Source organism: Streptomyces sp. NPDC034037, from assembly GCF_055575715.1.
Map to the genome: position 1 here is coordinate 946,867 of NZ_JBVISC010000001.1, position 433,835 is coordinate 1,380,701.

The 433,835-nt window shown below is 72.3% G+C and carries 335 protein-coding genes, 7 tRNA genes, 1 rRNA gene, 1 other RNA gene, 5 pseudogenes and 2 riboswitches; of the genes and pseudogenes, 172 read left to right on the forward strand and 177 right to left on the reverse strand.

Features of this window, described 5'->3' with window-relative positions; genetic code table 11:
- Nucleotides 1-141: 141 nt before the first annotated feature.
- From ACZ516_RS04260 to ACZ516_RS04280, 5 genes are all read right to left on the reverse strand, one after another.
- Nucleotides 142-1,059 (reverse strand): LysR family transcriptional regulator, encoded by a 918-nt coding sequence (locus tag ACZ516_RS04260; protein ID WP_469008379.1) that lies wholly within the window; start codon nt 1,057-1,059, stop codon nt 142-144.
- A gap of 50 nt (nt 1,060-1,109) precedes the next feature.
- Complete coding sequence (locus ACZ516_RS04265) at nt 1,110-2,081, reverse strand: DMT family transporter (RefSeq protein WP_469008381.1); 972 nt, start codon at nt 2,079-2,081, stop codon at nt 1,110-1,112.
- A gap of 272 nt (nt 2,082-2,353) precedes the next feature.
- Nucleotides 2,354-2,593 carry a hypothetical protein gene (locus ACZ516_RS04270; protein ID WP_358590184.1) on the reverse strand — a complete coding sequence of 80 codons (240 nt, stop codon included), beginning with the start codon at nt 2,591-2,593 and terminating at the stop codon, nt 2,354-2,356.
- 20 nt (nt 2,594-2,613) lie between these two features.
- Entirely contained in the window at nt 2,614-4,815 is a 2,202-nt protein-coding gene (gene malQ / locus ACZ516_RS04275) for a 4-alpha-glucanotransferase (RefSeq protein ID WP_469008382.1), read from the reverse strand.
- Complete coding sequence (locus tag ACZ516_RS04280; protein ID WP_361075762.1) at nt 4,815-5,126, reverse strand: hypothetical protein; 312 nt, start codon at nt 5,124-5,126, stop codon at nt 4,815-4,817. The genes malQ and ACZ516_RS04280 overlap by 1 nt, the downstream gene beginning before the upstream one ends.
- Before the next feature lie 700 nt (nt 5,127-5,826).
- On the opposite strand from ACZ516_RS04280, the gene ACZ516_RS04285 reads away from it, so the two are divergent.
- Nucleotides 5,827-8,817, forward strand: a complete 2,991-nt coding sequence (locus tag ACZ516_RS04285) for a beta-N-acetylglucosaminidase domain-containing protein (protein WP_469008384.1) — start codon at nt 5,827-5,829, stop codon at nt 8,815-8,817.
- A gap of 64 nt (nt 8,818-8,881) precedes the next feature.
- Here the strand turns inward: ACZ516_RS04285 and ACZ516_RS04290 are convergent, their stop codons facing one another.
- Nucleotides 8,882-9,418, reverse strand: a complete 537-nt coding sequence (locus ACZ516_RS04290) for an HNH endonuclease (protein ID WP_358589312.1) — start codon at nt 9,416-9,418, stop codon at nt 8,882-8,884.
- Between the two features lie 256 nt (nt 9,419-9,674).
- Here ACZ516_RS04290 and ACZ516_RS04295 point away from each other — a divergent pair, with 256 nt between their 5' ends.
- The 15 genes from ACZ516_RS04295 to ACZ516_RS04365 all read left to right on the forward strand — a co-directional run bounded on the left by ACZ516_RS04295 (nt 9,675) and on the right by ACZ516_RS04365 (nt 30,929).
- Entirely contained in the window at nt 9,675-10,811 is a 1,137-nt protein-coding gene (locus ACZ516_RS04295; RefSeq protein WP_361075768.1) for a mechanosensitive ion channel family protein, read from the forward strand.
- 245 nt (nt 10,812-11,056) lie between these two features.
- Complete coding sequence (locus ACZ516_RS04300; RefSeq protein WP_469008386.1) at nt 11,057-12,715, forward strand: MFS transporter; 1,659 nt, start codon at nt 11,057-11,059, stop codon at nt 12,713-12,715.
- Nucleotides 12,716-12,884: 169 nt separating this feature from the next.
- Entirely contained in the window at nt 12,885-14,039 is a 1,155-nt protein-coding gene (locus ACZ516_RS04305) for an ROK family transcriptional regulator (protein WP_469008387.1), read from the forward strand.
- Between the two features lie 55 nt (nt 14,040-14,094).
- A complete protein-coding gene (locus tag ACZ516_RS04310; RefSeq protein WP_361075777.1) occupies nt 14,095-15,435 on the forward strand; it encodes an ABC transporter substrate-binding protein in 1,341 nt (446 codons plus the stop codon).
- A 12-nt stretch (nt 15,436-15,447) separates the two neighbouring features.
- Nucleotides 15,448-16,383, forward strand: a complete 936-nt coding sequence (locus tag ACZ516_RS04315) for a carbohydrate ABC transporter permease (RefSeq protein WP_358589323.1) — start codon at nt 15,448-15,450, stop codon at nt 16,381-16,383.
- 6 nt (nt 16,384-16,389) lie between these two features.
- The gene (locus ACZ516_RS04320; protein ID WP_358699470.1) at nt 16,390-17,295 is read left to right on the forward strand and encodes a carbohydrate ABC transporter permease; all 906 of its coding nucleotides are present in this window, start codon (nt 16,390-16,392) and stop codon (nt 17,293-17,295) included.
- An 8-nt stretch (nt 17,296-17,303) separates the two neighbouring features.
- On the forward strand, nt 17,304-18,569 hold the full coding sequence (locus ACZ516_RS04325; protein WP_469008389.1) for a 6-phospho-beta-glucosidase: 1,266 nt from the start codon (nt 17,304-17,306) through the stop codon (nt 18,567-18,569).
- Nucleotides 18,560-19,555, forward strand: a complete 996-nt coding sequence (locus ACZ516_RS04330) for an N-acetylglucosamine kinase (RefSeq protein WP_469008390.1) — start codon at nt 18,560-18,562, stop codon at nt 19,553-19,555. The genes ACZ516_RS04325 and ACZ516_RS04330 overlap by 10 nt, the downstream gene beginning before the upstream one ends.
- 360 nt (nt 19,556-19,915) lie before the next feature.
- Nucleotides 19,916-21,382: a hypothetical protein gene (locus ACZ516_RS04335; protein ID WP_469008392.1), complete on the forward strand. Its 1,467-nt coding sequence runs from the start codon at nt 19,916-19,918 to the stop codon at nt 21,380-21,382.
- Between the two features lie 32 nt (nt 21,383-21,414).
- On the forward strand, nt 21,415-22,401 hold the full coding sequence (locus ACZ516_RS04340) for a glutamate ABC transporter substrate-binding protein (RefSeq protein WP_469008394.1): 987 nt from the start codon (nt 21,415-21,417) through the stop codon (nt 22,399-22,401).
- 69 nt (nt 22,402-22,470) lie between these two features.
- Nucleotides 22,471-23,793 carry a coiled-coil domain-containing protein gene (locus ACZ516_RS04345; protein ID WP_469008395.1) on the forward strand — a complete coding sequence of 441 codons (1,323 nt, stop codon included), beginning with the start codon at nt 22,471-22,473 and terminating at the stop codon, nt 23,791-23,793.
- Nucleotides 23,790-26,318 carry a serine/threonine-protein kinase gene (locus ACZ516_RS04350; protein WP_469008396.1) on the forward strand — a complete coding sequence of 843 codons (2,529 nt, stop codon included), beginning with the start codon at nt 23,790-23,792 and terminating at the stop codon, nt 26,316-26,318. Before ACZ516_RS04345 ends, ACZ516_RS04350 begins: the two co-directional genes overlap by 4 nt.
- Before the next feature lie 3 nt (nt 26,319-26,321).
- A complete protein-coding gene (locus tag ACZ516_RS04355; RefSeq protein WP_469008398.1) occupies nt 26,322-27,932 on the forward strand; it encodes a PP2C family serine/threonine-protein phosphatase in 1,611 nt (536 codons plus the stop codon).
- An 82-nt stretch (nt 27,933-28,014) separates the two neighbouring features.
- On the forward strand, nt 28,015-29,373 hold the full coding sequence (locus ACZ516_RS04360; protein WP_358587681.1) for a vWA domain-containing protein: 1,359 nt from the start codon (nt 28,015-28,017) through the stop codon (nt 29,371-29,373).
- Between the two features lie 92 nt (nt 29,374-29,465).
- Complete coding sequence (locus ACZ516_RS04365; RefSeq protein WP_469008399.1) at nt 29,466-30,929, forward strand: FHA domain-containing protein; 1,464 nt, start codon at nt 29,466-29,468, stop codon at nt 30,927-30,929.
- An 18-nt stretch (nt 30,930-30,947) separates the two neighbouring features.
- Here the strand turns inward: ACZ516_RS04365 and ACZ516_RS04370 are convergent, their stop codons facing one another.
- Entirely contained in the window at nt 30,948-31,916 is a 969-nt protein-coding gene (locus ACZ516_RS04370; RefSeq protein ID WP_469008401.1) for a methyltransferase domain-containing protein, read from the reverse strand.
- Nucleotides 31,917-32,029: 113 nt separating this feature from the next.
- Between ACZ516_RS04370 and ACZ516_RS04375 the strand changes: the two genes are divergently transcribed.
- Nucleotides 32,030-32,443, forward strand: a complete 414-nt coding sequence (locus ACZ516_RS04375; RefSeq protein ID WP_358587688.1) for a globin — start codon at nt 32,030-32,032, stop codon at nt 32,441-32,443.
- Nucleotides 32,444-32,497: 54 nt separating this feature from the next.
- Here the strand turns inward: ACZ516_RS04375 and ACZ516_RS04380 are convergent, their stop codons facing one another.
- From ACZ516_RS04380 to ettA, 4 genes are all read right to left on the reverse strand, one after another.
- Complete coding sequence (locus ACZ516_RS04380) at nt 32,498-33,469, reverse strand: epimerase (protein WP_469008403.1); 972 nt, start codon at nt 33,467-33,469, stop codon at nt 32,498-32,500.
- A 160-nt stretch (nt 33,470-33,629) separates the two neighbouring features.
- A complete protein-coding gene (locus ACZ516_RS04385) occupies nt 33,630-34,307 on the reverse strand; it encodes a DUF8010 domain-containing protein (protein WP_469008404.1) in 678 nt (225 codons plus the stop codon).
- Nucleotides 34,304-34,744, reverse strand: coding sequence for an acyl-CoA thioesterase (locus ACZ516_RS04390; protein WP_358587692.1), 441 nt, complete (start codon nt 34,742-34,744; stop codon nt 34,304-34,306). Before ACZ516_RS04390 ends, ACZ516_RS04385 begins: the two co-directional genes overlap by 4 nt.
- A gap of 7 nt (nt 34,745-34,751) precedes the next feature.
- Nucleotides 34,752-36,416, reverse strand: a complete 1,665-nt coding sequence (gene ettA / locus ACZ516_RS04395; protein WP_358587694.1) for an energy-dependent translational throttle protein EttA — start codon at nt 36,414-36,416, stop codon at nt 34,752-34,754.
- Nucleotides 36,417-36,654: 238 nt separating this feature from the next.
- Between ettA and ACZ516_RS04400 the strand changes: the two genes are divergently transcribed.
- The 5 genes and pseudogenes from ACZ516_RS04400 to ACZ516_RS04420 all read left to right on the forward strand — a co-directional run bounded on the left by ACZ516_RS04400 (nt 36,655) and on the right by ACZ516_RS04420 (nt 38,904).
- Nucleotides 36,655-37,281 (forward strand): HAD domain-containing protein, encoded by a 627-nt coding sequence (locus ACZ516_RS04400; protein WP_469008406.1) that lies wholly within the window; start codon nt 36,655-36,657, stop codon nt 37,279-37,281.
- Nucleotides 37,278-37,484, forward strand: a pseudogene (locus tag ACZ516_RS04405) (helix-turn-helix domain-containing protein); the annotation flags it as partial. The gene ACZ516_RS04400 and the pseudogene ACZ516_RS04405, both read left to right, overlap by 4 nt.
- Nucleotides 37,485-37,761: 277 nt before the next feature.
- Nucleotides 37,762-38,067: a DUF6342 family protein gene (locus tag ACZ516_RS04410; RefSeq protein WP_469008408.1), complete on the forward strand. Its 306-nt coding sequence runs from the start codon at nt 37,762-37,764 to the stop codon at nt 38,065-38,067.
- A gap of 107 nt (nt 38,068-38,174) precedes the next feature.
- Nucleotides 38,175-38,489 carry a DUF6342 family protein gene (locus ACZ516_RS04415; RefSeq protein WP_469008410.1) on the forward strand — a complete coding sequence of 105 codons (315 nt, stop codon included), beginning with the start codon at nt 38,175-38,177 and terminating at the stop codon, nt 38,487-38,489.
- A gap of 112 nt (nt 38,490-38,601) precedes the next feature.
- Nucleotides 38,602-38,904, forward strand: a complete 303-nt coding sequence (locus tag ACZ516_RS04420; protein ID WP_469008411.1) for a DUF6342 family protein — start codon at nt 38,602-38,604, stop codon at nt 38,902-38,904.
- Nucleotides 38,905-39,092: 188 nt separating this feature from the next.
- Here ACZ516_RS04420 and ACZ516_RS04425 read toward each other — a convergent pair.
- Both ACZ516_RS04425 and ACZ516_RS04430 read right to left on the reverse strand, forming a co-directional pair.
- Nucleotides 39,093-40,183, reverse strand: a protein-coding gene (locus ACZ516_RS04425; RefSeq protein ID WP_469008413.1) for an IS630 family transposase whose coding sequence is annotated in 2 segments (ribosomal slippage) — nt 39,093-39,725 and nt 39,728-40,183 — 1,089 coding nt in all. Because the reading frame shifts where the segments join, the coding sequence is not laid out codon by codon here.
- 61 nt (nt 40,184-40,244) lie between these two features.
- A complete protein-coding gene (locus ACZ516_RS04430; protein WP_469008415.1) occupies nt 40,245-41,003 on the reverse strand; it encodes a GntR family transcriptional regulator in 759 nt (252 codons plus the stop codon).
- Nucleotides 41,004-41,081: 78 nt separating this feature from the next.
- Between ACZ516_RS04430 and ACZ516_RS04435 the strand changes: the two genes are divergently transcribed.
- From ACZ516_RS04435 to ACZ516_RS04450, 4 genes are all read left to right on the forward strand, one after another.
- Nucleotides 41,082-41,360, forward strand: a complete 279-nt coding sequence (locus ACZ516_RS04435) for a hypothetical protein (RefSeq protein WP_469008417.1) — start codon at nt 41,082-41,084, stop codon at nt 41,358-41,360.
- A 523-nt stretch (nt 41,361-41,883) separates the two neighbouring features.
- Nucleotides 41,884-42,108 (forward strand): hypothetical protein, encoded by a 225-nt coding sequence (locus ACZ516_RS04440; RefSeq protein ID WP_469008418.1) that lies wholly within the window; start codon nt 41,884-41,886, stop codon nt 42,106-42,108.
- Nucleotides 42,105-42,851, forward strand: a complete 747-nt coding sequence (locus tag ACZ516_RS04445) for a GntR family transcriptional regulator (protein WP_469008419.1) — start codon at nt 42,105-42,107, stop codon at nt 42,849-42,851. The genes ACZ516_RS04440 and ACZ516_RS04445 overlap by 4 nt, the downstream gene beginning before the upstream one ends.
- A complete protein-coding gene (locus ACZ516_RS04450; protein WP_469008421.1) occupies nt 42,848-43,147 on the forward strand; it encodes a hypothetical protein in 300 nt (99 codons plus the stop codon). Before ACZ516_RS04445 ends, ACZ516_RS04450 begins: the two co-directional genes overlap by 4 nt.
- A 218-nt stretch (nt 43,148-43,365) precedes the next feature.
- Here the strand turns inward: ACZ516_RS04450 and ACZ516_RS04455 are convergent, their stop codons facing one another.
- On the reverse strand, nt 43,366-43,890 hold the full coding sequence (locus ACZ516_RS04455; RefSeq protein ID WP_469008423.1) for a hypothetical protein: 525 nt from the start codon (nt 43,888-43,890) through the stop codon (nt 43,366-43,368).
- Nucleotides 43,891-44,365: 475 nt separating this feature from the next.
- A complete protein-coding gene (locus ACZ516_RS04460; protein ID WP_469008424.1) occupies nt 44,366-44,830 on the reverse strand; it encodes an NUDIX hydrolase in 465 nt (154 codons plus the stop codon).
- Between the two features lie 18 nt (nt 44,831-44,848).
- Here ACZ516_RS04460 and ACZ516_RS04465 point away from each other — a divergent pair, with 18 nt between their 5' ends.
- From ACZ516_RS04465 to ACZ516_RS04515, 11 genes are all read left to right on the forward strand, one after another.
- The gene (locus tag ACZ516_RS04465) at nt 44,849-45,628 is read left to right on the forward strand and encodes a GntR family transcriptional regulator (RefSeq protein WP_469008426.1); all 780 of its coding nucleotides are present in this window, start codon (nt 44,849-44,851) and stop codon (nt 45,626-45,628) included.
- A gap of 139 nt (nt 45,629-45,767) precedes the next feature.
- Nucleotides 45,768-46,124 carry an SCO3933 family regulatory protein gene (locus ACZ516_RS04470; RefSeq protein ID WP_469008427.1) on the forward strand — a complete coding sequence of 119 codons (357 nt, stop codon included), beginning with the start codon at nt 45,768-45,770 and terminating at the stop codon, nt 46,122-46,124.
- Between the two features lie 3 nt (nt 46,125-46,127).
- Complete coding sequence (locus ACZ516_RS04475) at nt 46,128-47,483, forward strand: FtsK/SpoIIIE domain-containing protein (RefSeq protein ID WP_469008429.1); 1,356 nt, start codon at nt 46,128-46,130, stop codon at nt 47,481-47,483.
- Nucleotides 47,484-47,565: 82 nt separating this feature from the next.
- A complete protein-coding gene (locus ACZ516_RS04480; protein ID WP_469008431.1) occupies nt 47,566-48,216 on the forward strand; it encodes a DUF2637 domain-containing protein in 651 nt (216 codons plus the stop codon).
- A gap of 32 nt (nt 48,217-48,248) precedes the next feature.
- Nucleotides 48,249-48,440, forward strand: coding sequence for a mobile element transfer protein (locus ACZ516_RS04485; protein ID WP_376495179.1), 192 nt, complete (start codon nt 48,249-48,251; stop codon nt 48,438-48,440).
- A gap of 13 nt (nt 48,441-48,453) precedes the next feature.
- On the forward strand, nt 48,454-48,609 hold the full coding sequence (locus ACZ516_RS04490) for a hypothetical protein (RefSeq protein WP_361443481.1): 156 nt from the start codon (nt 48,454-48,456) through the stop codon (nt 48,607-48,609).
- Between the two features lie 23 nt (nt 48,610-48,632).
- A complete protein-coding gene (locus tag ACZ516_RS04495; protein ID WP_469008433.1) occupies nt 48,633-48,950 on the forward strand; it encodes a SpdD-like protein in 318 nt (105 codons plus the stop codon).
- An 89-nt stretch (nt 48,951-49,039) separates the two neighbouring features.
- The gene (gene repSA / locus ACZ516_RS04500) at nt 49,040-50,434 is read left to right on the forward strand and encodes a replication initiator protein RepSA (RefSeq protein ID WP_469008435.1); all 1,395 of its coding nucleotides are present in this window, start codon (nt 49,040-49,042) and stop codon (nt 50,432-50,434) included.
- Nucleotides 50,435-50,463: 29 nt separating this feature from the next.
- Complete coding sequence (locus ACZ516_RS04505; RefSeq protein WP_469008723.1) at nt 50,464-50,634, forward strand: helix-turn-helix transcriptional regulator; 171 nt, start codon at nt 50,464-50,466, stop codon at nt 50,632-50,634.
- A complete protein-coding gene (locus ACZ516_RS04510) occupies nt 50,634-51,887 on the forward strand; it encodes a tyrosine-type recombinase/integrase (protein WP_469008436.1) in 1,254 nt (417 codons plus the stop codon). The genes ACZ516_RS04505 and ACZ516_RS04510 overlap by 1 nt, the downstream gene beginning before the upstream one ends.
- 280 nt (nt 51,888-52,167) lie before the next feature.
- On the forward strand, nt 52,168-52,464 hold the full coding sequence (locus ACZ516_RS04515; protein WP_358587697.1) for a DUF3303 family protein: 297 nt from the start codon (nt 52,168-52,170) through the stop codon (nt 52,462-52,464).
- Nucleotides 52,465-52,550: 86 nt separating this feature from the next.
- Here ACZ516_RS04515 and ACZ516_RS04520 read toward each other — a convergent pair whose 3' ends face one another.
- The 4 genes from ACZ516_RS04520 to ACZ516_RS04535 form a co-directional block, all read right to left on the reverse strand.
- Nucleotides 52,551-53,960: a Cys-Gln thioester bond-forming surface protein gene (locus ACZ516_RS04520; RefSeq protein WP_469008438.1), complete on the reverse strand. Its 1,410-nt coding sequence runs from the start codon at nt 53,958-53,960 to the stop codon at nt 52,551-52,553.
- 311 nt (nt 53,961-54,271) lie between these two features.
- A complete protein-coding gene (locus ACZ516_RS04525) occupies nt 54,272-54,691 on the reverse strand; it encodes a single-stranded DNA-binding protein (protein WP_358699075.1) in 420 nt (139 codons plus the stop codon).
- A 123-nt stretch (nt 54,692-54,814) separates the two neighbouring features.
- Nucleotides 54,815-56,893 carry a GTPase gene (locus ACZ516_RS04530; protein WP_469008439.1) on the reverse strand — a complete coding sequence of 693 codons (2,079 nt, stop codon included), beginning with the start codon at nt 56,891-56,893 and terminating at the stop codon, nt 54,815-54,817.
- Nucleotides 56,890-58,581, reverse strand: coding sequence for a GTPase domain-containing protein (locus ACZ516_RS04535; protein WP_469008440.1), 1,692 nt, complete (start codon nt 58,579-58,581; stop codon nt 56,890-56,892). The genes ACZ516_RS04530 and ACZ516_RS04535 overlap by 4 nt, the downstream gene beginning before the upstream one ends.
- Nucleotides 58,582-58,851: 270 nt before the next feature.
- Here ACZ516_RS04535 and ACZ516_RS04540 point away from each other — a divergent pair.
- A tRNA-Arg gene (locus ACZ516_RS04540) sits at nt 58,852-58,924 on the forward strand.
- Between the two features lie 294 nt (nt 58,925-59,218).
- On the opposite strand, the gene ACZ516_RS04545 is transcribed toward ACZ516_RS04540, so the two are convergent.
- Complete coding sequence (locus tag ACZ516_RS04545) at nt 59,219-60,091, reverse strand: hypothetical protein (protein ID WP_361075835.1); 873 nt, start codon at nt 60,089-60,091, stop codon at nt 59,219-59,221.
- 284 nt (nt 60,092-60,375) lie between these two features.
- On the opposite strand from ACZ516_RS04545, the gene ACZ516_RS04550 reads away from it, so the two are divergent.
- Complete coding sequence (locus tag ACZ516_RS04550) at nt 60,376-61,182, forward strand: class I SAM-dependent methyltransferase (protein ID WP_469008442.1); 807 nt, start codon at nt 60,376-60,378, stop codon at nt 61,180-61,182.
- Nucleotides 61,183-61,263: 81 nt separating this feature from the next.
- Here ACZ516_RS04550 and ACZ516_RS04555 read toward each other — a convergent pair whose 3' ends face one another.
- Both ACZ516_RS04555 and ACZ516_RS04560 read right to left on the reverse strand, forming a co-directional pair.
- Nucleotides 61,264-62,433: a hypothetical protein gene (locus ACZ516_RS04555; RefSeq protein ID WP_469008443.1), complete on the reverse strand. Its 1,170-nt coding sequence runs from the start codon at nt 62,431-62,433 to the stop codon at nt 61,264-61,266.
- 221 nt (nt 62,434-62,654) lie between these two features.
- The gene (locus ACZ516_RS04560; protein ID WP_358580471.1) at nt 62,655-62,819 is read right to left on the reverse strand and encodes a hypothetical protein; all 165 of its coding nucleotides are present in this window, start codon (nt 62,817-62,819) and stop codon (nt 62,655-62,657) included.
- 673 nt (nt 62,820-63,492) lie between these two features.
- Here ACZ516_RS04560 and ACZ516_RS04565 point away from each other — a divergent pair.
- The 3 genes from ACZ516_RS04565 (at nt 63,493) to ACZ516_RS04575 (ending at nt 66,975) form a co-directional block, all read left to right on the forward strand.
- Nucleotides 63,493-64,164, forward strand: coding sequence for a superantigen-like protein SSL4 (locus ACZ516_RS04565; protein WP_469008445.1), 672 nt, complete (start codon nt 63,493-63,495; stop codon nt 64,162-64,164).
- Between the two features lie 76 nt (nt 64,165-64,240).
- On the forward strand, nt 64,241-65,917 hold the full coding sequence (locus tag ACZ516_RS04570; protein WP_469008446.1) for a hypothetical protein: 1,677 nt from the start codon (nt 64,241-64,243) through the stop codon (nt 65,915-65,917).
- A 110-nt stretch (nt 65,918-66,027) separates the two neighbouring features.
- The gene (locus tag ACZ516_RS04575) at nt 66,028-66,975 is read left to right on the forward strand and encodes an LLM class flavin-dependent oxidoreductase (RefSeq protein ID WP_469008447.1); all 948 of its coding nucleotides are present in this window, start codon (nt 66,028-66,030) and stop codon (nt 66,973-66,975) included.
- On the opposite strand, the gene ACZ516_RS04580 is transcribed toward ACZ516_RS04575, so the two are convergent.
- Entirely contained in the window at nt 66,972-67,817 is an 846-nt protein-coding gene (locus tag ACZ516_RS04580; RefSeq protein ID WP_469008449.1) for a DUF2637 domain-containing protein, read from the reverse strand. The two genes, ACZ516_RS04575 and ACZ516_RS04580, sit on opposite strands and share 4 nt — an antisense overlap.
- A 792-nt stretch (nt 67,818-68,609) precedes the next feature.
- On the opposite strand from ACZ516_RS04580, the gene ACZ516_RS04585 reads away from it, so the two are divergent.
- From ACZ516_RS04585 to ACZ516_RS04595, 3 genes are all read left to right on the forward strand, one after another.
- Nucleotides 68,610-69,335: a hypothetical protein gene (locus ACZ516_RS04585; protein ID WP_469008450.1), complete on the forward strand. Its 726-nt coding sequence runs from the start codon at nt 68,610-68,612 to the stop codon at nt 69,333-69,335.
- A 138-nt stretch (nt 69,336-69,473) separates the two neighbouring features.
- Nucleotides 69,474-69,959, forward strand: coding sequence for an SCP2 sterol-binding domain-containing protein (locus tag ACZ516_RS04590; RefSeq protein ID WP_469008452.1), 486 nt, complete (start codon nt 69,474-69,476; stop codon nt 69,957-69,959).
- An 84-nt stretch (nt 69,960-70,043) separates the two neighbouring features.
- Nucleotides 70,044-71,756, forward strand: coding sequence for an arabinofuranosyltransferase AftB family protein (locus ACZ516_RS04595; RefSeq protein ID WP_469008453.1), 1,713 nt, complete (start codon nt 70,044-70,046; stop codon nt 71,754-71,756).
- A gap of 48 nt (nt 71,757-71,804) precedes the next feature.
- Here ACZ516_RS04595 and ACZ516_RS04600 read toward each other — a convergent pair whose 3' ends face one another.
- Together ACZ516_RS04600 and ACZ516_RS04605 are read right to left on the reverse strand one after the other, a co-directional pair.
- Entirely contained in the window at nt 71,805-72,668 is an 864-nt protein-coding gene (locus tag ACZ516_RS04600) for an ABC transporter permease (protein ID WP_358580488.1), read from the reverse strand.
- Entirely contained in the window at nt 72,665-75,328 is a 2,664-nt protein-coding gene (locus ACZ516_RS04605; protein WP_469008455.1) for an alpha/beta fold hydrolase, read from the reverse strand. Before ACZ516_RS04605 ends, ACZ516_RS04600 begins: the two co-directional genes overlap by 4 nt.
- A gap of 162 nt (nt 75,329-75,490) precedes the next feature.
- On the opposite strand from ACZ516_RS04605, the gene ACZ516_RS04610 reads away from it, so the two are divergent.
- Nucleotides 75,491-76,723 carry a threonine synthase gene (locus ACZ516_RS04610; RefSeq protein WP_469008456.1) on the forward strand — a complete coding sequence of 411 codons (1,233 nt, stop codon included), beginning with the start codon at nt 75,491-75,493 and terminating at the stop codon, nt 76,721-76,723.
- 78 nt (nt 76,724-76,801) lie between these two features.
- On the opposite strand, the gene ACZ516_RS04615 is transcribed toward ACZ516_RS04610, so the two are convergent.
- The 6 genes from ACZ516_RS04615 to iolC all read right to left on the reverse strand — a co-directional run bounded on the left by ACZ516_RS04615 (nt 76,802) and on the right by iolC (nt 84,746).
- Nucleotides 76,802-78,244: an APC family permease gene (locus ACZ516_RS04615; RefSeq protein ID WP_469008458.1), complete on the reverse strand. Its 1,443-nt coding sequence runs from the start codon at nt 78,242-78,244 to the stop codon at nt 76,802-76,804.
- A gap of 384 nt (nt 78,245-78,628) precedes the next feature.
- Nucleotides 78,629-80,131 (reverse strand): CoA-acylating methylmalonate-semialdehyde dehydrogenase, encoded by a 1,503-nt coding sequence (gene mmsA, locus ACZ516_RS04620; protein ID WP_361075873.1) that lies wholly within the window; start codon nt 80,129-80,131, stop codon nt 78,629-78,631.
- A 17-nt stretch (nt 80,132-80,148) separates the two neighbouring features.
- Nucleotides 80,149-82,038 carry a 3D-(3,5/4)-trihydroxycyclohexane-1,2-dione acylhydrolase (decyclizing) gene (gene iolD / locus ACZ516_RS04625; protein ID WP_469008459.1) on the reverse strand — a complete coding sequence of 630 codons (1,890 nt, stop codon included), beginning with the start codon at nt 82,036-82,038 and terminating at the stop codon, nt 80,149-80,151.
- Nucleotides 82,035-82,847: a 5-deoxy-glucuronate isomerase gene (iolB, locus tag ACZ516_RS04630; RefSeq protein WP_469008461.1), complete on the reverse strand. Its 813-nt coding sequence runs from the start codon at nt 82,845-82,847 to the stop codon at nt 82,035-82,037. The genes iolD and iolB overlap by 4 nt, the downstream gene beginning before the upstream one ends.
- 25 nt (nt 82,848-82,872) lie before the next feature.
- Nucleotides 82,873-83,757 (reverse strand): Cgl0159 family (beta/alpha)8-fold protein, encoded by an 885-nt coding sequence (locus ACZ516_RS04635; protein WP_469008725.1) that lies wholly within the window; start codon nt 83,755-83,757, stop codon nt 82,873-82,875.
- Nucleotides 83,758-83,819: 62 nt separating this feature from the next.
- A complete protein-coding gene (iolC, locus tag ACZ516_RS04640; protein ID WP_469008727.1) occupies nt 83,820-84,746 on the reverse strand; it encodes a 5-dehydro-2-deoxygluconokinase in 927 nt (308 codons plus the stop codon).
- 162 nt (nt 84,747-84,908) lie between these two features.
- Between iolC and ACZ516_RS04645 the strand changes: the two genes are divergently transcribed.
- The 4 genes from ACZ516_RS04645 to ACZ516_RS04660 all read left to right on the forward strand — a co-directional run bounded on the left by ACZ516_RS04645 (nt 84,909) and on the right by ACZ516_RS04660 (nt 89,112).
- Entirely contained in the window at nt 84,909-85,808 is a 900-nt protein-coding gene (locus tag ACZ516_RS04645; protein ID WP_469008462.1) for a sugar phosphate isomerase/epimerase family protein, read from the forward strand.
- 285 nt (nt 85,809-86,093) lie between these two features.
- Nucleotides 86,094-86,291, forward strand: coding sequence for a helix-turn-helix transcriptional regulator (locus tag ACZ516_RS04650; RefSeq protein ID WP_358580507.1), 198 nt, complete (start codon nt 86,094-86,096; stop codon nt 86,289-86,291).
- Nucleotides 86,292-86,435: 144 nt separating this feature from the next.
- Entirely contained in the window at nt 86,436-86,759 is a 324-nt protein-coding gene (locus tag ACZ516_RS04655) for a heavy-metal-associated domain-containing protein (protein ID WP_469008463.1), read from the forward strand.
- Between the two features lie 91 nt (nt 86,760-86,850).
- The gene (locus ACZ516_RS04660) at nt 86,851-89,112 is read left to right on the forward strand and encodes a heavy metal translocating P-type ATPase (RefSeq protein WP_469008464.1); all 2,262 of its coding nucleotides are present in this window, start codon (nt 86,851-86,853) and stop codon (nt 89,110-89,112) included.
- 410 nt (nt 89,113-89,522) lie between these two features.
- On the opposite strand, the gene ACZ516_RS04665 is transcribed toward ACZ516_RS04660, so the two are convergent.
- Nucleotides 89,523-90,821, reverse strand: a complete 1,299-nt coding sequence (locus tag ACZ516_RS04665) for a citrate synthase (RefSeq protein ID WP_167516009.1) — start codon at nt 90,819-90,821, stop codon at nt 89,523-89,525.
- Between the two features lie 197 nt (nt 90,822-91,018).
- The gene (gene recD2, locus ACZ516_RS04670) at nt 91,019-93,262 is read right to left on the reverse strand and encodes an SF1B family DNA helicase RecD2 (protein WP_469008465.1); all 2,244 of its coding nucleotides are present in this window, start codon (nt 93,260-93,262) and stop codon (nt 91,019-91,021) included.
- A 306-nt stretch (nt 93,263-93,568) separates the two neighbouring features.
- Between recD2 and ACZ516_RS04675 the strand changes: the two genes are divergently transcribed.
- On the forward strand, nt 93,569-93,721 hold the full coding sequence (locus ACZ516_RS04675) for a hypothetical protein (RefSeq protein ID WP_358698940.1): 153 nt from the start codon (nt 93,569-93,571) through the stop codon (nt 93,719-93,721).
- 189 nt (nt 93,722-93,910) lie between these two features.
- On the opposite strand, the gene ACZ516_RS04680 is transcribed toward ACZ516_RS04675, so the two are convergent.
- Genes ACZ516_RS04680 through ACZ516_RS04690 form a run of 3 tightly spaced genes read right to left on the reverse strand, consistent with a single transcriptional unit; the run spans nt 93,911 to nt 97,094 of the window.
- On the reverse strand, nt 93,911-94,771 hold the full coding sequence (locus ACZ516_RS04680; protein ID WP_469008466.1) for a sugar phosphate isomerase/epimerase family protein: 861 nt from the start codon (nt 94,769-94,771) through the stop codon (nt 93,911-93,913).
- Nucleotides 94,768-95,946, reverse strand: coding sequence for a dihydrodipicolinate synthase family protein (locus tag ACZ516_RS04685; RefSeq protein ID WP_469008468.1), 1,179 nt, complete (start codon nt 95,944-95,946; stop codon nt 94,768-94,770). The genes ACZ516_RS04680 and ACZ516_RS04685 overlap by 4 nt, the downstream gene beginning before the upstream one ends.
- Nucleotides 95,943-97,094, reverse strand: coding sequence for a Gfo/Idh/MocA family protein (locus ACZ516_RS04690; RefSeq protein ID WP_469008469.1), 1,152 nt, complete (start codon nt 97,092-97,094; stop codon nt 95,943-95,945). Before ACZ516_RS04690 ends, ACZ516_RS04685 begins: the two co-directional genes overlap by 4 nt.
- 135 nt (nt 97,095-97,229) lie before the next feature.
- On the opposite strand from ACZ516_RS04690, the gene ACZ516_RS04695 reads away from it, so the two are divergent.
- Nucleotides 97,230-98,279: a LacI family DNA-binding transcriptional regulator gene (locus ACZ516_RS04695; protein WP_469008470.1), complete on the forward strand. Its 1,050-nt coding sequence runs from the start codon at nt 97,230-97,232 to the stop codon at nt 98,277-98,279.
- Nucleotides 98,280-98,718: 439 nt separating this feature from the next.
- On the opposite strand, the gene pdxR is transcribed toward ACZ516_RS04695, so the two are convergent.
- Nucleotides 98,719-100,404, reverse strand: a complete 1,686-nt coding sequence (gene pdxR, locus ACZ516_RS04700; protein WP_469008472.1) for a MocR-like pyridoxine biosynthesis transcription factor PdxR — start codon at nt 100,402-100,404, stop codon at nt 98,719-98,721.
- Between the two features lie 28 nt (nt 100,405-100,432).
- Between pdxR and ACZ516_RS04705 the strand changes: the two genes are divergently transcribed.
- From ACZ516_RS04705 to ACZ516_RS04730, 6 genes and pseudogenes are all read left to right on the forward strand, one after another.
- Complete coding sequence (locus ACZ516_RS04705; RefSeq protein WP_469008473.1) at nt 100,433-101,032, forward strand: LysE family translocator; 600 nt, start codon at nt 100,433-100,435, stop codon at nt 101,030-101,032.
- Between the two features lie 93 nt (nt 101,033-101,125).
- Nucleotides 101,126-101,698, forward strand: a complete 573-nt coding sequence (locus ACZ516_RS04710; RefSeq protein ID WP_469008474.1) for a Uma2 family endonuclease — start codon at nt 101,126-101,128, stop codon at nt 101,696-101,698.
- Between the two features lie 1,579 nt (nt 101,699-103,277).
- Nucleotides 103,278-103,421 (forward strand): annotated as a pseudogene (locus tag ACZ516_RS04715) (helix-turn-helix domain-containing protein); the annotation flags it as partial.
- 169 nt (nt 103,422-103,590) lie between these two features.
- Nucleotides 103,591-104,448 carry a transcriptional regulator gene (locus ACZ516_RS04720; protein WP_469008742.1) on the forward strand — a complete coding sequence of 286 codons (858 nt, stop codon included), beginning with the start codon at nt 103,591-103,593 and terminating at the stop codon, nt 104,446-104,448.
- A 75-nt stretch (nt 104,449-104,523) separates the two neighbouring features.
- Entirely contained in the window at nt 104,524-105,012 is a 489-nt protein-coding gene (locus ACZ516_RS04725) for a hypothetical protein (RefSeq protein ID WP_469008476.1), read from the forward strand.
- A gap of 188 nt (nt 105,013-105,200) precedes the next feature.
- Nucleotides 105,201-105,329 carry a hypothetical protein gene (locus tag ACZ516_RS04730; RefSeq protein ID WP_469008477.1) on the forward strand — a complete coding sequence of 43 codons (129 nt, stop codon included), beginning with the start codon at nt 105,201-105,203 and terminating at the stop codon, nt 105,327-105,329.
- A 759-nt stretch (nt 105,330-106,088) separates the two neighbouring features.
- Here the strand turns inward: ACZ516_RS04730 and ACZ516_RS04735 are convergent.
- Nucleotides 106,089-106,559: an NUDIX hydrolase gene (locus ACZ516_RS04735; RefSeq protein ID WP_468751965.1), complete on the reverse strand. Its 471-nt coding sequence runs from the start codon at nt 106,557-106,559 to the stop codon at nt 106,089-106,091.
- Between the two features lie 3 nt (nt 106,560-106,562).
- Nucleotides 106,563-107,303 carry an XRE family transcriptional regulator gene (locus tag ACZ516_RS04740; RefSeq protein ID WP_469008478.1) on the reverse strand — a complete coding sequence of 247 codons (741 nt, stop codon included), beginning with the start codon at nt 107,301-107,303 and terminating at the stop codon, nt 106,563-106,565.
- Between the two features lie 257 nt (nt 107,304-107,560).
- Between ACZ516_RS04740 and ACZ516_RS04745 the strand changes: the two genes are divergently transcribed.
- From ACZ516_RS04745 to ACZ516_RS04755, 3 genes are all read left to right on the forward strand, one after another.
- Nucleotides 107,561-108,007, forward strand: coding sequence for a hypothetical protein (locus ACZ516_RS04745; protein ID WP_469008480.1), 447 nt, complete (start codon nt 107,561-107,563; stop codon nt 108,005-108,007).
- Between the two features lie 202 nt (nt 108,008-108,209).
- Nucleotides 108,210-108,374 carry a hypothetical protein gene (locus ACZ516_RS04750; RefSeq protein WP_361075922.1) on the forward strand — a complete coding sequence of 55 codons (165 nt, stop codon included), beginning with the start codon at nt 108,210-108,212 and terminating at the stop codon, nt 108,372-108,374.
- 521 nt (nt 108,375-108,895) lie between these two features.
- Nucleotides 108,896-109,696: a sugar phosphate isomerase/epimerase family protein gene (locus tag ACZ516_RS04755; RefSeq protein WP_361075925.1), complete on the forward strand. Its 801-nt coding sequence runs from the start codon at nt 108,896-108,898 to the stop codon at nt 109,694-109,696.
- Nucleotides 109,697-109,763: 67 nt separating this feature from the next.
- On the opposite strand, the gene ACZ516_RS04760 is transcribed toward ACZ516_RS04755, so the two are convergent.
- The gene (locus tag ACZ516_RS04760; protein ID WP_469008481.1) at nt 109,764-110,861 is read right to left on the reverse strand and encodes an EamA family transporter; all 1,098 of its coding nucleotides are present in this window, start codon (nt 110,859-110,861) and stop codon (nt 109,764-109,766) included.
- 91 nt (nt 110,862-110,952) lie between these two features.
- Between ACZ516_RS04760 and ACZ516_RS04765 the strand changes: the two genes are divergently transcribed.
- Entirely contained in the window at nt 110,953-111,846 is an 894-nt protein-coding gene (locus tag ACZ516_RS04765; protein ID WP_361075928.1) for a LysR family transcriptional regulator, read from the forward strand.
- Nucleotides 111,847-112,072: 226 nt separating this feature from the next.
- A complete protein-coding gene (locus ACZ516_RS04770) occupies nt 112,073-113,869 on the forward strand; it encodes a glycoside hydrolase family 3 protein (protein WP_469008728.1) in 1,797 nt (598 codons plus the stop codon).
- 52 nt (nt 113,870-113,921) lie between these two features.
- Here the strand turns inward: ACZ516_RS04770 and ACZ516_RS04775 are convergent, their stop codons facing one another.
- The 6 genes from ACZ516_RS04775 to speB form a co-directional block, all read right to left on the reverse strand.
- The gene (locus ACZ516_RS04775; RefSeq protein ID WP_469008483.1) at nt 113,922-115,349 is read right to left on the reverse strand and encodes an aminopeptidase; all 1,428 of its coding nucleotides are present in this window, start codon (nt 115,347-115,349) and stop codon (nt 113,922-113,924) included.
- Between the two features lie 88 nt (nt 115,350-115,437).
- Nucleotides 115,438-115,848, reverse strand: coding sequence for a hypothetical protein (locus ACZ516_RS04780; protein ID WP_361075934.1), 411 nt, complete (start codon nt 115,846-115,848; stop codon nt 115,438-115,440).
- Nucleotides 115,849-115,997: 149 nt separating this feature from the next.
- Nucleotides 115,998-119,735, reverse strand: coding sequence for an ABC transporter ATP-binding protein (locus ACZ516_RS04785; protein ID WP_469008484.1), 3,738 nt, complete (start codon nt 119,733-119,735; stop codon nt 115,998-116,000).
- Between the two features lie 101 nt (nt 119,736-119,836).
- Nucleotides 119,837-120,775, reverse strand: coding sequence for a serine hydrolase (locus ACZ516_RS04790; RefSeq protein WP_358585280.1), 939 nt, complete (start codon nt 120,773-120,775; stop codon nt 119,837-119,839).
- Nucleotides 120,776-121,197: 422 nt separating this feature from the next.
- A complete protein-coding gene (locus tag ACZ516_RS04795) occupies nt 121,198-122,892 on the reverse strand; it encodes a thiamine pyrophosphate-binding protein (protein WP_469008486.1) in 1,695 nt (564 codons plus the stop codon).
- Between the two features lie 118 nt (nt 122,893-123,010).
- Nucleotides 123,011-124,012 carry an agmatinase gene (gene speB, locus ACZ516_RS04800; RefSeq protein ID WP_469008488.1) on the reverse strand — a complete coding sequence of 334 codons (1,002 nt, stop codon included), beginning with the start codon at nt 124,010-124,012 and terminating at the stop codon, nt 123,011-123,013.
- 324 nt (nt 124,013-124,336) lie between these two features.
- On the opposite strand from speB, the gene ACZ516_RS04805 reads away from it, so the two are divergent.
- Nucleotides 124,337-125,845 (forward strand): PucR family transcriptional regulator, encoded by a 1,509-nt coding sequence (locus tag ACZ516_RS04805; RefSeq protein ID WP_469008490.1) that lies wholly within the window; start codon nt 124,337-124,339, stop codon nt 125,843-125,845.
- Nucleotides 125,846-125,850: 5 nt separating this feature from the next.
- Nucleotides 125,851-126,639 carry a phosphatase gene (locus ACZ516_RS04810; RefSeq protein WP_361075952.1) on the forward strand — a complete coding sequence of 263 codons (789 nt, stop codon included), beginning with the start codon at nt 125,851-125,853 and terminating at the stop codon, nt 126,637-126,639.
- Nucleotides 126,640-126,689: 50 nt separating this feature from the next.
- On the opposite strand, the gene ACZ516_RS04815 is transcribed toward ACZ516_RS04810, so the two are convergent.
- The 4 genes from ACZ516_RS04815 to ACZ516_RS04830 form a co-directional block, all read right to left on the reverse strand.
- The gene (locus tag ACZ516_RS04815) at nt 126,690-127,664 is read right to left on the reverse strand and encodes a cation diffusion facilitator family transporter (protein ID WP_469008492.1); all 975 of its coding nucleotides are present in this window, start codon (nt 127,662-127,664) and stop codon (nt 126,690-126,692) included.
- Nucleotides 127,665-127,715: 51 nt separating this feature from the next.
- Complete coding sequence (locus ACZ516_RS04820; RefSeq protein WP_358587814.1) at nt 127,716-128,585, reverse strand: acyl-CoA thioesterase; 870 nt, start codon at nt 128,583-128,585, stop codon at nt 127,716-127,718.
- Between the two features lie 36 nt (nt 128,586-128,621).
- On the reverse strand, nt 128,622-129,779 hold the full coding sequence (locus tag ACZ516_RS04825; protein ID WP_469008494.1) for an acyl-CoA dehydrogenase family protein: 1,158 nt from the start codon (nt 129,777-129,779) through the stop codon (nt 128,622-128,624).
- A gap of 84 nt (nt 129,780-129,863) precedes the next feature.
- The gene (locus ACZ516_RS04830; RefSeq protein WP_469008495.1) at nt 129,864-130,457 is read right to left on the reverse strand and encodes an SACE_7040 family transcriptional regulator; all 594 of its coding nucleotides are present in this window, start codon (nt 130,455-130,457) and stop codon (nt 129,864-129,866) included.
- Between the two features lie 110 nt (nt 130,458-130,567).
- On the opposite strand from ACZ516_RS04830, the gene ACZ516_RS04835 reads away from it, so the two are divergent.
- The 9 genes from ACZ516_RS04835 (at nt 130,568) to ACZ516_RS04875 (ending at nt 142,764) form a co-directional block, all read left to right on the forward strand.
- Entirely contained in the window at nt 130,568-132,184 is a 1,617-nt protein-coding gene (locus tag ACZ516_RS04835; RefSeq protein WP_361075964.1) for a carboxyl transferase domain-containing protein, read from the forward strand.
- A gap of 13 nt (nt 132,185-132,197) precedes the next feature.
- Nucleotides 132,198-134,192 (forward strand): acetyl/propionyl/methylcrotonyl-CoA carboxylase subunit alpha, encoded by a 1,995-nt coding sequence (locus tag ACZ516_RS04840; protein ID WP_469008730.1) that lies wholly within the window; start codon nt 132,198-132,200, stop codon nt 134,190-134,192.
- The gene (locus ACZ516_RS04845; protein ID WP_469008497.1) at nt 134,189-135,145 is read left to right on the forward strand and encodes a hydroxymethylglutaryl-CoA lyase; all 957 of its coding nucleotides are present in this window, start codon (nt 134,189-134,191) and stop codon (nt 135,143-135,145) included. Before ACZ516_RS04840 ends, ACZ516_RS04845 begins: the two co-directional genes overlap by 4 nt.
- 7 nt (nt 135,146-135,152) lie before the next feature.
- A complete protein-coding gene (locus tag ACZ516_RS04850; RefSeq protein WP_469008499.1) occupies nt 135,153-136,307 on the forward strand; it encodes an acyl-CoA dehydrogenase family protein in 1,155 nt (384 codons plus the stop codon).
- Between the two features lie 130 nt (nt 136,308-136,437).
- Complete coding sequence (locus tag ACZ516_RS04855) at nt 136,438-137,496, forward strand: ABC transporter substrate-binding protein (protein WP_361075973.1); 1,059 nt, start codon at nt 136,438-136,440, stop codon at nt 137,494-137,496.
- A gap of 211 nt (nt 137,497-137,707) precedes the next feature.
- A complete protein-coding gene (locus ACZ516_RS04860) occupies nt 137,708-139,150 on the forward strand; it encodes a pyridoxal phosphate-dependent decarboxylase family protein (RefSeq protein ID WP_469008501.1) in 1,443 nt (480 codons plus the stop codon).
- Nucleotides 139,134-140,441 carry a lysine N(6)-hydroxylase/L-ornithine N(5)-oxygenase family protein gene (locus tag ACZ516_RS04865; RefSeq protein ID WP_469008502.1) on the forward strand — a complete coding sequence of 436 codons (1,308 nt, stop codon included), beginning with the start codon at nt 139,134-139,136 and terminating at the stop codon, nt 140,439-140,441. The genes ACZ516_RS04860 and ACZ516_RS04865 overlap by 17 nt, the downstream gene beginning before the upstream one ends.
- Nucleotides 140,438-141,001 (forward strand): GNAT family N-acetyltransferase, encoded by a 564-nt coding sequence (locus tag ACZ516_RS04870; RefSeq protein ID WP_358696688.1) that lies wholly within the window; start codon nt 140,438-140,440, stop codon nt 140,999-141,001. Before ACZ516_RS04865 ends, ACZ516_RS04870 begins: the two co-directional genes overlap by 4 nt.
- The gene (locus ACZ516_RS04875; protein ID WP_469008505.1) at nt 140,998-142,764 is read left to right on the forward strand and encodes an IucA/IucC family protein; all 1,767 of its coding nucleotides are present in this window, start codon (nt 140,998-141,000) and stop codon (nt 142,762-142,764) included. The genes ACZ516_RS04870 and ACZ516_RS04875 overlap by 4 nt, the downstream gene beginning before the upstream one ends.
- A gap of 47 nt (nt 142,765-142,811) precedes the next feature.
- Here ACZ516_RS04875 and ACZ516_RS04880 read toward each other — a convergent pair whose 3' ends face one another.
- Nucleotides 142,812-144,431 carry a beta-N-acetylhexosaminidase gene (locus ACZ516_RS04880; protein WP_469008506.1) on the reverse strand — a complete coding sequence of 540 codons (1,620 nt, stop codon included), beginning with the start codon at nt 144,429-144,431 and terminating at the stop codon, nt 142,812-142,814.
- Between the two features lie 217 nt (nt 144,432-144,648).
- Here ACZ516_RS04880 and ACZ516_RS04885 point away from each other — a divergent pair, with 217 nt between their 5' ends.
- Together ACZ516_RS04885 and glmS are read left to right on the forward strand one after the other, a co-directional pair.
- Nucleotides 144,649-144,906 (forward strand): hypothetical protein, encoded by a 258-nt coding sequence (locus ACZ516_RS04885; RefSeq protein ID WP_358586805.1) that lies wholly within the window; start codon nt 144,649-144,651, stop codon nt 144,904-144,906.
- A gap of 10 nt (nt 144,907-144,916) precedes the next feature.
- Nucleotides 144,917-146,734: a glutamine--fructose-6-phosphate transaminase (isomerizing) gene (glmS, locus tag ACZ516_RS04890; protein WP_358696695.1), complete on the forward strand. Its 1,818-nt coding sequence runs from the start codon at nt 144,917-144,919 to the stop codon at nt 146,732-146,734.
- Nucleotides 146,735-146,856: 122 nt separating this feature from the next.
- On the opposite strand, the gene ACZ516_RS04895 is transcribed toward glmS, so the two are convergent.
- Complete coding sequence (locus tag ACZ516_RS04895) at nt 146,857-147,381, reverse strand: universal stress protein (RefSeq protein WP_358586801.1); 525 nt, start codon at nt 147,379-147,381, stop codon at nt 146,857-146,859.
- Nucleotides 147,382-147,747: 366 nt separating this feature from the next.
- Between ACZ516_RS04895 and ACZ516_RS04900 the strand changes: the two genes are divergently transcribed.
- The 4 genes from ACZ516_RS04900 (at nt 147,748) to ACZ516_RS04915 (ending at nt 150,558) form a co-directional block, all read left to right on the forward strand.
- Entirely contained in the window at nt 147,748-148,119 is a 372-nt protein-coding gene (locus ACZ516_RS04900) for a hypothetical protein (protein ID WP_361075985.1), read from the forward strand.
- Between the two features lie 414 nt (nt 148,120-148,533).
- Entirely contained in the window at nt 148,534-149,763 is a 1,230-nt protein-coding gene (locus ACZ516_RS04905) for a GlxA family transcriptional regulator (RefSeq protein ID WP_358586797.1), read from the forward strand.
- 10 nt (nt 149,764-149,773) lie between these two features.
- Entirely contained in the window at nt 149,774-150,376 is a 603-nt protein-coding gene (gene orn, locus ACZ516_RS04910) for an oligoribonuclease (RefSeq protein WP_358586795.1), read from the forward strand.
- Nucleotides 150,377-150,485: 109 nt separating this feature from the next.
- Nucleotides 150,486-150,558: transfer RNA gene (locus ACZ516_RS04915), tRNA-His, on the forward strand.
- Nucleotides 150,559-150,765: 207 nt separating this feature from the next.
- Here ACZ516_RS04915 and ACZ516_RS04920 read toward each other — a convergent pair.
- On the reverse strand, nt 150,766-151,335 hold the full coding sequence (locus ACZ516_RS04920; protein WP_469008509.1) for a flavoprotein: 570 nt from the start codon (nt 151,333-151,335) through the stop codon (nt 150,766-150,768).
- Nucleotides 151,336-151,466: 131 nt separating this feature from the next.
- Between ACZ516_RS04920 and ACZ516_RS04925 the strand changes: the two genes are divergently transcribed.
- The 3 genes from ACZ516_RS04925 (at nt 151,467) to ACZ516_RS04935 (ending at nt 153,733) form a co-directional block, all read left to right on the forward strand.
- Complete coding sequence (locus ACZ516_RS04925; protein WP_469008510.1) at nt 151,467-152,645, forward strand: helix-turn-helix domain-containing protein; 1,179 nt, start codon at nt 151,467-151,469, stop codon at nt 152,643-152,645.
- A 92-nt stretch (nt 152,646-152,737) separates the two neighbouring features.
- A complete protein-coding gene (locus ACZ516_RS04930) occupies nt 152,738-153,313 on the forward strand; it encodes a hypothetical protein (protein ID WP_469008512.1) in 576 nt (191 codons plus the stop codon).
- Between the two features lie 15 nt (nt 153,314-153,328).
- Nucleotides 153,329-153,733 (forward strand): hypothetical protein, encoded by a 405-nt coding sequence (locus ACZ516_RS04935; RefSeq protein ID WP_469008513.1) that lies wholly within the window; start codon nt 153,329-153,331, stop codon nt 153,731-153,733.
- A gap of 289 nt (nt 153,734-154,022) precedes the next feature.
- On the opposite strand, the gene ACZ516_RS04940 is transcribed toward ACZ516_RS04935, so the two are convergent.
- A complete protein-coding gene (locus ACZ516_RS04940) occupies nt 154,023-155,078 on the reverse strand; it encodes a LacI family DNA-binding transcriptional regulator (protein ID WP_361075989.1) in 1,056 nt (351 codons plus the stop codon).
- Nucleotides 155,079-155,378: 300 nt separating this feature from the next.
- Between ACZ516_RS04940 and ACZ516_RS04945 the strand changes: the two genes are divergently transcribed.
- From ACZ516_RS04945 to ACZ516_RS04960, 4 genes are all read left to right on the forward strand, one after another.
- Nucleotides 155,379-156,689 carry an ABC transporter substrate-binding protein gene (locus ACZ516_RS04945; RefSeq protein ID WP_361075992.1) on the forward strand — a complete coding sequence of 437 codons (1,311 nt, stop codon included), beginning with the start codon at nt 155,379-155,381 and terminating at the stop codon, nt 156,687-156,689.
- Nucleotides 156,690-156,694: 5 nt separating this feature from the next.
- Entirely contained in the window at nt 156,695-157,702 is a 1,008-nt protein-coding gene (locus ACZ516_RS04950; RefSeq protein WP_361075995.1) for a carbohydrate ABC transporter permease, read from the forward strand.
- A gap of 95 nt (nt 157,703-157,797) precedes the next feature.
- Entirely contained in the window at nt 157,798-158,610 is an 813-nt protein-coding gene (locus tag ACZ516_RS04955) for a carbohydrate ABC transporter permease (protein WP_361076431.1), read from the forward strand.
- A 122-nt stretch (nt 158,611-158,732) separates the two neighbouring features.
- A complete protein-coding gene (locus ACZ516_RS04960; protein WP_361075998.1) occupies nt 158,733-160,142 on the forward strand; it encodes a GH1 family beta-glucosidase in 1,410 nt (469 codons plus the stop codon).
- A gap of 34 nt (nt 160,143-160,176) precedes the next feature.
- Here ACZ516_RS04960 and ACZ516_RS04965 read toward each other — a convergent pair whose 3' ends face one another.
- Nucleotides 160,177-161,040, reverse strand: a complete 864-nt coding sequence (locus tag ACZ516_RS04965; RefSeq protein WP_361076001.1) for a spermidine synthase — start codon at nt 161,038-161,040, stop codon at nt 160,177-160,179.
- 55 nt (nt 161,041-161,095) lie between these two features.
- A complete protein-coding gene (locus ACZ516_RS04970; protein WP_469008515.1) occupies nt 161,096-161,551 on the reverse strand; it encodes a hypothetical protein in 456 nt (151 codons plus the stop codon).
- Nucleotides 161,552-161,844: 293 nt separating this feature from the next.
- On the opposite strand from ACZ516_RS04970, the gene ACZ516_RS04975 reads away from it, so the two are divergent.
- Nucleotides 161,845-163,338: a tetratricopeptide repeat protein gene (locus ACZ516_RS04975; protein WP_469008516.1), complete on the forward strand. Its 1,494-nt coding sequence runs from the start codon at nt 161,845-161,847 to the stop codon at nt 163,336-163,338.
- Nucleotides 163,339-163,371: 33 nt separating this feature from the next.
- Here the strand turns inward: ACZ516_RS04975 and ACZ516_RS04980 are convergent, their stop codons facing one another.
- Nucleotides 163,372-163,965, reverse strand: a complete 594-nt coding sequence (locus ACZ516_RS04980) for a histidine phosphatase family protein (protein WP_358586779.1) — start codon at nt 163,963-163,965, stop codon at nt 163,372-163,374.
- 241 nt (nt 163,966-164,206) lie between these two features.
- On the opposite strand from ACZ516_RS04980, the gene ACZ516_RS04985 reads away from it, so the two are divergent.
- The 7 genes from ACZ516_RS04985 (at nt 164,207) to ACZ516_RS05015 (ending at nt 170,962) form a co-directional block, all read left to right on the forward strand.
- Nucleotides 164,207-165,160, forward strand: coding sequence for a phosphatase PAP2 family protein (locus ACZ516_RS04985; protein WP_358910798.1), 954 nt, complete (start codon nt 164,207-164,209; stop codon nt 165,158-165,160).
- A complete protein-coding gene (locus tag ACZ516_RS04990; protein WP_469008731.1) occupies nt 165,087-166,235 on the forward strand; it encodes a hypothetical protein in 1,149 nt (382 codons plus the stop codon). Before ACZ516_RS04985 ends, ACZ516_RS04990 begins: the two co-directional genes overlap by 74 nt.
- A 361-nt stretch (nt 166,236-166,596) precedes the next feature.
- Nucleotides 166,597-168,183: a hypothetical protein gene (locus ACZ516_RS04995; protein ID WP_469008519.1), complete on the forward strand. Its 1,587-nt coding sequence runs from the start codon at nt 166,597-166,599 to the stop codon at nt 168,181-168,183.
- Complete coding sequence (locus tag ACZ516_RS05000; RefSeq protein ID WP_469008520.1) at nt 168,183-169,547, forward strand: AAA domain-containing protein; 1,365 nt, start codon at nt 168,183-168,185, stop codon at nt 169,545-169,547. The genes ACZ516_RS04995 and ACZ516_RS05000 overlap by 1 nt, the downstream gene beginning before the upstream one ends.
- A gap of 112 nt (nt 169,548-169,659) precedes the next feature.
- Entirely contained in the window at nt 169,660-170,013 is a 354-nt protein-coding gene (locus ACZ516_RS05005; protein ID WP_358590075.1) for a hypothetical protein, read from the forward strand.
- A gap of 144 nt (nt 170,014-170,157) precedes the next feature.
- Entirely contained in the window at nt 170,158-170,898 is a 741-nt protein-coding gene (locus ACZ516_RS05010) for a bifunctional DNA primase/polymerase (RefSeq protein ID WP_469008521.1), read from the forward strand.
- Nucleotides 170,889-170,962: transfer RNA gene (locus tag ACZ516_RS05015), tRNA-Lys, on the forward strand. Before ACZ516_RS05010 ends, ACZ516_RS05015 begins: the two co-directional genes overlap by 10 nt.
- A 78-nt stretch (nt 170,963-171,040) precedes the next feature.
- Here ACZ516_RS05015 and ACZ516_RS05020 read toward each other — a convergent pair.
- On the reverse strand, nt 171,041-172,345 hold the full coding sequence (locus ACZ516_RS05020; RefSeq protein WP_469008523.1) for a M6 family metalloprotease domain-containing protein: 1,305 nt from the start codon (nt 172,343-172,345) through the stop codon (nt 171,041-171,043).
- A gap of 1,026 nt (nt 172,346-173,371) precedes the next feature.
- Here ACZ516_RS05020 and ACZ516_RS05025 point away from each other — a divergent pair.
- Nucleotides 173,372-175,102, forward strand: a complete 1,731-nt coding sequence (locus ACZ516_RS05025; protein ID WP_469008524.1) for a putative bifunctional diguanylate cyclase/phosphodiesterase — start codon at nt 173,372-173,374, stop codon at nt 175,100-175,102.
- Nucleotides 175,103-175,908: 806 nt separating this feature from the next.
- Here the strand turns inward: ACZ516_RS05025 and ACZ516_RS05030 are convergent.
- The gene (locus ACZ516_RS05030) at nt 175,909-176,982 is read right to left on the reverse strand and encodes an LLM class flavin-dependent oxidoreductase (RefSeq protein ID WP_358699782.1); all 1,074 of its coding nucleotides are present in this window, start codon (nt 176,980-176,982) and stop codon (nt 175,909-175,911) included.
- Between the two features lie 299 nt (nt 176,983-177,281).
- Here ACZ516_RS05030 and ACZ516_RS05035 point away from each other — a divergent pair, with 299 nt between their 5' ends.
- Nucleotides 177,282-177,530, forward strand: a complete 249-nt coding sequence (locus ACZ516_RS05035; protein WP_358584955.1) for a hypothetical protein — start codon at nt 177,282-177,284, stop codon at nt 177,528-177,530.
- 65 nt (nt 177,531-177,595) lie between these two features.
- Nucleotides 177,596-177,787 (forward strand): hypothetical protein, encoded by a 192-nt coding sequence (locus ACZ516_RS05040; protein WP_358584998.1) that lies wholly within the window; start codon nt 177,596-177,598, stop codon nt 177,785-177,787.
- Here ACZ516_RS05040 and ACZ516_RS05045 read toward each other — a convergent pair.
- Nucleotides 177,777-178,514, reverse strand: coding sequence for a maleate cis-trans isomerase family protein (locus ACZ516_RS05045; protein WP_469008526.1), 738 nt, complete (start codon nt 178,512-178,514; stop codon nt 177,777-177,779). The genes ACZ516_RS05040 and ACZ516_RS05045 overlap by 11 nt on opposite strands.
- A complete protein-coding gene (locus tag ACZ516_RS05050; protein ID WP_469008528.1) occupies nt 178,511-179,374 on the reverse strand; it encodes a maleate cis-trans isomerase family protein in 864 nt (287 codons plus the stop codon). The genes ACZ516_RS05045 and ACZ516_RS05050 overlap by 4 nt, the downstream gene beginning before the upstream one ends.
- A gap of 129 nt (nt 179,375-179,503) precedes the next feature.
- On the opposite strand from ACZ516_RS05050, the gene ACZ516_RS05055 reads away from it, so the two are divergent.
- Together ACZ516_RS05055 and ACZ516_RS05060 are read left to right on the forward strand one after the other, a co-directional pair.
- Complete coding sequence (locus ACZ516_RS05055; RefSeq protein WP_469008530.1) at nt 179,504-180,484, forward strand: D-2-hydroxyacid dehydrogenase; 981 nt, start codon at nt 179,504-179,506, stop codon at nt 180,482-180,484.
- Between the two features lie 18 nt (nt 180,485-180,502).
- Nucleotides 180,503-181,942: an amidase gene (locus tag ACZ516_RS05060; RefSeq protein ID WP_361076036.1), complete on the forward strand. Its 1,440-nt coding sequence runs from the start codon at nt 180,503-180,505 to the stop codon at nt 181,940-181,942.
- Here ACZ516_RS05060 and ACZ516_RS05065 read toward each other — a convergent pair.
- Nucleotides 181,929-182,429, reverse strand: a complete 501-nt coding sequence (locus tag ACZ516_RS05065; RefSeq protein WP_469008532.1) for a DUF3830 family protein — start codon at nt 182,427-182,429, stop codon at nt 181,929-181,931. The two genes, ACZ516_RS05060 and ACZ516_RS05065, sit on opposite strands and share 14 nt — an antisense overlap.
- Nucleotides 182,430-182,526: 97 nt before the next feature.
- On the opposite strand from ACZ516_RS05065, the gene ehuB reads away from it, so the two are divergent.
- The 6 genes from ehuB to ACZ516_RS05095 all read left to right on the forward strand — a co-directional run bounded on the left by ehuB (nt 182,527) and on the right by ACZ516_RS05095 (nt 186,734).
- Complete coding sequence (gene ehuB / locus ACZ516_RS05070; protein WP_361076039.1) at nt 182,527-183,462, forward strand: ectoine/hydroxyectoine ABC transporter substrate-binding protein EhuB; 936 nt, start codon at nt 182,527-182,529, stop codon at nt 183,460-183,462.
- Nucleotides 183,459-184,202, forward strand: coding sequence for an ectoine/hydroxyectoine ABC transporter permease subunit EhuC (ehuC, locus tag ACZ516_RS05075; RefSeq protein WP_469008535.1), 744 nt, complete (start codon nt 183,459-183,461; stop codon nt 184,200-184,202). Before ehuB ends, ehuC begins: the two co-directional genes overlap by 4 nt.
- A 44-nt stretch (nt 184,203-184,246) precedes the next feature.
- Nucleotides 184,247-184,864 (forward strand): ectoine/hydroxyectoine ABC transporter permease subunit EhuD, encoded by a 618-nt coding sequence (gene ehuD, locus ACZ516_RS05080; RefSeq protein WP_469008732.1) that lies wholly within the window; start codon nt 184,247-184,249, stop codon nt 184,862-184,864.
- Nucleotides 184,854-185,669 (forward strand): ectoine/hydroxyectoine ABC transporter ATP-binding protein EhuA, encoded by an 816-nt coding sequence (gene ehuA, locus ACZ516_RS05085; protein ID WP_469008537.1) that lies wholly within the window; start codon nt 184,854-184,856, stop codon nt 185,667-185,669. Before ehuD ends, ehuA begins: the two co-directional genes overlap by 11 nt.
- Nucleotides 185,670-185,827: 158 nt before the next feature.
- Nucleotides 185,828-186,586, forward strand: coding sequence for an IclR family transcriptional regulator (locus ACZ516_RS05090; RefSeq protein ID WP_361076046.1), 759 nt, complete (start codon nt 185,828-185,830; stop codon nt 186,584-186,586).
- A 74-nt stretch (nt 186,587-186,660) separates the two neighbouring features.
- Nucleotides 186,661-186,734, forward strand: a tRNA-Lys gene (locus ACZ516_RS05095).
- A 61-nt stretch (nt 186,735-186,795) separates the two neighbouring features.
- Here the strand turns inward: ACZ516_RS05095 and ACZ516_RS05100 are convergent.
- From ACZ516_RS05100 to ACZ516_RS05115, 4 genes are read right to left on the reverse strand one after another with little or no spacing between them, the layout of a single operon-like run.
- Nucleotides 186,796-188,436, reverse strand: a complete 1,641-nt coding sequence (locus ACZ516_RS05100) for a GH3 family acyl-acid amido synthetase (protein WP_469008539.1) — start codon at nt 188,434-188,436, stop codon at nt 186,796-186,798.
- A 2-nt stretch (nt 188,437-188,438) separates the two neighbouring features.
- Nucleotides 188,439-189,056, reverse strand: coding sequence for a hypothetical protein (locus ACZ516_RS05105; RefSeq protein ID WP_361076052.1), 618 nt, complete (start codon nt 189,054-189,056; stop codon nt 188,439-188,441).
- Nucleotides 189,053-189,703 (reverse strand): DUF6182 family protein, encoded by a 651-nt coding sequence (locus ACZ516_RS05110; protein ID WP_469008540.1) that lies wholly within the window; start codon nt 189,701-189,703, stop codon nt 189,053-189,055. Before ACZ516_RS05110 ends, ACZ516_RS05105 begins: the two co-directional genes overlap by 4 nt.
- On the reverse strand, nt 189,704-190,846 hold the full coding sequence (locus ACZ516_RS05115) for a hypothetical protein (protein WP_469008542.1): 1,143 nt from the start codon (nt 190,844-190,846) through the stop codon (nt 189,704-189,706). It lies immediately after the preceding gene.
- Nucleotides 190,847-191,105: 259 nt separating this feature from the next.
- Between ACZ516_RS05115 and ACZ516_RS05120 the strand changes: the two genes are divergently transcribed.
- From ACZ516_RS05120 to ACZ516_RS05130, 3 genes are all read left to right on the forward strand, one after another.
- Nucleotides 191,106-191,780 carry a DedA family protein gene (locus ACZ516_RS05120; RefSeq protein WP_358584982.1) on the forward strand — a complete coding sequence of 225 codons (675 nt, stop codon included), beginning with the start codon at nt 191,106-191,108 and terminating at the stop codon, nt 191,778-191,780.
- 99 nt (nt 191,781-191,879) lie between these two features.
- The gene (locus tag ACZ516_RS05125) at nt 191,880-193,106 is read left to right on the forward strand and encodes a sensor histidine kinase (RefSeq protein ID WP_469008544.1); all 1,227 of its coding nucleotides are present in this window, start codon (nt 191,880-191,882) and stop codon (nt 193,104-193,106) included.
- A complete protein-coding gene (locus tag ACZ516_RS05130) occupies nt 193,097-193,741 on the forward strand; it encodes a response regulator transcription factor (protein WP_358584984.1) in 645 nt (214 codons plus the stop codon). Before ACZ516_RS05125 ends, ACZ516_RS05130 begins: the two co-directional genes overlap by 10 nt.
- A 108-nt stretch (nt 193,742-193,849) precedes the next feature.
- Here ACZ516_RS05130 and ACZ516_RS05135 read toward each other — a convergent pair whose 3' ends face one another.
- Complete coding sequence (locus ACZ516_RS05135; RefSeq protein ID WP_358584986.1) at nt 193,850-194,878, reverse strand: ornithine cyclodeaminase family protein; 1,029 nt, start codon at nt 194,876-194,878, stop codon at nt 193,850-193,852.
- 294 nt (nt 194,879-195,172) lie between these two features.
- Here ACZ516_RS05135 and ACZ516_RS05140 point away from each other — a divergent pair, with 294 nt between their 5' ends.
- Both ACZ516_RS05140 and ACZ516_RS05145 read left to right on the forward strand, forming a co-directional pair.
- Nucleotides 195,173-197,644, forward strand: coding sequence for an MMPL family transporter (locus ACZ516_RS05140; protein ID WP_469008546.1), 2,472 nt, complete (start codon nt 195,173-195,175; stop codon nt 197,642-197,644).
- 140 nt (nt 197,645-197,784) lie between these two features.
- Nucleotides 197,785-199,005 carry a hypothetical protein gene (locus ACZ516_RS05145; RefSeq protein ID WP_469008547.1) on the forward strand — a complete coding sequence of 407 codons (1,221 nt, stop codon included), beginning with the start codon at nt 197,785-197,787 and terminating at the stop codon, nt 199,003-199,005.
- 108 nt (nt 199,006-199,113) lie between these two features.
- Here the strand turns inward: ACZ516_RS05145 and ACZ516_RS05150 are convergent, their stop codons facing one another.
- The 9 genes from ACZ516_RS05150 to ACZ516_RS05190 form a co-directional block, all read right to left on the reverse strand.
- On the reverse strand, nt 199,114-199,917 hold the full coding sequence (locus ACZ516_RS05150; RefSeq protein WP_469008549.1) for an alpha/beta fold hydrolase: 804 nt from the start codon (nt 199,915-199,917) through the stop codon (nt 199,114-199,116).
- A 77-nt stretch (nt 199,918-199,994) separates the two neighbouring features.
- Nucleotides 199,995-200,222, reverse strand: a complete 228-nt coding sequence (locus ACZ516_RS05155) for an MbtH family protein (protein WP_358584993.1) — start codon at nt 200,220-200,222, stop codon at nt 199,995-199,997.
- Nucleotides 200,223-200,251: 29 nt separating this feature from the next.
- On the reverse strand, nt 200,252-207,409 hold the full coding sequence (locus ACZ516_RS05160) for an amino acid adenylation domain-containing protein (RefSeq protein ID WP_469008551.1): 7,158 nt from the start codon (nt 207,407-207,409) through the stop codon (nt 200,252-200,254).
- Entirely contained in the window at nt 207,409-227,898 is a 20,490-nt protein-coding gene (locus tag ACZ516_RS05165) for a non-ribosomal peptide synthetase (protein ID WP_469008553.1), read from the reverse strand. Before ACZ516_RS05165 ends, ACZ516_RS05160 begins: the two co-directional genes overlap by 1 nt.
- A complete protein-coding gene (locus ACZ516_RS05170; protein WP_469008555.1) occupies nt 227,895-237,737 on the reverse strand; it encodes an amino acid adenylation domain-containing protein in 9,843 nt (3,280 codons plus the stop codon). Before ACZ516_RS05170 ends, ACZ516_RS05165 begins: the two co-directional genes overlap by 4 nt.
- Nucleotides 237,738-237,811: 74 nt before the next feature.
- Entirely contained in the window at nt 237,812-238,123 is a 312-nt protein-coding gene (locus ACZ516_RS05175; protein WP_361076077.1) for an acyl carrier protein, read from the reverse strand.
- A 58-nt stretch (nt 238,124-238,181) separates the two neighbouring features.
- Nucleotides 238,182-239,105, reverse strand: a complete 924-nt coding sequence (locus ACZ516_RS05180; RefSeq protein WP_469008557.1) for a hypothetical protein — start codon at nt 239,103-239,105, stop codon at nt 238,182-238,184.
- Nucleotides 239,102-240,958: an acyl-CoA dehydrogenase family protein gene (locus tag ACZ516_RS05185; RefSeq protein WP_469008559.1), complete on the reverse strand. Its 1,857-nt coding sequence runs from the start codon at nt 240,956-240,958 to the stop codon at nt 239,102-239,104. Before ACZ516_RS05185 ends, ACZ516_RS05180 begins: the two co-directional genes overlap by 4 nt.
- Entirely contained in the window at nt 240,955-242,748 is a 1,794-nt protein-coding gene (locus tag ACZ516_RS05190) for a fatty acyl-AMP ligase (protein ID WP_469008561.1), read from the reverse strand. Before ACZ516_RS05190 ends, ACZ516_RS05185 begins: the two co-directional genes overlap by 4 nt.
- 345 nt (nt 242,749-243,093) lie before the next feature.
- On the opposite strand from ACZ516_RS05190, the gene ACZ516_RS05195 reads away from it, so the two are divergent.
- From ACZ516_RS05195 to ACZ516_RS05210, 4 genes are all read left to right on the forward strand, one after another.
- On the forward strand, nt 243,094-243,495 hold the full coding sequence (locus tag ACZ516_RS05195; RefSeq protein ID WP_469008563.1) for a cobalamin B12-binding domain-containing protein: 402 nt from the start codon (nt 243,094-243,096) through the stop codon (nt 243,493-243,495).
- Nucleotides 243,492-244,748, forward strand: coding sequence for a methylaspartate mutase (locus tag ACZ516_RS05200; RefSeq protein ID WP_469008564.1), 1,257 nt, complete (start codon nt 243,492-243,494; stop codon nt 244,746-244,748). The genes ACZ516_RS05195 and ACZ516_RS05200 overlap by 4 nt, the downstream gene beginning before the upstream one ends.
- The gene (locus ACZ516_RS05205; RefSeq protein WP_361076093.1) at nt 244,745-245,575 is read left to right on the forward strand and encodes an ABC transporter permease; all 831 of its coding nucleotides are present in this window, start codon (nt 244,745-244,747) and stop codon (nt 245,573-245,575) included. Before ACZ516_RS05200 ends, ACZ516_RS05205 begins: the two co-directional genes overlap by 4 nt.
- A 110-nt stretch (nt 245,576-245,685) precedes the next feature.
- Complete coding sequence (locus ACZ516_RS05210) at nt 245,686-246,630, forward strand: TauD/TfdA family dioxygenase (protein ID WP_469008566.1); 945 nt, start codon at nt 245,686-245,688, stop codon at nt 246,628-246,630.
- 84 nt (nt 246,631-246,714) lie between these two features.
- Here ACZ516_RS05210 and ACZ516_RS05215 read toward each other — a convergent pair whose 3' ends face one another.
- The 12 genes from ACZ516_RS05215 to ACZ516_RS05270 form a co-directional block, all read right to left on the reverse strand.
- The gene (locus ACZ516_RS05215) at nt 246,715-247,629 is read right to left on the reverse strand and encodes a GHMP family kinase ATP-binding protein (protein ID WP_358581399.1); all 915 of its coding nucleotides are present in this window, start codon (nt 247,627-247,629) and stop codon (nt 246,715-246,717) included.
- Nucleotides 247,626-250,844 (reverse strand): non-ribosomal peptide synthetase, encoded by a 3,219-nt coding sequence (locus tag ACZ516_RS05220; RefSeq protein ID WP_469008568.1) that lies wholly within the window; start codon nt 250,842-250,844, stop codon nt 247,626-247,628. Before ACZ516_RS05220 ends, ACZ516_RS05215 begins: the two co-directional genes overlap by 4 nt.
- Nucleotides 250,841-252,136, reverse strand: a complete 1,296-nt coding sequence (locus ACZ516_RS05225; RefSeq protein ID WP_469008570.1) for an ATP-grasp domain-containing protein — start codon at nt 252,134-252,136, stop codon at nt 250,841-250,843. Before ACZ516_RS05225 ends, ACZ516_RS05220 begins: the two co-directional genes overlap by 4 nt.
- Nucleotides 252,133-253,620: an argininosuccinate lyase gene (gene argH, locus ACZ516_RS05230; RefSeq protein ID WP_469008572.1), complete on the reverse strand. Its 1,488-nt coding sequence runs from the start codon at nt 253,618-253,620 to the stop codon at nt 252,133-252,135. Before argH ends, ACZ516_RS05225 begins: the two co-directional genes overlap by 4 nt.
- Entirely contained in the window at nt 253,617-254,693 is a 1,077-nt protein-coding gene (locus ACZ516_RS05235; protein WP_358581409.1) for a cysteine synthase family protein, read from the reverse strand. The genes argH and ACZ516_RS05235 overlap by 4 nt, the downstream gene beginning before the upstream one ends.
- Before the next feature lie 92 nt (nt 254,694-254,785).
- A complete protein-coding gene (locus ACZ516_RS05240) occupies nt 254,786-255,688 on the reverse strand; it encodes an ATP-binding cassette domain-containing protein (RefSeq protein WP_469008573.1) in 903 nt (300 codons plus the stop codon).
- A 205-nt stretch (nt 255,689-255,893) separates the two neighbouring features.
- A complete protein-coding gene (locus ACZ516_RS05245; RefSeq protein WP_358581411.1) occupies nt 255,894-256,634 on the reverse strand; it encodes a TrmB family transcriptional regulator sugar-binding domain-containing protein in 741 nt (246 codons plus the stop codon).
- Between the two features lie 632 nt (nt 256,635-257,266).
- Complete coding sequence (locus ACZ516_RS05250) at nt 257,267-257,896, reverse strand: HAD family acid phosphatase (RefSeq protein ID WP_358699139.1); 630 nt, start codon at nt 257,894-257,896, stop codon at nt 257,267-257,269.
- Nucleotides 257,897-258,251: 355 nt separating this feature from the next.
- Nucleotides 258,252-258,587, reverse strand: a complete 336-nt coding sequence (locus ACZ516_RS05255) for a hypothetical protein (protein WP_361076112.1) — start codon at nt 258,585-258,587, stop codon at nt 258,252-258,254.
- Nucleotides 258,588-258,744: 157 nt separating this feature from the next.
- The gene (locus ACZ516_RS05260) at nt 258,745-259,347 is read right to left on the reverse strand and encodes a lytic polysaccharide monooxygenase auxiliary activity family 9 protein (RefSeq protein ID WP_358581417.1); all 603 of its coding nucleotides are present in this window, start codon (nt 259,345-259,347) and stop codon (nt 258,745-258,747) included.
- Nucleotides 259,348-259,494: 147 nt separating this feature from the next.
- Entirely contained in the window at nt 259,495-260,703 is a 1,209-nt protein-coding gene (locus tag ACZ516_RS05265) for an SPFH domain-containing protein (protein WP_361076115.1), read from the reverse strand.
- Nucleotides 260,704-260,873: 170 nt separating this feature from the next.
- Nucleotides 260,874-262,220: a peptidoglycan-binding protein gene (locus tag ACZ516_RS05270; RefSeq protein ID WP_361076118.1), complete on the reverse strand. Its 1,347-nt coding sequence runs from the start codon at nt 262,218-262,220 to the stop codon at nt 260,874-260,876.
- Between the two features lie 219 nt (nt 262,221-262,439).
- On the opposite strand from ACZ516_RS05270, the gene ACZ516_RS05275 reads away from it, so the two are divergent.
- Together ACZ516_RS05275 and ACZ516_RS05280 are read left to right on the forward strand one after the other, a co-directional pair.
- A tRNA-Lys gene (locus tag ACZ516_RS05275) sits at nt 262,440-262,513 on the forward strand.
- 67 nt (nt 262,514-262,580) lie between these two features.
- Nucleotides 262,581-263,285 (forward strand): FadR/GntR family transcriptional regulator, encoded by a 705-nt coding sequence (locus ACZ516_RS05280; protein ID WP_469008576.1) that lies wholly within the window; start codon nt 262,581-262,583, stop codon nt 263,283-263,285.
- 101 nt (nt 263,286-263,386) lie between these two features.
- On the opposite strand, the gene ACZ516_RS05285 is transcribed toward ACZ516_RS05280, so the two are convergent.
- Entirely contained in the window at nt 263,387-263,800 is a 414-nt protein-coding gene (locus ACZ516_RS05285) for a hypothetical protein (RefSeq protein ID WP_469008578.1), read from the reverse strand.
- A gap of 227 nt (nt 263,801-264,027) precedes the next feature.
- Between ACZ516_RS05285 and ACZ516_RS05290 the strand changes: the two genes are divergently transcribed.
- Nucleotides 264,028-264,207, forward strand: coding sequence for an ANTAR domain-containing protein (locus ACZ516_RS05290; RefSeq protein WP_469008579.1), 180 nt, complete (start codon nt 264,028-264,030; stop codon nt 264,205-264,207).
- Between the two features lie 242 nt (nt 264,208-264,449).
- Here the strand turns inward: ACZ516_RS05290 and ACZ516_RS05295 are convergent.
- The 5 genes and pseudogenes from ACZ516_RS05295 to ACZ516_RS05315 form a co-directional block, all read right to left on the reverse strand.
- A pseudogene (locus ACZ516_RS05295) lies at nt 264,450-265,103 on the reverse strand (class F sortase); the annotation flags it as partial.
- A 16-nt stretch (nt 265,104-265,119) separates the two neighbouring features.
- Entirely contained in the window at nt 265,120-265,659 is a 540-nt protein-coding gene (locus tag ACZ516_RS05300) for a hypothetical protein (RefSeq protein WP_469008581.1), read from the reverse strand.
- A 123-nt stretch (nt 265,660-265,782) separates the two neighbouring features.
- A complete protein-coding gene (locus ACZ516_RS05305; RefSeq protein WP_361076127.1) occupies nt 265,783-266,562 on the reverse strand; it encodes an HAD-IIA family hydrolase in 780 nt (259 codons plus the stop codon).
- Nucleotides 266,563-266,730: 168 nt separating this feature from the next.
- On the reverse strand, nt 266,731-267,516 hold the full coding sequence (locus tag ACZ516_RS05310; protein ID WP_469008583.1) for a hypothetical protein: 786 nt from the start codon (nt 267,514-267,516) through the stop codon (nt 266,731-266,733).
- A gap of 773 nt (nt 267,517-268,289) precedes the next feature.
- Nucleotides 268,290-269,456 (reverse strand): ROK family protein, encoded by a 1,167-nt coding sequence (locus ACZ516_RS05315; RefSeq protein ID WP_469008734.1) that lies wholly within the window; start codon nt 269,454-269,456, stop codon nt 268,290-268,292.
- 542 nt (nt 269,457-269,998) lie between these two features.
- Here ACZ516_RS05315 and ACZ516_RS05320 point away from each other — a divergent pair.
- Both ACZ516_RS05320 and ACZ516_RS05325 read left to right on the forward strand, forming a co-directional pair.
- The gene (locus ACZ516_RS05320) at nt 269,999-271,132 is read left to right on the forward strand and encodes a Gfo/Idh/MocA family oxidoreductase (protein WP_469008585.1); all 1,134 of its coding nucleotides are present in this window, start codon (nt 269,999-270,001) and stop codon (nt 271,130-271,132) included.
- Between the two features lie 98 nt (nt 271,133-271,230).
- Nucleotides 271,231-271,671 carry a heme-degrading domain-containing protein gene (locus tag ACZ516_RS05325; RefSeq protein WP_358580173.1) on the forward strand — a complete coding sequence of 147 codons (441 nt, stop codon included), beginning with the start codon at nt 271,231-271,233 and terminating at the stop codon, nt 271,669-271,671.
- A gap of 323 nt (nt 271,672-271,994) precedes the next feature.
- Here ACZ516_RS05325 and ACZ516_RS05330 read toward each other — a convergent pair whose 3' ends face one another.
- The 3 genes from ACZ516_RS05330 to ACZ516_RS05340 all read right to left on the reverse strand — a co-directional run bounded on the left by ACZ516_RS05330 (nt 271,995) and on the right by ACZ516_RS05340 (nt 274,189).
- On the reverse strand, nt 271,995-272,852 hold the full coding sequence (locus ACZ516_RS05330; RefSeq protein WP_358580060.1) for a fumarylacetoacetate hydrolase family protein: 858 nt from the start codon (nt 272,850-272,852) through the stop codon (nt 271,995-271,997).
- Between the two features lie 144 nt (nt 272,853-272,996).
- Entirely contained in the window at nt 272,997-273,758 is a 762-nt protein-coding gene (locus ACZ516_RS05335; RefSeq protein WP_361076449.1) for a YidC/Oxa1 family membrane protein insertase, read from the reverse strand.
- A gap of 122 nt (nt 273,759-273,880) precedes the next feature.
- Nucleotides 273,881-274,189, reverse strand: a complete 309-nt coding sequence (locus ACZ516_RS05340) for a DUF6412 domain-containing protein (protein ID WP_358580063.1) — start codon at nt 274,187-274,189, stop codon at nt 273,881-273,883.
- Between the two features lie 554 nt (nt 274,190-274,743).
- On the opposite strand from ACZ516_RS05340, the gene ACZ516_RS05345 reads away from it, so the two are divergent.
- The 3 genes and pseudogenes from ACZ516_RS05345 (at nt 274,744) to ACZ516_RS05355 (ending at nt 279,950) form a co-directional block, all read left to right on the forward strand.
- Nucleotides 274,744-275,778 (forward strand): SEC-C domain-containing protein, encoded by a 1,035-nt coding sequence (locus ACZ516_RS05345; protein WP_469008587.1) that lies wholly within the window; start codon nt 274,744-274,746, stop codon nt 275,776-275,778.
- A gap of 196 nt (nt 275,779-275,974) precedes the next feature.
- Nucleotides 275,975-278,164, forward strand: a pseudogene (locus ACZ516_RS05350) (DUF3427 domain-containing protein); the annotation flags it as partial.
- Between the two features lie 727 nt (nt 278,165-278,891).
- Nucleotides 278,892-279,950: an SRA domain-containing endonuclease gene (locus ACZ516_RS05355; protein ID WP_469008588.1), complete on the forward strand. Its 1,059-nt coding sequence runs from the start codon at nt 278,892-278,894 to the stop codon at nt 279,948-279,950.
- Between the two features lie 77 nt (nt 279,951-280,027).
- Here ACZ516_RS05355 and ACZ516_RS05360 read toward each other — a convergent pair whose 3' ends face one another.
- From ACZ516_RS05360 to ACZ516_RS05370, 3 genes are all read right to left on the reverse strand, one after another.
- Nucleotides 280,028-281,047, reverse strand: coding sequence for a GlxA family transcriptional regulator (locus tag ACZ516_RS05360; protein ID WP_469008589.1), 1,020 nt, complete (start codon nt 281,045-281,047; stop codon nt 280,028-280,030).
- 37 nt (nt 281,048-281,084) lie between these two features.
- A complete protein-coding gene (locus tag ACZ516_RS05365) occupies nt 281,085-282,596 on the reverse strand; it encodes an MFS transporter (protein ID WP_361076160.1) in 1,512 nt (503 codons plus the stop codon).
- 482 nt (nt 282,597-283,078) lie between these two features.
- Complete coding sequence (locus ACZ516_RS05370) at nt 283,079-284,425, reverse strand: DUF445 domain-containing protein (RefSeq protein WP_469008591.1); 1,347 nt, start codon at nt 284,423-284,425, stop codon at nt 283,079-283,081.
- Nucleotides 284,426-284,691: 266 nt separating this feature from the next.
- Here ACZ516_RS05370 and ACZ516_RS05375 point away from each other — a divergent pair, with 266 nt between their 5' ends.
- Nucleotides 284,692-286,014 carry an SGNH/GDSL hydrolase family protein gene (locus tag ACZ516_RS05375; protein WP_361076165.1) on the forward strand — a complete coding sequence of 441 codons (1,323 nt, stop codon included), beginning with the start codon at nt 284,692-284,694 and terminating at the stop codon, nt 286,012-286,014.
- A 27-nt stretch (nt 286,015-286,041) separates the two neighbouring features.
- Here the strand turns inward: ACZ516_RS05375 and ACZ516_RS05380 are convergent, their stop codons facing one another.
- The 5 genes from ACZ516_RS05380 to ACZ516_RS05400 all read right to left on the reverse strand — a co-directional run bounded on the left by ACZ516_RS05380 (nt 286,042) and on the right by ACZ516_RS05400 (nt 290,295).
- Nucleotides 286,042-286,737 carry a L,D-transpeptidase gene (locus ACZ516_RS05380; protein ID WP_358580181.1) on the reverse strand — a complete coding sequence of 232 codons (696 nt, stop codon included), beginning with the start codon at nt 286,735-286,737 and terminating at the stop codon, nt 286,042-286,044.
- A 212-nt stretch (nt 286,738-286,949) separates the two neighbouring features.
- The gene (locus tag ACZ516_RS05385) at nt 286,950-287,636 is read right to left on the reverse strand and encodes a DUF1707 SHOCT-like domain-containing protein (RefSeq protein WP_361076168.1); all 687 of its coding nucleotides are present in this window, start codon (nt 287,634-287,636) and stop codon (nt 286,950-286,952) included.
- Between the two features lie 30 nt (nt 287,637-287,666).
- Complete coding sequence (locus tag ACZ516_RS05390) at nt 287,667-288,632, reverse strand: ABC transporter ATP-binding protein (protein ID WP_469008592.1); 966 nt, start codon at nt 288,630-288,632, stop codon at nt 287,667-287,669.
- Between the two features lie 6 nt (nt 288,633-288,638).
- Nucleotides 288,639-289,481, reverse strand: coding sequence for an ABC transporter permease (locus ACZ516_RS05395; protein WP_469008593.1), 843 nt, complete (start codon nt 289,479-289,481; stop codon nt 288,639-288,641).
- A complete protein-coding gene (locus ACZ516_RS05400) occupies nt 289,474-290,295 on the reverse strand; it encodes an ABC transporter permease (RefSeq protein WP_469008594.1) in 822 nt (273 codons plus the stop codon). Before ACZ516_RS05400 ends, ACZ516_RS05395 begins: the two co-directional genes overlap by 8 nt.
- Before the next feature lie 187 nt (nt 290,296-290,482).
- On the opposite strand from ACZ516_RS05400, the gene ACZ516_RS05405 reads away from it, so the two are divergent.
- Entirely contained in the window at nt 290,483-292,876 is a 2,394-nt protein-coding gene (locus tag ACZ516_RS05405; protein WP_469008596.1) for a transglycosylase domain-containing protein, read from the forward strand.
- Nucleotides 292,877-292,898: 22 nt separating this feature from the next.
- Here ACZ516_RS05405 and ACZ516_RS05410 read toward each other — a convergent pair whose 3' ends face one another.
- The 3 genes from ACZ516_RS05410 to ACZ516_RS05420 all read right to left on the reverse strand — a co-directional run bounded on the left by ACZ516_RS05410 (nt 292,899) and on the right by ACZ516_RS05420 (nt 294,160).
- Complete coding sequence (locus ACZ516_RS05410; protein ID WP_358580108.1) at nt 292,899-293,219, reverse strand: DMT family transporter; 321 nt, start codon at nt 293,217-293,219, stop codon at nt 292,899-292,901.
- A gap of 46 nt (nt 293,220-293,265) precedes the next feature.
- Nucleotides 293,266-293,332: riboswitch (guanidine-III (ykkC-III) riboswitch) on the reverse strand.
- 119 nt (nt 293,333-293,451) lie between these two features.
- Nucleotides 293,452-293,796 carry a GroES family chaperonin gene (locus tag ACZ516_RS05415; protein ID WP_358580110.1) on the reverse strand — a complete coding sequence of 115 codons (345 nt, stop codon included), beginning with the start codon at nt 293,794-293,796 and terminating at the stop codon, nt 293,452-293,454.
- A gap of 43 nt (nt 293,797-293,839) precedes the next feature.
- Nucleotides 293,840-294,160: a DUF3618 domain-containing protein gene (locus ACZ516_RS05420; protein ID WP_361076183.1), complete on the reverse strand. Its 321-nt coding sequence runs from the start codon at nt 294,158-294,160 to the stop codon at nt 293,840-293,842.
- Nucleotides 294,161-294,340: 180 nt separating this feature from the next.
- Here ACZ516_RS05420 and bcp point away from each other — a divergent pair, with 180 nt between their 5' ends.
- From bcp to ACZ516_RS05445, 5 genes are all read left to right on the forward strand, one after another.
- Nucleotides 294,341-294,808, forward strand: coding sequence for a thioredoxin-dependent thiol peroxidase (gene bcp, locus ACZ516_RS05425; RefSeq protein WP_358580114.1), 468 nt, complete (start codon nt 294,341-294,343; stop codon nt 294,806-294,808).
- A gap of 131 nt (nt 294,809-294,939) precedes the next feature.
- Nucleotides 294,940-296,436 carry a glycine betaine/L-proline transporter ProP gene (proP, locus tag ACZ516_RS05430; protein WP_469008599.1) on the forward strand — a complete coding sequence of 499 codons (1,497 nt, stop codon included), beginning with the start codon at nt 294,940-294,942 and terminating at the stop codon, nt 296,434-296,436.
- A 142-nt stretch (nt 296,437-296,578) separates the two neighbouring features.
- Nucleotides 296,579-297,199: an HNH endonuclease signature motif containing protein gene (locus ACZ516_RS05435; RefSeq protein ID WP_469008601.1), complete on the forward strand. Its 621-nt coding sequence runs from the start codon at nt 296,579-296,581 to the stop codon at nt 297,197-297,199.
- Nucleotides 297,196-298,041 carry an HNH endonuclease signature motif containing protein gene (locus ACZ516_RS05440; RefSeq protein ID WP_469008603.1) on the forward strand — a complete coding sequence of 282 codons (846 nt, stop codon included), beginning with the start codon at nt 297,196-297,198 and terminating at the stop codon, nt 298,039-298,041. Before ACZ516_RS05435 ends, ACZ516_RS05440 begins: the two co-directional genes overlap by 4 nt.
- Before the next feature lie 15 nt (nt 298,042-298,056).
- Nucleotides 298,057-298,132: transfer RNA gene (locus ACZ516_RS05445), tRNA-Leu, on the forward strand.
- A 57-nt stretch (nt 298,133-298,189) separates the two neighbouring features.
- Here ACZ516_RS05445 and rdgB read toward each other — a convergent pair.
- The 4 genes and pseudogenes from rdgB to ACZ516_RS05465 form a co-directional block, all read right to left on the reverse strand.
- Nucleotides 298,190-298,792, reverse strand: a complete 603-nt coding sequence (gene rdgB, locus ACZ516_RS05450) for an RdgB/HAM1 family non-canonical purine NTP pyrophosphatase (protein ID WP_358580124.1) — start codon at nt 298,790-298,792, stop codon at nt 298,190-298,192.
- Nucleotides 298,793-298,826: 34 nt separating this feature from the next.
- Nucleotides 298,827-299,222 (reverse strand): hypothetical protein, encoded by a 396-nt coding sequence (locus ACZ516_RS05455; RefSeq protein WP_358580126.1) that lies wholly within the window; start codon nt 299,220-299,222, stop codon nt 298,827-298,829.
- Nucleotides 299,223-299,329: 107 nt separating this feature from the next.
- A complete protein-coding gene (rph, locus tag ACZ516_RS05460) occupies nt 299,330-300,070 on the reverse strand; it encodes a ribonuclease PH (protein ID WP_358580129.1) in 741 nt (246 codons plus the stop codon).
- Nucleotides 300,071-300,155: 85 nt separating this feature from the next.
- Nucleotides 300,156-300,404 (reverse strand): annotated as a pseudogene (locus tag ACZ516_RS05465) (PTS sugar transporter subunit IIB); the annotation flags it as partial.
- 233 nt (nt 300,405-300,637) lie between these two features.
- Here ACZ516_RS05465 and ACZ516_RS05470 point away from each other — a divergent pair.
- Nucleotides 300,638-301,951 (forward strand): PTS transporter subunit EIIC, encoded by a 1,314-nt coding sequence (locus tag ACZ516_RS05470; RefSeq protein ID WP_469008605.1) that lies wholly within the window; start codon nt 300,638-300,640, stop codon nt 301,949-301,951.
- Between the two features lie 229 nt (nt 301,952-302,180).
- Nucleotides 302,181-303,431 (forward strand): PTS transporter subunit EIIC, encoded by a 1,251-nt coding sequence (locus tag ACZ516_RS05475; protein ID WP_358580134.1) that lies wholly within the window; start codon nt 302,181-302,183, stop codon nt 303,429-303,431.
- 91 nt (nt 303,432-303,522) lie between these two features.
- Here ACZ516_RS05475 and ACZ516_RS05480 read toward each other — a convergent pair whose 3' ends face one another.
- Nucleotides 303,523-304,275 (reverse strand): MBL fold metallo-hydrolase, encoded by a 753-nt coding sequence (locus tag ACZ516_RS05480; RefSeq protein ID WP_358697348.1) that lies wholly within the window; start codon nt 304,273-304,275, stop codon nt 303,523-303,525.
- 198 nt (nt 304,276-304,473) lie between these two features.
- Between ACZ516_RS05480 and ACZ516_RS05485 the strand changes: the two genes are divergently transcribed.
- Nucleotides 304,474-304,935 carry a type II toxin-antitoxin system PemK/MazF family toxin gene (locus tag ACZ516_RS05485; RefSeq protein ID WP_358580138.1) on the forward strand — a complete coding sequence of 154 codons (462 nt, stop codon included), beginning with the start codon at nt 304,474-304,476 and terminating at the stop codon, nt 304,933-304,935.
- Between the two features lie 90 nt (nt 304,936-305,025).
- Here ACZ516_RS05485 and ACZ516_RS05490 read toward each other — a convergent pair whose 3' ends face one another.
- From ACZ516_RS05490 to clpS, 10 genes are all read right to left on the reverse strand, one after another.
- Nucleotides 305,026-305,979, reverse strand: coding sequence for a PLP-dependent cysteine synthase family protein (locus tag ACZ516_RS05490; RefSeq protein ID WP_358580140.1), 954 nt, complete (start codon nt 305,977-305,979; stop codon nt 305,026-305,028).
- A gap of 12 nt (nt 305,980-305,991) precedes the next feature.
- The gene (locus ACZ516_RS05495) at nt 305,992-306,270 is read right to left on the reverse strand and encodes a MoaD/ThiS family protein (protein WP_358580142.1); all 279 of its coding nucleotides are present in this window, start codon (nt 306,268-306,270) and stop codon (nt 305,992-305,994) included.
- A 129-nt stretch (nt 306,271-306,399) separates the two neighbouring features.
- Nucleotides 306,400-306,501 carry a putative leader peptide gene (locus ACZ516_RS05500; protein ID WP_320590866.1) on the reverse strand — a complete coding sequence of 34 codons (102 nt, stop codon included), beginning with the start codon at nt 306,499-306,501 and terminating at the stop codon, nt 306,400-306,402.
- Between the two features lie 69 nt (nt 306,502-306,570).
- Entirely contained in the window at nt 306,571-307,386 is an 816-nt protein-coding gene (locus tag ACZ516_RS05505; RefSeq protein WP_469008609.1) for an ABC transporter ATP-binding protein, read from the reverse strand.
- Nucleotides 307,341-308,357, reverse strand: a complete 1,017-nt coding sequence (locus ACZ516_RS05510; protein ID WP_469008611.1) for a FecCD family ABC transporter permease — start codon at nt 308,355-308,357, stop codon at nt 307,341-307,343. The genes ACZ516_RS05505 and ACZ516_RS05510 overlap by 46 nt, the downstream gene beginning before the upstream one ends.
- 201 nt (nt 308,358-308,558) lie before the next feature.
- Nucleotides 308,559-309,518 (reverse strand): ABC transporter substrate-binding protein, encoded by a 960-nt coding sequence (locus tag ACZ516_RS05515; RefSeq protein ID WP_469008613.1) that lies wholly within the window; start codon nt 309,516-309,518, stop codon nt 308,559-308,561.
- 45 nt (nt 309,519-309,563) lie between these two features.
- Nucleotides 309,564-309,685: riboswitch (cobalamin riboswitch) on the reverse strand.
- A 3-nt stretch (nt 309,686-309,688) separates the two neighbouring features.
- Nucleotides 309,689-310,111 (reverse strand): M67 family metallopeptidase, encoded by a 423-nt coding sequence (locus tag ACZ516_RS05520; protein WP_358580148.1) that lies wholly within the window; start codon nt 310,109-310,111, stop codon nt 309,689-309,691.
- A gap of 89 nt (nt 310,112-310,200) precedes the next feature.
- Entirely contained in the window at nt 310,201-311,697 is a 1,497-nt protein-coding gene (locus tag ACZ516_RS05525) for an amino acid permease (RefSeq protein ID WP_358580150.1), read from the reverse strand.
- Nucleotides 311,698-312,070: 373 nt separating this feature from the next.
- Entirely contained in the window at nt 312,071-312,676 is a 606-nt protein-coding gene (locus tag ACZ516_RS05530) for a DUF2017 domain-containing protein (RefSeq protein ID WP_358580152.1), read from the reverse strand.
- Between the two features lie 28 nt (nt 312,677-312,704).
- Nucleotides 312,705-313,010 carry an ATP-dependent Clp protease adapter ClpS gene (gene clpS, locus ACZ516_RS05535; RefSeq protein ID WP_358580155.1) on the reverse strand — a complete coding sequence of 102 codons (306 nt, stop codon included), beginning with the start codon at nt 313,008-313,010 and terminating at the stop codon, nt 312,705-312,707.
- Nucleotides 313,011-313,098: 88 nt separating this feature from the next.
- Here clpS and ACZ516_RS05540 point away from each other — a divergent pair, with 88 nt between their 5' ends.
- Nucleotides 313,099-314,427 (forward strand): nicotinate phosphoribosyltransferase, encoded by a 1,329-nt coding sequence (locus tag ACZ516_RS05540; protein ID WP_469008614.1) that lies wholly within the window; start codon nt 313,099-313,101, stop codon nt 314,425-314,427.
- A gap of 78 nt (nt 314,428-314,505) precedes the next feature.
- A complete protein-coding gene (locus tag ACZ516_RS05545) occupies nt 314,506-315,090 on the forward strand; it encodes an isochorismatase family protein (protein WP_361076220.1) in 585 nt (194 codons plus the stop codon).
- Nucleotides 315,091-315,124: 34 nt separating this feature from the next.
- Here ACZ516_RS05545 and ACZ516_RS05550 read toward each other — a convergent pair whose 3' ends face one another.
- Both ACZ516_RS05550 and ACZ516_RS05555 read right to left on the reverse strand, forming a co-directional pair.
- A complete protein-coding gene (locus ACZ516_RS05550) occupies nt 315,125-315,424 on the reverse strand; it encodes a hypothetical protein (RefSeq protein ID WP_469008616.1) in 300 nt (99 codons plus the stop codon).
- Nucleotides 315,425-315,536: 112 nt separating this feature from the next.
- On the reverse strand, nt 315,537-317,957 hold the full coding sequence (locus tag ACZ516_RS05555) for an immune inhibitor A domain-containing protein (RefSeq protein WP_358580163.1): 2,421 nt from the start codon (nt 317,955-317,957) through the stop codon (nt 315,537-315,539).
- Between the two features lie 490 nt (nt 317,958-318,447).
- On the opposite strand from ACZ516_RS05555, the gene ACZ516_RS05560 reads away from it, so the two are divergent.
- The gene (locus tag ACZ516_RS05560; RefSeq protein ID WP_361076229.1) at nt 318,448-318,759 is read left to right on the forward strand and encodes a hypothetical protein; all 312 of its coding nucleotides are present in this window, start codon (nt 318,448-318,450) and stop codon (nt 318,757-318,759) included.
- A 46-nt stretch (nt 318,760-318,805) separates the two neighbouring features.
- On the opposite strand, the gene ACZ516_RS05565 is transcribed toward ACZ516_RS05560, so the two are convergent.
- Nucleotides 318,806-319,564 carry an RDD family protein gene (locus tag ACZ516_RS05565; protein ID WP_469008618.1) on the reverse strand — a complete coding sequence of 253 codons (759 nt, stop codon included), beginning with the start codon at nt 319,562-319,564 and terminating at the stop codon, nt 318,806-318,808.
- Nucleotides 319,565-319,619: 55 nt separating this feature from the next.
- Nucleotides 319,620-321,125 (reverse strand): RDD family protein, encoded by a 1,506-nt coding sequence (locus tag ACZ516_RS05570; RefSeq protein WP_469008620.1) that lies wholly within the window; start codon nt 321,123-321,125, stop codon nt 319,620-319,622.
- 281 nt (nt 321,126-321,406) lie between these two features.
- On the opposite strand from ACZ516_RS05570, the gene ACZ516_RS05575 reads away from it, so the two are divergent.
- Nucleotides 321,407-321,886 (forward strand): SsgA family sporulation/cell division regulator, encoded by a 480-nt coding sequence (locus ACZ516_RS05575; protein WP_469008622.1) that lies wholly within the window; start codon nt 321,407-321,409, stop codon nt 321,884-321,886.
- A 49-nt stretch (nt 321,887-321,935) separates the two neighbouring features.
- Here the strand turns inward: ACZ516_RS05575 and ACZ516_RS05580 are convergent, their stop codons facing one another.
- Nucleotides 321,936-323,306, reverse strand: a complete 1,371-nt coding sequence (locus ACZ516_RS05580) for an FAD-binding oxidoreductase (protein ID WP_361076237.1) — start codon at nt 323,304-323,306, stop codon at nt 321,936-321,938.
- Nucleotides 323,307-323,403: 97 nt separating this feature from the next.
- On the opposite strand from ACZ516_RS05580, the gene ACZ516_RS05585 reads away from it, so the two are divergent.
- Entirely contained in the window at nt 323,404-324,948 is a 1,545-nt protein-coding gene (locus ACZ516_RS05585) for a tetratricopeptide repeat protein (RefSeq protein ID WP_467464996.1), read from the forward strand.
- Here ACZ516_RS05585 and ACZ516_RS05590 read toward each other — a convergent pair.
- Nucleotides 324,934-325,383, reverse strand: a complete 450-nt coding sequence (locus ACZ516_RS05590; protein ID WP_469008624.1) for a MarR family winged helix-turn-helix transcriptional regulator — start codon at nt 325,381-325,383, stop codon at nt 324,934-324,936. The genes ACZ516_RS05585 and ACZ516_RS05590 overlap by 15 nt on opposite strands.
- A 98-nt stretch (nt 325,384-325,481) precedes the next feature.
- Here ACZ516_RS05590 and ACZ516_RS05595 point away from each other — a divergent pair, with 98 nt between their 5' ends.
- Nucleotides 325,482-326,039: a quercetin 2,3-dioxygenase gene (locus ACZ516_RS05595; RefSeq protein WP_469008625.1), complete on the forward strand. Its 558-nt coding sequence runs from the start codon at nt 325,482-325,484 to the stop codon at nt 326,037-326,039.
- Between the two features lie 51 nt (nt 326,040-326,090).
- Here the strand turns inward: ACZ516_RS05595 and hppD are convergent, their stop codons facing one another.
- On the reverse strand, nt 326,091-327,239 hold the full coding sequence (gene hppD / locus ACZ516_RS05600; RefSeq protein WP_469008627.1) for a 4-hydroxyphenylpyruvate dioxygenase: 1,149 nt from the start codon (nt 327,237-327,239) through the stop codon (nt 326,091-326,093).
- A gap of 121 nt (nt 327,240-327,360) precedes the next feature.
- On the opposite strand from hppD, the gene ACZ516_RS05605 reads away from it, so the two are divergent.
- Together ACZ516_RS05605 and ACZ516_RS05610 are read left to right on the forward strand one after the other, a co-directional pair.
- Nucleotides 327,361-327,831, forward strand: coding sequence for an Lrp/AsnC family transcriptional regulator (locus tag ACZ516_RS05605; RefSeq protein WP_358588046.1), 471 nt, complete (start codon nt 327,361-327,363; stop codon nt 327,829-327,831).
- Between the two features lie 137 nt (nt 327,832-327,968).
- The gene (locus tag ACZ516_RS05610) at nt 327,969-328,568 is read left to right on the forward strand and encodes an ArsR/SmtB family transcription factor (protein WP_361076248.1); all 600 of its coding nucleotides are present in this window, start codon (nt 327,969-327,971) and stop codon (nt 328,566-328,568) included.
- Nucleotides 328,569-328,716: 148 nt separating this feature from the next.
- Here the strand turns inward: ACZ516_RS05610 and ACZ516_RS05615 are convergent, their stop codons facing one another.
- The 3 genes from ACZ516_RS05615 to ACZ516_RS05625 form a co-directional block, all read right to left on the reverse strand.
- Nucleotides 328,717-329,526, reverse strand: a complete 810-nt coding sequence (locus ACZ516_RS05615; protein ID WP_469008628.1) for a S16 family serine protease — start codon at nt 329,524-329,526, stop codon at nt 328,717-328,719.
- Between the two features lie 101 nt (nt 329,527-329,627).
- A complete protein-coding gene (locus ACZ516_RS05620) occupies nt 329,628-330,269 on the reverse strand; it encodes a helix-turn-helix domain-containing protein (RefSeq protein WP_160505296.1) in 642 nt (213 codons plus the stop codon).
- A 329-nt stretch (nt 330,270-330,598) separates the two neighbouring features.
- Nucleotides 330,599-332,398 (reverse strand): DEAD/DEAH box helicase, encoded by a 1,800-nt coding sequence (locus tag ACZ516_RS05625; RefSeq protein ID WP_469008629.1) that lies wholly within the window; start codon nt 332,396-332,398, stop codon nt 330,599-330,601.
- Nucleotides 332,399-332,967: 569 nt separating this feature from the next.
- Here ACZ516_RS05625 and ACZ516_RS05630 point away from each other — a divergent pair.
- The 3 genes from ACZ516_RS05630 (at nt 332,968) to ACZ516_RS05640 (ending at nt 333,679) form a co-directional block, all read left to right on the forward strand.
- Entirely contained in the window at nt 332,968-333,381 is a 414-nt protein-coding gene (locus tag ACZ516_RS05630) for a hypothetical protein (RefSeq protein ID WP_469008631.1), read from the forward strand.
- On the forward strand, nt 333,378-333,500 hold the full coding sequence (locus tag ACZ516_RS05635; RefSeq protein WP_469008632.1) for a hypothetical protein: 123 nt from the start codon (nt 333,378-333,380) through the stop codon (nt 333,498-333,500). Before ACZ516_RS05630 ends, ACZ516_RS05635 begins: the two co-directional genes overlap by 4 nt.
- Nucleotides 333,501-333,604: 104 nt before the next feature.
- Nucleotides 333,605-333,679: transfer RNA gene (locus ACZ516_RS05640), tRNA-Cys, on the forward strand.
- A 26-nt stretch (nt 333,680-333,705) separates the two neighbouring features.
- Here the strand turns inward: ACZ516_RS05640 and ACZ516_RS05645 are convergent.
- The 7 genes from ACZ516_RS05645 to ACZ516_RS05675 form a co-directional block, all read right to left on the reverse strand.
- Nucleotides 333,706-334,257: an AAA family ATPase gene (locus ACZ516_RS05645; protein WP_467464991.1), complete on the reverse strand. Its 552-nt coding sequence runs from the start codon at nt 334,255-334,257 to the stop codon at nt 333,706-333,708.
- A 32-nt stretch (nt 334,258-334,289) separates the two neighbouring features.
- On the reverse strand, nt 334,290-336,590 hold the full coding sequence (locus ACZ516_RS05650; RefSeq protein WP_469008633.1) for a xanthine dehydrogenase family protein molybdopterin-binding subunit: 2,301 nt from the start codon (nt 336,588-336,590) through the stop codon (nt 334,290-334,292).
- A complete protein-coding gene (locus ACZ516_RS05655; protein ID WP_469008635.1) occupies nt 336,587-338,722 on the reverse strand; it encodes a (2Fe-2S)-binding protein in 2,136 nt (711 codons plus the stop codon). The genes ACZ516_RS05650 and ACZ516_RS05655 overlap by 4 nt, the downstream gene beginning before the upstream one ends.
- Nucleotides 338,719-339,621 (reverse strand): FAD binding domain-containing protein, encoded by a 903-nt coding sequence (locus tag ACZ516_RS05660; protein ID WP_469008636.1) that lies wholly within the window; start codon nt 339,619-339,621, stop codon nt 338,719-338,721. Before ACZ516_RS05660 ends, ACZ516_RS05655 begins: the two co-directional genes overlap by 4 nt.
- A gap of 313 nt (nt 339,622-339,934) precedes the next feature.
- Complete coding sequence (locus tag ACZ516_RS05665) at nt 339,935-341,635, reverse strand: beta-N-acetylhexosaminidase (RefSeq protein ID WP_469008638.1); 1,701 nt, start codon at nt 341,633-341,635, stop codon at nt 339,935-339,937.
- A gap of 111 nt (nt 341,636-341,746) precedes the next feature.
- A complete protein-coding gene (locus ACZ516_RS05670) occupies nt 341,747-342,046 on the reverse strand; it encodes a DUF3039 domain-containing protein (protein ID WP_037825937.1) in 300 nt (99 codons plus the stop codon).
- Nucleotides 342,047-342,158: 112 nt separating this feature from the next.
- The gene (locus ACZ516_RS05675; protein WP_358584576.1) at nt 342,159-342,758 is read right to left on the reverse strand and encodes a YqgE/AlgH family protein; all 600 of its coding nucleotides are present in this window, start codon (nt 342,756-342,758) and stop codon (nt 342,159-342,161) included.
- Between the two features lie 253 nt (nt 342,759-343,011).
- Between ACZ516_RS05675 and murA the strand changes: the two genes are divergently transcribed.
- Nucleotides 343,012-344,361, forward strand: coding sequence for a UDP-N-acetylglucosamine 1-carboxyvinyltransferase (gene murA, locus ACZ516_RS05680; protein WP_361076277.1), 1,350 nt, complete (start codon nt 343,012-343,014; stop codon nt 344,359-344,361).
- 83 nt (nt 344,362-344,444) lie between these two features.
- Here murA and ACZ516_RS05685 read toward each other — a convergent pair whose 3' ends face one another.
- The 9 genes from ACZ516_RS05685 to ACZ516_RS05725 form a co-directional block, all read right to left on the reverse strand.
- On the reverse strand, nt 344,445-344,726 hold the full coding sequence (locus tag ACZ516_RS05685) for an HU family DNA-binding protein (protein WP_016645140.1): 282 nt from the start codon (nt 344,724-344,726) through the stop codon (nt 344,445-344,447).
- A 230-nt stretch (nt 344,727-344,956) separates the two neighbouring features.
- The gene (locus ACZ516_RS05690; protein ID WP_469008640.1) at nt 344,957-346,390 is read right to left on the reverse strand and encodes an NAD-dependent malic enzyme; all 1,434 of its coding nucleotides are present in this window, start codon (nt 346,388-346,390) and stop codon (nt 344,957-344,959) included.
- A 359-nt stretch (nt 346,391-346,749) separates the two neighbouring features.
- The gene (locus ACZ516_RS05695) at nt 346,750-349,089 is read right to left on the reverse strand and encodes a HelD family protein (protein ID WP_469008642.1); all 2,340 of its coding nucleotides are present in this window, start codon (nt 349,087-349,089) and stop codon (nt 346,750-346,752) included.
- Between the two features lie 108 nt (nt 349,090-349,197).
- The gene (locus ACZ516_RS05700; RefSeq protein WP_469008643.1) at nt 349,198-350,040 is read right to left on the reverse strand and encodes a zf-HC2 domain-containing protein; all 843 of its coding nucleotides are present in this window, start codon (nt 350,038-350,040) and stop codon (nt 349,198-349,200) included.
- A complete protein-coding gene (locus tag ACZ516_RS05705; protein WP_361076285.1) occupies nt 350,037-350,612 on the reverse strand; it encodes a sigma-70 family RNA polymerase sigma factor in 576 nt (191 codons plus the stop codon). The genes ACZ516_RS05700 and ACZ516_RS05705 overlap by 4 nt, the downstream gene beginning before the upstream one ends.
- Before the next feature lie 243 nt (nt 350,613-350,855).
- Nucleotides 350,856-351,443, reverse strand: coding sequence for a CGNR zinc finger domain-containing protein (locus ACZ516_RS05710; protein ID WP_469008644.1), 588 nt, complete (start codon nt 351,441-351,443; stop codon nt 350,856-350,858).
- Nucleotides 351,444-351,711: 268 nt separating this feature from the next.
- Nucleotides 351,712-352,899, reverse strand: a complete 1,188-nt coding sequence (locus ACZ516_RS05715; RefSeq protein ID WP_358910663.1) for a uroporphyrinogen-III synthase — start codon at nt 352,897-352,899, stop codon at nt 351,712-351,714.
- Between the two features lie 105 nt (nt 352,900-353,004).
- Complete coding sequence (locus ACZ516_RS05720; RefSeq protein ID WP_469008646.1) at nt 353,005-354,348, reverse strand: nitrate/nitrite transporter; 1,344 nt, start codon at nt 354,346-354,348, stop codon at nt 353,005-353,007.
- A 241-nt stretch (nt 354,349-354,589) separates the two neighbouring features.
- Entirely contained in the window at nt 354,590-355,141 is a 552-nt protein-coding gene (locus ACZ516_RS05725; protein ID WP_358584563.1) for a MarR family winged helix-turn-helix transcriptional regulator, read from the reverse strand.
- Between the two features lie 197 nt (nt 355,142-355,338).
- Here ACZ516_RS05725 and ACZ516_RS05730 point away from each other — a divergent pair, with 197 nt between their 5' ends.
- Nucleotides 355,339-356,301 carry an EamA family transporter gene (locus tag ACZ516_RS05730; protein WP_469008647.1) on the forward strand — a complete coding sequence of 321 codons (963 nt, stop codon included), beginning with the start codon at nt 355,339-355,341 and terminating at the stop codon, nt 356,299-356,301.
- Nucleotides 356,302-356,376: 75 nt separating this feature from the next.
- On the forward strand, nt 356,377-357,024 hold the full coding sequence (locus tag ACZ516_RS05735; RefSeq protein WP_469008649.1) for an NAD(P)-dependent oxidoreductase: 648 nt from the start codon (nt 356,377-356,379) through the stop codon (nt 357,022-357,024).
- Nucleotides 357,025-357,104: 80 nt separating this feature from the next.
- Here ACZ516_RS05735 and dacB read toward each other — a convergent pair whose 3' ends face one another.
- The 6 genes from dacB to ftsE form a co-directional block, all read right to left on the reverse strand.
- A complete protein-coding gene (gene dacB, locus ACZ516_RS05740; RefSeq protein WP_469008650.1) occupies nt 357,105-358,712 on the reverse strand; it encodes a D-alanyl-D-alanine carboxypeptidase/D-alanyl-D-alanine endopeptidase in 1,608 nt (535 codons plus the stop codon).
- 107 nt (nt 358,713-358,819) lie between these two features.
- Nucleotides 358,820-359,190: a transfer-messenger RNA gene (gene ssrA, locus ACZ516_RS05745) on the reverse strand.
- Nucleotides 359,191-359,345: 155 nt separating this feature from the next.
- A complete protein-coding gene (gene smpB / locus ACZ516_RS05750) occupies nt 359,346-359,867 on the reverse strand; it encodes an SsrA-binding protein SmpB (RefSeq protein WP_358584555.1) in 522 nt (173 codons plus the stop codon).
- Between the two features lie 18 nt (nt 359,868-359,885).
- Entirely contained in the window at nt 359,886-361,091 is a 1,206-nt protein-coding gene (locus ACZ516_RS05755; RefSeq protein WP_469008651.1) for a S41 family peptidase, read from the reverse strand.
- A gap of 78 nt (nt 361,092-361,169) precedes the next feature.
- Nucleotides 361,170-362,087: a permease-like cell division protein FtsX gene (gene ftsX, locus ACZ516_RS05760; protein ID WP_358584551.1), complete on the reverse strand. Its 918-nt coding sequence runs from the start codon at nt 362,085-362,087 to the stop codon at nt 361,170-361,172.
- Nucleotides 362,088-362,140: 53 nt separating this feature from the next.
- Nucleotides 362,141-362,830 carry a cell division ATP-binding protein FtsE gene (gene ftsE / locus ACZ516_RS05765; RefSeq protein ID WP_358584549.1) on the reverse strand — a complete coding sequence of 230 codons (690 nt, stop codon included), beginning with the start codon at nt 362,828-362,830 and terminating at the stop codon, nt 362,141-362,143.
- 239 nt (nt 362,831-363,069) lie between these two features.
- Here ftsE and ACZ516_RS05770 point away from each other — a divergent pair, with 239 nt between their 5' ends.
- Nucleotides 363,070-363,255 carry a hypothetical protein gene (locus ACZ516_RS05770; protein WP_358584547.1) on the forward strand — a complete coding sequence of 62 codons (186 nt, stop codon included), beginning with the start codon at nt 363,070-363,072 and terminating at the stop codon, nt 363,253-363,255.
- A 225-nt stretch (nt 363,256-363,480) separates the two neighbouring features.
- On the opposite strand, the gene ACZ516_RS05775 is transcribed toward ACZ516_RS05770, so the two are convergent.
- The 4 genes from ACZ516_RS05775 to ACZ516_RS05790 all read right to left on the reverse strand — a co-directional run bounded on the left by ACZ516_RS05775 (nt 363,481) and on the right by ACZ516_RS05790 (nt 368,905).
- Nucleotides 363,481-364,188: an LPXTG cell wall anchor domain-containing protein gene (locus ACZ516_RS05775; protein WP_469008653.1), complete on the reverse strand. Its 708-nt coding sequence runs from the start codon at nt 364,186-364,188 to the stop codon at nt 363,481-363,483.
- Between the two features lie 279 nt (nt 364,189-364,467).
- On the reverse strand, nt 364,468-365,574 hold the full coding sequence (gene prfB / locus ACZ516_RS05780) for a peptide chain release factor 2 (protein ID WP_358584543.1): 1,107 nt from the start codon (nt 365,572-365,574) through the stop codon (nt 364,468-364,470).
- Nucleotides 365,575-365,867: 293 nt separating this feature from the next.
- Entirely contained in the window at nt 365,868-367,100 is a 1,233-nt protein-coding gene (locus tag ACZ516_RS05785; protein WP_469008654.1) for a serine/threonine-protein kinase, read from the reverse strand.
- 116 nt (nt 367,101-367,216) lie between these two features.
- Nucleotides 367,217-368,905: a serine/threonine-protein kinase gene (locus tag ACZ516_RS05790; RefSeq protein WP_469008656.1), complete on the reverse strand. Its 1,689-nt coding sequence runs from the start codon at nt 368,903-368,905 to the stop codon at nt 367,217-367,219.
- Between the two features lie 482 nt (nt 368,906-369,387).
- Between ACZ516_RS05790 and ACZ516_RS05795 the strand changes: the two genes are divergently transcribed.
- The 6 genes from ACZ516_RS05795 to ACZ516_RS05820 all read left to right on the forward strand — a co-directional run bounded on the left by ACZ516_RS05795 (nt 369,388) and on the right by ACZ516_RS05820 (nt 380,972).
- Nucleotides 369,388-372,924, forward strand: coding sequence for an FHA domain-containing protein (locus ACZ516_RS05795; RefSeq protein ID WP_469008657.1), 3,537 nt, complete (start codon nt 369,388-369,390; stop codon nt 372,922-372,924).
- A gap of 289 nt (nt 372,925-373,213) precedes the next feature.
- On the forward strand, nt 373,214-374,611 hold the full coding sequence (locus ACZ516_RS05800; RefSeq protein WP_469008658.1) for an ABC transporter substrate-binding protein: 1,398 nt from the start codon (nt 373,214-373,216) through the stop codon (nt 374,609-374,611).
- A 70-nt stretch (nt 374,612-374,681) separates the two neighbouring features.
- Nucleotides 374,682-375,962 carry a carbohydrate ABC transporter permease gene (locus tag ACZ516_RS05805; RefSeq protein WP_469008735.1) on the forward strand — a complete coding sequence of 427 codons (1,281 nt, stop codon included), beginning with the start codon at nt 374,682-374,684 and terminating at the stop codon, nt 375,960-375,962.
- Nucleotides 375,959-376,840 (forward strand): carbohydrate ABC transporter permease, encoded by an 882-nt coding sequence (locus ACZ516_RS05810; RefSeq protein WP_358589961.1) that lies wholly within the window; start codon nt 375,959-375,961, stop codon nt 376,838-376,840. Before ACZ516_RS05805 ends, ACZ516_RS05810 begins: the two co-directional genes overlap by 4 nt.
- A 233-nt stretch (nt 376,841-377,073) precedes the next feature.
- Complete coding sequence (locus ACZ516_RS05815; RefSeq protein WP_469008660.1) at nt 377,074-378,132, forward strand: hypothetical protein; 1,059 nt, start codon at nt 377,074-377,076, stop codon at nt 378,130-378,132.
- On the forward strand, nt 378,129-380,972 hold the full coding sequence (locus ACZ516_RS05820) for a stealth conserved region 3 domain-containing protein (RefSeq protein WP_469008661.1): 2,844 nt from the start codon (nt 378,129-378,131) through the stop codon (nt 380,970-380,972). Before ACZ516_RS05815 ends, ACZ516_RS05820 begins: the two co-directional genes overlap by 4 nt.
- Here the strand turns inward: ACZ516_RS05820 and ACZ516_RS05825 are convergent.
- Nucleotides 380,960-383,059, reverse strand: coding sequence for a bifunctional glycosyltransferase/CDP-glycerol:glycerophosphate glycerophosphotransferase (locus ACZ516_RS05825; protein ID WP_358585968.1), 2,100 nt, complete (start codon nt 383,057-383,059; stop codon nt 380,960-380,962). The genes ACZ516_RS05820 and ACZ516_RS05825 overlap by 13 nt on opposite strands.
- A 149-nt stretch (nt 383,060-383,208) precedes the next feature.
- Between ACZ516_RS05825 and ACZ516_RS05830 the strand changes: the two genes are divergently transcribed.
- The 4 genes from ACZ516_RS05830 (at nt 383,209) to galE (ending at nt 391,214) form a co-directional block, all read left to right on the forward strand.
- Nucleotides 383,209-386,895 (forward strand): bifunctional glycosyltransferase/CDP-glycerol:glycerophosphate glycerophosphotransferase, encoded by a 3,687-nt coding sequence (locus ACZ516_RS05830; RefSeq protein ID WP_469008663.1) that lies wholly within the window; start codon nt 383,209-383,211, stop codon nt 386,893-386,895.
- Entirely contained in the window at nt 386,892-388,430 is a 1,539-nt protein-coding gene (locus ACZ516_RS05835; protein WP_469008664.1) for a hypothetical protein, read from the forward strand. The genes ACZ516_RS05830 and ACZ516_RS05835 overlap by 4 nt, the downstream gene beginning before the upstream one ends.
- A gap of 36 nt (nt 388,431-388,466) precedes the next feature.
- Entirely contained in the window at nt 388,467-390,128 is a 1,662-nt protein-coding gene (locus ACZ516_RS05840) for a glycosyltransferase family 2 protein (protein ID WP_469008736.1), read from the forward strand.
- A gap of 102 nt (nt 390,129-390,230) precedes the next feature.
- Entirely contained in the window at nt 390,231-391,214 is a 984-nt protein-coding gene (galE, locus tag ACZ516_RS05845) for a UDP-glucose 4-epimerase GalE (protein ID WP_469008666.1), read from the forward strand.
- A gap of 58 nt (nt 391,215-391,272) precedes the next feature.
- Here galE and ACZ516_RS05850 read toward each other — a convergent pair whose 3' ends face one another.
- Nucleotides 391,273-391,917 carry a TetR/AcrR family transcriptional regulator gene (locus ACZ516_RS05850; RefSeq protein ID WP_361076337.1) on the reverse strand — a complete coding sequence of 215 codons (645 nt, stop codon included), beginning with the start codon at nt 391,915-391,917 and terminating at the stop codon, nt 391,273-391,275.
- A 137-nt stretch (nt 391,918-392,054) separates the two neighbouring features.
- Here ACZ516_RS05850 and ACZ516_RS05855 point away from each other — a divergent pair, with 137 nt between their 5' ends.
- From ACZ516_RS05855 to ACZ516_RS05875, 5 genes are all read left to right on the forward strand, one after another.
- Entirely contained in the window at nt 392,055-392,975 is a 921-nt protein-coding gene (locus tag ACZ516_RS05855) for an ABC transporter permease (RefSeq protein ID WP_361076339.1), read from the forward strand.
- The gene (locus ACZ516_RS05860; RefSeq protein WP_361076342.1) at nt 392,968-393,765 is read left to right on the forward strand and encodes an ABC transporter ATP-binding protein; all 798 of its coding nucleotides are present in this window, start codon (nt 392,968-392,970) and stop codon (nt 393,763-393,765) included. Before ACZ516_RS05855 ends, ACZ516_RS05860 begins: the two co-directional genes overlap by 8 nt.
- 142 nt (nt 393,766-393,907) lie before the next feature.
- On the forward strand, nt 393,908-397,516 hold the full coding sequence (locus ACZ516_RS05865; protein ID WP_469008668.1) for a bifunctional glycosyltransferase/CDP-glycerol:glycerophosphate glycerophosphotransferase: 3,609 nt from the start codon (nt 393,908-393,910) through the stop codon (nt 397,514-397,516).
- Entirely contained in the window at nt 397,513-399,765 is a 2,253-nt protein-coding gene (locus ACZ516_RS05870) for a CDP-glycerol glycerophosphotransferase family protein (protein WP_469008669.1), read from the forward strand. The genes ACZ516_RS05865 and ACZ516_RS05870 overlap by 4 nt, the downstream gene beginning before the upstream one ends.
- On the forward strand, nt 399,762-401,438 hold the full coding sequence (locus tag ACZ516_RS05875) for a glycosyltransferase family 2 protein (RefSeq protein WP_361076351.1): 1,677 nt from the start codon (nt 399,762-399,764) through the stop codon (nt 401,436-401,438). The genes ACZ516_RS05870 and ACZ516_RS05875 overlap by 4 nt, the downstream gene beginning before the upstream one ends.
- A 75-nt stretch (nt 401,439-401,513) precedes the next feature.
- Here ACZ516_RS05875 and ACZ516_RS05880 read toward each other — a convergent pair whose 3' ends face one another.
- The 4 genes from ACZ516_RS05880 to ACZ516_RS05895 form a co-directional block, all read right to left on the reverse strand.
- Complete coding sequence (locus tag ACZ516_RS05880) at nt 401,514-403,022, reverse strand: hypothetical protein (protein ID WP_469008670.1); 1,509 nt, start codon at nt 403,020-403,022, stop codon at nt 401,514-401,516.
- A complete protein-coding gene (locus ACZ516_RS05885) occupies nt 403,006-403,518 on the reverse strand; it encodes a GtrA family protein (protein ID WP_469008672.1) in 513 nt (170 codons plus the stop codon). The genes ACZ516_RS05880 and ACZ516_RS05885 overlap by 17 nt, the downstream gene beginning before the upstream one ends.
- Nucleotides 403,515-404,279 (reverse strand): polyprenol monophosphomannose synthase, encoded by a 765-nt coding sequence (locus ACZ516_RS05890; protein WP_469008738.1) that lies wholly within the window; start codon nt 404,277-404,279, stop codon nt 403,515-403,517. Before ACZ516_RS05890 ends, ACZ516_RS05885 begins: the two co-directional genes overlap by 4 nt.
- A 483-nt stretch (nt 404,280-404,762) precedes the next feature.
- A complete protein-coding gene (locus ACZ516_RS05895; protein ID WP_361076358.1) occupies nt 404,763-405,311 on the reverse strand; it encodes a phosphatase PAP2 family protein in 549 nt (182 codons plus the stop codon).
- A 170-nt stretch (nt 405,312-405,481) separates the two neighbouring features.
- Here ACZ516_RS05895 and ACZ516_RS05900 point away from each other — a divergent pair, with 170 nt between their 5' ends.
- Nucleotides 405,482-405,754, forward strand: coding sequence for a GlsB/YeaQ/YmgE family stress response membrane protein (locus ACZ516_RS05900; protein WP_361076360.1), 273 nt, complete (start codon nt 405,482-405,484; stop codon nt 405,752-405,754).
- A gap of 117 nt (nt 405,755-405,871) precedes the next feature.
- Here ACZ516_RS05900 and ACZ516_RS05905 read toward each other — a convergent pair whose 3' ends face one another.
- The 3 genes from ACZ516_RS05905 to ACZ516_RS05915 form a co-directional block, all read right to left on the reverse strand.
- Nucleotides 405,872-410,815 carry an NAD-glutamate dehydrogenase gene (locus ACZ516_RS05905; protein WP_469008739.1) on the reverse strand — a complete coding sequence of 1,648 codons (4,944 nt, stop codon included), beginning with the start codon at nt 410,813-410,815 and terminating at the stop codon, nt 405,872-405,874.
- A gap of 512 nt (nt 410,816-411,327) precedes the next feature.
- A complete protein-coding gene (locus ACZ516_RS05910) occupies nt 411,328-411,999 on the reverse strand; it encodes an HAD family hydrolase (protein ID WP_358697960.1) in 672 nt (223 codons plus the stop codon).
- An 88-nt stretch (nt 412,000-412,087) separates the two neighbouring features.
- Entirely contained in the window at nt 412,088-412,594 is a 507-nt protein-coding gene (locus ACZ516_RS05915; protein ID WP_358587508.1) for a DUF6912 family protein, read from the reverse strand.
- Nucleotides 412,595-412,904: 310 nt separating this feature from the next.
- Between ACZ516_RS05915 and ACZ516_RS05920 the strand changes: the two genes are divergently transcribed.
- Nucleotides 412,905-413,342: an Rv3235 family protein gene (locus tag ACZ516_RS05920; protein ID WP_358587506.1), complete on the forward strand. Its 438-nt coding sequence runs from the start codon at nt 412,905-412,907 to the stop codon at nt 413,340-413,342.
- Between the two features lie 143 nt (nt 413,343-413,485).
- On the opposite strand, the gene secA is transcribed toward ACZ516_RS05920, so the two are convergent.
- Nucleotides 413,486-416,323 (reverse strand): preprotein translocase subunit SecA, encoded by a 2,838-nt coding sequence (gene secA, locus ACZ516_RS05925; RefSeq protein ID WP_358587504.1) that lies wholly within the window; start codon nt 416,321-416,323, stop codon nt 413,486-413,488.
- A gap of 222 nt (nt 416,324-416,545) precedes the next feature.
- Here secA and ACZ516_RS05930 point away from each other — a divergent pair, with 222 nt between their 5' ends.
- Both ACZ516_RS05930 and ACZ516_RS05935 read left to right on the forward strand, forming a co-directional pair.
- Nucleotides 416,546-417,118 (forward strand): GNAT family N-acetyltransferase, encoded by a 573-nt coding sequence (locus tag ACZ516_RS05930; RefSeq protein ID WP_358587502.1) that lies wholly within the window; start codon nt 416,546-416,548, stop codon nt 417,116-417,118.
- A gap of 51 nt (nt 417,119-417,169) precedes the next feature.
- Nucleotides 417,170-418,333, forward strand: a complete 1,164-nt coding sequence (locus ACZ516_RS05935) for a winged helix-turn-helix domain-containing protein (protein WP_361076369.1) — start codon at nt 417,170-417,172, stop codon at nt 418,331-418,333.
- Here ACZ516_RS05935 and ACZ516_RS05940 read toward each other — a convergent pair.
- From ACZ516_RS05940 to mtnA, 7 genes are all read right to left on the reverse strand, one after another.
- Nucleotides 418,326-419,069, reverse strand: coding sequence for a response regulator transcription factor (locus ACZ516_RS05940; protein WP_358587497.1), 744 nt, complete (start codon nt 419,067-419,069; stop codon nt 418,326-418,328). The genes ACZ516_RS05935 and ACZ516_RS05940 overlap by 8 nt on opposite strands.
- Before the next feature lie 197 nt (nt 419,070-419,266).
- Entirely contained in the window at nt 419,267-419,959 is a 693-nt protein-coding gene (hpf, locus tag ACZ516_RS05945) for a ribosome hibernation-promoting factor, HPF/YfiA family (protein ID WP_469008676.1), read from the reverse strand.
- Between the two features lie 339 nt (nt 419,960-420,298).
- Nucleotides 420,299-421,084 carry a ComF family protein gene (locus ACZ516_RS05950; protein ID WP_469008677.1) on the reverse strand — a complete coding sequence of 262 codons (786 nt, stop codon included), beginning with the start codon at nt 421,082-421,084 and terminating at the stop codon, nt 420,299-420,301.
- A gap of 115 nt (nt 421,085-421,199) precedes the next feature.
- Nucleotides 421,200-423,107, reverse strand: coding sequence for an LpqB family beta-propeller domain-containing protein (locus ACZ516_RS05955; protein ID WP_467464964.1), 1,908 nt, complete (start codon nt 423,105-423,107; stop codon nt 421,200-421,202).
- A complete protein-coding gene (gene mtrB, locus ACZ516_RS05960) occupies nt 423,082-425,214 on the reverse strand; it encodes an MtrAB system histidine kinase MtrB (protein ID WP_469008678.1) in 2,133 nt (710 codons plus the stop codon). Before mtrB ends, ACZ516_RS05955 begins: the two co-directional genes overlap by 26 nt.
- Nucleotide 425,215: 1 nt before the next feature.
- On the reverse strand, nt 425,216-425,905 hold the full coding sequence (mtrA, locus tag ACZ516_RS05965) for a two-component system response regulator MtrA (RefSeq protein WP_198502768.1): 690 nt from the start codon (nt 425,903-425,905) through the stop codon (nt 425,216-425,218).
- A gap of 420 nt (nt 425,906-426,325) precedes the next feature.
- Nucleotides 426,326-427,471, reverse strand: a complete 1,146-nt coding sequence (gene mtnA / locus ACZ516_RS05970) for an S-methyl-5-thioribose-1-phosphate isomerase (RefSeq protein WP_469008680.1) — start codon at nt 427,469-427,471, stop codon at nt 426,326-426,328.
- A 174-nt stretch (nt 427,472-427,645) separates the two neighbouring features.
- Between mtnA and ACZ516_RS05975 the strand changes: the two genes are divergently transcribed.
- From ACZ516_RS05975 to ACZ516_RS05995, 5 genes are read left to right on the forward strand one after another with little or no spacing between them, the layout of a single operon-like run.
- Complete coding sequence (locus ACZ516_RS05975) at nt 427,646-428,971, forward strand: glycerophosphoryl diester phosphodiesterase membrane domain-containing protein (protein ID WP_469008681.1); 1,326 nt, start codon at nt 427,646-427,648, stop codon at nt 428,969-428,971.
- A 28-nt stretch (nt 428,972-428,999) separates the two neighbouring features.
- The gene (locus ACZ516_RS05980) at nt 429,000-429,701 is read left to right on the forward strand and encodes a DUF4129 domain-containing protein (RefSeq protein ID WP_469008683.1); all 702 of its coding nucleotides are present in this window, start codon (nt 429,000-429,002) and stop codon (nt 429,699-429,701) included.
- Nucleotides 429,698-431,161, forward strand: coding sequence for a DUF4350 domain-containing protein (locus tag ACZ516_RS05985; protein WP_469008684.1), 1,464 nt, complete (start codon nt 429,698-429,700; stop codon nt 431,159-431,161). Before ACZ516_RS05980 ends, ACZ516_RS05985 begins: the two co-directional genes overlap by 4 nt.
- A complete protein-coding gene (locus ACZ516_RS05990) occupies nt 431,158-432,165 on the forward strand; it encodes an AAA family ATPase (protein WP_469008685.1) in 1,008 nt (335 codons plus the stop codon). The genes ACZ516_RS05985 and ACZ516_RS05990 overlap by 4 nt, the downstream gene beginning before the upstream one ends.
- Nucleotides 432,165-433,475, forward strand: coding sequence for a DUF58 domain-containing protein (locus tag ACZ516_RS05995; RefSeq protein ID WP_469008687.1), 1,311 nt, complete (start codon nt 432,165-432,167; stop codon nt 433,473-433,475). The genes ACZ516_RS05990 and ACZ516_RS05995 overlap by 1 nt, the downstream gene beginning before the upstream one ends.
- Nucleotides 433,476-433,565: 90 nt before the next feature.
- Here the strand turns inward: ACZ516_RS05995 and rrf are convergent.
- Nucleotides 433,566-433,682 (reverse strand): 5S ribosomal RNA (rrf, locus tag ACZ516_RS06000).
- Nucleotides 433,683-433,835 lie beyond the last annotated feature (153 nt).

Sequence of the window (433,835 nt, forward strand, 5' to 3'; positions counted from 1 at the left end):
GATATCCGCGCGCAGCGCGGGACAGGGCGCGGGCACGACGGCCCGCACAGGCCACACGCCCACCTCTCGGCGCCGAGCCGCGAGGCAGAGGGCGGTACGGCCACCCCGGGAAGCGCCGAGCCCCCCGCAGGGGCGGCGCCCTCAGCCCAGGGCAGACCGCCCGGGGACCACCGCCCGCAGCTCACACAGGACCCGAGAGACGGCCGCCCCACCGGCGGCCCCCCTCCGCACCGCCGCCACCACATGCCGCCGAGGCCGATCCGCCGTGAGTTCCCGCATGGCGACGCCGTCCCGTCGTACCGTCGCCATCCGCGGGATCAGCGCCACGCCCATGCCCGCCTCCACCATCGCGAGGATCGCCGTCCAGCCGGACGCCGAGTGCGCCTGTTCCGGGGTGAAGCCGGCGCCTTCGCACGCCGCTCGGGTGATCTCCGACCAGGGGCCGCTGCCCCCGAAGATCCACGGTTCCGTGGCCAGGTCAGCCAGCCGCAGGCCGTCGGCCGCCGCGAGCGGGTGGTCGCCGGGCAGGGCCACGTCCAGGGGGTCGGCGACGAGGGACTCGCGGGTGAAGCGGGGGTCCGCGTCGGGCGAGGCCGGTGCCTGTACCGCGAGGGACAGGGCCACGTCGACCTCGCCGGCGGCGAGAAGCTCGTACGCCTCCGCCGCCTCGGTCTCCCGTACCCGTACGGAGATGCCGGGCGCCGCCACCCGCAGCGCCCGCACCGCCGGTACGACGAGTGCGGGCACGGCGGTGGAGAACGCCCCGACCCGCACCTCCCCCGCCTCGCCCTGCGCGTACGCCGCCAACTCGGCGTCAGCTTGCTCCAGTTGCGCGAAGACCGCCTCGGTGTGCCGCAGTACGAGGTGGGCCGCGTCGGTGAGCCGTACGCGGCGGCCGTGGGCCTCCAGGAGCGGTACGCCGAGCTGCTTGGCGAGGTTGGACAGCTGCTGGGACACCGCCGACGGCGTCATCCGCAGCACCCGCGCCGTCGCCGTGACGGTCCCCCGCTCACTCAACGTCCGCAGGATCTGCAGTTTCTTGATGTCCCACTCGCTCATGGGGCCAACGTACCGACCGGCCTGATCACCCGCCCCCACGGGCCGCTCCCCTACTTCGCGCGGGCCGCGCCGAGCACGACCCCGCCGAGGATCAGCCCCATGCACAGCCCCTGGAGCCACCCCATCGCCTCGCCGAGGAGCGCGAAGGAGAGCAGGGCCACGCAGACCGGCTGGAGGTAGTAGACGACGCCCGCGCGGGCCGCGCCGATGAGGGAGATGGCCTTGTTCCAGGCGAAGAAGGCGACCGCCGACGACACCACGCCGACGTACAGGAGCGGGGCGACCGTGCCGACGGCCGGCTCGAAGCCGCCCTGCACGGCGTAGCTGACGGCGTACGCGGGCAGCAGCATCAGCGCGCCGAGGACGAACGTCGCGAAGAGGAAGGGCAGTTGGCCGATCTCGGCGGGCTTGCGCTTGAGCAGGGCGCTGTAGGAGCCGAAGGAGAGCGCGGCCGCGATGATCCACAGGTCGCCGGCCGTGAGGTGCACGGCGAGGGAGCCGCCGCCGACCAGGAGCAGCACGCCGGCGCAGGCGACGAGCATGCCCGTCACGCGGCGCGCGCCGAGCCGGGTGCCGCCGATCCGCTCGTACACGGCCATGAGGACGGGCGAGGCGGCCATGATCATGCCCATGTTGCCGGCGCCGGTCGTCATGGCCGCCTGGTTCACCAGGGTGTTGTAGACGGTGACGCCCAGCAGGGCGGCGAGGAGCAGGAACCGCGGGTGCCGGCGGAGCAGGTTCCGCTGCCGCCAGGTCCGCCTGGCCGCGAAGGGCGCGACGGCGGCGATCGCGATGAGCCAGCGCCAGAAGGCGTGCTGCACGGGTGGGACGGTGTCGTGCAGGGCGCGGGAGGTGACGAAGCTGCCCGACCAGACGACCGTGGCGAGCGCCGCGAGGGCGAGCCCGGCCCCGAGGGGCCGCGTGCCGTCCGACCGGGCCTTCGGCCCGCCGTCCGGCGCGGCGGGAGGGGTCGCTCCGGTGGTGGGCGCGTTGGGTGCGGGGGTCCGGTCGAGGACGGCCACGAGGTATCCCTTTGCCTCTCTCCCCGGCGTCGCGGGGCGTCTCGGTCAGGTTCGACCCCACCGTCGCACCCGTCGACCCATCACGTCCATCGAAACTTTTCAGGATCTCCTTTAAGGCGAAGTGAACGATTGCGCTTCTGCGCGCATGCCAAAGGCCCGGTTCAGCGCCGCGTCACCATCACGCGTACATACGTACGCCCCGCGTACGCACGTACGCGGGACGGCGCTGAACCGGGCCCTCGGCCTGGTCTGTCCGATGGAAAGGCGGGGTGTCAGACCCGCTTCTGCTGCTTGCGGGACTTGTCGCCGATCATCACGAGACCCGCGATGACCAGGAACAGCACCAGGGGCGCCGCGACGTAGAGGCCGAGCGTTTCGACGACGCTCAGGCGGGGGGCCGGGTCGTCGCCGTCGTCGCGCGTGAGCGCGAGCGCGGGGGACGACATGAGCAGCATCATCAGCGTCGTGCCGGAGGCCAGGGCGCCGGCGCGCAGAGCGTTCTTCTTGTCCACGGTGCAAACGTAGCGAACTCCTAAACGGGGTGCGCGCCCGGGGGTGCCGTACGGAACGTGTCGCCCTCCTGCCCGGACCCCCGGAAGAGCGCCATCAGGGCGTGCAGGCGCGGGGAGGCGGCGAGGTCCTCCAGGGTGACGGGGCGTCCGCTCGCGTCGGCGATCGGCAGCCGCCAGTTGGGGTACTGGTCCCAGGTGCCCGGCAGGTTCTGCGGCCGGCGGTCGCCGACGGCGTCGGGCAGCCAGATGCCGAGCATGCGGGCCGGCGTGGCGAGCAGGAAGCGGTGCAGCGCGCGGACCTCGTCCTCCTCGCTGCCCATGCCGCCGGGCAGCATGCCGAGCCGGGAGAGCAGGCCCAGCCACTCGCGCACGTCGGCGGCGGCCTCGGACTCCTCCTCGGCCAGGGGGCGGGTCAGCAGGCCGAGGTCGTGGCGGAGCCGGACGTGCTCGCCGGTGAGGCGGGCGGCGGTCGGCGGCAGGTCGTGCGTGGTGACGGTGGCCACGCAGTCGGCGCGCCACTCGGCGGCGGGCAGCGGGCGGCCCGTGCCCGCCCAGTCCCGCTCGAACCACAGCACCGATGTGCCGAGCACGCCGTGTTCGCGCAGCGTCTCGCGCACGCCGGGCTCGACGGTGCCGAGGTCCTCGCCGATGACGAGGGCGTCCGCGCGGTGCGCCTCCAGGGCGAGGACGGCGAGCATCGCCTCGGCGTCGTAATGGACGTAGGTGCCCTCGGTGGGGTCGCGGCCCTCGGGGACCCACCAGAGGCGGAACAGCCCCATGACGTGGTCGATGCGCAGGGCTCCCGCGTGCCGGAGCAGTCCGCGCACGAGGTCGCGGTAGGGGGCGTAACCGGACGCGGCGAGGCGGTCGGGGCGCCAGGGCGGCAGGCCCCAGTCCTGACCGCGGGCGTTGAACGCGTCCGGCGGGGCCCCGACGCTCATGTGCGGCGCGAAGTGGTCCTGCTGGGCCCAGGCGTCGGCGCCCGCGGGGTGCACGCCGACGGCGAGGTCGTGCACCAGGCCGATGTCCATGCCCGCCTCGCGGGCGGAGCGCTGGGCGGTGGCCAGTTGGTCCTCGGTCAGCCAGGCGAGGCGGCAGTGGAAGTCGACGCGGGCCATCAGCTCGCGCCGGGCGCGGGCACTCTCCGGCGAGGACGGGTCGCGCAGGGGGGCGGGCCACGTGTGCCAGTCGGGGCCGTGGACCTCGGCCAGGGCGCACCAGGTCGCGTGGTCCTCCAGGGCGGAGCCCTGTTCGGCGAGGAAGGCGCTGTAGGCGGCGCGGCGGCCGGGGCCGAGGGGGACCTCGTGGAGCAGTTCGAGCGCCTCGCCCTTGAGGGCCCAGACCGCGTCCCGGTCGATCAACTCGCCGTCGCGCAGGACCCCGTCGCGCAGCCGGCCCGCCTCGCGGCGCAGCGCCTCGACGCGGTCGCGGGCGTCGTCCGGCAGATGAGCGAACTCGGGGACGGCCTCGATGCGCAGGTGCACGGGGTCGGGGAAGCGGCGGGAGGAGGGGCGGTACGGGGAGGGGTCGCTGCCGGGGCCGCCGGGAGGGTTCGGCACGGCGGCGTGCAGCGGGTTCACCTGGACGAAGCCGGCGGCCAGGTCGCGGCCGGACCAGGCGGTCAGCTCGGCCAGGTCGCCGAGGTCGCCCATGCCCCAGGACCGCTGGGAGAGCAGGGAGTACAGCTGGACGAGGAGGCCGTGGGCGCGGGTGGCCGGGGTCTTGATCCGGCGGGGGGCGGCGATGAGGTGGGCCCTCGCGGTCCGGCCGTCCGGGGTGCGTACAAGGAGCGTGTGCGCGCCCGGCGGTGGCGTGGGCCCGGGTCCCGGCTCGGCCTTCCCGCCGCCCCCAGGAACGGCAGGGGCAGGCGGGGCCTGGGGGGCCTGGGGGGCCTGCGGGGCCTGCGGGGTCTGCCACTCGTAGGTGGCGCCGGACTCCAGCTCCACCCGTACCCGCGTCCCCCGCGGCAGGCCCGCGAGGGGCGGGGCGGTGGGGAGGGGGGTGTCCGTCCAGGCGACGACCGTCGGGGGCAGCAGGCGCTCCGCCAGGTGGGCCTCGTGCGCGGCGAGGGCGGCGCGGACCGCCTCGGGGGTGCTCGCGTCGACGTCCAGCGCGGCGAGGGCCGCGACGACGGCGGCCTCGGAGGCCGGGACGGTGCGCCCCGGGGCCGGGGAGTAGGAGGTGGCGACCCCGTACGCGGCCGCCAGCCGGGAAAGGGTCATCAGACCCCCGAGGAGTCCAGGCCGGAGGCCATGCCGGTGGCGGTGGGCTCGCTGGTGAGCGGCGCGGCGTCGGCGAGGGGCGGTTCGCTGGTCAGGGGCGCGGCGTCGGCGAGCGGGGGTTCGCTGGTCAGGGGCGGTTCCAGGCAGCCGCAGGAGCAGGAGCCGTCGAGGCCCGAGTCGGGGCCGGAGACCTGGAGTGCGACGGCCCTCGGGGCCGGTCGCGAGACCTGGAGGGGGACGGGGCCGGGCCGTCGGACGGCGGGCACCTGTTTGGAGAGGGCGGAGAGGAGAAGGTTGGCGGATGCGGCCATGTGGGGGCTCCTTGTCAGGGGGCGGGTCACGGCAGCCCTACCCACTGCGCCGGGCCGCAGACCTCCAGGGTGCACCAACGTGACCCTGGTCACAATCGATGCCCCCGGACGGAAGTTGTCCCTCCGGGCCCCGCCCACCCCGCAAGAACAGACCCCCGGGCTCCCCCACCCCGGGAAGACGTCCAGCCCCCCGACACCCCGGGTCCCCCACTCCGACGCCCCGAACCCCGGCCCGCGCGGACCCCGGGTCAGGCGTCCAGAGAGGCGTCCGCGCAGGTGCCGGGCAGGCACCGGACAGGCACCCGGGAGGCATTCGTACGGGCGTTCACGCAGGTGCCGGGACAGGTGCCCGCGCAGGCGCAGAGGCGCGTCCCGCACAGGCGTCCGGACAGGCACTCGCCCGGGTGCAGACAGAGGTGCCGCCCAGACACTCGTACAGACGTCCACGCAGCCCCTCGTACGGACGCCCACCCACGTACCGACGCAGACGCCCGCTCGGGCCCCCAGGTGGCTGGCTCGGGGCGGCACCTCCCAGTTGCCGGCACAGGCCCCCGGCCCCGCCCCCACCTCCCCGTAGGTTCCGCGAAGAATCACCCCCCTCTTCTCCGCTCCCGTTGACACCTCCGCCACGTCAGTGATGGGCTCATTGCCGTACGTCACATCAGGGGCCCCACCGGTCCCGCCCAGAACAGGAGAGTGCGTGCAGGTGCGGCGCAGGAAGGGCGCGGTCGTCGTCGCGGTCGCCGTCGTCGCGAGTGTGCTCGGCGGTGCGCCCGGCGCCCTCGCGGACCCGGGGACGCCCACCGCGCCCGGGGCCACCTCCCCGGACCGCGCGGGCGGACGCGGGAACGGGGCGGGGGCCGTGCAGCCGTCCGTCTGGCCCCGCCCCCACGTGATGAGCCCCCGCAAGGGCGCCGTCACCGTGGGAGACGACGTCGCCCTGGTGACTGCGGGCGGCGACGAGGACGCCGATCCGTACGCCATGGACGCCTTGCGTGACCTCCTGCGGGACGCCGGCGCCCGCCGCGTCACCGAGGTGCGCGACGGCGAGCCGCTGCCGGCCGGCGGGACCCTCGTCGTGCGCGCCGGAGGCGCCGGCGCGGACCGCGCCCTGCGCGCCCTCGGCGCGGGCGACCGCGGCGACCTGCCCACGGGCGGCTACCGACTGGCCGTCGGCCGCGTCGACGGCCGGGACACCGTCGCCCTCGCGGGGGCCGGCGAGGACGGCCTCTTCCACGCCGCGCAGTCCCTGCGGCAGCTCACCGGCGGCGGCAAAGGTGCCCGCACGCTGCCGGGCGTCGTGATCCGCGACTGGCCCGGCACCGCCGTGCGCGGCCTGACCGAGGGGTTCTACGGCACCCCGTGGACGCGCGCCCAGCGGCTGGCCCAGCTCGACTTCATGGGCCGCACCAAGCAGAACCGCTACCTCTACGCCCCCGGCGACGACCTCTACCGCCAGGCCCGCTGGCGCGAGCCCTACCCGGCCGACCAGCGCGCCGACTTCCGGGCCCTCGCGGCGCGCGCGCGGGCCAACCACGTGACGCTCGCCTGGGCCGTCTCCCCCGGCCAGGCGATGTGCATGTCCTCCGACAAGGACATCAAGGACCTCAACCGCAAGATCGACGCGATGTGGGCGCTGGGCGTGCGCGCCTTCCAGCTCCAGTTCCAGGACGTCAGCTACAGCGAGTGGCACTGCGAGCGGGACGCCGGGACGTTCGGCACGGGCCCGAAGGCCGCCGCGAAGGCGCAGGCCCGGGTGGCCGACGCGGTCGCCGCGCACCTGGCTGCCCGCCACCCGGGGGCCGAGCCACTCTCCGTGATGCCGACCGAGTACTTCCAGGACGGCACGACCGCCTACCGCGCGGCCCTCTCGGCCGGCCTGGACCGCCGGACCGAGGTGGCCTGGACGGGCGTGGGCGTGGTCCCCAAGACCATCACCGGACGCGAACTCGCGGGCGCCCACGCGGCGTTCGGCCCGCACCCGCTGGTGACGATGGACAACTACCCCGTCAACGACTTCGCGCAGGACCGCGTCTTCCTCGGCCCCTACACCGGCCGCCAGCCCGCCGTCGCCACCGGCTCGGCCGCCCTCCTCGGCAACGCCATGGAGCAGCCCGCCGCCTCCCGCATCCCCCTCTTCACCGCCGCCGACTACGCCTGGAACCCGCGCAACTACCGCCCGCACGCGTCGTGGCTCGCCGCGATCGACGACCTGGCGGGCGACGACGCGTCGGCGCGGGGCGCGCTGCGGGCCCTCGCGGGCAACGACGCCTCGTCCGTGCTCGGCGCCCGCGAGTCGGCGTATCTGCGCCCCCTGATCGACGGCCTGTGGCGCGCCCGCGAGAGGGCGGACCGGGCGACGGTCGACCGGGCCGCGCGGCGGCTGCGAACGGCGTTCGGCGTGATGCGCCGGGCGCCGCGGCGGCTGGCCGGCACCGCGCTCGCCGGCGAGGTGCGCCCCTGGATCGACAAGCTCGGCCGGTACGGCGCGGCCGGTGAGGCCGCCGTCGACATGCTGCGCGCCCAGTCGCTGGGCGACGGCGCCGCCGCCTGGCGCTCGGCGCGCGAGCTGACGGCACTGCGCAAGGAGCTGCGGGCCAGCGCCGTCACCGTCGGCAAGGGCGTCCTCGACCCGTTCCTGGCGCGGGCCCACAAGGCGTACGCGGCGTGGGCGGGGACCGACTCCGGGCGGGCCTCGGACGGCACGCGGGCCCGCTTCGGCCGCACCCGCGCGCTCACGGCGGTCACCGTCCTCACCGACCCCGGCGCGAAGGGCGACATCGAGGTGCGGGTGCCCGGCGGGGGCTGGCGGCGCGTGGGCGCCCTTGCCCCGAGCGGCTTCACGGAGCTGCGCCTCGGCGGGAAGGGGCGCGGGGACGCCGAGAAGGGCGTGCGCGCCGACGCCGTCCGGGTCACCGGAGCTGAGACCGGGGCCGGGGCCGAGGGGGCGGTCCACCACCTCGTGCCCTGGTACGCCGATTCCCTCGCGCTCTCCCTCACCCCGGCCCGCCCCGAGACCGACGCGGAGATCGGCGGTGCGGCGCGGCGGGTCACGGTCACGCTGCGCTCCCTGCGCCCCGGTGACCTGCGCGGGCGGCTGCGGGTGACGGCGCCGGACGGGATCGAGGTGCGGGTGCCGGGGTCGACGACGCTGCCGCGCGGCACGGACGTCGAGGTGCCGCTCGACATCACCGTCCGCGCGGGCACGCGTTCGGGGACGTACGAGATCCCCGTCGAGTTCGGTGGCGAGCGGCGCACGGTGACCGTCCGCGCCTGTCCGCGCACGGCGGGCCCGGATCTGGTGCGCGGCGCGAAGGCCTCGTCGTCGGGCGACGAGACGGAGGACTTCCCGGCATCGGCCGCCGCCGACGGCGATCCGGCGACGCGCTGGTCCTCGCCGGCGAAGGACGACGCGTGGTGGCGGGTGGAGTTCGCGGAGCCGGTCCGGCTGGGCCGGGTCGAGCTGCGCTGGCAGGACGCGTACGCCGACCGGTACCGGGTGCAGACGTCGGCCGACGGCAGGACGTGGCACACGGCGGCGACCGTGCGGGACGGCCGGGGCGGGCGCGAGGTGGTCCGCCTGGACGCGCCCGGGACGCGCCACCTGCGTATCCAGGGCGAGAAGCGGGCCACGCGCTTCGGCTACTCCCTCTGGTCGGTGGCGGCGTACGCGGTCGCCGACGGGCGGTGACGGCCGCGCACACCCCCCGCTCGCCGCACACGAACGCCCGTACGAGGAGGGCCCGGATCGCCGGCTAGGCGGAGATGCCGTCGATCCGGGCCAGCGCGTCGTCCGCGCCGAACGGCTGCAGGTACGGCAGCCAGCGCGGATCGCGGTGTCCGGTCCCGATGATGCGCCAGGCGAGCCCCGAGGGCGGCGCGGGTTTGTGCCGCAGCCGCCAGCCCAGCTCCATGAGGTGCCGGTCGGCCTTGACGTGGTTGCAGCGGCGGCAGGACGCCACCACGTTGTCCCAGGCGTGGCGGCCGCCCCGGCTCTTCGGAATGACGTGGTCGACGCTGGTTGCGACGCCACCGCAGTACATGCACCGACCGCCGTCGCGGGCGAACAGCGCCCGTCTGGTCAGCGGGACGGGCCCCCGGTAGGGGACCCGGACGAACCGCTTGAGGCGGACCACGCTGGGTGCGGGGACGGTGCGCTTCTCGCTGTGCATGAAGGCGCCGGACTCCTCGAGGCAGAGAGCCTTGTTCTCCAGGACGAGGACGAGCGCGCGGCGGAGCGGTACGACGCCGAGCGGCTCGTACGACGCGTTGAGGACCAGGACATGCGGCACGGGTGCCTCCTTGTACGCCGGCGGCGCGTGGCTCGCGCCGGGACGATCCGGCTGTCAGTCTCCCCTCATGCCTGGTCGCGGCGCCACCATGTGCCGGTAACGGGCTCGAAGTGTTTTCGACCACAGGGGCGCCGCACCGGCACGTCACCTGGTTCCTGCCCAGGTGAGCACCGTCTCTCCCTCGAACATGACGACGATCCGCACACAATGCCCCGTTAGTGTGGTGGGTCTGCCCGGTTCCCCCGGTCCCACGTCGATGACATCTTCTCCGCCGGGCAGGCCGCGATACCTGGAGGTACCTGCCGTGCTCTTGTCCGTCCTGTCGGCAGCCGGAGCGGACCCGGACGACACCCCGTCCCCGACGCCGAAGCCCCCCTCGTTCGAGGACGCCCAGGAGAGCGCGGGGAACGCGGCGAGCTGGGTCGAGCAGAACTGGTCCACGTGGCTCGGCATCGGTCTGCGGATCGTGCTGATCCTCGCGATAGCGGTCGTCCTGCGCATCCTGGTCCGGCGTGCCATCACCAAGCTCATAGACCGCATGAACCGCACGGCGAACGCCGTCGACGGCACGGCGCTCGGCGGGCTCCTGGTGAACGTGGAGCGGCGCCGCCAGCGCTCGCAGGCCATCGGGTCCGTGCTCCGCTCGGTGGCGTCGTTCCTGATCCTCGGCACCGCGGCCCTGATGATCCTCGGCGCCTTCGAGATCAACCTCGCCCCGCTGCTCGCCTCGGCGGGTGTGGCGGGCGTCGCGATCGGTTTCGGTGCCCGCAATCTCGTCACGGACTTCCTCTCCGGCGTCTTCATGATCCTGGAGGACCAGTACGGCGTCGGCGACTCGATCGACGCGGGCGTCGCCTCCGGCGAGGTCATCGAGGTCGGTCTGCGCGTCACCAAGCTGCGCGGCGAGAACGGTGAGATCTGGTACGTGCGCAACGGCGAGGTCAAGCGCATCGGGAACCTCTCCCAGGGCTGGTCCACGGCGGGCGTCGACGTGACGGTCCGTTCGGACGAGGACCTGGACAAGGTGCGGGCGACGCTGGCCGAGGTCGGCGAGGCCATCGCGAAGGACGAGCCCTGGAACGAGCGCCTGTGGGGCCCGGTGGAGATCCTCGGCCTGGACAGTGTGCTCCTGGACTCCATGGTGGTGCGCGTCTCGGCGAAGACGATGCCGGGCCAGTCCCTGGGCGTCGAGCGCGAGCTGCGCTGGCGCATCAAGCGGGCCTTCGACGAGGCGGGCATCCGCATCGTCGGCGGGCTGCCCGCCCAGCCCGCCGAGGAGCCGGGCGCGGACCCGGCGGCGGGCGTCGCCGCCCCCTCCGCGTACGCCTCCACGACCTCGCCCCAGTCCCTGGCGACGGCGCCGATCACCCCGCCGCCGAACCTCGCGAAGTAACCCGCCCCTCCCCGCGTCGATGGGGGCGCCCGGAGATTTCTCCGGGCGCCCCCATTTTGCGTTTCCGATAAAGCGCGATTGCCTGTCGGCGGAATTGACAGGGAGCATTCGATATGCCCTTGCCGCCCTTTCCGCACTTGCGAAAGAGGGTATTTTCTGCCCTCGGAGATTCCATTGACAGGGGTCGCGAATTTGCTTACGGTCCCGTCGCATCAGGTTTCCGCCGAGCGCTCCCGAGGACCTTCATGACCGATTCCCCCGCCCTGCCGAAATCCAGACAGCAATTGATTCTCGCCGTACTCATGCTGTGCTCACTGCTGATCTGGCTGGACAACACCATCCTGAGCACGGCCCTGGAGACGCTGGCGGACCCGGTCCGCGGGCTGGACGCCGGACCGGCCGCGCTGCAGTGGGCCACCGGCTCGTACACCCTGACCTTCGCCACCTTGATGTTCACCGCGGGCGCGCTGGGCGACCGCTTCGGCCACCGCACCGTGCTGGTCGGCGGCCTCGTCGTGTTCGCCGGGTCCTCGGTGTGGGCGGCGTACGCGGGCGACGCGGGGCAGTTGGTCGCCGCCCGGGCCGCGATGGGCGTGGGCAGCGCGCTGATCATGCCCGCCAACCTCGCCCTCCTGATGTGGACCTTCACCGGTCCCGCGCGGACCACCGCCATCGCCGTCTCCTCGGCGGCCACCGGCGTCGGAATGGCCGCGGGACCGGTGCTCGCGGGGGTGCTCCTGGAGCATTTCTGGTGGGGCTCGGTCTTTCTGGTCAATGTCCCGGTCGTCGCCCTCGCGCTCGCCGGAGTCGCCCTGCTGGTGCCGAATTTCCGCAGCCCCACCCGGCGCCCCCTCGACCCGGCCGGAATGCTGCTGTCGATCAGCGGACTCTCGGCGCTGGCCTATGGGCTGATCCGGGCGGGGCAGGTGGCCGCCTGGGAGCGTGCGGACGTCTGGGCGCCGATCACCCTCGGAATGGTCCTGCTGACCGTCTTCGTCCGCGTCGAACTGCGCGTCAAGGCGCCCAGCTTTGATCCCCGGCTGCTCGCGCGCCGGGCCTTCGGCGGGGGCAACGCGGCGCTCGGCCTGCTCCTGTTCGCCGTGACCGCCGCCACCTTCTACCAGGCGTTCTATTTGCAGGGCGCCCGTGGCTACACGCCGATGGAGGCGGGCCTGGCCGGTCTGCCCACCGCGGTCGGCGCCACCCTCGGGGCGACCGTCGGCGCGCGCCTGGTGCGCCGCTGGTCGCTGCTCCTGGTCACCGCGCCCGCGCTGACCGCCGCCGCGCTCACCATGGGCGCGTACGGGCTCCTTGGGCCGCGCACCCCGCTGGGGTGGATCGAGGTCCTGCTGTTCTGCCAGGGCCTCGCCGTCGGCACGGTGATCGGCCCGGTGTCGGCGGCGCTGATCGGCTCCCTGCCGCTGGAGCGGGCCGGCGCCGGGTCGGCCGTCACCAACACCGTGCGGCAGACCGGCAGCGTGATCGGCATCGCGGTCGGCGGCACGATCATGTCGATCGCCTATCAGCGCGCGATCACCCCCTCGCTGGGCGAGGTGCCCGGACCGGTGCGGGAGCAGGCGCGGGTCTCCGCCGAACAGGCCCGGCACGTCGCCGCCGCGGCCCACCGGCCGGCCCTCGCCCACGCCGCCGACGACGCCTTCCTGCACGCCATGCACGTCGGCGCGGTCTGGATCATGCTCGTCGCCCTCCTCGGGGCGGCCGTCCTGGCCTTCGCCCTGCGCCCGGCCGCGGACCCCGCAGGCCCCACCGGCTCCACCGGTTCCGCCGGTCCGGAGCGGCGGGCGGCACGGGAGGAGGGGGCCGGGGCAGGGGAAGGGACCCCGGCGGCGGAAAGGGCTCCGGCAGGGGAAGGGGCCCCGGCCGGGGAGGCGATCGGCCCCTGACCAGCGCGGCCCCACGCATCGCACCGCCCCCGCAGGTAACGACTTGGTTGCCGCGGGGGCGTCCGCTATTGACGGCTCATTCACGCCAGCCTTACCGTCCTCACCAATTGGAAAGTTTCCTAACAGTTAGCGGCCACCGAGAGGCAGCCACCGAGAGGCAGGTGTCGTCATGGCGGGAGGCACCCCGGGGACCCCGGGCACGCCGCGCGTCCTGCGCGCGATGAACGACCGGGCCGTACTCGACCTCCTGGTGGCCCAGGGACCGCTGACCCGCACCCGCATCGGCGAACTGACGGGCCTGTCCAAGCCGACCACCTCCCAGCTCCTCGGCCGCCTCGAGGCCGCCGGACTCGTGCACACCACCGGCAGCCTCAGCGGCCGCCCGGGACCCAACGCGCTGCTGTACGAGATCGACCCCGCCGCCGGGCACGTGGCCGCCCTGTCCGCCGACCCGACCGGCATCACCGCACAGGTCGCCGACATCACCGGCACCATCCTCGGCACGGAGCGCGTGGAGGCCGAAGCCGTCGCCGAGGACGTCCGCCACCGCACCGCCCAGCTCGTCACCGAGGCCGTCGACGGCGCGCTGCGCGAGGCGGGCCTGCGCCACGAGGACCTGCGGGCCGCGGTGATCGGCACCCCCGGCGCCATCGACCCGCAGAGCGGCCAGCTGCGCTACGCCCCGCACCTGCCCGGCTGGCACTCCCGCACCCTGCGCGACGACCTCGCCGCGGTGCTCGGCACCCCCGTGGCCATCGAGAACGACGTCAATCTGGCCGCCGTCGCCGAGCAGTACGAAGGCGCCGCCCAGGACCACGACAACTACGTCCTGACCTGGCTGGACGAAGGCGTCGGCGCGGCCATCGTGCTCGGCGGCACCCTGCTGCGCGGCGCCACCGGCGGCGCCGGCGAGATCGGCTACATGCCGCTGCCGGGCGCCCCGCTCGCCCAGGGCGGCCCCGCCGGCGACGGCGGATTCGAGAGCCTGGTCGCCGCCGAGGTCGTCCGCGGCCTCGCCGGCCCCGGCGCCACGCTCGCGGACGTCTTCGCCGACGACGCCCTCCTCGCCGAGGTCGCCCGCCGCATCGCCACCGGCATCGCGGCGGTGGTCGCCGTGGTCGACCCGGAACTCGTCGTGCTGTCCGGCTCGGTGGCCCAGGCCGGCGGCGACACGCTGCGGGTCCTCGTCGAGGAGGAGCTGACCGGACTCGCCCTGCCCCGCCCCCAGATCCGCGTCAGCGAGCTGGCCGGCGACCCGATCCTCACCGGCGCGCTCCGCTCGGCCCTCACACAGGCCCGCGACCAGGTATTCGACACGGCCTGAGCCCCACACCCGTACGGACCACACCTCCCCCTCCCCTCCGCAAAGGAAGTCCGCCATGCCGCGATGGCGCATGACCACCCGCGCGTCCGCGGCGCTCGCCGCAGCCGGTCTGTTGCTCGCCGGCTGCGCCAACCCGAGCGTCGGCAGCGCCCACGACGACCCGACCGAGCCGGTCACGCTGACGTTCTGGCACGGCTGGGCGACCCCCGGCGAGGTCAAGGCGGTCAACGAGAGCATCGAGCGGTTCGAAGAGCTGCACCCGAACATCAAGGTGCGCGCCACGGGCAACGTCTCCGACGCCACCGTCAACCAGGCCCTGCGCGCGGGCGGCGACAAGGCCCCCGACGTCGTGTCGTCGTTCACCACCAACAACGTCGGGCAGTACTGCGACTCGGGGATGTGGGTCGACCTCGACCCGTTCTTGAAGAAGAGCGGCGTGGACAAGAAGAAGGTCTTCCCGAAGACGCTGCTCGACTACACCAGCTACGAGGGCAACCAGTGCGCCCTGCCGCTGCTCGCCGACGCCTTCGGCATGTACTACAACAAGGACGCCTTCAAGAAGGCCGGCGTCGAGCGGCCGCCGCGCACCATGTCCGAGTTCGAGCGGGCCGCCAGGAAACTCACGGTGCGCAGCGGCAAGGACTCGTACCGGCGGGTCGGGTTCATGCCCAACTTCCGGCTGTACCAGAACAGTCCGGACCGCCTCTTCGCGCAGTGGGGGCCCACGTACTTCGCCGAGGACGGCACGTCACGGTTGGCCGAGGAGCCGGCGACGTACAAGTTCCTGAAGACCGCCCGTCAACTCGCCGACGCGCAGGGCGGCTTCGACGACCTGGAGAAGTTCCGGCTCACCTTCGGCGACGAGATGTCGAGCCAGAACGCCTTCCTGACGCAGAAGATCGCCATGCACCTGGACGGCGAGTGGCGCGGGCTCATGCTCAAGGACGCCGAGGCGGACTTCGACTGGGGCGTCGCGCCGCTGCCCGTGCCCGACGACCAGGCGGACACCTACGGGCGCGGCTTCATCACCGGCACCGTCGCCGGCATCGCGCACAGCAGCAAGCACCAGAACGCCGCGTGGGAGCTGGTGAAGTTCCTGACCACGGACACGGACCAGGTCGTGGACTTCGCCAACGCCATCCACAACGTGCCGTCCACGTACGCCGCGCTGAAATCGCCGCGCCTGGACGCCGACCCGACCTTCCGGGCCTTCTTCGAGATCCTGCGGAACAAGCACAGCAAGGCCCTGCCGCCCTCCACCAACGGCGGCGCGTACGTGGTCTCGCTGATGGACTTCGCCTACTCCGCCGAGGCCGGGCGCGTGCCCGACCTGCGCGCGGGACTGAAGAGGCTCGACGACCAGATCGACGCCGACACGCTCCAGTCGAAGAGCTGAGGACCCCCACCCATGGCACTGTCCCTCTCCAACCCGGCGCGCCGCAGACTGCGCACGCTCGGCTTCCTGTCCCCCTGGCTGGTCGGCTTCAGCGTCTTCTTCGCGTATCCGCTGCTCGCGACCGTGTACTTCTCGTTCATGCACTACAACCAGATCAAGGAGCCCACCTTCGTGGGCCTCAGGAACTGGCGGTACGTGTTCGAGCAGATGCCGCTGTTCGGGCCCGCCCTGTGGAACACCCTCTGGCTCGTGGTGGTCATGGTGGCGCTGCGGGTGGTCTTCGGGCTCTCGCTCGGGCTGCTCGTCACGAAGATCAAGACGGGCGTCGGCCTCTTCCGCACCGCCTTCTACCTCCCCTACCTGGCCCCGCCGGTGGCCGCCACCGTCGCCTTCGTGTTCCTGCTCAACCCGGGCACGGGCCCGGTCAACGAAATCCTGGACGCGATCGGCGTCACCGCGCCCAACTGGTTCAACGACCCCGACTGGGCCAAGCCCTCGCTGGTGCTGCTCTCCCTGTGGGGCATCGGCGACCTCATGGTCATCTTCATGGCCGCGCTGCTCGACGTCCCCAAGGAGCAGTACGAGGCGGCGGACCTGGACGGCGCCGGGGCGTGGGCGAAGTTCCGCTACGTCACCTGGCCCTCGATCACGCCGATCGTGATGTTCGCGGTGGTCACGGGCGTCGTGCAGACCATGCAGTACTACACGCAGGCCCTGGTCGCGGGGAAGGTCGCCTCCGGGGTCAACGTCGGCCCGGGTTCGGTGATCCAGCCCGGCTACCCGGAGCACTCGACCCTCACGGTCCCCCAGCTCGTCTACTCGATGGGCTTCCAGAACTTCAACACCGGCGCCGCGTGCGTGCTCTCGCTCGTGCTCTTCGCCATCGCCATGGCCGTGACCACGCTCCTGATGCGCAAGCGCTCCGGGCTGCTCGCGGCGGAGGACTGAGGACTCATGACGACCACGACCCTGACCGCGCCACCGGCCGCCGGCCGCACCGCCCCCCTGCGGGGCCCCGCCGCCGCCCGCGCCCGCCGCAGGCGGACCCTGCACTGGATCGCCGTCCACAGCGTGGCCATCGCAGTGGCCCTGCTGTTCGTCCTGCCGTTCGTCTTCGTCTTCCTGACGTCGGTGATGAGCGACTCCCAGGCGATGAGCGGCGACCTGTGGCCCGACACCTGGCACTGGTCCAACTACAAGACGGTGTTCGACACCCCGGGTTTCCTCGACTGGTGGCGCAACTCCCTGCTGTACGCGGGCCTCGGCACCCTCTTCACGGTCTGCTCGGCAATACCCGTGGCGTACGCGCTCGCCAAGTTCCGCTTCCGCGGCCGGCGCACCGCGATGATGCTCGTCATCTCCACGATGATGCTGCCGCCGCAGGTCATCGTGATCCCCATGTACCTGGTCTGGGCCCAGCAGCTGCATCTGTCGGGCACGCTGTGGCCGCTGATCATCCCGATGGCGTTCGGCGACGCGTACTCGATCTTCCTGCTGCGGCAGTTCCTCCTCACCATCCCCAAGGAGTACATCGAGTCCGCGCGGATCGACGGCTGCGGCGAGTTCCGCACACTCGTCAAGATCGTCGTACCGATGGCCAAGCCGGGCATCGCCGCCATCGCGCTCTTCCAGTTCTTCTACTGCTGGAACGACTACTTCGGGCCGCAGATCTACGCGGCCCAGAACCCCGGCGCGTGGACACTGAGCTACGGCCTGGAGTCCTTCAAGAGCGCCCACAGCGTCAACTGGAACCTGACCATGGCCGCGACGCTGCTCGTCATGGCGCCGGTCATCGTCGTCTTCTTCTTCGCACAGAAGGCCTTCGTCGAAGGCGTCACCCTCACCGGAGTAAAGGGCTGAGACACGCAATGAAGCTCGCAGTGGTCGGCGGAGGGTCGACCTACACACCCGAACTCATCGACGGATTCGCCCGGTTGAGGGACACCCTGCCGATCGAGGAACTGGTCCTCGTCGACCCGGCCGCCGACCGTCTCGAACTCGTCGGAGGCCTCGCGCGGCGCATCTTCGCCAAGCAGGGCCACCCCGGCCGCATCGTCACCACCTCCGACGTGGACGCGGGCGTCGCCGACGCCGACGCGGTCCTGCTCCAGCTGCGCGTCGGCGGGCAGGCGGCCCGCCAGCAGGACGAAACGTGGCCCCTGGAGTGCGGCTGCGTCGGCCAGGAGACCACCGGCGCCGGCGGCCTCGCGAAGGCGCTGCGCACCGTGCCGGTCGTCCTGGACATCGCCGAGCGCGTCCGGCGCGCCAACCCGGACGCCTGGATCATCGACTTCACCAACCCGGTCGGCATCGTCACCCGGGCGCTGCTCCAGGCCGGGCACAAGGCCGTCGGCCTGTGCAACGTCGCGATCGGCTTCCAGCGGAAGTTCGCCAAGCTGCTGGACGTGGCGCCCGCCGAGGTGCACCTGGACCACGTGGGGCTCAACCACCTCACCTGGGAGACCGGCGTACGTCTCGGGGGCCCCCAGGGCGAGGACGTCCTGCCCCGGCTCCTGGAGCGGCACGGGGCGGCCGTCGCCGAGGACCTGCACATGCCGCGCGAGATCGTCGACCGGCTCGGCGTCGTGCCCTCGTACTACCTGCGCTACTACTACCAGCACGACGCGGTGGTCGAGGAGCTGCGGACCAAGCCGTCGCGGGCCGCCGAGGTCGCCGCGATGGAGCGGGAACTCCTGACGATGTACGGCGACCCCGCGCTCGACGAGAAGCCGGCGCTGCTCGCCCAGCGCGGCGGCGCCTTCTACTCGGAGGCGGCGGTCGACCTCGCCGCGTCCCTGCTCGGCAACGGCGGCAGCCCCCACCAGGTGGTGAACACCGTCAACAACGGCACGCTGCCCTTCCTGCCCGACGACGCGGTCATCGAGGTGCAGGCCGCGGTGGACGGCTCGGGCGCCCGGCCCCTGCCCGTGCCCCGCCTCGACCCGCTGTACGCCGGGCTCGTCGCCCAGGTCACCGCGTACGAGGACCTGGCCCTGCGGGCGGCGCTGCACGGCGGCCGCGACCGCGTCTTCAAGGCGCTGCTCGCCCACCCCCTGGTCGGGCAGTACGCGTACGCCGAGACCCTCACCGACCGCCTGCTCGCCCACAACCGGGAGCACCTGGCGTGGGCGTAGGCGGGAGCGTGCTCGCGATCGACGCGGGCAACAGCAAGACCGACGTCGCGGTGGTCACGGCCGACGGGCGGGTCGTCGGCGCGGCCCGCGGCGGCGGCTTCCAGCCACCCCGCGTCGGCGTCGAACCGGCCGTGGACGTGCTCGCGCGGGCGGTGGGCGCCGCGCTCGCCGAGGCGGGCACCGACACGGTCGACCACGTCTCGGCGTGCCTGGCCAACGCCGATCTGCCCGTGGAGGAACGGGAGTTGGCGCTGGCGCTCGGGCGGCGCGGCTGGGGCACGTCCGTGGACGTGCGCAACGACACCTTCGCGGTGCTGCGCGCGGGCCTGTTGGAGGACGCGGAGCCGCGGGGCGTCGCCGTGGTGTGCGGGGCGGGCATCAACTGCGTGGGCATGCTGCCGGACGGGCGCACCGCCCGCTTCCCCGCGATCGGCCGGATCTCCGGCGACTGGGGCGGGGGCGGCGGGCTCGCCGAGGAGGCCCTGTGGCACGCGGCGCGGGCCGAGGACGGCCGGGGCGGGCCTACCGCGCTGCGCGTGGCCCTGCCCGGGCACTTCGGGCTGCCGTCCATGTACGCGCTCATCGAGGCGCTGCACCTCGGGCACATCGCCCCCGCCAGGCGGCACGAGCTGACGCCGGTGCTCTTCGCGACCGCGGCGGCGGGGGACGCCGTGGCGCGTTCCCTGGTGGACCGGATGGCCGACGAGGTCGTCGCGATGGCCACCGTGGCCCTGGACCGGCTCGGCCTGCTCGACGAGGAGGCGCCGGTGGTGCTGGGCGGCAGCGTCCTCGCGGCCCGCCACCCCCAACTGGACGACCGGATCCGGTCGTTGCTCGCGGAACGCGCCCCCAAGGCGGAACCCCGGGTGGTCCTCGCCCGCCCGGTGCTCGGCGCGGCCCTCCTCGGCCTCGACCGGACGGGCGCGCCCCCCGACACGCACGCCCGCATCCGCGCCCACTACGAGGACGCCCCACACGGGCGTTAACGCCCCTTTCCCACCCGCCCGCGCCGAGCGCGCGGGCGGGAATCACCCCGGCCCAGGCCCACGCCGTATGCGCGGGGGCCTGCCCCCCCGGCCAAGTCCCCGCGCGCCAGCCCCCCGTCGCCGCGCGCGGGGCGGGAGCCAACCCGGCCCAGGCCCAGCCGGCGCGCGCCGGTGGGAACCGGGTGGTCGCCGATCTCGTGTTCCAGGGTGGGGATCCACGCAAGATCGGGGCAAGGCCTGTGCGGATGCCCTTGCCTGTGGCAATACTTGCGGCCGTGCACTTCTTCCCGCGCCGGGCCCGGCCTGTGCGGCGCCGGGTGGAAGCAGCCGTCCGATGACCGAGGGGGAGGTCGAGGTCAGGTGACACATCCGCCGAACGGCGGCGCGGCCCCGCCGGGTCCGCCCGCGCCCACGGCACCCGCCGCCCCGGTGCCGCCGCAGGCGCCGGTCGCGGGGTCCGCCGCGGGGCGCCCGGAGTCGCGGCCCGGCGCGCCGCGCCGCACCGCCTGGGCCGAGGGCACCGACCGGTTGCGCGCCGCCGCGACCACGGAGCCGGGCCGGCTGCGGATCATCGGCGCCGTCCTCGCCCTGCTCGTCGTGGCGTTCGGCGCGGTCACCGCCTGGCAGATGACGGACCGCTCGGCCGCCGCGGACGACGTACTGCACCGCAGCCAGCCGCTGACCTCCGACGCGGCCGCCGTCTACCGCTCGCTGGCGGACGCCAACACCGCGGCGTCCAGCGGCTTCTTGGCGGGCGGCCAGGAACCGGCGGCCGTCCGCGACCGGTACGAGCGGGACATCGAGCGGGCCTCGCACAAGCTCGCGACGGCCGCGTCGAACGCGGGCCCCGACTCCTCCTCGGCCGCCGCCGTCGCCAAGCTGAACAAGCTGCTCCCCCAGTACACGGGCCTGATCGAGCGCGCCCGCGCGAACAACCGCCAGGGCCTGCCGCTCGGCGGCGCCTATCTGCGCTACGCCAACGACAAGATGCAGACGCAGATGCTCCCGGCCGCCGAGAAGCTCTACAAGGCGGAGAACGAACGGCTCGGTTCCGACTACGGCAAGGCCGAGCCCTACCCGTGGCCCGCCCTCGCCCTCGGCGTCCTCGCGCTCGCCGCCCTCCTCTGGGCGCAGCGCCGCAACTACCTCCGCACGAACCGCGTGTTCAACCACGGCCTGCTCGCCGCGAGCGCCGCCACCGCGGTCGTCCTGCTGTGGCTCGTCGCCGGCCACACCTTCGCGCGCTCCGGGCTCGACGACTCCTACGACCACGGCGTGCGGTCCCTGAACGTCCTCAACGACGCCCGCATCAGCTCCCTGAAGGCCCGCGGCGACGAGAACCTGACCCTGGTCAGCCGGGGCGCGGAGACCACCGAGGTGCGCGGCGAGGCCGAGGACAAGTTCGACGTCTCCTACCGCGCGCAGATGAAGCGGCTCGGCGGCGCGGACAGCGGCCTGCTCGGCGAGGCCGCCGACCTCGCCGACGACGCGGCCGGCGAGCGCCCGGTGGCCGAGGCCGCGAAGAACGTGGGCGTCTGGAAGGACCGCCACAAGGCCGCCCGCTCCAGCGACGACTCCGGTGACTACCAAGGAGCGCTCGACAAGGTCATAGGCGCCAAGGGCGACGCCCCGACCGGCGAGTGCTTCGACAACGTGGACGCGGCCCTGGACCGGGCCCTGGCGCACGAACAGCGCGAGTTCCAGCAGGCCGCCGAGGACGGCAGGGGCGCGATGACCGGGCTGCCGGTCGGCGCCGCCGTGCTCGCGGTCCTCGGCGCCGCGGGCGCCGTGCTCGGCATCGGCCGCAGGCTTTCGGAGTACCGGTGATGGGGTCAGAGGTGGAAGGGGGCACGCGGACGATGCGTACCCGACGCGGCACGGCCAGGCTGCGCGGCTGGGGCGGAGTCGGCGCCATGGGTCTGGCCTGCGCGCTGACGGGGACGCTCGTCCTGGCCCTCCCCGCGCACCACGGCGGGCGGACGGCGCCGGACGACGGCTCGGGCACCACGGTGGCCTCGCCCGCGCGGGCGGACGCCGACGACTGCAACGACCAGAGCCCGCGCCCCTCGGGCAAGGACGGCCCGACGATCGACGCCATCAAGAACCGCCCGGTCAAGAAGCTGATCGTCGGCGTCGACCAGAACAGCTACCGCTGGGGCTACCGCGACCCGAACAAGCAGGGCGGCGAGCTGGAAGGCTTCGACATCGACCTCGCGCGAAAGATCGCCGAGGAGATCTTCGGCGACCGCGACGCCGTCGTCTTCCGCGCCATCCCCACCAACCAGCGCATCCCCGCCATCGAGAGCGGCCAGGTCGACATGGTGGTGCGCACCATGACCGTCAACTGCGCGCGCCTGGAGCAGGTCGACTTCTCCACCGGGTACTTCGAGACGGGCCAGCAGGTCCTCGCCCCCAAGAAGTCCGACATCATGGGCTACGACGCGACGCTGAAGGGCAAGCGGGTCTGTTCGGCGGCGGGCTCCATCGCCCTGGAGGAGCTCAAGAAGAAGAGCTTCGGTGCCGACATCTCCACCACGGTGCCCAATCAGCTCGACTGCCTGGTGCGGCTCCAGCTCGGCGAGGTGGACGCCGTGGTGACCGACAGCGCGCTCGCCGCGGGCCAGGCCGCACAGGACCCGACGGTCGAGCTGAAGGGCGAGGAGCCGTTCACCACGGAGCACTACGGCGTGGCGATGAAGAAGGGCGCCGACGACCTGGTCCGCCGGGTCAACAAGGTCCTGGACGACTACCGCGAGGACGGCGGCTGGCAGAAGTCCTACGACAAGTGGCTGCGGGGCGGTCTCGGCGAGGTGGCGGGCCCGCCCGAGCCCGAGTACCGCGACTGACGCGGCCCGGAGCGGGCGACGGACCTGGTGGCACTGAAATTGCGGCAACGCAGAGCGGAGAGGTGATCGATGAGCGTCACGGAACCCCCCGGTCCGGTGATGGACCGGGACGAGGTGGACCGTGCGCTGGCGCGCCTCGACGCCGAGCACGAGGCGATCGAGACCTCGCTCCTCGCCCTCCAGGACCACGCCGGGCGGCGCCTCCTCGAAGGCGCCCGGCTCACCGGCGTCACCCAGGAGCGCTGGGTGGTCACCGAGCAGCGGATCACCCAGCTCTGGGCCTACTTCGACGCCTACGCCGGTGCCCTGCACGCCGCGCGCGAGCTGCGCGCCCGCAGACGCCGGCCGAGCCGCGAGGACCTCGCCGAACTGACGGAGCTGCTGCGCGGGCAGTCCGTGACCGTCGCGGGCGCCGACGCCGGTGGCACCTCCCCCTCGCTCGACGGCCCCGCCAAGCTCACCGAGCGCTTCACGCTCGAAGAGCTGGTGGCCCGCATGAACGACCTGTACGCGCGCTCCCTGGACATGGTCGTCGCCGCCGACGCCGTGTGGTCGGCGCTGCCCGCCCGCATCGACCTGCTCGCCGCCGAACTGGCCCGCACCCGCCAGCTCGCCCACTCGGTCGGCGTACGCCCCGGCGAGCACCCCGCCGGCGACGACCTGGAGCGCATCACCCGCGCCCTGACCGCCCTGCGCGAGCAGGTGGTGAGCGACCCGCTCGCCTTCTGGCGGCGCGCGGAGGGCAGTTCGGCGCCCGGTGGGGGCCGCCCGCACACCGACCGCTACGACCGCGAGGCGCGGGCCCTGGAGGACGTGCGCCGCGAGATCGAGGCGGTCCTCACCGTCCGCCAGGACGCGGAGGCCCGCCTCGGCAGGCTGCGCGACCTGCTCTCCCGCGCGGACCGCACCCTGGCGGAGGCCAGGAGCGCCCGCGGCGAGGTCCTCGCCAAGATCGCCGCGTCCGAGGTGCCCGCGGTCAGCGGACCGCCGACCGCCCTCCAGGAGCAGCTGGCACGGGCCGCCGACTACCGCAGGAACGCCCAGTGGCACCGCCTCTCGCCGCTCCTGGAGTCCCTGGAGGAGAAGGCCGAGGACGAACTGCTGCGCGCCCGCCAGTCGTTGACCGCCGTCACGGCTCCGCTCGCGGTCCGCGCGGAGCTGCGCGGCCGCCTGGACGCGTACAAGGCGAAGGTGACCCGGCTCGGGCACGCCGAGGACCCGCTGCTCGTCGAGCGGTACGACGCGGCGCGCCGCATGCTGTGGAGCGCGCCCTGCGACCTGCGCGTGGCGGAACAGGCGGTGCTGCGCTATCAGCGGGCGGTCGCCGAGGTGCTCGCAACGCCGCGGATCCCGCAGCAGGGCGGGACCGCCGACCGGAGGGAGGAAGCGTGAGCGAGCGGCAGTGCCGGCGGCCCGGCTGCACGGGGTCGTACGAGGATGTCGGCGGCGGCGAACTGTACTGCGACACCTGCGGTCTGGCCCCGGCGGTCACGGGGGACGGCACGGTGGGCTCACCGCCCACGGGCATCACGGGCGGCGACAAGGCGGCACGCGGCGCGGGCAGTTCGAGCGCCCGCTCGTCCCGCTCGTCCTCCCGCTCGTCCCGGGCGTCCGCGCGCTCCCAGTCGTCCCGCAGGTCGGTGTCGGGGCGGCTGTCGCGTTCCGCCTCGGGCCGCGCCACCTCCCGCTCGGTGTCGGTGCGCAGCTCGGGCTCGGCGGCCTCCGCCTCGGGGCGCGGACGGCTCGGCGTCGGCCTGGTCAGCGTGCCGGACGTGCCGCGCCCCGACCCGCGCGGCGCGGTCCTCGACGACCCCGAGGTGCCCGAGCGCAAGCGGTTCTGCTCCCGCTCGGACTGCGGCGCCCCGGTGGGGCGTGCGCGCGGGGAGCGGCCGGGCCGCACCGAGGGGTTCTGCACCAAGTGCGGCCACCCGTACTCCTTCGTGCCCAAGCTGGACCCCGGCGACATCGTGCACGGCCAGTACGAGGTCGTGGGCTGTCTCGCGCACGGCGGCCTCGGCTGGGTGTACCTCGCCGTGGACCGGGCGGTGTCCGACCGCTGGGTGGTCCTCAAGGGCCTGCTGGACACGGGCGACCAGGACGCGATGGCCGCCGCGATCTCCGAGCGCCGCTTCCTCGCCGAGATCGAGCACTCCAACATCGTGCGGATCTACAACTTCGTCGAGCACCTCGACCAGCGCACCGGCTCCATGGACGGCTACATCGTCATGGAGTACGTCGGCGGCAAGTCCCTGAAGGAGATCGCCAACGGCCGCCGCACGCCCGACGGGCGGCGCGATCCGCTGCCGGTCGAGCAGGCGTGCGCGTACGGCATCGAGGCGCTGGAGGCCCTCGGCCATCTGCACAGCCGCAATCTGCTGTACTGCGACTTCAAGGTGGACAACGCCATCCAGACCGAGGGCCAGCTCAAGCTCATCGACATGGGCGCGGTCCGCCGGATGGACGACGACGAATCCGCGATCTACGGCACGGTCGGCTACCAGGCGCCCGAAGTCGCCGAGGCGGGACCCTCGGTGGCCTCCGACCTCTACACGGTCGCGCGCACGCTCGCCGTCCTGACCTTCGACTTCCAGGGCTACACGAACGTGTTCGTGGACTGCCTGCCCGACCCCGACACCATCGAGGTCTTCCGTACGTACGAGTCGTTCTACCGGCTCCTGGTGCGCGCCACCGACCCCGACCCGGCCCGCCGCTTCGCCTCCGCGCAGGAGATGGCCGAGCAGCTCACGGGCGTCCTGCGGGAGGTCGTGGCGCTCCAGACGGGCACGCCGCGCCCCTCGCTGTCCACGCTCTTCGGGCCCGAGGTGAAGGTCACGGACACGGAGCTGTTCGCGGAGCTGTCCGGGGACGCGTCGCGGCTCGGGGCGCGCCCGCTGGCCCCCGCCGGGCCGGGGAGCCGGCGTGAGCCGCCGCCCGCGCCGCCCGCCGCGTCCGTACGGCCGCTGGACGCCGCCGCGACGGCGCTGGCGCTGCCGGTGCCGCACGTCGACCCGAACGACCCCAACGCCGGCTTCCTCGCCGGTCTTCTGGCGTCCGCGCCCGCCGAGCTGATCGCCGCGCTCGGGACGGCGCCCGCCGACTCCGTGGAGCTGCGGCTGCGCGGACTGTGGGCGCGGCTCGCCACGGGGGAGGCGGCGCTCGCCGCCGAGGCCCTCGCCGACCTGGAGCGACGGTATCCGGACGACTGGCGGGTGGTCTGGTACCGGGGCGTGGCCGCGCTGGCGGGCGGGGACTTCGAGAGCGCCGCGCTCTCCTTCGACGCGGTCTACGACGCGTTCCCCGGCGAGGCGGCGCCGAAGCTGGCGCTCGCCGTGTGCGCGGAGGTCCTCGGCCAGCCGGACAACGCCGCCGAGTACTACCGCCTGGTGTGGGCCACCGACCCCAGCTATGTCAGCGCCGCGTTCGGCCTGGCCCGGGTGCGGTTCGCCGCCGGCGACCGGGCGGGCGCGGTGCGCACCCTGGAGTCGGTGCCGGAGTCCTCCATCCACTACACCGCCGCCCGGGTCGCCGCCGTACGGGCGCGACTTCGCCGGCGCGTGGAGACGTCGTCGGCGTCGCCCGGTCCGGCGCTCCTGGACGATCTGACGGCCGCGGCCGGGGAGATCGAGGCGCTCGCGGGCTTCGGTCTCGACGCGGTGCGCAGGGAGCGCCTGTCGACCGAGGTACTGGGGACGGCGCTCGACTGGGTACTCTCCGGTGGGCACTCTGGTCACGTCTCCGCGTCACCGGCCACCACCGGCACGCGGACCGTGCTGCTCGGCAGCGATCTGGACGAGCGCGGTCTCCGGTTCGGTCTGGAGCGTTCGTACCGGACACTGGCCCGGCTCGCACAGGGTGGCGAGGAGAGGATCGAACTGGTGGAGCGGGCCAACCGTTTCCGCCCCAGGACGTGGGTGTGAGTGATGTCGCAGATGCCCCAACTGTCGGCCTGCCCCAGCTGCGAGGAGCCGCTGGAGCCGGGTGACCTGTTCTGCGGTGCGTGCGGGTACGACCTGTCGGCGCTGCCGGCACGTCCCACCACCGCCCCAGCAGCGGGTGCCCCGAACGGGCCCATCGCCGCCCCGGCGGAGCCCGCCACCGCTCCGAACGGGCCCAGCGCCGCCCCCGGGGGGCCTGCCGCCGCCCCGTCCGCGCCCGCCGCGCCCCTGGACAGGCCTGTCGCTGGCCCGAACGGGCCCATCGCCGCTCCAGACAGGCCCCTCGTGGCCCCGAACGAGCCCACCAACGCCCCGGACAAGCCCATCGCCACCCCGTCCGCGCCCATCGTGCCCCCGGACAGGCCCACCGCCGCGCCGGGCGGGCCCAAGGGCGCAGCGGACCAGCCCGGAGCCGGGGCGGACCAGCCCGGGGTCGCGGCCGATCGGCCCGAAGTCGGGGCTAACCAGCCCGAGGGCGCGGCAAATCGGCCCGAGGGCGGGGCGGACCGGCCCGCCGCGTGGCCGCTCGTGCCCGAGGCGGACGGTTCCGGGGCCCCGGCGCCCACCCATCTGTCCAGCGACGTGCCCGGCACCGACTCCACGGGTGGGGAGTTGACGGCCCCGCCGGGGAATCCGCCGGCCTCCGATGCCCCGGAGGCGGGCGCCGACCCGGCCGCCGGCGCCAAGCTCTGCGTGGCCTGCCGCTCGGGCCGCGTCGACCCCGACGGGTACTGCGAGAACTGCGGGCACGCCCAGCCGCGCGAGCGCGACCACATGGAGGAGGAGCTGGAGACGGTCGCCGCCGTCAGCGACCGGGGCCTGCGCCACCACCGCAACGAGGACGCCTTCGCGATCTCCGCGGCCGCGCTGCCCGACGGCTCCCCCGCCGTCGTCGCGATCGTCTGCGACGGCGTCTCCTCCGCGACCCGCCCCGACGAGGCCTCCCTCGCCGCCTCCCGCGCCGCGAGCGAGTCGCTCCTGGACTCCCTGCCGCGCGGCGTCCACCCGCAGCAGGGCATGCACGAGGCCATCCTGTCGGCCGCCGACGCCGTCAACGCGCTGGCCGCCGAAGCCACTTCCGCCCGCGAGCACACCCCGCACCAGAACGCGCCGGCCTGCACGCTGGTCGGCGCCGTCGTCGCCGGGAGCCTGCTCGTCGTCGGCTGGGTCGGCGACAGCCGCGCCTACTGGGTGCCCGACGACCGCAGCGGCCCCACCGTCCGCCTCACCGAGGACGACTCGTGGGCCGCGCAGATGGTCGCCGCGGGACTGATGAACGAGGCGGAGGCGTACGCCGACGAGCGCGCGCACGCCATCACCGGCTGGCTCGGCGCCGACGCCTACGAACTGGAGCCGCACACCGCTTCCTTCAAGCCGGACCGCGCCGGCGTGGTCGTGGTCTGCACGGACGGACTGTGGAACTACGCGGAAGCGGTCGAGGAGATGGCGCGGGCCGTGCCCGCCGACGCCGCCGAACGGCCCCTGCACAGCGCCCAGGTCCTGGTCGGCCACGCGCTGGACGGCGGGGGCCACGACAACGTAACAGTGGCGGTCGTCCCGTTCCCCCACGCGCCGCGAGGGGCAGGATCGGCCTAGCACCGTACGGGAGCCGGGGGGGCCGGCCGTGCGGACGCCGACAAGGTGTGAGGATCCGAGGATCTGAGGGGGAGCAGCATCCATGGCCATTTTCTCGAAGTCGAACGTGCCGCAGTTCTCGATCGACGTCTACCAGAACGAGTTCCTGCCCGAGGGCGGCCGCGAGGTCAACGCCATCGCGACGGTGACCTCCACCGGGGGCGGCACGATCGGCTCCGCGGTCGGCGCGCCGCACCTGTACAGCGCGGGGCACGGCCCGGACGCCGCCGTGGCGATCATGGTGGACTGCTCCGGTTCGATGGACTACCCACCGACGAAGATGCGGGGCGCGAGGGACGCCACGGCCGCCGCCGTCGACGCCGTGCGCGACGGGGTGCGCTTCGCGGTGATCGCCGGCACCCACGTCGCCACGGAGGTCTACCCGGGCAACGGCCGCCTCGCGGTGGCCGGTCCGGACACCCGTGAGCAGGCCAAGCAGGCGCTGCGCCGGCTCAGCGCGGGCGGCGGCACGGCGATCGGCACCTGGCTGCGGCTCGCGGACCGGCTGCTGGCCTCCGCCGACGTCGCCGCGTCCGCCGTGCGGCACGGCATCCTGCTCACCGACGGCCGCAACGAACACGAGTCGCCCGAGGCCCTGAAGGCCGCGCTGGATTCCTGCGCGGGCCGCTTCACCTGCGACGCCCGGGGCGTCGGCACGGACTGGGAGGTGAAGGAGGTCACGGGGATCGCCACCGCGCTGCTCGGCACCGCCGACATCGTCGCCGATCCGGCCGGGCTCCGCGCCGACTTCACGCGGATGATGGAGACGGCGATGGGCAAGGAGGTCGCCGACGTCAGCCTGCGGCTGTGGACGCCGATGGGCGTGGAGATCGCGTTCGTGAAGCAGGTGGCGCCCACCGTGGCGGACCTGACCCACCGCCGTACGGAGTCGGGCCCCCGCTCCGGGGACTACCCCACGGGGTCCTGGGGCGACGAGTCCCGCGACTACCACATCTGTGTCCGGGTGCCGGTGGCCGACCTCGGCCAGGAGATGCTCGCCGCCCGGGTCTCGCTGGTCGTGCCGCAGGGCGACGGCAGCGCACAGACGCTCTCGCAGGGGCTGGTGCGGGCGGTGTGGACGGACGACATGGCGGCCTCCACCTCGATCAATCCGCAGGTCGCGCACTACACGGGCCAGGCGGAACTGGCCCAGGTCATCCAGCAGGGACTCGACGCCCGCAAATCCGGGGACCTCGACGGGGCGACCGCCAAGCTCGGCCGCGCCGTGCAGCTCGCGGCCGCCTCGGGCAACGCGGATACCGCGAAACTGCTTTCGAAGGTGGTGGACGTGGTGGACGCCGCGGAAGGTACTGTTCGATTGAAGGCGAAGGTCGCCGAGGCCGACGAGATGACACTCGAGACGCGGTCGACGAAGACCGTTCGCGTGAAGAAGCAGACGTGACCGAGCGGTAGCGCGGCGCCCGGCGCCGCACACCACCAAGACGCAGTACGTACGGCCCTCGGGGCCGCAGAAGGAGAGGGGGAAGCGCCGACATGCCGACCTGCCCGAACGGACACCAGTCGGGTTCCGACGACTGGTGCGAGGTCTGCGGTCACCGCATGGCCGGTGCCGTACCGCCGCCTCCCCCGCCGCCGCCCGCGGCCGGGTACGGCTATCCGCCGCCGCCCCCGGGCCAGAACCAGGGGTTCCCGCCCCCGGGCCGGGACCAGGGCTTCCCGCCTCCCGGCCAGGACCAGGGCTTCCCGCGCTCCGGCCCCGGGCAGTCGCGTCCCGGCTCCGGGCCGGAACCGGACGCCGAGCCGGAGCTGTGCCCGCAGTGCCGCACGCCCCGCGAGGCGAACGCGCCGTTCTGCGAGGAGTGCCGCTGGAACTTCCTCACGAACACCGCGACCTCGTACACCCCGGCCGCGCCGATCCGGCCGCTGCCGAACACCCAGGGCGGTCCCGGCGCGCCCGCGCCGCGCCCCGCCCAGCCGTTCCAGCAGCAGCCCCCGCCCGGCGGCCACCCCGGACAGCCGGGGCAGCCCGGTCACCCCGGACAGCCCCGCCCGGGCCAGGACCCGTACGAGTACCAGGGCTCGCGCCCCTCGCAGATGAACCGGCCCGCCGAGCCGATCCCGCCGTTCGGCAACGGCAACGGCAACGGCGGTGACAGCGGTGAGGGCGGCCGGCAGCACCTGCCCGGCCAGGCCCCGCCGCCCGGCGCTCCCCAGGCGTTCCAGCAGGCCGGCCCGCCCGGCCCGCCCGCGCCGCCCGCGTTCCCCCGGGAGTCGGGCGCCCCGCAGGGCCCCCCTCCCCCGCCGCCCGGCAACGGCGGCCCGTCCTTCGGTGGTGGCGGCGACGACTGGGTGATCTCGCCGCCGTCGTCCCCGGCCCGGCCGCAGGAGCCGTTCCAGCGGCAGGACGTCTTCCAGCCGGTCCCGCCGCGCCAGCAGAATCCGCAGGGTCCGCAGGGCCAGCAGGGTCCGCAGGGTCCGCCCGAGCAGCAGGCCCAGCAGGTCCCGCAGCAGCAGGGCCAGCAGGGACCGACGCAGGCGCAGGCCCAGCAGGCGCCCCAGGCACCCCAGGCACCCCAGGCACCCCAGGGTCCCGGGACGTGGACGGCGACGATCGGTCCCGACCGCGAGTACTTCATGGCGATGATGCAGCGCAGCGGCCCCGAGGCGTCGGGCCTGAACCTGCCCGCGTACTCGCCGGAGCAGCGGCGTCCGCTGGCGGGCGACCAGATCTCCATCGGCCGCCGCCGCCACTCCACGGGCGACACCCCGGACATCGACCTGTCGGTGCCCCCGGAGGACCCGGGCGTCTCGCACCAGCACGCGATGCTCGTCCAGCAGCCGGACGGCAGCTGGGCGGTCGTGGACCAGAACTCCACGAACGGCACCACGGTCAACGGCGGCGAGGAGCCCATCCAGCCGTTCGTCCCCGTCCCGCTCCAGGACGGCGACCAGGTGCACGTGGGCGCCTGGACGACGATCACGATCCGCCGCGACTGAGCCCGCGCGGGCGGGCGGTCACAGCGGCCAGGCGTACGGCCCTTCGGGGTCGTCCAGCCAGGCCCACTCGTACCGCCCGCGCACGCTGACCCCGAAGCGCTCGCGCACCGGCCGGCCCTCGCGCCGCCACAGCGCGAGGGCCTCGTGCGGGTCGAGGGTGTCCGCGGTCAGCTCCAGCAGGAAACGGAACAGCTCGTTCTGCACGGCCCCGCGCGGCAGCCCCCCGAGGTGGGGCTCCTGCGGGGTGCGCACGCCGGCGCCGCGCAGCGGCACGAAGTAGGCGGGCGTGTGCAGGAAGCGCCCCTCGGCGTGCCCGTCCTCCCCGGGCTCCCGCACGGTCAGCGCGATCAGGCCGGTCGCCAGCGGCGCGAGGATCCGGGCGCCCGGGACGCACTGGGCGAGCCAGCGCCGGGGCACCGAGGTCAGGGTGCAGGTCACGATGATCCGGTCGTAGGGCGCGCGCTCGGGGCAGCCGGCCGCCCCGTCGCCGGTCACCACGGCCGGGCGGTGTCCGGCGGCCGCCAGGTGCCGCCGCGCGGACTCGGTGATCTCCGGGTCCAGGTCGACGGTCGTGACCCGGGCGTCGCCGAGCCGGTGGGCGAGCAGGGCCGCGTTGTAGCCCGTCCCGGCGCCGATCTCCAGGACGCGGTTCCCCTCCCGGACGTCCAGCTCGGCCAGCATCTTCGCCATCAGGGACGGCTGGCTGCTGGACGAGAGCAGCTCCCCGTCGCGTACGCGGGTCGCGAGCGGGGTGTCGGCGTAGGCCCCGCGCAGCCAGCGGGCGCGGCGCCCGGCGTCGGGGTCCTCGCCCCACAGCCGCTCGAAGCCGGCGCCCGCGCCGACGTAGTAGTAGGGCACGAACAGGTGGCGCGGCACGGCCTCGAACGCCGCCCGCCAGGCGGGGTCGTCCCGCCAGACCCCGCTCGCCGCGATCTCGCGCACGAGGGCGGTGCGGAGCTCGGCCACGCGTGCGGGATCGGGTTCCATGAGTCCACTGTGCTGCGTGGGCGCCGCCGATGCGAGTGGCCGGGGCCCGGGGTCGCGGCCGGCGGCGGGCGATGGTCCTAAGCCCTCCGTACTCGGCCGGGCCGTCTGAGACCATGGACGGTGTGAAAGAGATCCCACGCGGCACGCTTCAGGAGCAGACCTTCTACGAACAGGTCGGCGGCGAGGAGACCTTCCGGCGCCTGGTGCACCTCTTCTACCAGGGGGTCGCGGAGGACCCGCTGCTGCGGCCGATGTACCCGGAGGAGGACCTCGGCCCGGCCGAGGAGCGGCTCGCGCTGTTCCTGATGCAGTACTGGGGCGGCCCGCGCACCTACAGCGACCACCGCGGTCATCCGCGTCTGCGCATGCGGCACGCGCCGTTCACCGTGGACCGGGCGGCGCACGACGCCTGGCTGCGGCACATGCGCGCGGCGGTCGACGAGCTGGGCCTGTCCGAGGAGCACGAGCGGGTGCTGTGGAACTATCTGACGTACGCGGCGGCGTCGATGGTGAACTCCGAGGGCTGAGCCCAGCCCCGCCCCCGAGGCCGGCGCTCCACGGCTATGGGCGCGGCGCGGCCGTCACGCGGCTCGCCGTCCCCGGGGCCGGGACCGCTCACGGCGGGCCCGTGCCTCGAGGTCGGCCGCCGCGAGCGGCCAGGCGCCGTGGTCGAAGGTGAACCCGGCGTCCGTCAGCCGCCCGGGCACCACCCGCCGGCTCTTGAGGAGGAGTTCGGTGTCGGAGCGCAGGACGAAGGCGCCGATCCCGGCCATCCACCGCGTGGCGGGCAGCCCGACCGGCATGCCCTGGGCGCCGCGCAGCGTCCGCATGAACTCCCGCTGCGGCAGCGGCGCGGGAGCCGCGAGATTGACCGCCCCGGCGATGTCGTCCCGGCCGATCAGGAACTCCACGGCGCGGACGAAGTCGCGGTCGTGGATCCAGGAGATGTACTGGGCGCCGCCCGCGACCGGCCCGCCGAGGCCGAGCCGTACCAGCCACCGCAGGTAGTCGAAGACGCCGCCGCGGTCCGGGCTCATCACCATCGCCGACCGCAGGGCCACCTTGCGGGTCGCCGGCGTCACGGCCCGCTCCTGCTCGCGCTCCCAGTTCCGCGCGATGTCGACGCTGTAGGCCCAGTAACCGGGGACATCGGGCTCCTGGCCGCCGATCACGCCGGTGGCCTCGTCGTTCGGGGCGTCGAACCGGTGGGCGTAGAGGGTGGCGGTACTCATCTGGAGCCAGACCCGGGGCGGCTTGTGGGCGGCGGCGATCGCCTCGCCCACGACGCGTGCGGAGTCCACCCGCGAGTCCATCATGGCCCGCAGGTTCTCGTCGGTGTAGCGGCAACTGACGCTGCGGCCCGCGAGGTTGATCACGACGTCGCTGCCGTCGACCGCCTCCGCCCAGGGCCCGAGCGTCCGGCCGTCCCAGCGGACCTCGCCGGCCCGCGCCGGGTTTCTGGTCAGCACCACGACCTCATGGCCCGCGCCGGTCAGCGCGCGGCGCAGCACGCCCCCCACCTGCCCGGTGCCTCCTGGCAGCACGATCTTCACTGGCCGGCCCTCCCCGTGACGTCGGACGTCCCGTGGTGAGCGTACGGCCCGCCCCGCCGGGCACGGAGGGCGGCCCGACCTGGCGGCGCCGGCGGGCGGCGCGTCGGACCGTGACCCGTCCCGAGGACGGGCCTGCGGTCACTGCCGTGCGAACGGCCGCCTACGCGGGCGTGACCGAGAGCCCGCCGACCCCCGCGCGCCGCACCGCGACGGACCCGTAGGCCGTACGCAGCCGCAGCCACGCCCCCGAGGAGAGCAGGGTCAGCGTGTCGCCGCGCAGGAAGCCGAGCGACTGCGCGGCGTGCGCGGCCCGCACCGGCAGCGGTGTCCCGGCGACGGTCCGGGACCAGATCTCCCGCCCCACCCGGTCCAGCTCGGCCCGCACCCGCCGCTCGGCGGGCAACTCCTCGACGCGGGCCTTGAATTCGGTGACCGCCGCCGTCACCAGAGCGCGCACCGCGCCCATCACGGGCAGCTCGGTCTCCTGTCGCCAGCCGCCCCTCGGCGGCAGCACGCCCGCCCACGGCGGCCCGGTGACGGCGCCCGGCACGGCGGCGACGCCCTCGGAGCCCGCCGCGCCCCCCACGGACTCCAGGAACTCACCGGCGGAGACGGTGACGTCGAGGGTGGCGGTGGGCCCGTCCTCGTACGGCTTCGCGAGCCGCGCGGTGCGGATGGCGAGCACGTCGAACGACGGCGGCCGCCCGAACACGGCGAGCGTGTCCCCGGCGGCCTGGAGCCGGACCGCGGCCGCCTTGTCGTAGTGGACGAGGCGGGCCAGGAAGGCGGCGAGGTCCGCCGCCTCCCCGGCATCGGCGAAGTGCAGCCGCGCGCTCATGCGCCGAGCGCCCCCGAACCGCCGTCGGCGGAGTCGTCGACGTACTCCTGGAGGAACTCCCGCTCCTCGGCGGAGATCCGGCGGGGCCGCTGCGCCTGGAGGTCGAAGGGCACGACCACGGTCGAGGCCCGCACATACACCTGGTCCGCGTCCTTGATCTCGTAGGCGATGGTCAGCGACGCCGCACCGATCTTCGTCACCCACGACTCGACGGTGACCGGCTCGTGCCGGTGCACCAACGGCCGTACGTAGTCGATCTCGTGGCGGGCCACGACCGATCCGCCCGAGAACGACGGGGACCCGTCACCGGGCGCCAGCCGGAACATGAAGTCGATGCGCGCCTCTTCCAGATACCGCAGGAAGACCACGTTGTTGACGTGCCCGAAGGCATCCATGTCCGACCAGCGCAACGGGCACTGGTATATGTGTCGAGCCACCGCCGCCTCAGCCCCGGGTCAGCTTCTTGTAGGTGGCGCGGTGCGGACGGGCCGCGTCCGGGCCGAGGCGCTCGACCTTGTTCTTCTCGTACGCCTCGAAGTTGCCCTCGAACCAGAACCACTTGGAGTCGCCCTCGTACGCCAGGATGTGCGTGGCGACGCGGTCGAGGAACCAGCGGTCGTGGGAGACGACCACGGCCGCGCCCGGGAACTCCAGGAGCGCGTTCTCCAGGGAGGACAGGGTCTCCACGTCGAGGTCGTTGGTCGGCTCGTCGAGGAGGAGCAGGTTGCCGCCCTGCTTGAGGGTGAGCGCGAGGTTCAGCCGGTTGCGCTCACCACCGGAGAGCACGCCCGCGGGCTTCTGCTGGTCCGGGCCCTTGAAGCCGAAGGCGGACACGTACGCGCGGCTCGGCATCTCGACCTGGCCGACGTTGATGTAGTCCAGCTCGTCCGAGACGACCGCCCACAGCGTCTTCTTGGGGTCGATGTTGGCGCGGCTCTGGTCGACGTAGGAGATCTTGACCGTGTCGCCGACCTTGATGGAACCGGAGTCCGGCTCCTCCAGGCCCTGGATCATCTTGAACAGCGTGGTCTTGCCGGCGCCGTTCGGGCCGATGACACCGACGATGCCGTTGCGCGGCAGGGTGAAGCTGAGGTCTTCGATGAGGACCTTGTCGCCGAAGGCCTTCGACAGCTTGTCGACCTCCACGACGATGTTGCCCAGGCGCGGGCCCGGCGGGATCTGGATCTCCTCGAAGTCCAGCTTCCGCATCTTGTCCGCCTCGGCGGCCATCTCCTCGTAACGGGCGAGGCGCGCCTTGGACTTGGCCTGGCGCCCCTTGGCGTTGGAGCGCACCCACTCCAGCTCCTCCTTGAGGCGCTTGGCGCGCTTGGCGTCCTTCTGCCCCTCGACCTTGAGGCGGGTCTGCTTGGTCTCCAGGTACGTGGAGTAGTTGCCCTCGTAGCCGATGGCGCGGCCGCGGTCGAGCTCCAGGATCCAGCCCGCGACGTTGTCGAGGAAGTACCGGTCGTGGGTGACGGCGACGACGGTGCCGGGGTATTTGGCGAGGTGCTGCTCCAGCCACTGCACGGACTCGGCGTCCAGGTGGTTGGTGGGCTCGTCGAGGAGCAGCAGGTCGGGGGCTTCGAGGAGCAGCTTGCAGAGCGCGACGCGGCGCTTCTCGCCACCGGAGAGGTTGGTGACGGGCCAGTCGCCGGGCGGGCAGCCGAGCGCGTCCATGGCCTGCTCGAGCTGGGCGTCGAGGTCCCAGGCGTTGGCGTGGTCCAGGTCCTCCTGGAGCTTGCCCATCTCCTCCATCAGCGCGTCGGAGTAGTCGGTGGCCATCAGCTCGGCGACCTCGTTGAAGCGCCGCAGCTTGCCCATGACCTCCTTCGCGCCGTCCTGCACGTTCTCCAGGACGGTCTTGGACTCGTCCAGGGGCGGCTCCTGGAGGAGCATGCCGACGGTGTAACCGGGCGAGAGGAAGGCATCGCCGTTGGAGGGCTGCTCGATGCCCGCCATGATCTTGAGCACCGTGGACTTACCGGCGCCGTTGGGGCCCACGACACCGATCTTCGCGCCAGGAAGGAAGCTCAAGGTGACATCGTCGAGGATCACCTTGTCGCCGTGCGCCTTGCGCGTCTTGCGCATGGTGTAGATGTACTCAGCCAAGAGAAACCGTCCGGCAATCGATGAGTGGGCAGATACACCCCATCTTGCCTGACGGCCACCCCTCGGAGGAAACGCGTATGCGGCGGGGGCACTGACCTGGGGGTTCTCTGTCTGCCGGCTGGTCCCAGCCTGTCACTGTCGGTCACCGCCGGTCGGCGTTGGTCGCCCTCGCACGGCCCAGGGACGGCCCGGCCCGAGGGTGCCGCGCCCCCCCACCAGGCTGAGCTACGGTGCGGCCGTGACCAGCACATCGGAGGGCCCTCTCCTCTTCCTCGACGTCGATGGGCCTCTGATCCCGTTCGGGTCGTCGACCGGTCGGCAGGAGATCTCTGACGGGTACGTCCCGACACCTCTCGATCAGGGGAACCCGTTGCTGGCCCGGCTCGACCCCGGGATCGGGGCGCGTCTCATGGCACTGGGCTGTCGGCTCGTGTGGGCGACCACGTGGACGGAGGAGGCGAACGAGATCGTCGCCCCGCGCATCGGACTACCGAGATTGCCCGTGGTGGCGTGGCCGGACACAGGCACCGATCAAGGCCCACGAGGCCTGCACTGGAAAACGCGCCCCCTTGTCGAGTGGGCCAACGGACGGCCATTCATCTGGGTCGACGATGAGATCAGCGGAATGGATCGTCAGTGGGTCGCCGCCTGCCACCCCGGGCCGTCGCTGCTTCATCAGGTCGACCCCGCCAAGGGCCTTCGCGATGCCGACTTCTCGGCGATCACCGAATGGCTCGACGCCGTCGCGCCGGGGCGAGCACCGCGCCAGGAGGCGCCAACCCTGGACGGCGGAACTACTGACCTTTGCGGCGTGATGTCGTTGGGGGCTGACGATGTGTGGTCGTTGCGTATGCCGGTTGTGTGAGATATCCGCAAGGTGGGCTGACGCCTGAACGGCAGGCGTTTCGCGAGCGGCTCCGGCTGGTGGCCGCGGAGCGCTTCGCGGCGGGTGCCTGCAACGCCGAGATCGCCAAGGACTTACGGGTGAGTGTGCGCTCGGTGCAGCGCTGGTACCGAGCCTGGCGCGACGCCGGCACCGAGGGGCTGCGGTCTGCCGGGCCGGTGTCACGACACGTACTGGCGTTCAGGTTGCGATAGGTAGCACCGCCGCCATGTGCATCGTCGCCTTTCCGTCGCTGCGGCTTGCTGCCGGCCAGTTCGGACCTCGATCTTTCGCCAACTCACTGCGGAGCCTCAGCTGCAGCCATATTCTGCTGCTGTCTGAACCCGATTGAGCACGGGCGTACCGGGTCGTTCATAGGGAGAGGGGTGTGCCTGCCCTCGCCGCATGGCCGGTACGCCGCTGGTGAAGCACTCACGTCGACTTCTCTTCGAGGAGACCCATATGCCCGACGTCGATCTCGGCTTAGCGACAGACGCAACCACTGGCGACCGCAACGGCCGCGTCAAGCTGACCCAGAACCGGGTCCGCCCGACCTCGCCGCAGAAGGACACGCTCATCAGCTCGCCCAACAGCGTCGAGTTGCGCGTGAACACGAACGAGGACACGACCATGGACGTGGCCAGGATCTTCTTCACGACCTACTGGGGAGACGAGAAGAAGATCATCGGAGTACTCGACTCCCTCGGCAACCTGCGCATCGCGGGCAAACTGATGCAGGACCAGACGAACCTGGGTTACGCAGACTAGGCGGCATCGGTCCCTGCCCGCCTGGACCGGACCTTTGCCCGCACCTTTCACGGCTGGCACACCAACAGATGGATCGCCCACTTCACCCCCTCTTCGAGGAGACCCGCATGCCCGACATCGATCTCGGCTTGGCAACGGACTGGGACAAAGGCGACACCCACGGGCGCGTCAAGCTGATCCAGAACCAGTTCTACCCGAACTCGCCGAAGAAGGACGTGCTCGTCAGCTCGCCCCACAGCGTAGAGATCTGCGTGAACGCGAGCCAGAGCACTTCGCAGGAAGCAGCCAAGGTCTACTTCACGACCTACTGGGGAGGCCAGAAGAAGATCGTCGGAGTACTCGACGCTCAAGGCAACTTGCGCATTGCGGGCAAAGTCATGCAGGACCAGGCGAACCTGCGCTACAACGACCCTCTCAGGTGACGTCGGTCCCTTGCCCGTGCAGGGCCGAACCTTCGCCCGCGCTTTTTCACGGCCAGTACGTCGGCATCGTTACATGAATTGCTCACTTCGACTGCTCATCGAGGAGACCCGCATGCCTGACATCGATCTCGGCCTGGCGTCAGACTGGGACGACGGCGACCCTCACGGCCGCGTCAAGCTGTCCCAGAACCAGGTTTTCCCGACCTCGGCGAAGAAGGACGTAGTGGTCGGTTCGCCCAACAGCATCGAGATCTGCGTGGACACGAACCTGATCCCCACGCACGAAACGGCCAAGATCTTCTTCACCGCCTACCAGGGGACGCAGAAGAAGATCATCGGAGTGCTGGACTCTGATGGCAACCTGCGCATCGCGGGCAAGGTGATCCCGGGCCAGACCAATCTGGGTTACAAGTAGCCGACACCCTCCCCTGCTGATTGCGACTCAGGTACTTGCCTCATGGCCCATGCAGGCCGCTGGGCCACAACGCATACAGGCGCAAACTGGAACGCCTGGTTTCTTAAGTAAAAAGGGTCTCCGTGAGACCCCATGACTGCGTCCGCTGCCAAGGGCCCTGACCTGCCATAACGCCAGGCCAGGGCCCTTCAATCAGTACTGACGTTGTCGGCGTGGTGTGCCGTCAAGGTGAGCCCGGTTTCGGCGAAGCAACCGTTGATGAGGTTGCTGCGGTACTGAATCTGGCGGAGACCACGTTGAAGCGTGCTGATGAGGTGATCGGGATTGGTAAAGGCGGTGCTGGCCTGGCTGCTGCGTCGCAGCAGTGACCAGATGCCCTCCACGGGGTTGAGGTCGGGTGCGTAGGCCGGCAGGAAGTAGCAGGTGATCCAGTCGTGGGTGTCAACGAACTTCCGTAACCGGCGATCCTTGTGAACATTGAGGTTGTCCCACACGAGCACAATGGGTGCGCCGAGCTGCCGGTGTGCGGCGATGAGCAGGTCGCGGTAGTCGGTCCAGGTAAAGCTGCGTCTTCCGCCGCGCTTGTGGTCGGCGTGGCGCTTGGGCCGATAGATCAGTCGTGAGCGTTCGCCGTGCTTGTAGCAGGTCAGAGCAGCGATGGAGAAGCGGCGCTGGGAGCGTCCCCGGACCCGGACGAGGGGCGTGTGTCCGCGCCGGGCCCAGGTCCGTGCGGTGGGCGGCGTCATCGAGAAGCCAGCTTCGTCCTCGAAGCACAGCCAGGCGTCGAGCGCCGCCACGGACATTCCACCTGCGACCACGTCTCCTTCACCCAGCCCGCGACAGCCTCCTCGTTGCGCTCCATCGCTCGGCGGGCCGGGACCTGGTGGCTGAAACCATGCCTGTGCAGCATCTGCGCGATTGCGGACGGCGTCATGCTCTTGTGGAACCTGCGCCCGATCAACGTCTTAATCCGTGCCAGCGTCCACGTCTGGTCCGACCAGCCGTGCGCGACCGGCCCCTTGGCGAGCTCCTGCTCAAGCACGGTGAACAGGGCCTCACTCAACTTGGGCCGTGACACCGGCCCGGCAGACCGCAGCCCCTCGGTGCCGGCGTCGCGCCAGGCTCGGTACCAGCGCTGCACCGAGCGCACACTCACCCGTAAGTCCTTGGCGATCTCGGCGTTGCAGGCACCCGCCGCGAAGCGCTCCGCGGCCACCAGCCGGAGCCGCTCGCGAAACGCCTGCCGTTCAGGCGTCAGCCCACCTTGCGGATATCTCACACAACCGGCATACCGCAACGACCACACATCGTCAGCCCCCAACGACATCACGCCGCAAAGGTCAGTAACGGCTGATCGGAATCTCGTAGACGATTTCGCAGTGAGCCGCGGGCACCACGATGTCCGCTGTTTCTACGGGCCGACCCTCGTTGCTGTAGTACGTCCGCCGGATGTGCGTGACGAGCGCGGCTTTCTGGATGCCGAGCAGTGACGCCTCCTCGACAGTCGCTTGCCTGGGCTCGGGCCTTTCCACGGCATGGGTGACCGTGACACCGATCGCGGCCATGCGGTTCACGACGCCCGCTCCCGCGTGCGGGCCTCCCTCCGGGAGGACGACGAGAGTGCCGGCGGTGAGGTCGTACGGCTCCCAACTCGTCGACAATTGCACTGGCCTGCCGTCCGCCAGGAACTCGTATGCGGTCCGCACGCACAGCGCACCCTCGTCGATCCCCAGGCGAGCCGCGATGTCTGAGGGAGCCGGCACCTTGGCGTCCGTCCGGCTCTCCCAATCCCCTTGCCTGCCCACGGCCTGCATATCGGCCCTGAAGGGCGACCTGTTCGGCTGCTCGCGCGCCGACGACCGCACCACCCGCACTCGCTCCCGGGGTTCGGCGACGTAGGTACCCGACCCGGCGCGGCCCTCCAGCACACCTTGGGAGATCAGCAGCTCCTGCGCCCGGCGGACCACGTTCTCGCCCACGCCGCACTCCTGGCCGATCTGGGCGCGGGAGGGCAGGCGGTCTCCCGGCTCCCACACGCGCTCAGCGATCCGCCGCCGGAGTTCGTCGGCGACGCGGAGATAGGGCGGCTGCTCAGACATATGGAAAATCTAGTCCACTAGCTCTAATCTAGTTAACTAGCTTTACTCAACGTAATCGCTGGGGACGGAGGCTGCCCTGTGCCCGCTTCGGGAGTCAGCGCGGCGGCCATCGCCGCCCGGTTGTCCGCGCTCGGATTTCTCGCGCGAGTGGAGGAACACCCCCGGCACACGTCGGTGGAAGCAGAGGTGCCGGAATCGCTCTCCGCCGAGTCATGGCGGGAGGTCCTGCACGTGGTGGCCGAGGCTGACCGATTCGGGCTCCTCGCCACCAGCTTGAACGGCCGCACCTTATGGGCGGTCGTACGCAAAGCGGCCCCTACGACGGGCGACGTCGGGGGACCGAGCCATCAGCGATAGGAGCTGAACAGCGTGCTCAACCGTATCCGCCGCGCCTTCTCCCTCATCAGAGAGCGTCACTTGCGCAGAGGCAGGCACCGCCGCACCTTAACGACCTCCGGGCCTTCGGTCGCCCCCATCTCCTCCCTGTCTTCGCACGGGACGACGGGCGCCTGCCGGCGTGCCTCCGACATCGTGGGCCGCGGACAGACCCTCAGGGGTGAGGACATCACGCTCGTCCGCCCGTACCTGCTGGCCTGGGAGAGGCGCGTGAGGACACGCGAAGTGGTCGTCGCTCCGTATCTGCCGGCCGACGCGTGGTCGGCCCTGATGGGGGCCCACTGATGCCTTCCCGCCGACCGACCCGCGTCACGGACACCTCAGCCGTCCCCTACCGATCCACCGCATGCCGGATCGGCACCCACCACGCGTGCGCGGAATCATCCCCGACCCCGGCGCCGGTCGACCTCCCGGTGGTCTACGAGATGTGCGGCTGCCCGTGCCATCCGCTATCCGGCCAGACGGCGCCTCCGGAGGTGCAGCGGTGAGGGAGCGGGCACCCGGCGGCGCGCTGGCATCCAACGTCGAGGTGACCGCGGCCACCGTGCAGCGCGGCGACATCATTCAACTCGGCGGCCATGCCTACCGGGTGAAAGACCTCTTCCAGCTCCCCCAGGCGGCCAAGCAAGTCGTCTTCGAGTCGGGCGAGTTGCTGACCATACATACGCGTACCCGGCTTGTCGCCGTGCGAATGGTGAGAAGGCGGTGACCGGCCCCGTGCGCTCACGCCATAACGACATCGCCGACGACCTGCGGCACCAGATCACCACGGGCCGCATCCTGCCGGGCGAACGCCTCCCGTCGGAAACCGACCTCGCCGACCGGTACAAGGTCAGCACGGTGACACTGCGGAAAGCGCTCGCAGTGCTCCAAGGCGAAGGCCTCGTCGAGAAGGTCCACGGCAAAGGCAACTTCGTCCGCAACCCACAACGCAAGATCATGTACGTCGGCGGCGGCTGGGGCATCCTGGACCCGTGGACCGCCGCCGAGCCGGCGTTGCGCGTAGAGGTCCGCAGCACCACGGTTCAGGCTGAGGGCCACCTGGCGCCCCTATTGCAGGTGCCCCCAGGAAGTCTTTTGGCGGAGTTCACATGCCTCAGCCTCGACGGGGAATCGCCGCACGGCCTGGCTCGCACCTATATGCCTCGCGACCGGGCCCCGGCCGCAGTCCCCGATGACGACTCCACATCTCATGAGGCGGCCACAAGATTCGCCATTCTCGGCCCGCCGCCGGCCGCTGTCCGAGAGACGGTGTGCGCTCGCCCCCCGGCCCCGCACGAAGCGTCGGCCCTCCGGATCGGCCTGGGGTCGGTCGTCCTCTCCATCACCCGTATCGCCACCGACTCCACCGGCCGCGTCATCGAAGCCGCGCTCCTGGCCTTCCCGGCGGGTCGAGTCGACGCCGTCTTCACCACTCACCACGTGACCGACGAGAGGCAGACCCAAGGATGACAGCGCCGAACGAACTGCGACTCCTGCCGTGGTCAGGCCCCGGCGGCAAGCCCTGCTACCTGAGCACCGACGACCGGGACGGCTTCATGTCCCGCCTGGCGGACAACATCGAAGCGGTCCAACTCGGCACGGCGGCCGCGCTTCTGGAGCACGCCACCGAAATCCTCAGCAACCAGGATGCGCCCCTTGCGGAGACGCAACACTTGGTGAAGGAACTGACCAACGCCCTGCGAGACGTTCTCCGTATCGCAACCAGCCGCGGCCATCTATTGGCGGTGAGCGAACTACGTTGTTGAGTGAGAGCGTCACACCTTTATCTGCGAGGCGGGCCCCACCTCAACCCGCCAAACTTCTCGTCTCGACGTCGCCCACTCAGAACAGCCACTACTGATCATTGGTGGCCGTGACCTGCGGCTGCCTTATCGATCAACGCCCTGAGCTGTCGGCAGCTGTCGACGTTGGTCAACGTTGAGCGCCCTTCCACGGCCCGAGGACGGCCCCAGGGGGGCGTTCATCATTCAATTGCTACTGTCTCGTCCATAGCGGCCTGAGCTGCAATGAGGAACTGCCCTTGCGCCTCCGTGAGAGAGTGGATGCTTTCGTTCAGCTCACGGTTATACCTCATGGCTTCATCCCCATTCGGTGATCTCAAGGCCATAGCAGCAGAGCTTATAAGAAGAGTCAGTCTTGTGTTGATGTGCGCCGCTCGGATACCTACTTCTGCTGGACCCTCCACTTGCACAATGGCCGTGTGTCGAAGCAGGACAGAGGTTGCCTCTTGCGCTTCCGCCAATAGTTGACGGATCGATTCTGAATCATCGCCCCTCACGCTAACCTGCGCGTGGATTTTGGAGAATACAAACAGAATCTTCTGAGATTCGGCGAAGAAATCTACGTATGCACTTTGGCGGCGGTCTCTCCGCCACCTGTAATGCTCGATCTTCAGTTCGCGCGCGTTTGAGCGCTCGGTTGCCTGCTCCTGACGGAGTTGTTGGCGTTCGGCGGCAACTTCCCTCCTGCGCTCAATTCTGGCGGTCATGAATCCGGTTAGACCGCCACCGGCTAGCGTGCCAGCTATCCCCACTATCGAGAGGAGAAGAGGAGAATTAACCATGTCAATGATCCTTCCGCAGTGATGCCGATGCCGATGGCGGTTTGATCATCTTGTGATCGATTAGCTGGCGAACATCTGAGGTCGGCGGAGCGGTTTTGGGCTGGAGCTGCTTTGGGGCGAGTGATCTTGGCCCCGTAAGCTGATGGCGAGTCGGGCAGTCTGTGGACCTGCCCGTTAAAGCACGACGTTGGGGCCAAGATCTTAGAGGCTCGCCCCAAAGTGGCTGCCTAAAGCCGTGGAGTCGACCGCCCCAGCCACAGAGGGTGTCTCCCCACTTCATACCCGCAGCCGCCGAGCGCGCCGCCGGGCGCGGCCAGCCGGGGCGAAGACAGGAGGCGGGCCGCGCCGTAGAGGCGGCGCGCCCGCGCCGTGCGCGGGCCTTGATGAAGTAGGGAAAGTCTTATCCCGCAGGGATCAGTTGCTTGCCGTCGTGGCTTCGTACGTGGGGGCCGTTGCCGTCCAGGGCGTCCAGGAGCCTGATTGCGTAGACCTCGGACATGCGCTCGCTGACCTCGTCCGGTGTGAGCCAGGAGACGGCTGTCGACTCGCTCGACGTGCGTTCGGTGCCACCGGAGGGCTTGCAGCGGAAGACCAGGGCGACGATGCCTCGGGTGGTGTTCTTGTAGACGCCGGTGAGTTCGTCGACCTCGACGTGGATGCCGGTCTCTTCCCAGACTTCGCGGGCTGTGCCGGCCTCTGGGGTCTCGTTGAGTTCGAGTACGCCACCGGGGAGTTCCCATGTCCCGTTGTCCGCTCGGCGGATCGCCAGGAGGCGCCCGTCTTCGCGCACCACGACTCCGGCTACGGATACGGAGTGCAGGGGTGGCGATGTCGCGTCCTGTGATTGACTCATGTACAGGAGCATAGGAGGCAGGGAAGGACTATGGGAACTGTGGTAGAGGGGGGCAGGTCCGGGCCTCGGTACGTGCAGATCGCGGACGACATTGTGCAGCAGATCCGGGCGGGTGTGCTCAAGCCCGGTGACATGGTGCCGAGTGAATCGGAGCTGGTGGATCGCTACGGCGTGTCCGGCGGCACGATCCGCAAGGCCATGGTCGAGGTGCGGGCGAGTGGGCTCGTCGAGACACGGCACGGCAAGGGGTCGATCGTGAAGGACCGGCCGCCGGTGCGGCATCGCTCCTCCGACCGCTTCCGGCGCTCGCTCCGTCAGGGCGGCAAGGCCGCGTACCTCGCGGAGTCCGCGCAGTCCGGCGCCACGGCCAAGGTGAGCGTCCTCTACATCGGGCCTATGGAGGCTCCCGCGGATGCCGCCCAGCGGCTCGGTGTCCCCGTCGGCACTCAGGTGCTCGCCCGACGGCGTCTCTACTTCCGCAACGGCACCCCGGTCGAGACCGCCTCTTCCTACCTCCCGTGGGACGTCGTCAAGGACATCCCCGAGCTGTTCGCCGAGAACCCCGGCGGGGGTGGCATCTACGCCCGACTCGAAGACCACGGGCACGAGTTCGCGGAGTTCGTCGAGACGCTGCAAGCGCGGCCGGCCTCCAAGGCGGAAGCTTCCGAGCTGGCGCTGAGTCCGGGGGCGCCGGTGGTGCACCTGATCCGGGAGGCCCGTACGACGGCCGGGGTCGTGGTGGAGGTCTGCGACACGCTCATGGCTGCTGACCAGTTCGTTTTCGAGTACCGAATCCCTGCCGCCGACTGACGCTCGCTCAACTTCTCGCAACCCGTCGTGACTTCGGTGTCGCGACGGGTTGACTCATGTACAGGAGTGATGCACTCTTCTTCATGTCACTCATGTACATGAGTGACGGAGCTCGGCACCTATAGAGGAGTGATCAGTTGTGCGTCAGATCCCCGTCGACACCTCCGCCGCGACCGTGATGGTGGCCAAGATCCCGCAGCCCAAGGTGCGTGATCGCCGTACCGGCGAGATCGCCACCGACGCCGAGACCGGCGCGAAGCTGATGACCGTGGACGTGATGTTCGCGGCCAACGACGAAGTCGAGATCCTGTCCGTCACCGTCCCGGAGACCGGTATCTCCGGTGACCTGACCATGGGCACCCCGGCCGCACTCACGGGGCTCATCGCCCGGCCCTGGGAGAACGAGTTCAACGGCCAGAAGCGGCACGGCATCGCCTTCCGCGCGGTCGCCGTCACCTCGCTGGCCACCACGGGCACGGGCTCGAAGGCGGCCTGAGCCATGACGTGGCCGACGGTCTTACCGCTGGTGGTCGTCGCCGCTGCGGGTCTCCTGCGGTGGCGGCGTCCCGCCTGGTACTGGCGGACTTTCGGGGTCACCTTCGCTGTCGTGCGCGTCCTGGTCCGCTACGCCTCTGTCATGGAGGCCTGCGGGCTCACGGTCCCGCCCTCGCGCTGGCGGCTGATGCTGGCTCGGATAGCCAACCGCCCGGCCCCGGAATCCCGCGCACCGCGCATTCTGCGGCTGCGACCTACCCGCACTGGCCTGGTCCTCCGCCTCAAACTCCGCCCGGGACAGGACGCCTTCGATGTCGCCGCCGCCTCGGACCGGCTGCGCCACTCCTTCGGGATGTACGGGGTGACATCTCGTGAGCTGCGCTCGGGTGTGGTCGAGATCCGGATGACCGGCTACGACGTACTCAAGCGGGTGCAGATGCCGGCCAAGACCGACGCTCGCCCGATGCGTATTCCAGTCGCTCTGCGGGAGGACGGCTCGGCCCACTACCGCGACTACCGCGCCGTCCCGCACGGTCTGACGATCGGGGCCACAGAGTCCGGCAAGTCCGTCTATCAGCGCAATCTGATCGCCGGGCTCGCGCCGCACCACGTCGCTCTGGTCGGCATCGACTGCAAGCAAGGGGTCGAGCTGTTCCCGCTGGCCCGCCGGTTCTCCGCGCTCGCCGACAACCCGGACACCGCGCTAGAGCTGCTGGAGGCGTTGGTGTCCCACATGCAGGACGTCTACCAGCTCATCCGCGCCGAGCAGCGGATCAGTGTCGCTGTGCCGGATGCGGAGATCGCCGCCGACATCTGGGACCTGCCCGAGGACCTGTGGCCGGTGCCGGTCGTCGTCCTGGTCGACGAGGTCTCCGAACTCGCGCTCTTCGCCGGCAAGGACGAAGAGAAGCGCCGAGACCGGATCATCACCGCCCTTGTCCGCCTCGCCCAGCTCGGCCGCGCGGCCGGCGTCCATCTGGAGATCTGCGGGCAGCGCTTCGGCTCCGAACTCGGCAAGGGCATCACCATGCTTCGCGCCCAGCTCACCGGCCGCACCGCTCACCGCGTCAACGACGAGACGTCCGCGAACATGGCCTTCGGCGACATCGCCCCGGACGCCGTGCTCGCCGCCATCCAGATTCCGGCCGAGACACGCGGTATTGCCATCGCCGGGGACTCCACCGGCGGCTGGCACCGCATCCGCGCCCCGCACACCTCACTGCGCCAGGCCGTGAACGTCTGCAACAAGCACGCCGACCGCACCCCCGAGCTGCCCGCCCTCGCGCCCTTCCGGCCCGCGGTCGCTCCGCTGCCCTCGGCTCGCGTGCCGCTGTCCAAGACAGCCCCCGCCACCACCTGACCCTCCCCTCCCACGGTCGGCGCGGCCGTCCCTCGCGCCGGGTCCTTACCCCCGCCATGCCTGATCACAGGAAGGAGCCGTGATGGCCCGCCCCGCTCTCCGTATCGACGCCGTACTCGTTCAGGCCGTCATCGCCGGGGCACTGTCCTTCGCCCACCTGCACGACCTCGCCGCCGCTGCCGGACAGACCGGCTGGAAGGCCTGGGCCTATCCGGTCTCAGTCGACTTGCTCCTGGTCGCCGCCTGGCGACGGCTGCGTGCCGACGGACCGTCCCGGCTGGCGTGGTGCTGGTTCCTCATCGCTCTGGTCGCTTCGCTCGGCGCCAACGTCGCCACCGCCGGACTCCTCGACCTCGGCGACATTCCGGCCTGGCTGCGTGTCCTTGTCGCTGCATGGCCTGCCTTGGCGTTCATGGGCGGAACCCTCCTCACCCACTCACCCGCAGAACCTTCCCCCGCTTTGCCGGCATCCTCCGCCCTGGCTTCGGCTCCCGCGCCGGAAACGGTCGCTGAGCCGGGCCCGGCGCCCGAACCTCCCGCCGCCTCGCAGATCGAGGAGACCCCTCCCCCTACCACGGCTGTGCCGGTACCGGCCGCGCTCGTCGACCACGCCCGCAAAGTCGCCGACGACCACCACGCCCGCACCGGCGCCCGGATCGATACCGACACCCTCCGCGCCCGCCTCGGCGTCCCGCCTCACCTCGCCGACGCCATCGCTGCCCAACTCGGATGACATGACCGCGACACAAGAGGAGATCGACTGACATGCCCGCCCGCGACTTCTTCCACTCCGTCATGCGGATCGGCCCCGTGCAGATCGGCACCCACCGCGACCGCCGAGGCCAGACCAAACACGCCGCCGTGTGCACCAACGACCGGTGCGGCTGGTCCGCCGACTACTCCAGCCAGTCCGCCGCACAGCTCGCCGCCCGCACCCACCGCTGCCGCGTCAACTAGGAGGCTTCCCCCGATGGACGTTCCGCTCTGGCTCGCGCTCCTCACCGTCGGCTACCTCGGCGTCAAGCTCATCCGCCCGCCCTGGTGGCTCATCGCCGTACTCCTCCTCGGCGGCTTCCTTCTCGCCGACAGCGTGCTGGCCCCCGTCGTCAACGACTTCGTCAAGTAACACGACCCGAAGGGAGAACACCGATGCTCCGTCCCAAGGTCCCGACCAACCCCGCGCCCACCGGTCACGTCACGCCGCCCATGGTCGTGGAGCCGACCGTCGTCGTGCCGAGCGCGCAGGTTCCGTCTCCTGCTCCGGTCGCTCCGGCGCCTTCCCGGCCCACGATCCAGGTCACCCCGGGCACCACCCTCGCCCTCATCGGCGGCGGAACGGCCCTCGTCCTGGTCGTCGGCGCCGTTCTCGTCTCCATGCTCCTGGCCATCGCCATCACCGGCGCCTCGGTCGCTGTCTGCGCCCTGGTGATCCGCTCCCTCGTCCACGCCGACACCAAGCGACGCTGACCGGCCCCCGGGCGGCCTCGATACCGCCAAGCATCCGCCGCCCGGGCGCCGTTCCCAACCGATCTCACAACCGGAAGGAAGCACCCAGCATGGCGCACCGCGCCCCGACCGCGCATGCCCCGCTGCTCGACCCGACCACTCTCGGCGACCTCCTCCGCGTCGCCTCGGCCCCCGACTACACCCGCTGGGAAGACCAGATCCGTCGCACCGGCGGCTGCTCCGACCCCATCCACCTCACCGACTGGACCCTCCACAAGGACAAGACCACCGGCGAGACCCTGCACCACTACACGACCGCCGTTGAGCCCGGCGGACGCCTCCGCCTCGCCTGCGGCAACCGCCGCGCCTCCCGCTGCCCTTCCTGCGCCTGGACCTATGCCGGGGACACCTACCACTTGATACGCGTGGGCCTGGCCGGGGACGACCGCCGTGACGTTCCCACCACTGTTCGGGACCACCCGCGCGTGTTCACCACACTCACCGCTCCCTCCTTCGGTCCGGTCCACAACCGGCCGGACCGGGGGGCCTGCCGCTGCGGCGCCCAGCACGCCCCGGACGCCCCGGAACTGGGCACCGCTCTCGACCCCACCACGTACGACTACGCGGGCGCCGTCCTGTCCAACAACCACGCCGGGCAGCTCTGGCAGCGCTTCACCACACGCCTGCGCCGCGAACTTGCCGCCCGCGCCGGCCTCACCCGCCGAGAACTCACCGACCGCGTTCGTGTCTCCTACGGCAAGGTCGCCGAATTCCAGAAGCGAGGTGCCCTCCACTTCCACGCGGTGATCCGGCTCGACGGACCGGATGGACCCGGAACGCCGCCGCCTGCCTGGGCAACGGTCAGTCTCCTCGCCGACGCCATCCACGCTGCTGCGGCGCACTCCTACACGTCCGTCTCCGTCCCGGCCGCCGGGGACCAACCGGCCCGGTCCTTCCGCTGGGGCACACAGCTCGACGTCCGACCGGTGAAGGCATTCGGCAACAGCTCCGACATCACGGAAAAGGCTGTTGCCTCCTACGTCGCCAAGTACTCCACCAAGGCCGCCGAGAACACCGGCACCCTTGACCGCCGCATCGGTGAACTCGCCGAACTCGATCGCCACCAGATCCCGGACCACACTCGCCGACTCATCACCGCATGCCGCGACATGGACCGCCTGTACCCGGACCGGCGGCTGTGGGCCTGGGCTCACATGCTCGGCTTCCGCGGCCACTTCTCCTCCAAGTCCCGCCGCTACTCCACCACCCTCGGCGAACTCCGTCAGGCACGGGCCGACTTCCGAGCCGCCCAAGAGCGCCAAGCCCTCAGCCTCGACGACCGCGAGCCGGACACCGTCCTGGTCCTTGCCGACTGGCAGTACGCGGGTCATGGCCACACCCCGGGGGAATTCGCCCTCGCGGCCACCATCGCCCGGGGTCTCCAGCTCAACCGCGAAACGGCCCGCGAAGTGCTCGCCGACCTCGCAGACGAGCGGGAGTGGTGATCGTGGCGCACGTCTTGCCTCACCGCTACATGACTCCGCTCGACGTCGCCGACCTCCTCGGCGTACCCGTCGAGACGGTGTACCAGTGGCGCCGCAAGCGCACTGGGCCCAGAGGGTTTCGCGTCGGTCGGCACCTGCGCTATGACCCCGCCGACGTCCGTGCCTGGGTTGACTCCCTCATAGAAACGGCGGCGGCCTGATGGCCGGGCACATCCAAGATCGTTGGTTCAAGACCGAGACTGACGCCAACGGTAAGACCGTCCGCACCAAGACAGACCGCTATGGCACTGGCCTGCGCTACCGCGCCCGCTACGTCGGTCCCGACGGCACGGAGCAGTCCAAGAGCTTCCCGGACCGTCAGAAGGGACTCGCCGAGAAGTGGCTGACGCGAGTCAAGGCAGACATGGACGCGGGTCAGTTCATCGACCCGAAAGCCGGTCAGATCACGTTTCGTGAGTACTCCGCCAAGTGGCTGGGCGGGTTGACGACGGACCTGGGCAGTCAGGAAGTCGTGGATCGACGCATCCGACTGCACGCGGTCCCCTACCTGGGGCCGCGCCCCATGGGCTCGTTCAAGCCCGAGCACATGCGCGTTTGGTTGAGCACGCTCAGCTTGGCGGTGCCGAACGCGACGTACCGCCGCGCCATCTACGACTCGGTGTCGTCGTTGTTCAACGCTGCGGTTGACGACGGAGTGATCAGGTCCAACCCCTGCCATGCCCAGTCGGTCAAGGCTCCGGAGCCTGAACCCCGGCTGATTCAGCCTTGGACCGAGGAGCGCGTGTTCGCTGTGCGCGCGGGGCTGCCCGACCGGTATGCCGCCACCGTGGACGCGGGTGGTGGATGTGGGCTCCGGCAGGGAGAAGTGTTCGGCCTCGCTGAGGACAACATCGACTTCGACCCAGGCTGGGTGCACGTCCGCCAGCAGGTCAAGCGCGTACGCGGCACGCTGGTCTTCGCTCCGCCCAAGCGGGGCAAGCTGCGGGACGTACCCCTCAGCCCGGTGGTCGCGGCGAGCTTCCGTGAACACATGGACCAGTTCCCTACCGTCGAGGTCACCTTGCCGTGGAAGACACCGGACGGGCCGCCGGTGACACGGAGGCTCGTCTTCACGAGCGGAGTGGGCAAGGCCATCTGGCGCAGCTACTTCGACGACTACGTCTGGAAACCCGCCCTGGCCTTCGCGGGCGTCATCCCGCCCAAGCTGCCTGGCGAGCGCTATGCGGCTGCGCCGGACGACGGCATGCACGCTCTGCGGCACTTCTACGCCTCCGTGCTCCTGGACGCCGGTGAGAACATCAAGGCCTTGAGTGTCTATCTGGGACACTCGGACCCCGGATTCACACTGCGGATCTACAGCCACTTGATGCCGAGCAGCGAGGCACGGACGCGGACGGCTTTGTCTGCCGTCTTCCTGCGAAAGCCTGCCTTGGTCATCGCCCCGGCGGCCTGACGGCCCACAGACGGCCCACGGCCCGGTCCCGGCCCCTGGCTAGCGATTCCGCCGCTGGTCAGGGGCCGTTGCCATGATCAGGCTCGGCAAAAACACCCCATCTTGCCTGACTGCCACCCCTGGGCGGAAACCAGCGAGGTGGGAGTGAGCCCCGGTGGGGGCCGGGGGTCAGATGTTGCCGCCCGTTTCAGGCGGAGAGACGCTGAGAGGGACGTCACCGGGTCCCAGTGAGCGCGGGACGGATCCGTGCCGGTCGTGGTGGCCGGAAGGAGCAGGTGTGATGAGGGTCATGCTGCGGGCACGCCTGGACACGCAGGCGTCCAATGAGGCACTCAAGAGCGGTGCGCTGCCGGACACCATGCAGGAGTTGATGGAACAGCTCAAGCCCGAGGCGGCCTACTTCGGTCCCTGCGACGGCGGGCGTTCCTGCACCTTCGTCTTCGACATGCAGGACAGTTCCCAGCTGCCCGCCATTTCCGAGTCGCTCTTCCGGGAATTCGGCGCGGAGGTGGAGATCCAGCCGGTCATGACCGCCGAGGATCTGCGGAAGGGTCTGGCCGCCCTGCACCGGGACTGAGTCCGGTTCGGTTCTCCGGCGCGAATCCGGCGCGGGCTACCCGGAGCCCGCCCCTCCCCGGGAGGGGCGGCCAGAGCGTGGCGCTCCTACTTCTCCGTGGCCGCCTCCTCCGGGGTCTCCGCCGGGTCCTTCTTGGCGCGTACGAAGAAGACCGCCGCGCCGCCGAGCAGGACGAACCCCACCGCTATGCCGGCGATCAGCGGCGTATTGCCGGAGCTGCCGGTCTCGGCGAGGTCGGCGCCGACCGAGGTGCCGCCCGCCGACGCGGGGCTCGGCTGGTTGGCGGGCTGGGCCTTGGTGCCGATGCCGCTGCCCTCCGTACGGCAGTCGAGCACGCCCCTGAAGCGCTTCTCGACGCCGTTCGGCCCCACCATCGTGAAGTCGTAGGCCTGGTCCTCCTGCAACGGGACCGTCACCGTCTGCGACGTCCCCGCCTCGATGGTGTGCTTGACGCCCATCAGCCGGAAGGTGAAGGGAGCGTCCCCCTTGTTGCTCGCAGTGATGTCCACACCGCCCCTGGCGCAGTTCTTCTCCGCCGACAGCGCCGGCACCGCGCCCTTGGCGCCCCAGTCGGCCGTCGCGGTCGCGGAGACCGTCGACTCGCTGGAGCCCGCGAGGATCTGCGTCTGGCTCCGGGTCTCCGAGGTGAAGGCCCGGCCGACCGGCACAGTCGTCGACGCCTGCACGGAGAGCGCCGCCGAGCCGTCGGGCGCGTCCTTCGGCACGTCGAAGTAGAGCCGGCTGCCGTCGCGCGCGGACTTCACCGGCTTACCGTTCCTGCCGACGACCTTCACCCCGCTCGCCGCGGAGTCCCCGGGCGGGGCCACGGACACCGCGTCCGCGTCGGTCCGCACGGTGACCGGACCGATCCGCTCCCCCGGGCGCCCGGAGACGGCGGGCGACTCCAGCGTCAGCGACGCCTTGGGCTCGATGCTGGCCTGCGCGCTCTTGTGCAGGTAGTCGGCGAGCTTCTCGGCCTGCGGGTCGACGGCGTCCACCCGCGCGCCGTCCGAGTACCGCCAGATCGCCACCTGGGTGCCGGCCGCGGCGGTCTTCTCGGTGAGGGAGGACGCGCCCGCCTTCTTGGCGAGCGCCGCGAGGTCGTTCACCTGCGGGTAGGAGTGCTGGAGGATCCAGCGGATGCGGCCCGCGTCACGGTTGCGGTTCAGCGAGGTGCCGCTCCAGGGCGTCTCCTGGTACCGGGCGTCCTTCTGCGTGGGGTTGTGGATGTCGACGCAGTACGTCTGGAGGGTGCCGCCGTCCTCCACGGACATCTCGAAGAGTCCGGCGGGGACCCGCTGTGAGCTGCCGCCCTCCCGGACGACCGCCTGGTCGTACGTCTGCAGGCCGCCCAGCGTCGCGGTCGCCCCGCCCCGCTGCCGCGGCACCTCCTCCGCCGCGGCGGATCCCGCGGCGGCCACCGCTCCCGCGGCGAGCAGTCCCGACGCCGCGGTCACGACGGCGAGGCGGGCGGCGCCCCGACTCCGTATGGACAACGCAGAAAACACAGAATTCCCCTCCGGACGGGACCCGTTCACAACGTGGGGGGTGGTCCCGCCAGCAGATTGAAAGCGGCAGGACCACCTGCCACCTGCGTGGCGCCTCCTGCCAACTGCCCCGTGAGCTACGTCCGGCATCCTAAGGAAGCGGCACACCGCGACCCTCGGTCATATCGTCGTATCACCGATCCGACTCGGAATCGTTATCCCCAACACCCCTCCCGAGCTGGGCTTATCGACAAATCAACGCCATTGGACGCAGCCATTCGGCGGTGCGCCCCACCCGGGCCCGTGTCCCTGACCACTCATCACCCCACCGGCTCCGGCGCCGCTTTGCGCGGCGGCGCGGCCTCCGTCGGCGCCCCGTCCGCCTTGAGCACGCGCCGGAACGCCGAGGTGCCGCGCGACAGGTCGTGGCCGACGGCCTGCGCGTCGATGTCCGCCGACGTCCAGTGCTGGCCGCCGCGCTCCTCGTCCCGCACCCGCAACCTCCCCTGCACGATGACCGGTTCACCCACCGCGAGCGACGCCTGCACGTTCTTGCCGAGTGCCCGTTTGGCCCACACCGTGAAGAAATTGGTGTGCCCGTCCTGCCAGGTGTCCTTCACCGCGTCGAAGTACCGCGCCGTCACCGCGAGCCGGAACCGCGCCACCGGTCCCGACGGCAACTCCCGGTACACCGGCGTCGTCGCGACATTCCCCACCACCGTCACCATCGTCTCGTTCATGCCCTGCCCCTCCCGTACGTCCGTGTGCCCCGCCGCGCCTGCCGCGGCCGGGCTCCCAGACTGCACCGGTCACGCCGGGCCCGCTGAGCCCTGTGGGTTACCCACCGGTTGTGGACAACTCCGTCACCCGACAGCGGCACGCGCCCCCGCCACCCGCCCGTACTGCTCCCTGACCTCGCGGTAGCGCAGCAGCTCGGCCGCCACCGGATCCAGGACCCGGGCCCGGCCGCACCCCGCGGCCGCCTCCCGCAGCCGGCGTTCCGCCTCCTGCCCGTACCGGCGGGCGGGGCCGCGCGCCGCGATCCGGCTCGCCCACTCCACGCACGGGCCGCCCGCGATCCCCGCCACCATCAGCAGCGCGGGCACGCCCAGGTTCGGCTCGGCGATCCCGATGATCTGTCCGACCAGCCAGAGCCCGCCCACCACCTGGAGCAAGGTCATCGCCGCCTGGGCGAGGACCGCGACCGGCCACCAGCCGGGCCGCGGCGGCCGCCCGCCCGACACGCCCACCGTCACCGCCAGCTCGTCGAGCGCCTCGGGCAGCCCTTCCGCGCCGCGCGCCGCGGCCTCCCGCACGGCAAGCGCCCAGGGCACGGGCAGCCCCGCCGCCGCCTCGTCGGCGACCGTGCGGACGGCGTGCTCCACGCGCTGGCGGGCGGTGACCTCCTCGTCCACCGGGATCGGCACGGCGGGCGTCACGGGGCCGCCCGGGGAGCGCTGCGCCTCGTACCACCGCCAGAGCCTGAACCACGGATCGCCGCACGCCCTGCCCGCGTGCCGGCGCCAGGCCCGCTCCGCCGCGTCGCCCGCGGCGGCGGCGCCCACCGCGTCCGCGAGGCGGTCGGCGAACTCCTCGCGGGCCTCCTCGCTCAGCCCGACGCGCCCTCGCCCGCGCCCGCGCACCCGGGACGCCCCGGCGACGTACACCGGACGCAGGTGTTCCGCGGCGGCGTCCAGGTCGGCCGCGATCCGGCGGGCCGCGGCGCCCCGCTCCTGCGTGAACTGGCCGAGGGCCTCGCGCAGATCGCCCATCCCCTCACCGGTCAGCGCGGAGAGCGCGAGCACCGTGGCGCCCGGTTCGCCGTGTTCGCCGAGCGCGATGCCGTCCTCGTCCAGGAGCCGCCGCAGGTCGTCGAGGACCTGGTCGGCGGCGTCGCCGGGCAGCCGGTCGGTCTGGTTGAGCACGACGAAGGTGACCTCGGCGTGTCCGGCCATGGGCCGCAGATAACGCTCGTGGAGCATCGCGTCCGCGTACTTCTCCGGGTCGACGACCCAGATGACGGCGTCGACGAGCGCCAGGATCCGGTCGACGTGCTCGCGGTGCTCGCCGACCGCCGAGTCGTGGTCGGGCAGGTCGATCAGCACGAGCCCCTGGAGGTCGTCGGCGCCGGGCCCCTGGAGGGGGCGGCGGCGCAGCCTGCCGGGGATGCCGAGGCGGTCGAGCAGCCCGGCGGCGCCGTCCGTCCAGCTGCATCCGATGGGCGCGGCGGTGGTCGGCCTGCGCACGCCCGTCTCGGAGATCATCACCCCGGCGAGGGCGTTGAACAGCGTGGACTTGCCGCTGCCGGTGGCGCCCGCGATGGCGACGACGGTGTGCCGGTCGGAGAGCCTGCGCCGGGCGGCGGCCTCGTCGAGGACCCGGCCGGCCTGGGCGAGCGTGCCGCTGTCGAGGCGGGTGCGGGAGAGGCCGACGAGTTCGCGCAGCGCGTCGAGCCGCTCGCGCAGGGGTCCCTCGTACGAGGTGGGCGTCCCGGAGGGGGCGGGGGCGTAGGCGCGGACACCGGGGGCCGTGTCCTCCGGACGGGTGCCTTCCGCGACGCGCCGGGCGATGAGGCCGTCGTCCCAGGCCCCTTCGGGGTCGTCGTCCGGCCGCCCCGGGCCTGACGGTTCTTCCCGCTCTACGCGAACCCCGCGCTCGGCCGGCTCCCTTCGCTCTGCCGACTCCGTCCGCTCCGCCCGCTGCTCGCGGCTTTCCCGGGCGCCCCGCTCTTCACGGGTGTCCCGCGCGTCCCGGGCGTCCTGTGCGTCCCGGGCATCACGGTTCTCCCTGGCGTCACGGCTTTCCCCGGCGTCACGGCTTTCCCCGGCGTCACGGCCTTCCCGGCGCTCCCGGCGCTCCCGGCGCTCCCGGTCCTCCCGGCGCTCCCGGTCCTCCCGCTCGTCGCGTTCGGTGTGATCAGTGACAGCAGTCACGGCGGTCACCTCTCCTTCTGCAGTACGGACAGGGCGGCGATCAGTTCGGCCTGGGGTTCGGGATGTACTTCGAGTGCGTCCAGGGGGGCGAGCCGCCGGTCCCGCTCGACGGCGAGGACCTTCTCCAGGTAGGCGGCCAGCAGACGCTCGCCCCGGTCGCGCAACCGGACCGCTCCCTGGGCGCCGATCCGCTCGGCGAGGATCTCCCCGGCCGCCCGCGCCCGATGCCCGCCGAGCAGGGCCGTGGCGAGCAGCGCGGCGACGACCTCCGGGTCGGGCAGCGGGGCCTTGTCGACCCGCTCCATCGCGCGCACCTCGTCGTCGGCGTACTCCTCCAGGACGCGCCGCCACCGGCGTACGGCCATCCCGATGCGGTGCTCGGCGCTCTCCACCTGGGGGTCGCGGTCGGCGAGGCCGGGAGCGGCCGCGGCGGGCTCGCGCCGCCAGGCCTCGTCGATGCGCTCGTCGGCGGCGGTGACGGCGCACAGCAGCAGCGCCTCCAGGCTCTCGGCGATGGCGTCGAGCAGTTCGCCGGGCCCGCAGTCGAGGGGATAGCTGCGCCACCGCTTCAGGGCGTCGCCCGCGAGGACGCCGCCCGCCTCCAGACGGCTCTGCACGCGCGCGTGCTCGCGGTCGTACGCCTCGTCGACGGCGGCGGTGAGCCGGAGCGCGGCGGCGTACTGGGAGGCGACGGCGCCCGCCAGCTCCGGCATCCGCGAGTCGAGCGAACGGATGACGCCGCGGGCCGTACGGGTGATGGCCTGGGCGCGGGCCGAGGGGTCCTGGACGCGCTGGGTCAGCCAGGCGCGCAGGGGCGCGACGGCGGTGGAGGGGAGCAGTCCGCCGCCGCCCGCGGACTCGGGCAGTTCGGGCACGGTGAAGCGGGGCACGTCGCCGAGGCCCGCCTTCGCGAGCAGGGCGCCGTACTGCCGCGAGACCTCGGTCACGACCTGGTGGGGCACGCGGTCGAGGACGGTGACGAGGGTGGCGTCGTGCTCCTTGGCGGTACGCAGCAGATGCCAGGGCACCGCGTCGGCGTACCGGGAGGCGGTGGTCACCATGACCCACACGTCGGCCGCGCAGATCAGCTCGGCGGCCAGGACCCGGTTCTCGGCGATGAGGGAGTCGACGTCGGGCGCGTCGAGGAGGGCGAGACCGCGGGGCAGGCTGTGGACGGTCTCGATCCGCAGGGCCCGTTCCAGTTCGCTCCCGAGGGCCGGCATGTCGTCGTCGCCGTCATCCTCGTCGTCTCCGTCGCCACCCTGCGCGCACACGGGTTGAGGCAGCCACACGCGCGTGAGGTCCGGCAGGACCCGCATGTCCGCGAACCAGTGGTGGTCCTCCGGATGGCAGACGAGCACCGGTGTGCGCGTCGTGGGCCGCAGCACACCCGCCTCGCTGACCTGACGCCCCACCAGGGAGTTCACGAGAGTGGACTTGCCCGCTCCCGTGGAACCGCCGATGACGGCGAGCAGGGGCGCCTCCGGCGCTTTGAGGCGGGGCACCAGATAGTCGTCGAGCTGCGCGAGCAGCTCGTCCCGGTTGGCACGCGCGCGTGGCGCCCCCGGCAGGGGGAGCGGAAAGCGTGCGGCGGCGACACGCTCGCGCAGGGCGGAGAGTGCGTCAAGCAATTGAGGCCGTACGTCCAAGGTCACCACATGCGAAGAATGCCCAATTTTGGCGGCTTTCTGAAGCATATGGACGTCCCTGCGCGCCGGTCGAACACCGGGGAGCGAAGGGACGGCCGGGGGCGCAGGCATAACGAGTGCACAACACCCGGGGCGCGAGGCGCAAAAAGCGATGCGAGATTCGTACCTGCCTGCGATTATCAGGACCGCTTCACCGAACCTCCACATCACGGCGCGGAGGCGAAGCAGCAAGGACAGGGTCCCGGGAGCCCTATCCTTGTCCCCGGCAAGGCCACGGACCTCCCCCACATCCGGACCCGTGCCACCGGCCACACCCAGGCCCCCGTAGCTCAGTGGATAGAGCAGGCGCCTTCTAAGCGCTTGGCCGCAGGTTCGAGTCCTGCCGGGGGCGCAAATAGCCTCTCACCTGCGGAAACGCGTGAGAGGCTCTTTCGTGTCCGGGGGCACTTCGCCATGACAGCAAGCGCCTTGGCCTGTCCACGTTCGTGGACACGGGCAGGCGGACTTTCGTGCGTCCCCGCCCCTTCGCGTCATGCGCCGAGCGACTCGAGCGACTCGAAAAGGTGGTCGTCCAGGGCGGCGGTGACGTCCTCACCTCGTGATGGCGCCAGCCGGTGGTCGAAGCGTGGGTGGCGTCCCCGATCGCCGTACGCGTTCGGGGACGCCGTCTCGAGGCGGTGCGCGGCTACGTGTTCACCGGGCGCTTGCTGTTCTCCAGCCGTGCCGCTTCCTTCTCCCGGTCCTGCTTCTCCTTCTGCTCCCTCTGCTCCCGCAGCTCCTTCTGGTCCTTCTCGGAGAGCGGCGGCAGCTTGTCGATCAGGTCGAGCAGGGGCTCGTACTCACCGTAGGGCGAGAAGCCGTCGGCGCACCGATCGTTCCGGTGCGCGGTGAGGACGTTCCGCACCTCGACGCCGGCCAGCCCGACGATGTTCCGCTTCACCGGGATCGGGACGTCGGTGCACACCTTGCTGACGACGGTGTCGACGATCGCCACCGGGGGGTTCTCCATGGTGCCGACGGACGCCTCCGGGGAGGGCCGCTTCGACGGGGTCGAGGGGTCGGGCGGGACCGGCTCGTCGGCACCGGCACGGAGGTGCGCGTCCGGATCGGTGTGGGCGTTCACCGGGCTGGGACGCAGCCACTCACGCGGCGGACGGCCGTTGCCGGCGGTGTCGGACTTCAGCCCCAGCAGGTCTCCATGCTTGGCCGCCAGCTGGCGGATGGGGTTGTCATCGTCCTTGGCCGCCTGCTCCAGGCACTGAGTGAGGGCGGTCGGCGGGGCGGTGACGGGGATGTGACCGAGGCGGATCAGGGCCAAGCCGCGCACGCCCCGGTCCACGGCGGTCGTATCGGTGGGCAGGCCCAGGCAGTCGGCGGTCTCCTGCGCCATGAGCATGAGCGCGGGGCCCTCGGAGTGCGGGGTCGCGGCGGCGGGCGCGGCCACGGTCCGCGCGGTCGCGGCGGAAGTGGCGGCGGTCGCCTGGGCGGTGGCGGGAAGGGCCGCCATGAGGCCGGCGGTGGCCAGGCCGACAGCGGTCAGTACAGCGGATGCTCGCATGGCATCTCCTCTGGTTCTACTGGGTTGTTGCGGACGATTTGTCCGTGATGTGAGCTTCACTCGTCGTCAAGCCGAGCGCATCAGCAGCGCGTCCGAATGAGCGGCGGGCGATTTTTCACGGCTCTCAACTCGCCCTGCACATACGGCTCCTGACCTGCGAGGAGAGGTAGGGGTGACCCTTCTGAGCCTCAACCGGCGTGGTGGGCACCGGAAGTGCGGTGACGCCGTGTACACCTGTCGTGCACGAGCCGTTACGAGACGGCTGCGCCGCGAAAGGTACGACCATGGCACCGCAGGACGGCGATACGGCAGGGGAGTTGCGGTCGGACGGGGACGCCTACCGGGCCGCGTTCGACCTCTTCCTCGCCGGTACCAATCAAAAGACCCGTACGCGTGACTACCTCACCGACGTCGTACGTCAGTTGCCCGCGCGCCGGGTGTTCCTGGACGTCGGGCCGGCCGACGGCAGCATGACCCGGCACGTAGGACAGTCCTTCGAGCAGATGGTGTGCATCGAGCCGAGTTCGCCCATGCGTGAGGCCCTGGCCCGGAACTGTCCCGACGCCAGGGTGCTGGCCGAACCGGTACTCCAGGCGGACCTGGACATCACCGTCGATCTGGCTCTGCTTTCCCACGTGCTGTACTACGTCCCCCGCCGGCAGTGGACGGCCGCCGCGCTGCGCGTCATGGGGTGGCTCGCGCCGGGTGGGCTACTTCTCATCCTCATGGAGAAGTCGGACAGCAGCTGCATGCGCATGGTGGAGCACTTCACCGGTACTCGATTCGATCTGCGTGAACTCGCCGATGAACTCCGTGCGCAAGCGACGGAGTTGGTGGGCGGCGTACGGCTGGAGACCGTCACCGCCCGGTACCGCACCGAGGACCTCGACGAGGCTGTCGCCGTCGCCGACTTCCACCTCAGCGTTCCGTCGGATCCGGACCGGGACGGGGTCGACGGCTCCTCTCCGAACGCGCCGGTCAGCCGCAAGGCCGTGGAGGACTACGTACGCAGTCACTTCCACGACCTCGACGGCGGCTACACCATCAGCAACGACCAGCACGCGCTGCACATCCATCGCCCGCGCTCCTGAGCGGGGCCGGCCTTCCGGGGCCGGGGCCGGCCCCGCGTGAGCGGTCACCGCCCATCGGTGCAGCGGTCATCGGTGCAGCGGTCATCGACGCAGCGGCACCTGCCAGGTCTCCACGGGCTGCTTGCCCGGGATGAGGCTGGCCTGCGCCTCCGTGGCCTGCCGGCCGGGCTTGAGGGCCCGCTGCGGCCCTGAGGTGTCGGCGGCGCCAGAGCCAGAGCCGGCCGTCTGCTCCTGCGGTGTGTCACCAGTCTGGCCCTGGGGGCTCTTCTTGGCCGGCTCCTCACCGGACTCGCTCTGGCCGTTGTTGTGCTCGCCCTGTTCACCGTTGAGCTGCCCCTGCTGCTGCGCGAGCTTCGGGCAGTTCTGTGAGTTGAACGCCTGGGCGATGAGGCGGCTGGAGTTCGCCATGGAGGGTGTGTGCATGGAGAAGTTCTCCAGCTTCTTGCCGTTCTCCTTGTTCGTCATGTCGCCGGTAATGGTCGACATGGCGAAGGCCGCGCCGAAGTGGAGCGTCCTGCCGGGGCGGACCTCGAACTTGTGCGTCGTCGTCTCGGTCGCGGACTTGGTCCAGGACTTGGAGAACGTCGCACGGAAGGCCGCGGTGAAACTGGCGCGTGCCCCCACGAGCACGGTGTCCGTGGCACCGACGTGCGCGGTGTTCTGGCCGGTGGCGGTGGCGCTGTACTGGGAGCTGGCCTTGCTCGTGCTGGAGGACTGCGCCTTTGAGCTGTGCGGCGACCAGGTCTGATGGGTGCTCTCGGTGGCGTTCTGCTTGGTCGCCGATCCCGTCACCTGGGCAGTGTCGTCCATGGTGACCGAGGCAGTGTTGTTGATCGTTCCCTCGAACATGGCACTGCCGGAGATCTCCCCGCCGATGTTGTCGGTGGAGGACGACGTCAGCGCCGCCTCCTTGGTGACGATGATCGAGTCGTCGGTGCAGTTCTCGACCGCGTTGCCGACCGACACCACGGCGGTGTTGAACTCCTTCTTTTCCTTCAGTTCGAAGACGCACGGGGACGGCTTGCCCTGCGGCGTCTGGCATTCCTGGAGGACCTTTCGGTAGTCCTTGATGGGCTTGCGCTTGGCGTCGTAGGCCCGCGCCTCGGGCAGGGCGGGCAGTTCCACGGAGTCGCTGCGGACGGGGTCGGCGTGGGCCGGCGGGGCCGGCATGGTGAGGCTCAGGCAGGTGAGTGCCGCGAGGAGGAGGCCACGGCGGGCGGAGCGGGCCGTGGGCAGGTCGAGTGTGGACACAGGGGTCTCCTGAGGTAGTACGGGGAGGGGGCGGACCACACGGGCGACCGGCACGAATCCCGTCACCGGAGATTCCCGTCACAGTGATCCCTTGAGCAACCGCACCTTAAACACGGTCTGTTGCCCTCTGCACCCGTAGGCGTTGATTATCCGATTTTTTGGTGCATTGGTGTGACCTTGAGCGGGGCCGGGCCGGTAACGACCCAGCCCCGCACCTCACTTCAGCCGCACTTGTCCCAGCAGTCGCCGTAGTTGTCCCAGCGCTGGTCCTCGCGGACAGGAAGCCGCTGGTCGGCGTAGTGGCACCAGCCCCCGTCCTGGTCGTAGTACCAGTACGCCTGCTCCTCCCGCGGCCCCTCGAACTGCGTCGGGGTACACGGGTCCATGGCGCCTACGACACGGGGGGCGGGCGCCGGCCGGGCAGGCGTCTCGGCGGCGGCTTCACCAGTGAGGGCCACCGAGGCAAGTGCCACGGAGGCGAGAACCGCGAGAAACGCTCGCATGTGCGTTGCTCCTTTCGGGAGTTGTGCGGGGCAGGGCGAGATGGCGGCACGTCGACGTCATCACCGGGCCGCCCCGCATGGGGAGAAACGTTTTCGCGCTGAGCCTTGCCCGGGCTTTCGAGCCGTGCCAACTTGTCGGGCCGTACGGGTCAATTGACGCCGGGAACGGGTGACGGGCAATCGGCGCTATTCATGCGGCGGTCGCCCAGTCGCTCCAAAGCCCTTACGCCACCCGTCTGTTCATGAGCGGGCAGCAAAGCGCGCCCTCGAGGGGCTCTTTCCGTCCGCCCCAACTCGCGCCGCCCTCCTGCCCGGGTTACAACTTTGATGTGGCCGACTCCCCGGCTCTCCGACCTGCACCACCGAGTAGCACAGAGGTCCGATCGGGGTGTTTCTGTCGGACTCAGGCATCCCTCCCGACCTCTGACGGAAGAGATGTGACGAATTGTTAGGCGTACTGACCGGTCGATGGGGCCGCGCACTGCGTCCCCCCTCCGCTGCGCATACGCGTATCCGGCTCCGACCGGTTGTCCCGAAAACCGAAGAGGAGAAAAACGTGGACAGCCGCAAAATCGCTGCGATTGTCGCTCCCGTCATGCTGGCAGCCGGGCTTCTCGGCGCGTCGGCAGTCGCCGCTCCCAACTCCGTTGCCACGGCGACCCATTCGTACGGCGTGGGTACGGCGAACGCGTCACCCGACCCCGACTACTCGCGCGCGCCGACACCGCAAACGCCGACGGCGGAGCCGCCAGAGACCCCGCAGGTGAGCCGGCCCGCGGTAACACAGGAGAATCCGTGTCCCCCCGCAGCGGATGAACAAAAGCAGTCCCCCACCTGCAAGATGAAGGGCGGGGTCGACGCACGGCTCAAGGACTGCCCGCCGGCCTCGACCGCACCGCCGTCCCAGCAGGAGCAGCCCGATAAGGCGAACGAATCCGTCGATCGGCCGCCCCGTTCCGGTTCCTCCGCGGACAGACGGGCCGCCGCGGACGATCCGCACATCTCGACCTGCATGGACCAAGTGGCGGGCATCCAGAGCGCGCACACGCACATGCAGTCCTTCCAGAACGGCCTGGAGTCAAAGGTGACGGGCTTCCAGGAGGCGCAGAAGGACCGTGACACGCCGTTCAGCGAGGCCGTGAACGGGCTCTGCTCCGTTCCGCTGTCGCTCATGGCGACCGTCCCGTCAAACGTCACCCGTTTCGACACCAAGGAGAGATTCTGCTGACGGCGAGGTGTGCCGCAAGCAAGTCCATTCGCGCAGTAGTTGGCGCCTCGGCGTCCAGGGACAGAAGGAGAGAACAGTGAGACAGAGAATGAGCCGTCGTGCTCTTCTGGCGGTCGGCGTGGTGATGACCGTCGTGCCGGTGTCCGCCGTCCACGCGGCGGTGGCGAAGCCGACGCCACCACAGCTGGAGGAGAAGGAAGTTGACGTGCCGGTGGTCAACGGATCCTTTAGCCAGCCGTCGATCGCGATCGGCAGCAAGAAGGAATGGGAGCAGGTCGACGGCACGGCGCCGTTGTACTGGGGCCGCCAGACAGCGGACAGTGCGGCGGGAGTAGTGGTCGCGGCCGGAACGTACCGAGCGGGTCGCGGCGAGAGAGGGCAGGCCGTGCGGGTCGATGCGCTGCTCGCCGCGGACGGAGACCTTCCCGGCGGCACCGGCAAGCATCTGAAGACTCGACTGTGGGATGTGCGTCGAGGGTCACGGATCACGTTGCGGTTCGCGTACTCGCCCACGACCAACGCCGAGAAGTGCAAGTCGACCGGCAAGGACAAGGATCCGAAGGAGGAGCAGCGCAAGCAGATCCAGCTTCATGTGCTCAATGAAAAGGAGCACGTGTGGGACGGCACGGTTGACGCGCCGACGTTCACGAAGAGGACGTTCGACAACGAGAAGAAGAAGGAGGAAGTCGAAGTCGGCGAAGCCAAATGGAAGGAAGTCGAACTACAGTACACCGCCAAAACCAACAATCCTCGGGTGGCCTTCGCCCTCACCGACGTGAAGTACGGCAAGGACGAGAAGAACCAGAAGGACGTGAGCGCAGAGTGCCATCCCATGATCGCCGCTGTGTCCGCGCGTCAGCGGCCCATCGAGGTCGACAAGAGCTCGCGCAAGAGCGACCTTCCGCCTGCTGAGGCGTACCAGGGCAATGACTACACGGGGGACGTGTCCGCAGCACTGGATGCGTGTGCGGATACTGCCAACCGCTGCACGTTCACCCTCAACCAGCGGTACTCCTACGGCTACTACGACCGGCCTCGGCCGGTCGGCGAGGTCTACGAGAACTGCACGTTCAGCGAGAGCCAGGCCTCGGCGGCCCTGCGGGACAGGAGGAGGGTCGTCTACCGTGAACGGTCCTTCGACAGTGGCACCCAGGCGGGCAAGACGCAGTTCCTCGACTCCAGTTCACACGACGGACTGACCGGTGAGGACCTGAGTCATGACGTCTCGCACGTCGCGCCCAAGGAATCCGGTGTCGCGAAGGACAAGGAGCAAGCCGTACCCGGGGCAGCGGCGGTGCATTTCGCGGCGGCCTACGAGAAGGTCCGTGACCAGCCGTGGCAGTGGTCGCGGACAGTGGAACGCGACATCGACGTCGTCACCCCGAAGAATCACGCGAGTTGGGTCGAGGTGTCCGCCGCCCGTGAACGGGCCGATGGCCACTACACCGTCACGGACAAGACGGGAAGCCAGGACGCGGGCTCAAGCAACAAGGCCATCCACCGCCTGTTCATCACCTACGACGGTCCCTCCCGCATCACCTCCGACCGTGTCTTCCAGCGGCACGGCACCCTCTCGCCCACCGAGATCGCCCGCTGCAAGACCCACCGGCCGCTGCCCTACACGCCGGCCGAAGAGCCGGTGGTGCCCTACGACCCGAAGGACAGGGACGTGCCGGACGAGTCCCTGACCCCCGGGACGGCTGTCAGCGCACGGCCCAAGCCCAACCCCTCGGCCTCGGCCTCGGCCAGTTGATGCCGGACCCGGCAACCGCGGACGGCGCCTGGCCCTCGTACAACACGTACAAGAGGCCAGGCGTTTCTCCCGCCGAGCAAAGACCCGGAACCGGTCATACCGTGAAAAACATGGACCTCGACCTGTGGGCGACGGTGCAGGCCACACCCGGCGTGCGCGAGGCCCCCGAACTTGAGGCGGCCGGCTGGGACGGCGTCACCTTCGGTGACTCCCAGTGTCTGATGGGCGATCCCTACGTCGCCCTGACCGCCGCAGCTCTGACCACCAGCCGCATTCGGCTGGGCGTCGGCGTCACCAACCCCTGGACCCGGCATCCCGCCGTGACCGCCGCGGCCACCATGTCCGCGCACCTGGAATCCGGGCGGCGCGTGGCCCTCGGCATCGGCCGGGGGGACAGCTCCCTCGACCGGCTCGGCCTCGCGCCCGTTCCGACCTCGCACCTCGTCTCGTACGCCACGGCCGTGCGGACCTATCTGCGCGGCGGACCCGTGCCCGCGAGCACCGCCCGCCGTGGGGCGCCCCAGGTCTTCCAGGGGCGGCTGGCGCAGCTGCCCGACGACAGCCGCCTCGCGTGGCTCTCCCGCGTCCCCGAGGGCGCGGGGCCGGAGGTGTTCCTCGTCGCCTCCGGGCCGCGCACCATCCGGGCGGCGGCCACGACGGCCGACGTGACGGCGCTGTCCGTGGGCGCGGACCGCGAGCGGCTGCGGGAGGCCGCCGATACCGCCCGCGCGGCCCGGCCCGACGTGCGGCTGGCCGCCTTCATCCATGTCGTCGTCGACGACGACACGGACCGGGCCCGCACCGAGGCGGCCCACGGCATCGCCACCTTCGCCCGCTTCTCCCGGCACCGCACGGCGGATCCGGCCCCCGGCTGCCTCGACTCCTTCGCCGTGCTGGGGCCGGCCGCCTACTGCCGGGACCGGATACTCGCCCTCGCCGACCTCGGCCTGGAGCGCCTGCACATCGTCACCGGCTGCTCCGGGGAGTACCGCAAACGCTCGTATCGGGCCTTCATGCGCCACGTCGCCCCCGCCTTGCGGGAGCATCGCCGCCGCTAGGCGGTTTTGGGGGGGCCGTCCGTGGGGTGCTGGCGGGGGCGGGGGTTGCGGTTTCGGTGGCGGGGGGTGGCCTGGCGGGGCGGGCGGGTCAAGGTGATCTGGCGGACCAGTTGCTGGAAGCAGGCCAGGGCGGCCAGGGCGGGAAGCGCCGCGGCGGCGGCCTCCACCAGAGGGCGGGGCACCTGGGCCACACACAGCAGTATCGAGACGATGGAGAAGAAGAGGACGATGGCCCATGAGTGCGCCGCGCGGCGACGGTGGAGGGCGGCGCGCAGGATGGACAGGGAAGCGACCACCCAGGGGCCGTAGACGAGCAGGGGCCACCATCCGACCGCACCCGGTGTCGTGCGGTACGTGGCGACGAGGCGCAGGGGGTCGTAGCTGACCAGGCCGCCGAAGACGCACACCATGGAGACCACGGCGGCGGCGAGCACGGCGAGGAGGAAGCTCGTCGCGCGCAGGGCGCTCCGGGTCCGCTTGTGGGGACGGGAGCGGGAGCGCCGGTGGTGGGAGACCGGGGAGCGCTGAGCCGGCAACTCCGCGGTGGAGCCGGTGGAGCCGTTGGATCCGGTGAGGTCGGCGGGGGCGGCACCGTCGCCTTCGGGTACCGGGTCCTCGTTGATCTCAGGCGGGGGCGGAGCGTCGTTCTTCTCGTTCTCGACGGCTTCGTGCAGCAGGTGGGCGAGTTCTTCCGCCGGGTCCCAGTGGACGTCCAGCTGATCGAACGGGGGGAGGGACTGCTCCCAGACCTGCGTGTGATCAGTCGTCGGATATCCGGTGGGAGGGCCTACGGGGGCGGGCCGGTCGTCCAGTCGGCTGTGGCGCCCGCGTGACTCACGCACGATAGGGCCCCCGAGGGGCCAGAGCGGCGGGGCCCACGCCGGCCACCGGGTGGTCGGCCACGGCGGTGAACCGGGCCTGGATGGCGTTGAGTTCCGTGAGCAAGTCTTCAACCAGCGTGCCGCTGTGGCGCAGTTCGACCCTCTGGTTTCCATCGTGCAGGGCCGCGCAGGCCTCCCTGGCGGGGGACGGGGCGTAAATCCAGCCCCCCATGGGAACCGCGCCTGGAACAAAGCCAATTGAGGCGACGCGGCAGCTCCCCGCCGCCTTGGCCCTTGTTTTCGTCATGTTCAACCTAACGGGTCCGCATTACGGAGGATGCGCGGCAAACGGGTGGCGGAAATGTCGCATTGAACGATGTCTGGCTAGTCTCTTATCGGTTCTGCGGTGACCTGCGGCACCGTGCGCCTCCGTCGGGCTCGGCCCTCGTACGCCCGCCTGCCGCACTCCCGCTTCCCTCATTGGGGTGACGCCAGGAGTAGCAGAAACATCTGCGGGAAACCGTCCCCCAATTCTGCGCTCTTTGGGCGGAATTCACCGAAAGGGAAATGATGAGCAATCTACTGTCAACACTCCTCGCCGGAGACAACACGATCGAGGGGGCCGTTCTTCCTCTTCTCAACACGCTCTCGTACACCGGAGGCCTCGTCCTCTTGGCAGTGCAACAGCTTGGGCTCCTCGGTGTCGTCTGACGAGATTCGGATCTGTCCGGCTGGCTGAAACGCCCCTCCTGGCCGTAGCGTCTGCCCCTCTCGTACGGAGTGGGTCAGGGAGTAGGGCAGGGAGTGGTGGCCGTGGGGTCGTGGTGGCGGGGTGTCGTGGTCGCCGGGGTGTTCGGGGCCGTCGGGGCGCTCGGGGTCGGTGGGTGTTCGGCGCCGGGTGACGACGGGGCGGCCACGGGTCACGGGGCCGGGGCGGATACGCCGGCCGCCTCGGCGTCGCCGTCGCCCGCCCGCGCTCTGACGACCGGGCAGTTGAAGGGCCTGCTGCTCCGGGACGGGGAGGTGCCGGGCCTGTACGGGATGACCGTGCAGGCGCCCGCACCCCGGTACGAACCGCGTGTTTCGGCCGAGGGCGCCGGGTGTCAGGACGTACTCGACATGCTCGTCACGCAGCACGCGTCCACCTCCGTGATCCAGGATTTCTGGTGGGACAAGGAACGTTGGGGCGGTCGGACGTGGTTGGCCGCGTACGAGGGGGACGAGGCCGCCACGTGGTTCCGGAGGTTCGAGGAGGGGCTGCGGACCTGCCGGACCCTGGTGGCGCGGATGCCGGAGGGCCGGCTCGACTCCCGGGTCACCGTCGGGAAGGCGCCCGCCCTCGGGGACGAGGCCGTCGCCTTCGAGCTGAGCATGGACGGCCGCGGGGGCGCCGTGGCGACCGATCATCATGTGCTGGTCCGTGTGGGCTCCCTCACCGTCCACGTCAGCGACCGCGACGCGCAGCGGCCGCCGCGGCTGCCGATCGACGTCGTGGTCAGCAAGCAGCTCGACCGGATCGCGCGCGGGGCGCGCAGGTGACGCGGCGGCGGTGAGTGCGCGCCCCCTGCGGGGGCGAATGGGCTTCTGTGAACGGCGCCAATCGGTGCGGGAGGGGCGAAAATACAATCCCACTGTCTTCTGCCGGGGGGAGTGGACCGCTTACCGCAGGGTCGAGGGTTGGAGGAGACCGCCGTGGCGGACGAGATCAGCAGGATCGCCGGACTGGACTTCGCGAGCGTCACGCCCGATGAGTTCGCCCGCACCGTGAAGGGGCTCTCCGGCCGGGAGATCGCCGGGATCGCCCGGGACGGCGCGCTGCGGGCTCGCGTCCTGGACGAGGTCTTCGGGCGCGTGGAACGGCAGTTCAGGCCGGAGGCGGCCGGTTCGCTCGCGGCGTTGATCCGTTGGACGGTCACGGGGGTGGGCGGTAACCCGGACGTCGTGTACGAGACGTTGATCGCGGACGGGACCTGCACCGTGCGGGCGGGCCGCTCCGAGGCGCGGCCGCGGGTCGCGCTCACCATGGCCGACGCGGAGTTCCTGAAGCTGGTGTCGGGGAACGCCAGCCCCGTCGTGCTGTTCGTGACGCGCAAGGTGCGGATCACGGGCGACCTGGCACTCGCCGCGGGGCTCACACGGTACTTCGACATCCCCAAGGCGTAGGGGCCCCCCGCGACGGCGGGCGGACGGCGGTCAGCGGTCGGCGGGCGGCTCAAGCGGGGTGGGCGTGGCGCCGATGTAGGGCGCATGACGTCTACGTACTCCCCCGAGGTCCGTGTCGCGCAGGCCCGGCCGCCCGTCGCCGCCGGGCACGGGCGGTGGCGGGGCCCCGCGCGTCTCGCCCTGGCCCTCCTGCCCGCCCTCGTCATCGCCGTCGCCGGCTTCCAGCGGCGCTGGATGTCCGACGACGGGCACATCTACGTACGTACGGTCCGTCAGGTCCTCGCCGGTAACGGGCCCGTGTTCAACGCCGGGGAGCGGGCCGAGTCGTCCACCGGCACCCTGTGGCAGTGGCTGCTCGTGGTCGCCGGGGCGCCCGGCCTCGACATCGCCACGGCGGCGATGTACGGCGGCCTGCTGCTGACCGCCGCCGGCTTCGCGCTCGCCGGGCTCGCGGCGCTCCGCCTGCACGGCGGCGAGGGCGGGGGCCGAGTTCTGCTGCCCTGCGGGGCCCTGGTGCTGCTCGCGCTGCCGCCGGTCTGGGACTTCGCGACCTCCGGTCTGGAGACGGGGCTCGCCACCTGCTGGCTCGCGGGGGCCTGGCTGGCGCTCGTCGCGCGGCCGCGCGCGCTGACCACCTGCGCGGTGCTGGGCCTCGGGCCGCTCGTACGGCCGGACCTCGCACTGGTGTCGGCGGTGTTCCTGGCCGCCCAGTGGGCCGTGGCGCGCCCCTCGTGGCGCGGGGCGCTCGCGGGCGCCGGGGTCGCGGGCGCGCTGCCGGTCGCGTACGAGATCTTCCGCATGGGGTACTACGGGCATCTGATGCCGCTGCCCGGCGTCACCAAGGAAGCCTCACGGAGCCTGTGGGGCAGGGGGTTCGACTATCTCTCGGACTTCGTGGGGCCGTACGTCCTGTGGCTGCCACTGCTGATGATCGTCGCGGCCGTCCTGGCGTCCGGGCGGGCGGGGTGGCGCGGCGAGCGCGTCGAGGCGGTGGCTCCCGTCCTCGCCCCGGTGGTCGCGGGGGCGCTGTGCTGGCTCTACGTCATCAAGGTGGGCGGCGACTTCATGCACGGGCGGATGTTCCTGCCGGGGCTGCTGCTCATGCTGTTGCCCGTCTTCCTCGTGCCGCTCACACGCGCGTGGACGATCGTCGCGGCCGGGGTCGCGGTGTGGGCGGTGGTGTGCGCGGCGGTGCTGCGGGTCCCCTACGAGGGGCGGATCGGGCCGGCCGGGGTCGCGGACGAGCGCGGGGTGTACGTGTGGCAGAACGCCGCCTCCCACCCCGTGCACCACGATTTCGCCGGGCAGGCGGGCAACAAGGCCTACGCCGCTCTCGTACGGGAGCGGGTGCGGCGTGGCACGCCCACGCTGTTGCTCGCCCGGACCCCGGTGAAGGCGGCCCGGCCCGGGGTGACCGGGGTCTACAACACCCTGGGGTTCAGCGGCGCCGTCGTCCCGCTGTCCGGCGCCGCCCTGGACCCGATCGGGCTCGCGTATCCGCTGGCGGCCCACTCGGAGGGCTTCCACGGCCGGGTGGGGCACGACAAGCGGCTGCCGGACGAGTGGATCGTCGCCGAACGCGGGGTCAAGGGCTCGCTGCCCGGCGGACTCGACTCCGCCCGGGTGGCCGCCGCGCGCCGCGCCCTGCGCTGCGAGCCGTTCACGGAACTGCGGGCGGCGACGCGTGCGCCGATGTCGGTCGGGCGGTTCTGGCGGAACCTGACGGGGGCGGTGGGGCTGACGTCCTTCCGGTTCCCGAATGATCCGGTGCGGGCGGAGCGGGAGGCGTGCGGGTAGCCGGGGGCCGGCGGCGGGGGGTTCGGGGGCGTCTGAGGGGACTCCCCCTCAGCTGACCACGTCCTTCCTCGCGAACCCCCGGAACGCCAGGGCGAACAGGACCAGCGCGTACGTCACCGAGATCGCCGTGCCCTGGAGCATGCCGCCCCACTCGGGGCGGGGCTGGAGGGCGTCGGCCCAGGCGAACTGCCAGTGGGCGGGGAGGAAGTCGCGCCAGTCGCCCAGCGCGGTGACCGCGTCCAGGACGTTGCCGACGATCGTCAGGCCGACCGCGCCGCCGACCGCGCCGAGCGGGGCGTCGGTCTTCGTGGAGAGCCAGAACGCGAGGCCCGCGGTGACCAGTTGGGACACGAAGACGTACCCGACGACGACGAGGAGCCGCTGGGCCGCCGTGGCCGCGGGCAGTTCGCCGCCGGTCGGGATCTCCAGCGGGCCCCAGCCGTAGGCCACCGCGCCGATGGCCAGCGCGACCAGCGGGAGCAGGGCCATGGCCGCGGCGCTGAAGGCGAGGGCCACGACGAGCTTGGACCACAGCAGGCGGGCCCGCGGCACCGGCGCCGCCAGCAGATAGCGCAGGGACGACCAGCTCGCCTCGGAGGCGACCGTGTCCCCGCAGAACAGCGCGACGGGGATGACGAGCAGGAAGCCCGCCGAGACGAACAGGCAGGTCGCCGCGAAGTTGGTCGCGGACGCCGTCGCCGTGTCCATCAGCGTCACCTGGCTGTTGCGCTCCCCCGGCGAACCGGCGACGGCGAACGCGATGACGAGCACGACGGGCAGCAGCACCATGATGGCGCCCATCACCTGCGTGCGGCGCCGCTTCAGCTGGCGGACCGCCTCGACCCGCAGGGGCAGGGTGCGGCCGGCGCGGTAGCCGGGCGCCGTGGGGCGCTCCAGAGTGGGGGCGCTCATGCGGTGCCTCCGATCAGGGTCAGGAACGCCTCTTCGAGGCGGCGGTGCGGGCCCATGGACTCCACGGGCACGTCCAGGCGGACCAGTTCGGGCAGGAGCAGGGCGGCGCTGCCCGCCGGTGTGCCGTCCAGGCGTATCAGGAGGCCGTCGTCGGCGCGCACCGCCGAGGCGACGCCGGGCAGCGCGGCGACCTTGTCGACCAGCGGGTCGGGGACCGGCGCCGCGAGCCCGACGAGGAGCGTGTCCCCGGAGCCGACGATCTCCGCGACCGGGCCGGCCTGGACGAGGCGGCCGCGGTCCATGACGACCAGGTGCGTGCAGGACTGCTCGATCTCGGCGAGGAGGTGGCTGGAGACGATGACCGTGCGCCCGCCGCGGGCGTAGCGGATCATGACCTCGCGCATCTCGCGGATCTGCGGCGGGTCCAGGCCGTTGGTCGGCTCGTCGAGGATCAGGAGGTCCGGCAGGCCGAGCATGGCCTGGGCGATGGCGAGGCGCTGGCGCATGCCCTGGGAGTACGTCCGCACGGCGCGGGCCAGGGCGTCGCCGAGCCCGGCGATCTCCAGGGCCTCGGCCAGGTGGGCGTCCTCGGCGGGGCGGCCGGTAGCCTTCCAGTACAGCTCCAGGTTCTCCCGGCCGCTGAGGTGCGGCAGGAAGCCGGCGCCCTCCACGAACGCGCCGACCCGGGACAGGACGGGCGCCCCCGGGCGGATCGCCTGGCCGAAGACGCGGATCTCGCCCGCGTCGGGGCGGATCAGGCCCATCAGCATGCGCAGGGTGGTGGTCTTGCCCGCGCCATTGGGCCCGAGGAGGCCGAGGACCTGGCCCCTCTCGACGCGGAAGGAGACGTCGCGGACGGCGTACCGGTCGCTGGACCTGGCGTACCGCTTGCTCAGGTCCGTGATCTGGAGGGGCACTTCGGCGAGCGCGGGGTCGGGTGCCGGTGCCGTCGTGCGGCGGCGGCCGGTGAGCAGCAGCCCGAGGGCGATCAGCGCTCCGGCGGCGGGCAGCCACCACACCCAGGCGGGCAGCGGCGCGGCGGCGGTCTTCAGGCCGGGGGCCGTGGGCACCGACAGGTCGCTCTTCAGCGAGGCGGTGTAGGTGGCGGGCTCGACCGGTGAGGCGTAGCCGAGGTCGGTGGAGGCGAGGACCAGGCGCAGCTTGTGGCCCTTGCGCACCTCGTGGTCGACGGCGGGCAGCCGCAGCTCGACGTCCTTGCCCCGCTGGGCGCCCTCGACGCGGACGGGGGCGACGAGTTGGGAGGGCAGGACCTGCTGCTTCCCGTCGGGGCTGACGTCGTACACCTTGGCGAAGAGCACCGCGTCCCCGCGGGAGGACTTCACGTGGGCGCGCACCTTCGGTGAGCCGGTGATCCGCAGGTCCTGCGCCAGTGGCTTCGAGGTGAAGGCGGCGTGCTGCCCGGGGAGGTCGAGGGAGACGCCGACGCCGAGGGAGGAGAGCCGGGACAGGCCTCTGCCGCCGAGGCCGGGGAGGGTGGAGACGGCGGGCGGGCTCGCCCCGGCGGGGTTGTCGAAGGTCTGCTCGCGCCCGGCGAGGGGCACCGCGCGCGGGTCACTGTCCAGGCCGGGGTACGTGTCGCCGCTCGCGCCCCGCAGTTGGGCCGCCCCGTCGGTGGAGTCGATGCCTCCGGTGCGGGTGACGCGGAAGGCGGGGCCGGTGTCGGCGCCCTTGTCGCCCTTCAGATAGCGGTCGAACCAGGTGCCGACGCGCCGCTCCACGCGCCCCCGCTCGTTCTCCCGCTCGCCGGCGTCGTGGCCGCCCGCGATCCAGTCGACCTTCACGGGCGCGCCGTTGGCGCGGACCGCCCGGGCGATGGCGTCGCCCTGGTCGAGCGGGAAGAGCGAGTCCGTCTGGCCCTGTACGAGGTACGTCGGCACCTCGATGCGGTCGCCGACGGCGGCGGGGCTGCGGGCGGCGAGCAGCTCGCGCGCCTTCGCGTCGGGCTTCCCGGCGACCGCGACGCGGTTGTACATGGCGCACAGCTGCTTGTCGAACTTGTCGCAGCCGCCGCCGGTGTTGATGAACGAGCCGGTCCACAGCTTCTTGAAGACGCCGTCGGGGAACAGCGCGTCCGCGAGGTTCCAGTAGGTGATCTGCGGGGCGATGGCGTCCACCCGCCGGTCGTGCCCGGCGGCGAGCAGGGAGACCGCGCCCCCGTAGGAGGCGCCGGTGACGCCCACGCGCGGGTCGCCCGCCTTGTCGAGCCGCACCTCGGGCCGCTTCGCCAGCCAGTCGATGAGCCGGGAGACGTCGGCGACCTCGGCCTCGGGGTCGTTCAGGCCGATCTTGCCGGTGGACCTGCCGAAGCCGCGCGCCGACCAGGTCAGTACCGCGTAGCCGTCCCCGGCCAGCTCCTCGGCCTGTTCGCGCACGTCGCTCTTGCTGCCGCCGAAACCGTGGCCGATGAGGATCGCGGGCCGCTTGGTGGCAGGGTCGCCCGCGGTGAAGTAGGAGGTGTCGATCTTCGCGCCGTCGGCGTCGAGGGTGCCGTCGGCGCGGTGCACGGTGGGGCCGTCGTCCGCCGCGACCGCCGTCCAGGTGCCTGCCCCCGCGAGCACCACGACGGCGGCCGCGGCGGCGAGCAGCCGGCGTGGCCCGCGCGGTCCGGGAAGCCTGGGCCTGGGCAGTCGTAGATCCATGCCGTCCACCGTACGGGCGGCCACCGACAACCGGAGCGGCCGCCGGTCGGAACCGCCCCGCCTCCCCGGGGAGTAGACTCCGCGCCCCGCGTACCACGGACGCGGTAGGCGGATGTGGCCGACCGGCCCCGCACACGTCAGGGGTGAAACTAGGCTGCACCCATGACATCGGCCGCATCCGCATCCATGACCCTCCCGGATTCCCTCGCCACCGGTCAGCGCTCGCTCGGGGACCCCTCCGTCCGCTTCCCCCTGTGGCCCCCGCTCACCACCGGCTGCCCGGTGACCAGCACCGACACCGTGTCGTACCCGGTCGAGGTGGACTACGCCTACGACAAGGTCCCCGCCGACCTCTTCACCACCGCGCCGGGGCGGCCGCGCGGGCATGAGCGCTGGGCGCCGCTCCTGCCGCCGCTGCACGCGCCGGGGCTCGGCGAGGGCGGCACCCCGCTCGTCCCCCTCGGCGACGACCTGTGGATCAAGGACGAGTCGCGCAATCCGACGTGGAGCCACAAGGACCGCATCAACCGCGTCACGGTCAGCGCGGCGGCCGGCACGGGCGCGGAGGGCGTCGTCGTCGCCTCGTCGGGCAACCACGGGGCCTCGGCGGCGGCGTACGCGGCACGGGCGGGCCTGCGGTGCGTGGTGATCGGCTCGGCCGGGACGCCGCCGGCGGTCGAGGCGTTCCTGCGGGCGTACGGCGCGGTGGTGCTCTCGGTGCCCGCCGACGCGCGGTGGCCGCTGCTGCGGCGGATCGTGGAGCGGTTCGGCTACCACCCGGTGAGCAATGTGACGCCCACCCACACCGGCCACGCGTTCGGACCCGAGGGCTACAAGACACTCGCCTACGAGATCTACGCCGAACTCGGCGTGCCCGGCTCGGTGTTCCTGCCCACCGGCTACGGCGAGCTGCTCTTCGGCGTCTGGAAGGGCTTCGCGGAGCTGGTCACGCTGGGCCTCGCCGACCGGGTGCCCCGCCTGTACTCCTGTGAGCCCGCCGCCGGGGGCCCGCTGGCGGCCGCGCTGCGGGAGGGGGTGCCGGCGACACGGGTGGAGGTCGCGCCGACGGCGGCGTACGCGATCGGCTCCTCGGTCGGCGGCTACCGGGGGACCCTCGCCGTCCGGGAGAGCGGCGGCGGGGCGCTGCTGGTCTCCGACGCGGAGATGGCGGCGGCGCGGGACCGGCTGGCGGGGTCCGGACTCTGGGCGGAGCTGTCGGCCGCGGCGGGACTGGCCGGGTACCGGCAGCTCGGGGCGGCGGTGCCGCAGGGTCCCGCGGTGTGCGTCTCCACGTCGAGCGGTTTCAAGGACCGCGACCTGCTGGACGTGGGCGGCAGCGCCGCGGTGGACCCCGAGGACTGGGCGGAGATCGAGCGGCGGGTGCTGCGGGGCTGAGGCGCCCCTCTCCCGCCGTCTGCCGAGGCCCCGCCCCGGGGTTCCCGGCCCCTCGGGGTCCGGGGCCTGCGGCCCGCCTCAGACGCCGGAGGGGCTGAGGGGCGCTTCCTGGCCGTCCTCCGGGACGCTGACCAGCCAGCGCGTGTCGCGGTGGGGGCGCAGGTACAGCGCCCAGTACAGGGTGGCCACGACCACGATGCCGCCGGTCCACAGGAGGTACTGCGTCTCCTGCTGGCTCAGCACGTACGTGAGGACGGCGATCAGCAGCACCGGCACGGCCGGCCACAGCGGCATCCGCCAGGCGGCCGCGTGACCGTGCGAGCCCCGCCGGCCCAGCAGCGCGGCGACCGCCACCAGGAGGTACATGCCGGTCACGGAGACGCCCGTCACGCCGTACAGGGTGTCCAGGTTGACGAAGCACAGGAGGGCGCCGGGCACGCCGACCAGGAGCGTGGCGATCCAGGGGGCGCCGGACGCGCCGAGCTTGGACAGGGCGTTGTTGACCGGCGAGGGCCAGGCCTTGTCCCGGGCGGAGGCGAACAGGACGCGGGAGTTCTGGATGACCATGACGATGCCCGCGTTGATGATCGCGAGGGCGACGCAGAGGCTGACGAACGTACCGACGGCCGAGTTGGACCAGGCCGTCACCATGGCGCTGATGTCGCCCTCGGTGAGCGCCGTCAGGCTCTCCGCGCCCATGGTGATCGCGACCACCGGCACCAGGATGATCACGGTGGAGATGGCGAGGGTGGCGAGGACGGTGCGCGCGACGTTGCGGCGGGGGTTCTCCAGCTCCTCGGAGAGGTAGACGGCCGTGGAGAAGCCCTGGGTGACGAAGAGGGCGATGGCGAGGCCGGAGACGATCAGCATGGCCGTGACGGCGTCGATCCCGCCGGGACCGGAACCGGCCACCGACAGGTCCGTCAGGCTGCCCGCACCGCGCTCGGCGTGGGTGAAGCCGAGGACGGCCACCACGCCCGCCGCGACGACCTCGAGGACCAGGAAGATGCCGGTGATCCAGGCGTTGGCGCGCAGGTCGAGCAGGCCCGCGAGGGTCGCGCAGACCATGACGCCGGCGCCCGCGTAGGACGGGTCGAGGTGGACCAGCGGGGCCAGGTAGTCCGCCGTACCCATGGCGATGACGGGCGGCACGATCATCACGACCAGCAGCGACAGGACGAAGACCAGCCAGCCCGCGAGGCGCCCCGCCATCGTGGAGACCATCGCGTACTCGCCGCCCGCGCTGGGGATGAGGGTGCCCAGCTCGGAGTAGCAGAACGCGACGCCGACGCAGAGCAGCGAGCCGATCGCGATGGTGAGCGCGGTGGCGGTGCCGAGCGAGGAGAAGAGGTCGGGCACGACCACGAAGAGCGTGGAGGCGGGCGTCACGCAGGACAGGGTGAGCAGGGTGCCGCCGACGACGCCGATGGAACGCTTGAGCTTCTGGGGACGTCCCGGATCGGCCAGGGTCGCGGGGGGCGCGGTGGTGGGCGAGGGGAGCGGGCGGAGCGTGTCGGTCATGAAGCGCGATTCCGATCGACTGGTACGGCAGGAGATGCGGGGGGAGCCTTATCGCCTCCGAAGGCTGTCGAGCTGTCTTTCCGTGGCTCCCGGCGCGTCATCGAACCCCGGCGCTAACCGGAACGTCAACGGTCATTTACCTACGGAATCCGTAGCGCGCCCGCATGCCAAGTCGCCTCGCTTTCGCAAGAGTTTGCCTCTTGAGGGCTCAATGAACATACCGACACCGATGATGACCTTCATATTGCAGGCACATGAACGCGAACACTTTCGTTGCCCGAATTGCACCCTGTGCACGGGAACCGCAAGAGCGGCGCCAAAAAAGAATCAGGACCGTCCGAAATCCGGACGGCCCTGCTCTACGGGGGGTCACCCCCCGGTGACTCAGTGGTTGCGCGGGAAGCCCAGGTCCACACCGGCCGGCGCGTCGGAGGGGTCGGGCCAGCGCGTGGTGACGACCTTGCCGCGCGTGTAGAAGTGCGTGCCGTCGTTGCCGTAGATGTGGTGGTCCCCGAAGAGGGAGTCCTTCCAGCCGCCGAAGGAGTGGTAGCCCACCGGCACCGGGATCGGCACGTTCACGCCGACCATGCCCGCCTCGATCTCCAGCTGGAAGCGGCGGGCCGCGCCGCCGTCCCTGGTGAAGATCGCGGTGCCGTTGCCGAACGGCGAGGCGTTCATGAGCGCCACGCCCTCCTCGTAGGTGTCCACGCGCAGCACGCACAGGACCGGGCCGAAGATCTCGTCCCGGTAGGCCTTGGCGGTGGTCGGGACGCGGTCGAGCAGCGACAGGCCGATCCAGTGGCCGTCCTCGTGGCCCTCGACGGTGTACCCGGTGCCGTCCAGGACGACCTCGCAGCCCTCGGCCGCCGCGCCCGTGACGTAGGAGGCGACCTTGTCCCGGTGGGCGGCGGTGATGAGCGGGCCCATCTCGGACGCCGGGTCGCTGCCCGGGCCGATCTTGATCTTCTCGGCGCGCTCCTTGATCTTGCCCACCAGCTCGTCGGCGATGGAGCCGACCGCCACGACCGCCGAGATGGCCATGCAGCGCTCGCCCGCCGAGCCGTAGGCCGCGGAGACGGCGGCGTCGGCCGCCGCGTCCAGGTCGGCGTCGGGCAGGACCAGCATGTGGTTCTTGGCGCCGCCGAGGGCCTGGACGCGCTTGCCGTTGGCGGAGGCGGTGGTGTGGATGTGGCGGGCGATGGGCGTGGAGCCGACGAAGGAGACGGCCGCGACGTCCGGGTGCTCCAGGAGGCGGTCGACGGCCACCTTGTCGCCGTGCACCACGTTGAAGACGCCATCGGGCAGACCGGCCTCGGCGAGCAGCTCCGCGATCTTCATGGCGGCCGACGGGTCCTTCTCCGACGGCTTCAGGACGAAGGTGTTGCCGCAGGCGATGGCCAGCGGGAACATCCACATCGGCACCATGGCCGGGAAGTTGAACGGCGTGATGCCCGCGACGACGCCGAGCGGCTGGCGGATGGAGGCGACGTCCACGCGCGAGGCGACCTCCGTGGACAGCTCGCCCTTCAGCTGCACCGTGATGCCGCAGGCCAGGTCGACGATCTCCAGGCCGCGGGCGACCTCGCCGAGCGCGTCGGAGTGCACCTTGCCGTGCTCGGCGACGATCAGCTCGGCGATCGCGTCGCGGTTGGCGTCCAGCAGCGCGCGGAACGTGAACAGGATCGAGGTGCGCTTGGCGAGGGAGGAGGTGCCCCAGGTCGCGAAGGCCGCACGCGCGGCGCCGACGGCGGCGTCCACCTCGGCCACGTCCGCGAAGGCGACCCGCGTCGTGACGGCGCCGGTCGCCGGGTCGGTGACCGGGCCGTACGTTCCGGACGCGCCCTCGACGGGCTTTCCACCGATCCAGTGATTGACCGTCTTCGTCATGACAAGCATCCCTACTCTCACAGGTGGCGGCGTCGGGCAGTGACGTGCCGGTCGTACTCTTTCCTGGCCTCGACCGCGGACCTCCGGGTCGCCGTCTCGGCCACGGGCACATCCCACCACGCCTGCGCCGGGGGCGGCCCCGACACTGTGTCTGCCGTTTCCGTCTCCACATAGACACATGTGGGCCGGTCCGCGCCGCGCGCCTCCAGCAGGGCCGCCCGCAGGTCCCGCACGGTCCTGGCGCGCAGCACCCGCATCCCCAGCGAGGCCGCGTTCGCCGCGAGGTCGACGGGCAGCGGGTCGCGGCTGTACGTGCCGTCCGGCGCCCGGAAGCGGTAGTCCGTGCCGAACCGCTCGCCGCCCACGGACCGGGAGAGGCCGCCGATGGAGGCGTACCCGTGGTTCTGCAGGATGACGACCTTGACCGGGATGTTCTCCTGCACGGCCGTGACGATCTCGGTCGGGTTCATCAGATACGTGCCGTCGCCGACCAGCGCCCACACCGGGCGCCCCGGCGCGGCCAGCGCGACCCCGATCGACGCGGGGATCTCGTATCCCATGCAGGAGTAGCCGTACTCCACGTGGTACTGGCGCGGTGAGCGCGTCCGCCACAGTTTGTGCAGGTCGCCGGGGAGCGATCCGGCGGCGTTGACGACGATGTCCTCCTCTGTCACCAGCGCGTCCAGCGCGCCGAGGACCTGGGCCTGCGTCGGGCGCGCGTCCGGCTCGTCCGCGGCGTACGCGGCGTCCACGCGCTGCTCCCAGCGGGCCTTGTCGCCCCGGTACTGCGCGGTGTAGGCGGGCTCCACGCGGTGGTCGCCCAGCTCCCGGGTGAGCGCCTCCAGGCCGGTGCGGGCGTCCGCGATCAGGGTGGCGCCCGCCATCTTGTGGCCGTCGAACGGCGTCACGTTGAGGTTGAGGAAGCGCACCCCGGGCCGCTCGAAGAGCGTGCCGGACGCGGTGGTGAAGTCGCTGTAGCGGGTGCCGACGCCGATCACCAGGTCGGCGGCGCGGGCCAGTTCGTTCGCCGTGGCCGTGCCGGTGTGGCCGATGCCGCCGACGTCCGCCGGGTGGTCGAAGCGCAGCGAGCCCTTGCCCGCCTGGGTGGAGGCGACGGGGATGCCGGTCGCGTCGGCGAAGCGGCGCAGCGCGTCCTCGGCGGCGCTGTGGTGGACGCCGCCGCCCGCGATGACCACGGGCCGGCGCGCCGCGCGGACCGCGCCCGCGGCGGCGGCCAGTTCGCCCGGGTCGGGGGCGGGCCTGCGGACGGCCCACACCCGCTCCGCGAAGAACTCCTCGGGCCAGTCGTACGCCTCCGCCTGGACGTCCTGGGGCAGGGCGAGGGTGACGGCGCCGGTCTCGACGGGGTCGGTCAGGACCCGCGCCGCGGCGAGGGCGGCGGGGATCAGCGCCTCGGGCCGGGTCACGCGGTCGAAGTACTTCGAGACGGGCCGCAGGCAGTCGTTGACCGACACGTCGCCTGCGTAGGGCACTTCGAGCTGCTGGAGCACGGGGTCGGCGGGCCGGGCGGCGAAGGTGTCGCCGGGCAGCAGGAGGACCGGCAGCCGGTTGACGGTGGCGAGCGCGGCGCCGGTGACGAGATTGGTGGCGCCGGGCCCGATGGACGTGGTGACCGCGTGGGTGGCCAGGCGGCCGCACTGGCGGGCGTACCCGACGGCCGCGTGCACCATGGCCTGTTCGTTGCGCCCCTGGTGGAAGGGCATCTCGTCGGCGTACTCCACGAGCGCCTGCCCGATGCCCGCGACATTGCCGTGCCCGAAGATGCCCCAGGTCGCGCCGATCAGCCGCCGCCGCTCGCCGTCGCGCTCGGTGTACTGCCGGGACAGGAAGCGCACGAGCGCCTGCGCGGTGGTGAGCCGCACGGTGCCCGCGTCGGTCCGTGTCATCGGTATCCCTCCGTGTGGTCGGGGTGGAAGCAGATCCGCCACTCCCGCTCCTGGCCGGGCCCCGCCATCACGTTCAGGTAGTACATGGCGTGGCCCGGCTGGGCGACGGACGGGCCGTGCCAGCCGTCGGGCACGAGCACGGCGTCCCCGGTGCGCACCTCGGCCAGGACGTCCGTGCCGCCCTCGCGGGAGGGGAAGACCCGCTGATAGCCGAACCCTTCGCGGCCGCCGGGCGCCTCGATCTCGAAGTAGTAGATCTCCTCCAGCTCGGCCTCGACGCCCGGGCGGTGCTCGTCGTGCTTGTGCGGCGGGTACGAGGACCAGTTGCCGCCGGGCGTGACGACTTCGACGGCGATGAGGCGGTCGCAGTCGAAGGCGTCGGCGGAGGCGAAGTTGCGGACCTCGCGGGAGCAGGTGCCGCTGCCGCGGCTCTCGACGGGAACCTCCGGCGCGGGGCCGTAGCGGGCGGGGAGTCGACGCTCGCACTTCGCTCCTGCCAGGGCGAAGCGGCCTCCCGCGCCGGAGGCGATCTGGACGTGGGCGTCACGGGGCACGTACGCGAAGTCGGTGACTTCGCCGAACACGCTCTCGCGGCCCAGGAGTTCGATGATCCTGCCCTCCGTGTGCACCGTACAGCCGCCGCTCAGCGGGAGCACGATCCATTCACTCCCGCCGGTGGCGAACAGGTGGCTGCCCCCGGCCGCGATCTCGACCACGCGCAGCGAGCAGTAGGCCCAGCCCGCCCGCTTCGGATCGATGTCGAGGGCGTACGGCCCCGTGGCCGCAGCGCCTTTCGGTACGTGTGTCATGTGCGCCTCCTTGAACCCGTACCCACTAGAGCAGCCCGACAGCGGTGTCGACCGCCGCCGCCACGTCGCCGTCGGGCGGATAGAGCAGGGCTCTGCCGACGACCAGGCCCCGCACGGTGGGCAGCCGCAGGGCGCCGCGCCACTTCTCGTACGCGGCGTCCTGATCGTCCCCGACGTCACCGCCGAGCAGCACGGCCGGCAGGGTGGACGTTTCCATGACGCGGGCCATGTCGTCGGGGTTCTCGGTGACGGGGACCTTCAGCCAGGTGTACGCGGACGTCCCGCCGAGCCCCGAGGCGATGGCGATGGACGTGATGACGGCCTCGGCGCCCAGGTCGTTGCGGGGCGGTCCGGTGCCGTCGGGTCCGTGCCTGCGGGTCAGGAACGGCTCGACGAAGACGGGCAGTCCACGCGCGGCCATGGCGTCGACGGCGCGCGCGGCGGAGTGCAGCGTGTTCAGCGAGCCGGGGTCGTCGTGGTCGACGCGGAGCAGCAGCTTGCCCGCGTCGAAGCCGAGCCGCCCGAGGTCCTCGGGCCGGTACCCGGTGAACCGGTCGTCCAGCTCGAAGACGGCCCCGGCGAGCCCCCCGCGGTTCATCGACCCCATCACCACCTTGCCGTCCAGGGCGCCGAGGAGCAGCAGGTCCTCCAGGATGTCGGCGCTCGCGAGCACCCCGTCGACGCCGGGCCGCGACAGGGCGAGGCACAGCCGCGCCAGCAGGTCCCCGCGCCGCGCCATGGCGAACGGCTCGCCCCCGACCCCGAGGGCCCCCCGGGCGGGATGGTCGGCGGCGACGATCAACAGCCGCCCGCGGTCCCCGAGAAGGGGCCGCCGCGCACGCCGTGCGGCGGCTTCGGCGATGGCTTCGGGGTGGTACGCGCGGATCCGGCTGAGGTCGGCCACGGTCAGCCCGTCCGGTGTCCGAGGAGCGGGGCCCGGGGCGGAGCCCCGTGGCAGGGGCTCCCGGGCGTTCACGAAACGACCCCGGCGTCGACCGCCGAGGCGACCTCGCCGGGAAACGGCATGGCGGAGGAACACTCCAGCCGTGAGGCGACGATGGCCCCCGCCGCGTTCGCGTACCGCATGATCCGCTCCAGGTCCCAGCCCGCGAGCAGCCCGTGGCACAGCGCCCCGCCGAACGCGTCGCCGGCGCCGAGTCCGTTGCGGACCTCGACCGGCAGGGGCGGCACTTCGGCGCTCTGTCCCGCGCGGTTCATGGCGAGGACTCCCGCGGGTCCCCGTTTGACGACGGCCAGTTCGACCCCGGCGGCCAGCAACGCCCGTGCCGCCGTGCGGGGTTCGCGCTCCCCCGTGGCGATCTCGACCTCGTCGAGGTTGCCGACGGCGACGGTGGCGTGCGCCAGGGCGGCGGCGTAGTGGGGGCGTGCCGCCGCCGGATCGCTCCAGAACATCGGCCGCCAGTCCAGGTCGAAGACCGTGGTCCCGGCCGACCGGGAGGCCAACGCGGCCAGCGTCGCCGACCGGCTCGGCTCCTCGCACAACCCCGTGCCCGTCATCCAGAAGATCCGCGCCGCCGCGATCGCGTCGCGGTCGAGCTCGCTCGCGTGGATCTGGAGGTCGGGGGCCGTGGGCTGCCGGTAGAAGTACAGCGGGAAGTCGTCCGGCGGGAAGACCTCGCAGAACGTCAACGGCGTGGGCAGCCCGGCGACCGTGCGCACGAAGCGGTCGTCGACCCCGAACTCCCGCAGCGCGCGGCGCAGATACGTCCCGAAGGGGTCCTCGCCCGTGCGCGTGACGACGGCGACGCGGCGCCCGAGGCGGGCGGCGGCGACCGCGACGTTGCTGGGCGAGCCGCCGAGGAACTTCCCGAACGCGGTGACGTCGGCGAGGGACACCCCGCTCTGCAGCGGGTAGAGATCGACCCCGATCCGGCCCATGGTGATGACGTCGTACGGATCCGTCACCCTGCACTCCCTCTCGGCTGCCTCGCGGTGGCGCTGCCCCAGGTCTAATGCCGTTCCGGGAACCCTGTCAACATTTTGTCCTTACATTCGGACCACTGCTTGACACCTTTCCGGGGCGGCCCGAGGCTGGCGGCCATGACGACGCTGTCTCGCATCCGGATCGGTTCGGCGCCCGACTCGTGGGGCGTGTGGTTCCCCGAGGACCCGGCCCAGGTGCCCTGGCGCCGCTTCCTCGACGAGGTCGCCGCCAGCGGGTACGAGTGGATCGAGCTGGGCCCGTACGGCTATCTGCCCACCGATCCGGCCGAGCTGGCGGACGAGACGGCCCGGCGCGGCCTGCGGGTCTCCGCGGGCACGGTCTTCACGGGTCTGCACCACGGCCCCGCCGTCTGGGAGAAGACCTGGGCGCACGTCGCCGACATCGCCGCGCTCACCCGCGCCCTGGGCGCCGAGCACCTCGTCGTCATCCCGTCGTTCTGGCGCGACGACAAGACGGGCGTGGTCCTGGAGGAGCGGGTCCTGACGCCCGCGCAATGGCGCGATCTGGCCGCCCAGACCGAGCGCCTGGCCCACGAGGTCCGCGAGCGGTACGGCCTGCGGGTCGTCGTGCACCCGCACGCCGACACGCACATCGACACCGAGGAGAACGTCACCCGCTTCCTCGACGCCACCGACCCGGACCTCGTCTCGCTCTGCCTGGACACCGGGCACTACGCCTACTGCGGCGGCGACAGCCTCAAGCTCATCGAGACCTACGGCGAACGCATCGGCTATCTGCACCTCAAGCAGGTCGACCCGGAGATCCTCGCCGGGGTGCGCGCGGACGAGGCGCCGTTCGGGCCCGCGGTGGCGCGCGGCGTGATGTGCGAGCCGCCCGCCGGGGTGCCGGCCCTGGAGCCGGTCCTCGCCGCGGCGCAGCGGCTCGGCGTCGACCTCTTCGCCATCGTGGAGCAGGACATGTACCCGTGCTCCCCGGACAAGCCGCTGCCGATCGCGCGCCGGACGCGGGCCTTCCTGCGGTCGTGCGGCGCGTAGCTCCCGGCGAGGGAGCACCCCCGGCCGCCAGGCGGTGAGCGGGGCGCCGTCAAGACGCCACCCCGGCGCCGCGAGGTCAAGTCCGTGCGCCGCTTTCGTCACAAACACCCGCTTCCTGTCACACATGTCTCGTATACGCGGGACTCCTGTCACAGCGGGACCACAAACACTCTGCACTGGTCACTGTGCGTCGTTCACCGGGCACAGGCTGAGTGATCGCCGAGCGCGCCCAGCTCCCCCGTCGACCTCTCCGGCCGACCTGGGCACGCGCAGGGAGGTGCACCCATGACCGACCGCAGGCTCTGGTCGTACAAGGAGATCGCCGCGCACATCCGGGTCCAGCCCGACACCGTGCGCTCCTACCGCAAGCACGGGCTGCTGCCCGCGCCGGACCACGTGGAGGGGGGCAAGCCGTATTGGTACGCCGACACGGTGCGCGCCTGGGTGGCGGCCCGCCCGGGCAACCGCGGGCGCAGAAGCTGAGGGGTGGCGGCCGCGCCGCGTTGATGAATACCCCCTAGGGGTATAGTGTGATGTGGGTCGAGGGGGGTCCTGGGCATTCCGGGACCCCCACGCACGTGACGACGCATATCCATACATCCGTACCCCACGCCCGAGGAGAACGACATGAGCGCCCAGACCGAGCTCCCGCAGGCCGCGTCCGAGACGACCGGCTCCTGCTGCTCCCCCAGCGGTTCCTGCCACTCCGCCGGCGCCGCCGAGACCCCGCAGGGCGCCGTCACCACCGTGTACGAGGTGACGGGCATGACCTGCGGCCACTGCGAGGGCGCCGTCTCCGCCGAGATCTCCGAACTCGCGGGCGTCCGCTCCGTCCAGGCGGTGGCCGCCACCGGCCAGGTCACCGTGGTCTCCGAGGCCCCGCTGGATGAGGCCGAGGTGCGCGCCGCGGTGGACGAGGCGGGCTACGAACTGGCCGGCGTCAAGGCCTGAGACCCCGGCGACCCCCGGGCCCCGTGGCGCCGACACCGGCACCACGGGGCCCGCCGCCGTGCCACCGGCCCACAAGGAGTACCAAGGAGTCATGACCGAAGTCTCCGAAGTCGAACTCGCCGTCGGCGGAATGACCTGCGCCTCCTGCTCGTCCCGCATCGAGAAGAAGCTGAACCGCCTGGAGGGCGTGACCGCGACGGTCAACCTCGCCACGGAGAAGGCGAAGGTCGCCTACGCCGACGGGGTCGAGGTCGCCCAGCTGATCGCCCTGGTCGAGAAGCTGGGATACACGGCACGGGAGATCGTCCCGCCCCCGCCGGAGCCCGCCGCGGACCCCGCCCCCGACCCGGGCACCGCCGACGTCACCGCACCCGACGCCCTGCGGCAGCGCCTGGTCGTCTGCGCCCTGCTGTCCCTGCCCGTCGTGCTCCTGGCGATGGTCCCCGCCCTCCAGTTCGACAACTGGCAGTGGCTCTCCCTCACCCTCGCCGCGCCCGTCGTCGTCTGGGGCGGCCTGCCCTTCCACCGCGCGGCGCTCACCAACCTGCGGCACGGCGCCGCGACCATGGACACCCTCGTCTCGGTCGGCACGCTCGCCGCCTTCGGCTGGTCGCTGTGGGCGCTCTTCCTCGGGGACGCCGGGATGCCCGGGATGCGGCACGGCTTCGACCTGACGGCCTCGCCGGGCGACGGGGCCGCGACGATCTACCTGGAGGTCGCCTCCGGGGTCGTCACCTTCATCCTGCTGGGCCGCTGGCTGGAGGCCCGCTCCAAGCGGCGGGCGGGCTCGGCCCTGCGCGCCCTGCTCGAACTGGGCGCCAAGGACGTCACCGTGCTGCGCGACGACAGGACGGAGGAGCGGATCCCGGTCGGCCGGCTGACCGTCGGGGACCGTTTCGTCGTACGGCCCGGGGAGCGGGTCGCCACCGACGGCACCGTCGTCGAAGGGGCCTCCGCGCTGGACGCCTCGACGCTGACCGGCGAGTCCGTACCCGTCGACGTGGGGGTGGGCGACACCGTCACCGGGGCGACCGTGAACACCTCCGGACGCCTGGTCGTACGGGCCACCCGCGTCGGCTCCGACACGCAGCTGGCCCGCATGGCGCGGCTGGTGGAGGACGCCCAGACCGGCAAGGCCCAGGTGCAGCGCCTCGCCGACCGCGTCGCCGCGGTCTTCGTACCCGTGGTGCTGCTCATCGCGGCGGCCACCCTCGGCGGCCGGCTCGGCGCCACGGGCGACGCGACCGCCGCGTTCACCGCCGCCGTCGCCGTGCTGATCATCGCCTGCCCGTGCGCGCTGGGCCTCGCCACGCCGACCGCCCTGATGGTGGGCACCGGACGGGGCGCCCAGCTCGGCATCCTCATCAAGGGCCCCGAGGTCCTGGAGTCCACGCGCCGCGTCGACACCGTCGTCCTGGACAAGACGGGCACGGTGACCACGGGCCGCATGGAGATGGTGGACGCGCACGCCGTCGGCGACACGGACGAGAAGCAGTTGCTGCGCCTGGCGGGCGCCCTGGAGCACGCCTCCGAGCACCCGGTCGCCCGCGCCGTGGCGGCGGGCGCCGCCGACCGGCTCGACGTGCGCGGCGGTGAACTGCCCGCGCCGGCGCGGTTCGAGGGCGTCGCCGGGGCCGGGGTGCGCGGGACGGTGGACGGGCACGACGTCCTGGCCGGGCGCGAGCGGCTCCTCGCGGACGCGGGCGTCACCGGCCTGGACGCGCTGACCGTGCTGAGAAAAGAGGCGGAAGCGGCGGGTCGTACGGCCGTGCTGGTCGCCTGGGACGGTGTCGCACGCGGGGTGATCACGGTCGCCGACGCCATCAAGGAAACCAGCGCCGAGGCGGTGCGCGAGCTGCGGGCGCTCGGCCTGACGCCGGTGCTGCTGACCGGCGACAACAAGGCCGTCGCCCACGCGGTCGCGGACGCGGTGGGCATCCCCGCCGACGCCGTGTACGCGGAGGTCATGCCGCGGGACAAGGCCGACGTCGTGGCGAGGCTGCGCGCCGAGGGCCGGGTCGTGGCGATGGTCGGGGACGGGGTGAACGACGCGGCGGCGCTCGCCACCGCCGACCTCGGCCTCGCGATGGGCACCGGCACGGACGCGGCGATCGAGGCGAGCGACCTGACGCTGACGCGCGGGGACCTGCGGGTCGCGGCCGACGCCATCAGGCTCTCCCGCAAGACGCTCGCCACCATCAAGGGCAACCTCTGCTGGGCCTTCGGCTACAACGTCGCCGCGCTGCCGCTCGCCGCGGCCGGGCTCCTGAACCCGATGATCGCCGGCGCCGCGATGGCGTTCTCGTCGGTCTTCGTGGTCACCAACAGCCTTCGGCTGCGGACGTTCTCATAACCCCTTCACAGGACCGTTTCAGCATCCTCACGGACCTCGCGAGATCCCCATATCGGGGCCCTTGCGCAGGTACGGGACATATGCAGGAGACGCAGATCACAGAGATGGGGACGTAACCATCTGGGGGGGTCGCGAGTCTAATGGGACGATGCCAGAAGACGTCTTGGGGGACGTCATCTGCCATCAGGGGACATCTTGGGGGATGCTCCCTGGAACTGCGTTGCCGGGGCACGTGCACCGGGGAGCTTGAGCGGCCCTCCCGTGCGTACGCGTCCCGGCACGGCGCAGGGCGACCACAGACCCCCGGCCGGATCCCGTGGGGGGAATCCGTACCGGGAAAAAGGGAAGCGCCCCGACCGTCGACCCGTGGGGGGATCGACGGCGGGGCGCTTTCCGCTGTGCGGGGAGGGTCAGCGGCCCTCGACCGGGACGAAGTCCCGCAGCACCTCGCCGGTGTAGATCTGGCGCGGGCGGCCGATGCGCGAACCCGGCTCCTTGATCATCTCGTGCCACTGGGCGATCCAGCCCGGCAGGCGTCCGAGCGCGAACAGCACGGTGAACATCTCGGTCGGGAAGCCCATGGCCCGGTAGATCAGACCGGTGTAGAAGTCCACGTTGGGGTAGAGCTTGCGCTCGACGAAGTAGTCGTCGGCCAGCGCGTGCTCCTCCAGCTTGAGCGCGATGTCGAGCAGCTCGTCGGACTTGCCGAGCGCCGAGAGGACGTCGTGCGCCGCCGCCTTGATGATCTTCGCCCGGGGGTCGAAGTTCTTGTAGACGCGGTGCCCGAAGCCCATGAGCTTCACGCCGTCTTCCTTGTTCTTCACCTTGCGGATGAAGGTGTCGACGTCGCCGCCGGAGGCCTGGATGCCTTCCAGCATCTCCAGGACCGACTGGTTGGCGCCGCCGTGCAGCGGGCCCCACAGGGCCGAGATGCCGGCCGAGATCGAGGCGAACATGTTCGCCTGCGAGGAGCCGACCAGACGCACGGTGGAGGTCGAACAGTTCTGCTCGTGGTCCGCGTGCAGGATCAGGAGCTTGTCGAGCGCGGCGACCACGACCGGGTCCAGCTCGTACTCGGCGGCGGGCACCGAGAAGGTCATGCGCAGGAAGTTCTCGACGTAGCCGAGGTCGTTGCGCGGGTAGACCACCGGGTGGCCCTGCGACTTCTTGTAGGCGTACGCGGCGATCGTCGGCAGCTTGGCGAGCAGGCGGATCGTCGAGAGGTGACGCTGCTTCTCGTCGAAGGGGTTGTGGCTGTCCTGGTAGAACGTGGACAGCGCGCTCACCACGGACGACAGCATGGCCATCGGGTGGGCGTCGCGCGGGAAGCCGTCGTAGAAGCGCTTGACGTCCTCGTGCAGCAGGGTGTGCTGCGTGATCTCGTTCTTGAAGCTCGCCAGCTCGTCGACCTTCGGCAGCTCGCCGTTGATCAGCAGGTACGCCACCTCGGTGAAGGTGGAGCGCTCGGCCAGCTGCTCGATCGGGTAGCCGCGGTACCGGAGGATGCCCTGCTCGCCGTCGAGATAGGTGATGGCGGATTTATAGGCGGCGGTATTGCCATAGCCGCTGTCCAGGGTCACCAGACCGGTCTGGGCGCGGAGCTTGCCGATGTCGAAGCCCTTGTCACCGACGGTCGAATCGATCACCGGGTAGGTGTACTCGCCATCGCCGTACCGCAGTACTACAGCGTTGTTACCGTTCTCGCTCACGTCATCCCTCACCGACGTTGTGCCTCTTCTTCGAGGTGCCCTGACTGTCTCTACCATCCCCCATTTGGCCCTGGAGAGTGCACTCGGGGTCGACCATTGGGCCTATTGGCGGCACTCAGTGCCGCCAACCTGCTCATCCTGCCCCCTTCGCCCGGGTTGTGGAAGTGCTGTGTGACGTTTCCGACTCGTTTGATCGATCAAAACACCGATCGGGCCTCTCCACGGCGTCCCGCGAGCCGGAAATCCAGCGCCGTGCAGCGCCTGCCCGCGGAGACCGTGCGGACAGCCTGCCCCAGAGCCTTGCGCGATCCGACGAGGACCACCAGCTTCTTGGCGCGTGTCACCGCGGTGTAGAGGAGGTTGCGCTGCAGCATCATCCAGGCGCCGGTGGTGACCGGGATCACGACGGCCGGGTACTCGCTGCCCTGGGAGCGGTGGATCGTCACGGCGTACGCGTGGGCCAGCTCGTCCAGTTCGTCGAAGTCGTAGGGGATCTCCTCGTCCTCGTCGGTGAGGACCGTCAGCCGCTGCTCGTCGGCGTCCAGGGCGGTGACGACGCCGACCGTGCCGTTGAAGACGCCGTTCTTCCCCTTCTCGTAGTTGTTGCGGATCTGGGTGACCTTGTCGCCGACGCGGAAGACCCGCCCGCCGAACCGCTTCTCGGGCAGGTCGGGGCGGGCGGGCGTGATGGCCTGCTGGAGGAGGCCGTTGAGGTTGCCCGCGCCCGCGGGGCCGCGGTGCATGGGCGCGAGGACCTGGACGTCGCGGCGCGGGTCGAGGCCGAACTTGCGGGGGATGCGGTGGGCGGCGACGTCCACCGTGACGCGGCCCGCGTCCTCGGTCTCCTCCTCCACGAAGAGGAAGAAGTCCTTCATGCCCTGGGTGAGGGGCGGCACACCGGAGTTGATGCGGTGGGCGTTGGTGACCACGCCCGACTCCTGGGCCTGCCGGAAGATGCGGGTGAGGCGCACGGCGGGGACCGGGCTGTCCTCGCTCAGCATGTCCCGCAGCACCTCGCCCGCGCCGACGCTCGGCAACTGGTCCACGTCGCCCACGAACAGCAGGTGGGCGCCCGGGGGTACGGCCTTGACCAGTTTGTTGGCGAGCAGCAGGTCGAGCATCGAGGCCTCGTCCACCACGACCAGGTCGGCGTCGAGCGGCCGCTCCCTGTCGTACGCCGCGTCGCCCCCCGGTTTCAGTTCGAGCAGGCGGTGGACCGTGGAGGCCTCCGCGCCCGTGAGTTCGGCCAGGCGCTTGGCGGCGCGGCCGGTGGGGGCGGCGAGGACCACCTTGGCCTTCTTCGCGCGGGCCAGCTCGACGATGGAGCGGACCGTGAAGGACTTGCCGCAGCCGGGGCCGCCGGTCAGGACGGCGACCTTGCGGGTCAGCGCGAGCCGCACCGCCTCCTCCTGCTCGGGCGCGAGCCGGGCCCCCGTGCGGTCCACGAGCCAGGCGAGGGCCTTGTCCCAGGCGACGTCCCGGAAGGCGGGCATCCGGTCCTCGGGGGTGGTCAGGAGCCGGGAGAGCTGGGCGGCCAGGGAGACTTCGGCCCGGTGGAAGGGGACGAGGTAGACGGCGGTGATGTCGTCGCCGCCGGCCGGGTCGGGCAGGGTCTCGCGGACGACGCCCTCCTCCTCCCCCGCCAGCTCGGCGAGGCAGTCGATGACCAGGCCCGTGTCGACCTGGAGCAGCTTCACCGCGTCGGCGATGAGCCGCTCCTGGGGCAGGTAGCAGTTGCCCTGGTCGGTGGATTGCGAAAGGGCGTACTGGAGGCCGGCCTTGACGCGCTCGGGGCTGTCGTGCGGGATGCCGACGGCCTGGGCGATGCGGTCGGCGGTGAGGAAGCCGATGCCCCAGACGTCGGCGGCGAGGCGGTACGGCTCGTTCTTCACCACGGAGATCGACGCGTCGGCGTACTTCTTGTAGATGCGCACGGCGATGGAGGTGGAGACGCCGACTCCCTGGAGGAAGACCATGACCTCCTTGATGGCCTTCTGCTCCTCCCAGGCGGCGGCGATCATCTTCGTCCGCTTGGGGCCGAGGCCGGGCACCTCCACGAGCCGCTTCGGCTCGGTCTCGATGACGTCGAGGGTGTCCACGCCGAAGTGGGTGGTGATCCGGTCGGCCATCACGGGGCCGATGCCCTTGATGAGGCCGGAGCCGAGATAGCGGCGGATGCCCTGGATGGTGGCGGGCAACACCGTCGTGTAGTTCTCGACCGTGAACTGCTTGCCGTACTGCGGGTGGGAGCCCCAGCGGCCCTGCATGCGCAGGCTCTCGCCGACCTGCGCGCCGAGCAGCGAGCCGACGACGGTGAGCAGGTCGCCGGCGCCGCGGCCGGTGTCGACGCGCGCGACCGTGTAACCGGTCTCCTCATTGGCGTACGTGATGCGTTCGAGGACGCCTTCTAGCACCGCCGTCGCCGCGGCTGGACTCGACATGCCCCGACGCTACCGTCCGCCACTGACACCGGGACGCCCGAAGGGGCCCGATCCGCTGGACCGGGCCCCTTCGGCTCTCCCCCCGTCAGAGCTCCGTGATCCCCCCGAATCCCCCGGATCCCCCCAGATCCTGGTCCCCCTTCAGAGCCCTGACGCCATGTACGACACGCGTCGTGGCCGAAGGGTTGCACGGCGTCGCCGAGGAATTTTTCGCCGGGCCCCCGGGTGCCGACGGAGCGGGGCGGACGTAGCGTGTGGGTGACGCATGACCGATGATTTCCCGGCGTACGGCTCCTTGGAGGGAAGATGTTCGGCGTCCTCGCGAAGATGAGCAGGCCGATGGCCAGGGCGGTCGCCAAGAAGACCGGCATTCCGGAGAAGACGGTCACCCGCGGCATCGAGGTGCTCGTCCCCGTGGTGCTGACGATGGTCTCCAAGCGGGCCCGCAAGAAGAAGTGACCGGGCCGGGGCGCGCGGCACGCGTGCGCGTGCGGAGGCGAACCGGCACCGGCGCGGCTCACGCGTGCGGAGGCGAACCGGCACCGGCGCGGCTCACGCGTGCGGAGGCGAACCGGCACCGGCGCGGGTACGTGCCTTGTAGCGGCCCGGCGCGCGTCCCGCATGCGTACGGACGGGTCACCGCACGGCTCACGCGTGCGTGCGGAAGCGCTGTGCCGTCTCCCGCAGCACCTCTCGCCCGTCCCGCGCCCACAGGGCCTCGTTGAAGATCTCGACCTCGACGGGGCCCTCGTACCCGGCGGCCTCCACGAGCGCGCGCAGGGCGCGGAAGTCGACGCTGCCCTCGCCCAGTTGCCCGCGCCCGAGCAGGACGCCCGCCGGCAACGGCGTGATCCAGTCGGCCAGTTGGAAGCTGTGCAGCCGGCCGCCCGCCCCCGCCCGGGCGATCTGCGCGGGCGCCTGGTCGTCCCACCAGACGTGGTACGTGTCCACGACCACGCCCACCTGGTGCGCGGGGAAGCGTTCCGCGAGGTCGAGTGCCTGCCCCAGGGTGGAGACCACGCAGCGGTCGGCGGCGAACATCGGGTGCAGCGGCTCGACGGCCAGCCGGACGCCCCGCTCCTCGGCCCAGGGGCCGAGGACGGCGAGGGCGTCGGCGACGCGCTCCCGGGCGCCGGCGAGGTCGCGGCTGCCGGGCGGCAGGCCGCCCGAGACCAGGACCAGCGTGTCGGTGCCGAGCGTCGCCGCCTCTTCGATCGCCGCGCGGTTGTCGTCCAGGGCACGCGCGCGTGCCGTACGGCCGGGGTCCGTGAGGAAGCCGCCGCGGCACAGGCTGGTGACCGTCAGGCCGGACTCGCGCAGGAGCCGGGCGGTGCGCTCCACCCCGTACTCCTGGACCGGGGTACGCCACAGGCCGACGGCCCCGATGCCCTCCTTGACGCAGCCCTCGGCGAGTTCGGGCAGGGAGAGCTGTCTGACCGTCTCCTGGTTGATGCTCAGCCGCGAGAGCGGCAGGGGTGACACGGGCGGCGGGGACGGCGGGGTGCTCATTGCGGTACTCCATGGACGGTCAGCAGCGAGCGCATCCGGGACGCCGCCAGGGACGGGTCGGGGAACAGGCCGAGCCCATCGGCCAGTTCGTACGCGCGTGCCAGATGCGGGAGCGAACGTGCCGACTGGAGGCCGCCCACCATCGTGAAGTGTGTCTGGTGCCCGGCCAGCCAGGCGAGGAGGACCACGCCGGTCTTGTAGTAGCGGGTGGGGGCCCCGAACAGGTGGCGGGACAGCTCGACGGTGGGGTCGAGGAGCGCGCGGAAGGCTTTCGCGTCGCCGGTGTCCAGGGCGCGCACGGCCTCGGCGGCGAGCGGCCCGAGCGGGTCGAGGACGCCGAGCAGCGCGTGGCTGAAGCCGTGGTCGTCGCCCGCGATCAGCTCGGGGTAGTGGAAGTCGTCGCCGGTGTAGCAGCGCACGCCGCGCGGCAGGCGGCGGCGCAGGGCGATCTCGCGGTCCGCGTCCAGGAGCGAGACCTTGATGCCGTCGACCTTGTCGGGGTGGGCGGCGACGACCTCCAGGAAGGTGTCGGTCGCCGCGTCCAGGTCGGCCGAGCCCCAGTAGCCCTCCAGAGCGGGGTCGAACATGGGGCCGAGCCAGTGCAGGATCACCGGTTCGCGGGCCTGCCGCAGCAGGTGGCCGTACGTCTCCAGATAGTCGTCCGGCGAGGTGGCCGCGGCGGCCAGCGCGCGCGAGGCCATCAGGATCGCCTGGGCGCCCGCCTCCTCGGCGACGGCGAGCTGCTCCTCGTAGGCCTGTCCGACCCGCGTGAGGTTCGCGGGGAGGGTCAGCTGGTCGGTGCCGACGCCGCACGCGACGCGGCCGCCGACCGCCTTCGCCTCGGCGGCCGAGCGGCGGATGAGTTCGGCGGCGCCCGCCCAGTCCAGGCCCATGCCGCGCTGGGCGGTGTCCATGGCCTCGGCGACGCCCAGGCCGTGCGACCACAGGTGGCGGCGGAAGGCGAGCGTGGCGTCCCAGTCGACGGCGGCGGGGCCGTCCGGGGAGACGTCCGCGCGGGGGTCGGCGACGACGTGCGCGGCGGCGAAGACGGTGCGCGAGGTGAACGGGGGCCCGCCGGCCCGCGTCCGGTGGGGCTCGGCGCGCGGGCGGTACGCGCGCGTGCCGCCTCCCTCGGCGGGGAGCAGGACGGTGTCCGCCGTGCGGGGGGCGCTCACAGCTCGATCTCCGGTACGTCCAGACGGCGGCCTTGCGCGCAGGACCTCAGGCCCAGTTCGGCGAGCTGGACGCCGCGCGCGCCGGCCAGCAGGTCCCAGCGGTAGGGCGCGTCGGCGTACACGTGCTTGAGGAACAGCTCCCATTGGGCCTTGAAGCCGTTGTCGAACGCGTCGTTGTCGGGCACTTCCTGCCACTGGTCGCGGAAGGAGTGCCCGGCGGGCAGGTCGGGGTTCCACACGGGCTTCGGGGTCGCGGCACGGTGTTGTGTGCGGCAGTCGCGCAGGCCCGCGACGGCCGAGCCCTCGGTGCCGTCCACCTGGAACTCCACCAGCTCGTCGCGGTTGACCCGCACCGCCCAGGAGGAGTTGATCTGCGCGACGACGCCGCCCTCCAGCTCGAAGATGCCGTACGCGGCGTCGTCGGCGGTGGCGTCGTAGGGCTTGCCGTGCTCGTCCCAGCGCTGCGGGATGTGCGTGGCGGTCAGCGCCTGGACGGTGCGTACGCGGCCGAACAGCTCGTGCAGGACGTACTCCCAGTGCGGGAACATGTCGACGACGATGCCGCCGCCGTCCTCGGCGCGGTAGTTCCAGGAGGGGCGCTGGGCCGCCTGCCAGTCGCCCTCGAAGACCCAGTAGCCGAACTCGCCGCGCACGGACAGGACGCGGCCGAAGAAGCCGCCGTCGACGAGCCGCTTCAGCTTGCGCAGGCCCGGCAGGAAGAGCTTGTCCTGGACGACGCCGTGCTTCACGCCGGCGTCCCTGGCCAGCCGCGCGAGCGCGAGGGCGGCGTCCAGGCCGGTGGCGGTCGGCTTCTCGGTGTAGATGTGCTTCTTGGCGGCGATGGCCTTCTTGAGGGCGTCCTCGCGGGCGGAGGTGACCTGCGCGTCGAAGTAGATGTCGACGGTGGGGTCGGCGAGGACCGCGTCGAGGTCGGTCGTGAAGTGCTCCAGGCCGTGCCGCTCGGCGAGCGCGCGCAGCGCGTGCTCCCTGCGGCCCACCAGGACGGGCTCGGGCCACAGCACGGTGCCGTCGCCGAGGTCGAGGCCGCCCTGTTCGCGCAGGGCCAGGATCGAGCGGACGAGGTGCTGGCGGTGGCCCATGCGTCCGGTGACGCCGTTCATGGCGATACGCACCGTCTTGCGTGTCACGAGAGTTCCTCCGTAAACGGGCGGCAAGCGCTCTCCGACCTCGTAGCAAGCGCTTTCTATTGGATAAGAAGCTAGCCTGCCGCACAAGGTTCGGACAAGGGCGCCGGACCAGGGCAGTGACCGGAGGACGACGAGATGACCGTGACCCTGGCGGACGTGGCGGCACGCGCGCAGGTCTCCCCCGCCACCGTCTCCCGCGTACTGAACGGCAACTACCCCGTGGCGGCCGCCACCCGCGAGCGCGTCCTGCGCGCCGTGAACGAGCTCGACTACGTCCTGAACGGCCCCGCCAGCTCCCTCGCGGCGGCCACCTCGGACCTGGTCGGCATCCTCGTCAACGACATCGCCGATCCCTTCTTCGGGATCATCGCGAGCGCCGTGCAGTCCGAGATCGGCGGGCCCGGCGGGCGGGCGGGCGGTGAGCGGATGGCCGTGGTCTGCAACACCGGCGGCTCCCCGCAGCGCGAACTGACCTATCTCACGCTGCTCCAGCGCCAGCGCGCCGCCGCGGTGGTGCTCACCGGCGGCGCGGTCGAGGACCCCGAGCACATGACCGCTACGGCCGGGAAGCTGCGGCGGCTCACGGAGGCGGGCACGCGGGTCGTGCTGTGCGGGCGGCCGCCGGTGCCGGGGGCGGACGCGGTGGCGCTCACCTTCGACAACCGCGGGGGCGGCCGGCAGCTCACCGAGCACCTGCTCGGGCTCGGGCACCGGCGGATCGGATACGTCGCGGGACCGCCGGAGCGCACCACCACCCGGCACCGGCTGGAAGGACACCGGGCGGCTCTCGCCGCGTACGCCGTCGCGGACGATCCCGCGCTGACCGTGCACGGCCCCTACGACCGCCGCTCCGGTTACGACGCCACCGTCGAACTCCTGCGGCGCGCACCTGAGTTGACGGCCGTGGTCGCCGCCAACGACACGGTGGCGCTCGGCGCCTGCGCGGCGCTGCGGGACAAGGGGCTGCGCATTCCGGGCGACGTCTCGGTGGCGGGCTTCGACGACCTGCCGTTCAGCGTCGACGCGGTGCCCGCCCTGACGACGGTGCGGCTGCCGCTGCACGAGGCGGGGGCGCGGGCGGGCCGCGTCGCGATGGGCAAGGAGGCGGCGCCGCCGGGGGGCGTGGCGGCGGTGCGCGGGGAGCTGATGGTGCGGGGGTCCACGGCGGCGCCGGTCCGGGGGTAGGGGGGGCCGCCCTCCCGGTCCCTCGCTTCGACGTCCGTACGGGGGGCTTCTGGGGTTCGGGCGAGGGGGCTTCTGGGGTCCGGGCGAGGGGGCTTTTGGGGTCCGGGGGCGTGCCTGGGCCGGTGGGCCCGTGCGTGCTTGTGCCGGTGGGGCGTGTGTGCCTGGGCCGGTGGGGCGTGTGTGCCTAGGCCGGTGGGGCGTGCGTGCTTGCGCCGGTGGGGCGTGTGTGCCTGGGCCGGTGGGCCGTGCGTGCCTGGGCCGGTGGGCCCGTGCGTGCTTGTGGGGTGGGGCGTGTGTGCCTGGGCCGGTGGGGCGTGCGTGCCTGGGCCGGTGGGGCGTGCGTGCTTGGGCCGGTGGGCCCGTGCGTGCCTGGGCCGGTGGGCCGTGTGTGCCTGGGCCGGGCACGTGCCCGGTGCTCAGCCCGTACGCGTGCCCGCGTTCATGCGCCCGCGCTCGTCAGTGCGCCCAGCGTCCGCACGCCCTCGGTGATGTGGGGCGGGGGGCTGGCCGCGTAGCCGAGGACCAGGCCCGGGGGGTGCGGGAGCTGGGTGTGCCAGGACAGGGGGTGGGTCTTGACGCCGTGGGCGAGGGCGGCGGCGGCCAGGGCGGTGTCGGGACCGGCGTACGCCCTCTCGTCCAGGGTGATCATCAGGTGGAGCCCCGCCGCGGCACCGTGCACGACCGCCCCCGGCAGGTGCGCGCGGATCGCCGCGATCATCGCGTCCCTGCGCCTGCGGTGGTGCCTGCGGATGAGCCGCAGATGGCGTTCCAGGTCGCCGGACTCCATGAGATGGGCGAGGACGAGCTGCGGCAGGGCCGCGTTGCCGAGGTCGGTCAGGCGCTTGGCGTCCACCAGCGCCGCCCGGTACGCGGGCGGGGCCAGCAGCCAACCCAGGCGCAGGGCGGGCGCGAGGAGCTTGGAGACGCTGCCCGCGTAACAGACGTGCTCGGGGAGCAGCGCGCGCAGGGCGGGGACGGCGGGGCGGTCGTAGCGGTGTTCGGCGTCGTAGTCGTCCTCGATGACGAGGCCGCCGTCGCGGGCCCAGTCCATCAGCTCGCGCCTGCGCCCGCCGCCGAGGATGACCCCGGTGGGGAACTGGTGCGCGGGCGTCAGCAGCACGGCGGGGGCGCCGGCGGCGCGCAGCGCGTCGACGCGGATGCCGTGGGCGTCGACCGGGACGGGCGGGGTGGCGAGCGGGCGCAGGTGCTGGCGGACGCCGAGGGAGCCGGGCTCCTCGACCGCGATCTCGCGGATGCCCTCGGCGCCCAGTACGTCGACGAGCAGCCGCAGTGCCTGGGCGGTGCCGTTGACGATCAGTACGTCGTCCGGGTCGGCCCGGATCCCGCGGTTGCGGGAGAGCCAGCGGGCGACGGCGGTGCGCAGTGCCGGGGTGCCGCGCGGGTCCCCGTACCCGAAGTCCGAGGGGGTGAGGCCCGCGAGCACGGAGCGCTCGGCGCGCAGCCAGGCCGCGCGCGGGAAGGCGGCGAGGTCGGGCAGGCCGGGTGACAGGTCGATGCGGGCGGGCGCGGTGCGGATGGCGTCGAAGACGCCGAGGTCGGGCGGGGCGGCGAAGGGGCCCTCCTGCCGCGCCGGCCGCCGTGTGCCGGGGGCGGACCGGGGGGCCGGGCGGGAGGGCGGGGGCACGGCGACGACGACGGTGCCGGCGCGGCCCCGCCCGGCGACGTGCCCGTCCTCGGTGAGCCGCCGGTAGGCGTCGGTGACGACGCCGCGGGAGACGCCGAGTTCGTCGGCGAGGGTGCGGGTGGCGGGGAGCCGGCTGCCGGTGGTGAGACGACCGTCGGCGATGGCCGCCCGGATCTGCCGCGCCAGCCAGTCGCCGAGGCCGCCTCTGGGGGCGTCGCGGGGGTCCAGCTGGAGGAAGTCGGACGTGGGGCGGGCGGTGAGGCCTTCGCGGGGGGCGGGGCCTTCGCGGGGGGCGGGGCGGGGCGGGTCTGAGGGGGTGGTGTCGGCGCCCGGCTTTGAGGTGCTGGCGTCCGACGTTGAGGTGTCGGCGTCCGACCGTGACGTGCCGGCGTCCGGCCCTGCCGTGTCGGTGTCCGGCCCTGCCGTGTCGTCATCCCGGTTTATGGACCGGTCGGGAGGCGATCCATTGGACCTGTTCATGGATCCATTGTGGCGAAAGGGTCGAGGCATGGAATTTCTGCTGACCTCACTCGTCGTCTGTGTCACGCCCGGCACCGGCGCGCTGTTCACGATCGCGGCGGGCCTGTCCCGGGGCACGCGGGCCGCGGTGATCGCGGCCGTCGGCTGCACGCTGGGCGTCGTCCCGCACATGGTGGCGGCGATCACCGGCCTCGCCGCGCTCCTGAATGCCAGCGCGGTCGCCTTCCAGACGCTCAAGTACCTGGGCGTGGCCTATCTGTTGTACATGGCGTGGAGCACCCTGCGGGACAAGAGCGACCTCACCGCCGAGCGGGAGGCCGAGCCGCGCTCGGCGGGCCGCACGATCCTCACGGGCGTACTGATCAACATCCTCAACCCCAAGCTGACCCTGTTCTTCTTCGCGTTCCTGCCGCAGTTCGTGGACCCCGGCGAGCCGTACGCCTTCGTGCGCATGGCCGAGCTGAGCGCGTACTTCATGCTGATCACGTTCGTGGTCTTCGTGGCGTACGGGCGTTTCGCGGCGGCGATGCGGAGCCACGTCATCTCGCGTCCGCGCGTGGTGAGCTGGATGCGCCGCACCTTCGCGGTGACGTTCGCGGCGCTGGGGGCGCGGCTGGCGTTCCTCTGACCCCCAGCGCGCCCGCCTCGCCCCGACCCGACCCGCCCCGCCGTGTCCGGGACAGGCCGGGGCAGTTGGACCCTCCGGGAAAAGGAGGCCCATATGGCGGTCATGGTCATGGATGCACCCAGCGCCTGGGACGTACTGGACGGCGTCACCCTCCCCCGCGGTTACCGCGTCGAGATCACCGACGGAAAGATCATCATGACGCCGCAGGGTGAGTACCGGTGGGCAGTCATCCTTGAGGCGGCCCCGCAGATCAAGCAGCAGCTCGCCGCCCACGGCGACATCCTGTCCAACGTCATGATCGACTTCCCGAGCAGCCAGTACGGCTACGCGCCGGACCTGGCGATCATCGCGCCGGGAGCCGAGCGCAACGGCCGCGGCCGCTTCGAGTGGCACAGCCTTGAGGCGGTCCTGGAGGTCGTCTCGAAGAGCAGCCGGGACAACGACTTCGCGAAGAAGTTCCGCCTGTACGCGGGGTGCGGCATCCCCGTGTACGGGGTGATCGATCCCGAGGTCGGGGTCTGCACGGTGCACCGGCACCCCACCAGGACGGGGACGTACGCCGACGAGGTGGAGGTGCCGTTCGGTGCGGACTTGCTGCTGCCGCTCGCCGGGCGGGAGATCGCCGTCAGGACGGGCGGGTTTCCGAAGGCCGGCGAACTGGACTAAGAGGGGGGCGGGATTGACAGGGCCCCCTTCCGCCTCCGGGTGGAGGGGGTCCGGCCTCGCGCCCCGGCCAATCGTTCACCGACCAAAGCCCTCACCCGAAATTGGCCCCGCCCATACCCTGACGGTGCGGAGCTGTTCAGAGAGGGGCGAGACCGGGCCATCTGATACGACCCCGGACCCGTACGCCGACCCATTGCGCTTCGGCCCACGTATACAAATCCTCCGTGAGCAAAGGGGGGATGACGCACGCTCAGCTCGCCGACTCCATCGGAGTCTCACCGCACACGCTGCGAAAGATCGATGCCTGGGCGGTGCTCGGGACACCGCGGTAACAAGAGCTCCCCGCTTGGGCCGTAAAACCGGAAGACAGGTGCCCGAAATGTCGGTTCATGCGCTAGTAAGCAAAGTTGCCTCCTCCAGCCCATAAACACGCAGGTCGCGCCCTATGGTCCCCGCGCATGCGGGGGTGGTCCCACGAGCGCCCCCGTGGCCAGAGCCACGGTGAGGGATGGTCCCCGCGCATGCGGGGGTGGTCCCTTGGAGCTGGCCCAGGAGTGGGAGGAGCGCCTATGGTCCCCGCGCATGCGGGGATGGCCCCGATCTCGACGCCGAGCAGTCGCTGGTCGCGGTGTGGCCCCGGGTCCGACTGCGAGGTTGGTGCCCGGGGCGCGGACGGCCCGGCTGGTCCGCCGGGGCCGCAGGGCGAGCCGGGCCCAGCTCATCCCGCCGGGGAGCGGGGTCCCGTCGGGGGGCGCGGCCCGGCCGGGCCGTCGTGCCCCGACGGCTACAGACTCCAGGTGCCAGCCGATGCCCCTGACGCGCTCGCGTGCCGCCGCGACGGCGCACCGCAACCCGACGCGACAGACGATCCGCCGACACCGCAAACGGCACTGGACCCGCAACGTCGCAGACCCTGACCCCACCAACTGCCGTTTTCGGGCAACGCGACTCCCACCACTTCCCACCGAGCGCCTCGAACGTGTGAACTAACTACCTGCAAGGCCTGGGTAGTGGCGCGCCATGGCTATACGGGAGGAAGCATCCGTGAACTGTCCCCAGTGCGGTGCACAGACGCAGCAGGGTCCCGGCGGAGGGTGGTCCTGTGGCAACTGCGGTTGGCAGACCAGCTACCAGCCCCCCACGCAGGTACTCTCGGCTCATGACGCAGCAGTGGCTACCGGACACCGAGCCGCTTGACGGCCCCGCGCCCCCATCGGGTACCGAGACCACCTCGGGCGCGCAGATCACTGTCACAAATTGTTACCGCTGCGGTACTGAGGTGAGCGGCCTCAACGGCCGGTACGCCTGTGCCCTGTGCGGCTGGGTCAACAACTGGTCCGAAGGACACACCGAGCTTCCCGGCCCGGAGATGGACCCGGACTACCCCGGCCCCTGAGCGGAACGGCGAGCAGGTCGCCAACGCAGAGCGCCAGATCTTGAACAGTCCCCCTTCCGCCTTCGGACGGGAGGGGGCCTCTTCGTCATGCCCGAAGCGCGCCGACAGCACAACGGCCCCCGCACGAGCGGGGGCCGTTAGGCGTACCGTTCTGAGTGTCGAGTTCTGAACGGAGGCACCAGTATGCCTGGGACCACCGACGTCGGCGCCCGTCTTCGCGACTTGAGGAAGCGGCGGGGCCTGAGACAGCGCGAATTGGCCACCGCGAGCGGCGTATCCCTGTCGACCATCAGCAAGTTGGAACAAGGCGCCACCACCGGAGACGTGCGCCTGGAGACAGTCCACCACCTCGCCACGGCACTGCGGGTCACGACCACTCGTCTGCTCCGCCGTGACCCCGCCGGCCCCGCTCTCGCGCCCGGGGCATGGCGGCCGCTCCAGCAGGCCCTCGAATTTACCCCCCGCCCAACTGAGCGACGAGGCACACGTACAGCCCGTGGCGGACGGGCTGAACGCTGCCCGCAGCGCCTTCCTCGACAAGCGCCTTTCCGACTTCGTCGCCCTCGCGGTCCCCCTCCTGCGGGACGCGGACGCACTCGACCACGACACCGAAGGCCGCGCCCTGCGGTCGCACCTCTTGCAGCTCGCGGGGAGCGTCCTCACGCAAGTCCATGCCTACGAGTCCGCTGAGGCCGCCCTCAGCCGGGCGCTGGACGCCAGTCCCGACCGTCTGCGCGCGGCCTCGGTCGTGACCACGTGGGTGTGGCTGCTGATTCGGCAGGGCCGCTTCGATGATGCGCGGACGATGGCGATCCAGTGGGCTGACGATCTCGAACCTCGCATGTCCCGGGCCACCGGTGATGAACTGGCGGCGTGGGGCTGGATGTTGCTGCAGGTGGCGGCGACGAGCCTGCGTGACAGCAGGCGGGGGGAGGCGGCGGATGCGCTGCGCCTGGCGCACGCGGCTGCGGTCCTCACGGGGCGCGAGCTGCCACCCGGCAAGGAGCGGCTGGCGACGTGGGGGCCGAGGACAGTGGCCTACAAGACGGCGGAGCGGGACATCATTCTGGACCGTCCGGACGCTGTGCTGAGGACGGCCGAGCGGCTATCCGCGGCGGGCCCGGTAGAGGGCACAGAGCATCACCGGCACCGGCTCGATGTGGCGCGTGCGCACGTCAAGATGCGTCAGCACAGTGAGGCCGTCGGTGTCCTGCGTGAGGTCCATGCCGCGGCACCGGAATGGCTGGCCCAGCAACAGTACGCGCGAGACATCCTCAGCGACGTTGTCGACCGGAGGCGGACCTTGACGCCGGACATGCGGGAGTTGTCCGAAGCCCTGGGCACGGCTGTGTGAGGTGCTGCTACTTCGGGGTGACGGGGCGTCAAACTGCCATTGTCGGGGACACCCTGCGCTCCCTAGCGTCAACGCATGACGCCCGTCACACCTCAACTCTCAGCAGTGTTCAAATGGCTGTCGCACGCCCAGCAGGAGTCGCGCCGAGCGCACCGTGAGTGGGCAGACACCGGCGTGGCCCTGCTTCCGCTCGGCCAGCGCTTCGACGTAGCCCGCCTCCCCGCACAGCTCCTCCTCGCATCCGTCGGCACATACGACCCGCTGGAGATCGCCGAACGCCTCACCCGGTTTCTCAACGGCCCCGTCCTCTTCGACGGCCGGCTCATGGGCGGCACGTACTACGCCCTCATGCGGCCCAGTCCCGGACAGCCGTGGAAGCACCAGGCCGCCGCACCTCGCCTCAGCACGGGCACCTACCTCGGCGTCCCGAAGATCGGCCGCACCGAGCCGCCCGGCACGCACTGGGTGGTGCCCCCACGGTTCCCGGGCGACCTGTGTGAGCCCGCCACCGTCGAGGCCCTCATCGGCTTCGGGCTCAGCATCACCCAGGAGGCCGAGCTGTGAGCGCGCCAACGAGTAGTCGGGTCACCTGGATCTACGGTCCGGAAGCGGCCGCGCATCTGCTGGAGGGGCGTATTCGTGCCCACGAGGCCAAATGTTCCCGCTGCGGCCCCGGGAAATGTGAGGAGCGGGCCCGTCTTTGCCGCGCCCTGCGCGGCGTCCCGTCGTTGCTGAAGCGGCCGGGATGCTCCGTGGTGATCGTTGTGTCGCAGCGCCAGCAGTACCGGACGCCCTCGCTCATCTCGGCCGGCGGTGCCACCGTCTGGCTCCACACCAAGTGCCCGCGACTGCCCACGTTCGTGCGGCGCGCACCCCGGTAGACCCCCGCCGCGGCCCCACCAGAAGAGCAGACGACGGAAAATGGGGCGGTGATTCGCTCCATGCACGCCAAGCCATCGGCGAGCGACCCAGAGACTCTTCGGCCAACTACCCTCTGAAGCCACTCTTTTCAGAATGAGAGAATGTCCGCCCCCTGCCCACACGCAAGCCCGTAACATCATTCCTGGGCGGCGCTCTGGGCACCGCAGTAACAATATTTCTTCTCATGGGCCGTGAAATGGAAGACGGGTGCCCGAAATGCCGCTTCACGCGCTAGTAAGCAAAGTCGCCTCCCCCAGCCCATGAACACGCAGGTCGCGCCCTGTGGTCCCCGCGCATGCGGGGGTGGTCCCGCTGGCATATGTCCCGCGAGCCCCTTCCGCAGGTGGTCCCCGCGCATGCGGGGGTGGTCCCGGGTCCGACTGCGAGGTTGGCGCCCGGGGCGCGGACGGCCCGGCTGGTCCGCCCGGGCCGCAGGGCGAGCCGGGCCCGACTCATCCCGCCGGGGAGCGGGGTCCCGCCGGGGAGCGGGGTCCCGTCGGGGGGCGCGGCGCGGCCGGGCCGTCGTGCCCCGACAGCTACAGACTCCAGGTGCCAGCCGATGGCTCTGACGCGCTCGCGTGCCGCCGCGACGGCGCCCCGACCCAGAGCCCGAGGACACACCGACTCCGCAGGCCGCCCTCGATCCCGCACGCCGCCAATACCCGGGGCATGCCCCCTCTCATCCTCGGGCGAGAGGGGGCCTTTTACCGTGCCTGGAGCTACCCGAGGTATGGGGCCGACCGCCTCTCCAGGAAGTGCTGGATGCGCAGACGCTGTGTGTGGTGCATGGGCAGCGACTCCAGGTCGGCCGGATCGACGAACCGAAGCTCGGTGGACTCGTTCGAGATCTCCAGCTCACCCCCGACTCGGCGAGCCGTGAAGCACACGTTGAACTGCCGACGCACTTCGCCGTCGGTATAGGCGATGACGTGTCGTGGGTCGGTGTACGTGCCGACGAGGCCGGTGATCTCCACGTCCAGGCCAGTTTCTTCCTTGACCTCACGGACCGCTGCGCCCGGCAGGGAGTCGGTCATGTCCATGCCACCACCAGGCAGGGCCCATAGGTCGTTGTCACGGCGCCGCTGCATCAAGATCCGTCCATCCTCGTCGGTGACGACAGCCGAGGCGGCCACGACGAGGCTGTTCGGCTTGGGGGCGTTGGGATCGTCGAAGTACTCGGTACGCGCCATCTGCTACTCCTCCACCGGTTGAGCTGTGTCCCACACGGCGTCGAAGCTGGCCGTGTAGGTGTCGAACATCCCGCCGTCCTCATTGCGTCGGAGGTGCCAAACAGGTGCCGCGTAAGCATTGACGCCCCACACATGGCCGTTGACGAGTATCTGATCATCTGTCCTGTAAAGGGAGTTGTAGAGCGTCGTGCCGTGTGTGCGCAGCTGCACGCCAGGCGTTCCCAGCAGAGGCCGGTAGTGCATGAGAGCCAGGTCGCACCGGGACTCGATGCCGTGGCCGTAGCGCTCCTCCTGGCCCCGCTGGTGCACGCTTGAGCCGCCGGCATCCCCGAGCAGAATGCGGATCTCGCAGCCTCCCGCAGCTTGTGCGGCCAGCACGTCGTTCAGCTTGGGACAGGCCTCGTGCAAGAACACGGCAGCGTAGACGAGGACGTCGATGTGCCGCTGCGCCTGCCGGAACAAGTCAATGTACGTAGCCACGGGGAGGTCGGCGCGCTGCGGGTACAGGGCGACGAGTTCAGGACTGACGCTGCGGACATTGCGCGGCTGGCGTAGGGCCGGCCAGAGCGCGTGTATGTCCTCGCCCAGCGCCTCGGCCGCACGCACGGCGGTTCCCCGTCGCGGCACGCGCCCCTGATTCACCCACCGTTCCACCGACTTGGGGTCCACGCTCATCTTTTCGGCCAGGGAATCGTAGGTCCATCCCCCTGCCGTCATCACAGCTCTCAGCCGCTCGTTGCGCATGCCGTCCTCCGTCGGAGGTCCAAGTTCCAGGGACGTTTTACCCCTTCTAGGACGTCCCGAAGTGCCGAAGTGTGGCGGTTCCTACGTCCCGAGCGGCGCTGGACGATCGCGGAACACGAAAGACCCCGGCGACCGTGCGACCGGTCCCGGGGGCTAGGCCGACCAACGAGGAGTCGACATGAGCGAGAGTACGGACACAGAGCCCAGCACGGGAAGCGGCACATCCCCCACAACCCGCATGCGCCGCGGCTGACTTCTTGGCGCGCTCTCAGCAGGCCCCCGAGCAGGCCCGGCGTGAATGGGCTGACACCGGTGTCGCGCTGCTGCCGCTCGGCCATCGCTTCGAGGCGGCAAGGCTCCCCGCGCGGCTCGTGCTCGCCACGGTCTGCACGACCGACCCACGGCAGACCGCCGTGCTCCTCGGACGCGCCCTCAACGGTCCGGTCATCTTCGACGGCCGGCTCATGGGCGGCACGTACTACGCCCTCATGCGGCCCAGCGCCGGACAACCGTGGAAGTACCAGGACATCGCCCCGCGCCTGGGAGTCGGCAACTATTTCGGCGTACCGAGGATCGGCCGCACCGAGCCGCCCGGTACGCACTGGGTGGTGCCCCCACGGTTCCCGGGCGACCTGTGTGAGCCTGCCACCGTCGAGGCTTTCATCGGCTTCGGGCTCCGCATCACCCAGGAGGCCGGGCTGTGAGCGCGCCAACGAGTAGTCGGGTCACCTGGATCTACGGTCCAGAAGCGGCCGCGCATCTGCTGGAGAGACGTATTCGTGCCCACGAGGCCAGATGTTCCCGCTGCGGCCCCGGGAAATGTGAGGAGCGGGCCCGTCTTTGCCGCGCCCTGCGCGGCGTCCCGTCGTTGCTGAAGCGCTACGAGCCCAGCGAAGAGGACTGCCGATGAGCGAGGGCGTCCGGTACTGCTGGCGCTGCGACGCACCCATCACCAAGGAGCATCCCGGCACGTCCGCCGTGAAGGCGTCCATCTCGGTCGGCGGCGCCACCGTCTGGCTCCACACCAAGTGCCCGCCACTGCCCACCTTCGTACGGCGCACGCCCCGGTAGACCCCCGCCGTGGCGCCACCAGAAGAGCGACGACCGGAAAAGGGGCGGCGATTTGCTCCATGCGCGCCAAGACATCGGCGAGCGACCCAGGGATTCTTCGGCCAACTACCGCCTGGAGAAACCCTTTGCAGAATAAGAGAAGGGCCGCCCTCTGCCCACTCACAAGCCCGTAACCTCATTCCTGGGCGGCGCTCTGGGCACCGAGGAACAGGATCTCCTCTCCGGGGCCGTGAATTGGAAGACAGGTGCCCGAAATGTCGGTTCATGCACTAGTAAGCAAAGTCGCCTCACCCAGCCCATGAACGCGCAGGTCGCGGCGTTTGGTCCCCGCGCATGCGGGGGTGGTTCCGGAACCTTCGGGCAGAAGCAGCGCGTGCAGAGGTGGTCCCACGCATGCGGGGGTGGTCCCGACGCGCGCCCACTCCGCGGCGGCTTCATCACGGGTGGGTTTACGGAGGCCGGCGAGGTGGGCTGAGAGGGGGGCGGGGTTGACCGGGGCTCTGTGGGGCAGGGTCGGAGTCATGAAATTCGCGTTTTCCACCCTCGGTGTCCCCGGTCTGCCCCTTCCCGACGTGCTGCGGCTCGCCACCGACAACGGCTATCACGGGGTCGAGTTGCGCGCGCACCCCGAGGAGCCGGTGCACCCCGGGCTCGGGGCGCTCGAACGGGCCGACGTGGCCGCCGCGTTCCAGGCCGCCGGGGTCGAGATCCTCGGTGTCGCCGGGTACGTGCGCGTGGCGGAGCCCGGCGACGACGGGCCCGTCCTGGCCGAACTGGCCGCCCTCGTCGCCCTCGCCCGCGACCTGGGCGCGTCCTTCGTCCGCGTCTTCCCGGGAGGCGGCACCGAACAGAGCACGGACGACGCCGACGAGATCGCCGCGAGGCGCCTCGGCACCGCGGCCCGCGGCGCCGCCGACGCCGGCGTGCGCATCCTCGTGGAGACCCACGACTCCCACCCCACCGGCGCCGACGTCACCCGCGTCGTCGGCACGGTCGGCCACCGCCAGGTCGGCGCCCTGTGGGACGTGCTGCACACCTGGCTCGGCGGCGAGTCCCCCACCGACACGTTCGCCGCGCTCTCCCCCTACCTCGGCTACGTCCAGGTGAAGGACGTCGCCTCGGCGGACGACACCACGCCCCTGGCCCTCGGCACCGGCGCCCTGCCGCTCGCCGAGTGCCTGGAGGTGCTCAGCTCGGAGGGCTGGGAGGGGTGGCTGTGCTGGGAGTACGAGAAGCGGTGGTACGAGGACGCGGCACCGCTGGCCCCGGCGCTCGCACCGGGCCGCGAGTATCTGACGCGGCTGTTGAGCCGGGCCGGCTGACGCGGGGTCTCGGGTGACTGGGGTGAGCTGGTGTGCGGAGTGACCCGGCGGGCCGGGGTGGTCTGGTTCACGGGGTGGCCCGGCTGGCCCCGCTGACAGGGGTGGCCTGATCGGCGCCGTTCTGGCCGGCGCGGTGGTCCTGGGCGGTGCGCCCGCTCCGGCCGACGCGGGGGGCCTGGGCGGCGGGGGCAGCTTGGCTGACGGGAGTGACCTGGCTGGCGCCTTCGTGGCTGACGTGGGCGGCCTGGCCGGTGGGGGTGACCCGGCCGGCGCCCTCCTGGCTGACGGGGGTGACCCGGGTGGGCCCGTTGGTCGGCCTCGGGTACGAGGTCAGGGCGACGCCGGCCACCAGGAGGGCTGCGGCGCACCACCTCAGGCCGCTCACCGGCTCGCCGAGGACCAGTGCCGCGCCGGACATGCCGAAGACCGGTACGAGCAGTGAGTACGGGGCGACCGTCGACGCGGGGTGGCGGCGCAGCAGGTAGCCCCATGCCCCGAAGCCGAAGACCGTCGTGATCCAGGCGACGTAGACGATGATGCCCGCGCCCGCCCAGTCGAGGGAGCGCAGGGCCGCGAGGTCGCGGGACGGGCCCTCCCACAGGAGGGAGAGCGCGAGCAGCGGCAGGACCGGGACCGTGCTCACCCACACCATGAAATTCAGGGCGTCGGGCGGTGACGCCTTGCGGGTGAGGACGTTCGAGACGCCCCAGCAGGCCGCCGCGCCGATCAGCAGCGCGAAGGCGGTGAGCGGCCCGGTCTCCCCCTCGTCGACGGCGGCGACCGCGATGCCGGCGAGGGCGATCAACATGCCCGCCGCCCGCACCCGCCCCGGGCGTTCGCCGAGCGCCACGAAGGCGAACAGGGCGGTGAAGACGGCCTGGACCTGGAGCACCAGGGACGACAGACCGGCGGGCATGCCCGCGTCCATGCCGATGAACAGCAGCCCGAACTTCGCCACGCCGAGGACGAGGCCGACCCCCAGCACCCATGTCCACGCCACCTTCGGCCGCCCCAAGAAGAAGACGGCGGGCAGCGCGGCCACCAGGAACCTGAGGGCGGAGAAGAGCAGCGGCGGGAAGTGGTCAAGACCCACCTCGATCACCACGAAGTTGATGCCCCATACGGCGGTGACGAGGACGGCCAGACAGACATGTGCAGGACGCATGCGTCGAGGATCACCCGGCACCACCGTGTAGCACCAGCACGGATTTCTGCATGATGGGATGTAGCAACGCTGTTGAATGGGGAGGCAGTCCGTGCTCGATCTCGCCCGGCTCCGGGCCCTGCACGCGGTCTCCGTGCACGGCACCGTGGGGGCAGCCGCCGCCGCGCTCGGCTACACCCCCTCCGCCGTCTCGCAGCAGATCGCCAAGTTGGAGCGCGAGACGCGCACCACGCTTCTGGAGCGCCGGGGCAGGGGCGTCGCGCTCACCGCCGACGCGCTGCATCTCGCGGACACCGCACGGCAGTTGATGGACGTCATGGAACGCGCCGAGACCGAGCTGGAGCAGCGGCGCGGGGTGCCGTCGGGGCGGCTGACCATCGCCGCGTTCGCCTCGGCGGCGCGGGGGCTGCTGCCGCAGGTGCTGGCGGACCTCGCGCGCCGGCATCCGGCGCTGGACGCCCGTATGAACGAGGTCGACCCGCATCTGTCCATCGACCTGGTCGCCAAGGGCGCGGTCGACGTGGCCGTCGTCCACGACTGGGACATCGCGCCGCTGCCCACGCCGCCCGGCGTCGAGCAGGCGGTCATCGGGGACGACCTGTGCGACCTCGTCGTGCCCGCGGAGCACCGGTTCGCGGGGCGTACGTCCGTACGGCGCGAGGAGTTGAAGGACGAACGCTGGATCACGCAGCCGCCGGGGCTCGTCTGCCACGAGTGGCTGGTGCGTACGCTGCGGGAGGCCGGGTGCGAGCCGGACATCGCGCATCAGGCCGAGGAGAACCCCACGTTGGTCGCGCTGGTCGCGGCGGGGCTCGGGGTCGCGCTCATCCCCCGGCTCGGGCGCGGGCCCCTTCCTCCCGGGGCCGTCACCGTGCGGCTCGATCCCGTGCCGGTGCGGCGGCTCTACGCGTTGTGGCGTACGGGGGCGTCTGGGCGGCCGGCGGTTTCGGAGACCGTACGGGGGTTGCGGCGGCACTGGGTCTGAGCGCGCTCGGTTCCTCTTTGCTCCGCAAGGAGCTTTCCCACCCACCCACCCGTTACCCCGCGTCCACCCCTGAGCGCAGAGCCCCACCGTTGCCCCGCGTCCAGCCCTTCGTCCTTGACCGGCGCGAGACCCCGGGATATCCGTGGCTCCTGGAAGTTTTCCTCGGCCCGCAGGAGCACCCGTGTCCCACCCCCACGACGACCGACTCCGCGAGCTCATCGCCGGGATGACCCTGGAGGAGAAGGTCGGCCAGCTCTTCGTGATGCACGTGTACGGGCATACCGCCACCGACCCCGACCCGGACGACATCGCCGCCAACACCGAGGAACTCGGCGTGCGCGACGCCGCCGAGCTGGTCGCCCGTTACCACCTCGGCGGTGTCATCTACTTCGGCTGGGCCCACAACACCCGCGACCCGCACCAGATCGCCGCCCTCTCCGCCGGCATCCAGCGCGCGGCAGCGACGGCCCTCCCGTCGGGCGTCCCCGTGCTGATCTCCGTGGACCAGGAGCACGGCATCGTCGCCCGCGTCGGCGCCCCCGCGACCCTGCTGCCCGGCGCGATGGCCCTCGGCGCCGCCGGCTCGCCCGCGCACGCCCGCGAGGCGGCCCGCATCGCCGGCACCGAGCTGCGCGCCCTCGGCATCCGCCAGGACCACGCCCCGGACGCCGACGTGAACAGCAACCCCGGCAACCCGGTCATCGGCGTACGCTCCTTCGGCGCCGACCCCGAGACGGTCGCCGGCCTCGTGGCCGCGCAGATCGAGGGCTACCGGAGCGCGGGCGTCGCCACCGCCGCCAAGCACTTCCCCGGCCACGGCGACACGACGGACGACAGCCACACCGAGCTGCCGCACATCCGCCACACCCGCGAGGAGTGGGAGCGCCACGACGCCCCGCCCTTCCGGGCGGCGATCGCCGCGGGCGTCGACTCCGTGATGACCGCCCACATCGTGGTGCCGGCGCTGGACCCGTCGGGCGACCCGGCGACCCTCTCCCGGCCGATCCTGACGGGCATCCTGCGCGAGGAACTCGGCTTCGACGGCGTGATCGTCACGGACTCGCTGGCGATGCGCGGGGTCCGCACGAAGTACGGGGACGACCGCGTGGCCGTGCTCGCGCTGAAGGCGGGCGTGGACCAGCTCCTCAACCCGCCGCGCCCCCGCGTCGCCTGGGAGGCGGTGCTTCGAGCCATCAGGGACGGCGAGCTGACGGAGGCCCGCATCGAGGAGTCCGTCCTGCGCGTGCTGCGCATGAAGGCCGACGTGGGCCTTCTGGACGCGGAAGGGAAGCCGCCCGCCGACCTCGTGCCTTCCGCGGAGACCGTGACCGCCACCGTCGGCACCGCCGACCATCTCGCCGCCGCCGACCGCATCGCGGAGGCCACGACGACCCTGCTGCGCGACGACGCCGGCCTGCTGCCGCTCTCCCCGGACACCCACGGCGACCTCCTGGTCGTCGGCGCCGACCCGCGTTCGCCGTCCGGTACGACGGGCCCGCCGACGTCGGTCCTCGCCGACGCCCTGACCGGCCTCGGTTTCCGCGCCGCCGCGCTGTCGACGGGCACGGACCCCGACGCCACGGCCGTCGAGAAGGCGGTGGCGGCCGCGCGGGGCATGGCGGCGGTCCTCGTGACGACGTACAACGTCTCGACGCACGCGGCCACCGCGCGCGACCACACCCAGGCCGCCAACGCCGCCCTGGACGAGGCCACCGCCCCCGACAAGGCGACGGCGACGGTGGCGGCGACGGCCGAGGACGGCCAACGGGCCCTGGTGGCCGCCCTCAAGGCCACCGGCGTCCCCGTCGTCACCCTCGCGATCCGCAACCCGTACGACGTCGCCCACCTGCCCCCGGTCGACGCCGCGCTCGCCACGTACTCCTGGACGGACGTCGAACTGCGCGCCGCGGCACGGGTGATCGCGGGCCGCGCCGCGCCCCAAGGGCGCCTCCCGGTGCCGGTGCGGCGGGCCGACGACCCGGCCCGGGTGCTGTACCCGATCGGCCACGGACTGACGTGGTGACGCGGTGACGTACTGAGGCGTGCGCGCTCCTCGGGTGCCCGAGGAGCCGCCGTCACGGCCTCAGCGTCTGCTCCCCCCGCACGCCGCGCCGGTCCAGCTTCGCGTCGTACGCCGCCAGCGGCCTGCCCGACGCCGACGGGACCCCGGCCCAGCGCTGGATGCGCTCCGTGGCCTTCGCCTTCTCGTCCGGGACGAGCTGCGAGACGGTCGCCCCGTGGTTGGCGCGGGGCGCCGTGAAGACGTACGAGTCGTGCCCGGCGCCCCGCGCGGGGCGGAACTTCTCGGCGCCGTACGGGTCGTACTCGCCGTACACGTACATCATCCGGTGCGCGTGGTGGCGTACCCAGGTGTCGACGTCCCGCATGACGTGCGGCCGGAAGCGCATGGGGATCTCGCGTGGCACGAAGGTGCGGGGCGGCTGGTAGCCGTAGCGGCTCAGGGCGCCGAGCCAGGGCTGGCGGATGGTGGGCGCGCCCAGTTCGGTGCCCGCCTGGTAGTAGTACGGCGTGTAGGGCGCGAGTCCCTGGTCGGTGTAGGACGACCAGCCGCCCACCGAGTCCACGAAGTCGAAGAGGGCCTGGTCGCTCATGGTGGCCGCGTCGGGGACCTCGGCGCAGGCGGTGCCGGCGGGCTGGTACTGCCAAAAGCCCCACACGAGGTCCATCACGACGGCCTCGAAGGCCTTGTCGAGCGTGCCGACGGTCCGGAAGGTCTCACCGTGGTCCGCGGCGTACGCGGCGAGCATCTTGGACAGGGGCTCCCTGCGCACCAGCGCCTCGCGCTGCACGGCCTGGACGCGCTCGCGGCACTCCTTGGTGCCGACGGAGGCGAGGAACTCGTCGTACGCCGAGTCCTCCTTGTCCACGACGTCGTTGGGCGCCACGTAGGAGACGACGCCGGCCATGTCGCGCGGGTAGAAGCGCTCGTAGTACGTGGCGGTCATGCCGCCCTTGGAGACTCCGGTGGCCAGCCACTTCTGGCCGTAGACCGGCTTGAGCGCGCGGTAGAGGCGGTGCTGGTCGGTGGCGGCCTGCCAGATGTCGAGCTTGGTCCAGTCGGCGGGGTCGGGGCGGGAGGGGGTGAAGAAGCGGTACTCCATGGAGATCTGGTTGCCGTCGACGATCTGCGTGGGCTCGCGGCGGCTGGGGTTCGTGGAGACGCTGTAGCCGCTGGTGTAGAAGACCGTGGGACGGGCGGTGTCCTTGTGCAGCACCGTCAGGCGCTGCTTGAAGGTGCCCTTGGCGGGGTGCCGGTGGTCCACCGGCTGCGTGTAGGCGAGGACGAAGAAGCGGTAGCCGGGATAGGGCTTCTCCTCGACGAGGCTCATGCCGGGAATGGCGAGCAGCCTGTCCTTGATGTCGGTGCCGCCGGTCCTTTTCTCCGTCCCCGCGGCGGCGGCCGTCCCGGCCGTCGCCCCGGCCGTGCTCACCGCGCCCATGAGCACCACGAGCGCCAACAGCCATCTGAGCGCCTTGCGCATGCACCCTCCCCTGCCGAACAACAGTGCTCCGGAACCTAACGGAGCAACTGGGTCCGCACCAGAGGGTGTTGCGAGCCGCCCGCGGGTCTCAGCACAGGATCCAGCCGGTGCTGACCCCGTGCCCGCCGACCTTCCCCGACACGCGCACGCAACGGTGGCCGGCGTGCACCACGACCGGGCCGGCGCGGCGGGTGTAGCGCCCCTTGTCCCGCGCGGCGCGGCTGCCGCGCGCCTGGACGCTGACGGACATGGCCTTGCGGGCGCCGGGGCGCTTGGCGGTCGTGATCGCGCAGACGAAGCCGCGGGTCTTGAAGACGTCGACCCGGCCGGTGTGGAAGGACAGGGTGCGGACCTTGTGCCCGGCGCACGGTCCGGCGGCGGCGGCCTGGGCGACGCCCGCGCCGGGGCCCGCGAGGGCGAGCAGCAGCGCGGCGACGAGCCCGGCGGCACCGAGCGTCAGCCGCTGTCGTATGCGACCACGGCCGCCACCCCTGCTCACGCCTGTCTCTCCCGCCTCTGTGCCATCAGCGTACTGGTGTACGGACGCGGCTCGCCGCCCACACGGTTGCGTGCGGCCCCCGGCTTTTGCGTTCCGGGCGCTCTTGCACCCCGGGCCGGTGCGGGCGATCCCCCTCGGGCTCGGCGGGCTCAGGCGGTCTCCACCGGCTCCCCCACGAAGGTCCGCCACAGCCGCGCGTACCGCCCCTCCCGGGCCAGCAGCTCCTCGTGCGTGCCGTCCTCGGCGACGCGCCCGTGGTCCATCACGACGACGCGGTCCGCGCGGGCGGCCGTGGTGAGGCGGTGGGCGACCACCAGCGTGGTGCGCTTGCCGGCGATGCGGTCGGTGGCCTGGTTGACCTGCGCCTCCGTGGCGAGGTCGAGGGCGGCGGTGGCCTCGTCGAGGAGCAGGATGTCGGGGTCGACCAGCTCGGCGCGGGCCAGCGCGATCAGCTGGCGCTGCCCGGCGGAGAGGTTGCGGCCCCGCTCGGTGACCTCGTGGAGGTAGCCGCCGTCGAGGGTGGCGATCATGTCGTGCGCGCCGACCGCGCGGGCGGCGGCCTCGACCTGGGCGTCGGTGGCGTCGGGGCGGCCGTAGGCGATGGCGTCCCTGACCGTGCCCGCGAAGAGGTAGGCCTCCTGCGGGACGACGCCGAGGCGGTGGCGGTAGGCGGTGAGGTCCAGGGAGCGCAGGTCGGTGCCGTCCACCGTCACCCGCCCGCTCGTCGGGTCGTAGAAGCGGGCGACGAGCTTCACGAGCGTCGACTTGCCCGCGCCGGTCTCGCCGACGAAGGCGACGGTCTGCCCGGCGGGTATCCGCAGCCGCACGTCGGTGAGGGCCGCCTCCTCGCCGTTGTAGGCGAACCGCACGTCCTCGAAGGCGATCTCGCCGCGCAGCGAGAGGACGTCCAGGGGCTCGTCGGCAGCCTGGGTGGAGGTCGGCTCCTGGAGCAGCTCCTGGATGCGGCCGAGCGAGACGGTGGCCTGCTGGTAGCCGTCGAAGACCTGGGAGAGCTGCTGCACGGGCGCGAAGAACAGGTCGATGTAGAGCAGGTAGGCGACCAGCGCGCCGGTGGTCAGGGTGCCCGCCTGGACCCGGCCCGCGCCCACGATCAGCACGGCGACGACGGCGACGGAGGAGAGGAACTGCACGAACGGGAAGTACACGGAGATCAGCCACTGGCCGCGGATGCGGGCCTGGCGGTAGCTGTCGCTGTTGCGGGCGAACCGCTCGGCGCCCGAGCGCTCGCGCCCGAAGGCCTGCACGATGCGCAGCCCGGCGACGGACTCCTGGAGGTCGGCGTTGACGGCGGAGACGCGCTCGCGGGCCAGTTCGTAGGCCTTCACGCTGGACTTGCGGAAGAAGTACGTGCCGACGACCAGCAGCGGCAGCGTCGCGAAGACGACCAGGGCGAGCTGTACGTCGATGACGAGCAGGGCGGCCATGATGCCGAAGAAGGTGACGACGGAGACGAAGGCGGTGACCAGGCCCGTCTGGAGGAACGAGGACAGGGCGTCCACGTCCGTGGTCATCCGGGTCATGATCCGCCCGGTCAGCTCCCGCTCGTAGTAGTCGAGCCCGAGCCGCTGGAGCTGCGCGAAGATCTTCAGCCGCAGCGAGTACAGGACCCGCTCGCCGGTGCGTCCCGTCATCCGCACCTCGCCGGTCTGCGCCGCCCACTGCACGGCGACGGCGGCGAGGGCCAGCCCCGAGGCCGCCCAGACGGCGCCGAGCGCGAGCTGGTTGACGCCCTCGTCGATGCCGTGCCGGATCAGGACGGGCAGCAGCAGGCCCATGCCCGCGTCGACGGCGACGAGCAGCAGGCTCACCAGCAGCGGCAGCCCGAACCCGGCGAGCAGCCTGCGCAGGTTGTACGACTCCTCGGGGGTGACGGCCCGCGCCTCGTCGATGCCGGGCCGGTCGTCGGCCGGGGGCAGCGCGTCGACCTGGGCGAGCAGCTCGGGCGTGGACGGCATCCCGGACAGCGCGGTGTCCTTGGGCTCGCGGTCGCCGGTCCACAGGGCGGGCGTGATGCCGCGCTCCGCGTCGAACTCGGCGTCCAGCTCGGCGCGTACGGAGGTGTCCTCGGGCAGGTCGGCGGGGAGCGCGTGGCCGGGCGAGACGCCGCCCAGCTCGTCCGGGTCGGTGAGCAGGCGCCGGTAGAGGGGTGAGCGCTCCTCCAGCTCCTCGTGGGTGCCGACGTCGGCGAGGCGGCCGCCGTCCAGGACGGCGATGCGGTCGGCGAGGTTCAGGGTGGAGCGGCGGTGGGCGATGAGCAGCGTCGTGCGGCCCGCCATGACGGCCCGCAGCGCCTCGTGGATCTCGTGCTCCACGCGCGCGTCCACCGCCGAGGTCGCGTCGTCCAGGACGAGCAGGCGGGGGTCGGTGAGGATGGCGCGGGCGAGCGCGATGCGCTGGCGCTGGCCGCCGGAGAGGGTGAGGCCGTGCTCGCCGACGGTGGTGTCGTAGCCGTCGGGCAGCTCGGATATGAACCCGTGGGCCTGGGCGGCGCGCGCGGCGGCCTCGATCTGCTCCTGGCCGGCCTCGGGACGGCCGTACGCGATGTTCGCGCGGACCGTGTCGGAGAAGAGGAAGGAGTCCTCGGGCACGAGGCCGATGGCGGAGCGCAGGGAGTCGAGCGTCAGCTCGCGCACGTCGTGCCCGCCGATGAGGACGGCGCCGTGCGTCACGTCGTAGAAGCGGGGCAGCAGCAGCGAGACGGTCGACTTGCCGCTGCCGGAGGAGCCGACGACGGCGAGGGTCTCGCCGGGGGCTATCTGGAAGGACAGTCCGTCCAGGACGGGGCGGTCGTCCTCGTAGGCGAAGGCGACGTCGTCGAACTCGACGGTGGCGGGGGCGTCGGCGGGCAGTTCCTTGGTGCCGTCGCTCATGCTCGGCTCGGTGTCGATCAATTCGAGCACCCGTTCGACACCGGCGCGGGCCTGCTGTCCCACGGTGAGGACCATGGCGAGCATCCGCACCGGGCCGACGAGCTGCGCGAGGTAGGTGGAGAAGGCGACGAACGTGCCCAGGGTGATCTGGCCGCGCACGGCCAGCCAGCCGCCGAGGGCCAGCATGGCGACCTGCCCCAGCATGGGGACGGCCTGGAGGGCGGGGGTGTAGCGGGAATTGAGGCGGATGGTCCGCATCCGCCCGGCGAACAGCTTGCGCCCGACCTCGCGGAGCTTGCCGGTCTCCTGGTCCTCCTGCCCGAAGCCCTTCACCACGCGTACGCCGCTGACGGCACCGTCCACCACACCGGCGACGGCGGCGGCCTGGGCCTGCGCGTACCAGGTCGCGGGGTGCAGCCGGGAGCGGGAGCGGCGGGCGATGAACCACAGGGCGGGGGCGACGGCGAGCGCGACGAGGGTCAGCGGCAGGGAGAGCCACGCCATGATCACCAGGGAGATCACGAAGAGCAGGATGTTGCCGATGGTCATCGGCAGCATGAAGAGCAGGCCCTGGATGAGCTGGAGGTCGCTGGTGGCGCGGCCGACGACCTGGCCGGTGGACAGCTCGTCCTGGCGCCGCCCGTCGAGCCGGGTGATCGTCCCGTACATCTCGGTGCGCAGGTCGTGCTGGACGTCCAGGGCGAGCCGGCCGCCGTAGTAGCGGCGGATGTAGGTGAAGACGTAGACGAGGACGGCCGCGCCGATCAGCGCGCCCGCCCAGGGGCCCATGGACCGGCCGCCGCCCTGCCCGTCCTCCCCGATGACGTCGTCGATGATCACCTTGGTGATCAGCGGCACGAGGGCCATCACGGCCATGCCGGCGAGCGAGGAGCCGAGCGCGAGCACGACGTCCTTCGGGTACCGCCACGCGTATCCGGTGAGCCGCTTGGCCCAGCCGGCCTCCTGCCGCCCGGACCCGCCCCGTTCGTCCGCCACCAGTTGCCTCCCGTCGACCTGACCTGCCGAGAGGCCCAACGCGGCGGGACGCGGATTTCATCCCGCCGCAACGAACCGCGCCCCCGAGGGGGCGCCGGGGCTCAGCTGCCGGGCACGGCCACGAACGCCTCACGCGGGGTGTCCGTGGGGGTGTAGCGGCCGGCCGCCGAGGCGCGGGGCGCCAGGTCCTTGTGGATGGCCTTGGCCACGCCCTGGATGGTGGCGACGCCGTAGTTCATGCTGCTGTTGCCGTGGGTGAGCACGGAGATCGTGTAGTCGTGGCCGCCGCCGTTGAAGGCGCCGATGCTGTGCACCCGCCAGCCGTGCGTCGAACGCTGGAGCCAGCCGTTCTTGACGTGGATCTCGACGCCGGCGGGCGCGCCCGCGGGGGTGCCCCAGCGCTGAGAGGTGATGACCTTGCCCATCAGCTTGAGCATGTAGGCGCGCGCGTTGTCGCTCAGGACGTCGTTCTTGGCGGTGATCAGCGCGAGGAGCTTCTGCTCGTCGGCGGCGTTGATCCGGGTCAGGCCCCAGTAGCCGTCGGCGCCCGGCACGGTCTTCGTCATCTTGGCGGCCTTCAGGAAAGCGTTGATCTTTCCCGTGCCGAGCTGGCGCCAGAGGGTGCTGGTGGCCGCGTTGTCCGAGCTGGTGATCATGGCGTACGCCAGGTCCGACTCGCGCTCCGTGAGCTTCCGCTCGGTCTTCTTCGCGTCCCACAGGAGCGTCGCGAGGACGGTCGCCTTGACGACGCTGGCCGAGTCGAACGAGGTGCCCGCGCGCAGGGTGCAGGTGGTGTTCGTGGTGCGGTCGCGCAGAGCGACCGCGATGGTGCCCTTGCGGTCCTTCAGGGCCGCGGTGATGTCCTTGGTGAGCTTGGCGGCGAGGCCGGCCTGCCCGGAGGTGCAGCTGACCGTCGGCGCGGGCGCGGCGACGGCGGGCGTGGCGGTCGCGGACACGGCGAGCGGCGCGAGCACCCCGGCGGCGAGGCCCGCCGCGAGCGTGCGGGCGCGCCGGGATGTCCCGGATACCGGGTGAGTCATGGAGTCTTTCCCCCTTGGGTCCGTACAGAACCCCCCGTGGGCCCGTACAAGCGGGCACTCGGCCACGCTCGTCCCACATGACTCGCCGGAGCCCGGGATGGTTGTACGAAAAATCCCGCTGATCAGCCAAGACGGTCACCCCGCCGGGCAGTTTTCCTCCCCCTCGCCCTCCCCCTCCCCTTCCTCGGGGCCGCCGTCGTACGCGCCTACGGGCAGCCGGGCCCCGCGACCGCGGGCGACCCGGATCACGTCCCGCAGGGACTCGGTGCCCCACCGGCGTGCCCGTCCGCGACTCCAAGGCGCCGCACGGCCCCGCCTGCTGTTCGCGGCGAATGGTTGGGCCACGTCCATCACCGCCGTCAAGGCCGGACAGCTCACCGGCTGAGTGTGGCGGGCGTCGCGTCACACTCGGCGCGCCGGTCTCAGCCCCCTGCGAGGTGCGTCGGCGCGAACATCTTCAGCACCGCCGGGAGCACCACCACCGACGGTCCCGGCTCGGCCAGCGCCTTCGACAGGTCGGCGCGGAGGGTTTCCGGGGTCGTACGGATCCCGGGGACGCCGAAGGACTCCGCGAGGGCCACGAAGTCCGGGCGGGCCAGCTCCGTCGCGGTCGCCTCGCCGAAGGCGTCGGACATGTACTCGCGCAGGATGCCGTAGCCACCGTCGTCGACGATCAGCCAGGTCACCGGCAGGTCGTACTGCCGGGCCGTCGCCAGCTCGGCGATCGAGTACATCGCGCCGCCGTCGCCGGAGACCGCGAGGACCGGCTGGGACGGGTCGGCGACCGCCGCGCCCAGCGCCGCCGGGAAGCCGTAGCCGAGGCCGCCCGCGCCCTGCGCCGAGTGCATGGTGTTGGGGCGCCTGGCGTCGAACGCCGACCAGGCCCAGTACGCGAGGATCGTCATGTCCCAGAAGGACGGCGCCGCGTCCGGCAGCGCCTCGCGCACGGCGGCCAGCACCCGCTGCTCCAGCGTGAGGTCCTGGGCCGCGATCCGCTCACGGACCCTGCCCAGGAGGGCCGCCACCCGCTCGGGGGCCCCGGGGTCCTCGCGGGGCGCGTCGATCGTCTCCAGGAGGGCCGACAGCGCGAGCCGCGCGTCCGCGTGGATGCCGAGCCCGGGGTGGTTGGACTCCAGCTTCCCGGCGTCGGCCTCGATCTGGACGACCCGGCCGCGCGGCCGGAACGTGTGGTAGTTCGAGGACAGTTCGCCGAGCCCCGAGCCGACCACGAGCAGGACGTCCGCGTCCTCCAGGAAGTCGGTGGTGTGGCGGTCCTCCAGCCACGACTGGAGGGAGAGCGGGTGCTCCCAGGGGAAGGCGCCCTTGCCGCCGAAAGTCGTGACCACGGGGGCGTTCACCAGCTCCGCCAGGGCAAGCAGCTTGCCCGAAGCGTCCGCACGTACGACACCGCCGCCCGCGATGATCGCCGGCCGCTCCGCCCGCGCGAGCAGATCTGCGGCGACGGCCGTCAGCTCGGGGCGCGGGACGACCTCGTCCGGGGTCGCGTCCATCGCCGTGACGACCGGCAGCGTCGTCTCGGCGAGGAGCACGTCCTGCGGGATCTCCACCCAGACCGGTCCGTGCGGCGCGGTCAGCGCGGACTGCCAGGCCGCGGCGATCGCCGAGGGGATCTGGGAGGCCGTCCGCACCGTGTGGACGGACTTCACGAGGTCGCGGAAGGACGCCTGCTGGTCGCGCAGCTCGTGCAGATAGCCGTGGCGCCCGCCGCCCAGGCCCGCCACCGGCACCTGGCCGGCGATCGCGAGGACCGGCGAGGAGGCCGCCGCCGCCTCCTGGAGCGCGGCGAGCGAGGTCAGCGCGCCGGGCCCGGCGGACAGCAGCAGCGGGGCGACCTCCCCGGTGATGCGGCCGTACGCGTCCGCCGCGAACCCCGTGTTGTTCTCGACGCGCAGACCCACATACGTCAGACAGGAGCGCCGCAGCGCGTCGAACACGCCCAGCACGTGCTGGCCCGGCAGCCCGAAGACGGTGGTCGCGCCGAGCCCGGCGAGGGTCTCGACGACCAGGTCGCCGCCGGTGCGCCCCGCGGGCGGGTGCAGGGCGGCCTCCGTCTGGCGCGGCGTGGGGCGCAGCACCAGGTCGTGGTCGTGGGTCATGCGGCGTCTTCTCCTTCTCGCCGGGGCGCGGACCCGGCGGGCGCCGGGCCGGGCACTCGGGCCGCCGGGCCGCGCGCGGCCCGGCGTGTCCCGGTGACCGACGGCCTCGCGGCCATGGTCACTTCGCCTGCTGCTCCCCGCCGTCGGCGCGGGCGGCGGCGATCTGCCTGCTCATGATCGTCGTCAGTTCGTACGCCGTGTGGGAGGCGGCGACGGCGGTGATCTCCGCGTGGTCGTAGGCCGGGGCGACCTCCACGACGTCGGCCGAGACGAGGTTGCAGGAGGACAGGCCGCGCAGGATCTCCAGCAGCTCGCGGGAGGTCATGCCGCCCGCCTCGGGGGTGCCGGTGCCGGGGGCGTGGGCCGGGTCGAGGCAGTCGATGTCGATGGAGATGTACAGCGGGCGGTCGCCGATGCGCTGGCGCAGCTGGTCGGCGACCTCGTCGACGCCGCGGCGGTAGACGTCCGCCGAGGTGACGATGCCGAAGCCCATCTTCTCGTCGTCGGTGAGGTCCTGCTTGCCGTAGAGCGGGCCGCGCGTGCCGACGTGGGAGAGCGCCTCGGTGTCGAGGATGCCCTCCTCGACGGCGCGGCGGAACGGCGTGCCGTGCGTGTACTCGGCGCCGAAGTAGGTGTCCCAGGTGTCCAGGTGGGCGTCGAAGTGCAGCAGGGCGACCGGGCCGTGCTTCTTGGCGACGGAGCGCAGCAGCGGCAGGGCGATGGTGTGGTCGCCGCCGAGGGTCATCATGCGGGCGCCGGTGCCGAGCAGGTCGTCGGCGGCGGCCTCGATGGTCTCCACCGCCTCGTTGATGTTGAACGGGTTCGCGGCGATGTCGCCGGCGTCCGCGACCTGGGCGAGCGCGAAGGGCGAGGCGTCCTGCGCCGGGTTGTAGGGGCGCAGGAGGCGGGAGGCCTCACGGATGGCGTTGCCGCCGAAGCGGGCGCCGGGGCGGTAGGAGACGCCCGAGTCGAAGGGCACGCCGACCACGGCGACGTCCGTCTTCCCGCCGACCTCGTCCAGGCGGGGCAGGCGCGCGTACGTCGCCGGGCCCGCGTACCGGGGGATGCGGGAGGAGTCGACGGGGCCGCGGGGGGTCGTCGGGTTCTCGGCGCTGCTCATGGTCGGTGTGCCTCCTGCTGATGCGAGTACTGCGGTACAAGTGTCGCGCGCCCCACCGACAACAGGCCGCGCGCGAGCCGGACCGCCACCGGAGCGCCCGGTTCCGGCTCTCTGGCGCCGCGACCGGCGAGAGGTCCGTCGGCCATGGCGAGCCTTCTTCGCGCACCTCGGCGGCGTGTCGTGCCGATGGGGGTGCTGACCGGCCCCGGGGACATCCGCCCGTCCCCACGGCATGCGGTCGGCACGACCCTAAGTGGCCGATAAGCCGCGCTGAAGTGTACGTTTCCTCCACACCGCACGACCGATACGGATGGAACGTCCACCATGGCCGAGCCCACCGGCCCGCCGGGCCCGACGGCACCCCCCACCGAGCCCGTCCCGCTCGCCGCGCTGCTGGCCCGCGCCGACCTCGGCCTGCGGCAGATCGCGGGCCCGGACAGTGCGGACACCGCCGTCCAGTGGGTGCACACCTCGGAGATGGCCGACCCCTACCCGTACCTCCTGGGCGGCGAGCTGCTCCTGACCGCGGGCGTGCACATCACCGACCCCGCGGGCGCCGACGACCACCTCGACGCCTACGTGGCCCGCATCGTCGCGGCGGGCGGCGCGGCCCTCGGCTTCGGTGTCGCCCCCGTGCACGACACGGTGCCGCCCGCCCTGGTGGCGGCCTGCGACCGCCGCGGGCTGCCCCTCCTGGAGGTGCCGCCGCGCACCACCTTCAGCGGCGTCGCCCGCGCGGTGTGGCGGCTGATGGCCGAGGCCCGGCACCGGGAGCTGCGCCGGGTGGCCGAGGCACAGCAGGCCCTCGCGACGGCCGCGGCACGGCCCGACCCCGTCCCCGCCGTCCTGCGCCGGCTCGCGGCGCGGCTCGGCGGCCTCGCGGCGCTCTACGGGCCCGACGGCACCGAGCTCCAGGTGGAGGGGCAGGCGCGGGAGGCGGCGCGGACGGCCCTGCGGGAGCTGACGGGCGTCGTCCGGCGTGCCGCGCCCGCCGCCCCGGCCTCCGCCACCGACACGGCCGGCACCACGCATCTGGCCGCCTACGCGCTCGGCGGCGGCCGCGGCTTCGCGCTCGGCGTCGCCACGGAACGCCGCGAGAGCGGCGACCACACCATCGCGGGGGCGGCGGTCGTCCTGCTCTCCCTGCTCACCGGCGAACACCAGGGCGCCTCCGAAGCTGCCCGCTCGGCGGCGCTCGTACGGCTGCTCCTCGGGGCGCCCCCGGCAGAGACCGGGCCCCTCCTGGGGAGCGAGACGTGGAGCGTGGTCCACGCGCGCGGGGAGCGCACCCCGCTGGCCGCCGCCGCGCTCGCCGCGGCGCTCGGCACCCCCCTGGTCGACCCGCGCGAGGACGTCGTACGCCTGCTCGTCCCCGCCGATCGCGAGGTCGCCCCCGCGCACGGCTGGGCCCTCGGCGTCTCCGCGGCCGCCGCCCCCGGCGACCTCGCGGCCGCGGATGCCCAGGCCGCCCGCGCCCTGCGCCGCGCGGAGGCCACCCGGCGGCCCCTGGTGCGCCACCACGCCAACGGCCTCGCCGCGCTGGTCGACCCGGAGGAGGCCGACGCCCACGCGCGCGTGCTGCTCGCCCCGCTCGCCGGGAACGAGGCGCTGACGGTGACCCTGCGGACCTGGCTGTCCCTGCACGGCAGCTGGGACCGCACGGCGGTCGCGCTCACGGTCCACCGCAACACCGTGCGCCAGCGGATCGCGCGCTGTGCCGCACTCCTGGGCAGGGACGTGGACGACCCGGACGTACGGATGGAGCTGTGGTTCGCGCTGAACCGGGAGCGGCCCGGTGTCCGTGCTCCGCAGAGCGCTCGTCCCGCACAATAGGAGCCATGCCGATACCCACCCGTGCCGCGCTCGTCGACCACCTCGTCCGCACCCGCATCGCGGGCGACGTCGCCACTCCCCGCGAGAACAACCTCAGCCACTACAGGAAGCTCGCGAACGGCGACCGTCACTACTGGCTCGGCCTGGAGCTCGGCGACCGCTGGAGCGACGAGCAGGACGTCCTCGCGGTGATGGCCGAGCGCTGCGGCGTCATCGACGACCCCGGGCACCGGCAGGGCCAGGACACCATCGACCCGGAGCTGACGGTCGACGCCCTGGAGCGCATGGCGGGCCGCCTGCGCAAGGCCGCCGCCGGCAAGGAGAGCGTCCTGTTCGCCACCGGGCACCCCGGGGGCCTGCTCGACGTGCACCGCGCGACGGCCGCCGCCCTGCGCGCGGCGGGCTGCGAGATCGTGGTGATCCCCGAGGGCCTGATGGCCGACGAGGGCATGGTCTTCCAGTTCGCGGACGTGGCGGTCCTGGAGCGCGGCGCGACGCTGTGGCACACGCACTCCCCCGAGCCGATGAACGCCATCCTGGACGGCCTGGAGCGCGCCGGCCGCCCCCGGCCCGACCTGGTGGTCGCCGACCACGGCTGGGCCGGGCGCGCGGGCCAGCGCGGCCTGGACTCGGTGGGCTACGCGGACTGCAACGACCCGGCGCTGTTCATCGGGGAGGCGGAGGGCACGGTGCAGGTGACCGTCCCCCTGGACGACCACGTCACGAGCCCCCGCCACTACGACCCGATGACCGCCTACCTGCTGGACGCGGCGGGGCTGACCCCTCAGTCCTAGACCTCTCAGCCCTAGACCTCTCAGCCCTGGACCCCTCAGTCCCAGACCTCTCAGTCCTGCCCCGGGCCCCCGGCCGGCTCCTGCCCCGTGCCCGGGGTCGGGTCCAGGTAGACGCGTCTGATCGAGGGGAAGCGCTCCTGGAGGCGGCGCGCCATGCGGTCGCAGGCCCGCTCGATGTCCGCGGCGCTCGACATGTCCCGGAAGTCGACCTTCGCGGCGACCAGCGCTTCCTTGGGCCCCTGGAGCAGCGTGGTCAGCTCCAGTACGGCCACCACGTGCGGGTCGGCGAGCAGCTCGGCCCGCACCGTGTCCCGCATCTCGCGCGGCAGCGGACGGCCGATCAGCAGCTCGGCGTTGGCGTGCCCGAGGACCCAGGCGACGTACACGAGCAGCACGCCGATGCACAGCGAGGCGACGCCGTCCCAGACACCGGAGCCGGTGAGCTGCCCGCCCAGCAGTCCGGCCGCGGCGAGCAGGAGGCCCGCGAGGGCCGCCGAGTCCTCCATGACGACGGCCTTGACCGCCGTGTCGGGGGTGTGCCGCAGATAGCGCTTGAGGCGCACCCCGTAGCGGTCGGCCTCGCCGCGCGCCTGCTTGAGGCCGGTCCGCAGCGAGTAGCCCTCCAGGAGGAAGGCGACGCCGAGCACGATGTACGAGATGAGCGGGTCGCCCGGCGCCTCGCCGTGGGTGAGGGTGTGGACGCCGTCGTAGATCGCGAAGATGCCGCCGCCGACGAAGGTGGCGACGGAGGCGAGCAGCGCCCAGATGTACCGGGCCCCTCCGTAGCCGAGCGGGTGTTCCTCGTCGGCGGGTTTGTCGCCGGCCTTGAGGGAGACGAGCAGCATCAGCTCGGTGACGGTGTCCGCCACCGAGTGCGCCGCTTCGGAGAGCATCGCGCTGGATCCGCTGATGACACCGGCGACGGCCTTGGCCAGGGCGATCCCGAGGTTGGCCACGGCGGCGACGACGACCGTGGCCGTGCTCTCGCCGCCGCCCTGCGACTTCTCTGACGGTTGCTCACTCATGTACCGGACGGTATGTCCGATCAGCGGGGAACGCGAACCCCGCCCCCGGGCTCAGCGCGGGACGCGCACGACGCCTTCCTGGATGACGGTCACCGCGAGGCGCCCGTCGCGCGTCCAGATCCGGGCCTGGCCGAGGCCGCGGCCGCCCGAGGCGGACGGCGACTCCTGGTCGTAGAGCAGCCACTCGTCGGCGCGGAAGGGCCGGTGGAACCACATGGCGTGGTCCAGGGAGGCCCCGACGACGTCGCCGACCGCCCAGCCGCCCCGGCCGTGCGCGAGCAGCACCGAGTCGAGCAGGGTCATGTCCGAGACGTACGTGGCGAGGCAGACGTGCAGCAGGGAGCCGCAGGCGTCGTCGGCGAGCTTGCCGTTGGTCCGGAACCACACCTGGGAGCGCGGCTCGCGGGGCTGCCCGACGGTGCCCCAGGGCGGCACGTCGACATAGCGCAGGTCGACCGCCGCGCGCGCCTCGATCAGCCGCCGGGCGACCGGCGCGGGCAGCTGGCGGGGCAGCGTCTCGGCGGCCGTGGGCAGCGTCTCGGGGTCGGGCGCGGCCGGCATCGCAGCCTGGTGCTCCAGGCCCTCCTCGTACGTCTGGAAGGACGCGGAGAGGTGGAAGATCGGCTGCCCGTGCTGGACGGCGACGACGCGCCGCGTGGTGAAGGAGCGGCCGTCGCGGATGCGGTCGACGGTGTAGACGATCGGCGCGCCCGGGTCGCCCGGCCGCAGGAAGTACGCGTGCAGGGAGTGCGCGGGCCGGTCGCCGGGGACGGTGCGCCCGGCGGCGACGAGGGCCTGCGCGGCGACCTGGCCGCCGAAGACGCGGGGCACGAGCGCCGAGCGGCTCACGCCCCGGAAGATGTCCTCCTCGATCTGCTCCAGGTCGAGCAGGTCGAGGAGGGCGTCAAGTGCCTGGTTCATGGGGGTAGTTCTACCGCGCGGTTCGGGCAGCGGCTCTCAGAGGCCCATGTTCTTCGCGATGATCATCTTCATGACCTCGCTGGTGCCGCCGTAGATGCGGTTGACGCGGTTGTCCGCGTACAGGCGGGCGATGGGGTACTCGTTCATGAAGCCGTAGCCGCCGTGCAGCTGGAGGCAGCGGTCGATGACGCGGTGCGCGACCTCGGTGCAGAACAGCTTGGCGGAGGCGGCCTCGGCGGCGGTCAGCTCGCCCGCGTCCAGGGCCTCCAGGGCGCGGTCGGCGACGGCCTCGGCGGCGTCCACCTCGGCCTGGCAGGCGGCCAGTTCGAACTTGGTGTTCTGGAAGGACGCGACCGGCTTGCCGAAGACCGTGCGGTCCTGGACGTACTCCTTGGCGAACCGGACGGCGGCCTTGGCCTGCGCGTACGCCCCGAAGGCGATGCCCCAGCGCTCGGAGGGGAGGTTGCTGCCGAGGTAGTAGAAGCCCTTGTTCTCCTCGCCGAGGAGGTCCTCCACGGGGACCTTGACGTCGACGAACGCCAGCTCGGCGGTGTCGGAGGTCTTCAGGCCGAGCTTGTCCAGCTTGCGGCCGACGGAGTAGCCCTCGGACTTGGTGTCGACGGCGAACAGGGAGATGCCGAAGCGGCGGTCCTCGGCGGTGGGCGTGGAGGTGCGGGCGCAGACGATCACGCGGTCGGCGTGCACACCGCCGGTGATGAAGGTCTTGGCGCCGTTGAGGACGTAGTGCGTGCCGTCCGCGGAGAGCTTGGCGGTGGTCTTCATGCCCGCGACGTCGGAGCCGGTGCCCGGCTCGGTCATCGCGAGGGCCCACATCTCCTCGGCGGAGACGAACTTCTCCAGGTAGCGCTTCTTCTGCTCGTCGGTGGCGAGCATCTTGATGTAGGGCAGGGCGAGCAGGACGTGCACGCCGGAGCCGCCGAAGGTGACGCCCGCGCGGGCCGTCTCCTCGTACTGGATGGCCTCGAACTTGTGCGTGTCCAGGCCGGCGCCGCCGAACTCCTCGGGGACGTTGATCCCGAACAGGCCCAGCTCGGCGAGCTTGGAGTAGAACTCGCGCGGCACCTGGCCGGCGGCGAACCACTCGTCGTACACCGGGACGACCTCGGCCTCGATGAAGGCGCGCAGGGTCTGCCGGAATGCCTCGTGGTCCTCATCGAAAACGGTACGGCGCACGGAGTACTCCCTCTGCCCACATCGACTAAGCGCTTGCTCAGAGGAAGGTTACCCGGCGGTCACCAGAGCGTCCAGAGACGCAGGTCACTCCGCGGCCGCCGCCGCGAACGCCCCGCGCGCCAGGCGGTGCAGCAGCCGCGCCATGGCCGCCCGGCTGGGCAGCGCGTCGCGGCGGCTCAGGTGCGGCGTGGAGTTCAGCAGCCCGAAGACGGCGTGCACCGACACCCGCGCCGCGTTCTCGGCGAGGCCGGGGTAGACCTTGCGCACCACCTCGACCCAGATCTCCACGTACTGCCGCTGGAGCTGGCGGACCAGCTTGCGGTCGCTGTCGCGCAGGCGGTCCAGCTCGCGGTCGTGCAGGGTGATCAGGGAGCGGTCGTCGAGGGCGAAGTCGATGTGCCCCTCGATGAGCGAGTCGAGGACCTGGTCCGGCGAGCCGTCCGTCTCGGCCACGCGCCGCTTGCCGCCCGTCAGCAACTGTCCGCTGATGCCGACGAGCAGTTCCGCGAGCATCGCGTCCTTGCCCGCGAAGTGCCGGTACAGACCGGGGCCGCTGATGCCGACGGCGGCACCTATCTCGTCCACGCCGACGCCGTGGAAGCCGCGCTCGGCGAAGAGCCGGGCGGCCTCCTTGAGGATCTGCTCGCGGCGGGTGGGGGCGTCGGTTCTGGTGGCCATGGAATCAATTCTAGACAGGCCGGTTAGCGGTCGTTAACCTAAGGGAAACACGTTAACGCCCATTAACCGATCCGGGCGTGACGGGTGGACCGAGCAAGGGGGCTCGACTGATGCGGCAGGCACCAGTGCTGACGAGCGCGGCAGATCCCGCGTCCGAGGCATGGCGGGAGAACGAGGCGGCGCACACCGCCCTCGTGGACGAGCTGCGGGCCAGGCTCGCCGCGGCCCGGCTCGGCGGCGGGGAGCGGGCGCGGGCCCGCCATGTCGCGCGCGGCAAGCTGCTGCCCCGGGACCGCGTGGACACGCTCCTGGACCCGGGCTCGCCCTTCCTGGAGCTGGCGCCCCTCGCGGCCGAGGGGCTGTACGGCGGGCAGGCGCCGGCGGCCGGCGTCATCGCCGGGATCGGCCGGGTCTCGGGACGCGAGTGCGTCGTCGTGGCCAACGACGCCACCGTCAAGGGCGGCACGTACTACCCCATGACGGTGAAGAAGCACCTGCGCGCCCAGGAGGTGGCCCTGGAGAACCGCCTCCCGTGCCTGTACCTGGTCGACTCGGGCGGCGCCTTCCTGCCGATGCAGGACGAGGTCTTCCCCGACCGCGAGCACTTCGGGCGGATCTTCTACAACCAGGCGCGGATGTCGGGCGCCGGCATCCCCCAGATCGCGGCGGTCCTCGGCTCCTGCACGGCCGGCGGGGCGTACGTCCCCGCGATGAGCGACGAGGCGGTGATCGTGCGGAACCAGGGCACGATCTTCCTCGGCGGCCCGCCCCTGGTGAAGGCGGCGACCGGCGAGGTCGTCACCGCCGAGGAGCTGGGCGGCGGCGAGGTCCACTCGCGGACCTCCGGGGTGACCGACCACCTCGCCGAGGACGACGCGCACGCCCTGCGCATCGTGCGCACCATCGTCTCCACCCTCCCCGGGCGCACCGCCCCGCCCTGGCCCGTCCAGCCCGTGGAGGAGCCCAAGGTCGACCCCCTCGGGCTGTACGGCGCGGTGCCGACGGACTCCCGCACCCCCTATGACGTACGGGAAGTCATCGCGCGCGTGGTCGACGGCTCCCGCTTCGCCGAGTTCAAGGCGGAGTACGGCACGACCCTGGTGACGGGCTTCGCCCACCTCCACGGCCACCCGGTCGGGATCGTCGCGAACAACGGCATCCTGTTCGCCGAATCCGCCCAGAAGGGCGCCCACTTCATCGAGCTGTGCGACCAGCGCGGCATCCCCCTGGTCTTCCTGCAGAACATCTCCGGCTTCATGGTCGGGCGCGCCTACGAGGCGGGCGGCATCGCCAAGCACGGCGCGAAGATGGTCACGGCCGTGGCGTGCACGCGCGTGCCCAAGCTGACGGTCGTGGTCGGCGGTTCGTACGGCGCGGGCAACTACTCCATGTGCGGCCGGGCCTACAGCCCCCGCTTCCTGTGGATGTGGCCGAACGCCAAGATCTCCGTGATGGGCGGCGAGCAGGCCGCCTCCGTCCTCGCCACGGTCAAGCGCGACCAGGTGGAGGCGCGCGGCGAGCAGTGGGCCCCCGAGGACGAGGAGGCCTTCAAGGACCCCATCCGCGCGCAGTACGAAGAGCAGGGCAACGCCTACTACGCCACGGCCCGCCTCTGGGACGACGGCGTCATCGACCCCTTGGAGACCCGGCAGGTCCTCGGCCTCGCCCTGACCGCGTGCGCCGGGGCACCGCTGGGCGAGCCCGGCTTCGGCGTCTTCCGGATGTGAGGAACGAATGACGATGTTCGACACGGTCCTGGTCGCCAACCGGGGCGAGATCGCGGTCCGCGTCATCCGCACGCTGCGCGCGCTGGGCATCCGCTCGGTCGCGGTGTTCAGCGACGCGGACGCGGACGCCCGCCATGTGCGCGAGGCCGACACCGCCGTACGGATCGGGCCGCCGCCGGCCGCCGAGAGCTATCTGTCCGTGGAGCGGATCCTCGGGGCGGCGGACGCCTCCGGCGCCCAGGCGGTCCACCCCGGCTACGGATTCCTCGCGGAGAACGCCGCGTTCGCGCAGGCCTGCGCCGACGCCGGCCTCGCCTTCATCGGGCCCCCCGCCCCCGCGATCGACCTGATGGGCGACAAGATCCGCGCCAAGGAGACCGTGCGGGCGGCCGGCGTCCCGGTCGTCCCCGGCTCCAGCGGAAGCGGCCTGAGCGACGCCGAACTGGCCGCCGCGGCCCGCGAGATCGGCACGCCCGTCCTCCTCAAGCCGAGCGCGGGCGGTGGCGGCAAGGGCATGCGCCTGGTGCGGGACGAGGCCCTCCTCGCCGAGGAGATCGCGGCGGCCCGCCGCGAGGCCCGCGCCTCCTTCGGTGACGACACCCTCCTCGTCGAGCGGTGGGTCGACCGCCCCCGGCACATCGAGATCCAGGTCCTCGCGGACGGCCACGGGAACGTGGTCCACCTAGGCGAGCGCGAATGTTCCCTCCAGCGCCGCCACCAGAAGCTCATCGAGGAGGCGCCCAGCGTCCTGCTGGACGAGGCCACCCGCGCCGCGATGGGCGAGGCGGCGGTCCAGGCAGCCCGCTCCTGCGGCTACACCGGCGCGGGCACGGTGGAGTTCATCGTCCCCGGCAAGGACCCCTCCTCGTACTACTTCATGGAGATGAACACCCGCCTCCAGGTGGAGCACCCCGTCACGGAGCTGGTCGTCTCCCTCGGGCAGGCCGCCTCCGGGCGCGGTCTCGACCTGGTCGAGTGGCAGCTGCGGGTGGCCGCCGGGGAGCCCCTGCCCTTCACCCAGGACGACATCACCCTGACCGGGCACGCCGTGGAGGCCCGGATCTGCGCCGAGACCGTGTCCGTCAAGGCCGGCGCGCGCGGGTTCCTGCCCTCGGGCGGCACGGTCCTCTCCCTGCGCGAGCCGCAGGGCGACGGCGTGCGCACCGACTCGGGCCTCAGCGAGGGCACGGAGGTCGGCAGCCTCTACGACCCGATGCTCTCCAAGGTCATCGCCTACGGCCCCGACCGGGCCACGGCCCTGCGCCGGCTGCGGGCCGCCCTCGCCGAGACGGTCACCCTGGGCGTGCCGACCAACGCGGGCTTCCTGCGCAGGCTCCTCGCCCACCCGGCGGTGGTGGCGGGCGACCTCGACACCGGCCTCGTGGAGCGCGAGGTGGACACCCTGGTCCCGGACGGCGTGCCCGACGAGGTGTACGAGGCGGCGGCAGCGGTGCGCGAAGCCGCCCTCGCCCCCGCGCCGGACGGCTGGACGGACCCTTTCTCCGTGCCGAGCGGCTGGCGGCTCGGCGGCACCCCGGCGCCCGTGACGCACTGGCTCCAGGCCGCGGGACTCGAACCCGTCACGCACCGGTTGCGCGGCAGCGGCCACACCGTCACCGCGGACCGGGTGCACGTCACGGTGGACGGCGTCCGGCACACCTTCCACCGCGCGGGCGACTGGCTCGGCCGCGACGGCGACGCCTGGCACGTGCGGGACCACGACCCGGTGGAGGCGAGCCTGACCGGCGCCGCGCACGCCGGGGCCGACGCGCTGACCGCCCCCATGCCGGGCACCGTCACGGTCGTGAAGGTCTCCCCCGGGGACCAGGTGAGCGCCGGTCAGAGCCTGCTCGTGGTCGAGGCGATGAAGATGGAGCACGTCATCTCCGCCCCGCACGCCGGTACGGTCACCGAGCTGGACGTCACCCCGGGCTCGACGGTCGCCATGGACCAACTGCTCGCCGTGGTGACCCCGGCCGACGAGACGACCGAGGAGGGCCGGGCATGACCACCGCGAGCGCACCCGGCGGGCTGCCCATGAGGGTGCCGGGCGAGGGCCTGCCCGCCCGCGTCCGCATCCACGAGGTCGGCGCCCGCGACGGCCTGCAGAACGAGAAGTCGGTGGTCCCCACCGAGATCAAGGCGGAGTTCGTCCACCGCCTGGCCGGCGCGGGCCTGACCACCATCGAGGCGACCAGCTTCGTGCACCCCAAGTGGGTGCCCCAACTGGCCGACGCCGAGCGGCTCTTCCCGCTCCTCGGCGACCTGCCGGGCGTGCACCTGCCGGTCCTCGTGCCGAACGAGCGCGGCCTGGACCGCGCCCTGGCGCTCGGCGCCCACCGCGTCGCCGTCTTCGCCAGCGCCACCGAGTCCTTCGCCAAGGCCAACCTCAACCGCACGGTGGACGAGGCCCTCGCCATGTTCGACCCGGTGGTCTCCCGCGCGCGGGAGCAGCGGATGCACGTGCGCGGCTATCTGTCGATGTGCTTCGGGGACCCCTGGGAGGGCCCGGTGCCCGTCGACCAGGTCGTGCGCGTCTGCCGCGCCCTGCTCGACATGGGGTGCGACGAGCTGAGCCTCGGCGACACCATCGGCGTGGCCACGCCCGGCCATGTGGGCGCCCTGCTCACCGCGTTGGGCGAGGCGGGCGTGCCGGTCGAGCGCGTCGGCGTGCACTTCCACGACACGTACGGCCAGGCGCTCGCCAACACCCTGGCCGCCCTCCAGCGGGGCGTGACGACGGTGGACGCCTCCGCGGGCGGCCTCGGCGGCTGCCCGTACGCCAAGAGCGCCACCGGGAACCTCGCCACCGAGGACCTCGTGTGGATGCTGCACGGCCTCGGCATCGACACCGGCGTCGACCTCGGCCGCCTCAGCGCCACCAGCGCCTGGATGGCCGGCCACCTCGGCCGGCCCAGCCCGTCCCGCACCGTCCGCGCCCTGACCCACCAGGAGCAGTGAGAATACGATGGACCACCGTCTGAGCCCCGAGCACGAGGAACTGCGCCGCACCGTCGAGGCGTTCGCGCACGACGTCGTCGCCCCGAAGATCGGCGACTTCTACGAACGCCACGAGTTCCCCTACGAGATCGTCCGCGAGATGGGCCGCATGGGCCTGTTCGGCCTGCCCTTCCCGGAGGAGTACGGCGGGATGGGCGGCGACTACTTCGCGCTCGGCATCGCCCTGGAGGAGCTGGCCCGCGTCGACTCCTCGGTGGCGATCACCCTGGAGGCGGGCGTCTCGCTCGGCGCGATGCCGCTGCACCTGTTCGGCAGCGAGGAGCAGAAGCGGCAGTGGCTGCCCCGGCTGTGCGCCGGTGAGGTGCTCGGCGCGTTCGGGCTCACGGAGCCGGACGGCGGTTCGGACGCGGGCGGCACCCGCACCACGGCGGTGCGGGACGGCGACGAGTGGGTGATCAACGGCTCGAAGTGCTTCATCACCAACTCCGGTACGGACATCACCGGTCTGGTCACGGTCACCGCCGTCACCGGTCGCAAGCCGGACGGCCGGCCGCTGATCTCCTCGATCATCGTGCCCTCGGGCACCCCGGGCTTCACGGTCGCGGCGCCGTACTCGAAGGTCGGCTGGAACGCCTCGGACACCCGTGAGCTGTCCTTCTCCGACGTCCGCGTGCCGCTCGCCAACCTCCTGGGCGAGGAGGGCCGCGGCTACGCGCAGTTCCTGCGCATCCTGGACGAGGGCCGGGTGGCGATCTCCGCGCTGGCCACCGGGCTCGCCCAGGGCTGTGTGGACGAGTCGGTGAAGTACGCCAAGGAGCGGCACGCGTTCGGCAGGCCGATCGGGGCGAACCAGGCCATCCAGTTCAAGCTCGCCGACATGGAGACGCGGGCGCACATGGCCCGGGTCGGCTGGCGGGACGCGGCCTCGCGCCTTGTGGCCGGGGAGCCGTTCAAGAAGGAGGCGGCCATCGCCAAGCTGTACTCCTCCACGGTCGCCGTGGACAACGCCCGCGAGGCCACCCAGATCCACGGCGGGTACGGCTTCATGAACGAGTACCCGGTGGCCCGCATGTGGCGGGACTCCAAGATCCTGGAGATCGGCGAGGGCACCAGCGAGGTGCAGCGCATGCTCATCGCGCGGGAGCTGGGGTTCGCGGGCTGACCACCGGCGCCTTCGGGGCGGTGCGGCGGGGAGGGGACCCCTGGAGTCGAAGTGAGCTTAGGCTAGCCTAAGCTCTACTTCCGGCCAGTGGCCCCGAGCCGCCGCACCGTCACGAAAGCAGAGAACCCACATGTCCCAGCCCCGTCCGACCCAGCTCTCCCGCCGCGGCATCCTCGCCGCCGGCGGCGCCCTCGGCCTCACCGCCGTCCTGGCGGCCTGCGGCAACGACAAAAAGGACGGGGACACCAAGGCCGACGGCGGCGCGGCCAAGTCCGGCCCCTGGAGCTTCAAGGACGACCGCGGCAAGACCGCCGAGCGCGACAAGACGCCGAAGAACATCGTCGCCTTCACCGGCGTCGCCGCCGCCCTCTTCGACTACGGCATCGAGTGCAAGGGCGTCTTCGGCCCGACGAAGACCGGGGACGGCAAGCCCGACGTCCAGGCCGGCGACATGGACATCAGCAAGCTGACGATCATCGGCAACGAATGGGGCCAGTTCAGCGTCGAGAAGTACGCCTCCCTCGCGCCCGATGTGCTGATCTCCACGATGTTCGACGCCAAGGGCACCCTCTGGTACGTGCCGGAGGAGAACGCGGGCAAGGTCGACAAGCTCGCCCCCAGCGTCGGCATCAGCGTCTACGACCGCCAGATGACCCAGCCCCTCCAGCGCATCCTCGCGCTCGCGGAGTCGCTCGGCGCGGACGTGAAGGCGGACAAGGTCGCCAAGGCGAAGAAGCGCTTCGAGGACGCCTCCGAGCGGCTGCGCAAGGTGGCCAAGGCCCACAAGGACATCAAGGTGCTCGTGGGCTCCGCGAGCCAGGAGCTGTTCTACGTCTCCGGTTCGGACCTCTCGGCGGACCTGGAGTACTTCAAGGCGCTCGGCGTGAACCTCGTCGAGCCGCCGGAGAAGGCCAAGAAGGCCTCCGGCGGCTGGTTCGAGAACCTGAGCTGGGAGAACGTCGACCAGTACCACGCGGACATCATCATGATGGACAACCGCACCTCCGCCATCCAGCCGGACGTCCTGGACAAGTCCAAGCCGACCTGGAAGAAGCTGCCCGCCGTCAAGGCCGGACAGGTCATCCCGCGCGTCACGGAGCCGATCTTCTCGTACGACAAGTGCGCCCCGATCCTGGAGGACCTCGCGGACGCGATCGAGAAGGCGAAGAAGCTCAAGAAGACCGCCTGAGCCGGCCGGGCGCCCGTCCCGACCCCCGCGTCACCAGCCGCCCCTTCCGCCTTCGGAGGGGGCGGCTCCGCTTTTGTGACGCATGGGGACCCCCGGGGTTCAAGGGGTAACCAACTTAGGTTAGGCTACCCTTAGTTCCACGCCGGGTCCCCGCTCCCCACGCTCCTGTCCCCGAGGGCCCGGCCAAGTCCCCTCACCTGGAGGACAGTTCATGCGCTCGCACCTGCTCAACGACACCACCGCGGAGCGGTACCGCAGCTCCGTGACCGAAGGGGTCGAGCGGGTGGCGGCCCGACTCGCCACCACCTCCCGTCCGTTCAGCGGCATCTCCGTCGACGAGCTCGCCCCCCGCGTGGCGGCCGTCGACCTGGACGAGCCCCTGCACGACACCATCGCCGCGCTCGACGAACTCGACGAGCTGTACCTGCGCGACGCGGTCTACTTCCACCATCCGCGCTATCTCGCCCACCTCAACTGCCCGGTCGTCATCCCCGCCCTCCTGGGCGAGGCGGTGCTCTCCGCCGTCAACTCCTCGCTCGACACCTGGGACCAGTCCGCGGGCGGCACCCTCATCGAGCGCCGCCTGATCGACTGGACCTGCGAGCGCATCGGCCTCGGCCCGGCCGCCGACGGGGTGTTCACCAGCGGCGGCACCCAGTCCAACCTCCACGCCCTGCTGCTCGCCCGCGAGGAGACCAAGGAGCGGGACCCCGCCCGCATCCGCATCCTCGCCTCCGAGGTCGGGCACTTCAGCGTCCAGAAGGCGGCCCGGCTGCTCGGCCTCGGCGAGGACGCCGTCGTGGTGATTCCCACCGACCGGACCAAGCGCATGCGGACCGTGGCGCTCGCGCGCGAGCTGGAGCGCTGCCGGCGCGAGGGCCTCTCCCCCATGGCCGTCGTCGCCACCGCGGGCACCACCGACTTCGGCTCCATCGACCCGCTGCCCGAGATCGCCGAGCTGTGCGCGCAGTACGGCACCTGGCTGCACGTGGACGCGGCGTACGGCTGCGGGCTGCTCGCCTCCCGCAAGAACCGGCACCTCCTCGACGGCATCGAGCACGCCGACTCCGTCACCGTGGACTACCACAAGTCCTTCTTCCAGCCGGTGAGTTCCTCGGCGGTGCTGGTGCGCGACCGGGCGACGCTGTCCCACGCGACGTATCACGCGGAGTACCTCAACCCGCGCCGCATGGTGCAGGAGCGCATCCCCAACCAGGTCGACAAGTCCCTCCAGACGACCCGCCGCTTCGACGCCCTGAAGCTGTGGATGACGCTGCGCGTGATGGGCGCCGACGGCATCGGCGACCTCTTCGACGAGGTCTGCGACCTGGCCACCGAGGGCTGGAAGCTGCTCGCCGCCGACCCCCGCTTCGACGTCGTGGTCGAGCCGCAGCTCTCCACGCTCGTCTTCCGCTACATCCCCGTCGCGATCTGCGACCCCTCCGCGATCGACCGCGCCAACCTCTACGCCCGCAAGGCGCTGTTCGCCTCCGGTGACGCGGTCGTCGCGGGCACCAAGGTGGGCGACCGCCAGTACCTGAAGTTCACCCTGCTCAACCCCGAGACCACCACCGCCGACATCACGGCTGTCCTCGATCTGATCGCCGGCCACGCCGAGCAGTACCTGGGAGAGAACCTTGACCGCGCCTGCTGACCCCCACCAGCCGCCCGCGACGCACGACTTCATCGGCATCGGCCTCGGCCCCTTCAACCTCGGCCTCGCCTGCCTGACCGAACCGCTGGACGAGCTGAACGGCCTGTTCCTGGAGTCCAAGCCCGACTTCGAGTGGCACTCCGGGATGTTCCTGGAGGGCGCCCACCTCCAGACGCCGTTCATGTCGGACCTGGTCACCCTGGCCGACCCGACATCGCCGTACTCCTTCCTCAACTACCTGAAGGAATCGGGGCGGCTGTACTCCTTCTACATCCGCGAGAACTTCTACCCGCTGCGCACCGAGTACAACGACTACTGCCGCTGGGCCGCGGCCCGGCTCTCCTCGATCCGCTTCAGCACGACGGTCGAGGAGGTCACCCACGAGGACGGCCTGTACGTCGTGCGGACCACCGCCGGTGACCTGTTCCGCGCCCGCCGCCTCGTCCTCGGCACCGGCACACCGCCGCACCTGCCCGAGGCCTGCGACGGCCTGGGCGGCGACGCCATCCACAACTCGCGCTACCTCCAGAGCAGGGCGGAGCTGCGGAAGAAGGAGTCAATCACGCTCGTCGGCAGCGGCCAGTCCGCCGCCGAGATCTACTACGACCTGCTGAGCGAGATCGACGTCCACGGCTACCGGCTGAACTGGGTCACCCGCTCGCCCCGCTTCTTCCCCCTCGAATACACCAAGCTGACGCTGGAGATGACCTCTCCGGAGTACATCGACTACTTCCACGCGCTGCCCGAGGCGACCCGCTACCGCCTGGAGACCCAGCACAAGGGCCTGTTCAAGGGCATCGACGGCCAGCTGATCAACGCCATCTTCGACCTGCTCTACCAGAAGAGCCTCACCGGGCCCGTCCCGACCCGGCTGCTGACCAACACCGCGCTGACCGAGGCGAGTTACGACAGCACGGACCGCACGTACACGCTGGGGCTGCGCCAGGAGGAGCAGGGCAAGGAGTTCCGGCTGCGCACCCAGGGCCTGATCCTCGCCACCGGCTACCGCTACCAGGTGCCCGACTTCCTCGCGCCGGTCCACGACCGCATCCGCTGGGACGGCCGAGGCCGCTACGACGTGGCGCGCAACTACAGCATCGACACCACCGGGCACGGCATCTTCGTGCAGAACGCCTCCGTCCACACCCACTCGATCACCAGCCCCGACCTCGGCATGGGCGCGTACCGCAACGCGTCCATCATCCGCGAGCTGACCGGCCGCGAGGTGTACCCGGTCGAGAAGTCCATCGCGTTCCAGGAGTTCGCGGCACCCGAGGGAGTCCTGATATGACCGCCGACCGCCACGCGAGCGGCGACTTCACGTTCCGCCCGCTCGACCCCCTGTCCGACGCCGAGCTGCTGCACGGCTGGGTCACGCACCCCAAGGCCTCGTTCTGGATGATGCAGGACGCGTCCCTGCCCGACGTCGAGCGCGAGTACATGGCCATCGCCGCCGCCGAGCACCACGACGCCTTCCTCGGCCTGCACAAGGGGGTGCCGTCGTTCCTGATGGAGCGCTACGACCCCCGGTACGTCGAACTCGTCGGCCTCTACGAGCCGCTGCCCGGCGACGTCGGCATGCACTTCCTCACCGCGCCCTCCGACGTCCGCATCCCCGGCTTCACCCGCGGTGTGATCACCGCCGTGATGCGGGAGCTGTTCGCCGACCCGGCGACGCGGCGGGTCGTGGTCGAACCGGACGTGCGCAACACGGCCGTGCACGCCCTCAACGAAACCGTCGGGTTCCGGCCCGAGGCGGTCATCCAAAAGCCGGAGAAGGAAGCCCTGCTGAGCTTCTGCACCCGCGAGCAGTTCGAAGCAGCAGTACGTGAAAGGGAACTGGCGATATGACCCTGTCCGACGCCGTGGCGCACCTGACCCCGGAGCGCTGGGCCACAGCCAACCGCCTGCTCGTGCGCAAGGCACTCGCCGAGTTCGCCCACGAACGCCTGCTCACCCCCGAGCCGCTGGGCGAGGGCGCGTACGTGGTCCGCTCCGACGACGGCCTGACCCGCTACCGCTTCACCGCCCGGGTGCTGCGCCTCGACCACTGGCAGATCGACGCCGAGTCGATCACCCGCCACCGCGACGGCACCGAACTCCCGCTGGACATGCTGGAGTTCTGCACCGAGCTGCGCGGCGCGCTGGGTCTGAGCGACGCCATCCTGCCGGTGTACCTGGAGGAGATCTCCTCCACCCTCTCCGGCACCTGCTACAAGCTCACCAAGCCCGCCCTGTCCGCCGCCGAGCTGTCCCGCGCCGGCTTCCAGGAGATCGAGACGGGCATGACCGAGGGCCACCCCTGCTTCGTCGCGAACAACGGACGGCTCGGCTTCGGTGTGCACGAGTACCTCTCGTACGCTCCCGAGACCGCGAGCCCCGTACGCCTGATCTGGCTGGCGGCGCGCAAGGACCGGGCGGCGTTCACGGCGGGCGCCGGCCTCGACCACGAGTCGTTCTTCCGCGCCGAGCTGGGCGAGGAGACCCTGGCCCGCTTCGGGCGCGTCCTCACCGACCAGGGGCTCGACCCCGAGGAGTACCTGCTCATCCCCGTCCACCCCTGGCAGTGGTGGAACAAGCTGTCGGTGACCTTCGCCGCCGAGGTGGCCCGGCAGCGCCTCGTCTGCCTCGGCGAGGGCGACGACGAGTACCTCGCACAGCAGTCGATCCGCACCTTCCTCAACCGGACCTCCCCCGAGAAGCATTACGTGAAGACGGCCCTGTCCGTCATCAACATGGGCTTCATGCGCGGCCTCTCGGCGGCGTACATGGAGGCGACCCCGGCGATCAACGACTGGCTGGCGCAGCTCGTCGAGACCGACGAGACGCTGCGCGGGACGGGCCTGACGATCATCCGCGAGCGCGCCGCCGTCGGCTACCGCCACCTGGAGTACGAGGCCGCCACCGACCGCTACTCCCCCTACCGCAAGATGCTCGCCGCGCTGTGGCGCGAGAGCCCGGTGGCGTCCCTCGGCGAGGGCGAGCAGCTGGCCACGATGGCCTCGCTGCTGCACGTCGACCGCGACGGCGCGAGCTTCGCGGGGGCCCTCGTCGCACGCTCGGGCCTTACCCCGACCGAGTGGCTGCGCCGCTATCTGCACGCCTACCTCACGCCGCTGCTGCACAGCTTCTACGCCTACGACCTGGTCTTCATGCCGCACGGCGAGAACGTGATCCTGGTCCTGAAGGACGGCGTCGTCCAGCGCGCGATCTTCAAGGACATCGCCGAGGAGATCGCGGTGATGGACCCGGACGCGGTCCTTCCGCCGGTCGTGGAGCGCATCCGCGTGGAGGTCCCCGAGGACAAGAAGCTCCTGTCGATCTTCACGGACGTCTTCGACTGCTTCTTCCGCTTCCTGTCGGCGAACCTCGTCACCGAGGGCCTCATCGACGAGGACGCGTTCTGGGCAGCCGTCGCGGAGTGCGTCACCGCCTACCAGGAGGCGACGCCGCACCTGGCGGACAAGTTCCGGCGGTACGACCTGTTCGCCCCGGAGTTCGCGCTGTCCTGCCTGAACCGCCTCCAGCTGCGCGACAACGAGCAGATGGTGGACCTCGCGGACCCCTCGGGCGCCCTCCAGCTGATCGGGACGCTGAAGAACCCGATCGCCTGACCCGGACGGGGTCGCCGGGACGGTCCCCGGCGACCCCGTCCGCTCTCCTAGCGGGCGGGCCAGGGCACCTGCGGCGACCGGTGGTAGCCGATGCCGAGCGCGTCCCAGCGCGGGGCCTGCGCGGCGAGCCGCGTCCGGTACGCCTCCCAGTCGTGCGTGGCCGCGGGCGACCAGCCGAGTTCGGCGATCCCGGGCAGGCGCGGGAACGCCATGTGCTCCAGGTGCGCGGAGGTCGAGAGGGTCTCCGTCCACAGCGGCGCCTCGACGCCCATGACCGCGTCGGCGGGCACGCCCGGCAGGTAGGTCGCCGGGTCCCAGTCGTAGGAGCGGCGCACCTCCACGAACCCCGCCCAGTCCAGGCCGAGCGGGGTGTCCTTGGTGTACTTCATGTCGAGGTAGGAGCGGTCGGCGGGTGAGAGGACCAGCCGGGTGCCGTTCTTCGCGGCGTTCACGACCCGCTCGCGCTCGGCGGCGCCCGTCCGGTCGTAGCCCCAGTACTGCGCGACGGCGCCCTCGGCGGGTTTCGCGCCCGTGAGCTGGTGCCAGCCCAGCACCGTCTTGCCGTACTCGGCGACCATCGGCTGCACCCTGGCCATGAAGGCCGTGAAGTCCTCGTGGCTGGTGGAGTGCGCCTCGTCGCCGCCGATGTGGAGGTACTCGCCGGGCGTCATCGCGGCCAGCTCGCGGATCACGTCGTCCACGAAGTCGTACGTGACGTCCTTCTTCACGCACAGCGAGCTGAAGCCGACGGCGGTGCCGGTGTAGAGCGGCGGGGCGACGCCGTCGCAGTTCAGCTCCGCGTACGAGGCGAGGGCCGCGTTGGTGTGCCCCGGCATGTCGATCTCGGGGACGACCTCCATGTGCCGCGCGGCGGCGTACGCGACGATCTCCTTGTACTGCGCCTTCGTGTAGTGGCCGCCCGCGCCGCCGCCGACCTGCGTGGAGCCGCCGTACGTGGCCAGGCGCGGCCAGGAGTCGACGGCGATGCGCCAGCCCTGGTCGTCGCTCAGATGCAGGTGCAGCTTGTTCATCTTGTACAGCGCGGCCTGGTCGATGTAGCGCTTGACCTGGTCGACGGTGAAGAAGTGCCGGGCGACGTCGAGCATCGTGGAGCGGTAGCCGTAGCGCGGCATGTCGGTGATGGTGCCGCCCGCGATCCGCCACGGGCCGCGCTGCCCCGTCCTCTTCTCGACGGTGGCGGGCAGCTGCTGGCGCACCGTCTGCACGCCGTGGAAGAGCCCGGCGCCCGTCCAGGAGGTGATCGTGAGGGAGCCGCGCGTGGACAGGACCCGGTAGCCCTCGGCGCCGAGGGCCTTGTTCCGCGGTTCGGCGCTGATGCGCAGCCGGATGCCGTCGCCGCCCGCCCGGTCGGTGAGCGGCAGCCGGTAGCCGGTGGAGGGGCGCAGCACCTTCGCCAGGTACTCGCCGGCGCGCCGCTCCTCGGGGGTGGCGGCGCGGATGCGGGTCCGGGCGGTGATCTCGTACCCTTCGCCGCCCGCCTCGACCCGCATCGGCGCGGGGACGATCCGGCCGAGCGGGGTGAGAGGCGGCTCCGCCCGGCCCGAGGGGGTGGGGGCCGCGGCGAAGGAGGAGACGCCGGCGGCCGCCACCAGCAGCAGCGAGCCGAGCAGGCGCGAGGTCCGGGTCGTTCCGGGATGCGTTCTCACGAGCGGGTCCCTTCGACGGGGGCGCAGCTGTGGTCCATACCGTTCGAACGGTTCCCATTGGTAACCCCGCCCCCACAAGGGGTCAAGGGGAGGGGAGGAGCTGTTCCGGGAGTCCGTGTCCGCCGGGATAGTCCACCCGGACCCCATTCCGGCGCGCCTCTGCCCGATTCCGGGCAGGATTCTTGCGAAAGCGGCGAAGATCCCCCAGGATCATCGAATGCACGACGACCTGGTGGACCACCTCACCCGCAGCACCCCGCTCCAGCGGGGCGAAGCGCTGCGGGTCGTCCAGGACGTGCTCGCCTACTTCGACGAGACGACCGAGCAGTTCGTCCGTCGCCGCCACCGCGAGCTGCAGGGTCAGGGCCTGCTGAACGCGGCGATCTTCGAACAGATCTCGGCGGATCTCGCATACCGCGCGGTCGCGCCACCGGAGCTGAGCCTCCGGCAGCTGCGCCGCATCATCTACGGCTAGGACACCCTCCATGTGCGGAATCGTCGGTTACATCGGCAAGCGTGACGTCGCCCCCCTGCTCCTCGAAGGCCTCCAGCGCCTGGAGTACCGCGGCTACGACTCGGCGGGCATCGCCGTCACCGGCCCCAAGGCCACCGGCCTGAAGACGGTCAAGGCCAAGGGGCGCGTACGCGACCTCGAGGCCAAGGTGCCCGCCCGCTTCAAGGGCACCACCGGCATCGCCCACACCCGCTGGGCCACCCACGGCGCCCCCTCCGACGAGAACGCCCACCCCCACCTCTCGCAGGACGAGAAGGTCGCCGTCGTCCACAACGGCATCATCGACAACGCCTCGGAGCTGCGCGCCAAGCTCACCGCCGACGGCGTCGAGTTCCTCTCCGAGACGGACACCGAGGTCCTCACCCACCTCATCGCCCGCTCCCAGGCGGACACCCTGGAGGAGAAGGTCCGCGAGGCCCTGCGCCACATCGAGGGCACGTACGGCATCGCCGTCCTGCACGCCGACTTCAACGACCGGATCGTCGTCGCCCGCAACGGCTCCCCGGTGGTCCTCGGCATCGGCGAGAAGGAGATGTTCGTCGCCTCGGACGTCGCCGCGCTCGTCTCGCACACCCGCCAGGTCGTCACTCTGGACGACGGCGAGATGGCCACCATCAAGGCCGACGACTACCGCACCTACACCACCGAGGGCTCCCGCACGACCGCCTCGCCGACCACCGTGGAGTGGGAGGCCGAGTCGTACGACATGGGCGGCCACGACACGTACATGCACAAGGAGATCTTCGAGCAGCCCGACGCGGTCGACCGCGTCCTGCGCGGCCGCATCGACGACCGCTTCTCCACCGTGCACCTCGGCGGCCTCAACCTCGACGCGCACGACGCCCGCAAGGTGCGCCGCGTCAAGATCCTCGGCTGCGGCACCTCGTACCACGCGGGCATGATCGGCGCCCAGATGATCGAGGAGCTGGCCCGCATCCCCGCCGACGCGGAGCCGGCGTCCGAGTTCCGCTACCGCAACCCGGTCGTGGACCCCGACACCCTCTACATCGCGGTCTCCCAGTCCGGCGAGACGTACGACGTGCTCGCCGCCGTCCAGGAGCTCAAGCGCAAGGGCGCCCGTGTCCTCGGCGTGGTCAACGTCGTCGGCTCGGCGATCGCCCGGGAGGCCGACGCGGGCGTGTACGTCCACGCGGGCCCCGAGGTCTGCGTCGTCTCCACCAAGTGCTTCACGAACACCACGGTGGCCTTCGCCCTGCTCGCCCTGCACCTGGGCCGCATCCGCGACCTGTCGGTCTCCGACGGCAAGCGGATCATCGAGGGCCTGCGCAAGCTGCCCGGCCAGATCTCGGAGATCCTCAAGCAGGAGGACGAGATCAAGAAGATCGCCAAGAGCTACGCGGACGCCCGCTCGATGCTCTTCATCGGCCGCGTCCGGGGCTACCCCGTCGCCCGCGAGGCCTCCCTCAAGCTCAAGGAGGTCTCCTACATCCACGCCGAGGCCTACCCCGCCTCCGAGCTGAAGCACGGCCCGCTCGCCCTCATCGAGCCCGCGCTCCCCACGGTCGCGATCGTCCCGGACGACGACCTCCTGGAGAAGAACCGCGCCGCCCTGGAGGAGATCAAGGCCCGCAGCGGCAAGATCCTCGCCGTCGCGCACCAGGAGCAGGAGAAGGCCGACCAGACGATCCTCGTCCCGAAGAACGAGAACGAGCTGGACCCGATCCTGATGGGCATCCCGCTGCAACTCCTCGCCTACCACACGGCGTTGGCGCTCGGCCGGGACATCGACAAGCCGCGCAACCTGGCGAAGTCCGTGACCGTCGAATAGCCGGACCGGCGGGTCGAGCGGTCCGCCCCGGCAGGAGAAGTGAAGCGGCTCCCCGCGTGTGCCACCGGCGCCCGGGGAGCCGCTCCCTCAAGGGCGACGGCCGCCGCCCGGTTGACGAAGCGTCACGGAATGACGATGACGGGCCGCTGCGCCCGGCGCGCCAACCGCCCGGCGACGGAGCCGAAGATGCGCCCGACGATGCCGTGCGTGGAGCCGACGACGATCGCGTCCGCGCTGTACTCGCGGCCGACCTCCTCCAGCTCGTGGCAGATGTCGCCGCCGCGCTCGACGAGGATCCAGGGCACCTCGGCGAGATAGTCCGCGCAGGCCAGTTCGAGGCCGAGCACCTCGGTGCGGTGGTCCGGGACGTCGACGAAGACCGGCGGCTCGCACCCCGCCCACACCGTGGTGGGCAGCCGGTTGGCGACATGCACGATGATCAGGCCCGAGCCCGAGCGGTGGGCCATGCCGATGGCATAGGCGAGGGCGCGCTCACTGGAGGTCGAGCCGTCGAAGCCGACGACGACACCGTGCCGGAAGGCCGGATCGCAGGCATGACGTGGTTCTTCCGCCGCTCGGGGGGTCGCTGTCGGATCGGCGACCTGCCGCTTGCGGTCCGCGGGTTCGAAGAATTCGTGACCGGCCATGGGTGTCTCGGCGAAGGAGTCCTCTGTGGGAGGGTCGGCTGTTCGGATGCTGCGGCAGTGCAAGGACGCGGTGCAAGGACCTGGAAGGTAGTCCGGGAATCACCTTCCCAAGCCCATACCCCCAAGGGTACGGCGCCACTCCCCTCCTGCCCAGAGCCCGCGTAGAGCCCGCACGGGCTCGCGCCGGACCGCGCACAGGGCCTCCCGGCGTTCACCGGAGCATGCATGAGCCGCGCCCGGATGGCAATGGTTGCTGCCACGTACAGGCGGTTTGCGCACCCGTCCGGAGCCCGGTGCGCGCCGCACCAGTGACCGCCCGCCCGGCCGTGCGTTGAACCCCGTACGCCACCGCCGAGGGAGCACGCCGTGCCTGGAACCTCCACCACGTCCCCGCCCGCCCCCAAGGACCGCCCCGATCCCGCCCCGCGCCCCGGAAAGCCGCGGCGCGGCCCCGGAGCGGACCCGGCGGGCGACGTCGTCCGCTGGGCGGCCTTCAGCTGCGTACTGGTTCCCGTCGTCCTGGTGGGGTACGGGATCTCGCTGGCCGGAGCCGGCGGCGCGGCCCTCGGTCTGGCGGCCGTCACCGGGGTCTGCCGGGTGCTGCTGCGGCAGTCCGAGCGGGGCGCGGCGCGGCAGCTGGCGGAGCAGCGCTGCGGGCACCGCGGACGGCACGGCAGAACGGGTACGGGAGGGCACCGGGGACCCCGGCACAGCCCGGGCGGTGCGCCGGTCGACTGACCGATTCGCACACACGATCCCGTAGCTTTTCAGCCAACTTCCCCCGACGCCGATCTCCCCGGCCGAACGGGCCCTCCAGCCTCGTCCGGCCTGGGCTGAAAGGGGCCCGGAGGGCAAGCGCACCCTACGGGGACCGGCCACGGAGCGAAGGCGCACTTCCCTGTGCGGCCCACGAGTGCAACGCTTCGTGATCGAATGCTTCACGCCAAGTTGCCATGTCGACAATCTGCCGGGTGCTGAACTGGTCACCCCGGCAGCACGGGACACAGTAGATTCGATCTTGACTGTATTACGGCGGGGGACTGGTGGAGGACCGAGGGGAAACGTGCAGGAGCGACAAGCCAGGCAAGCGCGTCAAGCACGTCGAGCAGGTCAGGAACAGGGAGCCGCTACGACCGAGGGGGGTTTAGCGCCATGACTCACGACTCCATCGCAGCGCCGGAGACCACGGCCCGGAAGCTCTCCGGGCGCCGACGCCGGGAGATCGTATCGGTGCTGCTCTTCAGCGGTGGTCCCATTTTCGAGAGTTCCATACCGCTCTCCGTGTTCGGCATCGACCGGCAGGACGCGGGAGTGCCCCGATACCGGCTGCTCGTGTGCGCCGGCGAAGAGGGCCCGCTGCGGACCACCGGCGGACTGGAACTCACCGCACCACACGGCCTGGAGGCCATCGGCAGGGCGGGCACGGTCGTCGTACCGGCCTGGCGGTCGATCACGTCTCCGCCGCCGCCGGAGGCACTCGACGCGCTGCGCCGCGCGCACGAGGAGGGTGCCCGCATCGTCGGGCTCTGCACCGGCGCGTTCGTGCTCGCCGCCGCCGGCCTGCTCGACGGCCGGCCCGCGACCACCCACTGGATGTACGCGCCGACGCTCGCGAAGCGCTACCCGTCCGTGCACGTGGACCCGCGCGAGCTGTTCGTCGACGACGGGGACGTCCTGACGAGCGCCGGCACCGCGGCCGGAATCGATCTCTGTCTGCACATCGTGCGCACGGACCACGGCAACGAGGCGGCGGGCGCGCTCGCCCGCAGGCTCGTGGTGCCGCCGCGCCGGGCCGGCGGCCAGGAGCGCTACCTCGACAGGTCTTTACCCGAGGAGATCGGCGCCGACCCGCTCGCCGAGGTCGTCGCCTGGGCCCTGGAGCACCTCCACGAGCAGTTCGACGTGGAGACGCTGGCCGCGCGCGCCTACATGAGCAGGCGGACCTTCGACCGCAGGTTCCGCTCGCTCACCGGGAGCGCTCCCCTGCAGTGGCTGATCACCCAGCGGGTGCTCCAGGCGCAGCGGCTCCTGGAGACCTCCGACTACTCCGTCGACGAGGTCGCGGGCCGCTGCGGCTTCCGCTCGCCGGTCGCCCTGCGGGGCCACTTCCGGCGCCAGCTGGGCTCCTCCCCCGCCGCCTACCGGGCCGCCTACCGCGCCCGCAGGCCGCAGGGCGAGCGCGCGCTGGAGTCCGTCCCGACGGGCTCGCAGGCCATGCCCGCGCTGGTGGAAGCGGGTCCGGTGCCGACCCAGACCCGGCGCACCGCGGCCGCGAGCGCGCTCGGGGCGACGGCCTCGGTGCCCGCCGAGCCCGGCAAGCCGCACGCGGACGCGTACGCGTCGGGCCGCACTGCCCTGCCCGGCCAGAGGAGTGCGCCGTAGGGTAAGACGCATGAACGATCGCATGGTGTGGATCGACTGCGAGATGACCGGGCTCTCGTTGACGGATGACGCACTTATCGAGGTGGCCGCACTGGTCACCGACTCGGAACTGAACGTGCTCGGCGAAGGTGTGGACATCGTGATCCGCCCGCCGGACGCGGCGCTGGAGACCATGCCCGAGGTGGTGCGCGCGATGCACACCGCCTCGGGGCTCCTCGACGAGCTGGCCGGCGGCACCACGCTGGCGGACGCCGAGGAGCAGGTCCTGGCGTACGTACGTGAGCACGTCAAGGAGCCGCGGAAGGCTCCGCTGTGCGGAAACTCGGTCGGCACCGACCGCGGCTTCCTGCTGCGGGACATGGCGACGCTGGAGGAGTACCTCCACTACCGGATCGTCGACGTCTCCTCCATCAAGGAGCTGGCCCGGCGCTGGTACCCCCGGGCGTACTTCAACAGCCCGGACAAGAGCGGCAACCACCGGGCGCTCGCCGACATCCGCGAGTCCATCGCCGAGCTGCGCTACTACCGCGAGGCGATCTTCGTCCCGCAGCCCGGCCCGGACTCGGACACCGCGAAGACGATCGCGGCCAAGCACGTCCTGCCCTCGCCCTGACCCCGCGAGGCCCCCCTGTACGGGGTCCGGAAAAAGGCGTGCGCGAGCACCCCTTCGGACCCTGTACACTTTTTCTCGGCCGGTCGGAAGGAAACGAAGACCGGACATGGTGGGTGTAGCTCAGTTGGTAGAGCACCTGGTTGTGGTCCAGGTGGCCGCGGGTTCAAGTCCCGTCACTCACCCTGAAGGATCAAGGCCCGGCCTGCGAAAGCAGGCCGGGCCTTCGTCATGTCCGGAGCCGTGGCCAAACCGTGGCCAAACAAGGCCGGCCGTTCGCCCCTGGGTCCCCCAGAAGAGCAGAGTCCCGCCGGGGGGCACGGCCTGAGCCCGACGACACACCGGCTCCCGAGGCCGCACTCGATCCGGCCCACAGCCCATACCCCTGAACGTCAATCCGCCTTCGGACCCTTTCGCCGTGCCCGCTCGGCCAGTTGCCTCGCGGAGGCGAGAGCGACGTCCCACGGATACGCCTTCGGCTTCCCGGACCCCGGCGGGTTGGGCGTGAACCCGTCCTCGCCGTACAGGACCACGACACCCTGCTCCCGCAGCTCCATGATGCTGCGGTCGAGCTGGCGGTGGTGGGCGTAGGCCGCGTTCACGCACGGCATGGTCGCCGTGGGGATGCCCTTGCCGATGCCCTCGGCGACGACACCGACCACGAAGGTCGAGGTAAGGCCGAGTGCCCATGAGTTGATGCTGTTGAACGTCGCCGGGGCGAAGAGGATCACGTCCGCCTTCGGCCAGACGTCGGCCTGGCCGGGCGCCTTGTACTCGCTGCGGACCGGGTGTCCGGTGAGCGCGGCCAGGCCGTCGAGGCTCTCATCGAGCCAGCGGGCTGCCGTCGGGGTCAAGCCGAGACAGATGTCCCATCCGTCGGACTGAGCGGTCTCGATCACCTTGGCCACGTCGAAGACGGGCGGTGCTGCCGAACCGAACAGGTACAGGGTCCGTGAGGTCATGTCCTCATCCCACCCCGCGCCGTTGACCACAGGCAACCGCCCCGATCCGCACGCAACGAGGGCAGATGCCGGTCCAGCGCCCTGTAGCGCGGGTACCGTCCCAAGTGGTGAGCCAGGAACGGAGTTCCAGTATGCCCAGAGACGACCACCCCGGGGCCCGGATCGCGAAGCACCGGAAGTTGGCCGGGTACACGCAAAGCGGCTTGGCGTTGAAGATCGGCTACTCGTACAGCCTCGTTCACCAGGTGGAACGCGGCCATAAGGCGGCAAGCCCGGACTTCACGGCGGCCTGCGCTCGGGCGCTGCGCGTCGACGTCACCAGCCTGACCGGACAGCCGTACATGACCGAGCTGCAACAGGACCGCCTCGCCGAGTTGATCCGCCCCATCCGTGAATCCCTCGACCTGTACGACCTGGGGGCAGACCCCGACGTCGCCACACGCGAGACGCCCCAGCTGGTGGCGGCAGCGGACACCCTGTGCCGCCAGGTCCGGGCCACGCATCTCAACAAGGCCGCGCAGACCCTGCCCGGTCTCATCGCCGAGCTGACGACCGCGGCGTACCGCACCCCGTCCACCGAGCTGTGGGCCGCGCTCGGTTCCGCGTACCGCACAGCCCACGACGTGACGGTCAAGCTCGGTTTCCACGACCTGTCCACGATCGCCCTCGACCGCATGGACTGGACGGCACAGCGGGCGTCCGACCCGGTGCTTTCGGCCGTCCGCCAGTACATGCGCGGGCTGGTCTACCACCGCGAGGGTGAACACATCATCGGACTGCGTCTCGTGGACGCCGGCCATCGCCTTCTCGACCAGACGCGGGAGACTCCTGAGTCGTTGGCCGTGGCCGGGCAACTGCACCTCGGCGCCACTGTCATCGCCGCGCGTGCCCGCGACGAGGCCGCGGTGAAGGTCCATCTGCGGGAAGCCAAGCAGATCGCCGAGCGGGCTGGTGCCGTTGAGCACGTGCACTGGCTGTCGTTCGGGCCGACGAACTGGGCCGCACACGAGCTGTCCGCCCTGACCGAGATGGGGCAGTACGGCAAGGCCGTGGAGAAAGCGAAGAAGCTCACCATGCCTGACTCGTGGCCCACGTCCCGCCGCGCCCATGTGTGGATCGACCGGGGACGCTCGGAAATGGAGACGGGCCGCACCGAGGCGGCCCTCACGTCGATCGCCAAGGCCCGGGAGCTGGCGCCGCAGCAGACCCGCTACCACCCTGGGGCCCGCGCCACGATCGAAGGCTTGGTCTATCACCAACGCAGGACACCGGAGGCCCTGGGTCACATGTCCGCGTGGCTCGGCCTGTGACACCGACTGTCACTGAAGAGTGACAGTTACTGCCCTTGCAGGTCAGCACCCTTGTCTCACAGCTGACCGACAGACGACGGCAGGGGTGGACAGTGAGAACCCAACAAGCGGACAACGCGGTCGCGGACTGGCTCGCGCGTGCGCAACAGGCCCCCGAGCAGGCTCGGCGTGAGTGGATGGACAGAGGCATCGCGCTGCTCCCGCTCGGCCGACGCTTCGAGGCGGTCCGCCTCCCCGAACGCCTCGTGCTCGCGGCACTGTGCACGACCGACCCGCGGCAGATCGCCGTCCTGCTCGGACACGCCCTCAACGGCCCCGTCATCCACGACAACCGAGCCATGGGCGGCACGTATTACGCCCTCACACGGCCCCGCGCCGGGCGGGCGTGGGCGCACGATGCCATCGCCCCCTGCCTGGGGACAGGCACCTATCTCGGCGTACCCCGGCTCGACCGCAGGGAGCCGCCCGGCACGCACTGGACGGTCCCGCCGAGGTTCGCGGGCGATCTGTGCGAGCCGGAAAGCGTGGCGGCCCTCGTCGCCTACGGGGCCGGCACCGGGGACGGAGCAGGGACAGTGACCGAGCCACCGGTCCCCGCGCTGAAGGCGGCCCGGGTGGAGAACCATGGTCTGTCGGCGCCCGCCCCTAAACTGGCCGAGCTGCCATGAGAGGAATGATCACAAATGTACCCCGCCGACTTACAGAACTTCGCCGCTGACCTGCTGAAAAATGCCCCCGACGTCCAGCGCGTACAGCCGCTGCCCGAAGCCGGAGACACCAAGCACCCCTACGGTCTGGCCGTCACCGTCGCCGGACGCGAGACCCGGTGGCAGATGATCGGGCAGCTCGCGGAGGGTGCCAAGCACGACACCCCCACGGCCGCTGTCCACGGCGCGCCGGCACCCTTCACGGCGGCCCCGGTCACGGGAGCCCAGGACGCCTGGCTCGCCGCCGTCATCAGCGCGGCCGAGTCGCCTGAGATCGCTTCTCTGGAGGCCTGGTCGGCCCGCGAAGGCGGTGGCGACGACCAGCAGGGCGTGACGGTCGTCTGGCACAACGGCGAGAAGACTTTCATCCGCAAGATCTGATCCCTCCCGGCCGGTCAAGCCGGCCGAGCGGCGGAGTGCACCACACCAGTCAGCACCATCCCCCGACCACAGGGAGAACTGATCATGTGTGAACACCAGCGTGGCCGCCGCTTCGAGCCCGGCCTGTGTCCCGGCGTCTGCCAGCAGTGCGACGCCTACTCCTGGGTGGAACCGGGGCAGCCCATGCCGCCCCACCAGCCGAATGGCGGCGGACGCGAGATGTGTCCGGGGAGCGGCACTCCTGCCCAGTGGGGGCACACCCGCTGCCTGAGCACTCGCGGCAAGCCACTCAGGACGACGCCCGCGGGACCAGTTCCGTCGGTAGGACCAGCTGGCGGCGTTCCAGGCGGCGGGATGTGGCGGGGCGGGGGTCCGCGATTTCTGCGAGCAGCAGGTCGATCATCGCGCGGCCCATCTCCTCTATCGGCTGGCGCACGCTGGTGAGCGGGGGATCCATGTGCCGGGCGATCGCCGAGTCGTCGAAACCGACCAGCGCCACGTCGTCCGGTATGCGCCGCCCCGCCTCTCGCAGCGCCTGCCGGGCGCCCGCCGCCATCACGTCGGAGCCCGCGAACACCGCGTCCACCCCGGGGCAGGCCGCCAGCAGCTCCCGCATCGCCCGGTGCCCGCCCTCCTCCGTGAAGTCGCCCTGCGCGATCAGCCGCTCCTCGACCGGCCGGCCCGCGTCCCGCAGCGCGGCGCGGTAGCCGTCCAGGCGGCGCTGGGCCCCGTACACGTCGAGGCGGCCCGTGATGGTGGCTATGGCCGTGCGGCCGCGCGCCAGGAGGTGGTCGACGGCCGAGCAGGCCCCGGCGAAGTTGTCGGAGTCGACCGAGGGCAGCGCCTCGTCGGCGGAGCGGCGGCCGCTGATCACCGCGGGGATCTCCAGCTGGGTCAGCAGGTCGGGCAGCGGGTCGTCGGCGTGCACCGAGACCAGCAGGACGCCGTCGACGCGGTGGGCCGCGAGGTACTGGGCCAGGCGCTGGCGCCGCTGGTCGTTGCCCGCGAAGATCAGCAGCAGCTGCAGCTCGGTCTCGCTCAGCTGGGCGCCCACGCCGCGCAGCACGTCGGAGAAGTACGGCTCGGCGAAGAAGCGGGTCTCGGGCTCGGGCACCACGAGGGCGATCGCGTCGGTGCGGTTGGCGGCCAGGGCGCGGGCCGCCGTGTTGGGGACGTAGCCCAGTTCCGCCACGGCGGCCTCGACGGCGGAGCGGGTCGCCGCGCTCACCCGCGGCGAGCCGTTGATCACGCGGGAGACCGTGCCCCGCCCCACGCCCGCGCGTGCGGCGACCTCCTCCAAAGTGGGTCGTCCGCCGCTGCGGCCGCGTGCCCCGTGAGCTGCCATTGTCCGCCTCCCGTCACACTGCCCCGGCGAGGAATGTAACAGCCGGATCTTCGGCGGGCCGAGGGGTCGAGGGGCGGGTGACCCGTAACAGCCCGATAACCGAAGCCGTAACTCCCTGTCCGGTCCCTTGACACCCCCGCCGTCAGCAACCAGTCTTCAAGCAATCACCTGTGGGAGCGCTCCCACGCTACCTGAACCGTACACATCCCGCACGTTCCCCGCCCGAGCCGCAGAGTGAACCAACGGGCCCAGTAGAGCAGTTGGCCGGGGGGTCGGCACGTCAGGCAACAGGAGGACGTCATGCACACGAGTTCCCGCCGGACCCGCCGGTTGGTGACCTACGCGGCCGTGACCGCGTTGGCCACGAGCCTGCTGGCCGCTTGTTCGAGCGACGACGACAGCGACTCGGGGGGCGACGGCAAGATCACGCTCAATGTGGGCACCTTCGGTGTGCTGGGCCTCAAGCAGGCAGGTCTCTACGACGAGTACGAGAAGGCCCACCCGAACATCAGGATCAAAGAGAACGTCATCGAGCGCAACGACGCCTATTACCCGAAGCTGCTCACCCAGCTGCAGTCCGGCGCCGGGGTCAACGACGTGGCGGCCATCGAGGTCAGCAACATCACGGAGATCGTGCAGACCCAGGGTGCCAAGTTCGAGGACCTGGGCAAGGCCGAGGGCGTGGACAAGTCGGCCTACCTCGACTGGAAGTGGAAGCAGGCGACCACCGAGGACGGCAAGACGGTCGGCCTCGGCCTCGACATCGGCCCGACCGCCCTGTGCTACCGCAAGGACCTCTTCGAGAAGGCCGGGCTGCCCACCGACCGCGAGAAGCTGGCGCAGGCCTGGGCGGGCGACTGGGACAAGTACGTCGCGCTCGGCGAGAAGTACATGAAGAAGGCGCCCAAGGGCACCAGGTTCGTCGACTCCGCCTCCAGCGTGTACAACGCCGTCTTCGCCGGTGCCACCGAGCGGTACTACGACAAGAGCGGCAAGGAGATCTACGACGAGAGCCAGGGCCGCAAGGACGCCTGGGACACGGCGATGAAGGTCGCGAAGGGCGACATGTCCGCCAAGCTCAAGCAGTTCGACCCGACCTGGGACCAGGGCTTCGCCAACGGCAAGTTCGCCACCGTGGCCTGCCCCGCCTGGATGGCCGGCTACATCCAGGAGAAGACGGGCCCGGACGGCAAGGGCAAGTGGGACATGGCCAAGGCGCCCACGGACGGCAACTGGGGCGGCGCGTTCCTCGGCGTGCCGAGCGCCGGCAAGCACAAGAAGGAGGCCACCGAGCTGGCCGTCTGGCTCTCCAAGCCCGAGCAGCTCGCGAAGATCTTCGCCAAGCAGGCCAGCTTCCCCTCCACCCCGGCGGTCTACGACAAGCTGAAGCCCTCGGCGGCGACCAAGGCCTACTTCAGCGACGCGCCCATCACGCGGATCTACGCCGACATCGCGAAGAACATCCCCACGGCCGTCTACGGCCTCAAGGACGCCCAGATCGGCCAGTCCATCACCGACATCGGGGTGCTCCAGGTGGAGCAGCAGGGCAAGTCTCCCGAGGAGGGCTGGGAGGCGGCCCAGAAGGAGATCAAGGATGTTCTGGGACAGTGACGGACATGTCCGAGACCGCTGAGTACGCCGAGACCGCGTCCCCCGGCAAGGGGGACGCGGCCCCGGCCGCGTCGGAGGGCCGCGCCCCCTCCCCCGCGGCGCCCGCCTGGCGGCGCCGCCTGTACCGCTGGGACACCAAGGCGTCGCCGTACGTCTTCGTCGCGCCGTTCTTCCTCTTCTTCGGCGCCTTCGGCCTCTTCCCGCTGCTCTACACCGGCTGGGCGTCGCTGCACCGCCTGGAGCTGACCAACCTCGACGACAGCACCTGGCTCGGCCTGGAGAACTACACCAATCTGCTGGGCAGCGACTACTTCTGGAACGCCCTAGGCAACACGTTCACCATCGGGGTCATCTCCACCGTCCCCCAGCTCGCCATCGCGCTCGGCATCGCCCATCTGCTCAACTACAAACTGCGCGGCTCCACGCTGTGGCGGGTCGCGATGCTCGCCCCGTACGCCACCTCGGTGGCCAGCGCCTCGCTGGTGTTCACGCTGCTGTTCGCGTGGGACGGCGGCATGGTCAACTGGCTGATCGGGTCGGTCGGCTTCGACCCGGTCAACTGGCGGGAGTCCTCCTGGGGTTCGCAGTTCGCGGTGTCGTCGATCGTGATCTGGCGGTGGACCGGCTACAACGCGCTGATCTATCTGGCCGCCATGCAGGCCGTGCCGCACGACCTGTACGAGTCGGCCTCACTGGACGGTGCCTCGCGCTGGCAGCAGTTCCGGCACGTGACCATCCCCATGCTGCGGCCGACGATCCTGTTCACGGTGGTCGTCTCCACCATCGGGGCCACCCAGCTCTTCGGCGAGCCGCTGCTGTTCGGCGGCACGGCCGGGTCCAAGGGCGGCGCCGACCACCAGTTCCAGACGCTCGGCCTGTACCTGTACGACCAGGGGTGGATCAACGGCCACCTGGGCCGGGCCTCGGCCGTCGCCTGGCTGATGCTGCTGATCCTGCTGCTGATCGCCGCGGTCAACCTGCTGATCGCCCGACGCCTGAGGAGGGACCGATGAAGTCCCCCACCCCGGTCCGGACGTCCCCGGCCCCGGCCCCGACGTCCGGCCCCGCCGGCCGGCCCCGGACCCTGGGCCAGAAGGCCGGCCGCACGATGCACGCGGGGCCGCTCACCTACGCCGTCCTCGCCCTGTTCACGGCGGTCTCGCTGGCGCCGCTGATCTGGACGGCGATCGCGGCCTCGCGCACGAGCGGGCGGCTCGCCCAGACGCCGCCGCCGCTGTGGTTCGGCGGGAACCTCTTCAAGAACCTGGAACGGGCCTGGACCGAGGCGAGCCTCGGCGACGCGATGCTCAACACCACCATCGTCGCGGGCAGCATCACCATCGGCACCGTCCTGTTCTCCACCATCGCCGGATTCGCCTTCGCCAAGCTGAAGTTCCGGTTCAGCGGGGCACTGCTGATGCTGACCATCGGCACGATGATGGTGCCGCCGCAGCTGAGCGTCGTACCGCTGTACCTGTGGATCGCCGACCTCCAGTGGACCAACCAGCTCCAGGCGGTGATCCTGCCGACGTTCGTGAGCGCCTTCGGGGTCTTCTTCATGCGGCAGTACCTGCTCCAGGCGCTGCCGGGCGAGCTGATCGAGGCGGCGCGGATGGACGGGGCGAGCAGTCTGCGCATCATCTGGCACGTGGTGTTCCCGGCGGCGCGGCCCGCGATGGCCGTCCTCGGCCTGCTGACGTTCGTCATGGCCTGGAACGACTTCCTGTGGCCGATCATCGCCCTCAACCAGTCGAACCCCACCGTGCAGGTGGCGCTCAACTCGCTGGGCACGGGATATATCCCGGACCGGGCGGTGATCATGGCGGGCGCGCTGCTCGGCACGTTGCCGCTGCTGCTCGCGTTCGTGCTGTTCGGCAAGCAGATCGTGAGCGGCATCATGCAGGGCGCGGTCAAGGGCTGAGCCTCCGGGGGCCGAGCGCCCCCGGGCCTCCCCGCGCCTCCCCGCACACCCGTTCTCCCGTTTCCCCTCTCCTCTCTCCCCTCTCCTCTCCGTACCCTTCCCCCTTCCATGGGAGCGCTTCCATGCCTGAATCCCTGACCTTTCCGGCCGGTTTCCTCTGGGGCGCCGCCACCTCCGCGTACCAGATCGAGGGTGCCGTGCGCGAGGACGGCCGCACCCCCTCCATCTGGGACACCTTCAGTCACACGCCGGGCCGCACGGTCGGCGGCGACACCGGCGACGTCGCCGTCGAGCACTACCACCGCTACCGCGACGACGTGGCGCTCATGGCGGACCTCGGCCTGAACGCCTACCGGTTCTCCGTCTCCTGGTCGCGGGTGCAGCCCACCGGGCGCGGTCCCGCCGTCCAGCGCGGCCTGGACTTCTACCGGCGCCTGGTCGACGAGCTGCTCGCCCGGGGCATCGAGCCCGCCCTGACCCTCTACCACTGGGATCTGCCGCAGGAGCTGGAGGACGCGGGCGGCTGGCCGGCGCGCGAGACCGCGTACCGCTTCGCCGAGTACGCGGGTCTCGTCGCCGAGGCGCTGGGCGACCGCGTCCACTCCTGGATCACGCTCAACGAGCCGTGGTGCAGCGCCTTCCTGGGCTACGGCTCCGGCGTGCACGCCCCCGGCCGCACCGATCCGGCGGCCGCCCTGCGGGCCGCGCACCACCTCAACCTCGCGCACGGCCTCGGCACCCAGGCGCTGCGCGCGGCGCTGCCGGCCCGCGCCCGCGTCGCGGTGAGCCTCAACTCCGCGGTGGTGCGCCCGCTCTCGTCCTCCCCCCGGGACATGGACGCCCGGCGGCGCATCGACAACCTCGCCAACGGGATCTTCCACGGGCCGATGCTGGACGGCGCCTACCCGGCGGACCTGTTGACGGACACCGCCGCCGTCACCGACTGGTCCTTCGTCCACGACGGTGACCTGGCCGCCGTCCACCAGCCACTGGACGCGCTCGGCCTCAACTACTACACGCCCACGCTGGTCTCGGCCGCCCCGCGGGGCACCGAGGCGGCGCGCGCGGACGGGCACGGCGCCAGTGAGCACTCCCCCTGGCCCGGCTCCGAGGACGTCGCCTTCCACCAGACGCCGGGCGAGCGCACGGAGATGGGCTGGACCATCGACCCGACGGGGCTGCACGAGCTGATCATGCGGTACTCCCGCCAGGCCCCGGGGCTGGCGCTGTACATCACGGAGAACGGCGCGGCCTGCGACGACAAGCCCGACGCGGAGGGCCGCGTCCACGACCCGCAGCGCATCGCCTACCTCCAGGGCCATCTGGCCGCCGTCCGCCGCGCCCTCGCCGAGGGTGCCGACGTCCGCGGCTACTACCTCTGGTCGCTCCTGGACAACTTCGAATGGGCGTACGGCTACAGCAAGCGCTTCGGCGCGGTGTACGTGGACTACGAGACGCAGGCCCGCATCCCGAAGTCCAGCGCGCACTGGTACGCGGCCGTCGCCAGGGCGGGGGAGCTGGTCGTCGACTGACCCCGCGGGCGGCGGGGGTCGGCGGCGCGCGGGGTCAGCGGAACACCGAGGGCGGTGGCGGCGGCGAGGCGACCGCCCGGGCGTCCGTGACGGCACTCGCGCCGCCGCTGAAGTCCCGCAGCCCGCGCCCGTGTTCGACGCGGGCGGGGTGCGGGTCGCTCGCGCTGCGCCGGGTCAGCTCGGCGACGGGCAGGGCGTGGTGGCCGGCGAGCAGGACGGCGTTGCCGAAGCGTTTGCCGCGCAGCACGGCGGGGTCGGCGACGAGCGCCAGTTCGGGGAAGAGGGCGGCGGCGGTGGCGAGCTGGCCGCGCAGATGTGCGAGCGGCGGCCCGTCGGCGAGGTTGGCGGCGTAGTAGCCGCCGGGCGCCAGGACCCTGGCCACGTCGGTCAGGAATTCCGTGCTGGTGAGGTGGGCGGGCGTGCGGGCCCCGCTGAAGACGTCGGCGATGACGAGGTCCGCCCAGCCGTCGGCGATCTTCGCGAGGCCCTCGCGGGCGTCGGCGGCGCGCACCCGGACGCGGGCCTGCGGGTCCAGTGGCAGCGCGCGGCGGACGAGTTGGATGAGCGCGCTGTCGCGCTCCACTATCTGCTGGGTGGAGCGGGGGCGGGTCGCCGCTATGTAGCGGGCGAGGGTGAAGGCGCCGCCGCCGAGGTGCACGGCGCGTATCGGCTTCCCGGCGGGCGCGAGGAGGTCCGCGATGTGACCGAGCCTGCGCTGGTACTCGAAGTCGAGGTACGTGGGGTCGTCGAGGTCCACATGGGACTGCGGGGCGCCGTCCAGGAGCAGCGTCCAGGCGCGCGGCCGGTCCCGGTCCGGCAGCAGCTCGGCGAGCCCGCCGTCCACCTGCTCGACGACGGCTTCGGGCGCCGCTTCCCGGGATCGCCTGTTCCTTGCCATCGGACCATTATCGGTGTCCGTGGCGGGCGCGGCCCGGCGGCGGTGCCCGGAGCGGTCAGCGGCAGTTGTCGGCGGCCTCGATGGTGCGGGCCGCCTGGCCGAGCGCGGCCCGCAGCACGTCGGGGTCCGTGACGGGGTCGGTCTCGCGGCCGGGCGGCAGCAGCCAGCCGGTGCCCTCGACCGGCGGCTCGGGGACGCGGGGGTGCGGGGCCGGCTCCCCGGACAGGCGCAGGCCGCGCCCGGAGGTCTGCGTACAGGCGCTGCCCGGCAGGTCCCAGCCGTCGGCGGTGCCGGGCGGCACGAGGAAGCCGAGGGTGTCGCAGCTCCCGTCGTGCAGGACGGGCCCGATGGTGTCGCCCGCGCCGCGCCGCAGGATGTCGACGGCCTCGAAGCCCTGCCGCGCCGGGACGGTGACCAGATCGCAGGACTCGTCGTCGCAAGGTGCCGCGCCGCCGGGTGGAGCGCTGCCGTTCGCACCGGAGTCGCTGTTCTGCATGCCGAGCTCCAACAAGGGACCCTCCTCGCGAGTGCGGGAGCTGTTTCCGGGCTCCCGCTCCGCATGGTTCAACGCGAACCGGCGTCAACAGGCACTGCGGCACGCCGCCGCAAAGGATGGCAGTTCATGGCAGATCGTGGGTGAGATATCCGGTTTGTAGCCAAACACCGTGTGTCGGACCCGTCACAGCGGGTACGTTCGTGCTCCGCCGGAACAGGGGCCGCCCCGCGAGATCCCGTGCGCGGGCGCGGCGTCCAGTGCGCCAGCGTGTGCGCGCTCCGGCACGCTCCGCACGAGAGGGTCCGGCCATGGCGTCCTCACCGATGACATCGTCCACTCAGTCCCCGCGACCGAACCTCGCCTTCCGGCAGTTGCGCGGACAGCGCTCGCCGGGCGAGTTCGCCGCCGCCGTCCGCCGGGCCGCCCGCGAGATCGGCGAGCGGGTCAGCTGCGACGCCCGCTACGTCGGGCGCGTGGAGGCCGGGGAGATCCGCTGCCCCAACTACGCCTACGAGCGGGTGTTCCTGCACATGTTCCCGGGCCGGACGCTGGCCGACCTGGGGTTCGCACCGCGCGCACAGGTGCGGGGCAGGGCGGCCCGCCCGGAGCCCGGGGCACCCTCCGCCCCCGCCGTGATCCGCCCCCGCGGAACCCGGCGGGCCGCCACCACGAACCACCCGCACACCACGATCCAGCTGTACGAGTCCCATCCGTCCGGGTCCGACCCCCGCGCCTGCGATCCGTACGCGATCCAGACTCCCGAGGAGAGCGACGTGCAACGTCGCGCATTCATGACCGGCTCCACCGCCACCGTGGTCACCGCGTCCCTGGCGCCCATCGGGCTCGCCCCGGCCGCCCGCGCCGAGGCGCCGGCCCGGCCCGGGCACCGGGCGGGCGAGGCCGAGGCCTGCGCGGTCGAGGAGGCCGTGCGCCGGATCAGACTGCTCGACGACCGGCACGGCGCCGACGGCCTCTACCGGCGCGCGGCCGCTCCCCTGCGCACCGCCTACGCCCTGCTCGACGCGGGCACCACCCGGCAGTCCGTCTCGGACCGGCTGTACGCGGGCGCCGGGGAGCTCGCCATCTCGGTCGGCTGGCTCGCGCACGACTCGGGCCGCTTCGACGACGCCCGCTCCTACTACGCCGAGGCCCTCGCGACGGCCCGGGTCGCCGACGACCCGGACCTGGAGGCGCACGCCTTCTGCAACACCGCCTTCCTCGCGCGCGACGCCGGGCGCCCCCGGGAAGCGGTGCGGGCCGCGCAGGCGGCCGGCCGGGCGGCCCGGCACCGCGGCTCCCACCGGCTGCTCTCCCTCATCGCGCTGCGCGAGGCCGGGGGCTGGGCGGGGCTCGGCGACCGCGCCGGCTGCGAGCAGTCCCTCATCCGGGCGCACGCCCTCTTCGAGCGCGGCGGCTCCGAGGCCGACCCGGAGTGGATGAGCTTCTACGGCCGGGCCGAACTGGAGGGCCTGGAGGCGCAGTGCTGGTCCGCCCTCGGCGACTGGGCGCGGGCGGCCCGGCACGCGCGGCACGCGGCGGCCACCGCCACCGAGCAGACCCCGCACTTCACCCGGAACATCGCGCTCTACACCGCCGAGCTGGCCGACGACCTGGCCCGCGCCGGACGCCCCGACGAGGCCGCGACGGCGGGCCTGCGCGTGCTCGACCTCCTGGACGAGGTGCAGTCCTCCCGCATCCAGTCGATGCTCGCCACGACGGCCCGGGTGCTGCTGCCGCACCGCGGGGCCCACGGGGTGGGCGGCTTCCTGGAGCGCCACGCCGCGCTGCCCCGGGCCGTGTAGACGTACGTACGTACGGGCGAGGGGGCCGGGTGGTCAGGCCAGGTGGCCCGTCTCGTTCCACGACTCGATGGCGGGCTCCCCGTAGGCCCAGCCGAGGACCGAGAGGGACGTCGGGTTGAGGCGGATGCGGGACGCGAAGGCGATGTCCAGGCCCAGCCAGCGGGCGCCGATGACCCGCAGGATGTGGCCGTGCGCGAAGATCAGCACATCGCGCTCGGCGCCGCGCGCCCAGGCCACGACCTCGTCCGCGCGGGCGGAGACCTCCGCGAGCGTCTCACCGCCCGGGACGCCGTCCCGCCAGATGAGCCAGCCCGGGCGGGCCGCCTGGATGTCGGCCGGGGTCAGACCGTCGTAGTCGCCGTAGTCGAACTCCATGAGCGCGTCCCACGGACGGGCGCGCTCCCCGAACCCGGCGATCTCACAGGTCTCCCTCGCGCGGGAGAGCGGGCTGGTGCGCACCTCGACGTCCGGCAGACCGTCGTAGGGCGCGCGGTGCAGCCGCTCCCCCAGGAGCTTCGCGCCGCGGCGGCCCTCGTCCAGGAGCGGGACGTCCGTCCTGCCGGTGTGCTTCCCGGACAGTGACCATGCGGTCTGTCCATGCCGGGCCAGCAGGATGCGGGGTGCCATGCGGGGACCTCTCCACGTGCTTTTCGCTGCTCATTCACTGCTTCGCGCGGGCAGCGCGTGCCCGCCCCTCCATCATCACCCACCCCGGATCGGACGCTCACCCGGCATCGCAACCCCCCGGCCGATCTCTGCGTCCCCTACCACCGGGAGCGTCCGGGGGCGCCACGGCGGTGTGCGCGTACGCCGTAAAGTGACCCGGCGGCCTGCACCGCGTGAACACAGATGATGGGGGACCGACCGGATGCCGAAGACCTACGCACCGGGCACCGGCCGCATACCCGAGCACCGGCTCCGCTGGTGGACGGAGCTGCCGTTGCTCGTGCTCGTGTACGCCGCGTACTCGGCGGGACGGCTGCTCGCCCGGGGCGATGTCGCCGGCGCCGTCGACCACGGCATCGGGATCCTCAGAGCGGAGCAGTTCCTGCGGCTGGACGCGGAGAGCCCCCTGAACCGGCTGTTCACCGCGCACGCCTGGATCGGCGTGCCCGCGGACTTCTGGTACGCCTCGCTGCACTACCTGGTGACGCCCGCCGTCCTGATCTGGCTCTTCCGCAGCCACGCCGTGCGCTACCGCGCGGCACGCGCGTGGCTGATGCTCTCCACCATGATCGGCCTGATCGGCTTCACGCTCCTGCCGACCTGCCCGCCGCGGCTGCTCAGCGCGGGACACGGCTTCGTCGACACCATGGCGCAGTACAGCGACTACGGCTGGTGGGGCGCCCAGGCGAGCGCGCCGCGCGGGCTGGGCGGCATGACCAACCAGTACGCGGCGATGCCCAGCCTGCACGTGGGCTGGGCGCTGTGGTGCGGCGTGATGCTGTGGCGGCACGGGCGCTCCCCGCTGACGCGGGTCGCCGCGGTCGCCTACCCGCTCATCACCACCCTCGTCGTGATGGGCACCGCCAACCACTACTTCTTCGACGCGCTCGCGGGCGCCGGCGTGATGGGCGTCGGGCTGCTGCTCGTACGCCCCTTCCAGCGGCTCACGGACCCCGTGACGGCCCGGCTGCGGGAGCGTTTCACGCGGGGCCCGGGCGTCTCGTCCGCCACGGAGTCCTCGATTGTCGGTGGCGAGTGCCAGACTTCGACGCGTGAGCGACTTCCCCGACAGCGCACGCACAGTGCCCTCCCAGGCGTCGAACCGAGCGTCCAGCCCGCCGAAGCGGGGGACGGCGCTGCGGCAGCGGCTCGCTGAGCTGCGCGGCACCGACGTCCCCGCGCAACCGCTGGACGCCCGGGCGCTGGCCGCCCTGGCGGCCAACCCCGGTTGCAGACGGCGTGCGCTGCTCGACGGCGCGGGCGTCGACAAGACGGCGCTCGCCCACTCCCTCGGCTCGCCGTCCGGTTTCGGGCAGTCGCAGTTCGCCTTCATGCGGGGCAACGCGTTCGAGGCGCGGGTCAAGGCCGACGGCGGCGCGGAGCTGCTGCGGCTGACCCACGGCCGGCTGGGCGGCGGGCCCGAGCCCGTCCCCGGTGAGGCCGCCGTGCCCGACCTGGCGGCGGCCGGCCCCGAGGGCCGCGCCGCCCGCACGGCGCTGGCGCTGCGCGAGGCGACGGCCTCGGGCGGCTGGACGCTCCTCGACCATCCCATGCTGGCGCTGGAGGTCGCCGGGACGCTCGCCTTCCTGGAGCCGGACGCGGTGGTCGTCCATCCGGACGGCGGCTGGACGGTCGTGGAGATCAAGTCCTTCCCGATGATCGACGGCTCGGCGGACGCCGCCAAGGTGGGCGCGGCGGCGCGGCAGGCCGCGGTGTACGCGCTGGCGCTGGAGCGGGTGGCCGGGCGCCTGGAGCCCGCCCCGCCGGTCCGCCACCACGTCGTGCTGGTCTGCCCCAAGGACTTCTCGAACCTCCCGACGGCCTCGGCGATCGACGTCCGCAAGCAGCTGTCGGTGACCCGGCGGCAGTTGGCCCGCCTCACCCGCGTCGAGGACATCGCGGCGGAGCTGCCCGAGGGCACGACCTTCGACGTACGCCGCCCCGCCGCCGAACTGACGGCCGCCGTCGAGGCGGTCCCCGCGACGTACGCCCCCGAGTGCCTGTCCGCCTGCGAACTGGCCTTCCACTGCCGCACCCGGGCCCGCGCGCGGGGCGAGGTGACGACCCTGGGCCGCGCCGTCCGGGGCGAGCTGGGCGGCCTGACGACCATCGCCGAGGTCCTCGCGGCGGCGAGGGGCACGGCGGGCGACGCGGCCGACCCCGCGGTGGCGATGTTGCGCCGGGCGGCGGCCCTACGGGGGGCTGGCGTGGGCGCCTCGGGGGGTTCGTGAGGGTGCCCGGGGTTCCCTACGCGTCCGGCCGTGCCTGCCCTGTAACGGCCGGTGACCGGCCGACGGGCGTCCTGCCCGGGGAGGACCACCTCGGGCACTCCGTGACCGTGCCCGGTGATCCCCACCCACCCGCCCTTACCTGCCCCCGGGCCGGGGTTCTGCGGTACGCGGTGGACGCGGGGCAAACGGGTGGGTGGGTGGGAAGCATCCGCCGCGAAGCGGCGGGACAGGGCAGCCCAGGGCACAGACCCCGCGCCGGGCAAGCACAGGGTCCCCCCGGCCGCTCGACGCGGGGCAAGGGCGCATCCGCCGCGAAGCGGCGGGCAGGGCATCGCGAGCCGTACCGGAAGAAGGAGCGTCCGTGTCACTGATCGACAGTCTCGCCCGGCTGGAGGCCGCCGAGACCGGCCGCGCCCGGCCGAGGGCGACGGCCCGGCACCGGCACATCTCCGAGCGCCCGCTGGTCCTCGTCCCGCTCACCACCGCCGGCGAGGCAGGCGCCCCCCTCGGCGCCCTCGTGGGGACGGAGCGCACCTCGCCCCGCCTCCTGATCGTGCCCCAGCCCCGCGACCGCGATCTCCGCTTCGCGTTCCTCGCGCAGCTCGCCGAGATCGTCCTGCCCTACATCGAGGCGTACGCGGACGACGTCGAGGCGGCCGAGCGCAGCGAGACCGACCCGGAGACCGGCAAGCGCGTCAAGGTCGAGGTCGAACTGTGCGTGGACGCCCCGCAGTTGATCGTCCCGAGCCGCGCCGGCATCGAGTTCGTACGCCTCCTCGGCCGCTCCATGCGATTCCGCCGTACCGCCGAGCAGGACCCCGACACGCCCTATCCCGCCCCGCCCCGCGTCCCCCTGCTCGGCCGGTGGCTGACGCACTTCGGGGAGCGCGCCCGCGTCCCCGGCTCGTCCCTGCTCGTCGCCATGACGGAGCTGCTCTCCCGGCACTGGGCCACCGGCCAGTCCAGCCTGGAGGACCAGCACCTGGGCGCCCTGCTCGCCTGGATCGAGGCCCCGGAGGGCACCTCGGGCGCCGAGGCCGCGCTCCGCGCCGAGCTGGCGCGCGACAAGGACGGACAGTTGCTGTGCCCGCCCGCGGGCCCGGCCACGGACCCGGCGTTCGACAACGACCTGCTCGCCCCGGCCATCGAGCGCTACGACCGCGCCCGCACCGCCCTGGCCGCCGCCGAGGACGGCGTCGAGGCGGACCGGCGGCTGGCCGCGCTGACGGCCGCCGAGCGGGAGATCCGCGCCCTGATCGAGAGCCGGACCCGCCCCACCTGGGACGCGGTCTGGCGCGGCCTGGACGCCCTGTGCACCCTGCCCGCGGCCGCGCACGACGCCGACCGGTGGACCCGCGACCGCTGGTCGTTCACCGCCCACCGCGACCGGGTGGCGGCGGGCGAGCCCCCGCAGCCCCGCGTAGACGACGCGATCACCGCGGCGAACAAACTGGCCACGCGCGAGCGCGAGCAGGCCCGCCTGGACGCCCAGGAGGCCCTCGACGACCCCCTGGTCATGGCGGGCCGCCGCCTCGCGGGCGAGGCCTTCGCCGGAGAGGTGACGGAGGTCGTGATGGCGTACAGCGAGGCCAAGAGCCCCCGGCCGCGCCCCCTGGTCACCGTCCGCACGGACGACCGCCCGCACCTCGGCGAGCGCGCGAAGGTGTACCGCTCCCTTCAAGGCAGGCCGCAGACGGCCGAGTTCGTGGCGTACGAGGACGCCGGCACCGTCGTGCTGCGCCTGACCGACAAGATGGGCCGGGGCAAGGAGCCGGAGCCCGGGTCGGTCCCCGAGAAGGGCGACCTGGTCTGCTGGACGCTCTTCGAGCACGAGCAGCGCGGCGGCCCGAAGCTGCCGGACCCGGAGGCCACCCCGTGGACCCATGGCGGCCCGCCCTCGGACAACCCGGAGAGCCCTGATCCCGTGACCGTGGAGGACATCCTGTGATGCAGCTCGCCCCGCCCGCGGGCGGCACCTTCGATCCCGGCGCGGAGGCCGCGCGCGCCACGGACGCGATCCTGCACGACACGCTGCACGGCGCCCACCGCGGTGTCGTCGTCGACTCCCCGCCCGGCGCCGGCAAGTCGACGCTGGTGGTCCGCGCGGCCCGGGAACTGGCCGCGGCCGGCCACAGGCTGATGGTGATCGCGCAGACGAATGCGCAGGTGGACGATCTCGTCCTCCGCCTCGCCGAGAAGGACCCGGAGCTTCCGGTGGGCCGGCTGCACAGCAGCGACCCCGATCCGTACGACAAGGCGCTCGACGACCTGCCGAACGTACGCAAGTCGACCAAGGTGGGTGACCTCGTCGGCCTGGACGTCGTCATCTCGACGGCCGCGAAGTGGGCGCACGTCGACGTCGACAAGCTGGACGCGCCGTGGGGACACGCCATCGTCGACGAGGCGTACCAGATGCGCTCGGACGCGCTGCTCGCCGTGGCGGGGCTCTTCGAGCGGGCGCTGTTCGTGGGCGACCCGGGCCAGCTCGACCCGTTCTCCATCGTCGGCGCCGAGCAGTGGGCGGGCCTGTCCTACGACCCCTCGGCGTCCGCCGTCATGACGCTGCTCGCCCACAACCCCGAGCTGCCGCAGCACCGGCTCCCGGTGTCCTGGCGGCTGCCGGCGTCGGCCGCGCCGCTGGTCTCCGGCGCCTTCTACCCGTACACGCCCTTCCGCAGCGGGACGGACCACGGGGACCGCGCGCTGAACTTCGCGGTGCCGTCGGACGGTTCGGCGCCGGACCGCGTGATCGACGAGGCGGCGCGGGCGGGTTGGGGGCTCCTCGAGCTGCCCGCGCGGAACACGCCGCGCACGGATCCGGAGGCGGTGCGGGCGCTGGCGCGCGTGGTGCGGCGGCTGCTGGACCGGGGCGGCGCCGCCACCTCGGAGCGCGGCCCGGTGCCGGTGCCGCTCACGGCCGACCGCGTCGCCGTCGGCACGGCCCACCGCGACCAGGCGGCGGCGGTGCGGGCGGCCCTCGCGGAGCTGGGCGTCCCGGACGTCACGGTGGACACGGCGAACCGGCTCCAGGGCCGCGAGTTCGACGTGACGGTCGTCCTGCACCCGCTGTCCGGGCGCCCGGATGCCACGGCCTTCCACCTGGAGACGGGCCGCCTCTGCGTGCTGACGTCCCGGCACCGGCACGCCTGCATCGTGGTCTGCCGCGCCGGCGTCGACACCCTGCTGGACGACCACCCCTCCACCGAGCCGGTGCAGCTGGGCGTCACGGTGAAGTTCCCCGACGGCTGGGAGGCGAACCACGCGGTCCTCTCACGCCTCGCGGAACACCGGGTGCCGTGGCAGACCCCGTAGGGGCCGTGTCCCGGCATGATCGCGCCCCTTACGGGGCCCACTTGTGCCACCGGGGAGAATGGAAGACGGCCGAACGCCGCATGGGCGGCACCGCGTCGTACGAGGAGGAACCATGGCGGAGCCCGAGCGGCCCCGGACCGAACAGCGCATGCGCCCCGCGCCCCTGCTCTTCGAGCCCGCCGAGGCGGCGGCCGACCCCGAGCACTTCTTCGACCTGGAGTCGATCGAGGACCCCCGCGAGCTGCTGGACCGGGCGACGGAGCTGACCCACGCGTTCCGTGCCGCGACGGACCGGTCCGTCGAGTTCCAGGCCATCGCGGCCGCCCAGCTCGCCGACCCCCGCCGCTTCGACCGGCTGACGCCCGCGCTGATCGCGGAGCGCGCGGAGTGGACCGAGGACTACGCGAAGAAGATGGTCGAGTTCGGCCGGAGCCTGCTGCGCGGGGGCGGCGAGACGCGGGGCTGAGGGCGGGACAGCGCCGGGCCCGCGACGCTCTCGCGCCTCTTGCGGCATATGCCCGGGGGCACGGTACTCCTCCTCGCCCCCGGCCGTCCCGGCTTCCGGCAACTCTCTGAAAGGGTGCGTTCACCCAGGGTAGATCTGCCTGTCATGGATAACGGCACCCGACTCCGCGCCCGGACAGCCCCCGCGACCCCGCCCCCCGCCGCGTCCGGCGCCTCCACGGCTTCCGCTGCCTCCACGGCTTCCGGCGTCCCCGCCGCTTCCAGCGCCCCGGGCGCTTCCGTTCGCGACGCCCGCGAGGTCACTGCCGAGGGAGCCGCCTGGCTCGCCTCGGCCGAGACGTATCCGCGCAGCGCCCTCGCCCACTGGCGGGCCCGGCCCACCGCGCCCGCCGTCCTCCCCTGCGGTACCGCCTTCGACGTGGTCAGCGTCCCCTCGGTCTTCGGACGGCGCATGCTCGACCGGTTATGGGAGGACGGGCCCGGCTCGGGCCCCGTCGCCGACCACCGCGGCCGCACGCTGCTCTTCGCCGCCCCCGGCACCGCCTCGCGCCTGCCCTCGCTCCTGGAGTGGGAGGAGTGGGGCCCGGCCGTCCCCTGCGTGCTCTGCCACGGGCCGGGCGACGCCATCACCGTGCCGCCGCTCAGGGCCGGCGCCGACGGGACCCCGGATGCCCCGGAGGACCCCGGAGTCGAGGCCGCGCCCCGCCCCACGCCCCGCTGGCTGGTGGCGCCGGACACCCGCCACCCCTGGCTGCCGGGGCCCGAGGTGATGCTCTGGGCCTGCGTCCGGGCGGCCCGCGCGGCGGCCTCCTCCGCGGTCCGTATATCGATTTTTCCTGGCGGCGATCAGGGTGCTAAGGTCTACGACGTCAGCAGGCGCCGCTAGCTCAGTTGGTTAGAGCAGCTGACTCTTAATCAGCGGGTCCGGGGTTCGAGTCCCTGGCGGCGCACAGACAGCAAGAAGCCCCTCGCGCGAGCGAGGGGCTTCTTGCGTGTCCGGCCTCCCGCCGTCTCGGCGGCCCGGCCCCTCAGCCGACCGCGACCCGCACCGTCCAGGCACCCGACGCCGTCCGCGCCTCCACGTCGATCTCGACGCGCAGGTCCTCGCCGGGCACCCGGAAGCTCTCCCCCACCCGCACCGGGGCGTCCGCCAGCTGCGGGTAGACCGAGTCGCCCCAGCAGGACTCCGTCTCCGGGTGGGCGTCGACGACCTCGATGGGGCCGCCGCCCGACGCCGTGCCGTTGCGGACCTCGTAGACGAGTACGCCCTCCGTGCACGCCGCGTGGTCGTTGCCCACGGCGCCCCGCCCCTCCAGGGCGATCGCCGTGTCCGGGCCCGTACGGACCACCGCGAGCCTGGTGCCGCCGACGACGCCGCCCGTGGCCGGCGCCGACAGCGGCTCCAGGGTCAGCCGCTGGGCGCCCGCCGCCACGCAGCGCACCTGAGGGGGCTCCAGCCAGCCCAGCTTCCACTTGTGCCAGCCGAAGAGGTCGGGCGCGAGGCCGAACTGGCTGCCCATGACGTCCCAGTCACCCACATGGGTGTCCCAGTCGCCCTTGCCGTCGGTCGGCCGGTGATAGAGGTCCGGCAGGTCGAAGACATGGCCCGTCTCGTGCGCCAGGACGTTGCGGTCCGGCGGATGCCGCTCGAAGACGGTCACGACGCGCCGGATGTCGGTGCCGTCGGCCCGCATCGGCCGGTCGAGGTTCACCACCTTCGTGGCGTCCGAGTCGACGCCGGGCGCGTCCGGGTCGGCGACGAAGTAGACGATGTCGTACCGCGAGAAGTCCACGTGCGGATCGGCCGCGGCCAGCGCGTCGCGCAGATAGGCGGCGCGGCGCTTGGCGTTCCAGTCGCGCTGTATCGCGTACGCCATGGAGGCCCGCGGCATCTCGACCCACTCGCGCCGCGGGTGCGGGCTGAGCCGGAACTTCCCGTAGGAGGCCTGCTCGAAGAAGCGGCTGGTGGCGGGGAAGTGGTCGGCGGCCAGCTCCTCGGGCGTGGTCAGCGGCGGGGAGTCCGGAAAGGACAGGAAGACCATGACCGCGTCCAGGGTCCTGGCCGGGCGCGGATAGGCGGTGTTCCAGGTGTCCAGGCCCTCCGAGTGGTGGGCGGCGGTCCGGCGCAGCTCACACGGGCCCGCGGCGGCCTCGGCGGTGGTCGGGCCCGCGACGAGCGAGGTGGCGGCCAGGGCGGTCAGCGAGGTGAGCAGCGCCCCGGTGCTGCGCAACCGGGGGTCCCTCCATGGCCTGGGGTTCCTCCCTCCACGGGTGAGTCCCCTGGGGGGGAGCTGACGCGGCACGTCGACCTCCGGGTGCGGAATGCGGGACACCCCACCCACCTTGTGGTGACTCGCTGCACTTTGCCCTGTTTGCCTGGCCCTTCCGGGTGAGAGGCGGGCGTGAGCGCGACACCCCGAACGCTCACGGAACGTCACAAGCGGTCGAGTCCCGAAGAAAGCAGTTCAGCGCCGGGCAGAAACGATCTGTCAGCGGCGGTGGGCCCTGGCCGGTACGGCCACATGGCTGGATAGGGCATCTGGCGGGCCTCTATGATCGGCACACTTTCCTGCGCGGGCCCGGTCCCCACACCGCCGCCCGCCATCTGCCCGCCGCCCGACGAGACCTGTTCGAGAACAACTGCACTGCGGGAGCAAGCGGTGAACGGAACGTCCCAAGGGCCCACCCCCACGGCGGCCACGCATTCCGGCCGAGCCCGCCCTGTCGTCACGGACCGTCGCGACCGGGAGCGCGAGCCGGTGTGCGAGCCGCCGCGTGACCCGGTGTGCGACCCGGTGTCTGACCCCGGGCGCGGCCCGGAGCGGCGCCGCCCCGGGTGCGGCCCGGAGTGCGGCCACGGGGGCGGTCCCGGGGGCGGCCCGGAATGCCGCCCGGAGCACAGCCACGGGGGCGGTCCCGAGTGCGGCCACGGGGGCGGTCCGGAGCGTGCGCCGGTGCGCGGTGCGGTGCGTGCTCCGGAGCGGGGCCCTCAGCGCGAGGTCGAGCGGTGTCCCCGGTGCGAGGCGGACCAGGGCCGTGAAAGTGGGGGCGGCCCCCATCCCGAGCGTGCGTCGGAGCGGGGCCCCCGGCGGGAGTCGGAGCGAGGGTCCGGGCGTGAGACGGAGCGGGGCCCCGGGCGGGAACCGGAGCGGGGTTCCGAGCGCGTGTTGGAGCGGGGTTCCGGGCGGGAGTCGGAACGGGGCCCCGGGCGGGAGTCGGAGCGAGGTTCCGGGCAGGAGTCGGAGCGAGGTTCCGGGCAGGAGTCGGAGCGAGGTTCCGGGCGGGAGTCGGAGCGAGGTTCCGGGCAGGAGTCGGAGCGGGGGTCCGGGCGGGAGTCGTGGTGGGAGCCGGGGGGTGAGGTGGGGCCGGTCGATTACCACGGGGCCTTTGCCCATGCCCCGCTCGCCCTTGCCGTCGTCGACGGCGACGGCCAGGTGGTCAGTGCCAACGACGCCCTCGCCACCCTCCTCGGCACCACCCCGGAGGCGCTGTGCGGAGGCATCGCCGCCGATCTGGTCGACCTCACCTCCGACGCCCGCACCTGGCACGCCTACCGCGAGGTGCTCCGCGGCCGGCAGGCCAGGCTGCGCTGCGCCCGGCGCCTGAAACACCCCGACGGGCACTCGCTGTGGGTGCAGGTCACGGTCTCGCCGATGCCGGGGTCCGCCGAGCGGGGCGGGGGCCGGACCGTCCTGCTCTCCGCCGCCGACATCAGCGCGCGCCGCGAGCTCCAGGCCCGGCTGCGCCACGTACAGATGCACGATCCGGTGACCCGGCTGCCCAACCGCAACCTCTTCTTCGAACGTCTCGCCGCCGCGCTCGAGGCGGGCGCCTACGACGACACGAGCACCGGCCGGGTGGGCCTGTGCTACCTGGACCTGGACGGGTTCAAGGCGGTCAACGACACGCTCGGCCACCGGATCGGCGACCGGCTGCTCGCGGCCGTCGCGGAGCGGCTCACGCGCTGCGCCGACCGGGCCGGATACGGCACGGTGACGGCGCCGCTCGTGGCGCGGCTCGGCGGGGACGAGTTCGCACTGCTGGTGGAGGACTCGACCGGGACGCAGCAGCTGACCGATCTCGCCGACGCGGCGCTGAAGGCCCTCCAGGAACCGTTCGACCTGGCCGGGCAGCGGCTGTCCGTGTCCGCGTCGATCGGCGTCGTGGAGCGGCGTGCGGCGGGCACCACCACGACGGGGCTCATGCAGGCCGCCGACACCACGCTGTACTGGGCGAAGACGGACGGCAAGGCGCGCTGGACGCTCTTCGACCCCGAGCGCAACGCCCACCGCATGACCCGGCAGACGCTCTCCAGCTCCCTGCGGCCGGCCGTGGAGCGCGGCGAGTTCGTCCTGGACTACCAGCCGCTGGTGGGCCTCGACCACGAGGACGTGCAGGGCGTCGAGGCGCTGGTGCGCTGGCGGCACCCCCAGTTCGGGCTGCTGACGCCGAATCGGTTCATCGGACTGGCCGAGGAGGACGGGTCCATCGTGCAGCTCGGCCGCTGGGTGCTGCGCACCGCCTGCCGGCAGGCGCGCCGGTGGCAGCTGGCGCATCCCGAGCGGGAGCCGGTGTTCGTCAGCGTGAACGTGGCGGTGCGGCAGGTGTGGGACTCCGACCTGGTCGTGGACGTGGCGGAGATCCTCGCCGAGACCGGCCTGCCGGCCCGGCTGCTCCAGCTGGAGCTGACCGAGTCCGCCGTCATGGGGTCGGCGGGGCGGCCGCTTCAGGCCTTGCAGGCGCTCAGCGACATGGGGGTGCGGATCGCCATCGACGACTTCGGTACGGGGTATTCGAACCTCGCGTACCTGAGCCGGCTGCCGGTGTCCGTCCTGAAGCTGGACGGGTCCTTCGTACGGGGTTTCCAGTACGGGGAGGGGGAGGAGCACGTCAATCCCGCCGACGAGGTCATCGTCGAGGCGCTGGTGCGGTTGGCCCATCGGCTGGGCATCACGGTCACCGCGGAGTGCGTGGAGACGGCGGAGCAGGCTGGGCGGTTGCGGCGCATCGGGTGTGACACCGGTCAGGGCTGGCTCTACTCCCGCCCCGTTCCGGCGGATCGCATCTCCGCGTTGCTGCGGGCCGCGTAGGCCCCGGAGGGGCGTGTTGGGCGCCGCGTCCAGCCGTCCGGCGACCCGCGCGAGCACGTCCGGCCGCAGCGGTTCGTCCACACCTACGGGCCGCAGGTGGTTGCTCGCGCAGTTCCCCGCGCCCCTGGGGGTTTCCCGTGCCGGCACAGAACACACCGCCCTAGGGGCGCGGGGAACTGCGCGCCCAGCCAGTGGCAGCCCGCACAGACACATCCGACCGCAACGGCTCGTCCACACCTACGGGCCGCAGGTGGTTGCTCGCGCAGTTCCCCGCGCCCCTAGGCGGGTTTCCCGTGCCGGCACAGAACACACCCCCTCAGGGGCGCGGGGAACTGCGCGCCCAGCCGTCGGCGGCCCGCACAGACGCATCCGACCGCAACGGCTCGTCCACACCCGCGGGCCGCAGATGGGTTGCTCGCGCCGTTCCCCGCGCCCCTAACCGGGTTCCACGCACCGGCACGCGAAAGATTCCGGCACAGGGCGACCCCTCAGGGGCGCGGGGAACTGCGCGCTCAGCCAGTGGCGGCCCGCACGGGCGTATCCGGCCGCAGCGGCTCGTCCATACCTGCGGGCCGCAGATGGGTTGCTCGCGCAGTTCCCCGCGCCCCTGGGCAGGTTCCACGCGCCGGCAAGCGAAAGACCCCGGCACAGGGCGACCCCTCAGGGGCGCGGGGAACTGCGCGCTCAGCTAGTGGCGGCCCGCACGGGCGTATCCGGCCGGAGCGGCTCGGCCGCACCTGCGGGCCGCGGGTGGTTGCTCGCGCCCCTGGGGGGGTTTCACGCGCCGGTATGCGAGAGGTGCCCCCCTATGCCCCCGGCAAGCGATACGCGTTGGCGATGAGTTCGTACGAGCGCAGGCGGACCTCGCCGCTGTGGGCGTTTCCGGTGAGCATCAGTTCGTCGGCGCCGGTGCGCTTGGCGAGGTCGTCGAGGCCGGTGCGGACCTGGTCGGCGGTGCCGTGGATGACGTTGGCGTTCCAGCCGGTGACGAACTCGCGTTCCATCTCGTTGAACTCGTACGCCTCCGCCTCCTCCGGCGTGGGGACCAGGCCGGGGCGGCCGGTGCGCAGGCGGACCATGTTCAGGGCCGCGGCCAGGACCTGGCGGCGGGCCTCGTTCTCGTCGTCGGTGGCGAGCGCCGAGACGCCGATCAGGGCGTAGGGGGCGTCCAGGACGGCGGACGGCTTGAACGACTCGCGGTAGAGGTCCAGCGCCGGGATCGTGTTCTGCGCGGAGAAGTGGTGCGCGAAGGCGAACGGCAGGCCGAGGACGCCGGCGAGGCGGGCGCTGAAGCCGGAGGAGCCGAGCAGCCAGATCGGTGGGCGGTGGGTGGACTGGACGCCGCCGGGCGAGGTCGCCTGGACGGGCCCGGGGACCGCGTGGATACGCCCGTAGGGGTGGCCGTCGGGGAAGTCGTCGTCCAGGAAGCGGGTCAGCTCGGCGAGCTGCTGCGGGAAGTCGTCGGCGCCCTCGTTCAGCCGGTCGGTGCGGCGCAGGGCGGCGGCGGTGGCCCCGTCGGTGCCGGGGGCGCGGCCGAGGCCCAGGTCGACGCGGCCGGGGGCCATCGCCTCCAGCGTGCCGAACTGTTCGGCGATGACGAGCGGGGCGTGGTTGGGCAGCATGACGCCGCCGGAGCCGAGCCGGATGCGGCCGGTGTGGGCGGCCAGGTGGGCGAGGATCACGGCCGGCGAGGACGAGGCGACGCCGGGCATGGAGTGGTGCTCGGCCACCCAGTAGCGGTGGTAGCCGCGGGCCTCGGCGAGCTTCGCGATCCGGACGCTGGTGCGCAGCGCGTCGGTGGCGGTGCGCCCGGCGCCGACCGTGACGAGGTCGAGCACGGACAGCGGCACGGGCGCGTCTCCGTGCCGCTCGCCGCGGATGCCGTCGCCGGCCGCCCGCGCCCCCTCTTCGGCCCCCCGAGCGGCATCCGGGCGTACGTTCCCATCGGCGTCCCGAGCCTCCGAGCGCGCTGCACTCTCGCCCGCCGCGTCCGGACGCACCCCCCGGATGCCGTCGTCGCGGTTGCCGTCGCCGGTCGGGTCCACTGTCACTGGGGTGCCTCCTGCACTGCGTACGTACGTCACATGGGTACGGGAGAGCCAACAGGAGGCACACTCCGTTTTATTCCCCGGGGCAGGGCTCCGCCCCGGTGGGCCGGCCGGGCCAGTACCGTGCCGGCATGGCTGATCCCCTGAAGACCCTCGTCGACGGAGTCGAGGTCGAGGTGCCCAACACCCTTCCGGACATCCGCGCCGCCCTGCCCGAGGAGCGGCGGGCGGACTTCGACCGGGCCATCAACGCCGCCGGGGTCGACGAGATCCACGCCGTGATGCGGCACTGGATGCTGGAGGCCGTGCCCGATCCGGACGCCGAGGCCCGGCTCGCCCGGCTCGCCTCCGACGAGGCGGAGAGGCGGGGTACGGCGTGAGCCCCCGCCACCGCCGCGGCCACCGCGTCACCTACGCGCCGCCCGCCGACGACACCCTCGCCAAGATGGGCGACGCCGACGCCTTCCGCGCCGCCCTCGCCCGCACCATCGGCCGGGACCCCTACGGCCACGGCTCGACACCCGTACGGGAGGACCCCGACCGCAGGGAGGCCACGGTCGACGGCGCCATCGTCCTGTACTACGTGTCCGGGTCGGTCCAGACGTTAACGGTGGTGCGCCTGATCCTCAGCCCCTGACCTGGACCACCGGCTCCTTCGTGAACAGCGAGCCCAGCTCCGGGGCGTTCAGCCGGCGCTCGGCCAGCCGCAGGGCCTCCCAGACCGTGACCTGGTTGGCCGTCAGGACCGGCTTGCCCAGCTCGGCCTCAAGATCGCGGAGGTGGGCCGCCGTGTGCAGCGCCGTGTCCGGCAGGAGCACCGCCTGCGCGTCCGGGTGGTCGCCCGCGCGGGCCAGCGCGAGGACCTCCGCGCGCCCCCAGGTGCCGACCTCCGCCGCCGTGCCGATGCCGCCGGCCCGCTCCGCGACGACCTCCAGACCCGCCGCCCGCAGGAACGCCGCGAAGTGCGAGGTCACGTCCTGCGGATAGGTCGCGGCGACGGCGACCCGGACCGCCCCCACCTCCCGTACGGCGTGGGCGAAGGCGAACGACGTCGAGGAGGCGGGCAGACCCGCCGCCCGGGCCAGCTCGCGGACCTGGTCGTGCGCGCCCTCCCAGCCGAGGACGAAGCTGCCGCTGGTGCACGCCCACACCACCGCCTCCGCGCCGGAGAGCCGCAGCTCCTCGACGCCGGCGGCGAGCTGCGCGGCCGAGCCCATCTCCACGAGCGCGTCGAGGCGGTGCGCGTCCTCGCCGATGTCCGTGTGGACGACCTGCAGCCGCACACCGCCGGCGAGCATCTGCTCCATGCGGGGGTAGTCGTCCTCGGCCGAGTGCCCCGGGTAGAGAAATCCGAGTGCCGTCACGTCCAGCCTCCTCCTTCTGCGGGTGGCCCCGCGGGTGGTCCTTCGGGCAGTCCCCTCGGGGGCGGCGGGTCCAGCGGGCTCGCGCCCGGCCGCACCCCGGGGTCGATCAGCGCCTGGTGAGGCCCTACCGCACGCGTACCCAGCCGACGCAGGGCCGACCACATCGTCACCTGGTTCGCCGAGATCACCGGCATGCGCAGCTCCGCCTCCAGTTGCGGGATCACGTCGTACGTGGGGAGGTTCGTGCAGCTGATGAAGAGGGCGTCCACCCCGGCCCGCACCGCGCGGCGCGCCATGTCGGCAACGTCGCGGCAGGGCACCTTCCAGATGTGCCGGGTCAGGCCCAGGTAGGCGCGGGCGGTGACCGCCACGCCGGCCTCGGCCAGATACTCCTCCAGGGCCCGCGTCACCGACCACGTGTAGGGCGTGACGAGCGCGACGCGCCGGGCACCCAGCGCGTCCAGGGCCTCCAGGAGCGCGCCGGAGGTCGTCACGGCGGCGACCGCGCCCTCGCGGGTCATGGCCGCGCACATCGCCCGCTCCCCCGCGACGCCCCGGACGAAACTGCCCGACGTACAGGCGTACGCGAGGACCTCGGGCTCGACGACGGACAGCGCGCGGACCGCGTCGGCGAGGGTCTCGTGCTCGCTGACCAGCCGCGCCAGGTCCAGGCTGACCTCGACGGGCACATACGGCGTGCGGGTCAGGTGGAGCGAGACCTCGTCCGGGACCCACCGCCACAGTTCGCGGTCGAGGGCGAAGTCGAAGGGGGCGACGATCCCGACACCCCGCTGCGGGCAGGGGTAGCGCCCGCCCCCCTCGGGCCGTGGGGGAGGTCCGCCGAGAAAGGAGACGTCCATGCGCGGGCCCCCACGTTCACGCGTACTGGGTTGTCGCCATGCCGGTGCGGGAGTTGCTCTGTTGACGACGGTAGGTTCGGGTGCGAGCGTGGTCAATCCGCCCATCTCAGACGGGACGGTCTTCCCCAGATGTCCGAACCGACGCCCGGCCGGCCTCCCGGAACCACCGTGCTCGTCCTGGACGCCGGGCCCCCGGCGCCGCCGCCGCGCCTCGGCGCTCTGACCGGCCGCGCCCGGGTCCTGCACACGGATGAGGCCGCGCTCGCCGCCCGACTGCCGCTCGCCGACGTGCTGTTGGTGTGGGACTTCGCCTCGGACGCGGTGCGCCGCGCCTGGCCGGGCGAGGGGCGCAGGCCGCGCTGGGTGCACACCGCGAGCGCGGGCGTCGACCATCTGCTGTGTCCCGAACTCGCCGCCTGCGACACGGTGGTGACCAACGCCCGCGGCGTCTTCGACCAGCCGATCGCGGAGTACGTCGCCGCGCTCGTGCTGGCCCTGGCCAAGGATCTGCCGCGCACCCTGGAGTCGCAGCGCGAGCGTTCCTGGCGGCACCGCGAGACCCGGCGGGTCGCCGGCACGCGCGCGTGCGTGGTGGGTTCGGGGCCCATCGGCCGGGCCGTCGCGCGCATGCTGGAGGGCCTCGGCGTCTCGGCCGCCCTGGTGGGCCGCGCCCGCCGGCCGGGCGTGCACGGCGCGCGGGACCTCGACCGGCTGCTGGCCTGCGCCGACTGGGTGGTGTGCGCGGCGCCGCTCACCGACGCCACCCGCGGCATGTTCGACGCGCGGCGCTTCGGCGTGATGCAGCCCGGCGCGCACTTCATCAACGTGGGGCGCGGCGCCCTGGTGGCCGAGGACGACCTGGTGGCCGCGCTGACGAAGCGGTGGATCGCGGGCGCCGCGCTCGACGTCTTCGCGCACGAGCCGCTGCCCGCGGACAGCCCGCTCTGGACGGTGCCGGGGCTGCTCGTCTCCCCGCACATGAGCGGCGACACGGTCGGCTGGCGCGACGAACTGGGCGCCCAGTTCGTGGAGTTGTACGAGGCGTGGGCGGCGGGCCGACCGCTGCGGAACGTGGTCGACAAGGAACGTGGATACGTCCCGGGGCACTGATCACCACCAGGAGGCCGCATGTCCGAGCTGACGGAGCTGACCGCCGTACGACTCCTCGACGGCTACCGCGCGGGCGAGTTCAGCCCGGTCGACGCGGTGCGTGCCGTGCTGCGGCGGGCCGAACAGACGCAGCCCGCCGTGAACGCCTTCGTGCGGATCGAGGCGCGCGGCGCCCTGGAGCAGGCCGAGGCCAGCGCCGGGCGCTGGCGGCGGGGCGAGCCCCGGGGCCTGCTGGACGGGGTGCCGGTGGCGGTCAAGGACCTGCTGCTGCTGCGCGGCGGGCCGACCCTGCGCGGCTCCCGGACCATCCGCCCGGAGGGGACGTGGGACGAGGACGCCCCCGCGGTGGCGCGGCTGCGGGAGCACGGGGCGGTGTTCACCGGCCGCACGACGACCCCGGAGTTCGGCTGGAAGGGCGTCACGGACAGCCCGCTGAGCGGCATCACCCGCAATCCGTACGACGTCTCGCGCACCGCGGGCGGCTCCAGCGGCGGCAGCGCGGTGGCCGTGGCGAGTGGCGCGGGCCCGCTGGCGCTGGGCACGGACGGCGGCGGCTCGGTGCGGATCCCGGCGGCGTTCTGCGGGATCTTCGGGCTGAAGCCGACGTACGGCCGGGTGCCGCTGTATCCCGCGAGCCCCTTCGGCACGCTGTCCCATGTGGGGCCGATGACGCGGGACGCGGCGGACGCGGCGCTCATGATGGACGTCATCAGCGGCCCCGACCCGCGGGACTGGTCCCAGCTGGCCCCGGTGGCGGGCGGCTTCCGCGCGGCCCTGGAGGAGGGTGTGCGCGGCTTGCGCGTCGCCTACTCCCCCTCGCTGGGCGGGCAGGTCGCGGTGCGGCCCGCCGTCGCGGCGGCGGTGCGGCGCGCCGTGGAGTGCCTGGCCGCGCGGGGGGCCTACGTCGAGGAGAGCGACCCGGACTTCTCGGGGCCGGTGGACGCCTTCCACACCCTGTGGTTCTGCGGGGCGGCGCGGGTCGTGCAGCACCTCACGTCCGCGCAACGGCAGTCGCTCGACCCGGGGCTGCGGGAGATCTGCGGGCAGGGCGCCCGCCGCAGCGCGCTGGACTACCTCGCGGCGGTCGACGTGCGCACGGACCTCGGGCGCCGCATGGGCCGCTTCCACACGGCGTACGACCTGCTGGTCACGCCGACGCTGCCGATCACCGCGTTCGAGGCGGGCGCGGAGGTGCCGAAGGGGTCCGGGCATCGGCGGTGGACGGGCTGGACGCCGTTCACCTACCCCTTCAACCTCACGCAGCAGCCCGCCGCGACGGTGCCGTGCGGGGTGGACGGGGACGGGCTGCCCATCGGGGTGCAGATCGTGGGCGCGCGCCACGCCGACACGGTGGTGCTGCGCGCGGCGCACGCGCTGTACGAGGCCGGGGCGGGCGGCGTGGCGCCACCGCCCGCGCCCGGGCCGAGGCCCGACGCGGAGGGCGTCAGGCGCGCCTGAAGCCCAGCGTCTCGCCCTGCGCGCCGGCGCGCCACAGGTCGTTGCAGGCCTCGGCCATCTCGTCGAGGCCCTCGACGACCTGCCCCCAGACGATGCCGGGCACCCAGTCGACGTCGCCGTTCAGCAGGAGGTTGTTGCGTTCGTAGAAGAGGGCGAGGTCGACGACGGTGGGGTTCGCCTGCACCCCGGCCTCCGGTTCGTAGCCGTAGGCCCGCGTCCCCAATTCCGTACCGGAAAAGGAGAAATAGCAGAGATCTCCTGGAATAGGGGTGACTGTCGGGTTCTCCAGGGGCGGTTCGCGGTCCGCGAAGGCCGGGAAAAGGGCGTAGATCTCATTGCGCGCGTATTTCGCGTGATAGACGTCCGACACGAGCGGAAGCGCCTCCCACACCGCCGCGCAGGTCACCGGGGCCCGGTCGGCGAGCAGCCGCGCCGTGCACTGAACTCCCCGCCGGGCGAGGGAGACTTCGATGAATCGGTCTGCCATGCCTCCCATGCTCCTCCGGGGGTCAAGACCACAACGATTGGATCAGGGGCCGGAATTCACCGGCATATCCCGCGTCCGGTCGGGTAGCCGCGCGCCCATGGCTCCACCACTGAGGAAAGACCCAGAGAGCAACGGAACGAATACGTCCGAAAGAGCCCCCGCCGGCGGCGGGCGGGCCGGCCCGCGCCGGCGGTCCCTGCTGTTCGGCGCCGCGTTCGGTGCCGTCGGCACGCTCGGCGCGGCGGGGTGCAGCAAGGTGCCGACGGGCGACACCCTGGCGCGGCTGAAGTCGCAGGGCACGGTGCGGCTGGGCATCGCGGGCGAGGCGCCGTACGGATACATCGACGAGGACGGGCAGTTCACGGGCGAGGCGGTGGAACTGGCCAAGGTGATCTTCAAGCGCCTCGGCGTCGACCGCGTGCAGCCGGTCGCCACCGACTTCAGCTCGCTCATCCCGGGCCTGACGACCCAGCAGTTCGACGTGGTTTCGGCCGGGATGTACATCAACAAGGAGAGATGCCAGAAGGTCATCTTCTCGGACCCCGAGTACCAGATGCTGGACTCCTTCATCGTCCGCAAGGGCAACCCGAAGAACCTCCACACCTACGAGGACGCCTTCCGGGCGAAGGCGAGGATAGCCACCGGCCCGGCCTACGCGGAGATCGACTACGCCGTCGCGGCGGGCTACGAACGCGACGACATCGCGATCCTCCAGGACCCGGTCGCCGGCATGAACGCCGTCGAGTCCGGCCGGGTCGACCTCTTCGCGGGCACGGCGCTCACCAGTCGGTCGGTGGTCCGCAAGAGCAGCAGGGCGGAGGCCACCAAGGCGTTCGCGCCCGTCGTCGACGGCGAGAAGCAGATCGACGGCGGCGGCTTCACCTTCCGGCCCACCGACACCGGACTGCGCGACGCCTTCAACGTGGAGATCCACAAGATGAAGAAGAGCGGCGAGCTGTTCCGGATCCTGAAGCCGTTCGGCTTCACCGAGGCCGAGATGACCACGCTGACCGCCAAGGAGCTGTGCGCATGACAGCGGGACTGTGGCAACACTGGGTCCTTCCCGGCATCTGGATCACCGTCCAGCTGACCCTCTACAGCGCGGCCCTCGCGACCGCCGTCGCCTTCGGCGTCGGCATGGCCCGCACGCACGGCTCGCGCCTCGTGCGCTTCGTGGCCGGTTTCTACACCGAGGTCTTCCGCGGCACCTCTTCCCTGGTGCTGATGTTCTGGATCTTCTTCGTCCTGCCGCAGCTCGCCGGCTGGGCGCTCGTCCCGATGTGGGCGGCCGTGCTCGCCCTCGGGCTCTCCTACGGCGCGTACGGCGCCGAGATCGTGCGGGGCGCCCTCAACTCGGTGGCGCCGGCGCAGCGCGAGGCGGGGGTCGCGCTGAGCTTCACCCCCTGGCAGCGGATGCGGCTGATCCTGCTGCCGCAGGCCGTGCCCGAGATGATCCCGCCGTTCTCGAACCTGCTGGTCGAGCTGCTCAAGGGCACCGCCCTGGTGTCGCTGCTCGGCATCGGCGACGTGTCCTTCGCCGCCTATCTGGTGCGGCTCGCGACCACCGAGAGCGCGCAGATCTACTCGATCACCCTGGTCGTCTACTTCGTGCTCGCCTTCCTGCTCACCCGGGGCATGCGCGCGCTCGAACGCAGGGCGAAGGCGGGCATCGGGCAGCGGCCCGAGCCGCGTACGGGCCTGACGGCCCGGCTCGGCCTCCGCCGGCAGGCGGCGACGGCACCGGTCACCAAGAGCGCGGGAGGCGGCGCGTGAACAACGGCACCGACAAGTGGGACTGGGGCGCCGTCGCGGACTTCATGCCGCACTTCTGGGACGGGGTGCTCGTCACCCTCCAGGTCCTGGCCCTCGGCTCGCTGATCTCCTTCTCCCTCGGCCTGGTGTGGGCGCTCGCCCTGCGCGCGCCGACCCGGTTCGTGCGGTGGCCCGTGGGGATCGTCACCGAGTTCATCCGCAACACCCCGCTCGTGGTCCAGCTGTTCTTCCTCTTCTTCGTGCTGCCGGACTGGGGCGTGCAGTTCTCCGCGCTGACGACCGGCACCGTCGCGATCGGCCTGCACTACTCCACGTACACCGCGCAGGTCTACCGCGCGGGCATCGAGGCCGTACCCGCCGGCCAGTGGGAGGCGGCCACCGCGTTGAACCTGCCCCGCCGGCACACCTGGACCGCGGTGATCCTGCCGCAGGCGATCCGCCGCGTGGTCCCGGCGCTCGGCAACTACGTCATCGCGATGCTGAAGGACACCCCGCTGCTCTCGGCCATCAGCGTCCTCGAACTGCTCCAGCGCGCCCGCCTCCAGGCCGGTGAGACCTTCCAGTACACCGAGGCCCTGACCGTGGTCGGCGTCGCCTTCATCGTCATCGCCTATCCGTCCTCCCTCCTCCTGCGATCCCTGGAGCGCCGCCTTGTCCACTGACACCTCCCTCTCCAAGGACCGGCCGAACCCCGCGGTGGACGGCAGCGAGCTGATCCGCTTCGACAAGGTCGTCAAGCGCTTCGGTTCGAACACCGTCCTCGACCAGCTCGACTTCTCGGTGGCCTCGGGCAAGCACGTCACCCTGATCGGCCCCTCGGGCTCGGGCAAGACGACGATCCTGCGCCTGCTGATGACCCTGCTCAAACCGGACGAGGGCACGATCAAGGTGGGCGGCCAGTACCTCACCCACCAGGAGCGGAACGGCCGCCTGGTCCCGGCGGGCGAGAAGCACGTCCGCGAGGTCCGCAAGAACATCGGGATGGTCTTCCAGCAGTTCAACCTCTTCCCGAACATGAAGGTCCTGCGCAACATCATGGAGGCGCCGGTCACCGTCCTCGGCCTGTCCAAGGACGAGGCCGAGCAGCGCGCCCGCGAACTGCTCGACCTGGTCGGCCTCGGCGACCGCCACGACGCCTACCCCTCCCAGCTCTCCGGCGGCCAGCAGCAGCGGGTCGCCATCGCGCGGGCCCTCGCGATGCGCCCGCAGGTCCTGCTCCTGGACGAGGTGACCTCCGCGCTCGACCCGGAGCTGGTGGCGGGCGTCCTGGACGTGCTCCGCGACATCGCGCACACCACGGACATCACGATGCTGTGCGTGACCCACGAGATGAGCTTCGCCCGGGACATCTCCGACCAGGTGCTCATGTTCGACGCGGGCCGGGTCATCGAGTCCGGCACCCCGGAGAAGATCTTCACCGACCCGGAGCACGAGCGGACCCGCGAGTTCCTGGGCGCGGTGCTGTAGCCGGGCCGCATGACTGTGGCATATGCCGAATGGCGTGTTCCTGTCGATCGGGCCGGAGCGCGCCATGAATGCGCCCAACATCCGTACGCTATGGGCGACTTGGCGGCTATCGTGGGACCAGCCCGACTGTCCGGAACCTTTCCACGCAGGGGGAAGCCGTGGCGTTGCAGCACCAGGCGAGAGCGCCGCACGACTCCGTCCAGAGCGCCCTGCGGGTGCTGGAGATCGTCGCCCGGCACGATTCCGGCGTCACCACCGTCGAGCTGGCCCGCGAGACCCGCCTGCCCGCCACCCGCCTGGCGCCCCTGCTGCGCATGCTGCGCCGCGAGGAGTACGTGACCCGGACGGCCGAGGGGGCCTACGTCACCGGGGCGGCCCTCCACCGCCTCGGCTCGGCCCGCCACCACGACCGGGCGCTGCGCGAGAAGCTCCGGCGCACCCTGGACGGCCTGCGGGACTCCATCGGCGCCGCCGTCTACCTCAGCCGCTACGTCGACGGCGAGGTCCGCGTCACCGACTTCGCCGCCGGCCCCGGGACCCCGGCGGTCAACGAATGGGTGGACTTCCGCTCCTCCGCCCACGCCAGCGCCATCGGCAAGAGCCTGCTCGCCCAGCTCGACGTCGACGCCCGCCGCGACCACCTCTCCCGGCACAAGATGGCCCGGCTCACCGCGCGGACGATCACCGACGAGCGGGTGCTGCTCCACCGCCTCGCCGCCCAGCCCGCGACGGCCCCCGTGCTCGACCTCCAGGAGTACGCCGTGGGCACGGTGTGCGCGGCCGTGCCGATCACCGCGGGCTCCTCGGTGGGCTGCCTCGCGCTGTCCCTGCCGGTGCGGCACGCGCACCGGCTGCGCGAGGCGGCGGACACGCTGAGCCGGCGGGCGGCGCCCGTGCTGCTCTCGCTGGCCATCTGACACCCGCCCGGCCGGGAGCACCGTCTCCGGTCAGGAGCACCCTCGCGAACCAGGTACTATTTATGAGTCAGCAGGCGCCGCTAGCTCAGTTGGTTAGAGCAGCTGACTCTTAATCAGCGGGTCCGGGGTTCGAGTCCCTGGCGGCGCACAGACGGTGAGAAGCCCCTCGTGAGAGCGAGGGGCTTCTCGCGTATGCCCGCTCGTCGGGCTCAGGGCGCCGTGATCAGGTCCCAGGCCGCCGCGTCGGGCTGGAAGACCTGGTCCTTGACCTCCGGCGGACGCATCCCGGCGGCCACCCTGCGGTGCCAGTGCGCCGCGAACGCCGACGGCGGGACGCGCAGCACCCGCGCGGGGGCCAGCCTCCCGCCCTCCCGCGCCCGCCGGTAGTCCGGGCTCCTCCGGCACAGCTCCGCGTCGAGCGCGCCCGCGAAGGACACCGCGTCGAAGGGGCCGGCGCCGTGCGGCGCCACGGCCACCGCGTACCGGTGGGTCCCGGCCACCCGCTCCGGTCGGGCGGTCAGGTTGACCACGTCGACGCCGGCGTGTCCGGCCGCCGAGGCCACCGCCCGCACCAGCTGCGCCTCGCGCAGCCGCTCCCCCGCCACGTCCGAGAGGCCCGCGCGGCCCGCGTAGGCGACCCGGGGCAGGGTTTCGACGCGGTCCACGACGTGGGTCACGTCACCGAGGACGTAGCGGTACAGGCCGCCCAGGTGGGAGAAGACGACGTGGTAGTCGCGGCCGGGCTCCAGCTCCTCGTGGAGCAGGGTCGGGCTGTCGGGCCGTACGTCCTTTGCCGCGTCGACGAACTCGTACAGCGCGCAGGACACCGCCAGGTGCCCCGCGTGCGGATGCCGGTCGAGCGGCACGCCCACCGGGCCCTCCGACGCGGCCTGGGGGGTGGGCAGGACCGTGACGTCCTCGCCGTACAGCTCCCGCAGGCGCGGGAGGTAGAGCGAGGCGACGCCGCTGGTCCAGCAGTAGAGCAGCCGGATGCGCGGCCAGACGGCGCGCGGGAGGGGGCCGCCGCGCTCCAGCTCGCCGGCCCGTACCGGGTCGGGGGCCGCGCCCGGACGGCCGCCCAGGGTGCCCTCGCGCACGTCCCGCAGGATCCGCGGCCACCACTGGACGAGCAGCTCGGGCACCATCGCGAGCAGGGCGGGGTTGTGGCCGATCACGCAGCGCACGTCGTGCTCCACGGCCATCCGCAGCCGCAGGTAGAGCTTCTCCGGGTAGTCCCCCTCGTCCACCGCGACGGGCAGCTCGGCCCACGGCGCCTCGCTGCCCGGCTCCCGCAGCGTGACGCCGAAGCCGCCGCGCAGGTCGGCCTGGCTCGGCCCGAGGCTGGGCCGGCCCGAGCCGGTGGTGCGGGGCCGGGCGAGGCGGTCGTGGCGGAGGTTCAAGGTCGCCGCGCCCAGGGAGAGCGCGTCGGGGACGTACTCGGCGGGGGCGCCCATCGCCGCCCGGAAGTAGGGCAGGTAGACCCGCTCCAGGAACGGTCGGGTCACCGGGATCCGCTTGCGCGAGCCGGTGCTGCCGCTCGTGGTGAAGAACAGCCGGGGCTCCTCGCGGGTGAGGACGCCGGGCTCGCCGTCGGCGGAGCGGGCCAGCCACGGGTCGTACTCCGCGTAGGAGCGCAGGGGCACCGCCTCGCGGTAGTCGTCGATCGTACGGACGCGGGCGAGGCCGTGCTCCGCGGCGAACACGGTGCCCCGGCTGTGGGCGAGCAGGTCCTCGAACACCCGGCGCCGCGCCTCGGCGGGTTCGGCCACGGACGCGGCGAGGTCGCGCTTGGCGGCCGTCAGTTCCGCGCGGAACGCGGGGTCGTCGGGATGGTGCTCCAGGGGGCGCATGGTCACTCCTTCATGGCGCGCAGGACGTGGTCGGCGGTGGCGGCGATGCCCTGGCCCGCCGGGACGTGCTCGACGCGCAGCCCCCGCACCTCGTCGAGGAGCCCGGTGCGCAGGTCCCGCTGGAAGCGGGTGAAGGACTCCTCGCCGGCCGTCGGCCCGTAGTGCTCCATGGCGTTGAGCGAGGCGCCGCCGCCGCTGCGCAGCCAGGCGGTGCCGGGCGGCACGTCCAGGAAGATCACGCCGGCCGGCCGGGGCAGGGACCGCCAGTGGTCCTGCCAGGGGCCGCCCGGCAGGCCGAGCAGACGGCACTTGACGAGGATCTTGTAGTAGTAGGAGTCCAGGAGCGGGGTGCGGCCGGGTGGTGCGGTGGCGACGCGGTCCCACAGGTAGGCGACGGCCACGTTGAGCAGCGCCATGACGTACTCCGGGGAGTTGCGTCCCGCGCGTGCCGCGCCGAGGGCGTTCGGCAGCGCGGCGAGGGCCCCGTAGTCGCCGGGGAGCAGGGCGGGGTCGTACGACATGGGCTGGACCGGTCCGGTGCGGGCGGCGAGTTCCGCGAGGACGGAGGACTTGCCGCAGTAGTCCGTGCCGAGCAGGACCCAGAAGTCCGGGGCACTCACCCGGTGACCTCCTCGACGCAGGCGAAGGCCCGCAGCCGCTCGGGGGACCGCGGGTCCTGATGGACCCGCACATAGGCGGGCTCGCCCCGCGGTTCGGGCAGCTGGGGGGTGTGCCGGACGGTCAGGCGGTCGCCGGGGGCGAGGACGCCGGTCAGCAGGGACTCGGCCAGCGTGTGGTTGACGTGGACGAGGTAGCGCGGCAGACAGACGTCCGCGGTGGCGACCGTCATCCGCCGGTGCCGTGCGCGGCTCTCGCGGGCGCCCGGCACGGTGAGGGTGAAGTCGCCGGGCGGGTCCGGCGGCAGGTCGCCCTCCACGGCCCGCAGCAGCAGGCGCAGTTCGCGGTGGGCGGTGCGGGCCCCGGGGGCGTACCAGGCGCTCTGCCCGCCGGGGGCGGTCAGGTCGGGCGGCAGCCGGCGCGCGAGGTTGCGGGGGTTGCCCGCGAGGAAGACGGTCCGGGTGAAGTCGGCTCGCCAGCGCTCCCCCTCCTCGGGGGAGAGCCGGGCCGCGAAGTCCAGGGCGGAGCGGGCGAATCCGCCGGGGTCGAACGCGCGCAGGACGGCTACGGCGGGTGCCCGCGCGGGGCGCCCGCCCGCCGCGCGCACGCGGCTGTCGACGATCCGGCGGAGCTGTTCTTGCGTGAGCATTCAGACGTACACCTTCTCCAGCAAGGTCCGGTGCGCGGGCGTCCGGTCCCGGGTGAGCAGGGCGGTGGTGAGCCGGTAGGGGTCGACGTACGGGTGGGGGCGGGCGTGGCGGCGCAGCAGCGGTGCCAGCGCCTCCGGGGCCGTCGGGGCGCCAGGGCCCCCGTCCTCCTCGGCGAGCAGCCGGGCGGCGCGGGCCATGCAGCGGCCGAGCAGGTCGGGGCGGTAGGGCTCGCGGTCGCCGCGACCGAGCATCGCTATGAAGTACAGGCGCGTCCCGAGCCGGTGGACGCGCGGGCCCACCCGGTCCAGGAACCGCTCGGCCAGGGCGGCCGCCGTGCGGCCCTGCCAGCCGCCGTGCCTGCTGGAGCGGGGCGGGCCCGTGGCGGTGCCCCCGGTGCGCACCCGGCCCACTCCGAGCACGGTGACGCGGGCGCCGAGCGCGCGCAGGACGTGGCGCACGAGGACGTAGTCGGGCAGGGAACCGGTGTCGCAGGGCAGCACGAAGTCGTCGTAGGCGCCGATCAACGGGACGAGTTCGCGCAGCACCCCGGCGAGGTAGTTGCCCCGGCCGTCGGCTCCCACGAGGCGGCGCAACGGCAGACCGCGCGCGGTGCCGTCCAGGTAGGCCGGGCCGTTCCAGGGGCGGTGGTCGAGGCACAGGCCGTGGCGGGACAGCAGCTCCACGAGCGCGTCCACCGTCATCGGCGGGACCGTGGGCACGCGCAGCCCGGGGTCGGCGATGCCGAGTTCGCGGTAGCGGTCCGTCCACAGGTCGAGGACGCGCGCGCTCGCGGGGTGCAGGGTGCCGGTCGCGTCGACGGGGCCGGGCCGGGCGGGGTCCGAGGCGCGTCCTCGCTGGTAGTCGACGTACAGCTCGCCGATCTTCTCCTCGTCGAAGGCGGTGAAGTCCTGGCCGGGGCGGGTGGCTTCGAGGTGGGCCCAGAAGCCGTGCGTCTGGGCGTTGTCGACGCCGACCGTCCAGCTGTACAGGTGGTCGGTGGGGTACAGCAGTGCGGTCGCCCGGTGCAGCACGTCGCTCCAGAGCAGTCCCTTGACGTGGCTCAGGGTGAGCGGCTTGGTCGGGGCGATGGGGACGGGGGCGATGAGGACGCGCCGCCGTGCGGGGTCGCTGGCGCTCGGCATGCGGGGACTCTATGGCGGTCCGAGCCGTATGCCGGGGGCACGGGCGGATGACTGCAGGAACATGCCAGCCGGCCGTCGGTTCGGCGCGGGGCAGCGCGGGCACCACCGGGGGCGCTCTTCGCGGAGCACCCGGCATCCTGCGGAAAACCCCACCCCGGTCGACGGCAACCCGCATACCGGGGGCGGGACGCGGTTCGTAGCGTGGACAGCGCATCGCGGCGGCTGTGCCGCAGTCGCCCCTTCAGCTTGGAGAAACCGCATGGACCTCGTGACCCTCGCACTTCCGCAGGAACCCGCGGGCGGCATCGCGGGCTGGGCGGCCGACCTCGTGGACACGATGGGTGGTCCCGGCGCCGGCCTCGCCATCGCCCTGGAGAACCTCTTTCCGCCGCTGCCCAGCGAGGTGATCCTCCCGCTGACCGGGTTCGCCGCCGGGCAGGGCGTGATCAGCCTGGCGTCGGCGCTGTTCTGGACGACGCTCGGCTCGGTGGTCGGCGCCGCCGTCCTGTACTGGATCGGCGTGCTCTTCGGCCGGGAGCGGATGCACGCGATCTGGGCGAAGCTGCCGCTGGTCAAGAGCTCCGACCTGGAGCGCACCGAGGAGTGGTTCGCCAAGCACGGCACCAAGGCGGTCTTCCTCGGCCGGATGGTGCCGATCTTCCGCAGCCTGATCTCGGTGCCCGCGGGCGTGGAGCGCATGCCGCTGCCGATCTTCCTGGGACTGACCACGCTCGGCAGCCTGATCTGGAACTCGGTGCTCGTGATGGCGGGCTACTGGCTGGGCGACCAGTGGGACGTGGTGGAGACCTACGTCGGATTCCTCTCCAAGGCCGTCCTCGTCGCGGTGCTCGTCGCCATCGCCGTCTACGTGGTGGTCCGCATCCGCTCCAGGAAGCAGCCCCAGTCGCCCTCCCAGCACCGCCGCACCTCCTGATCCGCGACGATGACGAGCGAGACGGCCACCACCCGGCCCCTGTCCGCCCCGACCGGTGGATCTTGCCCCGGCAGTGCCGCGCCAGTAGTGTCGACAGGCGTGAAGCGGGACCTGGCAGGCTCACAGACCCACCACCTGACGTCGCCGTCCGACCCGCTGCTCGCGGCCGCCGACGTCCTCGTCTCCCCCGCCCCGCGACAGGCCGCGCTCCCGCTGCGGGTGGCGGGCGTCCTGCTCGGCTGCCTCACGGCACTGCTCGGCCTGGTGTACTTCGTCGTGTGCGGCGTGCTGCTCGGCGGTTTCCTGCTGTGGCCGCGCACCCGCGGCCGGGCTCACGGGCTGTTCGTCGCCGGCGCCCGCAGGCTCACCGCCCTGGAACGCTCCCGGCGGTCGGTCTTCTTCCGCGACACGTTCCCCGAGCACCACGCCTGTGACCAGCAGGTCCTGCGCTACCTCGCGGCCCGCACCTACACCGGGCTGCTGTGCAGCGTCGTCGTCGGGCTGCTCGTCTTCGGCGTCCTGCTGGCCGGGCTGCTCGTCGCCGGCATCGCCCGCTCCACCCTGACCTGGCAGGAACTGCTCACGCAGGCCGGCCTCGGCAGCGTGCTCCTCTTCCTCGACGTGCAGGGCCTGCTCTCGCTGGCCGCGCTGGACACCCGGCTCGCCCGCGAGTGCTTCGGCCCCTCCGAGCGCGAGCTGCTGGAGCGCCGCATCAACGAACTGGCCGCGAGCCGCGCCGCGGTGGTGCGGGCGGTGGACGTCGAGCGGCGCCGGGTCGAGCGCGATCTGCACGACGGGGTCCAGCAGCGTCTGGTGGCGCTCGCGATGCTGCTCGGCCGGGCCCGCCGCAGCAAGGCGCCGGAGCAGGCGGACGCCCTGCTCGCGCAGGCCCACAAGGAGTCCCAGGAAGTCCTGACCGAGCTGCGCGAAGTGGCCTGGCGGGTCTATCCCTCGGCGCTCGACAACCTCGGTCTGCAAGAGGCGCTCGGCGGGGTCGCGGAGCGGTGCAGCATCCCGATAAGGATCGAGTACGACGTGCCCGAGCCGCTGCCCCCGTCCCTGGAGACGGCCGCGTACTTCGTCGTCTCCGAGGCCGTGACCAACGCGGCCAAGCACTCCGGCGCGAAGGACATCTTCGTGCGGGTGCGGCGGTACGAGAGCACCGTCGCCGTCCTGGTCCGCGACAGCGGCATCGGCGGCGCCGACCCCTCCGGCAGCGGCCTGACCGGGCTGCACAGCCGGGTCGCCGCGGTCGACGGCAGACTGGACGTCCACAGCCCCTCCGGGGGCCCCACCACCATCATCGCGGAGCTGCCGTGCGCGTAATCCTGGCCGAGGACTCGACCCTGCTGCGAGAGGGTCTGGTCCGCCTGCTCACCGAGGAGGGCCACGAGGTCCTGGCCGCGGTGGGCGACGCCGAGTCGCTGCTGCGGGAGGTGGAGACGCGGACGCCGGACATCGTGGTCACCGACATCCGGATGCCGCCGGGCCACACCGACGAGGGGCTGCGGGCCGCGGTGGAGATCCGCAAGCGCTGGCCGGGGATCGGGGTCCTGGTGCTCTCCCAGCACGTGGAGCGCAACTACGCGGCGCAGTTGCTCACCTCGAACGCCGAGCGGGTCGGCTATCTCCTCAAGGACCGGGTGGCGCAGGTCGAGGAGTTCCTGGACTCGCTGGAGCGGATCCACGCGGGGGGCGCGGCCATCGACCCGGAAGTCGTACGGCAGTTGGTCATCCGCACCACCCACAGCGATCCGCTCGCCCGGCTCACCCCGCGCGAGCGCAGCGTCCTGGAGGCACTGGCCCAGGGGCACACCAACGCGGCCATCGCGCAGAAGCTGCACATCTCGCTCAGCTCGGTCGAGAAGAACCTCAACATGATCTTCGACAGGCTGGAACTGTCGCACACCACCGGTTACAGCCGCCGGGTGCTCGCGGTGCTGCGCTACCTGGAGTCCTGAGGCGCCGGGAGTCCCGCGGCACCTGGAGTCGCGCCGGCCTCGCGCGCCGAGAACCGGCCCCGGATCCGCTCGGCGGATCGGGGGCCGGTCCCGGTCGGGGCGTGCGGACTACTCGAAGGAGTAGGGGTTGAGGGCGTCCGCCGGGAGGTGCTCCAGCTCGACGCGGTCGCCGATGCCCGCCTCGTCGGCGAGTTCGAGGAGGACGTCGAAGGCGACGTGGTCCTCCAGCGCGAAGCCGGTCGAGTCGAAGACGGTCGTACGCTCCCGCAGCGGCTCGGCCAGCGCCGGGTCGGCGCACAGCGCGAGCAGGTCGGGGCCGAGGTCGCTCTCGGCCAGCTGCTGGCACTCGCCCTCGCGCAGTGCCTGACCGACGTGGTCGGCGGTGACGAAGGCCGAGGTGAGCACGGACTTCGGCACCTCGAACTTGCCGATGAGGTCCGCGCCGATGGCGTTGATGTGGACGTGCGGGCGCAGGTTCTCGCCCGGCAGGACGGGGCCCTCGCCGACGCCGACGGACGTGACGGTGCAGATGATGTCCGACTCGGCCTCGATCTCGGCGAGCGTGGCGACGCGGACGTCGAGGTCCAGGAAGTCCACCCGGCTCGCGTACGAGGCGGCGTGCGCGGCGTCGATGTCGTACACGAGGACCTGCTCCAGCGGGAAGACCCGGCTGAGGGCGTGGGCCTGGGTGACGGACTGCGCGCCCGCGCCGACCAGGCCGAGCACCTTGCTGTCGGGGCGGGCCAGCAGCTTGCTGGCGACAGCGGCGGCGGCGCCGGTGCGGATCGCGGTGGGCAGGATGCCGTCGCAGACCGCGAGGAGATGACCCGTCACGTCGTCGTAGCGGGTCAGGGATCCGATGATGGTGGGGAGCTGGAACTTCTCCGGGTTCGTCGGTGTGTAGCCCACCGTTTTGATCGTTATGGAACTCCCCGGCTGATGATGCGGCATCCATTCGAGGATCGCCGTGTCGTCGGGGCCGCGCAGGAATCCTTCGCGGGCGGGCGTCACGCCCGCGCGGCCGGGGGTCGTGAACGCCTCTTCCAGGCGGGCGATCATCCGGTCCATGAAATAGTCGCGGCCGTTCTCCTGGACGAGTTTGGCAACATGCTGCCGGGTGAGGATCAGAGTTTCCACTTTTCTCCCTCGAATACCTTCGCACCGTGGCAATTAACTGCCATTAAATTCTTTCTGCCTGGAACCGCCTTTAGAAAGTAACGGCCGCTTTTTGTTCGGGTCAAGATTATTCGGTCCCCTTACGGTTTCCCGCAGGGTCGACCCTGCGGGAAACCGCAGGGTCGGATGTGCGGAAAGCTCTGGTCAGTGCGGCGGTTTACCTCGTATCCCCGTCCGCCGCGCGTCACTAGCGTTGCTCACGTCGTCACCGGACAGCCGCTCCCCGCGGACCGTGCAGCAACGGAAGGAACAACGGTGCGAAAGAAACCGGCAACGGTACGGATCGCGCGATGGAGCGCGACACATTCGTGGACGGCCATCGGAGCGTGGACCGCCTTCGTCGTCCTGTGCCTGTTCTTGGGCGGGGCCGCCGGCACGAACAAGATCAGCGACGACGAGTCGGGGGTCCGGGAGTCCGGCCGGGCGGGCAAGATCATCGCCTCGGGCGACTTCACCGAGAAGCCCGAGGAGAACGTCCTGATCACCGCCGAGTCCGGCGGCACCCTGAACGAGAAGGCCGCGCGCAAGGCCGTCGCCGACGTGCAGCGCCGGATGAAGGCCCTGGACGGCGTGGAGAGTGTGGGGCAGCCCGTCCCCGCGCCGAACCGCAAGGCCGTCCTCGTGCCGGTGGTCATGAAGGGCGACACCGAGAACGCCGACATGCGGGTCCAGCCGCTGCTCGACGCCAGCGCGGCGGCCGAGGAGGACAACGCGGGCCTGCGCATTGAGCAGGTGGGTACGGGCTCGACGGCGAAGGGGCTCTCGGAGACCCTCGGTGAGGACTTCAAGAAGGCCGAGCTGATCAGCCTGCCGCTGACGCTGCTGATCCTGCTCGTGGTGTTCGGCGCGATCATCGCCGCCGGCGTGCCGGTGGTGCTCGCACTGTCCTGCGTGGGCGCCGCGATCGGGCTCTCCACGCTGGCCTCGCACGTGATGCCGGAGACCAGCGCGGTCACCAACGTCATCCTGCTCATGGGCATGGCCGTCGGGGTCGACTACTCCCTCTTCTACCTCAAGCGGGAGCGTGAGGAGCGCAAGCGCGGCAGGGGTCACATCGACGCGATCGAGATCGCCGCCGAGACCTCGGGCCACACCGTCGTGGTGTCCGGCACCACCGTCATCGTCGCGATGGCCGGGCTCTACCTGGCCGACGAACCGACGTTCGCCTCGCTCGCCACCGGTTCGATCATCGTGGTCGCGGTCGCCGTGCTCGCCTCGCTGACCGTGCTGCCCGCCCTGCTCGGCAAGCTCGGCAACTGGGTGGACCGCCCCAAGGTGCCGCTCCTGTGGCGGCTGACCATGCGCTCGGGCGACTCCCGGGTGTGGCCGGTCCTGCTGAAGCCCGCGCTGTCCAAGCCGTGGCTGACGCTCGTCGTCTCCATCGGCGCCATGGCACTGCTCGCCCTGCCGGCCATGGACATGAAGCTCAAGCAGCCCGGCTCGGACGACCTGTCCAGGGACATCGCCGTCGTCCAGGCCATGGACCGGCTGACGGATGCCTTCCCCAGCGAGGGCACCGTGCACAAGGTCGCCGTACGGGTTCCGGCCGGTGAGACCGAGGAAGCCAAGGCCGCCCTGGACAAGCTGCTCGAACGGACCGCGAAGGACGAGCTCTTCGCGCACGACCAGAAGCCGACGATCGAGGAGTCCGACAACCACCGGGTCCTGACCGTGAGCGTGGGCACTCCGCACCAGCCCAAGAGCGACGGCGCCAAGGAGTCCCTGGACGTGCTGCGCGAGTGGGTGCCCGAGGCGATGGCCGACGTGCCGGACGCCGAGTACGGCGTGGGCGGCAAGGTGGCCCAGGGCGTCGACTTCACGGACCACCTCAAGGAGCGCATGCCGTGGGTGGTGGGCTTCGTCCTGCTCCTCACCTTCGCCACCATGATCTTCATCTTTCGCTCTCTGGCCGTGGCGGTCTCGGCGATCTTCCTGAACCTGCTCTCCGCGGCGGCCTCCTTCGGTGTCCTCTCCGCGGTCTTCCAGAACACCTGGGCCGAGACGATCCTGGACTTCCACAGCACGGGGGCGGTCGTCTCCTGGCTGCCCCTCTTCCTGTTCGTGGTGCTCTTCGGCCTCTCGATGGACTACCACGTGTTCGTCGTCAGCCGGATCCGCGAGGCGGCGCTGCGCGGGGTGTCGGTCAAGGAAGCGGTCCGTGAGGGCATCACGAAGTCCGCGGGCGTGGTGACCAGCGCGGCGATCGTCATGGTCGGTGTCTTCGCGATCTTCGGAACGCTGAGCATGGTCGAGTTCAAGCAGCTCGGCGTGGGTCTCGCGGCGGCGATCCTGCTGGACGCGGTCGTGATCCGGATCTTCGTCCTGCCGGCGCTGATGACCGTGATCGGCAAGTGGAACTGGTGGCCGGGCGGCACCGGATCCGGCGGCCGCCACGGGCAGTCCGCGCCGGGCTCCGGCGACGGCCTGCCGGAGCAGCCGCGCGAGCCGCAGCAGCCGCAGCAGCCGCAGTACGCGGAGTTCGGGGCCCCGCAGGGATACCCGCAGCAGTCGCGGACCTCGCAGGGATACGACCGGCAGTCGCCTCCGGCACAGGGGTACGACCAGCAGGGGTATCACCAGCAGGGGTATCAGCGGCAGCAGTCGTACCAGCCGCCCCAGGGGCACCAGCAGTACGGCCGGCCCTACGGGCAGGCCCCGCAGGCGCCCTCCTCCCAGCAGCCCCCGAACGCGTCCCGCGATACCACGTGGCCTGACTCCCACCAGTAGGAGAACAGGCCCCTCCTACGGAGGGAGGGCGTCCCGGCACCCCCGGCCGGACGTCCTCCCTCCTCTTTTGGCAGCTTCCTGCGTGCAGGAAGCTGCCGACGCCGTCCCGCAGGCACCGGCCCGCTGCCAGGGTGACGGTCATGCCCAAAACAACCGGCAGAGCCGGGATACGCGCCCTGATTCCGAAGGCGAAGGTACTGCTCCTGACGGCGGCCTTCGCCCTGACGGCCACCACGACGGCCGCGGCGGCGCCCGCCGCGGCACCTCCCGCACCCCCCGCTCCCGCCGCCTCCGGGTGGCAGCCCGTGGCGGCGCCCGACGCCCAGGGCTTCAGCTCCTACCTCCCGTTCGGCGGCGGTTCCGCCTTCGCCCGCAGCAGCAGGCAGACCACCGTGACCTGCCTGCCCTGCGAGTACGTCCACACGCTGTGGAGCAAGACGTCCACCACCGCCTGGCGCAAGGTGCCGCTGCCCACCGGTGGCTCCACCGACGTCCTCGCGGGCACCGCCCCCGACGACGCGTGGGGCTTCGGCCGCAACGACCGCGGCTACTTCAGCGGGCACCACTGGAACGGCACGGCCTGGACGAACCGGACCGTGCCCGACATGGAGACGCTGGCCGCTAAGGCGACCTCGCGAGGCACCGTGTGGGCGGTGGGCAACCTCCGCGCGGCCGACGACACGAGCCCCGGCGTCGTCGCCCGCTGGGACGGCGCCAAGTGGTCCCTCGCCAAGTTCGCCGTCCCGGGCCACGCGACCTCGCTGCGGGCCCTGCACGTCGTCTCCGACACCGACATCTGGGCCGTCGGCTCCACCAGCCCGCGGGTACTGAAAGCCGTCTCACGGCCGTACGCGGTGCACTGGGACGGCACGTCCTGGAGCGAGGTCGAGCTGCCGGCCGTCTCCGCGCTGTCGGCCAGTGCCACCGCGGTCACCGTCGGCAAGAACGGCGAAGTGTGGATCGGCGGCATGGACCGCAATCCCTGGGCGGACGCCGGCACGGGCCCGCCGAAGGCCTTCGCGCTGCGCCGGGACGCCGCCGGCTGGAAGCTGACGTTCGTGCCCGTCACCCAGCCGACCGGTGAGGAGAGCCGGGACAGCCTGGGGGTGAGCGCCCTCGCCTTCCACGACGGGCAGCTGCTGGCGGGCCTGACCGCCCACGACAGCAAGAACCAGAGCCTCGCCCGCTGGACCGGCACGGCGTGGGAGCCGCTCCCCGGCCCCGGCACCGGCTCGTACTCCCAGGTCGCCGCGTTGACCACCACGGCGGACGGCACGCTGTGGGCCTCCGGTCTGTACTCGCCGCGCTACAAGTACGAGGGCTTCGCGGCCTCGCTCGCACCGGGGGCGAGCGCGGGCTGACGTGACCCGGGGCGTCGCACGAGAACGCCCAAGGGGGGAGGCGCCGGCCGGCGCCTCCCCCCTTCCGCCCGCTGTGCCGGGCCCGTCGCGCGCTTCGCGGGTGACCGCTCAGGCCGCCGAGAGGAACTCCACCAGGGCCTTGTTCACGGTCGCCGGGTCCTCCAGGTAGCCGTAGTGGCCGCAGTCGGGGATCACCGTGTACCGCGCGTCCGGGATGGCGTCGGCGACCTCGCGGCCCAGGTGCGGCGGTGTCACCAGATCGTCGGCGAAGGACATGACGAGGCTCGGGACGCGTATCCCCCGGTAGGCGGCGAGTCGGTCGTCGAGGCGGCTCAGCTGCATCTGGGCGCGCTGGCCTGGGCCGGGCGGGGCCGCGAGCTCGAACAGGTCGAGCCAGTCGGCCAGCTCCCGGTCGTCGTTCAGGGTGCGGGGGGACAGGGACTTCAGGGCCCGCAGCACGGCCGCGTACGAGGCGGGCAGCCGCACCCCGGAGTCGTGCAGATCGATCTCGGCGCCGGTGAGGCGCGCGCGCAGCGCGTCGGTGCGTCCGCGGGTGGCCATCAGGACGAGCCGGCGGACCAGGTCGGGGCGGGCGAGGGCCAGTTCCTGGGCGACGAACGCGCCGAGCGAGGTGCCCACCACGCGGCACGGGCCGAGGCCGAGGCGCTCGATGAGCCCGGCGACGTCGCCCACCATGTCCTGGAGGGTGAAGCCCTCGGGACACTCGGAGGTGGGCGGGATTCCCCGGTTGTCGAAGGTGATCACCCGGTATCCGGCCTCGGTCAGCGCGGGCACCTGGTGGAGCTGCCAGACGGTGCGGCCGCCGCCGGTGCCCTGGATCAGCACCACCGGCTCGCCCTGTCCGGTCGCCTCGTAGTTGAGTCGGATTCCGTTCACCGGGATGACCGGCATGTCGTCTCCCCTCCCCTGGAGCGAGCGGCCCGCCGACCGGGCGTGCCGGTGGCGGGCCGCATGGCTGCGCGGTGGCGTCAGGCGGTGGCGCCGGAGCCCTCCATGGACGCGATCAGGCTCTTGGGACGCAGATCGGTCCAGTGGGTGTTGACGTATTCGAGGGCCGCGTCGCGCGTGCTCTCGCCGAGGGCGGTCCGCCACCCGGACGGAATCTCGACGAAGGCCGGCCACAGCGAGTGCTGTCCCTCGTCGTTGACGAGAACGAGGTAGGTTCCCTCGGCATCCTCGAAGGGGTTGCTGCTCATTCGATTGCTCCTTGTCGAGAAATGGTGAATTACAGGCGGTCCGCGAGGAGATTGCCGATGCGGGCGACATGCCGCGCATCCGTCATCAGATTTCCGTGCGTCGAGTCTATCGGCCGCACCTCGACCCGTCCGCCGACATAGGGTTGCCACAAGTTGACATTCAGGCGGTTCTCCCGGTCGGCGTCGGACTTCTGGTCGGCGGAGATGAGGAGGATGTCCCCGTCGAAGAAATCCGGCTCGAATTTGCGCATGATCCGGACATTGTTCACGTACACGTCCTTGAGTGCGATCATGTCGTGCGCCTCCAGGTGGGCGAGGGCCTGATTCCCGCCCTGCAGGAACTCCCGGAAACGCAGCAGAACCGCTTCCTGGTCTGCTAGGAGATCGGCCATCTCGAACTCGAACCCCATGGCCTGCATGTTGTGCGCGACGACCTCGTGCTCCACCGGGTCGGAGGTGTCGGCGTCCGCCCCCTGCGGATAGGCGTCGAGCACCGCGAGCAGGCCCACCTCCTCGCCCTCGGCGCGCAGCCGGGTGGCGAGGGCGTACGCGGACAGACCGCCGAAGGACCAGCCGGCGAGCCGGTAGGGGCCGTGCGGTTGCACCGAGCGGATCTCGGCGAGGTAGTCCTCGACCATCTCCTCCATGGTGGCGGGCAGTTGCCGCCGTCCGTCCAGGCCACGCGCCTGGATGCCGTAGAGCGGCACGTCCGGGCCGAGATGGCGGACCAGGCCCGAGTAGCACCAGCTGAAGCCGCCTCCCGGGTGCAGGCAGAAGAGCGGGGCGGCGGTGCCGCCCGCCCGCAGCGGCAGCAGCACGGCCGCCGAGTCGCGGGCCGGGCCGGTCTCCCCCGCCAGCGCCGCGGCGAGCGCGGCCGGGGTGGGCGCCTCGAAGACCGCGCGCACCGGCAGTTCGGTGCCCGTCACCTCACGGACGCGGCCCACCAGGCGGGCGGCGAGGAAGGAGTGGCCGCCCAGCTCGAAGAAGTCGTCGTCCGCGCCGGCCCGCTCCACGCCGAGCACCTCGGCGAACAGGCCGCACAGGGTGTGCTCCTCGGGCGTCAGCGGCTCGCGTCCGCCGCCTGCCGCGTACTCGGGCGCCGGGAGCGCGGCCCGGTCCAGCTTGCCGTTGGGCGTCAGGGGCAGCGCGTCCAGGACGACGAACGCGGCGGGCACCATGTGGTCGGGCAGCCGGCGGGCCGCGCGGGCCCGCAGCTCGCCCTCGGCGAGAGCCGCGGACGCCACCACGTAGCCGACGAGCCTGCGGTCGCCGGGCCGGTCCTCGCGCACCACCACGGCGGCCTGCGCGACGCCGTCCTCCGCGGTGAGAGCGGCCTCGATCTCGCCCGGCTCGACGCGGAAGCCCCGGATCTTCACCTGGGAGTCGGCGCGGCCCAGGTAGACCAGGCGCCCCTCGGCGGTGAAGCGGGCCAGGTCGCCGGTGCGGTACATGCGGGTGCCCGGCGGGCCGTAGGGGTCGGCGACGAACCGCTCGGCGGTGAGCCCGGGGCGGCCGTGGTAGCCGCGGGCCAGTGCGGTGCCCGCGATGTACAGCTCCCCCGCGACGCCGGGCGGTACCGGCGCCAGCCACGGGTCGAGCAGGCGCACGGCCGTGTTGGCGATGGGGCGGCCGATGGGCGGCGCGCCCTCGTCCCACTCCTCGGGCCGCTCCGGCAGCTGATGGGACGTCACCACGTGTGTCTCGGCGGGCCCGTAGTGGTTGTGCAGCCGCCGACCCGGCCCGGCGGCGCAGAAGGCACGGATGGCCCCGTGCGGGGTCAGTGCCTCACCGGCCTGCACCAGGTCGGTGAGGTCGGGCAGGGCCAGGTTCTGGGCGGTGGCGGCCTCGCAGACGGCGTCGATGACGAGGTTCGGCGCGTACAGCTCCTGGACGCGGGAGTCCTGGAGCCAGCGGGCGAGCCGGGCCGGGTCGCGGCGCACGTCCTCGGAGCAGACCACGAGGGTCTTGCCGCCCAGCAGCGCGGACAGGATCTCCTGGACGGACACGTCGAAGCTCACGGCGGTGAACTGCGCGACGCGGGTGCCGGGGCCGCCGGGCAGCGCCTCCTCGTGCCAGTCGAGCAGGTTGCCGAGAGCGCCCGCCGGCATGGTCACGCCCTTGGGGTGGCCGGTCGAACCCGAGGTGTAGATGAGGTAGGCGGGATGGCCGGCCTTCTGGCGGGCACCCGGCCGCTCGACGCCGAGCGCCGCCGGCTCCTGCGCCGACTCCTGCGTCCGTTCCTGCGCCAATGCGGGGGCGTCGACCACGAGGACACGCTCGTCCACGGCGGCGGGCAGCACGGGGCGCACCTCGCGGGTGGTGAGGACCACCGAGGGCCGGGCGTCGTCGAGCATGTAGGCGATGCGGTCGGCCGGGTACTCGGGGTCGACCGGCAGGTAGCAGGCGCCCGCCTTGCAGGTCGCGAGCAGGGCCACGACCAGGTCGGCGGAGCGGTGCATGGCCACCGCGACCCGGCTCTCGGGGGCCACGCCCCGCGCGGTGAGCAGCCGGGCGAGGCGGCTCGCGCGCAGGTCGAGTTCGGCGTACGTGAGGGAGCCGTCCGGGGCCTGGACCGCCACCGCGTCGGGGGTGGTCGCGGCCGCCGCCTCGAAGCGCTCGGCCGGCGAGCGGTAGGGGTAGGGGCGCCGGGTGTCGTTCCACTCGGTGAGCACCAGGCGCCGCTCCTCCTCGGCGAGGACGGGGATCTCCCCGATGCGGCGCCTGGGGTCGGCGGTGACCTCTTCGAGGAAGCGCAGCAGCCGGGCGACGAGTGCCTCGGCCGTGGCGCGGTCGAACAGGTCGGTGCTGAACTCCAGGCCCGCGCCGAGTCCGTCGGGCGTGCCGTCCTGCGCACGGCGCTCGGCGAAGGAGAAGAGCAGGTCGAACTTGGCCGACGCGGTGTCCGACACCACCGGTGCGGTGCTCAGGCCCGGCAGGCCGTCTCCGCCCGCCGTCGTCCGGTCGGTGTTGTTGAAGGTCAGCATGGTCTGGAAGAGGGGGTGCCGCACCAGCGAGCGGCTCGGGTTCACTTCCTCCACCAGCCGTTCGAAGGGCAGGTCCTGGTGGGCGTAGGCCGCGAGGTCCGCCTCCCGCACGCGGGCGAGCAGGTCACGGAAGGTGGGGTTGCCCGAGGTGTCGGTGCGCAGGACCAGCGTGTTGACGAAGAAGCCCACGACCTCGTCGAGCGCGTCGTCGGTGCGGCCCGCGACGGGGGTGCCGAGGGGGATGTCGTCGCCCGCGCCGAGCCGCGTCAAGAGCGCGGCGAGCGCCGCCTGGAGCACCATGAAGGGGCTGGCCTGCGCGGCCCGGGACAGGTCGGTGATCTTCTGGTGCAGCGGTGCCGGCACCTCGTACAGGACGCGGTCGCCTTGGTGGGAGGCGACGGCGGGCCGCTGCCGGTCGACGGGCAGCGCCAGTTCGTCGGGCAGGCCCGCGAGCGTCTCCTTCCAGTGGGCGAGCTGGCGGGAGATGGGGCTGGTCTCGTCGTCCTCGGAGCCGAGGACCTGCCGCTGCCACAGGCTGTAGTCGGCGTACTGGACGGGCAGCGGCGTCCAGGAGGGTGCGGCGCCGGTTAGGCGGGCCGCGTAGGCGGCGGTGAGGTCGCGGGCGAGCAGCGGCACGGACCAGCCGTCGCCCGCGATGTGGTGGACCAGGAGCAGCAGGACGTGCTCGCGCTCCCCGGTGCCGAACAGCCAGGCCCGCAGCGGCACTTCGGCGGCGAGGTCGAAGGCGTGGCCCGCGGTGGCGGCGAGGCGGCCGGGCAGGTCGGCGGCGCTCACCGAGGGCTCGACCGTCAGTTCGGGGCGGGCCCGCTCACCGTCCAGGACGATCTGGTACGGGCCCTCGGCGTCCTCGGCGAAGACGGTGCGCAGCGCCTCGTGGCGGTCGGCGACGTCGCGGAGGGCGGCGCGCAGGGCCGCCTGGTCGAGGTCCCCGGTGAGGCGCAGCGCGAAGGGGATGTTGTAGGTGGGGCTCGGTCCCTCGAAGCGGTGCAGGAACCAGAGTCTGCGCTGCGCGAAGGAGGCGGACACCCGTTCGGGGCGCGGGTCGGCGGCCCTCAGCGCGGCGCGGGCGCCGCCGGCCTCGGCGAGGGCGCGGCCGAGGGCGGCGACGGTGGGTGCCTCGAAGAGGCCGCGCACGGCCAGTTCGACGCCGAGGACCGAGCGGATGCGGCTGACCAGGCGGGTGGCGAGCAGCGAGTGGCCGCCGAGTTCGAAGAAGTCGTCGTCGATGCCGACGGACGGCACGCCGAGGAGTTCCGCGAACAGGCCGCAGAGGATCTCCTCCTGTGGGGTGCGCGGGGCCCGTCCGGCGAGGGCGGCGCCGAGGTCGGGGGCGGGCAGGGCCGCGCGGTCGACCTTGCCGTTGCCGGTCAGCGGCAGCGCGTCCAGGACGACGTACGCCGAGGGGACCATGTAGTCGGGCAGCTCGTCGGCGGTGTGGGCGCGCAGTTCGGCGGGGGTAGGGGCCGGGTCCCGCGCCGGGACGAGGTGGGCGACGACGCGCTTGTCGCCGGGCCGGGCCTCGCGGACGGTGACGACGGCCTGGGCGACGGCCGGGTGGGCGGCGAGGACGGCTTCGACCTCGCCGAGTTCGATGCGGAAGCCGCGGATCTTCACCTGGTCGTCGGCGCGTCCGAGGTAGTCCAGGGCGCCCTCGGCGTTCCACCGCACCAGGTCGCCGGTGCGGTACATGCGGGTGCCCGCGGGGCCGTAGGGGTCGGCGACGAAGCGTTCGGCGGTCAGGGCCGCGCGCCGCCAGTAGCCGCGGGCGAGTCCGGCGCCCGCGATGTACAGCTCGCCCGTGCTCCCGGCCGGCACCGGACGCAGCCAGCCGTCCAGGACGTGCAACGCGGTGTTGTCCAGGGGGGTGCCGATGGGCAGGGCGGCCGGTGTGTCCGAGCCGGCGGGCAGGGCGTGCCGCGCGGCGAACGTGGTGGTCTCGGTGGGGCCGTAGCCGTCGACGACCGTGATGCGGGGGCAGGCGTCCATGACGCGGCGCACGGACGCGGCGGGCACGACGTCACCGCCGGTCCACACCTCTCGTACGCCCGCCAGGTGTTCGGGGGCCTCGTCGGCGACGAGCTGGAAGAGGCCCGAGGTGAGCCAGAGTCCGCTCACGCCGTGTTCGGCGACGAGTTTGCCGAGGGTGTCGGTGTCGAGGTCGCCGGGCGGGGCGACGACGGCGGTGCCGCCGGACAGCAGCGGCACCCACAGCTCGTAGGTGGAGGCGTCGAAGGCGTGCGGCGAGTGGACCAGGACGCGGGTGTGCGCGCCGCCGGCGAAGGACCGGTCGTGGGCGAGTGCGACGACGTCCCGGTGGGTGACGGCGACGCCCTTGGGGACGCCGGTGGAGCCCGAGGTGTGCATCACGTACGCGAGCTGGTCGGGGTGGGTCCGCACCTGGGGCGCCGGGCCGGCCGGGGGCTCCTCGTCGCCGGCCGGCAGCACGGTCGCGCCGGTCCGCTCGGCGTGCGCGTGGTTCGCCTCGTCGGCGAGGACGAGGGTGACACCGGCCCGGCCGAGGGTCTGGCGCAGGCGTTCGACGGGGTCGGTGTCGCGCAGCGGGACGTAGGCGCCGCCCGCCTTGAGGATGCCGAGGACGGCGACGACGAGGTCGGCGGAGCGCTCCATGAGCAGCGCGACCGGCGTCTCGGCGCGCACGCCGGCCGCGGCCAGGCGGTGGGCGAGGCGGTCGGAGCGGGCGTCGAGCTCGGCGTAGTCGAGGGCGGTCGTGCCGCAGCGCACGGCTTCGGCGTGCGGGGTGCGGGCCACCTGGGCGCGGAACGCCTCGGGCAGGCCGCTCCCGGGGACGTCGGCGGCGGCGCCCCGGCCCAGGGCGAGTGCGGTCCGCCGCTCCTCGTCCCCGAGCGCGTCGAGCCGTCCGAGGGGCAGGTCGGGCGCGTGGGCGACGGACTCAAGGGTGCGTACGAGGCGGTCCATGACGGCTCGGGCGAGAGCGGGCGCGATCAGGTCGGGCTGGTGGTCGATGCGCAGCCGCAGACCGCCGCGGCCGACGGCGACGAACGCCAGCGGGTAGTGGGTGGCGTCGCGGTTGCGGGCGGCGGTGACGGTCAGGCCGCGGAAGCCGCCGGGCCCGTCGTCCTCGGCGCCGATGTCGGTCGGGTAGTTCTCGAACACCATGGTGGTGTCGAAGAGTTCGCCGGCCCCGGCCAGGCGCTGCACCTCGGCGAGGCCCAGCTGCTGGTGGGCCTGGAGGCGGGTCTGCTCGTCCTGCACCCGGCGCACGGTGGCGAGCAGCGGCTCCTCGGGCCGCAGCCGTACGCGCACCGGCAGGGTGTTGATGAACAGGCCGACCATGGTCTCGATCCCGGCGATCTCCGGGGGGCGCCCGGAGACGGTCGTGCCGAACACCACGTCGTCGCGGCCGGTGAGCCCGCCGACGACGACCGCCCAGGCGCCCTGCACCAGGGAGTTGAGGGTCAGGGCCCGGTCGCGGGCGAGTGCGGCGAGCTTCTCGTAGGTGGCCTGGTCGATCTCCCGCTCCAGGCGGCCGGGTACGCGCGGGGCGCGCTCGCCGGGGTGGGGGGCGACCAGCGTGGGCCCGTCGAGTCCGGCCAGGGTCTCGCGCCAGGCGGTGAGCGAGGCCTCGCGGTCCTGGCGGGCCAGCCACTGGAGGTAGTCGCGGAAGGGCCGCACCTTGGGCAGGGCGCTGTCGTCGCCCTTGGTGGCGTACAGCTTGAGCAGTTCCCGCACGAGCATCGGCTTGGACCAGCCGTCGAGCAGGATGTGGTGGTTGGTGAGCACGAACCGGAAGCGGCGCTCGCCGAGCCGCATCAGGGTGAACCGCATCAGCGGCGGCTTGGCCAGGTCGAAGCGGCGCAGGCGGTCCCCTTCCAGGGCCCGGTCCGCGGCGGCCCCGCGCTCCTGCTCGGGGTGCCCGGTGAGGTCCAGTTCCTCCCAGGGCAGCGCCACTTGGTGGGGGATCATCTGCACGGGCCGCTTGAGTCCCGCGTAGCGGAAGGCCGCGCGCAGGTTGGCGTGCCGGGCCAGGAGGGTGCGGCACGCGGCGCGCAGCGCCGCCGTGTCGAGGTCTCCTTCCAGGTCGATGGCCTGCTGCACCAGGTAGACGTCCGTGGCCGTCTCGTCGTACACGCTGTGGAAGAGCAAGCCCTCCTGCAGCGGTGCCAGCGGCAGTATGTCCTGCAGACCGGACTGGGTCGCCATTACGACGTCCTCCACTCGTCTTCGAGCAATTCGATTTCGTTCTGGTCGAGCAGGGCCAGGGACACGTCGGAGACGGTCAGGCCGCCCGCGTCGGGCCGCTCGGCGTGTTCGGCGAGGGCCTCCAGGGCCTGGAACCACAGGTCGGCGAGTTCGCGTACGCCGCTCTCGGCGAGGATGTCCTTCGCCCAGGTCCAGGTGGCGGTCAGTTCGGGGCCGCGCGGCCCGTCGTTGGTGCGGGCGTTGAGCTCCAGGGCGTGGGCGAGCGGGACCCGGGGGTCCGTGCCGCCGAGGCCGGCCGCGGTGGCGAGCACCGTCCAGTCGGGGATGGCGGCGCCGCCCGCGCCCTCGGTGCCCGCGGTGGTGAAGCGGCCCAGGTAGTTGAAGGCGACCTGGGGGGCGGGGAGACCGGCGAAACCGGCCTCGGTGGCGGGGTTGAGGTAGCGGGCGAGGCCGTAGCCCATGCCCTTGTCGGGCACCGCCCGCAGCTGCTCCTTGATCTCCTTGACGGCGGCCCCGGCGGCGGGCCCGCCCGCGAACGCGTCGGCGAGGTCGCCGACGGCGGCGTCCAGACGTACGGGGTACAGATTGGTGAACCAGCCCACCGTCCGGGACAGGTCGGCTCCCTCGACCAGGTGCTCCTCGCGGCCGTGGCCCTCCAGGTCCAGGAGCAGACCGTCGCCGCTCCCGGCCCGCCAGCGGGTCCAGGCGAGCGTGAAGGCGGCCAGCAGCACGTCGTTGACCTCGGCGTTGAAGGCGGCGGGGACCCGGGTGAGGACCGCCTCCGTCACGGACACCGGCAGTGTCATGGCCAGGTGCCGCGCGGTGGCGTACGTGTCCTTGGCGGGGTCCAGCGCCCGGGTGCCGAGGACGGGGTCGGCGCGCCGCAGGACGCCCTGCCACCAGGCGGCCTCGGTGGCCCTGGCCGGCCGGGCCGCCTCCTCGGTGAGCCGCTGCGACCAGCGGCGCAGTGAGGTGCCGACCGGCTGCAGCTCGGGGGTGCGGCCCGCGGCCACGGCGCGGTGCGCCTCGGCGAGGTCCGGGACGAGGATGCGCCACGACACCCCGTCGACCACCAGGTGGTGGACGAGGATCAGCAGGACGCCCGGTGCCTCGGTGCCGCGGTCGAACCACACCAGTTGTGCCATCCGGCCGGCGGCCGGGTCCAGGCGCTCGCGGGCGGCCTCGGTCTCGGCGCGGACCAGGTCCTGGCGTGCGCTCTCGTCGAGTCCGGCGGCGGGCACCCGCCGTACGACGGACCCGGCGTCGACCGTGCCCGGCTCGCGGATCTCCAGGCGCCACCCGGGCGCGGCGCCCAGCCTGGCCCGCAGCGCGTCGTGGTGGTCCAGGAGTGCCTGGACGGCACTCACCAGGTGCTCGTGCCGCAGGGACACGGGCACCTGCACGAGGCGGGACTGGTTGAACTGGTCGGCGGGACCGCCCCGTTCGAGGAACCACCGCTTGATCGGCGTGAGCGGGACCTCGCCGACGCCCGCGCCCGCCTCCTCGACGGGGGCACCGGTCGCCTCCTGGACGACACCGGCGAGCGCGGCGACCGTGCGGTGTTCGAAGACGTCCCGTACGGACAGTTCGAGTCCGGCCCGGCGCGCGCGGCTGACCAGCTGGATCGACATGATGCTGTCGCCGCCGAGGTCGAAGAACCCGTCGTCGATGCCGACTTCGGCAAGGCCCAGCACGTCCGCGAACAGGCCGCACAGGGTCTTCTCGCGTTCGGTGCGCGGCCCGCGGCGGCTCGTGTCGTCCCGCGCCCCGTACTCGGGCGCGGGCAGGGCGCGGCGGTCCAGTTTGCCGTTGAGGGTGAGCGGCAGCTCGTCGAGAACGACCACGGCCGAGGGCACCATGTACTCGGGCAGGGACGCGGCGACGTGGGCGCGCAGCTCGTCCGGCTCGGGCGTGCTCGCGCCGGCGACGACGTAGCCGACGAGCCGCTTGTCGCCGGGACGGTCCTCGCGCAGCACCACGGCGGCCTGCGCGACGTCGGCACGGGCCGCGAGGGCGGCCTCGACCTCGCCCGGCTCGATGCGGAAGCCGCGCAGCTTGACCTGGTCGTCGACGCGTCCGGCGAACCGCAGGCGGCCGTCCGGCTGCCAGGACACGACGTCCCCGGTGCGGTACATCCGCTCGCCGCCGCCCGCGAAGGGGTCGGCGACGAAGCGCTGTGCCGTCAGATCGCCCCGGCCGAGGTAGCCGCGGGCCACACCGGCGCCCGCGATGTACAGCTCGCCCTGCACGCCGGGGGCGACGGGCCGCAGCAGCGCGTCCAGGACGTACAGGCGGGTGTTCCACAGGGGCCGGCCGATGGGCACGACGGCATCGGGCACCTCGGCCGGGTCGCGCAGGGGGTTGACGGCGGAGAACACGGTGGTCTCCGTGGGCCCGTACTCGTTGGCGACGACCGTGCCGGGGCAGGCCTCGAGGACGCGGCGGACCGCGACCGGGGAGACCACGTCGCCGCCCGCCCAGATCTCGCGGACCCCCCGGAAGCACTCGGGGTGCTCCTCGGCGAGGACCCGGAAGAGACCGGCGCTGACGAACAGGCCCGTGACGTCCTGCCCGGCGATGGCAGCGGCGAGGTCGGCGGCGTCCAGGCGCCCGGCGGGGGCGACCACGACCTGGCCGCCGCCCAGCAGCGGGGCCCAGATCTCGAAGGTCGACGCGTCGAAGGCGTACGGCGAGTGCATCAGGACGCGTGCGTGGTGGCCGCGCCGCCAGTACGCGTCGGCCGCCAGGTGGACGACGTTGTGGTGGGTGTTGGCGACGCCCTTGGGGGTGCCGGTGGAGCCGGAGGTGTACATGACGTAGACGAGCTGTTCGGCGTCGGTGGTGATGCCGGGGTCGTGCGCGGGGCCGTCGGTGACGTCGTGGCCCGCGCCGACGCGCAGCACCGGGGCCTGGACGTCGAAGCCGACGTCGGCGGGGTCGCGGTCGGTGAGTAGCGCGACGGCCGCGGTGTCCCGGAGGATGAACTCCGAGCGCGACGCGGGCTGCTGCGGGTCGATCGGCACATAGGCGCCGCCCGCCTTGAGCACGGCGAGCGTGGAGACGACGAGTTCGGCGGTGCGCTCCTGGAGGACGGCGACGCGGCTCTCCTTGCCGACGCCCATGCCGATGAGCCGGTGCGCGAGCCGGTTGGCGCGGGCGTTCAGCTCGCCGTAGGTGAGGCTCAGTGCGCCGGCGACGACGGCCACCGCGTCCGGCGCGGTGGCGGCCCGCTGTTCGAACAGTGCGTGCACGGAGGTGTGGGCGGGGTGCTCGACGGCCGTGTCGTTCCAGTCGACGAGCATGCGGTGGCGCTCGTCCTCGGCCAGGATCTCCGCCTCGCCGATGGCCAGGTGGGGGTCGTCGGTGAGGGCTTCCAGGACGCGTACGAACCGGTCGGCGATGGCTTGCGCGGTCGCCCGGTCGAACAGTTCGGTGCTGAAGTCGAGCGCGCAGCCGAGTCCGGCGGGGCGGCCCGGGGCCGCTGTGTGCTCCGCGATCTCGAAGGACAGGTCGAACTTGGCGGAGGGCGCCCCGAGCGGCCGCCCGGAGACGGCGAGCCCGCCGAGGTCCACGCGCTCCCCGGTGAGGCGCCCGGCGTTGTCGAAGCTGAGCATGGTCTGGAAGAGCGGGTGGCGGGCCAGGGAGCGTTCGGGGTTGACGATCTCGACCAGCCGCTCGAAGGGCAGGTCCTGGTGGGCGTACGCGGCGAGGTTCTGGGCGCGCACCCGCTCCAGCAGCTCCGCGAACGTCGGGCCGCCCGAGACGTCCGTGCGCAGCACCAGCGTGTTGACGAAGAAGCCGACCAGGTCGTCCAGGGCGTCGTCCGTGCGGCCCGCGATCGGCGTGCCGATCGGGATGTCCGTGCCCGCCCCCAACCGCGTCAGAAGTGCGGCCAGAGCCGTCTGGAGGACCATGAACAGGCTCGCGCCGTGCTCACGGGCCACCGCCGTCAGCCGCTCGTACGTCTGCGGGGCCACGTCGAAGACGACCCGGTCCCCCTCGTACGACGCCGCCGCGGGGCGCGGCCGGTCGAAGGGCAGCGCCAGCTCTTCGGGGAGGCCCGTCAAGGCCTGCTGCCAGTAGGCGAGTTGGCGGGAGACCTCGCTGTCCGGGTCGCTCTCGGAGCCGAGGACGTCGCGCTGCCACAGGCTGTAGTCCGCGTACTGCACGGGCAGCGGGGCCCAGGTGGGCGCCCGGCCCTCGCGGCGGGCCGCGTAGGCCGCCGTCAGGTCGCGCACCAGGGCGCCGCGCGACCAGGCGTCGCCGGCGATGTGGTGCGTCAGCAGGAGCAGCGCGTGCCGGTCGGTGCCCAGTTCGAACACGGTGGCGCGCAGCGGGATCTCGTTCTCCAGGTCGAAGACGTATCCGGCGGCGCGGCGCAGCAGCCGGTCCACGGTGTCCTCGTCGGCCGGCTCGACGGTCAGCGGCACCCGCAGGCGCGCGGCGTCCAGGACCACCTGGTGGGCCTCGCCGTCCGCGCCCTCGGCGAAGACGGTGCGCAGGCTCTCGTGCCGCGCGGCGACGTCGGTGAGCGCGGCGCGCAGGGCGTCCGTGTCCAGGGGGCCGGTCAGGTCGAGGGAGACGGGCATGTTGTAGGCGTCGCTCGGGCCCTCCAGGTGCTGGAGGAACCAGAGCCGCTGCTGGGCGTACGACAGCGGCATCCGGGCGGGGCGCGGGACGGGCACGATCCTGCCGCGCGCGCCGGCCACCTCGTCCAGCGTGCCGGCGAGGCGGGCGACGGTGGGTGCCTCGAAGAGGCGCCGGACGGGGAGTTCGGCGTCCAGGGTGGTGCGGATGCGGCTCACCAGCCTGGTGGCGAGCAGCGAGTGCCCGCCGAGCCGGAAGAAGTCGTCGTCGATGCCGACGGACTCCACCCCGAGGACTTCGGCGAACAGGCCGCAGAGGATCTCCTCGCGCGGCGAGCGCGGGGCACGGCCCGTCTGCTGGGCCTCGTACTCGGGGGCGGGCAGGGCGCGGCGGTCCAGCTTGCCGTTCGGGGTGAGCGGGAAGGCGTCGAGGGTGACGAAGGCGGACGGGACCATGTAGTCCGGGAGCTGGGCCGCAGTGTGCTCGCGGAGGTCCTGCGGTGTCGGGGCGGTCGGGCCCGTCGGGATGACGTAGGCGGCGATGCGCTTGTCGCCGGGCCGGTCCTCGCGGACCATCACGGCAGCCTGCGCGACCTGGGGGTGCCCGGCCAGGACGGTCTCGATCTCCCCCAGTTCGATGCGGAAACCACGCAGCTTGACCTGGTCGTCCACCCGGGACAGATACTCCAGATCGCCCTTCGCGCTCCAGCGCACGAGGTCACCCGTGCGGTACATGCGGGAGCCGGCCGGCCCGTACGGGTCGGCCACGAAACGCTCGGCGGTCAACGCCGGACGACCGTGATAGCCGCGCACGACACCCTCACCCGCGATGTACAGCTCGCCCGGGACCCCGGACGGCACCGCACGCAGGGCCGCGTCCAGCACGTACACCTGCGTGTTGGCGATCGGGCGGCCGATACGGGGCGCGGGCGCCTTGATGGCGGGAACGTCCCAGGTGGTGGACCAGATGGTCGTCTCCGTGGGCCCGTACATGTTGGTGACGGACGCGGTGGAAGCCGTCAGTGCCTGGGCGAGGTCTGCGGGAAGGGCCTCACCGCCGACCAGGACCCGTACGCCGGTCAGCACCGCCGCGTCCTCGGCGAGCAGCGCCCGCCACAGACTCGGGGTGGCCTGCATGACGTTCACGCCACGCGCGGTGACCAGCCGGGCCAGCGCCGCCGGATCACGGACCGTCTCCCGGTCCGCGACGACCACGGCCGCACCGCTCAACAGCGGCACGAACAACTCCAGACCCGCGATGTCGAACCCGACCGTGGTCACCGCACCAAGCCGGTCACCCGACCCGAGGCCGAACCGGTCACGCATCGCCACCAGGAAGTTCACCAACGGCGCCTGCGGCACCACCACACCCTTCGGCCGCCCCGTCGAACCCGACGTATAGATGACGTACGCGGAATGGTGGAGGTCGGTGGCAGGGCGGGCGAGGCCGGGGGCCGACGGGTCGGCGAGGGCGGACCGCACCTCCGGGTCGTCCAGCAGCAGTCTCGGCACGCCGGAGTCGGGCAGGCGGTCCGCGGTCCCGGTGGCGGTGAGGATGAGGGCCGGGGCGGCGTCGTCGAGCATGTACGCGAGCCGGTCGGCCGGGTACTCCGTGTCCAGCGGCAGATACGCCGCCCCCGCCCGCCACACCGCGAGCAGCGCCACGACCAGGTCCGCGGACCTCGGCAACGCCACCGCCACGAACCGCTCCGGACCCGCACCACGAGCGGCCAGCAGTGCGGCCAACCGCTCCACCCGCTCACCCAACTCCCCGTACGACAGGGACTCATCTCCCGCGACCACGGCCACCGCATCGCGGTCGGCCGCCACCCGCTCCCGGAACAGCTCCACCACCGGCCGCGCCGGCATCTCGCACGCGGTGTCGTTCCAGTCGGTGAGCAGCGTGCGGGTCTCGGCACCGTCGAGGAGACCGAGGGTGGTGAGCGGCGCGTCGGGGTGGGCGACCATGCCGCCGAGCAGGCGCAGGAAGCGTGCTCCCAGCGTCTCGACCGTGGAGCGGTCGAACAGGTCGGTGCTGTACTCCAGGACGCCTTCCAGGGCCCGCTCGCCCGCCGCGTCCCCGCTCTCCGCGAAGGCGAAGGACAGGTCGAACTTGGCGACCGCCGTGTCCGCGACGGCCCGCGTCACGGAGAGCCCCGGCAGGCCGCCCGCGGCGCCCTCCACGGCGGTGGTGTCCGTGTTGTTGAAGGCCAGGAGCACCTGGAAGAGGGGGTGGCGGGCCAGGGACCGCTCCGGGTTGACGGCCTCCACGAGCCGCTCGAACGGCAGGTCCTGATGCGCGTACGCCCCGAGGTTGGTCTCCCGCACCCGGGCGATCAGGTCGCGGGCGGTGGGGCTGCCGGAGGTGTCCGTGCGCAGGACGAGGGTGTTGATGAACACGCCGACGAGCTGCTCGACCGCGCTGTCCGTGCGGCCCGCGACCGGCGTGCCGATCGGGATGTCCTCGCCCGCGCCGAGCCGCGTCAGGAGCGCGGCGAGAGCGGCCTGGAGCACCATGAACGGACTGGCTCCGGCCTCCCGGGCGAGCGCCACCACGTCCGCGTACAGCGCCGCCGGTACCGCGAAGGGCAGCCGGTCGCCGCGGTAGGAGGCGACGGCGGGGCGCGGCCGGTCGTACGGCAGCTCCAGCTGGTCCGGCAGCCCGCCCAGCGCCTGCTCCCAGTAGGCGAGTTGGCGGGACATCTCACTGGCGGGGTCGTCCTCGGCGCCGAGGACGTCGCGCTGCCACAGGCTGTAGTCCGCGTACTGCACCGGCAGCGGCGCCCAGGCGGGGGCCTGCCCCTCGACACGGGCCGCGTAGGCGGTGGCGAGGTCACGGGCGAGCGGGGCACGCGACCACGCGTCGCTCACGATGTGGTGCAGCAGGAGAAGGAGTACGTGCTCGTCCTCGCCGACGGCGAAGAGGGTGACCCGCAACGGCAGTTCGGCCGACAGGTCGAACCCGGCGCGTGCCGCATCCCGCAGCCGACCGTCGACCTCACCGGGTGCCGCCTCCACCACGGCGAGCCGCGGGCGGGCCTGCTCGGCGTCGGCCGGCAGCACGATCTGCCGGGAGCCCTCGTCGTCCTCGGCGAAGACGGTGCGCAGGCTCTCGTGCCGTGCGACGACGTCCGCGAGGGCGAGGCGCAGGGCGGCCCGGTCAAGCGGGCCGGTCATGCGCAGGGCGACGGGGATGTTGTAGGTGGCGTTGGCGGGCTCGAACTGGTTGAGGAACCACAGGCGTTGCTGGGCGTAGGACAGTGGGATGCGCTCGGGTCGCGGCCCGGCGACGACGCCGCGACGGGCGCCGAGGGGGCCGCCGTCGAGGGTGGCGGAGATCCCGGCGACGGTCGGCGTCTCGAAGAGCTGGCGGATGGGCAGCTCGACGTCCAGCGTGCCGCGGATACGGCTGACCAGCTTCGTCGCCAGCAGCGAGTGCCCGCCGAGCCGGAAGAAGTCGTCGTCGATGCCGACGGTCTCCTTGCCGAGTACGTCGGCGAAGAGCCCGCACAGGATCTCCTCGCGCGGTGAACGCGGGGCGCGGCCTTCTTCCGTCGTCTCGTACGCGGGGGCGGGCAGCGCGCGGCGGTCCAGCTTGCCGTTGACGGTCAGGGGCAGGGCTTCCAGGGTGAGGAAGGCGGAGGGGACCATGTAGTCGGGGAGCTGGGCGGCCACGTGTGCGTGCAGTTCGTCGGTGGCCGGGGCGTGCGCCTCCTGCGGTACGAGGTAGGCGACGAGACGCTGGTCGCCGGGCTGGTCCTCGCGGATGATGACGGCGGCCTGGGAGATGCCGGGGTGCGTGGTCAGCACGGCCTGGATCTCACCGAGTTCGATGCGGAAGCCACGCAGCTTGACCTGGTCGTCGACGCGACCGGCGTACACGAGCTGACCGTCCGCGTTCCAGCGGGCCAGGTCACCCGTGCGGTACATCCGCGCACCGGGCGGACCGAAGGGATCGGCGGTGAACCGCTCGGCGGTCAGATCGGGACGCTTCCAGTAGCCCCGGGCGAGTACCGCACCGGCGACATACATCTCACCATCGACACCGACGGGAAGAGGCCTGAGCTGGGCGTCCAAGACGTAGGCGCGGGTGTTCCAGAACGGGCGGCCGATCGGCACCGGACCCGAGCCCACCTTCTGGCCCGGCTCGATACGGAAGTCCGTGCAGTTGACCGTCGCCTCGGTCGGACCATAAGCGTTGACCACCGTGACGTCGGGGTTCGCCGCACGCCAGGCGGCCAGTGCCTCGCCGGTCAGCGCCTCACCACCCGTGATCAACGTGCCCGAAGGCGACACCTGCGACGGCAGCGCCTCCAGCATCGCGAGGTGTGACGGCGTCACCTTCATGAACGACGGACGCCCATGTGCAGCCGCCTGCTCATCCAGTTCGGCCAGCACCACACGGCCACCGGACACAAGCGGCGAATACAGCGCGGTCACCGTCAGGTCGAAGGCGACCGAGGAATGCAGCAACGCCGAACCGGAAGCGTCCGCGTACACCTCACGGGCCCGCTCCAGGTAGTGACCCACGGAGGCGTGTTCAACGACCACGCCCTTCGGCCGGCCCGTCGAACCGGAGGTGTAAATGACGTACACCGGGTGATGCGGCTCAAGCGGCGACAACCGGTCCGCGTCCGTCACGGGCCCGGCGTCAAAGGCGTCCGCCTCCCCCAGTACCGCCACGTCATCGATGACCAGCACCGGCTCCGCATCCGCCACGATGTGCGCGATCCGCTCCTGCGGATACTCCGGGTCAATCGGAACGTACGCGCCACCGGCCTTGGCGATGCCCAGCAGGACCACGACCAGTTCCACCGACCGGCCCAGCTTCACCCCCACGAACCTCTCGGCACCCACGCCCCGCGAGATCAGCCACCGCGCAACCCGGTTCGAGCGCGCCTCCAACTCCCCATAGGTGACGGAGTTCTGACCGGCGATGACCGCCACCGCACCCGGAGACAGAGCCGCCTGTTCCGAGAACAGCACCGGCAGCGAAACCCCCCGTACATCCCGCGCGACACCGTTCCACTCGCCCAGCAGCCGTTCCCGCTCCTCCGGAGCGAGGATCTCCAGCTCACCGAGGGGCCGCTGCGGGTCGGACGCCACCGCCTCCAGGACCCGCACGAAGCGGTCCGCGATGCTCTGGGCCGTCCGCCGGTCGAACAGGTCGGTGCTGAAGTCCAGGGCCCCGCTCAGCGTGACCGGCTCCCCGGTCCCGGCGCTGCGCTCCCCGAGGCGGAACGACAGGTCGAACTTGGCGGTGCCCGCCTCGGCGGACTGGGCGCCGACCGTGAGGCCGGGCAGCGAGGCGACGGCGTCACCGGCGCCCTGGTCCGTGTTGTTCAGGACCAGCATGGTCTGGAAGAGGGGGTGCCGGGCCAGCGAGCGCTCCGGATTGACGACCTCCACCAGCCGCTCGAAGGGCAGGTCCTGGTGGGCGTACGCCGCCAAATTCTGGGCCCGCACCCGGTTGAGCAATTCCGCGAACGTCGGGTCGCCCGAGACGTCCGTCCTGAGTACCAGCGTGTTGACGAAGAAGCCGACCAGGTCGTCCAGGGCGTCGTCCGTGCGGCCCGCGATGGGCGTGCCGATCGGGATGTCCGTGCCCGCGCCGAGCCGCGACAGGAGTGCCGCCAGAGCCGTCTGCACGACCATGAACAGGCTCGCGCCGCTGTCGCGGGCGACCGCCGTCAGCCGCTCGTACGTCTGCGGGGCCAGCTCGAAGACGACCCGGTCGCCCTGGTACGAGGAGACAGCGGGGCGCGGCCGGTCCGTCGGGAGCGTCAGCTCCTCGGGCAGGCCGGCCAGCGTGTCGGCCCAGTAGGCGAGCTGGCGGGAGACCTCGCTGTCAGGGTCGCTCTCGGAGCCGAGGACGTCACGCTGCCAGATGCCGTAGTCCGCGTACTGCACCCGCAGCGGTGCCCAGGCGGGCGCCCGGCCCTCGCGGCGGGCCGCGTAGGCGGCCGCCAGGTCGCGGGCCAGGGGGCCCATGGACCAGGCGTCGCCCGCGATGTGGTGGACGACGAGGAGCAGCACGTGCTCGTCCGCGCCGAGTTCGAACAGCGTCACACGCAGCGGCAGGTCCCGCGCGACGTCGAAGGGGGCGCGCGCGGCGCGGTTCACCTCGCCGTCGACGCGGGTCTCGTCGGTGGCGACGACGGTGAGTGCCGGGGTGGCATCCGCCGTGTCGCGCACCACCTGGTGCGCGCCCTCGGCGTCCTCGGCGAAGACGGTGCGCAGGCTCTCGTGCCGGTCCACGAGGTCGGCGAGAGCGGCCTCCATCGCCGTACGGTCCAGGGTGCCCGAGAGCCTGAGGGCCACCGGGATGTTGTACGTGGCGTTGGCGCCCTCGAACTGGTTGAGGAACCACAGGCGCTGCTGGGCCAGGGACAGCGGCAGCCGCTCGGGGCGCGGCGCGGCGGCCCGCAACGGGGTGCGGGCCCGTGCGGCGCCGTCGATCACGTCGGCGAGGCGGGCGACGGTGGGTGCCTCGAAGAGGCGGCGGACGGGGAGTTCGGCGTCCAGGGTGGTGCGGATACGGCTGACCAGCTTCGTCGCCAGCAGCGAGTGGCCGCCGAGCCGGAAGAAGTCGTCGTCGATGCCCACCGCGTCCACGCCGAGGACTTCGGCGAACAGGCCGCACAGGATCTCCTCGCGCGGCGAGCGCGGGGCACGGGACTCCGCTGCCTCGGGGCCGTAGGCGGGTGCGGGCAGCGCACGGCGGTTCAGCTTGCCGTTGGCCGTCAGCGGGAAGGCGTCGAGGGTGACGAAGGCGGACGGGACCATGTAGTCGGGCAGCGCGGCCGCGGTGTGCTCACGGAGGTCTTGCGGTGCCGGGGCGGTCGGGCCCGCCGGGATGACATACGCGGCGATGCGCTTGTCTCCGGGCCGGTCCTCGCGGACCATCACGGCGGTCTGCCCGACCTGCGGGTGTCCGGCCAGGACGGTCTCGATCTCCCCCAGCTCGATGCGGAAACCACGCAGCTTGACCTGGTCGTCCACCCGGGACAGATACTCCAGATCGCCCTCCGCACTCCACCGCACGAGGTCACCCGTGCGGTACATACGGGAGCCGGCCGGCCCGTACGGATCGGCCACGAAACGCTCGGCGGTCAACGCCGGACGACCGTGATAGCCGCGCACGACACCCTCACCCGCGATGTACAGCTCGCCCGGGACCCCGGACGGCACCGCACGCAGGGCCGCGTCCAACACGTACACCTGCGTATTGGCGATGGGACGACCGATACGGGGCGCGGGGGCCTTGAGGGCGGGAACGTCCCAGGTGGTGGACCAGATGGTCGTCTCCGTGGGCCCGTACATGTTGGTGACGGAGGCGGCGGAAGCCGTCAAAGCCTGCGCGAGGTCTGCGGGAAGGGCCTCACCGCCGACCAGGACGCGTACGCCGGACAGCACACCCGCGTCCTCGGCGAGCAGCGCCCGCCACAGGCTCGGGGTGGCCTGCATGACGTTCACGCCCTTCGCGGTGACCAGCCGGGCCAGCGCCGCCGGATCACGGACCGTCTCCCGGTCTGCGACGACCACGGCGGCACCGCTCAACAGCGGCACGAACAACTCCAGACCCGCGATGTCGAACCCGACTGTGGTCACCGCACCGAGCCGGTCACCCGATCCGAGGCCGAACCGGTCACGCATCGCCACCAGGAAGTTCACCAACGGCGCCTGCGGCACCACCACCCCCTTCGGCCGCCCCGTCGAACCCGACGTATAGATGACGTACGCGGAGTTCATGAGGGCGGGGGCGTCGGGGAGGCCGGCCGTCGGGGTCCCGTCGAGGGCGGCGGTGGTCCCGGGGTCGTCCAGGAGGACCGTCGGGACGTCGCCGGCGGGGAGCACGGCCGTCAGTTCCCGCGTGGTCAGGATGAGGGTCGGAGCGGCGTCGTGGAGCATGTACGCGAGCCGGTCGGCCGGGTACTCCGTGTCCAGCGGCAGATACGCCGCCCCCGCCCGCCACACCGCGAGCAGCGCCACGACCAAGTCCGCGGACCTCGGCAACGCCACCGCCACGAACCGCTCCGGACCCGCACCACGAGCAGCCAGCAGTGCGGCCAGCCGCTCCACACGGTCACTCAACTCCGCATACGACAGGGACTCATCGCCCGCGACCACGGCCACCGCGTCACGGTCCACGGCCACCCGCTCCGCGAACAGCTCCACCACCGACCGCGACGGCATCTCGCACGCGGTGTCGTTCCAGAGTTCGAGGATGCGGCCCCGCTCGGCCGGGCCGAGCAGGTCGATGGCGCCGACGGGTGCCCCGGGCGCGGCGACGGCGGCCTCCAGGAGGCGCAGCAGCCGGTCGACGAAGGTGCGGGCCGTGTTCCGGTCGAACAGGTCGGTGCTGTACTCCAGGGTGCCGCTGAGCGCGTACACCCGGCCGTTCTCGTCGTGGCGCTCCATGAAGCCGAAGGCCAGGTCGAACTTGGCGACGGACGACTCGACCGACTCCCGCTCGACCGTCAGGCCGGGGAGCGTGTCGAGCGAGCCCAACGCACCCTGATAGTCGGTGTTGTTGAGGGTGAGCAGCACCTGGAAGAGGGGGTGGCGGGCCAGGGACCGCTCCGGGTTGACGGCCTCCACCAGCCGCTCGAACGGCAGGTCTTGATGGGCGTACGCCGCGAGGTTCTGGGTGCGTACGCGGTCGACCAGCTCGGTGAACGTAGGGTCGCCGGAGGTGTCCGTGCGCAGCACGAGGGTGTTGAGGAAGACGCCGATCAGGTGGTCGACGGCCTCGTCGGTGCGGCCCGCGACGGGCGTGCCGATCGGGATGTCCTCGCCCGCGCCGAGCCGCGTCAGGAGCGCGGCGAGAGCGGCCTGGAGCACCATGAACGGGCTGGCCTGCGTGGCCCGCGCGACCTCGCTGATCCGCTGGTACAGCTGTGCCGGCACCCCGAACGGCACGCGGTCGCCGCGGTAGGAGGCGACGGCGGGGCGCGGCCGGTCGTAGGGCAGCTCCAGCTGGTCCGGCAGACCTTCCAGTTTCTGTTCCCAGTAGGCGAGTTGGCGGGAGATCTCGCTGTCCGGGTCGTCCTCGGTGCCGAGGACGTCGCGCTGCCAGAGGCTGTAGTCGGCGTACTGCACCGGCAGGGGCGCCCAGGCGGGGGCCTGCTCCTCGACGCGGGCCGCGTAGGCGGTGGCGAGGTCACGGGCGAGCGGGGCACGCGACCACGCGTCGCTCACGATGTGGTGCGTCACGACGAGCAACGCGTGATCGTCGTCCGACACGGCGAACAGGAAGGCACGGAACGGCACTTCGGCGCTCAGGTCGAAGGGCTGGGCGGCGGCGCGCGCCAGCTCGGCGTGCAGGGTCTCCTCGGTGACGTCGACGACCGGCAACTCCGTCCGCGCCTGCTCGGCGTCGGCCGGCAGGACGAGCTGGCGGGGGCCTTCGGTGTCCTCGGTGAACAGCGTGCGCAGGCTCTCGTGGCGTGCGACGACGTCCGCGAGGGCGAGGCGCAGGGCGTCCCGGTCGAGAGGGCCGGTCATGCGCAGCGCGACGGGCGCGTTGTACGTGGCGCTGGGACCCTCGAACTGGGCGAGGAACCACAGGCGTTGCTGGGCGTAGGACAGTGGGATGCGCTCGGGTCGCGGCCCGGCGACGATCCCTCGGCGGGCTTGTCCGCCGAGGCCGCCGTCGAGGGTGGCGGAGATCCCGGCGACGGTCGGCGTCTCGAAGAGCTGCCGGATGGGCAGCTCGGCTCCGAGGGCGGTACGGATGCGGCTGACCAGCTTCGTGGCCAGCAGCGAGTGGCCGCCGAGCCGGAAGAAGTCGTCGTCGATGCCGACGGTCTCCTTGCCGAGTATGTCGGCGAAGAGCCCGCACAGGATCTCCTCACGCGGCGAACGCGGGGCACGGGACTCACTCTGCGCCTCGTACGCGGGGGCGGGCAGCGCGCGCCGGTCCAGCTTGCCGTTGACGGTCAGGGGCAGCGCGTCCAGGACGACGAAGGTCGAGGGGACCATGTAGTCGGGGAGGTGAGCAGCGGCGTGCGCGCGCAGTTCGTCGGTGGCCGGGGCGTGCTCTCCCTGCGGTACGAGGTAGGCGACCAGACGCTGGTCGCCGGGCTGGTCCTCCCGGACGACAACAGCAGCCTGCGCCACATCCGAATGTGCGCTCAACACGGCCTGGATTTCGCCCAGCTCGATGCGGAAGCCGCGCAGCTTGACCTGGTCGTCGACGCGACCGGCGTACACGAGCTGACCGTCCGCGTTCCAGCGAGCCAGGTCACCCGTGCGGTACATCCGCGCACCGGGCGGACCGAAGGGGTCGGCGGTGAACCGCTCGGCGGTCAGATCCGGACGCTTCCAGTAACCCCGGGCGAGTACCGCACCCGCGACATACAGCTCACCCGCGACACCGACGGGAAGAGGGCTGAGCTGGGCGTCCAGGACGTAGGCGCGGGTGTTCCAGAACGGGCGGCCGATCGGCACCGACCCCGAAGCGACCTCCTGCCCCGGCTCGATACGGAAGTCCGTGCAGTTGACCGTCGCCTCGGTCGGACCATAAGCGTTGACCACAGTGACGTCGGGGTTCGCCGCACGCCAGGCGGCCAGTGCCTCGCCGGTCAGCGCCTCACCACCCGTGATCAACGTGCCCGAAGGCGACACCTGCGACGGCAGCACCTCCAGCATCGCAAGATGCGACGGCGTCACCTTCATGAACGACGGACGCCCATGTGCAGCCGCCTGCTCATCCAGCTCGGCCAGCACCACACGGCCACCGGACACAAGCGGCGAATACAGCGCGGTCACCGTCAGGTCGAAGGCGACCGAGGAATGCAGCAACGCCGAACCCGACGCATCCCCGTACACCTCACGGGCCCGCTCCAAGTAGTGACCCACGGAGGCGTGTTCAACGACCACGCCCTTCGGCCGGCCCGTCGAACCGGAGGTGTAAATGACGTACACCGGGTGATGCGGCTCAAGCGGCGACAACCGGTCCGCGTCCGTCACCGGCCCGGCATCAAAGGCATCCGCCTCCTCCAGCACCGCCACGTCATCGATGACCAGCACCGGCTCCGCATCCGCCACGATGTGCGCGATCCGCTCCGACGGATACTCCGGATCGATCGGCACATACGCACCACCGGCCTTGGTGACGCCCAACAAGGTCACCACCAGCTCCACCGACCGGCCCAGCTTCACCCCCACGAACCTCTCGGCACCCACACCCCGCGAGATCAGCCACCGCGCCACCCGGTTCGAGCGCGTCTCCAACTCCCCGTACGTAAGGGAGTCATCACCCGACACCACCGCCACCGCACCCGGAGACAGAGCCGCCTGCTCCGAGAACAGCACCGGCAGCGAAACCCCCCGCACAGCCCGCCCGACCCCGTTCCACTCCCCCAGCAGCCGCTCCCGCTCCTCCGGGGCCAGTACCTCGATGGAGGCGACCGGGCGCTTCGGTTCGGTGGTCACCGCGTCCAGGACCCGTACGAGGCGGGCGACCAGGGTCTCGGCCGTCCGCCGGTCGAACAGGTCGGTGTTGAACTGGAGGGCGCCGCGCAGGCCGCCCGGTGTGCCGGTGGAGCTGTGGGACTCGGCGAAGGAGAAGCCGAGGTCGAACTTGACGCGGTTGGTCTCGACCGGCTCCAGGCGAAGGCTGAGGCCGGGCAACTTGGCGATCTCGTCGAGTGCTTCGACGGGGCCGGCGTTGTTGAGGTTGAGCATGGTCTGGAAGAGCGGGTGGCGGGCCAGCGAGCGCTCCGGGTTGACCGCTTCCACCAGCCGCTCGAAGGGCAGGTCCTGGTGGGCGTACGCCGCCAGATTCTGGGCGCGCACCCGCTCCAGCAGCTCCGCGAACGTCGGGTCGCCCGAGACGTCCGTGCGCAGCACCAGCGTGTTGACGAAGAAGCCGACCAGGTCGTCCAGGGCGTCGTCCGTGCGGCCCGCGATGGGCGTGCCGATCGGGATGTCCGTGCCCGCGCCGAGCCGCGACAGGAGTGCCGCCAGGGCCGTCTGGAGGACCATGAACAGGCTCGCCCGGCCGTCTCGGGCCACGGTGACCAGGCCTTCGTGCTGGGCCGGGGAGAGTTCGAAGGTGACGACGTCGCCTCGGTGGGTGGCGACGGCGGGGCGGGGGCGGTCGTAGGGGAGGGTCAGCTCTTCGGGGAGGCCGGCCAGGGCCGTCTGCCAGTGGTCCAGCTGGCGGCGGAGTTCGGCGCTGCCCTCGGGGCCGTCGCCGAGCAGTGCGCGCTGCCAGATGCTGTAGTCGGCGTACTGCACGGGCAGCGGGGCCCAGCCGGGCGCGCGGCCCTCGCAGCGGGCCGCGTAGGCCGTGGTCAGGTCGCGGGCCAGCGGGGCACGCGACCAGGCGTCGCTCGCGATGTGGTGGGAGAGCAGGAGCAGGACGTGTTCGTCGCCGCCCAGGTCGAACAGCCAGGCGCGCAGCGGGGGTTCGGCCGTCAGGTCGAAGGTGTGGCCGGCGGCGCGGTCGAGTTCCGCGCGCAGGTGGTGCTCGTCGGTGGTGACGACGGTGAGGGCGGGCGCGGTGTCGGCCGCGTCGAGGACCACCTGGTGGGGGCCTTCCGCGTCTTCCGCGAAGACGGTGCGCAGGCTTTCGTGGCGCGCCGCGAGGTCGGTGAGGGCCGCCGCCATGGCCGTGCGGTCCAGGGTGCCGGAGAGCCGGAGCGCGACCGGGGAGTTGTAGGCGGCGCTGGGCCCCTCGAACGTGTGGAGGAACCACAGGCGCTGCTGGGCGTAGGAGAGCGGGAGGCGGGCGGGGCGCGGACGGACGGCGGTGACGGCGGTGCGGGCGGCGCCGTTGCCGGTGTCCAGGGCTCCGGAGAGGCCGGCGACCGTGGGCGTCTCGAAGAGCTGGCGGATGGGCAGCTCGGCGCCGAGGGCCGAGCGGACGCGGCTCACCAGCTTCGTGGCGAGCAGTGAATGCCCGCCGAGCCGGAAGAAGTCGTCGTCGATGCCGACGGACGCCACGCCGAGGACCTCGGCGAACAGGCCGCACAGGATCTCCTCGCGCGGCGAGCGCGGGGCACGGCCCTCGCTGACGGTCCCGTAATCGGGGGCGGGCAGGGCGCGGCGGTCCAGCTTGCCGTTCGGGGTGAGCGGGAAGGCGTCCAGGGTGACGAAGGCGGACGGGACCATGTAGTCGGGCAGGTGGGCGGCGGTGTGCGCGCGCACGGAATCCGCGGTGACGGTGGCGCCGCCCGTGGCGACGTAGGCGACGAGGCGCTTGTCGCCCGGCTGGTCCTCGCGCAGGAGCACGGCGGCCTGGGTGACACCGTCGTGGGCGGCGAGGACGGACTCGATCTCGCCGAGCTCGATGCGGTAGCCGCGCAGTTTGACCTGGCCGTCGCCGCGGCCGACGAACTCCAGGCGGCCGTCCTCGTTCCAGCGCAGCACGTCCCCGGTGCGGTACATGCGGGAGCCGGCCGGGCCGTAGGGGTTGGCGACGAAGCGTTCGGCGGTCAGGTCGTGGCGGTTCCAGTAGCCGCGGGCCAGGCCGGTGCCGGCGATGTAGGCCTCGCCGGGCACGCCGACCGGGACGGGGCGCAGGCCGCTGTCGAGGACGTACACCTGGGTGTTCCAGAACGGGCGGCCGACGGGGACGGGACCGGTGGGCGAGGGAGTGCCGGCGGGAATGCGGTACTGGACGCTGTTGACGGTCGCCTCGGTCGCTCCGTACACGTTCAGGAGGTCGGCGTCGGGGTGGCGGGCCCGCCAGCGGTCGGCGACCTCACCGAGCAGCAACTCCCCGCCGAGCATGATGAGTTCGCTCGGGGAGGCCTCGTCGGGCAGTGCTTCGAGGAGGGCCAGGACGCTGGGGGTGCCCTTGAGGAAGGTGGGGGTGACGCCCTCGGCGACGTGCTCGTCGAGTTCCGCCACGCGCACCAGGCCGCCGGAGACGAGGGTGGTGTAGAGGGCGGTGACGGTGAGGTCGAAGGAGACCGGGGAGTGCAGCAGAGAGGTGCCGGTCATCGCCGGGTAGGCGTCGCGGGCCCACTGCAGGTAGGCGCCGAGGGAACGGTGTTCGATGACGACGCCCTTGGGCCGGCCCGTGGAGCCCGAGGTGAAGATGACGTACGCCGGGTGGGCGGGCTCCAGCGGGCTGTTGCGGTCGGCGTCGGTGGGCGCGTGGGCGGGCGCGGCGGCCAGGGCCTCGGCCAGGTCGGGGGCGTCCAAAAGAAGGCGCGGGGTGTCGGTGGCGGGCAGGCCCGCGGCGAGTTCGCCGGTGGTGAGCAGCAGGGCGGGCTCGGTGTCGGCGAGGGTGAACGCGATGCGCTCGGCCGGGTGGTCGGGGTCGACGGGGAGGTAGGCGGCGCCCGCCTTGAGGACGGCGAGCAGGGCCGTGACGACCTCGCCGGTGCGGGGCAGGGCGATGGCGACGAACTGCTCGGGGGCGACGCCGCGCGCGATGAGATGGTGCGCGAGGCGGCTGGAGCGGGCGTCCAGCTCGGCGTAGCTGAGGGTCTCGGCGCGGCAGGTGACGGAGGGTGCGTCGGGGGTGCGGGCGGCCTGCTCGCGGAACAGGTCGAGGACGGTGGCGTCGGGGACGTCGCGCGCGGTGTCGTTCCACTCGGTGAGGACGAGGTGGCGTTCGCCGTCGCCGAGCAGGTCGAGCCGGCCCACGGGCTGGTCGGGGTCGGCGGCCAGGGCGCGCAGGACGCGCACGAAGCGGTCCAGGACGCGGCGGGCGGCGCTCTCGGTGAAGACGTCCGGGCGGTAGTTGAGGCGCAGCCGCATGGTCTCGCGGGCGGAGGCGATCAGGAGCAGGGGATAGTGGGTGGCCTCGCGGTTCTTGCCGGGGGCGACGCTGATGGCGGCGCCGATGCCCTCCCCCGCCGCTCCGGAGCGGTTGACGGGGTAGTTCTGGAACACCATGGAGGTGTCGAAGAGTTCGCCGTGACCCGCGACGCGCTGGATCTCGGCGAGGCCCAGGTGCTGGTGCGGGGTGAGGCGGGCCTGCTCGTCCTGGACGCGGGCGAGGAGGTCGGCGAAGGGTTCGGCGGGACGCAGGGTGATCCGGGTGGGCAGGGTGTTGATGAACAGCCCCACCATGGATTCGGCGCCGTCGAGCTCCGGCGGGCGGCCGGAGACGGTGGTGCCGAAGACGATGTCGTCGCGTCCGGTGTGGGCGCTCAGGGCGATCGCCCAGGCGCTCTGGACGACGGTGTTGAGGGTGACGCCCCGGGTGCGGGCGGCCTCGCCGAGGGCGGCGGTGCCGGCCGCGGACAGGGTGTCCTGGACCTCGGCTCCGGCGACGGCGGCGCGGCCCGCGTCGGGGGCGACGTGGGTGGGCTCGGCGAGGTCGGCGAGGGCCTTTGCCCAGGCGGTGCGGGCGGCGTCCTTGTCCCGGGCGGCGAGCCAGTTCAGGTAGTCGCGGTAGGGGCGGACGCGGGGCAGCGCCGCGGGGTCGTTGCCGGCGTCGTACAGCGCGAACAGTTCGCCCATGAGGACGGGCAGGGACCAGCCGTCGAGGAGCAGGTGGTGGTTGGTGAGGACCAGGCGGTGGCGGGTGGCACCGAGTCTGATCAGGGTGAAGCGGAGCAGCGGGGGCCGGGCCACGTCGAAGCGGGTGGCGCGGTCGGCGGCGACGGTTTCGGCCGCCGCCGCCTCCCGCTCGGCCTCCGGCAGGCCGGTGAGGTCCCGCTCGGTCCAGGGCAGGGCGACCTCGCGCATCACGAGCTGCGCCCAGTCGCCGTTCTTGCGCTCGCGGAAGGCGACACGGAGGTTGGCGTGCCGGGTCAGCAGGGTCCGCGCGGCGCCGCGCAGCACGGCGACGTCGAGTGCGCCCTCGATGTCGAAGGCGATCTGGACGACGTAGGGGTCGAGGCCGCCCTCGTCGTACACGCTGTGGAAGAGCAGGCCCTCCTGGAGCGGGGCCAGCGGCAGGATGTCCTCGATCTTCCGCGGGGTGCGACTCACTTCTGGGCCTCTTCTTCCTCGAACCGGTCGAACTCGTCGTCAAAGAACTCGTCTTCGAACGCGTCGATCTCGTCCTGCGTGATCGACGCGTGGGATACGTCGGAGGGGGTGAGGCCTCCGGCGTCGGGGCGCTCGGCGTGCCGCACGAGCGCTTCGAGGGCCTGGAACCACAGGGCGGCCAGTTCGCGTACGCCGCTCTCGTCGAGGACCGCGCCGGCCCAGGTCCAGAACGCCACCAGCTGGGCGCCGTCGGGGCCGTCCTGGGTACGGGCGTTGAGTTCCAGGCAGTGGGCGAGGGGCAGGTGCGCGGGGTCGCCCGCGACGCCGTCGATGCCGCTGAGCGGCGTCCAGTCGGCGGCCCGGTCGCTGTCGGCGGCCTGGAAGCGGCCCAGGTAGTTGAAGGCGACCTGGGGGGCGGGAAGGTCCTCGAAGCCGACCGCGGTGTGCGGGTTGAGGTAGCGGACCAGTCCGTAGCCCATGCCCTTGTCGGGCACCGCCCGCAGCTGCTCCTTGATCCGTTTGACGGCGGTCCCGGCGGCGGGCCCGCCCGCGAAGGCATCGGTGAGATCGGCGGTTCCCGTGTCCAGGCGGACCGGGTACAGGTTGGTGAACCAGCCCACCGTCCGCGACAGGTCCGAGCCCTCCACGACCTGTTCCTCGCGTCCGTGGCCCTCCAGGTCCAGGAGCAGACCGGTGTCCTGCCCGGCCCGCCAGCGCGTCCAGGCCAGGGTGAAGGCAGTCAGCAGCACGTCGTTGACCTCCGCGTTGAACACCGTGGGCACCCGCGTGAGGATCGCCTCCGTGACGGCGACGGGCAGCTCCGCGGTGATCTGGCCGGCCGTGGCGTACGTGTCCTCAGCGGGGTCCAGCGCCCGCTTGCCGAGGACGGGTCCCGCGCCCCGCTGGACGCCCTGCCACCAGGACGCGTCGGCGGCCCAGGCCGGCTTCGCGGCCTCCTCGGTCAGCCGCTGCGCCCAGCGGCGCAGCGAGGTGCCGACCGGCTGGAGCCGGGGCGGACGGCCGGCGGCCAGCGCCTGGTAGGCCTCGGCGAGGTCGGGGATGAGGATGCGCCAGGACACCCCGTCGACCACCAGGTGGTGGATGACGATGAGGAGCGCGCCGGGCACGTCGGCGCCCCGGTCGAGCCACACGGCCTGGGTGAGCGTGCCCGCCGCCAGGTCCAGGCGGTCCCGGGCCGCCTCGCCCTCCCTGCGCACGAGGGCTTCGAACGCGGCCGGGTCGAGGCCCGCCGCCGGTACGCGCCGCACGGCGGACGCGGCGTCGACCGCGCCCGGCCCGCGGATCTCCAGGCGCCACTCGGGGGCGGCGCTCAGCGTGGCGCGCAGCGCGTCGTGGTGGTCGAGCAGGGCCTGCACGGCGCCGGTCAGGGCGGTGGCGTCGAGGTCGGCGGGGACCCGCAGGACGGCCGACATGGTGAACCCGTCGAGGTCGTCGCTGCGCCGGGTCAGCCAGTGCTTGATCGGTGTGAGCGGTACGTCGCCGATGCCCGCGCCCGGCTCCTCGACGAGCGCCCCGGTCGACTCGGTGACGACCTCGGCGAGGGCGGCGACCGTGCGGTGCTCGAAGATGTCGCGGACGGAGAGTTCGAGCCCGGCCCTGCGGGCCCCGCTGACGAGCTGGATCGACATGATGCTGTCGCCGCCGAGGTCGAAGAACCCGTCGTCGATGCCGACGGCGGTGACGCCGAGGACCGAGGCGAACAGGTCGCACAGGACCTTCTCGCGTTCGGTGCGCGGCCCCTCGCCCGGTGCGCCGGCCGGCGCCACGGGGGCGGGCAGGGCGCGGCGGTCCAGCTTGCCGTTGGCGGTGAGCGGCAGTTCGTCGAGGACCATGACGGACGAGGGCACCATGTAGTGCGGCAGGTGCTGTTCGAGGTGGCCGCGCAAGGTGCGGGCCAGGTCGCCGCGGGCCTGCTCGGCGCCGTGCGCCTCGGGGACGACGTAGGCGACGAGGCGGGCGGGGCCCTCTGTGTCCTCGCGGGTGAGGACGGCGGCCTTGGTGACGGCGGGGTGCTCCTGCAGGACCGCTTCGACCTCGCCGGGTTCGACGCGGAAGCCGCCGATCTTCACCTGGTGGTCGGCGCGGCCCAGGAACTCCAGCTCGCCCGAGCGGTGCCGGCGCACGATGTCCCCGGTGCGGTAGATGCGGCTGCCGGGCTCGCCGTACGGGGAGGCGACGAACCGTTCCGCGGTGCGGTCGGGGCGCCCGAGGTAGCCGCGGGCCAGTTGGGCGCCGCCGATGTACAGCTCGCCGCGGACCCCGGGGGGCACCGGCCTGAGCAGGTCGTCGAGCACGTACACGGTGGCGTTCCACAGGGGTTCGCCGATGGAGGCGGCGGACGGCCACTCGTCGGTGTCGTCGGGCAGGGTGGAGGTGGTGACGGCGTGCGTCTCGGCGGGGCCGTAGACGTTGTGCGCCATGCGCCGCCAGCCGCCCGAGCAGAAGTCGCGCAGTTCGGCGCTGAGCCGGAACTGCTCGCCGCCCTGGAAGAGGTCGGTGAGCGAGTCGAGCGGTTCACCGCGGTCGGCGGCGGCCGCGAGGACCGCGTCGATCACCAGGGTGGGGGCGAACAGTTCGTTGACGCCGTAGCGGGCGATCCACGCGGCCAGCTCGTAGGCGTCGCGCCGCACGTGCTCGTCGGGGATGACCAGGGTCTTGCCCGCGACCAGGGCCTGCAGGATCTCCTGCACGGCGAAGTCGAAGGACACGGCGAGGAACTGCGCGGTGCGGGTGCCGACGCCGCCCGAGTAGGTGCCGGTGTGCCAGGCGAGCAGGTTGACCAGCGAACTCATCGGCATGGTGACGCCCTTGGGCGTGCCGGTGGAGCCCGAGGTGTAGACGACGTACGCGGGATGGCGCGGGTCGAGGGGGCGCGCGCGCACCTCGTCGGTGAGGTCGGTGCCGTCGGCGGCGGCGAGCGCGGCGGCGGTGTCCGCCTCGTCCAGGACCGTCCAGGCGGTGGCCGTGTCACCGAGGAGCGGCCGGGTGGCGCCGTCGGTGATCACGGCGCGGGGCGCGCAGTCGTCGAGGATGGCGCGCAGCCGCTGCGGGGGCGCGGAGACGTCCAGGGTGAGGTAGGCGGCGCCGGCCTTGAGGACGGCGACCAGGGCGGTGACCAGTTCCGGCGAGCGGGGCAGCGCGATGACCACCACGTCCTCGCCGCCGATGCCGTCGGCGGCCAGCCGGCGGGCGAGGCGGTTGGCGCGGGCGTTGAGTTCGCCGTACGAGACGCAGCCGTCGTCGGTGATCAGCGCGGTGGCGCTCGGCACCTCGGCGGCCTGCCGCTCGAAGAGGACCGGGACCGGTTCGGCGGGCACCTCGTGCGCGGTGCTGTTCCACTCGGTGAGGATGCGGTGGCGCTCCTCGGGCGCCAGTACGTCGATGGCGCCGACGCGCAGCCCGGGGTCGGCAGCGACGGCGCGCAGGACGCGGGTCAGCCGGTCGGCGAACTCGTGGGCCGTGCGGCAGTCGAACAGGTCGCTGTTGTACTCGACCGCGCCGTGCAGGCCGGTGGGCTCGCCGCCTTGGCCGTACGTCTCGTCGAAGAAGAACGCCAGGTCGAACTTGGCGCGGCCGGTCTGCGAGCCGCTGACGTCGACGGTCAGGCCGGGCAGGCGCAGGACGTCCAGCGCCTCCTGGTTCTTGTCGAAGCCCAGGAGCACCTGGAACAGCGGGTGCCTGGCCAGCGAGCGCGCCGGGCTCAGCACCTCCACCAGCCGCTCGAAGGGCACGTCCTGGTGGGCGTAGGCGCCGAGGTTCGTCTCGCGGACGCGGGCCACCAGCTCGGCGAAGGTCGGGTCGCCGGAGGTGTCGGTGCGCAGCACCAGCGTGTTGACGAAGAACCCGACCAGCTCCTCCACGGCCGCGTCGGTGCGGCCCGCGACGGGGCTGCCGATGGGCACGTCGGTGCCGGCGCCGAGCCGGGTCAGCAGCGTCGCCACGGCCGCCTGGACCACCATGAACAGGCTGGAGCGGGTCTCGCGGGCCAGCGCGGCCAGGCCCGCGTGCAGGTCGGCGGGGATCTCGAAGGGGACCCGGCCGCCCCGGTAGGACTGGCGGGGCGGACGCGGCCGGTCGACGGGCAGTTCGAGTTCTTCCGGGAGCTGGGCCAGCGCCTCCTTCCAGTACGCGATCTGGCGGGCCATCTCGCTGTCCGGGTCGTCCTCTGAGCCGAGGACCTCGCGCTGCCACAGGGTGTAGTCGGCGTACTGGACCGGCAGCGGCTCCCAGTCGGGGGCCGTCGACCGCACCCGCGCGGCGTAGGCGAGCGACACGTCCCGGGCCAGGGGGTTCATGGACCAGCCGTCGCCCGCGATGTGGTGCATGACGAGCACGAGCACCTGCGCGCCGCCCTGCACGGTGAACAGCCACGCCTTGAGGGGCAGTTCGGCCGTCAGGTCGAACTCGTACGACGCCGCCGCCCTGACCTGCCCGCTCAGCGCCTCGGGCGCGACGGTGACCTCGACCAGCTCGGGCCACGCCTGGGAGGCGTCGAGGATGAGCTGGCGCGCCCCTTCGGAGTCCTCGGTGAACAGGGTGCGCAGGCTCTCGTGCCGCGCGACGACGTCCGCGAGCGCCAGCCGCAGGGCGTCCCGGTCGACGGTGCCGGTGAGCCGCAGCTCGACGGGGATGTTGTACGTGGCGCTGGGGCCCTCCAGGTGGTTGATGAACCACAGGCGCCGCTGGGCGTACGACAGGGGGATGCGGGGCGGCCTGACCACGGGCACGACCGGCGGGCGGGCGCCGGACGCCTCGCCGATGGCGGCCTCGACGCCGGCGACCGTGGGGTTCTCGAAGAGTCTGCGGATGGAGATCTCCGCGCCGAGGACGGCACGGATCCGGCTGAGCAGCCGGACGGCGGACAGCGAGTGGCCGCCGCGGTCGAAGAAGCTGTCGTCGATGCCGACGGACGGCACGCCCAGCATCTCCGCGAAGATCGTGCACAGGATCTGCTCGCGCGGACTGCGCGGCGGCCGCGACCGCACGGGCGCGGCGACGGCGGCCCGCTCCTCCTCGGCGGTGGCGGCGAGCATCAGTTCGCCCGCACGCGACCAGCGGCCCACCCGGCCCGTGCGGTACATCAGGCCGCCGCCGTGGAACGGGCACGGCACCCAGCGCGCGGGGTCGGCGGCCGGGCCCTGCTCGCCCGCGACGTACACCTGTCCCGGCACGCCGGTCGGCACGGGGCGCAGCGCCTCGTCGAGCACGTAGACGGCGCTGCCGCGCAGTGCGGCGGGCAGGCCGAGGCGGGCGACGGCGGGGGCGGCGCCCGCACGGGTGAGGTCGCTCCACGCGCCGAGGACGGTGGCACGCTCGGCCCCGTCGAGCAGGTCCGCGGCGGACAGCTCGCGGTCGGCGCGCTCGGCCATGGCCACCAGCAGACGCACATAGCGGTCGGCGGTGGCCCGTGCGGTCTCCCGGTCGAAGAGCCCGGCGTCGAACTCCAGGGCCGCGGCGATCCCGGCGGGCCGTCCCCTGGCGTCGAACCGCTCGGTCAGCTCGAAGTTCAGATCGAACTTGGCGTCCCCGATGTCCGGCCGCTCCAGCCGCGTCCGCAGTCCGGGCAGCTGCGCGACCTCGGCGAGCAGGGCGTCCGGGTCGGTGTTGTGCAGGGTGAGGCAGACCTGGAAGAGGGGGTGGCGGGCCAGGGAACGCTCGGGGTTGAGGGCCTCCACCAGCCGTTCGAAGGGCAGGTCCTGGTGCGCGTACGCGGCGAGGCCCCGTTCCCGGACCCGGCCGATCAGTTCGGTGAACGTGGGGTCGCCCGAGGTGTCGGTGCGCAGCACCAGCGTGTTGGCGAAGAACCCGACCAGGTCCTCGACGGCCGTGTCCGTGCGGCCCGCGACAGGCGCGCCGATCGGAATGTCCTCGCCCGCGCCGAGCCGGGTCAGGAGTGCGGCCAGACCGGCCTGGAGGACCATGAACAGGCTGGCGCGGGTCCGCCCGGCGAGCGCGCCCAGGGCCTCGTGCAGCCCGGCGGGGACGAGGAAGTCGACGCGTCCGCCCCGCTCGTCACCGGCCTCGCCGCGCGGCCGGTCGAAGGGCAGCTCCAGCGCGTCGGGGAGGCCCGCGAGGGCGTCCCGCCAGTAGGCGAGCTGGCGGGAGATCTCACTGCCGGGGTCGTCCTCGGCGCCGAGGACGTCGCGCTGCCAGAGGCTGTAGTCGGCGTACTGCACCGGCAGCGGCGCCCAGGCCGGGGCCCGTCCCTCGACGCGGGCGGCGTAGGCGGTGGCCACGTCACGGGCCAGCGGCCGCATGGACCATCCGTCGCCGGCGATGTGGTGCAGCAGGAGCAGCAGGACGTGCTCTTCGTCGCCGAGCGTGAACAGGGTGGCCCGGAGGGGAAGTTCGTCGGCCAGATCGAAGGCGTACCGCGCGCCCGCCGTCAGCTCCGCGCCCAGTTCCTCCTCGGTCACGGCCCGCTCGGGCAGCTCGACCCGGGCCTGCTCGGGCGTGCGGATGACCTGCCGGAAGCCTTCGTCGTCCTCGGCGAAGACGGTACGCAGGCTCTCGTGCCGCCCGACCACGTCGGCGAGCGCCAGCCGCAGGGCGCCCCGGTCGAGGGGCCCGGTCAGGCGCAGGGCACCGGGGGCGTTGTACGCGGTGCTGTCCTCGTCCAGAAGGTCGAGGAAGCGGAGGCGTTGCTGGGCGTAGGAGAGCGGGATGCGCTCGGGCCGCGGCCCGGCGACGATCCCACGGCGGGCTTGTCCGCCGAGGCCGCCGTCGAGGGTGGCGGAGATCCCGGCGACGGTAGGCGTCTCGAAGAGCTGCCGGATGGGCAGCTCGGCTCCGAGGGCGGTACGGATGCGGCTGACCAGCTTCGTGGCCAGCAGCGAGTGGCCGCCGAGCCGGAAGAAGTCGTCGTCGATGCCGACGGTCTCCTTGCCGAGTATGTCGGCGAAGAGCCCGCACAGGATCTCCTCGCGCGGTGTACGCGGGGCACGGGACTCGCCCTGCGCCTCGTAGGCGGGGGCCGGGAGGGCGCGGCGGTCCAGCTTGCCGTTGACGGTCAAGGGCAGCGCGTCCAGGACGACGAAGGTGGAGGGGACCATGTAGTCGGGGAGCTGGGCGGCGGCGTACGCGTGCAGTTCGTCGCTGGCCGGGGCGTGCTCTCCCTGCGGTACGAGGTAGGCGACCAGACGCTGGTCGCCGGGCCGGTCCTCGCGGACGACAACAGCAGCCTGAGCGATGTGCTCATGAGAGGACAACACGGCCTGGATCTCACCGAGTTCGATGCGGAAGCCGCGCAGCTTGACCTGGTCGTCGACGCGACCGGCGTACACGAGCTGACCGTCCGCGTTCCAGCGGGCCAGGTCACCCGTGCGGTACATCCGTGAGCCGGGCGGACCGAAGGGGTCGGCGGTGAACCGCTCGGCGGTCAGATCCGGGCGCTTCCAGTACCCCCGGGCGAGTACCGCACCGGCGACATACAGCTCACCGGCCACACCCACGGGCACGGGGTTGAGCTGGGCGTCCAGGACATAGGCGCGCGTGTTCCAGAACGGGCGCCCGATCGGCACCGGCCCCGAGGCGACCTTCTGGCCCGGCTCGATACGGAAGTCCGTGCAGTTGACCGTCGCCTCGGTCGGACCATAGGCGTTGACCACCGTGACGTCGGGGCTCGCCTCCCGCCAGGCGGCCAGCGCCTGGCCGGACAGCGCCTCACCACCCGTGATCAACGTGCCCGAGGGCGACACCTGTGACGGCAGCGCTTCCAGCATCGCGAGGTGTGACGGCGTCACCTTCATGAACGACGGACGCCCATGTGCAGCCGCCTGCTCATCCAGTTCGGCCAGCACCACACGGCCACCGGACACAAGCGGCGAATACAGCGCAGTCACCGTCAGGTCGAAGGCGACCGAGGAATGCAGCAACGCCGAACCGGAAGCGTCCGCGTACACCTCACGGGCCCGCTCCAAGTAGTGACCCACGGAGGCGTGTTCAACGACCACGCCCTTCGGCCGGCCCGTCGAACCGGAGGTGTAAATGACGTACACCGGGTGATGCGGCTCAAGCGGCGACAACCGATCCGCGTCCGTCACGGGCCCGGCATCAAACGCGTCCGCCTCCCCCAGTACCGCCACGTCATCGATGACCAGCACCGGCTCCGCATCCGCCACGATGTGCGCGATCCGCTCCGACGGATAATCCGGATCGATCGGCACATACGCGCCACCGGCCTTGGCGATGCCCAGCAGGGCCACGACCAGTTCCACCGACCGGCCCAGCTTCACCCCCACGAACCTCTCGGCACCCACACCCCGCGAGATCAGCCACCGCGCCACCCGGTTCGAGCGCGCCTCCAACTCCCCATAGGTGACGGAGTTCTGACCGGCGATGACCGCCACCGCACCCGGAGACAGAGCCGCCTGTTCCGAGAACAGCACCGGCAGCGAAACCCCCCGTACATCCCGCGCGACACCGTTCCACTCGCCCAGCAGCCGTTCCCGCTCCTCCGGAGCGAGGATCTCCAGCTCACCGAGGGGCCGCTGCGGGTCGGACGCCACCGCCTCCAGGACCCGCACGAGACGGTCCTGGTGGGCGATGAGGTCACGCTCGTCGTACAGCTCGGGGTCGGCGTCGAACTCGACGCGCAGGCCCGCGCGGGAGTCGGCCGTACCGTAGAAATTGATCTTCAGGTCGTTGACCGGGCCCGTGGAGAGCGGATGGGCGACGGACGGGCTGTCGCCGAAGAAGGGCTCGTTGGCGAAGGCCATGACGTTGACCGTCGGGCCGAGGCGGGCCTGCCGTCCGCCGGACAGTCCCAGCTCCCTGACCAGTTCCTCGCCCCGGAAGCGCTGGTGGCGCAGCACGTCGGCGAGGGCGCGCGAGACGTGCGCGGTGAGTTCGGCGAACGGCAGTCGCGCGGTGGCCGCGATCCGGATGGGCAGGACGTTGACCATGGCGCTGGGCGTGCCGGCCGATGCGCGGCCCGTACGGCCCGCCAGCGGCAGGGCGAAGGTGAAGTCGGTGCGGCCCGTCATGCGGTGGAAGAAGGCGGCGGTGGCGGCCGTCGCGAGGGCGGGCCACTGCGCGTCGAGACGGTCGGCCAGGGCTGTGAGGTCGCGTACGAGTGTCGGCGGGAGGGTGATCACGCGGCGCAGCCTGCTGTACGTACTGGGCGCCTGGCGGCCCGCCAGGGCCAGCGGTTCCGGCAGGTCGGCGAAGGCCTCGAGCCAGTGGGCGCGGTCGCGGGCGTGGCGGCGCGAGGAGGGGTAGGCGGACTCGTCGGCGACGACCCTGTCGAGGGTCGCGAAGCCGGTCGGTGGGGGCTCCGCACCGGCCAGGAGCGCGGTGTAGAGGGCGGCGACGCGGTCCGCGTACACGGAGTGGCCGAAGCCGTCGAGCACCGCGTGGTGGTAGCGGTGGAAGTAGAACGACCGGTCGTCGGCCAGGGTGAGGAGTGTCTGCGCGCTCAGCGGGGCGCGGGAGAGGTCGAAGGGCTGGGCCATTTCCCGCCGCATCCAGGCGTGGGCGGCGGCCTCGGGGTCGGCCTGGTCGCGCAGGTCGAGCAGCCGCAGCGGCCAGGGGTCGACGGGTTCGACGACCTGCTGGACGCCGGCCCCGTCCACGTCCGCCGCTCCATCGGCGCCGGCACCCCGAGGGCCATCGACCTCGGTGAAGTACGAGCGCAGCGCCTCCGTCTCCTCGACGGCGCGCCGCACCGCGCGGTCGAGGGTCCCCGCGTCGACGGGACCGTTGATCTCGTAGTAGCCGCCGCAGTTGTAGAGAGGGCTGTCCGGCTGGAGTTGCTGGGCGACCCAGATGCCCAGTTGGGCGGCGGACACCGGTCGACGGACCGTACGGACGTCGGACATGAAGAGGCGGTCCTCTCTCGGTTCTGCGGGATGGCGAGCGGCGGGGCGGGCGAGCGGCAGGGCGGGGCGGGCGGTCAGGCGTTCTGCGCGGCCAGTTCCTCGACCAGGGCCTTGCTGAGACCGTCGATGGTCGGGTTGTGCCACATCACGGTCGGGTCGAGAGAGATGTCGAGGTGGTCCTCCAGTTCGGCTGCGACCGCGAGGACGTACACGGAGTCCAGGCCGTAGTCGCTCAGCGGGACACCGGTGTCGATGCCGGCCGCGGGCCGCTCCAGGTGGTCGGCGACGCAGTCGATCAGCCAGGCGCTCAGGCTCTCGGCGGTGTGCCCGCTGGGGGGCTCGGTGGCGGTCTCGGTGGCGGGCTGTTCTACGCCGGTCTCCGGCATGGGGATGCTCCTCGGGATCGGTGGGGCACGTCCGTGTGTGCGTGCGGGGGCGGGGCGGTCAGGGGCGGTCGGGGACCGGGTGGCCGGTGAGGCCGAAGGAGAGGCCCGCGTCGTAGCGGTCGCCGAGCTGTGCGTGCAGTCCTTCGGCGGCGGGGCCGGCCGGCTGGGGTACCCGCCGCGAGGCGCTGGTGAGGAGCCGGCGGCCGGGCGCGACGGCCAGCAGCCGCGGGTCGCACAGCTCCGCGGCCTCGGGGGTGGCCAGGAGGGCGTCCGGGGTGACGGGGGCCGCCGGGCGGGCGGGGCCGCCGGGGGCGAAGAGGACCCGCTGGGCCTGGCCCAACAGGGCCTGGAACACCGCGTGTTCGCCCTCCCTGAGGTAGAAGCGGGAGCCCATGACGACCGACAGCCGGTCCAGAGCGCCCTGCAGGACCCGCGGGCCGAGGAAGAGGGCGGGCCGGGGGTCGCCGCCGCGCACGGCGAGGACGGTGAGCGTTTCGCTCAGGAGCAGGTCGGCGTAGGCGCCGGCGATGAGGGCGCGGAGGTAGGGGATGTCGATGGCCGCGGCGCCGTAGAGCCGGCGTGCGCGCAGGTGCCGCACGGTGATGCGCAGCGCCGAGTCGAGCGCGCCCGCGGTGGCGCCGAGGCGTACGACGTCGGCGGCGTCGCCGGTCGGCGGGTGGCCGGCGGCCGCCCGGGGCGACCGGCGGTGCAGGGCGCGCAGGACGTGCCACAGCGCTTCGGACGCCGGCGGTTCACCCGCGAGACCCAGCGAGGTGAGGATGTCGCCGCCGGGCGGGGTCCGGCCGGCCTCGTCGGCGGCGAGCACCGCGCGGAAGCCGTACGGGTTCGTGTCGTCGAAGGGGTCGCCCAGCCGCTCCTCGACGGCACCGGCCGCGGCGGGAGCGGTGCCAGTGCTGGCGGCGGGAGCGGTGCCGGTGCCGCCGAAGGAGCCGGCGTGGGTGCCGGTGCCGGTGCCGGTCATGAGGCGCTCGCTTCCTGGGCGGTGGCGGGGGCAGGGGCCGGTAGGGAATCGGCGCCGGGGGCCGTGACGTTGGCGCTCGCCCCCAGCCGGTCGAGGAGTGAGTACGGCGCGCCGGGCCCGGCGGGGCGGGCCAGCAGTGCGTCGGCCAGTTCGGCGTGGACCCGCCGGTCCACCGCGTCGACCTCCTCGCCCAGGTCGGTGAGCACCTTGACCAGGCACCCCCGCAGCCAGGCGTCGTCCACCGGGCCGCCACTCGCGGCGCCCTCCGTCGGCACCGCCCGGAGCCACACGTGCAGCGCGGCCGCCGCACCGAAGCACAGCTCGTACCGCTCGGCCAGCTCGAAGCCGAGGACCGGTACGGCGCGCGGTGCGAAGCGTGCGGCGGCCATCTCTTCGTGCAGCCGGTCGGTGGCGGCGCCGACCCGTTCGGCGAGGGCGGCGAGTCGGACCGGGGCGCGGTGCGCCGCCACCAGGGCCCGCACCTCGGCGACGGCCGCGGGCAGGCTCGCGACGACGGAGATGCCGCCGGTGGAGATCAGCTTCAGGGCCTCGGGCCTGAACGCCCCCGGCGAGCGCCCCACCGTGGTCGCCGCGGCGAGGCCCGCCGCGTCCCGGCGGCCCTTGCGGTAGGCGCGGGCCAGGCTCGGGAACTGGTCGATCAGGGCGTTGCGGTTGACGAGACTGCTGCCGTCGAAGATGCCGATGATGCGGTGGTCCCGCTCGACCTTGGCGAATTCCCCGTGCGGGTCGCCGGGGCCGACGAGCCCGTAGGGGCCCAGCAGATGGAGCAGTCGGGCGATGAGATCGTCGACGTAGGCGGGCACGGCGGCCTTGGCGACCGCGGAGACGACGCTCATCTCCGCCGTGAGGGCGGCCACCGAACGCATCGCCACCAGGCCGGTCGCCTCCGCGAGCAGCAGGGTCGCGGTGGCCTCGCCCAGCTCCTCGCGTACGTGGGGAAGGTCCGTCAGGCTGCCGCCCGGTCCCGCGGGGGTGCTGGCGGCGAAGTCGGCGGCGAGGCGCAGCGCGTGGTCGCCCGCGCCGAGGGACATGGCCACGCATCCCGTGCGGGTCACGTGCAGGGACTTGAGGATCAGCTCGACGCCCTGCCCGGCGTCCCCGACGAGTGTGGCGTCGGTCAGCGGGGCGTTGTGGAAGGCGATGCCGCCGATGGCCGCACCCCTGATGCCGTACGTCGGGACCTTGGCGAGGTCGGTGAACGACCCGGTCGGGAGGTGTTCCTTGTCGACGAGGAAGAGGCTGAAGCCGAGCGGGCCGCCGGCCTCGTCGGTGCGGGCGAGGACGGTGACGAGGTCGGCGCGGGTGACGTTGTTGATGAGCCACTTCTCGCCCGACAGGGCGCGTTCCCCGGCCCCGGAGAGTGGGGCGGCGACCTCACCGGCGAGCAGGTCGCTGCCGTGGTGCCGCTCGGTCAGGGCGCACGAGACGACCGCGCCGTCGGCGATGCGCCGCCCCAGGCGGGCGGCCCGCTCGGGGTCGCCCGCGATCCAGGTGGACACGGCGCCCAGATAGGTCTTGCCGTGCGCGGCGGCCACCGTGAGGTCCACCCGTGCGACGGCCCGCAGGAGCTGCATGACTACGGTGAAGTCGTCCAGGGCGCCGCCGTGTTCGGCGGGCACGTAGTAGCGGGGCAGGCCGAAGGCGTCCAGGACGCGGCAGGCCTCCTCGGGAAAGGCGTCGGCCCGGTCGAGTGCGGCGAGCGCCTCGGCGGAGAAGGGCCGGCCGGGCCCGGTGAGCCCGTCGAGCAGGGCCACCAGCTCGGCGACCGGTCCCGGACCGGTGGCCCCGGCGCCGGGTGCGGCGCCCGCGGGCCGCGGGGCGGTGGTGGTCACGCCGGTACCCCCTCGGCTGCGGGTGCGGCCGCGGGGGGCGCGGCCGGCTCCGCGAGGAGGTTCGTGTCGTAGTCGGCGTAGGTCGCTTCGAGTTCCCCGGCGCGGAACAGCTCCCGCATCGCCGAGCGCTGGATCTTCCCGCTGGTGGTCCGGCGCACCGCGCCCGGTCGCAGCAGCAGCACCGCGCCGACGGGGGCGCCGAACTCGCGGGCCACGGCGAGCCGCATGCCGGAGGCGAGTTCGCGCAGCCGCTCGGGGTCCTTGATGCCGCGCACCTCGTGGGTGACGACCAGGACCTCGTCGTCGCCGCGCAGCCCCGGCACGGCGAAGCAGGCGCCGGCCAGTTGGCCCAGCTCGGGCCGCTGGAGGCGCAGTTCGTGCTCGATGTCCTGCGGGTAGAGGTTGCGGCCGCGCAGGTTCAGTACGTCCTTGATGCGGCCGGTGATGTAGAGGTCGCCGTCGTGCAGGACCCCGAGGTCACCGGTGCGGAGGTAGCCGCTCGTGCCGTCGGCGGCCGTGGCGCGGAACTCGGCCTCGTTGGTCGCCTCGCGGTTCCAGTAGCCCTGGCCGATGGCCGGGCCGCGCAGCCAGATCTCACCGACCGTCCCGTCGGGCAGCGGGCGGCGGGTCGCGGGGTCGACGACACGGACCTCGGCGCCGGTCGGCGGGCCGCAGTTGACGACCTCGCGGCCGCTCTCGCCCGGCGCGGCGGGCACGAACTCGTGGTGCTCCAGCCGCTCGGCCGAGACCGTGCGGGCACTCGGCGGTATGTCGACGGCGCCGGAGACAAAGAGGGTCGCCTCGGCCATGCCGTAGCTGGGCGAAAGGGTCTCGGGGCGCAGCCCGGCGCCGGCGAAGCGGGCCTGGAAGCGTTCGAGGACGGCGGCGCGCACGGGCTCGGAGCCGTCGACGGCGTGCCGCCAGCGGGACAGGTCGAGCCCCTGGAGCTGGGCGTCGGTGACCCGGCGGGTACAGACCTCGTAGGCGAAGTCGGGGGCGGCGGTGAAGTCGAGGCCGAACCGGTCGATCATGCGCAGCCACAGGTGCGGGCGTTTGAGGAAGGTGCCGGGGCTCATCAGGACGGTGGCGGAGCCCAGCATCAGCGGCGGCATGATCATGCCCATGAGGCCCATGTCGTGGAAGTGCGGGATCCAGCCGCCGCCGGGCGTGCCCGCGTCGAGGCCGAAGCGGCGGGCGAGGTTGTCGGTGTTGTGCAGCAGGTTCCCGTGGCTGATCATCACGCCCTTGGGGTCGCCGGTGGACCCCGAGGTGTACTGGAGCACGGCGAGCGTGGAGTGGTCGGCGTCCGGCGCGGCCCAGCCCTCGGGGCCGGGACCGGTGCCGTCGTCGGTGACCAGCAGGGGAAGCCGGCCGAGGCCCTCCTCGGCGATCCAGTCCGCGACGTCCGCGCGGGTGGCGGAGTCGGTGAGCACCGCCGCGGCGCCCGCGTCGTCCGTGATGCGCCTGACCCGGTGACGCTCGTGGCGGTAGCGGCCGGGCAGGGAGGAGGGCACGGCGACGGCGCCGGCGTACAGGCAGCCGAAGAACGCGGTCAGGAAGGCGAGTCCGGCCGGGTACAGGAGCACCACCCGGTCGCCGGGCGCGACGTGCTCGCGCAGCCGTACGGCGAGGGAGCGGGCCGCACGGTCCAGCTCCGCGTACGTCAGCCACCGCACCCCGTCCTCGCGGTCGGGGTCGGTCACAAATGCCGCCGCGCGCTTTTCGGCCCGCTCCTCGGCGTGCCTCCGAAGTATCGCGACGACATTGAGGGCGGTGACTGTATCCGCCATATTCGAGGCCCTGCCCTTCGCGTTTCCCGAATTTCCGGTCCATGCGCCGATCCGGCACTGCGACACTTTCTACAGGCGGGCCATCGGGCCGGGAAGGCACCTGACAGCAAACTGCACCCCGTGCCACCACCGTCGGCCGCAACGGGGTCAAATCCCCCAAGTCGTACGTCTCCTGGGGGTCCGCGAGGCCAGTACCGGCCAGCGGGGGCGGCCTTCGGAGGGCGTTCCTGCCACTAAAGTCGAAGCCCGGGCCCTTTTCGCTCCCCCCTCCCCCACTCCTCTCCTTTTCGCGACTCCGGGATTCTCATGCATTTGATACACGGCACCGAATCGCCTTCCGTTCTCGTGACGGGAACGTCCTCCGACTCACACACCTGGAATCTGGTCTTCCTGCAATTGTTCCTGGAGGAAATGGGCCACACCGTCGCCAATCTCGGCCCCTGCCCGCCCGACGACCTGGTGGTGGAGAGCGCCCTCGCGGTGCGCCCGGGCCTGATCGTGGTCAGCAGCGTCAACGGCCACGGTTTCACCGACGGTCTGCGGCTGATCCGCGCCCTGCGCGCCCGCCCCGAACTGGCCGCCACCGCCGTCGTGATCGGCGGCAAGCTCGGCACCGACGGGCTGCGCAACGTGGGCCTGGTGCGCCGGCTGACCGCCGCGGGCTACGACCGCGTCTTCGACGACGGGGACCTCGCGGAGTTCCGCGAACTGGCCACCACCCGGATGCCCGCCCGAGCCGTGTCGTGACGTCGGCGCCCTTGCGCCCGGTCGCCTTCGGCGAGTTCGTGTCGCGGGCCCACGCGCGCGGCACGCTCGTGGTGCAGCCCAGGATGGGCTTCAGCGATCCCCGGCTGATGCGCGAAGGGCTGGCCGCGACCCGCTCCGCCGACGCCCTGACCGTCGGCACCCTCACCCTGGACAGCTATACGCGCGTGCGGGACCTGCCCGCCGCCCGGAAGGCCGTCGCCGAGGGCGCGCCCCTCAACGGCTACCCGCTGTGCACCCACCCCGCGGCCACCACCCACGCCCTGCTCGACGGCATCCTCGACGCGGACTTCCCGGTACAGGTCAGGCACGGCTCGCCGCGCCCCGAGCACATCGTGTCCCGGCTGCTGGCACTCGGCCTCGACGCCACCGAGGGCGGCCCCGTCTCGTACTGCCTGCCCTACGGCCGCACCGGCCTGGCCGACGCGGTGGCCGCCTGGCGCACCGCCTGCACGATGCTCGCCGAGGCCACCACCCCCGTCACCCCGCATCTGGAGAGCTTCGGCGGCTGCATGCTCGGGCAGCTCTGCCCGCCCTCCATGCTCGTCGCCATCAGCGCCCTGGAAGGCGCCTTCTTCGCCCAGTACGGCCTGCGCAGCGTGTCGTTGAGCTACGCCCAGCAGATCAGCCCGGAGCAGGACCGCGAGGCGGTGGCCGCGCTGCGCGGGCTCGCCGGCGAGCTGCTGCCCGGCGTCGACTGGCACATCGTGGTCTACGCCTACATGGGCGTGTACCCGCGGTCGCGGCCCGGCGCCCTGAGCCTGCTGACGGCCGCCGCCCGGCTGGCCGTCGAGTCCGGCGCCGCCCGGCTGATCGTGAAGACCGCGGCCGAGGCCCACCACATCCCGAGGATCGCGGACAACGTGGAGGCCCTGGAGACCGCGGCCGCCGCCGCCGCGCGTGCCACCCGGCTGCCCGGCCCCGCCGACTCCGAGGTGTACGCCGAGGCCCGCGCCCTCGTGCACACCGTGCTCGGCCTGCACGACGACATCGGCGAGGCGCTTATCACCGCGTTCCGCCGCGGTCTGCTGGACATCCCCTTCTGTCTGCACCCCGACAACGCGGGCCGCACCAGGAGCTTCATCGACCACGAGGGACGGCTGCGCTGGTCGGACACCGGGGCGCTGCCGATCGGCGGCGCGAGCACGTCCTCCCGCACCGTGCTGACGTCCACCGACCTGCTCTCCGCGCTCTCCCACGTGCAGCGGTCCTACGACTGTGGAGGAATCCCATGACCAGCCCCTCGCCCGTCCCGGCCGACGCAGCGCCAGGGCTTTCCTGGCGGGGCTGCGGTCCCCGGGCGCAACTGCGGATCCTCACCGGGCGTTCGGTCCGGGCACACTTCGCCAACCGCAAGGCCGTCGTGCTGAGCATGCTGCAGCCGGTGTTCATGCTGGTACTGCTCAGCCAGGTGTTCGGTGCCATCGTGGACCGCGGCCGGCTGCCCGACGACATCTCCTACATCGACTACCTGCTGCCCGCCCTCCTGGTCACCACCGGCATCGGCCCCGCCGTGGCCTCGGGCATCGGCCTGGTCCGCGACATGGACAACGGCGCCGTGTCCCGGCTGCGGACGTTGCCCATCCACGCCTCGCTGATGCTGTTCGCCCGCAGCTTCGCCGATCTGCTGCGTACCGCCGGCCAGCTCGTCGTCCTGACGGTCGTCGCGGTGGCGTTCCTCGGCGCCGACCCGGCGGGCGGCGCCCTCGGGCTGCTGGCCGCGCTGGCGCTGACCTGCGGGGTGGTGTGGGCGATGACGTGGGTCTTCCTCGCGCTCGCCGCCTGGCTGCGCAACTCGGAGGCCATGCAGAGCGCCGGCTATCTGGTGACCTTCCCGCTGATGTTCGCCTCCAGCGCGTTCGTGCCCGCCGACCGGCTGCCCGACTGGCTGCAGGTCCTGGCCATGGTGAACCCCCTGTCGTACGCGATGGACGCCACCCGCAGCCTCGCCCTCGACCGGCCGCTCGGCACCGAGGTGTGGTCGGCGCTCGGCGCGAGCGCGCTGGTCGCCCTGGTCGGCTCGACGCTGGCCGTCCGGGCCTTCCGCAGGCCGGTGCGCTGACCCCGGCGAGGGCCGCGCCCACCCCCGGCGCGGCCCTCGCCCCGTCCCGATCCCGCCCCGTCCCGCTCCCACCCGGTCCCGGGCGGGAGCCGCAGAGTTGGAGACCTCTCATGACCTCGTCCACGACCCCCTCCCTCGCCCGCATCGACGCGGGCCCGACCCCGCCCGCGGACGCCGCCGCGTGGCTGACCGGCGAACGGGACCGGATCCGCGCGGCCGTCGCCGAGCACGGGGCCGTCCTCGTCCGCGGCCTCGGCCTGGACAGCCGCGCCGCGGCCGTCGAGGCGCTGCGGCGGGTCATCGGCGAACCGCTGGCCGAGCGGGAGGGGTTCGCCCCCCGCGACCGGTACGGCGAGGGCGTGCACTCCTCCTCGCACTGGCCCGCCGACCAGCCCATGTGCATGCACCACGAACTGAGTTACGCCGGGCGGGCGCCCGCCCTGCTGGCGTTCGCCTGCCTCACCGCCCCGGCCGAGGGCGGGGTGACGGCGCTCGCCGACGCCCGTGCGGTCCTGCGCGACCTGCCCGCCCCGCTCGTCGAGACGTTCCGCCGCGACGGCTGGCTCCTGACCCGGCACTACAACCCGCTGGTCGGCCTCGCCTGGCAGGACGCCTTCCGCACCGACGACCGGAAGGCCGTGGAGGAGTACGCGCTCACCCATGACATCGAACTGTCCTGGGACGCGGAGGGCGCGCTGCACACCCGCCAGCGGCGGCCCGCCGTCCTCACCCACCCCGGGACGGGCGAGGACTGCTGGTTCAACCAGATCGCGTTCCTCAACGAGTGGACGATGGCGCCCGAGGTCCGCGAGTTCCTCACCCTGGAGTTCGGCCCCGAGGGGCTGCCGTTCAACACCTTCCACGCCGACGGCACCCCCCTGGACCGGGCCACCGTCGACCTCATCAACGACGTCTACGAGAAGCACACCGTCCGCGAACCCTGGCGGCGCGGCGACCTGATGGTGGTGGACAACATCCGCATGGCGCACAGCCGCGAGCCCTACCGGGGGGAGCGCGAGATCCTGGTCGGCCTCGGCGAACCCTTCCGCCCCTGAACTCCCCCACGCCGCACGGCGCGTACGCCAAGGGGCCGCATCCGGGATGTCCTTTCCGGATGCGGCCCCTTCGGCACGTCCGCGTCAGTGGAAGCTGAGCGTGCGGTAGACCGTCACGTTGCCCGCCAGCTCCTGGCAGGCCTGGGCCGCCGCCGCCAGCTGGTGGGGGCAGTCCGGCGCCGCCGTGTCGAGCAGGACGCCGAGCGTGGTGCCGCTGTGCCCGACCACCACGCCGAGGCCGCCGACCTCACGGCAGATGCGGATCATCGGGTCCAGCGACCGCTTGTGCCGCAGCACCTGGTTCATCCGGGCACTCTCGGTCGCCACCGCCCCGACCTCGGCGAGGTCGCGGCGGGCCACGGCGCCGGTGACGCGGTCGAGCAGCCGCGCGTACGCCCGCTTGTCGCCGGCGGTGAACGGCTTGGGGATGCTGTTGAAGTCGACGGTGTCCACCGCGCCGCCCTCGTCGATGCTGACCACGGCCATCGAGGGCAGCGACCCGAGCCGGGCGCGCAGCCGCACGCTGCGGTGGTGGAAGGCGACGACGGACGGGTAGAGCACGCCGTCGGTGGGTTCGATCCTGGCGAGGTAGGACTCGATGCGGCGCGGCGGCATCGGCTCGGCCAGGGCGTTGCCCACGGCCCGCGCGGTGGCCACCAGGTCCGCCGAGGAGCTGGCGAGGCCCTTGCCCTCGGGGAGCATGCTGTCGATGCGCAGCACACCGCCCGCGGGCCGCGCCGCGTCCGCCATGATCATGTGAACGAGCCGTCTGGCCTTCTTCTTGTGCGCCGGCCACACCTCCACGGTGTCGGAGTGCGGGTCCAGTTCGAACCGGGCCATGGCCCAGCGCGCGACGGGCAGCGTGACCAGGAAGTCCCCGTCCTCCTCGGGCAGCACGCCCTGGAGCAGTTCCCCGAAGGTCCCGAAGGCCGCGCTGACCCCGGTGGCGCCGACCCGGCGGTATCCGGCCGCGGGTGCGAGCGTCTGAATCGTCTTCACGCCGTCGCTGCTCCTCTCACCAGCGCCGCGGTCTGAGCCGGGCGCGTACTGACGAAATAGTGGCCGCCCTCGTCGAGCACGCGGAGCGTGACCCGGTCGGAGACCGCCTTCCAGTCCTCGTAGGTGTCCGCGAACCGTGCCGTCGCCGGGTCGTCCTGCGCGACGACGACCTCCACCCGCGCGGCGACGCGGAACGGCTCGGCGTCCTCGCGCAGCCGCAGCAGCCGCCGGTCGGTGGTGAGCACGTCGTGGCGGTAGGCGCGGCCGACCACGTCGGCGCGCTCCGGCTTCAGCTCGTCCAGCTCCACGTACGCGTTGTCGGCGCGCAGCCGGGACAGCAGCGTGTGGTTGTCGGCCCGTTCCATCTCGGCCATCTCGGCGCGCAGTGTCGCCTCGTCGTCCAGGAGCTGGGCGCCGATGAAGACCCGCTCCACGGCGCGTCCCGTCTCCTCCAGGCGGCGCGCCGTCTCCAGGGCGGTGACGGCGCCCGCGCAGTGGCCCCACAGCAGGACCGGCGTGCTCACGCGCGCGGTGATCTCCTCCGCGACGCGGCGGGCGATCTCCTCGATGCCGACGAGCGGCTCGTCGGCGCCCGCCAGGTCGTGGCCGGGCAGCTCGACGCCGAGGACCGCGATGCCGTCACGCTCCAGCGCGGCGGCCAGCGAGCGGAAATTGACGGCGTTGCCGCCGGCGTAGGGGAAGCACACGAGCGTGTGGTGCGGGTTGCGGACGCCGGACAGCGGTTGGAGCAGGCCCACGGCCGGGGCTCCCGCGCCCGTGCCCTCGCGGTCGGCGAGGACCGTGGCGAGGTCGGCGAGGACCGGGTGGGCGACCAGGTCCTTGAGGGAGAGCGCCCGGTCCATGTTGACCAGGAGCCGCACCGCGGCCAGTGAGGTGCCGCCGAGCTCGAAGAAGTTGTCGGCCCTGCCGATGCGCTCCAGGGGCACGCCGAGGACCTCGGCCCACAGCATCGCCAGGCGCTGTTCGCCGGGGGTGCGGGGGGCGGCGTAGGGGGCGCCGCCGTGACCGAGGGTGCCGGCCAGGCGGATGAGGGCCTTCTTGTCGACCTTGCCGTTCTCGGTGAGGGGCAGCCGCTCCAGCTGGTGGAAGTAGGTCGGCACCATGTAGTCGGGCAGCAGCCCGGCGAGGAAGTCCCTGGCGTGCTCGGCGGGCAGCTCCTGACCCGCGGCGAAGAACGCCACGAGGTTGCGCAGTTCACCGGGCCCGCCGTCGATGACGACGGCCGCCTCGCGGATGCCGTCCAGGGCGAGCAGCTTGTTCTCGATCTCGCCGATCTCGATGCGGAAGCCGCGGATCTTGACCTGTTCGTCGCGGCGGCCGAGGTATTCGACGCGGCCCTCGGGCAGCCACCGGCCGAAGTCGCCCGTGCGGTACATCCGGGTGTTCTCCCGGAACGGGTCGGGCACGAACGCCTGCCGGGTGCGCTCCTCGTCGTTGATGTAGCCGCGGCCCACGGCGACGCCGGAGAAGGCGATCTCGCCCGGGGAGCCGAGCGGCGCGAGCGCGAGGTTCTCGTCGAGGATGTAGGTGTTGACGTTCCGCAGCGACCTGCCGACGGTGACGAAGTCCCGCTCGGGTACGCCGTCGAGGACCTCGTGCATGGTGTCGTCGGACACCTCGGTGGCGCCGTAGGCGTTGACCAGCTTGATGTCGGGGAAGGCGGCGAACCACCGCTGCACCAGCTCGTACTTGAGCGCCTCGCCGGTCACGGACAGGGTGTGCAGGGCGCCCAGCGGCCGGGGGTGCTGCTCCAGGTGCGTGAGCAGCACCTCCAGGTACGAGGGGACGATCTGCGCGACGGTGACCCGCCCCTCGACCAGCTCGTCCAGGAAGCCGCCGACGTCCATCAAAAGCGCGGTGTCCACGATCCGCACGCTGCCGCCGGTGAGCAGCGGCGCGGCGAACTGCCACAGGGAGATGTCGAAGCACTGGGAGGCGGTCTGCGTGACGACCTCGCCGGGGCCCTCCGCCAGCTCCATGTCCTCGATCTTCATGTGGAGGTGGTTGAGCATGCCGGCGTGCTCGCACAGCGCGCCCTTGGGAGCGCCGGTGGACCCGGAGGTGAAGTAGATGTACGCGGCCTGCCCCGGGGCGAGAGGCACGCCGGGCGGCTCGACGGGCACGCCGGACGCCTGGATCTCGGGCACCGAGAGCAGCGCGGGCGGGCGGGCGACACCGGCCGCCGCGTCCCGCATCAGTGCCGCGCTCGCGGGCTCGGTGAGGGCGAACGCGCAGGCGCTGCGCTCCAGTTGGGTGGCGACGCGGTCGGCGGGGAAGTCGGGGCGCACCGGCAGGTAGACCCCGCCGGCCTTGAAGACGCCGAGGGCGGCGGCGATCCAGTCCAGGGTGCGGTCCATGGCGACGGCGACGACGTCCTCGGTGCCGGCGCCGGCCGCGAGGAGGGCGTGGGCGACGCGGTTGGCGCGCTCGTCCAGCTCCCGGTAGCTCCAGCGGACCCCGCCGTGCACGGCGGCGACGGCGTCGGGAGCGCTGCGCACACGCTCCTCGAAGAGGTCGACGAAGGTGCGCTCCCCCAGCTCGACGCGGGGCCCGGCCAGGCCGTGGAGCTGGGTCTCCACCTCCGCCTCGGCGAGCAGGCTCTGGCGGTGGTGCGGGCGGGCGGTGTCCGCCACGAGGTGGCGCAGCGCCGCCAGGTGGTAGCCGGCGAGGCGGGAGGCGTACGACTCGTCCAGCTCGGCCCGGTCGTAGGCGATCTCCAGGTCGAGGGTGTCCCCCGCGCGGACCCAGGCGACGCGCAGCACCTCGCCCGCGGCGGTCCCGCCCGCGGCTTCGCGTGCCTCGGGGCGCGCGTCGAGGCCCGACAGGTCGAGGACCGCCTCCGGGACGGCCTCCGCGGTGTGCGTGGCCGTCAGGGCGGCGCCGGCGTGCTCGACCAGCTCCGCCCAGCTGGAGTCGTCGACGGCGAGCCGCAGCGGCGTGGCGGGGCGGCCCGCGGCGGCCACGTGGCCGATGAGCAGGCCCCGCTCCGCGGAGACCGTGGCGAGGACCCTGGCGTGTGCGGCGAGCAGCAACGCGCGCCGGTCGGCGCCCAGTTCGGCGGCGGTGCGGCCGAGGTCGCGCAGCAGTTCCTCGGGCAGTGGCGTCCGGTGCAGGCCGATGCCCTCTGCGCGGGCGCCGGGCCTGGTCCACCGGGGAATCCTGGTGAAAGCGTGCTCTCCTGTGCGGTCCTTCATCGTCCCCCGACCCCTTCTCCGTCCAGTGCTTGTGGTGCTGCCTGCTGCTGGAAACCGATCCTGATCAGCCGGGCGGCGTCCAGCGCGTGCCGCTCGGCCTCCTCGCCGCTCCCCCCGGTGGCCACCACACAGGCCAGCCGGTCCTGGAAGGAGTGCGTGACGCGCAGGGTCCGGCCGATGGTGGCGGAGCCGGTGGTGGTGGCGGCCACGACGCGGGGCGCCGCCGCGGCCCGCTCCAGTCCTTCGACGGCGCTCACCCGCCGTTCGGGGTCCTGTGCCGTGCCCGTCGCGAGGAGGAAGCGGATGGCGGCGTGGCCCGCGCCGGGCCCGGCGGCGGGCGCCTCCTGCCCCGCGGCCCCGGCGATCACCTCGTCCACCAGGTCCCGGCCGGTGGCGGCCCGTACGGCGACGGGGATCATGCCGCCCGCGAGGCGCGGGTTGACCTCGATGACGACGGGGCCGTTCGCGGACAGGCGCAGTTCGGTGTGGGCGGCGCCCCAGCCGAGGCCGAGGGCGGCGAGCGCGGCGCGGGCGGTGTCCCCGAGCGCGGCCAGGGCCGCGGGGCCGGCGGGCGCGGGCACGTCGTGCCCGGTCTCCACGAAGTACGGCTCGGGGCCGAGGTGCTTGCCGACGACGGTGACGACGTGGTCGTCGAAGGTCTCCACGGAGAACTCGGGGCCCTCCACGGCCGCCTCGACCAGGATCCGGGAGGGCACCGGGGCGCCGCGTTCGTCGGTCGCCCGGCCGAGCAGCTCGCGGGCCCACCGCGTGGTCTCGGCCCGGTCCCGGCACAGCTTCACCCCGACCGATCCGGAGCCGCTGACCGGCTTGAGGACCACGGGGTGCCCGATGTCCTCGGCGGCCGCGACGGCGTCGGCGACCTCGCCGACGGCCGCGAAGCGGGGCACGGGCACGCCGGCGTCGGCGAGCAGGGCCCGCTGGACGTCCTTGGCGCGGCAGCGTGCGACGGCATCCGCGTCCGGGGCGGGCAGCCCCAGCTTGGCGGCGGTACGGGCGGCGGTCACCACGTAGTACTCGGAGCTGCTGGTGATGCCGGCGAGCCCCGCGCCCCGGGCGAGCGCGGCGCATTCTTCGTACACGGCGTCCGCGTCCGAGGTGTCCAGGACGACGGTGTCGACGCCGTCCTCGGCGACGTACCCGTACCGGCCGGGGTCCCGGGTCAGCAGCACCGGCCGCAGCCCGCGGGCGCGGGCGGCGGCGCAGAAGTCCCGTCCGGTACCGGTGGTGTTGCTCTCCACGAACGCGAACCACCGCGCTCCGGTCCCGCTCATCGGCCCTCTCCCCTCGTCGTCCCCGACGCCAGGATGTCGCCGACGGCCGTGTCCAGTCGCAGCTCCGCCTCGCGCAGCCGGTCCCGGTGTGCGGTCAGCCGGGCCCCGTGGGCCGCGAGCCGCTCGCGCAGGGTGGCGACGACGGCCGCACAGGTGCCGGGGCCGCCACCGCGGTCGTGGGCGGCGACGACCTCGCTCAGCGAGGGGACCTCCGCGCTCACGTCGGCGGGCATGCCGTCGGGCAGCGTGATCCCGGTGAGTTCGTGCTCGCCCGCCTCGACGGCCTCGCGGACCGCCGCGCCCACGACGTGGTGGGCGGTGCGGAACGGCACGCCCTGGGTGACCAGGCGGTTGGCGATGACGGTGGCGGTGGTGAAACCCTCCCGCGCCCGCTGCGCCATCCGCTCGGGCACCGGGCGGGCGCCGCTCACCAGCACCTGGGCGAGCAGCACGCTGTCGCGTACGGCGGCCAGCGCGCCCCAGGCGCCGGAGACCGCCTCGGTGCCGACCTCGATGGAGTTGGTGAACGGCGTGGACTTCGTGGCGGACGCGGACGCGGTCCAGGCGCCGAGTGCGTGCGCGGCCTTGGCCTTGACGTGTTCCAGGAGGAACGCGTTGCGTTTTTGCGGCATGGCCGAGCTGCCGCCCACCAGCCGCTCGGGGAACTCCACGAAGGCGAACTCCTGGGTGCTCCACAGCTGGAGGTCGGTGGCGAGCCTGCTCAGCGTGAGCGCGGCACCGGCGGCGGCGCCCAAAGCGCGCAGCACGCCGTCCCTGGCCGCGACGGCGTCCATCGCGTGCAGCGGGGGCGCGGTGAAGCCGAGGAGGGCCGCGGTGCGGGCCGGTTCGATCGGCAGGTCGGTGCCGGAGACGGCGCCCGCGCCCAGCGGACAGCGGTCGAGTCCGTCGAGGGTCTGCCGCAGTGCGGTGATGTCCCGGTCCAGTGCGGTGGCGATGCCGGCCAGGTAGTAGCCGTAGCTGATGGGCATGGCCGGCTGGAAGTGCGTGTAGACGGGCATGGGCACGCCGTGGTGGGCGCGGGCGCGGGCCAGCAGGACGCCCTGCATGCGCTGCACCTCGCCCAGCAGGCCGATGAGTTCGGCGCGCAGCCGCATCGCGGTGATGGTGGCCTTGATGTCGTTGCGGGAGCGGCCGGTGTGCAGCTTGCCGCCGATGTCGGCACCGAGTTCGGCGACGAGGTGTCCCTCGTACATCAGGTAGAGGCCGCGGGGCGCGTCCGTGCCGTACAGCTCGGCGAAGTCGTCGGCCCGCAGCCGGGTGATCCGCTCCAGGAGGGCGGCGGCCGCGTCCTTCGGCAGCAGGCCGCACTCGGTGAGCATGACGACATGGGCGAGGTCGACGGTGGTGGTGTGGTGCAGTTCGTCGCGGATCTCGGCGGGTCCCGGCGTCCCGTAGACCACGCGGCGGGTCCGCGGGCCCAGGGTGCGGGTGAGGCGGCCGGTGCCCGGTGCGGCGAGGGTCATGAGCGGGCCCGGGCGGCCAGCGGGCCCACGTCGGTGCGGGGCACGGTGCCCGGCACGTCCTCGTAGCGGCGGCGGTTCCAGGCGAGGCGGGTCCAGCCGTCGCCGGCGTCCGCGAAGTCGTCGATCAGGACGGGCTCCTCGGGCAGGGCTTCCAGGCGCTGCCCGTGCTCGGTGAGCCAGGCGTCGTCGTACACGGTGGCCTGGTAGCGGTAGCCCTCGTCGGGGAGCATCACCACGCACAGCTCGTCGGGGTGGCGGGCGGCGTACCACTGGGCGGCGAGGAAGGCGGCACCGCTGGTGGGGCCCTGGAAGAGGGCGTGCCGGGCGTGCAGGGCGCGGGTGGAGGCGTAGGCCTCGGCCGCGGAGCACCAGTGGACCTCGTCGAAGACGGAGTGGTCGAGGTTGGCGGGCCACAGGCTGTTGCCGAGGCCGCGCAGCGCGCGGGGCCCGTCGGGCTGGCCGAAGAGCACGCTGCGGTGGGTGTCGACGCCGATGGCCCGGGTGTGCGGGGTGACCTCGCGCAGGCCGCGGGTCGTGCCGCACATGGAACCGCCCGAACCGACGGGCCCCACCAGGCAGTCGACGGTGCCGAGCAGCTTGCTGAGCTGCTGCGCGACGACGCCGTACGAGCCCGGGTTGTCGGGGTTGGTGTACTGCTCGGGGCAGTAGGTGTCCGGGAGTTCGGCGCGTATCTCGGCGAGTCTGCGCAGTCGGGCGCCCTGGAAGCCGCCGACGGGCGCGGGCTCCCGGCAGATCTCCACGCGGGCGCCGAGGTCGGTGAGCCGGCGGTAGAGGTTGGCGTCGATGGCGGGGTCGCTCACCAGCACCAGCTCCCGCTCCATCAGGGCGCTCTCCATGGCGAGTGCGAGCCCGAAGGTGCCCGACGTGGTCTCCACGATCACCGTGCCGTCAGCCAGCTCGCCCCGCTGTTCCGCGCTCCGCAGGATGGTGCGGGCGGGCAGCAGCTTCATCAGCGTGAAGACCGCGCCGTACAGGTTGGGGGCGAGCCGGATGACGCGCGGCATCATCGTGGCCTCGGTGATCGAGTAGTACGTGGGCGTGGTGAGCGCCATGGAAGTGCTCCCAGGGTCGGGAAGAGAGAAAAGGGAAGAGGACGAGCGGGGAAGGGGGCGAGCAGGGGTGGGGACGAGCAGGGGTGGGGGGGTCAGGAGTGTGCCGGGGCGGCGGGCAGCCGCTCGGCGAGGCTGATGTAGACGTCGTCCAGGGTCGGTTCGGCCAGGGAGATCTCGACGATTCCCACGCCCGCCTCGTCCAGCGCCCTGACCACCGCGGCCAGTCCGGTGGACGCCTCCACGGGAACGGCGACGAGGCCCTCGGGTTCGCCGGACGCCGGTTCGAGTCCGGCGGCACGCAGCGCGCCGAGGGCGGCGGGCACCGCGGCGCCGTCGGCCAGGGTGGCCCGGACGGTGCTGACGCCGAGGCGGCCCTTGAGCTCCGCGACCGTGCCGTCGGCGATGGTCGAGCCGTGCCCGAGGACGACGACGCGGTCCGCCAGCTGCTCGGCCTCTTCGAGGTACTGGGTGGTGAGCAACACGGTCGTGCCGTCGGCCACGGTCGCGCGCACCAGCTCCCACAGGGCGTTGCGGCTGACCGGGTCGAGTCCGGTGGTCGGCTCGTCGAGGAAGAGCACCTGCGGGTGGCCGACGAAGCTGCCCGCGAGGTCGAGGCGGCGGCGCATCCCGCCGGAGTACGAACCGGCGGTGCGGCCGGCCGCCTTGGTCAGGTCGAACATCTCCAGCAGCTCGTCGGCGCGGGCCCGCGCCTCCCGCTTGTTCGCGCCGAGCAGCCGGGCCACGAGGATGAGGTTCTCGCGCCCCGAGAGGCTTTCGTCGACGGCCGCGAACTGTCCGGTGAGACCGATGCGCCGGCGCACCTCGGGCGCTTCGCGCACCACGTCGAAGCCGGCGACGCGGGCCGTGCCGCCGGTGGGCGGCAGTGCGGTGGCGAGGATGCTGACCAAGGTGCTCTTGCCCGCTCCGTTATGCCCGAGCAGGCAGAGGACTTCTCCTTTCCCCACGCTGAGGCTGACACCGTTGAGAGCCTGCATGGAGCCGAAAGTACGGCTTATTTCTGTGGCTTCGATCATCATGCTGCTCACGGAATGTCATTCCTCGCAAATTGCGTATCAGGGCACCCGAGGTGGAGGCGAAACCATTCCTACACACCCCGCTTCGCACGCCACAAGAACAGCTACAGCAAGCTGCCATGGGGTCCGCGCACGGCCGGGGTGCCCGGTTCCGTGTGACAATTTCTTACCCGGCTCGGCGGCGGTCGACGGGCCTTTCGACGAGCGGGGCGAGCAGTCCGAGTTCGACGGCCCTGGCCCCGGCCTGGAAACGGGAGTTGGCTCCCAGTTCACGGGTTATTTCCGCAACGTTCCTGCGATAGGTGCGCACGGACATGCCCAGCTCGCGGGCGGCGACTTCGTCGGTGCGGCCGGAGTTGAGGGCCAGCAGTATCCGCCGGGCCAGAGCGCTGCGCGAACGGTCGCTCAGACTGCGGTAGTCGGAGAGCGCGGCGCTGCCCGACCACGAGACGCTGAAGAGAGTGCGCAGGTTGCGCAGGACGGCGGAGGCGTGCACCAGGACGGCCTCACGGACGTCGAGGCCGCTGCGGGACCAGACGACGCCCGCCGCCCCGTCGGCCAGGACCATCTCCTGGAGCGGTCCGCGGGCGAGCCGGGCCTCGACGCCCGGCGCGTACTTGTCGAGGTGCTCGGCGAGGACACGGTCCTCCAACAGGCCCACGCGGCCCAGGAGCTGGACCTCGACGCCACGCGCCGCGGCCCGGCCGAGATGGCCGATGAGCTGGAGCGTCTCCTCTTCGCCCTTGCCGGAGAGGACGACGGCGAGCGTGCGTCCGGCGGAGGCGACCACCTGTTCGGTGGCGGCCCCGACCGAACCCTCGTCCGGGTCGAGGGCGGCGACGAGGCGCCCTTCGCTGCGGTGGCGGTCGACGGCGGTCTCGACGAGTCTGCGCGCTTCGAGGAGCATGCGCTCGACCTCGCCGTGAGAGGGTGCGGGCGTCTGCGCTCTCAGCGCGGCGAATATCGGCCCGGAATCCGAGGAAATATCGGCATTGGTAGACATACGCGGTACAGCTCCCCCTGAAGCTTAACCAACATCAGCCCGAAACGACATGATCGTAGTGATCGAAGTGATCGTGATCGAAGTGATCGAACACTCCGCGGAAAGGACATCGCGGAGGACAGTTCAAGAGCCGTCGTATTAACCGGCGTTCATCACCGGGTATTCCCGCGGCGGCACATCCGGTCGGACGGACAACACATGCAGTACATGCGACACACTGGAGATGCCCCCATTCCCCCGTGGAAACCCGGGACGCGCCTCGCGCCGCCGGATTCAAGTCACCCTTCAGGGCTCCTCTTGTTGCAACCCTAACCAAACGGCCCGCACAACGTCAACGAAGGCCAAAGGCGTCCCGGGCCATCGTTTTACGGGAAACCTCATGGTGCGGACCGCGGTCTTCAGGTAGGCCGTCAGGTGCTTGATGTGACGACTTGTTACAAACTGATGAGTAGCATAGCCCGACCTCCCGGGCGCCTCATCCCGGGGTGAATGAAGTACCGGGAGGTCACAGCGTTAAACGAATACGCTCGTTGAACCTAGGACAGCTGCCCGTCATAGTCCGGCAATTTGAACCCGCGCTCCGCGTGACCGCCGGCGAAGTCCGTACCGTTATTGCCTATGTTGGCGATGATCGCGTAGCCGCGGCCCTCGATCTCGGCGCGCTTCGCGGCCTTGAACTCGGCCGGGCTGCCGAAGAGATCACCGAAAGTCCGCTGGTAGAGACCGTCCACCGGGTAGCCGACGGACGTCAGGTTCGCCTTGGTGACCAGCTCGATGAGGTCGGGGCGCGCGGTGACGAAGAACACAGCCACGCCCCGCTCCTTCGCCTGCTTGGCGATCTCCAGGACCGGCTTGACGGCGGGGGTCGGCGGGAACGGGTGGAAATGCGTCTCCAGCGAGGTGTTGTCGATGTCGAGCACGATCGCCAGCTTCTGCCCGGCGCCCTCCGCGATCCGCTTCTCCAGGTACGGCCGCACCTCGTCCGTCACCTTGAGGACGTCGCGCTGCCAGGTCCCGTAGTCGACGGCGGCCGCGGCGGCGGGGGCCTGGGCGGCCGGCCGCCCTGCGGTCTCGGTCGCCTGCGCCCCGCCCACGGCGCCGAACCCGAAGAGGGTGGCCGCCGCCACCGTCGTGCCTACGCGCCGTCTCCACTGAGCCGTGGTCATGGAAAACCTCCAGATTACGTGCGACACGCGGCCCCAGGGGCCGCGACCTGTGCTCAACATAGGCCGGGGCCAAGGGTGTTGGGGCGGCCCGTGTCCGCAACCGGAGCAGGGCGGCGACCTGGCACGTGTCAGGTCCGCGGCCCGTCCTCGGCCTTTCCGCCGAACCGGCTTGATCCTTGGCAGGTAATTGCCAGTGCCTTTTGGCGGGAATAGAAGGTGATGTCCCTTTGCCCGCGGCGGCCCGAGGGGGCGGGGCGGCTTGGGGGGGCGGCGCGGCTTGGGGGGCGGGGCGGCTTGGTGCGGGCCTGCGGGGGCCTCTGGGGTCCTCAGTGCGCTTCGGCGTCCGCGCCCGCGGTTACGACAGCACGACCCCGTCCATCACCAGCGCCGCCACGAGACCCGCCGCGAGGAGCCAGGTGCCGAGCCTGGTCCGGCCGCGGCGGCTCAGCTCGATCACTCCTCCGCAGAGGATGAGCAGCAGCCCGTAGACCCCGACGACCAGCACGGACGAGCGGCTCGCCAGCCGCAGCGCAAGGACCACCGCCGCCGCGGCCATCAGCACGGACGCCGCGGCGACGCGGGCGCGGCGGGCGCGGGCGGCCGGGGTCGGGCCGACGGGCCGGGCGTCCGGCTCGGCACCGGGCGGGGTGGGGGGCTGGTCCGACTGCTCGGACTGGTCGGGCGCGCTCATGGTGGTGGATCGTAATCGCTCACGCGAGCGGACCGATGAGGTGTGGCCACTTCCCTGGCAACGGCCCCACGCGGCGCGGGGCCCCGCGTACGCCGTGCGGTCGTGCACGGCGTACGCGGAACCCGTGGGCGGGGCGGGGAAGCCGCTCGGGCAGGGCTCAGTACTTGACGTCCGAGCAGGCGTAGAACGCGTTGCCCGTGTCCGCGATCGTCCAGACCGCGACGATCACGTGGTGCCCGCTGCGGCCACCGGGGACGGTGCCGCTGTGCGAGAGGGTCGCGGGCGGCTGCTGGCTGTTGTACGGCACGGTGAGGAACGGCGTGGTGTCCAGGGCCGCCCTGGTCACCGGCTGGCTGTCGTCCCAACCCTGCTTGGTGATGTAGTACTTGAAGTCCGTGGTGCGGTGGCGCGCGGTGAACTGCCAGCGGAACGTGTAGCTCTGTCCGCCGCTCACCGCCGTCGTGGGCCAGGCTCCGCCCCCGGGCGTCCGGGGCGAGTTGAGCTGGTTGAAGCCGGCTATGCCCGCCGAACAGATCTTGCCGTCGGCCGGTCCACCCGCCGGGAAGCCCTTGGGACCCTCGACGCTCTGCGGTTCGTACTGGATGGAGCCGCAGTTCGTCACCACGCCCTTGGCGCAGTTGATCTGCCTGCTGGCGGGCAGATCGGTGTAGCCGTGGCCGCTGGCGCCACCGGTGGACAGCGCGACGGCGCCGACCGTGGTGAGGCCGACCATGGCCGCGTACATCTTCTTCTTTCGCATGTGCCGCTCCTGACCGAACGTGGGGAGTTCCGGGGACGTGCGCGCACTGCGGTCTAGACCAAGTCTCAGATTATTGGCGTTAGTTGAACATGTCCATACCAATGCCGGAGAGGATCCGTCCGGATCACGGGGCGGATCACGGGGCGGTCACCGGTGCTCGCCGTGCCCCGTGTAGAACGCCACCGTCAGGTCCTTCACCAAGGCCTTGCGCTCGTAGTCGTCCAGCTCCACCAGGCCCCGCGTGGTCAGCCGCGTCACGGTGTCCTCGACCGAGTCGACCACCGAGGTCAGGACGGTGTCCCGGTGCCGTGCGTCGAGGGCCGCGACCCGGCGGCGGCGCATCGCGGCGGCCACCTCGGGGGCGTACTCGATCCGGGTGGGCCGGGCCGAGAAGACCTCCACGCCGACCGCCTCGACGTCCGCCGCGAGCGCCCGGGTCAGCGCCGCGCCCACGGCGTCGGCGTCCCGCAGCGTGGGGGCGTCCCGCAGCGCGGGCGCGTCGTCGTGGAACGCGTCGGCGGGCAGCCGCGAGAGCACGCGGGCCGTCGCCGCCTCCACGCACTCGCGCAGATACTCCTGGTGGTCCTCCACCGCGAGCGTCGCCCGCGCCGGGTCCTTCACCCGCCATACGACGAGGACGACCACCCGCAGCGCGACCCCGTCCCGGTCCACGGCGGGCATCGGCTCGCTCCGCCAGTGCCGCAGGCGTACGTCGACGCGGCGGCGGAGCAGCAGGGGGTTCACCCACAGCAGGCCCGTGCGGCGGACCGTGCCCCGGTAGCGGCCGAAGAGGCTGAGCACCCACGCCCGGCCGACCCGGCCCCGGGCCAGCCCGCCGAAGCCGAACAGGCCGAGCGTGCCCGACGCGGCGAGCGAGGCCCACTGCGCCGGCCCCGGACCGGTGCCCCCGCCGTCGAGTCCGGCCGCCCGCAGCGCCGGCTCCGGCAGCATCCCCGCCCACCACAGCGACAGCGTGCAACCGGCGACGCCCGCGCATCCGCCGAGGACGCCGGCGAGGCCGGGCAGGACCCGGGCCCGCCGCTCGGCCAGGGAAGGGTCGAGGTCGGGCACGGGGCGCGCCGCGGACTCGGCGGGCCCCGCCTCCGACGCCGGCGCGGGCGTGGGCGCGGGGCGGCGCGGTGTCCGGGGCTGCTCCCCCGTACCCCGCCTGCGCCGCACCACGGCGGGCGGCAGCGGGACGGCCACCGGGTCGTCCGGGTCGTCGCGGAAGAGAAGGTGGACGGGGATCTCGGTGGTGGCCTCGCTCTGGATCACCCTCGGCGGCCGCGCGGCGGCCTGCTCGGGCGCCCCGCCGGGCCGCGGGGACTGTGGCTGTGAAGCCGCCGTCGCACTCATCCGTGCCTCCGCCTCATCAGTACCTCCGCCTCATCAGTACTTCCGCCTCATCAGTACTTCCGCCTGGTCCGGCCCCACCTCACGCACGCCCCTGCCTCATCCCTGCCTCCGCCTCACCGACACCTCCGCCGTACCCCCAGGCCGAGGCCCGAGGCCCGAGGCCGTGCTCCTCACCGGAACAGCCGTCGCCACGTCTCCGGGCCCGGGTAGCCGTCGGCCGCCGCGCCCCGCCAGCCCTGGGCGCGCTGGAACGCCTCCACGTTGCGTCGGTCGCTCTCGCTCCAGGTGGGGCCGGGGCCCCGGGCGTAGTGGCGGCCGAAGCCCTTCCGCACGAGCTGGACGCCGAGCTGCTCGACCGCCGGGTGGGAGACCCCGGGCCGGAAGACGCCCGCCCCGGGGTAGGCCGGCGCCGTCCGCGCATCGGTGTCCTTCGGGGTCGCGGCCGCCGCGGGGATGTCCCGTCCCGTCCCCCGCATCAGGTACGACCACGTGGCCGGGCCGGGCAGGCCGTCCGCGCTCCCGCCCCGCCACCCCTGCGCCAGCTGGAAGGCCCGCGTCGCCCTGCGGTCCGCCTCGGTCCAGCGCGGTCCGGGGCCCGACCGGTAGAAGCGCTTGCCGCCCCGCGCGACCAGCGCCTCGCCGAGCCGGGTGACGTACGCGTTGTTCGCCCCGGGCCCGAAGGAGCCCGCCCCGGGGTAGCGCGTGCGGACCGGCCCGGAGCCGCTGCCCGCGCCCTTGCCCTCCGTGGTGGTCCCGGCCTCCTCGACGCCCTTGAAGCGATAGGCCAGATAGCGGTCGGAGTTCTCCCAGTAGGCATAGGGAGTCGCCTGCTTACGGGCGTGCGGGCGGGTCTGCTCGTAGGCGACGTAATGCGTTTGAGTGGCGTCCGTCCAGCCACCGAAAAGCGTCACGTGCGACCCCTTGGTCGGGTTCGCCGGATTGTGGAAGAGAAGAATGTCGCCGGGCTGGAGCTGTTCCTTCGTAATGCGCACCGCGTACTTGCCGAGGCTGCCCGTCCATTCGTTGCCGCTCAGGTTCCAGGCCATCGAGACAAAGCCGGAGCAGTCCTGGCGGTAACCGTCGCTCCAGTACGCCTCCATGCTGTACGGCACCTTCGCGTCGACCCACGTCATCGCCCGGTCGATGATCGTCGTCCGGGAGATCGAGTGGTACACCGACGACGCCGGCACGCCCGAACCGCCGTGCAGGGGGCTCGCGGGGCCCTGCGGCGTGTCGGGTCCCTCGTCCGCCGGACGGGCGTCCCGCCGGGCCGCCGCATGGCCTGCCGCCCCGGCACCCCCCACCTCGGTGCCGGCCGCCGCCGGCAGCGTCTGGCCGCCGAGCACCGTGCCCGCCGCCGCCGCGAGGACGAGGGCGCGCCGCGCGCCGTGCGCCGCCGGGTGGCCGCCGAGCCGCACGGGAAGCGCGTGGACCATGGCGCGCCGCCAGTGGAGACAACCGGGACAGCCGCAGTCGCTCTCGGGGTCGAATTCCTCGAATACCGGAGCGGCCTCCATGCGATTCCCCTCACACCCCAGAATAGAAAGTCCGCGCATCTGCACATCCGTCAGTTTCTCAACTGTCCCGGGATACCGCATGTTGACGGTCCGAATGATGTAGCGGCCCGCCCCGGCGGCTACCCGGGCCCCCGCGAGTTCCCTCTCCGGACGCCGCCCCGGCGGGCCGGGTGGTCAGGAGCACCCCCGGACATCCGGTAGAGTTCTCCAGGTCAGCAGGCGCCGCTAGCTCAGTTGGTTAGAGCAGCTGACTCTTAATCAGCGGGTCCGGGGTTCGAGTCCCTGGCGGCGCACAGACACCGAAGGCCCTCCGTTCACACGGGGGGCCTTCGTCGTGTGCCCTACCGCTACGGTTGCGCCATGGCGCGCGACATCCAGGAGCGGATCAAGAAGCTCATCATCGATTCCCGGCTGCCCTCCGGGGCCTCGCTCCCCACCGAGCCCGAGCTGATGGAGCGCCTCGGCGTCAGCAGGAACTCCGTGCGGGAGGCCCTCAAGGCGCTCCAGGCCGTCGGGATCGTGGAGATCCGGCACGGTTTCGGTACGTATGTCGGCCCGATGTCGGTCGCGCCGATGATCGAGGGCCTCGCCTTCCGCACGGTGGCGGGCCACTACCGCGGCGAGGACAGCCTGCTCCAGCTCCTGGAGCTGCGCGAGGCCGTGGAGACGGGGCTGATCGCGCGCCTGGCGGGCCGGGTCCCGGAGGCCGACCTCGCCGAACTGGACGCCTTGGTGGACCGGATGGACGCCGAGGCCGCCGCCCCCGACGGCACCGTGCGCGCGGAGACCGACCGCGCCTTCCACGCCGCCCTGTACCGCGGCCTCGGCAACCTCCTCCTCGGCGAGGTCCTGGAGGCGTTCTGGGACGCCTTCCACAAGGTCCGCACCGATCTGGTGGACGTACCGCAGGACCCCAAGGTCACCTGCCGCCAGCACCGCGAGATCGTGCAGGCGGTGCGCTCGGGGGACGCCGTCCGGGCCGAGCGGGCCATACGGGAGCACTTCGGCAACATTCGTACGCGTCTCAGCTCACCCGCCCCCACAGGCGCCCCCCATCGCACGTAGCCTCTGGCTCTCACGCGGCGGGCGGCACAGGGCAGTTGAGGACACCCCGGTGCCCCGTCCGTGGCGCAATCCTGACATGAGGCCCCCTGCCCACGAGGGCGTTACGCGCCGCCCCGGCCTGGGGACGCGCCGTCTGCGGGGAGTGGAGGAGACAGGGGCATGGGGTACCACCCGGCGCGCTGCGGCTCGCCGGGATGCTGGTGGAGGCCGCGGACACGCTGCGCGACGACTTCGACCCCGAGGCCCGTCTGCGACGGCTGTCGGACCACTGCGTGGAGCTGCTCCCGGCCCAGGGCGCCGGGGTGCTGTACGCCGACGGGGGCGAGGTCCGCCTCGTCGCCGGGGGCCGGCGACGGGACGTGGTGCACGCCCTGCTGGCGGCCCAGCGCGAGGGCGGCCCCTGCCGGGACGTCCTGGGCAACCGGCGCGGCGGTGGCGCCGGTGCGGATCGGCTCCGCGGAGTCGATGGCCCGCTGGCCCGCGTTCACCGGGCTGGCCGGCGCGTACGGCGTCACGCGGACCTTCGCCGTACCGCTGCGGCACGGCGGCGCGACGCTCGGGGTGCTGAACGTCTTCGGGACACGGCCCCCGCGGGACGAGCACGTCGCGCCCGGGGAGGCCGAGTCGCCTCGCGCAGATCCTCGCGGACGCCACGGCCCTGGGCCTGCCCCACCACCGCACCCTCACGGGCTGCCGGACGCTCACCGCGCAGCTCCAGCACGCCCTGGACAGCCGGGTCCGCGTGGAACAGGCCAAAGGCGTGCTCGCCGAGCGCCGGCACACCGGGGCGGACGAGGCGTTCGAGGCGCTGCGGCGCTACGCGCGCACGGAACGCCGGGCCATCGACCTGGTCGCCACCCAGGTGATCGAGGGGACATTCGACTGCGCGGCGCTGCGACGCGACCGGCCCGCCCCGTCCTGACAACCGGCTCGACACCCACTCCCCCGGGGCGCCGATTCGTCCTAGAGTTCGTCACACGGCCCGAGCCCCCGGCCTGTGGGCCGTCCCGCTCCTCGGAATGGCCCGTCGACCTCCCGCGCCGGTGCCGGGTTCCTCCCGCGACCCGCGCGCCCGCGGTCGAGGACCGCCCGGTCGGTGGCTCCCGGGGGGAGCGGGCCGCCGACCGGGTCGGATGCGCCGGACGCCGCGGGCCGGCGGGCGACGCCCGTGAGGTACGCGGAGACGATGACGTTGGCCGTGTAGGCGCGGGCGGCCCGGTCGAAGGTGCCGCCGCAGGTGATGAGGCGCAGCTCGGCGCGGCCCTCCTCGTGCGCGCCGTAGGCCTTGCGCGCGTCGAAGCGGGTACGGGCGACGACCTGGACGTCGTCGACGGTGAACTCCGCGACGGTCCCGTCGTCGCGCGCCACCCGGATCCGCTCGCCGGGCCGCACCGCGCTGAGGTCGTAGAAGACGGCGGGCTCCGTCTCCGTGTCGACGTGGCCGACGAAGAGGGCGGCGCCCGGGGCGCCGGGGCGGGTGCCGCCGCCGTACCAGCCGACGGTGTCCGCCCGGGCGTACGGCGGCGGGTCGATCGCGCCCTCGGGGTCCAGGCCGCGGGCCGTCACGGGCGCCGTCACGACCAGGGACGGCACGTCGACGCGGAGCGGGCGCGCGGGCGGCAGCGGTTCGTGCGCGGGCGGCAGGTCGACGTCCGGGGGGCGGCCCACCGCGGCCGCGTCGCCCTTCGTCGGCGCGGACATGCCGCCGGGCAGCGCGGAGAGGCCGCTGCCCCACAGCCCGAGGCCGCCCAGGAGAACCGCCCAGGCGAGGCCGGTCAGCAGGCGCGCGGAGCCGGACGGGCGTTCGCCGCCGGACACGACAGGGGCCCGTCCGTCACTCGGAGCGGTGCCGGCGGACGCTGCGGAAGGCCACGGCGACGGCCGCGACCCCGGCGAGGACCAGGCCGACCACGGCGTGCCGGGTGCCGGGGCCCGCCTCGTCGGCCCCTTCGGACGCGGCCGAGGTGAGCTGCGCGGTGCCGCCGCCACCGGCCCGCACCGGGGCGCTCGGCTCGGCGCTCCGCCCCGCCACGCGGACGGTGCCGACGCCCTGGTGGGGGTGGCCGTCGCAGATGACGGTGAGTTCGTAGGAGCCGGAGACGCCCTTGCGGATCTTCGCGGTGCCCTTGAGGTCGTCGCCACCCCGCCCGCTGAGCCGCGCCTCCCCCTCGAAGGCCCCCGCCCCGGCCGCCCCGGTGGCGCCCTCGCAGCCGGTCACGGTGACCTCCACGGAGGCGCCGGCGCCGGCGGTGGCAGGGGTGACGGTGGCCTCCACGGAGCCGCTCTCGTGGGCCCGGGCCACCCCGCCGGGCAGGGCGACCGCCACCAGGACGGCCACCCCGGCCGCACGGGGAGCAAGGGAACGTATTCGCATCGTGAACCTCCTGTCCTACGAGATTCACGCCGCGCCCGGCACGCCGCACCCCGGCACGGGTCAAACGGGGGCCGGGGCTCCAGAGGGCTTCTAGCCCTCCAGGGCTCCTGGGCCTCCAGGGCTCTAGATCCGCTCGACCAGGTCGGCGATGGAGTTCACGACGGTGGAGGGCCGGAACGGGTACTTGTCGATGTCCCGGCGCGAGGTCAGTCCGGTGAGCACCAGGAACGTCTCCATGCCCGCCTCCAGGCCGGCGAGGACGTCGGTGTCCATGCGGTCGCCGATCATCGCGCTGGTCTCCGAATGCGCCCCGATGGCGTTCAGCCCGGTCCGCATCATCAGCGGGTTGGGCTTGCCCGCGAAGTAGGGGTTCTTGCCGGTCGCCTTGGTGATCAGCGCGGCGACGGCGCCCGTGGCGGGCAGCGGCCCCTCGGTGGAGGGCCCGGTCTCGTCGGGGTTGGTGCAGATGAAGCGGGCCCCGCCGTTGATGAGCCGGACGGCCTTGGTCATGGCCTCGAAGGAGTACGTGCGGGTCTCGCCGAGCACCACGTAGTCGGGGTCGTGGTCGGTCAGGACGTAGCCGATGTCGTGCAGCGCGGTCGTCAGGCCGGCCTCGCCGATGACGTAGGCCGTGCCACCGGGGCGCTGGTCGTCGAGGAACTTGGCGGTGGCGAGCGCGGACGTCCAGATGTTCTCGACGGGCACTTCGAGGCCCATGCGGTTCAGGCGGGCCTGGAGGTCGCGCGCGGTGTAGATGGAGTTGTTGGTCAGGACGAGGAAGGGCCTGCCGGACTCGCGCAGCTTCTTGATGAACGTGTCGGCTCCCGGGATCGGGACGCCCTCGTGGATGAGCACGCCGTCCATGTCGGTGAGCCACGATTCGATGGGCTTGCGCTCTGCCATGCGGTGCACTCCTGCGGGGAAACGGGTGGGCTGGGGCGCCGGGACAGCGCTGTGCCGACGCCCCCACCCTAAACAGGAAGCCGCGATCTCGACCCTCGGCTGTTCGTCCCCGTCTCGCGGTCCCCCACGCCACTCCGGGCACAGTGCCCGAAGCGGGCCCGGCCCGGGTCAGGGGCGGCGGGTGCCCGAGCGCAGGCGCCGGTGGCGGGCCAGCAGGGCCGCGCCGCCGAGGAGGAGCATGCCGGCGGCGGCCCCGAGGCCGAGCAAGGTGATGACGCCGGTCTGCGCCAGCTGCTCGATGGAGTCCGCGCGCTCGATCGAGTCCGCGCGCCCGGTGGGGGACGGCTCCTCCGGGGCGTCGGCCGCGACGGTGAACGCGTAGTCGTTGGAGTCGCCGACCCACTCGCCGTCGTCGTCCCTGCGCTGGACGAGCGCGGCGGACGCCACGACGCGGGTGGGCCGCGTGTCGGCGCTGAAGCCGAGCCTGACCTTGACCTCGACACTCTCGCCGGGGCCGACCGTGAACCCGGGGAAACCGTCGTCGAAGACGCCGACGTGCTCGTCCTGATCGGTCCGCACGAACCGCACGGGCCGCCAGCGCGTCCCGTCGTGGAACTCCAGCCGGATCTGCTCGGACCGCAGCGGCTGCCGCTGGTCCACCAGGACCAGGATCGGGTGGACGCCCGAGCAGGGGTCGCCGGTGGTGTTGGTGAGGTCGATCGTCCAGCCCTGCCGGTCACCGCCCGGACGGTAGGCGGCGGGCCCCTCGTGGATGCGGGTGTCGATGGGAAAGACGTCGCTGTCGGCGGTCCCGCAGGCGGGCGGCACCACGACGGCGTGCCGCTGCTGACGCACCTGCGGTGCGGCCGCGGCCGGCCCCGGCGCGGCGGCGGACGTGAGAGCGGCGGCGACGGTGGTGGCGACGCCGAAGGTGAGAGAACTGCGGAATCGCATGCGGGGACCTTGCCACGCCCCCGGCCCCACCCCCCGCCGCCACCCGGCGGTAGACCCGATCGGCGGTTCCACAACCGCACGATCAGGCGGGATCACGCCGGGGGCGATTGGCGGGACGCCGGCCTTTGGGGGCCGGGCGGTAGTCGCGGGAGGGCCACATGCGCGACGAGGCGTTGCCCGGGCGCATGGACGGGGAGCCGTCCTGGGGGCCCGGGGGGCAGGACTGGTCCGCCGGCGCACAACGCCGCGCGAACGGGCGAGCTGCGCCCGGGGCGATTCGCGGGAGCCGCCTGAGGGGGTGTCAGGGGGAGACAGGGCCGACCCCTGGGCCCACAAGCGTACGAACGGATGGGCCCGCCCGGGGCGATGCGCGGGAGCCGGCCTGTGGGGCCAGGCGGCCACAGGGCCGCCTGGCAGGCCCATAACCGCACGACGACGGGGCCCCGGCCGGGAGCCCTTGACGGGATCCGACCCGAGGGGCCCGGCGGCGGCAGGACCGGTCCGCAGACCCACCGCGCACGATCGACGGGCGGCCACGCCGGAGCCATTGGCGGGGACGCCGACCTGGAGGCCAGGCTGCGGCGAGACCGACAGCCGGCCCACCGGCGCCCAAAGAGACGGGGCCCGCACGGGACCACTGACGGGGAACCCGACCTGAGGGGCGACGGACCGGCGCAGAACCGCACGGGGAGGCGGGTCCCCGCCCACGGCGATCGGCAGGGGACCCGACCCAGTGGGGCACCCGGTGACGGGGACGCCCCGCAGGCGCACGATCAGGCGAGGTCCTGGCCGCGGCGATGGGCGGGGAACGCCACCTCCGCCCGGCCGAACAGCGGCGCGAGGACGAGCTGGGCCGCGCCTTCCGCGACGGCGCGTTCGCCTCCCGGGGCGAGGGCGACGGGCACGTCCGCCGCCCCGCCACCACGCCGGGCACGGGTGGCGACGACCGTACCCACGCCGCGTACGAACAGCTCCTCGGCGGCGAACACGGTCCGTCCGCCCAGCAGGACGCGGTCGATGTCGAGCAGCCCGACAAGGTTGCCCGCGGCCGTGCCGAGCACGCGCGCGGCCTCGTCCAGATCGCCCCGGGCGACGGCCGCGAGGCACAGCGCCTCGACGCAGCCCCGGTCCCCGCACGCGCAGGGCGGACCGTCCAGCTGCAGCACCTGATGGCCGAACTCGCCGGCCCCGGTGCGTGCCCCGCGGTGCACGGAGCCCGCGAGCACGAGCCCGGCGCCCAGCCCTGTGCCCAGGTGCAGATACGCGAAGGAGCCGCCGGCGTCGGCACCGGCGAGGGCCAGGCCCAGAGCGGCGGCGTTGGTGTCCTTGTCCACGACGACCGGCAGCCCGAGCCGCCCCGCCAGCGCGTCCCGCAACGGATACCCGTCCCAGGCCGGAAACCCCGTCACCCGCCGCAACACCCCGCCCACATGATCGAGCGGCCCGGGCAGCGCGACGCCGACGCCGGACACACGGGGCCCGGGACCGGCCGCCGGCCCGCGTCCGGACGTAACGCCAGACCCGGCCGCTCGCCCGCCACCGGGCACAGCCTCGGGCCCCGCCGCCCGCTCCACACCGGGCACAGCCTCGGGCCCCACCGCCCGCTCCACACCGGGCACAGCCCCGGACCCCGCCGCCCGCTCCACACCGGGCACACCCCCAGGCGCCGCCGGCCGCCCGGCACCGGGCACCTGCCCGGATACGTCACCCAGGCCCGCGTCACTCGCCGCTGGAGCGACACCCGCCGCCTCACCGGGCCCCGCCGCCCGCCCGACCCCGGGCGCAGGCCCAGGCGCCACCGCCCGCCCGGCTCCGGGCACCGCCCCGGACACCTCACCGGGGCCCCCGTCACTCGCCCCCGAACCGGCACCCGCCACCTCACCGGGCCCCACCGCCCGCCCGGCACCGGGCACAGGCCCAGGCCCCGCCGCCCGCTCCACACCAGGCGCAGCCCCAGGCAACGCCCCCCGCAGGCCCGGCGGTTGCTCGGCCAACTCCGTCAGCAGCCCCCGTACCTCCTCCGCCGCCGTCTCCACGACCGTCTCCGCGCCCGCGCCGAAGGCGAGCGGGGCGCGGCGTTCGGCGACCACCGTGCCGGTGAGGTCGACGAGGACCGCCGTCAGCTCGTCGCGGTCCAGATGCAGGCCGACCGCGTGGCCCGCGTCGGGGACCAGGCGCAGGACGGTGCGCGGCTTGCCGCCCGTCGAGGCGCGGCGGCCCGCCTCCGCGGCCAGCCCCTCCGCCCGCAACCGCGCGGTGATCTTGCTGACGGCCTGCGGGGTGAGCCCCGTGCCCTCGGCCAGCTCCAGGCGGCTGATGCCCGCCTCGCCCGCCGCGCGCAGCAGATCGAGCACCAACGCGGCGTTGTGCCCGCGCAGCGCCGGCAGGTTCACTCCGGTGTTCACCCTGTTCCCGTACGACTTCACCCCGCCATTGTCTCCTCCGCTTGCACTTTGGCAACACCGTTGCTTAAGTGGAAAGCATGACTGGGACCTCGACCTCCGCAACTGCGACAAGCTCGGCTACCGGCACCGACAGCGAAACCGGCGCCCCCCTGCGCGTCGGCCTCGTGGGGTACGGCCTCGCGGGCTCCGTCTTCCACGCCCCGCTGATCGCCGCCACCGAGGGCCTGACCCTCGACACGGTCGTGACGTCGAACCCCCAGCGGCAGGACCAGGCCCGCGCCGAGTTCGGCGACGGCCTGCGCTGCGCGGCCTCGGCGGACGAACTGTGGGACCGGGCGGACGACCTGGACCTGATCGTCGTCGCGTCCCCCAACAAGACGCACGTGCCGCTCGCCACCGCCGCCCTGAAGGCGGGCCTGCCGGTCGTCGTCGACAAGCCGATCGCCGGCACGGCCGCCGAGGCCCGCGAGCTGGCCGCCCTCGCCGAGGAGCGCGGGCTGCTCCTGTCCGTCTTCCAGAACCGCCGCTGGGACAACGACTTCCGCACACTGCGCCGGCTCCTGGCGGACGGCGCGCTGGGCGACGTATGGCGCTTCGAATCCCGCTTCGAGCGGTGGCGGCCGAAGCCGAAGGGCGGCTGGCGCGAGTCCGGGGACCCGGAGGAGATCGGCGGTCTCCTCTACGACCTGGGCAGCCACGTCGTGGACCAGGCCCTGGTGCTGTTCGGCCCGGCCACGAGCGTGTACGCCGAGTCGGACGTCCGCCGCCCGGGCGCGGAGGCCGACGACGACACGTTCATCGCCCTGACCCACGCGAGCGGCGTCCGCTCGCACCTGTACATGAGCGCCACCACCTCCCAGCTCGGCCCGCGCTTCCGCGTCCTCGGCTCGGAGGCCGGGTACGTGAAGTACGGCCTGGACCCCCAGGAGGCGGCCCTGCGCGAGGGCGGGCGGCCCGCGACGCGGGACCCCTGGGGCGTGGAGCCGGAGACGATGTGGGGCCGGATCGGCGCCGGGGAGTCCCCGGTGACCGGCGGCGGCCGCCCCGTGCCGACGCTGCCCGGCGACTACCCCGCGTACTACGCGGCGGTGGCCGAGGCCCTGCGCGGCACCGGCGAGAACCCCGTCACCGCGCTCCAGGCCGCCGAGGCCCTGGACGTCCTGGAGGCGGCCCGCCGCTCGGCCCGCGACGGTGTGACGGTGACGCTGTGACCGCGGCACGGGAGACCACGGCCCCGCCTTCAAAGGCCCCGGCCGCCACCGCCCCGCCCGTCACCGCCCCAACCTCCACCGCCCCGACCGTCGCCGAACTGGAGGCCCAGGAGCGCCGCTTGGTGCTGCCCCGCTTCACGTACGACGACGCATGGGCGCTCGGCTCGCTCCTGGTGGAACTGGCGCGCGAGCGCCGCGCCCCGGTGGCGATCGACATCACCCGCGGCGGCCAGCAGCTCTTCCACGCGGCGCTGCCCGGTTCGACCCCGGACAATGACGCCTGGATCGCCCGCAAGCGCCGCGTCGTGGAACGCTACGGCTGCTCGTCGTACCTGGTCGGCTCCCGCTTCCGCGCCAAGGGCACGACGTTCGAGGCCTCCTCCCGCCTGGACCCCGACACGTACGCGGCCCACGGCGGCGCGTTCCCTCTGGCGGTCGCGGGCGCGGGCGTCATCGGCGCGGTGACCGTCTCGGGCCTGCCGCAGGTGGAGGACCACGCGCTGGTGGTGGAGGCGCTGGAACGCTTCACCACCGCGTAGGCGGCGACGCCCCCGGCCGGGGCCTGCGCCGGGACCTCGGACGGGAACCCCAGCCCTACGGGGTCGCCGGCCCCGCTTCATGAACCCGAGCGGGGAGTGCCGAGCCCCCCAGGGCACCCGGCCAGGGAGCACAGGGCCCCACCCAAAGCCCCCCGGGCAGGAACCACCCCACCCAAGGCCCGAGGCCCGAGGCCCGAGGCCCGAGGCCCGAGGCCCGAGGCCCGAGGCCAAGGGCAGAGGCCAAGGGCAGAGGCCAAGGGCAGAGGCCAAGGGCAGAGGCAGGGGGCAGAGCACCGCAGCCCCGCACAAGACCCAGGCCGGGCCTACGCGTCCTTCAGTGACTGCCGCTGCCGCCCCAGCCCCTCGATCTCCAGCTCCACCACATCGCCCGCCCGCAGATACGGCTTCGGCTCGGGCTGCCCCATCGCCACGCCCGCCGGCGTACCGGTGTTGATGACGTCGCCGGGGTAGAGCGTCATGAACTGGCTGACGTAGCGCACCACTTCGGCCACCGGGAAGATCTGCTGCGCGGTCGTGCCGTCCTGCTTCAGCTCGCCGTTGACCCAGAGTTTCAGGGACAGCGCCTGCGGGTCCGGTACCTCGTCGGCGGTGACGAGCCAGGGGCCGAGCGGGTTGAACGTCTCGCAGTTCTTGCCCTTGTCCCAGGTGCCGCCCCGCTCGATCTGGAACTCCCGCTCGGACACGTCGTGCGCCACCGCGTACCCCGCGACATGCGCCAGCGCCTGCTCGTGCGACTCCAGATAACGGGCCGTACGTCCGATGACCACCGCCAGTTCGACCTCCCAGTCGGTCTTCACCGACCGGCGCGGCACCAGCACGGTGTCGTCCGGGCCGATCACCGTGTCCGCCGCCTTGAAGAAAACGACGGGTTCGGCGGGCGGTTCGGCGCCCGTCTCGCGGGCGTGGTCGTGGTAGTTGAGCCCGATGCAGACGACCTTGCCGATCCGCGCGACCGGCGGCCCGATCCGCACCCCCTCGGCCGCGAGCGCCGGCAGCACCCCGGCGTCCGCGGCGGCCCGTATCCGGTCGAGCGTGCCGCCGTCGGAGAGCAGCGCCCCGTCGATGTCCGTGACGAGCCCCGACAGGTCCCGCAGGGTCCCCTGGGCGTCGAGCAGAGCGGGCCGCTCCGCCCCGGCCGTACCGACTCGCAGCAGCTTCATGGTCGAACTCCATTCCTTCGGTAGCCCGGCCGATGGGATGCGGCCATCGGAGGTTTGGTCGATCGTCCAAGGTGACTGTCCGCTCCGCAAGACCCCGTTCACGTACTGGACCCCTACTCAGCGGTAGCCACGCGTCCCGGGCCGTCAACCGGCGGCGGCCGCCAGCGGCATCCCGCCCGGCATGTCCCGGTAGAGCACCGCCCGCTCGACGGCGCTCCACGTCGTACTGGTCACCACGTACAGCGCGGCGGCCAGGGGTACGACGGCGACGGTGATCAGAGTCATGAACGACATCAGCGGCATGATCTTGGTGATGGCGCCCATGCCGGGCGTCGGCCGGTCACCGGCCTGCGGAAGCGGCGTGGCGGCGAGCTGCCGCTTGGTGCGCGCGTAGTTGAACGTGGCGACCGCCGCGACGATCACGAACAGCGCCAGATAGACGAGCCCCCGCGCCCCGAACACCCCGCCGTCGGCCAGGGCGTCCGCCCACCGGCCGCCGAGCGGCGCGGCGCCGAGGGTGTGACCGAGCAGCGCGTTCGACCCGCCGCCGAGGCCGGAGCTGGAGAAGAGGTGGTAGAGCAGGAAGAACGCCGGCAGCTGAAAGAGGCTCGGCAGGCAGCCGGAGAGGGGCGAGACGCGCTCCTTGCGGTGCAGTTCGAGGACCGCCTGCTGGAGCCTCTCGGGGTTCTTGCCGTGCTTCTTGCGCAACTCCGCGATCTGCGGCGAGAGCCGGGCGCGCGCCTTCTGCCCGCGGGCCGAGGCGCGCGACAGGGGGTGGACGAGGAGTCGTACGCAGGCGGTGAAGAGCACGATCGCGGCGGCGGTCGCCGAGCCGTGGAACAGCGGGCCGAGCAGGTCGGCCATGCGCGCGACCAGGTCCGCGAAGACGGACATGAAAGGGGACAGGAAGCTGGTCATGGAGGAGCCCTCCGAGGGGTCTCGTCGTGCCGGGAGAGGAGAGGCGAGGTCGGAAAGACGTCGCGTCGGCAGGACGAACCGCGAGGGGCTCGGGTGACGTGTGTGGTCCCCTACGCGGCCGTCGGAAGGTGACGGCCGGGCGCTCGGGGGCGCCTGCGACCCCGGGCGTCGGGGTCGCGCTGGGGCAGGAAGGCGGTACGCCGCTCACGGTCGCGGATGGCCGTACGCACACGGGTGCGGGGCACGGGGGGCGCGCAGCGCGCGGCGAGCAGGGAGCAGACGGCGAGGGCGGCCCCCGCGGCGGCGGTCGCGGCGAGGGCGACGGCCGCGGTGAGGCTGCCGGCGTCGACGAGGACGAGCTCGACGAGCAGGAACAGCAGGAGCAGGGCCGGGCGCGCGGCGGCTTTCCCACTACGCATCAACTCTCGCACCGCGTGTCCTCCTCCCCGACTCCGTCTCCACCCCCGTCTCCGTCTCCGGGGCAGTCCTCTTGCCCCGTTATACAGGACCGATGTCGCTGAACTGAAGGAGCCGGGTGCACGGGCTGGACCGACCCGACCGGCACGCGACTGACCGGATCCCCCGGTTCCGCCCAAGGCCGACCCCGGGCCGGGCGGCATCACGGACGGGGCCGCACGGATGAGGGGGTCGCCAAGCCCCGTCCTAGGAAGACGGACCGACTCGGCCGGGACGACGAACGACAGACGGCAGACGGCAGCCGGCAGACGGCAGGGCGCCCCGGTGGCCGATCCGCTGCTCACCGCCACGCGGACGACCGCGAGGCCCATCGCCGCGAGGCCCGTCACCGCGAGGCCCATCGCCGCGAGGCCCGTCACCGCGAGGCCCATCGCCGCGAGGCCCATCGCCGCGAGGCCCATCGCCGCGAGGCGAGGCAGGGAGAAGGATCCCCCCCCGGCCGATCCGACGGACCGTGCCCTCTGCGGAAGGCCCGCTCGGCAGTACCGTGTCCCGTATGCGCCCCGAGAAGCCTGCCGCCGCCGATCACGTCGACGCCGACCACATCGCCGAAGCCGCGCGCCTGGAACGCACGGCCGGCCTGTACCCGGAGGACGCCGAGCAACTGCTCCTCCAGGCCGCCGCCCACCTCGAACTGGCCGGCGTCCGCGAGCGCGCGACGACGCTCTACGACCGCCTGCTGTCCGCCGACGCCGAGTACCCCCCGTCCTCCCCCGTGCTCATCCGCGCCCTGAAGGCCGCGAACCTCTGGGAGTACGACCACGAGGCGGAGGCCCGCGCCATCATCGACGGGGTCCGCGCGGCGGCCCCCCGGGACCCGGCGCCCTGGGTGATCGTGGCGGAGTCCCTGGAAGCGCACGACGAACTGGAGCAGGCGCACGCCACGTTCACGGAGGCGGTGACGCTGCTGCTCCCGCCGGAGACACCGGACCCGCCGTACGCGACGCATCCGCTGCTCTTCGGCCGGCACCGCGTACGCCGCCTGCTCGGCGCGGACCACGACGCGTGGGACACCTTGGCGGACCGCGTCTCGACGGCGCCCGTCTCCCTGGACGAACTGCACGACCCCAAGCGGGTCTGGTCCCTGGGCTCGGAGAACCCCGCGGAACTCCGCGCGGAGATCACCCGCATCCAGGCGGAACTCGGCTCCTACCGCGAGGCCCTGTCCCGCCCCTTCCCGGTGGCGGTCCTGCACTGGCCAAAAGCGGAACTGACGGAACTCGTGACGGCGTACCCGTCCCTGACGGCCGAATACCCCTCGCACGAGGCGCACTTGGCGACCATAGAGTCCTCCCTGCGCGAACTCTCCGCCTCGGGCACCCCCAACCTCGGCATCGTCACCGGCACGGTCCCCTCCTACGAGGCCTTCGCAGCCTCAGAATCCACCTCCCCGGACCACCCGGACCTACTCCCCCAATACGCCACCACCCTGGCAGCCCGAGGCCGCGCCACGGCCTGGCCGCCCGAGGCTTCGTCGGAGTGCTGGTGCGGCTCGGGGGCGACGTATGGGCGATGCCACGGGGTTCGGTAAAGCGTTCCCGAAGGATCTATTCGGCCAAGAAGAAGCCGGACTTTCCCATGCCTTCGTGTCGCCTTGTGGCGCCGGTGTCAGCTGCTATCACATGTGAGGCATTGCGCTGACGTGAGCGCTCTAACTGGAGCATGTAAGAACAGACACATCAGCGCCCGGCGACAGGGAGGACAGCACCATCCGCACTAACCAAGCAATGAGGGCCTATCCGCACCAAAAGGACATGTTGGAACGCCTGGAAGTAGAGCGTTCAGTCCGAGGTCGGCACCACAATCTCCTTGTCGCCGCAACGGGTACCGGCAAGACCGTGATGGCAGCGCTTGATTACAAGCAGCTACGCCAGAAGGCGGGTCGTGACCTGCGACTGCTCTTCATTGCACACAGAAAGGAGATCTTGGATCAATCTTTGGAAACTTATCGCAAAGTGCTCGGCGAAGCAGACTTTGGCGAGCTCCTTTACAGTGGAGAGATTCCGAAGAACTGGGCACACGTCTTTGCGAGCGTTCAGTCAATCAACTCACGGGCCCTCGAGCAACTCTCATCCGATCACTTTGATATTATTGTCATCGATGAATTCCACCACGGAACATCTCCTACCTACCGGAGAATCATCGACCACTTCACCCCAGAAGAGCTTCTCGGCCTTACTGCCACCCCCGAGCGCATGGATGGCAAAAATATCCAGGACGAGTTCTTCGACGGAAATATCGCAGCAGAGATGCGACTTTGGGAGGCGCTGGAAAACTCCCTCCTCTGCCCATTCCGCTATTACGGAATCAGTGATAGTACCGACTTGAGCGCAGTGGAGTGGAAGCGTGGAGCCTACGACATGGCTTCGCTCAGCGGCGTCTTCACAGGAAATGACGCACGGGCCCGGCTTGTCGTAAAGGCAGTGCGAGATAAGGTTCCCTCCCCCAGCAAAATGCGCGCTCTGGGCTTCTGCGTCTCAGTCGCCCATGCGCATTTCATGGCCCAGCATTTTCGTAAGGCAGGGATCAAAGCTGTCGCACTCTCTGGCGAGTCTCACCGCGATGAGCGCGAGCGAGTACTCAACGAACTCAGAGCCGGCGAGATCCGCGTCGTCTTCTCCGTTGACCTTTTCAACGAGGGACTCGACATCCCGGAGGTCGATACGGTGCTTCTCCTCCGCCCGACGGCGAGCGCTACGGTCTTTCTCCAGCAACTTGGCCGTGGATTGAGACGCACAGAGACAAAAGATACTCTTACCGTTATTGACTTCATCGGACAACACCGTAAAGAGTTTCGCTTCGAAAATCAGTTTCGCGCCCTGACTAATCTCACCAGGAAACGCCTCATAGACAATATAGTCCATGATTTCCCTCTGCTTCCTTCCGGCTGCCAAATCGTCTTGGAGCCAAAGGCAAAGCAGTCCATCATCCAGAACATTAAAGAGCAGCTCAACGTTAACGTCACCACGCTAGCCCGTGAGGTAGCTACTTACGCCGAGACGCACCTATCTACCTATCTAGAGGAGAGCGGACGGGAGATCAAGGAAATCTATCGCGGAGGCAACGGTAACTCGTGGACCAAGCTGCTGCGGCGCTCCAACCTAATTTCTGCTGGCGAACCTAAGGGAGAAACCGAGCTGCTCAAGCGTCTCCCGTCGTTCCTTCATGTCGACGATCGCGAGCGCATCGACGCGTACAAGCAAATCTTGTCGGACAGTTCTCCGACATACGATTCCCTTCCTCCCTTGGAGCAGAGTTACGCTCGCATGCTTTTTTTCAACTTGTGGGATAAAGGAGGAAATTTCTCTACCTACCAGGATGGACTAACCTATCTCCGTACACAGCAGGCTGTACGTGAAGAGATCGGCCAAGTGCTCGATCACTGCCTGGCTACCGCGGACCACTTTCCGATTCCTCTAGGAGGAGTTCATAGCCAACTCCCTCTGAAGATTCATAGTTCTTATAACCGCTCAGAAATTCTTGCAGCGCTTGGTGTGGCTCGACTGGGTGGCCAAATGCCTGGATCTTTCGCCCAAGGCGTAGTGGACGCTAAAGAGATCAACTCTGATGCCCTTCTCATCACGCTGGAAAAGGACGAGAAGGACTTCTCACCTACAGTGCGATACAGGGACTACGCGGTGAGTCCTACCCAGTTCCACTGGGAGTCACAGAGCACTACAGATGAGAACTCTGCCACCGGACGTCGGTATCGCGAACATGTACAACGAGGCAGGCACATTCTGCTGTTCGTTCGTCGGTATAAGACCACAGATATCGGTGGCGCTGAGCCATGGATGTTCCTGGGTCCAGCCCGTTACGTTTCCCACAGTGGGAGCAAGCCTATGGCGATCGTCTGGGAGCTTGAGCAGGAGATGCCAGCCGATGTATGGACTTACTCGGCGAGTACATCGCTTTGAGGCCTCAGTCGCACGTTACTCCTAACAGGCCGGTCTCTTTTCCTAGATAACTGGCTGGTTTGGGTCGCGAATGATGGCGCCTGCCCGCTCTACGAACGCAGAGTGTGCATGCGTCATCCCGCGGTTGGCACTCTCCCAGTGGTCCCACCCCTGAGTCCGCGACCGGGGTCGGGCTCCTTCACCCTGCGCCAGCCGCAGAGCCTGCGCCGCCGCAATCGTGCTGACCGTAAGCTCATGCGCTAAGCGGATCACCTCCTCGGGTCCCCATAGCGCCAGTTGCCTTGCGCATGACTGCATCGTCATGCTCCTCACGACCAGCTCTTCTCTGGCTTCATCAGAGAGCCTGCCGCCCGCTCGTATCCCCGGTGCAGCTCGCGCCAGGGTGTCCTCAACAGCCGACTGGGCAGCAAGCAGCTGCCCATATGCCTGTTGCCTCTGCCCACGGACCCATTGGAGATGTTCGGCGACAGCCTGGCCTTCCACCTGCAAGCGTGCTGCCTCAACTGCCTTTGACCCACCGATCCTTGCGCCCCGAACAGCCCAGATGCCACCGGCGAAGGCGCCGGCGATCGCTCCGACGAGACCGAAAGCTCCAGCGAGTACCGCAGCTATCCCCTGATCCATGCCGCCATCGTCTCTTGTGCAGGCTCGACCACCAAACCGTTCGGCATGATCCTCACTTGACCTGCGTGCCACTCTCGCGGCCTCACGGTCTAGCCTCTACGCCATGACGACATCCGCGCCCACGCTCATGCCCGGAGATGTCCGCACACGTGCGGAGATCCGTCAGGAGTTGGGGGGAAGTCCCCAAGGTGGGATCTGCCCGTCCGAATCCAAGAAGACCGTTGTCCTCTTCTCCGACGTCAACGCCGGTGCCTCTTACGGGTATCGGGATGGATGGCTAGCTGAGGAGGACGATCTAGGTCCCATCTACACCTACACCGGGGCCGGAGCTAGAGGAACCCAAACCTTTGGCGGTCTCTACGGCAAGGGCAACTCTGCGGTGCTCGACCATGCTGAACGCGGACGCACTCTCCACTTGTTCATCGCGGAGGGCAAGGTCCCTGGGTCTGGGACGCGCACTCATCGCTACATAGGAACCTTCAAGGTCGATGAGCGCACTCCTTATCACTTGCAACCGGCTCTCGACGAGAACGGAGAAAACCGAAGCGTCATCGTTTTCCATCTGCGCCCAACTGGCCAGGTGTTCCGATCTGATGCACATACGCTTCCGCCAGCAAGAGAGACACGGCCCATCTTCTTTCGTGGGCGAGAAGGAAGACGTCTGGCCAGAGCGCAGCGTAGACAGCGAAATGCACGACGCAACGCCACACTTGAAGAGGTAATGGCCCAGCGGCGTGACGAGTTGAGCGAGAGCTACGAGAACGAACTGAGCGAAGCGGGTCACTCAGTCGGTCAACTACAGGTAGAGATCGCTAACAAGACTGCCACACTGCTCTCTGACCTCTACGATGAGAGTGACAACACTCTCTACGAGCCGGCCGGCAGTACATCACGTGAAGCCATTAGAAATGCATTGGCCCAGTTGTTGGACATCAGCAGGTACCTGCGCTCCATAGAGCACAGTGAACCGCTTCGACTGATGGTACTGGCGCCTGAGTTGCCGGATGCCGACATTCGTGAGCTGCTGGAAGAACATGGTGTCGGGGTCATCTACCGCAATGACGCCGGAGGATTCTCGGAGTTCCAAGGTGACCGACGGAATTCTGGCTCGGACGGCGGTTCGCTCTCTCCCTGCGTGAGATGCCCGGCACTCAGTGCCTAACTGTCGACTGCGGCTGAACGTGCCGGCGTAACCTTGGTAGGCCCATCCGGCCGGTATGGGTCGCAAGGCGCCGCCCCCTACCGCCCCCCGCCCCGGAACGTCGCTCGGTATGAGCCGGGGGTCACCCCTACCGTCGTGCCGAAGTGTTGTCTCAGGGACGTCGCCGTGCCGAAGCCCGATTCCGTGGCTATGCGGTCGATCGTGTGGTCCGTGGACTCCAGGAGTTCGCGGGCCCTGTCCACCCGGCGTTGCGTCAGCCACTGGAGCGGGGTCAGGCCCGTCTCCTCGCGGAAGCGGCGGCTGAACGTGCGTACGCTCATCGACTCCACCGCCGCCAGGTCCGCCAGCGTCAGCGGGTCCGCCAGGTGGTCCAGGGCCCAGGCCCGCGCCCGGGCCGTCGACGTCAGGCCCGGTTCCGGCAGCGGGCGGTGGATGTACTGGGACTGGCCACCCTCCCTGTGGGGCGGGACGACCGTGCGGCGGGCCACCTCCGCCGCGACCGCCGCCCCGTGGTCCCGGCGGATCAGGTGCAGGCACAGGTCGATCCCCGCCGCCTCCCCCGCCGAGGTGAGCACCTCCCCCTCGTCCACGTACAGGACATCCGCGTCCACCGTCACCGCCGGGAACCTCCGCGCGAGGAGCGGCGACGACATCCAGTGCGTCGTCGCCCTGCGGCCGTCCAGCAGGCCCGCCGCCGCCAGCACGAACGCCCCCGTGCAGATCGACGCCACCCTGCGCCCCTCCCGAAGGCCGAGCGCCGACGCCACCTCCGATGACAGGCCGCCCGGCGCCAGGTCCTCGTCGCTCTCGTGCGACGCCGGCACGATCACCGTGTCCGCCGCCGCCACCGTCTCCAGGCCGTGCTCCGCGTAGATCGGGAAGTCGGCATCCGTGCGGACCCTGCCGGGGTGCGGGGCGCAGGTGCGGATCTCGTAGAGAAGGTCCCCGGACGGTCCGCGCGCCGTGCCGAGGAGTTGGTGGACCAGGCCCAGTTCCATCGGCAGTACGCCGTCCCTGACCAGGACCGCCACCACGGACCTCGGCGTCGCCGCCGTCGCCGTCGCCTTCTGCTTTACGTCCCTCACCCGCCTCGGCATCGCTCGGATCCGGTCATCCGCCGCCGCACGGCGCCCGTCACGCCGGCGCTCCGCCCTCCTTCGCCTGCACCGCCGACAGCGGCTCCGCGATGTCCTCCAGCGAACGCCCCTCCGCCTTGACCGCGAACACCGCCGCCACCAGACCCGCCGCGCACATCAGGCCCGCGCCGATCTGGAAGGCCAGGACCGTGTCGCCCACCACGCCCGACTCGGTCAGCTCGGCGAAGATCAGGGGGCCGCTGATGCCGCCGGCCGCCGTGCCGATCGCGTAGAAGAAGGCGATGGCCATGGCGCGGGTCTCCATGGGGAAGATCTCGGAGACCGTCAGATACGCGCTGCTCGCACCCGCCGAGGCGAAGAACAGCACCACGCACCAGCAGGCCGTCAGCGTCATCGCGCTCAGCGAGCCCCGGTCGAAGAGCCAGGCCGTGCCGAACAGCAGGACGCCGGAGACGATGTACGTCGAGGAGATCATGATCCGGCGGCCGACCGTGTCGAAGAGCTTGCCGAGGAAGAGCGGGCCGAGGAAGTTGCCCGCCGCGATGACGGCGAAGTAGTAGCCCGTGCGGCCCGAGGGGACGTCGAAGAACTTGGTCAGGATCGCGCCGAAACCGAAGGTGATCGCGTTGTACAGGAACGCCTGGCCCACGAAGAGGGACAGGCCGAGCGTGGCCCGCTTGGGGTAGTCGCGGAAGACCGTCTTCGCGATCAGGCCGAAGCCGATGCTCTTGCGCTGATGGATGGTGATCTCGCGGTCGGGGCGCGGCAGCGGTGCGCCCTTCTCCTCCTCGATCTCCCGCTCCACCGACGAGACCAGCGTCTCCGCCTCCTCGCCGCGGCCGTGGATGAACTGCCAGCGCGGGCTCTCCGGTACGTGGCGGCGTACGAGGAGGATCACGAGGCCGAGGATCACGCCGAGGGCGAAGGTCAGCCGCCAGCCGAGGTCCTTGGGGAAGATGCCGGTGTTGAGCATGACGACGGAGAGCAGGGAGCCGCCGATCGCGCCCAGCCAGTAGCTGCCGTTGATGATGAGGTCGACGCGGCCCCGGTACTTGGAGGGGATCAGCTCGTCGATCGCGGAGTTGATGGCCGCGTACTCGCCGCCGATGCCGAAGCCGGTCAGGAACCGGAAGAGGAAGAACCACCAGGCGTCGAAGGAGAGCGCGGTGAGGGCGGTGGCCCCGAGGTAGACCACGAGGGTCACCATGAACAGCTTCTTGCGGCCGAACTTGTCGGTGAGCCAGCCGAAGAACAGCGCCCCGGCGCAGGCGCCCGCCACGTACAGGGCCGCCGCTACGCCGGTGACCTGCGCGGAGCTGATGGCCAGGCCGCTGCCCTCCTCGGAGAGGCGGCCGGCGATGTTGCCGACGGTGGTGACCTCCAGGCCGTCCAGGATCCAGACCGTGCCGAGGCCGATGACGATCATCCAGTGCCAGCGGGACCAGGGCAGGCGGTCGAGACGGGCGGGTACGGCCGTGGTGACGGTGGCCCCGGGCTCCGGGCCGGGGCCCGGGGGCGGCGACGCGGCTGGCAGGGACGACGCGGTCATGGCGGGCGGCTCCTTCCGCTGTTCCCACGTCGCCGCACCGCTGCGCGCGTACCGCTGCCTGCGCGGTCACTCGCGTGTCGCTGCTTACGCGGCCGGTTCCGCACCGCGTGGCCCACGGGCGGTCCCGCACCGCGCGTTCGCACGGACGGACCCGCGCCGCTTCTTCCGCAGCCACTCGCGTACCGCTGCTCGCACCGCGGCGACTGGCACCGCGTGCTCGCACGGCCGCTCGCACCGCGCGGACGACGGCTCACTCAGCTCCGAGTGAGCTACTCCAGAGTGCCCGGCAATCGCCCCCTCACGCGCGCCGGACCCGCCGGAAGATCCCGGGCGCCCGGAGCCCGGGCCCGAAAGCCCGCCGGAAGATCCCGGCGCCCCGAGCCCGGCCCCCGGGCCCCGGACCCCAGCCCCCCGCCGGAAGATCCCGGCACCCGGAACCCGGGGCCCAGCCTCCGCCATAAAATGCCGGGCCGCGCCGCGCCCTACGCCCCGAACACCCGCGACACCGCGTAGATCGCGAGCCCCGCCAGGGAGCCGACCACCGTGCCGTTGATTCGGATGAACTGGAGGTCCCGCCCGATGTGCGCCTCGATCTTCTTCGAGGTGTGCTCCGCGTCCCAGCCGGCCACGGTGTCGGTGATGAGCGAGGTGATCTCGTCGCGGTACGTCGTGACGACGTACACCGCCGCGCCCTCCACCCAGCCGTCCACCTTCCGCTGGAGCCGGCCGTCCCGCGCCATCCGCGCCCCGAGCGACAGCAGCGAGGCCCGTACGCGCAGCCGCAGCTCGCTGCGCTCGTCCTCGGCGGCGGCCACGATCATGGACCGTACGGCCGACCAGGCGGACGCGATGAGGTCCTGCACCTCGCCGCGGCCGAGGACCTCCCGCTTGAGGCGCTCCACGCGCTCACGGGTGTCGGAGTCCGACTGGAGGTCGGCGGCGAAGTCGGCGAGGAAGCGGTCCACGGCGCCGCGCGCCGGGTGCCCGGGCATGTCCCGCATCTCGGTGACGAAGCGCAGCAGCTCCTTGTAGACCCGCTCGCCGACCCGCTTGTCGACGAACCGGGGCGTCCAGCCGGGGGCACCGCCCTGCACCGCGTCCATCACCGAGTCGCCGTGCTCGACCAGCCAGTCGTGGGCGCGTACGCAGACCAGGTCGACGACCCGGTGGTGGCCGCCGTCGGCGACGATCTTCTCCAGCGTCTTGCCGAGGCCGGGCGCGATCTCCCGGGCGTCGGCGCGGCGCGTGATGGCCTCGCCCACCACCGCCTGCACGTCGGAGTCGCGCAGCACGGTCAGCGCACCGCGCAGCGCCGTGGCCAGCTCCGCCGTCACGCGGTCCGCGTGCACGGGCTGGGCCAACCAGGTGCCGAGGCGGGCGCCGATGCCCACCGCGCGCAGGCGCTCCCGCACGACGTCGGCGGAGAGGAAGTTCTCCCCCACGAACTCGCCGAGGGAGACGCCGAGCTGGTCCTTCTTGTTCGGGATGATCGCCGTGTGCGGGATGGGCAGGCCGAGCGGGTGCCGGAAGAGCGCGGTCACGGCGAACCAGTCGGCGAGGGCGCCGACCATGCCGGCCTCGGCGGCCGCCGCCACATAGCCCGTCCAGGCGCCCGCGCCGGCGGCCGCCGCCCACTTGGCCAGTACGTACACGAGCGCGACGAGGACGAGCAGTCCCGTCGCCGTGGCCTTCATACGGCGCACGCCGCGCCGCTTCTCCTCGTCGGCGGGGCTGTACGTGAAGCCGCCGGGGGCCGCCGCCTCGCGCCCCGCGTCGGCCCCGGGCCCCTTGCCGGGCTCGGGCCTCTTCTCCGCGTCTGTGCTGCGCACTCACTTCACCCGACCCGTCCGCCTCGTACTCGCCTACTCGTACTTGTTCTCGTACTTGTTCTCGTGCTCGTGCTGGTCCTCATGGTCATGGTTCCCGCGTCATGTGTTCTCCGTCCCTTCTCCCCTACTCCCGGAACGAACGACAAGTTCCCGGCGTCTGAAGGAGCGGAGGGGGGCAGTGTCGGCCGCCTCACGGCCCATGCCGCATCATGGGGTGATCACACCGGAGCCTCGGGGCTCCCCCTGCCCGAGGAGAAACAACCCGCATGACCAAGCGTCACGGTTATGCCCTTCTCGCCGCGGTCATCGCGGTCATCGTGGTGGTCTCCGCCGCCATATACGTCGGCGTCGCCGGTACCGACGACGGCTCGCGGGACACCTTCGGGGCCGGCTCGCGCGGCCCCCGCAACTCCGCCGCCCCCGCCTCCTCCGGCACCTGGGTCGGCTCCTGGTCCGCCTCCCCCGCGGGGTTCGAACCGGGCACGGAGCGCAAGGGCTTCGCCGGCCGCTCCCTGCGCAACGTCGTGCACACCAGCGTCGGCGGCGACAGCGCCCGCATCACCCTGTCGAACCTCTACGGAACCACGCCGCTGAGCATCACGCACGCCTCCATCGCGGTGGCGTCCGCGTCGAACGACCCGGCCGCCGCGCCCGGCACGCTGCGCCGCCTCAGCTTCGACGGCAACACCTCGGTGGTCATCCCGCCGGGCGCCCAGGTGATGAGCGACGCCGCCCGGCTGCGGGTCCCGCACGACAGCGACCTGCTCGTCACGACGTACTCGCCGACCCCCTCCGGGCCGGTCACCTACCACCCGCACGCACGCCAGATCAGCTTCGTCGCCGAGGGCGACCGGACCGAGGACACGGCGGGCGACGCCTACACCGAGCAGAGCCCGTTCTGGCGCTACCTCACCGCGGTGGACGTGCTGAGCAACGAGACCGACGGCACCGTCGTCGTCTTCGGCGACTCGATCACCGACGGCATCACGTCCACGACGGGCGCCAACCGCCGCTGGCCCGACGTCCTCGCCGACCGGCTGCGCGCCGAGCCGGACGCGCCCCGCTACGGCGTCGTCAACCAGGGCATCAGCGGCAACCGCGTCCTGTCCGACGGGCAGGGCAGGCCCGCCGTCAACCCCAGCGGGCTCTCCCGCTTCGACCGGGACGTCCTGGGCCGCACCGGCGTCAAGGCCGTCGTGATCGCCCTCGGCGTCAACGACATCCTGCGCAACCCGCACCAGAACGATCCGGACCGCATCGTCGATGGCCTGCGCGAGCTGACCCGCCAGGCGCACGCCCACGGCCTGCGGGTCGTCGGCGCCACGCTGATGCCCTTCGGCGGCCACCGCGGCTACGAGCCCGCCCTGGAGGCCGTGCGCCAGTCCGTCAACGAGCGGATCCGCTCCGGGACGGTCTTCGACGAGACCGTCGACTTCGACCGGGCGCTGCGGGACCCCTACGACCCGCGCAGGCTGCGGGCGCGGTACGACTCCGGGGACCATCTGCACCCCTCGGACGCGGGGTACCGCGAGATGGCGGAGTCGTTCGACCTGTCGTCCTTGAAAGGGTCGGCGGCGGCCCAGCTCTGACGGGCCGCCGCCCGCCCACGGGCGGGATCAGGTGCCCGGCTTGCGGCCGTAGACGAAGACCTCGTCGCCCTTGCGCAGCGTGTCCCAGTACTTCACGGCGTCCTTCTTCGTCATGTTGACGCAGCCGTGGGAACCCGGCGGCGCCCAGACGCTGATGCCCACCGAGTGGAAGGCCTGGCCGCCGTCGAAGAACTGGCTGTAGGGCATCGGCACGTGGTACAGGCTGGAGACGTGGTCGATGTCGCGCCAGTAGACCTTCTTCAGGCCCGTGCGGGTCTCGTGGCCGTTGCGGCCGGTGCGCACCGGGACCGGGCCGTACTTGAGGTTCTTGCCGTCCTGGATCCAGCTGATCTGGAGCGTGAGGTCGACGCAGGCGATGCGCCCCTTGTCGGTCGGGCACTTGCCCGCCTTGTTGGGGTTGTCGCCCACCGCCTTCTGCTTGTTCATGAGGTCCATGACACCCCAGGTGACGCTGCCCGCGTACCCGGCGTTCGGGCTGATCTGATGCTTCGTCTGGAACGCCTTGATGGCCTTGCAGTCGGCCGCCGACTGCTTGCCGTCCACCGGGCGGCCGAGGAACTTCTCGACCTGCTTCTGGTACGGCCCGGTCTGCGTGGAGCAGGACGCGGCCTGCGCGCTGCCGGTCCCGGCCGCCACCGTGAGCGGGGCCACCAGCATGGTGATCCCCAGGGCCACGGCCCCTCGTCTGCGTATGTCCCCCACTGTTTCCTGCCCCTCGTCCGCCGTCCGGCGATCGTCATTCGTCGTGTGTCATGCGTCCACTGATGGATTCCACCTGCTAGACAGCGCGAACCCCCGGTTCGTTGCAGGACGAATGGGCACAGGTGTGTAACAGGGGACGATTTGCCGCCACGCCCCCGGCGCGCGACCGCCCGCCGCCGCGCGCAACCGCCCACCCCCGCGCACGACCGCGCTCAGTCGCGCCGCCCGCGCTGCTCGCCCTCCAGCTCCTCGCGGTGCCGCTGCTCCTTCAGCCGCAGCTTCTCGGTCTTGCGCAGCTTGCGTTCGACGCCGACGCCGCCCATCAGGGCGAAGCCCGTGACCACCACGCGGGGCGAGCCCGGGGTGCCCACGCCGGTCGCCCGGTCGTCGAAGCCGCCCATGACGCCGATGCCCTTGACCACGACGTTCAGCTCCGGCGGCACGGTGACCTGGATCCCGCCCATGATCGTGAAGCAGCGGATCTCCACGTCGCGCTCGGCGAAGCGGGCCTCGCGCAGGTCGATCTCACCGCCGCCCCACATGGCGAACGCGGTGAAGCGCCGCCCGACCGTCCAGCCACCCCTGCGGCCGAAGCCGCTCCAGAAGGCGAAGCCGCCGGTCGAGGTGGGCGGGCCCGCCACCATCCGCGCCGCCCAGTCGACGGCGGCCGCGTCCTCGCCCCCGGGCCGCTTCACCATGGACACCCGGGCGCCGTGCGCCGGCAGGTCGCGGGTGAGCGGCGCCAACTCGCCGTACGTACGGGCCCGGTACGCCGCGTCGAGGCGCTCCTCGAATTCCGCCATGTCGAGGCGGCCCTCGGCCATCGCGTCCCGCAGCAGTTCGGCGACCCGCTCGCGGTCGGCGTCGGAGGCCCGCAGATCGGGGAGTTCTTCACTCATGGGGGCAGCCTACGAGACGCACGGGGCACCCTACGAGGTCCTCCTGTCCGCGTACATCCTGGCGATGACCGTCTCGATGTCCGGCTCCCGCACGGACAGATCGGCCAGCGGATAGCGCGCCGCGATCTGAGCGACGAGCGGAGCAGCCGACCGGGCGGCGGGGAAGGCGAGCCACTGGCGCGGGCCCTCGACCTTCACCACGCGCGCCGACTCGACTTCGACGGGCGGCAGTTCGCGCTCCAGGTCCACGACGAGGGTGCGCTCGCTCTCCCCCACCTCGTGCAGGCCGGCGAGCGGACCGTCGTACATCAGGCGCCCGTGGTCGATGACCATGACGCGTCCGCACAGTTGCTCGATGTCGGTCAGGTCGTGCGTGGTGAGCAGCACCGTCGTACCCGACCGCGTGTTCAGGTCACGCAGAAAGCCCCGCACCTTCGCCTTGCTGATGACGTCCAGGCCGATCGTCGGCTCGTCGAGGTAGAGCACCTCGGGGTCGTGCAGGAGTGCCGCCGCGATGTCGCCGCGCATCCGCTGCCCGAGGGAGAGCTGACGTACGGGCACGTCCAACAGGGCGGCCAGCTCCAGGAGTTCGACGCACCGGTCGAGGTTCTCCCGGTAACGGGCGTCGGGGATGCGGTACATGCGGTGCATCAGGCGGTAGGAGTCGATCAGCGGCAGGTCCCACCAGAGCGTGGTGCGCTGGCCGAAGACGACACCGATGCGGTGCGCGAGGCGGGTCCGCTCCCGGGAGGGGTCGATGCCGGCGACCCGCAGCCGGCCCGCGCTCGGCGTGAGGATGCCCGTCAGCATCTTGATCGTCGTCGACTTGCCCGCGCCGTTCGGCCCGATGTAGCCGACCATCTCGCCGCGCGGCACGGTGAAGGAGATCCCGTCGACGGCCCGCACCTCGCGCCGCTCGCGCCGCAGGAAGCCCGTCTTCTTGGACACGTCGAAGACCTTCTCGACGCCGTCCAGCTCAATGAGGTCCGGTTCCACGGAAGTTCAGCTCCCAGTGCTGCGGTACGAACGAAGGCCGGTGCGCCAGGCGAGTCCGGCGAGGGCGAGGCAGGCGACGGCCACCAGCGGCGGCGTGAAGGCCGTCCACCCGGGCAGGTCGAGCGGGTAGGGCCGGTCCAGGATGTACAGGGCGGGCAGCCAGTTCACGAAGGCGAGCGGCAGGATGAAGGTGACGCCGCGCACCAGGTCCTTGGCGAAGACCGACGGCGGGTACTGCAGCAGCGTCGTACCGCCGTAGGTGAAGGCGTTCTGCACCTCCGCCGCGTCCCGCGCCATGAACTGGAAGGCCGCGCCCGCCATGAACACGGCCCCGAAGATCCCCGCCCCGCTGAGCAGCGTCACCGGCACCAGCACCACCTTCACCGGGGTCCAGTCGAGGCCCAGGACCACCAGCGCGTACGTGAGGATGATCGTGCTCTGCGTCAGCCGCCCGAGCCGGTGCAGCCCGAACCGGTCGGCGGCGACCTGCGCGAGGACCGGCGCGGGCCGCACGAGGAGCGTGTCGAGCGTGCCGTCGCGCACCCGCCTGCCCAGGCGGTCCATGGACCCGAGGGACAGGTCGGCGAGCCCGAACGCGGTGCACGAGGTGCCGTACAGGAGGGCGATCTCGGCGAGCGAGTAGCCGCCGAGCCGGTCCACCCGGGAGAACATCAGCACAATCGCCGCGAAGTCGAACCCGGTCACCGCGAAGTTGCCGAGCGCCGTCATGGCGAAGGACAGGCGGTAGGCCATGAGGGAACGGATCCACATGGCGGAGATCAGCCGGTAGGCGCGCAGCCCCGAGCGCGCCTGCGCCCACCGCCCTCGCACTCCGCCCGGCTCAGCCACCCTGGACCACCACCCGGCGCGTCGCCGCCGCCTGGAGCAGCCGGCCGGCCGTCAGCAGCACCGCGGCCCAGCCGAGCTGGAAGGCGTACGTGCGCAGCAGGCCGAGGCCCGCGGACCGGCCGAGGAACACGTCGGCGGGCACCTGGAGCAGCGCCGACCAGGGCAGCGCGCGGGCCAGCTCGCCGAGGGCGCCGGGAAAGACGTTCAGCGGCAGCAGCATCCCGGAGAAGAAGGTGCCCGCCAGCATCGCCACCTGCGAGCTGCCCGCCCCGTCCATCAGCCAGAAGGCGGAGAGCGCCACCAGGAAGCGCAGCGCGAAGCTGACCAGCGCGCCCAGCACCACCGCCAGGAGGAACGCGAGCCAGCGCAGCGGGTCGGCCGGCAGCGCCAGGTCGAAGACGAGCGCGCCGATCATCATCGGCACGACGCCGCGCCCGAGCAGCTGGAACAGCGCCCGGCCCAGGTCGCTCGCCAGCCACCACGCCTGGAGGTCCGCCGGCCGGTACAGGTCGACGGCGATGTCCCCGGTGCGGATCCGCTCGATCAGCTCGCCCTCGACGCCGCCGCCCATCAGCGCCATGACGGTGAGCAGCGCCTGCCCGAGCCAGACGAACGTGACGGCCTGCGCCTGGTCGTAGCCGCCGAGCCCGGGCCGCTCGTCCCAGAGCGCGACGTAGGTGTAGGCGAGGATCAGCCCGAAGACGGTGTTGGTGAACACCCCTGCCGCCGTCGCGATCCGATACGTGGCGTAGCGGCGGAAGCCTCCCAGGGCGACGGCCGCGTACAAACGGAACCGTCCTGTACGCACACGCATCCCTCTCACCGTGGGCCTCGCCCCTGATCGGACCGAAGCGCAGGATCGTAGTGTGGTCGGGAGCGCTCGCGCCAGGCATTTTCGCCCCGCGGCGCGTGCCTGGCGCCCGACGCGTGCGGCGAAGGTGTGCAATGGGGCCTTACGAGGCTTATCGGATGTATGACGCTGATCAGGAGTTCCGCGAGACATGAGCGACGAGCCGCAGCAGCAGGACGCCGCCGGGGCGGGTGGCGAGCCCGCCGGCACCGGCAAGGCCAAGAAGCCGAGGCGTCCCAAGCGCAAGGGCTGGCGGCGGATCTTCCCGACCTGGCGCATGGTCCTCGGCGGCCTCCTGCTGCTGATCCTGCTCGGCGTGGGCGCCTTCATGACGGGCTACACGCTGGTCGACATCCCCTCGGCGAACGCCGCGGCGACCAAGCAGAGCAACGTCTACCTGTACGCCGACGGCACCGAGATCGCCCGCGACGGCGAGGTGAACCGCGAGAAGGTGCCGCTCAAGCAGATCCCGCTGCACGTCCAGCGCGCCGTGCTCGCCGCCGAGGACCGCGACTTCTACGGCGAGTCCGCGGTCGACCCCAAGGCGATGATCCGCGCGGCCTGGAACACCGTCACCGGCAAGGGCAAGCAGTCCGGCTCCACGATCACCCAGCAGTACGTGAAGAACTACTACCTGGGCCAGGAGCAGACGGTCTCGCGCAAGGTGAAGGAGTTCTTCATCTCCATCAAGCTGGACCGCGAGGTCAGCAAGGACGAGATCCTCTCCGGCTACCTGAACACCAGCTACTTCGGCCGCAACGCGTACGGCGTCCAGGCCGCCGCCCAGGCCTACTACGGCAAGAACGTCAAGGAGCTGAGCACCGCCGAGGGCGCCTACCTCGCGACCCTGCTCAACTCCCCCAACGCCTACGACGTCGCCACCCACCCCGAGAACAAGCAGCGCGCCGCCGGCCGCTGGAACTACGTCCTGGACGGCATGGTGAAGGAGGGCTGGCTCGCCGAGTCGAAGCGGGCGGAGGCCAAGTTCCCGATGCCCGACGAGGCCAAGGGCGCGGCCGGCCTGTCCGGGCAGCGCGGCTATGTCGTCAAGGCCGTCGAGGACTACCTCGCCACCAACAAGATCATCGACGAGGAGACGCTCGCCAAGGGCGGCTACCGCATCACCACGACCCTGCAGAAGGACCGCCAGGACGCCTTCAAGAAGGCCGTCGACGACCAGGTGATGTCCAAGGTCGACAAGGACGCCCGCAAGGCGGACCGCAACGTCCGCGCGGGCGGCGCCTCCATCGACCCGGCCACCGGCAAGGTCGTCGCGATGTACGGCGGCATCGACTACACCAAGCAGTACGTCAACAACGCCACCCGCCGCGACTACCAGGTCGGCTCCACCTTCAAGCCGTTCGTGTTCACCTCGGCGGTCGAGAACGGCTCCGTCACCCAGGACGGCCGCCCCATCACCCCCAACACCGTCTACGACGGCACCAACAAGCGCCCCGTGCAGGGCTGGAGCGGCGGGACGTACGCCCCCGAGAACGAGGACCAGGTCTCCTACGGCGACACCACCGTCCGCGAGGCCACCGACAAGTCCGTGAACTCGGTGTACGCCCAGATGGCCGTCGACGTCGGCTCGGACAAGGTCAAGGACACCGCGGTCGCCCTCGGCGTCCCGGCGTCCACCCCCGACCTGACCGCCTCCCCCTCCATCGCGCTCGGCCCCTCCACCGCGAGCGTCCTCGACATGGCCGAGGCCTACGCGACCCTCGCCAACCACGGCGAGCACGGCACGTACACGCTCGTCGAGAAGATCACCAGGAACGGCGAGGAGGTGGAGCTGCCGGAGCAGAGGACCGAGCGCGCCGTGACCCGCGAGGCCGCCGACACCACCACCTCCATCCTGCAGAGCGTCGTCCAGGGCGGCACCGGAACGGCGGCCCAGGGCGCCGGCCGCCCCGCCGCGGGCAAGACCGGCACCGCGGAGAACGACACCGCGGCCTGGTTCGCCGGCTACACCCCCGACCTCGCGACGGTGGTCGCCGTCATGGGCCAGAACCCCGAGACCGGCGCGCACACCCCGCTCTACGGCGCGCTCGGCGAGTCCCGCATCAACGGCGGCGCCTACCCGGCCCGTATCTGGGCGCAGTTCACCAAGGACGCCCTGGAGGGCAAGCCGGTCAAGGACTTCGACCTGGAGCTGGAGCAGGGCGCGGACCTGCCCGTGCCGCCCGACCCGGCCACCGGCGGCACCCAGGACCCGGCGACCGGCGGCGCCACCACCGGCGGGCCGGACACCGGCGGCGGCACGACCGACGGCGGACCCACCGACGGGGGCACCCTCACCGGCGGGCAGGACACCGGCGGCGCCACCACCGACGGCGGCCAGGATCCCGGCGGGCAGACGGGCGGCCAGACGGGTGACCAGAGCGACGGCGGCACCGGCTCGGACGGCGGCACGGCCGACGGCGGGGCGGTCGACGGCGGCGGCGGCGACCAGGGCGGACCCACGGGCGGCGGCACCGACAGCGGGGGCGCCACCGACGACGGGGGCGTCACGGACGGCGCGATCGGCGGCCTGACGGAGGGCTGACGGCCGCCCGGCCGGCCGGGAGTCAGTGGCCCGAGGTCGCCTTCAGGCCGACCACGGCCACCAGCAGCAGACAGACGAAGAAGATCCGCGCGGCGGTGACCGGCTCACCCAGCACCACCATGCCGAGCACCGCCGCACCGGCCGCGCCGATGCCCACCCACACGCCGTACGCCGTACCGATGGGCAGCGACTTGGCGGCGTAGGACAGCAGCACCATGCTCGCGACGATGCCGGCGCCCGTGAACAGGCTGGGCCACAGCCGCGTGAACCCCTCGGTGAACTTCATCCCGATCGACCAGCCCACTTCGAGCAGACCGGCGACGATCAACAGAACCCAGGCCATGACGGCACCTCCGACGGTGAGAAACGCTCAGCGCGTTGTCCGGTGGGGTGCGTCGTCTTTGCGGAGAACCCGGTACGGCGCGTCTCGTCGGGGTCGTTCCACGGTAGCAAACAGGGTCCCGGCGGGGACGCCGTGCGGGCGGGGGCGCGTGCGGGCCCGCCGGGGCCGGGCGCGGGGACGCCTACAGGTACAGGCCCGCCAGGGCCGGTGCGGGCCCGAGGTGCGGGCCCGCCTACAGGTACAGGCCCGTCGTGTCCTCGGTGCCCTCGAAACGGTCGGCGGCCACGGCGTGCAGATCGCGCTCGCGCATCAGGATGTACGCCACGCCCCGCACCTCGACCTCGGCGCGGTCCTCCGGGTCGTACAGAACCCGGTCGCCCGGCCCCACCGTCCGCACGTTCTGCCCGACGGCGACCACCTCGGCCCAGGCGAGCCGCCGGCCCACGGCCGCCGTCGCGGGGATCAGGATGCCGCCGCCGGAGCGGCGCTCGCCCTCGCCGGTGTCCTGCCGCACGAGCACACGGTCGTGCAGCATCCGGATGGGCAGCTTGTCGTCGTGGTGGGTCTTCTCGCTCACACCACCGAACCTACCTGCCCCGGCGCCCGCGCGGCCCCGAGGGTCAGCGCTCGCGCCGCCGCGAGCCGACCACGAGCAGCCCGATGACGCCCACGGCGACCAGCGCCACCGGGACGATCCGCTCGATACGGGGCGAACCGTCCACCCCGACGAAACGGCCCTTCACGTCCGAGACGAATCGGTTCGCCCCGACGTACGCCCGTCCCAGCGAGTGGTCCACGCCGGAGACGACCTTCGCCTTCGCATCGCCGACGATCGTCTTGGGGTGGACGCGCACCCCGATCTCGTCGAGCGTCTCGGCAAGCTGGTCGCGCCGGCGCTTGATGTCCGCCTCGATCTGCGCAGGGGTCCTGGCATCCGACACCGCGCTGCCTCCAGGTCGTATCGATTGTGTGGACGTAACTGTGACCACAGTCTGTCAGCTTCACGCGCGCCGCACCCCACGGCACCCCTATTACGCTCGACTCCGTCACCACACCTTTCGCGCGAAACACGCTTCGCGCGAAGCACCTTTTGTGCGAGCCACCCCGCGAGGAGACCGAAGATGAGCGAGCGACTGCAGCCCGGCGACACCGCCCCCGCGTTCACCCTGCCCGACGCCGACGGCAAGGACGTCTCGCTGGCCGACCACAAGGGCCGCAAGGTCATCGTCTACTTCTACCCGGCCGCCCTGACCCCCGGCTGCACCAAGCAGGCCTGCGACTTCACCGACAACCTCGACGCCCTGGCCGCCGCCGGCTACGACGTCATCGGCGTGTCGCCCGACAAGCCGGAGAAGCTCGCCAAGTTCCGCGAGCAGGAGAACCTCAAGGTCACCCTGGTCGGCGACCCGTCCAAGGAGACCCTGGAGGCCTACGGCGCCTTCGGCGAGAAGAAGCTGTACGGCAAGACGGTGACCGGCGTCATCCGCTCCACCGTCGTCGTCGACGAACAGGGCAAGGTCGAGCACGCCTTCTACAACGTCAAGGCGACCGGCCACGTCGCCAAGATCATCCGGGACCTCGGCGTCTGACCGCCCGGCGCCCCGGGCGCCCGCAGCTGTGACAAAGCCCCCCTCGCCGGGGGCTTTCGTTTGCGCCGGTGATGTCCCGAGCAGGTGAGCCCGGGGGGAGCGTCCCAAGGCAGAACGAAAGGAACCACTCCATGGCGGCCCACGAAGTGACCGAGGCCGATGCCGAGGCGGTCAAACGCCACCGCACGCTGTTCCGCGCCGTCAGACGGCGCAAGAACCCGCCGCTGCGCCGCACCGACATCACGGTCACCGACGAGGCGGCGGTCAAGCGCGCGGTGAAGGCCGCCTCGCTCGGCAACGCCATGGAGTGGTTCGACTTCGGCATCTACAGCTACCTGGCCGTCACCATCGGCCACGTCTTCTTCCCGTCCGGGAACGACACGGTCCAGCTGGTCTCCTCCTTCGCGACCTTCGCGGTGTCCTTCCTCGTGCGCCCCATCGGAGGCATGGTCTTCGGGCCCATGGGCGACAAGATCGGCCGCAAGAAGGTCCTCGCCCTGACGATGATCATGATGGCGGTCGGCACGCTCGCCATCGGCCTGATCCCGTCCTACGCCACCATCGGCTTCTGGGCCCCCGTCCTGCTGATCTTCTTCCGCCTGGTCCAGGGCTTCTCCACGGGCGGCGAGTACGGCGGCGCCTCCACCTTCATCGCCGAGTACGCCCCCGACAAGCGGCGCGGCTACTTCGGCAGCTTCCTGGAGCTCGGCACCCTCGCCGGGTACACGGGCGCGGCCGGTCTCGTCCTCATACTCAACACCGCCCTCGGCGCGGACACCATGGACTCCTGGGGCTGGCGCCTGCCGTTCCTCGTCGCGGGCCCGCTCGGCCTCGTCGGCCTCTACCTGCGGCTCAAGCTGGACGAGACGCCGGCGTTCCAGAAGATGGAGGACGCCACCTCCCACGCGGCGCCCGAAGGCGCCTCGACCGTGGAGAGCACCGCCAAGGGCGACCTCGCGAAGATCTTCCGCCAGTACTGGCCGACGCTGATCCTGTGCGTCGCGCTCGTCGGCGCGTACAACATCACCGACTACATGCTGCTGTCGTACATGCCGACCTACCTCTCCGACGAACTCGGCTACGACGACTCGCACGGGCTGCTGATCCTCATCGGCACGATGATCGTCCTGATGCTGGTCATCAGCCGGGTGGGCCGGCTCTCCGACCGCTTCGGCCGCAAGCCGCTGCTGATGGCGGGCATGCTGGGCTTCCTCTTCCTGTCCCTGCCGTCCTTCCTCCTGATCAAGCAGGGCAGCCTGCTCGCGGTCTCCGCCGGCATGCTGCTGCTCGGCCTCTCCCTGGTCTGCCTCCTCGGCACGATGTCGGCGACGCTCCCGGCCCTCTTCCCCACCTCGGTCCGCTACGGCTCCCTCTCCGTCGGCTACAACATCTCCGCCTCCCTCTTCGGCGGCACGGCGCCCCTGGTGATCACCTCCCTGATCGGCGTCACGGGGACGGACATGGTCCCGGCGTACTACTCCATGGCGGCGGCGGTCGTGGGCGTCATCGCCGTGGCCTGCATGAAGGAGACCGCGCAGAAGCCGCTCTCCGGCTCCCCGCCGTCGGTGGAGACGAAGGAGGAGGCGGCGGAACTGGTCGAGGCCCGGACCACGGCCCCCCGCTTCTGACCCCCTCCCCCGCACCGCACCACGGCCCGCCCCACACGCACAAGTGGGACGGGCCGTTCCGCATATCGGGCGTGACGGTCCGATTAACGGTTCGTTACTCCGTACGGGGCTGCGAACGCGTGGCCGGGACGGAGGGGATGACATGGCGGTGCGCTACACCCGGGAGCTGCTGGAGGAGGCGGCGCGGGAGACGCGTACGTGGGATGAGGCGGTGCGGTGGTGCGGGGGTGAGCCGACGCGCTACAGCAAGCGCTACGTACGGCAGAAGATGCTGGACGCGGGCATCGAGATCTCGCACTTCCCCCAGCGATGGGTGCGGCACACCGAAGGGGCGCTGCGAGCCGCTGTGGCGGACTCCCACAGCATCAGGGATGTCGTGCGGCGGCTGGGGATCAGCAACGTCGGCGGCAACCAGACGCACATCAGCCGCCGGATCGCGAAGCTGGGCATCGACACCTCACATTTCCGCCCTCTGGGCCCCAGGAGGCCCAAAGCGACGAAGGACGTCCTGGCACTCCGCGATCCGGACGACGGGCGGGTCCCCGGTGAGCGGCTGCGCCGAGCGCTGCTGCGGACCGGGGTGGCCGAGCACTGCGCCCGGTGCGGGACCGGCACGGAGTGGAACGGACGCCCGCTCCGGCTGGAGGTCGACCACATCAACGGAGACTGGTGGGACAACCGAGCGGAGAACCTGCGCCTCCTGTGCCCCAACTGTCACGCGGTGACCGACACCTACCGGGGCCGCAAGCGGAGGCGGGCATGAGCAAGTACCCCCGTGAGCTGCTGGAAACGGCCGCTGCCGCCTCCACCAGCCTCGTCGATCTGATGCGGCGCGTCGGCGCCCCACTGGGCAGTGGCCCCCAGGGATACCTGCGTGCACGGCTCGTCCACTACGGCATCGACACCTCGCATTTTCTGACGGAACCCCTTCCCGAGCGCCCGCCACGGTCGTATGCGCAGCAGATCCTGACGGAAGCGGCGGCCTGTTCGACCAGCATCCGCGAAATGTTCGTGCACATGGGCATTCCACCGGAGGACGGTCCGTACGGGCACGTCAAGAAGAAGCTGCGGCGCTACGGCATCGACACCAGTCACTTCGCCGCGCCGCGCGCCGCGTGCGGCGCCGATCTCTTTCCCGAAGAGGAGTTCACTCGTGCCGTGGCTGCCTCCCATGGCCTGGCCGACCTGATGCGACGGCTCGGACTGCCCCCCTTGGGCGGAGCCGGGCGTGCCAAGGCCAAACGCAGCATCGACGCATACGGGCTCTCCACGGAGCACTTCATGGGACAGGGGCACAACGCCGGTCGGCGCCCGCCCACCACCAAGGGCGCCGATGAGATTCTGATCCGGCTAGACGACGGCTCGGCCCGTACGCGTACCCGCCTCCTGCGCAGGGCACTCGATGACATCGGGGTTCCGCACGTGTGCGCCGCATGCGGGCTGGGCGAGATCTGGCAGGGCATGCGGCTGGTGCTGGAGATCGACCACGTCAACGGGGACCGTCTGGACAACGGGCGCGAGAACCTGCGGTATCTCTGCCCCTCATGCCACAGCCAGACGAGATCTTTCGCTGTTCGCTCCTATACGCGCTCGCGGGGACAGTAAGCTGTACAGCGACCTGCGCCCGTACGCCAATGGCTGAGCGGCGTCGTTTAGGTCGACGTGTCTGTCGGTTCGAATCCGACCGGGCGTACCACCAGACCGAAGGCCCGGCTCGCGCCCCGCGAGCCGGGCCTTCGGCATCTGCGGGCCCTCAGCCCAGCAGCTCCCGCACCGCCGGCACCAGCCCCCGGAACGCCTTGCCGCGATGGCTGATCGCGTTCTTCTCGTCCGCCGTCAGCTCCGCGCACGTGCGCGGCTCTCCCTCCGGCTGGAGGATCGGGTCGTAGCCGAAGCCGCCGGTGCCGGCGGGAGTCGTGCGCAGGGTGCCGCGCAGGCGGCCCTCGACCACGCGTTCCGTGCCGTCGGGGAGCGCGAGGGCCGCCGCGCAGGCGAAGTGGGCGCCGCGGTGTTCGGCGGAGATGTCGCCGAGCTGGGCGAGGAGCAGGTCCAGGTTCGCCCGGTCGTCGCCGTGGCGGCCCGCCCAGCGGGCGGAGAAGATGCCGGGGGCACCGCCGAGGACGTCGACGCACAGGCCGGAGTCGTCGGCGACGGCGGGCAGCCCGGTGGCGCGGGCGAGGGCGTGGGCCTTGAGGAGGGCGTTCTCGGCGAAGGTGACGCCGGTCTCCTTGACGTCGGGGATCTGCGGGTAGGCGTCCGCGCCGACGAGCTCGTGGGTGAGGCCTGCGTCGGCGAGGATCGCCCGGAGTTCCGTGATCTTGCCGGTGTTGCGGGTGGCGAGGATGAGGCGGGTCATGTCCCCAGTATCCAGCGCCCCGCGTCGGCCGCGGCTACGGCGTGCAGACCTTGGTGAGTTCGCCCGCCGCGTCGGTGACGGGGGTGACGTCGGGCGTGCTGTCGCCCTTGTCGATGGCGTCGCGGACGTTGGCGACGGCCCGGTCGAGGTCGTCGACGGCCTTGTCGACGTCGGTGTCGTCGGTCTTGTCGCTGATCTTGTCGAGGTTCTTGCCGATGTCGTCGAGCGCCCGGTCGGCCTCGGCGGGGTTGTCGCCGGCGTTCTCGACGGCCTGCTGGAGGTCGGTGACGCTGTCGGCGATGGTGTCCGCGGTCTGGACGCAGTCCAGGGCCTTGGAGACGGCGTCGCAGCCGACGAGGCCGATGCCGGCCGGTACGGCGATCAGGGCTGTGGCGACAGCGGTGGCGATACGGCGGTGGCGCGCGGCCATGGTTGGGTCCCTCCCCGTGTGCGTACGGGCGCCCGGCTTCGCCCGCGCGCCCGTACTTGTTACAACGCCCGGCAGGGGGTCGTTGGTTGCTCGCCCGCCGTACGGGGTCAGCGGGTGGCGGCCAGTGCCTCGCGCTGGAAGGCGGCGAGGTCCTCGCAGCCGCCGAGGGCGAGGTCGAGGAGGGCGTTGAGCTCCTTGCGGTCGAAGGGCTCGGCCTCGGCGGTGCCCTGGACCTCGACGAAGCGGCCGTCGCCGGTGCAGACGACGTTCATGTCGGTGTCGGCCTTCACGTCCTCCTCGTAGCAGAGGTCGAGGAGCGGTACGCCGCCGACGATGCCGACGGAGACGGCGGAGACGGTGTCGGTGAGGGGCTTGCGGCCGGCCTTGATGAGCTTCTTGCCCTGGGCCCAGGCGACGGCGTCGGCCAGGGCCACGTAGGCGCCGGTGATGGCGGCGGTGCGGGTGCCGCCGTCGGCCTGGAGGACGTCGCAGTCCAGGACGATGGTGTTCTCGCCGAGCGACTTGTAGTCGATGACGGCGCGCAGCGAGCGGCCGATGAGGCGGCTGATCTCGTGGGTGCGGCCGCCGATCTTGCCGCGGACGGCTTCGCGGTCGCCGCGGGTGTTGGTGGAGCGGGGCAGCATCGAGTATTCGGCGGTGACCCAGCCTTCGCCGCTGCCCTTGCGCCAGCGCGGGACGCCTTCGGTGACGGAGGCGGTGCAGAAGACCTTGGTGTCGCCGAAGGAGATGAGGACGGAGCCCTCGGCGTGCTTGCTCCAGCCGCGTTCGATGGTGATGGGGCGGAGTTGTGCGGGGGTGCGGCCGTCGATGCGGGGCGTAGAGGACATGGGGGCGAGCCTATCGGGACATGGGCGAGGGGCCCTTCTCCGGCCGGGGAAGGGCCCCTCGGGCGTGAACGCGGGGTTCAGGTGCTCACATCATGTCTTCGATGTCGGCGGCGATCGGGTCGGCGTCGGTGCCGATGACGACCTGGATCGCGGTGCCCATCTTGACGACGCCGTGGGCGCCGGCGGCCTTCAGGGCGGCGTCGTCGACGAGGCCGGCGTCGTGGACCTCGGTGCGCAGGCGGGTGATGCAGCCCTCGACCTCTTCGATGTTGTCGATGCCGCCGAGCCCGGCGACGATCTTCTCAGCCTTGGTGGCCATGTGTTTCTCCCTGGTTCCAAAGGACGCGGCCTCCGTACGTCGGAGGTCCGTACGCCGTAGGTCCGCTGTGTCACGTTAACGCACGGTTGGACCATCTTCGCGGGCGGTCACGGTGTGGGTGCCCGAGGATGACGGTCCAGGTGTCGTCCGCGTCGAATGGCGTCGAGGCGGCGCTCTCCACCCGTTCCCAACTGGTCTACACCAGTTTTCAACGACCGCCAAACCTGGCCTGTTCCGGGAGGACGCCGATGAGTTCCGACGCCGCCGCGGTGCCGCGGAAGAAGTGGTGGAACGGCCTGTTCCAGGGGTTGCAGAAGATGGGCCGCAGCCTTCAGCTGCCCATCGCGGTGCTCCCGGCGGCCGGCATCCTCAACCGGCTCGGCCAGCCGGACGTCTTCGGTGACGAGGGCCTCGGCTGGACGAGCGTGGCCAAGGTGTTCGCGGCGGCGGGCGGCTCGCTGCTCGACTCCTCGCTCGGGCTGCCGCTGCTGTTCTGCGTCGGGGTCGCGATCGGCATGGCGAAGAAGGCGGACGGTTCGACGGCGCTCGCGGCGGTCGCCGGTTTCCTCGTCTACTACGCGGTGCTGCGCGCCTTTCCCGAGGACTGCCCGGCGGACACGACGTTCGGGGCGGCGGGGATGTGGAGCGGGGTCTGCGTGGCGGAGGACGGGCAGGTCGCGCAGGCCGCGTACCAGAATCCGGGGGTGTTCGGCGGCATCGTGATGGGGCTGCTCGCCGCGTGGTTCTGGCAGCGCTACCACCGGGTGAAGCTGGTGGACTGGCTGGGCTTCTTCAACGGCCGCCGGCTCGTGCCGATCATCATGGCCTTCGTCGGGCTGCTCTTCGCGGGGCTGTGCGTGTGGATCTGGCCGCCGGTCGGTGACGCGCTGACCAGCTTCTCGAAGTGGCTGGTGGATCTGGGCTGGCTGGGTTCGGGGATCTTCGGGGTGGCGAACCGCGCGCTGCTGACGGTGGGCCTGCACCAGTTCCTGAACACCTTCGTGTGGTTCCAGTTCGGCGACTACACCAAGCCGGACGGCACGATGGTGCACGGGGACATCAACCGGTTCCTGGCCGGGGACCCGACGGCGGGCCAGTTCACCTCGGGGTTCTTCCCGATCATGATGTTCGCGCTGCCGGCGGCGGCTCTGGCGATCACGCACTGCGCGCGGCCGGAGCGGCGCAAGGTGGTGGGCGGCATGATGCTGTCGGTCGGTCTGACGTCGTTCGTCACGGGCATCACCGAGCCGATCGAGTACTCGTTCCTGTTCATCGCGCCGCTGCTGTACGTGCTGCACGCGGTGCTCACGGGGGTCTCGATGGCGGTGACGTGGGGGCTCGGCGTGAAGGACGGTTTCAGCTTCTCGGCGGGGCTGATCGACTACGTGATCAACTGGAGTCTGGCGACGAGACCGTGGCTGATCCTGTTGATCGGCCTGGGCTTCGGTGTCGTGTACTACTTCGTGTTCCGCTTCGTCATCACGAAGTTCGATCTGGCGACCCCGGGGCGGGAGCCGGAAGAGGAGGCGGAGGCGCTGGACCGGGAGCAGACGAAGGCCTAGTCGCGCGCTGCGGGTAGCCTCTGTTCTCCCTCCGCTTGAGGCCCTTGGACCGTGCCGTCCGAGGGCCTTTGGTCCGCCCTGTCCGGATATGGCCGAGCCCACAGGAATCACGGGTTCCTTACGTCACCTTCACCGTGCTACAACAGGTCTACACCAGTGAGTGGTGTAGACCACCTGGGTGCTGTCCACCCCCAACTGTCCCCGACAGCGCCCGCACATGGAGGAAGACATGAGTACGGCCACCGCCAAGGCGGCGCCCGCGAAGAAGCGGGGCTCCGGCCTGTTCCAGGGCCTGCAGAAAGTCGGGCGCAGCCTGCAGCTGCCGATCGCGGTGCTCCCTGCGGCGGGCATCCTGCTCCGCCTGGGCCAGCCGGACGTGTTCGGCGCCGACGGGCTGGGCTGGGGCAAGGTCGCCACGGTCTTCGCCACGGCGGGAGACGCCGTCTTCGCGAACATGCCGCTGCTGTTCTGCATCGGTGTCGCGATCGGCTTCGCCAAGAAGGCGGACGGCTCCACCGCGCTCGCCGCGCTGGTCGGCTTCCTGGTCTACAAGAACGTGCTGACCGCGTTCCCGGTCACCGAGTTGAAGATCCAGAAGGGCGCGGACATACCCGCGACCTACAACGACCCGAAGGTCCTCGGCGGCATCGTCATGGGCCTGATCTCCGCCGTCGTGTGGCAGCGGTTCCACCGCACCAAGCTGGTGGACTGGCTCGGCTTCTTCAACGGCCGCCGCCTCGTGCCCATCATCATGGCCTTCATCGGCACCGCGATGGGTGTGCTCTTCGGTCTGGCCTGGGGCCCGGTCGGCGACGCCATCACCAACTTCGGCGAGTGGATGACCGGTCTCGGCTCGGTCGGCGCCGGCATCTTCGGCGTGGTCAACCGCGCCCTGCTGCCCGTCGGCATGCACCAGTTCGTGAACACCGTCGCCTGGCAGGAGATCGGCTCCTTCACCGACTCCGCGGGCGCCGTCTGGCACGGCGACATCCAGCGCTTCATGCACGGCGACCCGACGGCCGGCCAGTTCATGTCGGGCTTCTTCCCGATCATGATGTTCGCGCTGCCCGCGGTGGCGCTCGCCATCACCCACACGGCCCGCCCCGAGCGCCGCAAGGTGGTCGGCGGCATGATGATGTCGCTGGCGCTGACCTCGTTCGTCACCGGCATCACGGAGCCGATCGAGTTCGCGTTCATGTTCATCGCCCCGGTGCTGTACGTGGTCCACGCGCTGCTGACGGCCCTCGCCATGGCGGTGACCTGGGCGCTCGGCGTGCACCACGGCTTCACCTTCTCGGCCGGCGCGATCGACTACGTCCTGAACTGGAAGTTCGCCGAGAAGCCGTGGCTGATCATCCCCATCGGCCTGGTCTTCGCGGCCGTGTACTACGTCGTGTTCCGCTTCGCGATCCAGCGGTTCGACCTGCCGACCCCGGGCCGTGAGCCCGAGGAGGAGGTCGAGGACCTCACCAAGGCGTAGGCCTCACCCCGCTCACGCGAAGGCCCCGGGACCAGGACGGTTCCGGGGCCTTCGCCGTGCGTGCGGCGCGAAGAAAGAGCCGGGCGCGGGGTCACACCTCGTACGTCGCTCCGGGTGCCGCGAGCTCCGTCGGGCCGTCGTACACCGCGCGGGCGTCCGCGAGGTTCACCCGGGGGTCCGTCCACGGCGGGATGTGGGTGAGCAGCAGCTTTCCCGCGCCGGCCCGCCGCGCGCACTCGCCCGCCTCGCGGCCGTTGAGGTGCAGGTCGGGGATGTCCTCCTTGCCGTGGGTGAAGGCCGCCTCGCACAGGAACAGGTCCGTGCCGAGGGCGAGTTCGTCCAGGCTCTCGCAGCTGCCCGTGTCCCCCGAGTACGTGAGGGACCTGCCCCCGTGCTCGACGCGGATGGCGTACGCCTCCACGGGGTGGCGCACCCTCTCGGTGCGCACGGCGAACGGGCCGATGTCGAAGGAGGCCGGTTTGACCGTGTGGAAGTCGAAGACCTCGCTCATCGAGGAGGCCGAGGGCGTGTCGGCGTAGGCGGTGGTCAGACGCTGTTCGGTGCCCTCGGGGCCGTAGACCGGCAGGGGGGCGCAGCGGCCGCCGTCGTGCCGGTAGTAGCGCGCCACGAAGTACGCGCACATGTCGATGCAGTGATCGGCGTGCAGGTGGCTGAGGAAGATCGCGTCGAGGTCGTACAGACCGATGTGGCGCTGCAGCTCGCCCAGGGCGCCATTGCCCATGTCGAGCAGCAACCGGAAGCCGTCGGCCTCTACGAGGTAGCTCGAGCAGGCCGACTCCGCGGACGGAAACGACCCCGAGCAGCCGACGACGGTGAGCTTCATGAAGCTGGAACCTCCGCGCTGGCGAAAGAGCTGGGGGGTGGGTGTGCGGTCCGTCGAGCGTAAGGCGCGAAAGGTCGGGTCGCTCCTCCGTCGCGGGGCGTTGTGGGGGAACTCACCTGCGGTGTCACCGGTTCGGGTGGCGCGTGGGGCGGGGGGAGTGGTGGGCGTGCGGGCGGGTGCGCCGGTACGGTCGTGCCCATGGACACGTCCTGGTGGCTCGCGCTGGCCGCCGTGGTGGTGCTCGCCCTCGTCGTCGCGCTGGTCGACGGCTGGGGCCGGGGCCCCCGGCGGTCGAGCACCCGTCCCTCCGGGCCCTCGCGGCCGCCCCGGGGGCCCCGGCGGCGGCTGCCCGCGCCGCGGCCCGCGGAGATCTGGTGGGCGCGGGTGCCCTATGAGGACGGGCCCGGCGGGAAGGACCGGCCGTGCCTGGTGCTCTCGGTGCGCGGGGAGCGGGCGCGCGTCGCGAAGATCACCAGCAAGTTCCACGAGGAGCGGGCGGGGGTGATCCCGCTGCCGCCGGGTTCGGTGGGCGACGCGGAGGGGCGGGCCAGTTTCCTGGAGACCGACGAGTTGCGGGACGTGCCGCTGTGGGAGTTCCGGCGCCGGGCGGGGGTGGTGGACCCGGTCCTGTGGGACCAGGTGCGGTATCTGGCGGACTGAGCCGCCATCCCCTCCGCCCGGGGCTTTCGCCCCGGGGCCCACTCCTCGCAGGCGGGGAGGAGCCGGCCCGGTCCCTTCGGCGGCTGCGGGTCAGGCCCAGAGCTGGCCGTGCAGCGTCTCGATGGCCGCCTCGGTGGTCGGGGCGGTGTAGACGCCCGTCGAGAGGTACTTCCAGCCGCCGTCGGCGACGACGAAGACGATGTCGGCGCTCTCCTTGGCCTTGACGGCCTTCTTTCCGACGCCGATCGCCGCGTGCAGCGCGGCGCCCGTGGAGACGCCCGCGAAGATGCCCTCCTGCTGGAGGAGTTCGCGGGTGCGCGTCACCGCGTCGGCGGAGCCGACGGAGAAGCGGGTGGTCAGCACGGAGGCGTCGTACAGCTCGGGGACGAAGCCCTCGTCGAGGTTGCGCAGGCCGTAGACGAGGTCGTCGTAGCGCGGCTCGGCGGCGACGATCTTGATGTCGGGCTTCTGCTCGCGCAGGTAGCGGCCGACGCCCATGAGGGTGCCGGTGGTGCCGAGGCCCGCCACGAAGTGGGTGATGGAGGGCAGGTCGGCGTAGATCTCCGGGCCCGTGGTGGCGTAGTGGGCGCCGGCGTTGTCGGGGTTGCCGTACTGGTAGAGCATGACCCAGTCCGGATGCTCGGCCGCCAGCTCCTTGGCGACGCGGACCGCGGTGTTGGAGCCGCCCGCGGCGGGCGAGGAGATGATCTCGGCGCCCCACATGGCGAGCAGGTCGCGCCGCTCCTGCGAGGTGTTCTCCGGCATGACGCACACGATGCGGTAGCCCTTGAGCCGGGCGGCCATGGCGAGCGAGATGCCGGTGTTGCCGGAGGTCGGCTCCAGGATCGTGCAGCCGGGCGTCAACCGGCCGTCCTTCTCGGCCTGTTCGACCATGTGGAGGGCCGGCCGGTCCTTGACGGAACCGGTCGGGTTGCGGTCCTCCAGCTTGGCCCAGATGCGGACGGAGTCCGAAGGGGACAGGCGCGGCAGGCGTACGAGCGGCGTGTTGCCGACCGCGGCGAGCGGGGAGTCGTAGCGAGGCATCCGGGATCGGGCCTAGACCATGCCGCCGGCGACGGCCGGCAGGATCGTGACGTTGTCGCCGTCGGCGAGCTTGGTGGAGATGCCGTCGAGGAAGCGGACGTCCTCGTCGTTGAGGTACACGTTCACGAAGCGGCGCAGCTTGCCGTCGTCGACGATGCGCTCGGCGATGCCCGCGTGCCGCGAGTCGAGGTCGGTGAAGAGCTCGGCGAGGGTGTCGCCGCTGCCCTGGACGGCCTTCTCGCCGTCGGTGTAGCTGCGGAGGATGGTGGGGATGCGGACCTCGATGGCCATGGCTGAGGGCTCCTGTCGGAAGGTTCAGGTGAGGGGGCGCGCGGCGGTCCGGCCGTGCTCGTGCACCGGTGTGCGCGGTCGTACGCGGTGGGGCGCCGCGGCCCGTCGCTGGCCGTACGGCGGCAGGGGTCAGCGCGAACAGATGGCGCTGCTGAGCCTGCACAGGTCGACGTGCAGACGCGCCACGAGCAGCATGCCCGGCATCTTGTCGCTCACGTCGTGGGAAACCATGCGCTCATCGTATCGATTCCCGGTCCGGGTCCCGGAATGTGATCTCACATGGTGGATGTTTTCCGTCCATCACCTGGATGCCGGGAGGTAGGTGACCGTCGGCGCCCCGGTCGCGGGGTGCACCGCGACCTCCGCCGTCACGCCGTACACCTCGGCGAGCATCTCGCTGGTCAGGACCTGTTCGGGGGTGCCGGACGCGGCCACCCGGCCGGCCCGCAGGACGTAGAGGCGGTCGCAGAAGTAGGCGGCGAGATTCAGGTCGTGCAGGGCCAGGAGATTGGTCGTGCCGAGGGCGCCGACCAGGGAGAGGATCTCCAGCTGGTAGCGGATGTCGAGGTGGTTGGTCGGCTCGTCGAGGACCAGGACGGCGGGCCGCTGCACCAAGGCCCGGGCCACCAGCGCGCGTTGGCGCTCGCCCCCGGAGAGCGCCGCGAAGGAGCGCTCGGCGAGAGCGTCCGCGCCGACGCGGGCGAGGGCGGTCCGCACCAGTTCCTCGTCCCGCCCGGTGTCCCCCTCCCAGAACCGCTTGTGCGGGGAGCGGCCCATGGCGACGATCTGCCGGACGGTGAGGTCGAAGCCCGCCTGCCCGTCCTGCGGGACGGCGGCGATGCGGCGCGCGCGGGCCTTGGCGCCGAGCCCGGCCAGGTCGGCGCCCTCCAGCAGGACGCGGCCCTCGGACGGGGCGAGCGCCCCGTACACGCAGCGCAGCAGCGTCGTCTTGCCGCTGCCGTTGGGGCCGACGACGCCCACGGTCTCGCCCTCGGCGACGGTCAGGGACACGCCGTCGAGCAGCCGCGCCCCGACGGGCGTGCGGTAGCCGACGTCCTCGGCGCGCAGCGTCACGCGGCCACCCCTTCGTGGCGGTGGCTCCCGCGCAGCAGCCACAGGAAGAACGGGCCGCCCGTCAGCGCGGTGAGCACACCGACCGGGATGTCCTGCGGGGCGGCCACCGTGCGGGCGGCGAGGTCCGCGACGACCAGGAACACCGCGCCCAGGAGCGCCGCCACCGGCAGCAGCGGCCGGTGCGCGGCGCCGACCAGCATGCGGGCGGCGTGCGGCACCAGCAGGCCGACGAACCCGATGGCGCCGCTGTACGCGACGAGGACGCCGGTCAGGAGCGAGGCGAGGACGAAGACGGCGGCGCGGAAACGGGCGGTGTCCAGCCCGAGGACGGTGGCGCCCTCCTCGCCGACGAGCAGCAGGTCCAGGGGCCGGGCCAGCGCCACCAGCAGGAGCGTGCCGGCGGCCAGGACGGCGCAGGGCAGGGCGAGCATGTCCCAGCGGGCGCCGCCGAGCCCGCCGAGCGTCCAGTACAGGACTTCCTTGAGCTGGTCGGCGCTGTCCGCGGTGACGAGGATGAGGCTGGTCAGGGCGGACAGGATGTATGAGACGGCGACCCCGGCGAGGATCAGGCGGCCGGTGGCGAAGCCTCCGCCGCCGCTTCGGGCCAGGGCGTAGACGAGGGCCAGGGAGATCAGGGCGCCCGCGAAGGAGGCGGCGGGGATGGTGACGGCGGTGCTGAGAGCCGCGCCCAGGCCGAAGACGCCGCCGAGGACGATCGCCGAGACCGCGCCGACGGAGGCGCCCGAGGAGACGCCGAGCAGGAAGGGGTCCGCGAGGGGGTTGCGGACGAGGGCCTGCAGGACGGTGCCGATGACTGCCAGTCCGGCTCCTACGGTGGCGCCCAGTATGACTCTGGGGAGTCTTACGTCCAGGACGATGGTGCGGAACGGGGAGGGTTCCGCGCGGCCCGTCAGGATGTCCAGGACGTGGGACGGGGGGATGGGTACGGAGCCCAGGGCCAGGCCTGCGAGGGTCGCTGCCGCTAGGGCTGCGGTCAGTCCCGTCAGGGTCAAGAGGCGGTGCCCCTTGGAGTTCCGTCTGTCGCCCTTCGGGCTCGTCCTCAAACGCCGGACGGGCTGGAATTTGCCTCCCCCGGGCTGGAAGAGGCGCCGGACGGGCTGGAATTTGCCTCCCCCGGGCTGGAAGAGGCGCCGGACGGGCTGAATTTTGCCTCCCCCGGGCTGGATCAGGCGCCGGACGGGCTGGGGGGGTGCTCACAGCTGGGCCGCCAGCTTCCGCACCGCCTCCGGGGCTCGTACTCCTGTCACCACGTCCGACAGGGGAAGCACCGCGAACCGCTTGTTCCTGATCGCGGGGACGTCCGCCAGGACCGGGTCGTCGAGGAGGCGCTTCTTCTTCTGGGCGACGCTCGTGGCGCCGTAGTCGAGGATCACGACGACCTCCGGCTTGCGTTCGACGACCTTCTCCCAGGACGCGTCGCCGAAGGACCTGCCGAGGTCGGCGAAGACGTTGCGGCCGCCCGCCCGCTCGACGATGTCGTTGCCGATGCCCCGGCCGCCCAGCGTGAACGCCGTCTTGTCGCCGCTGTCGTAGACGAAGACGGACGCCGGCTTCCCGCCCTTCGTCTTCTGCTCGGTGGCGGCCAACTCCCGCTTCGCGCCGCTCACCCACGTGTCCGCGCGCTCGCGCACCCCGAAGGTCGAGCCGACCTCGCGCACCTCGCGGTAGACGTCGTCCATGGAGACGGCTCGCTTCGCGCACCCCTCGACGTTGAGGCGGCTCTCGATGCCGGACTCGGCGAGCGCGGAGCGGCTGCGGCCGTCGCCGGCGAGGAAGGCGCTGGCGTAACCGCCGTAGACGAAGTCGGGGTCGGTGGCGAGGAGCTTCTCGTAGGAGGGGTACTCCTTGGCGAGCACAGGGACGGACTTGTACGCCTTCTCGTACTTCGGCAGGACCTTGTCGTCGAGGTAGGCGGTGCCGACGAGGCGGTCCGCCAGGCCCAGTTCCAGCATCACCTCGGTGGCGTGCTGGTTCATGGTGACGGCCCGCTCGGGGGGTGCCTCGTACGTCGTCCGCACACCGCAGTTGGTGACGGTGTACGGGAATCCGGCGGCCTTGGCGGCGGGCCCGGCGTCATCGGGTGCGGACGAGGAGCACGCGGCGAGCGGGACGAGCAGGGCGGCGGCGGTCAGGGCGCGCAGGGCTCGGGACATGGCTGAACTGCCTCCTCCGGGGGATTTCCGCGTCCCCCGCGTTGCGTGGAGTGCGGGCGGCAGGTCAGTTCCTGACTCCCCCGCCCCCGATGCGGGGGTGGGGTCACAGTGGCGGGACCGTGCCGGATTCGCACCGGCTTCCTGGCTCCCGCCGCCCGAGGATGTCGGGCTCAGTATGCCTGGACCACGCGCACCTCTTCCTCGGTGACCTCGCCGTCCACGATGCGGAACGAGCGGAACTGGAAGGGGCCCGCGTCGTCGGTGTCGGCGGTGGAGACCAGGACGTAGTGGGCGCCGGGCTCGTTGGCGTAGGTGATGTCGGTGCGGGAGGGGTAGGCCTCGGTCGCGGTGTGCGAGTGGTAGACGATCACCGGCTCCTCGTCGCGGTCGTCCATCTCGCGGTAGAGCTTGAGCAGGTCGCCCGAGTCGAACTCGTAGAACGTGGGCGAGCGCGCGGCGTTCAGCATCGGGATGAACCGCTCGGGGCGGTCGGTGCCGGCGGGGCCCGCGACCACGCCGCAGGCCTCGTCGGGGTGGTCCTGGCGCGCGTGCGCGACGATCTGGTCGTGGAGGGCCTGGGTCAGGGTCAGCATGGCAGTCAGGATAAGCAGAGGGCCCGCACCGTACCGGAATGCGGTACGGGCGGGCCCGAATGCTGGACAGGTGCCCCGAGGGGCGGGTGTCAGTCCTTGGCCCCCGGTTCGCCGGCGGAGGCGACGGCGGGGGTCTTGCGCTTGTTGAAGGCGGCGGCCTCCGGGTTGCGCTTCTTGAGGATCAGGTAGGAGCCCGCGAGGATCGCGACCCACACCGGAGCGGCGTACAGCGAGATCCGGTTGTCCTCGTCGATGCCCATCATCACGATGACCATGCCGATGAACAGGAGCGCGAACCAGCTCGTGTACGGGGCTCCGGGCGCCCGGAAGGTGGACTGCGGCAGCTCACCGCGGTCGGCCTTGCGGCGGTAGCGGATCTGGCACGCCAGGATCATGATCCAGGCCCACATGCCGGAGATGGTCGCGAAGGAGACGACGTAGGTGAACGCCTTGCCGGGCCACTGGTAGTTGATCCAGACGCCGACCAGCATGCACGCGGCGGAGGCGGTGGTGCCGATCAGCGGCAGGCCGTTCTTCGTGAGCCTGGTGAAGAACTTCGGGCCCTGGCCGTTGAGCGCCAGGTCGCGCAGCATGCGGCCGGTGGAGTACATGCCGGAGTTGCAGGAGGAGAGCGCGGCGGTGAGGACCACGAAGTTCACGATCGCGGCGCCGATGCCGAGGCCCATCTCCTCGAAGGCCGCGACGAACGGCGAGACGCCGGGCTTGAAGTGCGTCCACGGCACGACCGACAGGATCATGATCAGCGCGCCGACGTAGAAGACGGCGATGCGCCACGGCACGGTGTTGATGGCCTTGGGCAGGACGGTCTTCGGGTCCTTGGACTCGCCCGCGGTGACGCCGACCAGCTCGACGGCGAGGAAGGCGAACATCACGATCTGCAGCGTCATCAGCGTGGAGCCGATGCCGTTGGGGAAGAAACCGCCCTGGTTCCACAGGTGGGCCACGGAGGCGGTGTCACCGGCGTCGGAGAAGCCGATGGTGAGGATGCCGACGCAGATCAGGATCATGCCGATGATGGCGGTGACCTTGACCATCGAGAACCAGAACTCCAGCTCGCCGAAGAGCTTCACGGAGATGAGGTTCGCGCCGTACAGGATGACCGTGAAGATCAGCGCGTAGGCCCATTGCGGGATGGAGCCGTGGGTCCAGTACTGCATGTACTGGGCGGCCGCGGTGACTTCCGTGATGCCGGTGACGACCCAGAAGAGCCAGTACGTCCAGCCGGTCACGAAGCCGAAGAACGGGCCCATGAATTCGCGCGCGTACTCCGAGAAGGAGCCCGACACGGGGCGGTACATGAGGAGCTCGCCGAGCGCCCGCATGATGAAGAAGATGACGAGGCCCGCGATGGCGTACGCCAGGATGAGGCTGGGGCCGGCCTTGTGGATGGCCTTGCCCGCGCCGAGGAACAGGCCGGTGCCGATGGCACCGCCGATCGCGATCATCTGGATCTGCCGGGCCCCCAGACCACGCTGGTAGCCCTCGCCGGACGGGCCGCCCGCGGCCTGCACGGCACCATCGCCGTCGTGCCCGTCGTGCTGCTCTTCGACCTGCACTGAGGTCATGGTGACGCCTTTCTCCATGCTGATCCGCGCCCGCGTCTCGCGTTGATGGCTGCGGATCAGGTCCTGATCCCCCCGGATATGTATGGAGTGCTACCGGCGGTCTGCCGGCCCGAGCGCCCTCGGTGACATGGGTGGCGTCACCGAGCGGTCGTGAAGATTTATCACGGCGGCAACAGTGAGGGAATCGGCCACCTGTGGCGCACACCACAGGGAGAAGCGGACAAAGTCCGCCTTGGTGCGTATAACCGGACAATGAAGTGACGGGATCGTTATCCGGATTTGAGCGTCCGCTGAGCGAACGGACCGCCATGTGAACAGAAGGTGCCCTGTACAGCAAATGCAGCTGTCCTATGCACCCATTTTCGGCCCCCGCTCAGTCCAGCAACGTCCCGACCAGCGTCTCCTGCAGTCCGCCGAGCCAGAGGTACGCCATCACCATCGGCTTGCGCGGATCCGCGTCCGGCAGCCGGTAGAGCAGATCGGCGTCCTCCTCGTCGGTGACCTCCAGGCGCGTGCCGATCGCGAGCCGCAGGTCATTGAGTGCCCCGAGCCAGTGCCGCGACTCCTCGACCGACAGTTTCAGGACAGCTCCGCCCTCGCCCGGGGACGCCATCGCGTCCAGCGAACGGATCACGACCAGCGCGTCCTCCCGCTTCTTGGCCCGCAGGTCGTTCTCCGTGAACCGGCGGAACTCGGCCGAATACGCGCGCAGTTCGTCCTCGCGCCCGACGTCCCCGGTCTCGCTGCCGGGGCCCCCGTACGCGTCCGGCAGCAGGCGCTGCAGTACGGGGTCGGCGGGCGGCTCGCTCGGCCCCTGGGCGAACAGCTCGGCCAGCGGGTCGTCGCCGGGCTCCCCGCCGGGGCCGGGCCCGATCAGCTCCAGGAGCTGCACGGCGAGGGAACGGATGATCGAGATCTCGACCTCGTCGAGCGCGACGGCGGCGCCGCCCCCGGGGATCGGTTCGAAGTGTCCAGGCATCAGATGCGTCGCTGCTTCCGGTCCGCCGCTACTTGCGGTCCTGCTGAAGGGTGGCCCACAGCCCGTACCCGTGCATGGCCTGCACGTCGCGCTCCATCTCCTCGCGGGAGCCGGTGGAGACGACCGCGCGGCCCTTCTCGTGCACGTCCATCATCAGCTTGGTGGCCTTCTCCTTCGAGTACCCGAAGTACGTCTGGAACACGTACGTCACATAGCTCATGAGGTTCACGGGGTCGTTGTGCACGAGCGTGATCCAGGGGACGTCCGGCTCGGGGACGACGAACGTCTCCTCGTCCGATTCCGGGCGGGTGATCTCTGCGGGAGCCGTACTCACACGCCCATGCTGCCACCTCGGTGGGGCACTCGCACAAACGGGCCCACGAAATCGTCAGAGTGACGAGATGCGGGGTAGCATCCTTCGCATGAACACAGCGGACCTTGGCCTGCCGGTGGATGTTCCGTCGACGGCGCTCTTCACGGACCAGTACGAGCTGACCATGCTGCAGGCCGCGCTGAAGGCCGGCACCGGCGACCGGCGCTCCGTCTTCGAGGTCTTCACCCGCAGACTGCCCGAGGGGCGGCGCTACGGCGTCGTGGCGGGCACCGGCCGGGTCCTGGACGCGGTGGAGAACTTCCGCTTCGACGCGGACGTCCTCGGCTTCCTGCGCGAGCGGGACATCGTCGACGAGGCCACCCTCCAGTGGCTGGCCGGCTACCGCTTCACCGGCGACATCTGGGGCTACCCCGAGGGCGAGGTCTACTTCCCCGGCTCGCCGATCCTGCGGGTCGAGGGCTCCTTCGCCGAGTGCGTGCTCCTGGAGACCGTGATCCTCTCCATCCTCAACCACGACTCGGCCATCGCGGCCGCCGCCTCCCGGATGTCCTCGGCCGCCGGCGAGCGCCCGCTGATCGAGATGGGCGCCCGCCGCACCCACGAGCTGGCCGCCGTCGCCGCCGCCCGCGCCGCGTACGTCGGCGGCTTCGCGACCACCTCGGACCTCGCCGCCGGCTTCCGCTACGGCATCCCGACCGTCGGCACCAGCGCCCACGCCTTCACCCTGCTGCACGACAGCGAGCGCGACGCCTTCCGCGCCCAGGTCGACTCGCTGGGCCGCGGCACGACCCTGCTCGTGGACACCTACGACGTCACCGAGGCCGTCCGCATGGCCGTGGAGGTCGCCGGGCCGGAGCTGGGCGCCGTGCGCATCGACTCCGGAGACCTGCTGCTCGTCGCCCACCGGGTGCGCCAGCAGCTGGACGAGCTGGGCGCGACCGACACGAAGATCGTGGTGACCTCCGACCTGGACGAGTACGCCATCGCCTCCCTGCGGGCGGCGCCCGTGGACGCGTACGGCGTGGGCACGCAGCTCGTCACCGGCTCCGGGCACCCCACCGCCTCCATGGTCTACAAGCTGGTCGCCCGCGCCCACTCGGCGGACCCGGCGGCGCCCCTGGAGCCCGTCGCGAAGAAGTCGCTGGGCGCCAAGAGCTCCGTGGGGGGCCGCAAGTGGGCCGCACGGCGGACCGACGAGCACGGCGTCGCCGAGGCGGAGGTCGTCGGCACCGGCGCCGTGCCCCCCGAGCTGGCGGACCACCAGCTCCTGGTCGAGCTGGTCAAGGGCGGCCGGGTCGTCGCCCGGGAGCCGCTGGACACCGTGCGCGACCGGCACGCGGCCGCGCGCGCCGCGCTGCCGCTCTCGGCGACCCAGCTGTCGCGGGGCGAGGCCGTCATCCCCACGGAATACCTCTGAGGGGCCCGGGCAGGCTCCCTTCCCGCACCGCACCCCACGTCCCTCCGCTCGTCGTCACCCCACCAAAGGACACCGCCCATGCGCCGCGCGCTGATCGTCGTAGACGTCCAGAACGATTTCTGTGAGGGCGGCAGTCTCGCGGTCGCCGGGGGCGCGGACGTGGCCGCGGCCATCACGGAGCTGATCGGGCAGGCCTCGGCCTGCTATCGGCACGTGGTGGCCACCCGGGACCACCACATCGATCCGGGCCCACACTTCTCGGACCGGCCGGACTACGTGGACTCCTGGCCGCCGCACTGCGTGGCGGGGACGGAGGGCGTGGGCTTCCACCCCAACTTCGCCCCCGCCGTCGCCTCCGGGGCGATCGACGCCGTCTTCGACAAGGGCGCCCACTCGGCGGCGTACAGCGGTTTCGAGGGCGTCGACGAGAACGGGCTGTCCCTGGCGGACTACCTGCGGGAGCGGGAGATCACGGAGGTCGACGTGGTCGGCATCGCCACGGACCACTGCGTGCGCGCCACCGCCATGGACGCGGCGCGCGAGGGCTTCGGTACCACCGTGCTGCTGGACCTCACCGCGGGCGTCTCCGCCGAGAGCACCGAGCGGGCGCTGGCCGAGCTGCGCGCGGCGGGCGTCGAGCTGACGGGCAAGCCCGTCGTCTGACCCGGGACAGGGCTCGGCCGGCCCGGGGCCGGGCTCAGCGGCGCAGCGCCCGGATCGGGTGCCACAGCTCCTGGAGGGAATTGGGGGCCGTACGCCATATCAGGCCGTCCGGGTGGTGCAGCACCGCCGTTATCTCGTCCGGCGTGGGCGGTTCCGCGTTGCCCCGCAGGTACACCGCCCGCAGGCCGAGGTTGCGGAGCCTGGTCAGGGCCCTCGCGCGGTTCACGGCGTGCACGATCATGCGGACCGCGCCGCCGGCCGGCGCCGGGTGCGGGAGGGTCAGTGCCACCACCACGTTGCCGTTCGGCAGCTTGCAGAAACCTCCTGCGGACATGCCGGATCACACCCCCGTCAATAAGAAGTACACAGCACGCACCTAAACACGATCGGCCGCCGCCCGCTAGGGGGCGACGGCCGATCATGGCTTGACCTGCACTAACGCTGGATCAGCGCTTGGCGGGGCCCACCTGGACCGTGATCGAAGAGCCGTCCTTCGGCTGCTTCAGAATCTGGATCTTGGTGTTGGTGTCAGTGACCTTGACACTTCCGGTGGGGTTGGACGCGTACCAGTAGGTGCCCTTGTGGTCGTCGAAGGCCGGGACGCCCTTCTGGGACTTGAGCTTCAGCGCGACGTCCGCGTTGTGCAGCGTGAACGCGTCCGTCGCGTACTTGCTGAACGGCGCGTCGTACGGCTGGATCTTGTTGCGCAGCAGGTCGCCGTTCTTCCACTTCAGCGGCTTGGCGTGCGCGTCGACGGGGAGGATCAGACCCTCACCGGGGTGCTGGCTGGTGTTGTTGTCCTTCTGGGAGGTGTCCCACTGCCAGACCATCAGGCCGGTCTGGTAGGGGTAGTGCTCGACCCAGTCGGGGCGGGTGGTCGAGAAGCCGAAGTTGTACGGACCGACCTTGAGGGTCTTGTCGTACGAGACGTACTGGCGGTTCTCGGCCAGGTAGTACTGGTCGTACTTCTTGGTGAAGGACTCGCCGATGCGCGAGAAGCCCTTCGTCGCCCAGCCGTTGTCGTCGCCCTCGGCGCCGTCCTCGAAGAGCTTGGCGCCGTCCGCGGTGATCGCGATGGCGTCGGCCGCGAAGCCCTTGCCGCCCGCGCCGCCGTCGGTGGAGTAGCGGAAGCGGACGTCGATCTTCTTGCCGGCGTAGGCGTCGAGCGGGAAGACCAGCTTCTTGTACGCGCCCGAGACACCGGTCAGCGCGGGCTTGTCGCCGGCGTCACGGGTGATCGGCCTGCCGTCCGCGGTGCCGTCGACCGGCGTCCAGTTGGCGCCGCCGTCCGTGGAGACCTCGGTGTAGAGGTAGTCGTAGTTGGCCTCGATGTCCCACCAGCCCTGGAGCGACAGGTCGGCCTTGGCCTTGCCGGTCAGGTCGACGGAGCGCGTCAGGGTGTTCTTCAGGTCGTCGCCCTGGTTGCTCCACCACTGCTTGGAGCCCTCGGCGGGCTTCACGATCTTGGTGGTGACGGCCTTCTTCGGCAGGTCGACCACGAGCGCCTGGCGGTGGCGGGTGTTGTACTCCGAGACGCCCAGCTTGTGCTCGGAGGTGGTGGCCGCCTTCGCCTTGGCGTAGTCGAGCCAGCCCAGCTGGAACTTGTCCCAGGCGGTCATGTCACCGGGCAGGTCGCCGATCGCGTCCTTGCCGGTGCCGAGCCAGGAGCCGGCCGACATCAGCGACCAGAAGCCGACCGAGTTCTCGCCCTTGCCGCTGGTGTCGTACAGGTCCGGCAGACCGAGGTCGTGGCCGTACTCGTGGGCGAAGACGCCGAGGCCGCCGTTCTCCGGCTGCATCGTGTAGTCGCCGACCCAGATGCCCGAGTCGCCGATCTGGGTGCCGCCGGCCTTGTTGTTGCCGGGGCCGGTGCGGCCCGCGTCGTTGCCGTACGCGTACCAGCGGTGCGCCCACAGGGCGTTCTTGCCCTCGGCGCCGCCGCCGGCCGACTCGTCCTCGCCCGCGTGGACGATCTGGAAGTGGTCGATGTAGCCGTCGGGCTCGTTGAAGTCGCCGTCGTTGTCGAAGTCGTAGCGGTCCCAGAGGTCGTACTTGGCCAGGTCCGCCTTGATCTGCGCGTCGGTGCGGCCCTGGGCCTTCTGCGCCTTGGCCCAGGCGGTCACGCCGTCCTTGACCGCGTCCCAGACGTTGGCGCAGTTGGTGTCGCCGCAGTAGTTCGAGCCGTAGCGCGCCTCGTTGTAGTCGACCTTGACCCAGTCGGAGACCGCACCGTCGACCGAGTAGCGGCCCGAGGAGGTCTTCTCGTAGTAGGTCTTCAGCGAGTGCTTGGCGTTGCCCTTGCTGTCCTTGCCCTCTCCGAAGTACAGGTCCTCGAAGTGCTTGCGGTTGTAGTCCGCCTGCCAGGCCGTGCTGTTGTCCTTCGCCCGGTCGGGCTTGGCTATCTTGTTGTGCAGCGGGCCGGGCTTGCCGCCGTACTTCTTGACGGGCTGCTCCGGGCCCTCGGGGCCGTCCGGGTCGTACATGGTCGTGTCGTCGACCTTGTTCCCGAACTCCACCAGGATCGTGAAGACCTTGTCGGTCTTCTCGCGGCCCAGCTCGACGTACTTCTTGTCGTCGAGCTTGACGACCTTGGAGGCGCCGCGCTTTTGCACCTTGGCGTCGCCCTCGATGACCTGCTGGAGCGCCGCCTTGCGCTGCTGCGCCTGCTGCTTGCTGAACGGACCGTCGAGGTCGTGGTCGACCTGTGCCTTGAGGCGCGACGGGTCCTGCCGGTCGACGGCGGGAGCCGCACCCGGCGCCCCGTCCCCGGGCGCGGCCGCGGCCGTCGACACCGAGTACGTGGCGGCCGCCGCGGCCACCGCTACGGCCACCGCCGTTGCCCTGAACGTGCGTGTTCTGACTGTCACTTGATGAATGTCCTCCCCACGCGCCCGCGCGAATGGCGGACCGAGATCCCGGTCGGAAGGGAGGTCCGCGCGCGATGTACGCGTCACAAGTGACGACATTCGACCGGAAGTGCGGGAGAAAAGACAGACCTTGACTTGAACAGGCCAAGTGCACTATGCGACCTGCGGATCCGCTATCCGGACACCGGGCACGTGCTCACCGTACGTTCGAACAAGCGCGCCGCACCGTCCACTTGATGGACGTCGTGAACCCGTGCGCCCCCCGTGCTCCGGCACCGTGGGTTAGGTCACGCTTACCGCCCGTTCCCGTCGGGCATGCAGCGTCATAGGGTCAATCGACGGTGCGCCACCACGCGGGACGGCACTTCCCGGGACGGCACCGGCGTGCACCCTTTGCTTCGCGAAGATCGGTACCCATATCCGCATCCGCCCCCACGGCCAGCGCGTGGGGGGATCACTGCCGAGGACGGATCACGTCATGCCTCGTCCCATGCCACGTCCGACCACCGCACAGATCGCCTACGGTTCGGTGACCGTCGTCTTCTCCACGCTCGCCATGCTGCTGCTCTCCCAGACGGGTTCGGGAGTGACCGGTGTCGCGGTGATAGCGGTGGCCGCGCTCGGCCTCGGCTTATTGGTGGCGATGACGGTGCCGGCGCCCGCACCGGAGACGCCTGCACAGGAGACACCCGTGTCGGAGGCGGCCGTGTCGGAGGCGCCCGCCGGGGCCGCCGCCTCGGGACGCGTCCCCGCGCAGCGCGCCGTGCTCGCCGAGTCCGTACGCGAAACGGCGGGCCCGTGAGTCACGGGCCCGCCGGTCGTGGTGCCGCCGCACCGGGTGCGTTCCGTCAGACGCCGACCACCACCGTCTTGGCGGCCTTGTCGTGCAGGCCCTGTTTGTAGGGCTTGTCGAAGAAGCTCCAGCCGCCGCAGATCGCCGTCCAGATGCAGGCGCAGCAGAACGCGAACGGCAGCCAGAGCACGGCCGCGCGGACGAGCGCGGTCTGCGTGCTCGGGGTGGCGCCGTCGCTGAGGTTCGCGACGCGCATCCCGAGCAGTTTCTTGCCGAGCGTCTGCCCCGTCCTGGAGATCATGACGGTGTCGTACGCGAGGTAGAGCACGGCGGCCAGCAGGGACTGGCCGAATGACCGGCCCGTGTTCACCTTGTCCGGGTCGACGTCGTACTCGGATGTGTTGAACAGCCAGGACAACAGCCACACGACGATGCCCACGAGGATCATGTCGATGATGCGGGCGAGGACCCGCTTGCCGCTGTCGGCCAGCGGGGGCATGCCGGCCAGCGGATCCTGCCCGCCGTACCCGCCGGGACCGCCGGGGCCGCCGAACCCGCCGGGTCCGCCGCCGTAGGGGCCGCCGCCTCCTCCCCCGTACGGGCCGCCGCCGCCATAGGGGTCGCCGCCGTCGGGCGGGGGCGGGACGCCGTAGGGAGAGCCGCCGGGGCCCGGGGGTGTGTTCCCGTACGGGGCGCCGCCGCCCGGGGGCGGGGTGTCGTAGGGGGAGCCACCGCCCGGCGGGGGCTCACCCGGCGGCTGCTTCTTGAAGGGGTCGTCGTCCGGCGACGGGTTCCGCGGCGGTTCGGTGCTCATGGCCCGAGTCGACCGCGCCCGCCCGGCCCGCGCATCCGGCGAGCGGCCGACCGGGTTACCCCGCGACGAACGTGCCCGCCGCCTTGTCGTGCCAGCACTGGCGCCACGGCTTGTCGACCAGGCACCACAGCACGCCGACGACACCGATCACCAGGAACCCCGGCACGCTGTAGACGAGCCAGCGCCGCAGTGCCGCGCCGAACGTGGGCGTCTCGTGCTCCTCGATGTCCCGCACCTCGATGCCGCACACCCGCTTGCCCAGCGTGCGGCCCCACTTGGCGGTGGGCAGCACCTCGTACAGGACGCCGAAGAGGAGGACGACGGCGAGGACGAGGCCGAGGCAGCCGGCGGTGGTGCCGTCGAGCAGCCAGACCGTGGTCTTCTCGCCCGACAGCTTCGCCGCGTCGATCTTGCTGTCGATGTGGTCGGCGGCCTTGGCGCCGAGCGGCAGCGCCGCCGCCCCGGTGACGGCGGCGAGGGCGACCGTGTCGATGAGCCGCGCCACCAGACGCCTGCCGAGCCCCGCGGGGCGGGCCGACGCCTGGTTCCTCGCGAGCGCGAGGAAGGGGTCCTCGGCCACCGGCTTCCACGGCACGACCGGCTGTCCCTCGCCCTGCCGCGCCGGGTCCGGGGCGCCGCCCGCGAGCTGGTGCACCTGCTGCGCCCAAGAGGCCGAGCCACCGCCCGGCCCCGCGGTGACGGGCGCCCCCGCACCGCTCTGCGGGGGCGCTGCGCTGGGCTGGGGGTGCGGGGGCTGGTGGGACTGGGCGGGCTGGTGCGGCGCCGGGGTCTGCGCCGGTGCAAAGGCCTGGGGCGGCACCGAAGCCTGCGGCCGTGCGGAGGACTGCGGTGGTACCGAGGACTGCGGTGGCACGGGAGCCTGCGGCGGTACGGGCGTCTGTCCGGCGGCGCCGCGGTCGGGGTGGTGTTCCGGGGCGGGGCGGATGGCGCGGATCGCCATGGTGCCGTCGGTGCCGGTCGCGGGGGCGGGGACCCCGGCGGACTTCACCGGGCCCGTGGGGCGGCGGAACGTCACGGTGCCCTCGGCGGAGGCCGGCTTGGACGCACCGGAGTTCGGGGCGCCGGAGTTCGGGGCGCCGGCATCGGCGGTGGAGGCCTCGGACGCCGCGGCCCCCGGCTCCGCGGCGCGGCTCGTGACCGCGCCGGGACCGCTCGCGCCCCGCGCGGGGCCGGGCGCCGCCTCGCTCGGTACGCGCGGGTCGGCCCCGCCCGGTCCCGCGCCCCACGAGATCCGGCGCTCCTGCTCGCCGCCGAGGCCGGACTGGCGTGCGGCGTCGGCCTGCCAGGCGGACGCGGGCCCGGACGGCGCGCCCGGGTCCTCGTCGAAGAAGTGCGGCCCCGTCTCCTCCACCGGGGGCGCCACGGCGGCGCCCGCGCCGGGCGGGAGCGGCAGGGGTTCGCCGTCGGACGGCGCGGGGCGGCTCGTACCGGGCACCCAGGCGGCGCCGTTCCAGTACCGGACGTATCCGGGGATGGACGGGTCGGGGTAATAGCCTTCGCGGGGCCGCTCGTCGCCTGGGGCCGGAGTTGGGGCGCTCATGTCCGTCGTCCCGTATCTGCTCGGGGGTCGTGTGAGGGGTCCACATCTATCAGACCTCCGCGGGTCACCGGGCGGCTCCCGCCCTACGGACCACTTTCCGGGCACGCTTCCCACACTTTCCCCGCGAGGCCCCCGCTCCCCGCGATGGCGGCTCGGGAGCGGCCCGTGAAAGACACCGGAAGAAAATCCCGCGAACCCGCGTAATGCTCCGGGGGGCCACGCGCTCTCCACTCGTACGGGTCCGCTCCCCGGGCCCCTCCGAGGAAAGGAAGCGCACCGACATGCACTCCGTGGTGGAACGCGAGCTCGAACTCAAGCTGATCCTCTCGCCGGAGCGGATCATCCCCGTCCCGGCCCGGCTCACCTACCGCACCGACGATCCCTACGCCGTCCACATCGCCTTCCACATCGGCTCGCGGAACCCCGTGCACTGGACGTTCGCCCGCGAGCTGCTGGTGGAGGGGGTGTTCAGGCCGTGCGGTCACGGGGACGTGCGGGTCTGGCCGACGCGGACGGACGGCCGGGGCGTGGTGCTGATGGCGCTCAGCTCACCGGACGGCGAGGCCCTCCTGGAGGCCCCCGCCGGCGCCGTGTCCGCGTGGCTGGAGCGGGTGTTGCGGGTGGTGCCGCCGGGCTCGGAGAGCGATCGGCTGGGCATTGACGACGGCCTCACGGAGCTGCTGGCGCCCACCGGGGGCCGGGTGGACGAGCTCTGGCCGCGCGAGTCGTGGCCCGCGGACGATGCCAAGGACGGTGAGTGAGCCGTGCGGCCACGGGGGCGCCGTCGCGCGGGGTTCGGCGGGGGACGGGTCAGAACAGCTTGCCGGGGTTGAGGAGCGAGTGCGGGTCGAAGGCCGCTTTGACGGCCCGCTGCATCTCCACCCCCACCGGGCCGATCTCGCGTGCCAGCCACTCCTTCTTGAGGACGCCGACGCCGTGCTCGCCGGTGATGGTGCCGCCGAGTTCGAGGCCGAGGGCCATGATCTCGTCGAAGGACTCGCGGGCGCGCCGCGCCTCGTCGGGGTCCGCCGCGTCGAAGCAGACGGTGGGGTGCGTGTTGCCGTCGCCCGCGTGCGCGCAGACGCCGATGGTCAGGCCGTACTTCTCGCCGATGCGCTCGACCCCGGCGAGCATGTCCGCGAGCCGGGAGCGCGGCACGCACACGTCGTCGATCATCGTGGTGCCCTTGACGGCTTCGAGCGCGGTGAGCGACAACCGCCGCGCCTGGAGCAGCAGTTCGGACTCGGCGGTGTCCTCGGCGGGGACCACCTGGGTGGCGCCCGCGGCCTCGCAGAGCGCGCCGACGGCGGCGAGGTCGGCCGCCGGGTCCGGGGTGTCGAAGGCGGCGAGCAGGAGGGCCTCGGTGGTCTCGGGCAGGCCCATGTGCGCGAGGGCGTTCACGGCCTTCACGGTCGTACGGTCCATCAGTTCGAGCAGCGACGGGACGTGCCCGCCTTCCATGATCGCGCAGACGGCGTCGCAGGCGTCCTTGGAGGAGGCGAACTCCGCGGCGAGGACCAGCTGTCGGGGCGGCCGGGGGCGCAGCGCGAGGACGGCGCGGACGACGATGCCGAGGCTGCCCTCGGAGCCGACGAACAGGCGGGTGAGGTCGTAGCCGGCGACGCCCTTGGCGGTGCGGCGGCCGGTGCTCATCAGGCGGCCGTCGGCGAGGACGACGTCGAGGCCGAGGACGTATTCGGCGGTGACGCCGTACTTCACGCAGCACAGGCCGCCGGAGGCGGTGCCGATGTTCCCGCCGATGGTGCACATCTCCCAACTGGAGGGATCCGGCGGGTAGTACAGGCCGTGTTCGCCGACCGCGCGGGACAGCGTGGCGTTGACGACGCCCGGTTCGACGACGGCGATCCGGTCGACGGGGCTGATCTCCAGGATGCGGTCCATCTTGACCAGGGACAGCACGATGCAGCCCTCGCTGGCGTTGGCGGCGCCGGACAGGCCGGTGCGGGCGCCCTGCGGCACCACGGGGACGCGCAGCTCGGTGGCGGTGCGCATGACGTGCTGGACCTGCTCGACGGTGCGCGGCAGGACCACGACGGCGGGGGTGCCCGCCGCGCAGAAGCTCGCCATGTCGTGGGCGTACGCGGAGGTGACGTCCGGATCGGTGAGGACCGCCTCGGCGGGCAGTCCCTCCTGGAGCAGTGCGACGAGGGTGCGGCTCATGATCACAGCCTCGCACCCGGGGCCATCGGTGTGAACCCGTGTGCGACGCCTTCGGCGCGCCGGGATGTGATCTTCGTATTGACGCACAGTGAGCGTCATGAAATCCTACCGGTCCCGGTCCTCCCTGACGCCCTCCACGTCCCTGATGGAGCCCGCGAGGCCGCCCGGGAGGCCTTCGTCGCTACGGCGCGTGCTGGTCGCCTCGGCGGTGGGGGCCGTGGTGCTCGGCGCCGCCCACGCGCTGGTGCCGCTGGACGACGAGAAGCCGGCGCCGCGCACGCTCGGGCCCGCGGGGCGCGCGCAGCTGGCCGTGGGGGCGGGGGCGCCGGCCGCGCTGCCCGATCTGACGGCGCTCATCCGGGAGCGCGAGGCGCATCTGCGGGCGCACCCCGGCGACGACCACTCCTGGGCGGTGCTCGGCTCGGCGTATGTGGCGCGGGGGCTGCGCACGGCGGACTTCGCCTCGTATCCGAAGGCCGAACAGGCGCTGCGGACCTCGCTCAAGGTGCGGCCCGTGGGCAATGCGGAGGCTTTGACGGGGCTCGCCGCCCTGGCGAACGCCCGGCACGACTTCCGGGCGGCCCGCGGGTGGGGCGAGCAGGCGGTGCGGCAGGCGCCCGCACGGTGGACGGCGTATCCCCCGCTGATCGAGGCCTACACCGGGCTCGGTGACGCGAAGGCGGTCGGCAAGGCCCTGGACTCCCTGCGGAAGCTGGGCTCCGGCGCCTGGGTCAGGTCGCGCACCGGTCAGGTCTACCGCGCCCGCGGCTGGCGCGAGGACGCCAACACGGCCCTGTCCGACGCGGTGGCGCTCGCCGAGACCCCCGCGGAGAAGGCGGCGTGCCTGCACGGCGTCGGGGAGCTGGCCTGGGAGCGCGGCGAACCGGCGCAGGCGCTGCGCTACTTCGACGCGGCGCTCGCCGCCGACCGGGACCACCACGCCTCGCTGGCGGGCCGGGGCCGCGCGCTGGCGGCGCTCGGCCGCACCTCCGAGGCGCTGCAGGCCTACCGCTCGGCGCTGACCAGGCAGCCGCTGCCGGAGTACGCCCTGGAGCTGGGCGAGCTGTACGAGTCGCTGCGGCTGCGGCCGGCCGCGCGCGCCCAGTACGACATGCTGCGGGCGCGCGTGCGGCAGGAGGTCGCGGGCGGCGTGAACAACGAGCGGATCCTCGGCCTGTTCGAGGCGGACCACGGCGACGCGGACGCGGCGGTGAAGCGGCTGACGGCGGAGTACAAGCGGCACGGCGGCCCGGCGACGGCGGACGCGCTCGGCTGGGCGCTGCACCGGGCCGGCGACGGCGAGGCGGCCCTGAAGCTCGCCACCAAGGCGACGGAGAAGGGCCCGGGCAACGCGCTGTTCGCCTATCACCGGGGGGAGATCGAGCGGCAGCTCGGCCACTACGGGGCCGCCCGGCGGCACATCGGGGAGGCGCTGCGGATCAACCCCTACTTCTCGCCGCTCGCCGCGCCCGAGGCGAAGGGCGCCCTGGAGGCCTTGGGCGAGCCGCCGGAGGGCGGTCCGGCGCAGATGTACGCGCCGGCCGACGCGCCTCCACCACCGCCGCTGCCGAGCCCTCCGGCGCGGCGGACGGCGCCTCGCGGGGCATCGGCGGGGGCCTCCTCGGCGTCAGCGGGCAGCTGAGTCCGGAGCGGGCGGCGGGCCCCAGGGGGCTTCCAGGGCCGTCCGCAGGGCGCCGGCCAGGTCCTCGCCGATGCGTTCGGCGAGGTGTTCTTCCAGGCGGGCGAGGGCGGCCTTGGCCTGGAGGTGCGCGCGTGCGCCGGCAGGGGTGCGCCTGATCAGGCGCTGCCGGGCGGAGGCGGGGTCGGGGATCTGTTCGAGGACGCCGGCGGCGACGAGGCCGTGCACGGCCTGGTGGGCCGTCTGGCGGGTGACGCCCATGCGCCGGGCGAGTTCGGAGACGGTGGTGCCCTCGTCGTCCAGGACGGAGCAGAGCTGCACCTGGGTCGGGGAGACGGGGGCGGCCCCGGCGGCGGCCATGGCCGCGGAGAGCCCCTCCTCGAACCAGCGGCGGGCGTCGCCGAGGAGTTGGGGCAGGTCGCGCTGGGGAGACGGCATGGCTTCCTCGCAGATGTGCTCACCGGCTTGCTCACCGGCACCCGGCAGTGTCAGGCTACCTGACATCCCGTTCGGTCCCGACTCCTCCGGAGCATTCCATGACCATCGAGTACGCCACGCGCCACCGGTCCGCCTCCCGCATCCCGGCGAACCCCGGCAAGCCCTACTTCATCGAGAAGGGCGAGGGCGACCGGGCCCATCTGTTCGGCGACCTGATCACCGTCTACGCGGGCGGCGAGCAGACCGAGAACACCTTCAACTTCTTCACCGTGGAGGGGCCCAAGGGCGACCTCATCCCCGCCCATGTGCACGCCGACACCCACGAGGTCTTCTACGTCACCCAGGGCGCCGTCCGCCTCTTCGTCGAGGACACCGAGGGCGAGCAGCAGGAGAAGCTGCTCACCCCGGGCGACTTCGGCTTCGTACCGAAGAACTGCACGCACGCCTACCGCATGGAGCGCCACCACAGCCAGGTCGTCGGCGTCGCCGCGGGCCCCGGCGGGACCTTCGAGCGGTTCTTCGAGAACCTCGGCGCACCCACCGGGCAGCACGGCCTTCCGCACCAGCCGCTCATCCCCGAACCCCACAAGTGGGGCACGGTCCCCGAGCGGTACGACGTGACGTTCCTGCCCGACCACCAGTGGCGCACCCGGTGACCGGGTGCGCCGGAGCGGCGTGGACCGAAGCGGCGTCGGCCGGAGCGGCGGCTAGAGGTTGCCCCGCTTCTCCTGCTCCCGCTCGATCGCCTCGAACAGCGCCTTGAAGTTGCCCTTGCCGAAGCCCATCGAGCCGTGCCGCTCGATCATCTCGAAGAACACCGTCGGGCGGTCCTGGACCGGCTTGGTGAAGATCTGCAGGAGGTAGCCGTCCTCGTCGCGGTCGACGAGGATCTTCAGCTCGCGCAGGGTCTCCACGGGCACCCGGGTCTCCCCGGCCCACTCCCCCAGCGTGTCGTAGTACGAGTCGGGGGTGTCCAGGAACTGCACGCCGGCCGCGCGCATCGTGCGGACGGACTGCACGATGTCGTTCGTGGCGAGCGCGATGTGCTGGACGCCCGCGCCGCCGTAGAACTCCAGGTACTCGTCGATCTGCGACTTCTTCTTGGCGATGGCGGGCTCGTTGATCGGGAACTTCACCTTCAGCGTGCCGTCGGCCACCACCTTCGACATCAGCGCGCTGTACTCGGTGGCGATGTCGTCGCCCACGAACTCCTTCATGTTCGTGAAGCCCATGACCTTGTTGTAGAAGGCGACCCACTCGTTCATCCTGCCGAGTTCCACGTTGCCCACGCAGTGGTCGATCGCCTGGAAGGTCCGCTTGGCGGGCGGCTCCACGATCGGCTTCGCGGCGACGAAACCGGGCAGGTAGGGGCCGTCGTAGTCGGTGCGCTCCACCAGCGTGTGGCGGGTCTTGCCGTAGGTGGCGATGGCGGCGAGGACGACCTTGCCGTGCTCGTCCTTCTCCTCGTACGGCTCGGTGATCCCGCGCGCGCCGTGGGCGACGGCGTACGCGTACGCGGCACGGGCGTCCGGCACCTCGATGGCGAGGTCCACGACGCCGTCGCCGTGCTCGGCCACGTGGGAGGCGAGGAAGTGGCCGCGCTCGGTGGAGGCCTTGATGACGGAGGTGAGGACGAAGCGGGCGGCGCCGTTCGTCAGCACATAACTGGCGGTCTCGCGGCTGCCGTTCTCCGGTCCGGAGTAGGCCACGAGCTTCATCCCGAAGGCGGTGGAGTAGTAGTGCGCGGCCTGCTTGGCGTTGCCCACGGCGAAGACGACCGCGTCCATTCCCTTGACCGGGAAGGGATCGACCTCACGCGCGGTGTCGGGGGTGGGGTGGGTGCTGGTCTCAGTCATGAGCTGAGGCTCCACCCGATTGACAAGGTGCGCAATAGTTTGCGTTTTCAGTGGTCAGATTGCCCAGCGGAGGGCCAGGATGAGCGGGCTATCTGTACATCATGACCATCCGGGAGGCCGCATGGCGATCGATCATCTGGACGGCAGGCTCATCGTGCTCCTGGCGCGCGAGCCTCGGATCGGGGTCCTTGAGGCGTCCCGCAGGCTGGGCGTGGCGCGCGGCACGGTGCAGGCACGGATGGACCGCCTCCAGTCCAACGGGGTCATCCGGGGCTTTGGCCCCGAGGTCGATCCCGCCGCGCTCGGCTACCCCGTCACGGCGTTCGCGACGCTGGAGATCAAACAGGGCCAGGGCGCGGACGTCCGGGCCCATCTGGCGACCGTCGCCGAGGTCCTCGAACTGCACACCATCACCGGCCACGGCGACATGCTCTGCCGCCTGGTGGCCCGCTCGAACGCCGACCTCCAGCGGGTGATCGACCGCGTGGTGGGCTTCACCGGCATCGTCCGGGCCTCCACGGCGATCGTCATGGAAAACCCCGTCCCCCTACGGATCATCCCCCTGGTGGAACAGGCGTCCGAGGACCCCTGAGCACAGGCCGGGGAGCGGCTGCTCCGAGGGGTTCGTCAGGGGAAACGAGGGCCCCTCGTCGGCGGCGGGCAGAAGTTGCAAAGACTCCGTTGCAAAAACCGTTGCAACGGAGTCTTTGCATCTCTACGCTGCCGGACATGACGGAACAGCCGCAGCCCCGGAAGATCCATCACCTCGACGCCCGCTCGCTGCGCGGGCTCGCGCATCCCCTGCGCATGCGGCTGCTCTCCTCCCTGCGGCTCCACGGCCCGGCGACGGCCTCCCAACTCGCCGCCAGGCTGGGCGAGTCGAGCGGCGCGACCAGTTACCACCTGCGCCAGCTCGCGGAGTACGGGTTCGTCGAGGACGACCACGAGCGCGGCAAGGGACGGGAGCGGTGGTGGCGCTCGGTCCACCAGGGCACGAGGACCGACGACGTGCTCATCCGCGACCCGGACCCCGAAGTGCGCGGCGCCCTGAGCACGCTCCTGCACGAGTACGCGGCCCAGCGCGCCCAGGAGGTCTCCACGTGGATCGCCACCCGGCACGAGTGGTCCCGGGACTGGGACGAGGCCGCCGACACCAGTGACTTCACCCTGAACCTGACGCCCGCCCTGGCCGCCGAGCTGAGTCACAAGGTCCACGAACTCATCGACAGCTACCGCGCGCTGGCCCCGGAAGAAGGAACGCCGGACGTGGCCCAGGTGCGTGTCCACTCCCACATCTTCCCGACGCGGCCGACAGGCGCCGACGACTGAAAGGAACGAACCGTGCACCCTGACATCCATCTGGCGCTGCACCACACCCGTGCCGAGGAGTTACGGCGGGCCGTTCCCGTTCGGCGGCCCCGGGCCCGGCTGCGCGCGTGGCTCGGTTGGGCGATGGTCGAAACGGGGCTGCGGCTGGTCAGCAGTTCGGGACGGCGGTGCCCTTGGCGAGGGAGCGCAGGGCCTCGACCGTTCCCTTCAGGGTGGTGACCGGGACGAGGCGCAGGCCCTTGGGGCGGTTGGCCCGGGCGTCGGCGCACTCGGCCTTCGGGACCAGGAAGACCGTCGCGCCGTCGCGGCGCGCGGCCCGCGTCTTCAGGGCGACGCCGCCGACCGGGCCGACCTCGCCGGCGGCGTTGATCGTGCCGGTGCCCGCGATGTCGCGGCCGCCCGTGAGGTCGGCGCCGCTGCCGTCGCCGTCCAGTTTGTCGATGATGCCGAGCGAGAGGAACAGGCCGGCGCTCGGGCCGCCGATCGCGCCGAGGTCGGCCTTGACCTTCACCTTGCCGGTGTCGTCGAAGCCGTTCGCCTTCAGGTAGCCGAGCGCCGCCTTGGTGGCCTCGTCCTGCGACTTCCTCATGTCCCCGAGGTTGTGCTCGCGGACTTCCTTCACGTTGTCACCGGTCGGGTAGACGGAGTCCTTCGGCATCACGGCCCGGTCGCGGCGGAACCAGCCGTCGACCACGTCGCCGAGCCGCACGTCCATCTCGGGCCCCGTCGCGACGATCGTCGTCATGCGCAGGGCGCCCTTCGTCTCCCGCGTGGGCACGCCGGTGATGGTCAGGACCGGCTCGCCCTCGTACTTCCCCAGGACGTTCGCCGTACCCCCGGGCTGCGCCACGGCGTACGGCAGCGGCGCGAGCCCCGCCACGGCGAGCAGCGCCGCGACGGGCAGCGCGCAGAAGAGGAGGACCTGGGGGCGCGTGAAACGAGGCAGGGAGAAGACCACGGGATCAATCTAACGTGACGTCCGGGGCGACCTGGAGCCACCGAGCCCGTCCGGCGTTCGAGGACGGGCCCGGCGCAGCCGGCGACGGAGCCCGCCCGAACTCAGCGCAGCGCGTCCGCGACCTCCCGCGCCGCGTCCACCACCCGCGGCCCCACCCGCTCCGGCACGGAGTCCGCCAGCATCACCACGCCCACGCTGCCCTCGATGCCGGTCACCCCGACCAGGGGGGCCGCGGCGCCGCTCGCCCCGGCCTCCAGCTCCCCGTGGGTGAGCGCGTAGCCGGGGTCGGTCGCCAGCCCCTGCCGGGCGGCCAGGATGGCGCGGCCGGCGGCGCCCCGGTCCAGGGGATGGCGGAAGCCGGTGCGGTACGCGACGTGGTAGTCCGTCCAGGTGGGCTCGACCACCGCCACCGCGAGGGCCTCCGTGCCGTCGACGAGCGTCAGATGCGCCGTGGCCCCTATGTCCTCGGCGAGCGAGCGCAGCGCGGGCAGCGCGGCCTCGCGGACCAGCGGATGCACCTGCCGGCCGAGCCGCAGCACGCCGAGGCCGACGCGGGCGCGCCCGCCGAGGTCCCGTCGTACGAGGGCATGCTGTTCGAGCGTGGCGAGCAGGCGGTACACGACCGTGCGGTTCACACCGAGCTTGTTGGACAGCTCGGTGACCGTCAGGCCATGGTCGGTGTCGGCCAGCAGCTTGAGGACGCGCAGTCCTCGGTCCAGCGTCTGGGATGTCTCCGCGGTCACGACGCCCACTCCTTTGGTGAGGGTCGGCGACCTCCTTACGCGGCGGTTGCGCCGCCGGTCCCGTGGGCGACGCGCGTCAGAGGCCGCCGGTCGGAACACCGGCTGCGCTCCGCGGCGGCGCTGCCACGGGGCGTGTGCGTGTGCGGGGACAGTAGCGAGGCCGTCCCGCTGAGCGGAAGACTTCGTCCAGAATCCGGGCATCGGGAGGTCCGCGGCGCCCCCATTGCCCCGTTACGCGGGGCGCGAGGACGGGCGTGCGCACGCCCTGCGCACAACCCCTCCCCACCCGGAACGCCCCGCTCCTGCCGGACGGCCGGGCGCCGCGGGGCTCACTTCATGCGGGTGGCCCACTCCTGGACCTTCTCGATGCGCTGGCGCAGCTGCCCCGCCGTGGCCTCCGCGCTCGGCGGCCCGCCGCAGGTGCGCCGCAGCTCGGTGTGGATCACTCCGTGCGGCTTCCCGCTCTGGTGGACGTACGCGCCGACCATCGTGTTGAGCTGCTTCCGCAGCCCGAGCAGCTCCTTGTGGGAGACCACGGGACGCCGCTCGGCGGGCAGCTCCAGGAGGTCCGCCTCCTCGTCCGGCTTCTTCCTGCTGTGCGCGATCTGCCGGGCCTGCCGCTTCTGGAGCAGCATCTGCACCTGGTCGGGTTCGAGGAGTCCGGGGATGCCCAGATAGTCCTGCTCCTCCTCGCTGCCCGGGTGCGCCTGCATGCCGAACTCGGCGCCGTCGAACAGCACCCGGTCGAAGACGGCCTCGGACTCCAGCGCCTCGAAGGAGAACTGCTCCTGCTCGCCGGTGTCCTCGTCCTGCTCCTTGTTCGCCTCGTCCATCTCCTTCTCGGACTCGGCGTAGGGGTCTTCCTCGCCCTCCTTCTTGGGCTTGTCGAGGGCGTGGTCGCGCTCGACCTCCATCTCGTTGGCGAAGGTGAGCAGGTCGGGCACGGTGGGCAGGAAGACGGAGGCGGTCTCGCCGCGCCGCCTGGACCGTACGAAACGGCCGACGGCCTGCGCGAAGAAGAGCGGGGTGGAGATGGTGGTCGCGTACACGCCGACCGCAAGACGCGGCACGTCGACGCCCTCGGACACCATGCGGACGGCGACCATCCACCGGTCGGTGCTCGCGCTGAAGTCGTCGATGCGCTGGGAGGCCCCGGTGTCGTCGGAGAGGACGACGGTTGCCTTGGTCCCGGTGATCTCGCGGATCAGCTTGGCGTAGGCGCGCGCGGAGTCCTGGTCGGAGGCGATGACGAGCCCGCCCGCGTCCGGGATGGCCTTCCTGACCTCGGTGAGCCGCTTGTCGGCGGCCCTGAGCACGTTCGGCATCCAGTCGCCCCGGGGGTCCAGGGCGGTGCGCCAGGCCTGCGAGACCGCGTCCTTGGTCATCGGCTCGCCGAGCCGGGCCGCGATCTCGTCCCCGGCCTTGGTGCGCCACCGCATGTTGCCCGAGTACGACAGGAAGATCACGGGCCGCACGACGCCGTCGCCGAGGGCGCTGCCGTAGCCGTACGTGTAGTCGGCGGACGAGCGCCGGATGCCGTCGTTGCCCTCCTCGTACGTGACGAAGGGGATCGGGTTGGTGTCGGAGCGGAACGGCGTACCGGTCAGCGCCAGGCGCCGCGTCGCCGGCTCGAACGCCTCCAGGCAGGCCTCGCCCCACGACTTCGAGTCACCGGCGTGGTGGATCTCGTCCAGGATGACGAGCGTCTTGCGCTGCTCGGAGCGGTTGCGGTGCAGCATCGGCCGCACGCCGACGCCCGCGTACGTGACGGCGACGCCCTGGTACTCCTTGCTGAGCGGCCCCGCGCTGTACTCCGGGTCCAGCTTGATGCCGATTCGGGCGGCCGCCTCCGCCCACTGCTTCTTCAGGTGCTCGGTGGGGGCCACCACGGTGACCTGCTGCACGACGTGGTGGTGCAGCAGCCAGGACGCGAGCGTGAGCGCGAACGTCGTCTTGCCGGCGCCGGGGGTGGCGACGGCCAGGAAGTCTCGCGGCTGCTCCTGGAGGTACCGCTCCATCGCCCCCTGCTGCCAGGCACGCAGCTTGTTGGCGGTGCCCCAGGGGGCGCGGCCGGGGAAGGCGGGCGAGAGGTGGTGGGAGGAGTTGGCGGCGGCGCTGGTGGTAGTCACGGTCTCCGGGTTTTTACGGCTCGGGTACGTACGACAACCGGGCCACCTTACCGGTGATGGATCGGGGTGCCGGTGAGATCGGGGCGGGGGCCGGGGCGGGTGCGACCGGTCTCACACGGACGTCCCGCCCCTCGCACTTACGTTCCAACGCGTACGTTCCTGCGTCCGTCCCCGTGGCCGGAACGCTGGCCCCTCCCGGCGGGGCCCACCGGGATGCCTTCGGCCGTGCGGTGCCTTTGATGGGTGCCGGGGGCCACCCTGCTCATCCGGAGTGTGGCGGCTCCGGCGTGCCGGTCACAGGCAGGCCCCCGAGGAAGGGGGTGGGTGGTTCCCTTTCGCTGCCGGGTGCGGATTGGTTCGTCAATGCGGACGCCGGGCGGCCCGCCCCGCCCCTCCCCGACAAATTGCCTCGACCACCTCGTGACGACCACCTCCTGGCACTAGATAGACCGTTCTACTCCCTCTCCTAGTGGAGTCCCTTGCCCCCTCGACCGACCCTGGTCACCCCGACGGGCATTGCCTACGCTGAGCCGCGTCGGCGCAGCGGGAGCGGGGAAGCGGGGACAGGCGTGGATCCAGAGATCGTCACCGTCGCGGGGGTGGCCGGCACCACCCTGGTGAGCGCGTTGACCACCGACGCGTGGCAGCACGCGCGCGACGGCGTCATCGCCTTGTGGCGCCGCTTCCGCCCCGAGGGCGCCGACGCCGTGACGCGGGACCTCGACGAGGCCCGCACGACCCTGCTGGCCGCCGCCGGCACCCCACAGGACGAGGTGACGGCGCAGGCCCTGCGCCTGGCCTGGCAGGGGCAGATGATGGCCGTACTGCTGTCCGACCCGGAGGCGGTCGACGCCGTGCGCACCCTGCTCGCCCGGATCTCCCCGCCGCAGGGGCAGGAGGCGAGCGTCCGGATGCAGGCCACCGCCAAGGACCACGGCCGGGTCTACCAGGCCGGGCGCGACCAGCACATCACCGAGCGGTGACGCCGGTGCGCCCGGCCGGCGGGAACCCGCCCCGCTTCCACGGGGAGGCCGACGGCGGCGGACGCGTGTACCCGGAGTTCGAGGCGTTCGCGCGGCGGGTGGAGTTCGCCCGTTCGTGAACGGGGTGTGGCGGTCCCGTTGCGGGGGCGGCCGTTTGCTTGAGGGGGGCGGCGCCGGCGTCTACGTTCAAGGGGTCGGGTTCGCAGACCGGAACCCGGTGCACGGCCGTGTGCCCGAGTGGCTGAGGGGCTGGACTGCAAATCCAGTTACGCGGGTTCGATTCCCGCCACGGCCTCCACGACCTCCACGACCTCCGCGACGGAGTCAGGCGATCCGCGCGTCCTCCAGGCGCGCCAGGATCGCGTCCACCGTCTCCCCCACCGAGAGCTCCGAGCTGTCCAGCCACAGGCCGAGGCGCGGGGTGGTCTCGCGCAGGCCCGTGTCCAGGTCCTGGACCGTCCACGCGCCGTAGCCCGTCTTGCCGCGTCCGGCCTCCCGGGCGGCGACCGCCTCGGGGCGCGGGGCGAGGACGACGACGTACACGGGGCGGGTGCGCAGCAGGTCGACGTACGTCCGCAACCACGGGCCCAGGATGACGTCCTGGACGACGGCCGTGAAGCCGGCGGCCGCGTACGCGTCGGCGGTGGACGCCGACAGGCCGTACCGCAGGCGCAGTTGCGCCTCCGCCTCTCCCCCGGCCCCCGGCTCGAACTCCGCGCCGCCCGAGACGATCATCCGCCGGTAGACGTCGCCCCGCACATGCGCGGACTTCGGCAGCCGCTCGGCCAACGCCTGGGCCACCGTGGACTTTCCGGCCGCCATGATGCCCGTGACGACGACGACACCGGTGGGGTCGGAGATGGTCATGGCGCCCATGGTGCCACCGGCTCCCCGGGCGCCGCGAGGGATTACTGCGCCACCGCCGCCTGCGGCCGGATCGGCAGGCGGTTGACCGGGCGGCCCGTCGCCGCGCGGACCGCCGAGGCGACGGCCGCGGGAGAGGTGACGACCGGCACCGCGCCGGCCGCCTTCGCGCCGAAGGGGGCGACGACGTCCCGCTCCTCCACCAGCTTCACGATGCGGATGTCCGGGGTGTCCAGGGCCGTGGGCAGGGCGTACCCGGTGAGGTCGGGGTGGCGGACGATGCCGCGCGGGGTGCGGAGGTTCTCCGTCAGCGCCGCGCCCACGCCCTGCGTGACGCCCGCCTCGATGCGGGTCCGCAGCTGCGCCGGATTGAGGACGCGGCCCACGTCCTGGGCGACGGCCAGCTCGACGACCCGCACCGAGCCGATCTCGATGTCGACGTCCACCACCGCGCGGATCGCGCAGAACGCCATGCCGACGAAGGCGTCGCCCTGCCCGGCCTCGTCCAGCGGCTCCGTCGGATGCGGACGGCACTGGGCCGTGGCCCACAGCTCCTTGCCCTCCAGCGCCTCGGTGACCGTCGTGGACAGCACCCCGTCGTACGAGGTGATCTTGCCGTCGGTGATCTGGAGCAGCTCGGTGGACATGCCGAACTTGTGGGCGAGCGGCTGGAGCAGCTGGGTGCGGACCATCTTCGCCGCGCGCTCCACGGCGCCGCCGGACACCCAGGTGTGGCGGCCGCGGCAGCTCGGGCCCGCCGGGGGCTGGTCGGTGTCGACGGGGGCCACCCGCACGTCCTCGATGCCGAGGGTCTCCTGGACGATCTGGCGGGCCAGCGTGGTGAAGCCCTGGCCGGTTTCGACGGCGGCGCAGATCACCGTGGCCACGCCGTCGTGGACCTTCACGGTGGCGGTGGAGACCTCGTCCGTGCCCTCGGCGCCCAGGAGCTGGACCATGCCGAGGCCGTAGCCGACCCCGCGCCGCACGGCGCCCGGTTCGCCCGCGCCCTCGGGGCCGCCGGGCAGCAGCCACTCGTTCTCGGGGGTGTCCTTGGGCAGCTCGGGCAGCGGGAAGTCCCGTACGGCGGCGAGGAGTTCGGCCACGGGGGCCGGGCACGTCACCGTCTGGCCGGTGGGCATGATGTCCCCGGTGGCCATGGCGTTGCGCAGCCGCAGCTCGGCCGGGTCGACCCCCAGCTTCTTGGCGATCTTGTCCATCTGGGCCTCGTACGCGGCGCACACCTGCATGGCGCCCTCGCCCCGGACGTGCCCGGAGGGCGGGTTGTTCGTCCGGACCGCCCAGCCCTCGATGAAGGCGTTCGGCACCACGTAGGGGCCGCAGGCGAAGGAGACGGCGGCGGCCAGGGCCTCCGAGGAGGTGTCCGCGTAGGCGCCCGCGTCGAGCAGGATCTGCGCCTCCACCTTGACCAGGCGGCCCTCGGCGTCCGCGTGGTGGCGGTAGCGCAGCAGGGTGGGGTGGCGGTGGGCGTGGCCGAGGAAGGACTCCTCGCGGGTCGCGGTGATCTTGACGGGGCAGCCGGTGCGCAGCGCGAGCAGCCCGAGCGGGAGCTGGAAGCTCGCGTCCTCGCGGTCGGCGGTCGCGCCCGGCACGCCGGTGACGACGACCTTCACCTGCTGCGGCGCCAGGCCGTAGCAGGCGGCGGCCCGGTCGCGGTCGGCGTGCGGGTCGGTGGAGGCGATGTACAGCTCCACCCCGCCGTCGGGGCGCGGCACGGCCAGCCCCGCCTCGGCGCCGATCGGCGCCGGGTCCTGGCGGCCGATGCGGTACAGGCCCTCGACGACGAGTTCGCCCGCCGCCTCCGGGTCGCCGTGGCGCAGCGGGATGTGGCGGATGAGGTTGCCGTCGGGGTGCAGCGGCTCGGCCTCGAAGGCCTTCTCGGGGTCGGTGACCGGTTCGAGCGGTTCGTACTCGACGATGACGGCGGCGGCGGCCATCCGCGCGGTGTCGGGGTGGTCGGCGGCCACGGCGGCGATGGCCTCGCCGTGGTGGCGTACGACGTCGGAGGCGAAGACCGGGCGGTCCGGCGTCCTGCGCCCGTGCAGCGCCTCGCCGGGCACGTCCTCGTGGGTGATGACGGCGCGTACGCCCGGCATCTGGAGCGCGTGGCGGGTGTCGATGGAGACGATGCGCGCGTGGGCGTGCGGGGAGCGCAGGACCGCCGCCCACAGCAGGCCCTCGGCCCACAGGTCGGCGGCGTAGGGGAAGGTGCCCTCCGTCTTGGCCCGGGAGTCCGCCGGCGGCAGGGACGCGCCGATGCCGTGCGGCAGCGGCTCGGGGCCCGGCGCGGCGGCGGGCGGGGGCACGGTGGTGGTCTCGTCGCTCACGCCTGGCCTCCGTCCTGGCCGAAGGGGCCTCGCGGCCCTTCGTACGGCCCTTCGTCGTACGCGCCTTGGTGGACGCCGCCCGCGCCCGGGGCCGCCTGGTGCGGGATGCGGGCCTCGTCGCCCTGCTCGGCCCGCTCGGCGGCCGACGCCGGAGTGTCGGCGGCGGCGCTCGCCTCGCGCTCGGCGACCACCTCGCGCACGGCGTCCAGGACACCGCGGTAGCCGGAGCAGCGGCAGAGGTTGCCGCACAGGGCGCGGCGGGTCTCCAGCTCGCTGGGGGCGGGGTTGCCCTCCAGGAGGTCGTGCACGGTCATGGCCATGCCCGGCACGCAGAACCCGCACTGCACGGCGCCGCACGCGGCGAGCGCGCGCTGCACGTCGGAGGGCTGCCCGTCGGTGGCCAGGCCCTCGACGGTGCGGATCTCGCTGCCCGCCGTGGTGGCGGCCGGCACCAGGCAGGACGCGACGAGCCTGCCGTCCACCTGGACGTTGCAGGCCCCGCACTCGCCCTGCGAACAGCCGTCCTTGGCGCCCGCGAGACCGAGCCGCTCCCGCAGGACGTACAGCAGGGACTCGCCGATCCAGGCGTCGGTGACGGGACGGTCGGTGCCGTTCACGCGCAGCACGTAGGAGCCGAGGGGGTGGTCGTCGTGCAGGGGGTTGGGGGCGATGACGGGGGCGTCGGCGGTCCCGGCCGCCGCGTCGTCGTCCGGAGCGGCGTGCTCACCGGCCCCGGTGTCCGGTTCGGGGGCCTCGACGGCCTCGGCGGGCGCTTCGGCGGTCCCGGCCGCCGCGTCGGGCGCGTCCGCGTGCTCCGGCCCGGCCACGGGCTCGGGGGCGGGGGCCGGTTCGGGAGCGGCGACGGGCCCGAGGGCGATGGGCTCGGGAGTGGCGGCCGGCTCGGCGGGCGCGTCCTCGGCGGGCACCGGGGGCGTGTCCGGGGTGGCGGCGACGGGGGCCTCGTCCGGGGCTTCGGGCGCCGCTTGCGAGGCGGCCTCCGGCAGCGCTGCGGGCTCAGCCTCCTGGGCCGCCTCCGGAGCGGCTTCGGCGAAGGGCCGGGGGAAGGAGTCGTCCAGGGCGCCGTCGGTCGGGTCCGTCTGCTCGGCGGACTCGAACTGCTCGGCGGACTCGAACTGCTCCGCCGGGTCCGACGCGTCGAGCACCGCGGCGATCTCCGCCGCCTCGGCGGCCTCGGCGGCCTCCTGGACGGTCTCGACCATCTCCTGCACGGCTTCGGCGGCCAGCGCGGCCTCCGCGGCCCGCGCCGCCTCGATCCCCGACTGCCCGGCGGGCGGCACACTGACCGCCCGCAGCAGCGTCGTGCGCTCGAACCCGTTCTCCCGCGGCTCCCGCGGTTCCTGCGGTTCCTGCGGGGCAGGCTCCGCGGCGGGCTGCTCCGGGGTCTCCTGGGGCTGCTCGCCCCAGGGCGCGCCGGCGCCCGCTCCCGTCGCCCACGGCGCGGGCGCGCCGCCCGGCAGAGTCGCCGGCGGCGTGCCGCCGCCGGGCCAGGAGGTCAGGTGCGTGCCGTAGGGGTAGCCGCCGGCCTGCGCGGACGCCGTGTACTCGCCCGAGTCGTCCGGCAGTTCGCCCTCGGCGACCGGGATGGACCACTGCCCGGTGACGTCGGAGGAGGGCGCCGCGCCGGGGTGCGCGTAGGACTGGCCGTACCCCTGGCTGTGACCCTGCTCGTAGCCCTGGTGGTCGTACCCCAGGGGCTCCGACTGCTCGTACCCCGGGTGCTCCGAGGACTCGTACCCCGGGTGCTCCGACGGCTCGTACCCCTGGTGTTCCAGGCGCTCCAGATGCTCCTGCTGCCCGTACCCCTGGTCCTGCCCGTACGCCTGCGTCTGTGCCGCTTCGGTGCCGGCGAAGGCCCACTGCCCGGTGGCGTCGTAGCCGCCCGCGACCTCGGGGGGCATGACCCACGAGCCGGTGGCGGCCGGGTCGGTGGCGTCGGCGGTGGTCGGCGTGACCGTGATCTGCGGCGGCACGTAGCCGTGCCCCGGCGCGGCGAGCGGGACGTCCAGCATGCCCTCGGGGAGCTGCACGAACGCCGTGGCGTCCGAGTCGTACTCACCCTGCGGGTGCGGCTGCCAGCCGCCGCCGTTGTCGGTGTTCCGGTCGTCGCTCACGACAGCGCCCTCCCCAGTGCTCGTCGGGCCAGCGCGGCGACGGTGCGCCGCAGGTGCAGTACGCCGGGCGACAACGGCTGTTCGGTGCCGTCGGCCGCCGGGGGCAGGTCGGGGACGCACGCGGCCCCCACGTACTCGCCGAAGGCGGTGACCGCCTCCGGCACGAGGCTGCCGCGCTCGCCGTCCCAGTCGATCAGCGAGGCGACCCACTGCTCGGCCTCCAGGGGCCGCAGCGGCATCGGCGCGATGGCGCCGACCGCGCACCGCACCCCGCGCCGCGCGGGGTCGAGGACCAGCGCGACGGACGCGGTGGCCCGGCCGGGGCCGGTGCGTCCGGTCGCCTTGAGGAAGACCTGGGGGGCGTGCAGCAGGGGCACGCGCACGAAGCCGATCAACTCGCCGGGACGGAGCATCTCCATGCCCGCGAGCAGGTTCGCGACGGGCACTTCGCGGCGGGCCCCCTCGGGCCCGGTGATGATCAGGACGGCTTCGAGGGCGGCGAGGACGGGCAGCGCGTCGCCGGTCGGCGCGGCCGAGGCGATGTTGCCGCCGAGGGTGCCCGCGTTGCGGATCTGGGGCGGTCCCGCGGCGCGCGCGGCGGCGGCCAGGGCGGGGATGAGCGCGGCGAAGTCGGGGCGGCCCATGCGGGCGTGGGTGAGGCCGGCGCCGAGCAGGGCGTGCCCGTCCTGGTACTGCCAGCCGCGGATCTCGTTGATGCGGCCGAGGCCCACGAGGGCGGCGGGGCGCAGCTGTCCGGAGTTGACGGAGGCCATGAGGTCGGTGCCGCCGGCGACGGGCACGGCGGCGGGCATGGCGGCGAGTGCCGCCACGGCCTCGTCGAGCGTGACGGGCAGCTTCACCGACCGCGGTGTCGCCGCCTGCGGTGCGTGCGTGCTCAAAACCGGCTGCCCCTTCCCGATGCCCGGCCGTGTACTTCACCTGCGTCGCGTACGTGAAGTGCTCGCCGTCCGCGACGTGTCACCGTTCCGCCTGTTCCGCCGTACGGTACGTGCTCCCCACCCGGACGTGGCAACTCTGGCACATCTTCCGCGGGGCCCGACGCGGGGGTCCGCTAGGAGGCATTCGTCCCCGGTCCAGGGGGATATGCCGTTTTCGCACGGCTTTTGGCGGCCCGGGGGCGGGGCGGGGGCCGCCGGGACCGGGCACGCGGGCAAGGGGCACGCACCCGGAAGGACCTCACCGGAAGGGACCTCACACGATCGGGGGCGGCCCCTCGATCGGGCGGCCGAGGTCACTGTTCGTCAGCCCTTCGGGGGCCGGCCGCCGCTGCCAGGGCAACGGGCCGCCCGGCGGGCGGTAGTGGACGCCGAGGGCGTCGAGCCGCGCGTAGTGGGCCTCCATGCGGCGGCCGAAGTCGGCGAAGTCGCGTTCGGCGGGGGCGGGGAGGTGGCGCCAGGCGACCTCGCAGAAGGCGGCGAGGCGGGGGAAGACCTGGTAGTCGACGCGGTCCTGGTTCTCCATCACCTCGGTCCAGACGTTGGCCTGGGTGCCGATGACGTGCGCGGCCTCCTCGGCGGTGAGTTCGGCGGGGACCGGCTCGAAGCGGTAGACGTCCTCCAGGGTGCGGACGAAGCCGATGGGCATCGGCTCGTCGGGGCCGCCGTCCTGCCGGTGGTCCAAGTACACGTGCTGCTCGGGGCACATGATGACGTCGTGGCCGGACCGGGCGGCGGCGATCCCGCCGCGGTAGCCGCGCCAGGAGGAGACGGTGGCGCCCTCGGCGAGGCCGCCCTCCAGGATCTCGTCCCAGCCGACGAGCCGCCGCCCGCGGGCCGTGAGCCAGGCGTCGAAGTGCCGGATGAACCAGCTCTGCAGCCCCTCCTCGCCCTCGACGCCCAGCTCCTTGATCCGGACTTGCGCGGCCGGCGAGGCCTTCCACTGGACCTTGGGGCACTCGTCGCCGCCGACGTGGATGTAGGGGGACGGGAAGAGTTCGAGGACTTCCTCGAAGACGCCTTCGTAGAAACGGAGTACGTCCTCGGTGGGGGCCAGCACGTTCGGGCTGACGCCCCAGGTGTCCCAGACGCTCAGCGCGCCGGTGTCGACCACGTCGGCGTTGCCGAGGTGCGGGTAGGCGCTGATCGCGGCCTGCGAGTGGCCCGGGATGTCGACCTCGGGGACGACGGTGATGTGCAGGGAGTCGGCGTACGCGACGATCTCGCGGATGTCGTCCTGCGTGTAGAAGCCGCCGTGCGGGCGCTCCTCCCACAGCGGTGAGTTGCGGTGGCCCCACTTGGAGCGGGCGCGCCACGCGCCGGTCTCCGTGAGCTTCGGGTGGCGCTTGATCTCCACGCGCCAGCCCTGGTCGTCGGTGAGGTGGAAGTGGAAGACGTTGAGCTTGTGGGCGGCGAGCAGATCGAGGTAGCGCAGGACGCCGTCCTTGGGCATGAAGTGCCGGGAGACGTCGAGCATCATGCCGCGCCAGCCGAAGCGGGGCGCGTCCTCCACCACGGCGGCGGGCAGCGGGTGGCGGGCGCCGGGCCGCAGTTGAGCGCGCCGGAAGGCGTCGGGACCGAAGAGCTGACGGAGCGTCTGGGCACCCCAGAAGACCCCGGCGGCCGCGCCGCCGCGGATCTCGACGCGGCTGCCGTCGACCGTGAGCCGGTAGGCCTCCGGCTCCAGGGAGGCGTCGATGAGCAGGGAAACGGAGTCGCCCGCGCCCTCGGCGCCGGGGGGCAGCGCCAGGCCGAGGGCGGCGCCGAGCGTGGCGCGCAGCCAGCGCTCGGTGGACTCGGTGCCGGGGCCCGCCCACAGCGTGGTCGTCGGTCCGGCGGTGAAGGGGGAACCGGGCACGGCCTCGGCGCGTGCGGGCGCCGGGATGAGGTCGGCGAGCGGCGCGAAGCGCCTTCCCTCGGGGCGGTGGTGGGCGACGGGTGGGCGCTCAAGGGTCATGCGACGCAAGGCTGTCACGCGATCGCGGCACGCAAAAGGGGCGTTGCGGCACGCGCAACGCCCCTTCGGCGAGGGGTCTGTGGGTGGCCCCGGAGGGGAGGGAGGAGGGGGTTACTTCTTGCCGCCGTCCTTGCCGCCCTTGTCCTTGTCGCCGCCGGCGCCCATGGACTCGTAGATCTCCTTGCACATGGGACAGACGGGGTACTTCTTCGGGTCGCGGCCGGGGACCCACACCTTGCCGCAGAGCGCGACGACGGGCGTGCCGTCGAGCGCGCTCGCCATGATCTTGTCCTTCTGGACGTAGTGCGCGTAGCGCTCGTGGTCGCCGTCACCGTGCGACACCTGCGGCGTCGGCTCTACGAGGGTCCCCGTACCTGCCCCGCGCTCGGGCTCGGGCTCAAGAGTGCTCATAAGGGCCAAGGGTACTCACGCGCGCCGCCTCCGGGCAGCGGCCGCCGCCCCGAACCCCTCGCCGGTACGCCGGCGGGGCGCCGCACGAGCGCTGGGCGGAGCGCGTCCTCGGTCAGTTGAGCGAGGGGTCGTCCGGATAGGTGGCGACCATCGCCAGCTCGCTGCGCTGGCGTCGGAGCACCGCGCGCCACAGCCGCTCCGGGTCGGGCGAGGAGACGTCCCCCGGCTCGGACTCGACCACGTACCAGGCGCCGTCCGCCAGCTCGGTCTCCAGCTGGCCGGGCCCCCAGCCGGAGTACCCGGCGAAGATCCGCAGGCTGCCGAGTGCCGGGGAGAGCAGCTCCGGCGGGGCCTCCAGGTCGACGAGGCCGATCGCGCCGTGCACCCGGCGGAAGCCCACGGGGTCGACGCGGCCGGTGCGGTAGCGGATGCCCGACGGCGTGCCCTCCTCGCCGGGGATCACCGCGATGCCGAGCGCCGAGTCCAGCGAGACGGGGCCGCCCTGGAAGACGACGCCCGGCGCACCGGCCAGCGCGCCCCAGCCCTCCAGGATGTCGGCCACGTCCACCGGCGTCGGGCGGTTCAGGACCACACCGAGCGAGCCCTCCTCGTCGTGGTCGAGGAGCAGCACCACCGCGCGGTCGAAATTGGGGTCCGTCAGGGCCGGCGTGGCCACGAGCAGCCGCCCTGTGAGCGAGGACACCTCGGTCATGCTCCACATGATCCCGCATCTTCGCCGCGCGCGGGGAGGGAACGGCCCCACGGGGACCGGTGCAGTTCAGGGCGCATGAGAGCGGCCGGAGCGCACGGCGGCGGCGGTGACCCGGAGTGTCCGGTTCCGTACGGTTCGTGTTGTGGCGAACTCATGACCTGTTTTGCACGCCCTTGCCCTTACGGAAGGGGGGTACACGGCCATTACGCTTGCCCCTTGGTCCCCCCGTCCATCCAATCGGAACGCGAGATTCATGACCGTCACCGGCATTGACGATGTACTGCTTGTCCACGGCGGCACCCCGCTGGAGGGCGAGATCCGTGTCCGCGGCGCGAAGAACCTCGTGCCCAAGGCCATGGTTGCCGCGCTGCTCGGCAGCGCTCCGAGCCGGCTGCGCAACGTCCCCGACATCCGCGACGTGCGTGTCGTACGCGGCCTGCTGCAGCTGCACGGCGTGACGGTCCGTCCCGGTGAGGAGCCGGGAGAGCTGATCCTGGACCCGTCGCACGTGGAGAGCGCCAACGTCGCCGACATCGACGCCCACGCCGGCTCGTCGCGGATTCCGATCCTCTTCTGCGGACCGCTCCTGCACCGCCTCGGGCACGCCTTCATCCCCGGCCTCGGCGGCTGCGACATCGGCGGCCGTCCCATCGACTTCCACTTCGAGGTGCTCCGCCAGTTCGGCGCGACCATCGAGAAGCGCGCCGACGGCCAGTACCTGGAGGCCCCGCAGCGCCTGCGCGGCACCAAGATCCGCCTGCCGTACCCGTCCGTGGGCGCCACCGAGCAGGTCCTGCTCACCGCCGTCCTCGCGGAGGGTGTGACCGAGCTCTCCAACGCCGCGGTCGAGCCGGAGATCGAGGACCTGATCTGCGTCCTGCAGAAAATGGGCGCGATCATCGCCATGGACACCGACCGCACCATCCGCATCACCGGTGTCGACAGCCTCGGCGGCTACAACCACCACGCCCTCTCGGACCGCCTGGAGGCCGCCTCCTGGGCTTCCGCGGCCCTGGCGACCGAAGGCAACATCTACGTCCGCGGCGCCCAGCAGCGCTCGATGATGACCTTCCTGAACACCTACCGCAAGGTGGGCGGCGCCTTCGAGATCGACGACGAGGGCATCCGCTTCTGGCACCCGGGCGGCTCGCTCAACGCCATCGCCCTGGAGACGGACGTGCACCCCGGCTTCCAGACCGACTGGCAGCAGCCGCTGGTCGTCGCGCTGACGCAGGCCGCGGGCCTGTCCATCGTCCACGAGACGGTCTACGAGTCGCGCCTCGGCTTCACCTCCGCGCTCAACCAGATGGGCGCGCACATCCAGCTCTACCGCGAGTGCCTGGGCGGCTCCGACTGCCGCTTCGGCCAGCGCAACTTCCTGCACTCGGCGGTCGTGAGCGGCCCCACGAAGCTCCAGGGCGCCGATCTGGTCATCCCCGACCTGCGCGGCGGCTTCTCGTACCTCATCGCGGCCCTGGCCGCCCAGGGCACGTCCCGGGTGCACGGCATCGACCTGATCAACCGCGGCTACGAGAACTTCATGGACAAGCTCCAGGAGCTCGGCGCGAAGGTCGAGCTGCCGAACGGCAGGACGGCGCTCTAGCAGCCCGCGTGTGCGCCGGCCGGCGCACACGAAAGGGGCGGTCACCCACTGGGTGACCGCCCCTTTCAGCTGCTCAGGGTTACTTACTTCCCCTTGGCCGCTTCCTTCAGCTTGGAACCAGCCGAAACCTTGACGCTGTAGCCGGCCGGGATGTTGATCGGCTCGCCGGTCTGCGGGTTACGGGCGGTGCGAGCGGCACGGTGGGTGCGCTCGAAGGTCAGGAAGCCGGGGATGGTGACCTTCTCGTCGCCCTTGGCAACGATCTCGCCGACAGTCTCGGCGAACGCGGCCAGCACGGCGTCGGCGTCCTTGCGGGTCACCTCGGCGCGGTCGGCCAGCGCGGCCACCAGCTCACTGCGGTTCATGTTTGTACTCCCGTGTTCTTTTGCCGTTGAGGCGTGATCGAAGCCGATGCTGCCAGGGTCCTCGGACAGTCCCCGGACCCGGGTCTTGCGTCAGACCCTCGCGCCCGATTACGCATCCTGCCCCCACCTGCGGCGGGAAAGCCAATCCGGCACCCTCCACAGGGCCGCAGGGCCATGGTCCGCCACCCTAAAGGGGCGTTTACGACCCGGCGTCCCGCGACGCGCCGAGGTCAGGCGGACGTGGGACCCGTCACAGCGACGCCCGCGGCCTTCGCCGCGGTGCGCACCGCACCGGCCACGGCGCCCGCGACCTTGTCGTTGAAGACGCTCGGGATGATGTAGTTCCGGTTCAGCTCGTCCTCGGCGACGACGTCGGCGAGCGCGCCCGCGGCGGCCAGCATCATCTCCGTGTTGACGGTACGCGACTGGGCGTCGAGCAGGCCGCGGAAGACGCCCGGGAAGACCAGGACGTTGTTGATCTGGTTGGGGAAGTCCGAGCGGCCGGTGGCCACGACCTCCGCCGTCTGGCGGGCGATCGCCGGGTCGACCTCGGGGTCGGGGTTCGCGAGCGCGAACACGATGGCGCCCTCCGCCATGGCCGCGACGTCGTCGCCGTTCAGCACGTTCGGGGCCGAGACGCCGATGAACACGTCGGCGCCGACGACGGCCTCCTTGAGCGTGCCCGTGAGGCCCTCGGGGTTGGTGTTGTCGGCGATCCAGCGCAGCGGCGAGTCGGCGGCGGCGGAGACCAGGTCCTCGCGGTCGGCGTGCACGACGCCGTGGATGTCGGCCACCACGGCGTTCTTGACGCCCGCCGCGAGCAGCAGCTTGAGGATCGCCGTGCCGGCCGCGCCGGCGCCCGACATGACCACGCGCACGTCGCCGATGCCCTTGCCCACCACGCGCAGCGCGTTGGTGAGCGCGGCCAGGACCACGATCGCGGTGCCGTGCTGGTCGTCGTGGAAGACGGGGATGTCCAGGGCCTCGCGCAGGCGTGCCTCGATCTCGAAGCAGCGGGGCGCGGAGATGTCCTCCAGGTTGATGCCCGCGAAGCCGGGGGCGATCGCCTTGACGATCTCCACGATGGCGTCGGTGTCCTGGGTGTCCAGGCACAGCGGCCAGGCGTCGATGCCGGCGAAGCGCTTGAAGAGGGCCGCCTTGCCCTCCATGACCGGCAGGGCGGCCTTCGGGCCGATGTTGCCGAGCCCGAGAACGGCCGATCCGTCCGTTACGACCGCAACGGAGTTGCGCTTGATGGTCAGGCGGCGCGCGTCCTCGGGGTTCTCCGCGATCGCCATGCAGACCCGGGCGACACCCGGGGTGTAGATCATGGAGAGGTCGTCACGGTTCCTGATGGGGTGCTTGGACTGCATCTCGATCTTGCCGCCGAGGTGCATCAGGAACGTACGGTCGGAGACCTTGCCGAGGGTCACGCCCTCGATGGTGCGCAGCTGCTCGACGATCTCGTCGGCGTGCGTGGTGGAGGACGCCGCGATCGTCACGTCGATCCGCAGCATCTCGTGGCCGGAGGCCGTGACGTCGAGGCCGGTGACCGAGCCCCCGGATGACTCGACGGCCGTGGTGAGCTGGGAGACCGCGGTTCCGCTCGCGGGCACCTCCAGCCGGACCGTCATCGAGTAGGAGACGCTGGGCGCCGTTGCCATGGCCGACTTCCTCTGCTTTCACCTTGTAGCTGTTGCCGTCCGATGGTCGCACCTACCAGCGGGTACGTGGTAGTCGCCCCGGATTGAGAACGTTTTGTTCACCGGCGGTCACATCGCGCTGTCCGATCGATTTCGGAAAGATGTTTCCACCATACGAGAAGTTGAAGGAAACAGAAAGAGGCCCACGTCACGTGGTGACGTGGGCCTCTCCCCTTACGTTCATGACACCGGCCCGCCATGCTCGCCTCGCGGCAAGTGGTCGCTCGTGGCGACGAAGGTTGGGCCCGGGGGCTTGGATCGAGCCGGTGCCACATCCAAGGTAACAAACGAATCCCGCATGGCAATTCCGTCCCGGGAACTCAATCCCGGAGCAGGTCCGGCACGCCCCGCTCGTCCGGTTCGTCCCGGTCCCCCGAGACCACCGTGAGCTGCTGCGTCGCCCGTGTCAGCGCCACGTACAGCACCCGCAGGCCCGCCGGGGACTCGTCGGCGATCTCCGCGGGCGAGACGACGACCGTCGCGTCGTACTCCAGGCCCTTGGCCTCCAGGCTGCCGAGCGCCACCACGCGGTCGCCGAGGCCGTCGAGCCAGCGGGCCGCCTGGTCGCGGCGGTTCATCGCGACGACCACGCCGATCGTGCCGCTCACCCGCTCCAGGAGCCGGGCCGCCTCCGCGCGCACGGACGCGCCGAGGTCGCCGTCACGCACCACGGAGAACCGCGGCTCCACGCCGGTCGAGCGGACCGCCGACGGGGACAGGGCGCCCGGCATCGCGAGGGCCAGGACCTTGGCGGCCAGCTCCGCGATCTCGGCGGGGTTGCGGTAGTTGACGGTGAGCGTGAAGCGGCGGCGCGGGCGGCTGCCCAGGGCCTCGTCGCGCGCCGCGGCCGCCTCGTCCGGGTCCGACCACGAGGACTGCGCCGGGTCGCCCACGACCGTCCAGGTGGCGTGCCGCCCGCGCCGGCCGACCATGCGCCACTGCATGGGGGTGAGGTCCTGCGCCTCGTCGACGATGACGTGCGCGTACTCGGTGCGCTCGGCCGCCAGGCGCTCGGCGCGCTCGCGCTGGGTCTCCTCGCGCTGCGGCATCAGCTCTTCGAGGCCCGTGAGCAGGTCCAGGGGGTCCAGCTCCTTCTTCTTGCGGGGCCGGTGCGGCGTGCCGAGGATCGCCTGGAGTTCGTCCAGGAGCGCCACGTCGTGCACGGACAGGGCGTCCCGCTTCAGGGAGCGGGCGACCTTGCGGACCTCGCCGGGGTTAAGGACGCGGCGGGCCCAGCGGCCGAGGCGCCGCTCGTCGCCCATCGCGGCGAGCACCGCGCGCGGGGTCAGCTCCGGCCACCAGGCGTCGAGGAAGCGGATGAAGTCGTCCTCGGACGTGATGTCGTCGTCGAAGGAGGAGCGCAGCTCGGCGGCCAGCTCGGGGTCGGAGTGGCGGCCCGCGGCCCCCGACTGCGACCACAGGGCGTCCAGGAGGAGCTTGCGGGCGCGCGGGCGCAGCAGATTGACCGGGGCGGTCCCGCCCAGTGCGTTGCGGCGGATGCGGTTGAGCTGCTCCGCGTCCAGTTCCAGCCGGCGGCCGAACGCGACGACGCGCAGGCGGGTGGGGGCGCCCTGGGACTCCCTGGGCGCGGGCGCCGGGTCGTCGCCGAAGGTCAGCTGCTCGTCGCGCGGGGGCGCGGGCCTGGCCGCCATGCCCTCCAGCGCGCCGCGCGCCGCCTTGCGCAGCACCGTCAGCATCCGCGAGGAGCCCTTGACGCGGGCCACCGCCGGGGAGTCGTAGACCGTGGCCTCGACGCCGTCGACCAGGGAGCCGACCGCGCGGATCGCCACCTGGCCCTCCTCGCCGAGGGAGGGCAGGACGCCCTCGGTGTAGGCGACCAGGAGCGGGGTCGGGGAGACGATGAGGATGCCGCCCGCGTACCGGCGGCGGTCCTGGTAGAGCAGGTAGGCGGCGCGGTGCAGCGCCACCGCCGTCTTGCCGGTGCCGGGGCCGCCCTCCACGTACGTCACCGACGCGGCGGGCGCGCGGATCACCATGTCCTGCTCCGCCTGGATCGACGCGACGATGTCCCGCATGGTGTGGCCGCGGGCCTGGCCGAGCGCGGCCATCAGCGCGCCGTCGCCGATCACCGGGAGCCGCTCGCCGTCGAGGTAGGCGGTGATCTCCGGGCGCATCAGGTCGTCCTCGACGCCGAGGACCCTGCGGCCCTTGGAGCGGATGACGCGGCGGCGCACGACGCGGCCCGGGTCGACGGGCGTGGAGCGGTAGAAGGGGGCGGCGGCGGGCGCGCGCCAGTCGATGACGAGCGGGGAGTAGTCCGCGTCCAGGACGCCGATGCGGCCGATGTGCAGCGTCTCGGCGATCTCGGCCGTGTTGTCCTCGTTGACGGCGCCCTCGGCGGGCTCGACGGCCGTGTACGCGCCGTCGGGCCCCTTCTTGCCGTCCTTGCCCCGGAGCAGGTCGATGCGGCCGAAGAGGAAGTCCTCGAACTCGTTGTTGAGCCGGTTGAGGTGGACCCCGGCGCGGAAGACCTGCGCGTCGCGCTCGGCGAGCGCGCCGGGCGTGCCCACCTGTGCACGCTGCGCGGCGTCGTTCATCAGGAACTCGGCCTCGTGGATCTTCTCCTCGAGGCGCCGGTAGACCTGGTCGAGATGGTCCTGCTCGACGCTGATCTCACGGTCGCGTGTGCCTGACGGCATGACTGCGTTGACGTCGGCCACCGGGGCCCCTTTCAAGCGTGCTGCTGCCCCTGTTGAGCAGCCGTCCACCGTACGCGAAAGGGACCGTGCTTGTGCACCCGGTCGCGGTTACACGTCGACCCTGACCAGCCGGTCGCCGTCGAACGTGGTCACCTCGAAGTGATCGATGTCGTTGCGGTCCATCGCGGCGCCCCCGTGGACGTACAGCGGGCCGCGCGCCCACTTGTCCGGGCTGTCCTTGATGCCGTAGCCCCACTTGGGCACCGACCAGCTGGTGACCGTCTCCTTGGCGCCGTCCTTGCCGACGGCGACCAGGGAGCACTTCAGCGGGCCCTTGACGTTCTTCAGCTCCAGGACGGCGTGGGTGCCCCACGCCTTCTTCTCGGTGCCGACCGTGGCGCTGACCTTCGTCGCCGGGTCCGTGGCCCCCGCCTTCTCGTCCATGTGGTGGAAGAAGGCGTCCTCGGCGGGGCTGGTGGGGTGCGGGTCGGCCGCGACGTCCTCGGGGCCGCCGCCCTCGCCGGTCACCGCGAGGACCGCGAGCGGCCCGCCGACGATCAGCGCGACCGCCGCCGCGACCAGGAGCAGACCCCGCCTGCGCCGCTGCTCGCGCCGGCGCGAGACCTCGCCGAGCAGGCGGTCGGCCAGGCGGGGGCCGGGGCGGGCAGCGCGCTGGTCGCCGATGGTCGGTACGCGGTGGGCGCCGTGTCCGCCGTGATCCCGGTGCCCGTCGTGGCCCCCGTGCCCCTCGGGGAAGCCGGCCAGCGCGGCCAGCATCGGCTCCACGCCGGACAGCTCCTCCAGCTGCCGCGCGCACGGCTCGCACCCGGCGAGGTGCGCCTCGAACCGCGCGGCGTCGGCCTCGTCCAGGACCCCGAGGGCGTAGGCGCCGACGCTCTCGTGGACGGTCTCGTCCTGCCACCCGCCCTGGTGGCCGTGGAACCCGGTCATGCCGTCACCCCCCGCTCCTCCAGTGCGAGCTTCATCGAGCGAAGCGCGTAGAAGACCCGTGAGCGGACCGTGCCGCTGGGGATGCCCAGCGTCTGCGCCGCCTCGTTGACCGTACGCCCTTTGAAGTAGGTTTCAACAAGTACCTCTCGGTGCGCGGGAGTCAGGTCCTCCAGCGCGTCGGAGAGTGTCATCAGCCACAGCGCCTTATCGATCTCGTCCTCCGCGGGGATGACCTCCAGCGGCGACGGATCGACCTCCTGCGGCCGGGCCTGCCGGCTGCGGTGGCCGTCGATGACGATGCGCCGGGCGACCGTCACCAGCCAGGGGCGTACCGAGCCGGTCGCCCGGTTGAGCTGACCGGCGTTCTTCCAGGCACGGATGAGTGTCTCCTGCACGACGTCCTCGGCGCGCTGCCGGTCTCCCGCGACGAGCCGCAGCACGTACGCGAGGAGGGGGCCGGCGTGCTCGCGGTAGAGCGCGCGCATCAGCTCCTCGTCCGGGCCCGCCGGCCGGCCGAGTCGGTGCCGGGGCGGCTGGCGGCGTTCATCGGCCACGGCGGAATCCTTGCGCACGTCTGCCTCCGGTGTCCGCCCTTCGGGCGGGTCGGGCGGGTCTCACGACGGGGATACGTACGCGGGGCGCGGGGCGTTCAACGCCTCGTGGGGCGGGTTTGGTTCGGGTCCGTACCGGGTGCGTATCGGGTGCGGATTCCGACACGGGTTCAGGTGCGGTTTCCGGCGCGGGTTCAGGTGCGGTTTCCGGCGCGGGTTCAGGTGCGGGTCCGCGGGCGGGTTCAGGTGCGGGCGAGGGCGGGTTCAGGTGCGGGCGAGGGCGGCCCTGCGGCGGTGCCGGGCGACCCGCTCGCGGTTGCCGCACACCTCGCTGGAGCACCAGCGGCGGCGGTGTCCGCGCGAGGTGTCCAGGTAGACGAGCGGGCAGTTGTCGCCCTCGCACCGGCGGATCCTGGCGCGGGCCTCGGGGTCGGTGAGCAGGTCCACGGCGTCCCTGGCCAGGCACGCGACGAGCGCCGCGCAGTCCGGGTCCTCGCCCAGGGCGCGGACCAGGGTGCCGTCGGCGTCGCGGACCGCGCGGGGGGCCGGGGGCGCCTCGGCGGCGAGGGCGTTGACCCGCTCCAGGGCTTCGGCGGCGGGCCTGTGCTCGATCTCGCCGAGGACCGACTGCCGTATCTGGCCGCGTAGTTCGTGGAAGGCGGTGAGCCACGCGGGGCACGCGGCGCGCAGGGGTGTGCCCGCCGGGACGAGGCCGGTGCCCACGAGCCAGGCGCGCAGTCCCGCCACGGAACCGAGCCTTTCCACGGGGTGGGTGGTCGCCACGAGGTCCAGGCAGCTCCGCCCGGAGTCGAACCGCGGCTCGTACGGAGCGGGGGCCGTGTCCAGCGCCATGCGTCTGTCACCGCCTCGGGGGTCGCCGGTGAGTGAGGGCGGCCGCGTGCCACCGGTTCGAGGCCGCCGCGCACCGCGTACTCCCTACAGTGCCCGTCCCCCGCCGGGTCCGGAACCCCTGCCACCGCACGCATCGGACGCGGCGTCAGCTTTTCGGGGGCGGGCGGTTGCTTGTCGCGGGGCGGCGGGGGTTGCCTGTTCCGCGGGTCGGGCCGGACCGGCGGCCGCCGACCCCTGGGAGCCGGGCCCGGGTGCCGAGGCCGGACGGTCACTGGCCGTACTTGGACTCCGCCGTCGGGTCGACCGCGAGCCGGTACCCCCGCTTGACCACCGTCTGGATCAGCTTCGGCGCCCCCAGCGACGTACGCAGCCGGGCCATCGCCGTCTCCACCGCGTGCTCGTCGCGGCCCGCGCCGGGCAGCGCGCGCAGCAGCTCGGCGCGGGCGACCACCCAGCCGGGGCGGCGGGCGAGGGCGCGCAGCAGGGCCATGCCGGCGGGCGGCACGGCCCGCAGCTCCTCGTCGACCAGCACGGCGTGACCCCGGATCTCGACCCGGTGCCCGGCGACGGGCAACACCCGTGCGCGCGACGGCAGTTCCTGGCACAGCAGCTGGACGAGCGGGCCCAGCCGGAAACGCTCGGGCTGCACGGTGACCACCCCGCGGGACTGGAGCGGCAGCGCCGTCACCGGCCCCACACAGGCGGCCAGGACGTCGTGGTCGAGGGCGGCGAGGAACTCGGCGGCCATGCCCCGCTCCTCCGCCCGCGCCAGCAGCGAGGCGGCGGCGGGCGCGCTGGTGAACGTCAGCGCGTCCACGCCCCGCCCGGCCGTCGCGTCGAGCAGCCGGTCCACGGGGGCGAGGTCCTCCGGCGGCAGCCACCGGTACACCGGTACGCCGACGACCTCCGCGCCCCCGGCCTCCAGCGCCTCGACGAAGCCGGGCAGCGGCTCGCCGTGCAGCTGCAGGGCGATACGCCGTCCCGCGACGCCCTCGCCGAGCAGCCGGTCGAGGACCTCCGCCATGGACTCGGAGGAGGGCGACCACTCCTCGGTGAGCCCGGCGGCGCGCACCGCACCCTTCACCTTCGGCCCGCGGGCGAGCAGCTCCACGCCGCGCAGGCAGCCGAGCAGGGCGTCGCCGTACCCCCATCCGTCGGCGGCCTCGATCCAGCCGCGGAACCCGATGGCGGTGGTGGCGACCACGACGTCCGGCGCGTGGTCGATCAACTGCCGGGTTGCGGCGAGCAGTTCACTGTCGTCGGCGAGCGGCACGATGCGCAGCGCGGGGGCGTGCAGCACGGTGGCGCCGCGCCGCTGGAGCAGCGTGCCGAGCTCGTCGGCGCGGCGGGCGGCGGTCACGCCCACGGTGAATCCGGCGAGGGGTCCGTGCGCCGGCCGCGCACCGGACGACGGGCCGGGTGAGGGGCTGCTGGGCTGTGGTGGAGTGGCGTGCATGGTTACGTCTCGTCTCGTCCCGCTCGTGGCTCGTGGGCGGCGGACGACCGAGCCTGTCAATCGTGCGTGACAGGCCCGGATCACGGCGATGTCCGCCGTGTTACGTCACACCTCGGCGTAGCTGAGCCGCGGCTTCGCGTCCTGGTCGGCTCCGGCGACCGTCCGCGTGGCCGCCTTCCCGCGAAGGTATACGGCCCAGGTGAGGACGGAGCACACCCCGTAGAAGGCGAGGAACCCGACGTAGGCGCCCGTGCCCGACCCGGCGCTCTGGAAGGACTGCCGCAGCGCGAGGTTGATGCCGAGGCCGCCGAGCGCGCCGACCGCCCCGATCAGCCCCATCGCCGCCCCCGACAGCCGCCGCCCGTAGGCCGCGGCCTCCTCGCCCACGAGCCCCTTGCGCTCCGCCTTGGTCTGGAAGATGCCGGGGATCATCTTGTACGTCGAGCCGTTGCCGAGCCCGGTGAGCACGAACAGCGCGATGAAGGCGCCGACGAACAGCGGCAGCGACTCCTTGACGGAGGCCACCACAATGACACCGGTCGCGGCCCCCATCCCGACGAAGTTGCCGAGGGTGATGCGGGCGCCGCCGAACCGGTCGGCGAACCGTCCGCCCACGGGCCGGATGAGGGAGCCGAGCAGCGGGCCGATGAAGGTGATCTGGGCGGCCTCCAGCGGCGTGCGCCCGAACTGCGTCTGCAGGACGAGCCCGAAGGCGAAGCTGTACCCGATGAACGAGCCGAACGTCCCCACGTACAGGAACGCCATGATCCATGTGTGCGCGTCCCGCGCCGCCGCCTTGACCGCCCCGGTGTCGTTGCGCACGGAGGAGATGCTGTCCATGTGGCGGGCGGCGCAGAAGACGGAGAGGAGGATCAGCGGGATGTAGATCCCGAGCACCACCCGGGGCCCGCCGCTCGCCCCGATGACGGCGAGCCCGACGAGCTGCACGACCGGTACGCCGATGTTGCCGCCCCCCGCGTTGAGGCCGAGCGCCCAGCCCTTCTGCCGCAGCGGGAAGAAGGAGTTGATGTTGGTCATGCTGGACGCGAAGTTGCCCCCGCCGACGCCGGTGAGCAGCGCGCACACCATGAAGGTGGTGTAGGAGGTCCCCGGTTCCATGACCGCGAAGGCGGCGACGGTCGGCGCGAGCAGCAGCGAGGCGGCGATGACGGTCCAGTTGCGGCCGCCGAAGCGGGCGACGGCGAAGGTGTACGGGACGCGGACGACGGCGCCCACCAGGGTGGCCATGGACACCAGGAAGAACTTGCCCGCCGGGTCGATCCCGTACTCCGGTCCCATGAACAGGACCAGCACGGACCACATGCTCCAGATGGAGAACCCGATGTGCTCGGAGAGCACCGAGAAGGCGAGGTTCCGCCGGGCGACGCGCTCGCCCCCCTCCTCCTTCCAGAACCTCTCGTCCTCCGGGTCCCACCGCTCGATCCACATCACGTGCCTCCACGGCTAGTCCGCAACCACGTCCGCGTCCACATCCGCGTCCGCGCCCACCGGCCCCGGCCGGCGCGGCCGGGGTGGCGTCGGTCCCGAAGGTAGGGAGAGCGCGTTTCGGTCCTGTGGCGTCGGGTGACCGGCGGGGAACGTTGCTCTCACCGGGGGCGGGGCGCGGTGGTGAGGGTGGGCCGCCGCCGAGGGGCGTGGGCGGCCGGTGGGGGCGTGGGGCGGCGGCCGGTCAGCCGAGGTGGGTGTCCCCGAGGGAGACCAGGAGGCGGCGCAGCGCCCAGTCCAGCGCCTCGCGGTCGGCGGGGGTCAGGGCGGCCAGCATGCGCTCCTCGTTGGCGATGTGGTCGACCACCGCGCGGTCCACCAGGTCGAGTCCGGCCTCGGTGAGGCGTACGCGGATGGCCCGGCGGTCGGCGGGGTCGGGGCGGCGCTCGATGAGCCCCTTGCGCTCCAGCTTGTCGAGGCGGTTGGTGATGGCGCCCGAGGTCACCATCGCGGTCTTCAGGAGGCCGCCCGCGGTCAGCTCGTGCGGGGCGCCGACGCGGCGCAGCGTGGCGAGCACGTCGAACTCCGGGAACTCCAGGTTGTACTCGGCGAACACCTTCTTCATGCCCTTGCTCAACAGGTGGTCGGCGCGCTTGATGCGGCCCACCAGGGCCATCGCGTCCAGGCCGGAGAGTGCCAGGTCGGGGCGTTCGCGGCGCCACTGGGAGCGGAGCTCGTCGATGGCGTCGGGGCGGGGGTCGGCGGGCTGCTGGTCGGTGGGCTGCTGGTCGGCCATGGGGGTGCTGCTCCTTCGGGTTCTTCCTGAGGCGGGTTCTCTCAGCGCTCGGTATCTGAGCGTCAGGCATCTGAGCGTCAGGCATCTCAACGAAGAGTCTCTCAACATTCAGATACTTGACGTTCGCGGACCGCTGGTCCATATTTATCTCAACGTTGAGAATAACAGCGTTCAGGGGAACAACGAGGGGAACCGTCATGTCCGTCAGCCACAGCACCGCCGCCCAGCGTCCGGCCGCCCAGCGTGCGGCCGTGCAGCCCACGGCCCCCGGCACCCGGGCGCCCCGCACCTCGGCCAAGGCCGCCGCCGGCGTCGCCGCGCTCGCCGCCATCGGCCCGGCCACCTGGGGCACGACCTACGTGACGACCACCGAGCTGCTCCCCCCGGACCGCCCGCTGCTCGCCGCCGCCCTGCGCGCGCTGCCCGCCGGCCTGATCCTGCTGGCGCTCACCCGTCGGCTGCCGCGCGGCGACTGGTGGTGGAAGGCGGCCGTGCTCGGGATGCTCAACTTCGGGGCGTTCTTCCCGCTCCTCTTCTTCGGCGCCTACCGCCTGCCCGGCGGCGTCGCCTCCACGATCAGCGCGGTCATGCCGCTGCTGGTGGCGGGCCTCGGGGCCGGCGTCCTGAAGGTGCGGCCCACCCGCCGTACGCTGATCGCGGGCCTGGTCGGCGTCGTGGGTGTCGCCCTGCTGGTGCTGCGCGGCAGCGCGGCGGTCGACGCCACCGGGATCGCCGCGATGCTGGCGGCCACCACGCTGATGGCCCTGGCCGTGGTCCTCAGCAAGCGCTGGGGCCGCCCCGAGGGAGTCTCGCTGCTCACGCTCACCGGCTGGCAGCTCACCGCGGGCGGACTGGTCCTCGCGCCCCTCGCCCTCACCGCGGAGGGCCTGCCCGACCACTTCACCGGCGCCAACATCGCCGGGTACGCCTACCTCGGTGTCATCGGCACGGCCATCGCGTACGCCCTGTGGTTCCGCGGCATCGAACGCCTCCCCGCCTCCTCGGTGTCCTTCCTCGGCCTGACCAACCCGGTGGTGGCGACGCTCGCGGGCCTGCTGCTCCTCGGCCAGACGCTCACGTTCTGGCAGGTCGGCGGCCTGCTCCTGGTCCTGGCGAGCGTCGTCCTCGGCCAGAACCTGCGCCGCGCCGGCAAGTCCTGACCCCGCCCCTCGTCACCACCCACGCCCACGCCCACGCCACGTACGCAAACACGAAAACGAACCCGAGGAGAACCCATGCGCATCACCGTCTTCGGAGCAGCGGGAACCGCCGGCAGCCGCGTCGTCACCGAGGCGCTGACCCGCGGCCACGAGGTCACCGCGGTCGTCCGCGACCGGGCCCGCTTCGCCGAACTGCACCCCCGCGCCACGCACCGCACGGGCGATGCTGGGGACCCGGCCCAGGTGGCGGAGCTGGCCGCCGGGCAGGACGTCGTGGTGAACGCCACGAGACCGGCGCCGGGCCGCGAGGCCGACCACGCGGCCGTCACCAGGGCCCTCCTGGCGGGCCTCGCCGCCACCCCGGACGTCCGCCTCCTGGTCATCGGCGGGGCGGGCAGCCTGACGGTCCCCGGCACGGACGGCACCCGGGTGATCGACGACCCGAGGTTCGTCCCCCCGGCGTGGCGCCACGTGGCCGAGGCCTCCAACGCCCAGTACGAGGCACTGCGCACCGCGGACACCCCCGTGAACTGGACCTACCTGAGCCCCCCGGCGCTCCTGGAACCGGGCGTCCGTACGGCCCGCTTCCGCCTCGGCAGGGACGAACTCCTGGTGGACGCGGCGGGCAAGTCCTCCCTGTCCATGGAGGACTTGGCGGTGGCCCTGCTCGACGAGACGGAATCCCCCCGCCACCCCCGCGGCCGCTTCACGGCCGGATACTGAGCGGCCGGCCACCGGGCGGTCACCCCTGTGTGGCCACACCCCCGAGGCAGGCGGTCGGACCGCCTGCCTCGCCCTGTTGCTCAGCAGCGCGCAGGCTTGCGCCACGAGCACTCCAGGTCGGCGTCCTGGCCGTGGCCGCCGCGTTCGGCCGCGCGCGGCGAACGGGGCATGACCGGTACCGCCTTGTCCTCCGTGGACGAGGCGAGGGTGACGACGATCGCGTCCTCCAGCGCCTTCACCGAGGGGGCCAGGTGGTTGTTGAGGATGACGCTGAACACCAGTTCGCGGCCGCCCTTGTCCGTCACGTAGCCGGACAGCGCGGAGGCGCCCGTCAACGTGCCGGTCTTGGCGCGGGCGTTGAGGGCAGCCGGGGTGCCGCACATCCGCGAGCGGAGCGTGCCGCCGACGGACTTGCCGGGCCCGCAGGCCACCGGCAGCGACGCGTACCAGTCCGCGAACCACGGCTCGCCCCGCACCGCACGCAGCAGCGCGATGTACTGGTCGGCCGGGGCGTTGTCCTTGCGCGAGAGGCCCGAGCCGTCGACCTGGCGCAGCCGGCCCGGGTCGACGCCGGCGGTCTTCAGATAGCCACCGATCGCGGTGATGCCGTCGCCCCAGTTCCCCGGGCGCCCCGTGGCCTCGTACCCCATGGCCTTGGTGAGGCTCTCCGCGTGCATGTTGTTGGAGAGTTTCATGAACGGCACCAGGAGGTCCTTCAGCTTCATGGACGCGTGCGAGGCGAGCCGCCGGGCGCCCTCGGGCGTGGCGGTCCCGGTCCGGGTCGGCCCGCTCACCCGCACCCCGTGCGCGGCCAGCGCGTCCCTGAAGACGGCGGCCGCGTACCCGGTCGGCTCCCAGACGGTGACCCACTCCTTGGTCGTGGCCCCGCCGACCGGGACCGTGCCGCTGACGGTGAGGGTGTTCGTGCCGTGCCGCCGCTCCACGGCGAGGGTGTCCGCGCCGCCCCCGGCGACGGTCCGCGCCCGCAGATCGATGTCCACGTAGTCGGTCCTCGGCGTCAGGGTGACCCGCGGCCTGTCCCCGGCCCTCGCCCCCGGCGCCACCTCGACGATGACCGTGCCGGTGTCGTAGTCCGTGTCGGGGGCAAGGCTCAGGGCGCTGATCTGCGCCGCGTAGTACGCGGACTCGTCGTCGGCGCTCCAGGTGTCGCCGACGCGCCGGGCGTCGAAGCGGGTGTCGTCGGCGATCAGGCGCCCGGAGACGCGCCGGATGCCGGAAGCGGCGACCTGCGCGGCGAGCCGGTCGTAGTCCCCGGCGAGCGTCGTGGGGTCGCCGGTGCCCCGCAGATACAGGTCGCCGCGCAGGACGCGGCCCTGCCGTTCGCCGGCGGCCAGTACGTCGGTGGTGAAGCGGTGGTCGGGCCCCAGCAGCTCCATGGCGGCGGCCGAGGTGAGCAGCTTGGTGTTGGAGGCGGGCATGAGGCGTCCGCTGGGCCGGTGCCGGTAGAGGACGTCGCCGGTCGCGGCGTCGGCGACGACGACACTGGCGACTGCGCCCTCCAGCCGGGGGTCGCCGAGGACGGTGTCGATGGCCTCGGGCAGCCCCGAGCGGTCGGCGTCGGCCCCGGCGGGGGAGCCGACGGAGAGGGTGGCCGCCGTGACGGCGAGCACGGCGGGCCAGATCCAGTGGCGCATACGGTGGTTGACGCGTCTCACGGGTCTTCTCATGACCCTGGAGCATCCCGGAAGGCGCCGCCGGACGACAGACCCCGCTGCGGCCGGACACGGAAAAAGCCCCCTGGCCGGGGCCAGAGGGCTTCAACCTCACATGGGAATTGTGGAGATGGCGGGAATCGAACCCGCGTCCAACGGTGCAGAATCAGGGCTTCTCCGTGTGCAGTTCGCTGCGATTTTCTCGGCCCCGGCGATCACGCGAACAAGTCGCCGACGGGCCCAGTCACTGTTTGATTTCCTCCTGGACCCCGTGACCGGGTCCAGAAGTTTAGTTCCCTAGCTGATGCCAGGATCCGGGTCGGGAACAGCCCCGGGCTGACACTTCACCGAGTCGCTACTTAGGCAGCGAGGGCGAAGGAATCGCGCTTGGTGTTGGCGATTATTGTTTGCGACATATGGTTTACGAGATCATTGCCGCTTCCTCGACACGCTTCCCCTGCTTCGACATCCGCTGTCGAAACCGATCATCCCCATGTTGTTTTTTCAATGTGGGCCCCTGCTGAGCGGGGACCCGGTGCTCCTGCCGTGCGGAGCAAGGCCCATCGTACGTGACCGACGCCCGACGGTGCCAGCCCATTCCCGCGGGTCCCGCGGGCGCCCGGCCCCGGCCGCGGCCCCGGCGGACGGCTAGGCGATGCCCTGTCGGCGCCGCGCCGCCGAGATCGCGCGGTTCGTCTCCCGCGTGTCCTGCTTCTCGCGCAGCGTCTGCCGCTTGTCGTACTCCTTCTTGCCCTTGGCCAGCGCGATCTCGACCTTGACCCGGCTGTCCTTGAAGTACAGGGCCAGGGGCACGATCGTGTGACCCGTCTCCTGCGACTTGGACTCCAGCTTGTCGATCTCCGCGCGGTGCAGCAGGAGCTTGCGCTTGCGCGTGGCGGAGTGGTTGGTCCACGTGCCCTGCACGTACTCCGGGACGTGGATGTTGTGCAGCCACGCCTCGCCCCGGTCGATCTGCACGAAGCCGTCCACCAGGGAGGCCCGGCCCAGCCGCAGCGACTTGACCTCGGTGCCCATCAGCACCAGGCCGCACTCGTAGGTGTCCAGGATGATGTAGTCGTGCCGCGCCTTCTTGTTCTGCGCGACCATCTTGCGGGCGGGGGCCTTCTCATTGGCCTTCGCGGCCTTGCGTTTTACCTTTTCCTTCGCCATAGTGCGGCCATTTTCGCACTACGAGGGGGGTCCGAGGCCAGTCAATACCGCTTCGGCCCGCTCCTTCGCCCCGCGCTCGACCTCCAGGTCCGGGGTGATGCCCCGCCCGTCGACCGCCCGCCCCGAGGGGGTGCGGTAGTGCCCGACGGTCAACTCTGCGACGGAACCGTCGGGAAGACGGCTCGGCATCTGGACCGACCCCTTGCCGAAGGTCCTGGAGCCCACCACCACCGCGCGGCCCCGGTCCTGGAGGGCGCCCGTGAGCAGCTCGGCGGCGCTCATGGTGCCGCCGTCGACCAGCGCCACCACAGGCCGGTGGGCGTCGCCGCCCCGCTCGGCGTGCAGGGCCCGCTGCTCGCCCCGCACGTCGTACGTGGCGACGAGACCGCCGTCGACCAGCGCCGACGAGGCGGTGACCGCCTCCGAGACCAGGCCGCCGGAGTTCCCCCGCAGGTCGAGCAGGATCCCGGCGCCCTCGGGGGCCTCGCGCACGGCCGTGCGCACCGCCTCACCGGAGCCCTTGGTGAACGCGGCGACCTTGATCATGACGGCCCCGTCGGACAGCTCGGTGACGGTGACGGAGTCCGTGGAGAGGCGGGCCCTGCGCAGCGTCTCGCTCCACGCGCGCGTGCCGCGCGTCAGGCCCAGGCGCACCGGGGTGCCCGCGCGGTCGCCGCGCAGCAGGGCGACGACCTCCGTGACGGGGCGGCCGGTGACGCGCTCGCCGTCGACGGCGCGCAGGCCGTCGCCCTCGCGGATCCCGGCGCGCTCCGCCGGCCCGCCCTCTTGGACCCGGGAGACCTCGATGCGCCCGTCGACCCCGCGCCTGGCCCACAACCCGACGCCGGTGTACGCGCCGTCCAGGGCCTGCTCGAACTTCCGGTACTCCCCGTGGGAGTACACCGAGCCCCAGCGGTCCCCGCTGCGGCTGACGGCCTTCTCGGCGGCGTCCTTGGCGGACTTGCCGTCGGCCATCGCCTCGGCGGCGGCGTCGGCGGCCTCCTCGGCGGTGCCGGCCTCGCCGCCGAGCGGGGCGACGGCGCCCGGCCGCGTCGCGGCGGGCGGCGGGTTTCGGCCGTCGTCCGCCGTGTCGCTCCAGGAGCCGGTGGCGGCGCCGGTGACCAGGACGCTCGCGAAGACCAATGTCAGCGTGGCCCCGCGGCGGAGGCGGCGGACGCGCGGGGGCACGGCGAGCCGATCGGCGAACCGGTCGAGACCTGACATGCCGGTGAGTCTAGGACAACGAAGGGCGCCGCACGGTTGGTTGAACCATGCGGCGCCCTGGAACGACGAGGGTACTCGTCACACCTTGAGGTACTTGCGCAACGCGAAGAAGGCGGCGAGCGCGGGCATCAGCAGGCCGATCGCGAGCACCAGCGGCAGCTTGGTGAGGACCGCGTCCCAGCCGATGAAATTGATGAGGTTGATCTTCTCGGAGAGCGCGAGACCGTGGTCGATCATGAAGTAGCGGCCCGCGACGAGCATGCCGCAGGCGAGAGCGCCGCCGATGAGCCCGGCGACGGCGGCCTCCATGATGAACGGCATCTGGATGTAGAAGCTGGAGGCGCCGACCAGCCGCATGATGCCCGTCTCCCGCCTGCGGCTGAACGCCGAGACGCGCACGGTGTTGACGATCAGCATCAGCGCGACGACGAGCATCAGCGCCATCACGGCGACGGCCGCCCAGTTCATGCCGTTGAGCAGCTCGAAGAGGTTCTCCAGGTAGTCCTTCTGGTCCTCGACGGACTGCACGCCGTCACGCCCCGAGAAGGCGGTGGCGACGACCTGGTACTTCTCCGGGTCCTTCAGCTTGACGCGGTAGGACTCCTGCATCTGGTCCGGCGTGAGGGAGCTGGACAGCGGGGAGTCGCCGAACTGCTCCTTGTAGTGCTTGTACGCCTCGTCCGCCGTCTCGTGCGTGACCGTGTCGACGACCGGCATCTTCTTCAGATCCCGCAGGATCTGGTCCTTCTGCTCGTTCGTGACGGCGCCCTTGGCGCACTTGGGGTCCTGCTCGGCGTCGGCCTTGTTGCACAGGAAGATCGAGACGTTGACCTTGTCGTACCAGTAGCCCTTCATCGTGCTCACCTGGTCGCGCATGAGCAGCGAACCGCCGAAGAGGGCGAGCGAAAGCGCTACGGAGACGATGACCGCGAAGGTCATCGTGAGGTTGCGGCGGAGACCTACGCCGATCTCCGACAGGACGAACTGGGCGCGCATGGCGGCCTTTCAGTGGATCAGGTGGATCAGATGGTACGGGCGGGGCGTAGCCGTCAGTGCTGGTAGCCGTAGACGCCGCGCGACTGGTCGCGCACGAGACGGCCCTTCTCCAGCTCGATGACCCGCTTGCGCATCTGGTCCACGATCTGCTGGTCGTGAGTGGCCATCACGACGGTGGTGCCGGTGCGGTTGATCCGGTCGAGCAGCTTCATGATGCCGACGGAGGTCTGCGGGTCGAGGTTGCCGGTCGGCTCATCGGCGATGAGGAGCTTGGGCCGGTTGACGAACGCGCGCGCGATGGCGACGCGTTGCTGCTCACCGCCGGAGAGCTCGCCGGGCATCCGGTCCTCCTTGCCGCCGAGTCCCACCAGGTCGAGGACCTGGGGCACCGACTTGCGGATCTCGCCGCGGGACTTGCCGATGACCTCTTGGGCGAAGGCGACGTTCTCGGCGACGGTCTTGTTGGGCAGCAGGCGGAAGTCCTGGAAGACGGTGCCCAACTGGCGGCGCATGTGCGGCACCTTGAAGTTGGACAGGCGCGCGAGGTCCTTGCCCAGGACGTGCACCTGCCCGTGGCTGGTGCGCTCCTCGCGCAGGACGAGGCGCAGGAAAGTGGACTTTCCGGAGCCGGAGGACCCCACGAGGAAGACGAACTCGCCCTTCTCGATCTCCAGGGAGACGTCCCTGAGCGCGGGGCGGGTCTGCTTGGGGTAGGCCTTGGAGACGTTGTCGAAACGGATCACGGATGCACCACGGGTTGCCGGGGGTAGGTGTGCGTGACCCTACGCGAACCCGGTGTGCGAGCGCAGTCGGCGTCCACAGTTGCGCGGTTTGTCGCGCTGGTACGGGGGTGCGGAACCCCCGAAACGGTGGCGGGGCGGCGGGCCGCGCCGAAATCCGCGGAAGCTGGCACAGTGGTAAGGGGAACGATTGGGTTCCCCGTAGCGTTGGGCAGGCTGAGACTGTGCGGGAGGAGAAGCGCATGACCCTGGATCGGTTGGTATGCGCGAACTGCGCAGCGCCCGTGAGTGAAGGCCGTTGCCCCGTGTGCCGGGCCAATCGCGCGCGCATGCAGCAGGAGGGGCCCTTCGCGGGCCTCAATCCCGCGGCACTGATAGCGCTGCTCGTGGTCCTGATCGCGGCGGTGGCGCTGCTGGCGCAGCGCTAGTCGCCCGGTCCGCGTAGCCGCTCGAACGCGGAGCGGCAGAATCGCGGAGCGGCAGGAATCCGGACCCGAGAAGGGCCCGGGGCTTCATTGAAGCCCCGGGCCCTTCTCGCGCAGGTCCTGCTACGCACGCCCTGCCTGCCGCGCGCACCCGCACTGCGTACGTCGGCACTGCGTACGTCGTGTACGTGCCGTACGTCTCAGTGCGTCACGCGGCTCACGCCTCGGTCAGGCGGCCGCGCCGCGGTTGCCGACGAGGCGTGGCAGGACGCGGAAGCCGATGCCGCCGGCGATCATCGTCGCGGCGCCGATCACCAGGAAGGTGGTCTCGGTGGCGCCGGTCTCGGCCAGCTCGCCGTTGCCGCCCCGGGCAGCGCCTCCGGTGCTGCCACCGGTGCCCTTGTTGCTGCCGCCCTGCTCGACCGGCCGGGAGCCGGTGTCGGTCAGGCTGTCCTTGCCCTGGCCCTGCTCGACGGGGTTGGAGCCGCCGGCCGGGTCGGTGTCGTTGCCACCGCCGTTGCCGTGGCCGTTCCCGCCGCCGTTGCCGTTGCCCCCGCCGTTGCCGTGGCCGGGCTCGTTCGGGCCGCCCGGGTCCGAGGTGGGCGGGTCGGTCGGGTCGGCCGGGTCCGTCGGGTCGGGGTCCACCGGGTCCTCGGTCGGCTCCGGCGGGTCCGTCGGCTCACCGGTGGGCTCCGGCGGGTCGTCCGTCGGCTCCTCGGTGGGCACCGGCGGGTCGTTCGTCGGCTCTTCGCCCGGCTCCAGGTCCACGTCCACCCCGACGCCGCTGTCGTCCGCGTGGGCGCCGGCGCCCACCCCGCCGAGGTCCACGCCCACGTCGAGGGCCGAGGCGGCACCCGCGGCGGTCAGCGAGGCGCCGGCGGCGATCACCGCACCGGCGGCTATCCGCGCGACACGGATCCGCGTCTTCTTGGTCATCTGGTTGCTACCCCCAGTAGCTGAATCGTCAGAGAGGCAGCGTCCGGGGCGGCGTTCGCCGGGACGTTCGAGCAGCCCCCGCAGTACCCACGCGCCCCAGTGATACGCATACCGCGCGCCACCCTTTCCACTTTTCACAGCAGCGTCAAGGTCGTTGCGGGCGCGATGTCCGATATTGGGGCAGTTGACCGGCGTAGGGAGATGTGACTGTGACGAAAAAGGCAACTGCCGTCGCTTTGACCGCAGTTGCCTTGTCGATAAAGCCGCTCTCGGCGGTTTTTACTTCTCCTGCTGCTTGCGCCAGCGAATTCCGGCTTCTAGGAAACCGTCGATCTCGCCGTTGAACACGGACTCCGGGTTGCCGACCTCGAACTCCGTGCGCAGGTCCTTGACCATCTGGTACGGGTGCAGGACGTACGAACGCATCTGGTTGCCCCAGGAGTTGCCGCCGTCGCCCTTGAGGGCGTTCATCTTCGCCTGCTCCTCCTGGCGGCGGCGCTCGAGGAGCTTCGCCTGGAGGACGTTCATCGCGGTCGCCTTGTTCTGGATCTGCGAGCGCTCGTTCTGACAGGAGACGACGATGCCGGTCGGCAGGTGGGTCAGGCGCACCGCGGAGTCCGTGGTGTTGACGCCCTGTCCGCCGGGGCCCGAGGAGCGGTACACGTCGACGCGCAGCTCGCTCTCGTCGATCTCGATGTGGTCGGTCTGCTCGACCACGGGGAGGATCTCGACACCGGCGAAGGAGGTCTGGCGACGGCCCTGGTTGTCGAACGGCGAGATGCGGACGAGGCGGTGGGTGCCCTGCTCCACGGAGAGGGTGCCGTAGGCGTACGGAACGTTGACGGCGAAGGTGGTCGACTTGATGCCGGCCTCTTCCGCGTACGACGTCTCGTACAGCTCCGTCTTGTAGCCGTGGCGCTCGGCCCAGCGCAGGTACATGCGCTGGAGCTTCTCGGCGAAGTCGGAGGCGTCGACGCCGCCGGCCTCCGCGCGGATGGTGACGAGCGCCTCACGGGCGTCGTACTCCCCGGACAGGAGGGTCCTGACCTCCAGCTCGTCCAGCGCCTTCCTGACGGCCGTCAGCTCGGTCTCCGCCTCGGCGCGGGTGTCCGAGTCGTCCTCCTCCTCGGCCATCTCGAACAGCACGCTGAGGTCGTCGATGCGCCCGCGCAGCGCCTCGGCCTTCCTGACCTCCGCCTGGAGGTGGCTCAGCTTGCTGGTGATCTTCTGCGCCGCGTCGGGGTCGTCCCACAGGGACGGCGCGGCCGCCTGCTCCTCGAGCACGGCGATATCGGCCCTCATCTTGTCGAGGTCCAGGACGGCCTCGATCGACTCCATGGTCGAGGAGAGGGACTTGAGCTCTTCGGATACATCGACGACTGCCACGACTCCAGCGTAACGGCTGCGGCAACCGAGCTGGTCCTGGCGGGGGCGCCTCGGAGGTTCCTGCCTGGCCCCGGGTCGGCGGCGCGAGGGGTCTCCCCCACCCGCGTCGAGCCGAGCAGGCCGCATCACGGCGCGGACAGCGCCGGGTCCCCCGTCGGGACGGGGAGCACGCCGGGCCACGTCATGGCGCGGGCGGTACCGAGGACGTGCCGGGGTCCGTCAAGGCGCGGGCCGCGCCGAGAAGGTACCGGGGCCCGTCACGGCGCGGGCGGACCGAGGACGTGCTAGGTCGCTCACGGTGTGGGTGGGGCCGAGTCGCCGGGGCGGGGGGTCGCGTCGTCGCCCGACGTGGCCGCCCACGTCCCCACCCCCGCCGCCGCGACGAGGACGACCCCCGCCACGCCGAGCGTGATCCTGCGCCGCCGCGTGGACGCCCGATGCTTCGCGGAACCGGGCCGCGCCGCCCCGGCCGGCCGAGGCACCCGGGCCGTGCCCCGCGCCCCGCCGGCCAGCTCGTCGGGCCCCGGCACCCGCATGGACGTATGCGTGTCCCGGTTGGCGTCCGCGGACGCCGGGCCCCGCACCAGGGGCACCGCCCCCCGCCGGGGCGAGGACTGCCGCGGCTCGGGCGCCGACTCCTCGTACGCCTCCTCGGCCGGCGAAGGCTCCGTGTCCGGTTCGTCGACGTCCAGCGGCGGCATCCCGGCGACCAGCGGCAGCAGCTCCCGCAGCCGCGCGGCCAGCTCGGAGGCGCGCAGCCGGGACGCCGGGGCCTTGGCCAGGCACTGCACGAGGAGCTGCCACAGCTCCTCGGGGATGCCCGGGAGCGGCACCACCGTCTCGGTGACGTGGCGCCGCAGGATCGCCCCGGGATGCCCTCCGCCGAACGGCGTGAACCCGGCGAGCAGCTCGTACAGGACCGTCGCGAGGGCGTAGATGTCCACGGCGGCGCGCGGCGGAAGGCCCTCGATGATCTCGGGCGCGAGGTAGTCCGGCGTACCGATGATCTTCGTGGCGCGCGTCCGGCGCGGCGAGTCGATCAGCTTGGCGACGCCGAAGTCGGTGAGCAGGGCGGGATGCGCCCCGCCGGGGCCGAGGGGGCCCTGCATGTCCAGGAGTACGTTCTCGGGCTTGACGTCGCGGTGGACGATCCCCGCGGCGTGCGCGGCGGCGAGCCCGTCGGCGACGTCCGCGACGATGGCGACGGCGGCCTCGGGGGCCATGCGCCGCTCGCGGTCGAGGCGGGTGCGCAGGTCCGTGCCGCGGACGAGGTCCATCACCAGGGCCAGGTCGTTGCCGTCGACGACCAGGTCGTGGACGCCGACCACGCGCGCGTGGTCGAGGCTGAGCAGAGCCGTGCGCTCCTGGACGAAGCGGCCGACGAGTTCCTGGTCGGAGGCCAGGTCCTCGCGCAGCAGCTTGATGGCGACGGCCCCCTCGGGCCCTTCGCCGAGCCACACCGTGCCGGCGCTGCCACGGCCCAGGATCTGGTGGGCGGTGTACCGGCTGCCGATCTTGCGCGTCAAGACTGCTCCTACGGATGCGTGTTGGCGACAAAACTACGCGTCCTCGCCGCCAACCTTCACTCCGGGAGCGGATTTCACTCGGCAGATGTCGACAAATCCATAGAACCGTCCGCGCGCTACTTGGCGCCGAGCTTGCCGATCCAGCCGCTGACCGTGTCGTACCAGTCCGTCAGCTGCTCCCAGTACCCCTTCGTGGAACCGATCCAGTCCTGGAGCGGGCTGAACTCCCAGACCAGCCAGCTCGCCACGAAGAGGATGACGAGCGTGAACAGGCAGCCCTTGAGGCAGCCGAGGCCCGGGATCTTCATCGGGTTGGCGCTGCGCTGACGCGGCGGACGCGGCTCGCGCGCGGGGCGCGGGGCGGGCGCCTGGGGCGCGGGCGGCTCCGGGGGCGCCGCGTACCGCTGCGGCTGGTGCGGCGCCTGGTAGGGCTGCTGCTGGTACGGCTGCTGCGCCGGCCCCTGCTGGGACCGCTGCCCGCGCGGCTGGCGCGGCGCGTACTGCTGGGGCGGGGGCTGCTGCGGCTGCTGCTGGGGCCGGGCGACCTGCCGCTGGGGGCGGCGGCGCAGCGGGTCCTGGCTGGGGTCGAGGTAGGACTGGACCTGCGTCTGTTCGTTGCGGTCGCGGGCCGCGCGCATCTGGTTCTGCCAGGGGTGCGGCTCGTTCGGGTCGCCCCCGGGGCCGTTCGGCGGGACCGGCGGCATGACGGCGGTCGGGTCGGCGGCGCCGTGGTGGGGCAGGACGGACGTGGGGTCGGCGTCACCGGGGCCGCGGCCCGGGGTGCCGGTGTTGGGCATGACGCTGGTCGCCGCGTTCGGGTCGTACGAGCCCGCGTTGTTCGGCAGGACCTGCGTGGGGTCGGCCGCGCCCGGGGCGTCGGGCACGTGCGCGGGCGCCGGGTCCGGCATGAGCAGGGCGCCCACGCCCTCCGCGGCGACGATCTGCGCCGGGGTGGAGTGCACGCCGATGCCCTCGGCGACGGTCCGCAGGCCGCGCGCGAGGTTCTCGGCGCTCGGGCGGCGGTCGGGGTTCTTGTCCAGGCAGCGCTCGATGACCGTCCACAGCGGGTCGGGCACGGTCGAGGGGCGGCGCGGCTCGGCGCTGAGGTGCTGGTGCAGCACCTCGAGGGCGGAGCCCCCGCCGAACGGCGGACGGCCGGTGACCAGCTCGTACAGCAGGATGCCCGCGCCGTAGATGTCGACGGCGCTGGTCTGCGGGCGGCCCTCGGCGGACTCCGGCGCGACGTACGCGGGCGTGCCGACGAATTCATGCGTGCGGGTCAGGCCCGGGGAGTCCGCGAGGCGGGCGATGCCGAAGTCGGTCAGCATCGGGTGCATGCCCTCGGCGTCCTGCTTCAGCAGGACGTTCGCCGGCTTCAGGTCGCGGTGCACGACGCCGTCGGCGTGGCTCGCGGCGAGCGCGTCGGCGATCTGGGCGGTCAGCAGGGCCGCCGCGACCGGCGTGAACGGGCCGTTCTCGCGCAGGTAGCGGTGCAGGTCGGGGCCGTCCACCAGGTCCATCACCAGGGCGAGGAGGTCGCCCTCGACGACGAGGTCGCGCGTCCTGACGATGTTCTCGTGGGTCAGCCTGAGCAGGACGGACCGCTCCCTGAGGAAGCGCATCACGACGTCCGCGTCGTTGGCGAGCTCTTCCTTGAGGACCTTGATCGCGACCGTCTCGCCGGGCTGGCCGGGAACGGCCGCCTCGGCCCCCGCGGTCTCCCGCTGGCGGGCCCGCCAGACGGTGCCCGTGGCGCCGCGCCCGAGCGGCTCCTCGAGCAGGTACTTGCTGCCTACCGGCCGCACGTCATGCGCTCCCTGCTGGTCTGGCTGGTCCCGACCGGACGCTGGTCCTGTCCGGGGGGCTGTCCGAAGGTGTTCCGATCCACTGTAGTGCCGCCGACCGGGACACCGGCCGCTCCGATTCCGCCCGGCCTTTTCCTCCCGGAGGCGTTCCGGAGGCGTTCCGGAGGTGTTTCGCGGGCGCCTCGAAAGCGTTCCGGATCGGTGTTCGGAGGAAAGACGCGTCCCGGTGGCCATTGGTTGCCGGGCTCTCTCGAATTGACCTTCCCCGGAGAAGGCCCACAGATATCCGCAACGGTCCAAGCAGGCACTTTTCCGAGCAGAGCCGACCAATCAAGATCACTTACGGGTGGCCGCCGGGCGTGTTGTCGGTGGCAGGTGCGAGGATGCCTCCAGTACTGGCCGACGTGCCCGTGTGCGGTGGGGGGAATCACAGCGCGAGTCCCCGTGCCGGGCGCCCAGCGCAGAAGGGACCGCTGACGGCGATGCAGATCCGGCTGACCGTCCTCGGGCCGCGCAGCGGCCAGACCGAGCAGCAAGGCCGCCCCACGGCGGCGCCGGGGGTTCCCGGCGCCTGTGACGTCCTGGTCACCGCGCCCGCGGGGACCGCGCTCGCGGCGGTGGTCTCCGGCCTCGCCACGACCGTCGCGGGCAGCGAGGGCCCCCTCGTGCTCTACGCGGGCCCCGAGCGCCTCGACGCCCAGCGGTGCACGCTCGGCGAGCCCCCTTTGATCGACGGCGCGGTGCTCTCCCTGGGCGCGCCCGCCGAGCCGGGCCCCGAACCGACCGGCGCGGCCGCCCAGTTGCACGTGGTGGCGGGCCCCGACGCGGGCGGCGTCCACCTGCTGCACGGCGGCCAGATCCGCGTCGGTCGTTCCACCGAGGCGGACGTCGCGCTGGACGACCCCGACGTCTCGCGGCTGCACTGCGCGGTCACCCTCGCCCCGGACGGCCGGGTCACGGTAACGGACCTCGGCTCGACGAACGGCACGTCCGTGGACGGCAGGGAGGTCACCGACCGCCCCGTGCCGCTCGCGCCCGGCTCCCTGCTGCGGATCGGCGAGTCCGCCCTGCGCCTGACGGACGGCGCCCTCGGCACGGCCGCCGGCACCGGCGGCACCCTGGCGACCGCCCCCGACGGCGAGGGGCACGTGCGCGTGCGGGCCGCCGAGGCCCCGCAGCCCGCCTTCCCCGCCCCCTCCCACCCCACCGGCCCCGCCCCGCACGCGTACGGCTCGGGGAACTGGGGAGCGGCGGGCGGTGACGGCACGACCGGGCCGTACGGCGGCCTCCACCCCGGCGGCTCCCACGCCACCCCCCACGCCCCGACGGCGCACGACGCGGCACACCGGTCCCTGGAGACCCACGCCGGCACCCCGGGGGCGTACGGAATGCCCGGCGGCGACGCGCCCTCCCCCGGCGAGGGCGCCCGCCTCGGGACGCCGCTGCGCGGTACGACGGTGCCGCGCGGGCTGCGCAGGCGCGGCGGCCTCTCGGCCTGGGCGCGTCGCCTGACCGGCGGCCGGGACGGCGGCCAGGACCAGGGCGCGTACGAGGAGTACGAGCCGTACGACGGTGAGGCGGACGACGGTTTCGGCGCCCCGGAGCCCACCCCCGAGGAACTCGCCGTGGCCGCCGCCGCGCGCACGCCCGAGTCGTGGCCGGATCCCGCCGCCCTGCTGCTCGCGGCGCTCGGCCCCGGCCCCCGGCTGTGGGAGCGCGGCCCGGACCACCCGGAGGCCCTCGCGGTGCGGCTCGGGACGGTCGACCGGGCGGGGCCCGGCGATCAGGGCCTGCTGCCCGCCGTGCCCGTCACCGTGAGCCTGCGGGAGGCGGGCGCGCTCGGCCTCGCGGGGCCCAGGGAGCGGCTGACCGGCCTGGCCAGGGCCGTCGTCGCCCAGCTCGGCGCGCTGCACTCCCCGGACTGCCTGGAGATCGTGCTGATCAGCACGGACCGGGCCCGCACCACCGCCGAGCGCACCGAGGAGTGGGCCTGGCTCGGCTGGCTCCCCCATCTGCGGCCCACCCACGGCCAGGACTGCCGGCTCCTGCTCGCCTACGACCGCGACCAGGCGGCGGCACGCGCCGACGAGCTGATCCGCCGCCTGGACGACCACATCGCCGACGCGCGCGCCGGGGACGGCGCCCGCCGGGAGCCGGGCTCGCGCACGGTCGTCGTCGTCGACGGCGACCCCGGTGCGGCCGGGCTGCGCGAGGCCGTGGTCCGGCTCGCCGGTGAGGGCGCGCGGGCCGGGATCCACGTGGTGTGCCTCGCCGAGACGGCGGCGGCCTCGCCCGCCTCGCCGGTCCTCGACACCTACGAGGCGGCGTGCGCCGTCTCGCCCGCCTTCCGCGCGTGCGGCGCCGTCGCGCTGCTCAGCGGTGACGTGGCGACCGCGCTGCGGCTGATGCGGACGGCCGGCGGGCGCCCCGCCGGGCACGGCACCGTCGCCACCGTGGACGCGGTGTCGGCGGCCTGGGCCGAGCGGTTCGTCCGGGCCCTGGCGCCGCTGCGGACGGACGGCGCGGCCGGCGAGGGGCACGCGCGCGTGTCCGCCCCGCTGCCCCAGGCCGCCCGGCTCCTGGACGAGCTGGGGCTGGCCCGCGCCACGCCCGCCTCGCTGATGGCGCGGTGGGCGGCGGCCGCGGACGACCCGGAGGCGCTCGGCGGGCGGGTCCTCGCGGTGCTCGGCGCGGGCCCGCGCGGTCCGGTCGTCGCGGACCTCGCCGCCGACGGCCCGCATCTGCTCGTCGAGGGCCCCGCGGGCAGTGGGCGCACGGAGCTGCTGCGTTCGGTCGCCGCGTCCCTGGCCGCCGCCGAGCGGCCCGACCGGCTCGGCATCGTGCTCGTGGACGGCCGGGACAGCGGTGGCGGGGCCGCCGCCCGGCCGGGTGCCGGGCTCGGCGCCTGTACGGACCTGCCCCATGTCACCACCCACCTGGTGGCCAACGACCCGGTGCGGATGCGGGAGTTCGCGCAGTCCCTGGCCGCCGAGCTGAAGCGGCGGGCCGAGCTGCTGGGTCGGCTCGAATTCACCGAGTGGCACACCCAGCGCGAGGTGTCGGGACGGATGGTGAGCCAGCGCTCCCAGTCCTCCTCCCGGACGGGTACGGGAGCGGGCAGGGTCTCGGGAGCCGGGGCCACGAGCGCGTCCGGTTCCCCCTCCGTGCCCGCCCAGACGCAGGCACAGGCCTCCCCGGGGCAGGCACGGCCCCAGGCCCAGACTCCGTCGACGGCGCAGGCGCAGGCGCAGGCCAGGCCCACCGCGCGGGCGCACGTCCCCTCGGAAGCGCAGACGCGGCCCCGGGGCCAGACCTCCGCGGCAGCACCGACGCAGGCCCAGGACCAGTCCCCCGGGCGGGCGCAGGCCCCCTCGGATACGCGGGGCCGAACCCAGACCCCCGTAGAAGCGCAGGCACAGGCAGCGGACGGCGGCCTCGACGTGTCGTCCGGTTCCACCATGCGGCTGCGGCCCGCCGCGGCGCGGCAGCGGGTCGAGCCCGGCCCGCCGCTGCCCCGGCTCGTCGTGCTCGTCGACGACTTCGACGCGCTGCTCTCGCCCGCCCTCGGCTCCCCGGGGCGGCCCGCCGCCGGGTCCGTCGTCCGCGCCCTGGAGGCGGTGGCGCGGGACGGCGAGCGGCTCGGCGTCCACCTCGTGGCGACCACCGGGCGCAGCGAGCGGATGCCGGAGACCGAGCTGGGCCAGCGCGCCTCGCTGCGGGTGGCCCTCGACGCGGTGGTGCCGGGACCGGAGGAGCCCGCGCCCGGGCGGGGCGAGCTGCGCTCCCCGGACGGCCGGGCGACGCCCTTCCAGGCGGGCCGGGTCACCGGACGCATCCCGCGTACGGCGACGCTGCGGCCCACGGTCGTCCCACTGGAGTGGGAGCGGATGGGGGACCCGCCGGCCCGCCGGCCCGTCCGGGAGCTGGGGAACGGCCCGACCGACCTGGCCCTGCTCGCCAGCGCCCTGGAGCGGGCGGCGCGGTCGGTCTCGGCGGAGCAGGTGCCGTCCCTGCTGTGACCTCGCGGCGCCACCGTCCCGCCGGCCGTCCGGCGCGCCCGGCCCCATGGCCTGAAGGGGCGGGCGTTACCCGTGAGTTGGCGGGTACGTCAGTCATGTCCGGCCGGAGCGGGACCTGTTGGTGCCTCATGTCGTCAGTGAGGTGACAAAGCCCGGTACCTGAGAGTGACGGGACGTCACAACGCCATCACGATCTTCGAGTTGACACCGCAGGCCATCTTGCCGCCCCTCCCCGCCCGGGCGTAGACCAGTGCGCACGGGACTCGCCAGGGAAGAGAACGGGGCAGTGATGCGCAGCACTCTTCGCAGTACACGCAGGACACCGCAGCACCGGCGTACACGCGCCAGGATCGCCGCGGCTCTCGTCGCGGGGACGCTCGCGCTCACCGCCACCGCGTGCGGCGGCGACGACAAGGACGACGGCGAGACGGGAGGGAAGACCGGGGGCAAGGGCACCGGGGCCACGGTCGAGCTGCCCAAGCTGGAGGGGCAGAACGTCTCGGTGGCCGCGGTGTGGGGCGGCTCGGAGCGCAAGGTGTTCCTCAAGGTCCTCGACGAGTTCGAGAAGAGGACGGGCGCCGAGGTCTCCTTCGTACCCGCGCAGGACCCCATCATCAGCTTCCTGGAGTCGAAGGTGGCGGGCGGGGAGCCGCCGGACGTCGCGATGCTGCCGCAGGTCGGCGCGATCGAGCAGGCCGTGGCGAACAAGTGGGCCAAGCCGGTCGGCGCCGAGGCGCAGAAGCAGTTGGAGAAGAACTACGCGAAGGGCTGGCAGGACCTCGGCGCGGTCGACGGCAAGCAGTACGGCGTGTACTTCAAGGCGGCCAACAAGTCGCTGGTCTGGTACAACACGCGGGTCTTCGAGAACGCGGGCGTGAGCGAGCCGAAGACCTGGGGCGACTTCATGAAGACGGCCCAGACGATCTACGACTCCGGGGTGCCGCCGGTATCGGTGGCGGGCGCCGAGGCGTGGACCCTCACCGACTGGTTCGAGAACATCTATCTGTCGCAGGCGGGCCCGGAGAAGTACGACCGGCTCGCCCAGCACAAGATCAAGTGGACGGACCCGTCCGTGAAGGAAGCGCTGACGACGCTCGGTGAGCTGTTCGGCAAGAAGGGCTTCGTGGCGGGAGGCGCGGACGGCGCGCTCCAGACGGAGTTCCCCGCGTCCGTGAAGCAGACGTTCAAGGGCGGCGACCAGCCCAAGGCGGGCATGGTCTTCGAGGGTGACATGGTCTCGCTGCCGATCTCGGAGACGAAGGCGAAGGTGGGCACGGACGCCAAGGTGTTCCCGTTCCCGGCGGTGGGCGACGAGTCCCCGGCGGTGGTGGCCGGTGACGCGGCCGTGGCGCTGAAGGACAGCAAGGGCGCGCAGGCGCTGCTGACCTATCTGGCCTCGCCGGACGCCGCGCGGATCTGGGCCGAGGCGGGCGGGTTCCTCTCGCCCAACAAGAACCTCGACATGGGCGCGTACCCGAACGACGTGCAGCGCAACATCGCCAAGGCGCTCATCAAGGCGGGTGACGACATCCGCTTCGACATGTCCGACCAGGCGCCGCAGTCCTTCGGCGGCACGCCGGGCAAGGGTGAGTGGAAGGCGCTGCAGGACTTCCTGAAGAACCCGAAGGACGTCGAGGGGACGCAGAAGACGCTGGAGACGGCCGCCGCCAAGGCCTACAAGGACTGACGCGGTGACGTCCGTGCACGCCGGGGGCGACGCCAAGGCGGCGCCCCCGGCCCCGACTCCGCGCAAGAGCGTGACCGGCACCCGCACGACCCTGGCGGTGCTGTTCCTGCTGCCCGCCCTGGTGCTGCTCGGCGCGCTCGTCCTCTACCCGATCGGGTACTCGCTGTTCCGCAGCTTCTTCGACAAGTCGGGCGACTTCACGGCGTTCGGCAACTACGAGACGCTGTTCACCGACGACAGCATTCTGACCGCCATCAAGAACAACGCGATCTGGGTGGTCGTGGCGCCCACCGTCGCGACCGCGCTCGGCCTGATCTTCGCGGTGCTGACCGAACGGGTGCGCTGGGGCACGGCGTTCAAGCTGGTCATCTTCATGCCGATGGCCATCTCGATGCTGGCCGCGGGCATCATCTTCCGGCTGGTGTACGACTCCGACCCGGACCGGGGCGTCGCCAACGCGGTGGCGGTGACCGTGCACGACACGTTCGCCGAGTCCTCGGCGTTCCCGCAGGCGCACCCCAGTATGAAGTCGCCCCTCAAGAGCGCGGGAGGCGGCGCCTTCATCACCCGTGAGCCGGTGCGGGCGGGCACCCCGGTGGTGCTGCCGCTGACCGGCGTGGCGCCGGACACCATGCCGGACGCCGCGAAGCCGGCCAGGCCCGCGCAGGCCGATCCGGAGAAGGTCACCGGCACGGCCTGGCAGGACTTCACGCGCGGCAAGGGCCGGGGGAAGATCAACGCCCCGGACGCGGCGGAGTTCGGCTATGCCGGCATCACGGTCGAGGCGGTCAAGGACGGCGAGGTGGTGGCCTCCACGGAGGCGAACGCCGACGGTACGTTCGCGCTGCCGAAGGCCGCCGACGGGGCCCTGCTGCGCTATCCGGCGTCGAACTTCCGGGAGCCCTACAACGGGGTGGACTGGCTCGGCCCGTCGCTGATCACGCCCGCGATCATCGGTTCGTACCTGTGGATGTGGGCGGGCTTCGCGATGGTCCTGATCGCCGCGGGCCTCGCGAGCGTGCCGCGTGAGCTGCTGGAGGCGGCGCGGGTGGACGGGGCCAACGAGTGGCAGGTCTTCCGTCGGGTGACGGTGCCGCTGCTCGCCCCGGTCCTCGCGGTGGTGCTGGTCACGCTCATGATCAACGTACTGAAGATCTTCGACCTGGTCTTCGTGATCCCGCCGGGCTCCTCGAAGGACGAGGCGAACGTGCTGGCGGTCCAGCTGTACAACTCCGCATTCCTCGACAAGGACCCGGGGGTGGCGAGCGCCATCGCGATGCTGCTGTTCCTGCTGGTCATCCCGGTGATGCTGTTCAACATCCGGCGCATGCGGCGGGAGGGCAGGCGATGACCGCCCAGATCGAAGTGGTCAAGGCCAGGCAGTCGCTCGGCGGGCGGGTGGCGTCCTTGCTGGGGAGCACCGCGCTGCGGGTGTTCCTGGTGCTGGTCGGCCTGTTCTGGCTGATGCCGACGATCGGCCTGCTGCTCGGCTCGTTCCGCACGTCGGCGGACATGAGCGAGAGCGGCTGGTGGAAGGTGTTCTCGGCGCCCTCGCAGATGACGCTGGACAACTACGCCGACCTCCTGAAGGACGAGACGATCACCGACTCGATCCTGTCCAGTGTCATGATCACCGTCCCGGCGACGCTGCTCGTCGTGCTCATCGGCTCGCTGGCCGGGTACGCGTTCGCCTGGATGGACTTCCCGGGCCGGGACTGGTGGTTCCTCGGGGTCGTCAGTCTGCTCGTGGTGCCGGTGCAGGTGGCGCTCGTGCCGATCGCCGAACTCTTCGGCAAGATCGGCATCTTCGAGACCACGGTGGGTGTGGTCACCTTCCATGTGGCGTTCGGCCTGCCGTTCGCCATCTTCCTGCTGCGGAACTTCTTCGCGGAGATCCCGCGCGAACTCCTGGAGGCGGCCCGGCTGGACGGCGCGGGCGAACTGCGGCTGTTCCTGCGGGTGGTGATGCCGCTGGGGGCGCCGGCGATCGCCTCGCTCGGCATCTTCCAGTTCCTGTGGGTCTGGAACGACATGCTGATCGCCCTGATCTTCGCCGACTCCAAGAACCCGCCGATCACGGTGGCGCTCCAGCAGCAGGTGCGCTTCTTCGGCGACAACGTGCAGATCCTCGCGCCCGGCGCGTTCATCTCGATGGTGATCCCGCTGGCGGTGTTCTTCGCCTTCCAGCGGCAGTTCGTCTCCGGTGTCATGGCGGGCGCGGTGAAATAGGCCGGGGCCTGGGGAGACCCCCCCCCAGCGGCATGCGTACGGCGATCGAGGCGGCCCGCGTCCGGGCCGCCTCCTTCCGTCCGCGTCCAGGGCAGGCAAGACCGGCCTGATGTTCGACTCCGCGCGGCGACACGCGGCACCCCACTGCTCCGAGCGGATCGTTTCCGCTGCCCCGGCGGGAGAAACGGCCCGCGCTGCGGGCCATACGGGGTCACAGCGGGCAAAGTAGGCAAATGCACCGCATCGGGTTCCTGTCACCTCACCGCCCCGGGCCCCCGCCGCCCCTGGTCCGACGGCTGCGCGCCACCACGCGAAGCACACGGTTCCGGTTCGAGCGGGCCGCCGCGGGGCGGGCGCGCGGCGCCGTGCGGGCCGAGCCCCTGCTGACGCCCGTGCACCTCTCGCTCCGCGACAGCCGCACGCTCAACGTCGCCCTCGCCGCCCCGGACGCCGGATCCCCCGACCGGGCCCGGCTGCTGATCAGCCGTGGCGCCCGCAGACGGACCTTCCCCCTGGTCCTCGAACGGCACGCGGCCGGGCCGGCGCTGCTCACCGCCACCGCCACGCTGCGGGACCTGCGCGACGGCGTGTGGCGGCTCACCGTCGAGACCCGGGACGCCGAGGGCCGCGTACGACGACGGGGCCTGACGCCCGCCGAGGAGCCCGCGCCGCCCGCGACCCCGACGCTGCCGTACGCGCCCGACCCGCTCAGCGGGACCCTCGTACGGATCGTCAGGTCCCGCGGCGGACGGGCCGTGCTCCAGGCCACCCGGTCGCGGCCCCGCGCCGAGCTGGCCTGGTTCGAGCCGCGCGGGGACGGCATCACCGTGCACGGCCGCCTGGTCGGCGCGGCGCTGTCCACCGGGCGCGCACAGGCCGTGCGGCGCAGGGACGGCGTCGTCGTGCCCGCCGAGGTGGCCGGGCGCGGCGCGGCGTTCACGCTGCGGGTGCCGCTCGGTGCGATGGCCGGGGCCGGTCCCGGGCAGTGGGTGTGGGACTTCCGGGTGGCGGGGCTGCCGCTCGGGCGGTGGCTGACGGACGTGCGGGACCCCTCGGCCGCCTATCCGACGCCCTTTCGCGTCTTCGCCCTGCCCGACGGCGCGCTGGTGCGGGCGCACGCCCACTTCACCGGGACGGGCGCCTTCGCGGTGACGTGCCGGGACATCACCGACCTCACCCGCGAACCGGCCGGGCCCCGCACGGACGGGCCCACCGGCCGCACGGACGAGCCCGCCGACCACCCGGACGGGCCCACCGGCCGCACGCGCGAGCCCGCGAAGGAGACCTCATGAAGATCACGTACCTGCTCGGCTGGGGCGACGAGATGGGCGGCACCGAGCTGGCCACCTACACCCAGGCCAAGCACCTCGCCGAGCGCCCCGGCATCGAGGTCGAGGTCGTCTCCGTCTTCCGCACCCGCGCCGAGCCGTTCTTCCCCGAGGCGCGCGCCCTGCCCGTGCGCTACCTCGTGGACCGCACGGCGACCCCCGCCCGCCCGGTCGGGGACTCGGAGCTGGACGACGCCGCGTGCCGCACCCTCGCCGCGCTGCCCAGCGAACTGATCAGGCCCGCCTGGGAGGACACCTTCGACCGGCTCTCCGACATCGAGCTGACCGCCGCGCTCACCGCGCTCGACACCGACGTCCTGGTCAGCACCACGCCCGCGCTGCTCGCCGCCGCCGTGACGCTGGCGCCCGCGCGCGTCGTCACCGTCCACCAGGAGCACCGCCCCACCCAGCGGCGCGGCCCCTCCGGCGAGCCGCTGCTGCTGCACGCGCCGCGCCTGGACGCCCTCGTCACGCTGACGGAGCGCACCCGCGACTGGATCGCGGAGTCCCTCGGGCCCACCGCGCCCGAGCTGGCCGTCATCCCCAACGCCGTGCCGGACGGCTTCCGGCCGCGCGCGGACGGCGAGGGCAAGGTCATCGTGATGGCCGCCCGGCTGACCGGCGAGAAGCGCGTCGACCACGCCGTGCGCGCCTTCGCGCAGATCGCGGGCGCGCATCCCGACTGGCGGCTGCGGATCTTCGGCAGCGGCCACCGCGAGCGCCACCTGCGCCGCCTGGTCGACGGGTTCGGCCTGCACGACCGCGTCGAACTGCTGGGGCCCTGCCAGGACATGGCCGCCGAGTGGGCCAAGGCCGGCCTGAGCCTGATGACCGCCGGGCACAACGAGGCGTTCCCGCTGGTGCTCCTCGAAGCGCTCGCCGCCGGGGTGCCCGTGGTGGCGTACGACGTGCTCACCGGGCCCGCCGAGATCGTGCGCCACCGCGTCGACGGGCTGCTCGTGCCGCCCGGCGAGGTCGACGAACTCGCGCGCGCCATGGACGAGTTGCTCGGCGACGACGCGACCCGGCGGGCGTACGCGCGCGCCGCCCGCGAGGGCGTCTACGCCCGCTTCTCCTCGGCGGACGTCACCGCCCGCTGGGAGGAGCTGTACACGCGGCTCGTGGCCGGGCGGGAGCGGCCGCGCCGCCTTCGCGGGCGCGCGGACCGGGTGGCGCTCGGTGTCGCGTCCGGCGGCTGCGGCTTCAGGCCCACCGCCCCGCACACCTTCGACGCCGCGGCCGCCGCCGACGAGCGGGCCCGCGAGGACGAGATCATCGCCGCCGACACCACGGGCCGCGTCATCCGCTCGGTGGGCCGCCTCGCCGAGCGGCGCGACGACGTCCTCGCGCCGGACATGGCGCGGTGGAACCTGCGACTCACCGCGTCCGCCCTGGAGGCCGAGGACGTGCCCTACGTCCTGGTGCGCACCCCCGACGGCACCGCCCACACCCTGGCCGTGGCCGCCGACGACCGGAGCCGCGCCCTCAAGGCGCTGGCCGGGGCGCTGCGCGGACAGCCCGTCTACGCCGAGCTGGTCAACCCGCGCGACGCGGCGCCCGGCGCCGTCCTCGCCGAGCGCCTCGACGCCATCGGCGACCTGTCCGGCGTCAAGGTCTTCAAGCCGGTGACCACGACGACCCTGTCGCTGCGGCACGGCGCGGGCCTCGCCTGCACGGTGGCGTTCTGGCCGAGGGCCGCGCCGGGGGTGCCCGGCGCCGGGGCCGCCGAGGGCTTCCGCGCGCCGTTCGGGACGACGCTGGCCGGCGCGGAGCTGCCCTCGCTCACCCCGACGGCGACGCTGCGGGTGGGGGACCGCGCCTATCCGACCCTGCGGATCTTCACCGAACTCCTCGTCAAGGACGTCGACTTCCCCGTCGACGCCGTCTACACCTGGGTCGACGACTCCGACCCGACGTGGCGGGCCCTGCGGGACGCGGCCCGGGGCGGCCCGGGGCAGGAGTCGGCGGACGACGGCGCCGTGCGCTACCGCAACCGCGACGAGCTGCGCTTCAGCCTGCGCTCCCTGGCGATGTACGCGCCGTGGATCCGGCACGTGTACCTCGTCACGGCGGGCCAGGTCCCCGACTGGCTCGACCACGACCACCCCGGGCTCACGGTCGTGGACCACCGCGAGCTGTTCGCCGACCCCGAGGCGTGCCTGCCGACCTTCAACTCGCACTCCATCGAGTCGCAGCTGCACCGCGTCGAGGGCCTGTCGGAGCACTTCCTGTACTTCAACGACGACATGTTCCTCGGCCGCCCGACCACCCCGGACACCTTCTTCCTCAGCAACGGCCTGGCCCGCTTCTTCTGGTCGTCCGCGTCCGTGCCCGCCCTGCCCCTGGCGCCGGACGACGAGGGCTATCTGGCGGCGGCGAAGAACAACCGCGAGCTGCTGCGCCGCGCGTTCGGCAGGACCACGACGCACAGCTTCTTCCACGTGCCCTACGCGCTGCGCCGCAGCGTCCTGGCGGAGATCACCGAACGCTTCCCCGAGGAGCTGGCGGCCACCGCCCGCAGCCGCTTCCGCTCCGTGGGCGACCACTCGCTGGTCTCCTCGCTGCACCAGCACTACGCGTATCTGACCGGGCGGGCGGTGCCCGGCTCCATCTCGTACGACTTCGTGGACATCGGTGACCGCGCCGACCACGCGCGGCTCGGCCGGCTGCTGCAGAACCGCGACCGGACGGCGTTCTGCATCGGCGAGTCCCCCGACAGCGGCATGGCGGACGAGGAGATGGCGCTGGCCATCCGGTCGTTCCTGACGGCGTACTTCCCGGTGCGCTCGCCCTACGAACGCTGAGCGGGGGCCAGGAAGAGCCGCCGTACGACGCGTTCGGCGGCCCGCCCGTCGTCGTAGGGGCAAAAGCGCGCCCGGAACGCGGTGCGCAGCTCCGTCGTGCCGGGGGTGTCCCAGCCGCCGTCGCGGAACAGGTCGGCCAGCTCGTCCTCGGTGGTGGCCACCGCCCCCGGCGTCTCGCCCGGCCGCCCGGACAGCAGGTCGAAGTAGGTGCCGCGCGCCAGGCGGTAGGCCTGCCAGTCGGGGGCGTACGTCACGATCGGGCGGTCCAGGCAGGCGTAGTCGAACATCAGCGAGGAGTAGTCCGTGACGAGCGCGTCGGCGGCGAGGCACAGGTCCTCCACGCGCGCGTACCCGGTGACGTCCACGAGGCCGGGGTGCGGGTCGAGCCCGGCGTCGCCGCCGTAGAAGTAGTGGGCGCGCACGAGCACGACGTAGCGGGGGCCGAGCCGTTCGGCGAGGCGCCTGAGGTCCAGGCGGGGCAGGAAGCCCTTCTGGTAGTCGCGGTGGGTGGGCGCGTACAGCAGCACGGTCCGGTCGTCGGCGATGCCGAGGTGTTCGCGGATGCGGGCGATCTGCTCGTCGTCCGTCGTGAAGTACACGTCGTTGCGCGGGTAGCCCGCCTCCAGCGGCTGGTAGGCGGTGGAGGGGTAGACGCGCTCCCAGACCTCCGTGGAGTGCGGGTTGGCCGAGAGGCTGAAGTCCCACTGGTCGGTGTGGTCGAGGACCTTCTGGAAGCTGATGCCGTGCGTCCCGGCCGGGTAGCGGCGCTGGTCCAGGCCCATCTTCTTCAGCGGGGTGCCGTGGTGGGTCTGGAGGTAGACCTGGCCGGGGCGCTTGGTGAAGCCGCCGGGGAAGCTGGAGTTGTTGACGAGGTACGTGGCCCTCGCCATCGCCTCCCAGTAGCGCCGGGAGCCTTCGACGACGTACTCCACCCCGGGGGGCACCTTGTCCTGGTGGCGTCCGGAGACCACCCACACGCCCCGGATGTGCGGGGCCAGTTCGCGGGCCTTGGCGTGGATGGCGGCGGGGTTGCAGGAGACGGCGCGGTTCCAGTAGGCGCCGTAGACCGCGAGGTGCGGGTCCAGGGAGCGGTACAGGTCGGCGCGGTAGGCGGCGCGCATGGCGCGGGCGCGCAGCTTCTTCTTCTGCCGCCCGAGGTGCCGGGTGACGCGCAGGCGCCGCGACTCGGCCTTGCGCAGGCCCTCGTGGGCGGCGAAGGAGGCGGCGGCGAGGGCCTTCTCGCCGGGAGTGCGGGGCTCGGTGCTCGCGGGCGCGTAGGTGCGGTGCAGGCGGGCCGCCTCGCGGAAGAAGTCGCGCCGGTCGCCCGCGCGGATCCGCCCGGGGTCGTCGAGGACGGCGAGGAGGTGCGCGGCGGCGTGCGGCAGCAGCCGGGCGCGGTCGTCGGGCCCGGCGGCGGCGAGCAGCTCCTCGTACCGCTCGACGAGGGCGAAGTGGTGGCGGCCCGGCGTCGTGGAGAAGCTGCCGCCGCGCCGCTCGCGCCAGCGCACGCAGCCGCGGTCGAGGACCGCGAGGCGCTCGCCCGCGCGCAGGGTCGCGGTGTGCACCGGCACCACGTCCTCGTAGGCCCCCTCGGAGAAGGCGAGGTGACGCGCGCGCCAGAACTCGCGGCGGAAGACGCGGTTCCAGGCGGCCGGGGGGAGCGCCAGGGGCCGGCTCGCGTCGGGGGTGCCGCCGGGGCGGACGGTGTCCCACCAGTCGACGCGGTCGTGGCCGAGGAGCAGCACGTCCGGCTCGCCGTGTCCGGTGAGGGCCGCGTCGATGGCCGCGAGGGCGCCCGGCAGCAGGAGGTCGTCGCCGTCGAGGAAGAGGAGGTGGTCGCCGGTGGCGCGGTCGGCGCCGGCGTTGCGGGCGGGGCCGGGGCCCGCGTGGGCGGCCAGCCGGATCAGTCGCACGCGCGGATCGCGCTGGGCGTACTCCCCGGCGATCGCGGCGCAGGCGTCGGGCGAGGCGTCGTCGACGACGAGCAGTTCGAGGTCGCCGAAGGACTGGGTGAGCACCGAGTCCAGGCACTCCCGCAGGTAGCCCTGGACGCGGTGGGCGGGAACGACAACCGAGAAGCGCGACATGTCAACCGACCGTAGTCAGCCGGACACCGCCTGTCGAAGACCTGCCGTCACTCATTGGGGTGGAAGGCGGTGGAGAAGCTGACCGTCGGGAGCGGGCGGAGGGCAAAGGGGGATAAATATGCCCGTACTCTCACGAAAGGCCGGTCGCCGTGCAGCCCCGTCTCAGCGTCGTCGTGCCCATCTACAACGTCGAGGAGTTTCTGGAGGAGTGCCTGGAGTCGATCGCGCGGCAGACCATCGACGGGCCGGGACGGCCAGGTGGTCCGGAGGGGCCGGGCGGCCTGGAGTGCGTCATGGTGGACGACGGCTCGACGGACTCCAGCCCCTCCATCGCCCGTGAGTTCGCCGCCCGGGACCCCCGCTTCGTCTACGTCCGCCAGCGCAACGCCGGGCTGAGCGCCGCCCGCAACACGGGTGTGCGCAAGGCGTCCCCCACCGCCGAGTTCCTCACCTTCGTCGACAGCGACGACGTGGTGCCGCACGACGCGTACGAGCGGATGATCGCCAGCCTGGACGGGACCGGCTCCGACTTCGCCTGCGGCAACGTCTGGCGGCTCACCGAGCGCGGCCGCTCCCAGGCCTGGCAGTACAAGTGGCTGACCGAGCAGCGCGCCCGTACGCACATCACGCGCGACCTCGACCTGCTCTCCGACCGCGTCGCGTGGAACAAGGTCTTCCGCCGCTCCTTCTGGGACCGCCACCGCTTCGCCTTCCCCGAGGGCAAGCTGTACGAGGACACGCCGGTGATGATCCCGGCGCACTTCCTCGCCGGTTCCGTGGACGTGCTCAGCGACCACGTCTACTACTGGCGCGTGCGCGAGGGCTCCATCACCCGCCGGCGCACCGACGTCAAGGGCGTGCGCGACCGGATCGCGGCGTGCGCGCACGTCTCCGGCTTCCTCGCCCGGCACGCGCCGGAGATGAGGAAGACGTACGACGCCTCCTGTCTGCGCGACGACTTCGTGTACTTCCTGGAGGGGCTGCCGATGGGCGGGCCCGAGTACCGCGCGGCCTTCATGACGGACGCCGCCGCCTTCCTGCGCCGCGCCGATCCGTCCGTGATCGCCGGGCTCCCCGTGGACCTGCGCGTCAAGTGGCAGCTCGTGCGCGAGGGACGCACCGCCGAACTCATCGACCTGCTCTCCTTCGAACGGGCCAACGGCACCGCCTTCCACGTGCGCGGCACGGTGCGCCGCCGCGCCTCCTACCCCGGCGTCGGCCGGCTCCCCGAGAAGCTGACGCGCGTCGGACGGCACGAACTGCCCGTCGTGGCACGGGCCGGCGAGGCGCGCTGGGGCGCCGACGGGAAGCTGCGGATCAGCGGATACGCGTACGTGCGCAACCTGGAGGCGACCCGGCCCGGGCACTCCGTGAAGGCCGGGCTGCTCAAGTCGGTCCGCAGCAAGCGGGAGTTCCGCCGCGTGCCGACGAGGACGGTCGCCGCGCCGGAGGCCACCGAGCGGTCACGCCAGCGCCTGCACTGCTACGACCTGTCCGGCTTCGAGATGACGATCGACCCCGAGCAGCTGAGGACCGGCGGGCGGTGGCGGCCCGGCAACTGGCTGCTCGGCGTGGTCGTCGCCGGCCACGGCACCGTGCGGCGCTCGGCCGTGCGGGCCGCCGACGGCGGGTCGGCGCAGTCCCTGGTCCGCGAGCTGGACGACGGGCTGCGCCTCGTCCTCGGCCACAGCAAGGGCCGGCTCGTGCTGCGCGTCCAGGAGTACGCGGCCCGTGTGGAGGCCCATCGGCGCGACGGGGGTGACGTGGTGCTGAGCGGCAGCCTGCCCGGGCGGCTGCGTCCCACGGCCCTGCGGCTCACCCACAAGCACTCCGGGACCGAGGTCGAGTCCCCGGTGGCCCGCGCCGACGACCGCTTCGAGGTGCGCGTACGGCTCGCCGACCTGGCGCGGGTGGCCCCCACCCCGCACCTGGCGCCCAAGGAGGTCGAGCCGCCGCACGGGGAGCGCTGGCAGGCCAACCTCGTGCTGCCCGACGGCACGTTGAAGTCCCTCGCCGCCACCTTGGACCTGCCCCCCGGGCGGTACGCGACGGACACCGGGCGCGAGCTGTGCGCCACGGCCAACGACCAGGGGCAGCTGGTCGTGGAACTGACCCGGCAGCCGGTCGCCGACCGCATCGCCTGGGGCGCCGACGGCACGCTGACCGTCGAGCTGTCGGCCACCGGCGCCGGCTGGCCCGAGGCCGAGTTCGTCCTGCGGCACAGCGGCCACGACGAGGAGCTGGTGGCCCCGGCCGAGCGGACCGGCGACCGACTGCGCGCGGTACTCGCACCGGGGGGCGGCGCCCTGCGGGAGGGCCGGTGGTACGCCTTCCTGCGGGAGACCGGGACGGGGTCCGGCGGGGCCGGGGACGGTCGGCCCGGGGCCCGGGACGGACACGGTGGGGCCCGGGACGGACACGACGGAGACCGGGACGGGCAGGTCGGGGTCCGGGACGGGCAGGTCGGGGTCCGGGACGGACACGGCGGAGACCGGGGCGGGCAGGTCGGGGTCCGGGGCGGACACGGCGGAGACCGGGACGGGCACGGCGAGGGGCGGCGGCGTGACGACGGTGTGCCGGTGCGGTTGCTCGCCTCGGTGGCGGCCGCGCTGCCCCTGCACCAGGAGGTCGAGGGGCGGGAGTTCACGGTGGACCGGCGGTTCGGCGACCGGCTGCTCGTCGAGGCGGGGTCCGTCCTCGCCCGCTCCGAGCGCGGCGCCTACCGGCAGCACCGGCTGCGCACCGCCCACTATCCGGGCTGCCGCGAGCGGCCCCTGACGGACGCCGTCCTCTACCTCGACGGCGACTCGCCCCGCGCCGTCCACGAGGAGCTGGTGCGGCGCGGCGCCGAGGTGGAGCACCTGTGGGTCACGCACGACCAGCAGACCCCCGTCCCGGCCGGCGCGAAGGGCGTGGAGCAGTACAGCGCCGCCTGGTACGAGGCGCTGGCCCGCTGCCGCCGCATCGTCGCCTCGGGCCACCTGCCGGAGTTCTTCGAGCGCCGCGAGGGCCAGACCGTCGTACAGACCTGGCACGGCGCCCCCCTCAAGCGCATCGGCACCGACCTGACCGACACCCTCTACGCCGACCACGGCCACCTCGACGCCCTGCCGGGCCTGTCCCGCCAGTGGGACGTGCTGGTCTCCCCCAACCGCTTCTCCACCCCCCACCTGGGCCGCGCCCTCGCCTACGACGGCGAGGTCCTGGAGGCGGGCTCGCCCCGCAACGACGTGCTCTTCGGCGACGACCGCCACAAGGTCGCCGACCGGGTGCGCCGCGAGCTGGGCGTCGGCCCGGACAAGCGGATCGTGCTGTACGCGCCGACCTACCGGGACCATCTCGCGTACGCCCCGGGCCGGTTCCGCTACGAGCCGGCGCTGGACTTCCGCGCGGCCGAGTCGGTGCTCGGCGACGACCACGTCCTGCTGGTGCGCAAGCACCCGCTGACGTCGGGCCGGCTGCCGGGCGCCCGCGCGCCCTTCGTCCGCGACGTGTCGGCCCACCCCCGGGCGGCCGAACTGCTGCTGATCGCCGACGTGCTGGTCACCGACTACTCCGCGCTGATGTTCGACTTCGCGCACACCGGGCGTCCGATGCTCTTCCACGCCTACGACCTGGAGCACTACCGCGACACGGTGCGCGGCTTCTACCTCGACTTCGAGACGAGCGCCCCGGGCCCGCTGCTCGCCTCCACCGGCGAGGTCGTCGAGGCGCTGCGCGACCTGGACGCGATCGCGGCCCGGCACACGGACGCGTACACGGCCTTCCGCGAGGCCTACTGCGATCTGGACGACGGCGGGGCCGCCGCCCGGGTCGCGGAGAGGCTGATGCGGTGAGCGGCACGCTCATGGCCCGCCGGACCCTCCACGGCGCGACGGCCCTCGGCGGCACCCCCCGCTTGCGCCCCTCGCCGTACCTGGTCTTCGGCGGGCTGTTCTGGCTGGTGATGTCGCTGGCGTTCTGGCGGGTGCCGATGTGCTGCGACTTCGGGCAGCACGCGGCGGTGGTGGAGCGCCTGAAGGCGGACCTCCTGCACCCCTCGCACCCGATGGCGGACCTGCCGGGCCAGGGCAGCGCGTACTACTCGCCGTACGCGGTCGCGCAGGGCCTGTTCGCGCGGGCGACGGGCCTCGCGGGCTGGGAGGTGGTCAAGGTCGCGGGCCCGCTCAACCTCCTCGTGCTGCTCACCGGCATCGGCCGTTTCGTGCGGGTGCTCACCCCGCGCCCGTGGGCGCCGGTCCTGGCACTGGGCGCGATGGTGCTGCTGTGGGGCACCCGGATGGCGTGGTGGAGCGGCTATCTGGGCCTGATGTCGATGACGGGGAACCTCGGCTACCCCTCGACCTTCGCGATCGGCCTGGCCTTCTGGGCGTGGGCGTGGGCCGGTTCGCTGACCCGGCACCCGGAGCGGGGCCTTTGGCCCTACGTGGGTCTCGGCGCCCTGTGCGGGCTCATCCTGCTCGTCCATCCGATCTCCTCGGTGGCGGCGGTGATCGGCGTCGTCGCCTTCGCGGTGTCCGGGCGCGTGCTGTGGCCGTGGGCGGCGACCGGCCTGACGGCGGTGGTCGGGGCGGCGCTGTGGCCGTACTTCAGCGTCTTCTCGCTGGTCGGTGACGAGAGCGTGGACTGGATCCACCGCCAGCTCTACACCGAGATGCCCCAGCGCTTCTGGCTGGCGCTGCTCGGCCTGCCCGCGCTGTGGCTGCGGCTGCGCAGGGACCGCAGGGACCCGCTGGTCGTGATGTTCGCCCTGGAGTGCGCGGTCGTCGCCTACGGCTGGTTCAGCGGCCACTACACCTACGGGCGCATCCTCGGCCTGACCCTGGTCCCGCTCCAGTTCGCGCTGGCCATCGAGCTGGCGGCGCCGCGCACCTGGGGGTGGCGGCGGGGCGCACTGGCCGGGGCGGCCGCGCTCGGGGCGTGCGTGGGGTTCTTCCAGATCCAGGCGGGGGCCGTGGTGCCCCGCGCGCTGGACCCCATCGGCTTCGACCAGCCACCGCGCTGGCCCGGTTACGGCTGGGCGAGTGGCCACATGCGCCCCGGCGACGTGGTGCTGACCGACGGCTACCGCCCCACCCGCTCCGTGCCGGGCCACGGCGCCAACCTCGTCGCCCCCGCCTGGCCGGACGCCTCGCTCGACGAGGACGTGCGCCGGCGGCGGCTCGCGGCCGTGCGGACCTATCTCTCCCCCGACTCCACCCGCGCGGAGCGCACGGCGATCGCCCGGCGCTACGACGTGCGGTGGCTGCTGCTCTCCCCCGGACAGAAGGTGCCGCCGGAGGCGGTGGTCGTCGACTGGAGCCGGCGGACCGGCGAGGTGCTCGCGCGGGTGGGCGGGGCCACTCCGACGAATGCCCCCCTAATCGGATAATTACGAGCAACCTATAAAATTTCCTCCGTGGACCGCATCCTGCCTCTCCCGACTGCCCTGAACACCCCCGCCCCTGACGCCCGCTCCTCCCGGGTCTCCGTCGTCGTGATCGGCTACAACGACGCGGCCCACCTCGCCGACGCGGTGCGCTCCGCGCTGGCCCAGGGCCCCGTCGTCCACGAGGTCATCGCCGTCGACGACTGTTCGAGCGACGGCAGCGCGGAACTCCTCGCCGGGCTCGCCGCGCGGGACCGGCGCGTGAAGGTGCTGCGCCGCGAGAGCAACAGCGGCGGCTGCGGCACCCCCCGCAACGACGGCATCGACGCCGCGTCGGCGCCGTACGTGATGTTCCTCGACAGCGACGACGTGCTGCCGCCCGGCGCGGCCGCCGCGCTGCTCGCCGCCGCCGAACGGCACGGCAGCGAGGTCGCGTCGGGACTGTGCGTGCGCCGCGAACTGCCCTCCGGGCGCGACGTGCCCTGGCAGCCCGAGCTGTACGCCAGGGCCCGGCTCGTCGCCCGGCCCGAGCTGCGCGCCCGCCTCGTCCACGACACGCTGTGCGTCAACAAGCTCTACCGCGTGGACTTCCTGCGCGAGCACGGCATCCGCTTCCCCGAAGGCCGCTTCGTCTACGAGGACTTCGTCTTCACCGCGCGCGTCCTGGCCGCGGCCCCGCGCATCGCGCTCGTCCCGGACACGGTGTACGTGTGGCACGTGCGCCGCGCCGCCGCCAAGCTGTCGATCTCCCTGGACCGCTCCGGCATCGCCAACTGGCGGGCCCGCACGGAGGCCCACCGGCAGTCCGTGGAGATCCTGCGGGACGCGCGCGGCAACGGCGGCAAGCGGCTCGCGCGGGCGGCCCGCACCAAGTTCCTCGACCACGAGCTGCGGATGTACACCCGCGAACTGCCCGCGCGCGGCGAGGAGCACCAGCGCGAGTGGTGGGCGCTCACGCGCGCGTACCTGACGACGTTCGACGCCGCCGACCTCGACGCGGCGCCCGCCCCCGGCCGCGTCATCGCGCGCGTCGTCCTCGCCTCCGAACGCCCCCGTGACCTGGCCCGGCTCAAGCAGGTGGCGGCGCGCCCGGCGCGGCTCGCCCCGCCCTATCCGAGGGCGGCCGACGCCACGCCGGTGTGGGCGGACGACCTGCCCCAGGTCACCCTGGAGCACCTGCTCGTGCGGCCCATGCGGCTGCTGCCCCTGGCGGTGGACGGCGAACTGCGTCCGCGCGCGGGCGGCGCCCGGCTCACACTGCGGCTGCGCGAGCTGTACGGGCGGGTGGCGGACGCGGGTCCCGCCACCGTCGACGTCGACCTGGTCCACCGGCACAGCGGCCGCACGGGCCTGCGCCGTACGGCGTCATTCGGCGCCGAGCGGCCCGGCGAGACCTGGGCGGCCACGGTCCTGCTGGACCTCGCCTCGCTGGCGGGCGGGGTGTGGGACGTGCGGCTGCGGGTGCGCTTCGCCGACGGGACGGTGCGCGAGACGACCGCGCACGCCGTCGCGGGGCCCGGACTGCTGCGCCGCACGGTGGTGCCGGGCGGCCGGCGCGGCATCCTCCTCGTCCAGCCGTACGCCACCCAGGCGGGCCACCTCTCCGTGCGCCTCGCCCCTGGTCCACGGGGCGTGGCCGGGGTGGCGAAGCGGCGCCTGGCCCGCCTGGTCCGCGCCGTCACCGGCCCGCGCGCCCGCTGACGTGCCCCGTACGCGCCCTCTGCGAGACTGCGGGTCCCGGAGCCGAGCAGACCGGGGCGGGCGGCACAGAGCACACGTACGACAGGACGGGACGCGACGACCATGACCTGGATGATCACCGGAGGCGCCGGATACATCGGAGCGCATGTCGTGCGCGCCCTGACCGAGGCGGGCGAGCGGGCCGTGGTCTACGACGACCTGTCCACCGGCATCGCCGACCGCGTCCCCGCCGGCGTCCCCCTGGTGACGGGCTCCACCCTGGACGCGGACCTGCTGGCCCGCACCCTCGAGGACCACGCGATCACCGGCGTCGTCCACCTCGCGGCGAAGAAGCAGGTCGGCGAGTCGGTGGAGCAGCCGCTGCGGTACTACCGCCAGAACGTGGAGGGCCTGCGGGTCCTCCTGGACGCGGTGGTGGCGGCCGGGGTCCCCTCTTTCGTCTTCTCCTCCTCGGCGGCGGTCTACGGCATGCCCGACGTCGACCTCGTCACCGAGGAGACGCCGTGCGTGCCGATGAGCCCCTACGGCGAGACCAAGCTGGCGGGCGAGTGGCTGGTGCGTGCCACGGGGCGCGCGCACGGCCTGGCCACGGCGTCCCTGCGGTACTTCAACGTGGCGGGCGCGGCCTCGCCCGAGCTGGCCGACACCGGCGTCTTCAACCTCGTCCCGATGGTCTTCGAGAAGCTCACGGCCGGCGAGGCCCCCAAGATCTTCGGCGCGGACTACGCCACCCCCGACGGCACCTGCGTACGCGACTACATCCACGTCGCCGACGTGGCCGAGGCCCATGTGGCGGCCGCCCGCAGGCTCGCCTCGGCGGTGCCGGGCACGGACCTCACCCTCAACGTCGGGCGGGGCGAGGGCGTCTCGGTCCGCGCGATGACGGACCTCATCAACGAGGTCACGGGCCACGCCACCACGGCCGAGGTGACCGCCCGGCGCCCCGGCGACCCGGCCCGCGTGGTGGCCTCGGCGGACCGCGTCGCGGCGGAACTGTCCTGGTCGGCCGAGCGCGACGTACGCGACATGATCGCGTCGGCGTGGGCGGGCTGGACGCGGCTGCACCCGGGGGCGGCGCCGAAGTAGCCGCCAAGGGGGCTCCTCAGGGCGCGCGAAGTGCCGCCTCAGACTGCGAAGTGCCGCCTCAGAGCGCGCGGAGTGCCGCCGCCGTGGCCTTCGCGAGCCTGCCCAGGTAGCCCTTGGGCAGGTCGGCGCGCACCACCACCGAGCGCCAGTAGAGCGGCCCCGAGAGCAGGTCGAGGGCCAGCTCCTCGTCGGCGCCCGCCCGCAGCTCGCCCCGCTCGACGGCGGCCCGCACGATGCCGCTCGCGACCCCGTGCTGCCCCTCCCGCAGTGCCTTCTGCAGGGCCTCGGCGATCTCGGGGTTGCGGGCCGCCTCGGCCTGGAGATCGGGGATGACCTGCGAGGCGACGGGGTGGCGCAGGGCGCGCGAGGTCACCTCGTACAGCAGCCGCAGGTCCCCCTCCAGCGAGCCGGTGTCCGGCGCGGGCAGGCCCTGGACCGCTATGGCCGACACCAGGTCGAGCACGAGGTGCAGCTTGGAGCGCCAGCGGCGGTAGACGGCCGTCTTGCCGACGCCCGCGCGGCGCGCGATGCCCTCGATGGACATGCGGGCGTATCCGACGGAGGCCAGCTCCTCGAAGACGGCGGCCCGGATGGCCTCGGTCTTGTCCGCGCGGAGCACGGCGGCCCCGGCGGGCGCCCTGCGGCGGGGCCGACCGCCCCCGGGGCCGTCCGCCTGTTCACCCTGCTGCCTGCTCGTCGTCATGCGGACAGCATAAAAGCGCGACGACGATACGGTTGCGTTCCGACGTGACGAGTCCTACGCTCGGCGTTGCGACGATACGGGTCCGTCCCGACGTGTGTCGCAGCCCTCCACAGCCTCCCCGAGCGAAAGCCACGCACGTGAGCCAGGTCCTCGACGCTCCCCCGCCTCCCGCCTCCGCGCAGGCGGCCCCCATGAGCCCCGCCGAGCTGGCCGCCCGGCACGGCCTGACCGTCAGCGGCGCCCGCCCCTCCCTGCCCGCCTACGTCCGCCAGCTGTGGCAGCGCCGCCACTTCATCACCGCCTTCGCGACCGCCAAGCTGACGGCGCAGTACAGCCAGGCGAAGCTCGGCCAGCTCTGGCAGGTGATGACCCCGCTGCTGAACGCGGCGGTCTACTACTTCATCTTCGGCGTCCTGATGGACACCAAGCGTGACGTGGACGACTACGTCCCCTTCCTCGTCACCGGCGTCTTCGTCTTCACGTTCACCCAGGCGTCCGTCATGGCCGGCACCCGCGCCATAGCGGGCAGCCTCGGCCTGGTGCGCGCCCTGCACTTCCCGCGCGCCTCGCTGCCCATCTCGCACTGCCTGCAACAGCTCCAGCAGCTGCTCTTCTCCATGGGCGCGCTGCTCGTCATCCTGCTCGGCTTCGGCGTGCCGCCGACGGCGTCCTGGCTCCTGGCGGTGCCGGTCCTCGCCCTCCAGTTCACCTTCAACACCGGCCTCGCGCTGGTCATGGCCCGGCTCGGCAGCAGGACGCCGGACATCGCGCAGCTGATGCCGTTCGTGCTGCGCACCTGGATGTACGCGTCCGGGGTGATGTGGAGCATCGACGCGGTCCTGAAGGACAAGCACCTGCCGCACGTCGTCCAGGTCCTCCTGGAGTGCAATCCGGCCGCCGTCTACATCGACCTGATGCGGTTCGCGCTGATCGACAGCTTCCACGCCGACCGGCTCCCGCAGCACGTGTGGGCCTGGGCGCTGGGCTGGGCCCTGCTCGCCGGGATCGGCGGGTTCATCTACTTCTGGAAGGCAGAGGAGACGTACGGCCGTGGCTGAGACCGAGACTTCCCCGGGGCCCGCGCCCACCGTCATCGTCGACCGGGTCGACATCGTCTACCGCGTGCACGGCGCCGGCGCCACGGCCGGGCGCGGCGCCGCGACGGCCGCCCTCGGCCGCATCCTCAAGCGCGGCGGGGCGCGTGGCACACGTACCGTGCACGCCGTCAAGAACGTGTCCTTCACCGCCCGCAAGGGCGAGGCCATCGGCCTGATCGGCACCAACGGCTCGGGCAAGTCCACCCTGCTCAAGGCAGTCGCGGGCCTGCTGCCCGTCGAGCGGGGCCGGATCTTCACCGACGGCCAGCCCTCCCTCCTCGGCGTGAACGCGGCCCTGATGAACGACCTGTCGGGCGAGCGCAACGTCCGCCTCGGCGGTCTGGCCATGGGCATGTCGCGCGAGCAGGTGCAGCGGCGCTACCAGGAGATCGTCGACTTCTCCGGGATCAACGAGAAGGGCGACTTCATCACCCTCCCCATGCGCACCTACTCCTCCGGCATGGCGGCCCGCCTGCGCTTCTCCATCGGCGCCGCCAAGGACCACGACGTCCTGCTCATCGACGAGGCGCTGGCCACCGGCGACCGCTCCTTCCAGAAGCGCTCCGAGGCCCGCATCCGCGAGCTGCGCGCCCGCGCGGGCACGGTCTTCCTGGTCAGCCACAACAACAAGTCGATCCGGGACACCTGCGACCGGGTGCTGTGGCTGGAGCGCGGCGAACTGCGGATGGACGGCCCCACGGCGGACGTCATGAAGGAGTACGAACGGTTCACGGGCGGCGGCAAGGGCTAGCCGACGCCCGCGCCGTCCCGCCGGGTCGCCGTCCCGCCGGGTCGCCGCGAGCCACCGTCCAAAACCGGACAGGTAGCCCTTTTGTCGCATCAATACCCGCATCCTTACACTATGGGAGCGTTTAGCAACAGAAGGAGTGCGCGTGCAGCCACGGCTGAGTGTTGTCGTCCCCGTCCACGACGTCGAGCTGTACCTCGACGAGTGCCTGGAGTCCCTGGCGGCCCAGACCTTCACGGACTTCGAAGTGGTCATGGTCGACGACGGGTCGCGGGACGGCAGCGCGGCCATCGCCGGGCGCTTCGCGGCGGCCGACCCCCGCTTCCGGCTGATATCGCAGGAGAACAAGGGCCTGGGCGCCGCCCGCAACACCGGTGTGCGGGAGATGTCCCCGCACAGCGAGTACCTCGCGTTCGTCGACAGTGACGACACGCTGCCCCCGACGGCGTACGCGCTGCTCATCGAGACGCTCGACGCGACCGGCTCGGACTTCGCGGCGGGCAACGTCACGCGCTTCCGCTCCGCCGGGTACGTCCAGTCGCCCGTGCACCGCGTGCCCTTCGCCACGACCCGGCTGCGGACGCACGTCTCCCGGTTCCGCCCGCTGCTGACCGACCGCACCGCGTGGAACAAGGTCTACCGCCGCTCCTTCTGGGAGAAGCACCGGCTCGCCTACCCCGAGGCCATGCTGTACGAGGACGCCCCCGTCAGCGTCCCCGCGCACTACCTCGCGGACGCCGTGGACGTGCTGAGCGAGCCGATCTACAACTGGCGCGAGCGCGAGAGCGGCGAGCGTTCCATCACGCAGAACCGCACGAACCCGCAGGGTCTGATCGACCGCGTGAAGTCGATCCGCATGGTGCGCGCGTTCCTGCTGGCCCGCGTGGACGACGACCCCATGTACGCCGAACACCTGCGGGTCTACGACGACAACGCGCTCGCCGAGGAGCTCCCGCTCTTCTGGAAGGTGCTGCCCGGCTCGGACGCCGCCTACCAGGAGGCGTTCCTGGAGCACGTGGGCCGCCTGGTGCGCGAGATCGGGCAGGACGCGGTGCGCGCGCTGCCCGTGCCGCACAAGCTGAAGCTGTACCTGACCGTGCACCGGCGCCTGGACGAGCTGATCGCGCAGCTGGAGTTCGAGAAGGAGCACGGCGGTTCGATCCCCGTCACCGGGACGCTGCGCCCCCAGGCCGACTACCCCTTCCTCGACCCGACGGTCCCCGTGCCGGACGCGGTGCTCCGCCTCGACCAGGAGCTGCGGCTGCGCAGCCGGCTCGACGAGGCCGCCTGGCACGACGGCAAGCTGTGGCTGTCCGGCTGGGCGTTCCCCCGCCAGCTCGGTGCCGAGTCGCGGGGCAAGGCCCTCAAGTCGCTGATCCTGAAGGAGAAGGGCAGCCGCCGCACGGTGCTCGTGCCGGCGCGCAGCCACATCGACCCGGAGGCCACCGTCGCCTCGGGCGCGGAGTTCCGGCACGCCGACTGGGCGGGCTTCGGCGCGCTGGTGAACCCCGCGCGGCTGCGCCGCCGGGGCCGGTGGGTCGACGGCCTGTGGCGGGTGCGGATCGCCGTCGCCGGCACCGGCATGACGCCCCGGCGCGGTCCGCTGCACGGCGCGGGCACCGGCTCCGGCCAGACGCCGCCCGCGCACTGGGTCACCGAGGACGTCCGGGTGGCCCCGCAGATCCAGGACGGCGAGCTGGCCATCCGCGTGGAGACGGCCCACGCGCGTGCCCTTGAGGTCCGCGCCGAGGGCTCCCACCTCGTCGTACGCGGCATCCTGCGCACCGCCCCCGACGGCGCGCCCCGACTGCGCATGCGCCACCGCGAGTCCGGCGCGATCCGCACCGTCCCGCTGGACCTCGGCGTCCCGCGCGACGGCCGCGTCCCCTTCACGGCCCGGGTCGGCACGGCGGCCCTGACGCGGGTGCGCGAGGACCACGAACGCCTGCGCCCGACCCAGGCGGAACGCTCGATCGCCCGCTGGGACATGTCGGTGGAGATCGTGACCGGCACCGGCACCGAGGCCGGCAACACCGGTGCCGAGCCCGCGTCGACGCGGCTGGCCCTCGTCCTGGACGACCGGGAGGGCTTCTCCGGCGCCCAGTTCCCGCACGCCGGCCGCGCCATGTACGCCCGGCGCAGCCCCGGCGGCTACCTCCAGTTCGTGGACCAGCCCGTCCAGCCCCTCGTCGACCGCGTCTCCGTGTCCCCCGACGGCACCGTCACCCTCACCGGCAGCTACCCCGCGCCGGGCGCCCACGCCCTGGACCTGGTGCTCCGCCAGACCTGGTCGGGCCACGAGTACACCTTCCCGGCCCGCGCCGACGACGGCCGCTTCGAGGCCCGTTTCGTCCCCGCCCCCACCCACCGCCCCACCGGCGGAATCCCGCTGCGCGCCGGCTTCTGGTGGCCGTCCGTCCGGCGGCCCGACGGCACCCGCACCGCCGTCCAGCTCGCCCCGCCCGTCCACGGCCACCTCCCCATGGAGGTCGAGGCGCACGGCAAGCGCGTCGAGCTCCAGGCCCGCCAGTACGACCAGTTGGCCCTGATGGCCCACTCCGAGCTGCGCCCCGACGAGCGCAGCCGCTACCGGCAGACGAGGCTGCGCACCGAGACCTACCCGGCCGCCCGCCACGAGCCGCTGCGCGAGGCCGTCCTGTACGACGTCTTCGGCGGCCGGATGTACGGCGACTCGCCGCGCGCCCTCCACGAGGAGATGGTCCGCCGGGGCCTGCCGGTCGAGCACCTGTGGGTCGTCAGGGACGGCCAGTGCCGGGTCCCGGCCACCGCGAAGGCGGTGCGCGTGCACAGCCCCGAGTACTACGAGGCGATGGCCCGCTCCCGCTACCTCGTCGGCAACACGCACTTCCCGCGCTGGCTGGTGCGGCGCGAGGGCCAGCAGATCGTCCAGACCTGGCACGGCACACCCCTGAAGCGCATCGGCTTCGACTTCGCCAACGACCACTTCGCGAGCACCCGGTACCTCGTGGACCTGGACCGCGAGCGCCACCAGTGGACGATGCTCCTGTCCCCGAACCGGTTCAGCACCCCGATCCTGCGCGGCGCCTTCCGGTTCGGCGCCGACGTGGACGGCGAGCTGGTGGAGACGGGCTACCCCCGCAACGACGTCCTGCTGGCCCCCGACCGCGCCGAGCGCGCCGCCCGCGTGCGCCGCGCGCTGGGTCTGCCCGAGGGCAAGAAGGTCGTCCTGTACGCCCCGACGTGGCGCGAGGACAAGCAGCGCCACCGGGGCGGCTTCCTCCTGGACCTGCGCCTCGACCTGGAGAAGGCGCGGCACGAACTGGGCGAGGACCACGTCCTGCTGGTGCGGCCGCACGCGCACGTCGTGGAGCCGGTGCCGGGCGCGGGCGACGGCTTCGTGTGGGACGTGGCGGGCCACCCCGACGTCATGGACCTGCTCCTGATCGCCGACGTCCTGGTCACCGACTACTCCTCGGTGATGTTCGACTTCGCCGTGACGGGCCGTCCGATGCTCTTCTTCACGTACGACCTGGAGCACTACCGCGACCGGCTGCGCGGCTTCTACTTCGACTTCGAGCGGCGCGCGCCGGGCCCGCTGGTCCCCACCTCCGACGACCTGATCGCCGCCCTGCGGGACGTGGAGGCGGCGAGCGAGCCGTACGCAGAGGCGTACGAGGCCTTCCGCGCCGCGTTCTGCGACCTGGACGACGGGCGGGCCGCGGCCCGTGTGGTGGACCGGATGCTCGCCCACCGAGGGGCGGCCGCCGTATGAGTACGCGGAAGGGGGGCACCGCCGTGCCCGGACGCAGTGACACCGCCGAGCCCGTGCTGAGCGTCGTCGTCCACGGGCGCGACGTCCAGGGCCGGCTGGGCGCGGGCCTGGACGCGCTGGCCGCGCAGGCCTCCCCCGGCGTCGAGGTGGTCGTCGCCGCGGTGGGCGCCGCCGCGCGGTCCGCCGCCGACCGGCCCGGCGTCACCGTCGTCCCGCTGCCCGAGGGCACGGGCGAGGCGGCGGCGCGGGCCGCGGGCGCCGAGCGGGCGGCCGGCCGGTGGCTGCACCTCGTGCCCAGCAAGGACACCGTGCCGACGGGCGCGCCCCGCATGGTCGCGGACCGGGTGGCCGCCCTGCCGGACGGCGTGGACGTCCTCGTCGCCGACCACGTCCGCTCGACGTGGCGCCACCAGGGCCTGCCGAGCCCCGACGGCGGGCACCTCGCCCGGCAGGGCCGCCGTGACCTGCCCCTCGCCGACTGCGCCGACCTGCTGCGGGTCACGCCGCTGCTGGGCGTGCGGGTGCTGCGGGCGGACTTCTGGCGGGCGCACGCCGAACGGCTGGCCGGGGACGACGAGACGTTCGCCGCGCACGCCGCGCTGCTCCTCGCGGACCGGATCGCCACGCTCGACCAAGTCATCCTCAACGTACGGGAGTTGCGGCCCGAAAGCCTGCCGCCGGTCCCGCCCGAGGCGCGCTTCGACGTCATCGCGCGGTACGAGTCGCTGCTCGCCCTCGCGGACGGCCTCGGCCTGCCGGCGGCGCCCCGCACCGCGCTCTACGACGTGATGGTCGGCGACTGCCTTCGGATCGTCGCCCGCGAGAAGCTGCCCGAGCCGGTGCGCGAGGAGTTCTTCCACCGCGCCGCGCGGGCCGCCGTCGCCCTGCGCCCCGAGGGGTATCAGCGGCCGGCCGGCCTGGAGGGCGTGCGGCGCCGCATCCTCGAAGAGGACGCGTACACCAAGTACCGCACGTTCCGGGCCGCCAACCAGCAGCGGCGCAAGCTGCGTTCGGCGGTGCTCGCGCGCAGGCACCAGGTGGGCGTGAAGGTCCGCGACCTGCGCTACCGCAGGGACCTGGAGCGCCCGGTCGACCCCCGCCTCGCCGTCTTCACGGCCTACTGGGACCGGGGCGTGGCGTGCAACCCGGCGGCCATCGCGGCCAAGCTGGCCGAACTCGCCCCGCACATCCACCCGGTGTGGGTCGTCTCGGCGGCGAACGCGCCGCTACTGCCGCCCGGCACCGACCACGTCGTGCCCGGCACCCGCCGCTACTGGGAGGTGATGGCGCGCGCCAAGTACCTGGTGAACAACGTCAACTTCCCCAACGCGATCGTCAAGCGCCCCGACGCGGTGCACGTCCAGACCCACCACGGCACCCCGCTCAAGCGCATGGGCCTGGACCAGCTCGACTACCCGGCGGCCGCCAAGGGCCTGAACTTCCACAGCCTGCTCGCCCGCGTCGACAAGTGGGACTACAGCGTCTCCGCGAACAGCCACTCCACCCGCATGTGGGAGCGCGCCTATCCGTCGCGTTACGAGTCCCTCGACCACGGCTATCCGCGCAACGACGTCTTCTACCGCGCGACGGCCGCCGACATCCGCGCGATCCGCGAGAAGCTCGGCATCGCGCCGGGCAGGCGGGCCCTGCTCTACGCGCCCACCCACCGCGACTACGAGGCCGCCTGGACCCCGCGCCTGGACCTCGCCACCCTCGCCGACCGCCTGGGCGAGGACACCGTCCTGCTCGTGCGCGGCCACTACTTCTACGGGGGCGCCGCCTCGCCGCTCGCGGGCCTGCGCAAGAGCGGCCGGGTCATCGACGTCTCCTCCTATGACCCGGTGGAGGACCTCTGCCTGGCGGCGGACGCGCTGATCACGGACTACTCCTCGATCATGTTCGACTACGCCAACCTCGACCGGCCGATCGTGGTCTACGCCGACGACTGGGAGACGTACGCGACGACGCGCGGCGTCTACTTCGACCTGATGGCGCAGGCGCCGGGCCACGTGGCGCGCACGCAGGAGGAGTTGACGGAGCTGTTCACCTCCGGCGCGTGGCGCGACGCGGCGGCCGCCAAGGCCCGCGAGGCGTTCCGCGAGCGCTTTTGCGAGTACGACGACGGGCGCGCCGCCGAGCGCGTCGTCCGCCGGGTCTTCCTCGGCGAGAGCGAGGACTCCCTGCCGCCGGTGACCCCGCTCGCCGGGCGCACCCCGGCCCCGACGCCCGAGGAGGCGACGCAGCGATGACCCCGATACCCGACGTGACGGTCACGGTGATCGTCTACAACGACGCGGAGCGCCTGCCGCGCGCGGTGGCGTCCCTGCGCCGCCAGACGCACGAGAACATCGAGATCATCATCAGCGACGACCACTCGACGGACGACACCCCTGCGGTGGCGCGGCGGCTGGCGGCGCAGGACGACCGCGTCACGTATCTGCGGCTGCCGGCGAACAGCGGCGGGTGCAGCGCGCCGCGCAACCGCGCCCTGGAGATCGCGCGCGGCCCGTTCCTGATGTTCCTGGACAGCGACGACGAACTGCCCGAGCGGGCCGTCGAGTTGCTCCTCGCGGCCCACCGCGAGCACGAGGTGGACTTCGCGATGGGCGCGGTGGAGCGGATCCGCGTGGACACGGGCCGCACCTCCACCTGGATGCCGCACCTGGTGGCCGAGCGCCGCACGGTGCACGGCATCGCGGCGGAACCGGCCCTGTTCTTCGAGCACCTGTCGACCAGCAAGATGTACCGCCGCGCGTTCCTGGACCGCAACGACCTGCGCTTCCCGGAGGGCATCCACTACGAGGACCAGCTGTTCTCGGCGCAGGCGTACTGCCTCGCGCGGGCCTTCACGGTGATCCCCGAGCCCGTCTACCGCTGGTACATAGCGCCGTACGAGGCGGCCGAAGCGGCGTCGATCTCCAACCAGCGCCACAAGCTGTCGAACGTCCGGGACCGCGTCCACGTGCAGCGCCTGATCGACGACTTCCTGACGTCGAGCGGCCACGGCGCCCTCCAGGAGGCCAAGGACCACAAGTTCCTGAAGCACGACTTCCGGATGTACGCGGGAGACCTCCCGTTCCGTGACGAGGAGTGGCTGACGGGCTTCGCGGACATCGTGAACCCCTATCTGGCGGGGCTGTCCCCCGGCGCGTACGCCCGTCTGCCCCGCGCGGAGCGGGTCGTCCTCCAACTGGTCCGCGACAACCGCCTGGCGGAGGCGCAGCTTGCGGCGCGGGGCCTCGGCCACGGGGTGGCGCCGCGCGAGACGTCGATGGACGCGGAGGGCCGCGTGTACTGGGGCGGGCGCGTCCCGCAGACGCCCTCGGCCCGCGCGGAACTCGACCTGACCGACCTGGGCCTGGACTCCCGCCCGTTCCCGAGCGCGCAGTTCCGCCACGAGATCACGCGGATCGAGCGGGGACCCGGCGCCAGGGTCGACCTGACCGTGCGCACCTACGACCCCGGCCTGCGCCTGCCCGTGGGCCCCCAGGTGGCGACCCTCCTCGTGGCCCCCGGCCACCGCCGCATGAAGACCCCCTTCCGCCTGGACCCCGTCCGCCCCGGCGTCTTCGAGGGCACGGCCCGCCTGGACCTGGCCCGGGCCCCCCTCCCCCTCGACGGCTTCGAGGGCGTCCGCCACCCGGTCCTGCAACTGACCTCCGGCGGCCTGCGCAACACGTCCCTGCTCCTGGCCCCGCTGACCTTCCCCACCCTGCGCGCCCGCATCGACTACCGCTCCGGCGCGACCCCCCACGAGGTCACACTCGAACCGGAGGGCCGCGCGACGGGCCGCCTCCAACTCCGCTGGACCCCGGTAGGAGTAACGGCCCACCTCATCCGCCCCCTCACACGCCGAGCCGCCGCAAAAACGGGCCCCCGACTCCGCAGAACAGCCCGCCTGGCGGCGAGCGTGCTGCGCTGAGACCCGTCCGGTACGCCGTGGCCGGGCGGGCGGCTGGTCACAGGGGAGGCAGGCCGCTCATGGCGACGGAGCCGCTCACCCCACCACCTCGTACAGCACCTGTCCCCTCGGTCCCACGGAGGCCTTCCGCAGGGCGGGGTCGTCGGGGGGCAGGCCGTGGTCCGTGGGGTAGGCGATGATCCAGCGCACCCCGTACCTGTGCAGCACCGCCAGGCGGGTCCCGCGTCGTGTGTCCGGTGCGAAGTACGTCCGTACCGCCGCGAGGCGCTTGTCCTGGTCCGGGAGGAAGAAGTCCGGGTAGCCGGGGGCGACCGTGTAGGGGCCGTACGCGGGGATCTGGCGGGACGGGAAGGTCTTGGCCATGACCACGTCGCCGTGGCGGACCTCCGGGGCCAGCCAGTCGTAGCCCGGCCAGGGCGCCCGGTACTTGGCGGCCACCGGTCCCGGCAGGGCCCCGCGCGGCGCCACGTAGCCGAGCGTCCCCGCCTGGGTCCACGCCCCGAGCAGCAGGGCCGCGGCCAGCATCGCGGCGGCCGCACGGCGGACGGCGCCCCGTTCGAAGACCTCCAGCGCCGCCGCCACCTGCGCCGGGATCAGGGCCGCCGGCAGCACCCGGCCCCACGAGTAGTGGCCGCTCAGGCCGCCCGCCGCGAACAGCACCGCGCCGAACGCGAAGAAGAGGACCAGGGGGTCCCGGCGATCCCGGCGCCACCGGCACACCAGGGCCGCCACACCGAGCAGCGCCAGACCGAAGTGCGGCAGCAGCCCCCGGTACAGCGAACGGTGGATGTCCTCCAGGCCGCCGGCCCCGAAGAGGCCGAAGAAGGAGTAGTAGGGCCAGAGCGCCAGCACCGCGATGCCGAGCGCCGCTCCGCACGCCAGCCGCCCCCACACCTCCCGGGACGGCCACGGCCGCGTCCCCAGCACCATCGCCGACGCCCCGAAGGACGCCACCACCCCCGTGAACTGGTGGCTCAGCAGGATCACGGCCCACAGCACCCCGAGGCCGAGGAACGCCCGCACGCCCGCGCCCGGCAAGGCCTTCCGCAGCAGCGCCCAGAAGTGGAAGGAGAGCCCGAGCGCGAACGTACTCGGGTACGAGACCGTCAGGGCGAGGGAGTTGAGGCCGAGGAAGCCGCTCCAGTTGAACAGCCCCGGGCCCCAGAGCAGCAGCAGGCAGAGCAGGGCCAGCGGCACCGCCCCAGGACGCGTGCTGAACGTACGGACGAAGCTCCGCACCCCCGTCACCAGCAGCGCCAGCCCTACCAGCGCCGCCACCCGCAGCACCACGAACGTGCCGAGCCCGGTCACCCTGGCCAGGCAGCCAAGGAGCAGCGTCCAGGGCGAGTAGTAGGGGCTCGGGGTGTCCGCGTCGACCAGCGGGTTGCCGGGGTCGAGCGGATCGGCGCGCAGGCGTTCGATCGTCGCCGCGTGGATGCCGAGGTCGCCCGCCCACGGCAGGCGGACGATCACCAGGAGCAGCAGGACGATCAGGGCGAGCAGCGGCAGGGCGACGGCGTGCGGTACGAGGACTCGCGGCGCCCGTATGGCCCCTTCGGCGGCCCCTTTAGAGGCGGCGCGCATCGTGCTGGAAGACCCACGTCCGGTACACCAGGAAGCGGAACGCCGAGGCGAGGGCGATCGAGAGCGCCTTGGCGATGTTCGAGCCGAGCGGGCCGCTCATGCCCGCGCCCCGGTAGGCCGCGTAGAACAGGACGCTCTCCATCACCACGCCGATGCCGCTGAAGACGAAGAAGAGGGCGATCTGCCGCTTGGTGCGCGAGGCGCGGTCCCGGTAGGCGAAGAAGCGGAAGCCGAGGTAGTTGGTGCCCATGGCCACGCAGCTGGCCAGGACGGTCGCCGTCATGGGGCGGGAGCCGAAGCCGTGCAGGAGGAGGTTGAAGACGAGGAGGTTCACGGCGACACCGCTGCCGCCGACCACGCCGAACTTCATGACCTCCAGGGAGAGCCGGCGCAGGCGACCGACCGCGGGCACGGGCGCGCGGTCCGGCGCGGGCGAGGGCGCGGGGACGGCGGCGGACCCGGCGGGCGGCGCCTCCCGCAGCGCGGGCCCCGTCATCCGCGTACTCCCGCGCCGCCCCGCACGTCCCCGCCCCGCACGTCGCCGCCCCGCCCGGACGCCCTCGCGTCGAGCCGCAGCTTCCAGGGCATCACGATGGACTCCAGCTGCACCATGAGGTTCATCTTGGACTCGCCGATCGTGCGGTCCTCGAAGTGGATCGGCACCTCCATGACGCCGAAGCCGCGGCGCAGCGCCCGGTACTTCATCTCGACCTGGAAGCTGTAGCCCGCGCTGTCCACGGAGGCGAGGTCGATGGCGCGCAGGGCGTCCGCGCGCCAGAGGTTGAAGCCGCCGGTGATGTCGCGGACGCGGGTGCCGAGGATGGTGCCGGCGTAGGCGTTGGCCCAGCGCGAGAGCAGCTTGCGGTGGGCGCCCCAGGCGTCGGAGAGCGTGCCGCCCTGCACGTACCGGCTGCCCATGACGACAGCCGCGTCGGTGGCGAGGGCGACGCCGAGCAGCTCGGCGACCTTGGCGACGGGGTGGCTGCCGTCGGCGTCCATCTGGAGCACGTACGCGGCGCCCTCGGCGACGGCCCGGGTCATGCCGGCCGCGTAGGCCCGGCCGAGGCCGTCCTTCTCGGTGCGGTGCAGGACGCTCATCCGGGCGCTGCCGTACCGCTCGGCGAAGCGTTCGGCGATGTCGCCGGTGCCGTCGGGGCTGGAGTCGTCGACGACGAGGAGGCGCAGGCCGGGCAGCGGGAGCGCCATCAGGGCCTCGGCCATGCCCGGCAGGTTCCCCGCTTCGTTGTACGTCGGCATGACGACGGTCAGCGCGGTGGCGGCCCAGGCCTCGGGCAGGTGCGCGGCGAGCTCGTCGGAGAGGTTCTCGGGGGTGTTCACGGTCACGGCTGGCCCTTCGGTGGTCCGCGGTCGATGGGTGGTCCGGTTCCCTGCGCTGTGGATTTCGTACCTCCGTCAGACAATCTCACCCACCTTAGACCAAATGCCCGAATTAAGGGGGTATGGCGAATCTCATCACCCATTCCGCGCCACGGAGGCAACCAATCGGTCCAGGGGAGAACTCACTCCGGACCGGCCCTACCTCCACTGCCGCTGATCGGCAACACGAATCCGCCGACGAAGACGCCACAGGGCCCGCCGACGTTGCCCCGGCGCCGGAGCGGGGGCGGGGCCAGGGTCAGCGCAGGGGCCAGGGCCGGGACCAGGGCCAGGGCCCGGCGCACGAAAAGAGCCCGCCCCCTGCCGGACTGCCGGAACACGGGGCGGGCGACAATGGCGCCCTCACAGCAGGTGGCGCAGCACCAGCCGGGGAGTGCGGTGGACGAGCCAGGCGCCGGCCAGGCCGATCACGGCGCCGACGGCCACGTCAGTGGGGTAGTGCGCGCCGGAGTGCACCCGCTCCACCGCGACCGCCGCCGCCGGCACCGCGCAGGCGGCGCCCCACCCCAGGGAGGTCCCGGCGACACCGGCGGTAAAGCCGACGGCCGCGGCGGTGTGCCCGGAGGGGAACGAAGAGCTGTCCGGACGGTCGTGGACGTCCTCGTGGGGGATCAGCTCCTTGGGCGGCCTGCGCCGCTCGTAGAGCTGCTTGCACACCGCGTTGGACACCAGCTCCGCGACCCCCATGGCGGCCAGCCCGGCCACCGCGGCCTTCCGCTCCCGGTGGCCGCCGGTCACAGACATGAGCACCGCCGCGCCCCACCACAGTTTGGTGTGTTCAGCCGCCGACTCCACGGCCGGCAGCACCCGCCGCGCCAGGGGCGAGGTCCAGTGGGCCATGCGGCGGGTGAGCCGCACATCGCCTACTTTGAAGTCCGCCAAGCCGATCATGCGACCCAGTTTCCCCCTCCCGGTCCCGTCATGCACGAGGACGTCCCCGAACAGGCGCACGAATACCTACGGGAAGACACGGCCGAAGAAGGGAGGCATACGGCGCGGTTTCCCGGGCACCTGGGCTTGCAGATTCCCGACAGCTTTTGTCTACAGATGGAGGAGCTGACGTGTCATTCCTGTGGGCCATCATCGCCGGACTCATCATCGGCCTGCTGGCCAAACTCGTCCTGCCGGGCCGTCAGCCCATTCCGCTGTGGCTGACGGTCATCCTCGGTATCCTCGGCGCCGTCGTCGGCAACGCCCTGGCCACCGCGGTCGGCGTCCGCGACACGAACGGCATCGACTGGATCAGGCACATCTTCCAGATCGGCGTCGCCGCCGTCCTCATCGCCGTGGTCACGCCCCTGTGGGCCCGACGTGGAGCCCGACGACACGCCTGACCCACCGCGGTCCGCTCCCCACGGAGCGGCGTAAGGGGGGCGCCCTGAGCCACCAGGCCCGGGGCGCCCCCCTGTCGCGTGCCTACGCATACCTACGCGGCAGCGTCGTCGGCGTACCTACGAATGCGTACGCAGCAGCGTCCGCATCGTCCGCATCGCCACCGACAGGTTCGCCAGATCGAACGCCTCGGAGCTCTGGATCTCCTCCAGCGTCGAGCGGGCCCGGCTCAGGATCGGCGCGTTCTTCTCCTCCCACGCCTTGAACCGCTCCTCCGGCGTGCACTCGCCCTCGCCCCCCGCGGCCAGGACGTCCGCCGTGAGCGCGGCGTGCGCCGCGTACAGGTCCTCACGGATGGAGGCGCGGGCCATGGACTGCCAGCGGTCGGCCCGGGGCAGCTCGATGATGCGGTCCATGAGCTGGGTGATGCGCAGCCGGTCGGCGAGGTCGTAGTAGACCTGGGCGACGGCCATGGGCTCCTTGCCCACCCGGTCGGCGACCGCGACGATGTCCAGCGCCGGGAAGGCCGACGAGAACCCGGCGACGCGCTGGGCGAGCGCCTCGGGGACGCCCGCGTCCGTCAGCTCGTCCCGGATGCCCTGGTACCACTCCAGGTCCGAGCCGCGCAGCAGGTTCGCCAGCTCGTCCCAGACCTGGGCGACGCCCTCGCTGAAGAAGCCGATGGTCTCGGCGAGCTGGAGCGGCTGCGGCCGGTTGTTGAGCAGCCAGCGCGAACCGCGCTCGACGAGGCGGCGCGAGTGGAGCCGTACGCGGGTCTGCACATCGGCGGCGACGACATTGTCGAGCGCCTCGACGGCGTCCCAGACCTCGCTGAGGCCGAAGATCTCCCGCGCGGCCAGCTGGGCCCGCACGATCTCCTCCAGCGAGGCGCCCGTCTCCTCCCGCAGCCGGTGCAGGAACGTCGAACCGCCCGTGTTCACCGTGTCGTTGACCAGGACGGTCGTGACGATCTCCCGGCGCAGCGCGTGCCCGTCGACCTGGTCGGGGAACCGCTCGCGCAGCGCCTTCGGGAAGTACGCGTGCAGCAGGCGCCGCAGGTAGGGGTCGTCGGGCAGCGTCGTCTGGATCAGCTCGTCGGCGGCCGTGATCTTCGTGTAGGCGAGCAGGACGGCCAGCTCGGGCTGGGACAGGCCGCGGCCGGAGTTGAGCAGTTCGCGGATCTGCCGGTCGTTGGGCAGGAACTCCAGGCTCCGGTCGAGGTGGCCCTGCTTGCCGAGCCGGCGCATGAAGCGCTGGTGGGCGTGGAGCAGGGACGGCGACTGGGCGACGGCGTTGGCCAGCGCGGTGTTCTGCGCGTAGTTGTTGCGCAGCACCAGGTGCCCGACCTCGTCGGTCATCTCGGCGAGCAGCTTGTTGCGCTGCTTGACGGTCATGTCGCCGTCGGTGACGACCGCGTTGAGCAGGATCTTGATGTTCACCTCGTGGTCGGAGGTGTCCACGCCCGCGCTGTTGTCGATGGCGTCGGTATTGATGCGGCCGCCGGCGCGCGCGAACTCGATGCGCCCCAGCTGGGTGAGGCCGAGGTTGCCGCCCTCGCCGACCACCTTGACGCGCAGGTCCGAGCCGTTCACGCGGATCGCGTCGTTCGCCTTGTCGCCGACGTCGGCGTTCGACTCCGCCGAGGACTTCACGTACGTGCCGATGCCGCCGTTCCACAGCAGGTCCACGGGGGCCTGGAGGATGGCCCGCATCAGGTCCGCCGGGGTCATCTTGACGACGTTGTTCTCGATGCCGAGGGCCTCGCGGATGTGGCCGTTGAGCTGGATCGCCTTGGCGGAGCGGGAGAAGATCCCGCCGCCGGAGGAGAGCAGCGCCTTGTCGTAGTCGGCCCAGGACGAACGCGGCAGCTCGAACAGGCGGCGGCGCTCGGCGTAGGAGGTCGCGGCGTCCGGCTTCGGGTCGATGAAGATGTGCCGGTGGTCGAAGGCGGCGACCAGGCGGATGTGCTCGGAGAGCAGCATGCCGTTGCCGAACACGTCGCCGGACATGTCACCGACGCCGACGACGGTGAAGTCCTCGGACTGGGTGTCGCAGCCCAGCTCCCGGAAGTGCCGCTTCACGGACTCCCAGGCGCCGCGGGCGGTGATGCCCATGCCCTTGTGGTCGTAGCCCGCGGAGCCGCCGGAGGCGAACGCGTCGCCGAGCCAGAAGTCGTAGGACTGGGCGACCTCGTTGGCGATGTCCGAGAACGTCGCGGTGCCCTTGTCGGCGGCGACGACGAGGTAGGTGTCGTCCTCGTCGTGGCGCACCACGTCGGAGGGCGGCACGACCTCGCCGGCGACGAGGTTGTCGGTGATGTCGAGCAGCGCGGAGATGAACGTCTTGTAGCAGGCCACGCCCTCGGCGAGCCACGCGTCGCGGTCCACCGACGGGTCGGGCAGCTGCTTGGCGACGAAGCCGCCCTTGGCGCCGACCGGCACGATGACGGTGTTCTTCACCATCTGCGCCTTGACCAGGCCGAGGATCTCCGTACGGAAGTCCTCGCGCCGGTCGGACCAGCGCAGCCCGCCGCGCGCGACCTTGCCGAAGCGCAGGTGGACGCCCTCGACGCGGGGCGAGTACACCCAGATCTCGTACGCGGGACGCGGCGCGGGCAGGTCGGGGATGGCCTGCGGGTCGAACTTCATGGAGACGTAGGCGTGCGGCTCGCCGCTCTGCGTGCGCTGGAAGAAGTTCGTGCGCAGGGTCGCCTTGATGACGGTGAGGAAGGACCGCAGGATGCGGTCCTCGTCCAGCGAGGCGACCTGGTCGAGCGCGCCGTCCAGCTCCTCCAGGAGTCCGTCGGTCAGCTCGGTCCCGGCGCGCTGGTGGTCCGGCGACATGCGCGCCTCGAAGAGCGAGACGAGCAGCCGGGTGGTGTGGACGTTGTTGCGGAGGGTGTCCTCCATGTAGTCCTGGCTGAACATGGCGCCGGCCTGGCGCAGGTACTTGGCGTACGCCCGCAGCACCATCGCCTGGCGCCAGTTGAGGCCCGCGCGCAGCACCAGCGAGTTGAAGCCGTCGACCTCGGCGGCGCCGGTCCAGGCGGCGGCGAAGGCCTCCTGGAAGCGCTCGCGGCCGTCGTCGCCGAGGTAGTCGCCGCCGTTCGGGGACTTGGGCATGCGCAGCCCGAAGTCGTAGATCCACGCGTGCGTGCGGTCGGCGCAGCGCAGCTCGTACGGGCGCTCGTCGGTGACCTCGACGCCCAGGCGCTGCAGGACGGGCAGCACCGCGGAGAGGGAGACCTGCTCGCCGGAGCGGTAGATCTTGAAGCGGCGCTCGCCGGGCGCGGCGCCCACCGGCTCGTACAGGGAGAGCGCGAAGTCCTTGTCGCCCTGGGTGAGCTGCTCCAGGTGCTGGAGGTCGGCGACGGCGGCGCGCGGCGTGTGGTCGGCCTTGTAGCCCTCGGGGAAGGCGCCCCCGTACCGGCGCAGGAGTTCTGCGGCGCGCTCCTCGCCGCACTCGGCGGTCAGCGCCTCGGCGAAGCCGTCGGCCCAGGAGCGGGCGGCGTCGACGAGCCGGCCCTCGATGCGCTCGATGTCGGCGTCGGAGAGGTCGGGGACCGCGGCGCCCTTGGGCACCCGCACCACGAAGTGGATGCGGGAGAGGATCGACTCGGTGTTCCAGGCGGTGAAGTCGACGCTGGCGCCGTTCAGCTCCTCCTTGAGGATGTCGATGATCCGCAGCCGCACGCCGGTGGTGTAGCGGTCGCGCGGGAGGTAGACGAGCGCGGAGTAGTAGCGCCCGTACTCGTCCTTGCGCAGGTAGAGCCGCAGCCGGCGCCGCTCCTGGAGGTAGAGGACGCTCGTCACGATGGAGCGCAGCTCGTCGGCGGGCGTCTGGAACAGCTCGTCGCGCGGGTAGGTCTCCAGGATCTGGAGCAGGTCGCGCCCGTCGTGGCTGTTGGCCGAGAAGCCGGCGCCCTTGAGCACCTCCGCGACCTTGCGGCGGATGACGGGCACGCGCCGCACGGACTCGGTGTACGCGGCGGACGAGAACAGCCCGAGGAAGCGCCGCTCCCCGATGACGTTGCCCTCGGCGTCGAACTTCTTCACGCCGACGTAGTCGAGGTAGCTGGGGCGGTGCACGGTCGCCCGGCTGTTGGCCTTCGTCAGGACGAGCAGCTTGTGCTCACGGGCCTTGGCGCGCGCGTCGGCGGGCAGCTGGTTGAAGGACGGGCTGACGGGGTGGTGGTCGTCGCCGTGCTTGGGGTCGGCGCGCAGGATGCCCAGGCCGGTGCCGGGGACGGCGGCCAGCGAGTCGTCGTCGGTGAGGTTGTACTCCCGGAAGCCCAGGAAGGTGAAGTGGTTGTCGGCGAGCCAGCGCAGCAGCTCGCGGGCCTCCTCCACCTCCTGGTCGCGCAGGTCGTCCGCGGTGGGCTCGGAGGGCAGCTCGTCGGCGATGCGCAGCGCGGCGTCGCGCATCTTCTCCCAGTCCTCGACCGTCTCGCGCACGTCGGACAGGACGCGCAGCAGGTCGGCGGTGATCTGCTTCAGGTCGGCGCGGTCGGTCTCACGGTCCATCTCCACATGGATCCACGACTCGACGAGCGCGTCCTGCGGCCGCTCGGCGCCCACCTCCGCGGGGAAGACCTCGAGGAGCTTGCCGGTCAGGTCACGGCGCACGACGACCTGGGGGTGGATCACCACATGGATGCCGCGGCCCTGCCGGGAGAGCTCGTTGGTGACGGAGTCGACCAGGAAGGGCATGTCGTCGGTGACGACCTCGACGACGGAGTGGCTGCAGGTCCAGCCGTTCTCCTCGACCGTCGGGGTGTGGACGCGCACGTTCGCCGTGCCCTGGGGGCGGTTCTCGGCGAGCCGGTAGTGGGAGAAGGCGGCACCGAAGACGTCGACCGGGTCGCGGTCGGCGAGGTCCTCGGGGGCGGTGTGCAGGTAGTAGCGCTGGAGGAACGCGAGGGCCATGTCCTGGTCCGGCGTGGCCCCGCTCGTCTTCCCGGTCGGTGCACCGCTCGGCGGGCGCCCCCCGACCGGGCTGTTCTCAGCTACCCGGGCGGCCCGCGCGAGCAGCTCGGCCTTGGCTTCGTCCAGCTTGGTCTGCATTGTCCTCATGACTCCTGCCGCGCGTCATTGCGCGACGTAGAAGGAAGTGAAGTGACATAACGCCCTGGCCCGGGGTCTCCGGCCGTCATCGACGTTAGGCGGCGGTACGGAAACAGCCATCGACTTTCCGCCATTTTCAGCGGTTTCGGCGACAGATTCGCCGAATCCGTCGCTGGGCGGGCCGCCCGGCCCGCTCGGCCGCACCGCGAAGAGACGTCAGCGAGGCCCCGGGCACGGATGTCCTCCGTGTTTCCGGGGCGCAGGGCGGAGGCACCGATGCCTCCGCGGGATATCGCGCTGATCACGGGACAAGGCTATCGCTCCGCACCCCGGAACCGTCATGAGCCGTATGTGTACAAAAGCAGGGGCAGAACCTGGACACTCTGCACAGTACGCGGTGGCGCCCGTCGAGGTCGCCCCGCTCGGCGGAGCCGCCCCGGGCGGGCACGTTGTCCGGGAAGGACGACGGACGCGTCCGTACGGCCGTACGAACGCGCGAGCGCCCGGACATCTCAGGCGGCGAGCCGTTCCGCCACGAGTACGGCCTCTCCCAGGCTGTCCACGACCGGCACACCGGCGCACTCCAGGCTGGCCCTGCTGTGCGAACCGCCGGTGTAGAGCACGGCCCGCGCCCCCACGTGCGCGGCGGCGATCGCGTCGTCGAGGGCGTCGCCGATGACGACGACCCGCTCGGCGGCGGCGACGACACCTTCCAGCGCGGCGAGGTGCCGCACCATCCGCTCGGCCTTCCCGGCGTGCGAGTCGTCGGTGCGCCCGTCGATCCGTACGAAGTGCTCCTGGATGCCGTGCCTGCGCACCAGCGGTACGAGGTGTTCGTGCGGGGCCAGGGACAGCAACGACTGCGTGTGCCCCTCGGCCCGCCGCTCGGCCAGCAGCCGGGCGGCCCCCTCGGTGAGCCCGCAGGTCTCGGCCCGCGCCCAGTAGTGCCGGTGGAAGACGGCGTCCATGACGCGCCACTCACTGTCGCTGGGCAGCCGCCCCAGCAGCCGCTCGTAGAACAGCGGGATCGGCACGCAGTACAGCTCGCGGTACCGCTCCAAGGTGATGGGCTCGATCCCGAGCTCCGCGAAGGAGGCGTTCGTCGCCTCGATCACCGCGTGAATGTCATGCAGGAGCGTCCCGTTCCAGTCCCACACGATGTGCGCCCCGCGCCGCGTCCCCATCCCCCGAATCTACCCTCCGCCGATGCCCGGCGAACGCCCGCGGAGACCTGCCCGGAGGCCAAGGGCTCGGGACTTCGAAACCGGCTTCTCAGGCGATCAGCCCGGGAATCTCCTGCGTGGCGAACCAGAGCAGCTCGTGGTCCTCGACCCCGTCCACCACGAACCGCGCGTCGTCGTCGCCCTGGTCCGCGGCGCCCAGCAGGGACGCCGCCGCGGCCACGTCCGCCTCCGCGTCCGGCGCGTCCACGTGCACGGCCGCCACCTTGCCCATCGGGAGCGCCTCGGCGATCCGCACCTCCCCCAGCGCCCCCTGGTCGAGCCCCCGGTCGGGGTCGGCGACGGCCGCCCCGTCCGGTACGTCGGCCGCCAGCACGACCCGCCGCCGCGCCGCCTTGGGGTCCACCGCCACCAGCCGCAGCGACGCCATCGCCGCCCGGTTCAGCGCCGCGTACTCCAGCTCCTCGATGTCGTCGGAGACGTACCACTCCCGCAGCGCCGGGGTCACGGCGTAGGCGACCAGCGGCCCGGGCGCCAGCTCCCCCGCCCGGTACGCCTCGGCGAGCCGGGACAGGGTCAGGGGAACGTAGAGGCGCATGACTGACCGCTTTCATTCGTGTCCGCCCGCGGACGGAGCTGCGTGGCCGGAGAAGGTCTTCAGGATACGTCCGTGAGTCCCCCATCGAGCTGCCCCCACCTGCCGGGGAGCCGTCCACGCCCGTCCGCGGTCTCACCCGCCGCCGTCCCGCGCTCGCGGCGCCACCGGCCCGCGCGACCCCCCGGATAGGTGAACCGCCCGGCCCGCCCCCGGGCCGCCGCCGAACCCTTGCACCGGCCACCACCGCCCCCGTACAAGATCCCCAACGGGAAGTTACTCCCCGGTACAGCAGGCGATGAAGGAGGCTCCCATGCGCAAGGTGATGACGAGACCGCGTCCCCGCCCCTCGGCGTCCCGCCCGCCCACCGGCCGTCCGCCCACCCGCAGGGACTCCCGCCGGCCCCTGCGCGCGATCCCGGCGCAGCCGCCCCCGCACCCCACGGAGGTCTTCGCCGAACGCCTGCTGCTCGTCCTCAGCGGACAGCGCCCCCTGCACTGGGTGGCCCGCCACATCGCCAACACGGCGTACGACGAGCTGGCCCGCCTCGCCGAGCTGGCCCCGCTGTGCGCGGACGGCCACCGCCCCACCATCCACCGCATCGGCCACTACCAGCCGCACCCCGACGCCTACGAGGTCTTCGCCCGCGTCGCGGCGGGCCCGAGACTGCGCGCGCTCGCCTTCCGCCTGGCGCTGGGCCCGGACCGCAAATGGCGCTGCACGGCGGTGGAGACGGAGAAGAGCCACTGACCTACGACAAGGGGCCGGTCCCCCACGACAAAGGGGCCGGAGAAATCCCCGGCCCCTCGAACCAGCCCGCGCCCGGCCCGGTCAGGCCGCCCGGGGCAACCTGACCAAACCGGGTCGACGCCCGGTCACCGCGACAGCGCGCCTCACTTCTTGCGGCGACGCCCGCCCTTCTGGGCCTTGCGGCGCTCCGCGCGGGTCATCCCGTCCGCCTCGGACCGCACCCCGGAACCGTCCGTGGTGAAGTCGCCCTCGTCCACGCCGCCCTCGGCGTTCGGCGCCTGGAAGTGCAGGCGGTCGGGGCGCTGCGGAGCCTCCAGGCCCTTGGCGCGGATCTCGGGGCGCGCCCCGGCGCCGGCCGGAACCGCGTCCTGCGCGCCGTCCTTGGTGAGCGAGGTGGCGGCCGCGTCCTCGACGGGGACCTCCTCGACCTGCTGCTCGACCTGGACCTCCAGGTTGAACAGGTAGCCGACGGACTCCTCCTTGATGCCGTCCATCATGGCGTTGAACATGTCGAAGCCCTCGCGCTGGTACTCGACCAGCGGGTCCTTCTGCGCCATGGCCCGCAGGCCGATGCCCTCCTGGAGGTAGTCCATCTCGTAGAGGTGCTCGCGCCACTTGCGGTCGAGCACCGACAGGACGACCCGGCGCTCCAGCTCACGCATGATGTCGGAGCCGAGCTGCTGCTCCCGCGCCGCGTACTGCTCGTGGATGTCGTCCTTGATGGACTCGGAGATGAACTCGGCGGTGAGGCCCGCGCGGTCGCCCGCCGCGTCCTCCAGCTCCTCGATGGTGACCTTGACGGGGTAGAGCTGCCGGAAGGCGCCCCACAGCCGGTCCAGGTCCCACTCCTCGGCGAAGCCCTCGGCGGTCTCGGCGGCGATGTAGGCGTCGATGGTGTCGTCCATGAAGTGCGCGATCTGCTCCTGCAGATCCTCGCCCTCCAGGACGCGGCGACGCTCTCCGTAGATGACCTCGCGCTGGCGGTTGAGGACCTCGTCGTACTTGAGGACGTTCTTGCGGGTCTCGAAGTTCTGCTGCTCGACCTGCGACTGGGCCGAGGCGATGGCGCGCGTGACCATCTTGTTCTCGATCGGCACGTCGTCGGGGACGTTGGCCATCGACATGACGCGCTCGACCATCTGCGCCTTGAAGAGCCGCATCAGGTCGTCGCCCAGCGAGAGGTAGAACCGGGACTCGCCCGGGTCGCCCTGACGTCCGGAACGACCACGCAGCTGGTTGTCGATCCGGCGCGACTCGTGGCGCTCCGTGCCGAGGACGTACAGCCCGCCGAGGGCCTTGACCTCCTCGAACTCCTGCTTGACGGCCCGCTCGGCCTTCTCCAGGGCGGCGGGCAGCGCGGCCGCCCACTCCTCGACGTGCTCCACGGGGTCGAGACCGCGCTGGCGCAGCTCGGCCTCGGCGAGGTCCTCGGGGTTGCCGCCGAGCTTGATGTCCGTACCACGGCCGGCCATGTTCGTGGCGACCGTGACGGCGCCCTTGCGGCCGGCCTGCGCGACGATCGTGGCCTCACGGTCGTGCTGCTTGGCGTTGAGCACCTCGTGCTGGATGCCCCGCTTGGAGAGCTGCTGCGAGAGGTACTCCGACTTCTCCACGGAGGTGGTGCCGACCAGGATCGGCTGCCCCTTCTCGTGCTTCTCCGCGATGTCGTCGACGACGGCGGCGAACTTGGCGACCTCGGTGCGGTAGATCAGGTCGGACTGGTCGGCGCGGACCATCGGCCGGTTCGTCGGGATCGGCACGACGCCCAGCTTGTAGATCTGGTGGAACTCGGCGGCCTCGGTCATCGCCGTACCGGTCATGCCGGACAGGCCGCTGTCGTAGCCCTCGCGCTTGTAGAGGCGGAAGAAGTTCTGGAGGGTGATGGTGGCGAGGGTCTGGTTCTCGTCCTTGATGTCCACCCCTTCCTTCGCCTCGATCGCCTGGTGCATGCCCTCGTTGTAGCGGCGGCCGGCGAGGATACGGCCGGTGTGCTCGTCGACGATCATGACTTCGCCGTCGATGACGACGTAGTCCTTGTCCTTCTTGAAGAGTTCCTTGGCCTTGATGGCGTTGTTGAGGTAACCCACCAGCGGCGTGTTCACCGACTCGTAGAGGTTGTCGATGCCCAGCCAGTCCTCGACCTTGCTCACGCCGGACTCGTGGATGGCGACGGTGCGCTTCTTCTCGTCGACCTCGTAGTCCCCGGTCTCCTCGATGCCCTTGAGGGGGTTGCCGGGCTCGCCCTTGGTGAGGCGGGTGACGAGCTTGGCGAAGTCGCCGTACCACTTGGTGGCCTGGTCGGCGGGGCCGGAGATGATCAGCGGCGTGCGGGCCTCGTCGACCAGGATCGAGTCGACCTCGTCGACGATCGCGAAGTTGTGGCCGCGCTGCACCAGCTCGTCCTGCGACCACGCCATGTTGTCGCGGAGGTAGTCGAAGCCGAACTCGTTGTTCGTGCCGTAGGTGATGTCGCAGTTGTACTGCTCACGGCGCTGGGCCGGCGTCATGTTGGCCAGGATGCAGCCGACGCTCAGGCCCAGGAACTTGTGGACGCGGCCCATCATCTCGGAGTCGCGCTCGGCCAGGTAGTCGTTGACCGTGATCAGGTGGACGCCCTTGCCTGACAGGGCGTTCAGATACGCGGGCAGCGTGCCGACGAGGGTCTTGCCCTCACCGGTCTTCATCTCGGCGACATAGCCCATGTGCAGCGCGGCGCCGCCCATCATCTGGACGTCGTAGTGCCGCTGGCCCAGGACGCGCTTGGCGGCCTCACGGACCGTCGCGAAGGCCTCGGGCAGCAGGTCGTCGAGCGTCTCGCCGTCGGCGTATCGCTCCTTGTACTCCTGGGTCAGCGCGCGCAGCTCGGCGTCGGAGAGGCTGACGAAGTCCTCTTCGATGGAGTTGACCTGGTCCGCGATGCGGTGCAGCTTGCGCAGGATCTTGCCTTCGCCTGCACGCATGATCTTCGAGAGGACGGACACGGGGGTTGGTCTCCTTGCCGGTCGGGCCTGGCATGGTCGGTTTTACTCGTCGGGCAACGGTCATCGTATGCGAGGACCCGCCCGCGCCGGGAGGTCTGCTCTGAGGTCAACGGCCGAGGGGCGCCGAAGGTGCCGGGTGGCATGTGCGGCCGGTACGTGCTGACCACACCGGGCCGGCAAAAACACTGGCCCCCGGAACGGCGCCCCCCGCATCATCTCCTGATGGAGCCCGTCACCCTCACGACCGACCGCCTGAGCCTGCGCGCCTTCACCCCGCGCGACATCGACGAGGTCCACGCGGCCTGCCAGGACCCCGAGATCCAGCGCTGGACCACCATTCCCTCGCCGTACGCGCGCGTGGACGCCGAGAACTTCGTCCACCGCATGGTCCCCGACGGCTGGCGGGGCGACTCGGAGTACACCTTCGCCGTACGGCCCCGGGACGGCGGCCCGCTGCTCGCCGCGACCAGCCTGCACCACCCGCACTCGGGCGCCTGGGAGGTCGGCTTCTGGACGGCCGAAGAGCACCGGGGGCAGGGCTACATGACGGAGGCGGTGCTCGCTCTCGCCCGCTGGGCCTTCACCGAACTGCGCTGCCCGCGCCTCGAATGGCGCGCCGAGGTCGGCAACCACGGGTCGCGGGCCGTCGTGGAGAAGGCCGGTTTCACCGTCGAGGGCGTGCTCCGTGCGAGCCTGCTGAACAAGGGCACCCTCCGGGACGGCTGGGTGGGCGCCCTGCTCCCCGGTGACCTCGGTCTGCCGTCCGCGCGGCCCTACCTGCCGGCGCGAACCTGAGGGGTCGAGATCCCCGCCCGGCTGTCAGTGCCGCCGCCTATCGTTTCGACCATGACGAGCCTGCCGCGCCCCGTGATCGACCTCTCCGCCGACGAAGCCCGCCGCATCGCCCTGCGGGCCCAGGGGTTCCTGGGCGCACCCGACCGCCGCTCCGGTGTGCGGGGCGTGCTGCGTCACCTCGGCGCGGTCCAGCTCGACACGATCTCCGTGCTGGCCCGCTCGCACGAACTCGTCCCCTACGCCCGCCTCGGCGCCGTCGGCCGCGACACGGTCGAGGCGGCGTACTGGACGCAGACCCACGCGTTCGAGTACTGGTCGCACGCCGCGTGCATCCTGCCCGTCGAGGAGTGGCCGCACTTCGCCTTCCGCCGCCGCGCCTACCGCACCCGCCCCCACTGGCACCACGACCTGCCCGACGGCGCCTACGACCAGGTCGTCGCACAACTGCGCGCCGAGGGCCCGCTGACCGCCACCGAGCTGGGCGGCGCGAAGAACAAGGGCGAGTGGTGGGACTGGTCGGATGCGAAGATCGCCGTCGAGCGCGCGCTGATGTACGGCGAGGTGGTGTGCACCGAGCGCCGCTCCTGGAAGCGGGTGTACGACCTGGCGGAGCGCGCCATCCCGGACGCGCTGCTGCACGACGACCTGAGCGACACGGAGTGCCTGCGCCGCCTGGTGCGCCTGGCCGGCGAGGCGCTGGGCGTCGGCACGCGCGCGGACATCGCCGACTACCACCGCCTGAAGGGCGAGCAGTTCGACGCGGTGGTCGCGGAGTCGGGTCTGGTGCCGGTGACGGTCCAGGGCTGGGACAAGCCGGCCTGGGCCGACCCGAAGGCGCTGGAGACGACCCCCCGCGGCCGGCACCGCACGACGCTGCTGTCCCCCTTCGACTCCCTGATCTGGGAGCGGGCGCGCACGGAGCGGATCTTCGGCTTCACGCACCGCCTGGAGGCCTATGTGCCCAAGCCCAGGCGGATACACGGCTACTTCGCGATGCCCCTGCTCGCCGGCGGCAGGCTCCTGGGCCGGGTCGACCCCGCGCGCGAGGGCAGCACGCTGGTGGCCAGGCAGGTCTCGCTGGACTCCCCGAAGGCGGTGGCGCCGATGGCCCAGGCGCTCCTGGAGGCGGCGTCCTGGGTCGGCTGCGATGCCGTACGGGTGGAGCGGGTGAACCGTCCGGAGCTGACGGCCGAGCTGGTGCGCGCCCTCACCTGATCTCCAGGATCTTCTCCCGCATCGCGTACACCACGGCCTCCATCCTGGAATGCAGTTGCAGCTTCTCCAGGATGTTGCGCACGTGGTTCTTCACGGTGTTCTCGGAGATGAACAGCTCTTTGGCGATGTCGCGGTTGTTCATCCCCGTGGCGACGAGTTTCAGGACTTCCAGTTCACGGTCGGTCAGGCGCGGCGCGGGCACGAGTCTGCGCTCGTCGGTGCGCTGGATCATCGACTTGAACTCGGTGAGCAGCTTCGAGGCCATCGACGGGCTGATCTGCGACTGCCCGTCGGCCACCGCGCGAATCGCCGTGGCCACCTCGTCCGTGGAGATCTCCTTGAGGAGGTATCCGGTGGCGCCCGCCTTGATCGCGTCGTAGAGGTCCGCCTCCTCGTCGCTTATGGTCAACATGATGATCTTGGCGCTGGGTGCCACCTCCTTGATGGAGGTGCACGCCTCGATGCCGCCGCGCTTGGGCATGCGGACGTCCATCAGCACGATGTCGGGCAGCAGGTCGGCGGCCTTGTCCACCGCCTCGGCGCCATCGCCGGCCTCGCCGACGACCTGGATGTCCTCCTCGGCGGCGAGGACGATCTCCAGGCCGCGGCGGAAGAGGGCGTGGTCGTCCACGACAAGGACCCGAATGGGCTCCTTGCGCGGGGTGCCCGCCTCCGATCCGATGCCGATGCCGTCCGCGGCATCCTCGTGACGCATCGGTCCGAAGCTGTCCGCCATCGTTCCTCCCCCATGAAGGCCGTGGCCTGTTGTGCCGGTGCTGCGCCAACCCCGGGCGGCAGCACGCCGGTTGACCGGCGGGCCCATGATTTCACGTCCGGAGCCGGTGCGGTGCGCGCACTGGTCGCACGAGGGTGCCCCTGGGGGGCGCACACGCGCTCCAGGGGCACCATGACGGCGGTCAGGGGGGCGGCGGGTCAGCCGCCGAGGGCCCCACCGGCACCGGCCGTCTCGGCGTTGGCGACCATCGGGTCGGTGTTGAGGCGGATGACGCCGTAGTCGTAGGCGTGCCGCCGGTAGACGACGCTGGGTTCCTTGGATTCGGAGTCGACGAACAAGTAGAAGTCGTGTCCGACCAGTTCCATCTCATAGAGCGCCTGATCGAGCGACATGGGGGCCGCGACGTGCGTCTTCTCGCGGACCACGAGGGGGCCTTCGCCCTGGATCTCCAGCGAGCCGATCTTCTTGACCGGTACACCGTCGGGCTCTTCGTCACGCGCGAGGGTGCCGTCCCCGTTGAGCGTCGCCGCATCCGGGACGCGCTCGGCGACCTCGGCGGCCGAGAGCCGGCCGTTGCCACGCCGGTTGTGGCGCTTCTCGTGCTGCTTGCGCAGGCTGGCGTCGAGCTTGGCCGTGGCCAGGTCCAGCGCCGCGTACGGATCGGCCGCCGCGGCTTCCGCGCGGATCACGGGTCCGCGCCCGCGGAGGGTGATCTCCACGCGGTCGGAACGGTCGGCCTGACGCGGGTTGGTTTCCTTGGACACCTCGACGTCGAGGCTGATCACCTTGCCGTCGAGCTTCTGGATCTTGTCCAGCTTCAGCTTCTCGGCCACGTGCTTGCGGAACCGCTCGGGCACCTCGGTCTTGCGGCCCTTGACGACGATGTCCACGCAGAACTCCGTTCCCGGATCGCTCCGCTTCAGCGGCGGAGCATCTCCCTTTTGCACCAGACCCCGGTGACTTCCGGGGCCTCGGACTCGGTGACGTCCACCTCCTCCTCCCCCGCGGGCAAGATCTCCACCCCACCGGTCCGGGTGATTGCGCGAATCCAAGATCCGCGAACCCTTTGGACCGGCATGGACCGGCATTCCGATATGCGAGGCGCGGCGTTCGCCATTCCTCACAACCGAACATATCTCGCCCGGACGGATGTCGTCACCCTCTACTGCTACGTACCTCCATTCAGGTGTATCAGTCCTCTCACCACCTGCAACGACACAACTTCTCCATCAGTTCCGGTTTATTCCGAAAGAATCCGGAGGCCCGGCGACAACGGCCGCACCGACCTCCGGCCGCATGCCGTTTTCTCTGTACTGTTCACGTATTGCGCGCGCGGCCTCCGCCAATGAGGCGCCGGTGGTCATCAGGTCGTCCACGACCACGATCCGGCCGGACCCCGCCAGCAGTCGGCCGCCCCCGGCGGTCACCTCCAGGGCGCCCGCCAGATTGGCCCGCCGCTGCCGGGAGCCGAGCCCCGACTGATCGGCCACCGCACGCCGTTGGCGCAGCACCGCGAGCACCCGCGCCGGGATCCCCGCTCGTCGCAGCTCACCCGCCGCGGCGAGCGCGATCCGCCGCGCCGGGTCATGTCCACGCGCCCGCACCGAGGCACGCGCCGACGGCACGGGGACGAGCGACAACGGCACCGCACGCCCCTGTGAGCCACCGTGCGTGCCGTCTACCCAGGAACCCGCGCCCGTATCACCCCGTTTCCCGCCCTCCGCCCGCAGACCGGCGAGCACAGCTCTGGCCAACGCTTCGCCCAGGGGTCCCGCGAGCCCCAGGGCGCCGCGCTCCTTGTGCGCGAGCAGCGCGGCCCGCACCGCGTCCGCGTACGGCGCCGCCGCGTGCACCACCGGCAGTCCGTCCGGCTCGGGCACCGGCCGCACCCGGCACGGCACGCTCCCGCACAGCGCCGCCCGGCACTCGGCGCACAGCACCGCGCGAAGCCGTCCGCAGCCCCCGCACTCGGCCGGCAGCACCAGGTCGGTCAGATCCCGCCACCACCCCCGCATGACCCCACTGTGCCAACGGGCGACCGGCGCCACCAGCCCTGTGGACAAGCGCCTGTGGATAACTCTCACGCGATCCCCCGACCCCGCGACCCGCGCCCCCACGCCGGGGCCGCCCTCACCCCGGGTAGACCGGAGCCGACCCCTCCTTGACCACCGTCTGCCACTGCGATCCCGCCGGCAGCCGTACGATCCCGTCGTCCGAGTGCGCCACCAGCGGCTGCTGCTCGCTCTCGGAGGCCGCGATCTCCTTGACGCCCGTCAGCCCCGGCAGCGTGGTGCCCGAGAGCACCGACCCGTCGCACTGGACGTACCGCATCTGCTGCACCCCGCCGGACTCCCGCCCGACCACCACGAGGCGGCTGCCCCCGGCCCAGGACATGGCGGTGACCCGCTCCATCCGCGGCGCGGCCTGGGTGGGGTCGAGCACCGATATCCGCGGCCGCTCGCCCTCGCCCCGCTCACCGCGCTCCACCCGGCCGATCCACAGCGAGGTCTTGTCGTCCTTCTCCACCAGCAGTGCGATGCGCACGCCGTCGGCCGACACCCGTACCGCCTCGATACGCCCGTCGAGTCCGGGCACCTCGACCTGCACCGCGTGGCCCTCGCCCCGCTCCAGCCAGAGCAGCCGCGGCCGCTTGGGGTCGCGGTCGGCCACCCACAGGTCGCCCCTGCCGTCCCAGCTGGGCGTGGAGAGGCGGTCCTCCTCCGCCTTGGCCTTGCTGCGCACCTGCGCCTTACCGAGCGTGTCCTCCAGGAACAGCGACCCGGTGTACAGCGACTTCCCGTCGAGCGACACCCCGGCGGCCCGCTTCTCGTCGCGCGAGACCGCCGCCGAGCGCAGCGGCTGGTCGCCGGTGCCGAGGATGCCGTTCACCGGCTCCGGGTCCGCGGTGCTCCCGGCATTGGCCGGCATCCGCACCAGGCGGTGCTTCTCGTCGATGAAGTACTGGTAGTCGGGCCGCTCCGCGCCGCGGTGCGCCGCGACGCTCTGGGCGTGGTTCTGGCTCAGGACGCAGAGCATCGAACCGTTGGACCTCTGGAGCGTGACCTGCTCCACCCCCGAGGGCGTCAGGTCCTGGAGGGTGAACAGCAGTTGCGCCGCCATCTCCCGGCACCGCGTCTGGCTGGCGTCGTCGGCCTGCTTGTTCAGCTGCACGGTCAGCCGGTTCTGGTCGTCCGGCGTCAGCGACGCCCGGGGGTCCTTGAGCCGCGTACCGCTGCGGAACCTCGACTCGACCACCTGGTCGAGCCAGTTGGTCGGCCCCGCCAGCAACGCCTTCACCGTCTGCGTCAGCGGATCGATCCGCTGCCGGATGTAGATGGGGTCGGCGACGAGACCCGTCCGGCCGTTCGCGCCCGCCCCCGAAGGGCCCGCGAAGTAGTACTTGTTGACGGACCGGTAGATGCGCTGGAAGTCCGACTCGCCGAGCACCACTCCCGGCGGCGGTTTGTCGATGCGCCACTCCTTGCGGCCCCCGGGCCCCCGCACCTGGCTCAGGTGCACGCTCTGGCTGTAGGACGCCTCCTCGGGCCGGTACGCGTGCTGCTCGTCCACCCGTGCGACCTGCCGGCCGGTCAGCGCGAACCGCCGGCTGCCCTCCACGTCGTTGCCCGCGTTGCCCGCGTCGGTGTTCGGGCCGTCCGCGAGCACCGTCGTGGACCCCTCGGGGTTCCAGTGCTTCGACGCGTCCTTCGTCAGATACTTGCGTGCCATCGCGAACTGCGGATCGTCGCTGGTCAGCGCCTCCAGGAAGCCCTGCACGATCTCCACGGCCCGGGCGCCCTCGCGCGGCGGCATCGCGTAGACCCGGACCTGCGGGCGGGAGTCGGGCCGCTGCGAGGCGTCCACGGACTCCAGGTTCCCGCTGTCGGGCATCGCGGCGCAGCCGGCCAGGAGGGCCGCACAGCCGCCCAGCAGCAGCCCGGTGCGCAGCGGACGCCCCCGGCGTCCACGGCGGTCGCGCCCCTGCCGGTCGGCGCCCACGCGTGCCTGTCGGTCAGCGCCCACGCGTGCTCTCCCCATCCTTCGCCGAACCCGCCTCGCCCTCGGGCGCCGCCTGCCGCGGATCACCCGCCGGGCGCTGTGCCTCCGCGGCCGCTTCGGGACCGCCTGCCACCACGTCTCCGTCCGGCGCGCCGTCTCCGTCCGGCACACCGTCGTCCACCGGCCTGCGTGGCACGACCCGCGAGCCGCTGCCGGGCAGCGCCGTCGGGTCCACGGCGCCGGTCCGCGCGAACCGGGGGGCCATCGGGCCCTTGCCGGGCATGGACGGCGACACCCTCTCGGAGACGGCGGACGGCTGGGCGGGCACGGTCGCGAGCTTGTTGCCGCCCCCGAGCGGCAGCCCGGCGTCGTTCAGGCCGCGGTGGCGCCGCGAGTCGTCGGGCTCCAGCGGTATCGGCGAACCTCGCAGCGGCTCGTCCGCCGTCCTCGGCAACGTCAGCCGGAACTGCGAGCCGCCCCCCGGCTCGCCCCACGCCTGGAGCCACCCGCCGTGCAGCCGGGCGTCCTCCAGGGCGATGGACAGCCCGAGGCCCGTACCACCGGTGGTACGCGCGCGTGCCGGGTCCGCCCGCCAGAAGCGGCTGAAGACCCGGGTCGCCTCGCCGGGCTTGAGGCCCACGCCGTAGTCCCGCACCGCGACCGCCACCGCGCCGCCCGCCGCGGCGAGCCGCACCACGACGTCCTTGCCCTCACCGTGCTCCACGGCGTTGACCACGAGATTGCGCAGCACCCGCTCCACGCGCCGGGCATCGGCCTCCGCGACCACGGGCTGCTCGTCCCCGACGATCCGTATGTGCGTGCCCTTGCGCTCGGCGAGCATCTCCGCGCCGCCGACGACCCTGCGGACGACCTCACGCAGGTCTATCGGCTCCGCCTCCAGCGCGGCCGCCCCCGCGTCGAACCTGCTGATCTCCAGCAGGTCCGCGAGCAGCGACTCGAACCGGTCCAGCTGGTCGGCGAGCAACTCCGCCGAGCGCGCCGTCACCGGATCGAAGTCCACCCGCGCCTCGTGGATGACGTCGGCGGCCATCCGCACGGTCGTGAGCGGCGTGCGCAGCTCGTGCGAGACGTCGGACACGAACCGCCGCTGCATCCGCGACAGCTCCTCCAGCTGCTGGATCTTCAGCTGGAGGTTCTGCGCCATCTTGTTGAACGCCTCACCGAGCCGCGCGATGTCGTCCTCCCCGGTCACCTTCATACGTTCCTGAAGGCGCCCGGCGGACAGCCGCTCGGCGATCCCCGCGGCCATGCGCACGGGCGTGACCACCTGGCGCACCACCAGCCAGGCGATGGCGCCCAGGAGCACGACGACGAAGAGCCCGGCGGTGGCGAGGGTGGTCCTGACGAGGTTGAGCGACTCCTCCTCCTGCGTCAGCGGGAAGAGGTAGTACAGCTGGTACGGATCGCCGTTGAGGTCGTTGAGCCGCTTGCCGATCACGAGGCCGGGCTGCGGCTCCCGTCCGTCGTCGTAGACGATGCGCGTATTGGCCTGGAGGACCTCGGAGCCCTTGTCGACCTGCCCGCGCAGCTCCTCCGGCACGCTCAGGATCGGCTCCACACCGCCCGAGGCCCGCGAACCGCGGACGCTGCCCGCGTCGCTCGTGGACGTCAGCGTCACCACGGCGAACGCGTTCTGGCCACCGCTGGACAGCTGCTCGACGAGGTCGGACATCCACATGGCGGCGTTGCGCCCGTCGACCGTGCTGCCGTCGGGGCCCTGGCCCTGCTCGGTGCTCTGCCGCGCGGCGTTGACACTGTCCTGGGCGGCCCGGAAGCCGCCGTCGGCCTGGCTCTGCGAAGCCTTCACCTTGGCCTTGAGCAGGCCGTTGTTCACCGAGCTGAGCACGGCGAAGCCCAGCATGAGGACCACGCCGAGCGACATCAGGAGGGTCGTGACGACGACCTTCAGCTGGATGTTGCGCCGCCACAGCCGTACCGCGGGCAGCAGCGGCCTGCGCACCCAGCGGGCGAAGAGCCGCAGCACGGGGCTGCCCTGCACGCCGCCCTGCAACAGCAGCCCGCCGTCGGCGAGCCGCCCGAACCGTGACCCGTGCCGCGCCGGTCCAGTCCGCCCCGAACGAGCCCTTGCACCGCCGGGCGCCGAGGAGGAACTGTCCCGGGACATGTCAGCTCGGTCCGGCCTTGTAACCGACACCCCGGACGGTCACCACGATCTCCGGCCGCTCGGGGTCCCGCTCGACCTTGGAGCGCAGCCGCTGCACGTGCACGTTCACCAGCCGGGTGTCCGCCGCGTGCCGGTAGCCCCAGACCTGTTCCAGGAGCACCTCGCGGGTGAACACCTGCCACGGCTTGCGCGCCAGCGCCACCAGCAGGTCGAACTCCAGCGGCGTCAGCGCGATCGACTGCCCCTCCCGCTTGACGGAGTGCCCCGCCACGTCGATGACCAGGTCACCTATGGCCAGCTGCTCCGGCGCGGGCTCCTCCGAGCGGCGCAGCCGCGCCCTGATCCGGGCCACCAGCTCCTTCGGCTTGAAGGGCTTGACGATGTAGTCGTCCGCCCCCGACTCCAGACCGACCACCACGTCCACGGTGTCGCTCTTGGCGGTGAGCATGACGATCGGCACCCCGGACTCCGCCCTGATCAGGCGGCACACCTCGATGCCGTCGCGGCCCGGCAGCATCAGATCGAGCAGCACGAGATCGGGCTTGGCCTCCCGGAAGGCGGCCAGCGCCTTGTCGCCATCAGCCACGAACGACGGCTCAAAACCTTCACCACGCAGCACAATCCCGAGCATCTCGGCCAGTGCGGTGTCGTCGTCGACGACAAGGACTCGTCCCTTCATGCCTGACATCATCCCATTCTCGTAACAGTGACTGGGGTGCTGGTGAGAGAGGTCACTGACCTGTGACGATAGTCGTATCGGGGCATCACTGTCTGCGGTGGCCGACCGCGGCCGAGGTCGGTAACGGACGCCGGGCGGGTCCACCCGTGACACCTCGCCCCGAGCCGACCGACAGCAAACCGGCCGGATCAGGGGTACGAAACAAGCCAAGAAGCACCCGGCCGGGCACCGCCACGGCACCCGCCGGGACGATCCCGATCTTGAGCCGGCCTCCCCGAGCCCGCCCCGGCACCGTCCCGCCGCCGCCCGCAGCGCGTCGCCGTTCCCGCACTCCGCCCCCGCCCCCGCGCTCCATCCCCTCCCGTCGGACGGCCCCGGACCGGCCCGGAGCCGGGGCCCTGCCCGGCACCGGGGCATCCGGTCAGCCGACGGTCACCCCGCGCGCCTGCCGCACAGCTCCGCGAGACCCTCCGCTGTCACCGGCGACAGGACCCCCTCCTCCGTGACGATCGCCGTCACCAGCTCCGGCGGTGTCACGTCGAACGCAGGGTTGTACGCCTGCGTCCCCAACGGGGCCACCGCGATACCGCCTCCTGCCTCCGTCCCGATCATCGGCACATGCGGCACCGTGACCTCCGTCACTTCATGGCCGGACCGCTGCTCCACCTCGATCGACGCTCCGTCCGGGGTGTCCAGGTCCACGCTCGTCACCGGCGCCACCACGATGAACGGCACGTGGTGATACCGCGCGAGCACCGCCAGCGGATAGCTCCCCACCTTGTTCGCCACCGAACCGTCGGCCGTGATCCGGTCGGCACCGATCAGCACCGCGTCCACCTCCCCGGCCGCGAACAGCGAACCCGCCGCGTTGTCCGTGAGCAGCGTGTACGCCATGCCGTTGCGCGCCGCCTCGTACGCCGTGAGCCGCGCCCCCTGGAGCAGCGGCCGCGTCTCGTCCACCCACAGCCTGCGCAGGCTCCCCGCCCGATGCGCCCGCAGGGCCACCGCGAACGCCGTGCCCTCCCCACCGGAGACCAGCGCCCCGGTGTTGCAGTGCGTCAGGATCCGGTGCCCGCCGCCCGGCAGCAGCTCGTCGAGCAGCGCCAGGCCGTGGGCCGCCATCCGCCGGCTGGCCCCGGCGTCCTCGGCGTGCAGCGCCCGCGCCGCCTCCAGCGCGGCACCGGCCGCCCGCTCGGGCCCCGCGCCACTCACCACGGCCGTGCGGTGGGCCGCCTGGGCCCGGCGGGCGCCGTAGGCGAGGTTCACCGCGGTGGGCCGCGCCCCCGCCAGCGCGTCCGCCGCCTCGTCCACATCGAAACCGCGGGCCGCGGCGAGCGCGACGCCGTACGCCCCCGCGATGCCCAGCAGCGGTGCCCCGCGCACCGCGAGCGCGCGGATCGCCTCCACCAGAGCCGGTGGGTCGGTGCACACCAGCTCGCTCTCCTCGCCCGGCAGCCTGGTCTGGTCGAGGAGGACCAGTACGGGGCCTTCGGGTGGCTCCTCCCAGCGGATCGCGGGAATCGTCGGGGCCTCGGTCGGCCGTATGTCCTCGCCGGATTGCGCGTACTGATCAGCCATCCGCCCAGTCTGCCCCGTACCCGGCGGACAATTGAAGGTGTCCCGTGAAGGTGTCCCGCCGCTGTCCGGGGGTGTCCCACCCCTGCGGCACCCGGTCACCCCGCCGGTGCCCCGTGGCACGATGGCTGGCAACCTGCCGCCGCACCCGCGGACGGGCACCGTGAAGGAGCGACGATGAACGACTCTCCGGGCTGGGCTTCGCCCGGATCCGCCCCCTCCGACGGACAGGACTCCGACGGGCCGGACACCGGCAAGCCGGACGCCGCCGAGCCCGCGGACGCAGGCCGCCAAAGCGGCCCGTCCAAGTGGTCCAAGGAGCAGCCGCCGCCCGCCGCATGGTCCCCGCCCGGCACCTCCGGCCCGACCCCGCCGCCTCCGCCCCCTCCGCCCGGCCAGGGCGGCGGCTGGGGATGGGGCCAAGGCCCCCACGGCGGCCCCCCGGCAGGCCCCGGAGCCCCCGGCGGTCCCGGTGGCGGCTACCCCGGCTGGGGCGCCTGGCAGGGCCCGCCGCCCGCCGCCAAGCCCGGCGTCATCCCGCTCCGCCCGCTCGGCGTCGGTGAGATCCTCGACGGCGCCGTGTCCACGATGCGCGCCCACTGGCGCACGGTCCTCGGCATCTCCCTGACCGTCGCCGTGCTCACGGAGATCGTCGTCGTCCTCCTCCAGGGACTCGTCCTGAACGAGTCGGTGGACACCGACGCCCTCGACGACCCGAGCGCGACCGTCGGCGAACTGACCCGCGCCATGGGCGACACCATGCTGAACTCCGGAGTGGTCCTCGTGATCACCCTGCTCGGCACGATCGTCGCCACGGCCCTGCTCACCATGGTCACCAGCCGCGCGGTGCTCGGCAGGTCCGTGACGGCGGCAGAGGCCTGGCAGGACTCCCGCCCCCAGCTGGCGAAGCTGTTCGGCCTGACCCTGCTCATCCCGCTCATCGGCGCCACGGTGATCGCCGTCGGCATCCTGCCCGGCCTCCTGATCGCGGTCGGCGGCGCCTCCGACGCCGGGGCGAGCCTCGCCGTCCTCGGCGGCCTCGCCGCGGGCGTCGCCGCCATCTGGCTCATGATCCGCTTCTCGCTCGCCTCCCCCGCGCTGATGCTGGAGAAGCAGAGCGTCCGGAAGTCCCTGACCCGCTCCGCCAAGCTGGTCCGCGGCTCCTGGTGGCGCGTCTTCGGCATCCAGCTGCTCGCCGCCGTCATCGCGAACATCGTGGCGTCGATCATCGTCATCCCGTTCACCTTCCTCGCCGGCGCGCTCAGCGGCGAAGGCATCACCGGCTTCCTCGACCACACCGGCGAACTGGGCTGGACGTTCCTGATCATCAGCGGCGTCGGCTCCGTGATCGGCTCCATGCTGACGTTCCCCATCACGGCCGGCGTCACCGTGCTCCTCTACATCGACCAGCGGATCCGGCGCGAGGCCCTCGACCTCGAACTCGCCCGCGCCGCCGGTCTGCCCGGCCAGGGCCCCGGCCCGTCCGGCACACCGGGGAGCTGATGCGGTGACCGCGGCGGGGGCAACGCTCATGGGATTCGGAGCGGCACCGCTCCTGCCGCGCGCCGGCGACGACCCGCCGGTGACGATCCCCCGCGACCCCGCGCGGGAAGCCGCCGAGCGCGAACTGTCCAAGCCGATGTACCACGAGCAGGACCCCGGCGTCCTCCAGCGCGCCCTGAACCGCTTCTGGTCCTGGGTCGACGACCTGTTCACCGCCGCCTCGGGGGCCACCCCGGGCGGCGGGTTCGGCCTCCTCGTCATCGTCCTGGCCGCCGTACTCCTCGGCGTCGCCCTCTGGTGGCGCCTCGGCACCCCCACCCGGACCCCCGCCGGGACGCCGCCCCTCTTCGACGACCGCCCCCGCAGCGCCGCCGAACACCGAGCGGCCGCCGCCGCGCACGCCGCCCGGGGCCACTGGAACCAGGCCGTCCAGGAACGCATGCGCGCCCTCGTCCGCGCCCTGGAGGAACGCGCCCTCCTCGACCCGCGCCCCGGCCGCACCGCCGACGAGGCCGCGGCGGAAGCGGGCCGCACCCTCCCCGCCCACACCGGCCGACTGCGCGCCGCCGCCCACGAGTTCGACGACGTCACGTACGGCGGCCGCACCGCCGACGAGCCCGCGTACCTCCGCCTGACCGAACTCGACCACGACCTGGAACACACCAAGCCGACCCTGACCGCCAACACCCACCCCACCCCGCCCAGCACCCCCCACGGAGCCACCAAATGACCGGCTCCCCCGACCCGACCGAACCGCCCCACGCCGCCGAGTGGCAACACCCGGGGGGCCACCGAGCGGCTGGCTCCCCCGGCCTGAGCGAGCCGCCCCACGCCACCGCACGCCCCGCTACCGAACAGCAACACCCGAAGGGCCACCGAGCGGCCGACTCCCCCCACCCCACCGAGCCACCTCAGGCCGCCGCACGCCCCACCACCGAGCAGCGACACCGGGAGGGCCACCGAGCGGACGGCTCCCCCGACCCCACCGAGCCGCGGCAGCCCGACGCCCCCACGTCCTCCACCTCGGTCGCGTCCACGCCCGGTCAGCTCTGGAGCCGCTCCCGGGGCGTCGTCCTCGCTCTGCTCGCCCTCCTGGCGGCGGCCGTCGTCATGGCCGCCCTCCGCTCCGGCGGCGAACACGGCCGCCTCGACCCGCGCTCCGCCGCCCCCCACGGCAGCCGGGCCCTCGCCGAACTCCTCGCCGAGCAGAGCGTGTCCACCCGCGTGGTCACCACCGACCGAGCGGCCCGAGCAGCGGCCGGTCCCGACACCACCCTCCTCGTCGCCGACCCGGACCTGCTCACCGACGGCCGGCGCGCCCGCCTGCGCACCGCCACCAAGGACTCCGGGGGCCGGACCGTCCTCGTCACCCCCGGCACTCCATCCCTCAAGGCCCTCGCCCCGGGGGTCACCGCGCACGCCACGCCCGCCGAGCGCTCCACCCTCTCCCCGGCCTGCTCCCTCCCGGCCGCCCGCCGAGCGGGCCCCGCCGACATCGGCGGCATCCGCTACGACACCTCCGCCCCGAACGCCGAGGCCTGCTACCCCAGCGACGGCCTGCCCAGCCTGCTCCATCTCCCCGCCCCCCACGGAAAGGGCGACACCGTCGTCCTCGGCGCCCCCGACATCCTCTACAACGACCGCCTCGACCAGCAGGGCAACGCCTCCCTCGCCCTGCAACTCCTCGGCTCCCGCCCCCACTTGGTCTGGTACCTGCCCTCCCTCGCCGACGACGCGACGGCAACCGACTCCGAGCGCCGCGGCTTCTTCGACCTGATCCCCTCCGGCTGGCGATGGGGCACCCTGCAACTGGCCGTCGCCGCCGTACTCGCCGCCCTGTGGCGCGCCCGCCGCTTCGGCCCCCTCGTCGTCGAACGCCTGCCCGTCGCCATCCGCGCCTCAGAGACGGTCGAAGGCCGGGCCCGCCTGTATGCCAAGGCGAACGCCCGCGACCGCGCGGCCGAGGCCCTGCGCGCCGCCACCCGTGCCCGCCTCGCCCCCCTCGTCGGCGTGCCCCCCGCCCAGGCCCACACGCCACAGACGCTGATCCCGGCACTGTCCACGCGCCTTCGCGCCCTCGACCACGACCCACACCCCCTTCTCTTCGGTCCGCCACCGGGCGACGACGCAGCCCTCATCGCCCTGGTCGACCGACTCGACGCCCTCGAAAGTGAGGTACGCCACTCATGATGGACCCGACCACTGACAACGGGCCCGCCACCGCCACCGGGCCCGCCGGAGCTCCCCGCGACGCACGCGCTTCCCTCGAAGCCCTGCGCGCCGAGATCTCCAAGGCCGTGGTCGGCCAGGACCCCGCCGTCACCGGCCTCGTCGTCGCCCTTCTCTGCCGCGGCCATGTCCTGCTCGAGGGGGTCCCGGGGGTCGCCAAGACACTGCTCGTCCGCGCCCTCGCCGCAAGCCTCGAACTCGACACCAAACGCGTCCAGTTCACCCCCGACCTCATGCCGAGCGACGTCACGGGCTCCCTCGTCTACGACGCCCGCACCACGGAGTTCTCCTTCCAGCCGGGCCCGGTCTTCACGAACCTCCTCCTCGCCGACGAGATCAACCGCACCCCGCCCAAGACCCAGTCCGCGCTCCTCGAAGCGATGGAGGAACGCCAGGTCACGGTCGACGGCACGCCCCGCCCCCTCCCCGACCCCTTCCTCGTCGCGGCGACCCAGAACCCCGTCGAGCACGAAGGCACCTACCCCCTCCCCGAAGCCCAGCTGGACCGCTTCCTCCTCAAACTGACGGTGCCCCTCCCGTCCCGCGAGGACGAGATCGACGTCCTCACCCGCCACGCCGACGGCTTCGACCCCCGCGACCTGCGCGCCGCCGGCGTACGCCCCGTGGCGGGCCCCGCCGACCTGGAGGCCGCCCGCACAGCCGTCGCCGAGACCTCCGTCTCCCCCGAGATCACCGCCTACGTGGTGGACGTGTGCCGCGCGACCCGCGCATCCCCCTCCCTCACCCTCGGCGTCTCCCCCCGAGGCGCCACGGCGCTCCTCTCCACGGCACGCGCCTGGGCCTGGCTCACCGGCCGCGACTACGTCATCCCCGACGACGTCAAGGCCCTCGCCCTGCCCACACTCCGCCACCGCGTCCAGCTCCGCCCGGAAGCGGAGATGGAGGGCATCACCGCGGACTCCGTCATCAACGCGACCCTCACCCGCGTCCCGGTGCCCCGCTGATGGCCCTCACCGGACGCGCGGCCCTCCTGGCGGCCCTCGGCAGCCTCCCCGTGGGCCTCTGGGACCCCAGCTGGACCGGCATCCTCGCCGTCAACACGCCGCTGGCCCTGGCCTGCGCCTGCGACGCCGCCCTGGCCGCCCCCGTACGCCGCCTCACCCTGACCCGCTCCGGAGCGACCTCCGTACGCCTGGGCCAGACCACCGACGTGGAACTCACCGTCACCAACCCCTCGGCCCGCCCCCTGCGCGCCCACCTCCGCGACGCCTGGCCCCCGAGCAGCCGGCAGCCCGGCACCGACGGCACGGAGCCCCGCCACCAGCTGACGATCCCGGCCGGGGAACGCCGCCGCGTCACGACCACCTTGCGCCCCACCCGTCGCGGCGACCACCACTCCGACCGCGTGACCATCCGCTCGTACGGCCCCCTGCGTCTCTTCGCCCGCCAGGGCTCCCACCAGGTCCCCTGGGCGGTGCGTGTCCTGCCGCCCTTCACCAGCCGGAAGCATCTCCCCTCCAAACTGGCCCGCCTACGGGAACTCGACGGCCGCACCAGCGTGCTGACACGCGGCCAGGGCACCGAGTTCGACAGCCTCCGCGACTACGTCCCGGGCGACGACACCCGCTCCATCGACTGGCGCGCCACGGCCCGCCAGTCCGCCGTCGCGGTCCGCACCTGGCGCCCGGAGCGCGACCGGCACATCTTGCTCGTCCTCGACACGGGCCGCACCTCGGCGGGCCGCGTCGGCGACACCCCGCGCCTGGACGCCTCCATGGACGCCGCGCTGCTCCTGGCCGCGCTGGCCTCCCGGGCCGGGGACCGCGTGGATCTCCTCGCGTACGACCGCCGAGTACGCGCCCTCGTCCAGGGCCGCTCAGCAGGGGACGTCCTTCCCTCCCTGGTCAACGCCCTGGCGACGCTGAAGCCGGAACTCCTGGAGACCGACGCCCGAGGCCTGACGTCGACGGCCCTGCGCACAGCGCCCCGCGGTTCCCTGATCGTGCTGCTCACCAGCCTCGACAGGGCGCCCATCGAAGAGGGGCTCCTGCCCGTGCTTTCCCGCCTCACCAGGCGACACAAGGTCCTGGTCGCCTCCGTGGCCGACCCTCACCTGGAGAAAATGGCCTCCGCACGCGGAACGGCGGAAGCGGTGTATGAAGCGGCAGCAACGGCTCAGGCCCGATCGGAACGCAACCGCACGGCGGAACAACTCACCCGCCACGGCGTCACCGTCGTGGACGCCACCCCCGAGAACCTGGCTCCCGCCCTGGCCGACGCATACCTCTCTCTGAAGGCAGCCGGCCGCCTTTAGGAACGCCCCGGGGTGCAACTGAAACTCCCTGAACGCAAAAAAGCCTCAGGCCCCGGACAATGTCCAGGGCCTGAGGCTTTATCAAAATTAGTTCGGCGGCGTCCTACTCTCCCACAGGGTCCCCCCTGCAGTACCATCGGCGCTGTGAGGCTTAGCTTCCGGGTTCGGAATGTAACCGGGCGTTTCCCTCACGCTATGACCACCGAAACACTATGAAACTGTCAACCGCACCGCAGTCGTGGCCCGACATACGGGGTTGTTCGTGGTTTCAGAACCAACACAGTGGACGCGAGCAACTGAGGACAAGCCCTCGGCCTATTAGTACCAGTCACCTCCACCCGTTACCGGGCTTCCAGATCT

Bases quoted from the DNA above. Each gene is read 5' to 3' on its own strand.
- ACZ516_RS04260 (WP_469008379.1), bottom strand. From the start codon at position 1,059: ATGAGCGAGTGGGACATCAAGAAACTGCAGATCCTGCGGACGTTGAGT.
- malQ (WP_469008382.1), bottom strand. From the start codon at position 4,815: ATGACCCTTTCCCGGCTGGCGGCCGCGTACGGGGTCGCCACCTCCTAC.
- ACZ516_RS04280 (WP_361075762.1), bottom strand. From the start codon at position 5,126: ATGGCCGCATCCGCCAACCTTCTCCTCTCCGCCCTCTCCAAACAGGTG.
- ACZ516_RS04295 (WP_361075768.1), top strand. From the start codon at position 9,675: ATGACATCTTCTCCGCCGGGCAGGCCGCGATACCTGGAGGTACCTGCC.
- ACZ516_RS04300 (WP_469008386.1), top strand. From the start codon at position 11,057: ATGACCGATTCCCCCGCCCTGCCGAAATCCAGACAGCAATTGATTCTC.
- ACZ516_RS04305 (WP_469008387.1), top strand. From the start codon at position 12,885: ATGGCGGGAGGCACCCCGGGGACCCCGGGCACGCCGCGCGTCCTGCGC.
- ACZ516_RS04310 (WP_361075777.1), top strand. From the start codon at position 14,095: ATGCCGCGATGGCGCATGACCACCCGCGCGTCCGCGGCGCTCGCCGCA.
- ACZ516_RS04315 (WP_358589323.1), top strand. From the start codon at position 15,448: ATGGCACTGTCCCTCTCCAACCCGGCGCGCCGCAGACTGCGCACGCTC.
- ACZ516_RS04320 (WP_358699470.1), top strand. From the start codon at position 16,390: ATGACGACCACGACCCTGACCGCGCCACCGGCCGCCGGCCGCACCGCC.
- ACZ516_RS04325 (WP_469008389.1), top strand. From the start codon at position 17,304: ATGAAGCTCGCAGTGGTCGGCGGAGGGTCGACCTACACACCCGAACTC.
- ACZ516_RS04340 (WP_469008394.1), top strand. From the start codon at position 21,415: ATGCGTACCCGACGCGGCACGGCCAGGCTGCGCGGCTGGGGCGGAGTC.
- ACZ516_RS04345 (WP_469008395.1), top strand. From the start codon at position 22,471: ATGAGCGTCACGGAACCCCCCGGTCCGGTGATGGACCGGGACGAGGTG.
- ACZ516_RS04355 (WP_469008398.1), top strand. From the start codon at position 26,322: ATGTCGCAGATGCCCCAACTGTCGGCCTGCCCCAGCTGCGAGGAGCCG.
- ACZ516_RS04360 (WP_358587681.1), top strand. From the start codon at position 28,015: ATGGCCATTTTCTCGAAGTCGAACGTGCCGCAGTTCTCGATCGACGTC.
- ACZ516_RS04365 (WP_469008399.1), top strand. From the start codon at position 29,466: ATGCCGACCTGCCCGAACGGACACCAGTCGGGTTCCGACGACTGGTGC.
- ACZ516_RS04370 (WP_469008401.1), bottom strand. From the start codon at position 31,916: ATGGAACCCGATCCCGCACGCGTGGCCGAGCTCCGCACCGCCCTCGTG.
- ACZ516_RS04375 (WP_358587688.1), top strand. From the start codon at position 32,030: ATGGACGGTGTGAAAGAGATCCCACGCGGCACGCTTCAGGAGCAGACC.
- ACZ516_RS04385 (WP_469008404.1), bottom strand. From the start codon at position 34,307: ATGAGCGCGCGGCTGCACTTCGCCGATGCCGGGGAGGCGGCGGACCTC.
- ACZ516_RS04410 (WP_469008408.1), top strand. From the start codon at position 37,762: ATGCCCGACGTCGATCTCGGCTTAGCGACAGACGCAACCACTGGCGAC.
- ACZ516_RS04415 (WP_469008410.1), top strand. From the start codon at position 38,175: ATGCCCGACATCGATCTCGGCTTGGCAACGGACTGGGACAAAGGCGAC.
- ACZ516_RS04420 (WP_469008411.1), top strand. From the start codon at position 38,602: ATGCCTGACATCGATCTCGGCCTGGCGTCAGACTGGGACGACGGCGAC.
- ACZ516_RS04430 (WP_469008415.1), bottom strand. From the start codon at position 41,003: ATGTCTGAGCAGCCGCCCTATCTCCGCGTCGCCGACGAACTCCGGCGG.
- ACZ516_RS04450 (WP_469008421.1), top strand. From the start codon at position 42,848: ATGACAGCGCCGAACGAACTGCGACTCCTGCCGTGGTCAGGCCCCGGC.
- ACZ516_RS04455 (WP_469008423.1), bottom strand. From the start codon at position 43,890: ATGACCGCCAGAATTGAGCGCAGGAGGGAAGTTGCCGCCGAACGCCAA.
- ACZ516_RS04460 (WP_469008424.1), bottom strand. From the start codon at position 44,830: ATGCTCCTGTACATGAGTCAATCACAGGACGCGACATCGCCACCCCTG.
- ACZ516_RS04465 (WP_469008426.1), top strand. From the start codon at position 44,849: ATGGGAACTGTGGTAGAGGGGGGCAGGTCCGGGCCTCGGTACGTGCAG.
- ACZ516_RS04475 (WP_469008429.1), top strand. From the start codon at position 46,128: ATGACGTGGCCGACGGTCTTACCGCTGGTGGTCGTCGCCGCTGCGGGT.
- ACZ516_RS04480 (WP_469008431.1), top strand. From the start codon at position 47,566: ATGGCCCGCCCCGCTCTCCGTATCGACGCCGTACTCGTTCAGGCCGTC.
- ACZ516_RS04485 (WP_376495179.1), top strand. From the start codon at position 48,249: ATGCCCGCCCGCGACTTCTTCCACTCCGTCATGCGGATCGGCCCCGTG.
- ACZ516_RS04490 (WP_361443481.1), top strand. From the start codon at position 48,454: ATGGACGTTCCGCTCTGGCTCGCGCTCCTCACCGTCGGCTACCTCGGC.
- ACZ516_RS04495 (WP_469008433.1), top strand. From the start codon at position 48,633: ATGCTCCGTCCCAAGGTCCCGACCAACCCCGCGCCCACCGGTCACGTC.
- repSA (WP_469008435.1), top strand. From the start codon at position 49,040: ATGGCGCACCGCGCCCCGACCGCGCATGCCCCGCTGCTCGACCCGACC.
- ACZ516_RS04505 (WP_469008723.1), top strand. From the start codon at position 50,464: ATGACTCCGCTCGACGTCGCCGACCTCCTCGGCGTACCCGTCGAGACG.
- ACZ516_RS04510 (WP_469008436.1), top strand. From the start codon at position 50,634: ATGGCCGGGCACATCCAAGATCGTTGGTTCAAGACCGAGACTGACGCC.
- ACZ516_RS04515 (WP_358587697.1), top strand. From the start codon at position 52,168: ATGAGGGTCATGCTGCGGGCACGCCTGGACACGCAGGCGTCCAATGAG.
- ACZ516_RS04525 (WP_358699075.1), bottom strand. From the start codon at position 54,691: ATGAACGAGACGATGGTGACGGTGGTGGGGAATGTCGCGACGACGCCG.
- ACZ516_RS04535 (WP_469008440.1), bottom strand. From the start codon at position 58,581: ATGCTTCAGAAAGCCGCCAAAATTGGGCATTCTTCGCATGTGGTGACC.
- ACZ516_RS04545 (WP_361075835.1), bottom strand. From the start codon at position 60,091: ATGCGAGCATCCGCTGTACTGACCGCTGTCGGCCTGGCCACCGCCGGC.
- ACZ516_RS04550 (WP_469008442.1), top strand. From the start codon at position 60,376: ATGGCACCGCAGGACGGCGATACGGCAGGGGAGTTGCGGTCGGACGGG.
- ACZ516_RS04560 (WP_358580471.1), bottom strand. From the start codon at position 62,819: ATGGACCCGTGTACCCCGACGCAGTTCGAGGGGCCGCGGGAGGAGCAG.
- ACZ516_RS04575 (WP_469008447.1), top strand. From the start codon at position 66,028: ATGGACCTCGACCTGTGGGCGACGGTGCAGGCCACACCCGGCGTGCGC.
- ACZ516_RS04595 (WP_469008453.1), top strand. From the start codon at position 70,044: ATGACGTCTACGTACTCCCCCGAGGTCCGTGTCGCGCAGGCCCGGCCG.
- ACZ516_RS04600 (WP_358580488.1), bottom strand. From the start codon at position 72,668: ATGAGCGCCCCCACTCTGGAGCGCCCCACGGCGCCCGGCTACCGCGCC.
- ACZ516_RS04605 (WP_469008455.1), bottom strand. From the start codon at position 75,328: ATGGATCTACGACTGCCCAGGCCCAGGCTTCCCGGACCGCGCGGGCCA.
- ACZ516_RS04610 (WP_469008456.1), top strand. From the start codon at position 75,491: ATGACATCGGCCGCATCCGCATCCATGACCCTCCCGGATTCCCTCGCC.
- ACZ516_RS04615 (WP_469008458.1), bottom strand. From the start codon at position 78,244: ATGACCGACACGCTCCGCCCGCTCCCCTCGCCCACCACCGCGCCCCCC.
- mmsA (WP_361075873.1), bottom strand. From the start codon at position 80,131: ATGACGAAGACGGTCAATCACTGGATCGGTGGAAAGCCCGTCGAGGGC.
- iolD (WP_469008459.1), bottom strand. From the start codon at position 82,038: ATGACACGGACCGACGCGGGCACCGTGCGGCTCACCACCGCGCAGGCG.
- iolB (WP_469008461.1), bottom strand. From the start codon at position 82,847: ATGACACACGTACCGAAAGGCGCTGCGGCCACGGGGCCGTACGCCCTC.
- iolC (WP_469008727.1), bottom strand. From the start codon at position 84,746: ATGGGCCGGATCGGGGTCGATCTCTACCCGCTGCAGAGCGGGGTGTCC.
- ACZ516_RS04645 (WP_469008462.1), top strand. From the start codon at position 84,909: ATGACGACGCTGTCTCGCATCCGGATCGGTTCGGCGCCCGACTCGTGG.
- ACZ516_RS04650 (WP_358580507.1), top strand. From the start codon at position 86,094: ATGACCGACCGCAGGCTCTGGTCGTACAAGGAGATCGCCGCGCACATC.
- ACZ516_RS04655 (WP_469008463.1), top strand. From the start codon at position 86,436: ATGAGCGCCCAGACCGAGCTCCCGCAGGCCGCGTCCGAGACGACCGGC.
- ACZ516_RS04660 (WP_469008464.1), top strand. From the start codon at position 86,851: ATGACCGAAGTCTCCGAAGTCGAACTCGCCGTCGGCGGAATGACCTGC.
- recD2 (WP_469008465.1), bottom strand. From the start codon at position 93,262: ATGTCGAGTCCAGCCGCGGCGACGGCGGTGCTAGAAGGCGTCCTCGAA.
- ACZ516_RS04675 (WP_358698940.1), top strand. From the start codon at position 93,569: ATGTTCGGCGTCCTCGCGAAGATGAGCAGGCCGATGGCCAGGGCGGTC.
- ACZ516_RS04680 (WP_469008466.1), bottom strand. From the start codon at position 94,771: ATGAGCACCCCGCCGTCCCCGCCGCCCGTGTCACCCCTGCCGCTCTCG.
- ACZ516_RS04695 (WP_469008470.1), top strand. From the start codon at position 97,230: ATGACCGTGACCCTGGCGGACGTGGCGGCACGCGCGCAGGTCTCCCCC.
- pdxR (WP_469008472.1), bottom strand. From the start codon at position 100,404: ATGAACAGGTCCAATGGATCGCCTCCCGACCGGTCCATAAACCGGGAT.
- ACZ516_RS04705 (WP_469008473.1), top strand. From the start codon at position 100,433: ATGGAATTTCTGCTGACCTCACTCGTCGTCTGTGTCACGCCCGGCACC.
- ACZ516_RS04710 (WP_469008474.1), top strand. From the start codon at position 101,126: ATGGCGGTCATGGTCATGGATGCACCCAGCGCCTGGGACGTACTGGAC.
- ACZ516_RS04725 (WP_469008476.1), top strand. From the start codon at position 104,524: ATGACGCCCGTCACACCTCAACTCTCAGCAGTGTTCAAATGGCTGTCG.
- ACZ516_RS04735 (WP_468751965.1), bottom strand. From the start codon at position 106,559: ATGGCGCGTACCGAGTACTTCGACGATCCCAACGCCCCCAAGCCGAAC.
- ACZ516_RS04740 (WP_469008478.1), bottom strand. From the start codon at position 107,303: ATGCGCAACGAGCGGCTGAGAGCTGTGATGACGGCAGGGGGATGGACC.
- ACZ516_RS04750 (WP_361075922.1), top strand. From the start codon at position 108,210: ATGAGCGAGGGCGTCCGGTACTGCTGGCGCTGCGACGCACCCATCACC.
- ACZ516_RS04755 (WP_361075925.1), top strand. From the start codon at position 108,896: ATGAAATTCGCGTTTTCCACCCTCGGTGTCCCCGGTCTGCCCCTTCCC.
- ACZ516_RS04760 (WP_469008481.1), bottom strand. From the start codon at position 110,861: ATGCGTCCTGCACATGTCTGTCTGGCCGTCCTCGTCACCGCCGTATGG.
- ACZ516_RS04770 (WP_469008728.1), top strand. From the start codon at position 112,073: ATGACCCTGGAGGAGAAGGTCGGCCAGCTCTTCGTGATGCACGTGTAC.
- ACZ516_RS04775 (WP_469008483.1), bottom strand. From the start codon at position 115,349: ATGCGCAAGGCGCTCAGATGGCTGTTGGCGCTCGTGGTGCTCATGGGC.
- ACZ516_RS04790 (WP_358585280.1), bottom strand. From the start codon at position 120,775: ATGACTCACCCGGTATCCGGGACATCCCGGCGCGCCCGCACGCTCGCG.
- ACZ516_RS04795 (WP_469008486.1), bottom strand. From the start codon at position 122,892: ATGACCCACGACCACGACCTGGTGCTGCGCCCCACGCCGCGCCAGACG.
- speB (WP_469008488.1), bottom strand. From the start codon at position 124,012: ATGAGCAGCGCCGAGAACCCGACGACCCCCCGCGGCCCCGTCGACTCC.
- ACZ516_RS04805 (WP_469008490.1), top strand. From the start codon at position 124,337: ATGGCCGAGCCCACCGGCCCGCCGGGCCCGACGGCACCCCCCACCGAG.
- ACZ516_RS04810 (WP_361075952.1), top strand. From the start codon at position 125,851: ATGCCGATACCCACCCGTGCCGCGCTCGTCGACCACCTCGTCCGCACC.
- ACZ516_RS04815 (WP_469008492.1), bottom strand. From the start codon at position 127,664: ATGAGTGAGCAACCGTCAGAGAAGTCGCAGGGCGGCGGCGAGAGCACG.
- ACZ516_RS04820 (WP_358587814.1), bottom strand. From the start codon at position 128,585: ATGAACCAGGCACTTGACGCCCTCCTCGACCTGCTCGACCTGGAGCAG.
- ACZ516_RS04830 (WP_469008495.1), bottom strand. From the start codon at position 130,457: ATGGCCACCAGAACCGACGCCCCCACCCGCCGCGAGCAGATCCTCAAG.
- ACZ516_RS04835 (WP_361075964.1), top strand. From the start codon at position 130,568: ATGCGGCAGGCACCAGTGCTGACGAGCGCGGCAGATCCCGCGTCCGAG.
- ACZ516_RS04840 (WP_469008730.1), top strand. From the start codon at position 132,198: ATGTTCGACACGGTCCTGGTCGCCAACCGGGGCGAGATCGCGGTCCGC.
- ACZ516_RS04845 (WP_469008497.1), top strand. From the start codon at position 134,189: ATGACCACCGCGAGCGCACCCGGCGGGCTGCCCATGAGGGTGCCGGGC.
- ACZ516_RS04850 (WP_469008499.1), top strand. From the start codon at position 135,153: ATGGACCACCGTCTGAGCCCCGAGCACGAGGAACTGCGCCGCACCGTC.
- ACZ516_RS04855 (WP_361075973.1), top strand. From the start codon at position 136,438: ATGTCCCAGCCCCGTCCGACCCAGCTCTCCCGCCGCGGCATCCTCGCC.
- ACZ516_RS04860 (WP_469008501.1), top strand. From the start codon at position 137,708: ATGCGCTCGCACCTGCTCAACGACACCACCGCGGAGCGGTACCGCAGC.
- ACZ516_RS04870 (WP_358696688.1), top strand. From the start codon at position 140,438: ATGACCGCCGACCGCCACGCGAGCGGCGACTTCACGTTCCGCCCGCTC.
- ACZ516_RS04875 (WP_469008505.1), top strand. From the start codon at position 140,998: ATGACCCTGTCCGACGCCGTGGCGCACCTGACCCCGGAGCGCTGGGCC.
- ACZ516_RS04885 (WP_358586805.1), top strand. From the start codon at position 144,649: ATGCACGACGACCTGGTGGACCACCTCACCCGCAGCACCCCGCTCCAG.
- glmS (WP_358696695.1), top strand. From the start codon at position 144,917: ATGTGCGGAATCGTCGGTTACATCGGCAAGCGTGACGTCGCCCCCCTG.
- ACZ516_RS04895 (WP_358586801.1), bottom strand. From the start codon at position 147,381: ATGGCCGGTCACGAATTCTTCGAACCCGCGGACCGCAAGCGGCAGGTC.
- ACZ516_RS04905 (WP_358586797.1), top strand. From the start codon at position 148,534: ATGACTCACGACTCCATCGCAGCGCCGGAGACCACGGCCCGGAAGCTC.
- orn (WP_358586795.1), top strand. From the start codon at position 149,774: ATGAACGATCGCATGGTGTGGATCGACTGCGAGATGACCGGGCTCTCG.
- ACZ516_RS04920 (WP_469008509.1), bottom strand. From the start codon at position 151,335: ATGACCTCACGGACCCTGTACCTGTTCGGTTCGGCAGCACCGCCCGTC.
- ACZ516_RS04925 (WP_469008510.1), top strand. From the start codon at position 151,467: ATGCCCAGAGACGACCACCCCGGGGCCCGGATCGCGAAGCACCGGAAG.
- ACZ516_RS04935 (WP_469008513.1), top strand. From the start codon at position 153,329: ATGTACCCCGCCGACTTACAGAACTTCGCCGCTGACCTGCTGAAAAAT.
- ACZ516_RS04940 (WP_361075989.1), bottom strand. From the start codon at position 155,078: ATGGCAGCTCACGGGGCACGCGGCCGCAGCGGCGGACGACCCACTTTG.
- ACZ516_RS04945 (WP_361075992.1), top strand. From the start codon at position 155,379: ATGCACACGAGTTCCCGCCGGACCCGCCGGTTGGTGACCTACGCGGCC.
- ACZ516_RS04950 (WP_361075995.1), top strand. From the start codon at position 156,695: ATGTCCGAGACCGCTGAGTACGCCGAGACCGCGTCCCCCGGCAAGGGG.
- ACZ516_RS04955 (WP_361076431.1), top strand. From the start codon at position 157,798: ATGCACGCGGGGCCGCTCACCTACGCCGTCCTCGCCCTGTTCACGGCG.
- ACZ516_RS04960 (WP_361075998.1), top strand. From the start codon at position 158,733: ATGCCTGAATCCCTGACCTTTCCGGCCGGTTTCCTCTGGGGCGCCGCC.
- ACZ516_RS04965 (WP_361076001.1), bottom strand. From the start codon at position 161,040: ATGGCAAGGAACAGGCGATCCCGGGAAGCGGCGCCCGAAGCCGTCGTC.
- ACZ516_RS04975 (WP_469008516.1), top strand. From the start codon at position 161,845: ATGGCGTCCTCACCGATGACATCGTCCACTCAGTCCCCGCGACCGAAC.
- ACZ516_RS04980 (WP_358586779.1), bottom strand. From the start codon at position 163,965: ATGGCACCCCGCATCCTGCTGGCCCGGCATGGACAGACCGCATGGTCA.
- ACZ516_RS04985 (WP_358910798.1), top strand. From the start codon at position 164,207: ATGCCGAAGACCTACGCACCGGGCACCGGCCGCATACCCGAGCACCGG.
- ACZ516_RS05000 (WP_469008520.1), top strand. From the start codon at position 168,183: ATGCAGCTCGCCCCGCCCGCGGGCGGCACCTTCGATCCCGGCGCGGAG.
- ACZ516_RS05005 (WP_358590075.1), top strand. From the start codon at position 169,660: ATGGCGGAGCCCGAGCGGCCCCGGACCGAACAGCGCATGCGCCCCGCG.
- ACZ516_RS05010 (WP_469008521.1), top strand. From the start codon at position 170,158: ATGGATAACGGCACCCGACTCCGCGCCCGGACAGCCCCCGCGACCCCG.
- ACZ516_RS05035 (WP_358584955.1), top strand. From the start codon at position 177,282: ATGGCTGATCCCCTGAAGACCCTCGTCGACGGAGTCGAGGTCGAGGTG.
- ACZ516_RS05040 (WP_358584998.1), top strand. From the start codon at position 177,596: ATGGGCGACGCCGACGCCTTCCGCGCCGCCCTCGCCCGCACCATCGGC.
- ACZ516_RS05050 (WP_469008528.1), bottom strand. From the start codon at position 179,374: ATGGACGTCTCCTTTCTCGGCGGACCTCCCCCACGGCCCGAGGGGGGC.
- ACZ516_RS05055 (WP_469008530.1), top strand. From the start codon at position 179,504: ATGTCCGAACCGACGCCCGGCCGGCCTCCCGGAACCACCGTGCTCGTC.
- ACZ516_RS05060 (WP_361076036.1), top strand. From the start codon at position 180,503: ATGTCCGAGCTGACGGAGCTGACCGCCGTACGACTCCTCGACGGCTAC.
- ACZ516_RS05065 (WP_469008532.1), bottom strand. From the start codon at position 182,429: ATGGCAGACCGATTCATCGAAGTCTCCCTCGCCCGGCGGGGAGTTCAG.
- ehuB (WP_361076039.1), top strand. From the start codon at position 182,527: ATGGCTCCACCACTGAGGAAAGACCCAGAGAGCAACGGAACGAATACG.
- ehuC (WP_469008535.1), top strand. From the start codon at position 183,459: ATGACAGCGGGACTGTGGCAACACTGGGTCCTTCCCGGCATCTGGATC.
- ehuD (WP_469008732.1), top strand. From the start codon at position 184,247: ATGCCGCACTTCTGGGACGGGGTGCTCGTCACCCTCCAGGTCCTGGCC.
- ACZ516_RS05100 (WP_469008539.1), bottom strand. From the start codon at position 188,436: ATGCGCCCCCTGGAGCACCATCCCGACGACCCCGCGTTCCGCGCGGAA.
- ACZ516_RS05110 (WP_469008540.1), bottom strand. From the start codon at position 189,703: ATGCTCACGCAAGAACAGCTCCGCCGGATCGTCGACAGCCGCGTGCGC.
- ACZ516_RS05115 (WP_469008542.1), bottom strand. From the start codon at position 190,846: ATGCCGAGCGCCAGCGACCCCGCACGGCGGCGCGTCCTCATCGCCCCC.
- ACZ516_RS05120 (WP_358584982.1), top strand. From the start codon at position 191,106: ATGGACCTCGTGACCCTCGCACTTCCGCAGGAACCCGCGGGCGGCATC.
- ACZ516_RS05145 (WP_469008547.1), top strand. From the start codon at position 197,785: ATGCCCAAAACAACCGGCAGAGCCGGGATACGCGCCCTGATTCCGAAG.
- ACZ516_RS05150 (WP_469008549.1), bottom strand. From the start codon at position 199,917: ATGCCGGTCATCCCGGTGAACGGAATCCGACTCAACTACGAGGCGACC.
- ACZ516_RS05155 (WP_358584993.1), bottom strand. From the start codon at position 200,222: ATGAGCAGCAACCCCTTCGAGGATGCCGAGGGAACCTACCTCGTTCTC.
- ACZ516_RS05160 (WP_469008551.1), bottom strand. From the start codon at position 207,409: ATGGCGACCCAGTCCGGTCTGCAGGACATACTGCCGCTGGCACCGCTG.
- ACZ516_RS05170 (WP_469008555.1), bottom strand. From the start codon at position 237,737: ATGTCCGACGTCCGTACGGTCCGTCGACCGGTGTCCGCCGCCCAACTG.
- ACZ516_RS05175 (WP_361076077.1), bottom strand. From the start codon at position 238,123: ATGCCGGAGACCGGCGTAGAACAGCCCGCCACCGAGACCGCCACCGAG.
- ACZ516_RS05180 (WP_469008557.1), bottom strand. From the start codon at position 239,105: ATGACCGGCACCGGCACCGGCACCCACGCCGGCTCCTTCGGCGGCACC.
- ACZ516_RS05190 (WP_469008561.1), bottom strand. From the start codon at position 242,748: ATGGCGGATACAGTCACCGCCCTCAATGTCGTCGCGATACTTCGGAGG.
- ACZ516_RS05205 (WP_361076093.1), top strand. From the start codon at position 244,745: ATGACCAGCCCCTCGCCCGTCCCGGCCGACGCAGCGCCAGGGCTTTCC.
- ACZ516_RS05210 (WP_469008566.1), top strand. From the start codon at position 245,686: ATGACCTCGTCCACGACCCCCTCCCTCGCCCGCATCGACGCGGGCCCG.
- ACZ516_RS05220 (WP_469008568.1), bottom strand. From the start codon at position 250,844: ATGAAGGACCGCACAGGAGAGCACGCTTTCACCAGGATTCCCCGGTGG.
- ACZ516_RS05225 (WP_469008570.1), bottom strand. From the start codon at position 252,136: ATGAGCGGGACCGGAGCGCGGTGGTTCGCGTTCGTGGAGAGCAACACC.
- argH (WP_469008572.1), bottom strand. From the start codon at position 253,620: ATGACCCTCGCCGCACCGGGCACCGGCCGCCTCACCCGCACCCTGGGC.
- ACZ516_RS05235 (WP_358581409.1), bottom strand. From the start codon at position 254,693: ATGGCGCTCACCACGCCCACGTACTACTCGATCACCGAGGCCACGATG.
- ACZ516_RS05240 (WP_469008573.1), bottom strand. From the start codon at position 255,688: ATGCAGGCTCTCAACGGTGTCAGCCTCAGCGTGGGGAAAGGAGAAGTC.
- ACZ516_RS05245 (WP_358581411.1), bottom strand. From the start codon at position 256,634: ATGCTCCTCGAAGCGCGCAGACTCGTCGAGACCGCCGTCGACCGCCAC.
- ACZ516_RS05250 (WP_358699139.1), bottom strand. From the start codon at position 257,896: ATGACCACGGCTCAGTGGAGACGGCGCGTAGGCACGACGGTGGCGGCG.
- ACZ516_RS05255 (WP_361076112.1), bottom strand. From the start codon at position 258,587: ATGAGCGCGCCCGACCAGTCCGAGCAGTCGGACCAGCCCCCCACCCCG.
- ACZ516_RS05260 (WP_358581417.1), bottom strand. From the start codon at position 259,347: ATGCGAAAGAAGAAGATGTACGCGGCCATGGTCGGCCTCACCACGGTC.
- ACZ516_RS05265 (WP_361076115.1), bottom strand. From the start codon at position 260,703: ATGAGTGCGACGGCGGCTTCACAGCCACAGTCCCCGCGGCCCGGCGGG.
- ACZ516_RS05270 (WP_361076118.1), bottom strand. From the start codon at position 262,220: ATGGAGGCCGCTCCGGTATTCGAGGAATTCGACCCCGAGAGCGACTGC.
- ACZ516_RS05280 (WP_469008576.1), top strand. From the start codon at position 262,581: ATGGCGCGCGACATCCAGGAGCGGATCAAGAAGCTCATCATCGATTCC.
- ACZ516_RS05300 (WP_469008581.1), bottom strand. From the start codon at position 265,659: ATGCGAATACGTTCCCTTGCTCCCCGTGCGGCCGGGGTGGCCGTCCTG.
- ACZ516_RS05305 (WP_361076127.1), bottom strand. From the start codon at position 266,562: ATGGCAGAGCGCAAGCCCATCGAATCGTGGCTCACCGACATGGACGGC.
- ACZ516_RS05310 (WP_469008583.1), bottom strand. From the start codon at position 267,516: ATGCGATTCCGCAGTTCTCTCACCTTCGGCGTCGCCACCACCGTCGCC.
- ACZ516_RS05320 (WP_469008585.1), top strand. From the start codon at position 269,999: ATGACTGGGACCTCGACCTCCGCAACTGCGACAAGCTCGGCTACCGGC.
- ACZ516_RS05330 (WP_358580060.1), bottom strand. From the start codon at position 272,852: ATGAAGCTGCTGCGAGTCGGTACGGCCGGGGCGGAGCGGCCCGCTCTG.
- ACZ516_RS05340 (WP_358580063.1), bottom strand. From the start codon at position 274,189: ATGCGTAGTGGGAAAGCCGCCGCGCGCCCGGCCCTGCTCCTGCTGTTC.
- ACZ516_RS05345 (WP_469008587.1), top strand. From the start codon at position 274,744: ATGCGCCCCGAGAAGCCTGCCGCCGCCGATCACGTCGACGCCGACCAC.
- ACZ516_RS05355 (WP_469008588.1), top strand. From the start codon at position 278,892: ATGACGACATCCGCGCCCACGCTCATGCCCGGAGATGTCCGCACACGT.
- ACZ516_RS05360 (WP_469008589.1), bottom strand. From the start codon at position 281,047: ATGCCGAGGCGGGTGAGGGACGTAAAGCAGAAGGCGACGGCGACGGCG.
- ACZ516_RS05365 (WP_361076160.1), bottom strand. From the start codon at position 282,596: ATGACCGCGTCGTCCCTGCCAGCCGCGTCGCCGCCCCCGGGCCCCGGC.
- ACZ516_RS05375 (WP_361076165.1), top strand. From the start codon at position 284,692: ATGACCAAGCGTCACGGTTATGCCCTTCTCGCCGCGGTCATCGCGGTC.
- ACZ516_RS05385 (WP_361076168.1), bottom strand. From the start codon at position 287,636: ATGAGTGAAGAACTCCCCGATCTGCGGGCCTCCGACGCCGACCGCGAG.
- ACZ516_RS05400 (WP_469008594.1), bottom strand. From the start codon at position 290,295: ATGCGTGTGCGTACAGGACGGTTCCGTTTGTACGCGGCCGTCGCCCTG.
- ACZ516_RS05405 (WP_469008596.1), top strand. From the start codon at position 290,483: ATGAGCGACGAGCCGCAGCAGCAGGACGCCGCCGGGGCGGGTGGCGAG.
- ACZ516_RS05410 (WP_358580108.1), bottom strand. From the start codon at position 293,219: ATGGCCTGGGTTCTGTTGATCGTCGCCGGTCTGCTCGAAGTGGGCTGG.
- bcp (WP_358580114.1), top strand. From the start codon at position 294,341: ATGAGCGAGCGACTGCAGCCCGGCGACACCGCCCCCGCGTTCACCCTG.
- proP (WP_469008599.1), top strand. From the start codon at position 294,940: ATGGCGGCCCACGAAGTGACCGAGGCCGATGCCGAGGCGGTCAAACGC.
- ACZ516_RS05435 (WP_469008601.1), top strand. From the start codon at position 296,579: ATGGCGGTGCGCTACACCCGGGAGCTGCTGGAGGAGGCGGCGCGGGAG.
- ACZ516_RS05440 (WP_469008603.1), top strand. From the start codon at position 297,196: ATGAGCAAGTACCCCCGTGAGCTGCTGGAAACGGCCGCTGCCGCCTCC.
- rdgB (WP_358580124.1), bottom strand. From the start codon at position 298,792: ATGACCCGCCTCATCCTCGCCACCCGCAACACCGGCAAGATCACGGAA.
- ACZ516_RS05455 (WP_358580126.1), bottom strand. From the start codon at position 299,222: ATGGCCGCGCGCCACCGCCGTATCGCCACCGCTGTCGCCACAGCCCTG.
- rph (WP_358580129.1), bottom strand. From the start codon at position 300,070: ATGTCCTCTACGCCCCGCATCGACGGCCGCACCCCCGCACAACTCCGC.
- ACZ516_RS05470 (WP_469008605.1), top strand. From the start codon at position 300,638: ATGAGTTCCGACGCCGCCGCGGTGCCGCGGAAGAAGTGGTGGAACGGC.
- ACZ516_RS05475 (WP_358580134.1), top strand. From the start codon at position 302,181: ATGAGTACGGCCACCGCCAAGGCGGCGCCCGCGAAGAAGCGGGGCTCC.
- ACZ516_RS05480 (WP_358697348.1), bottom strand. From the start codon at position 304,275: ATGAAGCTCACCGTCGTCGGCTGCTCGGGGTCGTTTCCGTCCGCGGAG.
- ACZ516_RS05485 (WP_358580138.1), top strand. From the start codon at position 304,474: ATGGACACGTCCTGGTGGCTCGCGCTGGCCGCCGTGGTGGTGCTCGCC.
- ACZ516_RS05490 (WP_358580140.1), bottom strand. From the start codon at position 305,979: ATGCCTCGCTACGACTCCCCGCTCGCCGCGGTCGGCAACACGCCGCTC.
- ACZ516_RS05495 (WP_358580142.1), bottom strand. From the start codon at position 306,270: ATGGCCATCGAGGTCCGCATCCCCACCATCCTCCGCAGCTACACCGAC.
- ACZ516_RS05500 (WP_320590866.1), bottom strand. From the start codon at position 306,501: ATGGTTTCCCACGACGTGAGCGACAAGATGCCGGGCATGCTGCTCGTG.
- ACZ516_RS05515 (WP_469008613.1), bottom strand. From the start codon at position 309,518: ATGTCCCGAGCCCTGCGCGCCCTGACCGCCGCCGCCCTGCTCGTCCCG.
- ACZ516_RS05520 (WP_358580148.1), bottom strand. From the start codon at position 310,111: ATGCTGACCCTGACCCAGGCCCTCCACGACCAGATCGTCGCGCACGCG.
- ACZ516_RS05525 (WP_358580150.1), bottom strand. From the start codon at position 311,697: ATGACCTCAGTGCAGGTCGAAGAGCAGCACGACGGGCACGACGGCGAT.
- ACZ516_RS05530 (WP_358580152.1), bottom strand. From the start codon at position 312,676: ATGCCTGGACACTTCGAACCGATCCCCGGGGGCGGCGCCGCCGTCGCG.
- ACZ516_RS05540 (WP_469008614.1), top strand. From the start codon at position 313,099: ATGAACACAGCGGACCTTGGCCTGCCGGTGGATGTTCCGTCGACGGCG.
- ACZ516_RS05545 (WP_361076220.1), top strand. From the start codon at position 314,506: ATGCGCCGCGCGCTGATCGTCGTAGACGTCCAGAACGATTTCTGTGAG.
- ACZ516_RS05550 (WP_469008616.1), bottom strand. From the start codon at position 315,424: ATGTCCGCAGGAGGTTTCTGCAAGCTGCCGAACGGCAACGTGGTGGTG.
- ACZ516_RS05560 (WP_361076229.1), top strand. From the start codon at position 318,448: ATGCCACGTCCGACCACCGCACAGATCGCCTACGGTTCGGTGACCGTC.
- ACZ516_RS05565 (WP_469008618.1), bottom strand. From the start codon at position 319,564: ATGAGCACCGAACCGCCGCGGAACCCGTCGCCGGACGACGACCCCTTC.
- ACZ516_RS05570 (WP_469008620.1), bottom strand. From the start codon at position 321,125: ATGAGCGCCCCAACTCCGGCCCCAGGCGACGAGCGGCCCCGCGAAGGC.
- ACZ516_RS05575 (WP_469008622.1), top strand. From the start codon at position 321,407: ATGCACTCCGTGGTGGAACGCGAGCTCGAACTCAAGCTGATCCTCTCG.
- ACZ516_RS05580 (WP_361076237.1), bottom strand. From the start codon at position 323,306: ATGAGCCGCACCCTCGTCGCACTGCTCCAGGAGGGACTGCCCGCCGAG.
- ACZ516_RS05585 (WP_467464996.1), top strand. From the start codon at position 323,404: ATGAAATCCTACCGGTCCCGGTCCTCCCTGACGCCCTCCACGTCCCTG.
- ACZ516_RS05590 (WP_469008624.1), bottom strand. From the start codon at position 325,383: ATGCCGTCTCCCCAGCGCGACCTGCCCCAACTCCTCGGCGACGCCCGC.
- ACZ516_RS05595 (WP_469008625.1), top strand. From the start codon at position 325,482: ATGACCATCGAGTACGCCACGCGCCACCGGTCCGCCTCCCGCATCCCG.
- hppD (WP_469008627.1), bottom strand. From the start codon at position 327,239: ATGACTGAGACCAGCACCCACCCCACCCCCGACACCGCGCGTGAGGTC.
- ACZ516_RS05605 (WP_358588046.1), top strand. From the start codon at position 327,361: ATGGCGATCGATCATCTGGACGGCAGGCTCATCGTGCTCCTGGCGCGC.
- ACZ516_RS05610 (WP_361076248.1), top strand. From the start codon at position 327,969: ATGACGGAACAGCCGCAGCCCCGGAAGATCCATCACCTCGACGCCCGC.
- ACZ516_RS05645 (WP_467464991.1), bottom strand. From the start codon at position 334,257: ATGGGCGCCATGACCATCTCCGACCCCACCGGTGTCGTCGTCGTCACG.
- ACZ516_RS05665 (WP_469008638.1), bottom strand. From the start codon at position 341,635: ATGACCCTTGAGCGCCCACCCGTCGCCCACCACCGCCCCGAGGGAAGG.
- ACZ516_RS05670 (WP_037825937.1), bottom strand. From the start codon at position 342,046: ATGAGCACTCTTGAGCCCGAGCCCGAGCGCGGGGCAGGTACGGGGACC.
- ACZ516_RS05675 (WP_358584576.1), bottom strand. From the start codon at position 342,758: ATGACCGAGGTGTCCTCGCTCACAGGGCGGCTGCTCGTGGCCACGCCG.
- murA (WP_361076277.1), top strand. From the start codon at position 343,012: ATGACCGTCACCGGCATTGACGATGTACTGCTTGTCCACGGCGGCACC.
- ACZ516_RS05685 (WP_016645140.1), bottom strand. From the start codon at position 344,726: ATGAACCGCAGTGAGCTGGTGGCCGCGCTGGCCGACCGCGCCGAGGTG.
- ACZ516_RS05690 (WP_469008640.1), bottom strand. From the start codon at position 346,390: ATGGCAACGGCGCCCAGCGTCTCCTACTCGATGACGGTCCGGCTGGAG.
- ACZ516_RS05695 (WP_469008642.1), bottom strand. From the start codon at position 349,089: ATGCCGTCAGGCACACGCGACCGTGAGATCAGCGTCGAGCAGGACCAT.
- ACZ516_RS05700 (WP_469008643.1), bottom strand. From the start codon at position 350,040: ATGACCGGGTTCCACGGCCACCAGGGCGGGTGGCAGGACGAGACCGTC.
- ACZ516_RS05710 (WP_469008644.1), bottom strand. From the start codon at position 351,443: ATGGCGCTGGACACGGCCCCCGCTCCGTACGAGCCGCGGTTCGACTCC.
- ACZ516_RS05715 (WP_358910663.1), bottom strand. From the start codon at position 352,899: ATGCACGCCACTCCACCACAGCCCAGCAGCCCCTCACCCGGCCCGTCG.
- ACZ516_RS05720 (WP_469008646.1), bottom strand. From the start codon at position 354,348: ATGTGGATCGAGCGGTGGGACCCGGAGGACGAGAGGTTCTGGAAGGAG.
- ACZ516_RS05725 (WP_358584563.1), bottom strand. From the start codon at position 355,141: ATGGCCGACCAGCAGCCCACCGACCAGCAGCCCGCCGACCCCCGCCCC.
- ACZ516_RS05730 (WP_469008647.1), top strand. From the start codon at position 355,339: ATGTCCGTCAGCCACAGCACCGCCGCCCAGCGTCCGGCCGCCCAGCGT.
- ACZ516_RS05735 (WP_469008649.1), top strand. From the start codon at position 356,377: ATGCGCATCACCGTCTTCGGAGCAGCGGGAACCGCCGGCAGCCGCGTC.
- dacB (WP_469008650.1), bottom strand. From the start codon at position 358,712: ATGAGAAGACCCGTGAGACGCGTCAACCACCGTATGCGCCACTGGATC.
- smpB (WP_358584555.1), bottom strand. From the start codon at position 359,867: ATGGCGAAGGAAAAGGTAAAACGCAAGGCCGCGAAGGCCAATGAGAAG.
- ACZ516_RS05755 (WP_469008651.1), bottom strand. From the start codon at position 361,091: ATGTCAGGTCTCGACCGGTTCGCCGATCGGCTCGCCGTGCCCCCGCGC.
- ftsX (WP_358584551.1), bottom strand. From the start codon at position 362,087: ATGCGCGCCCAGTTCGTCCTGTCGGAGATCGGCGTAGGTCTCCGCCGC.
- ACZ516_RS05770 (WP_358584547.1), top strand. From the start codon at position 363,070: ATGACCCTGGATCGGTTGGTATGCGCGAACTGCGCAGCGCCCGTGAGT.
- ACZ516_RS05775 (WP_469008653.1), bottom strand. From the start codon at position 364,188: ATGACCAAGAAGACGCGGATCCGTGTCGCGCGGATAGCCGCCGGTGCG.
- ACZ516_RS05795 (WP_469008657.1), top strand. From the start codon at position 369,388: ATGCAGATCCGGCTGACCGTCCTCGGGCCGCGCAGCGGCCAGACCGAG.
- ACZ516_RS05800 (WP_469008658.1), top strand. From the start codon at position 373,214: ATGCGCAGCACTCTTCGCAGTACACGCAGGACACCGCAGCACCGGCGT.
- ACZ516_RS05810 (WP_358589961.1), top strand. From the start codon at position 375,959: ATGACCGCCCAGATCGAAGTGGTCAAGGCCAGGCAGTCGCTCGGCGGG.
- ACZ516_RS05815 (WP_469008660.1), top strand. From the start codon at position 377,074: ATGCACCGCATCGGGTTCCTGTCACCTCACCGCCCCGGGCCCCCGCCG.
- ACZ516_RS05820 (WP_469008661.1), top strand. From the start codon at position 378,129: ATGAAGATCACGTACCTGCTCGGCTGGGGCGACGAGATGGGCGGCACC.
- ACZ516_RS05825 (WP_358585968.1), bottom strand. From the start codon at position 383,059: ATGTCGCGCTTCTCGGTTGTCGTTCCCGCCCACCGCGTCCAGGGCTAC.
- galE (WP_469008666.1), top strand. From the start codon at position 390,231: ATGACCTGGATGATCACCGGAGGCGCCGGATACATCGGAGCGCATGTC.
- ACZ516_RS05850 (WP_361076337.1), bottom strand. From the start codon at position 391,917: ATGACGACGAGCAGGCAGCAGGGTGAACAGGCGGACGGCCCCGGGGGC.
- ACZ516_RS05870 (WP_469008669.1), top strand. From the start codon at position 397,513: ATGAGTACGCGGAAGGGGGGCACCGCCGTGCCCGGACGCAGTGACACC.
- ACZ516_RS05875 (WP_361076351.1), top strand. From the start codon at position 399,762: ATGACCCCGATACCCGACGTGACGGTCACGGTGATCGTCTACAACGAC.
- ACZ516_RS05880 (WP_469008670.1), bottom strand. From the start codon at position 403,022: ATGCGCGCCGCCTCTAAAGGGGCCGCCGAAGGGGCCATACGGGCGCCG.
- ACZ516_RS05885 (WP_469008672.1), bottom strand. From the start codon at position 403,518: ATGACGGGGCCCGCGCTGCGGGAGGCGCCGCCCGCCGGGTCCGCCGCC.
- ACZ516_RS05890 (WP_469008738.1), bottom strand. From the start codon at position 404,279: ATGCCGACGTACAACGAAGCGGGGAACCTGCCGGGCATGGCCGAGGCC.
- ACZ516_RS05895 (WP_361076358.1), bottom strand. From the start codon at position 405,311: ATGATCGGCTTGGCGGACTTCAAAGTAGGCGATGTGCGGCTCACCCGC.
- ACZ516_RS05905 (WP_469008739.1), bottom strand. From the start codon at position 410,815: ATGCAGACCAAGCTGGACGAAGCCAAGGCCGAGCTGCTCGCGCGGGCC.
- ACZ516_RS05910 (WP_358697960.1), bottom strand. From the start codon at position 411,999: ATGGGGACGCGGCGCGGGGCGCACATCGTGTGGGACTGGAACGGGACG.
- ACZ516_RS05915 (WP_358587508.1), bottom strand. From the start codon at position 412,594: ATGCGCCTCTACGTTCCCCTGACCCTGTCCCGGCTCGCCGAGGCGTAC.
- ACZ516_RS05920 (WP_358587506.1), top strand. From the start codon at position 412,905: ATGCGCAAGGTGATGACGAGACCGCGTCCCCGCCCCTCGGCGTCCCGC.
- ACZ516_RS05930 (WP_358587502.1), top strand. From the start codon at position 416,546: ATGGAGCCCGTCACCCTCACGACCGACCGCCTGAGCCTGCGCGCCTTC.
- ACZ516_RS05935 (WP_361076369.1), top strand. From the start codon at position 417,170: ATGACGAGCCTGCCGCGCCCCGTGATCGACCTCTCCGCCGACGAAGCC.
- ACZ516_RS05940 (WP_358587497.1), bottom strand. From the start codon at position 419,069: ATGGCGGACAGCTTCGGACCGATGCGTCACGAGGATGCCGCGGACGGC.
- ACZ516_RS05950 (WP_469008677.1), bottom strand. From the start codon at position 421,084: ATGCGGGGGTGGTGGCGGGATCTGACCGACCTGGTGCTGCCGGCCGAG.
- ACZ516_RS05955 (WP_467464964.1), bottom strand. From the start codon at position 423,107: ATGGGGAGAGCACGCGTGGGCGCTGACCGACAGGCACGCGTGGGCGCC.
- mtrB (WP_469008678.1), bottom strand. From the start codon at position 425,214: ATGTCCCGGGACAGTTCCTCCTCGGCGCCCGGCGGTGCAAGGGCTCGT.
- mtrA (WP_198502768.1), bottom strand. From the start codon at position 425,905: ATGATGTCAGGCATGAAGGGACGAGTCCTTGTCGTCGACGACGACACC.
- mtnA (WP_469008680.1), bottom strand. From the start codon at position 427,471: ATGGCTGATCAGTACGCGCAATCCGGCGAGGACATACGGCCGACCGAG.
- ACZ516_RS05975 (WP_469008681.1), top strand. From the start codon at position 427,646: ATGAACGACTCTCCGGGCTGGGCTTCGCCCGGATCCGCCCCCTCCGAC.
- ACZ516_RS05980 (WP_469008683.1), top strand. From the start codon at position 429,000: ATGGGATTCGGAGCGGCACCGCTCCTGCCGCGCGCCGGCGACGACCCG.
- ACZ516_RS05985 (WP_469008684.1), top strand. From the start codon at position 429,698: ATGACCGGCTCCCCCGACCCGACCGAACCGCCCCACGCCGCCGAGTGG.
- ACZ516_RS05990 (WP_469008685.1), top strand. From the start codon at position 431,158: ATGATGGACCCGACCACTGACAACGGGCCCGCCACCGCCACCGGGCCC.
- ACZ516_RS05995 (WP_469008687.1), top strand. From the start codon at position 432,165: ATGGCCCTCACCGGACGCGCGGCCCTCCTGGCGGCCCTCGGCAGCCTC.